Below are 461373 nucleotides of genomic sequence, written 5' to 3'. Positions count from 1 at the left end.
ACTCGATCTCATAGCGGGTCACAGTGGGACCGCGGCTGAAGCCCGTCACAGCTGCCTCGACGTTGAACTGCGTGAGGGTGTCCGTCAGTGCGGCGACGACGGCGTCGTTGGCTTCCGTGCGCTCCTTCGGAATGGATCCGGGCGTCAGGTAGTCCGATGCCGGCAGGGTGTAGGTGACATCGCCTGCCAGGGACAGTTGCTCCGTGCGCTGCGGGATGGGTGTCTGTGGGAGGGGCGCCCCTGCAGGCTTCGCCGGAACCTGGGCTACGGGAGCCGCAGGTTCGGTCATCTCCGGAGTAAGAATCGGAATGGCTTCGGTGGGGTTCTCGATCCCTGGCGTGGCGCCCAGGCCTTGGGCGGCCTTGATCTTCCCGACGGCGATCTCTGCCTGCGTTGGACGACGTACACCCGGCGGAACGCGCGGTGCGGACGCATCTGGAATTTCGTCGTCGTCGACTATTGCATGCTCGAAGGCCTCGTCCCCGACGTAACCCTCCAAGCTCGTATCGGTTTCCTCATCCTTGCCAAAGAAGCGCATACGCTTCTTCTTCCTGGGCTTGGCGGCAGCGTCGTTTTCATAAAGGTAGCTGCGGTCGTGGGCGTCCTTGCCGGACTCGTCCATAAGGTCAACGCCCATAAGGTGTTCATAGGCGCCCCTGATCCGGGACGGAATGGCACCAAACGGCGTGGCCGTGACGATCAACACGGACACGAACGCCAAAAGCCCATAGAGGACTACGGGGACAGCCATGTGGATTGCAGCCAGAGGTGCGGCTGCGAGGAAGCCCAGCATTCCGCCAGCCTTGCGCAGGCCGTCGAAGCCTTCTGCAACGGTGGGGAGGCCACCAATGACATGGGCCAGGCCCGAACCGGCCAGGGTCATGATCATGAATCCGATGCCCACGCGGTTGTTTCCACGACCGTCCTGTGGCTTCCGGAAAAGCCGGAAAGCACAGACGAACAGCATGAAGGGCAGGATCAAGGACATCCAACCGAACGTGCCGTTGACCACGCTGTAAACCATGTCCGGGAGCCACCCGGTCAGACCCCACCAGGCGAAGGTGGCGATCGCGATGCCCAACACCAAATTGAACAGGGCTGCACCATCCCGGCGATCGTCGGGGTGGAGATCGCTGACGTCATAACCGATTCGCCGGACCCCGGCACCTACCACATGGCCGATCCCCTGCCAGAAACCCGAGAGCATTCGCAGCGGCAGCGGAGCTTGGGGCTCGACGGCGGCCGTTTGCTTGGTACGGGCAGTGCTGCCACGACCGCCCTTGGTCGCGGCTGCGCTGCTTTTCGAAGCAGCTCCGCTGGTTTTGGATGCGGCTGTGCTCCGGCCTGTGCCGCCGGATTTACTGCTGGAGCTGCCTCGTGGCGTGGAGGTAGTACGGGTCGCCATAAGTGCCACGCTACCCCAAGGGGGCCCGAAATCCGCGGATTTCAGGCCCCCTTGGGCATGCATGTTGCTGGCTGGCTACGCTTCCAGGACTACCGGGATGATCATGGGACGGCGGCGAAGCTTGCGATTCACCCACGTGCCGATAATCCTGCGGACCACCTGCTGCAACTGGTGGTTGGTGTGATCAGTGTGGTTAAGAACAGCTTCCTCGAGCGCGGCGTTGATCTTGGGAATGATCTCGTCAAAGACGGAGTCATCCTCGGCCACACCACGGGCGTGGATCTCCGGGCCGGACACGATCTTGCCGGTGGTGCGGCTGATGACCGTGATGACGGAAATGAAGCCCTCATCCCCCAGGACGCGACGATCCTTGAGGTCGGCATCGGTGATTTCGCCCACGCTGGAACCGTCGACGTAGACGAAACCGACTTCCACCTGGCCGACCACATTAGCTTTGTGGTCCTTGAGGTCGATAACTGTGCCGTTGTCGCTCAGGATGATGCCCTCGGACGGAACGCCCGATTCGAGCGCGATGTTGCCATTGGCAATCAGATGGCGGGTTTCGCCGTGGACGGGCATCGCATTCAGGGGCTCGAGGATGTTGTAGCAATAGAGCAGTTCACCGGCCGCTGCGTGCCCGGACACGTGAACCTTTGCAGTGCCCTTGTGGATCACATCGGCACCGAGCTTGAGCAGGCCGTTGATGATACGGAAAACGGCGTTCTCGTTGCCTGGGATGAGGCTGGAGGCAAGGATCACGGTATCGCCCTTGCCCACGATCACACGGTGGTCACCGTTGGCCATGCGGGAAAGTGCAGCCATAGGCTCACCCTGCGAACCGGTGGACATGAGGACCACGCGGTCATCCGGCATGTTATCGATGTTCTTGATATCCACCAGGATGCCTTCGGGGACATCGAGGTACCCGAGCTTGGCTGCGATGGCCATGTTGCGGACCATGGAACGGCCAACGAATGCCACCTTGCGGCCATGCTTGGCTGCCGCATCCAGAACCTGCTGGACGCGGTGCACGTGTGACGAGAAGGAAGCCACGATGATGCGCTTCCTGGCCTGTCCGAACAATCGATCCAAGGTGGGGCCGATTTCCTTCTCGGCAGTGGTGAAGCCCGGTACGTCCGCGTTGGTGGAGTCTGCCATGAACAGGTCCACGCCTTCTTCACCCAAGCGGGCGAAGTGCCGGAGGTCCGTGATACGGCCGTCAAGCGGCAGCTGATCCATCTTGAAGTCGCCTGTGTGAAGGACATTTCCACCCTCTGTGCGGATGAAGACGGCCAACGCATCCGGAATGGAATGGTTTACTGCAACGAACTCGCACTCGAAGGGGCCGAACTGCTCCACCTGCCCCTCCGTCACTGTCAGCGTGTACGGCTTGATCCGGTGTTCCTGAAGCTTGGCTTCCACCAGGGCAAGGGTCAGCTGGGATCCGACCAGGGGAATGTCAGCCTTAAGGCGCAGGAGGTAGGGCACAGCGCCAATGTGGTCCTCGTGGCCGTGGGTCAACACGACGCCAACGATGTCCTGCAGGCGGTCCTCAATGTAGGAGAAATCAGGCAGGATCAAGTCAACGCCGGGCTGGGTCTCCTCGGGGAAGAGCACGCCACAGTCAACCACCAGCAGTTTGCCGTCGATTTCGAAGACCGCCATGTTGCGGCCGATCTCTCCCAGTCCACCGAGCGGGACAATCCGCAGCGTGCCTTTCGGCAGTTTCGGCGGAGTAACCAGTCCGGGAAGGGCGGTTTGGGTCATGTTTTGCTACTTTCCGGCGGAACCGTCCTGGACGTCGAAGTCCATTCCGGCTTCTGCCAAATCCCCGCGGATGATTTCGATCTCGGCCGCGTCCGGCTCCACGAGGGGCAAACGGACAACCGAGTTGGGCAGGACTCCCTGCCACTTGAGAATCTGCTTGGCGGCTACAGCGCCTTGGACCCGCGTCATGGTTGCGCGAATGACGGGTTCCAGTTCAAAGTTGATGGCCCTTGCCTTGGCGAGGTCGCTGGCGTTGACGGCGTCGATAAGCTCACGGAAGCGGCGTGTTGCGACGTGGGTGGTAACGCCCACCAGGCCGACGGCGCCCAGCGCCATCCACTGCAGCGTCAATCCGTCATCACCGGAGTAGAAGAGCAGGTCCGTCTCAGCCATGACCCGCGTTGCGGCAGCAAAGTCCGCTTTGGCGTCCTTGACGGCCACGATGTTCTGGTGTTTCGCAAGCGCAATCATGGTCTCGGGAGCGATCGCAATGGAGGAACGGCCCGGAATGTCGTAGAGCATAACGGGCAGGTCCGTGGCCGACGCAATCGTCTCGAAGTGCGCGCGAACGCCTGCTTGGCTGGGCTTGTTGTAGTACGGGGTGACGATCAGCAGACCATCGACGCCCAGTTCTGCCGCGCGCTGGGAGAGGTGCACGGAGTGGGCGGTGTCGTTGGTGCCGGTCCCGGCAATGATGGCGGCTTTGCCGCCAACGGCCTCTTTGACAGCCCGGAACATGCCGAGGTTCTCATCATCCGTGAGGGTTGAGGTCTCTCCAGTGGTACCGGTGACCACGAGTCCGTCGCAACCGTCCTGAACGAGCTTTTCCGCCAGGGCTGCAGCCTGGTCATAGTCCACCTTGCCGTCCTCAGTGAACGGGGTGACCATGGCGGTCAGCAGGGTACCAAGGGCGGGAACGGGGGCGCGCAAGTCAGACATACGAAAAACGTTACCCTGTGAGAGGCGTGTTGGAAGAATGGGTCCCGCGTGATGGTCCTCATTCACCGGCGGTGGACCTGTACCGGTCAAGGCGGGACCGCTCCAACGTTGCCACAGTAATCTCCGTGCCGACGCCTTTCACTTGGACCGCCGACGCACCATCCGGACCCCACGTGCCGCTGAGCCCGCACGATGTGCCCAGCGGGGTTTCTCCCCCCAGGTTCGCCAGGAGCCCAAACATCCTGTGGTCCATTGATCGGGCACCCAAATGAAGTCCAAGACGAAGTTCCTCACCACGGGTATACAGGGCGGAAACTGCATAAACGTCCGCCTCGGCCGCGGCCGCGGCCGCAGCGTGCGTGGGATGGGCCGCGTCAGCGCAGATTGCGAGCGCGATCCTCCACCTGTCAACCATGACCATTCCGGGTCCCGATCCGGGGACGAACAGCTCGCGCTCGGCTCCATGCAGATGAGTCTTGAAGACGGGCCGCATGGTCCCGTCCGGGCCGATAACCAGCGAGGCCAATCGGGGCGTGAAGTCTGCCTCCCGCCAAGCAACCCCGGCAATGACCGTTGTTTTGGTTCGGGCGCAAGCTTCCTGAAGTGGCCGTAACCTTGCATCCTGTTCGGCCAGCCATGGACTTGGACGGCCTGGGGAGCCGGCCGCGGCAAGCGCAGTCAGTTCGTATCCCGTTAGCGAGAGCTCGGGAAACAGCACCAAGCGCGCTCCATCCGCATGGGCACGCTTCACGAGCTCAATATGGGCCGCGACGTTTACGGCTACGGCCTCCCCCACGAACTCAGCATGGAGTGCTTCGTACTGCACGACAGCAACCAGCAGCGTGTCCGAGGTCGGCGTTCCTTGAACTGGCTGGGGGCGGGAGGCTGGACGCTGGGCCGTTTGCGGTGGGTTACTCACCCCGCCATCCTATTCGGCGGTTATCCCGCGGGTTCGGCGGATATCACGCGGGTTTCGGGGCCGCCGCTGGTTCCTCCGCACAGTAGCGCGCCACGGCCCGGTCCTTGAGTTGTTCCGCCCACGCCACCAGACGCTGCGAGGCCCGGACGTATTCGAAGAGTTCAAGGGGCGTCAACGAGGCCAGGTCCGTCTCGGATAACCGGCGGGCCAGCTCGGCTCCCGGAGTCTGCTCAGCCAGGGCAGTACCTTCGCGGCGCCACTGGGTGTCTTCCGGAGGCTCGCCGGCCACGAGCTGCCTGAACAGGAAATCGACGACGCCGGGGCTCATCGCTTTCATGGGTCCTTGAAGGCCTTCCGGCGGCTTTGGAACATCGTTCATGCAGCAATGCTATTCGAACATATATTCGAAGACAAGGGGTTTATGTCACATCACAGTTGCCGCACAGAGCCTTATGAGACGATCGCTGCATGACTTCGCAAGAGACGGCCCCGATGCGAAAAGCACCCGGCGGCCGACCGATCTCCTCCCGGCTTACCGGGATAGATGCTGCCAGGGGTGCGGCATTGTTGGGAATGATGGCCACTCACGTGATGCCGACGTTCGGACCTTCCCCACAATGGGAGCCAACGTTTGTGGGGCTGATGTTCTCAGGCCGATCCGCAGCCCTTTTCGCCGTGCTTGCCGGTATTGGGCTGGCGCTAAGCACAGGCAAGCAGGAGCCCAGGAACGGCACGGAACTGTGGGCGGCACGAGGTGGTGTTGCCATGCGCGCCTTGGTGATCGCCGTCGTCGGGCTCATGCTGGGCGGCCTGGATGTGAACGTCGCCATCATCCTGGTTCACTACGCCGTCCTGTTCCTGTGCATCCTGCCGTTCCTTGGACTCCGGCTCAAGGCGCTCTGCTGTTGGGCGCTTGGCTGGGTCCTGCTGTCCCCGTTGTTGGCGTATCTGGTACGGCCTCTACTACTGGAAGCGAACCCTCCCCTGACATTGGGCCACAACCCCAACTGGGAGGATTTCGGGACGCCCGGACGCCTCGTCGCCGACCTCTTCTTCACCGGGTATTACCCCGTCTTCCAGTGGATCTCGTACCTGCTGATCGGATTGGTGATCGGACGGTTGGCGCTGACGACGGCGAGGGTTCAGGTTTTGTTGCTCACTTGCGGAATAGCGGTGGCCGGCTTGGCCAAGGTCGTCGGGATCCTGGCCATGGAGGCGTGGGGCGGGCGGGCTGCATTGTCAGCCCTCCCGGTCACCAGGGGATACCCCTTGGAGAGCATGCTTGAGGTCAATGTCACCGGCCTGGAACAGACCGGCTCCTGGTGGTGGCTGGCGACGGCAGCCCCGCATGCCGGGACCAGCCTGGACCTGCTGCATAGTGGTGGCGTGGCTGCGGCCGTGGTCGGCTTGTTCCTGCTGCTCGGCACCCTGGCGGAGAGGATCAAGGTCAACTTCCTGATCCTGCTGAGCGGGCCCGGGGCCATGACGTTGAGCCTATACTCAGCCCATGTCTGGGTAGTGTCCGGGTTCACCAACCAGCCGTTGCCCTCGGGGTGGACGGACGAAGGCATGTACTGGGCCCAAGCACTCACTGCGGTTGTCATTGGCGTCTGTTTCGCCGTTCTCCGACGCCGTGGACCACTGGAATGGGTCGCCCACACCGCATCAAGCCTTGGCAGTCACCGGCCTGCTGCGGTGGGTTGAGAGCGGAAAAGCTTCACGGCATCGCGCATGGAGGCACGGGCACGTTTGCGGTCGCCTGAGGCATCGTAGGCGCAGCTCAGGCGGAACCAGGAGCGCCAGTCCTCCGGAGCGGCCTCGGCCTCTGCCCGGTACTTCTCAAAGTCGGCGTCAGCGGCAGCCCGGACTATTCGCCCGCCCGGAGTGCGCGGAAGGTCATCCACCGGCAAGCCGCCCTCGGCCTCCAAGACCTTGGCCATCTGCTCGGTACGGGCACCAAAAAGCAGCTCACGGATGAGTGCCCAGGCTCCAACCACGGGCAGGACCAGGTAGGCCGCACCGATCCCCTTGGCTACCAGGTTGGGGTCGGCGAGCAAGAGGAACGAGCGCTGCACGGAAACCACCAGGTAAAGCACCAACAGCAGGGTGATGGCTCCTACCCAGATTTTGGTGCGGTTCTTCTTCAAGGAAGTCCAGAAATTCCCCATGGTCCTAGAGCCCCAAGTCCAAGTAGCCGTCCAGGCCCACGGTGAGGCCTGGGTTGGCTGCAACTTTCCGAAGCCCCAGCAGGACGCCGGGCATGAAAGAGGCGCGGTCGAACGAATCATGGCGCAGCGTCAGCTGCTCGCCTGGACCGCCAAAAAGCACTTCCTGATGAGCCACCAGGCCACGGAGGCGAACGCTGTGGATACGAACCCCGTCCACGTCGCAGCCCCGGGCACCGTCCAACGATGTTTCCGTGGCGTCCGGGCTCGCCGGGACGCCGGCTTCCTGACGCGCTTCGGCGATCAGCTGTGCCGTGCGCACTGCCGTGCCGGATGGAGCGTCCACTTTGTTGGGGTGGTGCAGTTCGATGATCTCCACGGACTCGAAATATTGCGACGCCTTCGCAGCGAACGCAGACGCAAGCACCGATCCGAGGGCGAAGTTCGGGGCGATCAAAACGCCGGTGTCCGGCTTCTGCTCCAAGAGGCTCCGCAAGGAATCAAGGCGGTGGGCATCCCAACCAGTGGTACCTACAACGGCGTGGATGCCATGCTCCACGGCGAACCGGACGTTGGTCTCCGTGATGTCGGGAACGGTGAGGTCGACAACGTACTGCGCACCGGCGTCGAGCAGTTTCTCCAGGGAATCGCCGCGGCCGAGAGCGGCTACGAGCGTCATGTCGTCGGCTGCGTCAACAGCCTTAACGGCTTCAATTCCCATACGCCCGTGGGCGCCCAGCACTGCAACAGCAAGTTGTTCGGTCATGCCGTTAACCCTACCGCCGGGCCGGAGCCCGGCAGGAACCGTTACTCCGGCCTACTCCCCTGCTCCAACCCACTCCACGGTGCCGTCAGTGAAGAACTGTTCCTTCCAAATGGGGACTTGCTCCTTGACGCGGTCCACGAGCTCAGCGCACACAGCGAACGCCTGGCCGCGGTGCGCAGCAGCCACAGCACATACCAGCGCGGGGTCACCGATCTCCAGCATGCCGATCCGGTGGGCAGCCCAGATCCGAACGGGCTGCGCAGCTTCACCGGAGTGCTCGGAGACCAACTGCGCAACGACATCTGACATCATCTGGTGTGCTGTGGGATGCGCGCTGTAGCTTAGGCGGTCCACCGCCTTGCCGCCGTCATGATTTCGAACAACGCCGCTGAAGCTGACCACTGCCCCGGCGGTATCGGATTCGACCGCCCTGATGGCTTGGTCCACGGAAATGGGTTCGGCGCTAAGGACAGCGCTGACCACCTCAAAGTTTGTTTCAGTGCCCATGGTTTCCTTCCAATTGCTCGCAGAGGTGCCCGATCACAGGGTCCAGGACAGCTAACCCGTCCATGACGCCCTTCGGGGATCCGGGCAGGTTGATGACGAATGTCTTCCCCGCTGCCCCGGCGTGGCCACGGCTCAGCATGGCCATGGGGGTTTTGGTGGCACCGGCGCGCCGGATTCCCTCCATGATGCCCGGAATCTCACGTTCGAGCAGCGGCAGCGTCATTTCGGGTGTGCGGTCATCCGGGCTAAGACCCGTTCCACCGCTGGTGATGACCACTGCGGGTTCCTGCGTCAGGAGGGCCCTCAGGGCAGCACCAACCGGCTCACCGTCCGGCACCACCATGGTGGGGAAGGTATCGAAGCCGTGCTCGGTGAGCCAATCGAGAATAATCGGACCCGTTTCGTCGGCATACACGCCTGCGGCTGCACGGGTAGATGCTATGACGACGCCGGCCTTCCGCTGAGCGTTCGGCTCGCACGCGCTCATGCGCCGGCCCCCTCTACGGTTGATTCTTTGGAAATGTCCCAGTCGCCGCTTTTGCCGCCGTTCTTAGCCAGCACGCGGATATCGGTCAGCACTGCGTGCTTGTCCACGGCTTTGATCATGTCGTAGACACTCAAGGCCGCTACGGAAGCCGCCGTCAGTGCTTCCATCTCGACGCCGGTCACACCCCGGGTCTTGACGGTGGCCAGGATTTCAACCGAGTCAGTGCCCAGCTCGAAGTCGACTGTGACCTTGGAGATCGGCAACGGATGGCACAGCGGAATCAGCTCAGGAGTCTTCTTCGCCGCCATGATCCCTGCAACGCGAGCCACGGCGAGGGCATCGCCCTTGGGCAATTCGCCGGCACCAAGGAGGGCCAGTACGTTGGGGGTGCTGCGGACAGTGGCTGTAGCAGTTGCAACACGGGTAGTGACTGCTTTTTCGGAGACATCCACCATCTGTGCAGTGCCGTCCTGCCTGAGGTGGGTCAGTCCGCCGGAGTGTTCTGTAGTCGCGGGAGTTTGCTTCACAGCATCCATACTTCCACTTCGTCTCCGTCGGTGAGTTCCGTGACGTCGCCGGGTATCTGAACCAGGGCGTTCGCCCGGGCCAAGGCATGGACGAGGTGCGAACCCGCACCACCTTCCATCCGGACCGTTCCGTCCGCGTCCACGGTCCCCCGACGGACCTGGTGTTTGCCTTCCGGCGAGGCCAGGGATTCGGCCAAGCGGGCCTTCAGCACCGGCCTCGGTGCGGGCGTTCCCAGTACCTGCGAAAGGGCCGGCCTGAGAAACATCTCAAATGACACCAGGCAGCTGACCGGATTTCCCGGAAAGCCAAGGAACGGAACACCGTCAAAAGTGCCCAATCCCTGCGGTCCTCCTGGCTGCATGGCCACCGGAAGGAAATCCACCGGCTGGTTCGCCATGGCTTGCCGGACCACTTCATAGGCTCCCTTGCTCACTCCCCCGGTGGTAACAATGACATCGACGCGGCTATCCGCTTGCGCGGTGTGACGGCGGAGCACCGCCAGCAACCTGGAGGGGTCGTCATCGGATATTCCAGTGCGGACCACGTCCAGGCCGGCCTGTCGCATGGAGGCTTCGAGCAGTGTTCCGTTGGAATCGAAAATCTTGCCGGTCGTGAGTTCTTCCCCCGGTTCCACTACCTCGTCCCCGGTGGTGACCAGCAGGACGCACCAAGGTTCGCGGACTTCGACGGTTGTCAGCCCCAACGCCGCCAAAAGCCCCAACTGCGCGGGTCCCATCCGGGTACCGGCTGGCAGCGCCAGTGTGCCCTTCCTGATGTCGCTGCCGCTGTCCCGCACGTAGGTGCCGGGAGCGACCGGAGGCAGTTCCACGACAGCCTCCACTGCGGCAGGGTCCGGAAAAAAGTTTGGCCTCGCCTTTTCAATGGGCACGACGGCGTCGGCCCCGTCGGGGATCATGGCCCCGGTCATGATGGGGGCGGCAAAGCCGGGCTTCAGTGCTTCCGGCGCCGCGCCTGCCGGAACCGGCTCCGCTACCTTGAGCTCCGCACCGCCGTCGGGAATATCTGCTGAGCGGACGGCGAAACCGTCCATTTGGGAATTGGCGAACGGGGGCAAGGAGAGCGGCGCGTAAACATCGACGGCGAGCGCTTTACCAAGCGCCTCCAGCAGTGGCAGGGTGATGTTGCCCTTGCCCGCAGAAACGTCGGTGAGCAGTTCCACCACTGCCTGGCGGTGGACTGCAACAGATCTGGGCACGGACATCCTCCTGGGTGGACACGCTGGCTTCCGGGAAATTCTCCGGACGTACCCAGACTAGGGCCTCAGCCCACCTTGACGTTGATGGTGTGATAGCCCGTGGCGCCATCGGGAGCTACTGGTGCCTTGTCTTCAGTTTGCGGTTCACCCTTGGAATCGGTGGCCCGGACCTGCACTTCGTACTCACCTGGCGTCAGGTCGATGCCGCATTGCCACTGGTACCAAGTGTCGGTGGAGATCGCGCCGGCCAGCGTAGCCTGCTGCCATGGTCCGCGATTGACACGAAGCTCTACGCCGTTGATGCCCCTGTGCTGGGCCCACGCCACGCCGCCGAATTGGACCCTGCCCGCTTGGACGCTTCGGCCGTTGCGGGGGACATCGATGCGCGATTGCGTCTTGATGGGTCCGTGATCGCTCCAACCCCGAGTCGTCCAGTACGCGGTGTCGTCTGAAAAACGTGTGACTTTCAGTTCGGTTAACCATTTGGTGGCAGAAACAAAACCATAGAGTCCCGGCACAATCATCCGCACCGGGAAGCCATGTTCCAGCGGAAGCGGTTCACCGTTCATGCCGACGGCCAGGAGCGCATCACGTTCGTCGGTGAGGGCCTCCAAGGGAGTGCTGGCCGTCCAGCCGTCGTTACTGGTGGACAGGACCATGTCAGCACCGGCTTTGGGCCCTGCCATTGCCAATAGTTCCCTCACGGGCCAACCCAGCCATAGGGCGTTGCCGATGAGGTCACCACCGACGTTGTTGGACACGCAGGCGATAGTGACATGGCGTTCTGTCATGGGCTTGGCGAGGAGGGTAGCAAAGTCGATTTCAACCTCGCGTTCCACCATTCCGGTGACCCTCAGTTTCCAAGCAGGGGGATCGATGGCCGGGACGGTCAATGCTGTGTCGATCCTATAGAAATCGGCATTTGGTGTAACCAAAGGGCTGATGCCATCCACGGACAGGGACGCGCCGGCCGGGATGGTTTGCAGCGGTGTGGCGGGTTCCGGGAGCGTCATGGAGCCCCGGAAGCCTGAAGCCACCGCTGTGGCCCGGGTAAGGACGGTGGTCACCGTTCCGGATACGACGGCGGCAAGGGAAGTTCCAGCCAAGGCGTTCAGGAAGCTCCGCCGAGCCAGTGGCGCTTCCTCACGGCCTGCGATTACTTCCGACGGAGCCCAGGTTGCCAGCCGACGCACGAGGTTTCGCAGCAGCACCATGGTGAGTACCGCGGCAACAATCGGCGCAAGCGCTGCCTGGGGACTGGCCTGGGCCCGGGTCACGACGGCAGTCAGCCCTGCGACACCCGCCAGTCCGGCGAGGGCCAGGCCCCAGCCATTGCGGCGACGCTCCAAGATACCGGCGAGCGCTGCAAGAATTCCTGCCACGCCCACGATGCAAGCGACCAACACGATCTTGTCGGCGGTTCCGAATAGCTGCACTGCCAAGTCTTTGACCCCTGGCGGCACGGCGTCGATTACCGCTCCGCCAAGGGCCGTGACGGGCGAAACCAAAGGGCTCAAGAGGCCGGCGGTCAGTTCGCCTGCAGCGATCCCGGCTGCGCCGGCAGCCACACCCGCGGCGGCAGCCCACAGCGCAGGCTTACCCGTGAGGCGTCGCTGCTTGGTGGTACCGGGTGCGAGCGTGCTCATGTCGTGCCTCCGAGGCGGTTGTCCATTGCGATGGGTTGATGGTCGGGAGGCATCGAAGACTCGGGTGGGGTTGCCCCGGCCGGAAGTGACAACGCAAAGAGACAGCCACCCTCGACGTTGTCCACTGTGACCGATCCACCATGAGCTTTGACGATGCCGGCCACCATGCTGAGACCGATGCCGGCCCCGCTGTAGCTGCCCTGTAATGCTTCGCTGGTGCGGCGGGCAGGATCTTTCTGCCAGCCCGTTTCGAACAAGTGCGGGAGGTCCTCGTCCGGGATGCCGCCGCATTGGTCCTGGACGGCGATAACGGCATTTCCAGCGTTCTTGCCTTCAGGGCCGCCCCGTCCGACGCCGTCCCGTCCGACACTGATATGGACGTCGCTGCCTGGTTCGGTGTAGATGATGGCATTGAGGAGTATGTTCCGCACTGCCCGGGCGAGGCTTGGTCCGTCGGCGACGGCCATGCACTCACGTTCCCCGCCGCCGTCGAGCCTGACGCCGCGTTTAGCGGCTAGCGGCGCCAGGTCCGAAAGGGCATCGCTGACGAGGTCGTAAAGGTCCAAGGGTTCAGCGCGCAGGCGGAGGGTGCCGGCCTGGATCTTGGACAGTTCCGAGAGGTCGTTGACCATGGCCGTCATTTGTTCGGTCTGCCCGATGATCTTCCGGTAGTAACCCTGCACATCTGATGCCATGCCGTCCTCGAGGGCTTCGGTCATGGCGCGCATGCTGGCCAGGGGTGTTCGGAGGTCATGGGAAATCCACGACACAAGCTCGCGTCGCGCAGTCTCCAGGGCGGCTTCGCGTTCCCGGGATTCGGCCAGGCTACGGCTGCTGGCCTCAAGTTCCTTGGCCAGTTCTGCGAGTTCGGACGTCATGGCCGGAGCGTTCCCCCGCCCCTGGCCCGCTGTGTGTTCCAGGGTTTCGCCTCGGCCCAGTCGCCGGGCGGCGTCAACCAAGTGGGCAGCGTTCCTGGAGACACCGGCACCCAGCATCAGGGACAGTGCAACGGCAACCGCCGAGGCAGTGGCCAGGATGTACCACATGACTTCGAGGTCCCTCGCGGAAATAAACATCGCGTTGAAAGCACTGACCATGCCCGCCACCAGCACGGCGACAGTAGCCACAACCACCAAGCAGATCTGGACGAGTACCGAGGCCCGGCGAAGCAGCCGGAGGAGCACCCATGTGGTGGCCCCGATGAGCACGGCCCAGAACAGGACCCATGCGAGGATGGTCCACAGCTCACTGCCCTCCATGCTCACCTTCTTTATCGTTCAGGCTCTCAGGCCCGGCGGCATACCGCTTGCCGTCGAAGCGGTAGCCGACGCCCCATACGGTTTTCAACAGCTCGGGTTTGGTGGGGTTGGCTTCGATCTTCTCCCGCAGGCGCCGGACGTGGACCGTGACCGTGGACAAATCGCCGAAGTCCCATCCCCACACGGCCTTGATCAGTTCTTCCCGGCTGAAGACCTGGTGCGGCCTTCGCATCAAAAAAGCCAGCAGGTCGAACTCGCGGACGGTCAGTGCCACGGGAACTCCACCATGCGTGACTGTCCGGGAAGCGGGATCGAGCTCGAGTCCTGCGGCTTCAACCGGCGGTTCCGGCGCGAATTCCTTGATGCTCCGGCGCAATACCGACTTCACCCGAAGGACCAGCTCCCGGGGAGAGAAGGGCTTGGTGACGTAGTCGTCAGCTCCCATCTCCAACCCCAGAATCCGGTCGTCCTCGGTTCCCAGGGCCGTGACCATGATGACGGGCACGCTCATGCTTTGGCGGAGTCGGCGACACACCTCAACACCGTCCAGTCCCGGCAGCATCCGGTCCAGGATCACTAGATCAGGTTGCCGCGAGGCTGCCAGCTTGAGGGCGGTGAAGCCATCCCCCGCCATGTCCACTTGGAATCCTGCTTTCAGCAGGTAATCGCGGACAACGTCGGCTATGGTCTGTTCATCCTCCACCAGGAGGATGCGACGATTCCCGGGCTCCGCTGATGATGCCGTATTAGTGGTCACGCTTTCAGCATAGGTTTGCGGACGTTGCGCAGCACCCGATCCGGGCCCTGAGGGCACAAGTGTATGGAATCCGTAAGAACTGAATGACTGTAATGGGTGTCACTGATCCAGCCGCGGTGGCGTAGCCTGAATTTATGAGTGTTCAGCTGGGCATGCCGGTACCCCCTTCGGGCGGTGCTGTAGGCAGCACGGAAAGCGGCGTGGCAGTTCCGCCCCCACGTCCCGCAGGTACGCCCGCCGGGCTGTGGGACCGCTATGGTCGGCGAGCGACGGATATGCGCCTGTCCCTGACGGACAAGTGCAATCTGCGCTGTACCTACTGCATGCCTGCCGAGGGGCTTGAATGGCTTTCGAAACAAGCCGTGATGACCAGGGACGAAATCGTCCGCATTGTCCGCGTCGGCGTCAATGCCCTGGGCGTTCGGGAGCTCCGGCTCACCGGCGGTGAGCCGTTGGTCCGCGCTGACTTGGTGGACATTATTGCCGGCATCCGGAACGACCACCCGGACCTCCCCATTTCCATGACCACCAACGGTGTGGGACTGGATAAGAAGGCCGCTGCGTTGAAAGCGGCAGGCCTCACCCGGATCAACGTCTCGCTCGACTCCCTCCATGAAGAGACATTTACCAAACTCACCCGACGCCCCTTCCTGGACCGCGTCCTGGCCGGCGTAGACGCCGCCTGGGCAGCCGGGTTGGGCCCGGTGAAACTGAATGCTGTGCTGATGCGCGGGATCAATGACGCGGAGTCACCGGACCTCCTGGCGTGGGCTTTGGGCCGCGGCTACGAGCTTCGCTTCATCGAGCAGATGCCGCTGGACGCCGACCACGGATGGACCCGGCGCAACATGATCACGGCCGCCGAGATTCGTGAACTGCTTTCCCGCGACTTCGTGCTGGACAACGACCCCCGTGAGCGGGATGGCGCACCAGCCGAGCGCTTTGAAGTACGACGCCGGGACACGGCAACGGGCGTGGCTACGGGTCCGGTCCTCGGTACAGTGGGCATCATCGCCTCCGTCACTGAGCCGTTCTGTTCCGACTGCCGCCGTACCCGGATCACTGCTGAGGGCAAGATCATGAGCTGCCTTTTCTCCCGCGAAGAATTCGATCTCCTGGGCCTCCTCCGTGGGGGCGCCACGGATGACCAACTGGCATCGCGGTGGCAGGACGCCATGTGGGTCAAACCCAAAGCCCACGGCATGGATCACACAGGTCTCGGCGCAGCGGACTTCGTCCAGCCGGACCGCAGCATGAGCGCAATCGGAGGCTAAACCCTTGCTTGTCCGTTACTTCGCTGCCGCACGCGCGGCCGCCGGTGTGGAAGAAGAACTTCACGTCCTCCCGGAAGGCACCAGCCTGGAGGCGCTGCTGGAAGCTGCGCTCGCCGTCGAACGTCCACTGCCTCCTGAAGGCACCCCTCCGCTGGCCAGAATCGTGGCCCGCAGCAGTTTCCTCCGCAACGAGGTGGCCGTCCGGGATCGTGCCGCTCCCCTGGGAAGCGACGACATCATTGACGTCCTGCCCCCCTTCGCCGGGGGCTAGGCCAAGTACACGCCCACCCACCAAAGACGGCCCGGGCATATCTTCTCCCGCAGGGCAGTCCTACTCTGGAAGCGTCATCAGGCAACGTCCGGGAAGGAACGCCATGTACACGCTCCAGATTGAGCACGGCATCAAAGATTTTGACATGTGGAAGGCAGCCTTCGACCGCGATCCTCTGGACAGGGCCGGTTCCGGTGTTCAACAGTTCCGTGTCAGCAGGCCAGCGGAAGACTCCGGGGTGGTTGTTGTGGAACTGGACTTCGAAACGTTCGAAAAAGCCGAGGACATGCTTGGACGCTTAAAGTCCACCGTATGGAATTCGACTGAACGCGCCCCCGCCCTCATCGGCAATCCGAAGACGCGCATCATGGAAACGATTTACACCGGAAGCTATTAACCCGGATTACCGCCAGATCACGCCTTCCGGAACACACTCTTCAACAACGGGCTGAACTCGGCAGTTCCTTCGAGCCTCAAGTCAGCGGTGTGCACCAATACGCCGTCTTCAACGCGGAACGTATGCCTGGCTACGCCGTCGGCCGTTCTCCGGTCCAGGGTCAGCGTTCCTGCGTGCCACGTCCCGCGGACCGGACTGGCTGGCGGCCGTCCCATGCTGTCCACGTAATACCACAGAGTGTCGCCGTGGTCCCGGTCAACCGTGAACATGCCGTGGCCTTCGAAGTGCGTGCCGTCGGCTTCTCGGTGCCTGTAGCTCTGGACCACGGCATAGCCGCCGGCCGCCCTGGTGAATACCGCTTCGGCCTCAGCTGTCCGCGCTGTTCCCCACGGTGACGCAGCAATCTCCGTGATGCCCCGCCAGTGACCGAGGAAGTCCCGCAGCATCTCCGCAGCATGGCCGCTTGAGGGCAGATCCATCAGGTCTCCAATGTAGTCAGGGCAGCATCATCGTGTGATCATGCTGCCCTGTCTACAACGCGCGAGTCCAGAGATTCCGGACGGAATCTACTAAAGTCCGAAGGTCTCGGTTTCTTCGAACGGACCAACAACGGTGATGGTGCGGGGCGCCGCTGCGAGTTCGCGGGCAAGTTCCTGAACGTCCTCCACCGTGACGGCCTTGATGCGGCCGAGGGTCTCGTCAATGTCCTGGAACTCACCGGACACCAGTTCCGCCCGGCCAAGCCGCGACATCCGCGAACCGGTGTCCTCGAGCGCGAGGACAATCCCGCCGCTGAGTTGTCCTACAGCCTTCCGAAGCTCTTCGTCCGTGATGCCTTCCTTGGCGAGCTTATCCAGCTCGAGGCCCAGGAGTTCCAATACCTGGCGAACCTTGGAAGGCGTGCAACCGGCGTACATACCGAAGTATCCGGCGTCCGCATACGCTGCCGTGAACGAGTACGTGGAGTACACCAGGCCACGCTTCTCCCGAATTTCCTGGAACAGGCGCGAGGACATGCCACCACCCAAAACGGCGTTCAGTACGCTCATGACAAAACGGCGGTCATCCGTGGCAACGATCGTGGGGCAACCCATGATGATGTTGGCCTGCTCCACGGGACGCTTCACCACGTGCAGCCCTGACGTACCTGTGATGACTGCCCGGTCAGTACCCCGGCGCTCTACAGGCGCAGCGCCATCGTCAAGGTGCCACCCGGCAGCCTTGAGGGCATCAAGGACGAGCTGGCAGACGACGTCATGATCGAGGCCGCCGGCCGCAGTGATGACCAGTTCCTCCGGGCGGTAGTAACGCTGATAGTGCGCCCAGACTGAATCCCTTGCCACGGCCTTGATGGCATCCGGGGTTCCACCGATTGGCCGCGCCAGCGGGTGATTGCCGAGGACGGCCGCTACGAATTTCTCGTGGGCTACATCCGTGGGGTCATCGCTGTCCATGGCAATTTCCTCAAGGATGACGTCGCGTTCCTGCTCCAATTCCGCAGGATCGAGCACCGCGCCGGTGATCATGTCAGCGATGACATCAATGGCCATGGGAAGGTCCGTATCCAAGACCCGGGCGAAGTAGCAGGTGCTTTCCTTGGCGGTGGCCGCATTGGACTCGCCTCCTACCTCGTCAAAGGCGGAAGCGATCTCCAGGGCTGTGCGCCTCTTGGTGCCCTTGAACAGCAGGTGCTCAAGGAAGTGTGTGGAACCGTGCTGGCCGTCAGCTTCATCGCGTGAACCCACTGCCACCCAGAACCCGATGGTGGCCGAACGCTGACCGGGCATTGCCTCGGTCAGGACGCGCACGCCGCCGGGGAGGACGGAACGCCGTACGACGGAACCGCCCTCGGCACCATGGATCAGTTCGCCGCCGGGAAGGGTTTGCTCCAGCGGCAAGGGTACGACAGTCATTAAGGCCTTTCAGGTTAAGGCCGGAAGGGCCGGTGGAGCTTTTTCAAGCCCACCGGCCCTGCCGGGTGTACTGCTTACAGACTACTCTGCGGACTCTTCAGCGGCCTCGGCCGGAGCGTCCTCGGAGGCTGCTCCTTCTTCCTCGGCAACTACCGGGGAGAGGGAGAGCTTTCCGCGGTCGTCGATCTTGGTGATCTCAACCTGGACCTTCTGGCCAACGGAGACAACGTCATCAACGTTGTCCACGCGCTTGCCATTGGCCAGCTTGCGGAGCTCGGAGATGTGCAGCAGGCCGTCCTTGCCCGGAGTGAGGGAAACGAAAGCGCCGAAGGTGGTGGTTTTGACGACCGTACCCAAGTAACGCTCGCCGATTTCCGGCACCTGCGGGTTGGCGATGGCGTTGATGGCGGAACGGGCTGCATCTGCAGACGGACCGTTGGTGGCGCCAATGTAGACCGTGCCGTCATCTTCGATGGAGATGTCCGCGCCCGTGTCTTCCTGGATCTGGTTGATCATCTTGCCCTTGGGGCCGATGACCTCGCCGATCTTGTCCACGGGGATCTTGACGGCGATGACGCGCGGCGCGAACTCGGAGAGCTCGTCCGGGGTGTCGATCGCTGCGTTGATGACCTCAAGGATGTGGAGGCGGGCTTCGCGGGCCTGCTTCAGGGCTGCTGCCAGAACGGAAGCGGGGATGCCGTCGAGCTTGGTGTCCAGCTGGATGGCCGTGACGAACTCGGAAGTACCCGCAACCTTGAAGTCCATGTCACCGAATGCGTCTTCGGCACCGAGGATGTCGGTCAGGGCTGCGTAGCGGGTCTGGCCGTCAACCTGGTCGGAAACCAGACCCATGGCGATACCGGCAACAGCTGCCTTCAGCGGCACACCTGCGTTGAGCATGGAGAGCGTTGAAGCACAGACCGAACCCATGGACGTGGATCCGTTGGAGCTGAGGGCCTCGGATACCTGGCGGATGGCGTACGGGAACTCTTCACGCGTTGGCAGGACCGGTACCAAGGCGCGCTCGGCGAGGGCACCGTGGCCGATTTCGCGGCGCTTCGGGGAACCGACGCGGCCGGTTTCTCCGGTGGAGTACGGCGGGAAGTTGTAGTTGTGCATGTAGCGCTTACGCGTTACCGGCGACAACGAGTCGATCTGCTGCTCCATCTTGAGCATGTTCAGCGTGGTGACGCCCATGATCTGGGTTTCGCCGCGCTCGAAGATCGCGGAACCGTGAACACGGGGCAGAACCTCTACCTCGGCGGTCAGCTGGCGGATGTCCGTCAGGCCACGGCCGTCGATGCGGACCTGGTCCTTGAGGATGCGCTGGCGCACAACGTGCTTGGTGACCGAGCGGAAAGCTGCGGACAGTTCCTTTTCGCGGCCTTCGAACTGGCCGGCAAGTGCGCCAAGGACCTCGTCCTTGAGCTCGTCGGAGGCGTTGTCGCGGTCCTGCTTGTCAGCGATCTGGAAAACAGCTGCCAGCTTGTCAGCGGCAGCGGCTTCAACAGCGGCGTAAACATCGTCCTGGTAGTCCAGGAAGACCGGGAACTCAACCGTGGGCTTGGCAGCGCGGGCTGCCAGGTCTGCCTGTGCTTCACAGAGTGCCTTGATGAAGGGCTTGGCAGCCTCGAGGCCCTCGGAAACAACCTCTTCGGTAGGAGCGGTTGCGCCCTGTTCCTTGATGAGGTTCCAGGAGTTGTCCGTAGCTTCGGCTTCAACCATCATGATGGCGACGTCGTCACCGGTGATGCGGCCTGCAACAACCATGTTGAACACGGCGTTCTCAAGCTGGGAGTGCTTGGGGAAGGCAACCCACTGTGAACCCTGTTCGTCGGCGATGAGGGCAACGCGGACGCCACCGATCGGGCCGGAGAACGGGAGACCGGAAAGCTGCGTGGACATCGAGGACGCGTTGATGGCGACGACGTCGTAGAGCTCATCCGGGTTGATGGCCAGAACGGTAACCACGATCTGGACCTCGTTGCGCAGGCCCTTCACGAAGGCGGGGCGCAGCGGACGGTCCATCAGGCGGCAAGCCAGAATGGCTTCCGTGGAGGGGCGGCCTTCGCGGCGGAAGAACGAACCCGGGATACGGCCGGCAGCGTACATACGCTCTTCGACATCAACTGTCAGCGGGAAGAAGTCGAAACCTTCGCGCGGCTGCTTGCCTGCAGTGGTTGCCGAGAGCAGTGCGGTGTCTTCGTCGATGTAGACCATCGAGGCGCCAGCTGCCTGCTTGGCAAGGCGGCCGGTTTCGAAGCGAATAACTCGCTTGCCGAAACGTCCGTTGTCGATAATGGCTTCGGAGAACTGGATTTCGGGACCCTCCATAGAGAGTCACCTCCGTTTCTGTTAGCGGAAGTCCGCCGCATCAACCCAGGCCTCTTCTTTATTCCTGGCCTGTACGACACCCGGTCATCGATCGAGATCCACGGGCAAATCGTCGCCGATTTCTCCCGGGAATCACTACCGAGGACCGCGAATGCGCGATGCGGTTGATTCCTGTTTTTAGTTGTTGGTAAAGAAGGCGGCCCGTTCCGATAAGGAGCGGGCCGCCCCTAAAGGCAGACTAGCGGCGCAGGCCGAGACGCTCGATGAGCGCACGGTAGCGGGCGATGTCAGTGTTCTTCAGGTAGGAAAGCATGCGCTTGCGACGACCAACCATGGCCAGCAGACCGCGCTGGGTGTGGAAGTCGTGCTTGTGCTCCTTCATGTGCTCAGTCAGATCCTTGATCCGCTGAGTCAGGACTGCAACCTGAACCTCAGGCGAACCGGTGTCGCCTTCAGAGGTTGCGTATTCCTTGATGATGGACTGCTTTACAGCGGCGTCAAGTGCCACGTGAACTCCTAGAGTTGTGCCGTGCCTCCCGGTGCAGCGCCTCGCTGACGGGTTGTCCTTGGTACGTTGCCGCACACAAAAACAGGTCCAGCCGCCACGGACTGCAGCCGGATCCACTCATCAGTTTACCGGCACGTCAGCGGTGTTGTCGAAATGCCCCTAGTGCCGGGTCAACAGCTCATGCGCCTGGGCTACGTCCAAGCACATTTGTTCGACCAACGCTTCCGGCCCACGGTAGGCCACCATGCCCCGGAGGCGCTGCGTGAATTCGACTGCAACGGTCTGCCCGTAGAGGTCAAAGTCTTCAACGTTCTCTTGAGGACGGTCAATCACGTGTGCCTCAACTTGTCGACTGACGCCATCGAACGTGGGGTTGGAGCCAACGGAGATGGCGGCGGGCCAGCGCGTGCCGGCCTGGTCGATCAGCCACCCCGCATAGATGCCGTCCGCCGGGACATAACCGGTGGAATCATGGGAAAGGTTGGCAGTCGGGAAACCAAGATCCCGGCCGCGGGCAGCACCGTGCACCACTTCCCCGCGCATGCGGTGGGGCCGGCCCAGTATTGCGGCAGCAGTAACCACATCTCCTTCGGACAAGGCTTCCCTCACCCAAGTGGAGGAACAGCGGCGGTCGGTATCGCCGTCGTCGTGGACCGGAAAGCCTCCCGCGCCGTATTCGTTGACAACCTGCACCCCGAAACCGAGTTGATCACCCAGCTCCTGCATGGTGACTACGTCGCCGGCATTGCCGGCACCGAAGCGGAGGTCGTGCCCTACCACGAGGTGTGCGGCGTTAAGTCCGTCGAGAAGGACCTCACGGACAAACTCCAGCGGGGTCATCGCAGCGAGGTCCAAGGTGTACTTCATCACCAGGACAGCATCCACGCCGGTATCGCCGAGGGCCTCAAGTTTGTCCTGAAGCCCCATGATGAGCTCCGGAGCAGAATCCGGCCTGTGGACCTGGGCGGGGTGGGGATCAAACGTCACGGCAACCGAGGGAATGTTGTGCCGCTTTGCCGTGTCGGTCAACTGCGACAGAACGTGCTGGTGGCCACGATGGACGCCGTCAAAGTTCCCGATGGTAACGACAGTAGGTCCGAAGTCCTTGGGGACTTCGGTGGGATCGTTCCAGATGTGGACCATCAACCTCGCCTTTTACTGCAGATGTTCGTTCCGCCCGGCAACCTCCCGGCGCCGGAACATTCTAAGGTTACCCGCTAGGGTGTTTGACTCAGGACGGCCGGCGTTTGTTGAGCCATAGAAGGCCAAGGACCGGCAGGACGAGCGGGACAAAGCCATAACCGCGGCCAAAGAGGGACCACACAGTGTCATGCGGGAAAGCAACAGGATCAACGAGGCTGATCGCGCCGACCACCAGCACCCCCACGAGCTCAGTGAGCACGGCCGCCAAGGAAACCTTGAACCAGGTACGGCCCGGCTTTGCGAGCGAGATGGTGGCCACAATGTAAACGACGGCGGCGAACGCCGACAGGATGTGCGCCAACGGAGCTTCGGCGAATTTGGTGGCGATCTGGTAGCCGGCACGTGCCGTCGCGGACAACGCGAACACGGCGTAGACCGCGATCAGCAAGCGTCCGGGTCCTGTGTTCCGGGTGTCCTTCTGCCCGGCCTGCCGGTTCGCCGGATTGGTCTCGGTTCCAGTCACGTTGTGTTCTTCCTTCATGGTCAGTACCAGATCTGGTTCATGCGGGCAGCCATCACCAATGCGGTTATGCCCACCGCCGCAAGGACGAAGTTGCTCCAGCGGGTTCGTTCAAGGATGGCCCAATAGACGGCCCCCAGAGGAATCATCAGGGCAACAATGAGGTAGCCCCAGAACTCCCATGCTTCACCGGCCATCTGCTCACCCATGGCAACGCGGACGATCGAGCCCACCAAATACACGACGAGTACAAGCTCGACGGCGAGCACGGAAAAGATGGTGGGGTCATTCGGGGCTTTCTTCATCAAGCCGGCCACGACGCACATGATCGTGGACACCAGTCCAACGATGAGGATGGCGTAAAAGTATCCGTCCATGCCTATTTTGCCTGCCCTGTTCCAGTTCCCGGAGCAAAGACCAGCACGGGCTTAGCGAAGCTGCCCGTGTCTGCCAGCAATGCCACGAGCTCCCCCGACGGCGCGAACGCGGCGGCAGGCTTTTCGGCCGTGGCAGCGTCCGGCGTTCCTGCTCCCGGTCCGGCAGCGATGCGGCGGCCAAAAGATATCTCGGTGGTTTCTTCCTCGCTCAACTCCCGGTTGGGCATCAGCGAGCGTGCTGCCAAGGACATCTCCAAAACCTCGAGCTCTTCTGCCAGCTCCTCGAGCGTGCGCGCTTGATCGAGGGAGTACGGGCCAACTTGGGTCCTGCGCAGGGCTGTGAGGTGCCCACCGACGCCCAAGGCGTTGCCGAGGTCCCGGGCCAACGCCCTGATGTACGTGCCGGAAGAACACTCAACGGTGACGTCGACATCAACTACCCTGCCGCCGTCGATCCTGGTGATGGAGTGGACATCGAAGCGGTGGATGGTGACCGGGCGAGCCGCGAGCTTGACCTCTTCGCCCGAGCGGACACGGGCGTAGGAGCGTTCGCCATTGACCTTGATGGCGCTGACGCTGCTGGGAACCTGCTGGATGGGCCCGGTGAGCGCGGCAACACCGACGGCAACGGCGTCATCAGTAATGTCCGCTGCGGTGCGGGCCTCCGTGACCTCGCCCTCGGCGTCGTCGGTGATGGTGGTTTCGCCCAGCCTGATAGTGGCGGTGTACGTCTTGGACGTGCCCACAATGTAGGTCAGCAGGCGCGTGGCCTTGTTGATGCCGAGCACCAGAACGCCGGTTGCCATGGGATCAAGCGTGCCCGCATGGCCCACTTTCCGGGTGCCGGCCAGCCGCCGCATCCGGCCAACCACATCATGGCTGGTCCATCCCTGCGGTTTGTCAACGATTACCAGTCCAGAAAGCACGCTTACCAGTATATGGGTGGCTAGGATGGCTCCCATGCCTGACCTTGCCGCGCATGTCCGCGACGTCCCTGTGAACCAGATCCGTGAGATCACCGAAGCTGCGTGGTCCACCCCCGGAGCAATCGTCCTCAGCATCGGGGAGCCGGGCTTTGCCTTACCCCGGCACATCCTCGACGCCGGCATTGACTGCCTGGATCGGGATGAGACCAACTACACACCCAACGCCGGGATCCCCGCCCTCCGTGAAGCCTTTGCCGCCCGCTTCCGGGAACAGCAAAACGTGGATATCGGCGCGGATCGTGTGTACGTAGTGGACGGCGCCCAACAGGGACTGCACTTCGCCATGAGCCTCCTCCTCTCCCCCGGCGATGAGATTCTCATCCCCAACCCCGGCTACCCCACCTTCGCCATGACCAGCAGGCTGCTGCACGCCGTGCCGGTGCAGTATCCGCTATACCCGCAGAACGACTTCCAGCCGCGCATTGAGGACATCGAGGCCCTCATCACGCCAAGCACCCGGGTCCTCATGTTGAACTCCCCGTCCAACCCCTTGGGCGCCGTCTTCAGCGAAGAATCCACGCGCCAACTGGTGGAGCTTGCCGTTCGCCATGACCTTTGGATCATCTCCGACGAATGCTATGAATCCTTCACGTTCGATGTCCCCCATGTCAGCCCTGCGCGCTTCGACAGCGACATCCCCGGAGAAGCGCGGGTCTTCACTTCCCTGACACTGTCCAAGACCTACGGGCTAACTGGCCTTCGGATTGGAGCGTTGATCTGCCCGCCAGGGTTGGAGCCGAAGATGAACAACGTTATGGAGTCAATCGTGTCCTGCGTCGCGTCTCCTTCGCAGTACGCCGCCTTGGCCGCGCTGACAGGACCCCAGGACTATGTTTCCCAGGCTCGCGACCACTACCGGAGTAACCGGGATGCAGCCTCAGCTGTTTTGGCGAAGAAGGGAATTCCGTTCCTGGGCGCCCAGGGGGCGTTCTACCTGTGGGCCGACGTCTCGCATCTGAGCGGCGGGGATGTCAGGGCCTGGGTGCGGGCCTTCCTGGCTGAGTCCGGAGTGTCCTTCGCTCCCGGTACGGCATTCGGCTCGATCGGCGAGGGCTGGATCAGGATCGCCCTTTGCGGCGGTAAACAAGACCTGCTCGACGGCGTCAGCCGCCTCCCAGCCAAGGTTTAGCCAACGCGGTTTCTCAGTATCGGGCTCAGTAGCTCGTCCTGTGCGCGTGGCTCCGCCATGCGTCGAAGGGTTCATCTGAAGCGGCCAACTCGGCATGCTCCACGGGCAGCAGTTCCGGTCTGGTGCCTGCGAAATACTCGTAGAACACAGCGTCGTCGAAGCCCGCCCTGGCCGCGCCGTGCCGGTCTGCCGCGAAATAGACATGCCCGATCCTGGCCCAGAGTGTGGCGGATAGGCACAGCGGGCATGGTTCACAGCTTGCGTAGAGAACGGACCCCGTGAGGTCGAACCTCCTGGTCGCAGCTGCGGCACGGCGGATTGCCACCACTTCGGCATGTGCTGTGGGATCGTGGTCCCGCGTGACCCGGTTGACTCCCTCATGGACGGTTCCGTCCGGGGCGACCACGACGGCGCCGAAAGGGCCGCCGCCGTCGGAAACATTTTGCACGGCCAGCTTGATGGCCAGGTTCAGGTATTCATCTCGTTGCTGAGCACTGTGCGGCGACATGCTCCCGATCATAGCGAGTTTGAGTACAGCAAATGCCCCTAAGAAGGCTTCTTAGGGGCATCAGTTGCTCAAAAACTAGCGGTTGGCGTCTTCGTCGAGTTCGTTATCGCCGGAGAGGTCATTGTCCTCTTCGTCGAAGTCGTCCTCGTCAACGTCCTCCGGAGAGTCACCCTTGTAAGGGTCTGCCTCGCCTGCGTGCTTGGCACTGGCAGCCAAAGCGGCTACCTCTGCGTCGCGACGCTTGGCTTCACGGAGGAGCTCCTCCAGGTTGGAGGCATTGACCGGAATCTGGTCAGCCACGAACTCGAGTGTCGGAGTGAGGCGAACAGTGATGTTCCGGCCGACTTCCTGGCGCAGCACACCCTTGGCCTTCTCCAGCGCCCTGGCAGCATCTGCCTGGGCTACATCGTCACCAAAAACGGTGTAATAGATGGTGGCGTGCTGAAGGTCGTTGGTGACGCGGGCGTCCGTGACCGTGATGGACTCGACGCGCGGATCCTTGACCCGTCGTCCGAGGGCCTCAGCGACGACGACCTTTATCCGCTGTGCCAGCTTGGCAGCGCGTGCGGGATCAGCCATGACTTCCTCCTGGTAAGTAGAAAAGGGGAAGGAACGGGTCCGCCGGGGCTACCCGACGGACCCGTTCCAAACGGAACCTAGCTACGCGGCTTTTCGCGCATTTCGAAGGTCTCGATGATGTCGCCTTCAGTGATGTCATTGAAGGAGCCAAGACCGATACCACACTCGAAGTCGGTGCGGACTTCGGTGGCGTCATCCTTGAAGCGCTTGAGCGTCTCAACGGTGAGGTTGTCACCGATGACCTTGCCGTCGCGGCTGACACGTGCCTTGCTGTTACGGCGGATGATGCCCGTGCGGACGATCGAGCCGGCGATGTTTCCGAACTTGGAAGAACGGAAGACTTCGCGAACCTCGGCAGTACCGAGCTGGACTTCTTCGTATTCCGGCTTGAGCATGCCCTTGAGGGCCATCTCGATGTCATCGATTGCTGCGTAGATAACCGAGTAGAAGCGCATGTCCACGCCTTCACGGTCAGCCAGTTCAGCAACACGCTCGGCCGGCTTGACGTTGAAGCCGATGATGATGGCGTTGTCCACCGTGGCGAGGTTGACGTCGTTCTGCGTGATGGCACCCACACCGCGGTGGATGACACGAAGCTGAACGTCGTCGTCTCCGACGTCGATCTTGAGCAAGGCGTCTTCGAGGGCTTCCACGGCACCGGACACGTCACCCTTGAGGATGAGGTTGAGGGTGTCGATCTTGCCTTCGGCAACGGCCTGGTCGAAGTCTTCCAGGCTGATGCGCTTGCGACGCTTGGCCAGTGCAGCGTTGCGGTCGGCAGCTTCACGCTTCTCAGCGATCTGGCGGGCCGTACGCTCGTCAGGGGTCACCAGGAAGGTGTCACCTGCGCGCGGCACGTTGGACAGGCCGAGGACCTGGACCGGGCGGGACGGCAGTGCGACATCGAGTGCCTCGCCGTTCTCGTCGAACATGGCGCGGACGCGGCCGTGAGCCGTACCGGCCACGATCGTGTCGCCCACTGCCAGGGTTCCGGACTGCACCAGGACGGTAGCAACGGCACCGCGGCCCTTGTCGAGGTTCGCTTCGATGGCAATGCCTCGAGCGTCCTTGTCCGGGTTGGCGCGCAGATCCAGTGCGGCATCGGCCGTCAGCAGGACGGCGTCGATCAGTTCGTCGATGTTGAGGTTCTGGCGGGCAGAGACCTCAACGAACATGGTGTCGCCACCGTATTCTTCGGGAACCAGGCCGTACTCGGTCAGCTGGCCCTTGACCTTGTCAGGGTTGGCGCCTTCCTTGTCGATCTTGTTCACGGCGACGACGATCGGCACGTTTGCTGCCTGGGCGTGGTTGAGTGCTTCCACCGTCTGCGGCATAACGCCGTCGTCGGCTGCGACAACCAGGATCGCGATGTCGGTGACCTTGGCACCACGTGCACGCATGGCCGTGAAGGCCTCGTGACCGGGGGTGTCAATGAAGGTGATATCGCGGGCCGTGCCCTCGTGGACGTGGCTGATCTGGTAAGCACCAATGTGCTGGGTGATGCCACCATGCTCGCCGGCCACAACGTTCGAGTTGCGGATGGCATCCAACAGGCGGGTCTTACCGTGGTCAACGTGACCCATGACGGTGACAACCGGTGCGCGGGCCTCGAGGACGTCGTCGCCTTCGGCGTCGAGTTCGTCCTGGATGTTGATGTCGAACTGGTCCAGCAGCTCGCGTTCTTCATCCTCGGGGGAAACAACCTGGAGCTTGTAGCCGAGTTCGGCGCCAAGCAGGCCAAAGGTGTCTTCGTCCAAGGACTGCGTAGCCGTTGCCATCTCACCGAGGTGGAACAGAACGGTCACCAGCGATGCGGGGTTCGCGTCAATCTTCTCGGCAAAGTCCGTGATGGACGAGCCACGACGCAGGCGGATGATGGTCTCGCCATCACCGCGGGGTACTGATACGCCGCCCAGTGACGGAGCACTCATCTGCTCCAGTTCCTGGCGCTTCGCACGCTTCGACTTGCGCTGCTTACCACGACCGGCGCCGCCCTTGCCGAAGGCACCCTGGGTACCACCGCGACCGCGGCCACCCTTGCCGAAGCCACCGCCGGCGGGAGCTCCGCCACCAGTGCCTGCACCAGGTGCGCCACCGGGACGACCGGGTCCGCCACCGGGACGGCCGGCGCCACCCGGACGGCCTGCGCCACCGGGAGCCGGACGCTCAGTGCGGTTGGGCATCATGCCCGGGGTAGGACGGTTTCCGGCACCCGGACCGCCGGCGGGACGCGGAGCGCCCGGACGGGGTGCACCGGGACGCGGAGCGCCCGGACGGGGTCCACCGGTACCTGCTGCGGGACGGGGTCCGCCTGCGCCAGCCGCGGGACGCGGACCACCGGGGCGTTCGCCATCGTTGCGGCGTTCGCCCCGGGGCATGCCCTGGGACGGTGCAAACGGGTTGTTACCCGGACGCGGCGGACGGTCTCCGTCGCCACCACGGCCCCGGGGCATGCCCTGGGACGTAGCAAACGGGTTGTTGCCCGGACGAGGTCCGCCGGGACGCGGAGCCTGGCCACCTTGACGTGCCGGAGCCGGAGTCTCTGCCTTGGGAGCAGGACGGGCGCCGGGCTTGGCCGAAACCGGGGTGGATGCGGCAGGAGCCGCAGGGGCTGCCGGCGCGGGTGCTGCCGGAGCAGTGGCAGCAGGAGCTGCCGGTGTAGTGGCGGCCGGAGCTGCCGGAGCGGGGGCTGCAGGTGCCGGGGCCGGAGCCTTCGGCGCTGCAGGACCCGGTGCCGGAGCTGCCGGACGGGATGCTGCGGGAGCTTTGGGGGCTGCAGCGGGTGCGGCGGCTTTGGCAGCGCCGGCACCCGGGTAGGCGTCGCGAAGCTTCTTCACGACGGGGGCCTCAATTGTTGAAGAGGCGGAGCGAACGAATTCGCCCAATTCCTGCAGTTTGGTTACTGCATCTTTGGAAGTAATACCGAGCTCTTTGGCGAGCTCATGTACGCGGACCTTGGCCACATTTCTCCTGTCTCGGTCCGCACCGAGCCAGGCACGAACCGTCTACTTCTTACTGCGGGCCTTCGCCGCTTGCGCGATTGAAAGGCCCATTGCAGAGCGCAACAAAGTTGTCATCGTTACGCACTCATCGCTGGGAACTCATCGGGTTTCCATCAGTTTTCTGACCCGCTTTCAGGTTTGGACGGTTTTCCTGCGGCGGCCTGGGCCTCCACAAGTGGCGTACCGGACATCAGGTATCTCTCTACGGCGCCTGTATCGGATGCACCCGCAAGGGCCCTTCCGAAAGCTCGCCGCTTGATCGCCAATGCCAAGCACTTTTCGCTGGGGTGCAGCCACGCACCCCTGCCGGCCATCCGGCGTCGTTCATCCACCAGGACGGCGGACGAACCGCCGCCTTGGGCGACTAGCCGGACAAGCTCGGACCGGGAGCCTTGCTTCCGGCATCCGATGCACGTGCGAACAGGCCCGTGGCCATGTTCAAGCAGTTCAGCCACGACGTGTCCAACCTGCCTTACGCTACTGGCACCCGACGGGCCCCGGTCCTGCGCATGCAGCTGAGGCACGCCAAAGCGCGCGGATACCGGACGTAAGCCCGGTTCCATCTAGTCTAGCCCCCCGGCCCCGGTCTCCCGAAACCAAGTAAGCCACCAGCGCGGCGCAGAACCGGCGGCACGGCCGCCGGTTGAACCGCTAGTCCGTCTTGGCCGGAGCCGCGTCCGAGACGATATCAATGCGCCAACCCGTCAGCTTGGCTGCGAGTCGGGCGTTCTGGCCTTCCTTCCCGATCGCCAGCGAAAGCTGGTAATCAGGCACAACCACGCGGGCGGAGCGGGTGGCTTCGTCCGTGATAGTGACGGAATTCACTCGCGACGGCGACAACGAGTTGGCAATGAAGGTCGCGGGGTCATCACTGAAGTCCACGATGTCGATCTTCTCGTCGTTCAGTTCGGTCATGACAGCCCGGACACGGGAACCCATTTCACCGATGCAGGCACCCTTGGCGTTGACGCCGGGAGTGTTTGCCTTCACTGCGATCTTGGTGCGGTGACCGGCTTCGCGGGCCAGGGCCACGATCTCCACGGAGTGGTCCGCAATTTCCGGAACTTCCATTTCGAACAGCTTCCGGACCAGGCCGGGGTGCGAGCGGGACAAGGTGATGGATGGTCCCTTGGCCCCGCGGTGTACATCCACCACGAAGGCACGCAAGCGGCTTCCGTGGAGGTACTTCTCACCCGGAACCTGCTCGGGCGGCGGCAGCAACGCTTCCACAGCTCCCAGGTTGACCTGAATCATGTGCGGGTTGTTGCCCTGCTGGATCATGCCGGCTACAAGCTCGCCTTCACGGCCCTTGAACTCGCCCAGCACGTTGTCGTCTTCCACGTCGCGAAGGCGCTGCAGGATGATCTGGCGCGCGGTGCTTGCGGCGATGCGGCCGAAACCGGCCGGGGTGTCCTCGAACTCGCCGATGGGTTCGCCGTCGTCGTCGATTTCCGTCGCCCAGATGGTCACGTGACCGCTCTTGCGGTCCAGTTCAGCGCGGGCCTTTTCGAAGGCGCCGGGCGTCTTGTGGTACGCCACCAACAGCGCCTGCTCGATGGTGGGAATCAGGAGATCCAGCGGGATTTCACGCTCACGCTCCAGGAGTCTCAGTGCGCTCATGTCAATATCCATTAGGCCTCCTCGGAAGGTCCGTTGTGCTCGTCTTCCAGCGCAGCCTCGTGGAGGTGGCTGAATTCAATCTCGACTTTCCCTTGGCGGATCCTGTCGAAAGGAATAGTGATGGGTTCGCCCTGCTTGGGCTTCATGCCCTTTTTGACCTCATGCTCGGGGATGAGCGTCACGGCATCATCCCCAACCGAGGCGATACGGCCCAGGAGGTTATCCCCTTGGATGACGTTGACCCTGACCATGCGGCCGCGGGCGCGATGCCAGTGACGCGGCTCTGTCAGGGGACGGCCTACTCCCGGGGAAGAAACCTCAAGGTCGTACGGACGGCCGTCGTCATGGGGATCATTGTCCAGAATATCGGACAGGCCGCGGGAGACCTCAGCGATGGCGTCAAGGCTGACGCCCCCGGTCTCTTCCTGCGGAAGGTCCACGACGACGTGGACCGTGCGGTGTGAACCGGCAACGTGGATGGAAACATCCTCGAGGTAGAGCCTGCTGGCAAGGACAGCGGGTTCAAGCAGCGCCCTAAGCCTGCTCTCTTCCGGGTTGTGGATGGTGGCCGCTGAGTTCGATTCAGAACGGTCTGTTGAAGTCGTGGCTTCCGAGTCACTCACGTTGCCCGCCGCCTCCCTTTAGATGTTGTTGTGACTACTAGCCTAACGATTTTCCCGGGAACATGGTGCACGGACTTCCCTGCCCACGTGACACCATGGTCTGTTGTGAACGGGCAGACAAGCGAAAAAAGACGAACACCACCCTGGGGCCGGGTTTTGCTGGTTGCCGTGGTGGCGCTGCTTGTTGCGGGCACCGGAATGGTACTTATTCCGCGTGATTCCGGCACTCCCCCGGCGGTTCCCTTCTCCGAAAAGGCCCGCGTCGTGGCGCTGGAGGACACGCTCCTGCTGCGGGAATCGGCCGCCAAGCTGGCGGACATGCCGGCTCCTGATACCGGAAATTCCACGCTCGGCAACGCTGTGACTTTGCTGACAACCCATGCGCAGGCCTTGCAGGGCCCTCACGCCGCTGCGCCGCGCGCCACGTCATCCGGCGGTTCAGCCACTGCTGATCAGGAAAGTGCAGCCACACCAACCAGCCGCACCTCTTTCCTGGCCGGGTTGGCCGACAGCGGCCGGAAGCGACTCGACGACGCCCGCGAAGCCGACGGCGGGATCGCCCGCCTGCTCGCCGCCGTCGGAACCGCGCAACTGCTTCAGGCGGAAAGGCTGGCTGCGAAGTGGCAGCTACCGATGCCTCAGCAGCCAACAGCAGCAGGCACCAAAGCTCCTGCGGCAACGCCCCTTGCGGCCTCCTGTCCGTCAGCCAGCCCCACCCCGGAGCCGACCTCCGCCACTACCGACACCGCTCTGGCTGCGGTGGTGCGCTCGCAGCAGGAAGCGATCTACGTTTACCAGGTGGCGCTGAAGCGGCTGGACGCTTCGAACTCGGCGGCTGCTGCCAAGTACTTGCAAATGCACGAGGTACTGCTTCAGCAGGCAGAATCGCTGACCAGCGCCAACTGCGCGGACACACCTCCAGGCGAGGCGGGCTACCAGCTGCCGGAACAATTCGCCCAAGACCCGGCCGCTTTCCTGGGTTCCGTTGAACTTGCTTCCCTGCCTCGCCTCGGTGACCTGGTTGCCCTGTCTACGGACGAGACCCGGACGTGGGCCGTTGACGGCCTCCTGGCCGCTGCCCGGAGGAGCGCTGCCTGGGGCGCGCCCCTGCCTGCGTTGCCAGGACTCATGCTCGACGCCGGCGAGCTGCCTTCCCTGCCGACGCCCACCACTACACCCACTTCCACTTCCAACGGCGGATAGGCCAGCCTAGCCATGCTGGTCAGGGCGGACTGCCAGTGCTTGGCTTGATGCATGGCTTCCACAGAAACTGCCACCACACACGAGAACGAACCCCACCGGGACGATCTGGCCCACCGGTTGAACTGGTTGCGGGCAGGAGTCCTGGGTGCCAATGACGGCATCGTGTCCGTCGCCGCGATTGTGGTGGGTGTAGCAGGCGCCACGACCAGCACTGGCAGCATCCTCGCCGCAGGCACGGCCGGCTTGGTGGGTGGCGCCATCTCCATGGCTTTGGGTGAATACGTGTCAGTCAGCAGCCAAAGCGACACCCAAAAAGCGTTGATCGAAAAAGAAAAACGAGAACTGGCGGAGCAACCGGAGGATGAACTCGATGAGCTGGCCGCGATCTACGAGGCCAAGGGGCTCAGCACCAAGACAGCCCGGGCCGTTGCGCAGGAACTGACCGAACACGACGCGTTGGCCGCCCACCTCTCCGCCGAGCTGAATATCAATGAGGACGACATCGTCAGTCCCTGGAACGCAGCCCTGGCTTCTGCCGTGGCATTCACCTTGGGAGCGGTGCTGCCTATGCTGGCCATCCTGCTTCCTCCCCCGGAGTTGCGGGTCCCGTTGACGTTCATCGCAGTTCTCCTGGCCTTGGCAATCACCGGCGCCGTTGGTGCTTGGATAGGCGGCGCTTCCCGCTTCCGCGCGGCAGTCCGGGTAGTGCTCGGCGGTGCTTTGGCGCTGGCCGCTACGTACTCGATCGGAACCCTGTTGGGCGCGAGCGGCGTTTTCTAGGAGGCTCGCGTTGACTCGGAGTTAGGCTGTTGGCGTGACCCTTCACGCGATGATTCCCATTCCGGGCGACCTCCACGCCCGGTACAACCGCGACTCCGCGGGCAGGGATTGGCTGGCCAGCCTCCCGGGGCTTATCGCGGCCGCTTTGGACCGCTGGCAGCTATCAGTGGACCTGGCGCCAGGCACTGAGCCTTGGAACGGTCACGGAGCCTTGGTGGTGCCTGTTCTTCAGAGCGGCGCACCCGCAGCACTGAAGATCGCCTTCCCCCATGAAGAAGCTCTGGTGGAGCGCCACGCACTGGCGCTTTGGAATGGCCGCGGCGCGGTTCGCCTCCTGGCGTCCGACGACGCAAGCTGCTCCATGTTGCTTGAACGCCTGGACGCCTCACGCTGGCTCCAGGACGCCCCGTTGGACGAAGCCAGGGACGTATGGGGCACGATCGTGCGCGAGCTCTCGATCCAGCCCGATGACCGTCTTGAGTGGCGGGCTTTCGATCATGTTGCGGCAACCGCCGAGCGGTGGAGCGATGAGCTCCCTGCAGAATGGGAGCGCCTTGACCGCCCCTTCCCGAGGTGGCTCCTTGAAGCGGCACTGGAGGTGTGCCAGACGCGTGGAGCCGTGGGTCGCCGTTCCGGCACGGATGTCCTGGTGCACACTGACCTTCACTTCATGAATGTCCTTGGCACCACAACTGCCGAAAGACTCTCCCTCCGCGGAGATTATCTGGCCATAGATCCCCAACCACAGATAGGCGAAGCGGAGTTCGCCGTCGCCCCCATCCTGTGGAACCGCATCCACGACCTTCCGCGGACCGACCCGGAGGCCGGGTTGCTGGAGCGGTGCCATGACTTCAGCAAAGCGGCTGGATTGGACCCCGAGGTTGCCCGGCAATGGAGCATCGCCCGAGAGGTGCAGAACGCTTTGTGGTATGCCGCAAAGCGTTCTGTACCTCACGACGGTGACCTTGCCCGCTCCCTATGGGTCGCCAGCACCCTCGCCGGCAGCACACTGGACACCTTGCCATCAGCACATGATCTCCCCGATCCCGGCGAAGCGGCCTGATCCCAAGGTCCTGCCATGCGCAGCGCTTCTACGCTGCGAAGTTCTCATTCCAGACGTCCATGCCAAGTTTGATGATCAGCGCCGCCACCACCACCAGGAAAACGAGGCGCACGAACTTACTTCCCTTCGCAACGGCGGTTCTGGCCCCGAGATAGCCCCCCGCCATGTTTGCCAGGCCCAGGACCAGTCCCACGCCCCAGAGCAACGAACCGTGCGGGAGGAAGAAGATCAAGGCTCCGGCATTGGTGGCCATGTTGACGATTTTCGCTTTGGCGCTGGCCTCGAGGAAGGCGTAACCCATCGCCGAAACGAGGGCAATCACCAGGAACGAGCCAGTACCGGGGCCGATCAGGCCGTCATAAAAGCCGATGACGCCGCCAATAAGGCAGGCCACCACGTAATGCTTATGGCCATCGTGGCGTAGCGCTGTCAGTTCACCGGCGCCGGGACGCAAGGCAGTGAAAACAGCGACGGCGATCAGCGCCACCACAATGATCGGTTTGAAGACGCTGGCCGGAAGAGACGCAGCAAGGACGGCCCCGCCGAAGCTCCCGGCGAGTGCGATGACCGCCATGGGAATCGCGGTCTTGAGATCCGGGCCGACGCGGCGATAGTAGGTAACCGCGCTGGTGGTGGTCCCGAAGATGGAGCCCATCTTGTTCGTGGCCAAGGCCTGGACCGGCGTGATGCCGGGTACCAGCAGCAGGGCGGGGAGCTGAATCAGTCCCCCGCCCCCAACTACGGCGTCAACCCAGCCTGCCGCGAATCCGGCCACCACAATCAGGATGAGTGTGGTGAGCTGGATCGATTCGAAGCCGGAAATCACCGGGTTCGTACAGCGTTGACCACGTAATCCACGGCTTTGTCCACCGAAATGTTCTCGGCTTCGCCGCTGCGGCGGTCCTTGATTTCAACCACACCGTCAACCAGCCCGCGGCCAACGGCCAGGATGGTGGGCACACCTACGAGTTCGGCGTCACCGAACTTCACGCCGGGAGATACCTTCGGGCGGTCGTCGAAAATGACGTCCAAGCCGGCAGCTTCAAGCTCAGCCGAGAGCCTTTCAGCGGTTTCGAAGATCTCATCGCCACGGCCGACTGCCACGACATGCACATCTGCCGGAGCCACGGAGCGCGGCCACACGAGGCCGCGGTCGTCATGGTTTGCTTCGGCCAGCGCCGCGACAGCACGCGTCACGCCAACGCCGTAGGAACCCATGGTGACAACCTGCTGCTTGCCGTTCTGATCCAGGACCTTCAGGTCCAGGGCCTCGGCATACTTGCGACCGAGCTGGAAGATGTGGCCCATTTCGATGCCACGCGCGGTTTCCAGCGGTCCGGAACCGTCCGGGGCGGGATCGCCCGCACGCACGTCAGTGCTCTCAATGACGCCGTCCCATGTGAAGTCGCGGCCGGCGACCAACCCGAAGACATGCTTGCCGTCAGCGTTGGCACCGGTCACCCAGCTGGTGCCGGAGACAACGCGGGGATCCACAAGGAAGAGCACCTTGGAGGACCCTTCAAGGCCAAGGACGGGTTCGTCAAGGGACAGTCCCGGTCCGATGTAGCCCTTGACCAGCCACGGCAGCTTCTTGAGGTCCTCTTCGTTGGCAGCCTCGAGGCCGATTTCACCGGCGATGGGCAGGTGGGATCCGATGTTGGCTTCCACGCGCTTGAGGTCTACGCCGCGGTCGCCAGGAACGCCGATAACCACGATCTGGCGCTCACCCGTGGGCAGCGTGACGGCAAGGACAACATTCTTGAGAGTATCAGCGGCAGTCCAGGCGCCGCCGTCGGCCTCGCTTCGGGGAGCGAGCTGGTTGGCGGCGTCCACCAAAGTATCGATGGTGGGGGTGTTCGGGGTGTCCAGGACCTCAGCCGCCGGAGCGTTGGTGAAGTCGATATCGTCCGGAACCACAGTGGTCACGGCTTCAACGTTGGCGTAGTAGCCGCCGGCCGAGCGTACAAACGTGTCCTCGCCGATCTCGGTGGGGAACAGGAACTCCTCACTCTTGGAGCCACCCATGGCACCAGCGGTGGCGGCAACAGGAATGACTTCCAGGCCCAGGCGCGCAAAGATCTTCAGGTAAGCACCGCGGTGGGCGGCGTAGCTTGCGTCCAAGCCGGCGTCGTCAATGTCGAAGGAGTAGGAGTCCTTCATGATGAACTCGCGGCCACGGAGGAGTCCTGCCCGCGGACGCGCTTCATCGCGGTACTTGTTCTGGATCTGGTAGAGGCTCAGCGGCAGGTCCTTGTACGAGGAGTACAGATCCTTGACCAGGAGAGTGAACATTTCCTCGTGCGTGGGGGCAAGGAGGTAGTCCGCACCTTTGCGGTCCTGGAGGCGGAACAGGCCTTCGCCGTATTCGGTCCAACGGTTGGTGGCCTCATAGGGCTCGCGGGGAAGCAGCGCAGGGAAGTGGACTTCCTGGGCACCAATGGCGGACATCTCCTGGCGGATGATCTCCTCCACCTTCCGCAGGACGCTCAGCCCCAGCGGCAGCCACGTGTAGATACCGGGTGCCGCGCGGCGGATGTAGCCGGCGCGCACCAGGAGCTTGTGGCTTGCGACCTCGGCGTCGACGGGATCTTCACGCAGGGTGCGCAGGAACAGCTGGGAAAGGCGAAGGACCACGGGTACGTATCCGTTTCTATGGCAGATGTGGCAAAAACAACTGCCTACTAATCTACCGGCTGACGGCGAGGCCGCTTGAACCGGGCCGCATGACGTTCGGGCAGCCTGAACACAGAAGAGCCACGCCGTCGCGTTTGGAAGCCCCTGGCCGCAACCGGCTGGTCATCCTGCGATGGCGTGGCTCAGCGGCCGGCCGGCCGCAGACTCTGTCCTGGGACTAGATCGCCGTTCCCTCCAGCGGAACGGGATCGGCTGCGGCTGAGAGGCATTGGTCACTGCCGAAAACACGGATGGCGCGGCCGCCTATGGCGCCCTTCAAGGTCTTGGTCATGATTCCCCCTGTACCACCCGCACCCCAACGACACGGCTTGGGAAGAACCTATGTGATAGCAGACACATTTTCAAGGACTGCGTTCGCGGGCGGGCCCCTTGACCTGCATCTTCGCTGGATCTAGTTTTAATTCATCAGTTGGTGAATTAATGGAGCCATCGGAGGCCCGCATGACACCCGCACCATCGGCCGTCGAGGCGACCGGACTTCATGTCTCCCGTTCACGCACCAAGATCCTGCGAGGCCTGGACTTCACGGTTGACGCCGGTCGCATCACCGGGCTTCTGGGCCCTTCCGGCAGCGGCAAAACGACGCTCATGAGGGCAATCGTCGGCGTCCAGCGAATCACTCGGGGAACCGTTACCGTCCTCGGCCAGCCGGCAGGCAGCGCACCGCTCAGGCACGACGTCGGATACGTCACCCAAGGCGCGAGCGTTTATGGAGACCTCAGCGTCGAAGCGAACGTCCGGTATTTCGGAGCCATGCACGGCGCAACGGCGGCTGACGCCGCGGAGGCAATTGCCGCCGTCGGGCTTCAGGAGTTTGCCCGCCAGAAGGCGGCGGACCTGTCCGGCGGGCAATTCAGCCGGGTGTCCCTTGCTTGTGCGCTGGTGGCCCATCCGCGGCTCCTGATCCTGGACGAGCCCACTGTGGGGCTGGATCCCGTACTCCGTGCCGAGTTGTGGGAGCGTTTCGCCGCCATGGCTGCTGGCGGAACCACCCTGCTGGTGTCCAGCCACGTCATGGAGGAAGCATCCCACTGCTCGTCACTGCTGCTGCTGCGCGATGGCCTGCTCCTGGCGCAACTGACTCCCGCAGAGCTGGCCGAACGCGGCAGGAGCGACGATCTTGAGCGGGCGTTTCTTACCATCATCAAAGCCGCCGATCGTGGCCAGGAAGAGAGCCAGGTGACCTCGTGAATCTCCGCATGACATTTGCCACCGCCACCCGGGTCCTGCGACAGCTGAGGCATGACCACCGGAGCGTCGCATTGATCCTCGTGGTCCCGGCGCTGCTCCTGACCGCGGTCTATTTCCTCTTCGAGAACGAAACCCTTCCACCGGGGTTCCCCCGCACTTTTGACCGCGTGGGCCTGATGATGTTGGCGATCTTCCCCTTCGTGGTCATGTTCCTGGTCACGTCCATCACCATGCTTAGGGAACGCACCTCCGGGACCCTCGAACGCCTTCTGACCACCCCGATCCACAAGGCGGACCTGCTGTTCGGCTATGCCGTGGCCTTCTCCATCATGGCCGCCCTGCAGTCCTTGGTGGCAACAGCGGTGGCTTACTGGATTTTCGATCTGGACATCAAAGGAAGTCCCGGCCTGGTGGTGATGATCGCTGTCATCAACGCCGTCCTGGGCGTCGCATTGGGGCTGTTGTGTTCAGCGTTCGCCCGCACCGAGTTCCAAGCCGTGCAGTTCATGCCGGTGGTGGTGGTGCCCCAGATCCTGTTGTGCGGCTTGTTCGTGGCCCGGGACGATATGAACGAGGTCCTGGAAGCAATCGCCGGTGTTTTGCCGCTCACGTTCTCCGTGGATGCCCTGAAGGAGATAGCCGGAAATGCCGACGCCACGTCGGTAATGTGGCAAGACGCCCTGATCATGGGCGGGATTGTTGTTGGAGTCCTGGTCCTGGCATCACTAACACTTCGGCGGCAGACCCGATGAGCCTCCCGCAGGCGCGTCGGGGCCGCCGAAGTGCAGGAGACCATTCGCGGGAAGCCATCCTCGCAGCTGCACGGAAACTGTTCGCTGAACAGGGATTCGAGGGAACGAGCCTGCGGCAAGTAGCCCGCGAGTCATCGGTGGATCCGGCCATGGTCCACCACTTTTTCGGGGGCAAGGACGAGCTTTTTGCCGCCAGCGTGGAACTGCCCGCCGACCCGGCCGAGGTTCTTGCCGGCGTCGAAACCCTGGACCCGGCCGTAAGGGCGGAAGCGATTGTCCGGGCAGTGCTGCGGCTGTGGGAAAGCCCGGCCCAGCATGGCCTGGTTGCCTTTGTCCGGGGAACCATCGGCTCCAAGGCCAAGACGGCACTCATGCGCGAAATGGTGAACCGCACCATACTGTCCAGGATCATGGCGGGGCTGCCCGGTTCGCCCGAAGAAGTACGCGTGCGCGGCAATCTTGTGGCCACGCAAGTTGTGGGGCTCATGCTGGTCCGCTACGTGATCCGGCTCGAGCCCCTGGCCTCGGCGGATCAGGAAGACGTGGTCCGCTTCGTCGCACCAAACATCCAGCGCTACCTCACAGGAGACCTTGACTCGTCCAAGTAGCTGTCAGTTGTGGCTAGAACAGGACCGTCGCGAAGGTGCCCACTTGTTCGAAGCCGACGCGCTCATATGTGGCGCGGGCTTTGGCGTTGTAGTCATTCACGTAGAGGCTTGTCACCGGGGCGAAGGTTCGCGAGAGATTCACGACGGCGGCCATGTAGCCACCGCTTTGGCCGCGGCCCCGCAATTCGGGGTTCATCCACACGCCTTGAACCTGAGTGACGTCCCGCGTGACTGCACCCAACTCGGCTTTGAAGACCACTGTGCCGTTGGCATCGATGTGGACCAAGGAATGGCCCTCACGAATAAGGCCTGCGACGCGCCTGCTGTAGAACTCCTGCCCTCCCAGGAAAGGCGAGTAGCCGACTTCTTCTTCGAACATGGCTGCGCAGGCGGGCAGGATGCGATCAAAGTCCGTCATTGTGCCGAAGGTCAAGGCAGGGTTGGCGCCGATAACCGGTGGGCTGGAAATGGTGAGTAGCGGTTGCTGGGAGCGGACTTCGTGGGCACCGTGACCCAATTGCTCGAACCGCGCATAGAGGGCCAAAACAGTTTCCGCCGGACCAAAAATGGACGCGTAGCGGCGGCCTGTGTCGTGTGCCGCACTGGCCACGTACCCCGCCAGGCCGGGATCGAGTTGCACAGGGACCAGGTTGGCTCCCGCCCAACACGCGCCAAGGAGAGTTTCGCCGTCGAAGACTCCGAAAATACTGGCACCGCCGCTGGTGGGCGCCGCTGTTCCGGTGCTTTCCAAGTGGGCGAGGATGAAAACGTTGGCTACCACGTCTTCCTTGGCCAGGGCGCGAAGAGCCAGGGTGTCGGCACTGCCGAGCACCCTGACTCCCAACCCGTTCTCGTTACGAGACGCTAACCACGGGGCTACCCTTGACAGCATCTTCGCCATCGGCCTCCCCCATCTCTTCGGCGATACGCATGGCCTCTTCGATCAGTGTCTCAACAATTTCGCTCTCAGGCACAGTCTTGATGACTTCGCCCTTCACGAATATCTGGCCCTTGCCGTTTCCGGAGGCCACACCGAGGTCCGCTTCACGGGCCTCACCGGGTCCGTTGACGACGCAACCCATGACGGCTACGCGCAACGGGATCTCCATGCCTTCCAAACCTGCTGTTACCTGCTCGGCCAGCGTGTACACGTCCACCTGCGCGCGACCACAGGACGGGCAGGAGACGATTTCGAGTTTGCGCGGGCGAAGGTTCAGGGATTGCAGGATCTGGTTGCCCACCTTGATTTCCTCCACTGGCGGAGCCGAGAGGGAAACACGGATGGTGTCGCCAATGCCGCGGGACAGGAGTGCGCCGAAAGCCGTTGCCGACTTGATAGTGCCCTGGAAAGCCGGTCCGGCCTCGGTCACGCCAAGGTGCAAAGGCCAGTCGCCCTTCTCGGCCAGCATCTCGTACGCGGCCACCATGATCACAGGATCGTTGTGCTTAACGGAGATCTTGAAGTCATGGAAACCGTGCTCTTCGAACAGCGAGGCTTCCCAGACTGCGGACTCAACAAGTGCCTCCGGGGTGGCCTTGCCGTACTTCTTCATGATGCCGGGTTCAAGGGAGCCCGCGTTAACGCCGATCCGAATGGATGTTCCATGGTCACGCGCGGCTGCAGCGATTTCTTTGACCTGGTCATCGAACTTGCGGATATTGCCAGGGTTGACGCGAACCGCCGCGCATCCGGCTTCGATTGCGGCGAACACGTACTTCGGCTGGAAGTGGATATCCGCAATGACGGGAATCTGGGACTTGCGGGCAATGATCGGCAATGCCTCGGCATCGTCGGCTGACGGGCAGGCAACACGCACAATGTCGCAGCCTGAAGCCGTCAGCTCAGCAATCTGCTGCAGCGTGGCGTTGATATCCGTGGTGGGCGTGGTGGTCATGGACTGCACGCTGATGGGCGAGTCAGAACCGACGCCAACGGACCCTACCTTGATCTGCCGCGTCTTACGGCGCGGGGCAAGAACGGGCGGTGGGGCTGCTGGCATTCCCAGGCTGACCGAGGTCACGTGGACTCCTTGGGTTGGGGTGGATCGTTGTGGTGGAGAACGTCCGGACTAGGACGCGTAGGCAGCCAGGACGCCGATGATAGGCGCCCATTCCGTGGTGCGGATGCCGGCGATAACTCCGGCTTCGGCGAACGGATCCTGCTTGAGGAGGTCATTGAGTTCGGCTTCGTCCGCGGACTTGAAGATCAGCAGGGCGCCTGCACCGTCACCGTAAGGGCCACTGGCAAGCAGTTTGCCTTCCTCGGCCAGGTCGCCGAGCCAGGCACGGTGTGCGGGGCGGGCTTCATCGCGGAGGGCGTCGGATTCGGCGACGTATACATACTCAACAGCGAAAACAGTCATGGAGCTAGCCTATCCCGCCTACTCAGCCGAAAATGTTCACGGGCTTCACGATGTCCGCATAGATCAGGAGGGCGCCCATGGCCATCAGCAGCGCTGCGACCACATACGTGGCTGGCAGCAGCTTGGCGATATCGAACGCGCCCGGGTCCGGTTTACCCAGGAGCTTGGCCACCCGGCGTCGGGCCCCTTCGTAGAGCGCGCCTGCTACATGGCCGCCGTCGAGGGGCAGGAGGGGAATGAGATTGAAGATCGCCAGGGCAAAGTTGAGCCCGGCGAGCAACCCGATCAGGGTGCCGATGCGGGCTTGCATGGGTACCTGTTCCATGGCCGCGACTTCACCGGCAACCCGGCCTACACCCACCACGCTGATGGGTCCGTTCGGGTCGCGGGGCTCTTCGCTGAAGGCCGCTTTCGCCACACCAACCACCCTGGCCGGCAGGTTGAAGATCACACCGGATATCTGCTTGATGTTTTCTCCCGCCATGGGCAGAACGGCCGACGCCGGCTGGGGAACCAGTTCGCTTTGGGCCCCGATCCCAAGGAATCCGACTTCCTGGTATTTCAGCACCCCATTGGAGTCCTGCTCAGGCCGGCCGTCGGCACCGACCACAGGCCGCGAGGAGAGTACGGGCGTCACTGTGGTTTCGACGGTTGATCCGTTGCGCTCCACGGTGATGGGCACGTCTTTTCCGGCGGACGCACGGATCCAGCTGGTGAGTTCGTCCCAGCTGGTGACGGCTTTTCCGTCGAAGGAAGTAATGGTGTCGTTCGGCTGGAGGCCCGCAGCCGCGGCGGGAGTCAGCTTGCAATCGGCCGAGTCGGGGTCCACGGTCTCCCCTGCCGCCACCTGGCATTTGGAAACGTCCGCGATGGTGGTGGTTGCTGTGGCCATGCCGAAGCCCATGAGCAGGACAGCCAGCAGAATCAACCCGATCAGCATGTTCATGGCAGGACCGCCGAGCATGACGATGATCTTTTTCCACACAGGAAGCTTGTAGAAGACGCGGTTTTCGTCCCCGGGTCCCACTTCCTCGTGCGCCATGGAGCGCGCCTCAGTGGCGAGCGTCTGGAACATGCCTGTGCTGGAGGGGCGGACAGCGCCGTCTTCCTTGTTCGGCGGGTACATGCCGATCATGGACACATAGCCGCCCAACGGAAGCGCCTTGAAACCGTACTCGGTCTCGCCCTTCTTCTTGGACCACAAGGTGGGTCCGAAACCAATCATGTACTTGGTGACGCGCACTTTGAACAACTTGGCAGGAACCAGGTGGCCCACCTCGTGAAGCGCAATGGAAACAGCTACGCCGATCGCGACGAAGACGACTCCGAGAATGAAGAGAAGGACGGGACTCATGCCGGTGGGACTGCTTCCATAAGGGTTGTGAGCTACAGGGCGCTGCTGGCTAAACGATCAAGGGTACGGGCGCGTGCCCACTTCTCAGCATCCAGCACGGACTCCACTGTTAGCTCAGAAGAGCCTGAATGTTCGCTGAGGACGGATTCAACGGTATCCACAATGTCCGTGAAGCGGATGCGGCCGGCGTGGAAGGCCTCTACGGCTTCCTCGTTGGCCGCGTTGAACACCGCGGGGAACGTACTGCCCTGCTTGGCAGCGTCCTTGGCGAGGTCCACTGCTGGGAAGGCCACGGTATCCAGCGGTTCGAACGTCCAGCTGGTCGCCTGCGTCCAATCGCATGCCTGGGCAGCGTGGGGAACACGGTCCGGCCAGCCCAGCCCGAGCGCAATCGGCAGCCGCATGTCCGGGGGCGATGCCTGGGCAATGATGGATCCGTCCACGAACTGGACCATGGAGTGGACCACCGATTGTGGGTGGACCACCACATCGATCCTGTCCAAGGGAACGTCGAACAGCAGGTGGGCCTCAATGACTTCAAGGCCCTTGTTGACCAGGCTGGCTGAGTTTGTGGTGACCATGAGGCCCATGTCCCAGGTGGGGTGGGCGAGCGCCTCCTGCGGTGTGACGTCGTGAAGTTGTTCCCGTGTGCGGCCGCGGAAAGGGCCGCCTGACGCGGTTAGGATCAGCTTTTCAACTTCCCGTTCCGTGCCCGAACGGAGGCATTGGGCGATGGCGGAGTGCTCGGAGTCGACGGGCACTATCTGGCCGGGGCCGGCAGCGGCTTTGACCAGGGCACCGCCGACAATCAGCGATTCCTTGTTCGCAAGTGCCAGGGTGGCCCCCGTGCCGAGCGCGGCCAGGGTTGGGGCCAGTCCGATGGACCCGGTGATGCCGTTGAGGACCACGTCACACTCAATGGCTGCAATGACCGACGAAGCGTCAGGACCAACAAAAATCTCCGGAGCAAAGTCCCGCACACCAGCAATAGCGGCCTGGGCGTCGATCAGTCGCCGCAGCTCTCCTGGATCTCCCTGGGCAATGCCCACGGCTTGCGCCCTGGTGTGGACGGCCTGCTGCGAGATGAGCTCAAGGTTTCCTCCGCCGGCACTGAGTGCCACCACCTCGAAACGGTGCGGGGCGGCATCGACGACGTCAATTGCTTGTGTGCCGATAGAACCGGTGGACCCGAGGATGACGATCTTGCGCGGCTGCATTGCTTAAGTATCCCAGTCGCCATCGGGGGCCGCGAACGGAATCGGGCGTAAGTGGAAAAGCTGCCCCGCTTGACCACCGCATTCCCCCGCGTACCGTGGAATCGTGGAGTGGATGTCCTGGTTTGATGCAAGGGACTACGAGTTCGCCCGGCAGGTCTTGCAGCGCGGCACAGCCGCGCTCTACGCAATTGCGTTCCTCTCGACGTTGAACCAGTTCCCGGCACTCCTCGGCGAGCGCGGGCTGTTGCCGGTCCCGGCTTTCCTGGACATGGCCCGCAAGCTGGCCAGGCCCACACTGTTCCAATGGCGCTACTCCGACGCGCTGCTCAAGGCCGTGTGCTGGACGGGGATGGGCGTGTCGATTCTGCTGGTGGCCGGCCTCCCCCAAATGGGGCCTCCATGGCTGCCTATGCTCGCTTTCCTTGCCCTTTGGTTGCTTTACATGTCGATCGTTAACGTCGGCCAAACGTTCTATGGGTTTGGTTGGGAGATTCTTCTCCTTGAGGCCGGATTCACGGTGGCATTTCTTGGCTCGGACCAGACTCCGCCGCCTACAACCATCCTCATTCTCATTCTGTGGTTGGTATTCCGGCTTGAATTCGGTGCTGGAATGATCAAAATCCGGGGCGGCCGCGAGTGGCGCGACCTGACGGCGATGTTCTATCACCATGAAACCCAGCCAATGCCTGGCCCGCTCAGCAGGCAGGCGCATCTTTTGCCGCGTCCGCTGCACAAGGTAGAGGTGGTGGGCAACCACTTCGCGCAGTTGGTGGTGCCGTTCTTCCTGTTCGCGCCTCAACCGCTGGCGAGTATCGCCGCGGGCATCATCATCGCGACGCAGCTGTGGTTGGTGGGTACCGGGAACTTCGCCTGGCTGAACTGGGTGGCGATCATCCTGGCTTTCGCTGCCGTCAGTGATCCCGTAGCCCATGCGGTTTTTCCGTTCATCCCGCTGGAGTGGCACCAAGGTGCCGCTACCCCGGTGTGGTGGCTTGCCGTCGTCGTGCTTGTCACTGTTCTGTTGCTGGTGTTCAGCTACCGGCCGCTCGTCAACCTGTTCTCCAGCCATCAGTTAATGAACGCCAGTTTCAATCGGTGGCGCTTGGTGAACGCCTACGGGGCTTTTGGGACGGTGACCAAGCAACGGATCGAGATCGTAGTGGAGGGCACCTTGGCTGAGGAGCCGGACGCACCGGACGAGCAATGGCTTGAGTACGGCTTCAAGGGCAAGCCCGGCAACGTGCGGCGACTCCCCCGGCAATGGGCGCCGTACCACCTGCGCTTGGATTGGCTGATGTGGTTCCTGCCGCTGCGGACCGTCCACGAGGACTGGTTTTATATGTTCCTGCACAGATTATTGGAGTCCGACAAGCCCACGCTTGGACTGCTGCGCCATGACCCGTTCGACGGCGAACGCCCCCACTGGGTGAGGGCGCGCAGCTACCTCTACCGTTTCGCCAGCCGCGCGGAGTTCCGCGAGACGGGCGAGCGTTGGGTTCGGGTGCTGCTCTATGACGCGATCCCGCCGCTCTCGCTTAGTCCTCGACGGCGGCGGCTGCCCTAGCGTTCGACGCCCGCGGTGGAGCGGTGGACTCGCGGACAACAAGGTGCGTAGCCAACTCCACTCGTCGCGAGTCGATTTCCTCGCCATTTTTCTGTCGGAGGATAAAGCTCAGGGCCGACCTTCCCATCTCTTGCAAGGGTTGGGACACTGACGTCAGCGGAGGCACTGATTCCTCGGCTTGGTGGGTGCCGTCAAAGCCGACCAGGCTCATTTCCTCGGGAATGCGCACGTTCTGACGCCGCGCTTCAGCGAGCACCCCCAGCGCGATGCTGTCGCTGCCGGCAAAGATCGCCGTGGGTGGATTGTCGAGCGCCAAGAGGGCCTTCATGGCTCGCACCCCGTTTTCCGGCTTGAAGGGACCATCGGAAACGTACTCGTGGTCCACGGCCACTCCCTCCGCCATCAGGGCAGCCATGTAACCGTGCAGGCGGGCTTGGCTGCACTCCGCAGTGGATGGACCGCCGATGTAGGCAATTCTTCGATGCCCCAACTCCAGCAGGTGTGTTGCCGCAGCCTTGCCGCCGGCCCAATTGCTGGCCCCAACACTGAAGACGTCAGCTGGTGGCGGATTGAGCGGATCCACCACCACGATGGGGATCTGGCGCCGCTTGAAGGCCTCCAACTGAGCGGCACCGAAAGCGGAGGTCACCACGATCATGCCGGCACGGCCTTCGTCGATCAGGCGCTGCGCCCGTTCCTCCGGCCCAAGTGGCGAGCCCGCCTGCCTTCCGGTGATGGAGAGGATAACCTCCATGTCCGAAACCGCCGCGTGCTCCATTACCCCGTTAAGGACTTCCACCCCGTAAGCGGAATTCAAGGAATCGAAGACGACTTCCACTGCACGATGTTCGGGGATGCTCTTGCGTTGCAGCGGCGATTTGTAGCCGGTGCGCTGCAAAGCGGCCAAAACCCTGGCCCGGGTGGCTTCTGCCACGTCCTCACGGCCATTGACCACCTTGGAAACAGTGGGCGCGGAGACACCTACCTCGGCTGCCACCGCTGCAAGGGTGAGCTTGGACGGGCGGAGATCTCGTTCCACAATGCTCCTGTTTTCGAAATATTTCGGACGATTACAGTGTGCGGGATCGCAACGATATCCGTCAATTGGAGCTGAAATTCTTCTAAATCCGGAGGCCGGTAACCCTTGACGGTGATGCGGGTCACGGCTAAATTTGGTGGGCACTTCCGAAAGGATGTTCGAAATATTTCGAAATATCATTGGATGCGGGTGGTCGCAGTCGATCCCCTCACCGCGGAGTGTGGCTTTTTACACGCACACCGGGCAATCAGCGTCGAGCCCGAAGGACGAATGGAAACTGCACATGAATAATCTCAAGTTGCGCACCGCCGGAATGGCCGTTTCTGCAGCCGCTATGTCGATCGCGCTCGTAGCCTGCGGGTCCTCGGGCCCGGCCGGAACAGGAGCCTCGGCGGACTCAGCAACCATGTGGGGACTCACCGGTGGTGACCAGCCCGTGTTCCAAGCATCCATTGACTCCTGGAACAAGTCACACCCGGACTCCGCCATCAAGCTCGACTTCTTCGCCAACGATGCCTACAAGACCAAGGTCCGCACCGCCGTCGGTGCCGGTCAAGGACCCACACTGGTTTACGGATGGGGCGGAGGGGTCCTCAAGTCCTACGTCGATGCCGGCCAAGTGGACGACCTGACGGGATTCCTTAAAGAGAACCCGGACGTCCAGAGCCGCTACCTTCCCTCCATCCTCGAAAGCGGCGTGATCGACGGAAAGACTTATGCACTGCCCAACAACAAGGTGCAGCCCGTAGTGCTCTACTACAACAAGGAAGTCTTCGACAAGATCGGGGCTGTTGCGCCCAAGACCTGGGATGAGCTCATGGCGCTGGTGCCCAAGTTCAAGGAAGCCGGCGTGGCGCCCTTCTCCCTGGGCGGCCAGTCCAAATGGCCGGACCTGATGTGGCTTGAATACCTTGTAGACCGTATCGGCGGCCCTGAAGTGTTCGCCAACATCGCAGCCAACAAACCGGAAGCGTGGTCCCACCCCGCAGTGATCGAGGCCCTGACCAAGATCCAGGAACTGGTAGACGCCGGCGGCTTCATCAACGGATTCTCCTCCATTGCCGCCGACAGCAACGCGGACCAGGCGCTGCTGTACACAGGCAAGGCCGCCATGATCCTGCAGGGCAGCTGGATCTACCAAGGCATGAAGAAGGACGCCGCCGACTTCGTCTCCAGCGGCAAGCTCGGATACGTCCCCTTCCCCACCGTTGAGGGCGGCAAGGGTGACCCTGCGAACGTTGTGGGTAACCCGTCCAACTTCTGGTCCGTATCCTCCAAGGCCACCGAGGACCAGAAGAAGACAGCGCTGGAGTACGTCAAAGACGGAATGTTCACGGATGAGAACGTTCAAAGCCTGATCGACTCAGGAGCTGTCCCTGTGGTCACCGGCATCGAAGACAAGCTCGCTGCCTCCCCTGACAAGGACTTCCTGAGCTACGTCTATGGCCTGGCCAAGGACGCCCCGGACTTCACCCTGTCCTGGGACCAGGCGCTCAGCCCCGCGCAGGGAGACGCCATGCTGGCCAACCTCGACCAGATCTTCCTGAAGAAGATCACTCCGGAGCAGTTCGCTTCCACCATGAACGCGACGATCGGGAAGTAACACGGTGTCCGTAACTACCACCACTCCACAACGGTCAGTGGGCGCGGATCGCGCCACAGGCACCCGACGGACCCTGGAAAAGGGTCCGTCGGGGTGGCTGGCCGTACCGGCGCTCGCGTTCTTCATGCTCTTCGCCATCCTCCCGCTCCTGGGAGTCCTGTTCCTTAGCTTCACCCGCTGGGACGGGCTCGGCGAGATCAAGCTCGACGGCCTGTCCAGTTGGAACACCGTCCTGGCCGATCCCGTCACGGGCAACGCTTTGTTGGTGACGGCCAAGATCATGTTTTTCTCCTTCATTGTCCAAGCACCCATCAGTCTTTTGCTCGGCGTATTCACTGCGGCCAACCAGAAGTACCGCGCGGCACTGGCCGTCCTCTACTTCGTGCCGCTGCTGCTCTCCTCTGCCGCCGTGGCCATAGCCTTCAAAGCGCTGCTGGATCCAAACTTCGGACTCGGGCCCGGCCTGGGTCTTCCGTTCCTCGCCCAGGACTGGCTGGGCAACTCGGATCTGGTGCTGTTTGTGGTGGTGTTCGTCATCGCCTGGCAGTTCGTGCCGTTCCACACCCTGATTTACCAAGGCGGCGTACGGCAGATTCCTGCCTCGCTGTACGAGGCTGCGCAGATCGACGGCGCCGGCCGTGTCCAGCAGTTCTTCAACATCACCCTGCCGCAATTGAAGTACACCATGATCACCTCCTCCACCCTCATGGTGGTGGGCTCCCTGGCCTACTTCGACCTGATCTTCGTGCTGACTGCCGGCGGGCCGGGCTACTCCACCAGGCTCCTGCCCCTGCACATGTACCTCACGGGCTTCAAAGCGAACGACATGGGAGCGGCGAGCGCCCTGGGCGTCATCCTCGTTGTCATCGGTCTGGCCTTGGCACTGTTCCTTCAACGACTCGGCGGCAAGAACCGCAATGCCAGCCAACTGGAAGGTGCGTAATGGCTTCCACCACCCAACTCCCCACAGCACCGGCAACGCTGCCTGAACCGGCGACCACCCGCCGTCGTCCCCCGAAGCTTGGCCGTTCGCGGCCAAATATCCTGGGCGGCCTGGGCGGCTGGCTCTGGCTGGCGATCATCATCGTGCCTGTGTACTACGTAGTGATTACCAGCCTGAAGAACCAGGCAGGGTTCTTCACGTCAAACCCGATGCTGCCACCTTCAGAGCCAACCCTGGACAACTACAAGCTCGTCCTGGACAACGACTTCGCCAAGTACTTCACCAACAGCCTCATCGTCACGGTTGGCAGTGTGGTTCCGGCACTGTTCGTCGCTTTCATGGCCGCCTACGCCATTGTTAGGGGCAAGGGAAAGTTCCTCAGCTGGACCAATAACGTTTTCCTCCTGGGCCTGGCCATTCCGCTGCACGCCACGATCATCCCGATCTATTGGATGATCACCAAGGCCCATATGTACGACACCTTGTTAGCGCTGATCCTGCCCTCCATTGCGTTCGCGATCCCTGTGTCCGTGCTGATCCTGTCCAACTTCATGCGGGATGTGCCCAATGAACTGTTTGAGTCGATGCGTTTGGACGGGTGCTCTGACTGGGCCATGATGTGGCGCCTCGCTTTGCCGATGACCAAACCTGCCGTCATCACGGTTGGCATCTACAACGCACTCCATGTGTGGAACGGCTTCCTGTTCCCGCTCATTCTTACGCAAAGCCCGGACACCCGGGTTCTGCCGCTTTCGCTGTGGACCTTCCAAGGTGAGTTCAGCGTCAACATCCCGGCGGTACTCGCCTCCGTCGTACTGGCTACGCTCCCGCTGCTGGTGATTTACGTAGTGGCACGGCGGCAGTTGCTCAGCGGCCTGACTGCAGGTTTCAGCAAGTAGAAAGGACTTCAAATGACAGACCCTCAATCTCTGCGTGTCGGCATGGTGGGCTATGCGTTCATGGGCGCCGCCCACTCCCATGCATGGAGGACCGCGCCCCGTTTCTTCGACCTCCCGCTCGCTCCTGAATTGACCGCCGTGGCGGGCCGGAACGAGGAAGGTGTACGGGCGGCGGCCAACAAGTACGGCTGGGCCTCCACCGAGACAGACTGGCGCCGCCTCATTGAGCGCGACGATATCGATCTGATTGACATCTGCACTCCGGGCAACACCCATCCGGAGATAGCCATCGCAGCGCTCGAAGCCGGCAAGCACGTCCTGTGCGAAAAGCCATTGGCCAACTCAGTGGAGGAAGCCGAAAAGATGACCCTGGTAGCCCAGGCAGCTGCCGAACGCGGGGTGTTCTCCATGTGCGGCTTCAGTTACCGACGCACGCCTGCCCTGGCATTGGCCAAGCGGATGGTGGATGACGGTCGCTTGGGCGAGATCCGCCATGTCCGCGCCCAGTACCTTCAGGACTGGCTCAGCGATGCGGATGCTCCGCTGACGTGGCGGCTGGACAAGTCCAAGTCCGGGTCCGGATCCCTGGGTGACATCGGCGCGCACAGCATCGACGCCGCGCAATGGATCACCGGACTCAACATCACCGGAGTCTCGGCGCTACTGGAGACGTTCGTGAAGGAGCGCCCGGTGGGCGGCGACTTTGTGGGCCTTGGTGGTCACGGTGGCGCGGGCGGTCCACGCGGTCCGGTGACCGTGGACGACGCGGCGTTGTTCACCGCCCGCTTTGAGCCAACGCACGACGACGGCGCTGACGCAGGCTCACGCTACAGCGGCTCCTCCGGACCCATTGGCATTTTCGAAGCCACCCGTTTTGCTCTGGGACGCAAGAACGCCATGCGCCTGGAACTCAACGGCACCACGGGGTCCATTTCCTTCGACTTCGAGGACATGAACTCCCTGCAGTTCTACGATTCCTCCCTGGAACCCGACGCAGGCTTCCGGAAAATCATGGTCACCGAACCCTCCCACCCCTACACCGCCAACTGGTGGCCCACCGGTCACGGCCTCGGCTATGAGCACGGCTTCACGCATCAGGTGGTGGACCTCGTGACCGCCATCGGCGCAGGAGAGCAGCCCACGCCGTCGTTCGCTGACGCCTTGCAGGTGCAAAAGGTGCTGGCCGCCGTAGAGGCCAGCGCCGATAACGCAAGCCGCTGGCAGAACGTCTGAAAGGAAGCAACATGACAAGCAACAACAAGACAGCGCTGGTGGTCCGCGGCGGCTGGGATGGACACCAACCGGTGGAAGCCACAGAGCTGTTCATTCCGTACCTGAAGGACAACGGCTACGACGTCCGCGTGGAGGAATCCCCCAAGATCTACGCCGACCCCGAATATATGGCCACCGTGGACCTGATCGTGCAATGCATGACCATGACCACCATTGAGAAAGATGAGTTCGAGGGCCTGCGCGCTGCGGTCGAAAACGGCACCGGACTGGCCGGCTGGCACGGCGGGATCGCCGATTCCTACCGCAACAACTCCGACTACCTGCACCTGATCGGCGGCCAGTTCGCCTGCCACCCCGGCAAACACGCTGACGAGCGGATCGGCGAGCAGTCAGACAACTACGTCCCCTACACCGTCAACATGCTGCCCGCAGCCTCCGAGCACCCCATCACGCAAGGAATCAGTGACTTCGACCTCGTCACGGAACAGTACTGGGTCCTGTCCGACGACTACATCGACGTCCTGGCCACTACCACCCAGAAAGTCCGCGAGTGGGACCCGTGGAACCGCGAAGTCACCTCACCAGCCATCTGGACCCGTCAGTGGGGCAAAGGCAAGATCTTTGTCTGCACCCCTGGCCACCGCGTGGAAATTCTCCAGGACAGCAACGTCCGCACCATCATCGAAAGGGGCATGCTGTGGGCAAGCCGCTAAATGTAGGGGTCATCGGCTGCGGTGCCATCATTGCCCAGTACCTGGCCAACTTCCGCAGGCTCGATTCCATTAACCTCGTGGCGGTTGCGGACCTTGATCCTGCCCGGGCACAGACCGTCGCGGACTCATACGACGGCGTCCGGGCACTGACCGTGGACGACCTCCTGGCTGCGGACGACGTTGACCTCGTCCTGAACCTGACCATCCCTGCCGCCCACGCGGACATCGCGCTCAGGGCCATCGCGGCCGGCAAGTCCGTCTACGGTGAAAAGCCGTTGGCTGCCACCACCGCGGAGGCCCGGGAAGTACTCGACGCCGCGGCAGCGGCCGGCGTTGTGGTTGGTTGCGCACCAGACACTGTGCTCGGTACCGGCATCCAGACGGCCCGGAAGGCGATCGACGACGGCCTGATCGGCTCACCCGTTTCCGCTACTGCCACCATGGCAACGCCAGGTCATGAGCGCTGGCACCCGAACCCGGACTTCTACTACCAGCCCGGCGGCGGACCCTTGCTGGACATGGGTCCCTACTACGTCTCGGCCCTTGTCACGCTGCTGGGACCCGTGGTTTCCGTGGTGGGCGCTGCCAGTCACACCCGTAGCGAGCGCACCATTGGGTCGGGCCCCAGGGAAGGCCAAAAAGTCCCGGTGGATATCGACTCGCACGTCACCGGCGTCCTGGTGCATGCGTCCGGAGCTCTATCCACCCTGTTCATGAGCTTCGACGCCGTCAAAACGAAGAGCCCCAACATTGAAATCCACGGTGAAACTGGTTCGCTGATCGTCCCGGACCCCAATTATTTTGACGGAGATGTGCAGTTGTTCGCACTTGGCGCCGAGGATTGGGAGACGCTCCCCGTCTCTGCCGGCTACGTGGATTCAGGGCGCGGCTTTGGAATCGCAGACCTCGCAACGACGCCGGCCGGACACGAACCCCGCGCCGGCGGCCAACTCGCTTTCCATGCCTTGGAAGTCATGGAATCGGTGCTGGAATCGGCCAAGAGCGGGCAGTCGGTCGCGATCAAGAGCACTGCCTCCCGACCCGCCGTTGTTGAACTGACAGAACTCTCGACGCCGGTGCGCGCCTAACGCCCAGGACCCCCCGCCGAGATGCCAGTTAACACCCTTGTTTCCGCCGAACATGGGTGTTAACTGGCAACTCGCGGGTGCCCGGCCCGGCGAAGAGTCGCTTCGGCATGCTTGAGAATGGGTCCGTCGATCATCTTGCCCTTGAACTGGAACACTCCCGTGCCCGCAGATGCTGCCGCTTCCAGGAGCTCGGTGGCCTGGGCTATGACTTCGGGAGTGGGAGCGTAAGCCTCACGGACTACTGCTACCTGGTTCGGATGGATGCAGGCCTTCGCGCCGAAACCACTGGAAATGGCGTCGCGCGACTCAGCCAACAGGCCTTCGAGATCCGGGATGTTCACATACACCGAGTCGACGGCTTCCTTGCCCGCGGCTTTGGCGGCGAGCAGTACAGCGGACCGGGAGTGCAGGGCAACAGCCCGGTAGCCGCCGTCGTCGTTCCTGCTGGAGAGGCCACCCAGTGACGCCAACAAATCCTCGGCACCCCACATCAGCCCCACGACGTTCGGTTCGGCGGCGATAGCGGAGGCGTTGACGATACCCGCCGCAGTCTCGCACAGCGCGATGACCTGATAGCCCTCCAAAGACCTGAGCTGCTCCGCAGTCTCCGCCTTGGCCAGCATCACCGTGCGGTAGGGCGTTCTTGCCAGAGCCTCAAGGTCGAGGTCGAACTCGGGCGTCCCCACTGGATTGACGCGCACTATGGTGCGGCTTGGCTCCAGGCCACCCGTACCTGCCTGTTTCAGAATCGCTTCGCGGGCCCCCGGTTTGTCCGCAGGAGCTACGGCATCTTCCAGGTCCAGGATGACGGCATCGGATCGATCCGCGGCCTTGCCGAAACGCTCCGGACGGTCCGCAGGGCAGAACAAGAGGGCCGGGCCCATGGTGAACGGAGTCGCGTTGGAAGAAAGCATGGAGGTCCTTGCTGCTGGTGTCCTACAGAGTTTGGAAATGGTGGGCTAGGACTGCGCGGCGTGCGCTTCCTTGGCCCACATCAGGCAGGTCCGGGTTGCCAAGGCCACCACTGCACCGTCCTGATTGCGGCCGGTGTGCTGCATGGTCACCACGCCCTGACCCGGGCGGGACGACGACAACCGTTTTCCCGTGATCACCGTTTCCGTGTACAGCGTATCGCCGTGATACAGCGGGTGAGGGAAGGTGACATCCGTCAAGCCCAGCTGCGCGATGATTGTCCCCTGCGTCAGCTGGGTCACGGACTGCCCCACCATGGTGGACAGGGTGAACATGGAGTTCATCAGGCGCTGTCCGAACGGCTGCCCGGAGCTCCAGGCCGCGTCCAAGTGCAGCGCCTGCGTGTTCATGGTCATGGTGGTGAAAAGAACATTGTCAGTCTCGGTGACAGTGCGGCCGGGTTTGTGGGCGTAAATCACGCCCTCTTCAAGTTCATCGAAGTACAACCCGCGTTGCTCAACCACCCGCGTCATACTGTGAGCTCCTGGTCTTCCTCGAACAGCTCGGCGCCGGTAGCAGCCAGGACGTCCTCAAGGGTGACGTTGGGTGCCAACTCACGGAGGACAAGGCGCGGGTCACCTTCGTCCTTCACGACGTCGATAACAGCCAAATCCGTGATGATCCGGTCCACGCAGCCTTTACCTGTAAGGGGGAGCGTGCAGTCCTGGACAATTTTCGGCCGGCCGCTGCGGTCTACATGTTCCATCATGACAATGACTTTCTTGGCGCCGAACACCAGGTCCATCGCACCGCCCATGCCCTTGACCATCTTGCCGGGAATCATCCAGTTGGCAAGGTCTCCGTTCGCGGCCACCTCCATGGCACCCAGGACGGCAACGTCCACGTGCCCGCCGCGGATCATGCCGAAGGACGACGCCGAGTCGAAGAACGCCGCCCCCGCATTTGTGGTGACCGTTTCCTTGCCCGCGTTGATGAGGTCCGGATCCACCTTGTCCTCACCGGGGTAGGGACCAACGCCAAGGATCCCGTTCTCGGAGTGGAGAATGACCTCCACACCATCGGGAATGTAGTTGGGGATCAGCGTGGGCATCCCGATTCCCAGGTTCACGTATTGCCCGTTGGTGAGTTCCCTGGCAACCCGGGCGGCCAGTTCGTTGCGGGTCCAGCCTTTGGCCTCGTGATGTTCGGCGTCGGCGCGACGGTACTCGTGCCGGACGGCTTCAGGGCGGGGCGGGATGTCGTGGTAGGTATTGTCGGTCATCGATCCGCTCCTGCCGTCAGCGCTACCGTCCGCTTTTCTATCCGCTTCTCGTTCGACGTTGCCACCACTACCCTTTGGACGAAGATCCCCGGGGTGTGGATGTGCTCCGGGTCAAGCTCGCCAGGTTCCACCAACTCCTCTACTTCGGCAATGGTGGTCCTGGCCGCCATGGCACAGAGGGGGTTGAAGTTCATCGCTGTCGCGTGGAAGACCAGGTTGCCGTGCCGGTCTCCCTTCCAGGCGTGGACAAGGCCGAAGTCCGGGGTCAGGGACTCTTCCAGCACATAGTCCGCGTCGTTGAAGGTGCGCACCTCCTTCGGTGAAGAGGCCAGCGCAACGTTCCCGTCGGCGTCGTACTTTTGCGGGAGGCCGCCCTCGGACACCTGGGTTCCCACACCTGCTTTGGTGTAGAAGGCCGGAATGCCGGCACCACCGGCGCGAAGCTTCTCAGCCAAGGTGCCCTGTGGAGTAAGGACTACTTCCAGCTCCCCCGCCAGATACTGCCGGGCAAATTCCTTGTTCTCGCCCACGTAGGAGCTGATGGTTCGACGGATACGTCCGTCCTTGAGGAGAATGCCAAGGCCCCAGTCGTCCACGCCGCAGTTGTTGCTGACCGTTTCAAGATCCGTAGTGCCCTGCTGGTGGACGGCATCGATCAGGGAAACGGGGATACCGCATAAGCCGAAACCTCCGACGGCCAGCGAGGCACCGTCCGGGATGTCCTTCACCGCTTCCGCGGCGCTGGCAACAACCTTGTCAATCATCCTTGATCCTTCCCGTACGGTTACAGACCCAGCTCGCGGGCGATGAGCATCAATTGAACCTCGGTGGTGCCCTCCCCGATTTCAAGGATCTTGGAGTCGCGGTAATGCCGTGCCACCGCGAATTCGTTGATGAAGCCATAGCCGCCGAACACCTGGGTGGCGTCCCGCGCGTTGTCCATGGCTGCCTCGCCTGCGACCATCTTAGCGATGGCCGCTTCGGTCTTGAACGGCTTGCCTGCCAGCATCCTGGAGGCGGCGTCGTAATAGGCAAGGCGGGCAGTGTGGGCCCTTGCCTGCATCCGGGCGATCTTGAACTGGATGGCCTGGTACTTGCCGATGTTCTGCCCGAACGCGCTGCGTTCCTTCGCGTACTTCACGGACAAGTCCACGCAACCCTGGGCTGCGCCGGTGGCCAGTGCGGCGATGGCTATGCGGCCCTCATCAAGGATGGAAAGGAAGTTGGCATAACCCCGGCCGCGCTCGCCCAGGAGGTTCGCTTCAGGAACCCGGACATTGTCCAGGGTGAGCGGGTGAGTGTCGGAAGCGTTCCATCCCACCTTGTTGTACGGCTTTTCCGCCCTGAAACCGGGCGTTTCAGTCGGTACCAGGATGGTGGAGATTTCCTTCTTGGTACTGCCGTCAGCGTTCTCTTTATGGCCCGTAACTGCCGTGACGGTGACCAGCGTGGTGATGTCCGTGCCGGAGTTGGTGATGAACTCTTTGTTGCCGTTGATGACCCATTCGCCGTTTTCCAGATGGGCGTTGGTCTTGGTGCCGCCAGCATCCGAGCCCGCTTCGCGCTCGGTCAGGCCGAATCCGGCCAAGGAACGTCCGGACGCCAGCTGGGGCAGCCACTCCTGCTTCTGTTCCTCCGTGCCGAAGCGGTACACCGGCATGGCACCGAGCGACACACCGGCTTCAAGGGTGATGGCCACAGACTGGTCAACGCGGCCCAGCTGCTCCAATGCCAGCGCCAGGGCAAAATAGTCTCCACCCATCCCGCCGAACTCTTCCGGGAAGGGGAGGCCGAACAAGCCCATCTCCCCCATCTGCTTCACAACCTCGTAGGGGAAGCTGTGCTCTTCGTCGTGCTTGGCGGAAACCGGGGCCACAACTTCGTCGGCGAATTCGCGGACGGAGTCGCTAAGGTCCTGGTATTCCTCATTGAGTTCAAACGTGCTCATCGCTGCACTTCCTCGTCTGTGCTGGTCTTGTCTACGTGAATGGTGGCGAGCACCTGGTCCGCTTTGACCAGGTCGCCGGGTTTGCTGGTGAGGTGGACGGTCCCCGCAACGGACGCCACCAGTTGGTGCTCCATCTTCATGGCTTCCACGGCAAGGAGCACCTGGCCTTCCTCGACCAAGTCACCGTCAACCACGGACACGGAAACCACCGTCCCGGGCATCGGCGAGCGCACCTCCGGGTCCGCCGCCCCGTCTTCACGCTCGATCCCGGCGAGCATCCGCCGCAGCTGCTCGGCACGATTCAGTACCTCGAGCCTGCAGGACCAGCCATCGTTGCCGACGTAAATTTCCTGGGCATCACCCTGGGTAATGCCGACCGCGAAGGTGACCAGGCCGCCGTCGAGCTCCAACGCGATGCTGGTAGCAGTCCGGTCCACCGCTTTGATGCTGGAGGGATTCCCGCCGTCGATGCTTGCCGTGACGGTACTGTCCTCTTCGGTGATGGACACCGCAACGACTCCACCGCCCGGAACACCAAAGGTGACTGTCCAGGCGCCACGGCCGCCGACGCGCCAGGAGTCGGCACTCTTCCACGCGTCGCCAGCCAGCACCGCACCAGTCCGTTCCAGCCAGAGGGTGAGCGCTGCGGCGATCAGTTCAGCGGGACCAACGTGCCTGAATTCCAGGGACGGCAGCTTGCGCTCGATTAGTCCCGTATCGAGGTGCCCGGCGCGGACCTCGGGATCATTGATCAACAACCGCAGATATTCAACGTTCGTGTCGACACCCAGCAGTGTGTAACGGCCGAGCGCAGCGTCAAGGGTATCCAGCGCCGCTGCCCTGTCCTCGCCCCATGCAATGACCTTGGCGAGCATGGGATCGTAGTCCCCTGTGATCTCCAGCCTGTCCCGCATGGCGGAATCAATCCGCACGTTCGCATGCGCCTGTCGGTGCCCGGACACGGTTGCATCCGCTGCGCCCTGCTCTGCGAGCGCCACGATGCGCCCCATCGACGGCATGAAATTCCGCTCGGGCACCTCGGCGTAAACGCGCGCCTCAACGGCGTGGCCGTTAAGTACGACGTCGGACTGCGCGACGGTGAGCACCTCACCGGCGGCGATCCTCACCTGCCACTCGACGAGGTCGATGCCCGTGACCATCTCCGTGACAGGATGCTCTACCTGCAGCCGGGTGTTCATCTCCATGAAGAAGAACTCGTCGGGGTGGTCGTCGGAGACCAGGAACTCGACGGTTCCCGCGCCGCTGTAGTTGACCGAACGTGCCGCGTTGCAGGCGGCCTCGCCGATGCGGGCCCGCTCCCCTGCGCCGTCGGGCAGTGATTCGAAGAGGGCGGACGGGGCTTCTTCGATGACCTTCTGGTGGCGCCGTTGGAGTGAGCACTCGCGCTCGCCGAGGTGGATGACGTTGCCGTGGTTGTCGGCCAGGACCTGGACCTCGATGTGCCGGGGCGCGCGAATGAGCCGCTCAAGGAAGAGAGTGTCGTCGCCGAAGGCGGACGCTGCCACGCGTCTTGCCGTGACGAGCGTGGAGGCCATGTCCTCGGGCCGTTCCACGATGTGCATGCCTTTGCCGCCTCCACCAGCGGACGGCTTGATCAGCAAGGGGAAACCGACCCCCGGCGCCGCCTCGATCAACTCCTGATCGGTGAGTCCTGGTTGTGCGATGCCCGGTACGCAGGGAACGTCGTAGGCCATCACGTGGTTCTTGGACCGGATCTTGTCGCCCATGACTTCAATGGCACCAACTCCCGGCCCGATGAACGTGATGCCGGCGGCGTCCAGCGCCTTGGCGAACTCCACGTTCTCGGACAAGAAGCCGTATCCCGGGTGGACTGCCTCCGCCCCGCTTCGACGGCACGCGTCGATGACGGCATCGATCTTCAAGTAGCTTTCCGAGGGCGCCGTGCCACCGATGGCGACGGCGGTATCGGCGAGGGCTACGTGCCTGGCATCTTTGTCCACGTCCGAGTACACGGCCACGGAGCGGATGCCCATCTCCTTCAGGGTCCTGATGACGCGGCAGGCGATCTCCCCGCGATTGGCAACAAGGACGGCGCTGAAGGTACGGGCTTGGACCGCCGCGCTGGGTGGGGCTGTGGTTGTTGTTGGGAGGCTCATGGTCACATCCTGAAGAGACCGAAGGAGGTCTCGGGCAGTTGTTGGCGTGAGACGACGTCCAAGGCCATTCCCAGGACGCGCCGTGTGTCAGCAGGATCGATAATGCCGTCGTCCCACAGTCTTGCGGTGGAGTAATAGGGGCTTCCTTGGTCCTCATACTGTTGCTTGATGGGAGCTTTGAAGGCTTCTTCGTCCTCCGCGGACCATTCCTGGCCCGCCGCCTCATATTGATCCCTCTTGACGGTGGCCAGGACGCTGGAGGCCTGGTTTCCACCCATCACCGAGATGCGGGCCGCGGGCCACATCCACAGGAACCGCGGCGAGTATGCCCGACCGCACATGGAGTAGTTACCAGCGCCGAAGGAACCACCGATGACCACCGTCAGCTTGGGCACACGGGCAGTAGCCACTGCTGTGACCATTTTGGCGCCGTTCTTGGCGATGCCGCCTTGCTCGTAGTCCTTGCCCACCATGAAGCCGGAGAGGTTCTGCAGGAAGATCAGCGGTATGCCGCGCTGATCGCAGAGTTCAATGAAGTGTGCGCCCTTCAGGGACGATTCGCTGAAGAGGACGCCGTTGTTGGCCACGATACCCACGGGATGGCCGTGCAGGTGCGCGAATCCGGTCACCAGGGTTGTGCCGTAGTTCTTCTTGAACTCGTGGAATTCGGATCCATCAACCAGCCTTGCGATGACTTCCCTGACGTCGTATTGGGCGTTGACGTCCGTGGGAACCACACCGTAGATCTCTGAAGGATCGACGACGGGCGGCAGGACGACGTCGGACACGTCCCAGGCCGGCTGCGCCGGCTTCGGCAACGTCGCCACGATGTCCCGAACGATCTCCAAGGCATGTTGGTCATTCTCGGCCAGGTGGTCCGTGACCCCGGAAATCCTTGAATGGACGTCGCCGCCGCCCAGTTCCTCTGCTGTGACGATCTCACCAATCGCTGCCTTAACCAGGGGCGGACCGCCCAGGAAGATGGTGCCCTGGTTCCGGACTATGACGGTCTCATCACTCATGGCGGGTACATAGGCACCGCCGGCCGTGCACGACCCCATGACGGAGGCGATCTGCGGGATCTTGGCGGCGGACATTTTGGCTTGGTTATAGAAGATCCGGCCAAAGTGCTCCTTGTCCGGGAAGACTTCGTCCTGCTTGGGCAGGAAAGCTCCCCCGGAATCCACGAGGTAGATGCACGGAAGCTTGTTTTCCAAGGCAATCTCTTGGGCCCGGAGGTGTTTCTTCACGGTCATGGGATAGTAAGTGCCGCCTTTGACCGTGGCGTCATTGGAGATCACCAGAACGTGGCGGCCATGGACCAGACCAATGCCTGCAATAACCCCGGCGCCCGGGGAATCGTCGTTGTACATGCCATTCGCAGCCAAGGGTGCGATCTCAAGGAAGGGGCTGCCGTCATCGAGCAAGTGGTCAATGCGTTCCCGCGGCAGCAGTTTCCCGCGGGCGATGTGCCGCTCCCGGGACTTGGCAGGGCCGCCAAGGGCCGCCGTCGCCAGGCGCTCCCTCAGTTCCTCCACCAAGGCCAGTTGTGCTTGCTGGTTGGTCTCAAAGGTGCCACTGGCGGCTCCCGTCAGACTGGCAATTGTCTCCATTGACCCCTGTTCCATTCCCGGCCGCAGGCCATTTCGGTTAGTGCCACGTAACTGAAATTTAGGTTAGTCTTTATTAACTGTGATGTCCAGCACAGGCGGTCCGGCAAGCGCTGGGCCGGACTGGCGCAAGGAGGAAGATGTGACCGCAGGTCAGGAAGCAAGCATCAACGGCACCCGCGCCGCCGCCACGCAACGCGGCCAGGCGAAGGAGCTCCGCAGATTGGCCTTGTTGTCCGCTGCTGCCGGACTCTTTGCGGAGAACGGTTTTACCCGCGTGTCGCTCGAGGACCTCGGAGCAGCAGCAGGCGTCAGTGGCCCCGCCGTTTACCGGCACTTTCCCGGCAAGCAAGCGGTCCTCGGAGAGTTACTACTCAGCGTCAGCCGTGACTTGCTGGACGGTGGATTGCGGGTGGTGTCGGAGTCCGAAGATCCCCGGACCGCGCTGAAGGGACTCATCCAGTTCCAGGTCGATTTCGCCCTCAGCAATCCTGACGTCATCCGTGTCCAGGACCGGGACTTCGGAAGTCTCAGCGACGCCGACCAGGCAGAAGTCAGATCCCTCCAGCGCAGTTACGTCGAAACGTGGGTAGACGTCTTGGCCCGCATTCACACGGACGCAGACGTCCCCGGCCTCCGTGTCCGTGCACACGCAGCCTTTGGTTTGATCAACTCCACACCCCACTCGGTGCGCCACCACGGCAGGAAGATCGCAGTGAAGTCCGCCAGGCCCATCCTGGAGCAGATGGCCTTGGCGGCTCTCACTTCAGCGTGATCGACACGCCTCGTTGGCGGATTCTGGCACGGTGCGGGGCGCCCTGTTCACTCGAGCGATCCCTTGATGAGCGTGACGAGATCATCACCATGCGTCAGTTGCGGATGGTGCCCGGCACCCGGCACCGAGATCAGCTGAACATTCGGATGTGACTTGAGCTGCTCAACCACACCCGGGGCCAGGGGGTCATCGCTTCCAGTGACGATGCGGACCGTGCCGGTGAATCGCCCCAGCGCTTCCCGGAGGTCGGTACGCCACGGCTTCGATCCCGCAAGGGCGAGGTGCTCGGATACCGTCTTGGCGCTGCTTCGCTTGAGGTCACCGAGACTGGACTCCAGCGCAGCCGCGCTCCCTCCTGATCCGGTCAGTTGGTGTGACAGCCGCGCCGGGTTGACGTGTCGCAAGTAGGTGGACACGAGCGGCCGCAGCCTGGCTGGGCCACCCATCGGGACCTGGAGAAAGAACGGTGCTATCAGTGTGAGGGACTTGACCTGCCCCGGGAGCCGGTCAGCCGCGACTACCGCCGCAGCCGCGCCGATCGAGTGGCCAATGAGGTCAGCAGGTTCCCCACCCAACACAGCAGGCAGCCACTTTTCCCAGTCCTGAACGCCTGTTCCACCACTGAGGCCGAGTCCGGGCAGGTCTACAACCCGGGCGCCGATGCCCGACGCCACTTCGGCCCACGTATCTGCGTTGACCGGTAAGCCGGGAAAGACCACCCTGCTGGACCTGGCTACGCCGAGCTCAAATGTCCTTAGACCGCCAACGTCGGCGAATCGGCGACCGTCAGCCGTGACGGCGCCAAACCGATGCGCAGCCAGGTGGTCGGCCCACCGCTCCAGCGACACCAGCACATCCGGCATCGGGATCCTGTGCCTGGCGGCGAACTCGATGGCTGAATCTGTCGGATAGCGGTCAGCGGACATGAACGTCAGCGTCTCGGGATCTGCCTTGGTGATCCGCTGCGGGAGCCGCTTGATGACACCGATCGGCATTCTTACCCGCGGGACCTTGACACCGAGATGACGGCCAACGTGCGCGAGCAGATCTGCAAGCGGCGGGGTGGCGTCGTCGAGAATCCAATAGGCCTTGCCGTCAGCAACCGGATCGACCGCCGCTGCAGTCATGAAGGCCGCCAGATAGTCGACCGTGACGACCGGGAGGAACGTCTCTTGGTTTCCAGGCAGTGCGGCCATGGTGCCGTCCCAGATCTGCCCAATGGTGGTGGCCAGCCCGATGAGTTGATCGGACTCACCGGTCACGCTATCCCCGATCACACTGGCCGGATTGACGATGGTCCAGGGGACTCCCCGCTCCAGCGCCCGGGCTTGAAAGATGGCGTCGGATTCCACCTTTGAGGCTTCATAGGCTCCAAGTTCCTCATAGACCGCGGTGCGATGGTCCTCTGACCATGGAACGGTCGCAGGGTCCTGCCCGCCGACGCGGTAGCCTGAGACGTGGACGACACGCTGCAGATTGGGGAGTTCTCCGGCAAAGTCAATGAGCTTCTCGACGATGCCGACGTTCGCATTGCGTGCCTCCTGCGCGGTCATTCCGAACCGATACAACCCGGCGCAGTTATGGATCTCGGTGATGAACGGGAATGCCGAGGGACCGCCCTCGATGATCTCTGGAGCATCGAAGTCGACGATCGTCGTGCTGATGCTCCCCACCAAACCATGCTCCCTGGCCCATCGCTCGACCCGCGCTCCGGACTCTGGGGTACGAACTGCCGCCGTGACGTTAGCGCCAGCTTCAGCAAGGGACAGGACAAGGTGCCGGCCGACCATTCCCGAAGCCCCGAAGACCAGGGCGTGGCGGGAGTCTTCGTGCGGTGTCATCGCGTCCCGCCAACGGTGTTGCATCGCTGGTTGATGAGCGCCGCCACGACGTCAGCGGCCGAAAACAGGGGTTGTGTGCTTTGCATGGCGCGAGAGACGATCACCGCCCCCTCGATCGTCGATACAACAACGGTTGCCAAGGACCGGGCCTCCCCGGCGTCAAGACCGCCGGCCTCGAGGAGCGCGGACGTCGGAGCGATCCAAGACTCGAAGGCAGCGGCACACGCCTTCCTCAGCCGCTCGCTTTCCGCGCCCATCTCCAGGGTGACGACGGAGACCGGGCAACCAAGCCGGAAGTTACTCTCACTGACGATGGCGGCTAAGACCTCAATCGCGGTGCGGGCAGCCTCAGCCGCACTCCCCGCGGAAACTGCGGCCTCTGCAATGAGTGCTTCGAACTGCTTCGCGGCGAGCTCGACCGCTGCGACGCCCAGACCCTCCTTTCCATCGGGGAAGTGGAAGTAGACCGATCCCTTCGGTGCTCCGGCGTGTTCGATCACAGCATTCAGCCCCGTGCCGCTGTAGCCACTGGTCTGGATGAGCTGGAGCATGGACTCCGTGAGCCGTGCTTTTGTCAGGTTCCCTTTTATTGCCATAAACAAATAATAGACCGGTCTATATATTTTGCAAACCGCTGACTGCCCTGCGCACAAGCCGGCAGTGGGTCGGTCCGGCGTACCTAGGACTCCCAGGGCCAGTCTGACAGGCTGTTTTCCGCCGCCGTGCCGCCTAGGCTGAAACTCGAACCCGTGTTGAATCTACAAAGCAACAGGCTTAGGTACCAGCCACTATCGAGGAGCGCCCCATGAGGATTGCAGTCACCGGCGGAAGCGGAAAACTGGGCAGGAGCGTGGTCCGACGTCTTACGCAGGACGGCCACGAGGTGCTCAACATGGACCGCGCAGGCACGCGCGGCCGGGGTTACGTCAACGTGGACCTCCGCAACTACGGACAGGTCCTGGACGTCGTCCTGGGCCTGGATGACCAACACGACGGCTTGGACGCGATAGTCCACTTGGCGGCCATACCAGCGCCGGGACTGGCCCCGGACGCTGCGATCTTTGAGAACAACATGGTGTCCACCTACAACGTGTTCCAAGCGGCACGAAGGGCGGGCATCAAGAAGGTGGTCTACGCCTCCAGCGAGACCGTGCTGGGACTCCCCTTCGACATCGAGCCTCCCTACATTCCCGTAGATGAGGAGTACGCGGCTCGACCGGAAAGCACCTACTCGCTGGTTAAACACCTCGAGGAGCAGATGGCCATCCAACTGACGCGGTGGGATCCGGAACTGAGCATCACGGCACTGCGATTCTCCAACGTCATGGACCCCGAGGATTATGACGCTTTCCCGGCCTTCGACTCCGACGCAACGCTCCGGAAATGGAACCTCTGGGGCTACATCGACGCCCGGGACGGCGCCCTTGCCGTGGTGCGGTCCCTGGAGCACGGGGAACCGGGCTTCGAGACCTTCATCATTGCCGCGGCCGATACCGTGATGAGTCGAAGCAGCGCCGAATTGGCAGCCGAAGTCTTCCCCGGCGTCGAGGTCCTCAAGGAACTGGGTGAGCACGAAACCATGCTGTCCATCGACAAAGCCCGCAGGCTGTTGGGATTTGAGCCGGAGCACAGCTGGCGCAACGTCCACTCCAACCGCACCACGCCAACCGAAGACTGACGCCGCCCAGCGGCCGACGCGCGCCGGCCCACCCCTTAGCTGCAGTTTCCTGCAAGCACTCGTAAAGGGATGGGCCGGCGCAGCTTCGGACGCGTCAGATCATGGTCATGACTATGGCAGGGTCGGCCAGGATTGAGCCGAGGTCCGCAAGGAATCGTGAACCCTGTTCCCCATCCACCAAGCGGTGGTCGAAGGACAGGCTGAGCGACATAACCTGCCGAACCGCGAGTTCATCGTTAACAACCCACGGCGCCTTCCTCACAGCGCCAAGGGCCACAATCGCGGCCTCGCCCGGGTTCAGGATGGGAGTGCCGGCGTCGATGCCAAACACGCCGATGTTGGTGATGGAGATGGTGCCGCCAGACAACTCCGACGGCGACGTCTTACCTGCCCGCGCCGTATCGGTCAGCTCAGTCAAAGCCGTGGAGAGCTCACGAAGCGTCAAGCGGTCCGCGTCCTTGATGTTCGGGACCGTCAGGCCCCGGGGTGTTGCGGCCGCGATGCCCAGGTTCACGTAACTGAACTGGACAATCTCCTGGTTGGCCTCATCCCACCGCGAATTCAACGATGGGTTGTTCCGCAACGCCACCAGAACCGCCTTGGCCGCAATGGTCAGGGGCGTCAGCTTGTAGCCTTCGAATGCCTTATTGCCCTTGAGCCTGGCCAGCAATTCCATGGTTGCCGTGACGTCCACCGTGAGGAACTCCGTCACATGCGGGGCAGTGAACGCGCTCTGCACCATGGCTGCGGCCGTGAACTTGCGAACACCCTTAATGGGCGTTCGGGTTTCCCGCTCACCCTGTGCAGCAGAACCTCGAGCCTCAGCTGGAGCTTCCGGTGTACCGGAATAGTTCTGAACATCCTCGCGGGTAATGAGCCCGCCCGGCCCGGTCCCGGGAACGAGCTCCAGGTCGACCCCCAGGTCACGGGCGAGCTTCCGGACCGGCGGGGTGGAGCGCGGTCGCTCGGAGTTTTCGGCCTCCGCCTGACGTGGCACCACGGGATCGGCGGTCGCGGGCGCCTCCGGCGCTGCGGCCTTCACGTTTTGCACCTGTACGCGGGCACGCCGTGTCGGGCGACCGGAATGTTCGACGACGGCGCCGTAACCTACCAGGTTCGGCTCACGTTTCGCCGGGCTCCCCACCCCATCGGCGGGAGCGGCGGCACCATTGGCAGATGTCTCGACGGCGGCACGGTCACCCGCGGACCCCGTCCCGGCAGACTCTTTAACAGCAACGGGTGCGCCGCCCCCGTTGGAGGACCCGGCGTCGTCAACCTCGAAAGAAACGATCGGCTTGCCAACCTCCACCACGGTGCCGGGCTGCTCATGAAGTTCAGCCACCACGCCTGCGAAGGGCGAGGGCAACTCGACGACGGCCTTGGCGGTTTCGACCTCGGCGATGACCTGGTTCAGCGTAACGGTATCCCCCACCGCCACTTTCCAGCTCAGGATTTCCGATTCGGTCAGGCCCTCGCCCAGGTCCGGCAGCCTGAATTCCTTGATCATGGTGGCGGTCATCCTTCCAGTCCACTCAGGGAGTTGCGGCGGCCCAGGGCGCGGTCCACGCCGTCGAGAATTCTGTCCAAGTCCGGCAAGTGGTGCATTTCGAGCTTCGAGTATGGGTACGGAACGTCGAATCCGGTGATGCGGACGGGAGCCGACTCCAGGTAATGGAAGCAGCGTTCGGTGATGCTTGCAGCGATTTCGGCGCCGAGCCCACCGGATTGGCCGGCCTCGTGGGTGATGACCATCCGACCGGTCTTGCGGACAGAAGCTTCGACGACGGGGTAGTCCACAGGGGCCAGGGAGCGAAGATCGATGACTTCCACGGAAATGCCTTCATCCGCCGCTGCCATGGCAGCGTCCTTGGCCGTTTTGACAAGTGGACCGTAGGCAACCAGCGTGACATCGGAACCGGGGCTCACCACGGCAGCCTTGTCCAAAGGAAGCGCAGTGGAAAGGTCAATGGTCTCGTCCACGTCACCCTTGTCGTGGTAACGCCGCTTGGGCTCGAAGTAGAGGACGGGATCATCGGACGCGATGGCCTGCTGGATCATGGTGTAGGCATCCTGCGGATTCGACACAGCTACAACCCGGAGGCCGGAGGTGTGGGTGAAGTACGCCTCGGGTGATTCGGAATGGTGCTCCGGCGATCCAATGCCACCACCGAACGGAACACGGATAGTGATGGGCATCTTGACGCGCCCTTGGGTCCGGTAGTGCATCTTGGCTACCTGGCTGACGATCTGGTCGAACGCCGGGTAGATGAAACCATCGAACTGGATCTCGCAAACCGGCCGGTAGCCACGGTAGGCCAAGCCAACTGCGGTGCCGATAATGCCGGACTCAGCCAGCGGCGAATCGATCACCCTGTGCTTCCCGAAATCCTTCTGCAGCCCATCCGTGACGCGGAAAACGCCACCGAGCGAACCGATGTCTTCTCCCATGAGGACTACTTTGGGATCGTTCTCGAGGGACTTCCGTAGGCCGGCATTGATGGCCCGGGCAAAAGTGAGCTTGGACATCAGAGTGCACCTTCCTCGACTGGCTGGTTGAAACTGTTCAGGTAGCGCGAGTAGTGGTCCTTCTGGCGTTCAATCCAGGAATTGGGGGTGCTGTAGACGTGGTTGAAAACGTCCAACGGCTGCGGGTCCGGCATGTCGATGCAGCTGGACCGAAATTCCGCGGCCACGGCGTCAGCCTTTGCCTTCACCTGGGTTTCAACGTCCTCAGTCAGCAGGCCCTTGGCCTCAAGCAGTTTGCGCAGCCTCAGGATCGGGTCCTTGGCGGCCCAATCCTCCAGCTCGTTGGGGTCACGGTACCGGGTAGGGTCATCAGCAGTGGTGTGCGGACCCATGCGGTAAGTGACCGCCTCAATGAAGGTAGGTCCGCCGCCCTTGCGCGCACGGTCCAAGGCAACACGAGTCGCAGCCATGACAGCCAGGACATCATTTCCATCAACCCGCATGCTCGGGATACCGAATCCGGTGGGCCTGTCAGCCAACTGAACGTGGGACTGCACGCGCACGGGCTCGGATATTGCCCAATGGTTGTTCTGGCAGAAGAACACCACGGGAGCCTGGTAGCTCGCGGCGAACACCATGGCCTCGTTCACGTCGCCTTCACTCGTGGCACCATCGCCAAAGTAGGCAAGGACTGCAGTGTTGGCACCATCCAACTGGACGCCCATGGCATAGCCGGTGGCGTGCAGGCTCTGGGAACCAATGATGATCTGGGGCGTCGCCAGATTGATGCGCAGGGGATCCCAGCCATAGGAGGCGTTGCCTCGCCATACGCGGGCGATCTCGGAGAGGTGGGCGCCACGCACATAGGCCACGCCGCTTTCCCGGTAGCTCGGGAAAACGAAGTCGTCGTCCCGCAGGGAGCGGCTTGAACCGATCTGGGCTGCTTCCTGCCCCAGCAACGGGGGCCACAATGCCAACTCGCCTTGGCGCTGCAATGCCGTAGCTTCCGCATCAATACGGCGAATAACCGTCATATCCTCATACAAGGAGCACAGTTGTTCATCGCTGATGTCCTTGACCCAGATATCAAATTCCGGGTGGCTGATGCGTTCGCCGTCCGGCGACACCAACTGGAGCATGTCGCCGCCGGTCCTCAAGGGATTTTGTGCACTATGTCCTGGGCGTGGAGCGTCATGGTGCACTCCCTTGCCCGCCTGATCCGTTAACACAGGTGATCGCAACCTTCCGGCTCGTTTTCGTCGGCGCTGGCGGGACTTGTGATCCTGTCGCAGACCGGCCCTCCGGCACCTTCGCCGGAGTTAATTGTGACCCTACTCACAACGCGCATCGGGTACAACTACCCTTGTTGAAATTGAGCATTCTGCCCTGTTTTGGACTTGGGCTCCGTGCTAATCTTGCGCATTATGCAACCCTTGGATGGCACTGACACCCGGCTCCTTTCCGCCATGGCCAAGGACCCCCGCGGGACGGTGGTGGCACTGGCGCAAAAGTTGGGTTTGTCCCGCAATACAGTGCAGGCCCGCATGGCCCAGCTCGAGAAGAAACACGCGTTCCTATCATTCGAGCGGCGAATCAATCCGGTGGCCCTCGGCTATCCGTTGACGGCGTTCATTACGGTCCATGTGCAACAGCAGAAATTGGCCTCACTTGCCCAGGACCTCGCGGACATTCCGGAGATCCTGGAAGGTTTCGGCCTGACGGGCTCCGCGGACCTGTTGCTGCGGGTTGTGGCCCTGGATGCGGAAGACCTGTACCGGATCAACGGGAAGATCCTCGGCTGCGACGGCGTGGAGCGGACGGATACGGCACTGGCCATGCGCGAGATGATCCCCTATCGGGTGCAACCATTGCTGGGGCGGCGCACGAAGGCCTGAATTCCCTTTCTACCTGCAGTTATTCCTGGCGCGCTCTTGCCCATGGAAGCGGACATGCGATTTGATGCAAGAGGACGCATCGGGGACCGTCCAGAGGTTCCCGGCCAGGTGGTGGCGCTGCCGAAGGCTGCCGAAAGGGGCACTACCGTGAGCAATCCGCAAGAACCCAGCCAGCCGGATCACCAACCCGGGTATAACCCGCCGCCGGTTCCGCCGGGACCCGGGTACCACCCGCAGAGTGGCGGCTCCCCGCAGTGGCAACAGCCGCCGTCGCCCGCTTCCCCCCAAGGCAACCCGCAATACGGCGTGCCGGGCCAGCCCCAAAACCCATACCCGCCGGGCCAGTACCAGCCGCGCCAATACCAGCCCGGCCAGTACCCGCCAGGGCAATATTCCCCTGGGCAATACGGCCAGCAGCCACCGAAAAAGAGCCGGAAATTGCTGTGGATCGTCCTCAGCGTTGTGGCGGGAGTTGTTGTGCTGGCCGTCGTGGGCATACTGGTGCTCGTCAACGTGGTGGGCAACGCAACCTCCAAGGCAAGATCCCTGGCCGATGAATTCACTAATCTGGTGGTGTCAGGCCAAACGGAGCAGGCCTACGACAACTACCTGAGCCAGCCGTTGAAGGATGAACTGGACAAACAATCGTTCGTTGATGGCATTGCCAGCCTGGAGCTGGACAGCTCATGCAAACCAAACTACAACTCCGTGAACGTGAACTCGGAGAACGGAAACAACAAGGCGGACCTTGCCGGCAAGCTCCAATGCGACGGCAAAACCATCGATCTTCAATACATCTTCGAGGGCACCAACGAGCTGAAGATGAGCAGCATCCGACTCCGCCCCTAAGTGACAGGAAAATAATCCTTCCCACCACCCATCCATCTGCGCGAATGGTCCGAATCACTTCCTGAGAGCCCCACCCGGGGCTCAGCAGGACGGCCGGGATTTCCGGCCATCACCGGAAGGTTCGGACCAATGCGTACTTCGCCCAATCGCTTGATCGCCACCATCTTCGGAGCCGTTTACCTCTTGGTAGGCGTGCTCGGATTCTTTGTCACCTCGGGAATCGGCTTCTTCGCCACCGAGGGCGCCAACTTGATCATTTTCGCTGTGAACCCGCTTCACAACATCATCCACCTGGCCATCGGCGCTGCCCTTCTCTATGCCGGCATGAACAGCGTCACGCTGTCCAAATCCGTGAATACGGCTGTAGGAGGCGTCTACCTTCTGGTGGGTATCCTCGGGCTCTTCCTGGTGGGTTCCTCACTGAACATCATCGCCCTCAACGGAGCAGACAACGTGCTGCACCTTGCCAGCGCAGTTGTCCTGTTGGGTGTCGCACTGTCCCAGGACAAGGCCGCCGTAGCTTCCGCCCGCGCCTGATCACCCACCACACGCCACTAAGAGCGAAAGGACGGCGGGAGCCATGGAAAGCAGAAACCACCCCACGTTGAAGGCAGCCACCTTGCTGTTCGTGTACTTCGCTGCCATGGCGGCCGGGATGGTCGAGCTTTCCCTTGCCGCCGGGTATCTCACCGGCATCAACTCGGTGACGCCCGGTTTGGTCATTGCCGGGGTGGCAACCCTCACGGCTGGCTTGGCCTTCCTGGCTTGGTCTCTGTGGGGGCTGCATCGCAACTCACTCGTCTTCTCCCGCTATGCCGTTCCAGCCCTGGCAGTGGCTGCCGCGGCCCACGTCGCAGTCATGGCGGCCGGCGTCTCCACCCAGCGCTCACTTGACGTGAGCCACCTCGCCGCCCTCGGCCTGACGCTCATGGCGCTAGCCGGAGCGGGCTGGTTGAGGCGGCAGCACAAGACCAACGACGGCGGCGCCCACGGCCAGCCAAGGACCGGGCGGCTTCTGGCAGCCGCGTTCGGAGCCGCCGTCGTTGTTGCAACAGTGGCAACACCCGGCCTGGCAGCCTCGATGGCCGGGCAGCACGCCGTCCCCCATGGCGAACACGGCCAGTCGCCGGACGGAAACAACGGCCAGGGCTCCAATCCCGCCCTGGACCCGGGTCGCCACCACTAGGCGGCGACTGGACCGGCGCACCATTAACACTGCCCACTGTTGATGGTGCGCCTGGTTCGTGGATCATGGAGCCATGGATCCCATCGAGGCGCTCGACGAAATTTCCTTTTGGCTGGAACGAAGCCAAGCTCCCACGTTCAAGGTCCAAGCCTTCCGCAAGGCAGCCGACGCTGTCCGGCAGCTTGCGCCGGAAGATCTGGCGACGCTTGTCAGCAGCGGGCGGATAACCAGCCTCAAAGGCGTCGGAAGCCGGAGTGCCGAAGTCATCACGCAGGCCATGGAGGACCGTACCCCCGACTATCTGGCCGATCTGCGTGAACGCGGAACAGAATCCTTGGCCGCCGGCGGCGACACCCTGCGGGCCGCCTTGCGCGGCGACCTTCACAGCCACAGCAACTGGTCCGATGGCGGCTCACCGATCGAAACCATGGTTGCCGCAGCCCGCACTCTCGGCCGGGAGTATCTTGCCCTGACGGACCACTCCCCCAACCTCACCATCGCCAATGGCCTCAGCGTCGAACGGCTTGAGAAACAACTGGGCGTGGTGGAAGGCATCAATGCTGCCCAGGACGGCTTCCGATTGCTCAAGGGCATCGAGGTGGACATCCTTGAGGATGGAACCTTGGACCAGACACCGGACATGCTGGACCGTCTGGACGTAGTGGTGGCTAGCGTTCACTCGAAACTTCGGTCAGACAAGAAGACCATGACCACTCGAATGCTGGGCGGCATCAGTGATCCCCATACCAACGTCCTGGGGCATTGCACGGGCCGCCTTGTCCAAGGATCGCGGGGTACCAGGCCTGAGTCTGAGTTCGACGCGGCCAAAGTGTTTAAAGAGTGTGCGGAATGGGGTGTGGCTGTTGAAATCAACTCACGGCCAGAGCGGCAGGATCCACCGGACAACCTCATCAGAATGGCCCTCGACGCCGGCTGCCTGTTCAGTATCGACAGCGATGCCCACGCCCCCGGCCAACTCGACTTCCTGCAGTACGGTGCGGAGCGGGCGGAAGCCCTTGGCGTGCCGAAGGAACGGATTGTCACCACGTGGCCGCTGGAGCAGCTAAAGGAGTGGCTGAGCCTGAAGAAGTAACTGATCTGGACTGCAGAAGGCTCCTCCTGATGTTTGCAGGAGGAGCCTTCTGTTGCGTTGGCCCTGTTTGGCTCGGTGCCGGCAGGGCTAGTGGTCTACAGCTTTCTCAGCACCGACGCCGGTCAGCGAGCGCACCTCCATTTCCGCCTGCTTGGCCGGATCCTCGCGCCGCTTGTCCAGGACCGTACCCAGCCAGCCGAGGAAGAATGCCAGCGGGATGGATACGATGCCCGGGTTGCTCAGCGGGAAGAGGGCAAAGTTTGCTCCCGGGATCATGGAGGTCTTGGCACCCGAAACTACAGGCGAGAAAGTGATCAGCAGGATGGCCGCAGCCAGGCCGCCATACATGCTCCAGACCGCGCCCTGGGTGGTGAACTTCTTCCAGAACAGGGAGTAGACGATGGTGGGCAGGTTAGCCGAGGCTGCAACTGCGAAGGCCAAAGCCACCAGGAAGGCCACATTCTGGCCGTTGGCGAAGATGCCACCGAGGATAGCCAGGACGCCGATCACCAGTACCGTTCGCCGAGCCACCTTCACCTCGGTAGTGGCATCGGCTTTGCCCTTGGCAATGACATTGGCGTAAATGTCATGGGCGAAGGATGCCGCCGCCGTGATGGTCAGGCCGGCCACCACTGCCAGGATGGTGGCGAAGGCAACCGCCGAAATGAAGCCCAGGAGCAACGGCCCACCCAGGTGGAAGGCCAGCAGCGGTGCGGCGGAGTTGACGCCGCCGGGTGCGGATTTGATGGTTTCTGCACCCACCAGGGCTGCAGCACCGTAGCCCAGCACTAGTGTGAACAGGTAGAACAGGCCGATCAGCCAGATCGCCCAGACAACGGACTTCCGGGCTTCCTTTGCCGTGGGGACGGTGTAGAAGCGCATCAGGACGTGTGGCAGGGCCGCGGTTCCGAGAACCAGGGCGAGTCCAAGGGACATGAAGTCGAGCTTGGATGTTTCGGTCTTGCCATACTGCAGGCCCGGGTTCAGGATGGCCGGGTTGTTGGCGGCCTCGGCTGCGGAGCCCAGCAGGCTGGACAGGTTGAAGCCATAGATCGCAAGCACCATAGCCGTCATGACTCCGGCACCGGCAATCAGCAGGATGGCCTTGATGATCTGCACCCAGGTGGTGCCCTTCATGCCGCCGATCAGTACGTACATGATCATCAAGGCACCGACGACGATGATCACCAAGGCTTGGCCACCCCAGTCGCTGATTCCCAGCAGGAGCGAAATCAAGCTGCCTGCACCTGCCATCTGGGCGAGAAGGTAGAAGAAGCAAACGGCGAGGGTGGACAGCGCCGCCGCGATACGGACCGGGCGCTGGCGCAAGCGGAAGGACAGGACGTCAGCCATGGTGAACTTGCCGGTGTTGCGGAGCAGTTCAGCCACCAGGAGCAGGGCAACCAGCCAGGCAACAAGGAAGCCGATGGAGTACAGGAACCCGTCGTAGCCGTTGATGGCAATGGCACCGGTGATACCTAGGAATGATGCCGCCGAAAGGTAGTCCCCGGCGATGGCCGTACCGTTTTGGGAGCCCGTGAAGGACCGGCCGGCAGCGTAGTAGTCTGCCGCGGTCTTGTTGTTCCGGCTTGCCCGGAAGACGATCACCATGGTGACCGCCACGAAGAGGGCGAAGATGCCCATGTTGAGCAGGGTGGTGTCTTTCAGCGCTTCGACGTTGACTGCTGCCGGGACGATGGTGTTCATTTGGCTGCCCCGCTAATCACATTGCCGTCCTTATCGAATTCGTGGCCCTCGATCTCGTTGCGGATTTCAGCAGCGATGGGATCCAGTTTCCTGTTGGAGTAGCTCACGTACCAGGCCGTGATGCCGAAGGTGGTGACGAACTGCAGCAGGCCGAGAATCAGGCCGACGTTGATGTTTCCCCAAACCTTGATGGACATGAAGCCGACTGCGTAGTCGGCCAAGAGAACGTAGGCGAAATACCAGAGCAGGAATACCACTGCCATTGGAAAGACAAAGCTGCGGTGCCGCTTGCGCAGTGTCTTGAACCGTTCCGTCTGTTGGACTTCCTGGAAGTCCACGGACGCCGTTGCGTCCTGGGGTTGGGCCTCATTACCCATGGTTCCTCCTGATTGTGATGTGTCCACATCAGCTCCACACGCATTGCCAATGTGACTGCAATCACTATCGAACGCTCTGTGGCACCTGTTCCAGAGAATCGTCCACTGCCGTCGCCCAACGGTTGCGACGTTGCGCCAAACGGTGGCCGTGAGGGAGCACCAGGGCAAGCGGGCGGACCCGCCAGTGCGTCCGGCTACGCTGGCCTTATGCCCGATTCCCCGCTTTTCACCGCAGCCGCGATCGCCGTGATCGTGCTGGCAGTCGCCGTCGTCGTGGGCGTTGGCCTCAAAGTGATCCGCTCGTTCCGCGACCTTGGCACGGACGCCGAACGTGCAACCTACAACACACTCCATGCAGCCTCCAGGGCAGGGCAACACCTTCGCGCTGGTCTCCACCCCGCCGGCGCAGCCAAGGCCAGCAAGCAATTACGGGCGCTGCTGGGCTGCGATGCCCTGGCCATCACGGACACCGACGCCGTGCTCGCCTGGGACGGTGCCGCCGAGGAACTCCGGCCATCGCTGATGCGGCTCGCGGAGGAAGTATTGACTACTGGCCGGACGGTGGTAGTAGCTGTCGGGTACCCCTCAGCCGCTAAGCCGGATCACGGCAACCACGACTTCAGCGCTGTCATCGCACCGATCCGGGCTGGATCCAGGGTTGTCGGCTCTGTGGCTGCACTTGCTCCCGCGGCCGGGGCCGGTTTGGTGAGGGCAACAAGCGAGGTGGCCGATTGGATTGCCGCGCAGCTGGAGCTCGCGGAGCTGGAATCATCGCGCACCCTCCTGATGGAAGCCGAGGTCCGTGCCCTGCGGGCCCAGATAAGCCCACACTTCATCTACAACTCGTTGAATGCCATTGCCTCGTTCATCAACACCGATCCGGCCCGGGCCAGGGAGCTCGTGGTGGAATTCGCCGATTTCACCCGGTACTCGTTCCGACGCCACGGCGACTTCACTACTGTGGCGGAGGAACTCCGCTGCATTGATCGCTACCTCTTGCTGGAGCGCGCAAGGTTCGGCGAGCGGGTCCAAGTGAGCCTGCGGATCGCTCCGGAGGTCCTCAGCACAGTCATCCCGTTCCTTAGCCTCCAACCGCTGGTTGAAAACGCCGTCAGGCACGGCTTGGAGGCCAAGGAAGGACCCGGACACATCACCATTTGCGCGAATGATTCCGGCGCGTTTGCCGAAGTGACCATCGAGGACGACGGCGTCGGCATGGACCCGGAGCATCTGCGGTCTGTGCTCGCAGGGCACACGGACGGGGTCCACGTGGGACTTCGCAATGTGGACGCCCGCCTGCGACAGGTCTATGGCGACGAGCACGGACTCATCATCGACACGGCCCCGGGCGAAGGAACCATGATCACCATGCGGGTGCCGAAATCGCAGCCCGGGCACGACGCCTGAGGCCGGTTAGTCTTTAATCATGATCAACGTCCTCGTCGCTGATGACGAACTGCCCGCCGTGGAGGAGCTCGCCTTCCTGCTGGGCCGGGATGAGCGGATTGGCGCCATCCACCGGGCATCGTCCGGCGCAGAGGCGCTACGGACCCTGGAAACAGAGTCAGTGGACGCCGTATTCCTCGACATCCATATGCCGGCGCTCTCAGGGTTGGACATCGCACGCGCCATATCCCGCAGCAGCAGTCCGCCGGCAGTCGTGTTCGTCACCGCAGACGAAGACTGCGCACTTGAAGCCTTTGACCTCGCCGCCATCGACTATCTGCTGAAGCCCTTGCGCGCTGAACGGCTTTCACGATCCGTGGACCGCATCAGTGAGCTCATCAAGGACGGAACCCCCGCGCCGGAGATGATCACGGTGGACCTCGGCAGCACAACCCGCATGATCCGCCGCGACGACGTAACCTACGTGCAGGCCCAGGGTGACTACGCAAGACTGCACACGGCCGAGGCCAGCTATCTGATCCGTGTTCCCCTCAGCGACCTTGAACAGAAGTGGGCAGACGCCGGCTTTATTCGGATTCATCGCTCGTATCTCATCGCCTTGAACCATGTGCAGCACCTCAAGCTTTCGGCCACGGGTCCGAGCGTGGCAGTTGCCGGCGCCGAGCTGCCCATCAGCCGCAGGCACCTGCCATCGGTAAGGGACAAGCTGCAGTCCACCCGCATCCGGCCCCAAGGATGACACGCGTCCGCGTCACTGCCCCGCGCCAATCAGCCACGGCGACACCGGGGGCCTCGGGAAAGTTACCGTACCCGGGGGAACTTGCCGAGGACTCCGATGCCGGCCGGATCTTCATCCGTTCGCTCATCCGCTCCCAGCTGCGGTTGGCCTTGGTGGTTGCCTGCGGGTTCCTGGTCATTCTTGCCGTGATCGCAGTATTCCTGGTCTATGGACCCGGGGTGGCGGAGACCCGCATTTTCGGCATTCCCTTGGATTGGCTGGTCCTGGGCGCGGGCATCTACCCCGTCATCGGACTGAGCGCTTGGCTCTACAATCGCGCGGCAGCCCGCAATGAGGCGCGTTACCAGGACCTTGTGGAGGATAAGTGAACCCTGCTGTTGGGCTCTTCGCTTTTCTGGCCGTTTCCATCGCGACGGCGGTCATTGGCTTCTACGGCTTGCGCATCTCACGCACAACCGGCGACTTCTACGTCGCCTCCCGAACAGTCCCCCCGTGGTGGAACGCATCCGCAATCGGCGGCGAGTACTTGTCCGCCGCCAGCTTCCTGGGCGTCGCGGGGCTGATCCTGCTTTCCGGAACTGACGCGCTTTGGTTCCCCGTGGGGTACACCGCCGGTTACCTGATGCTGTTGCTCTTCGTGGCCGCTCCCCTGCGCCGCTCCGGCGCCTACACCATTCCGGATTTTACCGAAGCCCGGCTGGACTCCAAGCTGGTCCGACGGGTGACAAGCCTGGTGGTGGTGGCCGTCGGCTGGCTGTACATCGTTCCCCAACTGCATGGCGCGGCGCTCACCATCCGGATCACCACCGGACTGCCGTCGTGGGTAGGTTCGACGGCGGTGGTTCTTGTCGTGTGCCTCACGGTGGTGGCAGGTGGAATGCGCTCGATTACCTTTGTCCAGGCCTTTCAGTACTGGTTGAAATTGACCGCTTTAGCGGTACCTGTCGTGTTCGTTCTTCTGGTGCTGGCAGGCAATGGCGCACAGCCGCAGGCGCCCTTGCCCCTCAACCCCACCGGCCAAAGTGCTGCCGGGGCATACCAACACATATCGCTCTTGGTGGCGTTGCTCTTCGGAACCCTGGGCCTACCGCACGTCCTGGTGAGGTTTTATACCAACCCCGACGGCCAATCGGCCCGCCGGACCACGCTGATCGTGTTGGGGCTGCTCTCCGTCTTCTATCTGTTTCCCACGCTGTCAGGTGCCTTGGGGAGGATGTTCGCACCCGACCTCGCGCAGTCCGGCCAGGCCGACGCCCTGGTCCTGTTGCTGCCCGGGAGGTTTGTAGGCGGTGTGGCCGGTGACATGCTGTCTGCGTTGGTGGTGGCGGGCGCCTTCGCCGCTTTCCTGTCCACGACGTCCGGGCTGGTGGTTTCGCTTTCCGGCGTCATCAGCCAGGACCTTTTTGGAGGAAGCGTAAAAGGCTTCCGCCTCGCGGCGTTACTCGCCGCCGTCGTGCCTTTGGGTTTTGCCCTGATGACTGACACGCTTGCGCTGGCTGGAAGCGTCGGCTTGGTTTTTGCCTTCACGGCATCCACAATCTGCCCGGTGCTGCTGCTCGGGATCTGGTGGCGTGGGCTAACGGATTCGGGCGCCATCGCGGGGATGCTGATTGGTGCGCTTCTTTGTGGCGGCGCCATGGTGGCGGGCACCCTCATGGGCCCAGGCAACGCGCCAGCGTGGTTGGCGCAGCCTGCAGCGTGGAGCGTCCCGGCCGCCTTCGCGGTGACCGTGACGGTGTCGATCATGACGAAGAACCGCGTACCGGCCTCGGTGAACCGGGTAATGTCACGCCTGCATGTGCCGGAGCGTCCGGTAGTCACGGAGCGATAGCGGCAGCAAGCCGTTGCCCGCGGCCCCTACAGGGTGGACAATGACGCCATGTCCGATGAAGCGGGTGCAGCGAGTCCGGAACCGCCGGCGCCCACGACGGAGCTATCTCCCAGCGTCCGGGCGCAATTGCTGGCCACGGAGCACTGGAGCCTGCTCGCTTCAAGGAGTACCACCCAAGGCGAAGTCCTCACCCGCATCAGCATGTTCCTGACGTTCACCTCGGCAAGCCTGCTCAGTGTGGCGCTTGTTGGTAACGCTACCCAATTTTCAGATGACTTCAGGGCCTTCGCGCTGACGATTCTCAGCATCGACGTCGTCGTAGGACTGTTAACACAGATCCGGGTCTTGAACGTCGGCATGGAGGACCTCATGTACGTCCTCGCCATGAACAGGTTGCGTGCCGCCTACGTCGAACTCGATCCCGGCATGGCGCGCTACTTGATGGCGGGCTACCACGACGACGAGGCAGGCTCGGAGCAGACGTACTACTTCCTGGGCGGGCGGGGCTCATTCAGCCAAGTAGCAGGCAGCAGCATGATGTTCATCATGACGGCCAACTCGGCGTTGCTTGCACTGCTGATCGGCTCTGTCTTGACTGTCCTTCAGGTGCCCACGCCCGTCTCAATCAGCGTGGCTGTGGTGGCCGCACTGGCCTTTTTCGCATTCACCATGGTCCGCGGCGGGCGCCGGTATTACGCGGTGTGGAAGATCAACCAGCCAATCTCCCCCACCCCGCATTAGCCCACCCTTCGAACTAATCGATGGCCGCCATGAGCTCTACAACACGGGCGAGAAAGGCATCTACCTGGGCCTCTTCGTAGCCATCGGCGCCCTTGGCCGCACGGAAAACAGCACGCCGCACTGTGTCTACGCTCAAGGCCTGATCGTGCTCGAGGTACCCAATAAGCTCGGCGCACAAGGCGTCGACATCCTGGACGTTGTAGCTGCGGGTCCTTTTCCCGGACGGGCGCCGAAAGCGCTCGCCGTCGGGCCGGTGCAGCCTGCCGCGCAGGATGCCGGAGAGCTTGCCGATCTCGCGCAGCCAGGCCTCTTCGCCCTGCTGGCTGATGAGCTCGTCCCTCTCCCGACGCGCAAACGCGTCCTCCAGCCGGTCCAGCGCAGCATCCACACTGTTGGCGTCGTAGCCACCCTTGACGGGGTCGAAAGCCACAGCACGTACATCTACGCTGGCCACTTGGTCGGCCGTGCCCACAGGATTCTCAAACGACGTCCTGGCTCGCTGGAGGAACTCATCCACTTGCTTGGCGTTATAGCCGTACTTGCTCCGCTCCACGCGATCGAACGTTGCGGGAATCTGGCGTCGAATATCCAAGGCCACTAATTTTCCTTCATTGGTTGTCAGACGCCGCTCAGCAGCGCGAACAGAACATAGGCTACAGGGGCTGCGAACACGATGGAGTCCAAGCGGTCCATCACGCCACCGTGGCCGGGCAAGATGCTGCTCATGTCCTTGACGCCAAGTTCGCGTTTGACCATGGACTCGGCGAGGTCTCCGGCGGTTGATGCGGCGACCATGCCCACGGCCAGCACAAGGCCCACCCACCAAGGCTTGTCGAGCAGGAAGATGCAGGCAAGGACGCCGATGACCATGGCCCCGCCCACTGATCCCGCGAAGCCCTCCCAGGACTTCTTGGGGCTGATCTTGGGGGCCATGGGGTGCTTACCGAAAGTAGCACCAACGATGTAGCCGAACGTGTCATTCGAGACCACCAACAGCAACAAAGTCGCTATCTGCCACGCGCCGTCGGGAATCCCGTTCGGCCAAAAGCCGAACGGGGTGGCGCCACCGGTGGCGTGGAGCGGCAATGCCGCGAAGCTGATGAGGAACGGAATCCAAGCCAAGGTGAAAACGCCGGCAAACACGCTGCGCGGCGCGCCCGCAGCGCTCTCGATGGAGCGCCACAGCAAAACCGCCACCGAACTCGCCGTCATAGTGAAAAGCAAACCCTCAAGTCCGCCAAAGTAGGCCGACACCGGCATCACCAGGCTGCCGATCATCACGGGAACGATCGGCATCCTGGTCCCCTGCGCCTCAAGCGCCCGGAAAACCTCCCAAACACCCAGTACCGCGAAAGCAGTAGTGAGCAGGACGAATCCCAGCGGGAGGAAAAGCAATCCACCCAAAACGGCCAGAAGCATGGCAAGCCCGACGCCGATGGCCGCCGGAAGATTCCGGCCTGCTTTGGGTGTGGGGTTCTTCCGCACGCGCCTGACGCGCTTGGGGGTATCGCGTGTCGGGACCCGCTCAGCGGGTGCCGGCTCAGCCTGGTTCATCAGACCTCGAGCAGCTCGGCTTCCTTGCGCTTGAGCAGTTCGTCGATGCTGTCCACGTGCTGCTTGGTCAGGGCGTCGAGTTCCTTCTCAGCGCGTGCACCCTCGTCTTCTCCGGCTTCGCCGTCTTTGACGAGCTTGTCCAGGGAGTCCTTGGCCTTACGGCGGATGCTTCGGATGGATACCTTCGCGTCCTCACCCTTGCCCTTGACGATCTTCACGTACTCCTTGCGGCGCTCCTTGGTGAGCTCCGGGATGGTCACGCGGATGACGTTGCCGTCGTTTGAGGGGTTGGCGCCAACCTCAGAGTCGCTCAGTGCCTTCTCAATGTCGCGCAGCGCTGTCTTGTCGTAAGGGGTGATCAGGATGGTCCGGGCATCAGGCACACCGAAGGAGGCCAGCTGTTGAAGCGGAGTGGGTGTGCCGTAGTACTCGACGATCACCTTGTTGTACAGGGCGGGGTTGGCCCGGCCAGTGCGGATCGACGCGAAATCGTCCTTGGCTACCTCCACCGCCTTATCCATCTTCTCGCCGGCTTCGAGCAAGGTCTCTTCGATCACGGGTTTCTCCTCAGAAATAGTTGCTACCCAACTGCAGGCGGCAATGCACAGTAAATCAATGCACAGTAAAGATCCGCCACCAGGGGCGGACGGTCCTAGAAATATCCTAGCCCTTGCTAGGGAGTAACCAAGGTTCCCAGCGTTTCGCCCAGGATGGCGCGGGTAACGTTGCCCTCGCCCTCCATGCCGAACACCACCATGGAAAGACTGTTGTCCTTGCACATGGTCATTGCAGTCTGGTCCATGACCCGGATGTCACGGCGCAGGGCGTCGTCGTAGCTGAGGACATCCAACTTCTCGGCTGTGGGGTCCTTCTTGGGATCGGCGGTGTAGACGCCGTCCACACCGCTCTTGGCCATGAGGACCACGTCTGCGTGCACTTCAAGGGCCCGCTGTGCCGCAACGGTGTCGGTGGAGAAGTAGGGCAAGCCGGCGCCTGCACCGAAAATGACCACGCGGCCCTTTTCCATGTGGCGGATGGCGCGGCGGGGAATGTAGGCCTCCGCCACCTGGCCCATGGTGATAGCGCTCTGGACCCTGGTCTCTACACCGGCCTGCTCCAGGAAGTCCTGCAGCGCCAGGCAGTTCATCACAGTGCCCAGCATGCCCATATAGTCGGCGCGGGAGCGATCCATACCGCTTTGCGACAGTTCGGCGCCGCGGAAGAAATTACCGCCGCCGACAACGATTGCCACTTCTACCTCGGTGACTGCTGCCGCGATTTGCTTGGCGATGGCGCGTACGGTCTCGGGATCGACGCCGAGCTTGCCTCCGCCGATGACCTCGCCGGAAAGTTTCAGAAGTACACGTCGACGGGTCTTCTCGGGCTGGATAGCAGTGTTGACGGTTTCCATGGTGCCTTCCCGTTGGTGGACTCTGGCTAGATTATCGTGCTGTGGGTCCGCGCAGGTACTACCCGGACGGGTGCATGAAAAAGGGGCGGCCACCGAAGTGACCACCCCTTTTCATGAATTACTAGTTTCCGACGCGGAAACGGGTTACTGCGGTAGCCTTCACGCCGGCTTCCTCGAGGACCTGTGCAACAGTCTTCTTGGAGTCCTTGGCGAATGCCTGGTCAACCAGAACTTCACCCTTGTAGAAGCCCGTCACGCGGCCTTCCACGATCTTGGAAAGAGCAGCTTCGGGCTTGCCTTCAGCCTTTGCGGTCTCTTCGGCGATGCGGCGCTCGGACTCGACCAGTTCGGCCGGGACGTCGTCGCGGGTCAGGTAGTTCGGAGCCATGGCTGCAACGTGGACAGCGATGTCGTGCGCGGCGGTGGCAGCGGCTTCGCCTTCACCATCGACAGCGAACAGGACGCCGACCTGAGCCGGGAGGTCCTTGGACGTCTTGTGCAGGTAAGCGTCAACCGTGGTGCCCTCAACGCGGGAGATACGGCGGACAACAACCTTCTCGCCGAGGACTGCGCCCTCTTCGACAACAACCTCGGACAACGGCTTGCCGTCGACCTCGGTGGCCAGCAGGGTCTCGAGGTCGGCTGCACCGGACTCGACTGCAACGTTGAGGACCTTGTCGGCCAGCTGGATGAACTTGTCAGCCTTGGCGACGAAGTCAGTCTCGCAGTTGACCTCGATCATTACGCCGACGCCGCCGTTGACCTTGGCAGCAACCAGGCCTTCAGCAGTGGAACGGCCTTCGCGCTTGGTAGCACCCTTGAGGCCCTTGATGCGGATGATCTCGATGGCCTTCTCAGCGTCACCGTTGGCTTCGTCAAGAGCCTTCTTGACGTCCATCATGCCGGCGCCGGTGCGCTCGCGCAGGGCCTTGATGTCAGCAGCAGTGTAGTTCGCCATGTGAACCCCTCTGTCTAGAAATTTGTGTGTTTACGGACTGACAGGACGGCAGCCCACCGTGTGAGCCGCCATCCTGTCAGTTGCCCCTGACGCTGTATCCAGCATCAGGGAAGGTCCAGATTTACTTGGCTGCTTCGGCTTCGCCGGCTGCAGCCTCAGTTGCTTCGGGAGCCTCGGCTGCGGGAGCTTCTGCTGCCGGAGCCTCGGTTGCCGCTGCTTCTTCGGCCTTGCTGCCTTCGAGGAGCTCGCGCTCCCACTCAGCCAGCGGCTCTTCCGGAGCTTCGGTGGTGCCCGTTGCGCGCTGGTTGCGGGCGATGAGGCCCTCAGCTACGGCGTCGGCAACAACGCGGGTGAGCAGGTTGACGGAGCGGATGGCGTCGTCGTTACCCGGGATCGGGAAGTCAACTTCGTCGGGATCGCAGTTGGTGTCCAGGATGGCAACAACCGGGATGTTCAGCTTCTTGGCTTCGTCAACAGCAAGGTGTTCCTTCTTGGTGTCAACAACCCAGAGAACCGAGGGAGCCTTGGTCAGGTTGCGGATACCACCGAGGTTGGATTCAAGCTTGGTGAGTTCACGCTTGAGGAGCAGGAGCTCCTTCTTGGTGTAAGCCGAGCCGGCGACGTCGTCGAAGTTGATCTCTTCGAGTTCCTTCATGCGCTGGATACGCTTGGCGACGGTCTGGAAGTTGGTGAGCATACCGCCCAACCAACGCTGGTTGACATACGGCTGGCCAACGCGGGTAGCCTGCTCGGCAATTGCTTCCTGAGCCTGCTTCTTGGTGCCAACGAACAGGACGGTGCCGCCGTGGGCGACAGTAGCCTTGACGAACTCGTAGGCGCGGTCGATGTAGGACAGCGACTGCTGGAGGTCAATGATGTAGATGCCGTTGCGCTCCGTGAAGATGAAGCGCTTCATCTTCGGGTTCCAACGACGGGTCTGGTGTCCAAAGTGGACGCCGCTGTCAAGCAGCTGGCGCATAGTTACGACGGGCATGCCGACGCTCCTTCCGGCAGGTCATTCATGAGAGAGCCCATGGGGCTGCTCTTACCCTGCCAATAGTTGACGGTTGTTTAGCCTTTGCCCGGTTGGGCGTGGCTCCTGGCATCCATTGCACTTCTCATCCGGCACGGAGCCTGAGCTCGGCCGGACCGCAAGAGGCGCAATCCTCCGCAGCATAAAGCCTTGAGGCTTAGCTGGTGGAGGGCTGGATACGCGTAGTCAGCCTGGGACCCTCACATATCTGAATGAGACATGCTCCTGAACAAGCTTGAGGGCACAGCAAACTGCTCCACCAAGTGTACTACAGCGACCCCACCGATTTGACCGCGGGAAACCACCCGTTGTCCACATACGGCAGTCAACGTATCGCGTCGCCGGGGTTGCCCCGGGAGGCTGGTTCCATGACCGTTTTCAAGCTCACATTGACCACACTTCTTGTCTCCACCGTCGTTACTGGCAGCGCAGGCGCAGCTGCTCCAGCCGAAGCACAGTGGAGTTGGCCGCTCTCCCCCAAGCCTTCCGTCCTGCGGACGTTCGACCCACCGGACAAACCGTGGCTCAGCGGGCATCGGGGTGTGGACCTGGGGCCAACTCACGACGGCGCTCCCGTCACCGCGCCGTCTGATGGCGTGGTGACCTTTTCCGGCGTCGTAGTTGATCGTCCGGTACTAGCCATCGAGCAAGGCAATGGCCTCAAGAGCAGCTTCGAACCTGTGACCAGCGAATTGAAAACAGGTGACGCTGTCCGCAAGGGACAGGTCATCGGCACCCTGGAACCCGGCCACTGCAGCAGCGCCACCTGCCTGCATTGGGGGGTGCGGCGCGGCGAGGACTACGTCAATCCGTTGGGCTTCGTATCGGACATGCGGCCATCCATACTGCTGCCGCTCCACTGAGCCCCCGGCAACGTCCAAGTCCCCGCCGCGTTCCCGCCGCATCTCCCCGCCAGGTCAGCGAATGTTCTAGACGATGGCCGAAACGCCTGTGATGGCACGTCCGGTCACCAAGGTGTTGATCTCGTGCGTGCCCTCGTAGGAGTAGATGGCCTCGGCATCCGAGAAGATCTTGGCCATGCCGTAGTCCGTGACGATGCCATTTCCGCCCAGGATGCTGCGTCCCAGGGCGACGCTTTCGCGCATGCGCGCCGTAGTGAAGGCCTTCGCCAGGGCTGACTGCTCGTCCTTGGCCACTCCGGCGTCTTCGAGTTGGGCCAGACGAACCATCATGCCCATGGAGGCCACAGTGTTTCCGAGGATTTGCACCAGTTGGTTTTGCACCAACTGGAACGCTGCCAGGGGACGGCCGAACTGCTGACGCTCCACGGCGTAGCTGCGGGCGACATCGAAGGCAGCCATCTGCAGCCCCACGGCCTGCCATGCGACAGCCAGGCGGGTTACTTTGAGGACCTTGTTTGTGTCGCGGAAGCTGTTGCCGTTGGCGAGCTTGAAGAAGTCCGGCACCACCACATTGTCAAGAACGATGTCCGCATTCTGCACAGTACGCAGGGAGATTTTGTTTTCAATCTTGGTGGCCGAGTAGCCGGGCAGCGAAGTGTCCACCAGGAACGCCTTGACCTGGTTGTCCGCCAAGTCCTTGGCGTAGATGACCACCCAGTCGGAGAACGTGGCGTTGCCGATCCAGCGCTTGGCGCCATTGAGTATCCAGTTATCACCGTCGCGCCGGGCGGTGGTGCGCGTTCCACCTGCTACGTCCGAGCCACCCAGCGGCTCGGTCAGCCCGAAGGCGCCGATCTTCTTCAGGGAGTAAATGTCCGGCAGCCAGGCATCCTTCTGCTCTTGCGATGCGAGGGCTTCAATCGAGCCCGTGAAGAGGCCGTCGTGGACACCCATAAAGGTTGCAATCGAAGCATCCGCACGGGTCACTTCGGCGTGGAGCATACCGGCGAACAAGTTGGAGTACCCCTGGCGGCGGACGGGGCTGACAATATCCAGTTCGCCGAGCTTGGGAATGAGATCCATCGGGAACTCGCCACGGTTCCAGCAATCCACCGCGATGGGCTTGACCTCACGTGTAAGAAATTCGCGGACCTCCGCCAGGCGATCTTGCTCTTTTTCTGTCAGCATCTGCTCGAAGGCATAGAAGTCGCCGTCGGCATAGGGAAGGTTTGCGGCGTCAAATGCAGCGTTGGACATATTCGCTCCTTCAAGGGTGGTCACCTGCGACCACATCAGATCCGGACCAACCGCGCTGAACCCGAGGGGCGCCAGGGCGGCCAAGTTACCGGCGAGTAGTAAGTTACTGATCAGTAACATACCGCAGGTTCTTCGTTCCCCGCAACGCTGGAGTTTTCCTTTCTGGTTCCAAAGAACTCTTGTCGCAACGGACAGTTCTGTAACGTCGGTAGTGCAACGGTGCAGATGAATTTGGGGGAAGCACAGTGATCAATCCACGCTACGAGGCGATTCTGGTCCGCAATCGTCACCAGAATGGCCTTGATGACAAGACCCCGGAGGTGACCGGGTATCGTCCCGCCGGTGCTTTCACGCACATCACCTTTAGTTCCGGAAAGACATACAAATACTCGGCCGACAACGTCGTTGTTCTCCGAAATCCAGCGCCTATATTCCTCAAGCCGCGCGACACAGTCACGGTGCGGGGCAAGGTGTTTGAGGCAGTCACCGAGGTCCTCCGTTTCGATTCGCCCCACGGAACCTGGTTGCGCGTGTTTCACACTGGTGACGCAGGACCCGGATATGAAACCTGTCGTGACACCCAGATAACAATCTCCCAGCCGTCCGAGGAAGAAATAGAAGCCCAGGTCGTGCTGGATTATTGGCGTGACGTCGCCTCGAAACTGAGGGAGGACGATCCGCTACGCCGGCAATACGAGGACTTCAGGCGCGTCCCGGCAGGAAGCGCCCTTGAAGTCCTGCTCCAGCGCCAAACCCTGACTTCCCCCGAGAAGATTCAGCGGCATCCGATACTGCCTTTCTCGTCAAACATCAGCCAGCGCGAGGCTCTCCTGAAAGGACTTAGCAATCGAATAACGGTGATCGACGGTCCACCCGGCACGGGAAAAACCCAAACCATACTGAACCTTGTGGCCAACATCGTTACCGTTCCGGGCCAGAGAGTTGGAATCGTCTCCTTCAACAACGCCGCCGTGGAAAATGTCCGGGACAAACTGGCCGAGGAAGGCTACGGACACATCGTGGCTGACCTCGGTCGGAAGGAGAAAATTGCCGAATTCTTCGCCAGGCAGGAAGCCAGGAACGCCGCGGTCGATGAATTCGTCGGGCAATCACCTGCCGAGGCACCCCCGGCAGAATATGTGGCCGAACTCGACAGCCGCCTGCAGACCCTGCAAGGGACCGCCAGGCAACTGGCCATGTGGAAGCAAGAGCTCGACGCCTACCAGCTCGAGAGGCGGCATTTCCTGCTCCAGGCCGATACCCGTGAGTTGCCCGCACTGGAAGGCGTCCCGCTACTGCGTGCTCCGTCCGCTCGGATCCTCGAATTCCTGGCCGATACCGCATTCATGCCTGTCGAGTCCGGACCGGTCCGAAAACTTTTCCGCCGCCTGAGACTTCGTCTCCGATACGGACGACTCGGACGAGTTGATCCCCACGACACTGACGTCGTTCTGCGGCTTCAGGGCGCCTACTATGACGGCAAGGTCAAGGAGCTTGAAGCGCGTATCGATCAAGCGGGGCAGCTGCTGGCGAATGAAGACTACGGACGCCTTGAGGAGGAGCATCGGCTGGCTTCCAGGCAGACGCTCGAAGCATCTCTCCATAGCCGCTACGCCCAGACGCGCAGGCGGGTCCACTCAGAAGCCACGTACAGGTCAACCTTCGCGGAATTCACCGCTGACTACCCGGTAATTCTGAGCACGTGCCACTCCCTGCGACGAAGTGTTCCTACAGGACAGCTCCTCGATTACCTGATCATTGACGAGGCCTCCCAAGTTGATCTGCTCGCCGCCGGCCTGGCACTCTCCCGCGCCCGGAACGTCATTGTGGTCGGCGACCTTCAGCAACTGCAGCACATCGCCGATGAGAGAGCATCAAGGAACTCCGAGAAGGCCCCGTCCACCAGTGTGGACTACAGGAAGCACAACATTCTGTCCTCAATCATCGATCAGTTCGGCGATGACCTTCCCCGCACCATGCTTCGGGAGCATTACCGCTGCGATCCGGCGATCATCGACTTCTGCAACAGGAAGTTCTATGGCGGGAGGCTGGTCCCCTACACCTCCAGCGGGTCGGGCGGTCAGCCGTTGGTGGTCGTCCGGACAGCCGAGGGGAACCACATGCGGCAGCACAACAGCGGGGGCCGAACCAACCAGCGTGAAGCGGACGTTATTGCCAAGGAGGTCCTCGGGCAATTCTGCTCAGGTATCAGCAACGAGCAGATCGGCGTGGTGACCCCGTATCGACGGCAAGTGGACAAAGTAACCGAGGCCTTGCTCAACAGCATCCACGCCGACACAGTCCACAAGTTCCAAGGGCGGCAGAAGGACGTGATCATCATGAGCACAGTCCTGGACGAGACAAACAGCGGTCACCAAGGCGTCAGCTTCGTCGATGACCCGCACCTCGTCAACGTCGCCGTCTCCCGCGCAGTGAAACGGTTCGTGCTTGTTACCAACAATGAGATGCTGCCGAAAAGCCGACACCTTCGAGACCTGGTGCACTTTATTCGCTACCGAAATCCGGAGGATGGCGTCTTCGACAGCAACGTCCTGTCCGTCTTTGACCTCCTGTACAGAGAATACTCAGCACTGCTGCGCCCTTTGGCCGCCCGGCTCCGGAACAGCTCCACATACACGTCGGAGAATATTATCTGGACCCTCCTGTCGGAGATCCTCGAGGACGAACTGTTCTCCGACTTAGCTGTGGCGCCACAGGTCCTGCTGAAGAATTTGCTTCGCGATCCTGCGATGCTCACGTCCCAACAGGCTGCTTTTGTCCAGAACCGGGCAAGCCTGGACTTCGTGGTCTATAACCGCGTCACCAACATGCCCGTCCTGGCCATTGAAGTTGACGGTTTCGCTTACCACGAAAACAATCCCGCGCAGCAAGTCCGGGATGACCTCAAAGATGCCATCTGCCGTGCACATAAGATCCGTCTTCTGCGGTTGCCGACCACGGGAAGCGGGGAGGAAACCCGCATACGTTCCGAACTGGCAGCGGCGTTGGGCTGAACGGCCAGCAAAAGAGCCGTGGGCGACGAAGAATGAATCGTCGGCCACGGCTCCCGTGTGAAAGGTAGGGCTACTCGGACTTGAACCGAGGACCTTAGGATTATGAGTCCCGCGCTCTAACCAGCTGAGCTATAGCCCCGTGATGCCCGGGACAGCCGCCGCAAAGCAGCAGTTCCGGGCAAAGCACTCCAGCAATTCTAATAGGTGCCGGGGAGTGCTTTTGTCACACCACCATGTCCTCGTAAGAAGCGCCCCGGTAGAGGTCCTCAAATGTCTGGAGGGTGCCGTTGATGCTGTGCGGCTCCACCATCTCCCGGCTCAGCTTGCCCATGGCATCAAGCTCGTCCTTGGGAAGCTCCACGAGCTGGGTGATCCTGGCAGCGAGTTCGTTGCTGTCGTTGGGGGTGAAGAGGTAGCCGTTCTCCCCGTCACGAACAAGGTGCGGAAGCGCCATGGCGTTGGCAAGCAGCACAGGAGTGGAAGCCGACATGGCTTCCAAGGTCACCAGTGACTGGAGCTCGGCCGTACCGGGCATGCAGAAGATATCGGCCTTGATGTACGCCTCACGCAGGTCCTCGTCGCTCGCCAGCCCGAGGAACCTCACCCGATCTCCCAGGCCAAGCTTCGCAACCTGGGCCTCAAGGGCAGGGCGGACTTCGCCGCCACCCACTACTTCCAGGTTCACGTTCAGTTCGCGAGGGGTTTTAGCGACGGCGTCGATCAGCACGTTGATGTGCTTCTCTTCGGCAAGACGGCCCACGAACAGGACCGTGGGGTTGGCGTGGGGCTCGATGGTCTCACCGGGCTGGAGCTCATAGGCCGAAGAGTCGATGCCGTTGGAAAGGGGCAGGACCTTGCGCAGGAAGGCGTGCTGGTGCATGGCCTTGGCAGCAAGGGGCGTGGGCGTGGTGACCACATCCGCCTGGCCCATGACCTTGCCCATGTCCTTCCAGGAAATACGGCCAACGATGTCCTTGAACCACTGCGGGAACGGAAGGAACGGGTTGAGGTTTTCGGGCATGAAGTGGTTGGTGGCAACAATCCGGATTCCGCGCTTAACAGCCTCATAGAGGACGTGTTCGCCAATCATGTAGTGGCTCTGGATGTGGACGACGTCCGGTTGGACCTTGTCGAAAAGAAGGCTGATTTCCTTCTTGATTTCCCACGGGAAGCAGATCCGGAAGTACTCGTGGGTGAAGACGCCATGGGAGCGGAGCCGGTGAACCGTGGCTTCGTCACGGAACTCGGTGTAGCTCTTGCCCGTGTCCGGACGGCAGGCCAACACATGCACGTTGTGCCCACGTGCAGTCATCCCCTTGGCCAGGCGGTAGCCGAACTGGGCGGCACCGTTGACGTGCGGCGGGTAGGTATCCGCGGCAATCAGAATAGTGAGGGGCTTGTTGGTGTCGGGAATGGTCACGTGGAGAACTCCTGATGGTCACGGTGCGGACAGCATTGCTTGTGGCAATGCTGCGATGTCGCCGGGTTGCCGCCCGCAATAGGGGTGGCGCAAGGTAAAGCCCTGCCCTAAGCCTTCCGGCTGGCAGCCGCCTTCGCGTCCTTCTTGCGTTTGGTGACTTCCGGATGGTGCCGGCTCAGGGCAATAACCCCCACGATAGCAAGCGTAGCGGCCGCGGCCATGGCGATGGCCATCACGGCGTGGACATCGGGACGAAGCTCACCCAGGATCACGATGCCGATTGCAATGCCCACCATGGGGTCGATAACGGTCAGCCCGGCGATGACCAGATCCGGCGGACCACCCGAGTATGCACTCTGCACGAACCAGGAGCCCAGCCCTCCGGCGGCCACGATGGCGATGAGGGTGTACCACTGGACGTTGAGCAGGAACAGGCCGTTGGGATCGAGCAAGTGTTTGCCGATGATCCGGGTCAGGACGGCAACAAAGCCGAACAGGACACCGGCCCCCAGGATGTAGATAAAGGCACTCATGCGGTGCTTGAACATGACGGCCAGGGTTCCAAAAATGCCCACTGCAAGAGCCAGGAGGAGAACAATCGTCAGTTCGTCGTCGCTATTGACGTGATGATTCTCCTGCGTGACGTTGACTGCCAGCAGCACGAACAGCGCTGAACCCGTGACACAGGCGCTGATGGCAACCACAGTGGCACGGTTGATGCTCAGGCCTTGGTCCTTGGCGTTGACCACCGTGGTGATGACCAACGCGATGGCACCGATCGGCTGCACCACGGTGAGGGGTGCGGACACCAAAGCTATAGCGTTCATCACCATCCCGAGGGCAAGGAACAACAGCCCAAGCATCCAGCGGGGATTACGCAGAAGCCTCAGGAAGCCATTGGAGCTGAGCGCCAGGCCCCCGGTATCGGCTTTCACCGCGCTGCCTTGCCGCTGGGCACCGATAGCGAGGAAGAAGGCACCAACTACCGCGAGAAATACCGCCAGCCAGACCATCAGCCTCGTCCGCCGTCGTCGGTTTTCAATTCTTTACCCTTACGCAAGATGGCCCAAAAATAGTTGTAGGCCGCAATCCAGTGGCCGATCAGGCCGAAGCCCAGGAACGTCCAAGCAGCCACGAAGTAGACCTCGGTAAAAGCAATGGGCAGCTTGGACAGGACAAGCAATGGAGTGCCGACCAGCAGCAGAGCCGTGCGGATTTTTCCGATGATACTCACCGGCAGGTCCGGATGGCTGCGGAAGTAGATCAAAGATGCGATGGCCAGGACGGCGTCAGGTACCAGCAGCGCGGCCAGGTACCACCACTGCACGACGCCGGCAATCGCCAACGTGAACGCGACGGCAAGGAGGGCGGCCCGGTCGGCCATCGGATCCAGTATCCGGCCAAGTTTGGAGGTCTGGTCGAAGCGTCTGGCAATGTAGCCATCCACCCAGTCGGTGCTGCCCATGATCACCAGCACCAGTACCGCGAAGCCATACTCCTGCTCCGACAACACGAGCCAGACAAACAAGGGAACACCCATGAAGCGAAGGACCGTAAGGATGTTGGGGACAGTGAAGATGAGGTCATGATCAACCTGCGGCCGGTCGGGGTGCGACCCAGCTCCGATCAATCTCATCTTGTCCCCCCTTCCTCGTCTTCCGTGTTGGGCGCCGCCGGCAGTTGCTACTTCTTCAGCAACTTCCGCAGCGCAACAACGAAGACCACGGCAGCAGTGGCAAACGCTGCGAGGTCCTTCCACCGGGCCGAAAGCCGTTCGGTCAGGCTTTCGGGGACAGAGTCTTCAAGGGCCGCGAACTTCGCTGCAGCAAATTCCCTGCCTTCCTGGAACTTTCCGTTCGCGCTTTCCAGCAAAACCTGGCCCTGTTTCTTGACGTCCAGCTGTTCACCAAGTTCATCGCGGACACCGGTCAGGTGTTCACGGCGCCGCTTCAGGCGCGAGCGAAGCTCAGCTTCGGTAGGCGCCTTGACGGCATCTGCTTCCTTGGCGGCTTCCTTCGCGGCCTTTTCTGCCTTGGCCTTCTCTGCCGCTGCTTCCTTTTCAGCCTTGGCAGCCTTGGCAGCAGGTGAGTTGGGATCCAGGATCGACTCGTCGAAGTCGGAACCTTCCTTGGCAATTCCGAGATCGTGCTTGATCCCCCGGATGGTGTCCTCGGGGACCAAGGGCATGGCCTTCTTGAACTTGGCGATGCCGATCAAGGATGCGATAGCCACAACTATCAGGAAAAAGGCTGCAACAATGAGTGCCGCGAGCCAGCCGGGCATGATGGTGGCCAACCCAAGGATCGCCGCGACAACCAGCGCAATCACCAGTAGCGCCAGGAAGACAAGCGCCACTCCGAAGAAGGCGCCGGCGATGCCAACCTGAGTCGCCTTTCGCTTGAGTTCTACCTTCGCAAGGGCGATTTCGTCGTTGAGTTGCCTCGGAGCCAGCCTTGCTACGAGCTTGAGGGTCTTTGGCAAAGTACGAATGGCTGGTCCTTGACTGGGCCGGCCGGTGTGACGTCCACTCATGGGTTCCGCCTAACTGCTTCCTCTGGGCATCGTGTAGGGCGAACGCGGCGGAAAACCATTGCCACGGACACCTGTCCTCAAAGCTATCATTCAGGTTCCTGCTGAACTTTCGGGATCCCGCCGTGGCGCGCCTGTCATACATCCAATAAATATGATCCGGGCCATAGGATAGGTGATCGTGACCCCTCCCATTGCTCCGGGCGATTCTCTGAGCCGACGCGAAAAACTTGTCTACATTCTCCTGCTGGGTGCGCTGACGGCCCTGGGTCCTTTCACCATCGACCTGTACCTTCCGGCGTTCCCCGCCTTGGAAGAGAGTTTTGATGTCTCGGCGGCAGCGATCCAGCTCACTCTGACCGGGACAACGGTTGGCTTCGGGCTCGGCCAGCTACTGGTGGGGCCCTTCAGTGACAAAGTGGGGCGCCGGCTGCCGTTGATCCTGGCGACGGCTGTGCACATCGGATCTTCGCTGGGGGCGGCGCTGGCCACGGACATCGGGATGCTCTCCCTCTTCCGCGTGCTTATGGGAATCGGTGCTGCCGGAGGCGGCGTGGTGGCAATGGCCATGGTCCGGGACCTCTTCCACGGCTACTCCATGGTCCGGATGTTTTCAAGGATGTCACTGGTCAACGGCCTGGCACCGATCCTGGCACCGGTCATAGGATCCCAACTGCTGCTGGCATTCCCCTGGCCGGGCATCTTCTACTTCCTGGCCGGTTATGGACTGCTGGTGATCATTGCCTCCATCTTCTTCATTCGGGAGACACTTCCGGCAGCCCAGCGCGGAAAGTCCACCATCACAGTGGGGCAACGCTACAAGACCGTCCTGACGGACCGGATCTTCGTGGGCATGGTTCTGGTAGGAAGCCTGAATTTTGGCGGGCTTTTCGCCTACCTCTCGGCCTCCACCTTCCTCTTCCAGAACGTCTACGGCTTTTCCCCGCAGGAATACGGCATCCTGTTCGGCATCAACTCCCTGGGTATCGTGGCAGGCGTACAGATCAGCTCGCGCTTGATCCGGCGGGTGGCCCCGCAGTGGATCGTGGCGGGGGCCACGGTCTTCATGCTGTTCACTGCCCTGCTGATCGTGGCGCTTGACCTGTTCCATGTGGGGCTGTGGGGAATCCTCGTTCCGTTGTGGTTCTACATCTGCGCAACCGGCTTCATGTTCCCGTGCGTTCAGGTGCTGTCCTTGGCCAACCACGGCGCACAAGCGGGCACCGCTGCATCCCTCCTGGGCGCGTCCCAGTTCATGATGGCCGGAATTGTCCCGCCCGTCGTCGGTTGGTTGGGCGTCAGTTCCGCCGTCCCCATGGGCGCCGTTATGGCCGCCTGCATCACCGGCGCGATTGCCGCGTTGTGGCTGGTAGTCCGGCCCCGCTCTGTTCCCTCCATCCATTAGCAGCAGCCCCGTAGGCTGTGACCATGACTAATAAACCGCACCGCAACGGCAGGGGCTTGTTCCTCGGCGCTTTGCTCGGCGCCGTCGCCGGTGCCCTTCTCGGTCGCGCCGCCGGCAGTGCGCTGTTTGGCGCCATCCTGGGTGCCGTGATCGGCGCCGCTGTGCTGTACCGCGTGAATCCTGGCCCTTGGAAGCGGGACTAGGCTAACTCCCACCGGCGACCCGCCGCCGTCGAGAGTTACCAAACCCTCCCCTAACCGCCTGCTGCAGGGCAGAATGGTGGCCAGCCGGGGTTACCGGTGTGCAACCGGTGAAGGGGACATCACATGAGCACGGCTGTTGGATTTCGGGGCAACGTGCGCGGGCTGGCAACCGTGCGGAGGTTGCCGCTGACGCTGGGTCTCGTAGGGCTCTTCTGGGTGCTGGGTGCCGTCTCCGGTAGCCTCGTCAACGGCCCCGGCCAAGTCTTGTTGGATCAAGTGGGAATCGGCCTGGCGGTGGAACCCGGACCGTGGTGGTCCATCTTCACATCAGCATTCTTCGCCTCCTCCCTGCTGGATTACCTGGCCTGTACAGCCGCGATCCTGGTGGGTGTCGGCATCGCCGAACGCGTCATGGGCCCTTGGCTTGCTTTGGCCGCCTTCGTAGCCGGTTCAGCCCTCAGCGCCCTTGTGCTTGTAGCACTCGTAACCTTCGGAACGGATGCCAGCGACCAATGGCTCAGTTTCCTGGGCGGCGAATACGTTGTGGGTGCCTATGGCGGCGCCGCCGCTGCGTTAGGGTGCTCGACGGCGGCACTCGAGGCTTTGTGGCGACGTCGCCTGAGGACGTGGCTGCTGGCCGCGACGCTGATGTTTGCCCTGTTCGTGGGGGTCGCCCAAACCCTGCAGGCACTTGCCGGAGCCGTGATCGGCATCCTGGCGGGCTGGGTCATCCAGTCGCTGGTGCTGCGCCACCGGGCGGGATCGCTCCACTCCTCAAGCCTTCGCGAGACGCGCTTCCTGGTGGGCACCGTGGTGGGTGTCTTCGCGGTTGGACCTTTGCTCACCCAACTGACCGGAACGTGGGAAATCGGGCCCCTCTCCGTTGTTTCCGAGGTCATGCTCCAGGCCAGTCCCGACGCCGATGAGGTGCAGGAAGCGTGCAATAACGACAACAACTGTGTCACGTTGCAGAGCATCGTCGGCGTCCAGAGCTTCGGAGCGGCGATCCTGACACTGATTCCGGTTCTTCTGCTGCTCGTCTGCGCCGAGGGGCTCCGGCGTGGCCGCCGGCTCGCATACAGGCTGACACTCGTTATCCAGCTGTATCTGGCTGCCGTAACTGTCCTGTCCATCGTCCAGTACGTTACAGATCCGGACGTCACGTTAGGCGACGACGACTTCGCGTACCTCCTCCTGTACGCGGTCCCTGCGGTCCTCGCCCCTGTCATCATCGTGGCGCTGCTTCTGGTAAACCGGCATAAGTTCCGGGTCGAGTCGAGCGACGCCGGTTACAGGGTCCTTGGCCGGACCTCGCTCATCCTCGCCGTTGCTGCCGTGATCTTCTACGTCGCGTTCTGGTTCATTGAAGGCAACCCGGGACGCTCCACCCTGCTGGATCTGGCCGGGCAGCTGACACACATTCTGGTTCCCTTCCCTGTCCCGTTCGTGGTGGCTCTCCCGCAAGGCCTGCTAAGCACGGTGGTGTACGGACTGGGCGGGGACATCATTTGGCTGTGCATCCTTGTACTTGTCCTGAACAACTTCCGTCGGTTCCGGATGCTCGCCACTGATCCGGCAGCAGATCTGGGCCATGCCAGGGAGCTGTTGCATGATGGCGGCGGAACGCTGTCCTGGATGGCTCTATGGGACAACAACCAGTACTGGTTTACCCCGAACAGGAAGGCCGGTGTTGCGTACCAGGTCCACAACGGCGTGGCCCTCACAGTTGCGGGGCCCTTTGGCGCAAGCGAACTCCATCCTGAGGCGGCCGCGGGCTTCGTAAAGCACTGCTCCAGCCTTGGGCTGGTTCCGTGCTTCTACTCAGCCACGGCAGAGCTCGACGCTGCGCTGATCCCCCATGGCTTCAGGAAACTGGAAGTGGCGGAAGAGACACTCCTCAACGTCCAGGCCATGACCTTCAAGGGGAAGGAATGGCAGAACGTCCGCACGGCACTGAACCGCGCAGACAAGCTCTCCATCAAGGACCACTGGTACAGCTACCCCGGGATGCCGCCGGGAATCAGGGCACAGCTCGCCGAGATTTCCGAAGAGTGGGTGGCTGACAAAGCACTTCCTGAGATGGGCTTCACCTTGGGTGGCTTGAATGAGCTCAAAGACCCCGAGGTGCTTTGCTGTGTAGCCGTGGACGATGACGGCCTGGTCCATGGAGTCACCAGCTGGCTGCCGGTCTTCAGCGACGGGGTCATCTCAGGGTGGACCCTGGACTTCATGCGCCGCCGCACCACAGGCTTCAAGGGCGTCATGGAGTTCCTCATCGCTTCTGCCGTGACGCACTTCAAAGAAGAAGTACCCCAAATCTCGTTGTCCGGCTCTCCCCTCGCCAATGCAGGATCCGATGCCGGCGAGGGAGACCACAGCACCGTGGACCACAGCACCCTGGACCGGGTCCTTGCGCTTCTCGGGAACGCACTGGAACCCATGTACGGCTTCAAGTCGTTGGCCGCCTTCAAGTCCCGTTTCCAGCCTGAGCATCGGACCTTGTACATGTACTACCAGGACCCGTTGGCCTTGCCGTCCATCGGTATCGCTGTGGGTTCCGCCTACCTGCCAGGGCTCTCCCCCGCTCAAAGCGCGGGGCTGTTGCGGCAGATGGTAGCCAAGGAGCCCGCCGCATGACACCGAAGCGGGTCTCCCGGCCATGAACGAGATTCTGAAGCTCGAGATCAGCGGACCCGTGGTCATGACGATTGCCGGGGTGATCGGCGTCGGGTTCTTCATGCTGCTGTTCCTCAGGCCGTCCGCGCGCTGGGCCCTCACCGCGATCACGGCCGTCGTGGTCGCAGCCCTGTTGGGATGGTTGACCGTGTGGATCGTAGAGGACGTGATGGACGTCTTCCATGTGGGGCTCACCCCGCGGGTGTGGTTCTGGGCGATTTCCTGCTTCGCGGCCCTGGGTCTTGCCGTGGTTAGCTTCCGTCATAGCCCACGGTGGCGGAAAACGGTGGCTGCAGTGTCCCTTCCAGTGTTCGTGGTGGTCGCGGCCCTAGGCATCAACACGGAGTTCGGACTGAACAAGACGTTGGGCTCGGCCTTGGGAATCTCTACGGAGGATGCCATTCAACTGGCCAAACCGGACCCGGACGCCTCCATTCCGGCGGGTCCCCTGTGGCAAAGCTGGAAGCCCCCGGCCAACCTGCACGCGAAGGGCGAAGCGGGCACCCAGGTGATTCCAGCCACCGCCTCCGGTTTCGATGCCAGACCCGCGGGCATCTATTTGCCCCCTGCCGCCCTGACTGCCAATCCGCCCAAGTTGCCCTTGTTCGTCCTCATGATGGGCCAGCCGGGACTCCCTGATCCGCAATACGTTTCGGCCGCCTTGGACGAGTTCGCTGCCAGGAACAACGGCCTGGCCCCTATCGCGATCGTCGCAGACCAGATTGGCCCGGACCAAAATGACACCCTCTGCCTGGACACCGCCAAGTACGGCAACGTGGAGAAGTACATCAACGAAGACGTGGTGAACTGGGCCAAAGCCAATTTGAACATCCTCCCTGACCGCGAACACTGGACCATTGCCGGTTACTCCAACGGCGGCCAATGTGCCATTTCCTTCGCGGTCAAATACCCGGAGATGTGGGGCAACGTGGTGGACATCTCCGGCGAAGAATTCCCTGGTGCAGAGGATCCGGCCGGCAACCTTGCAGCGATCTTCAACGGCAACCAGGCTGCCTACGACGCCCAGAAGCCCATCAACATCATGAAAGGCAGGCAGTTCCCCAATACGACGGCCGTTTTCACCGTGGGCTCGGACGACACAACCTATGTGGCGGCGGCAAAGGCGGTCTCCGCAGCCGCCCGGGATGCAGGAATGACTGTGACGTACTACGAGGTGCCCAACGGCGGTCACGTGGGCCTGGCGCTGAATGCGGGACTCACGAAGGGCTTTGAGGTTCTTTATCCGAGGCTGGGCCTGTCCAAGTAGGCCTTACCCTTTTCCGGTCCACGCCCGGGCGATAAAGTTGAGATGTGCCACATTGGCAAGAGCTGCAGCCGCTACCGGCACCGTGGCAGCGTCGGGATGAACGCATCCTGCCGCTGTGGTGGGACAGGCTGTGCTCCGTGACCAGTCCCCAGTCGGCCGCCCTCTACGCCGCCGGGCTCTTTACAGACGACCGTCGCCGCCCCATTGCCCAGTGGTACAACCCCGAAACGGACGCCGCGCTCCTGGTCGCGCCGGAGACCTCACCTGAATGGCCGGTCCAGCGCTTCGGCATCTTCTATGCCCCGCCAGGTGGTGGCTTCACCCGCGTCTACTCGGCGCCCCACGAGTGGCATCCCCGCGAGCCCAGGACTCCGCCCACCGAGCAGGATTCATTCCTGGCTGCGGTGGCCGAGGCCGCCCGTTTCCTGCAAGTGGAGATGGATTTCGTCTGATAAAAGGCGGACCCCGCACCAGCAGTGATGCCGGCACGGGGTCCTTATGCTCCTCCGACTGGACTTGAACCAGTAACCCTTCGATTAACAGTCGAATGCTCTGCCAATTGAGCTACGGAGGAATGAAGCGGTTATGACTTTAGCAAAGGTTCTACCAGAATGCGAAATCGGCGCCGGATACCCCCTGGGGGTATAAAAATACCCCCGTTCCGAAAGATCGGAACGGGGGTATTGTGCGCTCCTCCGACTGGACTTGAACCAGTAACCCTTCGATTAACAGTCGAATGCTCTGCCAATTGAGCTACGGAGGAATGAAGCGGTTACTAGCTTAACAGGGGCCCGCCGGAAAACGAAATCGGGGCTTCTAGCCGTCCGAGCGTAGTGCCCTGCGCTCCATTTCAAGCTGCATCAGCTCCCTGTTCAGCCGCTGGAATTCCTCCGGATTGGCTCCTGCATCCAAGCGCTGCAGCTGCCCCATCTTGTCGGCCTTGATCCGGGTGATCTGCAATTCGAAGAGACGGGCCAGGATGTCGCGGCAGTATCGCTGCATGGCCTCGGGGGTGCTCGCCGGCAGGGGCGTTACGGCCAACTCCGAGACCAAAGGCCGTAGCGGTTCCGGGACTTCCTGGCGGACTTGTTCCACCCAGGCCACAGGGTCATCCGAGTGGGCGAGGCCCGCAGCCCGCACAGCAGTGTGGACGGCCGCATAAGCAGGCGTAGTGAAGTGTGAGGCCTCGAAGCGTTCCCAGGCTCCCCCGCCGAGCACTCCCGGCTCCTGGAGGACAACCTCGAGCGCTTGGCGTTCCATACCGGCTATGGGGTCCCTGGGGTCGGGTCGTTGGAAGACCGGGCCGCTCGACGGCGGTGCTGCCGCCGTCGCCGCCTGTCCGGCCGGGCCTGCAGTGCTGGCACCAGCGGTGCCGCCGGAAGCGGCTCGCTTGGCGGCCGCCCCGACGTAACCGCTGACTTCCTCGATGGGCATGCCCAACCAACCTGCCAGGTTGCGTGTGTAGCCAGGCCTGGTGGCGGAGTCCCGGATCTGTGCCACCACAGGGGCGGCTTCGCGCAGGGCAGCTACACGGCCTTCCACGGTGTCCAAATTGTGGCGGCGGAGAGTGGCCCGGATAGCAAACTCGAAGAGTGGCTTGCGGGTACTGATGAGCTCGCGCACCGCGGCGTCGCCCTTTAGTTGGCGAAGATCACAGGGGTCGGCGCCGGAGGGCTCCACTGCGACGTACGTCTGGGCGGTGAAGCGTTGGTCTTCCTCGAAAGCCCGCAGAGCCGCCTTCTGGCCGGCTGCGTCGCCGTCGAAAGTGAAGATGACCTCTCCCCCGCTGCCGTCGTCCGAGAGCAGCCGCCGGGCAACCTTGATGTGCTCGGTACCGAAGGCAGTACCGCAGGTAGCCACCGCCGTCGTGACTCCTGCGAGGTGGCAGGCCATGACGTCGGTGTATCCCTCGACCACTACCAGTTGCCGTTCCTTGGCGATATTCCGCTTGGCGATGTCGATCCCGTAGAGGACCTGGGACTTCTTGTAGAGCGTGGTCTCAGGGGTGTTCAGGTATTTGGGGCCCTGATCGTCTTCGAAGAGTTTGCGTGCACCGAACCCGATGGTGTCGCCCGCGATGTCCCGGATGGGCCAGATCAGCCTGCCGCGGAAGCGATCGTAGATGCCCCGGTTTCCTTCGGAGAACATGCCTGTGAGCTTCAGTTCCGCATCAGTGAACCCGCGTCCGCGGAGGTGCTTGAGCAACGCGTCCCAGCCCTGGGGCGCGTATCCCACGCCAAAGTGTTCGGCAGCGGCGCGGTCAAAGCCACGGCCATCCAGGAAGTTGCGCCCCTCGGCCGCGCCGGGGGTCAGCAGTTGGGCGCGGAAGAACTCATCGGCGATCTTGTGGGCGTCCAGCAGACGCTGGCGCTTGCCCACTTCCTCACGGCTGGGACCGGTGCCGCCGTCCTCGTAGCGCAGCTCGTAACCGATTCTGGCGGCAAGTTTCTCGACAGCCTCGTGGAAGGAACTGTGGTCCATCTTCTGCACAAAGGAGATGGCGTCGCCGTCCTCACCGCAGCCGAAGCAGTGGTACCTGCCCACCTGCGGGCGAACAGTGAAGGAGGGCGAGCGTTCGTCATGGAAGGGGCACAGGCCCTTGAAACTGCCCAGCCCGGCGCCCTTGAGGGTGACGTAACCGTCAACGACTTCCTTGATATCCGTGCGCTGGCGTACTTCGTCGATATCTTCACGTTTGATCAGGCCAGCCACGTGACCATCCTAGTCGCTTGCCCCAGGAGTCCCCGCCGTTAACGGAAAGCAGGAAGGGTTACCAGAGCGACGGGAGGCTGCCCACAAGCCGCTCATACATGGCCAGGGCAGACACGTCCGTCAGCGACGCCACCTGGTCGATCACAACGCGCAAACGCGCACCGTCGTCGACGGCGTCACGCCAGTCCGCGGCGAACATCGGCTCAAGGTGACGGTCGCCCGTGGCATTCAAAACACCTACCAGCGCATGAAGCACTTCGCGTTGGCGCTCGTACACCGGCTGGCGATGGTCTGTGGAGATCACGAAGGTGGTAGCCAAGCCCTTGAGGACCGCGATCTCGGTGACGGTGTCCTCGGGAACCATGAGTTCAGCGTCATAGCGGGTGAGATTTGCTGGTCCGAAATGAGCGCGCGTGGTTTCCATCGCGCTCTGGCAGAAGCGGCCGATCAGCTGGCTGGTCATGTCCTTCAAGGCAGCCATGGATTTCCGGCTGCCATCAGCTTCGCGGACCCAGACTTTGGTGGCCTCCAGCCGCGCAAGGGCGGCATCAATGTCAGCGGGATCGTTGTGTGGCAGGTACCACTGCTTGGTGTACCCCACCACGCGCGCACGATGGTCCGGGTTTTCCATCCATTTGAGCTGGAAATGGCCGGCGACGATCGCATCCTCGACGTCGTGGACCGAGTACGAGATGTCGTCGGCCAGGTCCATCACCTGGGCCTCGATGCACGAACGGTTGCCCGGTGCGCCTTCCCGGAGCCATTCGAACACCGGAAGATCGTCTTCGTACGCGCCGAACTTACTGGTGCGGTGGCCATGGATGACGGGGGCGTCGACGGCGGACCACGGGTACTTGGACGCAGCATCCAGGCTGGCGCGGGTCAGGTTGAGTCCTGCCGGCCTGCCATCCTCAGCGAGTACCTTGGGTTCGAGTCGGGTCAGCAACCGCAGGGTCTGGGCGTTGCCTTCGAAACCACCAATGGTGTGCGCTACTTCGTTCAGGGCGGACTCACCGTTGTGGCCGAAGGGCGGATGCCCGAGGTCATGGCTTAGGCAGGCAGTGTCCACCACGTCAGGATCGCACCCCAGGGAGCGACCCAGTTCGCGGCCTACCTGGGCTACTTCGAGGCTGTGTGTGAGCCTGGTTCGGACAAAGTCGTCCGTGTCCGGTGCGACTACCTGAGTCTTGGCGCCGAGCCTGCGCAACGCCGAGGAGTGCAGGACCCTGGCGCGGTCCCGTTCAAAATCCGAGCGATAGTTGCTCTTGCGTGGCTCTTCGACCCACCGCGCGGAATCTGCCTCGGCGTAACCGGGGATGGCCAGCACAAAATCGTGAGCCGTCCCGTCTTGGCCAAGTATCGCTTCGGTTCCCATGGGTATCTGCCTCCTTCAAGCGCCGGGGTGTGGAGCTTCTTGAGTCAGTCTTACACGTGTGAGGCTAGCCGCCCGAAACGTCCAGCTCCGCGGCCGAGATATCCGCGCTCTGTTCAGCGTTCAGCTGACGGCTCACGAGCCAGTCTTTGGGCAACGCAGGCTTCTTGGGCGAACCGGCGCGGCCGCGGGGTCCCTCGGAATCGACTCCCGGATAGGGCGCGTCCATGTCCAGTTCGTTAAGGTATTCGCGCAGCACCTCGAGGGTGGGTACGGTGGCCAGCTTGGCGCGGAGCTCGCCGCCCACTACGTAGCCCTTGAAGTACCAGGCCATGTGCTTGCGGATCTCGCGGAGTGCCTTGTATTCATCGTTCCCGAACGTTTCCACCATGAGCTCGGCGTGACGATAGACGCCTTCGGCCACTTCGCGGAGACCCGGGCGGTGCCGCTGGTCGCTGCCTTCGAAGGCGGCCTGCAGATCACCGAACAGCCATGGCCTGCCCTGGCAGCCGCGGCCCACAACCACACCGTCGACGCCGGTCTCGCGCACCATGCGGACAGCATCCTCGGCTGACCAGATGTCACCGTTGCCCAGTACAGGGATGTCAGGGAGCGCCTCACGAAGCCGGGCAATGGCGGACCAGTCGGCCTGTCCGGAATAAAACTGGGCTGCGGTCCTGCCGTGGAGGGCAACAGCGGCCACTCCTGCGTCGCGCGCGATTCGACCGGCGTCGAGGTATGTCAGGTGGTCCTCGTCGATGCCCTTGCGCATCTTGATGGTCAAGGGAATATCGCCCTTGGACGCTTCCTTGACCGCTGTCTGGACAATGGAGGTGAAGAGGTCGATCTTCCAAGGCAGGGCCGAGCCGCCGCCGCGCCGGGTGACCTTAGGCACCGGGCAGCCGAAGTTGAGGTCGATGTGGTCCGCACGGTCCTCTTCCACGAGCATCCGTACTGCGGCGCCTACCGTCACGGGATCAACACCGTAGAGCTGCACGGACCGGACTTTCTCGTCCTCATCATGCGAGATGATGCGCAACGATTCCGGCGTGCGCTCCACCAAGGCACGGGAGGTCACCATCTCGGCCACGTACATCCCGCCACCGTATTCGCGGCAGAGCCTGCGGAAGGCAGAGTTGGTAATGCCCGCCATGGGGGCAAGGATTACCGGGGTGTCCACGGTGATCCCACCGAGCTTCAGAGGAGGGAGCTCGAGCTTTGGTGCAGGGGGCGTCGCTACTACAGTCACCTATCCATTGTTGCAAAGCGGGGCAAATCGGCGGACAGCCAGCCGAATCCCGTGCTTGTTCGCCCACGCGAACGCAGTACGGCGGGTGTGGCGAACAAGAGCAGGGCTCGGGTTTAGGTGGCGTCGTTCGTGTCTCCGCGCCGCTCAGCTTCCCGCTGGGCACGGCGGCTGCCCGGCCGCGCCGGCTTGCCGGAATCGTCAAGGCGCGTACCGGCGTCGTGCTTGTCATGCTGACCTGAACCTACGACGGCGGCGGCTGCTGCCAGCGAACCGGTGTCGTTAAGCTCATCAGCAGTTACGGTCGGCCCACCGGCTGCGGCGATGCGCTTCATGCCGGTGGCTTTAACCACCAGGACGGCAATCAGCGTAGTGACCGGGATGGCGAGGACGAGGCCGATGGACCCCACCAGGGTACGGATTACTTCCTCGGATAGCTCAGCACTGGTCAGTGCTTCATCGAGGGGGCGGTCATAAAGCATCACGATGATGAGGATCGGAAGCGCGGCTCCGGCGTACGCAAAAGCGATGGTGTAGACCGTGGAGGCAATGTGGTCCCGGCCGATCCTCATGGCAGAGGAAAACAGCTTGCGGGCACTGGTGTTGGGCGCGAGTTCGTAGAGTTCCCACACCGCAGAGGACTGCGTAATGGTGACGTCGTTGAGCACGCCCAGGCCGGAGATGATGAGGCCGCACAGGATGATCCCTGAAATGGAGATCTGGGGTGACATGTTCACCAGCGTGGAGGCATCGTGGTTTCCCACTCCCGCCAGGTTGGCGGCGTCCGTAGCCCACGCCGCCAACAGGGCTGTGATGCTAAGCCCGAAAATTGTGCCCAACAAAGCGGTGGACGTTCGCGCCGAGAATCCGTGCGCGAAGTACAGGACCCCGATCATGATCACCGTGGATCCCACCAACGCCAGCAACAGTGGCGGCTTGCCCTCCACCAAGCCCGGCAGGATGAAGCTGACCAGGACGAAGTAGGCACCCACCAGGCCAAGAAGTGCCCGGAAGCCGCGCCAACGGGCCACCGCGATGACGACCGCTGCGTACAGGATTGCCAGGAGCGCGATGGGGATGCTGCGGACAAAGTCCACGAAAACGTAGGCAGGAGCGCCGCTTCCGGCGTTCGTACCTTGAACCGCGGACAGGTTGAGGTACCGGATGGAGTCCCCCACGTCCACGCCGTGGGACATGGCGACGTCAGGGTTGATGACCACCTTGACCACGTCCCCGCCTTTGTCCGGCTCCGTGAAGGCGAAGGTGCACTGCGACCCGCCGGACTGGTTGTTTTGACCGGTGTCCGTTGGGCCAGTGTCAGTCTGGCCGGCGTTGGGCTGGCCCGTGTTGCTTTGGCCCGTCTGCGTGCAGCTTTCCACCACCACGCCCTGAATCCGGCCGGTATCGAACGTGACCCCGGGCGCAGCCTGGTACGGGCTCGAGAACGAGATCCCTTCCCGACTGCCTGAGGGCCACATGACCATCATGGCAACGAGCGTCAGGACGCCCAGCGGAATAAGGATGGCCGCCAGAATCCAGTTGGCCCTCTTCCGCGATGCAAGAGCCTGCGGCGTTGGCTCGGAATTTTCAGAATGACCGTGGGAGTGGCCCATCAGCAGCAAAACCTCATGCCCTTAACCCTACGCGGGACCGAACACCCGCAAAGTCAGTCACTTAACGCAAGATCCCACGCGGCCCGCAGAAAACGGGCGGCGTGGGATCCTGGCGCGTGAAAGCTGTGATCAGTCGCTGACGATCAGGGTGTCGGCACCCCGCACGTGGGCTTTTCCGGATTCCAACAGCGGATCAAGAACCGTGCGCAGCGCCGTCATGGACTCGTCAACTTCCAGCAGGACCGGGTGTTGGTAGGCGATGAGCGCCAAGAGGTCACGCACTGCAAAAGCTGCTTCCTCGGCGGACAGCTGGGGGTCGTGTCCAAGGAAGACATCCGAGGGCTCATCCGAGTCGCCTTGGGCGTAACTGATGGCGAACGCCTGGATTTTGCCCTTGCGGCTCGCCGGAACGCCTTGACCGAAGGCACTGGCCTTCGGCGCGCGCAGGACGATTGCGCCGTGGGCGCCAGTCAGGTCATGCAGGAACAAGCGCTGCACCGTGGGGATGCTGAGCTCCCCCGGGCTGTCCCAGTGGTGGACATGCGAGTAGTACTTCCCCAGCACATCGCTCAGCTCCACCGAACCCGTGGCCAGGTCCTCCACGCGCTCGGAAGCGGCTTCCTCGGAACCATCGCCGAACCGCGGCAATGACAGGGGTTCAGGTGCCACCACAACAAGCTGCGAACGCTGGATGGGCGCAAGCCCCGCAGCCGCAGCGAATGCCGCACCTGCGGTATCCGGCTCCACCTTGCTGCGCAGCTTGGAAACGCCCGACGGCGAGTTCCCGGCTTCGCGGCGAAGCATGGTCAGCAGGGTTGCACCCAAGCCTTCACGGCGGTGGTCCTTGGCAACCTCGATGTAGGCCCAGAGTCGCTCCGGGTGCAGGGATGCCTCGTGGACAACGCCGGCGGCAACGGGAATCCGCACGCCGTCCACCACGTCCTCGGCCACGATGCAGCGGCGCCAGGGCTGGTTGCTGGACGGCGCCAGGGCTGCACGGAACTGCTCAGCGGGAAGGGTCTCCGGGCCGCCCCAGATTTCCAAGAGGGCGAGGTCGTCGCCCTCCTTCCATTCGCGGTACTCCAAAGCCACGACTAGGCGCCGATCAGGCGTGCAGCCAGGTAGCCCTCAACCTTGTCCAAGGACACGCGTTCCTGGCTCATGGTGTCGCGCTCACGAATGGTCACGGCCTGGTCCTCAAGGGTGTCGAAGTCCACTGTGATGCAGAACGGGGTACCGATCTCGTCCTGGCGACGGTAACGGCGGCCGATGGCGCCGGCGTCATCGAAGTCGATGTTCCAGTTCTTGCGCAGCTGGGCGCCCAAAGCTTTGGCCTTCGGGGACAGGTCCTCGTTGCGGCTCAGCGGCAGGACGGCGGCCTTGACCGGGGCCAGGCGCGGGTCCAGCTTCAGCACTGTGCGGACATCGACGCCGCCCTTGGCGTTGGGTGCCTCGTCTTCGGTGTAGGCGTCGATCAGGAAGGCCATGAAGGAGCGGGTCAGGCCGGCGGCGGGCTCGATCACGAACGGGGTGTAGCGCTCGTTGGTGGCCTGGTTGAAGTAGCTCAGGTCCGTGCCGGAAGCCTTGGCATGCGTGGAAAGGTCGAAGTCCGTGCGGTTGGCGATGCCCTCGAGCTCGCCCCACTCGGAGCCCTGGAAACCGAAGCGGTATTCGATGTCCGTGGTGCCCTTGGAGTAGTGGCTGAGCTTCTCCAGCGGGTGCTCGAAGAAACGGAGGTTGTCTTCACGGATGCCCAGGTCCGTGTACCAGGACATGCGCTCCTTCATCCAGTACTGATGCCACTCTTCATCGGTTCCGGGCTCGACGAAGAACTCCATCTCCATCTGCTCGAATTCGCGGGTACGGAAGATGAAGTTGCCCGGCGTGATTTCGTTGCGGAAGGACTTGCCGATCTGGCCAATGCCGAACGGCGGCTTCTTCCGCGAGGTGGTGAGGACGTTGTTGAAGTTCACAAAGATGCCCTGGGCGGTTTCCGGACGCAGGTAGTGCATGCCTTCGTCGCTGGCCACCGGGCCGAGGAAAGTCTTGAGCAGGCCGGAGAATTCCTGGGGCTCGGTCCACTGGCCGCGGGTGCCGCAGTTTGCGCAGGCGATATCCGCCAGGCCGTTTTCTGCCGGGCGGCCCTTCTTTTCTTCGTACTCTTCTTCGAGGTGGTCGGCACGGTAGCGCTTGTGGCAGGACAGGCATTCAACCAGGGGGTCGGAGAAGACATCCACGTGGCCGGATGCTTCCCATACCTGGCGGGGAAGGATGACGGAGGAGTCCAGGCCTACAACGTCCTCACGGCCGCGGACCATGCTCTGCCACCACTGGCGCTTGATGTTTTCCTTCAGTTCAGCGCCGAGGGGACCGTAATCCCATGCCGAACGGGAGCCACCATAGATTTCACCGGCCTGGAAGACAAAGCCCCTCCGCTTGGAGAGGGAAATGACCTGGTCAAGGACGGATTTTGCTGCCATGGGTAACTCCATTTGTTCTACAGGGCCGCTGGGTGCGGTCCGCGGTGGTTTGCCCCGGAATCCGGACGAGGTTGTCCGGCGGGGTGATGGGGGAAAGTTTGTTGATTCCTACCCTACCGGCCTTTGGGAGGGACTCTTCGTGCGAAAGCTCCCTTGGGCCAGGGCAGTGTGGCCACGATGATCGCGGCGAGCGTCAGGACCGTACCCAGCACCGTGGGCAAGGCGACCACTGCGCCGGGACTGGGGATCACGACGTCGAGCACCAGCGACCCCACCAACTGCCCGGCGATCATGCCCAAACCGGTGATCAGGACACCAAGACTCCGGACCAGCAGCGCCGCCAGGCCGATGAAGAGGCAGCCCATGGGCCCGCCAAGGTAGTACCACCACTCGCTGGGAAGCGGATTTCCCGGCCCGGCCACAGCCAGCTTGATAATCCACGCGATCCATAGAATGAGCGATCCTGCAATGAAGTTGACCAGCGTGGCTGCGATGGGCGTCCCGTAATGGACTGTGGCAGTTCCGTTCATTGCCTGCTGGAAGCTCATGAAAAAACCGGCGGCCAGCGGCAGGAGGACGGGCAAGACGAGCGAGGCGATGTCGGTGTCGCCGCTGAAGCGCGGGGAAACTGCCCAGGCGACGGCGGCCACCGTCAGGACACTGCCCAGGACCCGGACTCCCGTGATGGCGCGTTTTCCTCCCGGGCCGATGCCCATTCGGTCCACGAGCAGTCCGCTCAACGTCTGGCCGGTCACCGCTGCGACTGTGAACAACGCGACACCCAGCAGGGCAACAGTGAACGACTGGGCAAAGACGAACAACGCGCCGATGGCACCGGCCATCACGTAGAACCGGGGGAAGCTGCGGTTCCGGACGGCAGGAATGATGCGCTGGAGCCCTGCCCTGCCCTTGGGGGTGGCAAGTGAGATGGCACTAATGAGCAGGAGTCCTGTGGTGAAGCTCACCACAGCCGCGGCGATGCCGTCGTCCAGTTTGGCGCCGAGGGCCCCGTTGATCCTCCCTTGAAGCGGGATCACCAGGCCCGTCGCTACTGCAATGGGAAGGCCAATGACCAGCGGAAGGGCGGGACGGGGAGAAGGCTGCGGCACCGTCACCACACTACTTCAGGCATCATTGCTGTATGAGCAACCCCGAAATTGAAGAGATCCCCATCCGCGACGACATGATCCGACTCGGCCAGCTGTTGAAGCTCGCAAACTTGGTGGAGGACGGCGTTGAAGCCACGGAGCTCATCAAGAACGGCTTGGTCAAAGTCAACAACGAAATCGATGACCGCCGCGGACGCCAGCTCCACGTCGGCGATACCGTGACCGTCAATGGCCAGACGGTCCGGATCACCGCCGCCTGACACATCGGAACCTCAGTCAGTGAGCACCTTGTGGGTGAGGAATTCGCCCACGTGTCCGATCTCCTGCTGGTTGATGCCGTGCCACATCCCCGTGTAAAGCACTTTGGTGAGGTCGACGTGCTTGCGCACCCAGCCCATGGTGTATTCGATTTTGTCCTGGGTGATGACGGGATCCTGCTGGTCGCGGCCCCAGAACATCGGTAGCGTTCCGTCCAGTTCGTCGTCCCGGAATGCGGCGTCAGCGCCGGCGTCGATCACAAAGCCTGAAAGCCCGACGACGGCAGCGAAGTCCGCGGGACGGTAGCGGAGCATGGTGGTGGCCATCGCCATGCCCATGGAGAAGCCCAGCAACGTCACGGACGAGTGGTTGGCTTTGACTGTGTCCAGCCACTCAAGGGCGTACTCGGCTGCCTGCTTACAGCTTCCAACGAGTAGTCGATGGACGCGGTAAGGGGAAACCACGTGAAGCCCGGCCCCATGGGCATCGGCGCTCGAAGAGCGGCCACCACAAAACCCTCGGGCAGCAATCCGGCCAGGCTGAACAGGTCGTCCTCGTTGGAGCCGTAACCGTGCAGCAGGACCAGGAGCGGCTTGCCGGCACGCTCGGATTCGTCGTGGGACCACAGGACAACGGGAGCGGGAAATGTGGGTGCTTCAGTCATGGGTCTATTCTTACAGTTACCCACCAGTAACAACCTACGGTGGCGTAGGGTCGACGTCACGGTGCAGGATATGAGCGTGAGTGAGAACAATCCTTTACTGAAGCCGGGCGAGCCCGTTCAAAAACACCCTTGGACCCGTTATGTGGCCCTGGGTGACTCCTTCACGGAGGGCATCGGCGACCCTGAGCCGCAGAACCCAGGCGGTTATCGTGGTTGGGCGGATCGGGTTGCCGAGGAACTGGGCCGCAGCCAGGAAGATTTCGCCTACGCCAACCTTGCTATCCGTGGCAGGTTGCTGCAGCAGATTATCGATGAACAGGTAGGCCCCTGTTTGGAACTGCAGCCTGACCTCGTGTCCATTTCAGCCGGCGGCAACGACCTCATCCGTCCCGGCGGCGATCCCGACCTGTTGGCGGAAAAACTCGACGCCGCAGTCGCGGAGCTGAGCTCGGGAGGTGCCACCGTGGTGCTTTTCAATGGCCCGGACACGGCAGCATCAGTACTCGGGCGCATCCGCGGCAAGGTGGCCATTTACAACGAGAACCTCAGGACAGTAGCTGCGCGGCACGATGCCATCATCGCGGACATGTGGTCCTTGCGGCAGTTGGCGGATCCCCAGATGTGGAACGTTGACCGCCTTCACTTCTCGCCGCTGGGCCACCACACCATCGCCATGATGGTTTTGGAGGCGTTGAACGTCGAGCACACGCTTGAGCCCCTGATGCCCAAGCCCCTTCCGCCGCGCACGTGGCGTCAGGCCCGGTCTTCCGACCTTGTCTGGGCACGTGAATTCTTTGTCCCATGGGTGATCCGGCGGCTTCGGCATCAGTCCTCCGGCGACGGAATCACGCCAAAGCGTCCGACGCCGGGACCCGTCTTCGGTTCCACCGGCACCTTGCTGCCGCGCCGCTGACGTGACGTCGGGTGCCGGCTCCCTGCATGCGGAGGCTATTCGGAGGATTCGGTTGCGGCGGCAGCAGTTGCGGGCTCCCTACGCCGGAAGTCCCGGGGACGTGGTCCGCAACCTCCTGGCCGTCCAATCGCAGGAGTTCCCCTATGCGAGGTGGACTCTCGCACAGAGAAGCTCCACCAGCGCTTCATCGATGGTCACTGCCTTAAGCGTTGAGCAGGCGGTGGCCGACGGAACCATCCTGCGGACGCATATTCTCCGGCCCACGTGGCATTTCGTGCATCGGGACGATCTTGGCTGGTTGATGGCGTTGTCCGCTGATCGCCTCCACCAAGGCAACAAAGGCATGTACCGACAAACAGGAATCGATGACGACTCCGCTGCCAAGAGCGGCCGAATCCTCGCCGCCGCTGTGGCCGATGGAGCCCACAAGACGCGCGAGGAACTGGCCGAAGTCCTGGGACAGTCCGGATTTCCCAGCAAGGGCCTGGGCTTCATCTACCACCTCATGCACGCGGAAATCAGCGGTGTCCTGGTCAGCGGCTCACCCGTCCGTTCCGCAGGCGGCGCCCTGAAACAAACGTATGCCCTGTTCGACGAACGGGTACCCGGTTCGGCTCTTAAGCCTCTGACCGCCGAAGGCCGCGAACAGGCTCTTGGACGGTTGGCACTCCGATACTTCACCAGCCGGGGACCCGCCACGGTCAAGGACTGTGCGGCGTGGTCCGGGTTGACCATGAAAGACGTAAAGCGGGGAATCGAGGTGGCGGGTGCCATGTCCCCCGGGAGTCTGGGGGCGGCGCAGTGTGATGGTTTCGACTTTTATCTGGCTTCCGAGGAAGCGGACGCTCTCGCGAGTGGTAACGATCCTTCGCCCGCCGAGGATCCCGGGCTTCCCCGCGTCGACCTTATCCAGTGCTACGACGAATACGTGATGGGCTACTCACAGTCCCGGCACTTCCTTGGTGGCACGGCGCCCATCTTCCCCGAGGACAACGGACCCATGCACGTGGTCCTGCTGGACGGCAGGTTGGCCGGATGGTGGCGCCATGGCTTCTCCGGCAGAACCTGCGAAGTGGACGTCCGAATGAACCGGCCCACCACCGCAAAAGAGCAGGAGGCCCTGCAGTCGGAGGTGGATCGCTACGGCCGGTTCCTGGGCATGCAGAGCAAGCTGGTCTGAAGCAGCCGCAGTGGTTTTGCCGGTCAGGACTAAGCTGGGATGAGACCTAGGAGGCCTGCACTGTGAACAATCTGATCTTCTGGATCATCGTCTGCTCTTGGCTGATTCCACTCGGGATCCGCATGTACAACCGCTCCCGGGCGCGTCGGATCCAGGACAATAACTTCCGCGACCCCCGCTACCCACAGCAGAATCTGCCCGGACCAGGGTATCCCCCACAGAATTACCCGCAGCAGAATTATCCAGGTCAGGGATACCCGACGCAGGGTTACCCAGGTCAGAATTACCCCGGGTACCCTTCCGAGCCGACCGTCATCCGCCCCGCGGTTTCGACACCGCAGGCCGGGCCGCCGTCGAACCCTTCATCCCCGGCACCGTTCCCCTCAGCGGGCGCTTCGGAGCCGCAGGGATTCCGCGCCCGCAAGTTGGCGGAGCTGGACACGAAGTTCAGCAACGGCGAGATCGCCATGGAGGATTACATGAAGCAGCGCGGCGAAATCATGAACGGCTAGGGCTAGGCGAAGAATGATTCTCGGAGTTGTGCCGAGAGCTGGCCGATCTCAGTGAGGAAGCCGTCGTGACCAATCGGAGCCTCAATGAGGTGGACCGGCACATCCCCAGGTAGCGCCGCGGCAAGTTCCCGCGACTGTGCAGGGAAGTAGAGCCTGTCGCTGTCCACCGCCGCCACGAAGAACTCAGCCGTAGCGCGCGACAACGCCTGTTCCAGCGGGCCGCGGCCCCTGGTGACGTCGTGGGACATCAGGGCTTCGGTGATGGCGATGTAGCTGTTGGCATCAAAACGGCGGACCAGCTTCGTTCCCTGGTGGTCCAGATAGCTTTCCACCTGGTAGCGGCCACGCTCCCCCAACACCGCGGCAGCGAGTGGTGTCTCCTGGTGCTGGGCTTCCCTGCCGAAGCGGAAATCCAACTCCAAGGCTGAGCGGTAAGTGATGTGGGCGATGCGTCGGGCCAGTGCCAAACCATGTTCAGGTGCAGTGCCGCCGTAATAGTCACCGTTTTTGAAGTTCGGGTCCTGCCTGATGGCCAAGGTTTGGGCTTGAGCAAAGGCAATCTGCTCGGCCGTACTGTAGGCGCCCACCGAAATTACGGCGCAGCGTTTGACCCTGTCGGGGAACGTAACAGCCCATTCAAGGGCCCTGGCGCCGCCCATGGAACCGCCCAACACGGCGTGCCAGGCATCGATTCCCAAGGCATCGGCGAGGCGCGCCTCAGCCTCCGTGCTGTCGCGCAGCGTGACCAACGGGAAACGTGAGCCCCAAGGACGTCCGTCCGGTGCTTCTGACGATGGGCCGGTGCTGCCATAACAACCGCCCACGATGTTGATGGAAATGACGAAAAACTTGTTGGTGTCGATGGTGGCACCCGGCCCAACGAGTTGCTCCCACCAACCTTCCTCGTCGGTGGCTCCACGGGCTACGTGAGTGCTGCCCGTGAGCGCATGCTGGATGAGGACGGCATTGGAGGCATCGGCATTCAGCTGCCCCCAGGTCTCATAAGCGAGGACGACATCGGGGAGGAATCCGCCGGCCTCAAGTTCCAACGGCCCGATGCCGGCGTACTTGACGGTTCCGTCTTCTTCTCCGGATTTGGGAAGGGCTGTAGCAGTAATGGTCATTCCTTTGACACCTTAACCTCGCGCTTGCCCGTCGCCTTGCGTGCGAACAGGCCAGGTCTTCACCCGGGGCACCCCACCGCGTAGGAGGGTTGCCGGCCAGCAAGCCGGGGCTGTGTGCTGGCACTCATGACCTAATACGAAGAGTCTAGGAAATGCAGGGTGGTTCTGGCGAAGAATGTGACAACAGTGTGACGGTTTAGGGCGTCTTCGTTCACGAACGAGCACCCGGAACTGCCGCCCGGCGAATAATCGTCGACGCGGGCGGCAGCCGGGCTGTGACTCTAAGCCGCGCGTTAGGCGCCCTTGGCGGCCCGGAAGCCCGCTTCGAGGTCGGCGATGATGTCATCAACGTGCTCAATGCCCACGGACAAGCGCACGAGGCCGGGGTTGACGCCGGCAGCGACCTGCTGTTCCACCGTCAATTGGCTGTGTGTAGTCGACGCCGGGTGGATGACCAGCGAGCGGACATCACCGATGTTGGCAACGTGCGAGTGCAACTCCAGGCCGTCCACGAAGCGCTTGCCGGCTTCGACGCCGCCCTTGATGTTGAAGGCAACAATGGCGCCCGTGCCCTTGGGTCCGTACTTCCGGCCGCGGTCGTACCACGGGCTGGACGGCAGGCCCGCATAGGCGACCGATTCGACGTCGTCGTGGTTTTCAAGCCATTCGGCCACCTTGGTGGCGTTGGCAACATGGCGTTCCACGCGCAGGCTCAAGGTCTCCAGGCCCTGGGCAATGAGGAAGGCGTTGAACGGGGACACGGCAGAGCCGAGATCGCGAAGCAACTGGACTCGGGCCTTGAGGATGTAGGAGAGGTTCGCGCCCAGTGCACCGTCCTTGCCGAGGTCCCGGGCGTAGACCAGACCGTTGTAGCTGGGGTCCGGGGTATTGAAACCAGGGAAGCGGTCCGGGTCCTTGCCGAAGTCGAAGTTGCCGGAGTCCACAATCACACCGGCGATTGCCGAACCGTGACCACCCAGGTACTTGGTCGCGGAGTGGACCACGATGTCCGCTCCCCACTCGATGGGCCGGATCAGGTAAGGCGTGGACAGGGTGTTGTCCACAATGAGGGGAACGCCGGCCGCGTGTGCGGTGCGGGCGATGCCCTCGATGTCCAGGACATCCTGGCGGGGGTTGGAGACGACCTCGCCGAAGAACAACTTGGTGTTCGGCAGGACGGCGTCACGCCACTGGTCCAGATTGTCCGGGTCCTCGACGAACGTGACCGAAATGCCGAACTTCTTCAGCGTGTGCGCCAGCAGGTTGTACGTGCCGCCGTACAGGCTCGGGCTCGCTACGATGTGGTCGCCCGCCTCGGCGATATTCAGGATGGCGAACGTCTCGGCAGCCTGTCCGGAGCTGAGCAAGAGGGCAGCCAGGCCACCCTCAAGGCTCGCAACCCGCTGCTCCACTGCATCCTGCGTCGGGTTGCCGATTCGGGTGTAGATGGGAGCCAGCTCGGCCAGGGCAAAGCGATTGGCGGCGCTCTCGGCACTGGGGAACACGAAGGACGTGGTCTGGTAGATCGGAAGCGAGCGCGCTCCTGTGGCGGCGTCAGGCTCCTGGCCGGCGTGGATCTGGCGGGTTTCGAAAGACCATCCTTGGGACATGGAGTTCTCCTGTTCGTGACGCATGGGTTTGGCAGGCAAGGTGAAGCGGTGTGAGCTGGGGCCAGTCTAGGAACTGTCCGGAGGCGAAGACAGCTTTGTGACGCCTGTGGAATCTTTCGGTCTTCCCGCGTCCCTTCATGACGCCCCCTACCACCGGTTATACACATCCCACCTTAGTTAGGCTTGACTTAGCTGAGACCCCGATCACAAAGTGCCAAGATGAAGCCATGCGCATGGATCACGTCTCTTACGCCTGTGAACGAGATGGCCTTTTGGCCACTACCGAACGAATTTCCGCGGCATTGGGAGTGGACGCTGTCCGGGGCGGAGTGCACCCGCGCTTCGGTACCCGGAACATGATCATTCCCCTTGCGGATAACAAGTACCTGGAAGTGGTGGAGGTCCTGGACCACCCCGCTTCCGACAAAGCACCCTTTGGCCAGGCCGTCCGTGCCCGTTCGGCTGCCGGTGGTGGATGGATGGGCTGGTGCGTCGCCGTTGACGACCTTGCACCGTTCGAAGACCGCCTTGGCCGCTCGGCTGTTCCGGGCAACCGCAAGTTCCCCGACGGACGCGAACTGGTGTGGCAGCAGATTGGCATCCTCGGCCTGATCGCGGATCCCCAAGTGCCCTACCTGCTCAAGTGGGAGGGCGACCCCTCGCTGCACCCGTCAAGGATCTACGAGAGCGACGTCAAGATGTCCAGCCTCACCATTGCGGGCTCGGCTGAACGCGTCACCGAATGGTTGGGCGAACCAGTGGAGAAGCCGCTTGAGGATGTCGCCGTCCAGTGGATGGCACCGCACGGCACTCCAGGCATCCTCGCTGTAACTTTCGAAACCGCCTCCGGAGCCGTCACCATCTGACCGATCCAATCCATCCGGGCTGGTCCCGGCCCCGGTCAGCCATGTCCGGAGTCAATCATGTCCGGGCTAAGCTTCGGCCGCCATCAGCGGGTGCCAACGACGTCACCCACCGATGGCGGCCGGATACTTTTAACGGACCTCTACCCCAGGCCCATTGCCTTGCCGAACAGGCTGAATCCAACGAACGCCACGATGTCCAACAGTGCGTGGGCAATCACCAAGGGCATTACCCGCTTGGTCTTGGTGTAGATCCACGCGAACAGCAAGCCCATGACCACGTTCCCTATGAACGGCCCAAAGCCTTGGTACAGGTGGTAGCTTCCCCGCAGGACGGCACTGACCACAATGGCCACCGGCATGCTCCACCCGAATTTGCCGAAGCGGTCCATGAGGTACCCCACCACGATCACTTCTTCCACGATCGCATGGCGCATGGCCGAAAGGACCAGCACCGGCACCGTCCACCAGTAAGCGTCAAGGCCGCTGGGCACAATTGCAGTGGTGATTCCCAGCGCACGACCGGCCGCATACAGGCCGAGCGAGGGGATGCCGATCGCAGCGGCCAGGCCAACACCGTGGAGAAGGTCCTTGCCGGGCCGGGCAAAATTGAAGCCAAGCCGGGCGAACGCCGAGCCGCCCCCGTCTGCCCGGCCGCCAGGTGCATGGGTGGACAGGAAGTAGAACACCAAGGCCACGGGCACCAAAGCGAACACAATGTCCAGCAATTGGTAGGTGAGGTCGAAGTACTCACGCGTGCTTTGGGACCTGTTCAGCGTTGACGTGGCATCCGCCAAAGGTGCCCTCGTCATCTTGTCCAGCAGCTGAACTACGGAGTAGACGGCTGATTGGCCCAAGGACAGGCCCAGCACAATAAGTACTTCGGCGCGCAGCCGGCGACGGGAAGCGAGGAACATATACCCACCCTATGCTTGGTGGGATGGGTGCCCCTGAGAGAATCTTCATGATCCGGCACGGCCAGTCTGCCGCGAATGCCGACACGTCCATCTACAACCGCGTGCCGGACTACCGGATCCCGCTGACGGAGCGCGGAGTGGAGGAGGCCCGGATTGCCGGGGAGGACCTGCGCCGCAAGCTCGATGGAGAACAGGTCTGCGTCTACGTCTCCCCCTATTTGCGCGCGTACCAGACCCTCGAAGCCATGAACCTCGGTCCCCTGATCGAGCGGGTGATTGAGGAACCCAGGCTTCGCGAGCAGGACTGGGCCAACTTCCAGATCGCCGGGGAGATCGAGGACCAAAAGGAACTGCGCAACCTCTACGGCCATTTCTTCTATCGGTTCCGCGAGGGCGAGTCCGGTTCGGACGTTTATGACCGGGTGTCTTCCTTCATGGAGACGCTGTACCGGCACTGGCAGAAGCCTACTTACGCACCAAACACGCTCCTGGTCACACACGGGCTGACCATGCGCCTTTTCTGCATGCGATGGTTCCACTGGACGGTGGAGTACTTCGAGTCACTCAACAACCCGGACAACGCCGAACTGCGGACCTTGATCAAGAACGACGACGACCAGTACAGCCTGGATATACCGTTCAGCCAGTGGGTGCCCCGGGAGGTAGACGACTCAGTGCTGCACGCACCGAGGATGCGCTTCTAGCCCTTCCAGCTCAGCCGGCGGGTCTCAGCCGGCGGGTGCGACGATGACTTCGGTGCCCTTGGCCTCGAACGCAGCTTTATGTTCGGCACTGATGCCGGAGTCCGTGATGAGGTGCCTGAAGTCGTAGCCTGCCATTGCGGCAAAGGAGCGGCGGCCCACTTTGGAAGAGTCGGCCACCACATAGGACTCGGTGGCACGGCGTGCCATCACCGTGTTGACCATGGCTTCGCCTTCGTCGGTGATGGTGGGGCCGAGGTCCGGGTCGACGCCGTTGACACCGATGAACGCAATATCGAGGGCAACTTTTTGCATGATGACGTCTGTATACGGACCCACCAGCTCGTAGGAGCGGGGGTTGAGTATCCCGCCGGTGACCATGATCTTGATGTTCGGCCGCACCGCCAACTGGGAAGCGATGTTGATGGCGTTGGTGACCACGGTCAGCGTGGGCGTGTGGGACGGCGCGTTGAGGTCCTCGCGGGTGGAGAGTAGCTGCGCCAACGCCGTGTTGGTGGTGCCACCGCTGAGCCCGATCACAGCACCGGGACGGATCAGCGCAGACGCTGCCAGAGCGATTTCCTGCTTGGCCACGGCGTGGTCGTCCCTGTTGTAGCGGCCCGGAAGGTCGTAGGCTACGGACCCGGTAGTGGCGCCGCCGCGGGTGCGGCTGAGCAGCCGCTGCTTGGCAAGGCTGTCGAGATCCCTGCGGGCCGTGGCAGGTGAGACGCCCAGGCGGGTCACGATGTCCTCGACTTCCACATGGCCGGACTCGGCCAGGAGGTCGAGTATGGCAGTGAGCCGATCGGTGCGGGTCATGACGAGCCTTTCGCGGGTTTCCAGCTAATTCGCTTTGGCGAACAGCGTCAGCATACGTGCGGACTCCAGCACAAGGGCATCCCGGCCGGCCTTGATGTACTTCCGGGAATCCACCACTGCAGGGTTGGCATCGAGGTACTCACGGACGGCGCGGGTGAAGAACCCGTTCAAATGTGTGGATACGTTGATCTTAGTCATACCCGCACGGATAGCGGCTATGAGCATGTCATCTGTCACACCGGAGGAGCCGTGGAGGACCAGTGGTTTTCCCACCGCGGTCTTCAGTCTGGTGATGAGGTGCAGGTCCAGCGCGGCGCTGCGTTCGGTCATGGCGTGGGAGGAGCCGACAGCAACGGCGAGCGCGTCCACGCCGGTTGCCTCAACGAATGAGTGGGCCTCGCCGGGGTCTGTTCGGACACCGGGAGCGTGGGCTCCGTCCTTGCCACCCACTTTTCCAAGCTCGGCTTCCACGTAGACACCGCGCTCGTGGGCATACTTTGCCACCCGCTGCGTGACTTCCACATTCCATTCGTACGGCAGGTGGGCGCCGTCGTACATGACGGAACCGAAACCAAGGTCCACGGCGGCGATCGCGAGATCTTCGGATTCTGCGTGGTCCAGGTGAAGGGCAACGGGTACAGCGGCGGAGCGCGCGATTGCCAGGGCTGCCGAAGCGATGGGTTCGAGTCCGCCGTGGTACTTGGCGCAGTTCTCGGAAATCTGCAGAATCAGTGGGACGCCGGCCGCTTCGGCCCCTGCCACCAGGCCCTCGGCAGTTTCGATGTGGATGATGTTGAACGCACCTTGGCCTGTTCCCGCGTCGGCGGCCCTGTCCATGAGTTCCCGAGTGTTGACCAGGGTCACCGGGTCTCCTTCCATGTCACGATCAATTGGTCCTGGAGTTCCTGGTACCGCGGCGAAATTTCACCTGCGGCAGGCATGAGCACGGCCGCGGCCGACCATGCGGTGGCCCGGCGAAGGATTTCGCGGGGCTCGGTGATGCCTTCGGCGAGTGCGACGGCGGCAGCCGCCACACCGGCGTCGCCTGCCCCTGTGGGGTTGCCACTGAGCGCTTCCGGCAAGCGGGCGCTCCAGTAGCCGCCCGGGGCGGCGTGGTCGAAGGCGAGCATGCCGTCCGCGCCGGCGCTGACGAGGACCGTGCGGGCACCCATGTCGATCAGGGCGAGGGCGGCTGCTTCAAGGCTGGACTCGCCCGTTGCTTCGGCCAGCTCGTGATGGTTTGGTTTGAGGATGTCGGCGCCGGCTTTGGCCGCAGCGATGATCCCGGGGCCGGAGGTGTCGATGATCGCCGGGATACCGGCGTCGTGGGCCAGGCGCACCAGTTCCGGGTAGAAGTCCGCGGGAGCGCCCGGCGGCAGGCTTCCCGAACCGACCAGAACGGAGGCCGGCAGGTTTCGGTTCCCGCTCACGGCCTCCACTACGGCGATCCGCAGTGAGCGCCAGTCATCCGGCAGAAGGGCCTGGCCCTCCTCGTTGAAGATGGACGTTTCCCCTGCAACGGTGTCCACCAGCGCGATGCTGCGGCGGGTTTCAGCTGCGACTCCCACCAGGGTGTGCGGCACGCCGCTGGTCCACAGTTCGGCTGCGAGGGTCTGCCCTGCCGCACCGCCGGTGGGCGCAATGGCGAGCACGGGGTACCCCAACTGGTGGGTTACTCGGGCTACGTTGATGCCCTTGCCTCCCGCACGGCTCAAGGGCGTGGGTACCCGGTGGCTGGAGCCCTCGGTGATTCCGTGGACGGTGTAGGTCATATCGATGGCCGGATTCGGAGTGACGGTAATAATGCGGTTCACGTTGGCTCGCTTCATCGTGTGCCTCGCAAAAGTGCCCGGGCGTTCAGTGCCGCGCCGAGCAAGCCGGCGTCCTGCCCCAGTTGGGCACGGATGAGATGGGGCCTGCGCTGGAAGTCCAGGATGGCGTCAACCCGCTTACGGAGTGGCTCGAGCAGCTCGTCGCCTGCTTCAGCGAGGCCTCCGCCGATCACCACGGCTTCTGTTCCCATGATGTTCACGCACTGACAGATAGTGAAGGCCAGGGCATCAACAGCATCGGCCCAAACACGTGCGGCCAGCGCATCTCCCGCGCTTGCCCTGAGCAACACACCTCGTGCACCGTCCACAGGGTTTCCCGATGCCCGGTGGTAACGCTTGGCAATTGCGCCTGCTGAGCCCACTGCTTCCAGGATGGTGGAGCCTGTGGCGTCCGGCCCGGCGTCGGGGTCCGGGACCTGGGCGTGGCCGAGTTCCCCGGCGAATCCCCCTGCGGTAACGGCCTTGCCGCCCGAGAACACAGCTGCAGCGATACCGGTTCCCACCACCATCACCACAACATCGTTGAACTCTTTGGAACCGCCAAAGCTGTGTTCCACAGCTGCAGCGGACCGGACGTCGTGATCGAACGCGACGGGTATGCCGAGCCGCTTTTCGGCTTCGGCTTTGAACGGGAAGTTGCGCCATCCAAGATTGGCGGAGTAGACACCCACTCCGGCCACGGAGTCCACGATTCCGGGGACGATGATGCCTGCTGCCTTGGCGGGGGCTTCCGGAAACTCCGAGGCCAACTCGGCTTTAAGCCCAGCTAGCCTGTCCAGGACCGCTTCGCCGGGGCGGGCCGGATCCAGCGGTGTAGGGACGCGGCGCATGCCCAGGACGGTTCCACGGGCGTCCACCAAACCAGCCTTGATGTCCGTCCCGCCAACGTCGAAAGACAGGACCGGTGATTCTGCGGCTCCGAGAACCATGATCGACTGCCTAGGCAGAGGCGTCGAGAATAACGGAGCGCGTCAAGTTGCGGGGCAGGTCCGGATTCAGCCCACGGACGCGTGCACGCTCCAGGGTGACTTTGTGGACACGTGCCAGTTCGGCCAGGGGGTGCTTATCCGTGTGGATGTAAAGGGCGCCGGTGACGGCCATGTCACTGTCCAAACCCTCGGGCTGGGTTCCGAACAGCCAGGTGACCCGGCCGGGGGCAGCGATGGAGATGGGGCCGTGGCGGTATTCCATGGCAGGGTATGACTCGGTCCAACCCTGCACGGCTTCGCGCATTTTCAAGCCGGCTTCGTGGGCCAGCCCAACCGTCCAGCCGGTGCCGAGGAAGGTGAATTGCTCGGCGTCCAGGAGTTCCTGGGAGACCTCTGCCGTCACTGCGTCACGGGCATCCTCGATTGCCTGCTGCACATCGATGCCAAGGCTGGTCAGCATGTAGACCAGCGCCGTGGTGGCGAAGCGGGTCTGCACCACGGAGCGCTCATCGGCGTAGTGGAGGCCCACCACGGCGTCTGCCAGCTCGACGATCGGTGAGGAGGTGTCACCGATGATGGCCACGGTGGGGACAATCCCCTTCAACTCAGCCAGAATCTCGAGCACCTCAGTGGTGGTACCCGACCGGGTGATGGCCACAACGGCGTCGTACTGGCGATCGGCGCTGTTGCTGTTCAGGAAAGCCTCCGACGCGGCGAACGCATCGGTGACCCCCTTACCGGCGGATTCGCGGGCAGCGGCGTAGCTCTGGGCCATGAACCACGATGTGCCACAGCCGATCACGGCGATGCGCTTGCCGTCCGCTGGAAGCAACTGCTCCGTACGGGCCTGCTCCACGGCGCGCTGCCAAACCTCGGGTTGGGAAACCAGCTCTTCTTCCATGAAGGCACCCAGTGTGTTCTCGCTCATCGTGTGTTCCGCTCCCGCTCAGCTTAATGACGTTTTCTGATCTATAGAAACACTAAACGATCATTTTCGATCTCACAAGGATCATCCGAGTGCAAAGACTGCTCAGTAACTGCGCGTTACCGGCGGGGAGCGTGAAACCCGATAAAGAAGGGCTGCGTTCCAACTGGAACGCAGCCCTTCTTTCTTGTTCTTAACTTGTCCTTAGACAGCGCGGACGCCGGCCCGCCACACCAAATGTGTCAACGGAATCCCGGGACGGTACGCCAGATGCGTGGCCGACGGAGCCTTCAGCATGTGCAAATCTGCGCGATGTCCGACGCTGAGCGAACCCACCGCCCGCTCGCCGTCGACGTCGTTCCCGGCCTCACGGCCCAGCGCCAAAGCGCCGCCGTACGTCGCCGCACGGACGGCTTCATGAACGCTCAGGTGCATCTGAAGCACAGCCGTGGTGACGCAGAAGGCCATGGAGCTGGTGTAAGAGGTCCCCGGGTTGCAGTTGGCCGCAAGGGCGATTTGAACACCGGCGTCGATCAGTTCACGGCCTGGCGCCAGGGGCTGCCGGGTGGACAGATCACAAGCAGGAAGGCAGGTTGCGACGGTACCGCGATTGCCCGTGCCACTGGCCGGGTCCCAGCTTTCCCACGTTTCCGCGAGCGCCGCGATGTCCTTTTCCGAGAGATAGTTGACGTGGTCCACGCTCGCCGCCGCAAACTCAACAGCCAGCGCCACTCCTGGGCCCTCCCCGAGCTGATTGCCGTGGACCCTGAGGCCCAGCCCGGCGTTGCGGGCAGCAGTGAGGACCCGACGCGACTGGTCCTCCGTGAACGCACCCCGCTCGCAGAAGACGTCAGCCCAGCGGACATGCGGCAGGACGGCTTCCAACATGGGGCCACACACCAGGTCCGTATACTCCTCAGGATCGGAGCCGTTCGGAACCAGATGCGCGCCCAGATAGGTGACCTCGTCCACTTCGGCTGCTGCGATGCGGGCGCTGCGGGCCTCGTTCTCCACGTCCAACCCGTAGCCGGTCTTGCTCTCCAGGTACGTGGTTCCTTGCGAGACCGCTTCGGCTACACGGTCCCGCACGAGGCGGGTAAGTTCGTCGTCGCTGACGCTGCGCGTTGCACCCGTGGTGACGGCGATCCCGCCTGCGCTGTAGCTTTCGCCAGCCATGCGGGCCTCGAACTCGGCGGTGCGGTCACCTGCGAAGACGAGGTGCGAATGCGAGTCAACCCAGCCGGGCAGGACGGCGCGGCCTTCGGCGTCGATCCTTTCATCAGCGGACGGGGCGTCTTTGGCAGTGCCGATCCATGAAATCCGTTCGCCTTCGATCACGATGGCGGCATCCTTCAGGACCCGACGCTCCAGGTCCTGGGTCATCAGTTCGCCGATGTTGGTAATGACGGTGCTGCTTTTGTTCCCGCTCGTGATTCCGCTCATGCCCCTATTGTTCAGCGTCGGATGGACCAGCGTACGGCCGCAAGCTGCTCCGCTGTCCGGGATTCCGGACTGTCCTCCTTCACCTCGCCGAGGATCAGTGCTGCGGCCAGCTCGGCAATGGCGGAGGATGTTTGGAAACCGTAGCCCCCTTGACCGGCGAGCCAGAAGAAACCTGGCGCTTCGGCGTCGAAACCCACTACCGGGATTCCGTCCGCCGCTTCTGTCCTGAGGCCCGTCCAGGCACGGTCCACGGAGCGGATTCCAAGGGAAGTGACCGTGTTGAGTTTGGCGATCAATGTCTCCACGTCCCCGGAGTAGGGTTTCGCGTCCTCGGCTCCGCTGGGCACGGTTTCCGACGGCGAAATCAACACCTGGTTGCCCTCAGCGCGGAAGTAGAACGAGTTATCAGCGGCACACACCATGGGCGTTTCCGGCGTCAGTGGATTCTCAACGTTCACAATCGCCGCTGTCCGGCGGTACGGCTGCAGTCCCAGCTTTTCCACACCGCTTATGACAGCCAACTCGTCCGCCCAGGCACCTGCTGCGTTAACCACGACGCCGGATTGGAATCCCTCCGTACCCGCGCCCAGCTGCCAGCCGCTCCCCAGCCGCTGCGCTGAGTGCACTTTGGCCCCGGTGATGATGTCCACACCCGCAGTTTCCGCCGTTCGCCGGTGCTCCTCGAGAAGCAGGGGCGCGTTGCAGCCGAAAGAGCCGTTATCCAGTCCTGCTGCTGTGAAGGATGCGGGCTTCAGTGCCGGGCACAGCTTCATCGCCTCGTCGTGGGTAATGGTGTGCATATTGCCGCTGGCCTCGGCCTGTACCGTTTCTTCGTCCCCCACCAGCATGAAGCCACGGGGTGTGAGGATGGGCGTTGTTGCCTCCGCGTCCCGGGCGGCAAGCATTTCGAGGGTGTGGATTGTCAGATCCTGGACCACGGCCGGACCGTAGCTGGGGATCAGTTGCCGGGCAGAGCGGGAGGAAGTGTGGAAAGCCAGGGACTGCTCGGCCTCGACAAGGGCCACAGTGCATTTGCCTGCCAGCGCCGCAGCCAACGAGAGTCCGCCAATGCCGCCGCCAACGATTACCACGTCATAGTTCGAAGCCATGGCTCCATCCTGACAGACCGGACGCTCTCTCACATCCCAAGCCCTTCAGCCGAACGCTCTCTCACTTTCGTCAAGAAAGTGAGAGACGGTCCGCCCCAAACCCGAGGGACGTGAGAGACGGTCCGCCCCAAACCCCAGGGACGTGAGAGACGGTCCGCCCTAGACCCGCGTGATGTGAGCGAGCGTTGCTTAGGCGACCGCGGCGCGACTCTTGACGAACGCCTGAACGCACGCTTCGACGTCGTCCGCGCTGTGCGCAGCGGAGAGCTGCACGCGGATGCGGGCCACGCCCTTCGGCACTACGGGGAAGCTGAAGGCCGTGACGAAAACGCCGTTGTTGAGCATTTCGTCGGCAACCTTTGCAGCAACCACGGCATCGCCGAACATCACGGGGATGATGGCGTGTTCGCCCTCGAGGAGTTCGAAGCCTTCTTCGCTCATGCGGCGACGGAACAGCGCTGCGTTCTCGAACAGGCGGGTACGGAGTTCGCCGGACTCCTGCACGAGCTCGATCGCTTTGATGGTTGCCGCAACGATGGCCGGGGCAAGCGAGTTGGAGAACAGGTACGGGCGCGCCTTTTGACGGAGCATCGCCACGATTTCGCCGCGACCGGAAACGTAACCACCCGAGGCGCCGCCGAGAGCCTTGCCGAAGGTGCCGGTGTAGATGTCTACGCGCTCGGAAACGCCGGCGTGCTCAGGGGTGCCGGCGCCGGTGGCGCCCATGAAGCCGACGGCGTGGGAGTCGTCCACCATGACCAAGGCGTCATGCTTCTCGGCGAGGTCGCAGATGGCCTCAAGCGGAGCGAGGTACCCGTCCATGGAGAAGACGCCGTCCGTGACGATGATCTTCCGGCGGGAGCCCTCGGCCTCAACCAGTTTGGCTTCGAGGTCTGCCATGTCCTGGTTGGCGTAGCGGAAGCGCTTGGCCTTGCTCAGGCGGATGCCGTCGATGATGGACGCGTGGTTCAGGGAGTCGGAGATGATGGCGTCTTCAGGACCGAAGAGGGACTCGAACACGCCACCGTTGGCGTCGAAGCAGCTGGAGAAGAGGATGGTGTCCTCGGTCCCCAGGAACTTGGAGACGCGGTTCTCAAGCTCCAGGTGAAGGTCCTGGGTTCCGCAAATGAAGCGTACCGACGCCATACCGAAGCCGCGCTCGTCCATCGCTGACTTGGCGGCGGCGATGATGTCCGGGTGGTCGGCCAGGCCCAGGTAGTTGTTGGCGCAGAAGTTCAGGACCTTGTTGGCCGGCTCGCCGAGCTGGCCCGCTGCGATGTGGCTGGCCTGCGGGGAATCGATGTGGCGTTCTGTCTTGAAGAGTCCGGCGCTGCGGATCTCGTCCAGTTCGCCCTGCAGTTGGTCTTTGATGGCTGAGTACATGGTGCTCCTAAGGTCTTTGGCGATCCGTTGGCAGTGCGTTCCGTTACAGTTCGGTCCAGTCGAGGACCACTTTGCCGCCGGTTCCGTTGCGGGCAATTTCGAAGCCCTTTTCCCAGTCGGCTGCGGACAGTTTGTCTGTGACGACGGCGGAGATGCTGCGGTGCAGCACGGGGTTGGAGGACAGCATGGCGCTCATGGCGTACCAGGTCTCGAACATTTCACGGCCGTAGATGCCCTTAAGCGTGAGCATGTGGGTCACTACCTTGCCCCAATCAATGTCGATGGACTGGCTGGGTAGGCCAAGCATGGCGATGCGGCCGCCGTGGTTCATGTTGTCGATCATCTCAGGCAGTGCCGTGGGGTGTCCCGACATTTCCAGTCCGATGTCGAAGCCTTCGCGCATGCCCAGTTCCTGCTGCGCTTCGCGAACGCGCATCTTTGAAACGTCGACTGCAAGGTCCACGCCCATCTGGCGAGCCAGCTCCAGGCGCGGTGCGGACACGTCCGTAATCGCGATCTTGCGGGCACCTGCGTGGCGGGCGACGGCGATGGCCATCAGGCCGATGGGCCCGGCACCGGTGATCAGCACGTCTTCGCCGACCAGCGGGAAGCTCAGCGCGGTGTGGACGGCATTGCCGAAGGGGTCGAAGATGGCGCCGAGTTCAGGGGTAACTGACTCGTCGTGGTGGACCCAGACATTGGTTTCCGGGATGACGACGAATTCGGCGAAGGCACCATCGCGCTGCACGCCGACGGAGACGGTGTGGATGCACATCTGGCGACGTCCAGCACGGCAGTTGCGGCAGATTCCGCACACCACGTGGCCTTCGCCGGAGACCTTGTCCCCTACCTTGACGTCACGGACATCCTCACCGATTTCCACTACTTCGCCATAGAACTCGTGGCCGGCAATGAGGGGCGTTTCGATGATGCCCTGCGCCCAGGCGTCCCAGCTCTGGATGTGGAGGTCGGTGCCGCAGATACCGGTGGTCATCACACGGATCTTGACGTCGTTGGGGCCCGCTTGGGGCTCTGGACGTTCGACGAGTTCGAACCCTGCGTGGGGTCCGGATTTGTAGAGAGCCTTCATGGAATTCCTCACTGCCGGGGCTGCTTCACTGCTGCTGAATCCATTAGAGCCCCGCGCATGATTTAGCACAACTAGAATCTTCTCAATCAACGATTTAGTATTTGCTAATGGAAATTCATCAGTTGCAGATGCTTCGCGAACTCGGAGACCTGGGAAGCGTGAAGGCTGTCGCTGAGACTTTGATGGTGACTCCGTCGGCAGTTTCACAACAGCTCGCACTGCTACAGAAATCCGTGGACGTGCCGTTGACGCGCAAAGAAGGCCGGGCTCTGGTGCTCACGGATGCAGGCCGCGTCCTGGCAGAGGCGGGTGCCGCCGTCGTGAACGCCATGGCAGACGCGCGGGCCGCGATCGGCGCCTATCACGACGCTCCGGACGCGCCCGTGAGCGTCAGCGCTTTTCACAGCGCGGGGCAGGCGCTGTTTGCGCCTTTGGCGGCACTGTTAGCGTCCGACGGCGGGAAGTCGCCTCGCCTGCGCCTCTCCGATGAGGATGTGGCGCAGGAGGATTTCCCGGGGTTGGCCGCACGGTACGACCTCGTTTTGGCTCACCGCATGGACAACAGCCCGTCCTGGCCGGAAGACAAGGTAGCGGTGCTTCCACTCGCCGATGAGCCTCTGGACGTTGCGCTCCCCGCGGATCACCCGCTGGCATCCCGGCGCGAACTGGAGCCGTCCGACGTCGTGGGTGAATCCTGGGTGACCAGCCGCGACGGCTACTCCCCTGCAGACGTCCTTGCCGCCGTCGTTGCTGTGAGTGGACGACCGGCAGAGGTACTGCACCGCATTAACGACTATTCGACGGTGGCCGCGCTGGTGTCTGCCGGTGGCGCGATCGGGCTGTTGCCGCGGTTCACGGCACGCCGTGTGTTGGACGCCGGAGTGCTGCTGCGTCCGCTGTCGGGAGTGAATTCGGTCCGCAAGATCGACATCCTGGCCCGGCCGGAGACGCTGAAGCGAAAATCGGTCATGACGGTTTGCGAGTCACTTCAAACCGTCATGACCGAGCTTGTCGAACTATCGAGCCCCCGCTCACCCAACTAGGTAGCAGCACACGCCGTTATGAATGTTGAGAACGGCCTCATCTGCGACCTACTTGGTCAGTCGCGGACCAGGGCGGGCTGGCCGGCGTCGAAATACTCCACCAGTTCGGCCGGCAGCTCCGGTACCTCGCGGGCCGAGCCGTCACCGCGTAGGGATTCTGCCGCGAGGATGCCGGCCACTACAGCCTGTCGCGCTGCAATCGGGCTTGTCTGGGTCTGGCCGCCGTCGGAGGCAAAGCGCAGGAATTCCTCGATCAACCGGGGATCGGCACCGCCGTGGCCACCCTCGCCGTCCTCAATGGTGATGACCTCGTCCGGCACCGCATAGCCGGACGTCCGGCTGGTCCACACGTTGATGGTTTCTCCCGGCCCATCGCCAAGGTTCTCGATCCGGCCCTTGGTGCCGATGACGGTGTAGTTCCGCCAGTAGTCCGGCGTGAAGTGGCACTGCTGGTAGCTGGCCAGGACGCCGTTATCCAGCACCATGTTCATCATGGAAATGTCCTCGACGTCGATCACTTCCGCCAGGTCCTTCTGCTCGGTGGGCGGCCAGTTGTCCATGGAGAACCAGTCCCCCATGCGCTTGCCGGCGTTGTTGCTGCGGTTGGCCACGTCGCCGTAGACCGCAAGATCTCCGACGGCGGCAACCCGCTTGGTGTATCCGCCGGCCAGCCAGTGGATCACGTCGATGTCGTGGGCACCTTTTTGGAGGAGAAGGGACGTGACGTTGGCGCGCTGGGCGTGCCAGTCCTTGAAGTAGTAATCTCCCCCGTGCCCCACAAAGTGGCGGCACCAGACCGCTTTGATGTCGCCGATCCTGCCGTCCTCGATCAGTTGGCGCATCTGGACCACCACGGGCATGTGGCGCATGTTGTGGCCCACGTACAAACGCGTCCCGGTCTCGTAAGCCGTCTTCAGGATCAGGTCCGCAGCCTCCACTGTGATGTCCAGTGGCTTTTCGCAGAAGGTGGGGATGCCCGCCTTGAGCGTTCGGACAGCGACGGCGGCGTGCTGGTTATCGGGGGTCAGGACCAGGACGGCGTCGATTCTGCTGCTCAGCAGCTCCTCAAGATCCCCTGTGACGCGGGCCGACGGGATGCGTTCAGCGGCGTCTGCCCGGCCACGGTCACTGAGGTCACAAACAACAGTGACCTCGGAGCCTTGGCCCGGCTTGTGGGCGTGCTTCCACAGCCCTGAACGCAGGCCGAAACCCACGATGCCGACCTTCAAATCCTTTTCCATGATGTGCAATTTCCTTCTGCTGATTCCTAGTAAAGCTTGGTTGCAGCGCTGCGGTGCGGCGCCGATTCTCGGACGAACAAGTGCCAGGGGAAGTCGAGGACGCCGGGTGACTCCGGCGCGGGGTGACCTGTTGCCCGCCGTAGGAGCAGCCGGGCGAGTTTGTCGAAGAAGTCAACAGGGCCCACGGTGCTCAGTGACGGTGACATCCGTTCGCCCTCCACGGTGTTGCCCACACCGATGATGTCCACGTCGGTGCCCACGGCGAGGCCCAGGCGCTGGGCTGCGTTGATAGCACTTACTGCCGCGTAGTCCGTGGTGGCATAGATGGCGGTGGGGCGGTCCGGCAGGCTCAACAGTCGCGTTGCCGCCGCGTAAGCCCCCGCGCTGGTGCCGTCGAACAGGCCCACGTAGTCGTCCCGTTCCTGGATCTTCGCCGCGGCCAAGGCATCCGAGTAGGCCCGGTATCTGGTCCCGCCAGAGGTGCCCGCTACCGTTGCCGGGGTCAGGCAGGCAATCCTCCGGTGGCCGTGGAGCAGATGCTCCACGGCCATGCGGCAGCCGGGTCCGGCGATGGAACGGATGACATCGAAGCCGTCCGCTTGTACCTCTTCGTCAAACACCACCAGCGTGGTGCCGTGCTCGGCGAGCTTGCGCAGGGCTTCCCGCTGATCAGGACGGACCGCATCCACGAACACGGCATCGGCATTGTGCGTACCCAGAACTTTGACCCAATCGGCGTCACCCAGGATCATCGGTGTGACGCCCTGCGGGACTGCCGCCTTCTGAACAGCCTCAATGACGGACAACGACCACGGATCGGACAGCATGGTCAATGACAGGATCACTGTATTCGTGCGTCCCGTCCGGATGGCGCGGGCCGCCTGGTTGGGGCGATAGCCAAGCCGCTCCGCAGCGGCCTTGACCTTTTCCGCCGTTGGATCCGACACTCCTGGTCCGCCATCACCGCGGCGACCCGAAAGCACGTAGGAAACCGTGGCCGTGGAGACGCCCGCCAGTTCGGCCACCATGCGGATGGTCGGCCTTACTCCTGTGCTGCTCGCTTTTGCCATGGTTCCCCCTGCTGTGTTCTTCGTATCTGCGTGTTGGTTCGTTGCTGGTTTGAGGCTAGCTCCTGAATACCGGCGCGTTGGGGTCCAACGCGGCCTGGTATTCATCGCGCATCTTGTCGCCGCCTTCGCTCTTCCAGCGCTTGACCGCGTCCTTGAGTTCGTCGATCTTGGCGCGGCCGGTAATGATGTCCACTACCTTGTCGCGCAGCTGCTTGGTGATCTTGGCGCCCACCTTGGCGTTGGTGTCCGAGTAGGAACCGTTGGTGGGGTTACGCCACGCGAACTCAAGCAGTTTTTCTTCCTGCTGGCTGACGTAGCGTGTGTCGTCGTCGAAACCCGGATTGAAGATGACGTTCTCCGGGCTGGACATGATGTTCAACGCCGAAACCAGGCCGGGCGCATTGGTGGTGCCTGTTTCGGTGCGCGCCGGGTTGCCCGCGGCGTCGATGGTGTAGTCCTGGCCCAGCTCGCCGAAGTTCTTCTGCATGTACTCCACCGTGCCGAACGGCGCCGACAGGTAGTTGATCAGCGCCAGCAGCTCGCGGATCTTGCCCTCTTCAGCCTTCTTGAACGGGGTGAAGCCCACGGTTCCGTAGCCCATGTCGTAGACGGGCTTGACCTTGCCGTCTGCACTGAACGGAATCAGGATGTCGAACCGGGCGTCTTTGTTCAGGGCACGGTAGCTGCGGATGTCGTGCGGACCCACCACCACTTGGGCTGCCACGCTGCCGTTGGCGACGCGCGACCGGATGTCCGTCGCTTTGGAGTCAGGGTAGAAGACTCCCGCTGCGAACATCTTGGCGGTGAACTCGACGCCGGCCATGTATTCGTCGGTTTCGTACAGGTGGGTGAGGGTGCGATCCTTATTGACGGCCCAGCTGTTCGGGGCACCAAACCATTCAGTGACCATGTGGAGGGCATTGATGTATGCGGGTTCCAGCGCGTACTTCTGGTCGCCGGGACGGGTCAGTTCCTTGGCTTTTTCCAAAAATTCTTCGGCACTGGCAGCTCCGAAGCCACCCACCTGGGCCCACATCTCGTGGTTGCCTAGGTACACCTGACCGAACGGGGTGCTGGGGATGGGAGCTCCCCAGATCTTCCCGTTCACGACGGCGGTCTTCCAGGAATCGGGCTTCAGCGCCGCCAGGTTGGGGTACTCAAGGACAGCGTCACCGGAGAGATACGGCGTCAGGTCCTGGAACTTGGCTTCGAGCATCGGACCGACGTTGGGGATGCCCTGGTTCGGCGGAACCCACATCATGTCCGGAAGATCGTTGCTGGCCAGGACAGTGGCGAACTTTGCCGGGTACCCGTCTCCGATATCTTCGGCGATTTGCAGCTCCAGGTCGCCGCCGAGCTTGGAATTGAGGCGCTGCCAGAAGGGGTTGTCCTTCAGGCCCGGGCTCATGGTCTCGAAGGTTTCGGTCAGGCCGGTGACCTTGCCCTTGAGCGGCGGCGTTTTGACGGACTGCACAGCAGTGGGCAGTTTGAAGTAGCCGGCTTGGAGGCCCTTGGCGTTGCCCGCGATGTCCGGGGTGACGCCGGTGAATTCCTTGTACGTTGGCAGCTTGACCGACGCGGAGGCAGCCGCGCCTCCGTTGCTCGCGGCTCCGCCACCACCGCAGGCGGACAAACCTGCAGCGGTCACGGCCAGGCCGGCAAGGCCAAGGAAACCGCGGCGGCTGAATCCAGCCTGAGAGGTAGTGCTCGTCATGGCATAACCCTTTCTGGTTACTTGCTTCATTTCTGAGGATTTTGAGTTTCGGTCATTAAGGAGCTGTATCAGCCCTTGACGGCGCCAGTGATGACGCCCTTGGCAAAGTGTTTTTGGAGGAACGGGTAGACCATCAGGATCGGGACGAGTGCCACCACCACAACGGCCATCTGGATGGACTGCGGCGGCGGAGTGGTGGTGATTCCCAACTGGTCCGCTGCACCGCTGCCCTGGACCACGAAGTTGCGGAGCAGCAACTGGATGGGCCACTTGCTGTGATCGTTGATGTAGAGCAGGGCGTTGAAGAACGAGTTCCAGAACCCGACCGCGTAAAACAGACCGACGACGGCGATCACGGCTTTGGACAGCGGCATCACAATCCGCCACAGGATTTGCCAGTCGTTGGCGCCGTCGATCCTGGCACTTTCGATCAGTTCACCCGGGATGTTCATGAAGAACGAACGCATCACCACAAAGTTGAAGGCCCCGAAGATTCCCGGGAGGATCAGCGACCACAACGAATCCAGGAGACCGAGTTGGCGGATCATCAGGAACGACGGAATCAGGCCCGGCGCAAAAAGGAGAGTGAACAGGACTGCGAGGATCACCGGCCGGCCGAACAGAACCGTGCGGCTGGTGGCGTAAGCCATGGTGATGGTGACGAACAGCGCCAGGATGGTGCCAACCGCTGTGACCAGCATGCTGACCCCGAGTGATTGCAGCACCATGGGTCCCTTGAAGATGGTGGCGTAGGCCTCCAAGGTTGGACGTTCCGGCCAGAGCACGAACCCGCCGGCCTCCACGAGCTGTTCAGTGTCGGCGAGGGAGGTTGAGACCACCAGCAGAATGGGCGTCAGGATGGACAAGCTGAAGACAATCAGGACTACCGCTTTGACCGTTTGATACAGGGCGGAAGGTTTTTCCTTCCACACGGGGCGCTTGGGGTTGTAGCTAAGCTCCCGGGGTTTCTTGGTGAAAAGTGTTGTTGCCATGGGGTTCTCCTTGTGCGACAGGCGCGCGGGTCAGCGTGGCTTTCAGCGCACTTGTTTTGCGAAGATTCCGTCTTCGCCGAAGCGGTGGGCAAGTTTGTTGGCGCCGTAGATCAGCAGCGCGCTGACTACGCCCTTGGCCAGGCCGGCTGCCGCGCCCGAGCTCCAGCCGCCTCCTACCACGCCGGTGTAGTAGGTGAAGGTGTCCAGCACTTCCGCGGCTCCGGCTCCCACGGCGTCCCGCTGCAGGATGAACTGTTCAAATCCGACGGAAAGAATGTCGCCGATGCGAAGGATGAGGAGGAGGACGATCACGGGCCTGAGGCCGGGCAGGGTGATGTGCCACATCCTGCGCCATCGTCCCGCACCGTCAGCCGCTGCAGCTTCGTAGAGCGAAGCATCAATGCTGGCCAACGCAGCGAGGAAGATGATCATGGCCCAGCCGGCGTCTTTCCAGATCATCTGGACCACCACCATCACCGGAAACGTCTCCGGGTTGGTCATGAAGGGAATTGGCTCCATGCCCCAGTCCCTGAGCAGGTTGTTGACGAAGCCTGCACCGCCCAGCATTTGCTGGAAGAACGCGATCACCAACACCCAGGACAGGAAGTGCGGCAGGTAGGCGATGCTTTGGAAGATCCGCCGAACCCGGGCGCTGATCAGTGAATCCACAATCAGCGCCAATACCAGCGGCACGGGGAACAGGAAGACCAGCTGCCAGGCGGCGAGGTACAGGGTGTTCCAGAAGGCGTGAACGAAGTCCGGATTGCCGAAAAGGTCCACGAAGTTCTGCCAGCCGACCCACAGGCTGTCACCGATGCCCAGATAGGGCTGGTAGTCCTGGAACGCTATGACGTTGCCGAGGATCGGTATGTAGAAGAAGAGCAACAGGAAGGCCACGCCCGGGAGCATCATGAGCAGCATCTGCTTGTCGCGTCGCAGGCGCGATCGGAAACTCTGCTGCGGGACCTTGCTCCTCTTCCGCTTCTTATGACCGGGTCCGGAGGCGTTTCCGCCTGGCGGACCCGGGACTCGGCGAGCTTCGGGCAATGCCGGAGCCTGTTCCGTCGTCGAGTTCATGCTGTCTCCTCAAGTGCTGAGCCGAAACCACCAATGTGATTTAGACCACGCTCGTTAACCGTTTAACAAACCATAAGTGACTCGCGTCGCTTTTTGCAAGATGATGATCGAAACGGACCAAAGAAATCACTTTTCATCACTCTGCACGTTTGGGGCTGCCCGATGCCCGCACCCGTTGCCGCCGATCGCTCCCGTAAGAACCGGGGCGCGATGCGGAAAGGGGTGCGCCACAGGCGTACGAGTGGTGAGCGAGGCGGAATCGGGCGCGCCGAGCGGCAAGCGGTGCGCGTGCGGAAACGGGGCGCGCCAACCTGGGTACGGTGGTGCGCTACGCGGGGAGGGACGAGTTCGAATCTCGCCCGCACCCGTTGCCGCCGATCGCCCCCGTAAGAACGGGCGCACCCGGCGGAAAACGGTGCGCCACCAGGCTGAAAGTGGTGCGGACGGCGGCAAGGGGTGCGCCACCGGGCTGAAAGTGCTGCAGCAGGCGGAAGCGGGTGCGCCCGCGAGGGGTTGAGCGGAGCGTGTAGCAGGCAACCGGACCCCGCTAAAGTACTAGCAGGTGGAATTCAGACAGAAGGTTGAGATGGCAGATTGCTGTAGCCCCGGTGCTGCCGCCCGGGCGCACTCCGAGCCGGGGCCGGGACTCCCCCTTCGAACAGCCGGCGACCATCCGACGGCGAGCACCGCCGTCGAGCGTTCCGCCGCAGACGGTGCCTCACACATAGGCGAAGTCAATGACGTCGAGATTCCCGCGGGAACCTTCGCCATGGGCGATCCCTTCAACGAGGGCTACGGCGACGACGGCGAGTCGCCTGTGCACGAAGTGTCCGTCTCAAAATTCCGGATCAGTGCCACCACCGTAACCAATGAAGAGTTCGCCGAGTTCGCCGACGCCACTGGCCACCGCACCGAGTCGGAAACCTACGGAACGTCAGCGGTGTTCCATCTTGCCGTGAAAGCAGACCCACGCGACATCCTCAACAGGGTCAACAACGTCCCGTGGTGGCTCAACGTCCGTGGAGCCGACTGGGCGCACCCGGCCGGACCACTCTCCAGCTGGACAGACATCCCCGACCATCCCGTCACGCATGTTTCGCACAACGATGCCTTGGCGTACTGCCATTGGGCCGGCCGTCGCCTGCCCACGGAAGCCGAGTGGGAATACGCGGCCCGCGGCGGGCTGTCCGGGCAGCGCTACCCCTGGGGCAATGACCTGCACAACGAAGCGCCCGACCAAGCCGCTCATAACTGCAACATTTGGCAAGGGGAATTCCCATCCCGCAACACGATCGACGACGGTTACCTCACCACCGCGCCCGCCAGGTCATTCCTCCCCAACGGCTACGGGCTGTACCAAACCAGCGGAAATGTCTGGGAGTGGTGCAGCGACTGGTTCCTGCCCAAGTACTACAAGACGTGCCTGGCACAAGGAACAGTGGAGAACCCGCAGGGGCCCAGCGTCGGCCGCGGAAGGGTCATGCGCGGTGGCTCCTACCTCTGCCACGACTCGTACTGCAACCGCTACCGCCTCGCAGCGCGGAGCTCAAACACGCCGGACTCTGCCAGTGGAAATCTGGGCTTCAGGACTGTGGCGCTCTAAAACTTGGGGCCGTGGCCGCGCTTTGGTCCGTGACCCTTGACGCCCGCCGGCAGTTCTCCTGACACGATCTTTGTCGCTGACACGGCGTCGCCGTCCTTGGCGCCGCTGACTCTTACTTTGTCGCCGGCCTTGAGGTCGGCAACGGTGGCAGCAGGCAGCGATGGCCCGCCCCTGCCGTTCCTGAGCTCGGAGAGGTCGGTGGGAACCTGGGTGATCCGTGTATCCGCGGTGATCAAATAGCGTTGCGTGAAGCTGTCTTCGCTCTTCACGGTCATGTCGGTGTCGCTAACCGATTCGATAGTTCCGGCTTGCGTCACGACGGTGCGGTAGCTCCCGTCCTGCTGCTTCACCACGTGTTCGCCGTGGATAGCCTGCCCACGGCCTTCTGTGGCCTTGGCCTTCCCTGATGGGGAAGAGCCGGGAGAAGTGGAAGAGCTCGACGGCGAAGGGCTGGGTTGGGTGCCCGCCCACACAGCGGCGGCCCCGCCGCCGGTCAGGGCGACAGCGATCCCGCCGGCAAGAAGGCCCTTGCGAAGGCCCGGTTTGAGAGTGGCCATGCATCCATTGTGCGCCCTCTCCACACAAAAATAGCTCGCAGTTGTGGCTGTTCTGAGCTTTCAAACAACCACAACTGCGAGCTACCTGGGCATCAAACTGCGGGACTTAGCCCTCGACGCCGAGCTTCTCCAGGATGAGTTCGCGGACACGTCCGGCGTCGGCCTGGCCACGGGTGGCCTTCATGACGCCGCCAACAATCGCGCCAATGGCCTGGACCTTGCCACCACGGATCTTCTCCGCCACGTCAGGCTGTGCTGCCAGTGCTGCGTCGATGGCTTCCAGGAGCGGACCGTCGTCGGACACAACCGCGAGGCCGCGCTTCTCGACAATCTCCGCCGGGGTGCCTTCGCCTGCGAGCACGCCGTCCAGGACCTGGGTGGCCATCTTGTTGTTGATCTTGCCGTCTTCAACCAGCTTGTTCAGCTCGACGATGACCTGCGGTGTGACACCAAGCTCGGAAGGATCGACGTCGGCAACCTTGGCGCGGCCTACGATCTCACCCATCCACCACTTGCGGGCAACATCCGCGGAGGCACCTGCTGCGATGGTTTCCTCGATGGAGTCCATGACGCCGGCGTTCACAACGTCGCGGAACTCCAGATCCGAGTAGCCCCAAGCTTCCTTGAGGCGCTTGCGGCGCTCGGCCGGCGGCTCGGGAAGGGTGGCGCGGAGTTCCTCCACCCACTCCCGGGAGGCGACGACGGGAACCAGGTCCGGCTCCGGGAAGTAGCGGTAATCGTCAGCGTCGGACTTGGGCCGGCCCGACGTCGTCGAACGAGTGTCCTCGTGCCAGTGTCGCGTCTCCTGGATGACCGGCTCGCCGGAATCGAGGACGGCAGCGTGGCGCTGGATCTCGTAACGGACGGCGTGCTCGACGGCGCGCAGCGAGTTCACGTTCTTGGTCTCCGAACGGATGCCGAACCGTTCCCGGCCGTGCGGGCGCAGGGAAACGTTGGCGTCGCAACGGACGTTGCCGCGTTCCATCTTGGCGTCGGAAACACCAAGGTTCTTCACGATCTCACGGACTGCGGCGACGTACGCCTTGGCCAGCTCAGGCGCACGGCTACCGGCGCCCTCGATCGGCTTGGTGACGATTTCAACCAGCGGTACACCGGAACGGTTGTAGTCCACCAGTGAGTAGTCGGCACCCTGGATACGGCCCGCAGCACCACCCATGTGGGTCAGCTTGCCGGCGTCCTCTTCCATGTGGGCGCGCTCGATCTCCACGCGGAAGACCGTGCCGTCCTCAAGCTCGATGTCGATGTAACCGTCGTAGGCAATCGGTTCGTCGTACTGCGAGGTCTGGAAGTTCTTGGGGGTGTCCGGGTAGAAGTAGTTCTTCCGGGCGAAGCGGCAGGACTCGGCGATCTTGCAGTTAAGGGCAAGGCCGATCTTGATGGAGGACTCCACGGCCGTCTTGTTCACCACGGGCAGGACGCCGGGCATGCCCAGGTCAACCTCATTGACGTTGGTGTTCGGCTCGTCGCCAAAGACGTTCGGTGCGGAGGAGAACATCTTGGTCTTGGTGTTGAGCTCCACGTGGACCTCGAACCCCAGGACAGGATCGTACTTCTCCATTGCCTCTTCGAAGCTCAGGGTTGCATCGACGGACATTAGTTGGAACCTCCGGCGGTGGTTGTGGCAGAACCAAGAACAGGCGCCTGCGCAAGCATCGGGCCGCCCCACTTCTCTTCAAGGATGGATTCGAGGACAGCACCCACACGGTACAGACGGGCATCCTGGCGGGCAGGAGCCAGCAGCTGGATGCCGACGGGCAGGCCGTCTTCGTCAGCAAGGCCGCCAGGCAGGGACAGGCCCGGGATACCAGCAAGGTTGGCCGGGATGGTGGCGACGTCGTTCAGGTACATCGCCAGCGGATCGTCCAGCTTCTCCCCCAGCTTGAACGCCGTAGTGGGCGCCGTCGGGGAGATCAGGACATCGGCCTTCGCGAAGGCGGCGTCGAAGTCGCGCTGGATCAGCGTCCGGACCTTCTGTGCTGAGCCGTAGTAAGCGTCGTAGTAGCCGGCGCTCAACGCGTAGGTTCCCAGGATGATGCGTCGCTTCACTTCGTCGCCGAAGCCGGCAGCACGGGTAGCACCCATGACGCGCTCGATGGTCATGGGACCATCCTTGGGCAGCACGCGCATGCCGAAGCGGACGCCGTCGAACTTGGCCAGGTTGCTGGACACCTCAGACGGCATGATCAGGTAGTAAGCGCCCAGGGCGTACTTCAGGTTGGGGCAGGAAACCTCGACGATTTCAGCGCCGGCATCCTTCAGCAGCTGCAGGGACTCGTTGAAACGGTTCTCGACGCCGGCCTGGTAGCCTTCGCCGTGAAGTTCCTTGACGATGCCGATCTTCATGCCGGCAACGTTGCCCACGCGGGCGGCAGCAACAAGATCGTTGAACGGATCGGTCAGCGACGTGGAGTCAAAGGGGTCATGGCCGCCAATGACTTCCTGCAGCAGCGCCGAGTCCAAGACCGTCCGGGAAACCGGGCCGATCTGGTCCAACGACGACGCCATGGCAATGGCACCGTAACGGGAAACAGCACCGTACGTCGGCTTCACGCCAACGGTTCCGGTGACGGCACCCGGCTGGCGGATCGAGCCACCGGTATCGGTACCGAGCGCCAGCGGCGCTTCGAAAGCGGCGACGGCGGCAGCAGAACCGCCGCCCGAACCGCCGGGAATCCGGTCCAGATCCCACGGGTTGCGGGTGGGGCCGTACGCCGAGTGCTCCGTGGAGGAACCCATGGCGAATTCGTCCAGGTTGGTCTTACCCAGGATGGGCATCTTAGCCGCGCGCAGCTTCTTCACCACGGTAGCGTCGTACGGGCTGTGCCAGCCCTCAAGGATCTTCGAACCAGCCGTGGTGGGCTGGCCGATCGTGACAATGAGGTCTTTCACCGCGATCGGCACACCAGCGAGGGCATGCAGCTCCTCGGCAGCGGAACCACCGGCGGCGCGGGCAGCGTCAACCTCAGCGGCAACGGCCAAAGCCTCTTCAGTATTGACGTGCAGGAAGGCGTTAACCTGACCATCGACGTCGGCAATGCGGTCAAGATGCGCCTGCGTCACCTCGACGGCGGTCACCTCGCGGGCGGCCAGCTTCGCAGCGAGATCGGCAGCGGAGTGGTGGATGAGTTCGTTCTTCAGCTCAGTCATAGTGATTAGTCCTCATCCAGGATTGCGGGGACCTTGAAACGGTTCTCGTAAGCATCCGGAGCGCCGGACAACGCCTGCTCAGCCGTGAACGTGTGGCCCACAACGTCCTCGCGGAACACGTTGGTCAACGGAATCGGGTGCGACGTCGCCGGGACGTCCTCCCCCGCAGCTTCGCTCACGCTCTTCACCGAATCCACAATGACAGCAAGCTCAACAGCCATCCTGTCCAGTTCTTCGGCACTCATTTCAATGTGAGCCAGACGCGCAAGATGCGCGACGTCGTCACGGTTGATCGCAGCCATGGATCTCCCCTGCAAAGTTCAAATGGTTTTCCGGACCAGTCTACTTGGCTGTGCGCACCTGCCGGACGATGCGCTGGCGCGCAAGGCGAGTGGTTGCGTTCGGCGGCTTGCCGCAGACGATCCTTTGGTCGCTCGCTCGTGCCTCGCTTAGACGCGACCGGCAGGATGTCTCCGGCCGCTGGGTGGGTTTGCGGGGGCGGACTGGGTCCGACTCCGCAGCGGCCGGTGGGCCTCCTACGCAAAACCGGGCCAGGCATCCGGAAGCGTGCGTCAAAGCGACGAAGGAGCAGCACGCGGAGGATGTCTGGCCCGGTTTTGCACCTCAGGTGCAGACGGGTGCTTTGGGAACGGCAGCCTAGCCGATGCCGATGGCTCCGGTCAGGACTCCTACCGCCAGCATGACCACCGAGATGACTGCCGTGCGCCAGAGGACCTTCTTGTGGTGGTCGCCCAGGTCTACCTTTGCGAGGGAGACCAGCAGGAGGATCGCCGGAACAAGGGGGCTTTGCAGGTGGAAGGGCTGCCCGGTGATGGAGGCGCGGGCCATGTCCACTGCATCTACGCCATAGTGCGCGGCGGTTTCGGAAAGGACCGGCAGGACTCCGAAGTAGAAGGCGTCGTTGCTCATAAAGAACGTCATCGGAATGCTGAGGAGGCCGGTGATGACCGCCATGAACGGGCCCATCTCGGCGGGAATGATCTGGACCAGCCACTCGGACATTGCTTTGACCATGCCCGTGCCGTTGAGGACACCGGTGAGGACGGCGGCGGCCATGACCATGCTGACGACGGCGACGATGGACGGCGCGTGGGCGATCAGCTGCGCGCCTTGGTCCTTGACCTTGGGGAAGTTGACCAGCAGGGCGATCGCGGAGCCGACCATGAAAACGAACGGCAGCGGAACGATGTTGGCCACCAGGACCACCATGACGGCAACGGTCAGGCACAGGTTGAACCAGAACAGCTTGGGACGCAGCGTTGAGCGGTTGGGGTCAAGGGCAGTGTCTGCCATAGCGGTGTCGTGATCGTCCACCAGCGTGGCCGGGTCTTCAAGAACCGCGACGCCGGAACCTCCGCCGCTGCCAGGCTTGCCTGCGGTTGCGCCGGTGCGGCCAAAGCCGAAACGACCAGCGCCAAATCCTGAACCCGAACCCGCGGCAACCGAACCGCCGCGGCCCGTGCCGCCGTCGAACGCTTCCGAAGGATCGGCGACGTCGCCCCAGATCTCGGGGGCAGTGGTACGGAGGCGGTTGCGTTCCTGGAGGCCGAGCAGCCACGCGAAGACCATGACCACAATGAGGCCGACGATCAGTGAAGGGACCATGGGCACGAAGACGTCGTTCACATCAAGCTTAAGCGCGGTGGCTGCACGCGCCGTGGGGCCGCCCCAGGGCAGGATGTTCATGGTGCCGTTGGCGAGGCCCGCCACACAGGTGAGGACCACTGGGCTCATCTTGAGACGCAGGTAGACCGGGAGCATGGCAGCCGTGGTGAGGATGAAGGTTGTGGATCCGTCGCCATCCAGGGAGACAGCCGCCGCCAGGATGGCGGTGCCGAGGACAACCTTCGCGGGGTCGTTGCCCAGCTTGCGCAGGATGAACTTCACCAGGGGGTCGAACAGTCCGACGTCGATCATCAGGCCGAAGTAGATGATGGCGAACATGAGGAGCGCGGCCGTGGACGTCATGGACTTCATGGAGTCCATCACCATGTCGCCGATGCCGAGGCCCGCTCCGGCGAAAAGGCCGAAGACTGTGGGGACGATGATCAGCGCCAGTACTGGCGTCAATTTTTTGGTCATGATCAGGACCATGAATACCGCAATCATTGCGAATCCAAGCAAAACCAGCACGGCCGGCTCCTTACTACTGTGAATGGCGCCACGTCGGTGTGATGCGCACTACAGACGATATGGTGGCGGTCGTCACGGATAGGGGTTTCCGGGAATTGTTGGGAATACTGCTCGTTGCGAACGTTTTGCGCATTGTGCTCAGTGATTCAATGGATCAGGAGGAAAGGAGCAAAGGTGCCGCGCAACAGCCGGGTCAGCATGCGTTTCTCCACCCAAACCCTTCTCCTGCAGTTGGGGGTTGTCCTGCTGGTGGTCCTGCTCAGCGGCACGGTCCATGCCTGGCTGGTGGACGAACGGATCGGTACCGAAGCCGAAAACCAAGCACTCACCCTTGCAAGGACGGTCGCCGCGGATCCGGATATCAGGTCAGGCGTCCAAGCCATCAGCAAAGAGGAAGGAACGCCTCCCCCGGATGTCCTCGCCGGCGGCACGCTGCAGGCTGCGGCCGAAGCGGTTCGGATCCGGACCGGGGCCCTGTTCGTGGTGATCACCGATGAAACGGGGCTGAGGCTGGCCCACCCGGACACGGCACGATTGGGCGAACGCGTCAGCACGGATCCATCAGTTGCACTGGGCGGGCAGGAAATCACCACACGCAACACGGGAACGTTGGGACCATCGGCAGGGGCGAAGGTCCCGGTGTTCGCGCCGGAGAGTTCTGACTCGATCGTGGGCGAAGTCAGCGTTGGCTATTCCGTGGAGTCGTTCAGCAACAGCCTGGCCCGCGACATCGTGCCCATTGCACTCACCGCCGGCGGTGCACTTCTTGCCGGCGTCCTGGCGTCCTTCCTGCTCAGGCGCAGGCTGCAGCGGCTCACGCTCGGCCTGGAACCGGAAGAAATCAGCACCCTGGTCCACGACCAGGTTGCCGTGCTCCAAGGTGTGGATGATGGCGTGATCGGCATCGCCGCAGACGGACGCATCTCGGTGTTTAACGCCGCCGCTGCACGACTCTTGGACATGCCCGACGCCACAGGTCAGGACTGGGCGTCCGCCGCCGTTCCCGAGCAACTCAAGCAGCTCACCCAGCCCGCAGCCCGGGACGCCGAAGCCGTGGAAATTGTTGCCGGCGGACGCGTCCTGGTCGCCAGCGCGCGCAAAGCGTGGCACCGGCAGGAGGACCTGGGCTGGGTTGTCATGTTGCGCGACCGTACGGAATTGCAGCAACTCACCCGCCAACTCGACGCCGTGGGGACCATGTCCACGGCCCTCCGCGCCCAGCGCCACGAATTCGCCAACCAACTGCATACCATCGCCGGTTTCATGAGCATCGGCCAGCATGATGCCGCCAAAGGGTACCTCGCCCGCATCTCGGCCACAGGGCCATTGAAGTTCCCGGTGGAGCAGGCCGAACTGCTCCAGGATACGTACCTTCAGGCGTTCATTGGCGCCAAGGGGGTGGAAGCATCCGAGCGCGGCGTATCCCTCCGCATCGGACCCGAAACGCTGGTCCGTGGACACGTGGCCGATCCCCAGGACGTGACCACCGTGCTCGGCAACCTGATCGACAACGCGGTGAGTGCCGCCGTCGGCGGTTCTTCAACGGAACGTTGGGTGGAAGTTGAACTGCTGGATGATGTCACCCAAACCGGTGGAACCCTGCACATCGTGGTGGGCGATTCGGGCGACGGCCTGGGGAGCCTGGAGCCGGAAGAGGTTTTCGCCGAGGGATTTACGACGTCGGAACGACCGGTACGCTCGGGGGCTGGACAAGGTTTGGGGCTGGCGCTGGTGCGGCAGCTTGCGCGGCGGCGCGGAGGTGATGTCCGCGTTCTGGAGCCCGGCAGCCACGGCGGACCGGGGGCAGTGTTCATGGCCGCCATCCCTGGCGTCATGGATTCCGCGGAGCACGCGGGCGCAGGGGCGGACTTAACGTTGAGGGAGGACAGCAATGGCTGAGGATTTGCGGGTATTGATCGTGGATGACGACTTCCACGTGGCAAGACTCCATGCAGCCTATGTGGATTCCGTGGCCGGCTTCATGGCCTTGGCGCCAGCCGGGTCGGTTTCCCAAGCGCTGCAGGCGATCCACAGCCTGCGTCCCGATCTGGTGCTGCTGGACGTGTATTTGCCGGACGGCTCAGGCTTGGACCTGCTGGGTCAGCTGGACGTTGACGCCATCATGCTTACTGCTGCCTCGGACGCGCAATCCATCAAGGTTGCACTGCGGCGCGGCGCCTTGGGATACATGCTGAAGCCATTCACGGCCGAGTCCCTTTCCCAACAGCTCCGGTCCTACGCCCGGTATCGCCGGATTCTGGGGCAGCAGACAGCCGTTGACCAGACCACCATTGAGCGAGCCAAGCGGTCCCTGATTCCGGGCGATGTAACACCGTCAGCCAAGCCGCGGTCCGCGACGGAGGCAGCGGTTCTGGAATCGTTGCTTCCCGGAGAGCAATATTCGGCGGCCGAGGTTGCTGAGCGGGTAGGCGTTTCCCGGGCCACAGCGCAAAGGTACCTGTCCTCGCTAGCGGACGATGGCGCCGTCGAGATCCAACTGCGCTACGGAAGCACAGGCCGCCCCGAACACCGCTACGGCGTCCCCGCCTGACCCAAGTAAGTCGCAGCAAACGCCCTTTTGAGGGCTCAAAAGGGCGTTTGCTGCTACTTAGTTGGGTGCGTTACGCGGACTTCTGCGCCACGAGTTCGATCTCCACCAGCATCTGGGGATCCAGGAATGGCAGGACGTGCACCAAGGCCAGCGTGGGACGGATCTCGCCGAAGACCTCACCGTGCGCGCGACCGGCGTCCTCCCATTTACTGATGTCCGTCAGGTACAGCTTGGACTGGACGACGTCCTCGTAAGAGAACCCGGCGTCTTCGAGCACAGCGCCGAGCTTCTCCAGGATGTACTTGGTCTGCGAGTAGAAATCATCGCCAACGATGCCCTCGGGCCCGGAGGCAGCCGTGGCAGAAATGAAGAGTGTGTTGTCCACCTGGACTGCGCGGGAGTAACCCAGAGTCTGCTCCCAGACTGAACCCGTGCCGAATGTCTTGCGCATGCCGCGCCTTTCCTGTCGCTTTCGCACGGTCCGTTGACCGGCGTTTACGAAGGAAACTTTATGACCGCGGGAGGTCCAGCCGGTAAACGAACAGCTTTATGTCGGTGCCGGGAACGAACCAGTCGCGGTGCGGGGCCCGCTCAAAGCCCGTCCGCGCATAGAGCGCGTTGGCGCTTTCCCACGTGGCGCCCGTAGTAAGGGACACAGCCTTGATGCCATTCATGGCTTTGGCTTGGTCGACGACGGCCTGCACCAACGCGCGGCCCGCACCGGAGCGCTGGACTGCCGGATCCACCACGAGGGTACGCAGTTCAAGTTCGTCTTCCAGGCCGATGTCGGAGAAGCCGCCGCCTGCCGGTGCTGCCGTCACGGAGCCGATGACCTCACCGTTGCGCTCTGCCACCAGGATCTCTGCGTGCTCCGCGCGTCCGGCCACGTCCTGGAGCTTCTTCAGGTACGGGTGATCGGCGTCGCCGTAGTACCCCGCGGTGACGTAGGAGTCCTGCGTAATGCGGGCAACGGCGTCGTAGTCTTCGGGCAGGGCGGGACGGACGGTAATCGGCGAAAGCACCTACCAATGGTAGTCGCCTTTCACGCACCAACAACGCTAAATGCGCCTTTCCGTGATGGAACTATCAGTCACGAACGGAACGCGCGACGCCGGGTGGTTGACTCCCGCTGTTCGCCTCCGGTTCCGTCGGGCTGCCGATTGTGTTGCCTCCTGTGGCGTCCAATTGAGCCGCGTTGCGTGCGGTGAACCCCGGTTTCGTGCTTTTGCGCGTAGATGTCGAAACGCTGGCGCAAGGCAATGCGGGCGTGCTTGAGTTGCCACACGGCAAAGCCCGGCCGTGAAAACTTCGTGCACACAGAACAGGAGGAACCGATGCCCAAGACCGATTTCCCAGCACACGTAACGCAGGCTCACTCCTGCTGTCCGTCCTGCCTTCAGAACTAGCGATCTGCAGCGCTGCCCGTTGAAGCCTTCGGCTCCGGTCCAGCGAAACCCTCCCGCACCTGAAAGGCATTTGCATGTTTTCCGCGTCCCTCCGCGCCCAAAAACTCCCCACAACACCCCCGAACCGCCGCCAAATCCTCGGCACCCTTCTCGCCATTCCCGCCCTGGGCCTGTTGACCGCTTGCGGCGGACCAGCAGCGGCCGGAAGCGTAGCCACGCAGGCGGCACAAGTCACCGCCCCGCTGGCCACCACCGTTCCGGAAGGCACCACTCTGGTAGTGGGCGATCCATCCGTGCAGGTGGCCCTCGAACTTTCCGGCCTGGACAAGAAGCTCAGCTTTCCGGTGAAGTTCGCCAACCTCTCCGGCGGCCCTGCCACTACCGAAGCGTTCCGGGCCAACGCACTTGATGTGGGATCCGTGGCCGACATCCCACCCATTCACGCAACATGGACCGGCCTGGATGTCCGCATCGTCGCCAGCGTCTATCGGCAGGATGCCGTGAACCACCCCCTGTACGAACTCGGCGTGGCACCCGGGGCCGGCATCACCGACCTTCAAGGCCTTCGCGGCAAGAAAATCGCCTACAGCCCCGGCCAGGCACAGGGCGCCTTGGTGTTGCGGATCCTCGAAAAGGCCGGACTCCAGCAAAGCGATGTGAAGCTCGTGGAACTGCCCAGCACCGGCGACACCTACTCCACAGCCCTCTCCAGCAAGCAGGTGGACGCCGCGCCACTCGGCGGTGTCCAGATCAAGCGCTACCTCGCCAAATACGGCGCCGACGGCGGAACCACCCTGCGGCACGGTCTCAGGGATGACCCCGGCCACCTCTACGCGCCAGCCAAGGTGCTGGATGACCCAGCCAAAGCGGCAGCGCTTGCCCAATACGTCGAGCTCTGGGGACAGGCCCAACGCTGGATCCAAGACCACCCCAAAGAATGGCTCGAAGGCTACTACGTCAAGAACCAAGGGCTATCCGCTGAGGACGGCCAGTACCTGATCGATGCCGCCGGCGAGCGCGACCTCCCCACCTCATGGACGGAAGCCATTTCCCGCCACCAGCAGACTATCGACCTCCTTGCCAAGGAGCAGAAGAAGCCCGAGCTGGACGCCGCCAAGCTGTACGACCTCCGGTTCGAGGCCATTGCCGGGACGGCTTACGCGGCAGCCGGGAATGGAGCATAGCCATGACTACAACTGCCGCCCGGCACGCAACTACGCTGACCACTCCCCCGCCAAGGGGCGACGTCGCAGCTCCCCCGGGTGCCGTCGTCGAGCCTCACCTTGACCCGGCCCTCACGGGAAGGCCTGATGTCCGCCCGACGAGCCGTCGACTGGGTCCTGGCAAGCGTCGCCGTTTTGCGGGTTTGGTGGGTCCCGCCGCGCTGATCCTGATATGGGTGGTTGCCTCGGCTACAGGCCTGCTTGACCCGCGCATTCTGTCCGAACCGTGGACCGTGGTGTCCACGGCGGGCGAGTTGATCGCCGATGGCCGGCTACAGGAGAACCTGGCGATCTCGGCGCAGCGGGCAGGTTTGGGGCTCTTCTTCGGCATCGTGGTGGGTGCGTTGCTTGCGGTCCTGTCCGGATTGAGCCGCGTGGGCGAATCCCTGATCGACGGTCCGGTGCAGATCAAGCGGGCGATTCCCGGTCTCGCCCTGATCCCGCTGCTCATCCTCTGGTTTGGCATCGACGAAACCATGAAGGTCCTCACCATCACTCTGGGAGTGTTCGTTCCGATCTATCTCCAAACTCATGCCGGTTTGCGGGGCATAGACCTGCGGTATGTCGAACTGGCACAAACCGTCGGCCTTAGCCGGGCCGGATTCATCCGCCGCGTCGTCTTGCCGGGGGCTCTGCCGGGGTTCTTCCTGGGACTCCGCTTCGCAGTCACCGGCGCGTGGGTGTCGCTGGTGGTAGTGGAACAGATCAACTCCACCAGTGGCATCGGCTACATGATGGAGCTCGCCCGCACGTACGGCCAAACGAACATCATCGTCCTGGGCCTGGCCGTCTATGGCATCCTCGGCCTGCTTTCCGACGCCGCTGTCCGGCTCCTCGAACGAAAGGCATTGTCATGGCAACGCACGCTGGCGGGCTAGGCACACCGCCCACCGGCCCCTCCTACGAGGTCTCTGTCCGCAACCTCATCCGCAGCTTCGGCCCGAAGGGCGTCCTCAACGGAGTCGACCTCGACATTGCACCCGGCGAGTTTGTGGCCCTCCTCGGCCCGAGTGGCTGCGGCAAGAGCACCCTGCTGCGGGCCCTCGCAGGCTTGGACCGCGATGTCCGGGGCAGCGGCGTGGTGAGGGTGCCGGACCAGGTGTCCGTAGTTTTCCAGGATTCCCGCCTGCTGCCGTGGGACAGCGTACTGGGCAACGTCACTTTGGGGCTCAGGGATCACGACGCCGATGCCCGCGGGCGCCACGCCCTCGCCGAGGTGGGACTTGCCGGCCGCGAGGAGGCCTGGCCGCATGAGCTGTCCGGCGGTGAACAGCAACGCGTCGCTTTGGCGCGGTCGCTGGTTCGTGAACCCAAGCTGCTCTTGGCCGATGAACCCTTCGGTGCCCTCGACGCCCTCACCCGGCTAAAGATGCATGTGCTGTTGAAGGACCTCGTCGCCGCCCATCGCCCGGCGGTCCTCCTCGTAACCCACGACGTCGACGAAGCCATCACGCTGGCCGACCGCGTCGTCGTCCTCCGAGACGGCCGCGTCTCCCTTGAGCGCAAAGCCGGGACCGCCGTCGACCATTCAACGCTGAGGGGCGAACTGCTCGAAGCCCTCGGCGTCCACGCTGCTGCCTAAACCTTCATATTCAATCCAAGGAGAAACCCCATGACTGAACCACAGCGCAAACTTCACCTGAACGCTTTCCTCATGAGCACAGGCCATCACGAAGCATCGTGGCGGCTGCCCGAAAGCGACCCTTTGTCCTCCACCAAGGTGGAGCACTACCAGCATCTGGCACGCACCGCTGAACGCGGAAAGCTGGACTCCATCTTCTTCGCCGACTCGCCCGTCCTGTTCGGCGAGGTGGGCCGCCGTCCTGCTGGCAAACTGGAGCCCACGGTACTGCTGACCGCCATTGCAGCGGTCACGCAGAGGATCGGTTTGATCGCCACCGCCTCGACTACCTACAACGACCCCTTCAACTTGGCACGCCGCTTTGCTTCAGTGGACTGGGTCAGCGGCGGCCGCGCCGGCTGGAACGTCGTCACGACGGCGGGACCGGATGCCGCGCGCAACTTCGGCGTCGATGATCAACCGGCACACGCCGTCCGCTATGAGCGGGCTGCCGAGTTCATTGAGGTGGCGCAGAAGCTTTGGGACAGCTGGGAAGACGACGCCGTGCTGGCGGACAAGGCCGAGGGCGTGTGGGGCGATGACAGCAAGATCCGGGCCATTGAGCACGAAGGCAAGCACTTCCGTGTCCGCGGACCGCTCAATGTCCCCCGTTCGCCGCAAGGGCACCCGCTGATCGTGCAGGCCGGTTCTTCCGAGGACGGCAAGAAGCTGGCGGCGCAGTACGCCGAAGCTGTCTTCACCGCACACCAGACCTTGGCCGATGCCCAGGCCTTCTATTCAGACCTCAAGGCACGTACAGCAGCCGTGGGCCGCGACCCGGAAGGCATCAAGATCCTGCCGGGCATCGTCCCCGTTATAGGTTCCACAGAGGCTGAAGCCCTGGAGCTTGAGCGCGAGCTCGACGAACTCATCAAGCCCGAGTACGCCCGGGAGCAGTTGGCCAAGACACTGCGCCTGGCCCCGGAAGACCTTCCCCTCGACCGCCAACTGCCCGCAGACCTGCCCTCCGAGGAGGATATTGAAGGAGCCAAGAGCCGCTACACGCTGATCGTGGAACTGGCCCGCCGCGAGCAGCTCACCGTTCGCCAGCTGATCGGCCGCCTGGGTGGAGGACGAGGGCACCGCACCTTCTCCGGAACACCCGAACAGGTTGCCGACGCCATCCAGGACTGGTTCTTTGCCGGCGCCGCAGATGGCTTCAACATCATGCCGCCGGTCCTCCCCTCCGGTTTGGAGATCTTCGTCGACCAGGTGGTGCCGATCCTCCAGCAACGCGGCCTGTTCCGCACCGAATACACCGAGTCCACACTGCGGGGGCACTACGGCCTGGCACGGCCCGAGAACCGTTTTGCCGGTTCCGAGGGCAAGCAGCTCACGTCCATCGGGTCGGCGTTCTGATGACGGAATACCGGAACCTGGGCCGAACGGGCGTCAAGGTCAGCCAGCTGACGTTGGGGACCATGATGTTCGGGGCCATCGGAAATCCCGACCACGATGACAGCACCCGCATCATCCATCGGGCGCTGGACGCCGGCATCAACCTGGTGGACACCGCCGACGTGTATTCCCAGGGCGAGTCAGAGGAAATTGTGGGCAAGGCCCTGCAGGGTCGGCGCGATCAGGTCATTCTGGCCACGAAAGTCCACGGACGCCTCGGCGAGGACGTGAACCAAGCCGGCAATTCGCGCCGTTGGATCATCCGGGAAGTCGAGGACAGCCTCCGCAGGCTGCAGACAGACTGGATCGACCTCTACCAGGTGCACCGGCCCGATCCCGACACGGACATCGACGAGACCCTGGGAGCGCTCAGCGACCTCGTCACCCAAGGCAAGATCCGTTACATCGGCACGTCCACGTTCCTCCCCGGCCAGATCGTCGAAGCCCAGTACGTGGCCCGCGAGCGCCATCGGGAGCGGCCGGTCACCGAACAACCGCCCTACTCGATCCTGGCACGGGGCGCCGAGCGCGAAGTCCTGCCTTTGGCGCAGCAGCACGGACTCGGCGTCCTGCCATGGAGTCCGCTCGCCGGTGGGTGGTTGTCAGGCAGGATCAAGGCCGACGGCGGTCACCTTGCGTCGAGCCGAGCGGCCCGCCAACCAGCCCGGCACGATCCGAACCTTCCCGGGAACGCCCTCAAGACGAAGGCCGTGCTCGAGCTGACGGAACTGGCGGAACAGGCCGGGCTTTCCTTGGTTCATCTGGCCCTGGCCTTCGTTCTCGAACACCCTGCCGTCACCTCGGCGATCATCGGTCCTCGAACCCTTGACCACCTCGAAGCAGCTCTCGGGGCAGACAAGCTCACGTTGTCCCCCGATGTGTTGGACAGGATCGACGAGATCGTGCCGCCCGGAACAACCCTCAACGCAGCTGATGCCGGCTATGAACCGGTGTGGCTGACTGAGCCGGCCCGTCGTCGTCGTTCTTTGAGGTAAAGCACTTCAACGCTTGGGCCAGCTCCACAACGGACCTTCCAGCGGTCCCAAACCCTTGATCCTGGTCTCGCCCAGGTCCTTGTAGAGCTCATGCTCGTGGGCAGCTCCGCTTTCGCGAAGTGCCTTGAGCAAGGCCTCGGAGTGGGTCACCACGATCATCTGGCTGTTGGCACTGGCTTGGACAATCAGTCCGGCCAGTGCCGGCATCAGGTCAACGTGAAGGCTTGTCTCGGGTTCGTTGAGGACCATGAGCTCCGGGGGCCGCGGCGTCAGCAATGCTGCGGTGAGCAGGAGGAAGCGCAGCGTTCCGTCCGAAAGTTCAGCGGCTTTCATGGGCCGGAGCATGCCCGGCTGCCGCAACTCCACACTGAACCGGCCGTCGCTGACGGCGATCTCCAGCCGACTTCCGGGAAAGGCGTGGTCGACGGCGGCATCCAACTGCCGCTCGAAGCCCACCTCGCGCAGCGTTTGGAGTGCGGCGGCGAGATCCTTGCCGCTGTGATGCAGCACAGGGGTGCGTGTCCCGAGCTGCGCCTGACGTGCAGGAGCCTCGGCATCAGTGCGGAAATGATCGTAGAAGCGCCATGAACGAACCGAGTCACGGACCCGCAGGACTTCCGGTGCACGGTCCTGGTCCGAGACCTCTGTCAGCATGCTCTGGAAGGTGTCCAAGCGCCGGGACAGTTCGGTCCACTCGCCATCCGGTCCGCGCAGCTTGGCGAGGCTGCCCTTGCGGTCCACCAGCAGCGAACCGGGCCGTGCCACGGGGCCGGAAAAGATCTGTTCCCGTTTGATCTCCGGGTCCAGACTGAAGGCCGAAGGCCGGGAACGGCCGGTTTCCGGGTCAAACCCGGCGCCGCTGGATGCCGGCATGCCTAGGTCCACCAGATAACCGAAGTCGTCACTGGAGTAGCCCAGCTTCAGGTTTACCGACTCCCGACGGACCGTCCCTTGGACGGGTACTTCACCACGCCGCATAGCCTCGCTGATGGACTCGGGCCCAGCCCACAGTGTGGAAGCCAACCCGCCGTCCCGGGCCAGGGAGCCCACCACGTTTCCGGAGTCACCGCCGGCGCATTCGGCGAGCAGCCGAAGTGCCCGATAGAGGGAGGACTTCCCGCTGCCGTTGGCTCCGGTCACGATGTCCAGGCCATGCAACTCGATGGCGAGATCCCGGATGGAGCGGTAGTTGGCGATGGCGAGTGCTTTGATCAATGGTTGATGGTCACTTGCCAATAGTCACAACGGGAATTTGCCGGAGAGTTCCAAGGTCCCTGCACACATCCAGGCCGACAACCGGTCTTTTGTGCTCGGTCCGCCATCCAGTGGGCTCTCCAGGCGAGGCCGGCGCACCCAGCAACCGGCTTCTTCCGCAATCAGCGCACCTGCAGCGAAGTCGTGCTCGTTGAGGCCCCGCTCACCGTAGGCGTCGAAGGTTCCGTCCGCCACCAAGCAGAGGTCCAGTGCAGCCGAGCCCAAACGTCGGACGTCGGCAAATCCGTCCATGAGCCCTGCGAGGCCTTCAGATTGGCTTGCCCGGGTAGCGGGATCGTAGCTGAAGCCGGTGGCCAGGATGAGGCCGGTGCGCCCGGGAACCGGACCCGCCAGGCGCGTCGCCTCCCCCCCGGCTTCCATCCACGCGCCATGTCCGCGGGCCGCGGAATAGATGCGCCCCAACGCCGGCGCGTGAACCACGCCGGCCTGCCAGACGCCGTCGGAATCTGCTACGGCAACGGAGGTGGCGTAGTAGACGATGTTGCGGATGAAGTTGGTGGTCCCGTCCAGGGGATCGATGGACCAGCGGTATCCCGAGGGCTGGTCGGGCCGGGTAGTACCGTGTTCCTCCCCCGTGATCGTGTCGTGGGGCCGTTCGACAGTGATCGCTTCACGGACCGCGTTCTCAGCTGCGACGTCAAAAGCGGTGACCCAGTCACCGGCCTCGCCCTTGTTGCTGGTTTCCAGACCGTCGCCGCCCGTGCCTGTGGCGGACCGCTGTGCAAGGACAGCAGCGCCCGCAGCCGCCGCACGTTTTGCTACAGCAAGCAGTTCTCCGGCGTCCGTCATTCGGAGACCGCTTCCGCCGCTGTTTCATCCACTACGTTTGCTTCATCCGTTGCGGCTTCAGCTTCCGTCCCGGTCTGTGCCGGCCCGTTGGCCAGGAGCTCGCGGAAGCCGTCCTCGTCCAGCACCGGCACGCCGAGTTGCTCGGCCTTGTCCAGCTTGGTGCCGGCACTTTCACCGGCCACCAGGTAACTGGTGTTCTTGGAGACGGAGCCGGAGGCTTTGCCGCCGCGGATGATGATGGCTTCCTTGGCTTCGTCGCGGCTGAAGTTAGGCAGCGTACCGGTAACTACCACCGTGAGCCCCTCGAGGGTCCGGGGCACCGAGGTGTCCCGTTCATCCTCCATGCGCACCCCGGCGGCCGCCCAGCTGTCCACGATCTCGTTATGCCAGTCCACGGCGAACCATTCCTTGAGCGCCACGGCAATGGTGGGTCCGACGCCGTCAACGTGAGCCATTTGCTCTTCCGTGGCATTGCGAATGGCATCCATGCTTCCGAATGCGGTGGCAAGAGCACGCGAAGCCGTTGGCCCGACGTGCCGGATGGAGAGCGCTACCAGTACTCGCCACAGCGGCTGCGTCTTCGCCTTTTCCAGCTCCACGAACAGTTTTTCCGTCGTTGCAGTGGGCTTGGAGGGAGACTTGGCTGTTCCCTTGGTGTAGAAGTACGGGACGAGCTCGTATTCGCCCGTTCCCACACCCTTGGACCGCTTTTCCCTGCGGATCTTGACGTCCGCCAGGTCTTCACGCGTCAGGCTGAACAGGCCGGCCTCACTGGTGAGGGGCGGCGTCTCAGGCTCAGCCGGCTGTGTGAGGGCAATAGCTGCCTCCCAGCCGAGCGCTTCGATATCGAACGCGCCGCGGCCCGCGAGGTGGAACACGCGCTCCCGCAGCTGCGAGGGGCAGGACTTGGCGTTGGGGCAACGAATGTCCACATCGCCTTCCTTCGACGGCGCCAACGGCGTGCCACATGACGGGCATTCCGTGGGCATCACGAATTCGCGGACCGGCGGATCCTGCTTGTCACGCAGGGCCAGCACCGGGCCGACGATCTCCGGAATGACGTCTCCTGCCTTACGGAGAACGACGATGTCGCCGATCATGACACCCTTGGCCTTGACCACGTCCTGGTTGTGCAGGGTAGCCATTCCCACCGTGGAACCGGCCACCTTCACCGGCTCCATCAGGCCGAAGGGCGTCACACGCCCTGTTCGGCCAACGTTCACGGCGATGTCCAGGAGCTTGGTGTGGACTTCTTCGGGCGGGTACTTGTAGGCAGCAGCCCACCTGGGAACCCGGGAGGTGTAACCAAGTGCACGTTGGGTGGCGAAGTCATCGATCTTGACCACGATGCCGTCGATCTCATGCAGGAGCTTATGCCGGCGCTCACCATAGTCGGCGATGAACTTCAGGACGTCGTCGAACGTGTCCAACACCTTGAGGTATGGGCTGACCGGGAGCCCCCATTCTTCAAGGAGCTTGTACGTTTCTGACTGGCTCTTCGCTTCGAGCCCTTCACGGGCGCCGATGCCGTGGACGAACATGCTGAGCGGACGCTTGGCGGTTTCAGCTGGATCCTTTTGGCGAAGCGATCCAGCGGCGGCGTTGCGGGGGTTGGCAAGCGGTGCTTTGCCGGCGGCGACGAGCGTCTCGTTGAACTCGACGAAGGCCTTGGAGGGGATGAACACCTCGCCACGGATTTCTACTTCCGACGGATAGCCTGAACCGCTGAGCTGCCGTGGGATCTCTTTGATGGTGAGGACGTTGTGAGTGATGTCCTCACCTGTGGTGCCGTCGCCCCGGGTGGCGGCCCGGACCAGTTTCCCGTCCCGGTACAGCAGATTGACGGCAAGGCCATCGATCTTCAGTTCAGTCAGCCAGGCGATGGGCGGGACGGAATCGCCGAGCTTCGCCACCGACGCTGCAGCCTTGCGGACCCAGGCTTCAAGCTCGTCCAAGGAGAAGACGTCGTCAAGGCTGTACATCCTCTGCAGATGCTCCACCGCCGCGAAAGCGGACGAGACCTCGCCACCAACCTCCTGGGTGGGCGAGTCATTGGAGACGAGCTCCGGGTGCAGTGCTTCCAGTTCCTCCAGCCGGCGGTAGAGTTCGTCGAACTCCGCATCGGAAACCGTTGGCGCGTCTTCCTGGTAGTAGGCATACCGGTACTTACGGACCAAGTCCGCTAATTGCTCGTACTCATCCCGAAGGGACTCCGACGGCGGAGTCCCTTCCTCCGCGACGATTGCCGCAGCGGCGTCTTGGGTTGTGGTGTCGACCGGATCCGGATTCTCTGGTGTGCTCACAGGTCTATCTTGCCGTAACCCACGGACATTAAAGAGTTGCTAGTGGGACGACAGCCGGTTCTTGCTCCATAACGCGAATGCCAGCCCTCCCAGGCCAACCACCAGGACGGCCCCCAGGAGGCCGAACAGTCCGAGCATGTTGGGACCCGAAAATGAGCTCGAAGCCACCGCTCCCGCTTCCGTCTCCTTGCCCTTATCCACCGGCGTGTACCAGTTGGACGACTTGCCCGGGCTTGCGCTTGCGAAGCCCGTGGACGGAGAGGGCGACGGCGTTGCTGACGCCGACGTCGTACCAAGGGTTGCGGTGGGTTCGGACGAGTTCGACGCCGCACCGGTCGCCTGGGGTGCCACAGTGACGAACTGGGTCACCGCCGGTTGTGGCGGAACCTGAACAGGCTGCGGTGCTTGAACCGGCGGTGCTTGAACCGGCGGTGCTTGAACCGGCGGGGCAGGCGCAGGAGCAACCTCAGGCTCCCTGACCCGGGTCGGCTCCGGTTTGGATGACGGGATCTTGTCCGTTTCCGGAGCGAGCCCGGGCTGCGTGGGTTCCGGTTCCGTGGGTGCCTCCGAGGGCAGGCAGAGGATCTTCCCATCGCACGGCGCAGCGTGTGCAGGAACAGCGGGCGCAAACAGCATTCCAACAGCCAGCACGACGGCTGGAATTACGGGGCGTCGCATGTAGGCAGCCTCCTAGCTACGGTTTTCAGGCGGCATGGCGATTTGCAGCTTGCGTACCTTTCCACGGCCCACGATGTACCCGCGGCCCGGGATGAAGTCCTTGCTGATGCGGCCCAAGGAGGTGTTGAGGAGGCTGTCGCCTTCCACATCTCCGGGGTTGAGCAGAAGCCCGCGGCGTCCGGATTTGAACGGCTGGGCAAGGGACCATGCCTGGGACCATGTGGAGGTCTCAGACTCGCCCACCACCCACTGATCAGCCTTGATTGCGGCCGTGACCAAACGTCCTACGCCGGATTCGGCCAAGGTGTCCGTGAACTCGGTGAGGCCCTCGATGAAGATGGCCATGGTGCCAGGGTTGTCCGAGGCTTTGTCGATCAGGTCATCCATTACGTCCGAGACCTCGTCCGGCCCCACCAATGACCTGCTCCAGATGTTCAGTGATGCCACGGCGGAACGCCGTGAACCGATGTAGATCAAATCAGTGCGCGGGTTGGAACGCCGCAAGGCGTAGGCCAAGGTGACCAGGGCGACTGTGCGTCCGGCGCCTGGGGGGCCAGCCAGCAGAAGTGATCCCTTGGCGGCGATGGCCGCCGAACCCAGTGTTTCGTCGTCGACACCAATCACTGGGTTGTCCGGGGCGCCGGTGGGCAGGATGTCCAGGTCCACCAGTTCCGGAAGCCGCTGGATCTGCGGTGCTTGCTCGAGTCCCTGGCGGAGCATCGCCTGACTGAGCTTGGCCACTTCCCGGGCCTGGAGCGCGAGGTTCGAGTTCCCTCCCAACACGGCGAGCTGAACTTCCAGCCCGTCCAGCAGGCCACGCCCGGGAGGCGATGCAGCGTTGAGGACATCCTTGGGGACGTCCAGGGTCATGTAGTCGTCTTCGGAGCTGAGGCGCAGGACCAGCCGCTTCTGGATGGAGGCAAGGAGCGACGCCGGAACAGAGTTGGTGCGGTCACCGCTGACTACCAGGTGGATGCCCAAGGGACGTCCGTCGGTAGCCAGTGTCAGGAAGATGTCCCACAGCGCAGACAAGTTGCTGTACTCGTAGGATTCACGGAAGGAAGACATACCGTCCACCAGGATGAAGATGCGCTTCTCCTCCGGGCGGTTGGCCAGCTGCCGGTATTCGACGATGGTGGAGGCCCGGACCTCAGCGAACCGTGCTGCCCGGTCGTCCGCCACTTCCTTGAGCCAGCGCAGCAGGCGCCCAACGCGCTCCACGTCGTCGCCGTTAATGATTTCGCCAACGTGCGGAAGACCGTCAAGCATCTTGAGTCCCGAGGAACCACAGTCGATGCCATAGACGTGAACCGGCCCACCACGCGGTGTGACAGCCGCAGCGATGGCGATCCCGCGCAGTGCCGCCGACTTACCGGATCCGCCCGTGCCGTAGACGGCCATGTTGCCGTCCTTGTCCGGCTCGTAGAACACTGTGGGCTGGTCCTGGTGGGCGGGGTCATCCGCCACGCCGAGCAGGAGCCGCTCATCGGTCCGCGGGTTGGGAAGCTTGGAGAAATCGTAGGTAGTGGCGAGTTCGTTGAGCCATGGCTTCCGGGGAGGCTCGATGGACAGGACGTCAGCTGCCCGGATGATGTTTCCGGTCATCCTGGCAATGTCGTTGGGTCCGGCGGGTTCTTCTTCAACCTGCGACACCAAGGGCGGTTCCCATGTGGGGCCGGACCCGAATGCCATCTCTACAATGTCGATGCGGGGCCGCTGCGGCTTTTCAGTGGTCCAGCCGCCGGCGTAGCCGGTCTGGAAGCCCTGGATGCGGCCGGGACCTGTCTTCGCGGCACCACGGCCGGGAATGGACGGATCAAAGTAAGCGGCCGTCGGGACGCCAAGGATGTCCGTTGCGTCCACTTCATCGGCCATGCGCAAGGCAACGCGGAGGTTGGTGTTGGCACGCAGGTTGTCTTTGATGACACCGGCGGGCCGCTGCGTGGCCAGGATCAGGTGCAGGCCCAAGGACCGGCCACGGGCGGCGACGTCCACCACTCCGTCAACGAACTCGGGAACTTCGGTAGCCAGCGCCGCGAATTCGTCCACGATGATGATGAGGTACGGGGGTGCCTCGGGATCGGCTTCGCGTTGCAGCGCCAAGAGGTCCTTGGCTTTCTTACGGTTCAGGAGCCGTTCACGGTAGTGGAGTTCTGCCCGCAGGGATGTCAGCGCGCGACGAACCAGGTGCGGGGACAAGTCGGTCACCAGGCCAACGGTGTGCGGCAAGTGCAGGCAGTCGGCGAATGCGGCGCCGCCCTTGTAGTCCACAAACAGGAAGCTGACACGGTCCGGGCTGTAGGCGGCCGCCATGCCCATCACCCAGGACTGGAGGAACTCGGATTTACCGGCACCCGTGGTTCCGCCGACCAGTGCGTGCGGACCTTCGTTCTTGAGGTCGAGGTAGAACGGCTCCACACCTTTGGAACCAACCAGCGCGCGGAGGCTGCCGTTGTCCTTCCGGTTGGGCACGGCCGTGGCGTGGACAGAGTTGTTCTCCTGCCAACGCTCGGCCACGGCCTGTGGATTGTCCATCAGATCCTTGCCGATCAGCGTGGCGTAGGAGACAGCGCGCGGGAGGTCGGAGTCGTCGTCGAGCGGGTTTCCAACATCCACAAGCGGCGACATCATGCGTGCCAGCTGCGTGGCGAGGTCCGCATCGAGGCTTTCACAGCTCACCGGGTACGTGTGGCGGCCCAACCGGACCTGGCCGGTGGTGGTGCCGTGATCGCCGTCCACCGAGAGGAAGTCACGGCATGCCGCGGGAAGGGACTGTACGTTGGCCGCCACCCACATGACGTGCACGCCGTAGTCCGGGCCGCGTTCCACCAACCGCGTGAGACGGCCACGGTCCACGGGGGCGTCGTCTTCAACGATCACCAGGACGGCCGGAACCACGGGACCGGGAACTTCTTCATGCTCGTTCTTCAGTCCAGGCCGCGGATGCGGGCCCGGCTCCTTGGCCATGGATTCGCGTTCTTCCACGAGGCTTTCGAGCCGCGACAACAGGGCAGCACCGGCACCGGGGCCGGCAGCGAGATGATCGCCGGATATGGGGCTGTGGCCTGAACCGACATGCGGTAGCCACTGCAGCCAGTCCCAGCGCTCACGGGAACGGGCCGAGGTCAGTGCCGTGAGGACAACTTCGGCCGGTGAATGGAGTCCCACCAGCTGAAGGACCATGCCGCGGGCCACGTCGTCCACCACGCTGCGGTCCCCCGCCACGCCAAAGGAACCCGAGGTGCGCAGCTGCGACACGATCGGAACGCCTTCAATGACCCGGACCTGCTGCAGGCACTCCTGGATTTCCCGCATGTACTGCGGTTCAGTTTCATTGGCGCCCGGTTCGTCGAACTGGATGCGCGATGGTGCGGAGCCCAGTCCGAAGCGCACCCCCAGGAAGTGCTGATGCTCCGGGCGGTGCGTCCAGAGAAGTGGCCCGAGTTTGTAGATCGCGTCCACGGTGTCACTCACGGACGGCGCTTCCTGGAGCCTGACAGCGCGCTCAATGTTCTGCTGCTTGTCGATGTCCTCACGGAACGCCAGCATGGCGGCTTTGAACTGTTTGTGGCCTTCCTTGGCCTGCCGCTTGCTCTGCATTTTGTGGTCCACATAGTGCCCCACAATGAACAGCGGCATCATCGCCATGAAAATCACGGAGAGCAGGTTCTGCGTGAAAGCGAAGAGCACACCGCCCATCAGGAGCGGCGCGATCAGCATGATGTAAGGGAAGGGCTGGTGTTCCGGGCGCTTCGGCCCCGCAGGCGGCACGCGCTTGGGCGACTCGAACCTGGGCAACACGCGCGGCGAGCGATTGAAATCCACCAGCGGCGACGACGGAGCCCCGCCGTGGTTCCGGGAAAGGGCAACGACGCCCACGGAAGTATCACCCAAAGTAACGGTGTCGGAGGATTCGAGTGTTGCCCGGGTTACCGGCAGCCCATCCATGAGGAGGCCGTTGGCGGAGTTCGTGTCCACGATTTCCACGGTTTCGCCCACCGTGATCCGCGCATGGCGCTTGGACGTCAGCGGGTCCGACAAACGAATGTCGGCGTCACGGTCCCGGCCGATGTAGCTGGTGCCGAAAGGCAGTGAAAATTCGCGTCCGACGTCGGGCCCTGACATCACCCGCAACGTCGCCGCTGCCGGTCCCCTGCCATTGCCGTTGGCGTGCCCGTTGGATGCGAACTGCTCGCTGACCTGCGCGAGTGAGACCTTGGACCCTGGCCGCAGCCCCGACTCCAGCAGGTTGTCCGTCGGCCGCAGGACGTGCCCGGAGAGCCCCCCGCCAACGAAAGCCTCGTCCACGCTGATGGACAGGTTCGACGGCGGTTCGGTCCCCTTTCGTGCGGGGTCGGCAGCCCAAAGTTCGGTGGCAATATCAGCCACGGTGGCACGACCATCCACCGTTACGGCGAGGTCCTTTGCTTCCGCAGGGTCACGCCGCAAGGTAAGGCGGAACTTCATCCTTCGTCGACTCCACTCATTTTTTCAAGGAGATGCAGGTCAGCCGGAGTCACAAGGTGTGATGTCACAGCGTGTTCCACCAAGCGCGCCCGGCGGTTGGTGGCAAGTTTTCCAACCCCGCCGCGGAGGCCCACGACGCCTACGCGGTCAAGTTTGTCGCAGACGTTGTCCAACTTGCGGTTGAAACGGGTCAGGGCCCAGCCCAGTCGCTTCGCGGCCTCGGCAGATGACGGAATGGCGCTAAAGCCGGTGCCATCGCGCCGTAACATGGGTTCGGCCAAGGCAACGATGAGCGCCTTTTGCGAATCAGTGAAGACCACGGGTCCGATCGTGGTGTCCCCCGCTTGGTCGTCATCGCGTGCTTCGTGCCGGAAGGACGGTGTCTTCAAGTGAACAGCGAACTCGTAGGTGGTAGGTCCGGCCGTGAAAATCACGTTGGTGTGGCTGAAGACCAGCGGAATCCTCGCCCCGGGCGCAAGCCAGGCCTGCATGCCGCCGGAGCCGTCAGCAATGGTGGCGGACAGCATGCTGCCGACGTTGCTGAGCCACCACATGCCGTCGTAGCGCGCGATCTGCAGGAAGCGTCGGTGCAGATAAGGGTTGTCGTCCACTTCCAAGTCACCTTCGCGTCCAATATCGAAGATGTCCTCGTCGGATGGTTCGTACCATTCCCCACAGAAATCTATTGCTAGATCCCCCATGATCTGTGCCTCCTCAGTCGGCGGTAAGTAAGTCTCATGTGCCGTTTACTCGTCCAGGCAGGCGATGGAATCCGGCCCGCCGGGTGAGGCACTGCCGTCAGCCCGGACAATAATTGCCTGCACGCAGATGGGTGGGTCAGCCAGCGCGCCGAGGAACGCCTTTCCAGTGGACGTGGTCTCATAGACGCCTTCGGATTTTGCCGACTTGACCCGCCATTTGAACGTGTCTCCGGGCAACGGGTCCGGGTTTGTCCAGGAGAAGACAACGATATTCCGGTCCTTGGTGTCCCGCGCCGCGGACATTCCCGCCACCTCCGGAACACTGCCGTCGCTCAAAGCGTCTGCTGGCGGCTTGCTTGACGTTTCCGTAGGTGCAACCTTGGGCTGCGCCTGAGCGCCCAACACCACGCCCACCACAATGGCCACTACCAGCACTGCCGCGCCAGTGGCGGCAAACCACAGGTTGCGCTTGCCGTGATCTGCCTGCGGGGCATCCTCCTGCGTGACCGGAGAGGCCCCGGAGGGAGCGTTGGAGCGGCTGACGGTTGCGCCAAGATCGTCCTGGGGACGCGAAGGTTGCCAGCCACGCAGCACTGTGGACTCTGCCGTGTCAGGCTCAGCCGGAGCGTTTTGGCTGCCGGGGGCCGTGTACGATCCCGGTGCAGTGTACGAACCCGGCGCCGTGTATCCCGATGCCGGAGCGTGAAACTGCGGTGGGGCCGAAGGCCCCGTGTGGGACGGGACCGTTTGCGGAGGGTTGGCGGACTGGGCCGGTTGTTGTGTCGGCTGCTGGGTGGCTCCGGGAACCGTGGACGGGAAGGTTCGCGCCGGGAAAGTGGGCGCTGAGCCTGTGGTGGCGGTTCCTGAGGCGTCGGGATCGATCGAAGCGATGCTCCGGACCCGGGTTTCCTCGAAGTTGTCGTCCGGGTGCTGGTCGTCCCCGTGCCCGGGTTCTTCCAGAACCTCGAATGGCGTCACAGACAGGTTCAGTTCAGCCTGGATCCGCTGCAGTGCCAGCGCGAAAGCGTGCGCCGAGGAATAACGGGATTCCGGTGACTTGGCCATGGACGTGGCGAGAACGAGTTCCAGGGACTCCGGAACGTCGGCACGGCCCAGCCTGGGCAGTGGTGAGTTGGTGATGCGGGAGATCAGTTCCCGCTGCGAGTTGTCCTGTCCCGGGAGGACAAAGGGCGAACGACCCGCCAGCAGCGTGTACAGCGTTGCACCCAGGGCCCAAATGTCCACAGGAACACCATCAACGGCACCTCCGCGGAACTGCTCCGGCGGAGACCACGGGATCGACATGCCGGCGTCGTCCTCGGTGTCAGCGCCGATGGTGCCGGAGATACCAAAGTCAGTCAGGGCAGGCCGGTTGTAATCGGTGACGAGGATGTTGGCAGGCTTGATGTCCCGGTGCACAATTCCGGCCCGGTGAGCGGTCTCGACGGCGGAAGCCACCTGGATGCCGACGGCCAGGACCTCATCCACGCTGAAGCGCTGGCGACGATAGCGGACGTCGAGGCTCGGCCTGGAGCAGTACTCCATGGCGAGGTACGAGTGTCCGTTTTCGGTGATCTCGGCTTCGAAGATCGTCACGATGTAAGGGTGCGACGACAACTGCGCCATGAGGTTCGCTTCGGACTCGAAACGGCGGCGGGCCCCTTCGGTCTTCAAATCGGACAACAGCACCTTGACCGCTACTTTTCGGCGCGGTCGATCCTGCTCATAAAGGTAGACATCCGAGAAGCCACCGGAGCCGAGCAGGCTGATGTACTTGAAACCCGGGATGGGTGGAGGCGGCGCGGGGGGCCTCTTGGAACTCAAAGAATCTCCTCGAAACGCAATGAAATGTTGTCGCCCAGCTCGGCGATGTCGCCGTCCAGCAGGATGGCCATTTCGTTTTGGGCCAGCCGGCGGGGTGCCTGGCCTTCCCGGATGAGCACGGTGCCGTTGGTTGCCTTCAGGTCGCACAGCATGACGTGCCAACCCTCAAGCCGGACTTCCACATGGGAGCGGGAAATATCCCCACCAGGGCTGTCCACTTGGACCAGACGCGGCATGGTGCCGCCTTGCACGCGGGAAACCGACGGCTGGCGGCCGATGATGAGCGACTGGTCAAGATCAATCAACTCCCCCGTAGACAAACGCATCCGGCCCAGCCTTGGACGTGGGACGTGGATGGCGTCGCCGGAAACGGCAACACCGCACACCGAACACTGCGGGTACGTTGGCGGGTTGGCGTGGCCTTGGGAGCACATCCGTGCCAAAACGCTCGGCCCGTTGACGGCTGACGCCTCCGCGCGTCCAACAACAGCCTTTGCACCGGACTCATCGGGGGGAAGGCTACTTTTCATGATGGTCTGTCCGTCATGGTCAGAGTCCTCGTCCGCGGCCATGGCCGCCGGAGCCGACGACCAAGCGGCCGGCACTTGGGCCGCAGGATCGGCTACGGGCCTGGACGGAACTGACTGCTGGTCACTGCCCGGTTCAGGGGCCGAGGAACTGCTGCGCAGCCAGGGAACGGAGTCAATCAGGCCACTTGGTGCTTCGGCGGACGGGGTTGGCGACAGATTCACCGGCGCCGGCGACATCTGTTCCATAGCTGGTGGGGCATCCGGTGCAGCGGACGCAGGCGAGTCATGGTCGTCAGACCCTTCGTCCGTGCGGACTGCAGCGTCCTCGATGTTGCGCATCACCGTCTTGTCCCATAGGTGGTCATAGTTTGTGGTGTTTTCCAGCGACGGAAGGATTGGATCAGTGGTACTCGTGTGGACGGGCACCTCGGATGCTTCCGTATCTGCCCCGCTGGCTGGTTCCAGCTCCGCATCCACGGGAGAAACCGACTGCGCCGGTACAGCATCCCCGGCCTGCTCAGGCGCTTCCCCGGCCACCTGATTCGCCGGCGCCACCGCTTCCTCAGGAACAGGTAACGCGGCGATGCCATTCTCCTCGACGGCCGCCTGCACTTCGGCAACAGCCGGTTCCCGGGCAATGAAGGGCTCGCTGACGGAAGGTTCGATGCTGGAAGGTTCGCTGGCGGGGATCAAATGACCCGGTGCGATCGTCAGGCCCAGGTCCGCTTCCGCGTAGCCAATCATGGTTTCATCGGATACGGCTGCGGGCCGGACCTCAGGTTTACTGTCAGCGGGGGCGGCAGCCCGGGCCGAGGCCTCTAGCGAGGCCAGGAGCACCACGCCCTCCCCCAGCGGAAGACTGTTCAGGGGCGAGCCATTCAGCGGCAGGCCTCCACCCGACGTCGGAATTCCCGCAGACGGGGCAGGCTTGTTCCCTATCCGGACGCTGTAAGAGTCGGCGTCTGCAAGTCGCCGTTCAGTCCAGGTGGTGACGTCACGCCCTGTGAGGTGTTCCTCGCCTCCGGCCATCTGCACAACGAGTTCGAGATCCCCCCGAAGGAACACACGAAGTGCGTCCTTTGAGTCGATGATTCCGAAAGGCGGGATGCGGCTGAGGGAAACTCCAAAGGCATCCGTCACCTCATGAAGGACTTCGTGGGCCTCGGGTGCGGACGCCAGCAACTCCCAAACGGTGTCGATCAGTGCGTGCGGCGTGTCAGGGCCCAGAAGCACCACGGTTCCGTTCCGCACTACACCGAACCAGTCACCCTGCTGATATCTGCTCAGCGAAAGGTGGTTACCGCTTGCCATCGGCGCCTTCCTCCTGCCCATCCCCTGCGACCTCGTCGGTGCCATTCACCCAGGCCCGGGGAAGAGTATCTTCTTCAACCTCGGACGCAACCTCGGGGCGCGGCGCAGTGGTGGCGATGCCGGCGTCGTTCAGGACGTTCTTTGCGTCCACGACGATGACGGTGACGTTGTCCCTGCCACCGCTTCTCAGGGCAGCCTGGATCAGTGCGTCCACGGCATCCTGCGGATGGGCAACGGTGCTAAGGATGCGGAACATGTGGTCATCGCCCAGTTCCCCGTTGAGACCGTCCGAGCAGATCATGATCCGGTCACCTTCCTGGATGGGAAGCAACCAGAAATCGGCCTCGGTTTCGTCGCCGGTACCCAAGGCGCGGGTAACAACGTGGCGGCGAGGGTGGACGGTAGCCTGCTCCGCTGTGATATCCCCGGAATCAACCAGTTCCTGCACCTCGGAGTGGTCAACGCTTACCTGTGCAAACTCCCCTTGGCTGAGGCGGTAAGTCCTGGAATCGCCGATGTTCATCACCAGCCAGTAGGGCAGGCCCATCTGCTCCACCACCACGACGCCGGACAGCGTAGTCCCGGCGCGCGCTCCCGTTGCGTTGCGGATGGCAGCGTCGGCCTTCAGCAAGCATGACTGCAGGTCGGCCGCTGAAGCCGTGCGCACGCCGGCCGACAATTCAGGGGCGCTGCCCAAAGCCCTGACGCACATGCCGCTGGCGATCTCGCCCGCCTCATGCCCGCCCATGCCGTCAGCAACGGCGAAGACGGGGTCTGACGCAATGAACGAGTCTTCGTTCAGTTCGCGGCGAAGCCCGCGGTCCGTTCCGTACCCGTAGCTGAGCCGAAAAGAGGATCCGCCTGCGGCGGGACCCGCCTCGGCGTTGGCGGGTGTGGCCGGCTGTGAATTCATGCTTGTCCTAGGTGGAAGGAACGGTCCCCGAAGTGAACGGTGGAACCGGGACGGACAAAGCTCGCTTCGCCCGGGTGGAGCCTGGTCTGGATGCCGTCAGGGGTGGTGACAGCGCTGCCATTGGTGGAGTTACGGTCCGTGACCCAGACGCCGTCGCCATCAACGCGCAGGTGCAGATGCGTTTTGGAGATCGACCGGCCGGGGTCTGCCACTGGCAGCAGTTGTTCCACGGTTTCCCCGGGCTGCGGCGCCGGGTTCCGGCCGAGGAGGACAGACCCGCCCAACTGGACGTCCTGGCCGTCGTCGATCCGAATCCGCAGGACGGCCTGGGCACGGGCTGCGCCGGGGCGCATCTGGGTGCGCTCCACGTCGTCGTCCGGATGGGCGGCGGCCGCGGGTGCCTGCTGTGGTGCGACCACGCCGGGGCTCGATGACGCTGGTGCGATCGGTGCTGTTGGTGTGTGCGCTGCCGGAGTGCGGGGTGCCGGCGTGAAGGGCGCTGTGGGTGGGCGCCACTGGTTAGGATCATGCGAAGGCTGGCCAGCCGGTGCCGCGGGAGAGGCCTGCGCCGGAACCGGAAGTGGATTCGCGCTCGGACGCGCGCCCTGTGTTGGCCCGGAAGGGACCGGGGAAGCGACGGGCTGAACCGGAGGGAGATCCATAGGCGCGAAACTGTAGGGACCTTGGATGCCACCCGTGGTTACCGGATTGCGACCGGCGTTCACATCGAACACCAAGGACTTTGCCGCTTTGTCCTGCCAGCCACGCAGCTTGCCATTGGTGTCCCAGGCGTTGGATACGACTACAAGGAAAGCCCAAACTACACCGAGGAACATCAGCGGCAGGGCGATCCACAACACCAGTCCGATCTGTCCAAGCGCCGACAAGATGACGGCAACAATGGACCCCAGCAGCAAGAGGCCGCCAGTGAGGATCCCCCGAACAAAAACAACACCCGCGCCGGGCGCATAGCCATCAGCATCCGCACTGCGGATGCCCATCAGCTGGTTGCCGATGGTATTTCCTGACTTCGCCTCCAGACCAAGGAGGACAAAGATGTACACCACGGTCACGCCTAAACCGATGCTCCCCAGGAGAACCAACAGGCCAGTGTCATAGACAATGAAGCCGTTGCGGCGGGTCTGCGTGATGCCGGCAATTCCCAGAGCGAACGTGGTGGCAAGCACGGCAAAGGGTCCCAGCCAATCCAGCACAGCTGCGCCCAGGCGTTTCCCGGCAGAGGCGGGCGCCAATTCGAGCTTGGTGGTCATTGTGGTCCCTCCCCCTGGCCCAGGCATACGGTCCGGCATGGTTTTTGCTCCGTGCTGCATCGGCGACGCCGGAGCCGACACTACCGAGATACTACCGGGATCGGAGAAACCATGCCGGTTGGCGAACTCCAACGCCGCCTTCTGGGCATGGTTGATATTGCCTTCCTTGCGGGCGCCACGGTTATTCAGGGGTGAACCGCACTGCGTGCAGAACGTCGCGCCCGGGCGAACCGGATGCCGGCAAGCCGGACAAAGTTCTGTCTCATTGCTCATCAGTGGTGTCCTTCTTGAACGGCAACGTGAAGCGGCGCGTCGCAGGGTCGGTAGTGCCCTGTTGACGGCGACGAAGGGCCGCGCGGCCATCTGACAGCAACGAGCGTGGCGAGAACCGTGCCTGCTGCCGTTTCCAGAAGCCGACGCTTCCCGTAATGTCCGTCAACGATGTATCAACGATCTCCCAGTACTCCTTGACCTGGTCCTCACTGGGTTGGCCCGCGCCGAACACAGCGGCGTCGGCCCGGTGGGCAAGCAGGGTGGTGGTAGTTCCGGTAGTGGGGAACGCGTCAGCAATGACCGAGGCCGACTCGCGCCTGGTGGACTTGGTGTCAATCGAGGCACCCATATCGGTGACCAGGCTCAGCACTTCGTTCCATCCGGCGCCAACCCGCTGGGCCGGGTGGCCATCACGGAAACGGGCCTTCCGGCGTCGTGATTTCAGCAGGAGAATCAGCAGCAGCGGCAAGGCGAGGATCCCCAACGGAATCAGTGCCACGCCAATAGCCGCGAGCAGCGGGCCCCAGAAAAGCCACGGGTTGTTTTTCTTCTCGTCTGCATCCAGGGCATCCGGGGTGGAATCCGGCGGCAGGTCAGCGGGCTCCTGCGGCGGGGGCGGCGGCTGCAGTACCTGCGGCTTGGGTTTGGACTTGTTTTCCGGGTCCGGCGGGATGGGCACGTTGTCCTTGGGCGGGGTGGGATCGAAGGCAACCCATCCCACGCGGTCAAACGCCACCTCAACCCAGGCGTGGACGTCCTTACCCGTGATCTTGATATCCCCGGCGCCGTTCTCAGGGCTCTTGGGGTCAGGATAGAACCCCATGACCACGCGGGAAGGAATACCAAGGTGGCGGAGCATGAGGGACATGGACACGGCGTATTGCTCGTCGTCCCCCAGCATCTGCTTGGCCGAGAGCATGTTGCGGACGCGCGCAGCACTGTGGCCGGGAAGGCTCGGGAGCTGCCCTTCGGCCACCAGGCCATTGCTGAAAGCACCGCTCTTCTGGAAATGTGCCTCAATCTGTCGGACACGGTCAATGGCAGTCGGTGCATCCGCGGAAATCTGGTTCGCCTGGGAAGCCACGATCGGTGGCACTTCCTCCGCTTCCGGCAGCGTGAGCTTCGCGAAGTCGTACTGCGTGAGCTGGCCGTGCTCCAGCGTCCCGGGGTCCGAGACCTGCACGGTGTAGTTCTCGCCCTTGGACAGGCCCTTGGTGGTCACGGCCGTGTCCGTGCCGGCGTTGAAGTAGAGCCCGGAAGCGGCCCCCGAAGTGTCCGCGAAACTCATACCCGTCGTGTGCCGGCCACCAGGCACGAAGTAGCCTTGGTAATCCTCTACGGTGATGTCCAGTGTGTAGTTGGTGCCCTCCACCGGGCTCCCGGAATCGGCCAGGGTGTTCAGCGACCGGGCATCGCCCACCTTGCTGAAGTTGCCGGAGCTGTTGGGATCCATGCTGTAGTTCACACCGTTGAAGGCGTCCAGTGCCGCCAACCGGACGCGTGCGTCTTTGGGCAGCCCCTTGACCGTGAACAGCGTGCTGTCCTTCTCGTCCTTGACGAAGTTACGGAAGCTTGCAAGGGGTGTCACGTACTCCCGCGGATCGAACGGCGGGACAATCGTGTTGCGGAGCACCTTCCGGTCGTCGCTGGCGGTCACCAACGGCGAGGCGATAGCGGTGACCCCCACCGCAACAACGATCACGGCTGCAGCAGTCCCCAGGCGGCGGAGCTGGCCGCGGCGGGCGGTGGCGGCGTCGGAACCCGGCCTATTGGCCGAAACGGTCTTGGTGCTGTTCCGCCGGAGCACATCACGGCGGAACGTCGCCCACACGATGGACACAATGGTCAGCGAGACGCCGCGCTCCACATTGAGGAAACCCGCGCTGGTACTGAAAGCGATGCCCGTGACAAAGAGGACCAGCACCGGCAGCAACGGCCAGTACGGGCTCTTCAAACGCCACGTCAGCAGACCAGCGGCCAGAGCAGTCACCAGTGAACTGAGGAACGGCACAATGAGCATGCCATTCGCTGTCCCCACAGGAACGCCAACGGTGAGCATGTCCTTCCAGGCAAACACGATGCCCAGCAGGAGCGTACGCAAGGAGTCGAGGCTGGGCAGGAATCCGAAGACAGCCGAATCCGGCACGGCCAATGCCGAGCCAAATACCATGTAGGCGCCGAAGGTCACGGCAGCCGTGATGAGCAGTCCCAGGCGGAAGCGCACGTTGAGGACAGCGATGCCCAGCCCCAGCAGCACACCACCCAGACCGGCGATGAGGTAGTGGGCGTCTCCCCCGAAGCTTAGGGTGAAACCGAGGACGCCAAGGAACAGCAGCACCAGGAGCGCCCCACAGTCGACGGCGAAATGCCAGGCTGGCCTGCCGTCGTCGAATATCGATCCTCCGGCGCCGCGGGCGGCGGACCGGGTTGCCTTAGCTGCGCGGGGACGCACCCGGAGATGAGGAGCGGTGCTCATGCTGCCGCCTTTCGAAGAACTATGGCGAGATCGTCCAGGTCGCCGACCGTGAGGACCGTCAGGTCCGCGATGTTGGCCCTCGACGGCGCTGCTCCGGGTTGGACACGGACCGCCAGGCTCCGCACACCCGGGGGAACGGACGAGGCCGCGGAGCGCAGTTGCGTGGCTGTCACGTGGCTGCCCACTACGAAGAACACCACGGAGGCGTTGGGGACAGTGTCCGAAAGGGTGCGCGCGAGGTCGACGGCGGTCTTCCGCATGGGTGCCCCGACAATGCGGGTCATGTCGTCCAGCAGGTTCCGGCCGGTTTCGCAGCGGAGCGGCCCCTTCTGGGTCAGGACATCCAACTCACGCTGCTCGCGGATGGCCTGCCTGCCAATGGAAGCGGCCACAGAGATGGCCATTTCGAACTCAGACCCGGAGTCATACTCGTCCGTGTTGATGGAGAGCGAGATGGCCAGGTGTGCGCGCCGGGTCTCCTCGAACTGGCGAACCATGAGCTTATTGGTGCGGGCTGTGGTCTTCCAGTGGATGTGTCGCCGATCGTCCCCGGGAACGTAGTCCCGCAAGGCATGGAAGGAGACATCCGCGCTGGACAACTCCGTGGTGGGCATGCCCTCAAGGTCGCGGATGAAACCTGCGGCCGAGCTCCCCAGCGACACGGTCCGGGGGTGTACGAACAGGTCCACCGGGTCGGTCCACATCACGCGGCGCCGCAGCAAGTGGAGTGGGTCGGCGCGAACAGAGCGGACCGGACCCACGACAATCACTGCACGCCGGGCCGTAGGGATGGTGAAGAGATCCTCGTGCACCTGTGCCGGCTTCATGCGGGGCAAATGGAAAACGGCCGTGTTGGAACCCACCGGCAGCTCCAACGCTGCAGGCAACAACGGCCTCGTGGACACGTTGGAGACGGCAATGCTGCCCACAGCGTCATCCCCTACAGCCACCCGTGTGCGGGCTAGGTCCAGAACCACGCCGTAGGCCGAGCGGCCCACGATGAAGCCGATGGCAAGGAGGAACAGCAGGAACGCCACCATGGCAGCTGACTTGGCTTCCTGCCAACCCCATGCCTGTCCCGCCCACCAGAGACCGATCGAGGCAGCCAACACTACCCACCCGAGCAGGCTCACTACCGCGAGGACGGGCCACACGTACTTCAGCCAGACAGCCCTGACCTTGCTCCACCCTGGCGCAAGGAATTCGCCTGCGGTTCCGACTGCTTCCGACCATACGGCTGCGGGGTGGAGCTTGCTGGTTTTGCTGCGTTGGCTTGACCGGCCGGGGCGCTTGCCCGGCTCGTTGCCAAGGCCGCGCAGGGAACGCATCTTGCCGCCAAGAGCGGACGTAGCGCGTTTCAACGAGTCAGCAGCCCTGTTCAGGGGTGTGCTGGAGGACATGTCTGGGCCTTTGTTCGAGCTGGGTGCGGTGGGGACTAGTGTTTAGGCGCTCGCGCGTTGCTGCGGTGCCGCGACGTCAGCGAGGACGCGGTTGAGCACCACCTCGGGTGTTGCGCCGGAGAATTCGGCTTCGGGGTCCATCACCAAACGGTGCGTCCACACCACTGGGGCGAGCTCCTTGATGTCATCCGGCAGAACGAAGTTGCGGCTCTGGCTGGCGGCCCACACCTTCGCAGCGCGGACCATGGCCAAAGCGCCACGAACAGAAACACCAAGCCGCGTTTCAGAGGCATTGCGGGTCTCTTCGCAGAGGCGGGAAATGTACTCGAGCACCGCGGTGTCCACGTGGGTGGTGGCTGCCAGGTCTGCCATGTCCGCTACGGCCTGAGTGGTGATCAGCGCGCTGAGGTCCTTCGAACGGTCCTTCAGGTTGGCCCCGCCCAGCAGCCGGACGGTGGAGGCGTGATCCGGGTAGCCAATGGAGGTCTTAATCAGGAAGCGGTCAAGCTGGGCCTCGGGCAGGCGGTAGGTGCCTGCCTGTTCGATGGGGTTCTGGGTTGCCAGGACCATGAACGGGCGGCCGGCCTCGTACGTAGTGCCGTCCACGGTTACGCGGGATTCCTCCATGACTTCCAACAACGCGGACTGCGTCTTAGGAGAAGCACGGTTGATCTCGTCAGCCAGGACGATGTTGTTGAACACCGGGCCCTTGTGGAATTCGAACTTCTGGGTCTTTTGATCGTAGATGGTCACACCGGTCACGTCAGACGGCAGGAGGTCAGGCGTGAACTGGATGCGGTTATGCGAACCCTGGACCGTCGCGGCCAAGGCACGGGCGAGGGAGGTCTTACCCGTACCCGGTGCGTCTTCAAACAGGACATGGCCTTCGGCCATCATCGCCGTGAACGTCAGCCGGATGACGTGTTCCTTGCCCAACACGGCCTTGCCCACGTTGGCAACGAGCTTCTCGAACGTTTCTGCAAACCACGCGGCCTGCTCGTTTGTCATGGTCATCGGTTGATCCTGTTCCTTGGGTGTGTTCGGAGTGTTGGGTTGAAGTTGTTGCTAAAAGCCAGGCGATGGGTCAGCAGACAGGGGGCATGCCATTGCGAAGGTCCACGGTGGTTGACTTCACGAACCAGCCGCTCTTCGGCGAGCCGCTGAGCTTGTACCAGGGGGTCCCGTTGTTGTAGATGTCCTGCCTGCAGGTGACGTCAATCCATCCCCAAGACCGTTCCACCCAGCCAACGCCACACGTGGGGCCGCTCGGGTTGTACGTGTCCGGCCTTCCCGGCTGGCCAGGGCACGTGCTGTTGTGTGCCAGTATCTGGGGCGGAGTGGGCGGAGGCGGCGGCGGTGGTGCAGACCCGCTCCGTGACGTGTCACTGCCCACCCGGCCAGCCTGGCCGCCACTGATGGCGCGGACTCGCAAAGTTTTTGTCTCGTCGAAGCCCACTGTGGTGGAGAAACTCCTCTGGCCGGTGTCAGTCCACGCGCCACCCTCGAGGCTGTATTGGTAGCCCGTCACGGGACGTCCATTGCCACTGGGAGCGCTCCAGGTCCACGACACCGTCTTGTCGCCAACACCGCTGCTCTTACTCCCGGTCACCACCGGCGCAGCGGCAAGCCCATAGGGATTAACGGTGTTTGATGCCGGGCTTCTGTCCCCGGGTGTGGGGTTCCGTGAAGACACTGCCCACACCACTACTGCTGTGTCGGTTCCATTGGCGGCCGGCACTACGGCTCCCCCGGATGGAATTGCGCCACTGCCGCCTCCGGACGTCAATGCATACCGGTAGCTGATCTCGTTGACGTTGGCTCCGTTTCGTTCCGCAGCCGTCAAGGGATTGAACGTCACTTGGATCTTGCCGCCATCAGCGTTGGTTTCCACCAAGGCAGCCGATGGGGTGCCCACCATGCCGGGCTTGCCTGCAGCCCGGATTGGGGCCGACTGTTGGCTGACACCGCTGACGCCGGCCTTGTTGGTAGCCGAGACCGTGAACGTGTAGTCCGCTTCGGAGTTCGCCACGGTGACATTCTGCGAGGTCGCTGCCACGGATTGGGTAGCTACGACGGCGCCGCCCATGTAGGTGGTCAACGTGTAGGCGGACACAGCGTCACCGTTGTTGTTCGGTGCTGCCCAGCTGACCTGCAACTGGCTCTGCGTGCCCACGGATCCGGCACCCGCAACTGAAGGAGCCGCAGGGGTCGCCGGCACTCCAGCAGGAGTTTCGGCAGCAGAGTACGTACTCCATTCCGAGGGCTCTTTGGCGTCATTCCTGGCCAAGACCCGGACCTTGTAGGCCACCCCGTTGGTCAGACCGGTCCAGACATGGCTGTTCGCCGTCAGGTTCTGGATCTGCGGGTTCTGGCCGGCAGGAGCAGGCGAGATCTCAAGGTCGTAGGACTTGATGGGCGAGCCCTTGCTTGCAGGCGGAACCCAAGCCACGGACAGCTGCTTGTCGCCAAACTTCAGCGTGGGTGCAACCGGGGTGTCGGGCTTGACGTCCGGACGGACCTCGGCCGACACCGGAGACCGCTCGGATTCATTGATCGCATTCGTGGCAGTGACGGCAAAGTGGTATTTCACATTGTTGGTCAGGCCGGTCAGCGTACAGGTATTCGCGGGGCAGTCCTGCTTAAAGCCGTTCTCGCCGTACACCGTGTACTTGGTGATCGGCGAGCCACGATCAGCCGGCGCGTTCCATGTGAGCAGGGCGGTTTGGTCGCCCACGGACTGTGCAAGCGGCGTGGTTGGTGCTGCCGGCTTGTCCTTGACGGTCAGACGGATGCGGGCAGTGGCATACCGGGAGATCTCGCCGGTCTTATCCTCCACTGTGTATGCAACCACCATGGTTCCGGTGAATCCGCTTGCGGGTGTGACGGTCACACTGTCCCCGCCGGCTTCAGCCGTTCCCTGGCCCGTTTCGGTGACGGCTGAGACGATTTTCAGTGGTGTCTCCGGGAATGGGTTGGAATCATTTGCCAACACGTTGACCGTCACAGGCTTCCCGGATTGCGCCTCGGGTTCAGCATCGTCGTTTGCCACCGGTTTTGGCCGGTTGGAGGCCGACAGGGACAGCTTGTACGTTGCGACAGCCTCGAGCCCGCGGCGGTCCTTTGCTTTCACCTGGACGGTGCCCGACTGCCCAATCTGCACGGAATCATCCGCGGAGACCTTGAGCGTCTTGCCGTCCACGTTCACCTTGAAGCCGCCCTGGGCTGCGCCCACCAGCTCGTAGCTCATGTTCTGCACGTCATCCGAGTCCGGATCCGACGTCAGCTTCTCCAGGTCGAGGCTTGCAGAGTCGCCCTTGGGAACTTCCACGTCGCTGCCCAGCAGAACCGGCGGGTTGTTCTTGTTGGGGTCGGGCAGCACTTTGGTTCGGATGCTGAGCGTCGACTTCAGGCCGTTGGGGTCGTCCGGACCTGTTCCATCAGTGACTTCGAAACTGATGGAGCCGGGGCCAACGTACTCCGCACCGGCCGTGTATTTCAGGGCAGTGCCACCGTTGGCTACGGGATCGCTGCCGTCGGCACCGATGAGCTTGATGCGGTCGGTCTGGGTCAGGCGTGGTGAGCGTCCCTCACGGACTTTGACCCATTCCGAGAGGTTCACCGTGACGGACTGGCCTGAGACGAGTTCCACTACCTCGTCCTTGGCGAGCGTGGGAACCTGCTGGCCAATACCGGGAACCCAAATGATGGCCGTGGACTTCTGTCCATCCACGTCCTCCACGGTGTAGGGCACCAGTTGCGGCTGCTCAGTGAGGTCAACAATGACGTTGCCCTCGGGACCGGGACGCGCAGTTTCCAAACCGGTAGCGACCTTGAGGTTCTCCCCCACGCCGTCCGGATCTTCGTCGTTCTTCAGGACGGGAACATCCACGGCCGTTTTGCCGAGCGTTTGTGCCGAGGTCACGCGGTCGTCGCGGGCAATCGGCGCCTGCAACGGCAGGTCGTTCTGGACTACCACCCGGATACTGGCCTGTCCTACGGCATCGCGGTCGTCGGCAACGGAATAACGAACGTTGACGGTGCCCTCCGCAGCGGGAGCGGTTACCAGAATCCGGCCACTGGTCTGGCTGACCTTGGCGTCGAGGCCTGCGTCAGCCTCCAGGCTGTCTGTCAGGATCCGGATGATGTCACCATCGGGATCGGTATCGTTGGCGGTCGCGTCCACAGCGATCTGGCGGCCAGGGCGGACCTTGACTTCGTCATCGACGGGAGCTGGTTTCTGGTTGTCCTCGCCACGTGGCGCGACGCCAACCGTCACCGTTCCGGTGTTGACCGCACCTTGGCGGTCGATCACCTTGTACCGGAACGTGTCGGTACCGGCGCCGTCACCGGCGGCGACGAAATCAATGAAGCTGCTGCCCGCCGTCGCGGTTCCCATGGTGGGTGTGCTGTCGATGCCGGTGAGCTGTACCGAGTCGCCGTCGGGGTCTATGCCGTCCAGCGGAACCGGGATCCGGACGCTGCCGCCCGCCACAACGCGTGCCGTCAGGTTTTGCGGCTGCGGACGCGAATTCTGGGTCCCTTCCAGCGGGAGGACGTGGATGGTGACTGCCGCGGCGCTCTTCTGCCCCTGCGGATCCACCGCGTTGTAAATGGCCCGCACGGTTTTGGGCGTGGGCCCGGCAATAAAGCGCAGGGTCTTCTCGGAGATGAACGCTTTGCCGTCCTCTTCCGGGATGCTCTGCGCCAGCACCGGATCCACGGACAGTTCCTCGCCCTGCGGGTGAGTGTCGTTGTCCAGGACCGGAATGGTCACGACGTCGTTCACGCGGACGTTGACTTCGTCGGGTTTGGGCTGGGGAGCCTCGACGACGGCGGGAGCCGGCACCGGGACAACGCCCACTGTGCCGGTAGCTGAGGCGCGGCCGTTGGACATGGTGTAGCTGAAGACGAACGGTTCCTTGGCGCCGAGGACGTCCGTAACGCGAAGGACGCTGTGGTCGATCACGCTCACGGATGCCGACGAGCCGTCGGGTACGGTGACGGATTGGAGGACCAACACGCCGCCGGAGGGATCGGAGTCGTTGGCCAGCGGATCAACCAGCACACTGCCGCCCACCGGGAGCAATGCGACGTCGTGGACTGCGACGGGAGCTCCGGCGTCCTTACCGGACTCGACGTCCACACGGATCAGCCCTTGGCTGCTCTGGGGGCCGTTGCTGGCGATGTACGTCAAGTAGATCGGGCCGGGTGTGGTGCTCCGGAACGTGAACGTACCACCGTCGGTGACCGGGCCGAGCTCAGCGGGGCCGGCGGCCTCAACATGGGCGACACGAAGCGCGCCACCATTGGGGTCCACATCGTTCTTCAGCGGTGCGATGACCAGGTCCTGGCCAACCACCGCAGTGACGTGGTCCGCGTTGACCACCGGTGCGAGGGCACCCGGCGGCTGCACGTTGACCACGATGCGGCCAGTAGTAGTGGCCCTGCCGTCCCACACTGTGATGGTGACGTTCTTCTTGCCCGGTGCTGCGCCGGAGTCCTGGTACGTCAGGAGGCCGTCGCGGCGTACCTTCACCTGGTCCTGGTCGTTGTCAGACTTTGCATCCAGCAGGACGAGGTCATCGCCGTCGGGGTCCATCCAGTCGGTCAGGATGTTCTGGCTGACCGACTTGCCCTGCTCCACCAGCATGGTGGTGGGCTCGCCTCGTTTGAAGAGCGGCGGTTTGTTCTCTTCCGGAGGCACCACCCGCAGTGTGACCTTGCCGCCGGCGGACAAGTCGCGGCCATCGGCGGCGTTGTAGTCGAAGACTTCAGTGCCCGGTTTCGCATCTGCCGGGACCTTGATCTGGAAGGCGGATCCTCCGTAGATGTTTTCCAACGCACCCATCTTGGGGCCGTTGGCGCCCACCGACGCGGTGAGGACATCGCCGTCGGGATCTGAGTCGTTGTCCAGGACGCTCAGGATGGAGGTTCTGCCGGGCCGGACACCGTACTCGTCCGGTTTGGTCTCAGGCGGACGGTTGGGCTTGGTGCGGTCCGGGAGGACGTTGATGGTGTTGTTGTCCGCCGACTCCTGGTCCTGGTCATCGGACTGGTTCTTGGGTGGGACCACATCGTCCCAGTTGTTCACGAGCTGCATGTTCTGGTTAACCAGCCACACGCTGCCCGAGTTCACGTCGTTGAGGACCACCAAGTCCCGGTTCACGCGGAAAACGTAGCTTGGGGAGGCACTGGCCTTGGGGACGTCGTTTTTCTTGTCGTCGGCGTCATTGTCGCAGTCACGGACGTATTTGTTGGCGCCGGACCAGGCGGAGTGAACGCATTTGCTCACCTGAACGGGAGCCGCAGGGATGCCTTCGCCGTCCGCACTGACAGTTGCTGCCGTGGACCCGTCAAGGGGTTGCTTCAGCAGGGCCTTCTGTGTGGCAATGGCGACGTAGCTGCTGTCTTCACTGCTCTGCTGGAGCTTGGCTTCGCGGGCATCCTGAAGTTGAAGCTTGCGGCCGCCGGGCAGGAAGAGGTTGCCGGAAGCGGCGTCAAGGACCACGGGCTTATCGCCCACCACGGCCAGTTGAAGGTCGCCGGCGCCCTTGAGCTCGTCCACCTTGCTGACCTGTGAGTCAGTGCGTTCCCCGTTAAGGTCCACCGTGGTGACTATGATTTCGCCCTTACCCGGGTCTGCTGTGTAGATCCGGTTGTCGGATCCCACGGCAGAGACCATGCCCGGGGAACCTGTCAGTACGGGTTCGGTTCCTTCTTCGTCGAAGCCGTTGACGGTGGAGGGAGACAGCGCCCAGACTTTGCCCCGGGCGGGGTCGGTCACCGAGAGCACGGTGGAGCCGTAGCTGACTTGCGACGACGACGGCAACTGCTTATCGCCACCCAGCTTCAGGTTTGCTGCCGATACCTGGTTGATGGTGGAGCCGGATTCGTCGTCCACGAAGACGTTGCCATCATGCTGCAGCACATCAAAGGTAGTGGTAGCGGGTGTGACAGCACCATCTAGAACGCGGGACGGATAGTTCAACCGGCCCACAGCGTTCTTGGTTTTGCTCACGACCCACACGCCGCCGTCATTCAAGTCCACCTCGGTGGTCTTGAACCCCGGGTACAGAATCGCCCCGGTGATCAGCAAAGCGCCCGCCGCGGTAGCAGCAGTTCCCGCTATGAACTTCTTGTTTTGACGCTTTTTCAGCCCCAGCTTGCCGAAGAAAGTTGTCACAGCCCCAGAATTCCCTTTGTGTTCAGCCGCCCCCCAGTGGCTTCCAAGCCAACCGGCAGATGCCGGCGGCCATACATTTCGCAGTACCCCCGTACGGCGGCGGAAATTTCAGTCCCTAAGACTATCCCACGCGCCCCACGGCCGGCCAAGGAAACCCGAGACCGGGCTATCCGTTGGCTTTGACAGCGTACTGTCTCCCTGGCCCAGGGCGCGATGGGGACAACTGCCCGGCGCCCAGGCTTCGATTGAGTCAGCATTGTGGAATCTGATGAGGTCCGGGGTCTCCCAAGGTGGTGTTGCCTTGGGCGATGAACCGGCCTGCGTTAGGGCCGCTGGTCAGGCGGTACCAGGCCGCGTAGTTGATGTACGGGGTGCTGCGGTACACGTAGCAGTTGACCGTGAAGGTGCCGTTGGATTCGTATTGCCACGGGGCTCCGTAGATCTTCCCACCACAAGTGTGTTCGCCTGGCTTGGGATCCCACGACGTCTGGCCGGAAGGTGCAGTATCCGTGCAGGTACGGTAGCTACCGGAGGGCAGGTTCGCTTCCCACGACGTCTTCTGCGGCCCGCTCTGAGCACTTGCGGAAGCCACGCCTCCGCCTTGGCCTATGGAGTTGAACGTCTGGACCTCAATGGTGCGGGTCTGGTTGTAGCCACCGGTGTTGACTACGCGGCTGCCGGACGCTGATTCGTTGATCCATCCGGTATCCTCTCCACCGCCGGTGATCCTGATCTTGGTTACAGCTACGTCGTTGCTGCCCGTTGACGGGGAGGACCAGTTCAGCGTCAGTGTGGTCTGGTTCTGGCCGCCGTTTGCACCGGAAGCGGACGGCGTACCAGGCGACCCGTACGGCGTGGTTGTTGCCGGTGCGCTGGCATTGGAACTTGGCGCCACGGAGGACACGGCCGTGACCGTGATGGAGGTAGCCTGCCCATTGGCGAAACCACCCACCGTTTGCCCGGGCGTGATAGGACCGGACTGGCCGGTACTCGCCAGGTAGCGGTAGCTGACTTCGCTCTGCGTGGATCCGTTTCGTTGCTTGTCGTCAAGGACCGCAAAGTTGATGGTGACTGCCCGGCCCGCTCCCCCGGTATTTGCCGGTGTCGCTGTGACGTTGTTAACGGTGCCGAGCTTGCCTGTGGCACGGCGAGGGGCTGAGGCGGCACTGACGCCACCCTTCCCGGCCTTGTTCTCAGCTTGCACTGTGAACGTGTAGCCGGCTTCGGCGTTCTGGGCGGTAAAGGTGGCTGACCGGACGTTTCCCGGGATTGTTTGGGTCTGGGGCACGCCGTTTCCACCGCTCATGCTGACGTAGTACGTCTTGATGGGATCACCATTGATATTGGGTTCGGCCCAATCCGCGCGGATCTGGTTACTTGTTCCCACGGACTCCACCACAGCGGTGGTGGGGGCAGCCGGGGCCGCCGGAAGGCCAGCGGGGTTGTCCTCAAGGGAGTACATGCCCCAGTCCGACGGACCGAGCTCGTTGACGGCCTGGGCACGAACCTTGTACTTCACGCCATTGCTGAGCCCGGGCCATGTGTAGCTCAGGCCGGTGACCTCGTTCTTAACGGCTATGCCGTTGGCCGGAGGCGGCGAGATCTCCAGGTTGTAGTGCTTCACAGGAGAGCCCTCGGTCTTCGCAGGGGTCCACGTAATAGCCATGTTCTTGTCCCCGGCTTTGACCCCGGGCGCTTCCGGCGGCGACGGTTTCTCATCCGGGCGGATCTCATTGGACGCGATCGATGCTGGCGAGTCCCCCACCTCATTGGTGGCGAATACCGTGAACACGTACTTCACGTTGTTGGTCAGTCCCGAGAGCGTGCATGTAGTGGTGGGACACACCTGCTCAAAGCCGGCCGCCTTCACCGTGTACTTGGTGATGGCGGCGCCATTGTCCGACGGCGGTGCCCACTTGAGCACTGCGGTGCGGCTACGGACGTCGGTTGCTACGGGCGCCGACGGAGCGTCGGGCTTGTCCCGGACTGTGATCCGGACACGCCCCACGGCCTGCCTGGATGGGTCCTTGGTCTTGTCCAGCACGGTGTACCGCACCACCATGACGCCTTTGAAGCTGTCAGCAGGAGTCACGGTGACCGAATCACCCGAGACCGTCGGTTGACCAGCCGCAGTGCCTGTTTCCACGGCGGCGCTCTCAATGGTCAGCGGTGAGTCATTGAAGGGGTTGAAGTCGTTGGCCAGCACGTTGATGGTCTCGGACCGCCCGGCGTTGGCTTTCTCAACAGCGTCGTCGTTGGCTGCAGGACGCGGCCTGTTGGACGAGACAACCGTGGCCGTCACCGTGGCACGAACAGCGTCAGAGCGGCCGTCCGTGACCTTTAGCGGGAAGGTGCCCACCACGCCCGGATTAGCAGAAAGGTCCGGGGTGACTTTGAGGACGGTTCCCTCCACCTTGGTTTGGAAGCCCGCGGGTTGCTGTCCATCGAGCTCAAACTTGAGGTTTCCCTGATCCCGCTCGTCCACGTCCTTGGCGAGGTTTGCCAATTCCAGGTCCGTGGTTTCCCCCTTGGGTGCCTCGATCGAAGCGCCGCTGAAAGTGGGGATGTGGTTCGCGTTGGGGTCCGGGATCACCTTGGTGATGATGGTCAACGTGGACTTCAGCCCCTGCGAGTCGTCCGGGCCTGATCCGTCAGTCACCTCGAAGGTGATGGACCCCGGGCCAACGTAGTCCGTCTGTGCCGCATACCGCAGAGCATTTCCATCGCCGGAAATAACGTTGTTGGGATCGGCTCCCTGCACACGGATCTTGTCCGCCACTGTAAGCCGTGGTTGGCGCCCGTCCCGCACGCGGACGTATTCCTGGAGCGAAAGCGTGGTTTCCTTGCCGGACATGACCTCAACGGGCTCGGTCTTGGCAAGCGTTGGATACTGCAGGCCTTGTCCGGGGACCCACATCACTGCTGTTGCTGACTGCCCATCCATGTCCGTCACGGTGTACGGAATCAGCTGGTCCTGGGGCGTAAGAGTCACCACAACGTTGCCGGCGGTTCCTACCCTGGCGTTCGGATTCGCATCCGGCAACGTGATGGTCAGGTCTTCCGCAACGCCGTCCGGATCAGAGTCATTTTTCAGCACCGGGACGTCCACGGCGGTCTTGCCCAGCGTCTCAGCCAGGGTGATGCGATCGTCTACCGCAATCGGAACGTGGAGGGCCGCCGTCGGGCTTGTTTGAACCCTGACAACGGCGCTTGCCTCAGCCTTTTTGTCGTCCTGGATCCGGTAGCTGATGCTCTCGTTTCCGGCAACGCCGGGCGCCGTCAACAGGATCTTGCCGGTGGCAGCCTCAACCTGCAGTTCCGGATTGGCTTCGAAGGAATTCACCAGGCCAAGGGGATCGCCGTCGGGATCCGAGTCGTTTTTCAACGCATCTACTGCAATCCGACGACCTGGTCGGACGTCAATTGCATCGTCCACGGCAATCGGCTTCTGATTGTTCGCTTCTGCCGGTGCGATGCCCACAATCACGGTGCCGGTGTTTTCGGCTCCGATTCGGTCCCGAACGCGATAGCTGAACGTGTCAGTCCCGGCAGAATTGGCGGCAGCAGTGAACTCCATGTATCCATCCCGCACCACGGCTGTGCCAAGTGCGGGCGCTTTGTCGACGCCAATGAGCTGCACCGAGTCGCCGTCGGCATCGATGCCGTCCAACGGTACGGGGATCTTGACGGTCATGCCCGCCACCACACGTGCGGTCAGGTTTCGCGGCTCGGGGCGGGTGTTCGTGGCGTCGTCCCTGGCGCGGATACGGATAGTGACTTGCTGCGAATCGGTCTGGCCCGAGGCGTTGCTGACCTTGTAAATGGCATAGACAGTCTTGGGAAGCTCGCCTGCGATGAAGCGCAGGGAATTGCCAGCGATGAACGTCCTGCCGTCCGCGGCGTCGGGCTGTTGCGCCAGTGCGGGATCAAGGGTGAGTTCTCCGCCGTTGGGGTCCGAATCGTTCTCCAGGACCGGGATGGTCACAACGTCGCCGACGCGTACCGATACTTCGTCGGGCTTGGCCTGCGGGGCCTGCAGCTTGCTCGGCGCCGGCACCACCTGCACCGAGATGTCTCCCGTGGCCGACGCTTTGCCGTTCGAAATCGTGTACTTCAAGGACAATTGTCCGGTCGCATGGATGTCGGTGACCTTGACCACTGAATGGTCCAGAACCGCTACCGTGACCGGCAAGCCGTCCTCCGCAGTGACCGACTGGACAACCAGCACGCCGCCGGCCGGATCCGAATCATTGCCCAGCACGTCCACCACGGTGCTGCCGCCGCTGGGCAGAAGCGCGATGTCGCGAACCGCAACGGGAGCGCCGTCGTTATTTCCGGACACTACATCCACGCGCACAAGCTGCTGCGCACTCGCGGGGCCGTTGGTGACCATATAGGTGACGTAGTGAGGGCCGGCAGTCGTGGAGTTAAAGGTAAACGTCTGCTGGTCCGGACCGATGACAGCCGTGGCTTGTTCATCCGGCTGGGCCTGTGCCAGCCGCAGAGTGCCGCCTTGCGGATCGGTATCGTTCTTAAGTGGGGCGATCACCGTGTCCTGGCCTGCCACCGCCACCACGTGATCGGCGTTGGCGATGGGCGGCAGGGCACCAGGGGCACGAACGTCCACACTGATGCGCCCCTCAGTGCTCAATGCGCCATCCGAGACCGTCACGGAAATGGTCTTCTTGCCCGGCCCTGCCCCGGAGTCCTGGAACGTCAGTAACCCGTCCGGCCGGATGCGTACTTGGTCGGCGGGATCGCTGCTGCTGGCAGCAACCGCGAAGATGTCATCGCCGTCGGGATCTATCCAGTCACTGAGGACGTACTGGTTGGCGATCTTCCCGGATTGCACCACCAAGGCGTTGTTCCTGTTGGGCTTCTGCTGGGGTGCGTTGTTCTCACCGGACGGCACGATCCGGAGGTCAACGTTCGCTGCGCCGGTTCCGCCACGGCCATCGTCCACGGAGTACTTGAAAGTCTCCGCCCCGGATTGCTCCGCAGGGACGGCAATCTGGAAACCCGTCCCGCCGTAGACAGGCGCCAACGCCCCCGACTTCACGGCTTGGTCAGCGGAGACCGTCAGGACATCGCCGTCGGTATCGGCGTCGTTGTCCAAAACCGGCAGGAGGGTCGTCTTCCCGGCGCGCACGCCAAAGGCGTCCGGCTTGGCCACAGGCGGGGTGTTGGGTTTGCTGCGGTCCGGCAGGACCGTCTGCTGGACTTCGTCCGCGGAGTCCTTGTCGGCGTCGTCCGATGTCTGCTGGGGCGGGATAACGTCGTCCCAGTTGTTGACCAACTGCATGTTCTGGTTGACCATCCAGACGTTGCCGGAATTGACGTCGTTCAGAACCACAAGGTCGCGGTTTACGCGGAAAACGTACGACGGCGACGCACTCGCCTTGGGAACGTCGGCGCGGCGGTTGTCAGCCTCGTTGCTGCATTCGCGAATGTACTTGTTGGCACCGGACCATGCTCCGTAAGTGCAGGTGCCCAGCTGGACGGGCGCCGCGGGAACGCCTTCGCCGTCGGGCCGGATGGTTTTGGCTGTACCCCCATCCAACGGCTGAAGCAGAAGGGCGTTGGTGGTGGCGATGGCCACGAAATCCGCGGCGGGTCCGCTTTGTTGGAGCTTCGCGTCCCGGGCGTCATCCAGGTGAACGGTTGCGCCGCCAGGGAGAACGATGTTTCCGGTAACTTCATTGAGCACAACGGCCTTGTCACCCACCGCGGTGAGCTGCAGGTCTCCGGCGCCCTTGAGGGCATCATCCTTGCGGACCTGCGAATCCACTGACCTGCCGTTGGCGTCCACTTTGGTTGCGGTCACACTGCCGGACTCCGGATCCACAGTGTGGATGGTGTCGTCTGCGCCCACCACCGAAACAATTCCGGGCGATTGCTCGAACAATGGCTCTGACTCGTCGCTGAAGCCGCCCACTGAGCCGGGCGACAATGCCCAGACCTTGCCTTTTGACGGGTCGGTGACTGCCAACACTTTGTGGCCGAAACTTACATCCGCGGAGCCTGGCAGTTTCTGGTCTCCGCCCAGGCGCATATTTGCGGCGCTGACCGGGTTGATGGTGGCACCTTCAGGGTCATCAATGAAGATGTCTCCGGCCTGCTGGAGGATGTCGAAGTCCTTGCTTGCCGGCGTCACAGCACCATCCAGGGACTTGGAAGGGTAGTTGAGCCGGCCGGCGGCATTCTTGGACTTGCTGACCACCCAGACGCCACCATCATTGAGGTCCACCTCGGTGGTCTTGAACCCCGGGTACAGGATCGCGCCGGTCACCAGGACTGCGGCAGCAAGGGAAAATGCGGTTGCCGCGATGACCTTCCGACGGCGGTTCTTGGCACGGCGGTTCCCGGACCCGTCAGGCAGAGCCATCCACATTCCCCCACAAATTAGGCAGCCCGAGGCAGCCGGCACCGAAACCGCACGGCCATCCACGACACAAACAACGCTAAGACTACCGGGTTAATCCATCGTTTTGCTAAGTCGTGACGCAGTTCTCAGCAACAGCAGATATTTCCAACGCTCTCTCATACAACAGCCCTTAAGCCCGTTCGCTCTCTCACTCTCCTGAAGAAAGTGAGAGAGCGAACGACTGAAGCCCGAGGGACGTGAGAGAGCGTGCGGCCCAGAGGGGCTGTCAGCAGCTTGCCTAGTCCAGCACCAAACCCTTGCCGCGTCCGCGTGCGAGCATCACGGGATGGATCTCACCGAAGCCACGGACGTTCTCCGACTTCTGGGGAACCAGGACGAAGCGGTCATCCTGTCCAAGGGCGGCCGCAGTCATGGCGTCCACGAGAACCGTCCCGGGCTGCGCCAGCGTAGTCAGCCGTGCAGCCAGATTAACGGTGGGCCCGTAGATATCGCCAAGCCTGGAAAGGATGCGGCCCCACACCATTGATACACGGCACTGCGGCAGGATCTCATCCTCAGTGAAGGCCTGCGCCAGTGCCAAGGAAATCTCCGCTCCGGCAGCGGGGGTTTCAGCGATGTAGAGGACTTCGTCGCCCACGGTCTTGACCAGTCGTCCGCCACCCACGGAAATGATCTCGGCGCATTTGTTCTCAAAACGCTGCACCAGCTGGGCGAGCGTTTTCTCGTTCATGCGGCGCGACAGGCTGGTGTAAGAGACAAGGTCAGCGAATCCCACGGCACGGGCCAAGGGCAACGGTGAATCGTCTTCGTCCCCCTCCCGACCCTCCTCGCTGGCCTGCAGCCCCGCTTCTGCCCGAACGGCAAGCCGCTGAACGCCGGCGTTGAGCTGGCGGCGGTAGGAGTACACCAGGATCTCTTCGAGGGAATCCACCAGGGCGGGGAGTTGCCCGACCAACTGTTTTCGGGCCACGGCATCAGGGATTCCCTGTTCGGAAACCATGTCCTCCACCAAGGCTTCGATTTGCCACACCACCATGCGGTCCGTCATTTGGCCGATGGAACGGGTAACTGAGATCGCGGCTTCCTCTGTCAGGAGCCCTGCACGCACCAAATCCAGGATGCTGGATAGGGCAGCTTGGTCGCGTTCAGTAAACGCCACATCCTCGTCCCCAAAGTTAGGGAATCCCAGGGCGCGCCAGATTTTGCGTGCCGACAGGATGGACACGCCCGCGCCGGCAGCAACTTCACGACGCCGCAGCTTGCGTTCTCCGCCCAGGAGCTTCGCCTCAAGGGCTTTAATAGCCAGGCGCTCCGCGGACATCACACCAGTGGGCGGACCTGTTTGCACCGACGCCGGAGCAGGCCCGACCTCAGTCTCCTCGTCGACGGAAGGTTCCGGTACGGCGTCGAACTCCTGGTCCAGGTCCTCGCCGGACTGCTGATCCTCAACGCTCATCTCTTCCACCTTCTCTCAACTCCCATGGCAATTCTTCAAAATCCCTCAGTACTTCACCCTCAAAAACCTCACCTTGCGGGAGTTCGTCCATCGCGTCAAGAATGAATCCCCGGAACTTCCCCACTTCGGGAACATCGGCCAGGACGGCTATTCCGGAGTGCCCGGTATCCAAGGATATATTCCCTGAGTGCAATACCCGTTGGAGCATGCTCTGCTGGACACCAACGTTGCGGACGGCCATCAGCGATACCTGCCAATCACTCCGCCGAAACATTCCGTTCCTGGCAAGTACACGCCTGCTCGTCAGGACGTACTTGATCGACCGCCACCGCAACACACGCTTGAGGCTGTACGCGGCGAGGAACCACACCGCGAGCACAACAACGGTCCCCACCAGCCAAGGCGTCCATTCGGCAGTGATGAACGGCACCAGGCGCTGGGGGTTTTCCCTGACGATCCAGGCACAGGCAAAACCCGTCAGGGCGGGTACCACGATGAAGGCCAGCAGCGGAAAGAAGAGCGAACGGCCCTGTTGGCGCGTAATCGTGATGACCTGCTCCCCCGGAAGTAACTCTTTACGCATAACCGCTTTCTGTGGCGCGCAAGTGCACCACATCTCCGGCTGTCACTACGTGCTCCCTGCCGCCGTGGTCCACCACCAACAACGAGCCGTGCTCGTCCAAGCGCGAGGCGTGGCCCACGAGTTCGTGGTCCCCAGGCAAGTGAGCGCGCACTTCCCGGCCCAACGTCACCATGGCCGACTCGACGCGCTTGTGCAGGGACGGGCCACCTACCAAACCGGCCGCAGGGTCTCCCTCGGAGTTGCAGAAACTGCGGTACAACCTGGCGAAGCGGGAAAGGTAGCTCTTCAGCAGCGCGGTGCGGTCCGTCGTCGTGGCCCCTTCGAGAGCAAGCGAGGTTGCTGTAGGGACCGGAAGTTCCTCCTCCGCCAAGGACACGTTGAGGCCAACACCCAAGATGACGGCCGGAACGGAGCCATCGCCCAGCGGAGTCATCTGGGCCAGGATGCCAGCCACCTTCCGCCCGTTGACCAGCACGTCATTGGGCCATTTGATCTCCGCGGTGATTCCGGCGGTTTCCTGCAGGGCCTCACGCAGGGCAACCGCAGCAAGGAGTGACAGCCAGGAGTAGCTCTGCGTCGGGACCGGCATTCCTTCTGCCGTTACGGGGCGCAGCACCATGGAAACGGACACCGCCGACCGCTCGGGTGATTCCCAGTGGCGGTCCAGCCGGCCGCGCGCCGCCGTCTGGTGTTCGGCGGTCAACACGGAAAGGTCGGCCCACTTTTTCGGTTCCACCGTCACAGCCCTGACGAGGTCCTGGTTGGTGGATCCCGTGGAATCGACAATCTTCAGCTGGGAGATGCCGGCAGCCGACAAGAAATCCGGCTGGAGCAGAGCATCACGGTCCAACGCCCTACGATCCACAGAGGAACGGGAGTGCCCGGACGTGACCTCTCCGGACAAGACCTGGGGTTCGCTGCTCTCTGGCTGTTCGGCATCCATAGCTGAATCCTATCCAGTTGCGACGTCCCCGGATGATGGCTGCGCTGAAAAACGGCTATGAATCTCCCTAAAGGAAGATGTCCGGCACCAAGCGATCTTCGGGCGCGCCGAGGCTGTACGGAGTGAAGTCCGAAACGCCGGCAGCGCGCAGCACCTCTTCGTCTGTATAGAAATTCCCGGTAGCACCCGAGCCCGTCAGCACGGCGTGCGCGGCATCGGCCATGATCTCCGGTCCGCGGGCCGCCTGCACGATCTGCTGCCCGCCTGGCATGTTCCGGATCGCGGCCGTGTCAATCAAGGTGCATGGCCAGAGTGAATTGACCGAGACGCCGTCGTTCTTCAGCTCTTCGGCGAGTCCCAGCGTGGTGAGGCTCATCCCGTACTTGGCCATGGTGTAGGCCAAGTGCATACCGGCCCATTTCGGGTCCAGGTTAAGGGGAGGAGACAGGGTGAGGATGTGGCCGTGGCTGGATTCGCGCAAGGCGGGCAGGGCCAGCTTGGACAACAGGAACGTGCCGCGGACGTTGATGTCCTGCATGAGGTCGTAGCGCTTCATGTCCACGGCGTCGGTGCGGGAAAGGTCGATCGCCGAGGCGTTGTTAACCACGACGTCGATGCCCCCGAAACGCTCGACGGCGGCGGCGACTGCTGCGGCGACGTCGTCATCATTGCGGACGTCCCCGACGAGCGGCAGCGCCTGGCCGCCCGCTTTGACCAACTGTTCCGCGGCGGTAAAGACGGTCCCCTCGAGTTTGGGGTGGGGGTCGCCGGTCTTGGCCATGAGCACGATATTGGCGCCGTCGCGGGCCGCACGGGTGGCGATGGCCAGGCCGATGCCACGGCTGCCGCCGGACATGAGGATGGTCTTGCCCTTGAGCGAAGCGGAGGCAACGTAGGGGCTGGTGCGTTGCGTGTGACCCTCTGTTGAGGCGGAGGAAGCGCCGTTGCTTGAAGTCATGGGGACACTCTAACCCAACTATGTTACTGACGGGTAACATAGTGCTGGCTTTGGCGTGGGCACGGAAAATTGTAGGGTTTCTACAGCGGTTCGCGGCAGAGGCGTCACTAGACTGGCCTGCGGGGCCTGTTCTTTGTACGGAAGCTACTTAAGTCAGCTACTTGTCCGTGCCGGGGATTGCGCCAGCGAATATCAGCTACAGAGCCGGAGACACTTGATGAGCCACGATCTGACAACGACAGCGGGAAAGATTGCCGACTTCCGCGACCGCCAGGCCCGTGCAGAACAGCCTTCCGGCCCGGAAGCAATCGAAAAGCAGCACGCGCGCGGCAAGAATACCGCCCGCGAACGCATCGACCTCCTGGTCGATCCCGGATCGTTCGTCGAGTTCGACGCCCTCGCAGTCCACCGCTCCACCGCATTCGGCATGGAAAAGAAGAAGCCGCTCGGCGACGGCGTGGTCTCCGGATACGGAACCGTGGATGGCCGCCTCATCGCCATCTACAGCCAGGACTTCAGCGTCTACGGCGGCTCGCTGAGCCAAGTCAACGGTGAGAAGATCGTCAAGGTCCAGGAATTCGCCCTCCGGAACGGTTGCCCGGTTGTCGGGATCAACGACGGCGGCGGCGCACGCATCCAGGAAGGCGTTGCTTCGCTGGCGATGTTCGCGGACATCTTCCGCAACAACGTGCACGCTTCCGGCGTGGTCCCCCAGATCTCCCTCATCATGGGCCCGTGTGCCGGCGGCGCTGCCTACTCCCCCGCGTTGACTGATTACGTGGTCATGGTGGACAAGACATCGCACATGTTCATCACCGGACCTGACGTCATCAAGACAGTCACCGGTGAGGACGTGGACATGGAAACCCTCGGTGGCGCGCGGCAGCACAATGCCACCACCGGCACCTCCACCTACCTGGCTTCCGACGAAGCCGACGCGATCGAATTCGTCCGCGAACTCCTGGACTTCCTGCCCTCCAACAACCTGTCCGAGGCCCCCGTGGTGGAGCACGACCAGGAACTGGAACTGAACGACGACGACCACGCGCTGGACGGCCTGATCCCCGACTCCGCCAACCAGCCGTACGACATGCGCAAGGTCATTGAGCAGATCGTGGACGACGCACACTTCCTCGAAATGCAGTCCTTGTACGCCCCCAACGTGATGATCGGCTACGGCCGCGTAGAGGGACACACCGTGGGCATCGTGGCCAACCAGCCCATGCAGTTCGCGGGAACGCTGGACATCTCTGCCTCGGAGAAGGCTGCCCGCTTCGTCCGTCACTGCGACGCCTTCAACATCCCCATCATCACGCTGGTTGACGTCCCCGGCTTCCTTCCCGGCAAGGACCAGGAGTTCCAAGGCATCATCCGCCGCGGCGCCAAGCTCCTCTACGCCTACGCTGAAGCAACCGTTCCCAAGCTCACCGTCATCACCCGCAAGGCCTACGGTGGCGCGTACATCGTGATGGGCTCCAAGAAGTTGGGCGCTGACCTGAACCTCGCGTGGCCGACGGCCCAGATCGGCGTCATGGGTGCCCAGGGGGCAGTGAACATCCTTTACCGTCGCGATCTCGCTGCCGTTGCCGAAGCCGGCGGCGACGTGGAGGCCAAGCGCGCCGAAATCATCCAGGGCTACGAGGAAGAGCTGCTCAACCCGTACCAGGCGGCGCAGCTGGGCTATGTTGACGCAGTCATCGCTCCCTCGGATACCCGCCTGCAGATCATCCGCGGACTCCGGGCCCTCCGCGACAAGCGCGCGAGCCTGCCCACCAAGAAGCACGGAAACATCCCGCTGTGATGGCGCCCAAGCATCGCGCCGATTTGGCGCCTGACGGAGCAGCCACCGAATCGCCTGCCGAACCGATGTTCTCGGTGGTCAAGGGCGAACCGACGGCCGAAGAGCTCGCGGCGCTTGCCGCCGTCGTGGTTTCGCTGGGAGTCCGTCAGGAAGAGGCCTCGTCCAAGCCGAACGTCCGGCACTGGGTGCGTCGCCAACAACTCCGCCTGGACCCCACGCCGGGTCCAGGTGCTTGGAAGCGCAGCCGGGGTTAATTCCCTCCTCTGTAGAAAGTTCAACAACCCTTTCACGTAAGCGTTGTCGCGGCTAGGCTCTGTGGGTGACTACTGCAAACACTCCCGTACGCCCTAAGTCCGCCATCGATGCCGTGGCTGACGCGTACACAGAAAAGCTGATCGAACTCAATCCCAGCTTCGCCACCACGCTGGGCTTGCCGGGACACGAAACGGAATACCAGGACTACTCGCCTGCCGGGGCTGAGGCGCATGCGGAGGCCACAAGATTGGCCTTGGATGCCCTGGCAGGCCTTGAACCGTCCGATGATGTGGACGCCGTCACCCTGGACGCCATGCGCGAGCGGCTCGGCTTGGACCTGGAGATCCACGAGTCCGGCTGGGATGAGGCCGACCTCAACAACATCGCCTCCCCCGCCCAGGACATTCGCGCCATCTTCGACCTCATGCCCACGGACACGGTGGAACAGTGGGAACACATCGCCGGCCGTGCTGCGAACGTTCCTGGTGCGATTGAGGGCTATATTGCGTCACTTCGCTCGGCTGCTGCCGCCGGAAAAATATCCGCCGCCCGCCAAGTGCGGATCGTCATTGAGCAGACCGGCAGGTACGCGGCAGAGGATGGCTTCTTCGCCAAGATGGCGTCAACGGCCGCCGTTGGTGATCAGCCGCTGCCTGCGGACGTTCAGTCAAAGCTCGACGCCGGGACTGCGGCCGCGCGTTCGGCGTACAGTGCCTTGGGCGACTTCCTTCGGGACGAACTCCTCCCCGTAGCCCCGGAGAAGGACGCCGTGGGCCGTGAAAGGTATGCCCTGGCGTCCCGTTCGTTTATTGGCGCCGAAGTCGACCTGGAAGAAACGTACGCCTGGGGTGTCCAGGAGCTCGAGCGGCTCATCAGCGAGCAGGAAAAGGTTGCCGGCCAGATCAAACCGGGCGCCTCCATTGAAGAAGCCAAGAGCATTCTCAATAACGATCCCGCCCGCCAGATCAAGGGCACGGACGCCCTCAAGGCCTGGATGCAGGAACTCTCCGACCGTGCAGTCTCTGAGCTCGCCGACGTCCACTTCGACATCCCCGACGTCATGAAAACCCTCGAATGCATGATCGCCCCCACCGATGAAGGCGGCATCTACTACACCGGCCCTTCCGACGACTTCTCCCGGCCCGGCCGCATGTGGTGGTCCGTACCGGCAGGTGAAGACACTTTCACCACCTGGTCCGAAACCACCACGGTGTTCCACGAAGGCGTTCCCGGGCACCACCTCCAGGTAGCTACGGCCACGTACCGCCGCGAACTCCTCAACAACTGGCGCCGCAATGTCTGCTGGGTGTCCGGACACGGCGAAGGCTGGGCGCTCTACGCCGAGCAGCTCATGCTTGAACTCGGCTACCTCAAGGACCCGGGCGACCACATGGGTATGTTGGACGGCCAGCGCATGCGTGCTGCGCGCGTGGTGTTCGACATCGGCGTCCACTTGGAACTACCCGTCCCCGAACGCTGGGGCACCGGTACCTGGACACCCGACAAAGGCTTCGACTTCCTCAAAGCCAACCTCGACATCAGCGAAGGCCAGCTCCAGTTCGAATTCACCCGCTACCTTGGATGGCCGGGCCAGGCCCCGTCCTACAAAGTGGGGCAGCGTTTGTGGGAGCAAATCCGTACAGAGCTTGAATCCCGCGAAGGCTTCGACCTCAAGTCCTTCCACAGCAAGGCGTTGAACATCGGTTCGGTTGGCTTGGACGTACTGCGTCGGGCGTTGCTGGGGTAGTTTTCCTGTGCTGCTCCTTCGGCGCCGGCATCGCACCCGTTTCCCCATTTCGCACCAGTGGTTACGGGTGCGATCGGCGCAAACGGGTGCGGGGGTCAGCACCTTGGCCAGAGATCATCGCCACACGTCATGCGGGAATAACTTCACAAACCTCCCGCCCGCTGCCGCGAAATGGGGCATCCGTGGCCTGAAGGGGCTTGGGGACGGCGTAACATTTCTCAACGTCCGTTCGCTATGTTATTTGCGATGCACCTAACGTGTTCCGGTGAGCACCTCAACCAACACTTCCCCAGCAGCTGGCAAGACCGGCTTCCGGCTCCCCAAGTGGGCCGGTTCCTTCGGCGTCCAGATCATCGCAGCCCTTATCATCGGTCTCGTCCTTGGCCTCATCGCCAAGTACACGGGCAGCACCAAGACTGCTCCCAACGGCCTCGGCGCTACTCTCCAGACGATTGGCTCCAGCTACGTATCGTTGCTGCAGACCGCCGTCGTTCCTTTGATTTTCACCGCCGTGGTGAGCTCCATTGCGAACCTGCGCCAGGTCTCCAACGCCGCGCGGCTGGCGTGGAACACTCTGCTGTGGTTTGCCATTACCTCGCTGGTATCGGTACTGATCGGCATCGGCCTGGGTGTACTTCTGCAGCCTGGTGCAGCAACCGGCATCACCGAAGAAGCCAAGTACGCCGGCAAGACCGGTGACTGGTGGGCGTTCCTGATCGGCCTGTTCCCCAAGAACTTCCTTGGACTCGGCGCCAGCTCCACCGTCACCGAGAGCGCCAACGCCGCCACCACCGTCAGCACCGCCGTGAACTTCAACGTGCTCCAGATCCTGGTGATCGCCATCGCAATCGGCGTTGCCGCCCTCAAGGTGGGCAAGCAGGCCGAAGCCTTCCTGACCTTCAACGCATCCGCGCTGGCAGTCATCCAGAAGGTCCTGTGGTGGATCATCCGCATCGCCCCGCTGGGCACCATCGGCCTGATCGGTAACGCTGTGGCCATCTACGGCTGGGACACCATCGGCTCGTTGGGCAAGTTCACTGCCGCTATCTACATTGGCCTGGCACTGGTGCTCTTCGTCCTCTACCCCATTTTGGTCCGCGTCCACGGCCTGTCCGTCAAGCAGTACTTCTCCGGTGTTTGGCCGGCGGTCCAGCTGGCGTTCGTCTCCCGTTCCTCGATCGGCACGCTTCCGCTCACGCAGCGCGTCACCGAGCGGAACCTGGGCGTCCCCTCCGGCTATGCTTCCTTCGCTGTGCCGCTGGGCGCCACTACCAAGATGGACGGCTGCGCAGCGATTTACCCGGCCATCGCTGCGATTTTCGTGGCACAGTTCTTCGGCATCAACCTGGACTTCAGCCAGTATCTGCTGATCGTTCTGGTCTCCGTTCTCGGTTCCGCCGCTACGGCAGGCACCACCGGCGCCGTCGTCATGCTCACGCTGACCCTGTCCACGCTGGGACTCCCGCTTGCCGGCGTCGGCCTCCTCCTGGCGATCGACCCGATCCTGGACATGGGCCGCACCGCCGTCAACGTCGCGGGCCAGGCACTGGTCCCGGCCATCGTGGCCAAGCGTCAGGGCATCTTGGATGAGTCGCTGTACAACGCACCTCGCAACGGTGCAGCGTTCGCGGATGAGTTCGCAGCCGACAAGGCAGCGGCAGAAGTCAACGAGCGCGAACTGGCCGATTCAAAGGCCTAAGACTCAGCCGCTTCGCAAGGGCACAAATCCCCCGGGGAGTTCTCCCCGGGGGATTTCCCCGTTTAAGGGGTCGAGTCTGGATAGGCTCGGACCATGTTGATCGTCACCTCCAACGAAATCCCAGGCCACCGCATCGATGCCGTCTTCGGCGAAGTCATGGGCCTCACTGTCCGTTCACGCGATATCGGGTCGCAAATGCTTGCCGGCTTCCGCTCCCTTGGCGGAGGCGAGCTGCCCGAAATGACCAAAGCCCTCTACGAAAGCCGCCAGGAAGTCATGGCACGCATGGTCAACGAAGCGCAGCAGCGTGGAGCCAACGCCATTGTGGCCATGCGCTTCGACACCTCGGAAATGGGCACCAACTGGACCGAAGTGTGTGCCTACGGAACCGCGGTCTACGTGCTGCCGCTGGGTGAGGGTGAGCCCGGAGCGACGGGCCAGTCCATCTACCTGACCAAAACCGCAGCCCAACAGTCATCCCAGCAGGGTCAGCCGACTCCACCCGCTCCCCCGGCGCCCCCAACACAGTTCTAGCTCCGCGCTTCCGAGTCCCGCTCTGGTTCGTCCGCCACCCCGTTCAACGGTGGGCTTGACGAACCAGGGCGGGACTTTTCGCGTGCCCCAAGGACCGCCAAATTGCGCAGAGTGCAAAATTGCACTTAGTGTAAGTATGTGACCCAAACCAGTAGCCAGGAAGCCACTGCGGAGTCGTCCACCACTGCTGAGCCCGCTACCCCTTCACGGCGCGAACTCAACAAGGCGGCCACCCGCAGCTCCATCGCCTCCGCAGCCCTGGACCTTTTGCGCAGCAACGGGCCCGGAAATTTCACCGTAGAAGACATCGCGGCCAGCGCGGGTGTCTCACGGCGAACCTTTTTCAACTACTTCCCCAGCCTCGAAGCTGCCCTGGCCTCCGTTGCCGACGGCTTCATGGACCACGCGTTGGAGCAGTTCCGGCTGCGTCCCGCAGATGAGTCCATCCTCGAATCCGCGCAGGCCGCCCTCATGGCGCTGGCCGATCCCATGTCCGTGGCTCCCATGGCCGAATTGTTCAGCCTGACGCAGGACAACCGTCAGCTGGCCCGCTCCGAGCTCGAAGCCTGGGAGCACTGCACCGCGCAGATCATTGACGCTGCCCGCGGCCGGCTCGGCGCCGGCATCAGCGAGCTCTACCTCCATGCCCTCGCAGGCTCCGTCATCTCCTGCGGCAAAGCGGCAATGACCGTCTGGTTCGCCGAACACGGACCGGACCTTTCCCCCAAATCCCTCGCCGTCCTCCGCCAGCACCTCATCGATGCGATGGGCCTTCTCGGCACCGGCTTCGCGCCGCCGTCGGACGCTTCCCTACGCGCCTCAGCAGCCTCAACTTCCGTTTCAACCACCAAAGATCGGTTCTGACATGGCCTCGTTCCTCTACCGTCTCGGCAAATTTTCGTATCGCCGCCGCTGGCTGGTCATCTCCATTTGGCTGGCCGTCATGGTGGCAGTGGGCGGCTCGGCCGCAGCGTTCCACGGCACCATGTCCAACAACTTCACCATCCCGGGCACCGAAACCCAGCAGATGGCGGACAAGCTGAAGGATGCCCTGCCCGATTCGTCGGGCGGCTCGGCCAGCGTAGTTTTCGACGCCGGAGATGCCGGCTTCGACCAAGCCAAAAAGGATGCAGTTGCGGCTGCTCTTACCGAGCTGGAAGCCATGCCGGACGTGCAGGGCACGGTAAACCCCTTCACCACGCAGGAGCAACTGGATAAGGCCGCGGCGGACATCGCCGCCGGCGAAGCCAAGGCTGCCGAGGGCCAAACCCAGTTGGACGCCGCGCGCGCCCAGCTGACTGCAGGCGAAGCCCAACTCGCAGGGGCTGAGCAGCAACTGGCCGCAGCTGGCCTCACTCCGGCGCAGATTGAAGCGCAGCTGGCTCCGCAGCGCGCCGAACTCGCCGCAGGGAAGGAAAAGCTCGACGCCGGAGCCAAGGAAGCAGCCGACGGCGCCGCCACGCTGGCCCTCGGCAAGCGACAGCTTGAGGCCTCTGAGGGCATGCGATTTGTCTCCAGCGACAACAGAGCTGCAATCGCGCAGGTCCAGTTTAAGACCTCCATCAACGCCGTTGACCCCGCCGTCCGCGAGGAAGTCCAGGAGATCGTCCACGGAGTCTCTTCCGCCGGTGTCACTGCCTACGCCAGCAAGGAAATCACCGAGGACGTCTCTGAGATCTTCGGCATTGCAGAAATCGTGGGCGTCGCAGTGGCTGCCCTTGTCCTGATTCTGATGCTCGGCACGCTTATCGCGGCTGGCCTGCCACTTTTGATGGCGTTGATCGGCGTTGCCGTGGGCGTAGGTGGAACGTTCGCGCTCACCAGTGTGATCGACATGAGCTCCATCTCGCCCATGCTTGCCCTGATGCTCGGCCTCGCGGTTGGCATCGACTATTCCCTCTTCATCGTCAACCGCCACCGCACGCAGCTCCTGTCCGGTATGGACGCCGAGGAATCTGCGGCCTTGGCCACCGGTACCTCCGGTAACGCCGTGCTATTTGCCGGCCTCACGGTCATCATCGCCCTCGCCGCACTGGTGGTTCCCGGGTTGCCGTTCCTCGCAGTGATGGGTGTTGCGGCCGCAGCGACAGTCGGTGTAGCCGTCGTCGTAGCTTTGACCCTGACGCCCGCCGTCCTGGCCTTGATTGGCCGCCGACTCATTTCCAAGCGCGCTTGGGCCAAGGCTGCAAAGCACAACGCCGAGCCCGGCCACGAAGCTGCGGACCGAGAACGCGAGGAGAAGCGCAGCAGCGGTGGATGGGGCGGTATGGTCACGCGTCACCCGTGGGTTGCCCTCGTGGCAAGCGTCGCCCTGCTGGGTGCCTTGGCGTTGCCGGCATCGCAGCTGCGGCTGGCACTTCCCGACGGCGGCTCCGAGCCGGTGGATTCGCAAGCCTTCAAGGCGTACGACCTCACGCGCAGCAGCTTCGGCGAAGGCGTAACCGGGCCGATCGTCGTTGTGGGCGAATTCCCCGAAGGCCTCAGCGAGAACGATGCCAAGAACAAGCAGTTCGACGTCGCGGACCAGCTTCGCAGCGTTGAGAACGTCATCGCCGCTGTGCCGGTTGCCTTGAGCGAAGACCGCCGCACCGCCGTCTTCCAGGTCATCCCGAAGGAGGGTCCCGCCAGCGCCGGCACCGTGCAGGTGGTGTCCGATCTCCGCGCCAAGGGCTCAGCAATTCATGACGACTTGGATGCGACCATCGGCCTGACGGGCCAAACCGCAGGCAACATCGATGTGTCCAACAAGCTCGGCGCGGCTCTGCCGCCCTACTTGGCGATTGTCGTGGGACTCTCCCTCCTGCTGTTGCTGCTGGTATTCCGCTCCATCGTTGTGCCCCTGCTGGCAACCGGCGGATTCCTGCTCTCGCTGGCCGCTGCTTTCGGCGCCGTGGTTGCCGTGTACCAGTGGGGCTGGCTGGGAGGCATCTTCGACGTCGCCAATCCGGGTGCTGTGCTCAGCTTCCTGCCCATCATCCTGATCGGCGTGCTGTTCGGCCTGGCGATGGACTACCAGGTGTTCATTACCTCCGGCATGAGGGAGTCCTTCATGCACGGTGAGTCCGCCAAACATGCTGTCCGCTCCGGGTTCAGCCACGCTGCAGCAGTGGTCACCGCGGCCGCGATCATCATGGTCAGCGTGTTCTCCGGCTTCATCTTCAGCCACCTCACCATGGTCCGACCACTCGGCTTCGCGATGGCATTCGGTGTGCTGATTGATGCCTTCGTGGTCCGCATGACGATTGTTCCCGCCGTGATGTACCTCCTGGGCGAGAAGGCCTGGTGGCTGCCCAAGTGGCTGGAACGGATCCTTCCGGATGTGGATGTGGAAGGCGCCAAGCTGGACCGCAGTGATCGCCGGAACGCCCATGCCGAGGAACTCGTCCACTAACCCTCTCTCACGTAACAGCCAATATTCTCGAACGCTCTCCCACTTGCGTGACGCAAGTGAGAGAGCGTTCGGTTTAAGCGCGCGGGATGTGATCGAGCGTCAGGGGGAAGCGCGCGGGATGTGATCGAGGGCCGTATTAGGCTGGGACCGTGACCCGATTGATCCTTGCCTCCCAGTCCCCCGCCCGCACCAAGCTCCTCACGGAAGCCGGGATCCGGCATCACGTCCTGGTCTCCGACGTCGACGAGGATGCGGTGCAGGCAAAGTACGGTGTGACTGACGCCCACGACACCGCGCTCTTGCTGGCCCGTGCCAAGGCCGAGGCCGTTGCCGCCCTGCCCGAAGCTGAGGGTGCCTTAGTGATCGGTTGCGATTCGGTGTTCGAGTTCGACGGCGAGTCCCACGGCAAGCCCTACACAGCGGAGGTCGCGCGGGAACGAATGCTGCGGATGAGCGGCTCGCAGGGAGTGCTCCACACGGGCCACTGGCTGGTTGACTGCCGGGACACGGCCGCTGACGCGGACGAAGAAGCAGGCGCAGATGAAACTCCCGAAGGCACCGGCGCCACCGTTGGCGCGGTATCGAGCGCTGAGGTCCACTTCGCCCGGATGAGCACGAACGACATCGATGCCTACATCGCCACCGGAGAACCCCTTCACTGTGCCGGCTCCTTCACCATCGATGGCTTGGGCGGGGCCTTCATCCGCAAGGTCGACGGCGACCCGCACGCCGTCGTCGGGCTTTCCATCTCAACCCTTCGGGACCTGCTGGTCCATGCGAACGTGGGCATCACGGAGCTGTGGGACACGGATAATCAAGAGAAGTAGTTTGTAGCAAACCTACAAAGGAACATCGCATCACACACGGAATCCCCCATCAATATGGGCGGAACCCTCACAATCGCGCTAGGCTCCTCAAGGACAGAAGGAGTCAACAACTTGTCAGCTAACCCGGCGCAGCCCATTTCCAGCCCTCTCACCAAGGTCTTGATTGCCAACCGCGGCGAAATCGCGGTCCGCATCATCCGAGCCGCCCGGGACGAAGGCATCGCCTCCGTAGCCGTTTACGCCGACCCCGACCGTGACGCCCTCCATGTCCGCCTCGCCGACGAAGCCTACGCTTTGGGCGGCAACACCGCAGCCGAGTCGTACCTGGTGATGGACAAGATCATCGACGTCGCCAAGCAGTCAGGTGCCGACGGTATCCACCCCGGCTATGGCTTCCTCGCCGAGAACGCCGAGTTTGCGGCCAAGGTCATCGACGCCGGCATCACGTGGATCGGCCCCTCTCCCGAGGCCATCTCGGCCCTGGGCGATAAGGTCCAGGCCCGCCACATCGCCGAAAAAGTAGGCGCACCCCTCGTCCCCGGCACGGCCGACCCTGTGGAGTCCGCCGACGAAATCCTGAAGTTCGCCGAGGAATTCGGCCTTCCCATCGCGATTAAGGCTGCCTTCGGCGGCGGTGGACGCGGCATCAAGGTCGCCCGCACCATGGACGAGATTCCCGAGCTCTACGAATCAGCCGTCCGTGAAGCAGTGGCCGCTTTCGGTCGCGGCGAATGCTTCATTGAGCGTTTCCTCGATGCTCCGCGGCACGTCGAAACCCAGTGCCTGGCCGATGCTTTCGGCAACGTTGTGGTGGTTTCCACCCGCGACTGCTCCCTGCAGCGCCGCAACCAGAAGCTCGTTGAGGAAGCCCCGGCTCCGTACCTCAGCGAAGAGCAGAACAAGCGCCTGTACGAGTCCTCCAAAGCAATCCTGAAGGAAGCCAACTACCTCGGCGCCGGCACCTGCGAGTTCCTGGTGGGCCAGGACGGCACCATTTCCTTCCTCGAGGTGAACACCCGCCTCCAAGTGGAGCACTGCGTGTCCGAGGAAGTCACGGGAATCGACCTCGTCCGTGAGCAGTTCCGCATCGCCCGTGGTGAAGCCTTGGGCTACGACGACCCCGAAGTCCGTGGCCACTCCTTCGAGTTCCGCATCACCGGCGAGGACCCGGGCCGCAACTTCATGCCCGCCCCCGGCACCATCACCACACTGAAGAACCCGACAGGCCCCGGCGTCCGGATCGATTCCGGCATTGAGCAGGGCGACGTCATCAGCGGCAACTTCGACTCCATGCTCTCCAAGCTGATCATCACGGGCGCCACCCGCGAGCAAGCCCTCCAGCGTTCACGCCGGGCGTTGGAGGAGATGGTGGTTGAGGGCATTCCCACTGTCATCCCCTTCGACCTCGCAGTAGTCACCGATCCCGACTTTGCTCCGGCGGAAGGACCCTTCAAGGTTCACACCCGCTGGATCGAGACCGAGTTCGTCAACAGCATCCCGGCATGGTCTGCCAACGGCGCGGGCGCTGAAACGTCCGACGCCGGTGAGCGCCAGCGCGTCGTCGTCGAGGTTGGTGGCAAGCGGCTTGAGGTCGTCCTGCCGTCCGGCCTGGGCGGCAGCATCGCCGCGGTTTCCGGCGGTTCGGGCACCAAGTCCGGCAAGTCCAAGAAGCGCTCCCGTTCAGCTGGTGCAACGGCTGCGGCTGCGGGCGGCGACGCACTGACGTCCCCCATGCAGGGCACCATCGTCAAGGTGGCAGCTTCTGAAGGCGACGTTGTGGCTGAGGGCGACCTGATCGTGGTTCTCGAAGCCATGAAGATGGAACAGCCACTGACCGCCCACAAGGCCGGTACTGTGCGCGGCCTCGCTGCCACCGCAGGCGAGACCGTCGCCGCAGGTGCAGTCATCGCCACCATCGAGGACTAACGCCAAGAACCTCTTAACGACGTCGGCCCCGCACCGTTTGGTGCGGGGCCGACGTCGTTTTTGGGCTACTTAGGCAACGTTGTTCTCGTAGTCCGTGTCCTTGGTTTCACGCGTGAGCCACAGCGCGACGAAGGTGACCACAGCGGCGGCTGCCATGTAGGCGCCCACCAGCCAGGTGCTGCCGTCGGCTACAGACCAGAGGGCAATGGCTACGAAGGAGGCCGGTGCCGCTCCGATCATGGAGGACAGGTTGTACGCCACTGCTGAACCCGTGTAACGGACGTTGGCCGGGAACAGCTCGGGAAGAATGGCCGCCATGGGGCCGAAGGTCAGGCCCATGAGGGTGAACCCCACAATGAGGCCAACCATGGCCGCTGCCTGGCCGGGGCCAAACATGGTGAACCAGAGCGCACCGAAGACGAAGATGCCGGCGGTGACGCCCAGTAGGAACTTGCGTCGGCCCCACTTCTCGGCGAGCGGCCCGGAGACCATCGTGAAGATACCGAAGAAGACGACGCCGATGATCAGCATCCAGAGGAAGTCGGACCTGGTGATTCCCAGGCCGGGGACGAATGCTGCGACCTGCTCCGGCGTCATGGGCGTACCGGCCTTCTCCGCTGCCGCCTGGGCGCCGGCCAGCGTGGGCTTGGTGCCGTAGGACAGCGTGAACGTAGTCATGATGTAGAAGAGCACGTAGGTGGCGAACATGATGAACGTACCGGCCACCACGGGGCGCCAGTGGCTCTTGAGGGTAGCCGCGAGGGGCAGCTTCTGCACCTTTTCCTGCTGAATCACCTTGGTGAAGGACACGCTCTCCACCAGCTTCAAACGGACGTAGAGGCCCACGATGACCAGGACCGCGCTGAGCAGGAACGGAACCCTCCAGCCCCAGGCGAGGAATTCTTCGGCACTTAGGGACACGTTCATCCAGATGAAGATGACGTTGGCGATGATGAAGCCGATGGGCGCGCCCAGCTGAGGGAACGTTCCGTAGATGGCCCGCTTGCCCTCGGGCGCGTTCTCCGTGGCGAGCAACGCTGCGCCGGACCATTCTCCACCCAGGGCCAGGCCTTGGAAGAAGCGCAGGATGACCAGCATGATCGGCGCCAGGATGGCCCATCCCGCCATGGAGGCCGTGGGCAGGAGGCCGATGAGGAACGTTGCAATACCCATGGTCAGCAGCGATGCAACCAGGGTGCCCTTTCGGCCGATCTTGTCACCAAAGTGGCCGAAGACCACGGCGCCGACGGGACGTGCGAAGAAGGCAACACCGAAGATGGCGAACGCACTGAGCAGCGCGTTGATGTCAGTGGCGTCCGGGAAGAAGAGCTTCGGGAAGACGAGTACCGACGCGGTGGCATAGGCGTAGAAGTCGTAGAACTCGATCGTCGTGCCGATCAGGCTCGCGAAGATCACCTTGCCCCGCGAGTTCACTGGCTTAGTGGACTCGCCTTCCTTGGATGGTGCAGTGGAAGACATGTATTTGCAGCTTTCTTTCACGCCGGCCGATTCTCCAGGAGGCCACCCGGCGAAGGATTATTCGAGAGTTCAATAATAGTTCCCGCTGTCCATTGAATGGACAACAAAGTCCAATATGCGGACGAACGGAAAAATCTCATCTTGTGGTCCGCGCCACATTACCTCACCATCGCCTCACGCGCCGGTGACCCCGCCGATAGGGAAATGTCACAGCACGTTTACAAACGGCGCCCGTCCACGAAATGCGCGAAACCTACCTTGGAATAACAACGTCCCCACCAAGGAGGCACTCCGTGACTGTTGACCGCTCCGCAGATGAACTGGCCCCCGTCCAGTCCACTGCCACCGCCGCCCCCGCCCTTGAACACCGCCCCGGCCGCTGGATTGCCAACTGGGATGCCGAGGACAAGGGCCAGTGGGAAGCCGAAGGCCGGTCCATCGCCAAACGCAATCTCTACTGGTCGATCTTCGCCGAATTCCTCGGATTCGTCGTCTGGCAGCTGTGGTCCATTGTGGTGGTCCAGCTCCCCGCAGCCGGCTTCCAGTTCGATACCAACCAGATCTTCTGGCTCATCTCCATCCCCAGCCTCGTAGGCGCCACGCTCCGCATCCCCTACACGTTCATGGTTCCCAAGTTCGGTGGCCGGAACTGGACCATCGTCTCGGCGCTGCTCCTGCTGATCCCCACCACAGGCCTCGCCATCTGTGTATCCAATCCGGAAACACCTTTTGGTGTCATGCTCCTTATGGCCGGCCTCGCCGGTTTCGGTGGCGGCAACTTTGCCAGCTCGATGGCCAACATCACCTTCTTCTACCCTGCCCGTGAAAAGGGTTGGGCACTGGGCCTGAACGCTGCCGGCGGTAACCTCGGTGCCGCCGTCGCACAGCTTGTTGTCCCTATCGCCATCACGCTGCTGGCTGCCGGGACCGTCAACCTGCCGATGGCAGGCATCATCTGGATCCCGCTGATCATCATCGCCGCCTTCGGCGCCTACAAATACATGAACAACCTCACCAGCGCCAAGGGTGATGTGGCTGGTTCCCTGGCTGCCCTCAAGGAACCGCACCTGTGGATCATGGCGTTCCTCTACATCGGTACGTTCGGCTCGTTCATCGGCTTCGCGGGCGTCTTCCCCAAGCTGATCAAGGACTACTTCCCGGACTTCTCCTCCATCCACGTCGGCGCGGTGGCACTCTCGCTGGCCTTCCTGGGCCCGCTGGTCGGTTCATTGGCCCGCCCCTACGGCGGACGCATGGCAGACCGCATGGGCGGTGCCCGGATGACCATCGCATCGTTCGCTTCCATGGCCGTCATCACGCTGACCATGATCTGGACGCTGCCCCTGAAGAACTTCTGGCTCTTCCTCACCTTGTTCCTGCTGCTCTTCCTGGCCAGCGGCTTCGGAAACGGTGCAACGTACCGCATGATCCCGGTCATCTTCGCAACATCCAGCCGGGCAGCCCGTGCGGGCGCCCCGAGCGCCACCACCGCACGACTCGCTTCTTCCTCACTGGGCCTGATCTCCGCGATCGGCGCCTACGGAGGGTTCGTGATTCCACAGGTGCTCAACGCTTCCAACACAGCCAGCGGCTCCTACACCCCGGCGTTCTACGGATTCGTTGGAGCCTATGTCCTCATGCTCACCGTCTGCTGGGTCTGCTACATCCGCCCCGCCCGGAAGCGCAACATGATCGGACACATCTAGATGCCCAACGGCGCCGATACCCACTGCCCGTACTGCGCGCTCCAGTGCGCCATGACGCTGACCCCGGCTGCACCTGCAGCCGGGGCAGTGCCCGCGCCGGAGGCAGCATCCGCCCCGCCCTTGGAAGTATCCGGGCGCGACTTCCCCACCAACCGGGGCGGGCTGTGCCGTAAAGGCTGGACATCTGCGTCGTTATTGCGTCACAACGGCCGCGTCACCGAACCGATGCTCAAAGGTTCCGACGGCGTGCATCAGCCCATCTCGTGGGACCAAGCACTCATGATCATCACCGCTGCCGTCAAGGACACCCAGCAGCAGTACGGGAATGACGCCGTGGGCGTATTCGGCGGCGGCGGCCTCACCAACGAGAAGGCGTATCTGTTGGGCAAGTTCGCCCGGCTGGCCTTGCGCACCTCACGGATCGACTACAACGGCCGCTTCTGCATGTCTTCAGCCGCAGCTGCGGGCAACCGGGCGTTCGGCGTGGACCGCGGCCTTCCCTTCCCTGTTACGGATTTGGACACCGCGTCCGTGATCCTCATGCTCGGTTCCAACGTTGCCGAGACCATGCCTCCGTTCGTCCAGCACCTGCAGGGCGCACGCGACGCCGGCGGGCTGATCGTGGTGGACCCCCGCCGCTCGGCTACTGCGGCGTTCACGTCCGACGGCGGCGGGCTCCACTTGCAACCGACGCCCGGCACAGATCTGGCTCTCCTTTTGGGCATTAGCCATGTGGTGGTCCACGAAGGACTGGCCAATGCTGAGTACATCGCGGCCAACACCAGCGGCTACGCCGCGGTGGTTCGCAGCTTGTCCGCGTTCTGGCCCGAGCGCGTGCAGTCCATCACCGGCGTCCCCGCCACCCTGATCCGCGAGACCGCCCGCCGCTTGGCGCAAGGGGCCCGCGCTGGCGGCAGCTATATCCTCAGCGGCCGCGGAGTGGAACAGCACGTGGACGGGACGGACACCGCCACCGCGGCGATCAACCTGAGCCTCCTCCTGGGCCTGCCCGGCTCGGCCCGCAGCGGCTACGGCACGCTCACCGGCCAAGGCAACGGTCAAGGCGGCCGCGAACACGGGCAGAAGGCCGACCAGCTTCCCGGCTACCGCAAGATCACCGATCCCGCCGCCCGCGCGCACATCGCCGGTGTGTGGGGCATCGACGAGTCGCTGATCCCCGGACCCGGCCTCCCCGCCGTCGAACTTCTCAAGTCCCTCGGAAAGCCCGACGGCGTCCGGTGCCTTTTCGTGCACGGCGCCAATGTGGTGGTGTCGGCACCCGATACCAACGCAGTGATCCAAGGCCTCCGCAGCCTGGACTTCCTGCTGGTTTGCGACTTCTTCATGTCCGAGACCGCAGCTGAAGCCGACCTGGTTCTGCCTGTGACCCAGTGGGCCGAGGAAGAAGGCACGCTGACCAACCTAGAGGGTCGCGTGATCCGGCGCCGCCGAGCGCTGACTCCTCCCCCGGGCGTTCGCAGCGAGTTGTGGCTCATGGCGCGGCTGGCGGAACTGCTTGACGCCCCTTCAACCTTCAGCGACGATCCCGAGACCGTTTTCGAAGAGCTTCGCCTGGCTTCGGCCGGTGGTTTGGCCGACTACTCGGGCATCGATTACGCGATGCTGGACCGTGGCGAAGCTGCCTACTGGCCCTACCCCGTGGGCAGCACCGGGACGCCGCGACTCTTCGCCGACGGGTTTGCCCATTCCGATGGCCGGGCCGTCATGGTTCCAGTGACGCCGTCCAAGCGGGCTGTTCGTTCGTTCGCGGATGATTCACTGGCGCTGGCAACCGGCAGGCTTCTGGAGCACTACCAATCCGGCGCGCAGACCCGACGCGTGAGCGAGCTCCTGGCGTCACAGCCGCAGGCCCGGCTCCTCATTCACCCGGGAACGGCGGCTTCACGCGGAATTGCAGACGGCGACTACGCCACCGTGACAAATGAGCGCGGTGAAGTGCTCTGCCGTGCCGAGCTCAGCAACTCGGTCCGCCCTGACACTGTCTTCCTGCCGTTCCACTTCCCCGGCCAGGAAAACGCCAACCGCCTCACCGAGGCGAGCACAGATCCCATTTCCGGCATGCCGGAGTTCAAGACCAGCCGGGTATGGGTCCGGAAGGCAGTCTCCACCCAGGAACGGGTTCCAGCTGGAACCCGGCTGCCACTGCACGTCAAGGAGGCATCATGAGCGAGCGCATTGTTGTTGTTGGATTCGGGCCCGTAGCTGCCCGTCTCGTGGACGAACTGCTCCCCGCCGTCCGCTCGGGACTGGTGCAGCTGCTGGTGGTGGGCCAGGAAACCGAGGCAGCGTACAACCGCGTGATGGTGGCCGAGCTTGGCGTCGGCCGCACCACAGCCGAGGCCTTGGCCATGGCTGATGCGTCCGAGCTGGAAGCAGACGGCGTGGAAGTGCGGTTGGGCGTCAAGGTCAAAAGGATCGACCGTGCCCGTCAAAACATAGTCCTGTCCGATGACAGCACTGAGCACTATGACCGACTGGTGTTCGCCACCGGGTCCCGTCCCGTCATTCCCAACCTCACAGGGCTCAACCCGGATCCTTCCAGGCCGGTGCTTCCGGCCGGCGTCACGGCATTGCGTGATCTACAGGATGCTGCGGTACTTCGGGCGGCGGTGGCCGACGGAAAGCGTGTGGTGGTGCTGGGTGGCGGTGTGCTTGGCCTGGAAACCGCCTTGGCTGCCTCGGAGGAAGGCGCCAAAGCAACTGTGGTTCACAATGGACCCTTCCCCCTCGGCAGGAGCATTGACCGCGGCAGTGGATCCGTCCTCATCAACAGTCTGCGCGCCGGCGGTGTCCGGATGGCAGGAAATGCACGTTCTACTGGTGTGGAGACGGCAGGACCTGGCGGCAGCTTCTCGGCTTTGCTGCTGGATGACGGCTCGGCGATCGACGGCGACCTGCTGGTTCTGTCCTGTGGTGTGCGCCCCCGCATCGAACTGGCGGAAGGCTGTGGCTTGCCTGTTGCGACGGGGATCCTCGTGGATCACCACCTCCGGACCTATCACGAGCCCCACATGTTCGCGATCGGCGACTGCGCTGAAGTGCGCTGCCCCGACGCTGCCTGCGTTGATTGCCGGACAGCCGCTGGGCCCTCCGGCCTGGTGGGTCCGGGCTGGCGGCAGGCTGAGTGGTTGGCCGAGTACCTCGTGGTCCTGGCCCGGGATGGCCAGGCCGCCGCAGATGCCTTGGAAGCCCTGCCCAAGGAGAAGCCCGGGGTGGTTGTCCTGAAGGCGCGCGGCATCAACCTGGCCGTGGCGGGCTACAACCAGGCCGATCCATGGGACGAGGAGTTGCTGGAAGCAGGTGCCGCGTCCGGGCGTGCCCGCCGGCAAATCTCCCAGTGGGCCGATCCCGAACACGGCCGCTACGTAAAGATGACCACCCGCGGCGGAGTGCTGGAAGGCTTGGTGGCCGTAGGTATGCCCAGGACTGCTGCCGAGCTGGTGGTTCTCTTCGAGCGTTCCTCGGAGCTGCCGGCGGACCGGTCCTTGCTGCTCCGCCTGGATGGACCTGACCAGCTGGATGCCGGCGCCACGAGCAACGATCCCCAAAGGACCGTGTGCCGCTGCGCCGGAGTGAGTGCGGCCAGCATCGAAGATTCCGTGGTGGAAGGCTGCAGCACCGTGGGCGAGGTATCCAAGGCCACCCGCGCCGGAACAGGCTGCGGAGGGTGCCATGAGGACATCAAGGGGATCATCGAAAAACACTTCCAAGCGGCTGCCGCCTGAAGCCGCTTAGTTCTCGCTCCGTCTCGGGGGTTCCCTGCGGATCGTGCCGTGCGCACGGCACGATCCGCAGCGGACCCTCGAAACGGGCACTTAGACTGCTCAAGTGAACGTATCCGAACAGGCACCCGGCGTCTTCTTCGTGGAGGGGCCGGCATCCAACTGGATTATTGTCCGGGACGATTCGGGATTCATGCTGATCGACGGCGGTTACCCCGCTGACCGCGGGCTTGTGCTGGAATCGATCCGGGGACTCGGCTTGGAGCCTGCTGAAGCGAAGGCCATGCTCATCACGCACGGGCACGTCGACCACACAGGGTCTGCCGCCTACTTCTCACGGACTTTTGACACACGCATCCTGTGTTCCCCGGAGGAACTCGCCCATGTTCAGGGCAAGGAGAAGCACCAGGTGACGATCGGCCAGGTTCTGGTGCGTGCATGGCGGCCCTCGGTGTTCCGCTGGATGCTCCATGTCATTAAGGCCAAAGCCCTCCAGGCGGAGCCAGCCACCCAAGCCGAGGCCTGGACAGCTGAGAAACTCCGGAGCTTGCCGGGGAAGCCGGAAGCGACCCTGCTTCCCGGGCACACTCCTGGCAACGTTGTTTTGCTGCTGCCAGGTGCCCACGCAATTGCCGTGGGTGACACCTTTGTCAGCGGCCATCCGATCAGCACGAAATCCGGCCCCCAGATGCTGCACAGGATGTACCACTGGGACGCGGAATCCGCACTCGAAGCAACCCGCCGGCTGGAAAGGGTCCAAGCCAGGGTGATCCTCCCAGGCCATGGCCCGGCGCTACACATGCCCTTGGCCGAGGCCGTCAACGCGCTGCGAAGGTAGGACGCAAAGAGCCCGATTCGGGGGTTCCCTGCGGATCGTGCCGTGCGCACGGCACGATCCGCAGCGGGCCATCGAAACGGGCGTCAAGGGTGAAGCTACATGTGCACGTGCAGGCGCCGCGCAGCCTCCGAGATGGAGCCGGTCAGCGACGGGTACACCGTGAAAGCACTGGCTAGGTCATCAACGTGAAGCTTCTGGGTCACCGCGACGGAGATCGGGAAAATGAGCTCCGAAGCGTTCGGGCCAACCACCACGCCACCGATCACGGTGCCGGATCCCTTGCGCGCGATGATCTTGACGAAGCCGTCCTTGGTGTTCCGCATCTTGGCGCGGGCATTGCTGAGCAGGGACAACATCACCACATCGCCCTGGTACTTGCCGGACGCGAGGTCGGCCTCTGAGACGCCCACGGAGGCGATTTCAGGGGACGTGAAGATGTTGGACGCCACCTGGTTGAGCTTCAGGGGCTTGACGCCGTCGCCCATGAAGTGGGCAATCGCAATGCGGCCCTGCATGGCAGCAACGGATGCGAGCGCGAAGACACCGGTGCAGTCGCCGGCGGCGTAAATGTTGGGGGCAGTGGTGCGGGAAACGCCGTCCACCTTGATGTGCCCGGACTCGGTCAGGGTGACGCCTGCTTCTTCAAGGCCGATGCCCGCGGTGTTGGGGATGGAGCCAACACACACCAGGCAGTGCGAACCCGTCACCACCGATCCGTCACCCAGGGTGACCTTCACGCCGTCGTCGGTTCGCTCCACTGCGTTGGCGCGGGACTTCGACAGGACGCGTACGCCACGGCGTTCGAAGACGCCTTCCAGCAGCTTGGCGGCATCTGTGTCCTCGCCGGGCAGAACCTGGTCACGGCTGGAGATCAGGGTGACCTTGGAGCCCAAACCGTTGTAGGCGGATGCGAACTCGGCGCCAGTGACGCCCGAACCCACAACGATGAGTTCTTCGGGAAGCTCGTCCAGGTTGTAGATCTGGGCCCAGTTGAGGATGCGTTCGCCATCGGGCTTGGCCGTGGGAAGTTCACGCGGGTGAGCACCAACAGCCAGCAGGATCGCGTCGGCGTCAATGGTGCGTGTTCCTTCGAGGGTGAGGACCTCGATGGTGTTGTTGTCCAGCAGTTTGCCGGAGCCGATGACGATCTCCACGCCCAGGCGCTCGAGGCCTGCACGGATGTCGTCAGACTGGCCGTGAGCCAAGGTCAGGACGCGATCGTTGATGTGTTTGAGGTCGGCACGCGGCTTGGAGGCCGTGCCGTCGCCGTCGAACTTCACTCCGAGTTCGTCCGCCTCACCGACGCGCGTCATGAGGTCGGCGGTGGCAATAAGGGTTTTGGAAGGCACGACGTCGGTCAGCACCGCGGAACCGCCGAGGCCTGCCCGTTCGACGATGGTGACGTGCGCGCCGAGCGAGGCGGCCACCATGGCAGCTTCATATCCGCCGGGACCACCTCCAAGGATCGCGATACGGGGGGCACTGAAGTCAACTTGGGTGGTCACAATGCTCAATTCTCGCTCATTGCCACGCCGGTTGCCACCCAGCCCAACCTCACTCCGCTCGGATCCCTACCAAAGTCCTGTAGCCGCAGGGTAGCTTGTACCAGTGAGTAACACTGAGCTGATGAACACTGACCCCTTTGAGGCCGCGAAGGCCGCCGCGGACTTCATCGCCGCGGAGACCGGCGTCGAGTCCCATGACGTAGCCCTGGTGCTCGGATCCGGATGGGCGGAGGCCGCCGACCTGATCGGCGAAACCACCGCCACCCTGAACGCGTCCGAGGTTCCCGGTTTCCACAAACCAGCGGTGGTGGGCCATGTTGGCACCATCCGGTCCGTCCTTACCAAGGAGGGCAAACGAGCCCTGGTCCTGGGTGCCCGGACGCATTACTACGAAGGCCGCGGCGTGCGGTCCGTAGTCCACGGTGTACGCACGGCCGCAGCAGCCGGGTGCAAGACGCTGGTGCTCACCAACGGTTGTGGCGGGCTCAATGAAGATTGGACCCCCGGAACTCCGGTGCTGATAAGCGACCACATCAACCTCACCGCAACCTCACCGCTTGAGGGCGCAACGTTCGTCGACCTTACGGACCTCTATTCCTCACGGATCCGCGACCTGGCTCGTGAAGTTGATTCCTCCCTGCAGGAAGGGGTGTACGCACAGTTCACGGGCCCTCACTACGAGACACCGGCAGAAGTCCAGTACGCCAAGCGAATCGGCGCAGACTTGGTGGGCATGTCCACCGCGCTGGAAGCAATCGCCGGCCGCCACGCAGGGATGGAAGTTTTTGGCATCTCCCTTGTCACCAACCTTGCAGCCGGCATCAGCCCTGTTCCCTTGAGCCACGCGGAAGTCCTTGAAGCCGGTCACGCAGCGGGTAAGCGGATCTCGAAGCTTCTTGCGGAGATCATCGCCAAGCTCTAGGGGCGAAAACGTCTGCAGATGCGGGGTCACCACCAAAGGTGGCCCCGCATCGCTATTTAAGGGTTTGCGCTAACAATCCCGGAGGAGAAGTAAACGCACAGTAAATTCTCAGGATAAATCTGATTTGTGGCGAAACATTTGATTGAGGGTGCCCGGATGTGTCACGCGCGCACGTTGCCAATGTAAGCGCTTGCGCAAGTACCGACGAGTAACCGGGAAAGCCCGTGAAATGCCCTTTGCCCTCAGACCTAACACGTGTCTAGCGTGGAGAGTGCCCCGGTAAGTCGACGTGCCGGAGCCGCCGCGGCGGATAGCTACAAAGCTCCCCCCGCACCTCGAAACGATGGCGTCCCTCGATGACGCCTACAGCGGATCGATGGACGCCTGAGTAGAGAACCCCCAACAGGGGGTCAGGGCATGCGCCCCACTCCACGAAGTCCAACACTCCGCGAGAAGAGCAAGCATGAACACGCACTCAACCCCTCCAAGGCAGCGCCGCCGGCTGCGACAGGCAGTAGCCCTCGCAGCTGCGGCCGGCGTGGCCGGCAGCATCCTGCTGGTGACGCCGGCTGCGCAAGCCAACCTGCCGGCCGACCCGCCGTCGAGCACCATGCCGGCGCCCACGCCCGGCTTCCCGCTGCCAACCACGCACACCCAGCAGGCGTACGACCCGGCAGCAGACTTCACGTCCAAGTGGACGCGAGCCGACGCCAAGCAGATCATGGCCCAGAGCAACCCCGGCGTTGCCCCGGGCGAGAACTCCATGAGCCCCAACGTCACCATGCCCGAAATCCCCAAGGACTTCCCGGCCATGAACGACGACGTCTGGGTTTGGGACACCTGGTCACTGACAGACGAAAACGCCAACCAGATCAGCTACAAGGGCTGGGATGTCATCTTCTCCCTGGTTGCTGACAGGCACGCGGGCTACGGCTTCGACCAGCGCCACTGGAACGCAAGGATCGGCTACTTCTTCCGCAAGACCAACGCTGATCCCGCCAAGGACAAATGGAACTACGGCGGACACCTGTTCCTGGACAACACGTCCATCGGCAACACGGAGTGGTCCGGCTCCACGCGCCTCATGCAGGGCAACAAGATCAACGTCTTCTACACGGCCACCACGTTCTACGACGTCGCCGAGCGGAATGCAGGCGGCGGCGGAATCGCTCCGGACGCTGCGATCGCCAAGGCATTGGGTAACATCCACGCCAACAAGGACGGCGTGACCTTCGACGGCTTCCAGCACACCAAACTGCTGGAGCCGGACGGAAAGATGTACCAGAACAAAGCCCAGAACCCCGGCTTCGCGTTCCGTGACCCGTACACCTTCGCGGATCCCGCCCACCCGGGCAAAACCTTCATGGTCTTCGAAGGCAACACCGGCGGCACCCGCGGCTCCTACAAGTGCAAGCAGGAAGACCTCGGCTACCAGCCGGGCGACCCCAACGCCGAGACTGTGGCACAGGTCAACAGCACCGGCGCCTGGTACCAGACTGCCAACGTTGGCCTCGCCGTGGCGGACAACAAGGACCTCACCAAGTGGAGCTTCCTGCCGCCGATCCTCTCGGCCAACTGCGTCAACGACCAGACCGAACGTCCGCAGATCTTCATCCAGAACGAGAACGGCAAGAACAAGTACTACCTGTTCACCATCAGCCACCAGTTCACGTACGCGGATGGAATGCGCGGCCCTGACGGCGTGTACGGCTTCGTCGGCAACGGTGTCCGCTCCGACTACCAGCCGGTCAACAACAGCGGCCTGGCCCTGGGCTCCCCCACGGACCTGAACATGCCGGCCAACGCGCCGGAGGGTCCGGACCCGCGGCAGAACGGCCGTCAGTTCCAGGCCTACTCGCACTACGTGCAGCCGGGCGGCCTGGTCCAGTCCTTCATCGACAACGTGGACGGCGTCCGCGGCGGTTCCCTGTCCCCTACCGTGAAGATGAACTTCAAGGACGGCGTGACGCAGGTTGACCGCAGCTTCGGCCAGAACGGCCTCGGCCCGTTCGGTTACCTTCCCACCAACGTTCGCGTTGGCGGCGAGGGCCTCTATAAGTAAGCAGTAACACCCCGGCCGACAGGCCACGGCAGGGGTGCCGGACCCACGAGGACCGGCACCCCTGCTACCCCCAACCCCAGGATCTTCCCCATGACATTTCCCAGCCCCCACCTGTCCCGCCGCCAAATGCTGGCCGCAAGTGCCGCCGTCGTGGTCGCCTTCTCCGCCGCATCCTGCACTCAAGCGGAAAGCCCGACGCCGGTTCCCACCCCGGCGGGTCCGGCACCTACCCCTTCAGATCCGTGGCGGCCCCTTGCGCACCTCACCGCTGAGAAGAACTGGCTCAACGATCCCAACGGCCTCGTCTACCACGACGGCACTTACCACGCCTTTTACCAGTACAACCCGCAGGGCAACTCGTGGGGCAACATGTCCTGGGGGCACTCCACCAGCAAGGATCTGGTGCATTGGGAGCAGCAGCCCGTGGCCATGGAGGCGAGCCCCGACGAGGAAATCTTCTCCGGCTGCATTGTGATGGATAAGAACAATGCCTCCGGTCTTGGCTCGGCGGAAACCCCACCCATGGTGGCCCTCTACACCAGCGCCTATGGCAAGAACGGCGCTCTGCCTCAAGGCTCCCAGGCACAATCCGTCGCGTTCAGCCTGGACAACGGGACCACGTGGCAGAAGTATCAGGGCAACCCGGTCCTGAATCTTGCACCCACCAACAACAACTTCCGCGACCCGAAAATCACCTGGTACGAACCCGGCCGATACTGGGTGATGGCCACCGTGGTTGCCGACGCCCAGGTAGTCAAGCTGTTCAAGTCCACAGACCTCCTCCGCTGGGAATACCTGAGTGATTTCTCCGGTGTCGGCGCCCAAGGAGGCCTGTGGGAGGTGCCGGAACTCCTCCACATGGACGTGGAGGACTCCACGGCAAAGAAGTGGGTCATGCTGCTGAGCATCAACCCCGGCGGCATTGCGGGCGGCTCGGGTATGCAGTACTTCGTGGGCGAATTCGATGGAAGGCGCTTTACGGCGGAAAACGCGGCAGCCCCCGGCGCCCCGCTCACCGAATCCCAATGGCTGGACCACGGCGCAGACTACTATGCCGCCAACTCCATCTCCGGCGCGCCCGGGGACAAGCCCGTTCTCCTGGGATGGATGGGCAACTGGGACTACGCCCAGGATGTGCCCACCACCCCGTGGCGCGGCTCCATGGCTATTCCCCGCGAACTGACTTTGGTTCGGGGGGCGAAACGGCTTGAGCTCCGGTCTGCCATAGCCGGCGCGGCGCGGGAAACGCTGGACCGCTCCGGTGAAGTGAAGAGCAAAAACCTCACCGTTGGCTCCTCGCCCCAGGACCTTGGCCAGGAGTTCCGGGGACGTACCCAGCTGATCGAACTGGACATGGACCTGAAGTCGGCGCGTGAAGCCGGTGTTCTCCTCCGCCACTCATCCTCCGCTTCCGAGACAGGATTGCGGATCTCCTATAACAAGGAAACAGGCAGTGTCAGGGTGGACCGGTCACAGGCCGGAACCAGCAACTTCTCCGGAAAGTTCAGCCCATTCCATGAAGTAGCCCTGCCGTCCCCAGGCAACAAGGTCCATCTCACGATCCTCCTCGATTCGTCCTCGGTGGAAGTCTTCGCGGCGGGTGGAACTGCGGTGATTTCGGATACGTTCTTCCCGGACTGGGACAACACAGGGTCCTCGGCGTTCAGCATGGAAGGCGACACGGACTTCACCGTCACCACACGCGGTCTTTAAAGGCCCGCCCTAGGGCGGGATCTCACCCTTTACAACCGCTCTTGAGGACGAGATTCAACTCCTCGTTGCCCGGGAAGCGCCCATTGAGGATAGTTTTGTCCCTATGACATCCAGCGATGCCGCATTCAAACAGCTGATCACCGACGCCCGCCAATGGGCCTCCCAAGACCCGGACCCGGCGACGTCGGCTGCTCTCGTCGAGCTGGCCGACCTCGCCAGCGGCGGTGACGCGGTAGCAGTCCAGGAACTGGGCGACAGCTTCAACGGCACGCTTCAGTTCGGCACGGCAGGTCTCCGCGCAGCGCTCGGCCCGGGCCCTAACCGGATGAACCGCGTCGTCGTCCGCCGGGCAGCGGCAGGCCTGGCTGCGTTCCTCACCGAAGCGGTAGCCGCAGCTGCGCCGGGAACCCGGCCGCGCGCCGTCGTCGGCTTCGATGCCCGGTATAACTCGGACATCTTCGCCCAGGAAACCGCTGCAATCTTTACGGCAGCGGGCATTGAAACCTTCCTGATGCCGGCAGCGCTTCCGACGCCGTTGCTTGCCTATGCGGTCAGGTCACTCGATTGCGACGGCGGTGTCATGGTCACAGCGAGCCACAACCCGCCGCAGGACAACGGTTACAAGGTCTACCTGGGACGCCATGCAGTATCTGAGAGCGGGCGCGGGTCTCAGATCGTGGCGCCGTACGACGCTGAGATCGCCGCGAAGATCGAGGGCGTGGGGGCGCTGGATTCCATTGAACTCGCAGAAAACGGCTGGACAGTGCTGCCCACGTCCGTAGCCGCAGAATATGAAGCTGCGATGGCGGGACTGGTGGATAGGGAACACTTCCCGGCACGGGACCTCAAGATCGTCCTGACGCCCATGCACGGTGTCGGCGGTGAAACGGCCGTCTCCGTCCTGAACGCCGCCGGCTTCGCCGATGTCACGCTCGTGGCCGAACAGGCCGAACCGGATCCGGACTTCCCCACCGTCGCTTTCCCTAATCCGGAAGAGCCCGGGGCGCTGGACCTGGCCCTTGCCGCTGCTGCGGACTCGGATGCGGACATCGTTTTGGCCAACGACCCCGACGCCGATCGGGCCGCGGTTGCCGCGTTGGATCCCGCCACGGGAAGCTGGCGGATGCTCCGCGGTGACGAAGTGGGGGCGCTGCTTGGTGCGCACGTAGTAGCGCGAATGGCTGCCGGTGCCGGGGACGAGCCGCAGACCGGAGTGTTCGCCAACTCGATCGTGTCCTCCCGGCTGCTCTCACGCATCGCTGCCGCAGCGGGTTACGCCCACGAGGAAACACTCACCGGCTTCAAATGGATTTCACGGGTTCCCGGCCTCACCTACGGGTACGAGGAAGCACTGGGATACTGTGTGGCGCCTGACCTGGTGCGCGACAAGGACGGCATTTCGGCGGCTGTGCTGATCGCCGAACTCGCCGCAACTGCCAAGGCCGAAGGCAAGACGATCTTCGACACCCTCGATGACCTGTATCTGGTGCACGGACTGCATGCGAGCGACCAACTCAGTATCCGGGTGGCCGATTTGGGACTGCTCGATGCCATGATGAACCGCCTGCGGGTCAACCCGCCGGAAGCGTTCGGAGGCTCCGCCGTCGAGGTTTCAACCGATCTCGCGGAAGGAAGCGAAGCCCTGCCTCCCACGGACGGCCTGCTGTACCTGACCCGGGACCAAAGTCGTGTCATCATCCGTCCCAGTGGCACCGAGCCCAAGCTCAAGTGCTACCTGGAAGTCATCCAGGCCGTGGAAACCGCGGCGGAACTTCCCGCAGCACGCCAGGCAGCCCGGACGTCCCTGGATGATGTTCTCAGGGACGTCCGCGAAGCCTTGGGCTTATAGGACTCCTAGAGTTCAACCTCGATGAAGCCGTCCACCAAACGGGTGGCGAACGCGTCGAGCTTGAGTTCCGGGTTGGTGAAGCATTCACCGGTTTCAAGGTCGTAGACCTCTTTGTGCAGCGGCGACGCGATGGTCGGCCGGCTTCCGCGGGATCCAATGATCCCGCGGGCCATAACGTTGGCGAGCGTCGCCGGGTCCTGCTGTGCCACAGCGAAGACCTCGGTGGGCGCTGTGCGGAACAGCGCAACCTGACGGCCGGCGATCAACGCAGCCTCGCCCCAAGCCAGTTCGAGTTCGTCCACCGGGCAAACACGGTGCCATGTGGCGGTTGTGGTCAGGTCCTCGGCACGGTCCAGAATTACGGTCATTTCAGCCCCTCTCACTGTGTCCGGGTGTTGGCTTTTCCACCGTCACTCCCCCGGACCGGGCCACACTTGCGGCCACTACTCCAAGCTAGGACCCGGGTGTTTCATCGGTTGTCCGCGTTTGTGTCGAACGCGTAAAAGAGACCTCACACCTCACGAAATGCGTTCGTGATGCAGAAGTTAAGATCACGAAACAAAAGGGAAACTGAAGCGAAACTGCCCGTCCCTAGGCTGGAACCACAAGTTGCGGAGATCCGTCTGCAACATCTGCGAAAGGCCCACCAGTGACCGGACACACTTCAAGTACAGAGAACCCGCGCCGCATCGTCGTCGTCGGCGGCGGCCCCGCTGCCCACCGTTTCGCCGACGCCATGTTCAATCGCGGACTTGAAGGTTGGCAGGTTACGGTGCTGACCGAAGAGGCACACCTCCCCTACGACCGCGTTGCGCTGAGCAAGGCCCTCACGGAAACCGGCGTGGACCTCACCTTGGGCGATGCATCCATGTGGGACCACGAAGCCCTGACTTTGGTCACCGGCGAGCGCGCCGTAAAGATCGACGCCGTTGCCAAGAGCGTCCTCACCGCCGCCGGCAACAAGTACGAATACGACCATCTGGTAGTGGCTTCGGGTTCCGACGCGGCACGGCTCCCCATCCCCGGTTCCGAGCACACCCACGTTTACCGCACCCTCGAGGACGTCTGGGCCATTAACAAGGCCATCGCCGAGCTGCGCCAGAAGCTCGGCCGCAAAGTCAACGCGGTCACCATCGGTGGTGGCTTGCTTGGACTTGAGTCCGCTGCCGGCACCGAACAGCTGGGCGCCACACCGATCGTCATCAACGGCGCACCGTGGCTGATGAACACCCAGCTGGATGAGGGTGCCGGCCAGGCCCTCGGCCGCCTGATTGAGGCCAAGGGCTTCGAAGTCCACGGTGGCGTCTTCCCCTCCGAGGTAGTCACGGACGACGACGGCAAGGTCACCGGTGTCCTGATGGCTGACGGCCGGACCATCGACGCAGACCTTGTAATCGTGGCTATCGGCGTGAAGCCCCGGGACGACCTCTTCCGCGCGGCAGAAGGCGAAGAGCAGCTGTTTAGCCTGGGCCAGCGCGGCGGCGTTGTCATCAATGATTTCTGCGCCACGGAAGTCGAGGGCATCTGGGCCATAGGCGAGGTGGCCAACTTCGAGGGCATGTGCCTGGGCCTCGTGGCTCCTGCCAACACCATGGCCGAGATCGTTGCTGACCGCCTGCACGGTGGAGAAGCAACATTCCCGGGCTTTGACACTGCCACCAAGCTCAAGTTGTCCGGCGTTGACGTTGCCAGCTTCGGCGACGCGTTTGCCCGCACCGAGCACTCCCTGGAGATCGTCTACGCCGACCCCGCGCGTGGCGTTTACCAGAAAATTGTCACCACAGATGATGCCAAGACCCTCCTGGGTGGCATCTTCGTGGGCGATGCTTCCCCGTACATGAGCCTCCGCCCGCTTCTGGGCCGCGAACTGTCCGCCGAACCGGGTGCCTACCTGAGCGCTGCCGGAGGAGGCGAGGCCCCTGAAACCGAACTTCCGGACGACGCCATCCTGTGCTCCTGCAACAACGTGGCCGCCGGAACTATCCGTGACACCATCAACGGCTGCGGTGCCTGCGAGGGCAATTCCCCGGTGCAGGAGCTCGGCGAGCTGAAGGGCTGCACCAGGGCCGGCACCCAGTGTGGTTCGTGCGTTCCCATGCTCAAGAAGCTCCTGGAAGGCGAACTGAAGAAGTCCGGCATTGAAGTCTCAAAGGCACTGTGTGAGCACATCAGCCTTTCCCGGCAGGAACTCTTCGATGCCATCCGCGTCCTTGAGCTCACGTCCTTCGAAGACATCATGGCCAAGTACGGCACCGGAGCGGGCTGCGATATCTGCAAGCCGACCATTGCCTCCATCCTGGCCAGCCAGCACTCCGCCTATGTTCTGGATGCCGGACGTGGTGCGCTGCAGGACACCAACGACCGCGCCTTGGCGAACATGCAGAAGGACGGCACCTATTCGGTGGTCCCCCGCATCGCGGGTGGCGAGATCACGCCGAAGGGTCTCGGCGTCATCGCGGCCGTAGCTGAGAAGTACAACCTGTACACGAAGATCACGGGTGGACAGCGCATCGATATGTTCGGTGCCCGCCTGGAGCAGCTGCCGGACATCTGGAAGGAACTGGTGGACGCCGGCTTCGAATCCGGACAGGCCTACGGCAAGAGCCTTCGTACCGTGAAGTCCTGCGTTGGTTCTACATGGTGCCGCTTCGGTGTGCAGGACTCGGTGGCCATGGCCATCGCCTTGGAGCTGCGCTACCGCGGCCTCCGCAGCCCCCACAAGCTGAAAATGGGTGTCTCCGGTTGCGCCCGTGAATGTGCCGAAGCCCGTGGCAAGGATGTTGGCGTGATCGCCACGGCCGACGGTTGGAACCTGTACGTAGGCGGTAACGGTGGCGCCACCCCGGCGCACGCCCAGCTGCTGGCCAAGGACCTGGACGACGAAACCCTCCTGAAGTACATCGACCGTTACCTCATGTACTACATCCGCACCGCTGACCGCCTCCAGCGCACCGCGCGCTGGCAGGAAGAGCTCGACGGCGGAATCAAGCACGTCGAGGAAGTAGTGGTCAACGACTCCTTGGGCATTGCCGACGAGCTTGAAGCCGCCATGGCCAAGCACATCGACACCTATGAGGACGAGTGGGCCGAGACCCTGAAGGACCCGGAGCGCCTCCGCCGTTTCCGTTCGTTCGTCAACGCTCCCAACCAGAAGGACGAATCCATTTCCTTCGTTCCGGAGCGCGGCCAGATCCGTCCGGCCACCAACGAGGAAAAGGGCGGCGTGCTCATCGCTTCCACTATCCCGGTCCGCAGCGAAACCGTCGGCGTAGAAAACTAGGGGTTCACCATGCAGCTCACCATTGATCTCACCGGCCGCGACGTCCTTGTCACGGGATCTGAAAAGTCTGCCCGCCAGGCGGTCCGCCGATACCAGAGCGCCGGTGCCAACGTGTACCGGCTGAGCGCCCCGGAAGGTGTGCCGGGCGACGGCCAACTTCCCGAGCGCCCGTTCCTGGTGGCGGTAGTGGACGACGGCGGGTCCGGCTGGCTGCCGCTGGTGGAACGCTGCCGCGACGCCGGGATTCCCGTAGCCTTCGAGCCTGCACCCGGTGCCGAAGGCCACGTGACCCTGGTGGGTGGAGGCCCGGGAGCCCTGGATCTGCTCACGGTGGGTGCTGTGGACGCCCTGCGCGATGCCGATGTGGTGTTTTACGATCGGCTTGCGCCCTATCAGGAACTGGCTGATCTGACCTCTGCGGAGCTCGTGGACGTTGGAAAGCAGCCCGGGCTTCACAAGGTGACTCAGAGGGACATCGAGAAGCTGATGGTGGAGGCTGCTCTGCTGGGCAAGAATGTGGTCAGGCTCAAGGGCGGCGATCCGTACGTGTTTGGCCGCGGCGGCGAAGAAGTGGCTGCGTGTGTTGCTGCCGGCGTCCCGGTGAGGGTCATCTCCGGTGTCACCAGTGCCATTTCCGTTCCCGCTGCAGCCGGAATCCCGGTGACGCACCGCGAGGTCAGCCACATGTTCACCGTGGTATCCGGCCATGCCCCGTTGACGGAGAAGGAACACACCCACCTTGCCGGACTTGGCGGGACTATCGTGGTCCTCATGGGCATCGGCACCCTGCCCCAGCTGGCGGCCGGGCTCCGCCGAGCGGGGATGAATTCGGACATGCCAATGGCCGTGGTGGAACGTGGGTACCGCCCGGGTCAACGCACCACCATCGCTGACCTCGGTACCATCGAAACGGCAGCCACCGGCTGCAGCAACCCGGCCGTGTTGGTCATTGGCGAGGTGGTTCGGGTTGCTGAAGCCAACCGGAATCATGCCGAAGCATCCGCTGAACTGAGCCGACTCGCGGCTTCGCTCCTTGAAGCCTGAAGGTAAGAACACATGACTGTTGCACGTGCCATCGAAGTCCAGGACGCTACTGCCGCGCCGGAAGTTGCCGATGCCGTAGAAGCGCCGTTGGACGGATTCCGCATTGGCGTCACCTCGCACCGCCGCTCCCGCGACCTCATTGAGGCTCTGGAGCGCCGCGGTGCGAGCGTGTTGCACGCGCCCGCCCTGAAGATCGCCCCGGTGCAGGAGGACATGGTCCTCATCGAGGACACCCGCACCATCATCGAGGCCAAGCCGGACATCTGCATCGCCACCACCGCCTACGGCATGCGCCGCTGGTGTGAGGCCGCTGATTCCTTTGGCATCGGCGAGCAACTGCTGGACACGCTGTCCGCCTGCCGCATGTTCGTCCGTGGCCCCAAAGCCCGCGGTGCCGTTCGGGCGGCCGGCCTTGCCGACGTCGGAATCAGCAGTGACGAAACCACCGCCACACTGGTGGACATGCTCCTGGCCGAAGGCGTGCGCGGCAAGACCGTGGCCGTCCAGTTGCACGGCTACACGGACGTCCGCCAGCTGGAACGGCTGCGTATGTCCGGAGCTACTGTCTTGACGGTGACTCCGTACCGCTGGGTGAAGCCCGACGGCGAAGACAAACTGCCGCGCCTGATCGAAGCCGTGGTCAGCGGAAACCTCGATGTCCTGACGTTCACCAGTGCCCCGGCAGTGGACGCCATGTGGAGCACCGCACACGAAATGGGCCTGTACCGCCAGCTCATCGAAGCTCTCAAGGGCCCGGTGACTGTTGCGGCCGTCGGTCCGGTCACCGCTCAACCGCTGGTCGACGCCGGCCTCACCCCGTTGATCCCTGATCGTTACCGCATGGGTGCGCTCATCAGGCTGGTCACCGAACATCTTTCGCTGAACCACGTGCGGCGCTTGGAAACCAAGAGCGCCACCATCGAGCTCCGTGGACGCTGCCTGCGGATCAACGGTGAGGTGGTGGACCTTGCGCCGGCTCCCCTCCTGCTGCTGCGGGCGCTGCTCGGCGCGGGTGGGGCTGTCCTGTCCAGGGAAGCTCTCTCCGACCTGCTGGACCTGCGCGGTTCCGTACACGCTTTGGACATGACGGTCAGCAGGCTCAGGTCTTCCCTTCCTGATGGCAAACTTGTGGAAACCGTAGTGAAGCGCGGCTACCGGCTGCGGGCTTAGGTGTGAATGTTGGCGATAAACGGCGGTCTTTTGCGGAGCTAAATGTCGCCCTGCTGGTCCCCAAGCACTCCTGACCGCCTGTAGAACGTCGCTCGGGACACCTCGGGATCAGGCGGAGTCGAACTTTTCTCCGTCGAACTCTTCATTGTCACGGGTTCTCTGTCGTAGGAGACTTGAGGCGACGGCATTCCATCTTGGACCGCCCGCGGGGCCACCCGGCTGCGGGGCCTCACAGCACCTTGTAGCGGCCTGGTGGATCAATGAGTTCCATGACACCCCCCGAAAAGGCCGCTCGGCGTTCGCGCCATCTCTTGCCCTTGGTGACTATCGCACTGATTGGATGTCTCGGCGGGTGCGAGTATGAGTCCGACGACGCATCCATGCCGTCTGCCAGTTCTCCGATGACGGAGGCTCGCACGGTCCCACCGCTGCCGGAGAGTCGCGACCCTCGCACGGTCCCGCCGCTGCCGAAGAGTGGCGATATCGACGCCGGCACATATCTAGTCCCCGTCGACGGCTACAAGGAGCCTTTCGAGATCACCGTTCCAGGCGGCTGGTCTGCTCTCGACGGCAACAGCCTGGGCAAGGATGACCCGGATCACCCGGCTGAATGGGCCGTCCACCTGACCCTTGGGTCCGCGTTCTATGTGTCGATGGACGCATGCCACTGGAGGGGTGCCCTTGCCGATGTCGGTCCTGCGGACTGGGCCTTCACTAGGGCTATGGCGGCGCAATCGTCAACGGCAAGCACTCCTCCTGTCAAGATCATGGTGGGCGATTACCCCGGCTTCGAGTTCGACCACTCCGTCGAGGGCGACGTGGACATCCCGGCCTGCGACGGCGGCAAGTTCTGCATCCACTCAGAAATGATGTACCACTGCACACACTGGTACTCGACTCAGAATGAACACGAGACCTACCGGGTGGTCGACTTGGAGGGCCGGCGGGCTGTCGTTGCGGTGGGCTATATCGACGAATCGATCAATCCGGAGCTGATGAGAGAGGCACGCACTGTCTTCGACTCGATCGTGTTCGAGTCCTACAAGTGATCAGCTGATCCGATGGCCAATCCCGCTCGCTGACACGCTAGGCCGCCTTCACCAGGGGAAGCTCGTCCCAGTTGGTGGTGTAGCGGGGGCTGAGCATGTCGCGTTTCATGGACCAGTCCGGGCCGCCTTTGATGCCCGCATGGCCCAAACCGATGGAGCCACGGCCATAGCGCTTGCTGACCTGTTCCAGCAAGGGGCCTATGCCCCGTTCTTCATGCCGGTTCTCGAAGATTTCCAGCGGTTTCTGGTTGCCGCTGGGTCGGAGGTCCGTGACCATGATTCCAGCTTTGGCGTACCTCACGCCTTCCTGGATTTTGGGAACCAGCGCATGCGCAGCCTTGGTCAGCAACACCGGATCCGAGGTGGGCATTGGCAGCTTGACGTTGACAGTGGGGAACGATTTGTCGTTGGGGTTGTAGACCGACGTTGCGGCAAAGGCAGTCAGCAGCTTGGCTTGCAGGTCATGCTTGGCCAGCCTGGCACTGGCCATCTGGCCATAGACACTCAGTACCTGCCGCAGCTCAGCTGCTGAGGTTATGGGCGTGGAGAAAGAGCGGGAGAAGATCAGTTGATCCCGCCCGATCCGTTCCTCCTCCATGGGGATGCAGGGGGTGCCTTGCAGTTCCAGCACAGTCCGCATCATGACGATGGAGAACTTGTCCCGCAATGCCACGGGGTCGGCACGGACCAGGTCCAGGATGGAGAAGATCCCCATCGCGTTCAGGCGTTTCGTGAGCCTGGTGGCGACGCCCCAGATTTCGATCACGGAGAGCCGTGCCATGAGTGCTTCGCGTTGGGCCTCCGGGATGGAGTCCCACCGGCACACCCCATTGAAGGCCGGGTTGTGCTTTGCCCACTTGTTGGCCAGCTTGGCAAGCGTCTTGGTGCGCGCGATTCCTACACAAACGGGAACCCCCACGTGTCGTTGGCAGGCAGCTTTGATGGTGCGCCCTAGCTCCAACAGATCCTCGGGTCGCCCTTTGACTCCGAGGAACGCTTCATCAATGGAGTACACCTCCTGCCATGCTGAGTACCGGGCCAGGAGCTCCATCACCCGCGAGCTGATGTCTCCATACAGTTCATAGTTGCTTGAGAGTGCAATAAGTCCCCATTCCTTGGCGCGTGGAGCAAGCTTGAACCAAGGCTCGCCGAGTCCGATTCCCAGTCTTTTGGCCTCCGGCGACCTGGTCACGGCGCAGCCGTCGTTGTTGGACAGGACGATCAGCGGCTTGCCCTCCAACGCAGGATTGAAGGCACGTTCTGCCGACGCATAGAAGCAGTTGATATCCACGTGGGCGATCTCCTGCATGCGATGCATGAGCGCTGGCTTGGACATTCCACTCCTTGGCTCGCACTAGCACGCGTACCAGCATTCGAGTGCGCGACACGCCATGCATTCGAACATACATTCGAATACCTTCACTGTACCGCCAGCCCCTGACAAGAAGACATCCCGCACGCCGGACTACGGGAGTCCGGCGGGCGGGATGCCAACGGTGCGGAGTTCTAAGAAGTTGCTGCCGGCTCCTTCTTGTGCACCAGGTAGATGGCACCGGTGGTCACATCTTCTTCGAGTGCCTCCAAGGTGCGTCCGCGGGTTTCGGGAACCTGCGTGTAGATGAAGACGAGGGCCAGGATTCCAACAATCCCAAAGAGGAAGAACGTTCCCGTAATCCCCACGCCCGCCACCAACGTGGGGAAGAAGAGGCCGAGGAGGGCATTGGCGATCCAGAGGCAGAATACCGACAGGCCGATCGCGAAGCCGCGAACATGCAGCGGGAAGATCTCGGACAGCATCACCCACACGGCGATGTTGAGGAATGTCTGCATGGATCCTACAAACGCCACCACCAGGAACAAGATAACGAAGGGGCGTGCGGCATTGCCGACGGGCAGGACGATCGAGGCGATTCCGATGAGGAAGTGGCAAACGGTGGTCAGCGTGAATCCAAGGAGCAGGGTGGTGCGTCGATTAATCCGTTGCATGAGCGTCAAGGCAATGACGCCACCGACCACCGCAATGACGCCGGGGGCAATGTTGGCAATGAGGGCTCCACTTGAGTCGAAGCCGGCTTCAACCAGCACGGACTGCCCGTAGTACATGATCGAGTTGATGCCGGTTAGCTGCTGAGCCACGCCCAAGCCGATACCTACCAGCACAATGCGCAGGATCCATTTGTCCTTGAGTGCTCCCCAAGAGGTTGCTTTTGAAGCCCGTTCCTCGTCAGCCAAGTGCTTCACATCGGCCATTTCAGCCTCGGCTCGCTCCACGGATCGAATGGTCTTCAGCACTTCCAGCGCTTCTTGCGACCTCCCCTTGGAAATGAGCCAACGCGGCGACTCAGGCATGCGCAGCATACCGAAGAACAGAGCTATGGCGGGCAGGGCTGCGACCGCAAGCATGATGCGCCAGACTCCCCCGAATTCACCCCAGACATTGCCGATAATGGCGTTGACTACGAAAGCCGCGAGCTGCCCAATGACGATCATGAGTTCGTTCCGTCCCGCAAGGGAGCCACGGATTTCATACGGCGCCAGCTCGGCAAGGAACACCGGGACCACGGTAGAGGCGCCACCGACAGCCAGGCCGAGGATGACCCGCCCCAGCACCATGACTTCGAAGCTCGGTGCGAAGACGCAGGCAATGGTCCCGGCAAAGAACAGGACGGCCAACAGGATGATCGTTTTGCGGCGACCCCAACCATCCGACAAGCGCCCACCGCCAACCGCTCCGGCAGCCGCTCCGAACAAAAGGGAGCTGGTGACGATTCCTTCTGTCAGCGGCGTCAATGCGAGGTCCACGGTCATAGGCCTCAGTGCGCCGTTGATGACGCCGGTGTCGTAGCCGAAGAGAAGACCGCCGAAGGTGGCTACCAAGGCAACGAGGCCGAGGCGCTTTCTGTGCGGACCATTTGTCAGCGGAGGGAGCGAGGCGCCATCGGCGGCTCCCCGCTGCGTTTGTGTGGCAGACATCAAGACTCCTTTGTCAGTGTGCTGCGGGTCATATTCACCCGCTCTGAATACAGACTAACGCGCGAAAGGCTTAAATGTAAGGTCAAACTAACAAATGCCTGGGTTCGTGACTTTCCGCCATGGGAGGATGAGGGCATGGTTATCGACAACCGCCATCGTTCGGCCACTCAAAGCGACGTCGCCAAGGAAGTCGGCGTCTCCCGAACCCTCGTGTCTTTTGCCTTCCGCGGTGCACCGGGCGTCAGCGAGGAAACCAAACAGGCGATCTTCGATGCCGCAAAGCGCCTGGGCTACCGACCCAACGCAGTAGCTGCCGATCTCGCACGAAAGCATCGGTCCGCCGTCGGGCTCCATCTCCTGGACATCCGCAACGAGGTCTACGCTGACATCCTCAGCGGCGTCCGCATGGCACTGCCCCAGGACGGCAACCGGCTCATCCTGAGTGTCTCCCGGTCTGTTGACGGCGAGGACGACGGCGCGCTGGAATCACTGATTGAGGCGCGAGTGGGGATAATCATTGCCGCCACCCTGCTGGATTCCGACGAACGGGTCCATGAATTGGCCAAGATCGTTCCACTGGTCAGCGTGACGCGTCCCGTGGATGGCGTGGACAGCGTCTATTCAGACGATGCCGCCGGCGCCCGCGCAGCCACCGAACATCTCATCAGGCTGGGCCACACGAGAATCGCCCACCTGGCGGGCCCCGTCTACGACGGCCATACGGTCCGCAGGCAGAGTTACGCACAAACCATGCGCGACGCCGGACTGAAGCCACTATTGCTCGAGGCCGATGACTTTACGCAGGACGCCGGACAGCGGGCGGCCGCCAAATTGCTCGCTATGACTGACCGGCCAACGGCAATATTCACCCACAACGACCCTCTCGCCCTGGGCGCCCGCGAGGCTGCGTACGCGCTGGGCCTTTCGTTTCCGTCGGAGCTTTCCCTGGTGGGATACGACAACTCGAGGACCTCCGGACTTCACGGCATCGACCTCACATCCGTTGACCTCCACGCCGTTGAACTCGGGCGGATTGCGGGAACCGTTGCCCTGGAACGCCTCAGCAATCCCGATGGGCCCGCCGCAGACAAGCGCCTCACGCCGCAGCTCGTGGTGCGAAACTCGACAGCCCCGCCAGTTGGAAACAGTCAAATGTGATGCAGGCACGTGGTGGCGACACCCCAAATGGTCAACTCTGACATTGCAGGGACACGAATGTCCGGATACTTGGGATTATCGGCCTGCAGGACTACGCCCGAGGACGTGACCCGTAGCCTTTTGATGGTCAGCTCGCCATCGAGGACAGCCACGACGACGGACCCGTCCTTGGGCTCCAGCGCGCGGTTGACGATCAACTCGTCACCGTCGCTTATCCCGGCGCCCTCCATGGACTCACCGGTCACCCTCACTACGAAAGTGCTGGTGACATCCTTGATCAGGTGCTCGTTGAGATCGATTCGACCATCAAAGTAGTCCTGGGCGGGCGACGGATAGCCCGCAGCCACCGGGATAGGCGCCAGCAGCACTGACATAAGGGAAAAGCCCGCATCTATCACGCGGGGGCCGACTATCACGCCCACAACACACCTTTATTCGAATATATGTTCGATAGTTCAGTGTACAGCGGATGACAGACATTGTGTCCACCCAGCGTTCGATCCCCGGCGTAGGGTGGTTGTTCGGCGCATTCAGGCTGATGACGAGTATTTTAGGGAAAGTCAAGCGATCGGCTTACTGGCCGAAACTCATCAAACTATCGTCTTTGGCGTCGGCGCAGTGCTGCTGCGGCGGGTCCGGGCACCACTCATTGGAGAGCAATGACCGACCGAAGCAAGCAACTCGCCGGTGCGCTTAGCGCCGACGTCACATGCATGGTCAAGGAACGCCACCCGGATGAGCTGGCCCGCGCGCAGTTCGTGCACGCACGCTCCGAGAAGCTGGTTCTCGGGTTCATGGTGTCTTCGGTAGTGCTGTGGTTCCTCGGCCCGGCCATGTTTCTGAACGGCCTCATCGGCCCGGCGATCGCCATCGCGGTGCCCGGACTGCTGACCCTTGGTTTCCTCATGATCGTGCTCGTCGCCATCATCCAAAACAGGGCTGCTTCACAACCCATCGTCGAGTACGCCAAGGAGTTGGGTCACAACGTCACCAGTGTGACCAAAAAGGGAATTACAGTGTCTGTCCCGAAAGGCGTTGTCAACGTACCGGAGGAGTTCCGCGAGACACGCAAGGTCACGCGCCAGCGATAAAGCCTGTGTCAGCGGCGCCGACCTGAGCGCCGTCGACTCCCTATACTCAGGCAAACGACGGCCTCGCGGGCTTCCGCGACGGTCTACCCGGTGTCCGCGTCGTGCGGAATGGATTGGGGGGCAGCGTCTCCGGCTCATTCAGCAAAACACCATCAGCAGGGAGCCCCACCCGCCACTAGCGAATTACCCGATACCGCACATGCGTCACCAGGCCAGTCCCGCGTACCTCTGCCTGTTCAAGTTCCAGGTTTCCCACGCCGTCGAGCAATCGCTCACCACCACCCAGGACCATGGGTGAAATGTGGAGCCGCAGCTCGTCCATGAGCCCGGCCGATAGATACTGGCGGGCGGTCTGCGCTCCGCCGGCAATGGCTACGTCTTTGTCCCCGGCAGCTTCGCGGGCCTGCGTCAATGCCGATTCGATGCCGTCGGTGACGAAGTTGAAGGTCGTTCCGCCTTCCATCTCCAACGACTCACGGCGATGGTGGGTGAGCACGAAAACGGGTGCGTGATATGGCGGTTCCTCGCCCCACCAGCCCCGCCATTCCGTGTCCCACGCCGCCGGTCCGGGCCCCGCAAACATGTTGCGTCCCATGATGAACGCACCAGCCGCGAGAATCCCTGCGATCTCCGGCGCGTTCGTCTCCGGCTCTTCGAACATCCATCTGTGCAGGAGCTCTCCGCCGTCGCCCAACGGCTCCTCCACGCGCTGGTTGGGGCCAGCAACAAATCCATCCAGTGAAACAGTCAGATCGCACGTGACTTGGCTCATGCGCCCATCATGCCACCACGGCGGCCGGGGCAGAACGGTCCGCGCGCGCAATGTGATCCACGTTATTACCGGCCGGTAAACAGCACGCTACGGATCGGCCAAAGATGGCAACAGCGGCGAAACACCCGCGAAAAACCGGCCCCCTACGCTGATGATCAACAGCAGGTCACATGAGCGAAAGGGCCAAACATGTCCGCCATCCCGTCCGCACCTTCCCTCCACATCGTCATTGCAGGGGCAGGTCCCGCGGCCCAGGCTCTGGTGCGGCGACTAGCCGGAGCGTCCGAATCCCGGCAGCGCGCTTTCCACGGAACCATCACTGTGCTCAGCAACCGCGACGAGTGCCCGGACGTCCTGTTGGAACTCGCCGAACTCCCCCAGGTCTCGGTCCGCTTCGGGCAGGCAGCCAGCTTCATTGACGCCGATGCAAGGATTGTCACCACCGTGGATGGCATGGAGTTCTCCTACGACCAGTTGGTCATCGCCACCGGCTCGGCCCCGGCCCTTCCGCCGGTGCCAGGCGCCGAATCCAGCCTGAGTTACTCCACCATCGACGACGCCGCGAACATCGGCGAAGCGGTCAAGGACGTCACCCGCCTGGTGGGCCGCCGTCCCCTGGGAATCCTCGTTGGGAACGGACCGGCGGCGGGTCAGGCCGAGGCTGTGCTGCGTGCACGCGGGGTCCGCCCCGTCCGCACAACCCTCCGCCCCACCGCCGTCGTGCCTTCCGCCAGCACCGGCACGGGTGCGCAGGGTTCCATGCTGCCGGCCACCGGCATCCTCTTCGAAGACGGCAGCAGCATGAAAGGCGACCTGGTGGTACTGGCCGAGGAGCGCACTGCCCGCAACGACCTCGCCGAAAGCGCCGGGCTCACAACCGCTCCCGACGGCGGCATTTCGGTAAGTCGCGACCTCGCCACGTCCGTACCAGGCATCTGGGCGATTGGCGATGCCGCGTCCTGCGACGGACTACGGCTGGGCCTGCTTCTGTCCGCCGAGTCCTCTGCGATGCTGTGCGCCTCAGGCCTGCTCTTGAGTGCGGGCAAAGACGATCAGCAGGCGTTGATCGCGGCTTGACGCCCCCTTGGCGGCGGCCCCAGTGACCTCCGGCGCATGTGGCAAGATGGTCCTTTGACGGGCAGTGACAACCCTGCGGCCACCGGGCCGGCCACGCCCTGCACGGAAGGATCCCATGAGCAACGAAGCCGTCGCACCTGAAAATATCGCCTCCTACATTGACCACACATTGTTGAAGCCTGAGGCCAGCCAGGCCGACGTCCTCAAGGTGTGCGCCGAGGCAGTCGAGTACAAGTTCAAGTCGGTGTGCGTGAACCCGGTGTGGGTCAAGACCGTCACCAAGGCCCTCAAAGGTTCGGGCGTGCTCACGTGCTCGGTCATCGGCTTCCCCCTGGGTGCCACCCCCAGCGACGTCAAGGCTTTCGAGGCCCGCGGAGCCGTACTGGACGGCGCGGATGAAATCGACATGGTGATCAACATGGCCTCCGCCCGCGCCAACGACAAGGGCGCGCTGGTGGACGACATCAGGGCCGTGTCCGAGGTAGTCCATGCCGGGGAGGCCATCCTGAAGGTGATCATCGAGACCTCCATGCTGACCGATGAGCAGAAGGTCATTGCCTGCGAAGCGGCCGTGGAAGCCGGGGCGGACTTCGTCAAGACGTCCACCGGATTCAATGGCGGCGGTGCCACCGTCGAGGACGTTGCATTGATGCGCAAGACCGTGGGGCCGGAGGTGGGCGTGAAGGCCTCAGGTGGAGTGCGCTCCCTGGCCGATGCACAGGCTATGATTGCTGCTGGTGCAACACGTATCGGAGCGAGCTCCGGAATTGCCATTGTCAAGGGTGAACAGGGTTCATCCGCCTACTAAGGCTTCCGCTGCCGTCAGAGATTTTTGAGCCCTGCGGGGCGAGGAGGAATGAATGTCCAAGAACGCCACAAGCGCCCCCATTGAAAAAGAGAATAGTCTCGTCCAGAGCATTGTGCTGTTCGTGGTCATGATCGTGCTCTTCCTGGGTGCCATCTACTCGCTGTCCTTCCTCACGCTCGATAACCCGTGGCCGATGGCCGTCTGCCTCGGCCTGTTCGCGCTGGCGTTTTGGATCCCGCAGACCATTTTTGGTCGCTCTGATTCTGCCGGCGAAAGCTAGACCCCGCTGATGACATTGAATGGCCCGGGCTCCCGCCTGGGCCATTCCTTTATGTTGGTCGTTTCCTTGGCGACCACGCTGTTTCTCACTGGCTGCGCTTCAGCGGGTGCCCTCAGCAAGCCGGATGCACCCCAACGCGTGGAAGCAGCCTCCTGCGATGCGTTGGGAAGCAAGGCAATCAGCGTCAAGGAATGGGTGGTGGAGGGATACCTCGACCCCGAGGACACCTCCAAATCCCTGCAACATGCCATAGATTCCGCGTCCAAGAGTGGCGGAGCGATCGTGCAGTTGCCCGAGGGCGTCTTCATCCTGGAACGTCCTTTGGTTATGAAGAGCAATGTATCCCTCAGGGGAGTCGGGCCAACCACCGTGCTGAAAGCAGGTCCGGACTTCCTTGAATTCTAGGGGCCATTCGGCGGCCATCCCTTGATCACCACCAACGGCGCACAAAACGTCACCATCTCACAGCTCACGGCAGACCAAAACGGTGCGGAGCTGGATGGGAACCTTCCAGGACGCCTGCATGAGTATTTAGTGGACGTCCGCCACTCCAGCAACGCCTTGGTGGAGAGTGTCAGCACCCGGAATCCCTACACGTACTCCATCGCCGTGGTTGCCAGCAACAATTTCTGCGTCCGTGATAACAACACACTGGTGACCAGCAGCGGCCGATACGATCAGCTGGATGGCATCCACATCACCGACTCCCATGGAGGGGTGGTGGAGGGCAACACCGTTGACCAGCGCCAGGGAGCTGACGGAGACGACGGCCTCGTGGCCCAAGCCCTCGGCGCGTCAGTCCATGACGTGTCCTACCGAAACAATGACGTGCGGGGCGGATCCCACGGTTCGGGATTGCAGCTGGCCGTTGGCGGGCATGAAATCTACAACATCAGCGTGGATGGCAACCGCTTCCGGGGTTCTCCTGATGGCGTCAAGATCGGATACTACGACGGCGGCACCGCGGCGGTTCACGACGTAGCGGTCATAAACAACGAATTTTCCAATCTTCAAGGCCCGTGGCTCAATTTCCACGGCGACCTGGGCAACATCGTTGTGACGAATAACGTAATCTGCCAGGCCGGCACCATCATGATCGAGGACGCACCCGGAAACATTGTGGCCAACAACGGCACGAACTGCTGACCTGGACTCCCATCAGGGCAGTTGCACTACGCCGCCCAAGGCCGCCAGAACGCCGGGCCAATGCTGTTGGGCCAACGTCCAGGCGGCGGCACCCATGCCCACCATGGCGTAGCCGCTGACAGGGATAAGGACCAGCCATTCACGTCGGGAACCGGCCCGCCCCAGCAACGGGATGGAGAAAGCGCCATTGGGACGCCAGATTCCCCGGATCATGGATTTTCTCAGGAACTTCGGTGGTTTGATGACGATGGGCCAGAGAAGCGGCACCCCGCCGACAGTGATCATGTCCCCCACGATGTGCACCACCACCCCGGTGAGCATGGACAGCGGCAGCCAACCCCATTGATCCGGCGCAAACCACGTCACCAGGCCGGCCATCACCAAAGCGAACAGCCAGTTGGTAATCCAGCCGGACTTTGGAAACAGGTTCAACGCCTTGGCCGCCAGGTTGATCATGAACATGCACAGCAGCCCGGCTCCTATGGAGAGTTTGCCTACCGGCGTCACCATTTGGAACTGGGCCGCCATGGCTGCGAGCACCACAAACGCGGAAGCCCCCAACAGCGAGTGTGTCCCTTGGCGGTGCCCTCCGCTGGCTTTTTCGATCCCCACGGCAATCACATTGGACAGCGGCGGCAGCGAATTCGCGATGGTGCTGTGGCGGTGGTCCCAGTCGACCACCAAAGCAGTTCCCGCCGTCGCCATGGCGCCGATCAGGATTCCGGTGGAGTCCAACGGGTACCAACTCAGGGCGTACGGGCCTGTCGAGGCAATAGCAATCCACGCCGCGGCTCCCGACGCGGCGTGATGTCCTCCCATCATGCAGTTAGCCAGCCTTTACAGGTACTTCAGCGAAAATCGCTTCAATGACGTTATTGGCCCATTGCAGGATCTCTGCGTCCTGAAGATCGCGTCCGCCGATCCTGGCCGTCTTGGGCTTGGGAATCAGCACCGCATCCAAGGCTGGCTTAACCTGGGAACCCGGATACATGCGGTTCAGGCGCATGGTTTTGGACTCGGGCAGTTGCGCCGGCGAGAAGCGGATGAAGTTGCCCTGGAGTGCGACGTCGGACAGGCCGGCTTCGCGGGCACCCACCCGGAAGCGGGCCACGGCGATGAGGTTTTGGGCGGGCAGCGGCGGTTCGCCGTAGCGGTCCACGAGTTCGGCCAGGACTTCATCGATAGCCTCGTAGGTGATGGCTGAAGCCAGCTTCCGGTACGCTTCCAGGCGCAGCCGTTCGCCGGGCACGTAGTCGTGGGGAAGGTGGGCGTTGACTGGCAGCTCGATCTTCATCTCGGCGGCCTTCTCCTCGGCCTCGCCACGGTATTCCGCAACAGCCTCGCCCACGAGCCGGATGTAGAGGTCGAAGCCGACACCTTGGATATGGCCGGACTGCTCACCGCCCAGCAAGTTGCCGGCACCACGGATTTCCAGATCCTTCATGGCCAGCTGCATGCCGGCGCCCAGCTCGTTGTGGGCCGCCACGGCCTTGAGTCGCTCCAACGCCACCTCGCCCAGCGGTTTCTCCGAGGGGTAGAGGAAGTAGGCGTAGGCACGTTCCCGGCCACGGCCAACACGGCCGCGGAGCTGGTGGAGCTGCGAAAGGCCATACTTGTCGGCCCCGTCCACAATCAGGGTGTTGGCGTTGGAAATGTCCAGACCGGTCTCGATGATGGTGGTGCAGACAAGGACGTCGAAACGCTTCTCCCAGAAGTCCACGATGATCTTCTCCAGGCGGCTCTCCGACATTTGCCCGTGAGCTACTTCAACCCGGGCTTCGGGGACCAGCTCGCGGATCTGCGCAGCGATGCGTTCGATGGACGAGACGCGGTTGTGAACGAAGAACACCTGTCCCTCGCGCATGAGTTCGCGTCGGATCGCGGCCGACGTCTGCTTGTTCGTGTACGGGCCCACGTAGGTCAGCACAGGGTGGCGTTCCTCCGGGGGCGTAGCCAAGGTGGACGTTTCGCGGATGCCGGTCAGTGACATTTCCAGGGTTCGCGGAATGGGCGTGGCACTCATGGCCAGCACGTCCACGTTGGTGCGCATCTTTTTGAGCGCTTCCTTGTGCTCCACGCCGAAGCGCTGCTCCTCGTCAACGATCACCAGGCCCAGGTCTTTGAACTCGAAGTCCTTGGACAGCAGCCGGTGCGTACCGATCACCACGTCCACGGCGCCGCTCTTAACGCCTTCAGCCGTCTCCTTGGCTTCCTTGCCGCTTTGGAACCGGGACAGCGGCTTCACTCGCAGGGGGAAGCCGGAGAAGCGCTCGGTGAACGTTTCGTAGTGCTGTTGCGCAAGGAGCGTGGTGGGCACCAGAACCGCCACCTGTTTGCCGTCCTGGACGGCTTTGAAGGCAGCGCGGACGGCGATTTCGGTTTTGCCGTAGCCCACGTCGCCCGAGACCAGCCGGTCCATGGGGATCTCCCGCTCCATGTCGGCTTTGACCTCGTTGATGGTGGTCAACTGGTCCGGCGTCTCCACATAGGGGAACGCTTCCTCCAGTTCACGCTGCCACGGGGTGTCGGGCGCGAAAGCGTGACCCCGGGAGGCCATGCGGGCGGAATACAACCGGATCAGCTCCCCGGCGATCTCCTTGACGGCCCTGCGTGCCTTGGACTTGGTGCTGGCCCAGTCCGCGCCGCCCATCTTGCTCAGCGCCGGCGCGTCTCCGCCCACGTAGCGCGTCACCTGGTCCAGTTGGTCGGTTGGTACGAAGAGCCGGTCCCCCGGCGCGCCACGCTTGGACGGCGCGTACTCCAACACCAAATACTCGCGCAGCCCGGCATCGGACGACGACGTTCCGGTTACCTTGCGCTGGATCAGCTCCACGAACCGGCCGATACCGTGTTGTTCGTGCACCACGAAGTCGCCCGCATGCAGCTGCAACGGGTCCACGGCATTGCGTCGCTTGGACGGCATGCGCCGCATGTCCTTGGTGGAGCTCGCTGTGGCACGGCCCAGCAAATCGGCTTCAGTCAGCAGGCCAAGTTTCAGTCCGTCCAGGACGAAACCACGTCCGACGGCGGCAGTGGTCACCTCGATGATGCCCGGCTGGGGCTCCTTATCCAGGGACTCCACGCGGGAACAAGGAATGTCTGCGTCATGGAACAGTTCGGCCAGGCGCTGGGCGGGACCGGGACCGTCGGTCACCACCACCACACGCCACTGCTCGCGGACGCGGGAGCCAATGAACTCCAGCATTTCGGCCACGTCACCCTGATAGCCGCGAGGTTCGCGGGCGCGCATGTTGAGGACATCGATGTCCAGGACCAAGTCTTCATCCGAGGCGAGTGAGGTGATGGACCACCAGGACACGCCATGTTCCAAGGCGGCCGAGCGGGTGTCGGTGAGCGAACGGAAACTGGCGGCATGCAGATCGGTGGATGCCTGGGAGGACAGGTCAAGGGGCGCCGCACCGCCGTCGGACGCCGTTGACCAAGCAGCTTCCAGGAACTCCTCGTTGGTCGCTGCGAGGTCGTGCGCGCGGGTGCGCACCTTCTCCGGTTCGATGACCACGGAAAGCGAACCAGCGGGGAGCTGATCCACGAACGGCACCATGGCATCCACCAAAACAGGTGCCAATGATTCCATGCCTTCAACAGCGATTCCGCCGGCGATCTTCTCGAGCATGTCTGCCGCGGCAGGCATGTCTGCCTTGAGCTTGGCTGCACGGGACATGACGGACGCGGTGATCAGGATTTCCCGGCACGGCGGGGCGTGCAGTTCGGTGGGGTGGTGGATTCCGGGTGCGGACAGCGAGCGCTGGTCAGCCACGGCGAACCAGCGCATCTGGTCCACTTCGTCACCAAAGAATTCCACGCGGATGGGATGGTCCTCGGTGGGTGGAAAGACGTCAAGGATGCCGCCGCGGACCGCGAACTCACCACGGTGGGTCACCATGTCCACGCGGGCATACGCGGCGTCGGACAGGGCCCTGACAACTTCCGTGAACGAACGCTCCTGCCCTACCTGTAGCGTCACCGGAACCAGGTCGCCCAAGCCGGCCACAATAGGCTGGACCACGGCGCGGACCGGGGCCACCACCACGCGCAAGGGGGCCGCCGTCGAGCTTTCAGGGTGTGTCAGGCGGCGCAGGACGGAGAGCCGGCGGCCCACAGTGTCGGAGCGGGGCGAAAGCCGCTCATGCGGGAGGGTCTCCCAGCTGGGGAAAGTGGCCACGGACTCCGCGGGGAGGTAGGAGGCGAGCGCCGCGGTGAGGTCCTCGGCTTCACGGCCGGTGGCGGTGACGGCGAGGACCACGGGAGCGCCGGCGCCATCGGCAGCAGCGTCAGTCAGCGCATCGGCCATTTCGGCGAGCAACACGGCACGCATGCCAGTGGGAGCGCTGATCTGGTAGTCGGCGTTCCGGTCGCTGAAGGACCGCTGTGCCTCCGTACGAACGCGCGCAAAAGTCTTGTCCTCCGCCAGTGCGCGGCGCAGACCGTTGAGGCTCATGGCAGAAACTCCTAGGGTGGGTCCAAGGGCAGGCAACACAAATGCCCGGAAATTCAGATGAATGCCGGGTCATTCCAGCCTACCTCTACCCCCAGCCACAGGAGTTCCTTTGCAGCCTTCGGAAGCTACGCATTCCAATACCCCGCAGGACACCAAGACGGTGCTGGTCACCGGTGCCACGGGCTACATCGGCGGGCGGTTGGTCCCCCGGCTCCTCGAAGCCGGTCACAGGGTCAAGGTCCTGGTCCGCACACCACAGAAGATTGCCGATGTTCCCTGGCACGATCAGGTTGAGATCATCCAGGACAGCCTGTCCGATGCCGGCAGCCTGGCGACCGCCCTGACCGGCGTGGACGTCCTCTACTATCTGGTCCACTCCATGGCCTCGGGCAGCGGATTTGAAGCCAAGGAAGAAGCGATGGCCAGGCTCGTGGCGCGTGCAGCCACGGATGCGGGCGTGGACAGGATCGTGTACCTCGGCGGCCTGCACCCCGAAAACGCGGAACTTTCCATCCATATGCGCTCCCGCGAGACCGTGGGCCGGGTGTTCCTCGAGTCTGCGGTTGACTCCATCGTGTTCCAGGCCGGTGTGGTGATCGGTTCGGGTTCGGCGTCTTTCGAGATGATCCGCCACCTTGCTGAGACCCTGCCGGTCATGCCTGCGCCAAGCTGGGTTAATAACCGTGTGGAGGCCATCGCCGTCCGCGACGTCCTCCACTACCTTGTGGCCGCCGCCGCACTCCCGGAAAAGCTGAACCGTTCCTTCGACGTCGGTTCCAGGGACGTCCTGAAGTATAAGGACATGATGAACGAGTACGCCGTGGAGCGCGGGCTCCCCCGGCGGCTGGTGGTCGCGCTTCCGGTGCCTGCTCCCAAGCTCGCGGGTTTGTGGGTAGCCCTGGTGACTCCCATTCCGTTGTCCATGTCCCTCCCCCTGGTGCAGTCCCTGCAACACGACGCGGTGTCGCGGGAGCACGACGTCGACGATTACATTCCACAGCCCGACGGCGGCCTGACTCCTTACCGGCGCGCCGTCGCCTTGGCGCTGGGCAAGGAACGGGACGGACAGGTTGAGACGACGTGGGCGAACGCGGGCATTGACGCCGACCCCCTGCCGAGCGACCCCGACTGGGCCGGCTACAAGGTATTCCTTGACGAACGGACCTTCCACAGCGAGGCCAAGCCGGAGCACGTATGGACCATCATTGAGGGCATCGGCGGCAAGAACGGCTGGTACTCCCTTCCACTGGCTTGGCGGGTGCGGGGTTGGCTGGACAAGTTGCAGGGTGGTGCAGGGCTCTTGAGGGGTCGCCGGCACCCGAAGACCCTGAACACAGGTGAAGTGGTGGACTGGTGGCGGGTGGAGGCCATTGACCGCGGGCACCTGCTGCGCTTGCGCGCGGAGATGCGGGCTCCCGGCGGCGCCTGGCTGGAGTTGGCAGTGGAGCCCGATGGTGACGGCAGCCTCTATAAGCAACGCGCCATCTTCTTCCCGCGCGGCCTGGCTGGAAGGCTCTACTGGCTTGGCGTGTACCCCTTCCACGGGTTCATTTTTCCCTCAATGGCCCGCAACATTTCTGCCGCGGCCACTACCCTCCAGGAGGCCGGTTCAAGCGTGTCCACCCAGACCCCGTAGGATGTTGGGAGCTAAAAAGCTTCACCACAACCATCCACGGAGGACCCATGGCCCTGAGTGCATCCACCACCCTGCCCCACAGCGTTGACCGCGTAGCTGCCGTCTTCGTCAACGAAGATTTCCTGCGTCACACCAGCGAATACGTGGGCGGCTCCTTGGAATCGTTCACCGTTGACGGCGACACTGCCGGCGCTTTCACCACCACCACGGTTCGCACGCTGCCCACCACGCGCCTGCCGGATATCGCCCGCAAGTTCGTTGGCGAAACCCTCAAGGTGACCCAGACCGAGAAGTGGGAAGCCCCGGCTGCCGACGGTTCACGGTCCAGCACGATTGCCCTGAAGATCTCCGGCGCTCCGCTTGATGTCACCGCGGTCCAGCGCCTGGTGGCCGAGGGCAGCAGCACCCGGATCGAGCTCGAAGGCAACGTGACCTCCTCGGTTCCGTTCCTCGGTGGCAAGATCGCTGATGCTGCCGAGCCCATGGTGGGCAAGGCTTTGGGCATTCAGTCGCAGCAGGCGCAGGCCTGGCTCGAAAGCCACTAGCGTGGAGATCCCCGCAATCCTGGCGGTCGTCCTGATCGTTGCCGGTGTCTGGTCCTTGGTGGTGTGGCCGCAGTTCCTTAAGCGCGTCATGAAGGACCCGCGAGCCCGCGACGCCGCCGGGAAGGCCACCAAGTTCCTCACGGTCCACGTTGTGCTGGTCACCATCTCGATGGTGCTCGGACTCGCGACGGCGGCCATCGGAATCGCGGGCCTGGTCGCCTAAGTTTCACCCAACTGAGTAACAGATCATGTCCTTCTGAGCACTCAGAACGACAGGATCTGTTACTCAGTTGGGTAAGATGGATAGTGGTGTGCCGGGAAGTCTGGTCGGCGGTTCTTTTGCAGTACCCGCAAATGCCCGCCCACTTTTGAGGAGCCCCTGTGCCCCAGCCATCGAACCAGCCCGCGGCACCCGAGCCCGGTGCATCGAGCCAGACCGGCAAAGTATTCTCACGCTCCAGCTACCCCGAGTACCGCAGGATCCTCTCGATCCTCCGCACGGAGACAGTTGGCGGCGCCCTCCTCCTGGCAGCCACCGTGGTTGCCCTCATTTGGGCGAACTCCCCTGCAGCAGACGGCTATTTCGCACTCCGCGACGTCAAGATCGGCTACGAACCCTGGCATCTTGACCTGAGCTTGGGCCATTGGGCTTCGGATGGCTTGCTGGCGGTGTTCTTCTTCCTCGCGGGACTCGAACTCAAACGCGAATTCGTCGCCGGGGAACTCCGCAAACCTGCCCGGGCAGTTGTCCCGGTAGCCGCTGCCGTTGGCGGCGTGGTGGTTCCAGCCCTGATCTACGTTCTCTTCAACCTCGGAACAGCCGGAGAAACCCTCAAAGGCTGGGCGATCCCCACCGCCACGGACATCGCTTTCGCCCTTGCAGTGCTGGCCGTCATCAACACACATTTGCCCGCCGCGCTCCGGACATTCCTGCTGACCCTCGCAGTGGTGGACGACCTCATCGCTATCGGCATCATCGCCTTCTTCTACTCCACCGGGCTCCAGCCCCTCATGCTTTTGGCTGCCCTGATTCCACTGGCGCTCTTCACGTTCCTTGTCCAAAAACGGATCCGCAGCTGGTATCTCCTGCTGCCGCTCGCCCTGGCCACGTGGGGATTTGTCCATGCCTCCGGCATTCACGCCACCGTGGCCGGAGTGCTGTTGGGCTTCGCCGTTCCGGTCCTGGCCAGCGGCAAAAAGGGAGAACCGGCCGAGGGCCTGGCCGAGCACCTCGAACACAAACTACGCCCGTTCTCCGCAGGCTTCGCCGTGCCTGTCTTCGCGTTCTTCTCCGCAGGCGTGGCCTTGGGAGGGTTGGACGGCATGGGGGCCGCCCTCCGGGATCCGGTGGCCTTGGGCATCGTGGCAGCGTTGGTGATAGGCAAGGCCGTGGGTGTCTTCGGCACCACGTTCCTGGTCACCAAAACCACCCGCGCAAGCCTGGATTCCAGCATCGCCTGGATCGACCTCTTCGGGCTGGCACTGCTGGCCGGCATCGGATTCACTGTCTCGTTGCTGATCGGCGAGTTGAGCTTCGGCGCCGGCTCTGCCCATAACGATCACGCCAAGGTAGCCATCCTGGCAGGTTCCCTGATCTCGGCGCTGCTGGCCGCCGTCGTGCTCAAAGCCCGCAACCGGCGCTACCGCCAGGTCCAGGCAGATGAAGAACGGGACGACGACGGCGACGGCGTCCCTGACGTCTTTGCGCGCGCCTAACGCAGAGGTACTGCTGTTACGCGGTGGCTTGGTTGAGCGCGTCCTCGGCGGCAACCCAGGAAATCATGGCGCATTTCACGCGGGCGGCGTAGCGGGCCACCCCTTCGAACGCAGCTGCATCGCCCAGAATCTCAGGGTCCGCCTGGACCTTCCCACGGGAACGCAGAACCTCGCGGAAGTTATCAATGACGGAGTGCAGTTCCTCCACGGACATCCCCTCACCCAGCTCGCTGAGCACCGAGGCCGAGGCCATGGAGATGGAACAGCCCGCGCCGTCCCAGCTGATCTGCTGGACGGTTCCATCGGAAACTGCAAGCCGCAAGGTCACCTCATCACCGCACACGGGGTTCAGCTGGTGCGACTGACCGGTGGAAGTACCGTCCGGGGCGTCCGTTCCCGCCAGGCCGCTGCCGTGCCGCTGCTTGGAATGGTCCAGGATGATCTGCTGGTACAGCTGGTCAAGACTCATGATGCTTGTTGCCTCTTCTAGGGGAAATCGTTGGGTGACGGCTGTGCGACCGAAGGCCCGTGCCGCGTGTCAGGCTTGGAAGTAAGCCCGGACACCCGAAACAGCGTCGAGGAAAGCATCGACGTCATCCGTGGTGTTGTAGAGGTACGTGCTAGCGCGGGTGGTTGCGGTGAGTCCGAGCCGGCGATGCAGCGGCTGGGCGCAGTGGTGGCCTACGCGAACGGCGATGCCGCGGTCATCAAGGAACTGTCCGACGTCGTGGGCGTGGACCCCGGCGACGTCGAAGGCTGCCAGTCCGATTCGTTCAGAGCCGGACGCCGGACCTACCACGCGAATGCCGTCGATGCTCTCCAGCCCCTTTACCAGACGCTGGCCAAGTTCCGCTTCCCACGCGTGGATGCGATCAATACCCGTCTCGGTGAGATAGTTCACGGCAGTTGCGAGCGCAACAGCCTGGGAGATCCGTTGGGTTCCGGCCTCGAACCGCTGGGGCGCAGGCAAGTACTCTGCCCGTTCCATGGTGACCGTGGTAATCATGGACCCGCCAGTCAGGAAAGGCGGCAGGACATCCAGCAGTTCCTGCTTCCCGTACAGCACGCCCACGCCGGTGGGGGCCAACATTTTGTGGCCGGAGAAAACGGCGAAATCGACGTCCAGTTCCTTGACGTCAACGGCCATGTGCGGAACGGACTGGCAAGCGTCCAGGACCACCAAAGCACCCACACGTCGGGCCATGGCTACCAGTTCGGGTACCGGGTTGATGGTGCCCAGGACGTTCGATGCGTGGGTGAAGGCAAGGAGCTTGGTCCGCTCCCCCACGATGTCGCCCGCTGCGTCGAGCCGGAGCATCCCGTCGTCCGTAACGGGGATGTATTTCAGTGTGGCACCCGTCCGGAAGGCCAGCTCCTGCCAGGGGATGAGGTTGGCGTGGTGCTCCATTTCGGTGACGACGATCTCGTCGCCCGGACCGATCGCCAGGTCCTTCAGACCGGAACCACCGCGCCCCTGGGCAGCCCACAGGGCGGCGTTGGATAGCGCGTAGCTGATGAGGTTGAGTCCCTCCGTGGCATTGGAGGTCCAAACGGTTTCCTCGTACTGCGCGCCAATAAAGTCCGCCACGGTCTGGCGTGCGTCCTCAAAGACCTCGGTGGCTTCCACCGCAAGATGGTGTGCACCGCGGTGAACGGCGGCGTTGCGTTGTTCGTAGTACTCCTGCTCGGCCTCGATGACGCTGAGCGGGTTCTGCGACGTAGCGCCGGAATCGAGGTAGATCAAGGGTTTGCCGTTGACCAGCTGATCCAGCACCGGGAAATCGTTCCGGATCCGCAACACCTCCGCGTTGTCCATGGCATGCATGGACCGCTGCAGTGAGGCGGGAGTTGATACGGCAGTCAAGGGGCGCTCCTTGGAAATCCTTCAGGGACTCCTCATTATCCCACGCTGGCCCCTACCCGGCGGTGTGCCGTACAGCACGTCAGCTGCCGGCCCGTCCCGGCACCCATCCCAGTGGTGGGACCATCCCGCTGTCGAAGGCAGTCCGGAGCCGCTCGACGAGCACCGAGGCCCGACGACTCGCGGCAGCCCGCGTCCTGGCCTCGTAACCGCTGGCCGCCCGCGAATAGCAAAGTGCTGCGTGGGCAAACTGCCGGTCTGCAGACAAGCTCCGCCCAGCCGACTCCAGGGCCTTGGGATCGTTCTCCGTCAAGGCCGCTGCGAACCTCCCGAGCGCCGCACCGCCCGCGCCGTGGAGGGTAGCGGCCAGAGCGCCCAGGCGGCGCAGGATCTCAAGATCATCGACGGCGGTACTGCCCGCGTTAAGTGTCAGGAGCGACAACACCTCAGCCTCCATCAAAGTGCTCCCCTGTGAGCGCAACCTTTCCGCCAAGGCCAACAGATGAGTTGCTGTGCCGGAGGCTTGGTCCTCCGCTGCCGCGATATACACGGTGCTGAGCTGTAGCAGGAGGCCATCAGGGCTCGCAGTGTTCCGAGCGGTTTCCTGCGCAGCCTTGCCCTGCTGGACCCGTGCCATGGCCTGGAGTGAGTTCCCGCACCACGCCTCGCAGTAGGCAAGCATGGCCGCCGCCAGGGCGAGTACCGGCGGCAGGCCGGCGTCGTGCAGTTCAGCGAGGACGGGCTCCAAGGTGACGCGGGCTGCGCGCGGAAGCCCCTGGCTGAGCTGGACGTAACCGCGGGCGACGTCCAGGCATGCCGAAAGGTGCAGAGGCATGGCGTACTCGGCGGGACAGTCCAAAAGCGGGTCCACCAGTCCCCAGGCCAGGTTGTACCGGAGACTCACGACATGCCGAAGCATCGTCCCCGGCAGGAACATCTCCATCGCCGGGTCAGCACTGATGGCTCCCATCGCAGCAGAGGACCCCTGCAGCGCTTCCGGCGCCGCACCGGACAGCAGCAAGCGCTCCGCTTCCTGCACATTCCACACGATCAGGGCGGCAGGGTCCGCTGGTTCCCCGGAGCCCTGGCTGCCGGGCACCTGCCCCACATGCTCCAACCCAGCAGGCTCCGCTTCGAGAGGCCAGGCACCAGGCGCGGCACCCAGCAATCCGAGGGCCATGAGTCTATGTGCGGCGTCGACCTTCACTCCAAGGGACCCACCCGCGGCCGCCAAGCGCCGAAGTTCCGGAGCTGCTTCCGCCAGCTGGCCCTCGGCGATCAGCGCCCGCGTGCTGAGCAGTCGGGCCTCGTCTGCGTGATCCGCGCCCGTCACTGCTGAAGCAACCCTCCGGGCGAGTTCGGCAGTGGACGGCCTGTCAGCGGCGGGAGCGGCGGCCAAGAGAAGCTCGTCGGAGAGGCTCAGTCCGCAGTCGAGGGTCCATGTCATCCATCGCAGCATGGCGGGGGCCGTCTCCACAGTCAGCGCCGGTTCCTCCACACCCAGCCGGAGTGCCAGGCTCCTGGACTGCGGCACGGACAAACGGGTTCCTTCCCCGCGCAGCCAGGAACTCGTGCGGACCAGCAGGGGCCGGCCCGGCAACAACCTGATGTCATGGTTCGTGAAGAGATGCTCCATGGCTTTCTGCCCGAAATGGCGCTCCACTACCTCCAACGCCACGGGCTCAGCCAGCGCGATGAGTTCCAGCGCTTGGCGTTCTTCCGGCGGGCGGGAAACGTTCTCCGCCCGGACATGCTCAACCACGCTGGGCCAGTCGCAGTGCGCGCGGACATCGATGGTCCAGAAACCGTCCATCTGCACCAGGAACCCGGCGCGGCGGGCGTCATGCACCGCGAGGCAGAGCAATCCAACGTTGAAGCCGCTCATGACAGCGAGGAGGCTGCTTGCTCGTCGCTGGACGTGTCCGCCCAAGACTGTCTCGCACAGAGCGTGAGCCTCTTTGAAGCTGAAGGGCGGCAGGAAGTACTGCTCCAGGAAGCCGTCTTCCCAGAGCTGGTAGAGGTCCTGCGGGAGAGGGTAGCGGCTTTCCGCCGTGGCCACCAAGGTTGCGCCGAAGCCCGGGATGAGTTGCAACAGGACCGCCAGGGAGGCTGGATCGATGTAGTGGATGTCGTCCACCAACAGGACCAGCTGCGGCCGGGTCGGTTGAGCGTGCCGCTTGTTCCGGCGTCGCCCAAGCGGGGGTGTGTACAAGTAGTCGGCTGGTCCCAGAGTTTTGGTGAGGGCCCGCAGCACGTGGAGGCCCGGAGCTACAGCCTCCTCCGCTTCGCCTGCGGAAACGGCTCCCAATGCGCCGAAGTGGAGTGCCCTAAGTTCAGGCTTTCCGGTGAAGGTGCGGACATCCACGGTTTTGGGGAGCCCCTCTTTGAGGGAGAGCAAAAGGTGGCTCTTTCCCGAGCCCCGCTCTCCCACCACCACGATCCCACTGGTGGAAGCCGATGGAACGGCGGAAAGTATGAGGTTGAGCAGCTGCGCCCTGTCCGGGAGTGTTGATGGCCTCAGCCCTGCTGTGACGGTGTCTTCGTCCAGCCAGGGGTCCGGCAACATGCACACTCCAATAGCAGCAGTCCCATGATGCGGGAGGGGGTTGGGGGGCCGCGATACGCGGGGTCCCTGGCCTAGAAGCCGGCGGCGGCTGGGGGGAGAGTCTCGGTCTCAGAAGACTCTGTCGCCGCCGGCTTCGTACAGGGCCGGACCACCTTGCGGCGGCCGGAGCATCGGCTCAAGAGACCTCCGATGCGGGTGATGCGACTTTCGGAATCCCGGTGATGCTTGGGGCTGAACCGTTCTTCCAAGATCAATATTGCCGGGGCGCAACATCGCGTACATCAGTAGTTGGTACTCGAAAAGTAGGCAGCATTTGGCGCCGTCATACTCTGTTGTACTCAGTCCCCGGAGAGGGCACTACTTGGTTTGGACACGGAATACCCGCGCATTACTCCATTGATTTGGTAAATCCCGCGGGATTCCGGGGGTAGGTGGGCAGGGAGGCCCTGAAGCGGGTACTCAGCAGCGCGCGTCAGTGACGGACGGCCGCACCCAGATCTTCACGCCGCCGGATGCCCAGTTTGGCGTAGCTCCGGTACAAATGACCTTCCACGGTCCGGACCGACACCATGAGCTTCTCGGCGATCTGGCGATCGGTCAGTCCTGAGACGGCCAATGCCACGATGTCCTGCTCACGTCGGGTCAATGGCACGGACCGGTCCGCCTCGGTGTGCGGCTCATGAACCAGGGCATCGCCCAGACTGGCCTCGCTGACATCGCGCAGTACAGCTGCTTGCCGTGCCTCGGGCCGTTTGCCTTCAGCGTCGAAGGTCACAGCAGCCCTGTCGAAGGCCACCGCGGCGGGCCCGGGCATTCCGGAAGCAGCCAAAAGATTGCCCGCATTCACGAACCCTTGGCCGTCACCGCGCAACTGTGCCGCCGCCATGGATTGCCAGCCGGCTGCCCAGCCCCCGTCCATCGGCGACGCCGTTTCCTGGATGGACTCCATGGCCTGCACGTCCCCGACCTCTGCCCTAAGGACCAGGTTCTGCAGCAAAATGCCGGGCAACCGGTGCAGATATCCGGATTCCGGAAGTTGGCTCAATTTCTGCAGGCCTGTGCCTTTACTGAGAAGTTCCTGGCCTGCAAGCCTGAACAGTTCCGCGAGTGCTTCCACAAAGGCGCCTGCGCCGGCTGCCGCTCGCTGCTCGCTTTCCAGGCGCCGGGCAAGCAGTGTGTTGCCGGACTTGGCTGCGGCATAGAACGCCAAGGCGTTTCCAAGGCCTCGCAACTGCAGGGGGTCCCTGACCCGCAGCGCTTCGACGGCGGGCGTCAGCAGCTCCGTTGCCTGTTCCAGGCGGCCCTGGCGCAACAGTGACATGCCTTTGAGCGCTTCGATGCCTCCACCGAAATAGATGAGTCCCATGGCCGAACCGGCGGCGTAGCGGTCAAGGCCTGTAGCGGCCGCTACCCAATCTCCGGATTCCAAGGCGGCCAAGGTGTATCGCAGCAGCACAAAGTCGCTGAAGTACAGGAGGTCATTATCGTTTTCCAACAGCAGCAAGGCTTCGCGGCCAGCCTCCAAAGCCTGCCCGGGTTGTCCCTCCACTGTCAGGAGCTCACACTGCATCGCCAGCAGGAAAATCCGGTTCATGGCAAGGTCAGGCCCATCATCCCCGAGCGCTTCCGCGAACCCGTCCAGGCCCTCACGGAGTTCCTCGTAGCGGCCGTCATTGGCGAGCACTGCCAATTCCAGCGCCCGCACGTGCCTTTCGACTTGCCGGACAACAGGGTCCGAGATCTCCCGGTCACCAATCAGGGCTTTGGCAGCGGTCCGCGCATCAGCCACGATGTCAGCTGACGGATCGCCCGCGGCAATGCGCGCGGCAGCCCACAGAAGGCCTGCGCCCAAAGGTCGCGACGGATCAGCGTCCAGGAACCCGGAGCCTTCCTCCAACAACCCGACGGCACTGCGGTAGTCGCCGTCGTTGTAGTGGACCATGGCCATGACCGCGCTCGCCCGCGGACGCAGCGCCTCCGACCGAACTTTGCCCGCTGCAGCTAGCGCCAAGGGATTCTGAAGCAGCTTGGCGGCCAGGAATGCTGCCTGCAGCAGCCGTTCATCATCGACGTCGGCGCCACAGTCCAGGGCCCAGCTCACCATCCGCAGCAGTCCCTCCTCTGTGGACGGTTCCGTGGGCAATTGCTGCTCCATGCGCTGGCGGATTTGGAGGCTGCGGGCAGGCGAAACGATCTTGCGCAGCGCCTCACCGTACAGGGGGTGCCACATTTTGAGGGGCCCGCCGGCTCCATTGGCGGACAGTACAAGCCGGCTGTCCATCAATGCCCGGACAGTGTCCCTGCCCACTTGCGTATCCAGCACAGCGGCAGGGACGGGCTCGGACAGGGCGATGATGTACATCGCCTCCCTTTCAGCTTCGCTGGTCCGAAGTACCCTGTTGCGGACTACCTCGGCCAGGCGTTCCCCGCTGCCGGAGAGTGCCCGGGTCAGGAGCCAGACTCCGTTCCGGCGTACCAGGTTTCCCTCAGACTTTGAGTCCTCAAGGAGGCAGTGAAGCAGCAATGGGTTGCCTTCGGACGCTGAGTGCAGGACCTCAACCGCGCTGGACATGACGGTCCCGCCGAGCGTCTTTTCTGCCAGCTCCGTGACCGTTTGCTTGTCCAGCGGGTGGAGCTCCAGCCGTTCTGCCAGTCCGTCGTACCAGAGTTGGAGCAGGGCCGCGGGCAAACCCGGCCTGGGCCTGCTGGTAGCTACGAGCCGCGCCCATCCCGCAGTGACCAGCTCGGCGAGAATCTGCGTACTGCCTTCATCGAGGTCGTGTGCGTCGTCCACGATCAACAGCAGGCGCGCTCCTTCGCCGCCACGCCGTTTCTCGAACTGGGACCAGAACTCACGCAGGATCGCCACGGGCGACGTCGCTTGCTCAACCGGAAGGTCCAGCAAGTACGGGGCAAGGACGCCGTAGGGCACGGCGGACAAAGCGGGACTCCCATGAACCCGCATCACCACCATTTCCCCGGCCAGGCGCGCTGCGATTTCGGCTGCCAGGGCGGTCTTTCCGATGCCGGGATCCGCAACCAGGAGCACGGCCCCGGCGCCTTCCTGACGCAGAATTTCCATGGCCAGTTCCAATTCGGCGTCCCGCCCCACAAGGTGCTCAGCCTGCATGGGCAACCCACACCGTGTCTACGGAAGTTTCGCCGCTAGCCTCACAGCAGTCCATTGAGCTCGCCCCGAGACGATACGCCGAGCTTAGTGAACACCTGGTACAGATGACCTTCTACAGTTCGCACAGACACCCCAATATCCATCGCGATTTCACGGTTGCTAACACCCTTTCCCGCGAGTTTAGCAATCTGGCGTTCCCGTTCGGTTAACACCGGCGCGTCGCTGCGTGGCTGGATCGGCAATGCCGGGACCGAATGTTCCAGCCGTTCAAGCCTCAGCTGCGCCGTTCGGGCCGCTGTTGTTTCCCCGGCGTCCCTGGCGTAATCAAGTGCCATGGCCACGCACCGGGCTTCCACCACCAACAGGTCAAGGGATGCTGCAGCATCAGCGGCCGCCAGCAATGAGCGGGAGCTCTTGGTCAGGGCGCCACGCGCAAGATCGCCGGAAATCTTGGCCAAGGGCCCTTGGCGGCGGCCGGCAATATCCTCCAGCAACCGGTATTCCTCGTCTGTCCCTTCCACGGTGGCGCCAAAAAGGTAGATGCCGGCCGTGGTGAAGCGCTGCTGCTCGATGTCTGTACGCACCCGGGCCAAGAGCCGCTGCTTCACATCAGGGTCACCCATCCACCGCCCGGCCAGCTCCGCACAGAACTCAGCGACGGATTCGGAGAAATACGTCCCCACTCCCCTGCAGGTCCTATAGAGGTCCAGGTATCGGCCTGCCTCCACGGAGTTGCCCAGTTGAGCGTAGGCAAAAGCGGTGGCTGCATAGGCAACCTTGTTCATGTTCATGCTGGGCCGGAGCTCCAGTTGCGCAACGGCCGAGCGCAGGGGTTCGATTGCGCTGGCGGGCTTGCCGGCATAAGCGAACGCAAGCCCAACGCCCAGTTCAGTGAGCGCACCCCGGTATTGAAGGCGTGAGGACCCTGAGGGTGTGCGGCGCATGAGTTCGATGCACTTCCGCCATTGCCCGGACAACAACAGGACCAGGAACGCGTGCCTCGCGAAAGATTCCTCCAGCTGTGCGGGGCGGTCCGTGTCCCCCAAGTGCCGTGAAACGGTTCGCGCAAGCTGTTGTGCATCCAACTCCCTGCCAAGCATGCAGCGGGCCTCGATCAGGAAGAAGGATGACTTCAGCCAGTGTTCGCGGTCCTCCGAGGGATCCTTGGTCTGTTCCTCCTCCAAGGCGTCAATCATGGCGGCGTACTCACCCATGTATGTTTGGTACTCGTAGCCGCAGAGCCGGAGCCGGTTGCGCGCCGCCGTCATCGCCTGTGCCGGGTAATCCCCGGCCTTGGCTTCGAGCGTCTCCAGGCCGGCGGCGATAACCCCAGGCACCATTGCTGACCGACCGTCGATCCATGTCATCGCCTGGCATTTTGCTGCGATGACTTCAGCGAACTCCAATGGCTCCAAAGCCTCGATGTGGGAGTCGGACACCTCATCCAGTGCCTGGGCCGCGTGCAACGGCAGGTCCAGCAACAGGTAGGCCGCAGCTTTGAGCCGCTGCCCGGGCACCCATTCGCTGTCCTTCGGGTCCAGTGACAGCGTGCACTGAATGGCGAAGTTGGGGTCATAGTCATCCAACGCGGCCCGCCCGGCCGCAAGTGCGTGCGCGGGTGACGGCGCGGGCTCGTCCTCGGAGGCATGCATCCATGCCGCATAGCTGAGGAGGTCCTGCGGTGCCAAGGCTTGGAGTTCTGGCTCCTTGGGACCGTGCAGCATCAACCGCAGCTCACGCATGCGGCGGGTACTCAACCAACCGCGCACTACCTCGCCCACGTACGGGTCCCGGAGCGAAACCCAGTGGTCGCCGTCCTTTTCAATGGTCAGCAGGGCTGACTCTTCCATCTCCACCAGAACGTCGGTGCCGAAAATGTCGGCCAGATCCAACAGTGTTGCGCGCTGCGCACAAGCCAGGATTTCGACGACGGTCCTGCTGGCTTGCGCTTCGCGCGCCAGTCTGGAGCGGACAAAGTCCTCCACAACCGTGGCGCCCTCAAGTTTGATTCGGTCACGGAGAGTCCAGACGGAGTCATTGAGAACGAGGTTGCCAGTATGCCGCTGCTCCTCGAGAAGCGCATGCAGGAGCATGGGGTTACCACCCACGGCGGAGTGCAGTGAACCTACCAATGTTGAAGAGACATAATGCCCCAGGACCGAACCCAGGACCTGCTTGGTCTGTTCCTCGCTGAGGGTATTCAGATGCACCTCACCCAGCGTTCCTTCCAGGACCAGGCGATGGAAATCAGCTGGAAGGTCGCTGGCGCGTTGGACGGTGGCGATAACCTTCGCGGTGCCGGTAGCCATCAGGTTCAACAGAACGCCTGTGCTCATGGGATCCATGCCGCCGGCGTTGTCCACGATGAAGACAGTTTCGCGGCCCGCGGCTTCTGTCCTGATCAGGTTCGTGACCGCATGCAGGATGCCGGTAGGCGAGCCCACGGCACCCGAAGGCAACCGGGCCAGCAGGAAACCAAGGCATCCATAAGGGGTTTGGCCGCTTGCTACTGTGTTGCGCAGCTGGAGGCTGTGGACTTTGGGGCCAAGAGAGGACACTACTGCCCTTGCCAGGCCTGATTTACCGATTCCCCGTTCCCCGGTTAGGACCACTCCGTAGGAGTCGGGCGATTCGAGGTGTTTGCCCGCCTTGGATAAATCGTGGCTCCGGGCCAACAGTGACCATGTTTGACGGTCTGCTGGGCCGCCCACAAGATCGGGAGCCGCAGCTCTCGCTGCGCCTCCCCCGCTCCTGTTTAGCAACTCCGCCGACATCCGCATCCTTAGCTACACATCCGCGACAGTCCCCCACCGCTTACTTGCGTAAGATGCACACTACCGCCGGGGGCCCACAGTTTGTAGGCCTTAAGGTCCTCGGGACCGTCAGGCTTTCCTCAGGCTTTCCTCAAGATTTGCTCAAGCTTTGGCGGGGTGGTGCTTCTGTTGCGCGGCGAGCAGGCCCTGGTCCATGAGCAGCTCCACTGCGTCAGCCGCTTCGTCCACGAGGAACGGCACTTCCTTCTTCTCCGCGGTGGCGAAATCCCGGAGGACGTAGTCGGCCGTCTCCATGCGGCCCGGCGGTCGGCCCACCCCTACACGGACACGCAGGTAGTCCTTGGTGGCAAGTGCTTTGGAGATGTCCCGCAGACCGTTGTGCCCGCCCTCACCGCCGCCTATTTTTAGCTTGACTGTGTTAAAAGGGATGTCGATCTCGTCGTGGACGGCTATGACATGGTCCGGTGCGATGTCGAAAAAGTTGCACAGCCCAGCTACGGGTCCGCCTGAGACGTTCATGTACGTCATGGGCTTCGCCAGCACCACACGTGGACCTCCAATACCCAGCCGGCCCTCCACCACCTGGGCGCGAGCCTTGTGGACCTTGAACTTCCCACCCATGCGGGAAGCCAATTCGTCCAGCACCATCTGGCCAACATTGTGCCGGTTGTTGCTGTACTCGCTGCCGGGGTTGCCGAGGCCGACAATCAGCCAGGTGTCAGTCATGGTCTCATCCTAGGGAGGGTTCGGTTGATCAGCAGGGATGGTGGGTGGCAAAGAAGAAGTGGCCGGGACCCCAAGGGTGCCCGGCCACTCAACGGCGTAAGCCTCAAGCAGTCAGAAGACTACTCAGCGGCAGCTTCCGTGCTCTCTTCTTCTTCAGCACCAGCGGCTTCAGCGATGCGGACCACCAGGGTGTCGCCTTCGGTGAGCAGGATGGAACCCTTCGGCAGGACCAGGTCGGAAGCGTGGATGCTCTCGCCGGCCTTGAGGCCGTCGATGTTGACCTCGACAGCGGTGGGAACGTGGGTTGCTTCAGCTTCGAGGGAAACCGTGGTGGCTTCGAGGCTGGCGACAGCACCCGGAGCAACTTCACCGGAAACGTGGATGGCGATGTCGACGGTAACCTTCTCGCCGGCCTTCACGGTCTGGAGGTCAACGTGCTCGATGATCTGCTTAACGGGATCGCGCTGGATGTCCTTGACGAGCGTAAGGTGCTGCTCGCCGTCGACGTCGATTGCAAGCAGGGCGTTGGAAACGCGAACTGCCAGCGTGGTGGCGCGGCCCGGCAGGTTGATGTGGATGGGCTCTGCGCCGTGACCGTAGATGACCGCCGGGATCTGGCCGGCCATGCGTGCACGGCGGGCGAAACCCTTGCCGAATTCGGTGCGCAGTTCTGCGGTGAGCTTCTGCTCAGACATGTGTACTCCTTGATTACTGTGGCACCCGGGAAGTCCGGGCTGGTCTATCAGCAAGGGCGGAGGTCTGGAGACCTTCTACGCCCGGCTGAGATCGGCCGCCGAGCAGCCGTTCCGCCTGTGTTGAAGGAGATGCAGACCCAGTCGATAACGGAGACCCGCAACCCTGGTCCACAAATGCGGACCGGGTGTGCTCTCCCTCGCCAAGGTATCCCCAAGAGTTTAGCAGCGGTTCGCGCCCTTTCTGAAAACGGGCAATGAAAACGGGCCACCCGCACGCCCGAAGGCGGCGGATGGCCCGCTCAAATTCAGCAGTCCGGCGCTATGCTTTGCCGTCGAACAGGCTGGTGACCGAACCGTCGTCGAACACTTCACGGATGGCGCGGGCAATCAAAGGTGCGATCGACAACACCGTCAGCGACGGGAAGCGCTTCTCTGCCGGGATGGGCAGCGTGTTGGTGACCACGACTTCGCGGGCACCGGAATCAGCGAGGCGCTGCGCGGCGGGATCTGAGAAGACCGCGTGCGTGCAGGCAATGATGACGTCCTTGGCGCCGGCGTTCTTCAGGACCTGGACGGCGCCGGAAATGGTTCCGCCAGTGTCGATCATGTCGTCGATGAGGACGCAGGTGCGGCCTTCAACCTGGCCAACAACAGTCTTGGAGACTGCCTGGTTGGGGACGGTGAGGTCGCGGCTCTTGTGAACGAACGCGAGCGGGGCACCGCCCAGGCGCTCAGCCCACTGCTCGGCTACCCGGACGCGGCCTGTGTCAGGCGAAACAACCGTGATGTTGTCCGCTTCCACCTTGGTGCGGATGTAGTCGGCCAGCAGCGGGATTGCCATCAGGTGGTCCACAGGACCGTCGAAGAAGCCCTGGATCTGCGAGGTGTGCAGGTCAACGGACATGATGCGGTCCGCGCCGGCGGTCTTGTAAAGGTCGGCAACCAGTCGGGCGGAAATGGGCTCGCGGCCGCGGCCCTTCTTGTCCTGGCGGGAGTACGGGTAGAACGGGGAAACAACCGTGATCCTCTTGGCAGAGGCGCGCTTGAGCGAGTCAATCATGATCAACTGCTCCATGAGCCAGTTGTTCAGCGGAGCCGGGTGGGCCTGGATGACGAAGGCATCAGTGCCTCGCACGCTCTCGGCCGAACGGACGTAGATTTCCCCGTTGGCGAAGTCGTAGGCGTCGATGGGCAGGAGCTCGGTCTCCAGCTCCTTCGCGATTTCCTGCGCCAGCTCCGGATGCGCCCTTCCGGCGGCGAGAATCAGTTTCTTCTCGCCGTGTGCGGTAATTTCGCTCATGCCTGTTTGCCTTCTTCTATGGTTGCCGGGGATTGTGAAGATGTGGATGCGGACGCCGGCTCCTGCGCGGCTTCGGCCAGCTTCGCGGAGGCGGTGCCCGGCCGGTTGGCCGCTACCCAGCCTTCGGCGTTCCGCTGTGCGGCCAGGCTGAGCGCGAGGGCTCCCGCGGGAACATCCTTACGGATGACCGCGCCGGCGCCACTGTAAGCGCCGTCGCCAACTGTCACAGGTGCCACGAAGACCGTGTTTGAACCTGTGCGGACGCCCGAGCCGATCACCGTGCGGTGCTTCTTCTCGCCGTCGTAGTTGGCCGTGATGTTGCCGCAACCGATGTTGGTGTCTTCGCCGATCTCAGCATCACCGGCGTAGCCCAGGTGGGACAGTTTGGAACCGCGGCCGATTGTCACGTTCTTGGTTTCGTAGAACGCGCCGATCTTGCCGGTCTCGCCCAGGACCGTGCCGGGGCGGAGGTACGTGAACGGTCCGACACTTGCCTTGGCACCGATGGTGGAACCCGAACCGTGCGTACGGATCACCTTTGCGCCTTCGCCAACGTTGACGTCCGTCAAGGTTGTGTCAGGACCAACGACGGCGTCGCGCGCCACCGTAGTGGAACCGTGAAGTTGGGTGTTGGGCAGCAACCGGACGTCTTCATCAAGCGTAACGGTGGAATCGATCCAGGTGGTGGCGGGATCCACCACGGTCACGCCTGCACGCATCCAGGACTCGATGATGCGGCGGTTGTGCTCTGCACCAAGCGCGGACAGCTGGATGCGGTCGTTGGCACCTTCAACCTGCCAGCGGTCCTCAGTCACGACGGCAGCTACCCGGCCGCCTGCGTCACGGGCCAACCCGAGGACGTCGGTCAGGTACATCTCGCCCTGGGCATTGTCCGTGGTGACCTTCGCAAGTGCGGTGCGCAAAACGGCGGCGTCGAAGGCGTAGATACCGGAGTTGACCTCGCGGATGGTGCGCTCGGTTTGGCTGGCATCCTTGTGCTCACGAATACCGGTGACGGTGCCATCTTCGGCGCGCAGGATCCGGCCGTAGCCGGTTGCATCGTCCAGCACCGCGGTGAGGACCGTGACGGCGTTGCCCTCAGCCTCGTGCGTTGCCACAAGTTCACCGAGCAGTTGACCGGTCAGCAGCGGGACGTCGCCGTAGGTGACCACCACGGTGCCGGAAAGTTCGGCGTCGGCATCCAGCGCGTTGAGTGCCACTTCCACTGCGCGGCCAGTGCCAGGAACGTCGTCCTGGTCAACAATGAGTGCTTCCGGATCCAGCCCGGTAACGTGCTCTGCTACGCGGTCACGCGCGTGGCGGACAACCAGGGCCAGCTTCAACGGGTGGATGGCACGTGCGGCGAGGAGAGCATGGCCCACCATGGAGCGGCCGCCGATTTCGTGGAGGATCTTGGGAGTCCGCGACTTCATGCGCGTTCCGGCACCTGCGGCCAAAACGATCACCGCTGCGGGACCGGTGGTTTCGGGGCTCACGTACTGGCTCTCCTTGCTCGGTATGTCCCGGGTAACCCGGCTTCGGAATGCTGCCATCCAGCAATGGACCCAGGCACCGTGAGAGCCGCTACAGGTACAGAGAAGGAGAGCATTTTCCGACCGTTCCGCCCATAGGATTCGAACCTATACTCCACGGCTCCAAAGGCCGGGGTGCTGCCATTACACCAGAGCGGACCGTGCATGATTCGTCCCCCGGATCTTGCGGCCCGGAGGGTTTCCCGGATCACCGGGATGCACACACAAGAATCTAGTTTGCCATGACCAATGCATGCTTCGCGACTTGACCACCCCGAGGCCGCTCCGGGATTCACACTTCCGCTCCCGGAGGACCCTCCCTGCGCCCGTTCCAGCAGTCACTTAGGGCATGATGGACACGTGAGCAACCGCACTGAACTCCCCCGGCCGGCGGCCGCCTCCGAGCCCGCAGAGCACGTCACCAGCGGCCCGGCAGTGCGCATACGGATGACCGGACAGCAGCGGAAATCACAACTCGTCGGCATCGGTCGTGCCCTCTTCGCCGCCCGAGGACTGGACGGCACCACCATCGAGGAAATCGCTGCCGCCGCCGGAGTCTCCAAGCCCGTGATCTACGAGCATTTCGGCTCCAAGGAAGGCCTGTACCGGCAGGTGGTGGAGACCGAATTCCGGATCCTTCTGGACTCCATCACCGAGGCCCTCAGCACCGAAGCAAAGCCCCGCGTACTGGTTGAACGTGCTGCGTTGGCACTCCTTGGCTACATCGAAGACCGCACCGACGGCTTCCGGATCCTCGTGCGCGACGCCCCGCCCTCACAGCCCGAGGGCGCATTCTCCACGCTGCTCACCCACGTGACGGCCCGGGTGGAACACCTGCTCTCCGACGAATTCGCGCGGCGCGGATTCAGCGCCGCGGACGGAGCCATGTATGCGCAGATGCTCGTGGGAATGGTGGCCATGACAGGCCAGTGGTGGCTGGACAGCCGCACTCCCGACAAACGGGCTGTCGCCGCTCACTTGGTGAACCTGGCGTGGAACGGTCTGACGGGGCTCCAAAAAGAGCCTGAGCTCCGCAGTGGGGACTAGGTCTATTCCGCGTTTAGGCAGCCACCCGCGTTAGGGCAGCCATCCTCTGCGTGCTGCTCCTTCGTCGCTTTGACGCACGCTGCCGGATGCCTGCCACGACGCCCTCTCACATCACACGCCCTTGAGCCCACCCCTCTCTCACCTCCCAGCGCCTCCCGGTCATCCCTCTCTCACCTCCCGGGCAACCCTCTCTCACCTCCCGGCACCTCCCGGGCAACCCTCTCTCACCTCCCGGCACCTCCCGGGCATCCCCCTCTCACTTCCCACGTGCTTGGTACTTTGTAGGATGTGCTCATGACCGCACCGCAGATCTATGTAAGTTTCCCGGGAACGGCTCGTGACGCGCTTGGTTTCTACGCGGAGATCTTCGGCGGGGAGCTTTCCCTGTACACCTTCGAGGAATTCAATCGCACCGACGGCCCTTCGGATGCGATCGCCCACGGAGTCCTCCGCGGGGTGGTTTCATTGGGCGGATCTGACACTTCAAACGGCGAAAAGAGCATCCGCACCGAAGGAGTCATGCTCTCACTGCTGGGAGCAGCCGAACCAGCAGTCCTTCACGAATGGTTCAACAAGCTCGCCGACGGTGGCCGAATCGTGGACCCACTTGCGCCGAAACCATGGGGCGCATCAGACGGCCAGGTAGTGGACCGCCACGGCCTGCACTGGCTCATAGGCTACGAACAAGCGCAAAGACCCGAGGGACGTGAGAGACCATCGACCCCAAACCCTTGGGACGCGAGAGACCATCCACCCCAAACCCTAGGGACGTGAGAGACGATCGGCCCCAAACCCTTGGGACGTGAGAGACGATCGACCCGAAACCCTAGGGACGTGAGAGACGATCGACCCGAAACCCTTGGGATGTGAGAGAGGGTCCGCCGCAAACCCGAGGAACGTGATAGAGGGTTGGTAATCGGCCGTCGGCGCAGCGGCAGGCATCCGGAAGCGTGCGTCAAAGCGACGAAGGAGCAGCACGCGGAGGATGTGTGCCGCTGTGCTGCTGCCAAGCGGAGGATGTGTGCCGCTGTGCCGCTGCCAAGCGGAGGATGCGTGCCGCTGGGACGTAGCTAAGCAACGGCGAGACGGCGCTCACCGCTCAATCTACTCGCCCAGGATTTCGGCGGCCTCGAGCCACTCCAGTTCCAGGCCCTCTTTCTCCTCGAGCAATTCCTGGAGCTTTGCGTTGAGCTCCCCCAGGGCATCGAAGTCACCGGATTCGGACTTGGCTGCCATCTGGGTGTGGAGCTTTTCTTCCTGCTGGGAGATCTTTCCGAGTTGGCGGTCGATCCTGTTGAGGTCCTTGCGGGCTTCGCGTTTTTCGGCTTCGCTGGCACCGGATGGAGCGGCAGCGCCCGAAGAGCCGCCACTTGCGGAAGTGGGAGCACCTGAGCCGCCGCCAACTGCGCCCGCGGCCAGTGCAGCTTCGCGCAATTCGAGGTACTGGTCCACACCTCCGGGCAGGCCACGGAGTTTGCCATCGCCCAGCAACGCCATCTGGTTGTCGGTGACGCGTTCCAGAAGGTAGCGGTCGTGGCTCACCACAACCAGGGTGCCGGGCCAGCCGTCCAGTACGTCTTCGACGGCGGCAAGGGTGTCGGTGTCGAGGTCGTTGGTGGGTTCGTCGAGCATCAGGACGTTGGGCTCCCCTACCAGCAGGCGCAGGAGCTGAAGTCGACGACGCTCACCGCCGGAGAGGTCGCTGACGGGTGTCCACTGCTTTTCCTTGGTGAACCCAAGCTGTTCCACGAGCTGTCCGGCGGTAAATTCCTTGCCGCCCACGCTGAAGGACCGCTTTTCGCGTTCGATGACCTCAATGACGCGCAGGTCCGAGACTTCATCGAGCTCTTTGACGTCCTGGGTCAGCACGGCAGTGACCACAGTCTTGCCACGCTTGACCTTGCCCGAGCTCGGTTGGATTTCACCGTTCAGCAGCCTCAGGAGCGTCGACTTTCCTGCCCCGTTGACTCCCACCAGCCCAAGACGTTCGCCCGGCGCAAGCCGGAGGGTGATGTTGTCGAAGAGCTTCTGTCCGTCCTCGCCGTCGAGGAAGTCAAGGGTGACGTTCTCGAGGTCCAGCACATCCTTGCCCAAGCGTGCGGTGGCCATTTTGCTGAGGGCCACGGAGTCGCGGGGATCGGGTACGTCGGCGATGAGGTCGTTGGCAGCTTCGATGCGGAACTTGGGCTTCGCGGTTCGGGCAGGTGCACCACGCCGAAGCCACGCCAGTTCCTTTTTGACGAGCTGCTGGCGTTTACCTTCGACGACGGCGGCCATACGGTCGCGCTCGGCGCGCGCCAAAACGTAGGCTGCGTACCCGCCGTCGAACATGTCCACCATGGCGTCGTGGACTTCCCAGGTGTAGTTGCAGACTTCGTCGAGGAACCAGCGGTCGTGGGTGACCACCAGGAAGGCGCCCTGGTTGGCGCGCCAACGTGTCTTGAGGTGACGGGCCAACCAGGCGACGCCCTCAACGTCGAGGTGGTTGGTGGGTTCGTCAAGCATGATGACGTCGTGGTCTTCGATGAGGAGTTTGGCCAGCGCAACACGGCGCTTCTGGCCGCCGGATAGAGCATGGACGTTGGCGTGCCAGTCGACGTCGCCCACCAGTCCGCCCATGACTTCGCGGATCTTGGCGTTGGCCGCCCATTCGTGGTCCGCGCGGTCACCGACGATCGCAGCGCCGACGGTGAGGTCGCCGTCGAGAACGTCGCCTTGGTCCAGGTAGCCGACGTTGACGTCTCCGCGCTTGGTGACGCGGCCGGAGTCGGGCGTGGAACGCAAGGCGAGCAGGCGCATGAGTGTCGATTTACCGTCACCGTTGCGGCCCACCATGCCGATGCGGTCGCCATCCTCCAAACCTAGGGTGACGCCGTCGAGGACAGTACGGGTCGCGAACGAAACGGTGAGGTTTTCGCCGCCAAGCAGGTGGGCCAATGGGTACTACTTTCTACTGCTGGAATGCGGAGGTACTAAAGGAGGGTATCGGAGATGATCCGGGCGCCGGGCACCGGGCCGTGGACCGCCAAGGCAGTGTGGCCGCGGTGGCCCAGCTCTTCAGCGAGGACCTTAGCTGAGACAGAATCCCTGGCAAGCAGGGCGATGGTGGGTCCCGAGCCGGACACCATGCCGGCAAGGGCACCGCGCGCTTCACCGAGTCCGATGGTGTCGCGAAGCTGCGGTGCGAGCGTTATGGAGGCCCGCTGGAGGTCGTTGATCAGCACGCGGCTGAGGGTTTCGGGGTCACCATTCCGCAGGGCTTGGAGGATGGTGGGGTCCACGTCAACGGGCTCGGGAATCTCCACGCCTTCTGAGTCCCGAAGCCCGTCGAGGGTTCGGAACACGTCAGGGGTGGACAGCCCGTAATCGGCAAAAACCAGCACCCAATCCATTTGCGCCTTGGCCAGCGCGGGTGAGAGTTTATCTCCCACGCCAAGCCCGACGGCGGTGCCTCCCAGGAGCGAGAACGGCACGTCTGCGCCCAACTCGGCTGCAAGGTGCGCCAGTTCCTCTCGTGAGAGGCCGCTGTTCCAGAGCGCATCGCAGGCCAGGAGCGTGGCGGCGGCGTCTGCAGAGCCACCGCCCATGCCACCAGCCACGGGGACACGCTTGGTGATTTCCAAGTGCACGCCGGTTGGTTTCTCGGACATTTCAGCCATGATGGCCGCAGCCTTGTACGCGAGATTGCGCTCGTCCAAGGGGATGTCCACGCCGTCCAGGTCCAGGGTGCTGTCCGGGCTGATGCTGACAGTGATTCCTTCAGCCTCAGTACTTGTGGCCGCCACTTCCTCGTAGAGGGAGACGGCGAGGTACACGCTGGCCACCGAATGGTATCCGTCGGGCCGCAACGGTCCTACGCTCAGGGAGACGTTGATCTTGCCCGGGGCTTTGACGCGAACCGTGCGGGCATGAAAGCGATCCCCCACGAACGGGAGGCTGCTTGGCTTGCGGTTACCCGGGTTCATGCGTCCACGGGGTGGCGGGCTTCGGCGATCTTGACGTAGGCATGGATGTCCAGGACCTCGCCGCGCGCTGTGGGGTCAACTCCGGCGGCCACGAGGCACCGCTCCGCTTCGGAGGCGCTCCCGGCCCAACCGGCGAGTGCCGCGCGCAGCGTTTTCCGCCGCTGCGCGAAGGCAGCATCAATGACGGCGAATACCTGTTCACGCGTAGCATGCGTTTCCGGCGGGTTATGCCGGGTGAAGGCGACCAGGCCTGAATGGATCTTCGGCGCAGGCCAGAAGACGTTCATTCCGATAACGCCGGCCTTGCGCATATGCCCATACCAGGCCGCCTTGACCGACGGGACACCGTAGATCTTGGAACCCGGCGTGGCGGCCAGGCGATCCGCAACCTCATCCTGAACCATGACCAGGCCATGCTGGAGGCTGGGGAAATGTTGCAGCAGGTGAAGCACCACCGGAACGGCCACGTTGTAGGGCAGGTTGGCCACCAATGCGGTGGGTGGCAAAGGCAGTTCGGTGACCTTCATGGCGTCCGACAACACCAGGTGGAAGTTGTCCTCAGCACCGGGCCGCCAAGCGCGCACAGTTGCTGGCAGCTTTTCCGCCAACACGGGGTCGATTTCGACGGCGACCACGGCCTTGGCCGCGTCCAGCAAACCGAGTGTCAGGGAGCCAAGGCCAGGGCCCACCTCCAGCACGGTTTCGTCGTCGCCAATGTTGGCTGCGGCCACAATCCTGCGGATGGTGTTGCCATCGATCACAAAGTTCTGCCCCAGGCTTTTCGTGGGGCGTACACCGATCTCCTCGGCGAGCCGTCGGATATCTGTGGCGCCCATCAAGGGCGCGACGGCGGCGGGTTCGGAATTCGGTTCAGTCACCTAGGTATCGTATCGCCTGTGCGGGGTCAGGCTGCGTGGGCGCAGCCCCAGTCGCTGAGGCCGTTCTTGGCGTAGAGGCGGTTGGCGATGTCAATCTGCTGAGCCTTGGTGGCAAGGCTGGCATTGGGAGCGTAGGCTCCACCACCGTTGGCAAGCCAGGTGGGGCTGGAGAACTGCAGGCCACCGTAGTAGCCGTTGCCGGTGTTGATTGACCAGTTTCCGCCCGATTCACACTGGGCGATCCTGTCCCACATGGCTTCGTTCGGTGCCCCGGTGGGGCCGCTGGCTGCGGGGGCTGCAGTTGCGGCTGCTGCCTGCGGGGCAGGGGTGGGAACGGGGCGGGCCTTGGTGCCGACGCTGATCTTTTCGGTCACGGGCTCGGTGGCTACGTTGCTGGAGACCAGGGTGCGGGACGCTTCGCGGCCGTCTACGAGGACCAGCTTGAACGTCTTGACCAGGGACCCTGCCACGCCTTCCTGGGTCACTTTCTCTTCGCCTTTGAAGAGTTCAGCACTATCACTCTTCACGCTTTCGAACGGTACTTCTTCGGTGGCTTCGGCGGTCTTGCTGGTGTCCACCCGGGAGACCTTAATCACCATGTCCTGGACGATGGGCGCATTGCCGGGCTGGGAGATGCGGTCGTTTGCGCCGAGGGTGATGCCGGCGTCCTTGAGCACGGTGGCGACGTCGTCCGCCGTCGTGGTGGTGCTGGTGTCCTTGCCGTCAGCTACGACGCTGATGGTCTTGGGAGTGGAGATGGAAACGAAGGATCCGGTGACTTCCAAGGACGCTTCTTTGGGCTGGGAGATTTCGGAGGAGCTTGCTACACCGAGTTCGCTCACCAGGCCTGCAACGTCAGGGGCAGTGGTGTTCACGGTCTTCCGGGCGCCATCCAGTTCAATGGACACGGCCTTGGCCAGGTTGACGTTCACTACGGATCCGTTTTCGACCCGCGCGTCAAGAGCCGGGGAAACGCGGTCTGCGTCCTTCAACTCGACCTTGGCTGCTTTGACCACTTGGTCAACAGTGCCGCCGAAGGTCTGGATGGAGCTCACTTTGCCGTCCACGTTGAGGGTGACGGTCTTGTTGTTGCCGACGAAGGCGACGACGCCAACCACCAGCGCTGCAACCACCAGCAGCTGGGTACCTACCTTGAGGAAACTGAACTTGCCATCCGTTGTGAAGAACTTGATCACGATCGCCCATTACTCTCAGACCATCCGGGCACGGGGAAAAGCGCAAAAGTAATGCCGACCGCAAAAACGGAGGGCCAGGCAATAAGCCTGGTCCTACACTTGCTGCCGGCATCTGCGCCGCCAAAAACATTCAACTGGTTGCTCCGGAATCAACCGGTGCAGTTGTCCGAAGGCCTTCCCCGACCCCGGCTACTTGTTTAACACAGTAACCGATCCGTTATAAACGAACCAAGAATCGTGCATACCGGGTATCCAGGCCCGGAGCCGCCTTGTCGTCAAAAAAGGCGGCTTAGGCCCACGAACCGTAGGCATTCAGGGTGTTTTCGGCCAACCGCGAACAAAGTTCGGCCAAGTTATCTCCTGTCACGTCAGCCATGGACCGGACTGTGTAGGGAACCATGTAGCTCGCATTCGGCCGCCCGCGGTGGGGATGCGGTGTTAGGAACGGAGAGTCGGTTTCCACCAGAATCCTGCCAGGTTCGGCAATGGCCAGGGCAGCGCGGAGATTCCCGGCGTTCTTGAACGTCATGGTGCCGGCGAAGGACATGTACCAGCCGTTCCCGTTACAGATCCGGGCTAGTTCCTCATCTCCGGAGAAGCAGTGAAACACCACGCGATCCGGAGCGCCTTCCTCCCGCAGGACCTGCACTACGTCGTCGTGGGCGTCGCGGTCGTGAATCTGCAGTGTCAGCCCGAGCCTCTTGGCGATGTCAATGTGTCGCCGAAAGGAGTACCGCTGATGGGCCAGCCCCTCACCGTGGGTTCGGAAGAAGTCCAACCCGGTCTCCCCGATGGCCCGGATCCGCGGATGACCGGCCAGCGCCTCGATCTCGGCGAGCGCCGATTCCAGTTCACCGCGGGCCGCGTATTCGGGGGCGTCGTTGGGGTGGATTGCTACGGCACCGAGTAGCCGGGGGTCAGCTTCCACCGCCTGCACTGTGAACCTGGAGGATTCGAGGTCGCAGCCCACTTGGATGGCGCCCTGCACACCAACGGCTTCCGCGGAGTCCATGGCGTCCTGCACCGATACCTCAATCAAGCCGTGCCTGAAGTCCAGATGCGTGTGATTGTCCATCACAGGTACAGGCAGGGGTTCGGGCGCTGGCGGGTACTCCCGGCGTGAGTCTTTTTCGTCTGCTGCGTCGGAAGGCGCCCGGTAAGGTGCGGGAGCGAGGGAATTGCACATGCTTCCACCTTATTCGGACCGCGGTCCTCCCCGGGCGCCCGGGAGGAGCGAGCCATAAATTCCGTTTGCCACATAAATTCCGGGGCACTATGTTAGCGCAGGCCAATGTCTGGGTAGTCTGGAACGGACAAGCGGCCAACACCAGCAGCGCTCAGCGAAGACAGCTGCTGCGGAGGCCACGGCTGAAGGGCAATTCATGGAGTCCAAGCGACAAGTCACCGTTGAACCTTCTCCTGTTCAGGGCGAGGCTTACAGTCCCCTGCCCCGTGACGGCGCAGGGCTCAATGGGCACAGGCCGCATGTCATGGACGCGGAACGGTTCCACGATGCCAGCGAGCGCATCCTTGGTTCCATCAATAAGGTCATCGATGGAAAAGCCGACGCCGCCAAGCTCGCCCTTACTGTGCTGCTGGCCCAGGGCCATCTTCTGCTGGAGGATGTGCCGGGGGTCGGAAAGACTTTGCTCGCAAAGACGCTGGCCCGGACTGTGGACTGTACGGTGTCCCGCATTCAATTCACCCCGGACCTGCTCCCTTCCGACGTCACAGGAGTGTCCATCTACAACCAGTCGTCCCGGCAGTTCGAGTTCCGGCCCGGTGCCGTGTTCGCGAACATCGTGATCGGCGACGAAATCAACCGCGCTTCGGCCAAAACCCAATCCGCCTTGCTTGAATGCATGGAAGAGCACCAGGTGACTGTGGACGGCCATTCGTATCAGCTGGGATTGCCCTTCATGGTGGTGGCCACGCAGAACCCCATCGAGATGGAAGGCACGTACCCGCTGCCGGAAGCACAGCGTGACCGCTTTATGGCCAGGATTTCCATGGGCTACCCGGACAGGGAGGCCGAGATCGAGATGTTGGAGACACATCAGGCGTCCTCACCCCTGATTAAGGTGACTCCCGTGGTCACGGCGGCCGATGTGGCTGCCATGATCGCCACCGTCCAGCAGGTTTATGTCTCCACTGCCATCAAGGAGTACACGGTGGCCATTGGACGGGCAACCCGTGACAGTGCCCGGCTCCGTCTTGGTGCCAGCCCGCGATCTTTGCTGCAACTGCTCCGTGCGGCCAAGGCCACGGCGGCCCTGGATGGCCGCGATTTTGTCCTTCCGGATGACGTGGTGGACGTGGCCGAATCAGTGCTCGCCCACCGGATCATCCTGGACCGCAAGGCTGCGAGTTCGGGCGACACGCCGCAGAGCATTCTCCGGGGCATCTTCGCTTCCTTGCCCGTGGCCCAGGAACCGCCTGGCGCGTGGCGCAGGGACAGGCACAGCGTTTAGGAGAGATGCCGGTATGGCGCTCATGGATCGGCTTCCCAAGCACTTATTCACCAACCGCGGCTGGGGGCTTCTGGCCGCCGGGGCCCTTTCCCTGGGGTGCGCGTATGTCATGGGCAGGCGTGATCTCCTGACTCTGGCTGTCCTGTTGATCCTCCTTCCCTTGGTGGCGCTTGCCGGCGTCCGGGTGCTCAAACCCAAGTTCCAGGTGTACCGGGAGTTCAATCCGTCCACGGTGGAGACGTCCGGCACCACAACCGTTCGCCTCGCTGTTGCACGGTCGTCATATTCCACAGGGCACGTGATCATGGAGGAGCAACTGCCTCCCCGCTTCGGTGAGCCGCCCGCTTTCCGCTTTCCTGCCCGATCAGCATCCGGAGGCACCAGCCGCTACGAATATCACTTGCGCTCGGGCAAGCGGGGACAGTTCCGGATTGGTCCGGTCACCGCAGAGTTCAGTGACCCTTTCGGCTTATCGCTGCGGCGGCATGCAATTGACGACGGCGACATCCTCACCGTCACTCCTGCCGCCGTCGAACTTCCCGTCACGGGCCTCGCCGGCGCGCGTGGCAATGATGGCGTGACGGCGACCCGTATCCGGGCTAATCCCAGCGATGACGACATCATGACCCGTGAGTACAGGCACGGTGATCCCATGCGCCGCGTTCACTGGGCGGCTACTGCCCGCCATGGCCAGCTCATGGTCCGCCAGGAGGAGTCGGTGACCACCCCTGAGGCCACCCTCATCCTGGACCAGAGATTCACCGCCTTTGCCGCCGGAACCGGTTCTGTCTTCGGGAGCCATGACGAGGACTCTGACCTTGTCACCAGTACAAACTTCGAGTGGATGGTCACGGCGGCGATGTCCATTACCGCGCATCTGGCCGAACGGAATTATTCGTTACGGCTCCTTGATGCATTTGGCAGGGCGGCGTTCCATCGTTCGCGCTCGGCGCCGGACGCGGAGGCGGAGGAGTTCGCGGGCGTGGGCGGCCTTCAGGCCATCGCAGAGAGTCTTGCGGCAGTGGAGCTAAGCGGCCCGAGGCACACCAGGCAGGAGCACCACAGGACCGAGCAAATCTCCGAACACAAGGAGGGCTCCCCCGGCTCGGCGGGCACGGAGAATGCCGATTCTCCTTTCAACGATCGCCTGATGGACAAACTCTCAGCGCACCGGTTGCGCGGTCCGCTGCTTGCCTTGGTGGGCAACCTGACGCCCGCCGAGGCAAGGACACTTGCCCCGGCGGCCGGCTATGGTGCCAACGCCTTTGCCTTGGTGATCACCGATGCCTCACGGAACAACGAGGAAATACTTGAGATCTTGCGTGTTGCCGGTTGGAGGGCAGCAGCTGTGACATCGAAAACCCAGTTGACGGCTGCCTGGTCAGCCTTCGATGCCGGTGGCATCGTAGCTGCCGCAGATGCGGCCATGGATGTCCGGCGTGGAGCGGCGGTGCCACGATGACTGCTACATCCCACCAGGGCTCCCCCAGCGCTCCGACCCAACCGGGTGGAACAGCCAGCACGGCTTCGTCCGGCAAGCCGTCCCGGCCGCAGGTCCCGGGTCCAGGGCCCTATCCATGGGCCATGGCAGGATCAGTGGCGGTGGCTGTCCTAGGGGCGGCGTTGTCCTTGAACGGTGTCCTCAGGGGCTGGGCCTGGTTCATGCCTCTGATCACCACGGTGGTAGTGGTCGCGCTGACGCTTGCTGCCCTCCGGGCACTCCGGGCCCAGCCGCTGATCGCGACCCTGGGCTCCTTTGCCACCTTGGCGGCTGTGCTCAGCTTCATCTTCTGCCGCCAGGAGAGCCTGGCGGGGTTCATCCCCACCACCGAGACCTTTACCGCCGTCGGACGACACATTAAGCGGGCCGCCGAAACAGTGGTGTCCGAAAGCGCGCCGGTGGCACCCAACGCCGGGATCGTTTTCGTCATGTGTGCCTGCCTTGGGCTCCTGGTGATCCTCATCGATGCCCTGGCCGTTCCACTTTCCATGCCTGCGGCCAGCGGCATTGGCCTGCTGGCGGTCATGGTGGTGCCTGCCACTATCAAACCGCAGAGCGTGGGAGTAGCCGGATTCATCGGCGCGGCCGTGGGTTACCTGCTCATCCTGGGGTGCAGCCACTGGTTCGCCCCTGATGCCAGGCTCCAGTCGGGCTCGGGGCGCGGTGCCGGCCAGTTCAAGCGCTCAGTTGTCACCGGTGGCCTGGCGCTGGCATTGACCATGACCGTCCCCTTGGCCATCCCCGGTTTCGAGACCGGCACTTTTCCGCAGGGCTCACGGCTCAGCCCGTGGGGCACCTCCAATGGGCTCAATCCCATGATCACCTTGGGCAACAGCCTCAGGAGTCCTACCGGTTCGGGCCGCATCACGTATGCCACTAGCGCCGACGCACCCCTGTATTTGAGGTCGGTCACCGTTGACCACTTCGACGGCGAAACCTGGGCTCCGGATGATCGTGCCTCCGAGCGCCGCGTAGGTGCGGACAGAATCGAGACGGGGTACGCCGTCCAGGGCGAAGTGGTCAACGCCGTGACCTCGATAAACGCGGGCCTGTTCACCAGCCCTTACCTCCCTGCCCCGTTTGCGCCGGCCTCCGTGAACGGGCTCAACGGACGCTGGACCTGGGATCCGGCCACTTTGAGCATCATGAGCAATGAGACCACCACCCGCGCGCAACGGTACGTCGTCTTCTCCGCAGCCCCCAGGATCACATCGGAGTCCCTGTCCCAAGCCACTTCCGTACCGAAGGGCATTTCAGAAGACTTCCTGAGGATTCCGGGCAACCTTCCGGACATCGTGCGGCAAACAGCCGATACCGTCACGGCATCCGCGGGCAGCAACTACGCCAAGGCGCTGGCCCTCCAGAACTACCTGCGTTCCGGCGAGTTCACGTACTCTCTGCAAGCTCCCGTGCAGAACGGCTATGACGGCAACGGCCTCTCGGTCCTGGCTGACTTCCTTGCCGTCAAGAGCGGCTATTGTGTTCATTTCTCCTCGGCCATGGCCGTCATGGCGCGGGCAGAGGGCATTCCGAGCCGCATCGCGGTGGGCTACGCGCCGGGCCGGCTCACGGGCGAGTCCGTGGCCTTGGTCGGTCAGGGATCCTTCCCTGAGTACGAGGTGGACGCCCGGGATGCCCACGCATGGCCCGAACTGTATTTTGAGGGCCTGGGCTGGGTTCCCTTTGAACCAACGCCGTCGCGGGGCCACGTCCCCGATTACGCCATCGAATCCTCAGTTCCCAGTAATCTCAGCACCAACGCCGATGAGAAAGAAGTCCTCACAACCCCCGCGCCGCCGGCAGCAGCGCCCGTCCCGATTCCTGGAGTGGAGACCCCTGCCGCGGGTTCGGCCACCACGAACCCGCTCCCGGCTATCGGCGCCGCAGCAGCGGGGATTTTGTTGCTCGCCGGATTCCTCTGGTCGCCGAGGCTGAGCAGGACGGTCCTCCGGCGACGCCGGTTGAACCAAAAACCTCCGGATGAAGCCGGCACACCTGGCTACAAGGATCCTGCCCCTGAACTTGCCTGGGCGGAGCTGCAGGACCTCGCTACCGATTACGGCGTGCCATCGACATCCAGCGAGACGCCGAGGCATTTTTCCGCCCGGCTGCGGTCCAGCACCGCACTTGGTGACACAGGAGGACTCGACGACGCCGCGCACGCAGCAGTGGCTTCCCTCACCTCGGACTTCGAACGGCAACGCTACGGTCGCACGGCGGCCCCGGCACCGGCAGCGGCGGGCCGCATCGCCGTCGTCCGTGAGGCGTTGCGAAACAATGCCCGATGGTTGGTGCGCTTCCGCGCTGACTGGCTGCCGCCGTCGATGATGCAGCGCTGGGTCCGTGCGCTGGGCGCGCCGTTCCGGGCTGTTGGAAGGCTCGGCAAAGCCATGGGCCAGGCGGTTGCCCGGTGGTGGCACAGGCTCGCGGGCCTGATCCCCCAGCGCCGCTAGGTTCAGGTACAGACAGCGTTCAGGTACAGACAGCGAGGGGCCCGACGCCGGAACTTGTGGTTCCGGGGCCGGGCCCCTGCGTGTGTCAACCGTTCTTGTTGCGAGAGCGGTGGACCGGATCCTGTGCGGCCTAGTCGGCGTAAGGGTCCGCGATACCTACGTACTGGGTGTACAGGTACTCTTCGATGCCTTCGGAACCGCCTTCGCGGCCCAGGCCGGACTGCTTGACGCCACCGAACGGTGCGGCGGCGTTGGAGATGACACCGGCGTTGAGGCCGAGCATGCCGGTCTCGATGCGTTCGCTGATGCGCAGGCCCCGGTTGAGGTCCTTGGTGAAGACGTAGGCAACCAGGCCGTATTCGGTGTTGTTGGCCAAGCGAACGGCGTCGTCTTCTGTGGAGAAGGTGATGATCGGCGCTACCGGCCCGAAGATTTCTTCCTGCAGGATGCGGGCGTCAGCTGCAACGTTCTTCAGCACGGTGGGCTGGTAGAAGTAGCCGGGACCGTCCACGGCGGCACCACCGGTGACAGCTGTGGCACCTCCTGCTACGGCTTCGGAAACGAGGGCGTGGACGCCGTCGCGGGCCTTGCCGTCGATGAGCGGGCCAACCTTGGATTCGGGCTCGGTACCGCGGGCGGTGGTCAGGGAACCGATTTTGGCGGCGAACTTCTCGGCGAAGGAATCGGCGATGGACTCGTGCACAATGAAGCGGTTCGCTGCGGTGCAGGCCTCGCCCATGTTGCGCATCTTGGCAGCAATGGCGCCTTCAACGGCCTTGTCCAAGTCGGCGTCTTCGAAGACCACGAACGGTGCGTTGCCGCCCAGTTCCATGGAGGTGCGCAGGACCTTGTCCGCTGCTTCACGGATCAGTGCCTGGCCCACCGGGGTGGAGCCGGTGAAGGAGATCTTGCGGAGGCGGTCATCCTTGATCAGCGGGCCCGTGACGGCGCCGGCGGTGGAGGTCTGGATGACGTTGAGGACACCGTCGGGGAGGCCGGCTTCCTGCATGACCTGGGCGAAGAGCAGGCTGGTGAGCGGGGTCAGGTTGGCCGGCTTGAGCACCATGGTGCAACCCGCGGCGACGGCGGGGGCTACCTTGCGGGTGGCCATGGCCAGCGGGAAGTTCCACGGGGTGATCAGCAGGCAGGGGCCTACCGGCTTCTTCTGCACGAGGAGGCGGTTCTTGCCATCAGGTGCTGCGGAGTAACGGCCGGACACGCGGACTGCTTCTTCGGAGAACCAGCGCAGGAACTCGGCACCGTAGGTGACTTCACCACGGGCTTCGGCAAGGGGCTTGCCCATTTCGAGGGTCATCAGCAGTGCGAAGTCTTCGGCACGCTCGGTGACCAGTTCAAAGGCGCGGCGCAGGATTTCGCCGCGTTCGCGCGGTGCGGTGCGGGCCCAATCGGCTTGGGCGGCAGCAGCGGCATCGAGGGCGGCAGCGCCGTCTTCAGCACCGGCGTCGGAGATGCTGAGCAGGACCTTGCCCGTGGCCGGGTCCTCAACATCAAAGGTCTTTCCGGATCCGGCCGGGCGCCACTGACCGTTGATCAGCAGGCCGGTAGGGACGGAAGCCAGCAGTTCGCTTTCGCGTTCAACCGTGACAGTCATGGCGACTCCTTCGTCTTGGGTGCTTTGGAGAATTGCACCACTGGGGTTCGTTGCCGGAAGTGGCTTGAATTACTGCCACGGTACTGCCCCGCGAGAAGCAGTGTCTACGCCTTCACGCACTGCCGCATGGTCGCCATTTTGTGCAGCTGCACAGCGGACGTCAGCGCGCTGCGAGGACTGCCGAATAGAGCTCCCGCTTGCTGACCCGGGCATCGTCGGCCACTGCGGCCACAGCTTCCTTCAGGCGGATGCCCTGGGAAATGAGTTCGTTCACCGCGGCGACGTGATCCTCGGGCTTGCCCGGTTCCTGCTCAGGTGCACCGCCCACCACCACTGCGATTTCGCCGCGGACCTCGTTGTTCTCCGCCCACTCCAGCAGTTCACGCAAGGTGCCACGGATGACTTCCTCATAGGTCTTGGTTAGTTCGCGGCACACAGCAACCCGGCGATCGGCCCCGAAGCGCTCGTGCAGTGCGCGCAACATGACCTCGAGCCTGTGCGGGGCCTCAAAGAAGACCATGGTGCGGCGTTCATTTGCGAGGTCGGCGAGACGTGAGTTCCGATCCCCCGACTTCCGGGGAAGAAAGCCTTCAAAGCAGAAGCGGTCGGTGGGCAAGCCGGACAGCGCCAAGGCCGTCAGTACCGCAGAAGGGCCGGGAACGGCTGTGACCGTCAGTCCGGCGGCAACTGCGCCCTCCACCAGACGGAAACCCGGGTCGGAAACCGCGGGCATTCCGGCGTCGCTGACCATCAGGATGGTCTTGCCGGCGCGCACGTGGTCCAGGAGTTCACCGGTCTTGGCCACTTCATTGTGCTCGTGGTAGCTGATGACGCGTCCGGTGACCTCGACGCCCAGCGCCGTTACCAACCGGTGCAAACGCCGGGTGTCCTCTGCGGCCACAATGTCCGAGGTGCCCAGGAGTTCAATCAAGCGCGCGGATGCGTCACCCACGTTGCCGATGGGCGTAGCGGCAAGCACGATCCTGCCGACGCCGGGAGTTGCACCGGAATCGGCAGCAGAAGCTGACTCATCCAGGTCGTCGTTAAAGGGAGTCTCATCCGGGGTGCTGCGCTGTTCGTCCACCTGCCAAGCCTAATGCCGCACGCGCTTCAAGGATGCAGCCGCGGGGTTCAGGGATACAGCAAGGATGGAAAGGTAGCATGGGCGGGTGAACCAGTCGCCCGTTCCTGCTACCGCTTCCGGATCCCCGGCGGCATCCCCGGCGACCCCTGAACCCGAAGACACAACTGTGGAGTTAAGCAGCAGTCAGCAGGATGCACCGAAACGCGCCGTCGGGTCAGCGCCCCGGCAGGCGTCGGCGCCGACCGACATCCCCGGCGGAACTTTTCCCGGCCGTGGGCTGGAAGGTCACCGCTGGATCACCCGACCGACCGAGGCCTACACTGCCCAGGCGTTGAAGGAACGCCTGATCGGTGGTGTCCAAAGCTGGCGCGACTACCCGGCCTCGTTGCGCTTGTGGTTTTGGCTGATCCCCACCATCACGGCGATCCTGGGCGGCGTCCTCCGCTTCTTCCGGCTTGATGCCCCGCACAGCCTGGTTTTCGACGAAACATATTACGTCAAGGACGCTTACTCCTATGTGGTGAGCGGCTACGAACGCAGTTGGCCGGCCAACGCCAACGATTCCTTCAATGCCGGCAACCCGGACATCCTCCTCAACACTCCGGAGTACGTGGTCCACCCGCCGGTGGGCAAATGGATGATTGCCTTCGGCATGTGGCTGTTCGGCGGGGATAACCCCTTCGGCTGGCGGTTCAGTGCGGCCCTGGCAGGCACGCTGACGGTCTTCCTCGTTTCACTCATCGCACTGAAGCTGTTCCGCTCGCACACCCTGGGTGCCGTCGCCGGGCTCCTGCTGGCCATTGATGGCCACCATCTGGTGCTCTCCCGTACGTCGCTGCTGGACGTCTTCCTGGCGCTCTGGATCCTGGCCGCTTTCGGTGCCTTGTTGATGGACCGCGACGACGGCCGCCGTCGTCTGGCTTCCCGGCTCGCCGTCCAAGCGGCTGCTTCGCCGGGAGGCCGGCCCACACCCACCCAATTGGTTGCCGGCCCCTGGCTGGGCATGCGGTGGTGGCGACTGGTGGCAGGCCTCTGCCTCGGCCTGGCAGTGGGGACCAAATGGTCGGCGCTTTTCTTCGTAGCCGGCTTCGGGCTGATGACCGTGCTGTGGGACCTGAGCGCCCGGCGCATCGCAGGCATCCGGAGCTGGTTCAGCGCCGGCATCATCAAGGACGGCCTCCCCGCCTTCCTGACCATCATCCCGATTGCCGCCGTCACCTATGTGGTCAGTTGGACGGGCTGGTTCCTCTCGAAAGACGCCTACTACCGGCAATGGGCTGCCACCAACCCGGCCCCCGGCTGGGATTGGCTGCCCAACTCCGTACGGTCCCTGGCGCACTACCACCTGGAAGCCTACAAATTCCATCAAGGCCTCAGCTCCGACCATCCGTATGAGTCCAGCCCCTGGACGTGGCTCATCATGGGCCGTCCCACCTCGTTCTTCTACCAGACCCCAAAGCAGGGCACCCCGGGCTGTGTTGTTGAAACGTGTTCCTCGGCCATCCTGCCAGTGGGGAATCCAGTGGTGTGGTGGGGTGGAACCATCGCCTTGGTCATCCTGTTGTTCTGGTGGGCAGGCCGCCGGGACTGGCGTGCAGGTGCCATCCTTGCCGGAGTGGCCGCCGGATACCTTCCGTGGTTCATGTACCCGGAACGCACCATGTTCATCTTCTACGCGGTGTCCTTCGAGCCGTTCCTGATTCTGGGCTTGACGTATGTGCTCGGGTTGGTCTTGGGACGCAGCGGCGACCCCGTGTGGCGGCGACGATCGGGCCTCTACATAGTTGCGCTCGTCCTGGTGCTGGCCGTGCTCGCAACGGCATTCTTCTATCCCGTGCTCACGGCGGAGGTCATCAGCTACCAGGAGTGGCGGATGAGAATGTGGATGCCATCGTGGATCTAGGAGGAGGCAAGCAGTGAGGGAAGCAAGCACGGAGCTTCTGGTCGAGGCGGACCCGAACACCAACGTGACGGACCTCCTCCTGGAACGCTGCCACAAGGATCCGTTCGGTAACCTGTACGCGCATAAAACCGCGAACGGTTGGCTTAACGTCTCGGCAGCCAGGTTCCTTGCCGACGTCACTGCCTTGGCCAAAGGCCTGATCGCGGGCGGGCTCAACCCCGGCGATCCGGTAGCCGTGCTTTCCCGCTCAAGTTTTGAGTGGACGCTGGTGGACTTCGCCATCTGGATGGCCGGCGGAGTCACTGTCCCCATTTATGAGACGTCATCGGCGAGCCAGATTGAGTGGATCCTCTCGGATTCCGGCGCCCGGCGCATCTTTGTGGAGGACACCGCCAAGGAGAGCCTCGTCCGCGCCTTGGTGGAACAGTCCCCGGCCTTGGGCGAGGACCCAGTGACCATCATCCGAATGGAGCACGACGGCGACGCACCCAACCTGACCAGCGTCTCCGCCGTCGGAATAGGTATCATGGACGCCGAACTGGAGCGCCAGCGCAGCGCGGCAAACCTGGCGAGCGTTGCATCCATCGTTTACACCTCCGGAACCACGGGCAAGCCCAAGGGCTGCGAAATCACCCATGGCAACTTTGTCCTCGTGGCGCGTAACGTCATCCCTTTCCTCCCCGAGCTGCTCATGCAGCAAGGCGCACGGACGCTGATGTTCCTGCCCTTGGCGCACGTCCTCGCCAGGGCTGTCCAGGTTGTCTGCCTCACGGCGGGCATCACACTGGGACACAGTGCCGGCGCCAGCGGACTCATGGCGGATCTCGGATCTTTCAAGCCCACCTTCCTGCTCGCTGTGCCCCGCATCTTCGAGAAGGTTTACGCTGGTGCCAGCCACAAAGCGGCCATGAGCGGTAAGTCCGCTCTCTTCTCGGCAGCTTCGACCACCGCGGTGCAATATTCGACGGCGGTGGACCTCGCCAACCGTAGCGAAGGACCGGGTCCGGGTTGGCTTCTGGGCCTGAAGCACTCCACTTTCAACAAGCTCCTTTATCCCAAAGTGCGGGACGTTTTCGGCGGCGACGTCGGCTACACGGTTTCCGGAGCCAGTCCCCTTAGCGTCCGGGACAACCACTTCTTCCACGGCGCGGGAGTTCCTGTTCTTGAGGGCTACGGGCTGACAGAGACCACGGCACCCTGCACCGTCAACACTCCCAGCATGTCCCGCATAGGCACGGTGGGCATTCCTCTTCCTGGAACCACCGTCAGGGTGGCGCAGGACGGCGAAGTGCTGGTCAAGGGCATTGGAGTCTTCAAGGGCTACCACAACAACGACAAGGCCACGCAGGCTGCCTTCGTTGACGGCTTCTTCCGAACCGGCGACCTCGGCGAGCTCGACGCCGACGGCTTCCTGACCATCACCGGCCGAAAGAAGGACCTCCTGGTCACCGCCGCTGGAAAGAACGTGGCACCGGCTCCTTTGGAGGAGAAGCTGCGCGAGCACCCCTTGGTGGGTCAGGCAGTAGTAGTCGGCGACGGCCGGCCCTTCGTGGCGGCACTAGTCGGATTGGACCCCGAAGGGCTTGCGGACTGGTGCGCCGAGAACAAGGCGGGAGCCATGACCCCCGATGATGCCGCTGCCGATGACCGCGTAAAGGCGGCCGTTCAGACGGCAGTGGACGAGGCCAACAAACTCGTCTCAGCTGCTGAGTCCATCAAGAAATTCGCATTCATCACGGCGGATCTCAGCGTCGAGTCTGGGCACCTGACGCCCTCGCTCAAACTGAAGAGGGCCGCGGTGCTCAACGACTTCTCCGCGGCTGTGGAAAAGCTGTACAGGAAGTAGTTTTCCCCGCCTGGCTCAGCCGCCGCAGGCGCAGCCCCCTGCGGAACGAGCCCGCTAGCGCGCAGCGCTCGTCGGTTCCTTGCGAAGGCTGTCGGCATCGTCGTTTGTGGGAGTTGCCTCGTCAGATTCCTCGCGGTCCTCGTCCGCTTGTGCCGACGCAAGGCCGCGACGCCGCTTGGTAGGCCACGTGAGGATGAACGTCACCGTCGCTGCGAGGAACACCAGGGCCCCGATGACAATGCCCGCGTCAATCCAGAACTGCCCGGGGAAGAGCCGGATAAGAGTGTCTTCCAACGAGAAAGTCCACGTTCCATTGGCAAAGAAGATGCGGTGGAACTCGGTAAAGAACTGCTGCCAGCCCAGGACCGCCAATACTGCGAGGCCAATGATGATGACCAGCGTGACGATTGAGCCCGCAAAGAGACCACGGCGGATCCCGCCGGTGCTTCGCTTACGCAGATACAGGATGGCGGTGATGCTGAGGACGATGAGCAATAGCCCGGCCCCGAAGGCGGAAAGAATGACCAGCTTCACGTCTGCCATGTGCGAAACTTCGCTGTCGGTGAAGAGCTTGTCGCCGTCCAGGTTGACCAAGCCCCCCAGGTAGCGCGGGCCGGCCCAGTTACTGAGGTAATCAACGGCGTATGAGCCGTACGTCATACGGTCGTCAGTGCTGAAACCGTAGCCGTCGCCGGGGAAACCCGGGCGGTTGTACTCCACCCACAGGAACAGCGGGCTGGTGACTGCCCGGACGGCAAGCACCAGGAGGATCACCGGGTAGAAGACCGCCAAAAGCACCTGGAAGATCCGCGGGCCTACCGGCTTCACCTTTGCTGCTTGCTCGCGTTCGGCGTTTCGTCGCGCCACTTCGTCTTCCGGCGGCCGGATCTGGAGAGCCGACGTCGGCAGGGGTTCCGAATAGTGCGACGGCTGCTTGGTGGTGGAAGCGCCTGCCAAGGTGTCGGCGAACAGCGGCGGCTCAACCTCGACGTCGGCCGCTTCTGCCGCTTTCCGGTCCGCGCGGCTCCCGGGCTGGCCGGTGGCAGGCGTCGTGGGAGTGGAAGCGGTGGCGGCCGACGGCTTGTTGTCCGACGGTGTGGCACCGGTCTTGGGTGTGGCTGCGGTGCTGGCTGCAGGAGTGGCCGGAGAAGCACCACTGGACGTCTTCGGCTTCATCCAGTCGAAGGCCGGTTCGTTGGGGTCCTCGTGGACTTCCGTGTCCGGTTCTTGTGGTTTTGGGCTCTTGTCGCTCACAGCGGGTTCACTTCCGTAGGCATCCACCGGCGATTGCTTGCTGCCGGCTCTCTTGTCTGCATTCGAGCCTACCGCCCGGCATTACAGAGACACGCGGTGCCACCCCGGCCGCGACCAGATTGAAACGCAACTGTAAGCTCTACGCAGCAATGCTGCGATAACCGGCGTCGTTGTCATCCATGTCTCCTGTGACACCTGCACGGACTGCCTTCCCACCCAGCACCAAGGTGTACGCCCAGTATCCGGCCAGAACCAGCGCACCAATGGTGATCTTGGCCCATACGGGAAGCGGGCTCGGTGTCACAAAGCCCTCAACAATGCCCGAAACCAGCAGGACGAGCACCAGCCCCAAGGCAATGGTGATCAACGAACGGCCTTCATCGGCCACAGCCTGCAGCCTTTTCCGTGGGCCCGGCCGCACCATGGCCCAGAAAATCTTGAGCCCCGCCGCGCAGGCGATGAAGACGGCTGTGAGTTCCATGAGGCCGTGCGGAAGGATGTAGCTGAAGAAAATGTCCATCTTCCCGGTGGCCAGGAAGAGACCGGCCGCGATTCCCAGCCCCTGCGCGTTCATGAACAAGATGAATGGCACCCAGAATCCGGTAATGCCAAAAGCCACAGCTTGAGCGGAAATCCAGGCGTTGTTCGTCCACACCAACCCGGCGAAGGAAGCCGCAGGATTCTCGGAGTAGTAGTCGATGAAGTCTTCCTCCACATACTGCTGCACCTTGGCATCACTGGATGCTACGGCCCTCAGGGCCTCCGGAGAGGTGCCAATCCACAAAGCATAGGCACCTGCCACCAGGACAAAAGCAAGCCCGCACCACATGGTCAACCACCGGATCCGGTAGAAGGCCGCAGGGAGGGAAATAACAAAGAACCGCGCCAGGTCCTCCATGAAATTGGAGCGGGCCCCCGTGAACCTCGTCCGGGCCTGGGCCAACGCTGCAGACAAGGATGCGGACAACCCCGTCTCCGGCGCCACAGACCGGATCAGCGACAGGTGCCCGGACACCGTTTGATACAGGCGAAGAAGCTCATCGGCCTCAGCACCCGTAAGCCTTCGCTTATGTGCCAGGAAATGAAGCCGCGACCATTTGTCCCCATGTACGGCCGAGAAGGCATCTATGTCCACGCCACCACCCTAGCGCCTGAATCCACCGGCAGGTCAGCCCGCCGCTAGACTCGTTGATGAGGGCAGTCGTGTGGCCCGAAGCGTTGGCGAAACATGGGGGCAGGCATGAGTTCAATCATCACAGGCGAGGCCGTGGTCCTCGAGCTTCGCCCGGCTTCCTTCGCCGCGCGAGCACTGGGGCTCATCATTGACGTGATCTCCCAAATCGCCCTCGCGATACTCCTGATCATCCTGATCACCAGCGCCTCCCGGGATCTCGACGACGCCGCCATACAGGCAATGGTCCTCAGCAGCGTCGTCTTCTCGGTGGTCATCGTCCCCGTCACCGTGGAAACCCTGACACGGGGGCGGTCCCTGGGAAAGCTCGCAACAGGGCTCCGCATAGTGCGCGACGACGGCGGCTCCATCCGCTTCCGGCACGCCCTCATCCGCGGCCTCCTCGGCTTCCTGGAGATCTACCTGACCTTCGGCGGCCTCGCAATTGGCGTGGCACTGTTCAACGACAAATCCAAGCGCCTCGGCGACATCGTTGCAGGCACCTACTCCCTCCGGCAACGAGTACCCTCAACGCCCCGCATCATGCCCGTAGCACCGCACCACCTGCAAACATGGGTTGCGATGGCAGATATCGGCAGGGTGCCGGATGCCACCGCTCGCCGGGCAGGAACCTTCGTGCAGCAGGCCTACCTCATGGCACCGGCCTCACGCGTCAACATGGCCGCCTCGCTCGCATCGGAACTCGCAAGGTACGTCGCCCCACCCCCGCCCGCCGGCACCATCCCCGAAGACTACATAGGCGCAGTCCTCGGGGAACGGCGCAACCGCGAACTCACACGACTCCGCCAAGCGGAGCAGCGGAATGCGACCGTAGGGGAACGACTCAGAAAGCTGCCGTTCATTCACGATTCCTAACTCTGGTGCGGCTGTTACCAGCCATCGCCGGGCGGCCGCCGTCCTCGGCGTGCTCGCTCGTTCCTCGCTTAGACGCACGCTGCCGGACGCCGGCCGACCGGCTAGTCCCGATTCCGCTGCAGTCACCAGTGATCCGGTCTTGTGAGTCGTGGGGGTAGGAGGGTGGAGGGGTCGCCTTCGGCGGCGTTGATCTGCGGTTGGGTCAGGTAGAGCGCAGTGGAGAGGTCGGCTCCGTGGAGTTGTGCTCCGCGAAGATCCGCTCCCAGGAGGTCCACGGCTGTGAGGTCGGACTTCCGTAAATTGGCTCCGATCAGGTATGCACCGCGGAGGTCCGATCCGCACAGGCTTTGGTTCGCGAGGTTGGCTCCCATCAGATCAGCGCCGCCCAGCCTGGCGTCGTCACCCGGTTGGCGGCCGGCGTCGAGCCTGGGCTTGTCCTCGGCCCCGTAGGAGGCGCGTAGTTCTTCGCTAACCTCCATCAGGAGTGCGCGGACTTCTCCATGGAGAGTTTCGACGTCGGTGGCCAGGACCGTGGACGCATCACCTTGTGCGGCGGCCGCTATGCGCTCGGACAGGTGCTCCGCAGTGAGTACGAGGTCTGGATCAAACGTCCGTTGCCGGGCTTCGTCCAGGTACCAGAGCATCTCGTGGAGTTGCCTGACCACCTTGAACACGGCGAACATCGGGGACTTGGACGAAGGGTCCTGCGTCCAACTGGTGCCGGCGAAGGTGTGTTGGGACACTACTTGGCCGGCGCCGAAACAATCAAATACCGTGCAACCGCGGAAGCCTCTCGGCCGTAAGCGTTGGTGGATGGTGCAGGAAAAGTCGTCCGCCATATTCGGGCACGGCGAAGCGGCAGGTTTGTCGATGGCGAAGTCAGCTGATCGGGCAAATCCGAGCGCGGTGCAGCAAAGGGCGAAGCAATTGCCGCAGTCGGGGCTGAGCGTAGGTGAAATGGTCATGCGTGCTCCAAGTGATAAGAAAAGGTCCGGTGGAAGGAGCCGGGGAACCCATGAGCGGGTTCCCCGGAGGGACACCCGGAATCATCTTGGAGGGCAGCACAAATAGCAGGGCCGACGTCGTGTCAGCGCTGGAGCAATGGGTCAAAGTGCGCAGGAAATAATCACTACAAGGATCTTAACAGCAGGACTACCGCTGGGCGTAGCTCGCCCACGGAATGTTCCAGTCGCCAAAGCCTTCCAGCGGTTCCACTGCCGGTGCGCCGGTGTTCAGGATCTGGACAACGTCACCGGTCTTCATGTTGTTGAAGAACCACTCAGCATCCGCCGGCAGCAGGCCCACACAGCCATGCGAGACGTTAGCCACCCCGATTGAGCTCCATGCGGCTTCAAGGGCCTGGTGAACGTACACACCAGACCACGTGAGCCGGTTGGCATACTCCACTACGAGGGGCGGGTAGTAGCCTTTGTCGCCGGGCTTCAGGCCAATTGTTCCGGCGTTGAAGTTCGAGTGGCGTTCCTGTTCCATGATCACCGCGTACCCGGTGGGAGAAAGCCAATCTTCCCCGCCGAGGGACACAGGTGCCGTGTGAACCAGCTGGCCGTCGGAGTACACATTCATGGTCTTGGTTTTGTCGTCTACCACGGCCACCCGCTGGGGGCCGGTGGTGAACGTTGAGACCACGTCGGCGTTGCCGATCATGTTGTTCCCGAAATCCACGCCCAATAGCTTCATATCCACGGTGACGGTGGTGCCGGAGGCCCAGAAAGCCTCGGGACGGATCCGGACCTTCTTGTCCGAATACCAGTGCCAGGCAACGGGCTGGCCGGAGGAAACGGTGATGGCCACCCGCTTCTCCATTGCCACCTTGTCTACAACGGGCTCACTGAAGTTGATTTCAATGGGCTGACCGGAGCCGGCCGTGGTGCCGTGGCGGGGGTTGATGGAAGCGTCGGCCTCGTAGGCGGCGGAAACCGTGGTGAAAGTTTGGGACTTCTTAGTCTCTTTCCCCGCCGTATCCACAACGGTGAAGGAGTAGCTGTATTGGGTTTTGAACTTCAGGACTTCCAGAGTTGTCCAAGTGCTGCCGTCAGGGCTGGTCGTGCCTTGCACAGGCGCACCACCGCCCACCGGCGCCAGCACTACGTCCTTCAGTTTCCCGTTGACTGCTTTGATCTGGGGACCCACAACAGGGTTCCACTCCACGGCGCCATCCAGCGGGGTGATGCCCAGCTCAACGGGTTTGGCTTCCACCGTGGGAGTCGGTGACGGCGCTACGGCCGCATCCTGCGGAGAACCTGCCAGCAGGCCCGGCACCGCGACCACGCCAATTCCACCCACGACAATGGCTGCGCAGACTCCAATGATGGCAAGGATCTTGCCCTTTTTACGTTTGGCGACTTCCGTCATGGTTCCTGTCATCCTGTCCCCCACAAGCATTACCGAACACCCAATTCTACCGGAAAGGCCGGCCACGCTGGTTGCGTGTCCGGCCTTTCGCCATCGATTTGGGTACCGCCGGGGGCGGATAGTGCAGCTTAGTAGCGGTAGTGCTCAGGCTTGTACGGACCCGCAACATCCAGGTCAAGGTAATCCGCCTGGTCCTTGCTCAGCTCCGTCAGCTCCACGCCCAAAGCATCCAAGTGGAGGCGTGCAACCTTCTCATCAAGGATCTTGGGAAGGACGTAAACCTGGTTCCGGTACTCGCGCTCACCGGCGGGCTGGTCCTTCTTGGTCCAGAGTTCGATCTGCGCAATGGTCTGGTTGGCGAACGAGTTGCTCATCACGAACGACGGGTGTCCTGTGGCGTTGCCCAGGTTGAGCAGCCTGCCCTCGGACAACACAATGATGGACCGTTCGGAATCCGTCCCGGACTCGAAGACCCACTCGTGGACCTGCGGCTTGATCTCAACCTTCTTGACGCCCGGAATCCTGGCAAGCCCGGCGATGTCGATTTCGTTGTCGAAGTGGCCGATGTTGCCAACGATCGCTTTGTTCTTCATGCCCAGCATGTGCTCGGCCATGATGACGTCCTTGTTGCCTGTGGTGGTGATGAAGATGTCGCCCTGGGCGAGCACCGTCTCCAGCCTGGCAACCTGGTAGCCGTCCATAGCGGCCTGAAGAGCGCAGATGGGATCAATTTCAGTGACGATGACGCGCGAGCCTTGGCCTCGCAGCGCCTCAGCGGCGCCCTTGCCGACGTCGCCATAGCCGCACACAACCGCGACTTTGCCGCCCATCAGGACATCCGTGGCCCTGTTGATACCGTCCGGCAACGAGTGGCGGATGCCGTACTTGTTGTCGAACTTGCTCTTGGTCACGGAGTCGTTGACGTTGATGGCCGGGAACAGCAGCTTGCCCTGCTCCGCGAGCTGGTACAGACGGTGCACGCCTGTGGTGGTTTCCTCGGTGACGCCTTCGATGCGGGCGGCCAGGCGGGTCCACTTCTGCGGATCAGCGGCAAGGGTCCTGCGCAGGAGGTCCAGGATGAGGACGTATTCCTCCGGATCATCCTCAGTGGCGGTCGGCACGGCTCCTGCGGCTTCGAATTCGACGCCCTTGTGAAGCAGCAGCGTGGCGTCGCCGCCGTCGTCGAGAATCATGTTGGGACCCAACTCCGGGTTGGTGTCGGCACCAGGCCAGGTGAGGATCTGCTCCGCAGTCCACCAGTACTCCTCAAGGGTTTCGCCCTTCCAGGCGAAAACCGGAACACCCTGCGGGTTTTCCGGGGTTCCCTTGCCGACGACGACGGCGGCAGCGGCTTCGTCCTGGGTGGAGAAGATGTTGCAGGAAGCCCAGCGAACTTCCGCGCCCAAGGCAGTGAGGGTTTCGATGAGTACTGCGGTTTGGACCGTCATGTGCAGGGAACCGGCAATCCTTGCACCCTTGAGGGGCTGCTCTGCACCGAACTCCGCGCGAAGCGACATGAGGCCCGGCATTTCGTGCTCGGCGAGACGGATTTGGTGTCGGCCGGCCTCCGCAAGCGTGATGTCAGCCACTTTGAAGTCAAAAGTCATGGAAGTCCTTAGGGGTACCGTGCGGATTTGATGGAAGAAAGCGCGTCAGGCCTTGGAATCGTGCTGGCCTGAGGTTGCCGCATTGGCTGCGGCCAGCAGTTCGGGTGGCAGGAGCAGCGGGATGCCGTCCTCGATGGTGTAGCGGAGCTTTTCGCCGTCCGCAGCGGCATCGGTGGAAACCAACTCATCGCCCTCCTGGACCAGCGGTGAACCCGTCACGGGGCAGCGCAGGATGGACAACAGTTCAGGACTGACCTTTGGCATGAATGATGCTCCCTGGGTGGCGCCGGCATGGCGCCGCTGGCGGATATATCTGCAGATTCCAGACTACCGCGCAGGGAGATCCTGTTTTGATCCCGACGACGAATTGCGTCCGGTAGCCGAAGCCCGGCAGCTGAAACGGGTGCGGTCCGGCTAAGACGGTTCGCGGAGGATGCGCAAGTGCCCTCGACGGGTTCCTTCGGTGCCGGCGGGCGGCTCCATCTGAGGGTGACTGTGCCGGGCTGGAGTTTCGGTGGTGGCCGAAGCCGCTTCCCTGACCGCGTTGGCAAGTGCCAGCAAGTCATCCGGGCCCGGCTCTTGTGGCGTTGTGGGCATGGCAAGGCGAAGGACTTCCCAGCCACGCGGAACCGTCAGTGACTCAGCGTGCTGCGAGCAAAGATCGTACGCATGCGGTTCTGCGTACGTGGCCAGGGGACCCAAAACTGCGGTTGACTCTGCGTACACGTACGTCAAAGTGGCCACCGCGGACTGGCGGCAGGCTGATCTGGAACACTGACGAATGGCACCCACAACATCCCAGATTAGCGCCATTGGGCGCATTCATTGCGCATTGCCCGCCCGTGCCCCGCGAACTCCACGCGAGTATCTGCCGCTGCGGCGCGCTGCGGGCCTTGATGTCGCGCTGGCGGTTCCTCAGGACTAAAGTCGATATATGCAGTCACAGCCACATGTTCCCGGGTTCAACATCCGGTGGACTGACGCCGATGGCGATCAGGCCCAGGAACACGCCGGTTCGGAAGCACGGGGCTTCCGACGACGCCGGCGAAACCGGCACGGACGGGGACTGCGTGGAGAGCTGATGCTCCCCAATCTCCCCGGCTTCCGCACGCGCTCGGAACGCTTTGATGACATGGTGCTGGACTCTGCCGAACGGCTCCAGGACATGTGGGGCAAACAGCTCGACGGCGTTCTCTTTGCAGTCGATGAAATTCCACCCAACCTTGAGCAGCTGGTCGCCACGGGAAACACTGCCCCCATGGGCTCCTACACCCCTGGTGGCCGCGGCGAGGCACCCATGATTACGGTGTACCGCCGGGTAGTTGAGCAGGGCGCTGCCACTCGAGAAGAACTGCAGGACCTTGTCCACGACGTCGTAGTGGAGTACACCGCCGAGATGCTCGGCGTGCCCCCGGAGACCTTGGACCCGGTCTACCGGCGCCGCTACCAATAACTTAGTTAGTAGCCGACCGAGACCGGAACCTTCTCAAGGCCGGCCGCTGCCTCCTGAATTGCTACAACGGAAACGTCTGTCCGTCCTTGCTTTCCAAGTACCAGCGCACCGTACACCGGGTCACCCGCGGCCGAAACCACGTAGCCCACCACAGCCGAACTACCGGACTTGTCCGGTAACCCGATCACCGAGGTCGTCCCGCCCGACATGTCCACGTCAATGGCCTTGCCGACTTTTCCATCAGCGGTCACCGGAGCGTAACTGACTGTGCCACGCCCCTCGGGAACACCGAAGCTCAAAGACCGCTGGCCTTCCCGTGGTACGGCTACCAAGTGCTGGCTGCCAAGACGGGCCGACGACGGCGACCACGCAAAGTCGGTTGCTTCCTCGGCCTTGGAACCGCGGGTAACCCTCGCCGATGCCAGGAACGAGACATCCGAGCTGGCTCTGACGGTGTAGCTGCCAGCCGGGACGCCCTCAAGGTTAAGTGTTGATACTGTCCCACCCTTTACCGTCACCACTCCCCCATTGGGAATCTTTCGTTCACCGTTGGCGCCGTAAAGGCTTACTTGCACAACGGCGTCGGTGGATCCGGGCACTGCGATCTGGAGTGCCGGTGCGGCGTCCGCAAAACCCGACTTACCGGCCAGCGCCTTGATGGCCGCCGGGTCCTGGATGTCGACGCCGGACATCACCTGCAGGTTGGACGGCGCCGCACCCGGCGAGAGGTACTCCACACCGCCTGGGGCGATTCCACGCAACACGCTCTGCTGGATAGTGGAGGCTACCGGACCGCCCGTGCTGCGCACGTGCACGGCAAGTTGCGATTCGCCCGGTGCGAGCCCAGCCAGATTCACCGAGCGGGTGGTTCCGGGAGCCACCAGGAGACCACGGGCCCCGGGAGCTTGGATCTGTCCCTCGGATCCGTAGAGGTCAAGGCTTACTGTGGCCGGGGTCTCGGAGGCGTTGCTCACGTTCAGGACGGCAGTTCGGCCCACGGCCGTGTTGGCACCCAGGAGCCACGCGTCGTTGCCCGGCGGCTGGCATTGGGTAGACGCAAGGCCGCGAAGGTCGCCGTCCGCCGCTGAGTAGCTAAGGTTGGCCGCCAAGGACGCTTGTTCGTTTCCAAGGGCCTCGGCACCCACAACGGTGGGAGACGCCACCGGGCTGATGTTCGCCACTCCGGCCGCGAGCACGGGCGGACCAACCGTGGGTGTGGGCGTGCTGGTAGGAGCCTTGGCGATCAACTCCACCATCTCGCCACCCAGCGATGTCACATTGCTTTCGGGCACCGTACCGGCCGGGTTGCTCAGCACCACGGCGTTCAAGGCGCTGGTGGCAGTGGTGGATACGGGGCTGAAGTCAGCATCCGTGCCCACCACGGTTCCGCTCACGAGCCTCGCAGGTTCCGGACAGACACCCATGGAACGGCCCGCGGGAACGTCGGCCTGGCGAATATCCATGGTGGTACCCCCGGAAGGTTCCGGGACCATCGACGTCGCGGCCACGGCACCGCCGCCAGCCGCAAGGATGACCACTGCTGAAAGGACGCCAGTGACCACTCCCCTGTTGGAGCTGCGGGACTTCGGGCCGCGGGAACCGGAGTCGCGGGAACTCGAACTCCGCGGGCCTTTACCCGACCTGCTTGTTTCTCCGTTGTTCCCGGCACGGGACTTCGGGGCTTCCGAGGTTCCAGAGCTTTCGCCGGACTCGTTCTTCTGGTCCTCAGACACTGCTGTACTCCTTACGGAGGGAGACTTCATCCCTCGACATGCCGGTTCGGCTGCGGCGTGCGGGCATTGGAACGGCCAAAAGGACCGTCAATCCAATCACCACAGCCTGCAGGATCCCGATCCACAATGCCCAAGGGTTGGTGTAGCGGATTTCAAGGTCGCCGCCGCTGGCAGGCAACTCGAACGCCTGTGACCAGCCGGATGTGGTGGCCTGCAGTTGGTGGCCATCCAACCAGGCGCTCCAGCCGGGATCGGACCGTTCGGCGAGGACCACCTTTCGGCCCTCATTGCCTGATTCAACAGTGGTATCCACATCCACTTCTTCGGATGGCAGCGCACGTAGCAGAGCGCCTTCGGAGTCCACGATGCGTACCCGGTGTGCCGTGTCCGCGGCAGTAGCCGCGGGCTGGCTCCGGGGCGTCACCCGCCACAGCCACCCGGCGTCGGTCTGGCCAACAGCCACGAGCCCTGGGACGGCATCGATCCGGCTGGCCGTCAACTGGGCGGCGTTGTCTGCTGCCTTGAGGACCACGAATCCGGCCCCAAGTTGTTCCAGGTCGGCGCGGGGATCCACGCCGGTTCCCGCCACGATGGTGGCCACGGACCGGCGGAGGGACGTGGTGGCAGCGTCATCGGCCGCGATTTCTTCGCGTCCCGGCGCGCCAATGATGGTCCGTGCAGAGGCAATGGTGGACAAACTGTCCAACGTGGTTCCTGCTCCCCGCATCAGGGACGAGGAGAAGGCGCCCTGCTCACCGCTGGTGATGACCAACGTTCGGGTTCGCTCCGGTCCCTGGCCACGGTCGACGGCGGTGGCAGGCAACGTGCCCGTATCCACCGGCCATATTTGTCGGCCGGAGCCAAGGGACGACGTCTTTTCGGCAGTGTTAGGTGCCGCAATGGCGACGGCAGTCGGCGTAGGCTGCAGGACATTCTGAGCAGTCCAGGCAGCCATGCCGGCAAGAGGGCCGGCAACCAGAAGCGCCATGGTCGCGGCCGAGGCTACGCGCCGCAGGGGGAAGTGGCGCCGGGAAGCCTTGGGCGTCTTTCGCGGTGCCGTGAAGAGCTTCTCAGCACCGAGAACTGCAGCACCCAGAAGCAACATTCCCGCAGCCGATACGGCCGGGCCGGTGAACGGTCCAACAATCACATTGTTATTGACCCCGGTAGCTACGTGGCCCACCAGCCAAGCGCTCGAAAGCGTAGCCAAAGCGACCAGCCAGAACACCCGGGCCAGCGCAGCGCGTTTACCGGGTACGAACAAGGCGGCAACAGCCAGGATCAGGACTGGTGCGATGACCAGCAGAGCCAGCAACAGGGCCCAGGGCACAGCGCCAGGACCGAAGACCGCCAAACCGGTCAAGCCGCCGTCGATGTCGAAGGCCAGCGGCTGGCCAAGTAGCTGTTGCCACAACGGAGCAGCCTCAAACGTCAGCGGCAAACCAGGGTCGGCAAGCAACGAGCGCGGCCTGTCCAAAACGGATATCGCATACGGAAGGAACAAAGCGAGAGTTGGCAGGAGCGACCACCACAGCGTCTTGCCCCGATGCCCGAGGACTACTGCAGCCAGTATCACTGCAACGGCGATAGGCCCCAACAATGACGGGGCAGAGGCCGTGACAACGGCCATGGCAAGACCTGCGGCGGCTGCAGCAGTCCATGACGGTGTTCCGTTGATGCCGGGCTTACCGGCTATCAGGGCCGGACGGCGGCTGAGTTGGGTCCCCGCCGAAGCGGACCCTTGGGCGACTGCCGATCCCGAGGCACGCAACAGCGCGAGGAGAAGCAGCGGCATCATGACGTGCGCCACCAAGGCGCCGACACGACCCTCGTTGATGGAGATCAGAAGTGCGGGAGCACCGGACCAGGCGAGGGCCGCCGCAACCCGGAAGCGACGCTTGGTAGTTAGCGCGCCCGCCGCGAACCATGCGCCCAATGCGGATAACGGCATGGCAAGGATCAGCAGCCACACCATTGCGGCGTTGCCATCCCCACCCCCGAAGAGGGAAAGCAGCCACAGGACATAGCCAAATGGATCGCCGTGTCCGGGCAGGCCTGCACCCAATGAGATCCACCAAGTGGACGCATTCGCCCAGATGTCGCCTGGTGACCCCGAAAGAGGGAGGAGCCCACCACCGGCAACGGTGCCTGAACGGAGCAGCCCCAGCAGTCCCACAAGTGCTGCCGCAAGAGCTATCAATGCAGCTGCAACGGCACCCGTGCCCACCCAGCCACGTTCGCTGGTGGCCAGTGCGGCGAAGTCATCCGCCGCATCCCCGCTGGGTTCAGGGGCAAGAAGGTCAGAGACAGCGGGAGTCTCCTCTGCGGGCCGGATTGCTTCCAATAAGGAGCGCCTGTTGGCACGCACCTCCCGCGTGGGTGTCTGAAGTCCCCGGACCACGGACCTGTGTACCCGGCGTGTCCTGGCCGCAACGCGGCGGCCCTTGGCTATGGCCACCGGCCGGACAAGGGCAGCGATGGTGGCGGTGAATTGGGAGAAGCCATATCCCGGTTCTTTAACCAGGATGCTCAGCATGAGTCGGATGATGGCACCGAACAAGGCGCCCACGGCTTGGAACGGCACTTTCCACCAGGAAGCATGTTTGAGCCGCAGATGGATCTGGGCCTTACGTGCCGCGGAGGATGTGCCCAGGCCATTCGGGCGGTGCTCCACGTGGAACATGCGGGCACTGGGGACTACGACTACGCGATTGCCCGCAAGCCAGTTACGCCAGCAGAAGTCCACGTCGTCGCCGCTGCCAGGCAAGGCCGGGTCAAATCCTTCCAGCAGTTCCCAGACGTCGCGGCGGATCAACATTCCTGCGGAGTTCACCGCGAAGGTGTCCGTGCGGGCATCGTATTGCCCTTGGTCCACTTCGTCGGCGTCGATCAAGGTGAGGCGTTCAGCCCAGCGGCTGGTTGAGAGTCCAACATCGACCAGGTGCCGCTTATTGTCCCAGCCAAGCTGCTTACAGCCGGCCACAGTTACCGAGGGGGCGCGTTCAACCGCATGGAGCAGCTCCGCCAGCGCATCAGGCGCGGGCGCGGCGTCGTCGTGCAAAAGCCAGATCCACTGCACGGAATCACCCTGCGTGTCACCGTCGGCCGGGGCGAGCTCTTGCAGGCCAGCGCGAACAGCCGCTCCGAAACCGGACCTCGCATGCTGGAAAGAGGTGACGCTGTTCTGGCCGAGGGCCTCGCGGAGCAAGTCCAGCGATGTGTCGGTGGAACCTGTATCAATGCCAATGGCGGCATCGGCCGAACGCGTCTGGTCCGACAATGCCGCCAATGTCCTGGGCAGATAGTTGCCGCCGTCGTGGGAAACCACGACGGCGGTAACATGCACTTCCTTGAGAATTAGACCGCTCGCTTCCTTAGCCGACGACGCTCCCGCTCGGAGAGTCCGCCCCAAATTCCGAACCGCTCATCATTCGCGAGAGCGTATTCCAAGCACTGCGAGCGGACATTGCACGCACCGCAGACCTTCTTGGCGTCCCTCGTTGATCCGCCCTTTTCGGGGAAGAAAGCTTCAGGGTCGGTCTGTGCACACAGCGCGTCCGTCTGCCAGCCAAGTTCGCCCTCGTCATCGAAGTCCCCTTGCGGCAAGCCGATCCACACGGGCTGCCCCGGAGTTTCAAGCGGACGACGCAGCTCCATGGGAGGGTCGTCCAGATCTTCATCCGGTCCAGCGGGCAGGTCACCCACCAACGCCTCATGCGCTGCCAGGAGGGCAGTTGCCTGATCCTCCAAGGACTGCTGCACATTCTGGTTATATCGGTCTGCCGCTTCCGGGTCCGCCGGGTCTACGTACCAATCTCCCGGCACTTCCCTTGAACGGTATTTCACCGACGCATGTTCTGCGACGACTGCATCTTCCTGGATACGCAACGCTTGCCCCATGGCGTCCCTCCTGATTTTGCAGCTGCTGCTTGGATGTGTTTCCGATTCCCTGTGTCGTTCCGGGAATCTGTGCAGCGGCGTTGATTACTAATTACACGCGTGTAACTACCCGCCAGTCAAGCCGCGCCGGGATAATAATCAAGAATCTGTAGAAACGTGGGATGCGCCACGCCCAACATTTTGGCCGCGCCGCCGCGTGTCCCGGCGGGAAATGGAAGCACTGGATCGCTTCAAGTGAACTTTCATTGAATTTCCGCGGAAATGGACTCCGGTTCGCCACTGAGCCCAACGACTTGAGAAATTCCAGTGTGTCGCATTTCACAATCCCGACGCACAGCCCGGGGACGCTCCGGGGCCACCGTGGCAAGATTGACGCATGAGCATCCCGGCAGCGAACCTGATGACCGCCCTGCGATCCGGTCATTCAACGTCACCACGACTCACCTGGTATGGCCCCGACTCCGAGCGTGTGGAGCTTTCGGGGCGTGTCCTGGATAACTGGGTAGCCAAGACCAGCAACCTGCTACAGGACGAACTGGACGCCGAACCCGGAATGTCCATCAGGCTTGACCTCCCGGCACATTGGAAATCCTTCGTCTGGGCCCTGGCGGCGTGGCAACTGGGAATGGAAGTGGTCTTTGACGACACCTCGGCGGATCTGCTGGCGACCGACAAGCCCGACGACGGCGCCGGGGCCGGCTTCGAAGCTGTGGTCGCTGTGCCGCTGGCTGCACTGGCCATGCGCTGGCCGGGTGAGCTGCCGTCCGGCGTCGTGGATTATGCGGCAGAAGTCCGCTCCCATGGCGATGTCTTCATGGCGCACAACGAACCCGAGGCAACCCTGCCCGCCGTACGCGGAACATCAGGAATCCCCCATGATGACCTTATTGAAGGCTTTGCTGCCGCCCAGGAACCAGGCGTCCGGCTCTTGGTACGCGCGGCGGACGGCCTGGAGTCATGCCTGGCAGCTTCTCTGGGGGCATGGAAAGAGGACGGCTCCGTAGTACTCGTGCACCCCGACCTCGATGTGACCGAGCACCTTCTGGAGAACGAGCGCGTCAGCCGTTCTTAACCTCTGAAGGCGTCAGAGGTTCTTGACTGAAGGGAATTCGCCGGTCGCCGGGTTGGCCCCGGATTCGGAATTGGTCTTGGATTTGTGGTGCAGCTCGATGATCTCGTGGTCATGCGAGAACTCGGGTTCGGCATCCAGTTCTTCGTTGAACACCCAGAAGCGGTAGGCGAAGAAACGGAAGATGGTGCCCAGGATGAGGCCCACGACGCTGCCGGCGATGAACAGTGAAGGCTTGTCGTTGAGGTCCAGGATGTACTTTGCGAACCACACACATCCCGACGCAATCAGGAGCCCGACAAGGTTCATGATGGCAAACAGCACGGCTTCACGAACCACGTTGGCCTGTTTACGGTGCCGGAACGTCCAGAAACGGTTCGCGACCCACGAGAAAATACTTGCAACAATGGTTGCAATGGCCTTGGCCCACACTTCGCTGCCGTGCATCGGGCCCGAAAAGAGCCAGATGAAGACCGCCGAGTCGATGACGAAAGCAACACCGCCGACGGCGCCGAACTTTGCTACCTCACGCCAAAAAAGTGAGGCAAGTCCGCGGATGCGATCTGCAAGTGTGGTGATCATGACCCTCCATGGCCGTTGAAAAGTGGGCCGATGGGCCTCACCCATTTTAGCGCCGATTTCCATGTGCTGCCTTTGAAGGGGCTGTGAGAACGCCGATACTGGCGCCTCACGCCGCAGAAAACCATCCCAAAGGACGGCAGAATCAGTGATCCTGCCGGCGGTTCGGTAGGCTGAACCTTGTGACTTTTCCAGTAATTGGCGTTGTTGGCGGCGGCCAGCTCGCACGAATGATGGCTCCGCCCGCTACCGCCTTGGGCTTCGAACTCCGTGTTTTGGCCGAGGGTGAGGACGTTTCTGCCGTGGCCGCAGTGGCCACTGCGCCTCTTGGCGACTACAAGGACCTGGATGCTCTTCTTGAGTTCTCCAAGGGCCTGGACGTGCTCACGTTTGATCACGAACACGTCCCCACGGAGCACCTGCAAGCCCTCCTGGACGCAGGCGTCAACGTCCAACCCGGCCCTGACGCGTTGGTTAACGCCCAGGACAAGTTGGTGATGCGGGCTGCAATTGACCGCTTGGGCTTGCCGAACCCTGAGTGGTCGGCTGTCCACAGCGTTGAGGATCTGGTGGCCTTTGGCGACAGGATCGGCTGGCCCGTGGTTCTGAAGACCCCTCGCGGTGGTTATGACGGCAAGGGTGTCAGGATTGTTGACTCCGCGGACGATGCTTTGGAAACTGCCGACTGGTTCCAGGCTATGAGTCCCCTGCTGGCAGAAGCCAAGGTTGATTTCAGCCGCGAACTCTCGGCCCTTGTGGCACGCAGCCCAAGTGGCGAATCCCGTGCATGGCCGGTTGTCCACACCATACAGGTGGATGGAGTTTGCGACGAAGTGATCGCACCCGCCCAAAACATTTCCGTTGAAGTGGCTGCTGCGGCTGAAGAGGCTGCCCTGCGCATTGCCAACGAACTCGGCGTCACCGGGGTCATGGCCGCAGAGCTGTTCGAAACTCCGGGAGTCGGAGCAGGCTTCCTTATCAACGAGCTCGCCATGCGTCCGCACAACACCGGCCACTGGACGCAAGACGGTTCCATTACCAGCCAGTTTGAGCAGCACCTGCGGGCCGTGTTGGACCTTCCACTGGGCGCAACGGATGCCCTGGCCCCGGTGGTGGTCATGAAGAACTTCCTGGGCGGCGACAATCAGGACCTCTTCAAGGCTTTCCCCATGGCGTTGGCCTTCGAGCCCGCGGCAAAAGTGCATTCCTACGGCAAGTCCGTTCGCCCGGGCCGCAAGATCGGCCACGTGAACCTGGTTGGCAGCTCGGTTTCCGACGTCGACTCCGTCAGGCAGCGCGCGACCACCGTGGCCAACATCATCCGTGACGGCCGAAAGCCCGAGCAGACCACCCTAGAGGAGACCGCATGACTTCGGAAAGAACAGCCCCGCTGGTTGGGCTCGTGATGGGCTCGGACTCCGATTGGCCGGTGATGGAGGCCGCCGCAGACGCCCTGGCCGAGTTCGGCATCCCCTTTGAGGCAGACGTCGTGTCAGCTCACCGCATGCCCACTGAAATGATCCGCTACGGCCAGACTGCCCACGAACGCGGCCTGCGCGTCATCATTGCCGGGGCCGGCGGGGCTGCCCACCTTCCCGGCATGCTGGCTTCGGTCACGCCCCTTCCCGTCATCGGCGTCCCCGTCCCCCTCAAAACATTGGACGGCATGGATTCCCTGCTGTCCATCGTCCAGATGCCTGCAGGCGTTCCCGTGGCCACTGTGTCCATCGCCGGTGCCCGCAATGCAGGTCTTCTTGCCGTTCGCATGTTGGCATCAGGCACTGACGAACTTGCATCGAAGCTCCGCGCGGATCTCCTCACCTTCGCCCAGGAGCTGAACGACGTTGCCACTAAGAAGGGCGAAAACCTGCGCCACAAAGTAGAAGAGGTCTTTTCCCCTGCGAATGCCTCCGCCCGGAGCCCCCGCTAGGAAGGCAGCGGTTGATGACCATGCACAAGACCCCGAGTCAGCCCGGTTCCGCCCTGACTGATCCCGTCCGCTATCCGTCCGGCGCCAGCGCTCCGGTGCGGACCAAACGCGCCTTCGTGCTGGTCCTCCTCACTCTCTTTGTTCCCGGCAGCGCCCAGATTGTTGCCGGGGACCGCAAACTTGGCCGCATCGCTTTGCGCGTCACCATCACGGTGTGGGCCCTTGCCCTGCTCACATTGTTCATTGCGTTGGTGAACCGGACGATGCTGCTCAGCGTCGTCACGCATCCGGTGGGTTCGTTGTTCATCATCGTGATCCTCGTGGCGTTGGCCTTGGGGTGGGCCTTCTTGTTCCTCAATACCCTGAGAATCATCAGGCCCGCGCTCCTGGCACCGGGAATGCGCCCCATCATCGCCGTCGTCCTGGCGGTGACCACGGTCCTCGCCAGCGGATCGCTGGGCTATCTCGCCTACGTCCTGAACGTAAGCCGCAATGCAATCGGCAGCATTTTCAATGCCGGTCCCGCCATTGATCCAGTGGACGGACGGTACAACTTCCTCATGATGGGTGGCGACGCCGGGGACGATAGGACCGGCCGCCGCCCGGACAGCCTTTCCGTCATCAGCGTCGACGCGAAAACCGGCGAGAGTGCCATCATCTCTGTCCCCCGCAACCTTCAGAACGCCCAATTCAGCGAGGGCTCGCCTATGCGCGAGATCTACCCCGATGGCTACAACTGCGGGGACGAATGCCTCATCAACGCTGTCAACACCGAGGTCACCAATAACCACCAGGACCTCTATCCAGGGGTCGCGGATCCCGGAGCGCAGGCCACGCTCGAAGCCGTGTCCGGCACCTTGGGCATCACCGTCCAGGCGTATGTCCTGGTGGACATGGACGGTTTCGCCAAACTCATCGATGCCATGGGCGGCATCCGTATCAAAGCCGGTGGCTGGGTGCCCATCAGTGGTCCCGTCACTGACGAGGCCAACGGAATCCACGGCATGCCTGACGGTTGGATTCCTGCCGGCGACCAACACTTGAATGGCTTCCAGGCCCTTTGGTACGGACGATCCCGCGAATTCGTGGATGACTACGCCCGCATCGCGCGCCAGCAGTGCGTACAGCAAGCCATGCTCAAGCAGTTGGACCCTGCCACGCTCCTCACCAAGTTCGAGGACATCGCCAACGCCGGCACCAAGGTGGTTGACTCCAACATTTCCTCGAACCAGCTGGGCAGCTTTGTGGACCTCGCCTTGAAGTCCAAGAACCAGCCCGTCAAGCGCCTCACTATCGGCCCCCCGGACTTTGACGCGTCCTTCTCCACGGTGCCGGACTTTGACCTGATCCATTCCAAGGTCCAGGAAGTGCTGGCTTCGTCCAACACCCCCAAGGCGAGCGACGCCGTCGATTCCTATGACGGAGCCGGGGCCGGAACCTTTATGGCCGCGGGCCCGGTTGCGGGTTCCGTTCCCGTGAGCCAGCTGCCGTCGCCTTCGGCCGATTTCACCCCGGTGACCACCACGCCCGACGGCACCCCGATCACCATCGAGTTGCTGAACGGCCTCAAGGCCCAAGGCGATGAGCAAGGTATCCGTGACCTCGTGGCAACCAACGGACAGTGCGCACCGCTGTAAGCCGCCTTCCGCCCACCCCACGTTCAGCGCAACGATAAGGACTTTCTTTCGTGTACCAGATTGAGAATGTTTTGCGACCCTATGCGTGGGGTTCGACGACGGCGATCGCCGGCTTGCTTGGCCGGCCGGCGTCAGGTGGTCCCGAAGCCGAAATGTGGATCGGAGCCCACCCGGACTCGCCCTCCACAGCCGTCCACCCCAACGGTGTCACCCAGCCATTGGACGCGTTGATCGCCTCGGATCCCCTGCGCTGCCTGGGCTCGGAAAGCCTCGCCGAATTCGGCCCACGGCTGCCGTTTCTCACCAAGCTCCTGGCCGCAGAGCAGCCGCTGTCCTTGCAGGTGCACCCCAGCCTTGATCAGGCCCGGGAAGGATTCGCACGGGAGAATGCGGCCGGCATCCCCGCCGATGCAGCAGACCGCAACTACCGGGATGACAACCACAAACCGGAGATGATCTTCGCCCTCACTCCGTTCAAGGCATTGTGTGGTTTCCGTTCACCTGCTGAGTCCAAGGACATCTTTGGGCACCTGGCCCACGTCCTTGATTCCGCGGCAGTGGACGTTCCCGATGTCATCAAAGGCGTCATCGCAGATCTCGGCCAGCCTGATGAGCCTGCAGCCCTGAAAGCAGCCTTCAGCCGACTCATCGAGGGTGGCACCGGCGTCTCCGACGCCATCAACGAGGTAGTCGCCGTCCTGTCCGCCGGCGCACCGCTGGAGCCGCACCGCGAAGCGTTGACCGCCATGGTGGACATCAATGAAGCCTTCCCCGGAGATCCCGGCGTCCTCATTTCCCTTCTTCTGAACCATCTTTCCTTGCAGCCCGGTGACGTGGTTTACCTGCCGGCCGGCAACGTGCACGCTTACCTCCACGGGTTGGGCGTGGAGGTCATGGCCTCCTCTGACAATGTTCTCCGTGGCGGACTCACACCAAAGCACGTGGACGTCCCGGAATTGCTGAAGACTGTACGCTTCGAAGCACTCGGCGTGCCCCGCATCGAGGCCAGCGGAACCGAGTTCGGGCAGGAACTGTACCGGCCGCCCTTCAAGGAATTCCAGCTGCAGCGGATTGAGCTTGGCCCGGGCGCCGAGCCGGTGCCGCTAGCGCAAACCGGGCCCGCCGTCGTCGTGGTGGTGTCTGGCTCGGTGTTGCTCGACTCCCCCAAGAGTGATCTCAGGCTGCAGCGTGGCGCTGCAGCGTTCATCCCCGACATCGAGGCCCCCGTGAACGTCCACCCCGTGCAGGGAGCAACGGACACCAGTGTTGCCTTCGCGGTGACCACGGGGCTGGGGAACTGATTCATGGAGTTTTTCCTGCAAACGCCCGCATGGGCGGCTGTCCAGCGTTCCTTGGGACGCCGTGTCCATGAGCAGTCCGGGCCGGGCTGGAGTTTCCTCGCGATCGAGGAGAAGAACCCCGCCGGCAAGGTCATCTACGCCCCCTACGGCCCCGTAGCGGAGTCCGTGGAAGCTTTCGACGCCGCCACTGCTGCCTTGGTTGCCCTGGCAAAGGCGGAGGGTGCTGTGTTCGTGCGGATGGAGCCCGCTGCAGCCGGATTCACAGCGTCCGACGCCGATGCTCTCCTTCGCGCCCGCGGTATGACACCGGCGCCGGTTAATCAGCAGCCTGAGCTCAGCTGGATCGTGGATCTTGACGGCGACTTCAAAGACGTCCTGGCCGGGATGAAGCCGACCAACAGGAACCTCTACCGGAACATCCACAAGAAGGGTGTCACGTTCCGCGCTTCCCAGGATCCCGCCGACATCTCTGTGCTTCTGCATTTCCTCCATCTGACAGCTGCCCGGAACGGCTTCAAGCCCCAAAGCGACGAGTACCTCACGCAAGTAGCCGCTTCCCTGCTGCCCAATGGCGCGGGAACGCTGTTCATCGCGGAGCTTGAGGGCGAACCGATCGCCGCTGCTTTCGCCTATGACTCCGCTGATACCCGTGTGTACGCCCATGCCGCTTTGGACGATACCCACCGCAAGCTCAGCGCAGGCATCCCGCTCCTGGTGACTTTGATGGCTGACGCCAAGGAGAAGGGCCTCAAACACGTAGATCTTTGGGGTGTGGCGCCGGAAGACCAGCCGGACCACAAATGGGCGGGCTTCACTGCGTTCAAGAAGTCATTCGGAGGCCGCGAAGTGTCCTACCCGGGCACCTGGGACCTCCCGGTCAACAAGCTCCGCTACGGCGCGTACCAGCTTGCCAGGAAGCTCCGCGACAAACTGCGCTAGGCCAGCTCCCGGAGTCAGCACAAGGAACGCGTACCTCCACCACCCACTTTGAGGGCGCCTGCATCACGACACACCCAGACACTCGGCGTGTCCGCAGGTTTCCAAAGTCAAAGTAGGTGATGAGTGCACACCTCGCTCACTGCTGCGCAGGAGCGCCCGACGTCGGCACCACCGAAGCGCCGTCGTCGAACCATTGCGTGTTGACCGGCGAGGCCACCCTAATTGCCCACGGGCACCGTGATCCGGGCGCCACCACTCCATTTGTGTACTGAAATTGGCCGGTCGCGGTGAGGAACCCGTACCTCCACCACCTACTTTGAGGGCGCCTGCATCACGACACACCCACACACCCGGCGTGTCCGCAGGCTTCCAAAGTCAAAGTAGGTGATGAGTGCACACCTCGCTCACTGCTGCGCAGGAGCGCCCGACGTCGGCACCACCGAAGCGCCGTCGTCGAACCATTGCGTGTTGACCGGCGAGGCCACCCTAATTGCCCACGGGCACCGTGATCCGGGCGCCACCACTCCATTTGTGTACTGAAATTGTGCCGGTCGCGGTGAGGAACCCGTACCTCCACCACCCACTTTGAGGGCGCCTGCATCACGACACACCCAGACACTCGGCGTGTCCGCAGGTTTCCATAGTCAAAGTAGGTGATGACGGCGCAGCTCGCTCACTGCTGCGCAGGAGCGCCCGACGTCGGCACCACCGGAGCGCCGTCGTCGAACCATTGCGTGTTGACCGGTCGGCACCTCGGCGGACCGTGATCCGGGCGCCACCACTCCATTTGTGTAGCGAAATTGTGCAGGGCGCGGTGAGGAACCCGTACCTCCACCACCCACTTTGAGGGCGCCTGCATCACGACACACCCAGACACTCGGCGTGTCCGCAGGCTTCCAAAGTCAAAGTAGGTGGTGACGGCACACCCTGCGCCCTGCCCACCCCACAACAGCGCGAAGCCGGAAGCCGCGGCACCATCGCATCCGGACAGCGAAAAGCGCCCTGTCGCGTCAGCGGCATCAAATCGACGAGGTACGAGGAGATAGCCGCAGAGCGACAGGGCGCTTTTCGCGTCAAAAACGCGACAGCAACGGGGGGTTACGGCTTGCGCGCGTACGTCTCCCACTTGGATGCGTGGTGCTCAGCCTCTACGAAGCGGACCGTCCCGGACTTGGAGCGCATCACGATGGACTGCGTCATGACGCGGTCCTTCTGGTAGCGCACACCGTGGAGGAGGTCGCCGTCGGTGATGCCGGTTGCTGCGAAGTAGCAGTTGTCCGAGGTGACGAGGTCGTTTGTGGACAGGACGCGGTCGAGGTCGTGTCCGGCGTCGATGGCCTTCTGCTTCTCTTCGTCCGACGTCGGCCACAGGCGGCCCTGGATCACACCGCCGAGCGACTTGATGGCACAGGCTGCAACGATGCCTTCCGGAGTGCCGCCGATGCCCATCAGGGCGTCAACGCCGGTACCGGAGCGGGCTGCTGCGATGGCGCCGGCGACGTCGCCGTCCATGATGAACTTGGTGCGGGCACCGGCTTCGCGGATTTCTTCCACGAGGGGGCGGTGGCGGTCGCGGTCCAGGATCATGACGTTGAGCTGGTTGACCTTGACGCCCTTGGCTTTGGCGATGAGGTGCAGGTTCTGCTTGACGGGCAGGCGCAGGTCCACCATGTCGGCGGCTTCGGGGCCGGTGACGAGCTTCTCCATGTAGAACACAGCGGAAGGGTCGAACATGGATCCGCGCTCGGCAACTGCCAACACTGCCAGGGCGTTGTTGATGCCCAAGGCGGTCAGGCGTGTTCCATCGATGGGGTCCACGGCGACGTCGCACTCGGGACCGGTGCCGTCACCAACCTGCTCGCCGTTGAACAGCATGGGGGCTTCATCTTTTTCGCCTTCACCGATGACCACGACGCCGTTGAAGTGGACGGTGTGAAGGAACGAACGCATGGCATCGACGGCGGCACCGTCTGCCTTGTTTTTGTCGCCGAAACCTACCCAGTGGCCACCGGCAATTGCCGCGGCTTCGGTGACACGGACGAGTTCAAGCGCAAGGTTGCGGTCGGGTTCGTCGAGGCCGACGGCAAGCGACGGCGAAATCGTGGAATACTGCTGGGTCATTGGTGCAGGAGACACTTGAACCTCTTCTTCGAGTGACGATTCACGGGACCGGACATGGTTGCACTAAGCAACCCGGGGTTCCTCTATCAACGATCATAGTCGCCACGTGGTCCGGGAGTCGTTGGATGACCACGGCCCGCAATACCGGCGGCGAGGTTGCCGGATGTGTGTTCCCTGCCTCGATAAGCGATCATGGAGGGGTGAGTGAAACGCAGGACAAGCCCGCTGCCGGCAATGAGCCGGACGCCGCGGAGGCTAACCAAACAAGCGCCCAGGCATCCCCGGATGCCCCCTATAAACCCGTCATTGCGGCGAAAGCTGCCAAGCGGGCCAACGCTTCGGTCATCGGCATGGTCATAGCGCTGCTTGTCTGTGTACTGGCTTTCCTCCCCATCGTTTTGATGAACCCGGCTCCCAAGGGCGAAGGTTTCAGGCCGGATGTTGACGTCGCGTCCATCGCCCGCAATGCCACGGGTGTGGCGGGATTCACACCTGTCACTCCGGATACGGGCGACACATTCAAGCCCAACTACGCCCGTTGGGAGTCCGGCAGCGGAAGCGGCGTTCCTACCTGGGAGATTGGTTTCCTGACGCCCAAGGAAAACTTCATCGGGCTCACCCAGACCAGCCAGGCAAACCCCACATGGGTCCTGCAGAAAACGGAGAACCTTCCTGTCACTGGCACGCGTAGTGCAGGCGGCCAGGAGTGGGAGTTGCGCGACTCAGGCAAGGAAAAGCGGAGCATGGTCCTGGAGTACCGCGGCACCACCATCATTCTGAACGGCACCGCAAACCTGGAAGAGTTCGCAACTTTGGCGGCCGCCGTCGTGAAGTCCGCAGAGCAGGCGCCGCCTGCAAGCGCGCCGGCTACCGCCACTACTTCCGCGCAGCCCTCCGCCTAACTTCCTATCCGGCTAACCCGGCGCAACAGTTTCACGGACTGCCCCATCCGCGTCGTAAAGTAAGGCTCGTGCCTACTTACCTCACTCCAGCCCTGGCGTGGCGCCGTCTCCGCGAGGGCAACGAACGTTTTGTTTCCGGCGAATCCCTGCACCCCAACCAGGACGCTTCGCGACGATCTTCTCTCATTGAGAACCAGAACCCCTTCGCCGTGATCTTCGGCTGCTCGGATTCACGGCTCGCTGCAGAAATTATCTTTGACCTGGGGCTCGGTGACGCCTTCGTGGTGCGCACTGCCGGCCAGGTCATTGATGATGCGGTCCTGGGCTCCCTCGAGTACAGCATCAGCGAACTCCGGGTTCCGCTGATCGTCATCCTCGGCCATGACAGCTGCGGTGCCGTGAAGGCCACCAAGGCGGCCGTTGAAACAGGCGAGATGCCCCCGGGCTTCATCCGCGACCTCGTAGAGCGCATCACCCCGTCCGTCCTGACCGCCAAGCGCAATAGCCAGGAAGACGTCAACGACATGGTGGTGGAGCACGTCAAGCAGACTGCTGCCCGCTTGGCTGACAGCTCACGTGTGATTTCCGACGCCATCGACGACGGCCGGGTTGCCGTGATCGGCTTGTCGTACAAGCTCGACGAAGGCCGTGCGGCGCTCGTTTCCGGGATCGGCAAGCTCTAGGAAGACGTGCTCCGGCCGCAGCGCCGGAGCACGTAGCACTCCTCTCCGGGTTTTCTGTGGAGCGTCCAATCGCCCTAAGCTAGCCCCATGACTTCCACCACTGAGTTCCGTATTGAACATGACACGATGGGCGAAGTTCGCGTCCCCGTGAACGCCCTGTACCGCGCCCAGACGCAGCGTGCTGTGGAGAACTTCCCGATCTCCGGCAAGACGCTTGAGCGCACACACATCGAGGCTCTTGCCCGCGTGAAGAAGGCAGCTGCACTGGCGAATGCCGAACTGGGGGTGCTCGATGGTGAGCTCGCCGAGGCTATCGCCGCCGCTGCCGATGAGGTCGCCACCGGTAAGTACGACGGCGACTTCCCGATTGACGTTTTCCAGACCGGCTCGGGCACTTCCTCCAACATGAACACCAACGAGGTCATCGCGGAGCTGGCCTCGCGCGCCCTCGCGGCCGCGGGGAGTGACAAAGTTGTCCACCCGAACGACCATGTGAACGCGTCGCAGTCCTCCAACGACGTCTTCCCGACGTCCGTACACGTCGCCGCCACCTCGGCCCTGATCAACGACCTGATCCCGGCACTGGAGTACCTGGCAGCTTCCCTCGATCGCAAGGCCGTGGAGTTCAAGGACGTCGTCAAGTCCGGCCGTACCCACCTCATGGACGCCACGCCGGTCATGCTCGGCCAGGAATTTGGCGGCTACGCTGCCCAGGTCCGGTACGGCATCGAGCGCATCAACGCCGCACTCCCCCGCGTTGCCGAAGTTCCCCTGGGTGGCACCGCTGTTGGTACCGGAATCAACACCCCGGCCGGCTTCCCGGAGCGCGTCATCGAACTCCTCGCCGCCGACACCGGCCTGCCGCTGACCGAGGCACGCGACCATTTCGAAGCACAGGCAAACCGTGACGGCCTGATCGAAGGTTCCAGCCAGCTCCGCAACATCGCGATCTCCTTCATGAAGATCAACAATGACCTCCGCTGGATGGGCTCCGGCCCCAACACGGGCCTCGGCGAAATCGCCATTCCGGACCTTCAGCCGGGCTCCTCGATCATGCCGGGCAAGGTCAACCCGGTCATCTGCGAAGCGTCCATCATGGTCTGTGCCCAGGTCATCGGCAACGACACCGCCATCGCCTGGTCCGGCACCAACGGCGCCTTCGAACTCAACGTCGGCATCCCCGTGATGGCCGCCAACCTGCTCGAGTCCATCCGCCTGCTGGCCAACACCAGCCGCGTCATGGCCGACAAGATGATCGACGGCATCACCGCCAACGTCGAGCGTGCGCGCTTCCTTGCAGAGGCTTCCCCGTCCATCGTGACCCCGCTGAACAAGTTCATTGGTTACGAGAACGCTGCCAAGATCGCCAAGATCGCCGTGAAGGAGGGTCTGACCATCCGTCAGGCCACCGAGAAGCTTGGCTTCGTCGGCGAGGGCGAAGGCAAGGTTACCGAGGCAGAGCTCGACAAGGCCCTCGACGTCACCACTATGACGTCCCCCGCTCACAAGAACTAATACTCAAAGCACGACGACGGCCGGTACCTTTCTCACGAAAGGTACCGGCCGTCGTCGTACCCGAAAGTATGAGTAAAGCCATACCCGAAACTTTTTGCACTTTTAGTGTTTGAGTGCAAAACTTTACTTTGTGAGCAATAGTGCAAATACTGATGGTGGCCTTCGTGAGCGCAAGCGGGCTGCCACGCGGACGGCGATCACCGCCGTCGCGCGTTCCATGACCGCGGCACGTGGCCTGAGCGGTTTCACCGTTGAAGAAGTCTGCGAAGAGGCGGGGATTTCACGCCGGACCTTCTTCAATTACTTCCACTCCAAGGAAGACGCCGTCATCGGTTCGTTTTCGGATGAGTTGCCCGAGGACGCCTTGGAAGCGTTCAACCAGAACCCTTCCCCCACGCCGGACAGCATCTCCGGGACTCTCTTGGCAGCCCTGCACGTGCTCACCGTGACCCTGATGGAGCGTTCATCCATCAGCCGGACCGAGGTCCAACAGTTCATCGCTGCCATTACGGCCGAACCACAGCTACTGGCGCGGCTCACCCTCGAAGGGGAAGCCCGCGAACGACAATTCGCCGCGCTGGTGGCCGCCCGCGAAGGGCTGGACCCCGGGCACCCCGAGGTCATGACGGCAACGGTGGTGTTCGGGGCTGTCTCCAAGAAGACAGCACAGCAATTCTTCTCGGAGGATAATTCGCGCCCCTACCGCGGGATCCTCGAACAGAACCTCAACGCCGCACGGAAACTTTTTGCGCAACCACTGGCCACGAACCAAGAGTTGGGCGCCAACCCCCTTGAAACCACGAAGGACCCCGCATGAGTACACTCTCCAAAGCAGCCGAACCGCTGCTGCTGACCCAGAAACGCATCTGGATCATCTTCTCGGCGCTGATCGCAGGCATGCTGTTGTCCAGCCTCGACCAGACGATCGTTTCCACCGCAATGCCTACCATCGTGGGCAAGCTGGGCGGCGTGGAGCACCAGGCCTGGATCACCACCGCGTACCTCCTTGCCACCACCATCGTGATGCCCATCTACGGCAAGTTCGGTGACATCCTTGGGCGTCGCAACCTGTTCCTCGTCGCAATCGCCCTGTTTACCCTCGCATCCGTGGGTTGCGCGTTTGCCACCGATTTCTGGGGCTTCGTGATCTTCCGCGCTATTCAAGGCCTGGGCGGCGGCGGCCTCATGATCCTCTCGCAGGCGATCATTGCCGACATCGTTCCCGCCAAGGAGCGCGGCAAGTACATGGGCCCGTTGGGCGCAATCTTCGGCCTGTCCGCTGTAGCCGGACCGCTGCTGGGTGGCTTCTTCGTTGACCACCTCACCTGGGAATGGGCTTTCTACATCAACATCCCCATCGGCATCGCTGCGTTCATCACCGCCTGGTTCACTTTGACCCTGCCGAATAAGAAGGCAGAGAAGAAGATCGACATCCTGGGTGTCCTGTTCCTCTCCGCTGCCACCACCTGCCTCATCTTCTTCACGGACTTTGGCGGCAAGAAGGACGAGGGCTGGGATTCACCCCTTACGTGGGCGTTTGGGGTCGGCATGGTCCTGGCCGCCTTTGCCTTCGTGATGGTTGAACGCCGCGCCGAGGACCCCATCATTCCGCTGAGCCTGTTCAAGAACCCCATCTTCATCAACGCCACGGCCATCGGCTTTACGTTGGGCCTGGGTATGTTCGCCGCCATTGCTTTCGTTCCCACGTTCCTGCAGATGTCCTCCGGAACGTCGGCCGCTGAGTCCGGCCTGCTGATGCTGCCCATGATGGTGGGCCTGATGGGCACGTCCATCTACTCCGGTATCCGCATTTCCAAGACCGGCAAGTACAAGATGTACCCCATCCTGGGTGCTGCGCTCACCATCGCTGCAATGCTGTGGCTGACTACGCTCACAGCGGCAACCCCCATCTGGGTCATCTGCGTGCAGCTCTTCATCTTCGGCGCCGGCTTGGGCCTGATCATGCAGGTCATTGTCCTGGTAGTGCAGAACTCCGTTCCTGCTGACCAGATTGGTACGGCGACCAGTACCAACAACTACTTCCGCGAGGTAGGGGCATCGCTGGGTGTCGCCGTCTTTGGAGCGATCTTCACCAACCGTTTGGCCGAATCACTCACCGACGCCTTCACAGGTGCCGGTGCCTCTGCCGAGCAGGCTTCACAGTCCACCAGTACCCTGGATCCCCAAGCCTTGGCGCAGATGCCCGAACAGTTGCGTGATGCGATCGTCAACGCCTACGCCAACTCGCTGGCGCCCGTCTTCTGGTACTTGGTGCCGTTCATTGCCATCGCACTGATCCTTGCCATCACCCTGAAGCAGATCCCGCTCTCAGACACCGCCGGCATGGTGGCACGCGGCGAGGCTGTGGGTGGCGAAGAGGCGGACCGGCTTGAGGCCGAGCGCCTGGAGACTGCACGGCTGGAAGCGGAGTTGGCTGCCTCGGATGGCATCGAAAAGGATCGCCCGACGGCCGACGCGGGCAGACGGTAAGGCTACTCCTCCACTTGGTACGCCACGGGGCCTTCGGGCTCCGTGGCAAGCCTGATGGCCTCAAGGTTCCCGGCACTCATCTCCGGAAGCTCGTCCAGCGCAAACCACCCGACGGCCAGTGATTCGTCGTCATTGACCCGGGCTTCTCCAGAGACGTATCGGCAGCGGAACGTGATGTCCAGGAAATCGCACACGTCGCCGTTGGGGAACGTCACAGGCCCCACAACTCCGACGCCGATGATGCGCTCCGTCTCGGCCACAACGGCTGTTTCCTCCAAGATTTCGCGGATCAAACCAGGCGCGGGGTGCTCACCCGGTTCCAACATTCCGGTGATTAGTGTCCAGTGGCCGTTGTCGGCACGCTGGCCTAAAAGCACCCTGCCTTCGTCGTCAAACACCACTCCCCGCACGGCCGGCAGCCAGAGCGGGTCGTTGCCGATCTTTTCCCGCAGTTTGATCACGAATTCCGGTGCACCCATGGTGTCAGCTTTCCTTCAATTCGATGGTCGCGTGTGAGTTCTTCAAGGTGAGGGTGTCCCCGTCGAGCTTCCACTGAACAGGCTGTTCAAAGAGCTCCTCTGTCCACGCCTGGTAGTTGTCCGTTGGCTCCACGCAACCGTGGTCGGTGACCATCATCCAAAGCTGCGTAAAGACATCATCCTGCACTGAAACTGCCACCTGGAGATAATTGCACGGTGTGTGGACGAAGAGGGTCCACTCTCCGTTGGCATGCCTCGAGCTCACTCTCAGCGGGTCCGTTCCGAGCCATGCCACATCTCCCGTGGCATCGGTTCCCCGCACGGACGTGAACTCGGAACAGCCCAGCGGACCACCTTCACAGGGGGTCTCCGGGCTGCGTGTGGGATCCGGCGGTTGAGTAATGCCCGGCTGCTGCGTATTCCCCGACTGAATACCAGTCCCCGGCTGGATGCCGGATCCCGTGGATACAGGAGGTTCGTTGACTGTCTGCCCGCATCCGGTCGGCAGTGCGCAGGCAATGAACGCGCCCAGCAGGAACCTCAACCTGATTCGCCGCACTGCAAACCTCCTGCCGCCCTCATACACGTCCGAACACTCGCTGGGCTAAGCATGACCCAGCCCGGTAAACGCCGAGAATACGGGGAGCGTTGCAATTTGGCCGCAGTTGGTACGGGACCAGTGCTTTGCGGCTTCACGCGGGCAGGACCACCATGGCGGCCGTCGCCCCGGCCAGCATGAAGGGGCCGAACGGGATGGCCGAGCGCAGCGTGCCTCGCCGGGCCACCAGGATGCCCAGGCTCCACAGCCCTCCCAAGAGGAAGGCAGCGAACGTTCCCGCAAAGATGTGGCTCCATCCCAAGTAGCCCAGATACAGGCCCAGCACCCCGGCCAGCTTGACGTCCCCAAAGCCCATTCCGGGTGGATGGACGAGCCTGAGTATGAAGTAGAACAGCCAGAGCAAGGCACCGCCGGCGATAACGCCCAGGCCGGGCACACCAAAGACCACAGCCGCCGGTGCGCCCTCCGGGGTTGAATCAGCGAAGTACACCACCAGTGCCGCAGCCAGCAGCAGCACTCCAGCCACTGCGTAGGACGGAAACACGATCCGGTTTGGCAACAGGTGGCTCCGGATATCTATCACTGTGAGCCGGACGGCCATCACCACGAAGTACAGGCATGCCGCCATCACGAGCCAGAAGCCCAGCGGATTGGCATCCCAGAGGTCGGAGAGTCGTCGGATCACCTTCGGATGCTATCCCGATGGCCGCCATTCCTGCTTGAACCCGTAGGTAAACTGTGGATATGGGGCGCTACAGTGCAGCTGGACCGGGTTTTGACTTGTCCTCCACATTCCGCAATCTTTGCCGTTCGTCGCCGTGGAAGTGGACCAGCCTCCGCTTTGAGTACCTCGAACGGCCCGGCTCCGGCGCCGCCATGGTCCGGGCTTGGCTTAGGCGCCCGGGTGCCCTCCGCCTCGAGACGCCGGACGGCCAACTTCTGCACAGCACCACCGGCATCAACGACTCCCGGGACGATCTTTACATCAGTTCCACGCGCCGTTCGTGGCTGCTTCCGGCTCACCTTGTGACACCGGTTTATGACGACGCCGGCCTTGTCCGCCGGCGCCCTGAGGCCGCCTACGGTGAGCCCTCCTTTGGTAACGGGCGCCTGGCCGCCGCCCTCGACCCCGTAGAGCTTGCCGGCAACGCCCCAGTCCCCTTGGAGTTCCCGGACACCAACCGGGTCTTCCTGGAGCAACCCCGCGAGGTGGACCATGAGGGCCGCCTTGCCTTGGAAACCATCGTTACTCCCAGCCGGACGTATGTCCCTTCCGACCCCAGTGAACCCTTGGCACACCCCGGCAGAACACTGATCAGGATCGACATCGGCACAGGCGTTTGCGTGGCCAGCCAGAGCCTGGACGGCGACTCCGCGGGCAAAGGGCACTGGCTCAAGATCCTGGCAGTGGACGAGTACATGCTTGACGACCTCTTTCTGGCAGAATCGATGAACCTCACGGACGTCAGGCGCCACATCTCGTGGGACATCGGCCCTGCCGCCTGAGGGGTGGCTCCCTTCCGGGCTAAGCTACGGCGATGACATCGCTGGCAGAAATATGGCCCCCTTTCGGACTCACCCTCACCACTCCGAGGCTGACCATCCGTCCCGTCCTCGACGAAGACATCCCTTCCGCCGTGGCCGCGGCCCGTTCCGGTGTCCACGAGCCCGGCAAGAGCCCGTTCAGCATGCCGTGGACAGAACTTCCCGACGACGAGCTCGCTCCCAACATGGCCCAGTGGTACTGGCGCTGCCGCGCCAACTTCACAAAGGACTCCTGGACCCTTCTCCTCGGAGTCTGGCATGACGACGAGCTCCTCGGTGTCCAGGACGTCGGTGCCAAGAGCTTCAAAACCCTGAAAACAGTGAGCACCGGCTCGTGGCTCAAGCAGTCCGCGCAGGGCCAGGGTTTCGGCAAGGAGATGCGTGCCGCCGTCGTGAGCTTCGCCTTTGACCATCTGGGCGCGGAAGTAGCCGAGTCCGAAGCGGCGGTCTGGAACCAGCAGTCCCTGGGCGTCTCTACCAGCCTCGGCTACGAACTGAACGGCACTTTCCGCGACGGCTGGGGCGAAAAAGTGGAGGAAGTCCAAAGAGTCCGCCTCACCCCCACCACATTCACCCGCCCCCACTGGACCCTAAAAGTCCAAGGCCACGAAGAACTAAAAACCTACCTCACGCTCTAACGGCACTAGAAGCATTAGCGAGGCGGCGGTCTCCCGGGAAGGAGCGCATCGCGACGCATCGGACCCCGGAGGTCGCCCAGCGACCGCAGGGGTCCCTATGCGTTGTGTCTAATCGACGGCGAAGGGCCGTGGCCCGGCGAACCGAACCACGGCCCAGCCAAGGATGACCTAGATCTCAGCCCCTTCGAGCAGCTCAGTCACAAGAGCAGCAATCGGCGACCGCTCAGAGCGGGTCAGCGTGATGTGCCCGAACAGCGGATGGCCCTTGAGCGTCTCCACTACGGCGGCCACCCCGTCGTGCCGCCCCACGCGGAGGTTGTCGCGCTGGGCGACGTCGTGGGTGAGGACGATTTTGGAGTTTTGTCCGATGCGGCTCATGACGGTGAGGAGCACGTTTTTCTCGAGTGACTGTGCTTCGTCCACGATCACGAAGGCGTCGTGCAGGGAGCGCCCTCGGATGTGGGTCAGCGGCAGGACTTCGAGCATGCCCCGGTCCATGACTTCTTCCACGACTTCCTGGCTGACGAGCGCCCCGAGGGTGTCGAACACTGCCTGCGCCCAGGGGTTCATTTTTTCGGATTCGGAGCCGGGGAGGTAGCCGAGTTCCTGGCCGCCCACAGCGTAGAGGGGGCGGAAGACCACTACTTTGCGGTGTTCCCGGCGTTCCAGGACGGCTTCCAGGCCCGCGCAGAGGGCGAGTGCGGATTTGCCTGTGCCTGCGCGGCCACCTATGGAGACGATCCCGACGGCGGGGTCCATGAGGAGGTCGATGGCGAGCCGTTGCTCTGCTGACCGTCCGTGGAGTCCGAAGACGTCGCGGTCGCCTTTGACGAGCCTGACTTGTTTGTCTGCTCCTACGCGGCCGAGGGCGGAGCCGCGGTTGGACAGGAGAACCAGTCCCGTGTTGACGGGAAGTTCTGCGGCTGCCGGGATGAAGGCGGGTTCGTGGCCGTAGAGGGTGGTGATTTCTTCTTCGGTTGCGTCCACTTCGGCCATGCCGGTCCAGCCGGAGTCTTTGACGAGTTCGTTGCGGTATTCGTCGGCGTGGAGACCCATGGCGGAGGCTTTGACGCGCATGGGGAGGTCTTTGGAGACGACGGTGACGTTGTGGCCTTCGTTTGCCAGGTTTTTGGCGACGGCCAGGATGCGGCTGTCGTTGTCCCCTCCGCGGAATCCCGCGGGCAGCACTTCCGTGGAGATGTGGTTCATTTCCACCCTGAGGAGACCGCCGTCTTTCCCGATGGGGATGGCGTGGTCCAAGCCTCCGTGTTCGATTCTGAGGTCGTCCAGGAGCCTTAGGGCTTTTCGGGCGAAGTAGCCCAGTTCGGGATCGTGGCGTTTTCCTTCCAGTTCACTGATGACCACGATGGGGACGATGACTTCGTGTTCAGCGAAGCGCAACAGTGCGTGTGGATCGGATAGCAGGACGGACGTATCGATCACGTAGCTGCGGCCTGTGGCGGACGGTGCGGTCCGCGCTTTTTGTGAGACCCGCTTGGTGCGAGAGGTAGCTGCACTTTCCCCGTCGGAAACCATTGCGGGCAGTTGCTCAGAAATAGCCACATCGACTCCAGCCCCGGGCAGTTCGCCCGGCCTAATGGTGAAGCGGCTCGGCCGGAAGGCCGGGCGTGGCCTCCCATGTAACTGGTGCGATAGTCCGCTCCATATACTGGCCTCCCCGATCAGCGGGCGGTTTTGCCTGCTGATGGGATTAACGTAATCCCACTCACAGAAAATTCCGCAACCTGCGTCGGCAAGTCGCATTGCCAGCTGATTAATTCCTGATGAACTGCAGCAAGGTTAGGTCCCGAAGCGCCGCTGGCGCCCGGCATAATCCCTGAGCGCACGTAGGAAATCGACCTTGCGGAAGGCAGGCCAGAGGGCTTCACAGAAGTAGAACTCGCTGTACGCGCTTTGCCACATGAGGAACCCTGAGAGCCGCTGCTCGCCGGAGGTGCGAATGACGAGGTCCGGGTCGGGTTGGCCGCGGGTGTAGAGGAACCGGGAGATGTCGTCCACCGAAAGTTCATCTGCGACGTCGGACATCTTGCGTCCTTTTGCGTCGGCATCGTGGAGGAGTTCCCGGACGGCGTCGACGATTTCGCGGCGTCCGCCGTAGCCGACGGCCACGTTCACGTGGATCTTTTCGTGGACCGGGGTGCGGGCGGTCAGTTTGTTAAGGCGTTCGGCCAGGTAGTCCGGGAGGAGTTCCGGTGCGCCCATTGCGTGGACGGAGACATCCTCGTCTTCATCCAGCCTGTCCATGGTGTTCGCGATGATGCCCATGAGCAGGTCCAGTTCCTCGCCGGAGCGGCTCATGTTGTCCGTGGAGAGCATGTAGAGGGTTACGACTTTGACGCCGAGTTCCTGGCACCAGCCGAGGAATTCGTGGATCTTGTCCGCGCCCGCTTGGTGCCCTTGGCTGGTGGGTGCGTTGAACTGGCGCGCCCAGCGCCGGTTTCCATCCACCATCACGCCGATATGCCGCGGAATTCTGTCCTGCTTGAGCGAACGCAGCAGTTTGCGCTCGTAGAAGCCATAGAGGAAACCGGGCAGCTCCACCGGACTCTCACCTGACTTCCTTGCTTGTACGACGACGGCGCACATCCAAGGCTACCGTCCCGAGCTGCCGGGCCGGTGCAGAAGACGGACAAATTCGCCTTCAGGACTTGTTACCAGTGGGTAACTTACCGAAACGTAAGTTATTCTTGACCCATGGCTGAGCTCCTCGAAACCAAGCCCCTATGGCGTGGGTGGATCCACGCCGTCGCCGCCCCCTTTGCACTCGCGGCAGGGATCATCCTGGTGACCGTCGCACCCACGCCCGACCGCAAGGTCACCTCCGCCATCTATGCCTTGACGGGCTTCCTGCTGTTTGGCGTCAGCGCCGTTTACCACCGCGGAAACTGGTCGCCCAAGGTCCGAATGCTCCTCAAACGACTGGATCACACGAACATCATGCTGGTGATCGCCGGCAGTTACACCCCCCTGGCGTGGTCCTTGCTGGAGCGATCACAGGCCGTGACGTTGCTGTGGCTAGTGTGGTCCGGAGCAATAGTCGGGGTGCTCTTCCGAATTCTGTGGACACACGCTCCACGCTGGTTGTACGTGCCGGTTTACATAGCACTAGGCTGCGGAGCGTTGTTCTACCTGCCCCAGTTCTTCACCGCCAATGCCCCGGCAGCAATACTCATCTGCGTCGGTGGAGCGTTGTACATCGCCGGCGCGGTGTTCTACGCCATAAAAAAACCGAACTTCAGCGTCCAGCACTTCGGCTTCCACGAACTCTTCCACGCCTTCACAGTGCTGGCGTTCGCGGCGCATTTTGCTGCCATCATGATGGCAGTGCTCAGCTAGGCCTGAGCTGGAAAGGCCGTGTCAGTCGCCTGCCGCCATCGCCGCCAGCCGGGACTGAACCGCTGCCACATCGCTCAGCGGCCTCTCGCACACCATGTCGCGGCACAAGTAAACCTGCGCCGATCCGTCTGGCGCGCCTGACCTGTGGAGCAGCAGAGGAACTTCCACCTCCCCGGCCGGGAACGCGCCGTCGTCCATTTTCACGGCGATAACCAGGCCGGGGCTGGGAGACTTCAGCAGCGCAGTGTGCAACTCGCGTAGCAGCGGCGAGTCCGGACCTGCGACGGCGGCCTCTACCGGGCCGGCCAGTGCAGCTTGCGCGGTAGCCAGCAGCCAACCCGCAACACGTGGCGCCCGCGTGGCGAGGGGTGGTAACAGGCTGAGGATATTGCCGGCCATCAGGCGATGCTCGTGGGAACCGGAGTAAGCGGCGAAAGACAACAAGGCGCCCGCGAAACCGGCGGCACCGCTGGGCGTGGCATTGTCGAACGGGTCCAGCGCAGTTTGCTGGCCCTGGGCGTTGAAAACCTGCGCGGACTCCCCCGCAGAGTCGGCCAATTTCCCGTTCTCCACAAAACGTGAACATGCGGCAAGAATGAGCTCCTCCGCGAAGCGGTACCAGCGCGTGGCTCCCGTGACGCCATAAAGCGCCAGGAGGCCATCGGCGCAGAAGGCGTAGTCCTCAAGCAGACCGCCAATGCCCCGCGCCCGCGAGTCATGTGAAACCCGGACCAGCACCTGTGACGCACTGTTCCAGTGAACGTCCGCGAGGTACTCCGCCACGGCTTCGGCCGCGGCAACCAAGTCAGGGCGGTCCAGGATGGCGCCTGCTTCGGCGAGGGCGGCCAAGGCGAGGCCATTCCACCCGGCCACCACTTTGTCGTCCCTGGCCGGCTGGTTCCGAAGATTACGGGAGGCCAACAGCACCGGCCGGACCCGCTCCCAGAGCCTGCTCTCTGCGTCCGTCAACGCCCGGCCAGGATGTAGCGGCGAACCCAGCTCAGAGACAGTCCCCTCTGCGCCGACGTTCATCATGGTCGCCACAGCCTCGGCGTCATCCGCGCCAAGGGCGTCCACGAGAGATTCGGGAGTCCACAAATATGTTGCGCCCTCATGATGCACGCCTCCAACCACGGTGTCAGCGTCCAGGGATGAGGCCAACGCGCCGTTCGACAGCTTGAGGGAACCCAACATCCAATCGGCGCACCTCGAGGCAACGGATGCTGCTTCGCCCGCCGGGAAGACCTCATTGCCGCCAAGCCGGGCCCAGTGTGCGTAGACCCGCAGCAACTGCGCATTGTCGTACAACATTTTTTCGAAGTGCGGCACGGACCAGTCCGCCGTCACCGAGTAGCGGGCGAATCCGCCGTCGAGCTGGTCGCGCAAGGCCGAGCGGGCCATGCCGGCAAGACCCCGGGCTGCCATGTCGCGGGCAGCAAGAGCAGTATCCGACGGTGCGGCTGCGTGCCGGATGAGGAACTCAAGAACCGCCGACGGCGGAAACTTGGGAGCGCTGCCGAACCCACCGGCGTCGGGGTCTTCGGAACGGGCCAGCAGCGCTACGGCCTCCGGGAGGAGGCTGGCTTCCAGCATTTCGGGCGGGCCGTCCAGCCGGACCACACCGGCAAAAGGTGCATCGGCCAGGTTCGCTGCCAGTCCCCTGGCATTCTGCTCCACGGCATCGCGGCGCTCCAGCCACGCCTCATGGACTGCCTCCAGGACATTGCGGAACGAGGGACGGCCGGGCAAAGGAATGGGCGGGAAGTACGTTCCCGCGTGAAAGGCGAGCCCGTCGGGGGTGAGGAAGACGGACATCGGCCACCCACCTTCGCCGCTGATGGCCTGGGTGGCCGCCATGTACACGGAGTCGACGTCGGGCCGCTCTTCCCGGTCAACCTTCACCGGGACAAAATGGGCGTTCAGGTAATCGGCAGTTTCCTGGTCTTCGAAGGATTCGTGGGCCATGACGTGGCACCAGTGGCATGCCGCGTAGCCGATGGAGAGGAAGACGGGGACATCACGCTGGGCAGCAAAGGCAAAAGCCTCATCACCGAACGGGCGCCAGAACACGGGATTGTCCGCGTGCTGCCGCAGGTAAGCAGAAGGCTCCGAACCCAGGGCGTTACTTGCCCCGGGCCAGTTGGGTCGACCCGATTCAGCGGGTTGACCCGATTCAGCGGGTTCGGGGGCCGCCATCGCCATTCTCGTCGGTGGAGCTACTTGCTTCGACAGCGCTTTCGCTTCCGCCGTCCGCGTTGTCCGCTTCTGCCGCCAAGCGTGCTTCCTCCACCTGGGCGCGGTAGCGAACACGGCGGATCCTGCGAACCATGTCCACGATCAGGAAGGTTGTGAGGATCACGATGAAGGCCGTGAGGACGAAGCCCCACGTACCGGGCGTCACCTGATCCTCGGACAGGCCGGGCCGCAGCGTGCCCGTGGGATCGGGCGACGGAGTGACGGTCAGGGCAAGAATCAAGTGATGCACTTTCAAACCTTCTATGGGAGCTGGTGCGTGCCGATTGGCAGCGCGTAGCCGGGAAACCGGCCGGCCGCACGGTAATTTCTACGAGCGATAGAAACTACCGGCATTCCTATCTTATCCCCGCGAAGAGGTCCTTCTCCGGCAGCTCGGAAGGGACCCTGGACTTGATCAGAGTGTAGTCCTCCCACGGCCAGGCGGTCCTTTGCAGGTCCGGCGATACCGCGAAGAAGAAGCCGAGAGGATCGATCTGGGTCCGGTGAGCCCGCAGGGCGTCATCCCTGGCCTCGAAGAAGTCACCACAATCAACTTGCGTGGTGGTCTGATGTCCCGCTACCGGCGCTGTGTGACCTTCCGCATCGGCTTCCAGCCATGCCGCAAGCCGCTCGGCATACGGGGACTGCAGCCCCGCTTCTTCCAAGGCGAAGTGCAGCGCACGGAATCGTTCAGGGCTGAAGGCGCGGTCGTAGTAGAGCTTGCTGGGCGCCCAAGGCTCGCCCATGCCGGGATAGCGCTCGGGATCGCCTGCGGCTTCAAAAGCTTCCACCGCAACCTTGTGGGCCATGATGTGGTCCGGGTGCGGGTAGCCACCGTTTTCGTCGTAGCTGAGAATGACGTGTGGCTTGAAATTGCGGACCAGCCGGACCAAGGGCGCCGTGGCGCGCTCCAACGGCTGCAGGGCGAAGCACCCCGGAGGCAAGGGCGGAAGCGGATCGCCTTCGGGTAGGCCCGAATCCACAAAACCGAGCCAGCGCTGCTGGATACCCAGGACCGCTGCCGCGTTGGCCATCTCAAGGCGCCGTGCGCCAGCCATGTCACGTTTGGGATGGGGGGCGCCCTCCAAGGCGGGGTTCTGGATGTCACCGCGCGAACCGTCCGTGCAGGTGGCAACCATGACGTCCACTCCCGTCGCGGCGTACATCGCCATGGTTGCTGCGCCCTTGCTGGACTCATCATCCGGATGGGCGTGGACGGCGAGCAGACGCAGCTGCTGCTCGGAACTGCTGGACGCTGTCACGTGACGGCTCCTCTTTCATGGATCATGCTTTTGTGGGCGGTGATGGGGCGCCGGGATCGGCACTAAACTGGATGGGTGACTTCAGAGGACCTATCGGCCACCCAAGTACCGGCAAGCACCAGCCTAGCCAATCGTTACGGCGGTCAAAAGCGCGCCATGACCCGCAAAACCAAGCGGAACATTGTCATCGCCGCCTTGGTCCTCGGAATGGGGTTCGCCGCCTATATAGCAACTGGCTCAGCCCAGGCCCCTGTCACCTTCAAGGACATCGGTTACAGCACCGTGGACGACACCCAGGCTGAGGTGGACTACCAGGTCACCAAATACCCCGGAGCCACGGCCAAATGCGCCATCAAGGCCCTGGATTCGAAGTTCGCAGTGGTCGGCTGGAAAGTGGTGGAGATCGGGCCCAACGATCCCCAGGACGATCCCGACGGCGGCAGCACCACCATGCAGCGGACTGTCCTGAGGACCGAGTCACCGGCAGTCTCCGGAATCGTGGACAACTGCTGGATCGTGGACAGCGGGAAATAGCCATCATGTGACCCACGACTCAACCGGTTTGGGTTCGTCCAGAGGATTTACTACAATGGATGAAACCTTCACCCCGTTAAGTTGGTTACTGAGATTCACGAGTGGCCAACTCGGCGGGGTCTTTTGCATTGTCAGATCTAGAGGAGAAATCCGTGTCTACCACCAATAGCGCCACTGCGGCTTGGCTTACCCAGGAAGCTTTCGACCGCTTGCAGGCTGAGCTGGACCACCTTTCCGGCGCTGGCCGGGCGGAAATCGTCCAGAAGATCGAAGCTGCACGCCAGGAAGGCGACCTCAAGGAAAACGGCGGTTACCACGCCGCCAAGGAGGAGCAGGGCAAGATCGAGGCCCGCATCCGCCAGCTCACCGCCCTCCTGCGCGATGCCCAGGTGGGCGAAGCCCCCGCTGACGACGGAATCGTCGAGCCCGGCATGCTGGTTGTTGCCCGCATCGCCGGCGACGAAGAGACGTTCCTGCTGGGCTCCCGTGAAATCGCCGGAGACTCCGACCTTGACGTCTTCAGCGAAAAGTCCCCCTTGGGTGCCGCAATCATCGGCCACAAGGAAGGCGACAGCCTGAGCTACGTCGCCCCCAACGGCAAGGAAATCCCGGTGGAGATCGTTTCCGCCAAGCCCTACGTCGCTTAAGCAGCGGCTAAAACGGCCTGAAATACACGACGCCGGCCCACCCCCTTCGCGGGGTGGGCCGGCGTTTTTCGTGTGTACCCAACTAGGTGACAGCAAACGCTCCAATGAGGGCTCATTAGGACACTTGCTGTTACTCAGTTGGGTAGGCTGTGAGCTTGGCCTTGGGACGGAGCAGTATGGCCGCTACGACGCCCCCTACGGCCCCGCCGAGGTGCGCCTGCCAGGAGATGTAGCCCAACACCGTGGGTAGAACGCCGAAGAGGATGCTGCCGTATGCCATGAACAGGACCACCGAGAGCAGGATCTGCCACCAGCTGCGGTTGAAGAATCCCCGCACCAACAGGAAGGCAAAGAAGCCGAACACCAGGCCGGAAGCTCCGACTGTTACTCCTCCCCCGCCAATGAGCCACACCGCAAGTCCCGATCCGAGCCAACTGAAGGCCAATGCTGTGATGAACACCCGGATTCCGGACAGGAACACCAGGAAACCGAAGATGATCAACGGCAGCGTGTTGGACAGCAGATGGTTCAGGTTCGCGTGCAGCAACGGAAACGTCAGGATGTCCAGCACACCGTCCATGGAACGGGGTCGCAGGCCAAAGGTTGGATTGAGCCCGTGGCGCATCAGGGTGTTGAGGATCTCAATCACGTAGAGCAGAATGACGAATCCGCCCATGAAGAGCAGCCCGCCCTTCGCCCGACCAGCGAGCGACTCTCTGGCCGCTTCCTTTGAGCCCTCAGGCATTCCAAGCACCACGGGCGCCCCTCCTGTCAGTGCACCACGATTGGCTGGAAACCCTCGGCCCTGAGCGCACCGAGAACCTGCTCGCCGTGCTCGTGGCCCTTGGTTTCCAGGTTGATAGTGATGGAGACGTCGCCCATGCTGATGGAACCACCCAAGCGGGTGTGGTCCAGGCCGGTGACGTTGGCATCGTTTTCAGCGATGATGCGGGCGATGGTGGCCAATGAACCCGGGCGGTCGTCCAGCATCATCCGAACCGTCATGAAGCGGCCAGCGGCGGAAAGACCGCGCTGGATGACTTTGAGCATCAGCATGGGATCGATGTTGCCTCCGGAAAGCACGACGGCGGTGTTCCCCGGGTTTTCGATCTTGCCGTCCATGAGCGCGGCTACTCCGACTGCCCCGGCAGGCTCAACAACCATCTTGGCGCGCTCGAGCAGGAAGATCAGTGCCCGCGCGAGGGAGTCCTCGCTCACGGTCACGACGTCGTCCACAAGCTCGCGGATGATGCTGAAGGGAAGCTGCCCGGGACGTCCCACCGCGATGCCGTCAGCCATGGTGGTGACCTTCTTCAGCGGCACCAATGCATCGGCAGCCAAAGATGGCGGGTAGGCGGCGGCGTTTTCTGCCTGCACGCCAATGACCCTGATCTCACGGCCGAGCTCCTTGGCCCTGGCCTTGATCGCGACAGCCACACCGGCCAACAGCCCGCCGCCGCCAACTCCCATGAGAATGGTGTCCACGTTGGGGATCTGGTCCAGGATTTCAAGCCCGATGGTGCCCTGTCCTGCAACAACGTCCACGTTGTCGAAGGGGTGAACGAAAACCGCACCTGTTTCGTTGGCGTAACGCTGCGCTTCTGCCAGCGCTTCATCCACGTTGTGGCCGTGCAGTATGACTTCGGCACCGTGGCTGCGGGTGGCAGCCAACTTGGGAAGTGCCACGCCGAGGGGCATGTAGATGCGGGCATTGATGCCAAGGCTCTTGGCAGCCACCGCCACACCTTGGGCGTGGTTGCCGGCCGAGGCCGCCACCACACCGCGCTTCTTTTCCTCATCCGTCAGCCGGGCCATCCGCACATAGGCGCCGCGGACCTTGAAGGAACCCGCACGCTGCAGGTTCTCACACTTGAAAAAGACGTTGCCGCCCACGAGGCTGCCCAGCGCACGGGACGACTCCACCGGAGTCTTGGTAATAATGCCCTCGAGCAGCTCCTGCGCCTTGAGGACATCGTCCAGCGTGACGGGCAGGGTTTCGAGGGTATTCACTGACTATTCTCCTTTGTTGGTGTCGGCTTGGGGCTCCTCAACAGAGGTGCTCCCCGAAGCCTTGGTCTTGCCGGCGACGCCTTTGCCGAGGCGGGATTCGGGCCTTGGAAGGTGGACCTCCTTGAAGTTGGCGTCGCCTCCTGGCCCCGCCGAAGCGGCTGCCGGCTGGAGCTCCACACCGCCCAATCCTTCATCATGTTCCCACGTCCGGCCCGCAATGTAGCGAACTGCCGTGTTTACTACGGCGAGCAGCGGGACCGCGAACAGCGCCCCGGGGATACCTGCCAGGTAGGAACCGGCGGCAACCGAGAGGATCACAGCCACCGGGTGGAGTGCCACCGCCTTGCCCATGACCAGCGGCTGCAGGATGTGGCTTTCCAACTGCTGCACCACCAGAACGATCGCCAGCATGATCAGGGCGTTGATGGGCCCGTTGGCAACGAGGGCGAGCAACACAGCGATGGCACCCGTAACCAAGGCACCGACCACCGGGATGAACGAGCCGATGAATACCAGGACGGCCAAGGGAAGAGCCAGCGGAACCTGAATGATGGCAGCGCCAACGCCAATGCCCACAGCATCCACGAACGCGACGAACATTTGGATCCGCACATAGCTGACCATGGACGTCCAGCCTCGACGCCCGGCGCCATCGGTGGCCCTCCGCGCGCTCTTGGGCAGGAGACGAACCATGAAGGCCCAGATCCTGGGCCCCTCCAGCAGGAAGAAGATGAGGATGAACAGAGCCAGAACAAGACCTGCCGCAAAGTGTCCGGCGGTGCTGCCGAAGGACAGCGCACCACTGAGGATGCTGCTGCTGTTGTTCTGGAGCGCATCAGCGCCGTCGGAAATGTACTGGTCAATCTGGTCCGCGGTCAGGTGCAGCGGGCCATCGGCCAGCCAGGTTTGGATCTGCTGGATGCCTGCCAGTGCTTCGTGCCATAGCGCACCGAAACCCGTAACAAGTTGCCTGCCCACCAGCGCCAGGGCACCACCGATCACGCCAATGAAACCAAGCACGGTAATGGCGACTGCTCCCCCGTTGGGAACCTTGCGATTGCGCAGCCAAGCCACAACCGGATGCAGCAGACCGGCCAGCAGCGCGGCAACCATCACCGGGATAATGAGGAAGCTGACCTTGCCCAGCAGCCAGACGAGGGCACCGATCATGAGAAGGATCAAGCCTGCCCGCCAGGACCAGGCTGCAGCAATGCGCACCCCGTAGGGGATGTCTTCGGCAATTTGGCGGTCAGAACGTGTTTTGGCGTCCGGTGTTGGCGTCATGAACCCATAATTCCGTAGCCCGGGCCGTATGGGAAACCGGCTCTCACTTCCGAGACAATCCGAGACATTCCGAGGTATCTCCCGGAGCAAGGGCCTACAGGGATGCTGTGATTCCCCACCGCATGGTGAACGCCTCGCCAGGTGCCAGCCAGCGAAGGCCATCCCCGCTATTGAACGCGTTGGCCGGGCCGGTCATCGGTTCGATAGCCACTGCTTTGGAGCGGCCAGGGAACGTGTCCGTGACGAAAACGTGGGCGTATTGGCAGCTTTCGTCCTGCTCAAGGCTTACGCTGCGGCCATCCGGTGCGGTGAGCGTGTGGCGCGCCGTCCCGCCGTCGAACGCCAGGTCCGTCAGTGCAACATCCACCAACAAGCTGCCCACAGCGGCACCCCCGGAGAAGTCATACCCGCCGTCCACAGGAGCGGTGCTGCGTGGGATGAGTCGATCGTCCGCCACCAACCGGGTGCCTGCATGGACCGTCAGGACCAGGTCCTCGGGGGCGACATCGCCCACACGCAGGTAGGGGTGCGCGCCCAGGACAAAGGGAGCCGTGGCTTGGGAATCGTTGATCAGCGTCTGCGAGACCCGGAGATCCAAGCTCTGATCGAGCTCGTAACGCACCCGATGCCGCACCAGGAACGGGTAGCCGTGTTGCGGGAAGACCGTGGCTTCCAGCGTCACGGAAAACTCGGTTTCGTCCACCAGGGTGTACCCGGTGTTGCGCAACAGGCCGTGGCTGGCGTTGTTGCGTGACGCTTCAGTGATATCGAGTTGTTGCTTTTTTCCTTCCAGATACCAGACCCCGTCTTCTACGCGGTTGGCCCACGGCGCCAGGGTGATGCCGCTGGCTCCGGGCGGAATTTCGCCGTCTCCATAGCTTTCAGTCAGCTGCACTCCACCTCGGGAGTAGAGCCGCAAACCCGCGGCGAGCTCGGTGATGACGGCGAGCGCGTCGTCCCTGCGGAGCTCGAACTGGCGCCCCGTAGCATAGCGGCGGGACTCGGACTGGTGGGGGTTATCGGCAGGCAACGGGGACGCAGACATGGCAATACCGTACTGCATTAGAGGACGGTTCCCCACTGAGAAATGTTTGCTTTTGTTAGAAACTACGCGTTTTTGGTTGCTTGTGGAATGATTGACGTATGAGCCGCATCACCAGCACCCGCCTCGCAGACAGCCGAGAGCTGATCTACTTCGACGACCCCGGGACTCCGGAACGGACACCGGACTCGTTGGTGGACCACCGCGAGCTTCCAGCCCGCGGTGAGCCGGGTGAGGTCCGCTATGACGCCTTGTCGGGTGACTGGGTGGCCGTGGCTGCCCACCGCCAGACGCGTACGCACCTTCCCCCGGCTGATCAGTGCCCCATCTGCCCCGCCACAGCTGCGAACCCCTCCGAAATTCCGGCATCGGATTACGACGTCGTGGTGTTCGAGAACCGCTTCCCGTCGCTGGGCCCGGCCTTGGGCGACATCCCCCCGATTCCTGCCCCGGGGCACTCCGGCCACAACGTCAAGGGAGCGGCATATGGCCGCTGTGAGGTGGTTGCCTTCACGCCACAGCACACCGGCTCCTTTGCCGAACTGGGCGAAACGCGCGCCCGCACGGTCATTGAAGCGTGGGCCCAGCGGACCGAAGCGTTGAGCGCCCTGCCCGGCATCAAGCAGGTGTTTCCTTTCGAGAACCGCGGCGCGGACATCGGGGTCACCCTGCACCACCCTCACGGCCAGATCTACGCCTACCCCTACGTAACTCCCCGAGCCGCCCAGCTCGGTGCGGTGGCACGGAAGTACTACGACGACGTCGACGCGAAGGAAACGCTCGGGGCCTCACTCCTCAACGCTGAACGCGAGGACGGCAGCCGTATGGTCCTGGAAGCCAAGCATTTCAGTGCCTACGTACCTTTCGCGGCCCGCTGGCCCCTGGAAGTCCACCTCGTTCCGCACCGCAGCGTCCCCGATCTTGCGGCACTCACGGGGGAAGAACGCGATGAGCTCTCGTACGTCTACTTGGACCTGCTGAAGCGGCTCGACGCCCTCTACCCCACCCCCATGCCGTACATCTCGGCCTGGCACCAGGCCCCGCTGGACCCGGCTCTTCGCCCTGCGGGCCAGTTACACCTGCAGCTGACCTCACCTCGCCGCGCTGCCGATAAGCTCAAGTATCTGGCCGGCTCCGAGGCCGCCATGGGAGCCTTCATCAACGACACCACCCCCGAAGCGGTGGCGGAGCGGCTACGCAGCGTCGCCGCATCACCTTCGAACAAAACCCTGGAAGGCACACGAGCATGACCACCACCACCGAGACCGGCGTCCTCGCCGCCCGCTTCCAGGAAACGTTCGGCGCAGCTGCCGACGGCGTGTGGCAGGCACCGGGACGCGTCAATCTGATCGGCGAGCACACGGACTACAACGAGGGCTTTGTGCTCCCCTTCGCCATCGATAAGACGGCAAAGGTGGCACTGCGGGTCCGCGACGACTCAAGGGTGCGTATGCTGTCCACCTTTGGCGGGCACGGCGTGGTGGAAGCCGACCTCGCGGACTCGGAACCCGGATCCGGTGAGGGATGGTCCCGCTACCCGCTCGGCGTCGCCTGGGCGCTCAAGGAACGCGGCATCGAGGTGCCCGGCTTTGACCTCCTGCTTGATTCCGATGTTCCCTCCGGAGCCGGCCTCTCTTCATCACACGCGATTGAGTGCGCCGTCATCTCAGCCCTTAACGAATTGACGGGCGCCGGTTTCGCTGCCGAGGACCTGGTCCTCGCGACACAGCGCGCCGAGAATGTGTTCGTTGGCGCACCCACCGGAATCATGGACCAGTCAGCATCCCTGCGCGGCGCCAAGGGACACGCTGTGTTCCTGGACTGCCGGGACCAGCATGTGGAGTTGGTCCCGTTCGACGCAGAAGCTTCCGGCCTGGTCCTGTTGGTTATCGACACAAAGGTGTCGCACTCGCATGCCGACGGCGGATACGCCTCCCGCCGCGCGTCCTGCGAGTTGGGTGCCGGGATTCTTGGCGTCAAAGCACTGCGCGACGTCGGCGTGGAGCGTTTGGAGGAAGCATCAGGCCTGCTGGACGAAACTACCCTTCGGCGGGTCCGCCACGTGGTCACGGAAAACGATCGGGTCCTCCAGACAGTGGAAGTCCTGGGCACCGAGGGCCCTGCCGCCATCGGAGCCTTGCTGGATGCCAGCCACGTTTCGATGCGCGACGATTTTGAGATCTCCTGTCCGGAACTGGATCTTGCCGTGGATACTTCCCGGGCCAACGGTGCTATCGGCGCCCGCATGACGGGCGGTGGTTTTGGCGGTTCCGCCATCGCACTGACCCCGGTTGGCCAGGAGCAACAGGTACGCGACGCCGTCGTGCGTTCCTTCGCGAAGGCGGGCTTCACTGCCCCTGACATCTTCACCGTTACCCCGGCCGCTGGAGCTCTTCGCCTGGCCTGAGGCGTCCGGTTTCTCCTGCGAGCGCCCGGCGTCCCACCTGATGCCGGGCGTAAGCTGGGGCCATGACTGAGGCTGTCATCGTAGCTACTGCAAGAAGCCCTATTGGCCGGGCCTTCAAGGGTTCCCTCAAGGAGGAACGTCCGGATGACCTGGCAACCGCCATGGTGCAGGCCGCCCTCGCGAACGTTCCGGGCTTCGATCCCGCAGCGGAGGACGGGCGAGGCTTGGACGACATCCTGCTGGGTTGCGCTGAACCCAGTGGCGAGGCCGGTTCCAACATGGCGCGGGTAGTGGCTGTCCTTGCCGGGCTGGACCGCGTGCCAGCGGCCACTATCAACCGTTTCTGTGCATCAAGCCTGCAAACCTTGCGGATGGCCTTCCACGCCATCAGATCCGGGGAAGCCCACGCGATTGTCTCCGCGGGAGTGGAGAGCGTGTCCAGGTACCAGAACTGGGCGGGTGCCGGCGAAACGGACTCTTCCAACCACAACCCGCTCTTCGAGGCGGCAGCCCAACGTACGGCCTCCCGCGCGGCGTCCAACATCCCTTGGACCGACCCCCGGCTTGGCGGCCGCCTGCCCGACATCTACATCTCCATGGGCCAGACCGCCGAGAACGTTGCCACCAGCTATGGCATCAGCCGGGCCGAGCAGGACGAGTGGGCCGTCCTCAGCCAGAATCGTGCCGAAGCCGCGATCGCCGCAGGGTTTTACGCCCGGGACATTACGCCCTACACACGCAAGGACGGCACCGTCGTGGAGCGGGACGACTCCCCCCGCGCGGGGGTGACCCTCGAAGCTGTATCCGCCCTGCAACCGGTCTTCCGCTCAGAAGGGACCGTCACAGCCGGCAACGCATGCCCGCTCAACGACGGCGCCGCGGCGGTAGTGGTCATGAGTGACTCACGCGCGCGCGAACTGGGCCTGCAGCCTCTCGCGCGGGTCGTTTCAACCGCCGTCAGCGCCCTCTCTCCCGAGCTCATGGGCATGGGGCCCGTGGAATCCACGCGACGGGCCCTCAGGTTGGCTGGCCTGACCATGGATGACATTGATCTGGTGGAGCTCAACGAAGCTTTCGCTGTGCAGGTGGTGGCGAGCGCCCGTGAGTTGGGGATTGACCCCGCAAAGCTCAACGTCCATGGTGGGGCCATAGCCTTGGGCCATCCCTTCGGCATGACCGGCGCCCGGATGACAAGCACGCTCCTCAACGGCCTCAAGGAACGAGACGGAACTCTGGGGCTTGCCACCTTGTGCGTCGGTGGCGGTCAAGGGATGGCCGTTGTTTTCGAACGATTGAGCTAGCCAGGACGCAAAAATGCCCCCGAAAACTCGGGGGCATTTCGCGTTGGAGCTGTTTGTAGCTAGTCGTCGCCTCGCAGGATCGCCAAAAGGCGGATGATTTCGACGTAGAGCCAAACCAGCGTGACCGTCAGGCCGAACGCCGCAACCCAGGAGTAACGCTCCGGGGCGCCTGCGCGGACGCCTTCTTCGATGCTGGTGAAGTCCATGATCAGCGAGAACGCTGCCAGGCCGATGGCCAGGATGCCGATGAAGACACCCAGCGGGATGCCGAAGATCTCGAAGCTTGTGCGGAGGCCGAAGGGCTCCTGCACAGCGCCGGTCCACATCATCACCATGTTGATCAGTGCGAAGACCGCGTAACCAATGGTGGCGATCAGGAAGAAGCGCATCATCTTCGGGGTGGCGCGGACCTTGCCGCTCTTGAAGAGCACCAGGGTGACGCCGAAGACTGCCAGCGTGCCGATGACGGCTTGGAGACCGACGCCGGGGTACATGCCGTCCAGGATACGGGTGAGGCCACCGAGGAACAGGCCCTCAAGGCCGGCGTAGGCAAGGATCAGTGCCGGTGAAGGCTGCTTCTTGAACGTGTTGACCAATGCCAGGACGAATCCGCCCAAGGCACCAACGATCATGAGCATGGTGGAGAGGGCGGGCGCCACGAAGAGTGTGACGCCGGCACCGATGATGAGAACCACGAGGCAGGCGACAGTCTTCATGATGACGTCGTCATAGGTCATGCGGCCGGTGTCGGCCGGTCCTGCAGCGGGCTGGTTGTACATCTGCTGCAGCTGCTCATTGGTCATGTTCTGCTGCTGGGCCGACCATGCTGCATGGCCGTCCATGACCTGGCTCGGTGCACGGCCTGGTGCCTGGTTGAACTGCTGGCCGTACGGGTTCTGCGGTACAGGCGGGGCCTGCTTTGCTCCACGGAAATTCTTTCCGTTGAAGACTGGGTTTCCGCCAAGTGCCATTGCGGGTGTCCTCCTGAAAAAGGGCTAGTGATAGTTCACGGTACCAATTACCACGCGCGCGCGGCAGGAAAAGTTCCCTTGTTCACGGAGACGAAACTCAACCGTGACAAGAAATTGGAAGACTGTCGCCTTGGGAACGTTTAGTAGCACCCTTAAACAACAAAGGTTTACTTAAGGATTGCTACATCACTAGTTGCCTATAGCTTCACAGTTGTTATCCGATCGCGATCTTCGCACCCCCGAACTGGGCATTTATTATCTCCACCGGACGGTAACATAGGCCACACATGGGTGACTTAGATCACAAACGAGGCAGCTAGGCAAGAACTGTTCACAAGCCCCATGTCCGTTCGCACCGGCTGCAAAGGCGCAGCCGGGACCACCCCCACTGTGGAGGTTTCCATTTTGAGAAGCACACTGCGCGACCCGTCCATGAGACGGTCCAAAGGACTGCAGAGAGTTGTGGGGGCGCTGTTCGCAGCCCTCATCACCGCTCTGTTGATCGCCGCCCCCTCGGCACAGGCAACCACCCCCTCGCCTTCGCCGTCACCGACGACTTTCCAGAACAACATCAGCGGGTTCCTCCGCGATGATGCCCGGGCTCCCATACCCGGCGTCAAGATCAAAGCCACGGGCAACGGGTTTGAAGGTGAAGCCACCTCCGGAGCCAACGGAGCCTGGACCATCGGCGTTCCCGTCCAAGGCACTTACACCATTGAGCTGGACACCTCCACCTTGCCGGAGGGCATCGCACTGGCCGAGGGCCAGGACAATCCCCGCGATGTCACGTTCAGCCAGACGTCCAACTTGTCGGTGATCTTTGCCTTCGGCGAGGGCATCGTGGTCCAGCAACAGGACTTCGGCCAGAACCTCCTCAACCGCCTCGTCGCGGGCCTGAGCTTCGGCCTCCTCCTTGCACTCGCCTCGGTTGGCCTCTCCCTGATCTTCGGAACCACCGGCCTGACCAACTTCGCCCACGGTGAGATGGTGACGCTGGGCGCAGTACTGGTGTTCATGTTCAACGCCTTCGGGTTCCCCTTCTGGCTGGCCATCCTGCTTGCCCTGGTAGGCGGCGGTCTCTTCGGCTACGTCCAGGACGCAGGGCTCTGGCGGCCGTTGAGGAAACGTGGCTCAGGCTTGGTCCCCATGATGATCGTCAGCATCGGTCTCGCGTTGGCCATCCGCTACGTCATCCAGTTCTTCTTCGGCGGTGCAACGCAGCAGCTGCCCGGCGCTCAGAGTGCCGAGATCCAGATCGGCCCTGTTTCGATCTCCCCGAACAACCTGTGGTCCCTGATCATCAGTGCCGTGGTCATCGCCCTGATCGGCATCGTCCTGCTGAAGACCCGTCTGGGCAAGGCAACCCGTGCAGTAGCCGACAATCCCGCGCTGGCAGCCGCCTCCGGCATCGACGTCGACTCCGTTATCCGCATTGTGTGGATCGTCGGCGGCGTCCTCGCCTCCCTCGGTGGCATCCTGTGGGCGTACTACCGCCCTGGCGTCACCTTCGACATGGGCTCGCAAATCCTGTTGCTCATCTTCGCCGGCGTGACGCTGGGTGGTTTGGGGACCGTCTTCGGTGCCCTGATCGGCTCGATCGTCGTCGGCATCTTCGTGGAACTGACTACCGTGTTCGGCCTCCCCGCCGACCTCAAGTACGTCGGTGCCCTGTTCATCATGATTGTTGTTCTTCTGTTCCGACCGCAGGGTATCCTCGGCCGGCGTGAGCGTGTGGGTTAGGAGCGGGCCATGGACTTCGGATTTATTTTCTCCAGCGCCCTTGGCGAACTGTTCAGCCCGACGACGGCGGCCTACGCACTTGCCGCTTTGGGCCTCGCGGTGCACTTCGGCTACTCAGGCCTGCTGAACTTCGGCCAGGCCGGCTTCATGGCTGTGGGTGCCTACGGTTTCGCAATCTCTACCCTGAGTTTCGACGCCCCGTTCTTCCTTGCACTGATCATCTCTGTTCTTTGCTCGGTGATCTTCGCCTTCATCCTGGGTATTCCTACGCTGCGGCTTCGTGCCGACTACCTGGCTATCGTCACCATCGCCGCCGCCGAAATTGTGCGGTACGTGGTCACTACCAACCAGCTCACCAGCGTCACAGGCTCCGCCAACGGCCTGGCAGCGTTTGAGAACACCTTCTATGCCATGAATCCCTTCCCTGAAGGGTCCTACATGGGCATGAACAACCGCGACTTCTTTATCCGCGTCGTCGGGTGGGGCCTGGTCATCGTGTGCTGCCTCCTGGTGTGGCTCCTGATGCGCAGCCCCTGGGGCCGCGTCCTGAAGGGCATCCGGGAAGACGAGAACGCTGTCCGCTCGCTCGGCAAGAACGTCTACGCCTACAAGATGCAGGCGCTGGTCATAGGTGGCGTGCTCGGCGCCTTGGCGGGCATGATCTTCACCCTCCCCCGCGGCGCCGTCCAGCCGTCCAACTACGGCACAGAGCTCACGTTCTTCCTGTGGACCTGCCTCCTGCTCGGCGGTATGGCCACGGTATTGGGGCCGGTCATCGGAGCCATGATTTTCTGGGTGGTGCTCTCGCTGACGCAGAGCCTGCTCTACGGCCTCATCGAATCAGGGGCAGTCACCTGGCTGACCACCGTCCAGGCAGGCCAGCTGCGCTACATCCTGGTAGGCGTTGCACTGATGCTCCTGATGATCTTCCGCCCGCAAGGCGTCTTCGGCAATAAGAAGGAGCTTGCTTTCGCATGAGTGAGACCAACGAACGCAACACCGAAAATATCGACTACATGACCGATTCGCGGCCCATCGCCGTCGGGGAGAATACCCCCGGCTGCAAGAAGCGCGATCCCATTGTGGTGGCAGAGGATGTCACACGTTCTTTTGGCGGCATTAACGCAGTGGACGTGGAATACCTGGAGATCCCCCGCCACAAGATCACCGCCTTGATCGGCCCCAACGGAGCCGGCAAGACCACCCTTTTCAACCTGCTCACGGGCTTTGACACCCCCAACACGGGCAAGTGGCAGTTTGAAGGCAACAGCCTGGCTGGAGTCTCGTCTTACAAGGTCGCCCGCATGGGCATGGTCCGCACGTTCCAACTGACCAAAGTGATGGGCAAGCTGACCGTCATGGAAAACATGCGCCTTGGTGCCGCGGACCAACCCGGCGAACGGCTTTCCAAAGCCCTGTTCAAAGGCATTTGGGGAGGACGCGAAAAGGAAATCACGGCCCAGGCCAACGTGCTGTTGGAGAAGTTCAAGCTGGATACCAAGAAGGACGACTATGCAGCGTCCCTCTCCGGTGGTCAGCGCAAGCTCCTGGAGATGGCACGCTCCCTGATGGTGAAGCCCAAGCTGGTGATGCTGGATGAGCCCATGGCCGGTGTGAACCCGGCCTTGACACAGTCGCTGCTGGACCACATCAAGAACCTCAAAGCGGAGGGCATGACCGTGCTCTTCGTGGAGCACGACATGAACATGGTCCGCCACATTGCTGACTGGGTTGTAGTCATGGCCGAAGGCAAGGTAGTTGCCGAAGGACCTCCGGGTGAAGTCATGAAGAACCCCGCCGTCATCGACGCCTACCTCGGCGCCCACCACGATGTGGACCTTGGCGACGCTGAAGGCATCAAGGTGCTCGAGGCAGAACTCGAAGCTGACGAAGAGTCCGTGGTGGGAACAGAAGACGCCGGCATCCTGTCCGAGATCGAAGAAACCAAGAAGGAGGACGGGAAATGAGCAGCAGCACCAGCGCAATGCCCGCCTCGGCGGCAGCGCCGGCCGGCGATTCCGTGGTCAAGGTTACTAACCTCGTGGCCGGCTACATTCCTGGCGTCAACATCCTCAATGGCTGCAGCATAGAGGCCCGCAAGGGTGAGTTGATAGGCATTATCGGCCCCAACGGCGCCGGTAAATCAACGCTCCTAAAGGCCATGTTCGGTTTGGTGAAGGTCCACTCCGGCACAGTGGTGGTTCGTGGCCAGGACCTCACGGGGTTGAAGGCCAACAAGCTGGTCACCCAGGGTGTGGGCTTCGTCCCGCAGACAAACAATGTCTTCGCCACACTGACCATCGAAGAGAATCTCCAAATGGGCATGTTCCAGCGGCCCAAGGATTTCTCCGAACGCTTCGACTTTGTCACCAGCCTCTTTCCGGAGTTGGGAAAGCGGCGTGCTCAACGTGCAGGGTCTCTGTCCGGCGGCGAACGCCAGATGGTGGCCATGGGCAGGGCACTCATGATGGACCCGGCTGTGCTGCTGCTCGACGAGCCGTCGGCAGGCCTCTCCCCCGTCAAACAGGACGAGACCTTCCTCCGTGTCCACGAGATTAACCGCGCCGGAGTCTCGGTAATCATGGTGGAACAGAACGCCCGCCGTTGCCTGCAGATCTGCGACCGCGGCTATGTCCTGGACCAAGGCAAGGATGCGTACACAGGTACGGGCCGTGAGCTCATGAAGGACCCCAAGGTCATCCAGCTCTACCTGGGTACCTTGGCCGACGAAGTCTAGCCGCAGTAGCCCCGACGGCCTGGTTCCGGTGCAAGGCCGGAACCAGGCCGTCGGTGTTTTTAATTCCGTCCCTCAAACGTCGCGCTGCTGCTGTTCCCCGGCACCACCACGTGCACCGCATTTCGCTCAACCGTGAAGTCGGTGGGCGTGCTGGTGGTGATCTCGCCGTCGAGGTTCACCGGCAGCGGCGGACTGGTCACCAGCCTGACGTTCCGGCTGGTGAGGTGGAGCACCCGCTCGTTTTCCACAAACTTGCCATTCTTGAGCGAACGCGCGATCTTTGCCTGCTCCCGCAGCGGCGCCGCATGGATCGCGTAGATGTCCAGTGTGTGATCATCGATCCCCGCTGTCGGAGAAACCGCGTTGCCGCCTCCGTAGTACCTTCCGTTTCCCACAGCTACCTGCAGCAGGTCCTTCAACTCCACGGGCTCATGGTCCCCGTCCGGGAATTCGAGGCGGGCGTGGAACGGCTTGTACGTGGCGTAGGAGCGAAGCGTAGCCACTCCGTATGCCACGGGCCCGATGAGTCGTTTGAGGCGCGGACTGAGCGCCTGCGTGACGGCCACGGACAGGCCGGCTGAAGCCACGTTGAGGAAAGGTTGGCCATTTGCCCGCCCGAGGTCGATGTCCACTACTTTTCCGTCCGCGAGGGCAGCGCAGGCGCTGCCCAGGTCCCGGGGGATTTCCAGCGTCCTGGCGAGGTCATTCGCGGTGCCAAGGGGAAGAACACCCAGCACGACGTCGGTACCCGCCACGAGTCCTGCTGCGGAGGCAACTGTTCCGTCGCCTCCCCCAACAACCACAAAATCGTGGCCTTCGGTGATCGCTTGTTCCAGGGCTCGGCCGAGGTCCCCGCCCCCGGACACCGTATACATCGCGGAGACCGGGAGCCCTGCCTTTGCGAGACTGTCGACCACCAACTTTTGAGCCGCGGAACCTTTGCGTGAACCGGCGTTGATGACCACGGCGATGGAGCGGGCTTCCCGGGTTGGCTTCATGAGGACATGGTAGGTCTACAGCCTGTGTGAGGGCTTTGTTAACGCCCAACGGGTCCCCTTCCTTGTGAGGAAGGGGACCCGTTGCTAATTGCGGTCTAGTTGGCGTTCAGCTTAGAGCTTGCCGAACTCTTCGCGGACCGGCTTGTAGGTGTTGTCGTCCTGGTATTCGTAGATACCGATGTACGCCTCGGTGGGGTCGCCGGCATCGGAGAACGTTACCGGACCGGACTGGCCGTCGTAGTCAACGTCCTTGCCCTCGCGGAGCAGGGTGACGCATGACGGGAAGTCGGTGCACTTCTCGCCGCCTTCAGAGACTTCCTTGAGCTTGGCCGCGATGTCCGTGCCCTTGGTGCTCTTGGCTGCCTCAGATGCCAGCGCAATCAGGTTCACGGCGTCGTAGGACTCGCCTGCGTAGCTGTAATCCTTCAGGGCGGGATCGATCGCGAGGAGCTTCTGCTTGAAGGCGTCCTTGGCGAACGTACCGGGGATGGTTCCCTGTGCGCCCTTCATGGTGCCTGCCTGGAAGTCCTTGCTGTAGTCCGAGGTGTTGCCGTCAACCATGAACAGCTGCGTGGGCTTGACGCCCTTGCCGGTCATCAGCGGGACGATGCTCTTGGCCTGGTCGAAGGTGATCAACGCGATCGCATCGGGCTTGGCTGCGAGGACCTTGTCCACCTGACTGCTGAACTGTGAATCACCCTCGTTGAAGAGTTCTTCTGCAACAACCTTGCCGCCGGCTGCCTCGAAAGCTTCCTTGACGTTCTTCTGCAGGCCGGTTCCGTAGGCGTCGTTGAGAACGATCATGCCAACAGTCTGGGCGCCACAGGTAGCCATGTAGTTGCCGAGGACCTTGCCCTGCAGGACGTCGGACGGTGCCGTGCGCCAGTAGAGGCCCTTGTCATCCCATGTGGTGAAGTCAGGTGAGGTGTTCGCCGGGGAGAAGTGGATGACGCCGGCGCCCGTGATCTGGTTGATGACCGTCTTGGAAACGCCGGACGAGGCCGCACCGATTACTGCGCTCACACCCTGGCCCAGCAAGGCTGTGGTGGACTGCGTGGCGATGTCGGTCTTGGTGTCACCGGAGTCGCGGTGGGTTACTTCCACCGGGGCACCCAAAACGCCACCGGCGTCGTTGACTTCCTTGACGCCGAGGTTGACACCGGCAATTTCAGGCGGGCCGAGGAACGCCAGCGACCCCGTTGTCGGCAGGAGCGATCCAAGCTTAAGCGGCGTAGCCGTGGTGGTGGTCGAGGGAGGTACAGGTCCCGTGTTGGTGGCAGCCTGGCTGTTGCCGGCCCCCGCCCCGCCGCTCGGTGCCGGGCAGGCGATACCTGCCGCGGCGGCGGATTGGGACCCAGTCTGGGTAGGTGTCGAAGACCCACCACAAGCTGTGGCCAAGAGCGCGACCCCAATGCCAAGCGCGGTTAGCTTGGCGGCTCGGGGCGCCGCTGGGGAAAGATCAAACATTCGTTGTCTCCTCGATCGAAAGGTGCGAACTGCCTTTGATGCGATTACTCAGGTGTTCCTGATTAAGACTCAAACTAGTGCAATTGCCCCGGGAACATAAGTGATTCAGGTCACATCCCTATAACACTCGTTGCCTGTGGGGAATCTACGAGCATGCTGGGAAAAGTCACTGAAGAGGAGAACCGTGCACAGGAAGGGAGAAAGAGCTCTCACCTTGCGTCTGTGCCCCAGGTGGGACTCGAACCCACAACACGCGGATTTTAAGTCCGCTGCCTCTGCCAATTGGGCTACTGGGGCGCCCGGACCATGGTATCCCAGCTAGAGCCGGTTGAATGGCGCGGCGTAGCGAAAGGTGCCCCGGACGCCGTCGGGCCATTCCGGTAGGGGTAGAAGCTGGAAGTGCTCGCCCCACATCGCCTCAGGCGGTTCAACGCCCACGGAGGTGGCTGGCACATAGCCGAAACGCGGATAGTAGAGAGGGCTGCCGAGCAATGCGATTCCGGGTTCTCCGAGTGCCGTGGCACGAGCCGCCGTCTCGCGCATCAACGCCGAACCAACCCCGCGCCGCTGGAAGGGTGGAAGCACGCCTATGGGACCCAAGCCCAGCATTTCGAGCTCTCCCACCCAGCCCCGCGTGCTGATGGCGTGACCCACGATTTCACCGCCCATTTCTGCCACGATGCTGAGTTCCGGGACGTACTCGCTGCACTCAAAAAGCTCGCGCAAGAGCCCCACTTCAATCGGCGTACCTTCAACGGGTTCACCGGTCACCGGGGAGACAGAAAACGCCCGTGCAGTCAGTTCCAGGATCTCGGCCCGGTCCTCGGGCCGCTCCGAACGCAGGACCACGCCGCGGGCAAGAAGCCGCAGCACGTCCATGGCCCGGCCCGCGTCCTCCGACGGCACCAGCAGGTGATCGTGATGGAAACCTGCCAGGACGTTACAACTGATCCCTGCGTGCGTCAGCGCAGCACTGACAGCAGCGGTGAGCCCTACGGCTTCCAAAGCCGAATGGACCTGGAGCGTGATCCATGTGGCCACGAAATCGTAGCTTAGGTCCAAAGAATCGGCTTCGTCGCGGTGAAGGACTACCGTTAGGCCTTCGGCCTCGCGAACTGCCGCTTCGATGCCACCTTCCAAAGGGCGGCCATGCGGCCAAAGAGCGTAAACGTATTCGCCATCGCGGGCTACGGGATGAAGCGACTCCAGGAGCGTCTTCAGATCAGTTTCACCGGACATGGCAACAGTCTAGGGGGCAGCTTTAGCGCGCCCGCCCAGGCGACGGCGTTAAACGCCGACGGCGACCATCCCCCGCAAGGGGACGGCCGCCGTCGTGCGTGTACTACTTGGCGTCAGCAGTTACCGGAGTCTTGACTTCCTCGGCAACCGGCTTGGCTTCCACCGGTGCCGGAGCGGCAGCAGGCTTGGGAGCAGGCGTCGCTGCGGCCACGAAGGCACCGCGCGGGTTGTCCAGGTCCATCAGCGGCGTGGTGTCGCGGCCGGCGAAGAAGGCCAGGATCCAGCCGAGGATCACGCGGAACTTGCGCTCCACCGTGGGCATCGCCATGCCGTGATAACCACGGTGGGCCAGCCAGGCGAGGCCGCCCTTGAGGCCGATGCGGCCGAGCAGGTTGATGTTTGCAACACCCTTCCACTCGCCGAAACCGGCTACAGCACCGAGGTTCTTGTGCTTGTAGTCGTGCAGCGGCTTGTCCCAGCGGGAGGCCCAGAGGTTCTTAGCGAGCTTCTTGGCCTGGCGCAGGGCGTGCTGGGCGTTGGGGACGCAGGTGCCGTCCGGCAGGCCCTTGCCCGTGAGGTCCGGAACAGCGGCGATGTCGCCGGCTGCCCAGGCGTTCTCCACGATGCCTTCATCGCCTGCGATGCGCAGGTCAGGCAGGACGCGGACGCGGCCTCGCGGTTCCAGCGGGAAGTCGGTGGAGCGGATCATCGGGTTGGCCTGCACGCCGGCAGCCCATACCAGGGTGTCTGCTTCAACTTCACCGGCGGGGGTCTTGTCCGGGAGGTTGATCAGCTTGAGGTTGCCCTCGGCACTGTCGAGGGAAGTGTTCAGGAGTACTTCGATGCCGCGGCTGCGGAGGTGCTCCACAACCCACTCGGCCTGCGAGGCGGTGACCTCGGGCATGATGCGGCCCATGGCTTCAACCAGGACGAAGCGGACTTCTTCCTGGCGGATGCGGGGGTTGTTGCGCACAGCAGCGCGGGCGAGGTCTTCCATTTCGGTGAGGCATTCGATGCCGGCAAAGCCGCCACCCACCACAACGAAGGTCAGCGCCTTGGCACGCTCTGCGGGGTCAGTCATGGTGGAAGCTGATTCGATGCGCTCCAGCACCTTGTTGCGAAGTGCAACGGCTTCCTCGATGGTCTTCAGGCCGATGCCCTTGTCCGCGAGTCCCTTGATGGGGAACGTGCGGGTGATGGCGCCGGCTGCGATCACGACGTCGAAGTACGGGATCTCGAAGTTCTCGCCGCCGTCGGACGGGGCGATAACCGCGGTCCTGTTGGCGTGGTCGATGCTGGTGACGCGGCCCTGGATGAGCTCAGTCTGCTTGAGGTGCTGACGGTGGGAGACGACGGCGTGGCGTGCCTCGATGTTGCCACCGGCTACTTCCGGGAGGAAGGGCTGGTAGGTCATGTACGGCAGTGGATCAACGACGGTGACGATTCCGCCTGCGTTCGCGATCTTCTTCTGCAGTTTGAGTGCTACGTACAGGCCGACGTAGCCGCCGCCGACGACGAGAACCCGGGGACGGTCAATGAGCTCTGGGGTGGTTGCCATGAGTCCAGAGTACAGTACTTTGTGAAAATCTTCACTAACTACTTCCGGGCAGGCGGATCCACCTTCAAAAGGGCGCCTGTTTCGGCCTCCTCAGTCGCTACTGGCGGGTCCCTTAGGACCCTTCGCAGCTGGACCGCGGCACCTGCAACGAGGGCAATGAACAACGCTCCAAAACCAAGCACGACGGCGGCAGGAAGGGCTTCGTCCACGGTGGCCGGCGTCTTAGCGACGGGGACAGTCGGATCGGCAAGCGTCGGAGCGGCGCTGGTAGGACTCGCCACGGGCGCTTGTGAGGGTTCGCTGAAGACGCCGCGGCGGTGGACGCGGATCCAGTCCGCGATGGAACCCAGCGGGTTGGTGCTGGTGGTGGGTACGTCGTTCTTGAGCGCGGCCTCAGCGTTGAGGATGCCATACCCATAGAGGGGGTCCTTGCCTGGGGCGCCGGCATCCTTGGCAGTGCTGACGATCCTGTTGATGACCTGGGTAGCGCTCATTTCCGGCCACTTGGAACGGATCAGTGCTGCCACACCTGAAACGATGGGTGCCGCTCCGGACGTTCCTGCCCACTCGGCATACGAACCACCGGGAATGCCGCCCACCAGTTTCTCCGCCGGAGCTGCTACTCCAATACTGATGCCCTGGGACGATGAGTCGACGCTGGCGCGTCCCTCACCATCCAACCCGGCTACCGTGAGGACGCCGGGAATAGTTGCCGGGGCACCAACCTGCACGTTGCCACCCACCCGGTTTCCCGCTGCGGCAACAATCACCACATCCTTTTGCTCCGCGTACAGGAACGCTGCGTCCCAGCTCTGCGGCCAATCCGGCGAAGTACTGCCGAGGGAAATGTTGATGACCTTGGCACCGTTGTCCACCGCCCAGCGCACGGCTTCAGGTATTTGCTCCTGGTCCGTCTTGCCGCCCGGGTTGGGCGAACCGAGCCACGTTGAGATGGCGAGAATCTCCGCTTCGGGCGCCACGCCCGTGATCCCGTCCGGTCCCCCGGCGGGCGGGGTGGTGGGTGGCGGTGGAGGTGCGGCCGGCTTTGGAGCTGCTGACCCTGATGCCGATGGCGACGGCGAGGGGGTGGGCGTGGTGTGGCCGCGCCCGGCGAGCATGGTTGCCACAAGGGTGCCGTGTTCGGTCTTGGCGCCAATACTCTTTTGTCCATTCGGAGCCCCGGCCCCGGAGACATCCGTCCCACCGACCACGACGCCCTTGAGGTCAGGGTGGCTTCCGTCAATACCGCTATCGATGATCGCGACCTTGACGCCGGCACCCTTGGACACCTGCCAGGCGTTGGTGACACCCGATTCCTTGAGCCAGTACTCCTTGTCGCGCCATGCATCCGCGTTGGCTGCCGGAGCCGACAACAGCGCACCTGCAAGCGCCCCGCCGGCCAACGTGGTGGCAAGCGCAGCGGACAGGGCGCGTCGGTGCCGCAACGTCATTCGCCGTCCCGGATACTCAGGGCGATGCCGTCAAGAATGTCGTGTTCGCTGGAAACAGCCGCGCGAATGGTTCCGTTGCTGACCGTTTCCATCCGTGCCAGAATGCGGCGCCAAACCAAAGCTCCCGCTCCGATCACATCTACGCGTCCCGGGTGCATATAGGGAAGGGCAGCACGTTCTTCGCGCGTCATTTCCAGCAGGCTGGTGCATGCGTTCGTGATGGTTTCGAGGTCCAGCGAAGCACCGTGGATTCGGCCCGGCTCATATTTGCTCAGGCCCAACGCGTGCGCGGTGATGGTGGTGATGGAACCAGCGACCCCAACCACCGCTGTGGCGCGGCCGAGCGGTACCGTCTGAGCGGCAAGATCAAGTGCGGCATCGACGTCGGCCTCTGCTGCGGTGATTTGCGCAGCCGTGGGCGGGTCGCTGCGAAGGTGACGTTCAGTCAACCGCACGCACCCAATGTCCACCGAGCGCGCTGCGATAACGCCGCTGGAGTCGCCCAGCACGAATTCGGTACTCCCTCCGCCCAGGTCAACCACCAGGATGGCGTCCTCCCCCGTGACGGGCAGGACGCTGCTGGCTCCCGCGAAGGACAACGCAGCTTCCTCGTCACCGGAAATGACCTCTGGCCGTACGCCCAGGAGATCCCGGATGCCGTCCACAAAGACCTGGCGGTTACTGGCATCACGAGTTGCCGAAGTAGCGGCAAAACGGACTCGTTCGGCACCGTGTTCCTGGATGAGCCGGGCGTAGTCCCGCGTAGCAGCAAAGGTGCGCTCCAAGGCTTCCGGAGCCAGCTCGCCCGTGGCATCGACGCCCTGGCCCAGCCGCACCACCCGCATTTCACGCACGACGTCGGTCAGCGGACCCTGCGCGTCCGGTAGTCCGTCTGAGACATCAGCGATAAGCAGCCGGATGGAGTTGGTACCGCAGTCAATGGCAGCCACGCGGCTCATGCGGTGCCTTCCTGCTCGTCAAGGGATTCAATCTTGGACTTCCGCACCGGCGCGGGACGCCCCACGATGTCAGGCAGCCCCTGCGGACCATGGCGGCTCAAATCCCGTGAAGGAGCCTCGCCGGCTGTGTCCCAAGCGCCGTCGCAATAGCAGCGGTCCTTGGTCCACCATTCAGTGATGGCATCCAGTGCCTCGTCCCCCAGCGGATTGACGCCCGGCCCGGCAGCCAAAGAATGCCCCACCAGGACATGCAGGCACTTCACGCGGGTGGGCATACCGCCTGCAGAGATACCGTCGATCTCGGGCACTGCCCCGGTGCCGGAGCGATCAGCAATCTGGTTGCGGGCCTGCAGGTAGGCATCGTGCGCGCCATGATAGGCGCCGGCCAACTCCTGGTCAGCGGTCAGTCGCTCGTTCATCTCATTCATGAGCCCGCCAGCTTCAAGGCGGGACACCGCTGAAGTGATGACCGGGTGGGTCAGGTAGAACGTGGTGGGAAACGGTGTTCCGTTGCTGAGCCGGGGAGCTGTCGCTGCCACCAAGGGGTTGCCGCAGACGCACCTCGCCGGGATCTCGACAACATCCCGGACCGGCCTGCCCAGCTGTCGGCTGAGTACCTCAAGATCGTGTGCTGATGGCTGGCGGGATTCCTGCGGCACGGCTGCCGTGTTCTCTTCCACTTGCGCTGCCAACCTTCCTGCCCCTTTTGTCGCGTCCCATGCGGACACGACGGCGGCGGGCACCGCGTCTAGTCAGTTGCCGATCGTCTGATTGACTCCCAGAGAGCATCCACCCAGGGCAGATTCTCCGGGTTTGCCGACGATCCGGAGCCGGTGCGGCCACCCGGTGTGCCGGCGGCTTCTTCTCCCCCAAACACCCAGTAACCTGTTTCACCCGGCATAACCATGTTAATGCGGTCGCGGGCCTGCTGTTTCACGTAGTTGGGGTCCTGCCACCGGGAGAGCTGCTTGTTCAGCTCGGTTTGCTCCGCTTTCCTGCTCGCAATTTCCGCTTCCAGCGCTGAAATTTCGGCGCGTTTCTCAAGGAAAATCTTCACGGTGGGGGCCAGCAGGACAGTGATGGCAATCATCACGACAGCCAGTGCGAGCATCCGGCCGGAGAACGCCTTGGCCGGTACGGGATCCAGCTCCAGGTCATCCTTCGCCCCGGGGCGTGGTCTTTCCGTGCCCTTGTCCGCAGCCTTCGTGGAAGTGCCTGCCGGCTTGCTCTCCTTGCCCGCCTTGGTACCGGTGGGCGTCTTGCTGTTGCCAGGGGCTTTGGCGCCAACCGCCGCCGTCGGTGTCTTTGACGAAGCCCGCGGCCCGCCGAACTCGGCCTTGATGACGTCGGCACCCTCGGAACCTGCGCCTTCAGAACCCTTGCCGGTCCCGCCGGATGCACCGACCGGACGGGCACCACTAGACGGACGGGCACCACTTGACGGGCGACCAAGGGCGTCGGCCCTGGGTACCTTTGGACGACGGGTGGCCATGACACTCCTGTAATGCCCGGTGCTTGCCTGGCGGGTTGCTGCGCTTGCTGTTGCTGACCTGGCCTGTGGTGAACAGAACCGGAGTAAAACAGAACCGGCGGCCATGGTCTTTCCACCATAGCCACCGGTTACGTGTTTTCGCTGAAGGCTAGCCCTTGAAACGCGGGAACGCGCTGCGGCCGGCGTAGCGTGCGGCGTCGTCGAGTTCTTCTTCGATGCGCAGCAGCTGGTTGTACTTGGCAACACGCTCGGAGCGGGCCGGGGCACCGGTCTTGATCTGGCCCGCGTTGGTGGCAACGGCGATGTCAGCAATAGTGGTGTCCTCGGTTTCGCCGGAGCGGTGCGAGGTAATGGTGGTGTAGCCGGAGCGCTGAGCCAGGGAAACGGCGTCGAGCGTCTCGGTCAGGGAACCGATCTGGTTGACCTTGACCAGCAGGGAGTTGGCCGTGGCCGTCTCGATGCCCTGCTGCAGGCGGACCGGGTTGGTGACAAAGAGATCGTCGCCAACAAGCTGGACCTTGTCACCAATGGTGTCGGTGAGGGTCTTCCAGCCTTCCCAGTCGTTCTCGTCCAGCGGGTCTTCGATGGAAACCAGCGGGTAGTCGGCAACGAGCTCAGCGTAGTAGGCGCTCATCTCGGTGGCAGTAAGTGCCTTGCCTTCAAACTGGTAAGCACCTTCCTTGTAGAACTCGGAAGACGCAACGTCCAAGGCAAGTGCGATGTCCGTGCCCGGGGTGTAGCCGGCGTTCTTGATGGCTTCCTGGATCAGGTCCAGTGCAGCGCGGTTGGACGGCAGGTTGGGGGCAAAGCCACCCTCGTCGCCGAGGCCGGTGGAGAGGCCCTTTTCCTGCAGGACAGCCTTGAGGTTGTGGTAGACCTCAACACCCCAGCGCAGGCCTTCGGAGAAGGTCTCGGCACCGATCGGGGCAATCATGAATTCCTGGATGTCAACATCGGAGTCGGCGTGCGAGCCACCGTTGAGGATGTTCATCAGCGGAACGGGCAGGACGTGGGCGTTCGGGCCGCCCAGGTACTTGTACAGCGGCAGGTCAGCAGAAGCAGCAGCTGCGTTGGCCACGGCCAGGGAAACACCCAGGATGGCGTTGGCGCCGAGCTTGCCCTTGTTGGGCGTACCGTCCAGGTCGATCATGGCCTGGTCGATGCTGCGCTGGTCAGTGGCGTCGAAACCAATCAGGGCCGGGGAGATCTCGTCGATGACGGCGTCAACGGCCTTCTGGACACCCTTACCGAGGTAACGGCCCTTGTCGCCGTCGCGAAGCTCAACGGCTTCGTGCTCGCCGGTGGAGGCACCGGAGGGAACTGCTGCGCGGCCGATCTGGCCGTCGGAGAGCAGGACCTCAACTTCTACGGTCGGGTTTCCGCGGGAATCAAGGATCTCGCGTGCGTGGATGGCATCGATAAGCGCCATGGATGTGCTCCTTATGGGCGAATTACAGGAATGTGGAGGGAAATTCTCAACGTCCTCGTCGCTACTAGCGTAGTCGAGAGTGGCTTACGTTACGGCACGGCTTCCAACTGCTCACGTCATGAAGGCTGCGCCTGGTTGTTCTGAAACGATCGAACTGCCGCACGGAGGGCCCGTTCGGCGTCGAGTCCTTGCTCCCTGGCACCCGCGACGATGGCGAGCAGCAGCTCCCCCAGCGCCTCTTCCGAGGCCGGAATGACAGGAAGTCCGACGGCGGCCAGTCGGCTTTGGGCGTCAACGGGCATGCCGGCGCGGACTGCCCGGTCGAAGGACTTCTGCGCTCCTGCCAACGCCGGCAGGTGGGGCGGAATCCCCTCGAAGGGGTCTTTCCGCTCCGGCTTCTCCGCGCGTTTGGCGGCGTCCCACTTGACGATGATTTCCTCGACGCTGGCCGGGAAACTCTCCTGCAGGGAACCGTCGGCCTTGAAGACGTGGTGGTTTCGCCGGACCATCTTGGCATTGATACTGCGCGCCACGTCCCCGAAATCAAAGCTGCCGCGCTCCTCGGCGAGCCGGGCATGAAGCACTACTTGAAGCAGCACATCGCCCAGCTCGCCTCGGAGCTCTTCATCTACCGCACCGGCTTCGATCGAATCAACCACTTCGTAGGCTTCCTCGATCAGGTACTCCACCAGCGACTCGTGGGTCAGGGCGCCCATCCACGGGCAGTGCTCCCGCAAGGCGGCAATTGTCCCCAGCAGCTCCCCGACTGCTGTGGGCCCATGCAGCTCCGGGAGGCTGGAATCGTTAGCCGAGGTTGGCGTAGGCATCGTTGATGTACTCAACCAAGGCTTCACGCTCGTCCAGCGGCAGGAACGCTGCCTCGGCCGCGTTGAGCGTCAGCTCGAGCAGATCATCGAGGTCGTAGTCGAAGGTCTCCACCAGGAGTTCGAACTCGTCGGTAAGCGTCACGCCGCTCATGAGGCGGTTGTCAGTGTTGATGGTGACGTTGAAGCCGAGCTGGAAGAGCATGTCCACCGGGTGGCTTTCGATGCCGTCGCCAAAGCCGGAAATGGCACCGGTCTGGAGGTTGGAGGAAGGGCAGATTTCAAGGGCGATTCCGCGGTCGCGAACCCATGCTGCCACGCTGCCGATGGTCACCATGCCGATGGTGTCCTCGCCGTCGTCGTCGGAGTTGTCCTCGAACTCCACCGAGATGTCCTCGGCGATCCGCACGCCATGGCCAAGGCGCAGGGCACGGCCGTCCACCAGGGCAGACTGGATGCTCTCCAGGCCGGCAGCCTCGCCGGCGTGGACCGTTGCCGGGAAGTTGTTCTCGGCCAGGTAGGTGAACGCATCCTTGAAGCGGGACGGGAGGAATCCGTCTTCAGCGCCGGCAATGTCGAAACCGACCGCGCCGTTGGCGCGGTGGCGGACGGCCAGCTCGGCGATTTCCTGACCACGATCAGCGTGGCGCATGGCAGTGATGAGCTGCCCGACCTGAATCTGCTGGCCGCGCTCTTCGGCGGAATCCATGCCGGCTTCCAGCCCGGTCTGGACTGCTTCCACAACTTCGTCCAGGGTCAGGCCCTGCTGCAGGTGCTGTTCAGGAGCCCACCGGACTTCGCCGTACACGACGCCGTCCTCGGCCAGGTCCTCCACGAATTCCTTGGCGACCCGGAACAGGCCTTCCTTGGTCTGCATGACGGCGACGGTGTGGTCAAACGTTTCGAGGTAGCGGACCAGCGAACCGGAGTCCGCGGATTCACGGAACCATGCACCCAGCGCCACCGGATCGGTGGAGGGCAGGGTGTGGCCGGCGGCCTCAGCCAGCTCGATGATGGTGGCCGGGCGGAGTCCTCCGTCCAGATGATCGTGGAGGGAAACCTTGGGAAGGCTCTTCAGATCGAAGTCAAGGGCAGGGGCAGCGTCAAGAATGGGCTCAGTCACGTACTAAGACTAGTCCCCACCGCCGCCCCCGGCAGGTCCTTAGCCGGCAGGATTGGAGAGGTCGGCCCCGGCAACTGCTTTTTGCGACAGATTCGGCTCCGCTGCGGGAGCTGCACTGCTTGCGGCCGCTTCACGGGCCTGGTCCTTCTTCTCAAGGTACTTGTGCCACCAGCGCAAGGCATGGTCCACCACGATACCGAGGACCACGGCGAAGGCCACTGCAATTCCGACGCCGAGGAGCGGGTTGTGGTGTACCCACTGACCTGCGAGCAAGCCAATGCCGATTGAGTAGCCAACCCACGTGATGCAGGCGAAGGCGTCCAGCCAGAAGAAGGTGCGGTGGCGGAATCCGGTCTGCCCGGCGACGTAGTTCACCGCTACCCGACCCCACGGAATGTAGCGGGCGGTGAAGATCAGGACCGCACCGCGCTTGTCCAACTCGTACTGTGCCCACGCGAACATTTTCTGGACCTTGGGTCGCCGCATCCACTTCCAGCGGGTGAGGCCGATCTTGCGGCCCAACATGTAAGCCATGTTGTCGCCGGCCATGGCACCTACCAAGGCAGTTGCACCCAGAATCCACAGGTTGGGTTCTCCGCTGTGAAGGGACAGCGCCGAGAGGCCCACAATGGCTGTTTCGCTAGGGAGAATCGTGGCGAATCCGTCAATGAAAAAGAAGACCAGAAGTACCGGGTATATCCAGGGCTGCCCGGCTGCATGCTCGAGCATTTGATTCAAAAACTCCACGCGGGGGTAGCTCCTAGACGAATGTGACTTGACGATGTGACGGAAGTCGCTCTAGTGTCCCACGGCCGGGACGTCGTTCGCTACGTCCCAGCCTTGGGATCACGCGTTTAACGCTATCGGTTTGATGAGGTTGTGGTCGTCAACCGCCAGGCTGATCTTCCGGGGCAAGAGTCGTCATACCGTGGGTGGAGTCGGGGCGTCTTCCTCAGGAATGTTCTTGCCATCCAAAGGCACTGATCCCCGGACTTTGCTGATGATGCGATCGATGATGATTCCCAGGATCACGGCTACCACGATCGCTATGACGGCACCCAGCAGGTGGTTGTCCTCGAACCAGACACCGAAGAAGTACCCGAGGATCACCGAATACGTTGCCCACAGGACCGCCGACATAGCGGTCAGGGCTACGAATTTGCGGTGGTGGAAGTGCGTTGCGCCGGCCGTCAGGTTGACTGCCACCCTGCCAATGGGGATGAACCGGGCCACCATGATGAGCGAGGCTGACCGGCGTCGAAGTTCCTTGCCCGCCCAACGAAAGGCGCCCTGCATCCGCTGGGTGCGCATCCAGCGCCAGCGTTGGATGCCGATGCGGTGTCCAATGATGTAGGCGATGTTATCCCCGGAGAACGCGCCGATAGCTGCCATCAAGCCCAGCAGCCACACGTTGGGTGAGCCGCTGCTGCCGGACACGGCACTCAGGCCCACCACCACGGATTCGCTGGGGATGGGCGGGAAGAAACCATCGATCACGCAGCAGGCCAGCACCAGGACCAACACCCACGGCTGTTCCGCCGCGGCGAGGATGAAATCGTTGATGCCCTGCACGGTTTCCTTACGATAGCCGGCTCCCCCACAGGCGCCGGATGGCTAGTGTCCCGGGCTGTTCCTGGAAACAGCCCGGGACACTTAAGCCTAGGCGATGCGGTCGATGATCAGCTGATGCGCCGGGCGTGACCCTTCAGGAGCAATCACGACGGCACTCTGGAGCGCTTCCTTGGCCCGGTCGAACTTTTCCGGGCTATCCGTCAGGAGTGTCATCAATGGCTCGCCTGCCCGGACCAACGCGCCCGGCTTGGCGTGCAGGCGTACTCCGGCACCGGCTTGAACCTGGTCTTCCTTGCGGGCACGGCCAGCACCCAGGCGCCAGGCGGCAATACCCACGGAAAGCGCGTCCAGTTCCACCAAGACGCCGTCCGCCGGAGCGTAGACAACCTCGGATTCCCTGGCCACGGGCAGCGCGGCCCGGGGATCTCCACCTTGGGCTTCGATCATCCGGTTCCAGACGTCCATGGCCCGCCCGTCCTTCAGGGCGGCGGCGGGATCGGCATCGTGGATGCCGGCACCGGCCAGCATCTCCTCGGCCAGGCGGACGGTCAGTTCGACGACGTCTTCCGGACCGCCACCGGCAAGGACCTCCACTGATTCCTCCACCTCGATGGCGTTACCCGCGGTCAACCCCAACGGTGTGGACATGTCCGTGATCAGCGCGACGGTGTGTACGCCTGCGTCCTTGCCCAAAGCCACCATGGTCTCTGCAAGCTCCCGGGCCCGTGCTTCGTCTTTCATGAAGGCGCCCGAACCCACTTTGACGTCCAGCACCAAGGAGCCTGTTCCTTCGGCGATCTTCTTGCTCATGATCGAGGAGGCAATCAGCGGGATGGCTTCCACCGTTCCAGTGACGTCACGCAAGGCATAGAGCTTCTTGTCCGCGGGTGCGAGCCCTGAACCTGCAGCACAGATGACTGCGCCGACGTCCTGAAGCTGGGCCATGATTTCGTCGTTGCTCAGGTTGGCCCGCCACCCGGGGATGGCCTCCAGCTTGTCCAGCGTCCCGCCGGTGTGGCCGAGGCCGCGGCCCGAAAGCTGCGGAACTGCGACACCGAACACGGCCACCAGCGGCGCCAACGGCAGCGTGATCTTATCCCCCACCCCACCGGTGGAGTGCTTGTCGCTGGTAGCCTTCCGGCCGCCGTCGGGCCTTGTCAGGGACGAAAAGTCCATCCGCTCGCCCGAGGCGATCATGGCCGATGTCCAGCGTGAAATCTCGGCGCGGTCCATGCCGTTCAGCAGGATGGCCATGTTCAGTGCCGCCATCTGTTCCTCGGCGATCACGCCGCGGGTGTAGGCATCAATGGTCCAGTCGATCTGCTCGGGAGTGAGCGTGCCCTTGTCCCGCTTGATGGAAATGATCTGGACGGCGTCGAACGCTTCAGTGGTGGTCACGTGGTTTCCTCCAGATGTTCGGGACCAAAGGCGTCAGGAAGTACCTGGTCCATGGACTTGATTCCCTGCGTTGTCATGAGCTGCATTCCGGGCGCCCTGAATTCATAGAGCAGCTGGCGGCAACGCCCGCACGGCATGAGGATGTTGCCTTGCCCATCCACGCAGTAGAACGCGGCGATTTTGCCGCCGCCTGTCATGTGGAGCTGGCCGACCAGGGCACATTCGGCGCAGAGAGTCAGCCCGTAGCTGGCGTTCTCAACGTTGCAGCCGCTGACGATCCGGCCGTCCTCGGTGAGCGCCGCAGCCCCCACCGGGAACTTGGAATAGGGCGCGTACGCCTGTTGCATTGCCTGTTTAGCCGCGTCTTCCAAGGCCTGCCAGTCGATATCTTCCGCTGGCATCGTCAACCCTTCACGTACGGTATGCCGCTTGCGGCTGGTGGCCGCGACTTACCTACCAGGCCGGCGACGGCGAAGATGGTCACCAGGTACGGCAGCATGGCCATGAACTGGCTCGGTACCGGGGTGCCGATGATGCCCAGGATGGACTGCAGGTTGTAGGCGAAGCCGAACAGCAGCGAGGCCAGGAACGCGCCGATCGGATTCCAGCGCCCAAAGATCAGGGCAGCCAAGGCAATGAAGCCGCGGCCACCGGAGATGTCCTTGGTGAAGGAGTCGATGGTCACCAGTGTGAAGACGGCACCACCGATACCCGCAATGGCACCACCCAACGTGACGTTCCAGAAACGGGTTGCGTTGACGTTGATACCCAAGGTGTCAGCAGCCTGCGGGTGTTCACCCACGGCCCGGACGCGGAGGCCCCAGCGGGTCTTGAACAAACCAAACCACACCACGGCCACCGCAATGTACATGAGGTAGCCCGCGATGGACTGCTCGAACAGGATGGGCCCGATGATGGGGACGTCCGAAAGCAGCGGGATCGGCAGGATGTCCAAGCGGCCCGGGGTATTGAACTGTTCCTTGTTGGGCACCATCAACGTGCCGTACAGGAAGCCTGTGAGGCCGGAGACCAACACGTTCAAAACCACACCGACGATGATCTGGTTGACCAGGTATTTGATGCTGAACACGGCCAGGACCATGGACACAGCAGCACCCGCCGCAGCGGCTGCGATCAGGCCGATGTACGGGCTGCCCGTCATGGTGGCCACCAAGGCGGCAGTGAATGCTCCGCCCAGGAGCTGCCCCTCGATGGCGATGTTTACAACGCCCACGCGCTCACAGAGCACGCCCGAGAGCGAGCCGAAGACCAGTGGGACAGCAAGTGTCACCGAGCCGGCAACGAGACCTGCCAGCGAGATGGAGGGCTGGCGGGCGCCTGCCACGATCCAAACAAGCAAGGCGAACACGAACACCACTGCAAACGCGATGGGCAGCCACTTGGGCGACCGCTCTCCTTGGGTCCAGAGGTAGATCGAGTAGGCGGCCATGGCCAGCAGCAGGATGCCGAGGACAATTCCGCCCACCTGTCCCGGAATCATCAGGGCAGGGACCGCAACGGCGTCGCCGGCGTCGCTGATCTTCATCTCGGCTGTCTGGTCCGGGCCAAGGAAGCCGAAGAAGACCAAGGCTATGAGCGCCAGGATGCCGAGGGAAAGCGGAACCTTCATGGAAGGCCGGAACGCTGGCAGGGCCGTTGATCCCGACTTGGGAGCGGTGGTTGTCGCGCTCACTTGGCACCTCCGGTGGCGTTGGCAAGGGCAGCTTTCGGGGCCGCCTTCGGTGTCTTGTTCTTGTTCTTCTTCTTGGGCTCAAGCCGGAAGATCGAACGGATGAGGGGCGGTGCGGCGATGAAGAGCACAATGAGCGACTGCACCACCAGCACGATGTCGATGGGCGTTCCGGTCTGGATCTGCATCTGTACTGCGCCTGCACGGAAAGCTCCGAACAGCAGTCCGGCAAAGAACGTCCCCCACGGTGTACTGCGTCCCAACAGCGCAACAGTGATCGCGTCGAAGCCGATCTGGGCAGCGACGCCGCCTGTCAGCACCTTTTCGGTGCCGGCTACTTGGGCAATGCCACCGAACGCGGCGAGGGCGCCGGCCATGGCCATCACCAGGATGGTGGCGCGGGATACTTTGACGCCGGCGGTCCGCGCTGCGACGGGGTTGGCACCGACGGCACGGAACTCGAAGCCGATGGTGGATCGGTTCAGCAGCCACCACACACCGTAGGTCAGCGCAATCGCCACGAGGAAGCCCACGTGGAGTCGGGATCCGGGGATGAGGACGGGATACGTTGCCGATTCATCGAGGCGTGGCGAAATGGGGCTGTTGTCCCCCGGACGCCGGAACGCAGCAGTGTTCAGCAGGAAGTCGAGCAGGAACAATGCCACATAGTTCAGCATGATGGTGACGATGACTTCATGCGCGCCGGTCCGGGCCTTGAGGATGCCCACAATGGCACCCCACAGAGCTCCACCCAGGACGCCCATGATGATGACTACCAGCAGGTGCAGGCCGAACGGCAGGTGCCAGGCAAACCCTACGTAGGCAGCGAGGGTGGCGCTGATGATGATCTGCCCCTGGGCACCGATGTTGAACAAGCCGGCACGGAATGCAAGTGCAACGCCAAGGCCGGCACAGATCAGCGGGGTTGCCACGGTCATGGTTTCGAGCAAGGGCTTGAAGCCTTCACGTGGATTGAACACAGCGCCTTGGAAGAGTGCAACGTAGCTCTCGGTCATGGCTGTCCACAACGCACTCAGGAAGTCCGTGGGGCGTGCGAACAAGTAGCCCGCGGTTTTTGCCACCTGGGCGTCCGTGCTGGCAATCAGCAAGCCGCCGAGGAAGAGCGCCACAATGACCGCCAGGACGGAGACAAAGCCGCTGCCCATCACGATCCGGCGCATCAGGCTGCCATGCTGGTGTCCCGGGTCCCCACTTTGGGAGGAAACGGGCACTATGGAAGGTTCCAGCGTCCCTCCGGCGGTGTCCAGGGCGACGTCTGCCGCCCGCACTTCAGAGGTGGATTCCCCGGGTGTTTTGTCTTTGCCTGACTCGTCTTTAGTTGTCATCGGAGCCTCCTTCAGGGCCGACGCCGGCCATCATCAAGCCAAGGGTGTCGCGGGGTGTTCCAGCAGGGACAATGCCCACGAGCTTGCCTTTGTACAGCACGGCAATCCGGTCGGCGAGCTCAATGACCTCATCAAGCTCAGTGGAAACGATCATGACCGGCGTTCCGACGTCGCGCTCGGCAACGATGCGCTTGTGCAGGAACTCGATGGAACCAACATCCACACCGCGTGTGGGCTGGCTCGCGATAAACAACCGCAAGGGCCGGGACAGTTCCCTGGCCATGACCACTTTCTGCTGGTTGCCGCCGGACAAAGTTCCGGCAGCCGACGCCGCAGAAGGAGTCCGGATATCGAATTCCTCGATCTTGGCCTTCGCGTGCTCCGCAACCTTGGCAGGCTTCATGCTGATGCCACTGGCAAACGGTGCTTGGTCGTAAAGGTCCAGGACCAGGTTCTCTGCCACGGAGAACGGCCCAACCAGCCCGTCTACCGTCCGGTCCTCCGGAACAAACCCGACGCCGGAACGCAGGACGTCCTTGACGGGGAGGCCCAGCAGTTGCTTGCCATCAAGCGTCACGGAGCCGGTTACATGCTCCTGGACACCCAAGATGGCTTCGGTCAGTTCCGTTTGGCCATTGCCTTGGACACCGGCGACGGCGAGAATCTCACCTTGGGCGATGTCGAAGCTGATTCCGTCCACCACATTGGTGCCGTTCGCCGCACGCACTGTCAGGTTTTCCACCACGAAAGTGGTTTCCTTAGGCTGCGCGGGAGCTTTGTTCAAGCTCAGGCTCACCGGGCGCCCAACCATCATGGACGCCAGTTCCGTGGCTGACGCAGTGGGAGGCGCATCTCCCACCACCTTGCCGCGGCGGATGACGGTGATGACGTCCGAGACAGCCTTCACTTCGCGCAGCTTGTGCGAGATGAAGACGATGGACGTGCCGCCGGCTTTGAGTTGCCGCATGATGTCCAGGAGTTCATCGGTTTCCTGAGGCGTCAGAACGGCGGTGGGCTCGTCCAAAATGAGGACTTTCGCTTCACGCACCAGCGCCTTGATGATCTCGACTCGCTGTTGCACGCCCACGGGGAGGTCCTCCACCAAGGCGTCGGGATCGACGTCGAAGCCGTATTGATCGGAAATCTCCCGGATTTTCTTCCGGGTTTCGTCGATGCTGAGCACACCGCCGAACGTGGTCGGTTCCGCGCCGAGGGCAACGTTTTCCGCCACGGTAAAGACGGGGACCAGCATGAAGTGCTGGTGCACCATGCCGATGCCGGCCGCCATCGCGTCACCCGGTCCACGGAAATTGACCGGCTGGTCATTTACCAGGATCTGGCCGGCTGTTGGCTCGTACAGCCCGTACAGCACGTTCATGAGGGTTGATTTGCCGGCACCATTTTCGCCGAGGAGGCAATGGATCTGGCCGGATTCGACCACGAGGTCGATGTCTTGGTTGGCGTAGAAGGTCCCGAAGGCTTTCGAGATCCCCTTCAATTCGAGTTTCACAACTCCCACCGTTCTGTGAGTCCGAGGGACGGCTGTACTGCTCCAAAGCCATTGGCTTTGAAGCCCAGCGTAGTCAGGGCAAAAACGCGCCGCCAGTACCGGGGCTCGGTACTGGCGGCGCGTCCAGGAATTGATTTACTTCTTGGGGCTCGCTGCCGATTCGACAACCAGCTTGCCGGAGACGATGTCAGCCTTCAGGGCATCGAGCTCGGACTTGGTTTCAGCGGTGACAGCGGAGTCGAGATCGTGGAACGGGGCGAGGGCAACGCCATCGTTCTCCAACGTTCCGACGTAGGCTTCGTTGTTGAACTTGCCTTCCGTGTCGTCCTTCACCACGGCTTCAACAGCTTCGCCCATCTGCTTGACCACGGAGGTCAGCATCAGGTCCTTGTACTCGGGAGCGGTGAGGTAGCCATCGGAGTCAACCCAGATGAGCTTGACGTCCTTGCCGGCAGCCTTGGCTTCCTTCAAAGCAGCACCTGCACCCTTACCAACCGGTCCGGCTACGGGCATGATGATGTCCGCGCCCTGGTCCAGCAGGTTGATGGTGACCTGTTTGCCGGTGTCCTGCTTCTCAAAGTCGCCAGTGAACGAACCGTCCTGGGTGTTCTTGTCCCAGCCAACAACCTGTACTGACTTGCCCTTGGCCTTGTTGTAGGCCTGGACGCCGTCGTAGAAGCCGTCCATGAAGATGGTAACCGTGGGGATCTTGATGCCGCCGAAGGTACCCACCTTGTTGGTCTTGGTGGTAGCTGCAGCCGCGTAGCCTGCAAGGTATGCAGCCTGGGCCGTGTCATAGACGATCGGCTTGACGTTGGCGATCGGAGTCTCGTACGTGTAGTCGACGATCGCGAAGTGCTTGTCGGTGTTCTTCTCTGCGGCGGCCTTAGTGGCATCGCCCAAAAGGAAGCCAACCGTGACAGTGAGGTTACAGCCTGCGGAGATCATGCCGTTGAGGTTGGTTTCGAAGTCGCTGTTGGCTTTGGATTCGGCCGACTTTACCGTGATGCCCAAATCAGACTCTGCCTTCTTGAGGCCCTCGAATGAGGACTGGTTGAAGGACTGATCGTCGAATCCGCCGGAGTCCGACACGATGCAGCCAGTAAAGTCACTCTTGGTCGCCCCGCCGGATCCGGCGTCGGGAGCCTGGCCGCAGCTGGTCAGCAGGAGCGCTGCTGCACCGAGGGTGGCAACACCGGCCATTGAACCGCGCTTCAGGGTGGCACGCAGTGGTTTCTTCAATTTTCCTCCAGGAAGAAAGTGATTGGCGCTACGACGGATGGTCAATGAGTGTCCGTTTCCTATACCTGAGGCAGAAACTCTGTTTTCACTGATGCTCGCAGCTGCGCCGAGGCGCATTGATGAAACCAACACTAGTGGCCTGCAACACACCCAACTACCACAAATGATCACTCCAGGTCAGATTGTTGACCTTTTGTTACCAAGCAGTAGCCGGGTGCGCAAGTCACACGCGTTTCACGCGTGAGCTAGAGGCGGACCAGCATCTTTCCCGTGTTCGCACCGTCCAACAGGTCCATGAATGCCTGCGGTGCATTCTCCAGCCCGTCCACGATGGTTTCGTCGTAGCTGACGGACCCATCGGCCAGCCAGCCGGCCATCTTCTGCGCGAACTCGGGGGCGTACTGTCGCTGCCCGCCCACCAGGAATCCGCGCAGGGTGAGCTGCTTGCCGATGGCCACAGCCAGGTTCCGCGGCGCCACCGGGGGCTCCGTGGAGTTGTACTGGGCAATCGCACCGCACATTGCGACGCGGCCGCCAACCGTGAGCGTGGCAAGTGCTGCTTCGAGGTGCTCGCCACCGACGTTATCGAAGTAGACGTCAATGCCGCGCTCCCCCGCCGCTTCCTTCAGTTGGTCCAGCACGGGAGCATCGTTGTAATTGAACGCAGCATCGAAGCCGAGCTCCAGCAAGCGGGCAACCTTCTCCGGCGATCCGGCGCTGCCGATGACCTTGGAAGCGCCCATGGCCTTGGCGATCTGGCCAACCATCGAGCCGACCGCACCTGCCGCCCCGGACACGAAGACCACGTCGCCTTCTTTGAACTCGGCAACTTTCAGCAACCCGGCGTAGGCGGTCAGGCCTGTCATGCCAAGCGCGCCAAGGAACGCCGAGGTGGGGGCCAACCCAGACGGGACCGGCGTAGTCGCGGCGGCGTCCACCACCGCGTGCTCGCGCCAGCCAAGTTGGTGCACGACGACGTCACCTACCTTGTGCGCGTCCGAACGGGACGCGATCACCTCACCTACCGCACCGCCGTCGAGCGCTGCATCCAAGCGGAACGGCGCCGAGTACGACTTGACGTCATTCATGCGGCCGCGCATGTAGGGATCCACGGACATGAACTGGTTCTTCACCAGGAGCTGGCCCTCCGCGAGCTCGGGTAGCGGCGCTGTTGCCAGCCGGAAGTTCTCCGGAGCAGGGCGGCCGACCGGGCGGGAGGCAAGCTGGATTTCGCGGGTTTCGGTTGCTACGGCGCTCATGCTGCGAACTCCACGAGCTTGAGGTCTACGGCCATGTTGCCGCGCGTTGCGTTGGAGTAGGGGCAGATCTGGTGCGCCTTGGCCATCAGCTGCTCCGCAGTACCGCGGTCCAGGGCGGGCAGCGCGATTTCCAGTTCGGCGGCCAGTCCATATCCTTCGCTGTCCGTCAGCGCACCGAAGTGGACTTTGGCGGCAACGGCCGAGTCGCTGAGGTCAACGCGTTCCTTGCGACCCACGAGTCGCAAAGCCGAGTGGAAGCACGCGGCGTAGCCGGCTGCGAACAGCTGCTCAGGGTTGGTTCCTTCGCCGTTGCCCCCGAGCTCCACGGGGCTGGCGAGGGCGACGTCCAGCTTGCCGTCGTTGGTGCGGGCGTTGCCGTCGCGGCCTTCGCCGGATGCCAGTGCCTCGGCGGTGTAAAGAGTCTTCATGGTGTTTCCGTTCTCTTTGGGAATGGATGTCCCGGGATTTTCCGGAGGATTGTCAGAGTGAGCGGTTCAACGCTGCCGTGAGCTTGCCGAGCGTTGCGTGTAGCTGCTCGATCTCATCGGGCGATAGGCCGGCGGCGTCAGCGAGACGCTTGGGCACAGCCTGGGCCCGGGCACTCAAGGCGGTGCCGGCCTCGGTGAGGACCACGTCCACCCGGCGCTCATCCTCGGCCGAGCGGTGGCGTTCCACCAGCCCCATGGCCTCCAGCCGTTTGAGCAGGGGCGATAGGGTGCCGGAGTCGAGGCCCAGTTCAGCACCGAGTTCGCGGACGCTGCGTGGTTCCTGCTCCCAGAGGACCAGCATCACCAGGTACTGCGGGTACGTCAGGCCAAGGTCCTCCAGCACAGGACGGTAGACCGCCGTCGCCGCTTTGGATGCCGAGTACAGCGCAAAGCAGACCTGGTGGCGGAGGCGGGGTGCATCACTCATGACTAAAACGATAGTGCACAATTCAATTGTGCACAACCTATCCCGGCCGCCCGCACCCAACTGAGTCGCATTTAAGCGCGTTCTGACAGCTCAAAACGCGCATAAATGCGACTCAGGCGGGTTTACTGTTCGAGATCGCGGATGGTGCGGAGGGCAGCGGCCGTCAGCACGCGGATGGCGTAGCCGAGTGCGCGCTCGTCAACGATGAAGTCGCCACGGTGGAGGTCGTACTCTTCGCCACCGGGGGTGTGCGTGCCCAGGCGCATCATGGCCCCTGGCAGGTCGGCCAGGAACCAGGCGAAGTCCTCGCCACCCATGGACTGCGGAGTAAGGACCACAGCATTTTCGCCGAGTTCCGCGCGGGCAGAGGCTTCGATGAGGGCCGTTTCATGCTCGGAGTTCACTACGGGCGGCACGCCGCGGGTGTGTTCAAGATGGACGTCCACGCCGTAGGGTGCGGCGACCTGCCTGACGACGTCGTCCAACAACTCCCCCGCGCTATGCCAGGCATCGCGATCCAGGCAACGCATGGTTCCGGCCATGTAGCCGGAGCCCGGGATGGCATTCGGTGCGGAGCCGGCCGAAATTTGCCCCCACACCACCGATACGCCGCTGCGGACATCCACCCGACGCGAAAGGACAGCCGGCACGTTGACCGCTATTTGCGCCAACGCGAAGACGAGGTCCTCGGTGAGGTGCGGACGCGACGTGTGTCCGCCGCGTCCGGAGAGCTCAATCTTGATGGTGTCCGAGGCGGAGGTAATGGCACCGATGCGGGTACCGATCTGGCCCACGTTAATCCGGGGATCGCAGTGCAGCGCCAGGATACGCGGCACGCCTTCAAGCACTCCCTGCTCAATGCAGGACAGTGCGCCGCCCGGCATGGTTTCCTCGGCAGGCTGGAAGATGATCCGGACCGTGCCGCCCAGCGGATTGTTCTTGTGCATCCGCTGCAGCGTGAGGGCGATGCCGAGCATGGCAGTGGTGTGGACGTCGTGGCCGCAAGCGTGGGTAACACCATGGTTCTTCGACGCGAACGGCAGGCCGGTTTCCTCAATGATCGGCAGTGCGTCGATATCCCCGCGAAGGGCTGTGGCAATGGGGCCCTCGCCCACGTCCACCGTCAGTCCGGTCTCCTCCAGGCGCCGCGGCTTCAGCCCGGCTGTCTCAAGGCGCTCCACCAGCTTGTCGGTGGTGCGGAATTCCTTGAAGGAAAGCTCGGGGTGCGCATGGAGGTCACGCCGGAAGTCGATGAGTCCGGGAAGCAGTTCATCAACCCAAGGACTCACAACGGGAGCGGGCTCGGTTTCAGTCGTGTAATTGCGCACGTCACAACTCTAGCCATGCGCGGCACCCGAAGAACGAAAGCCACCTCTTGGTTACGCTGCGTTCAGACGCAGGACAACCAAAGAGGTGGCTCACGGTATAAGCAATTGCTTTACAGCACGTCCGTGTCTCCACTGGCTTTAAGGGCGTCAACAGTGCCCTTGACCAGTTGGGCGTGTTCCTTGGTGGTGACCAGAAGTGCGTCCGGCGTGTCCACAATGACCACGTCCTTGATACCAATCAACGCGATGACGCGCTTGGTATCGGACACCACCACGCCGCTGGCGTTCTCCGCGAAGACGCGTGCGCCCTCGCCAAGCACCGTTACTTCGTCGACGTCGCCTGCGTTGTTGAGGCGCCCGATCGCGGCGAAGTCGCCGACGTCGTCCCAACGGAAAGTGCCAGGCACGACGGCGACGTCTCCAGCTTCCGCTGCGGGCTCAGCCACGGCGTAATCGATGGCGATTTTCGGCAACGTGGGCCACACGCGCGACGTCACTTCCGAGCGCTGCGGCGTGTCCCAAGCGTCGGCGATTTCCTGAAGGCCCTTGAACAGCTCCGGCTGGTTGGCCTCAAGGTGCTTGAGCATGAGAGCCACCGGAGCGACGAACATGCCGGCATTCCAGACGTAATCCCCGGCTTCGACGTACTTGTTAGCTACTTCCTGGCTGGGCTTCTCGACGAACTCCGCAACAGCAAGCGCATTCGGGGCGCCCTCAACATTCAGTGCCGCACCGGAGCGGATGTATCCGAATCCTGTAGAGGGATGGGTCGGCTTGATGCCGATGGTGACGATCTTGCCGGTGGCCGCAGTAAAGATCGCCTCGCGCACGGTCTCCTGGAAGAGATCGTCCGGGCTGATGACCTGGTCCGCAGCAAAGGACCCCATGATGGTGTCCGGATCGCGTCGGTAAAGGATGGCTGCGGCAAGCCCGATGGCGGCACCGGAGTCCTTGGGCTCACTTTCCAACACCAACTCGTCATCCCCCACTTCGGGGAGCTGGCGGCACACGGCGGCGCGGTGCGCTTCGCCGGTAACAACAAGGACCCGTTCACCAGCCAAAGGTTCCAGGCGGTCATAGGTAGCCCTCAACAACGTGCTGCCGGAACCGGTCAGGTCGTGGAGGAACTTGGGCGCAGCGGCACGCGAGAGTGGCCATAGCCGGGTCCCCACACCGCCCGCCGGAATAACCGCATGGAAGCGGTTCAATGGCGATTCCGGGTATTTCGCGTCTTCTGTACTCACCGCAACACTTTATCCTGTGCCGGGCGGCAAGCCCCCGCAGCAGGACACACGTGTGGCGTTCGTCTCAGGCAGTGCCGAAAATCGCCTGAATATCGGCAGGAAACATGGAATTAACAAGCAGAGAAGCCCGTCCTAAATTGAATATGCTGTTAGCGAAGCCTAGATTTAGGCGTGAGCTACGAGTGCTCTCGCAGCAGGCGTTCCCCCCGCGTGGATCCCATGCCAGCGCCGCTGTGTTGCAGGAAGGTTTAATCAGTGCCGACAAAACCAGCTGGCACCTTGTACCGCGGCCGTGAAGGCATGTGGTCCTGGGTTGGACACCGCATTACAGGTGTAGTGATCTTTTTCTTCTTGTTGGTCCATGTGCTGGACACCTCATTGGTGCGCGTGTCCCCTGAGGCCTACACCGCCGTCATTGGCGCATACAAGAACCCCCTCATGGCCCTGGGTGAAACGGGCCTGGTCGCCGCGATCATTTTCCACGCCTTCAACGGCCTGCGCGTGATCGCCATCGACTTCTGGAAGAAGGGCGCGAAGTACCAGCGCCAGTTGCTGTGGGTCGTGCTTGCGCTGTGGCTTGTCACGTTCGCAGGCTTCGCCATCCGCCACCTTTCCCTCGCGCTGGGAGGCCACTAAGCCATGACAACCATCGAATCCCCACGCAGCGGGAAGATCGCTCCGAAGTACAACCGCAACGGCTCCAGCCGTGGCAACTTCGAAATGATCGCCTGGCTCTTCATGCGTCTCTCCGGCATCGTCCTGGTGGTGCTGATCTTCGGCCACCTGTTCGTGAACCTGCTGGTGGGCGAGGGCATCCATGCAATCGACTTCGGCTTCGTTGCCGGCAAGTGGGCCGATCCGTTCTGGCAGTTCTGGGACCTTGCCATGCTGTGGCTTGCCATGCTGCACGGCACCAACGGCGTCCGCACCATCATCAACGACTACGCCGAGAAGGATTCCACGCGCTTCTGGCTCAAGATGGTCCTCTACGCGGCCACCCTGGTCATCATCATCCTCGGCACGCTGGTGATCTTCACCTTCAACCCGTGCCCCGTCGTCGACGGCGTTCAGTTGCCTGGCGGTTTCTGCCCGGCCCCGTAGCGGCGCCTTCCGGCCGCTCCCTGGAGTGAGCCGGTTCGCCTGACGTAGCGGAGCAGCCTCCGCCGACCATCTGAATTTTTGAAAGAGAGAGCATCTGGTATGCAGGTCCATAAGTACGACGTCGTCATTGTCGGTGCAGGTGGCGCCGGCATGCGCGCCGCGATCGAATCCGGTCAGCGAGCACGCACCGCGGTACTGACCAAGCTCTACCCCACCCGCTCGCACACAGGTGCAGCCCAGGGTGGAATGTGCGCAGCACTGGCCAACGTCGAAGAAGACAACTGGGAATGGCACACCTTTGACACCATCAAGGGTGGCGACTACCTGGTTGACCAGGACGCAGCCGAGGTCATGGCGAAGGAAGCCATCGACGCCGTGCTGGACCTGGAAAAGATGGGTCTGCCGTTCAACCGCACGCCCGAGGGCCGGATTGACCAGCGCCGCTTCGGTGGCCACACCCGTGACCACGGCAAGGCACCCGTCCGCCGTGCTTGCTATGCAGCGGACCGTACGGGTCACATGATCCTGCAGACGCTGTACCAAAACTGCGTCAAGCACAACGTTGAGTTCTACAACGAGTACTACGTCCTTGACCTGCTGATCGTCGAAGAAGACGCAGTACGCGAAGACGGAACCCCGTACAAGCAGAAGCGTGTTGCCGGCGTGGTTTCCTACGACCTCGCCTCCGGTGAACTGCACGTCTTCCAGGCCAAGTCCGTGGTGTTCGCCTCCGGCGGCGCCGGCAAGGTCTTCAAGACCACCTCCAACGCGCACACCCTCACCGGTGATGGCATGGGCATCGCGTTCCGCCGCGGCATCCCCCTGGAAGATATGGAGTTCTTCCAGTTCCACCCGACCGGCCTCGCCGGCCTGGGCATCCTCCTTACCGAGGGTGCGCGTGGTGAAGGTGCCATCCTGCGTAACTCGGAGGGTGAGCGCTTCATGGAGCGTTACGCCCCCACCATCAAGGACCTCGCACCCCGTGACATCGTGGCACGCGCAATGGCCAACGAAGTACGCGAAGGCCGTGGCTGTGGTCCGAACAAGGACTACGTCCTCCTGGACCTGACCCACCTTGAGCCTGCGCACATTGAGGCCAAGCTTCCGGACATCACCGAGTTCGCCCGCACCTACCTTGGTGTGGAACCGTTCACCGATCCCGTTCCCGTGTTCCCCACGGCGCACTACGCCATGGGTGGCATCCCCACCAACATCACCACCGAAGTGCTGCAGGACAACGACACAATCGTGCCGGGCCTCTACGCAGCCGGTGAAGTTGCCTGTGTCTCCGTGCACGGCTCAAACCGTCTTGGCACCAACTCGCTGCTGGACATCAACGTGTTCGGTAAGCGCGCGGGCATCGCAGCTGCGGAGTACTCCAAGACAGCTGACTACGTGGAGCTTCCCGAGGACCCCGAGGCAATGACCCGCGGCATCCTGGACGGCCTGCTCACCGGCAACGGCACCGAGCGTGTTGCGCAGATCCGCAAGGAACTGCAGGACACTATGGACGCCAACATGCAGGTGTTCCGTACCAAGGAATCGCTGGAGCAGGTCCTCCGCGACATCGCTTCCTTCGAAGAGCGGTACAAGCACGTTACCGTTCAGGACAAGGGCAAGCGCTTCAACCTGGATCTCCTCGAAGCAGTGGAACTGGGCTTCCTGCTGGACATGGCCAAGGTCATGACCGTCGGTGCGCTGCACCGTGAAGAGTCCCGCGGTGGCCACTACCGCGAGGACTTCCCGGACCGCAATGACGAGAAGTTCATGAAGCACTCCATGGCTTATTTGGACACTTCCGTCACCGTCGACTCCTCGGCGGAATCTGTTGCGGGCATCCGTCTTGAGACGAAGCCCGTCATCTTCACCCGTTACGAGCCGATGGAGCGTAAGTACTAATGACGACCGAAATGGCAGAGCCCGCTTCCAAGATCGAGCTCCCGGCAAGCGTTGCAGGCGACGGTGAAATCCCCACCTTCCACATCACGCTGCGTGTCCGCCGCTACGATCCCGAAATCTCGGACGAAGCACGCTGGGATGACTACAAACTGACCATGTACGGCACGGACCGCGTGTTGGATGCCCTCCACAAGGTCAAGTGGGAGATTGACGGCAGCGTTTCCTTCCGCCGCTCCTGCGCCCACGGCGTGTGTGGTTCGGATGCCATGCGCATCAACGGCCGCAACCGCCTCGCCTGCAAGACGTTGCTGAAGGACCTGGACACCACCAAGCCCATCACCGTCGAGCCGATCAAGGGCCTCCCCGTGGAGAAGGACCTGATTGTGGACATGGAACCCTTCTTCCAGTCCTTCCGCGAAGTCATGCCGTTCCTGATCAACAAGGGCCACGAGCCCACCAAGGAACGCCTGCAGTCCGTCGAGGACCGTGAGCGCTTTGATGACACCACCAAGTGCATCCTGTGCGCCGCCTGCACCTCGTCCTGCCCGGTCTTCTGGACCGATGGCCAGTACTTCGGCCCGGCTGCGATCGTCAACGCCCACCGCTTCATCTTCGATTCCCGTGATGACGCCGGAGACATGCGCCTTGAGATCCTGAACGACAAAGAAGGCGTGTGGCGTTGCCGCACCACCTTCAACTGCTCGGAAGCATGCCCCCGTGGCATCCAGGTGACCCAGGCAATTGCCGAGGTCAAGCAGGCCATCCTGGCCCGCAAGATCTAGTTTCGCCGGTCCCCAAAGGAACCAAACGACGACGGCGCCGCTCACCACTGATGGTGGGTGGCGCCGTCGTCGTTAATCAAGTGCCGTCACCGGCTAACACGGCAACGGTCACCGCAACGCAACGCAAGGAGATCAGCGTGTCACGCTCTGAGAAGATCAGCTTCACGGGAAGTACCGGCGACACCCTGGCCGGCGTCGTAGACGTGCCTGAGGGCCCCGTCCGGGGCTGGGGCCTGTACTCGCACGGCCTGACTCTCGGCAAGGACAGCCCCGCCGCATCCCGAATCTGCAAAGGACTCGCGGAGCAAGGTGTGGGGATGCTGCGCTTCGACAACCTGGGCTTGGGCAGTTCCGCAGGTGAATGGTCTGCGGGGTCGTTCAGCGTCAAGGTAGCCGATACCATCCTGGCTGCGGACTTCATGCGGGAGCAAGGCCGGGGAATCTCGCTCTTGGTGGGCCACTCGTTTGGAGGTGCAGCGGTGCTGGCCGCAGCCCGCGACATTCCCGGCCTCAACGCCGTCGTGACGGTTGGCGCACCCTACGAGCCCAAACATGTTGAGCACATGTTCGACACCGAGATCGAGTCCATCCTGCGCGATGGCAGCGCGGTGGTGGACCTTGGCGGACGGCCCATGGAGGTTCGCCGCCACTTTGTGGAGGACGTGGAACGCGCCGATCTGCGCGACTGCATCCGCACCCTCCACAAGCCGCTCATGGTGATGCACTCCCCCACCGACAACACCGTGGGAATCGACAACGCCAGCGAGATCTTCCGGACTGCCCGACACCCCCGGAGTTTCATCTCCCTGGAGGGCAGCGAGCATCTCCTCACCGGGAAGGGCCAGGCAGCACGGGTTGCACGGATCATCAGCGCCTGGGCGGACCCTTACCTGGAAGTCGGCTAAGTCCGGGACGCTAGCTGATGGCCTGCCGCCCATGTAGGTAACAGCAAACGTTCCACTGACGCCTCAGTGGAGCATTTGCTGTCACCTAGTTGGGTACTACTTGCCGATGGCCGCCTTGCTTTCGCTGAGCCACTGCTCGGCAGCTTTCTCCGGGGTCAGCCTCTTGAACAGGACCTCGGTGTTGATGCGGGCCGTGATCTCGGAGACGGCGGTTGAACCGGTGGGACCGATGAACGTTGGGGCGAAGTCCATCTTGCCGATCTGGTCGATGTAAGCAGCTTCTACCTTTCCTTGGGGTGTCAGCAGGTCCTGGATGGCCGTGCGCATGCCGGAGTTGCTGGGCACGCCACGGTCACTCTGGATAATCTTTGCGGCGGCCTCATTGTTCACCAGGAAGCTGACCAACTTGGCGGCCGCATCCGTGTGCTTGCTGCGGGCAGAGATAGTGTAGAACTGCGAAGACTGGAGCCAGATGCCGGGCGTGGGAGTCTCACCGGGCAGCTTCAGCAGCTTCAATTCGGCCCCTGATGCTTTGCTGAGCGCGGTCAAGGAGTTGGTCCAGGTCAGCATCATGCCGGCCTGCCCCATACCCATGAGTGTCTGCTCGGTGCTGACGTTGAGCTTCTCCACGGTTTCGGAGGCGCTGGGTGCTGCACCTGACTCGCTGAGTTTGACGGAGAAATCGAAGTAGTCCTGCACGGTTTCCTTGCCAAGTCCCAACTGGCCATCCTGCGTGTACAGTGATTCTCCCCGTTGACGCGCAAAGGCATCCAATGAGTCATGCGTGAGGACAGTGGCTGTCCCGTAGGTTCCCTTGGGGCTCTTGGCAGTGATGTCCTCGGCTGTCTTGGCGAAGTCATCCCAGGACCACTTGCTGTCATCCGGAAGGGCTACCCCGGCAGCTTGGAAGACGGCAGGGTTCACTACGATAGCCAATGCGTTGGCACCTGTGGAGACACCGTACTGTTTGCTTTGCACCTGCCCGTTTTCCAGGGCCCCCTGGTCCATTTTGGAGAGGTCGAGGGACCCTTCAACTTTGGAGAGGTCCAGCAGTGCGCCACGGTTGGCGTACTCAGCCGGGTAGGCACCACCCATGGTGATGACATCAGGGGCGTCGTTTGCAGCGACTTGGGTAGCCAGCTTGTCGAAGTAGCCTCCGATGTCTCCGTACTCCGGCTTCACCTTGATGTTGGGGTTAGCGGCCTCGAACTCCTTGATGGCCTTGTTGGTCAATTCGGCACGGGTGGCATTGCCCCACCACGAAAACCGGATCTCTACAGGGCCGTCTTCGGCTTGGTTGGACGTCGGGCTGGAACAGCCTGTGGTAAGCCCAAGCAGGCCTACCGCCGTGAAGAATGCTATGGATTTGCGGATACTTCGGAGAGATTTACGCGCCATTGGGTAAGCTTCTTTCAGACTCAAGAAAACGGTTCCTGAAACGTATCAAGACGCTGTATATTCGTCAATAGTTTTCACCATGAACTATTTAGGCCGCCCAAAGGAGCACGCTTTGACCCACCACTTGGACCAGATCCAGATCCGGGACCCCTACGTGGTTACACTTCCGGAATCCGGGCAATACCTGCTCTTCGGAAGCACCGACAAGAACATCTGGTCGGGGCCGGCCACTGGATTCGACTGCTATCGGAGCAGTGACCTGTTGCTGTGGGAGGGCCCTATTGAGGCCTTTCGCCCACCAGACGGGTTCTGGAGCCAGGAACAGTATTGGGCGCCTGAGGTGCATGAGTATCAAGGTCGCTACTTCATGTTTGCGACGTTTACCGCTCGTGGACGTTCACGGGGAACGCAGGTACTTTCTGCCGCCAAGCCGGAAGGTCCCTACGAACCGTGGAGCGATGGTCCCGTCACTCCACCTGATTGGGAGTGCCTGGACGGTACGCTCCATGTTGACCATGAAGGGGCACCATGGATGGTGTTCTGCCATGAGTGGAAGCAGGTCCATGACGGCACCATCCTGGCCCAGCGCCTCAGCCCGGACCTGCGACATGCCATGGGCGAGCCCATCTTCCTGTTCAGCGCGTCCGAAGCACCGTGGGCCCGCGCTCTGGATGTCCCGTCCGTCCGGGAAAGGGAGTCCCCCGCGTATGTCACTGACGGCCCGTTCTTGTTCAGGCTTGGCAGCGGGAGGCTCATCATGCTGTGGTCCAGCTTTGGTGACCAGGGCTATTCCATGGGCGTTGCCAGGAGCGAGTCCGGCACAGTGCTGGGACCCTGGGCCCAGGAAACTGAGCCGCTGTGGGGCACCGATGGGGGGCATGGCATGATCGGCCGGGCCTTGGACGGCAGCCTGTTCCTCACCCTTCATCAGCCCAATAGCAGCCCTCACGAACGGGCGGCTTTTTTCCCGCTCCGTGAGCTCAAGGACACCGTGGTCCTGGCTTCAGCTGAGCCCGCACCCGTTGGCCCCGCCATCGATCGTAAGGCTCTGGTCCAGCGACACAACGTGCGGCAGCAGAATTTGGACCCGCGAAGCCCGGTGTCGGTGGGTAACGGAGAATTCGCCTTCACCGTGGACCTCACCGGACTTCAGTCGTTCCCCAACTACTACCCCGTGGGAGCACGTGATGACTTGCCCCCGGGAACGCTCCTGGGGACGCAGTCACAGTGGGGCTGGCACTCGATTCCCGCACCACAGCCCTACGACCTCGCCGGCTCAACCGTCCTCTACGATTCACCCCGTGGCCCGGTCCCCTACGTGGACATGGTGGGAGACATCGTGAACGACCGTGAAACGGACACCTCCTTGGCCGAAACGTGGCTCCGGGCGAACGTGCACCGGCTGGATTTGGGGCGTATCGGTTTCCGTTGGGTGGAAGACGGCGTGGAACGTCACCTCATGCCAGCCGACATCGCTGACGCTGAACAAACGCTCGACCTCTGGACCGGCGTAGTAACCAGCCGCTTCACGCTGGCGGGTCATCCCGTCACAGTGACGACGGCGTGCCACCCCGACCGGGATGAGCTCGGCATTCGCGTGGAGTCGCCAGCACTTGCTGCCGGCTTAGTTGTGGGCGTCGACTTTCCCTACGGGTCCGAGGCATGGCATGACGCCGCGGACTGGAAGCACCCGGAGTCCCACACCACTTCCCTCGAAGGCCCGGATCGCTCGCGCGAACACAGTGGTGCCGCGGCGTGGACAGCCCAACGGGAGGTGGACGATTCCCGCTACCAAGTGGTCATCGCAGGCCAGGAGCTGACAGTAGAACAGGCCGCGCAGCACCGGCTCCGGGTTTCGCCCGCCTCAGCCGTCACCACCATGGACGTCTCCATTGCTTTCCTGTCCGTCGGGGACGGCGACTGCATCCCCCGAGGCAACAACAGGCTCACCGGACCCACGCCGGGAGTAAGCATGGACGCCCACGCCGGTTCCGGCGTCGGACGTTCTCCTGCGCTCGGTGTGGCGGACGCGTCCGCAGCCTATTGGCCTGCATTCTGGTCTTCGGGAGGGGCGATCGAGCTTAATGCCACGGATGATCCCAGAGCCAAGGAATTGGAACGCAGGATCGTGTTGTCGCAATACCTGACCGCGATCAATTGCTCTGGTTCATTGCCGCCGCAGGAGACCGGGCTGGTCTGCAATTCGTGGCGCGGCCGCTTCCACCTGGAGATGCACTGGTGGCATGCTGCGCACTTTGCGCAGTGGAATCGTGTAGAACTGCTCCTGCCGTCATTGCGGTGGTACTCCACAGTGCTGGAGACGTCACGGAAGACGGCGAAAGCGCAAGGATTCGACGGCGTTCGCTGGCCGAAGCAGGTAGGACCGGATGGGCGGGAAAGCCCGAGCCCCATCGGAACCTTCCTGATCTGGCAGCAACCCCACCCCATCCACCTGGCCGAGCTGGTGTACCGCGCCAATCCGAGCCTGGAAGTGTTGGAGGAATTCGCGGAGATCGTCTTCGAATCGGCCGGGTTCATGGCCAGCTTCGCGCATCCCACGCCGCGCGGGTTTGAGCTGGGCCCTCCCCTGATTCCGGCGCAAGAGAGCTACGGCTCAATGCGGGCCAAGGTCACTAATCCCACCTTCGAACTGGCGTACTGGCAGTGGGGCCTACGGACTGCTGCTGCCTGGCGGGAACGGCTGGGTTTGGAACCAGTACAGGCATGGTGGGACGTGGCGGATGGCCTGGTGCAACCACATGTAGTTGATGGCGTATACGCGGCCATCGACGTCGAACCGTTCACCATACGCACGGACCATCCATCCATGCTGTGTGCCCTGGGGGTCCTCCCCCAGACTGATCTCATTGATCCGGCCATCATGCGAGCAACCCTTTCAGACGTCCTGGCAGACTGGGACTGGGGCAGCACCTGGGGTTGGGACTACCCCGTGATGGCCATGACGGCCGCACGACTTGAGGACCCGGAGGCCGCTGTTGATGCGCTCCTCCTGAGCGCGGGCAAAAATACCGTCCTCCCCAACGGGCACAACCGGCAGACGGACTCCCTCCCGCTGTACCTGCCAGGCAATGGTGGGCTTCTGGCCGCTGTCGCACTGATGGCCGCAGGCTGGGACAACGGACCGGACCGGCACGCGCCCGGATTCCCAGCCGACTGGGCCGTTGCATGGGAGGGGCTGGTCAAGGCGCCTTAGCATCGCCGGAGCTGGATAGTGTCACTACGGGATATCACCGCAAGGGACCTCGCCTGCTAACCGCGGCGGGGTCCCACCGCGGCTCCGACCAAGGCTCCAAGGCCAACTCCAATGAGGATGCCCAGAAAGGGCGAATTGAAGACCAACTGGCCAACCACAAGTCCCACTGCAGCCCCGAGCAGACAGGCGATCCACAGTTGGTTGTTCATGGCGGCCTCCGGATAAAACTGTCAGGAGCGGGGCGCCACGCGACGCGAACCGAGGACTTTCTTGCGGGGGGACTCCCCCGATGCCGTGTCAGCCTCGCGAATGGCAGACCACGACGCCGAGACGAGATACACCTGGCTCACCAGATTGAACCAGATCAGCAGCCCGATAATGATGGCGAACGATGCCAGGACCGGATTGTTGCCTGACCGGGCCAGAAGTTCGGTGCTGAAGAACTGCAGGACCGTGGTCCCAAAGCCCGCCAGCACCACGCCTTCCAGGAATGCGCGGCGTCCCAGCTTCAACCCACCTGCAATGCGGAACAGCACGGCCGCCGTCGCGCAGTTCAACAGAAGCGGGATCACGATCTTTACGGTCGCCGCTATGGGCTCGACAACGCCCTCATCAAGCTTGAGCAAAGCAATAAGCCAGTCCGCTGCGGTCCCAAAGACGAGCGAGACGCCTGCGCTGATCACAAGGATAACGCCGAGGAGCAGCAGGGTGCCGGCGTCGATGAGCTTTTGAAGGATCGGGTTGCGTACCAAGGGGTCAGCGTTCATCACTCCCCGGAGGCCTTCCCTGATGCTGGCGATCCAGCCCAGGGAAACGAACACCGTGACAATCGCTGCGATGAGGGCCGTCCACCCAAGTCCCGACGGGTTGAGCAGGGATTGTGGATCCACCAGCCCTTCGCCGCCATTCACCTGAAGGAGCCCGGGGGCAGCCGCGGCCACACTGTCGATCACGGCGTCCTGCAGCGCCGGGTTACCGCCCAACACGATGCCTGCGATGGCGAAGCCGGTAGTGAGCAGACCCGTCACGGAGAAGAACATGTTGAAACCGATGCCGGCGCTCAACAACGGCCCGTGCTGCCGGGTGTAGTGCTGGAAGGAACGCATAGCCCGGTTGGTGTTCAACCTGGCGAGGAAGAGTGCAAAGAATGCACCAACCTTTTTCGGCAGGCCCTCGCCGGCGCGCTTCGCATGGCCCCAATCCTGCCGCTTGCGGAGAAGCTGGAGTTTGAGTTTCGCCAGCTCAGTTGGCAGCGGAGGAACGTCCGCCTCTGCGGCTTGGATCCGCTTGCTGTGCTTCGTCAGTATCGCCGCCAAAGTCGAGCTCTTCCCGTAGCTGCCAAATTCCATTGGTGTCGTGCTCGTAAAGTCCCATGCTAACCACAGGGAAGGTCGCCCGGTAATCCCTGAGAACCGTTTCGGCCTCATCGAGGTTTTCCTGGGCGACATCGTGCGCAACGGTGACGTGCGGGTGGTACGGGAACGGCAACATCCGTTCGAGTGGGCCGGTTTGAAGTTTCTCGTGCAGTTGCACGCACTCTTCAAAGCCTTCCTCCACGTTGACGAACACCACCGGCGAGACGGGACGGAAAGAACCCGTGCCGGAAATTGTGATTTCGAAAGGTTCCTGGGTCCTTGCGACTTTCCTGACGTGCTCCCGGGTGGCGGCCCAGTCCTGGGTGGGTGTGGTGGTGATCAGGGTGATGTGGGCAGGGATGACCTCGGCCATCGGATCTCCGAAGGAGGCCCTCCATTCCTGGAGTTCTCGGGCGATCTCCGGTGGGAAACCGAGGATCACTCCGACGCACATGGTGTCTCCAGCGCCGCAATCGGTGCCGGAAACAGCGGGCTGGCGGGAGTCGTCCGGACCGGCACCCTGTCGGGTGCCGGTCTTGACGTTGAGCTGGCCAGCGGAGCACATGGACTTAGCGGACTCCCTGGTTTCCGTGGGAGGCATCGCCACGGTAGGGCAGGAAACCAACCTTGGAGTAGACGTCCGCGAGGGTTGCGGCCGCAATTTCACGTGCCTTGTCCGCGCCGAGGGCCAGGAGCCGGTCGAGTTCTGCGGGATCAGCCAGAAGTTCGTTGGCACGTTCGCGGATAGGTGCCAGGTGGCCGGAGACGAGTTCGGCCAAGTCGACCTTCAAGTGGCCGTACATCTTCCCCTCGTAGTCAGCCACGATCTTATCCACCGGTGAACCGCTGATGGCCGAGTAGATGGTCAGCAGGTTGGATACGCCCGGCTTGTTCTCGCGGTCGTAGCGGATCTCGGTTTCGGTGTCCGTAACCGCAGACTTAATCCGCTTGGCTACCGTCTTTGGGTCATCCAGCAGATTGATCAGTCCGGCCGGTGATTCCGCCGACTTGGACATCTTGGCGGTCGGGTTCTGGAGATCGTAGATCTTTGCCGATTCCTTCTGAATGAAGGCCTCAGGCACTTGGAACGTCTCGCCGAACCGGCTGTTGAAACGGTTGGCGAGGTCGCGGCTCAATTCCACGTGCTGGCGCTGGTCTTCACCCACCGGCACGCCGTGCGGCTGGTACAGCAGGATGTCAGCGGCCTGCAGGATGGGGTACGTGAACAGGCCAACGCTGGCGTGGTCCGAACCCTGCTTTTGTGCCTTGTCCTTGAACTGGGTCATGCGGGCGGCTTCACCCATGCCCGTAATGCAGTTCAGGACCCACGCCAGCTGGGCGTGCTCGGGAACCTGGGACTGGACGAAAAGCGTGCACTTGTTCACGTCCACGCCGCCGGCGATGTACTGCGCGGCCGTAACCCTGGTCCGCCGGGCCAGTTCCGCCGGATCCTGCGGCACGGTGATGGCGTGCAGGTCAGGAATGAAGTACACGGCGTCGTACTCGTCCTGCATCCGGACCCAGTTGACCAGGGCGCCGAGGTAGTTGCCAAGGTGCAGGGAATCGGCGGAGGGCTGCATGCCGGACAGGACCCGGTGCTTGGCGCCAACGGCAAGCTTGGTTGACGTTACGGGCTTCGGTGCGATGGCAGCATCAGCCGCTGCGCCGGTTTCAGTCGTGGTGGAACTAGTCATGGAGCAATACCTTAGGAAGCTTAGAGCCGGTAGTCGACTACCAGCGGTGCATGGTCAGAGAAGCGGGTATCCCACGAAGGCGCCCGGTCCACCACAGCCGAGAAAGCGGCAGCTGCGAGGTCCGGGGTGGCCAGGTGGTAGTCGATGCGCCAGCCTGTGTCAGTGTCAAAGGCCTTACCGCGCTGGGACCACCAGGTGTAGGGGCCGGCGACATTACCTGCCAGGCCCCTGTGGACATCCCTCCATCCGATTTCTTCGCCGAGGAAGCGGTCAAAGTATGCCCGCTCCTCCGGGAGGAAGCCGGCACGCTTGACGTTGCCCTTCCAGTTCTTGATGTCGAGTTCAGTGTGTCCGACGTTGAGGTCCCCAACAACCAAAGCATGGTCGCTGTGTTTCGCGAGCTCAGGCAGGCGGACGGTCATGGCATCGAGGAAGCGGAACTTATCGTCCTGCTTGGGGGTTCCGACCTCTCCGGAGTGCACATAAGCACTGACAACGGTGAGGGTGGTGGGGTCACCGGCTGTGTTCCTGACGGTGTAGTCCGCTTCAACCCAGCGCCCGGACTTATCGAAGTAGTCGTCGCCAACGCCAACGCGAGTGGCGGTGGGCTCCTCGCGGGATGCAATGGCCACACCGGCGCGGCCCTTGGCCTCAGCCTCAGTGTGGAGGATGTGCCAGCCTTCGCCGATCAGCTTCCTGACGATGTCGTCAGGGGCGCGCACTTCCTGCAGGCAGAGAATGTCTACTTCGCGTTGCTCCAGCCATTCCGCCATGCCGTTCTTGTAGGCAGCCCTCAGGCCATTGACGTTAACTGATGCGATGCGAAGGAAGTCCTTCTTCAATGCCGTACTCACCCGGTCCACTCTAGTCGATGATGGTGCCGGCCACGGGCTCGTCCGAGCCACCCGAAGACTTGATCATGTCGCGCGCATTCGTGGCCGTGATGGCGATGGTTTCGAGCGCCCGGTTGATGGTGTCCTGGTTGGCCGTTGCGCCTTTGGCGCGTTCCTCGTCCACCACACGGACCTGCACCTGAACAATCTTGAAGGAGTGGTCCAGCTTAAGGTCGCGCACTTCATCGGCTTTGCTGCGCTCGGCAACTATGCGCGTGCCACCGCTGTCAGCAGCGGATGACGACGGCGCGCGGCCGGCTGCGGCGTTGAACGCATTTTGCGCTTCGCTCAGTTTGGCACCGGCCCGCTGCGCGGCCTTGCGGATGCTCAGCACCACGAACGTTGCAAGGGCAAGCCACCCGAAAGCGACCACGGCAACAACCCAGCCCACAACATCGTTCTGGTTGGCCGCAAAGATGACGGCTACCAGGAAAGCGATGATGACGACTGTCATCCCCAGGCCGCCGATGCGGAAGCCCTTGAACATGCCTTTACCGGCGGGGGACGTGGACGGGTGCGGGTCACCGAGAGATTGCATGATTTCATTCTCTCAAATGCGGAAAGGTGCCCCGTCCGCTTCCACGGACGGCGAACATGCCACGCTAAAATCCGCGCTTCTGCTGATTCCGGGTCTTGCCCGGCGACGTGGATTTGCGGTGCAGGAACCGCGCCGCCAGCAGAACCGGGTCCGACCCCGACTTGCCCTCCATGACTTCGCAGAGTCGCTCAACCAGCGCGGCGGCCGCGGCAGGAATATCCACGTCAAGGGCGGAAATCGGGGGCTTGTGCTGCCGCGAGTGTTCAGAGTCCGAGCCCGTGCACACCAGCAGGTCCCCCGGGATACGGACTCCACGTTCCTGCATGGCCTGGGCTGCCCCGCTGGCGTGCCTACCCGTTAAGCAAAAAACTGCGCCCGGCAGGCCGTCGCCCAAAATCCTGGCGCCCACTTGCCGACCACCCTCCACGCCGTCCCGTTCCGGTACGTGATAAATCCGGGGCTCCTTTCCGGTTTCCAGGCACCAGGCAACGTAGGCGGCCTCGCAATCGAAGTTCCAGGCGTTCCTGTCCGTGCCGCCCACGTAGGCGATGGATCCAGCGCCCGCTGCTGCCAGGTGGTTCAAGACGACTCGTGTGGACGCTGCGTCGTCGTGGGCGACCCAGTTCCGGAAGTCGGGGCGGCCCGGATCGCGATCCCAGGTCACATACGGAATTCCACGCTTCTCCAGCAAAGCCACCACTGGGTCATCCAGATGCGGGGCGAAAACTATGTAACCGTCCAGGGACATGGAAAACGGGGGAAGCGGTCCACGGCTCAAGTCGGGGACGAGCATCAGGCCCAGATTCCGATTCAGCGTCTCGGCGGCGGCTGCTCCCGCGAGTTTCATGAAGACGTCCACGCCATTAGGACCATAGTTGCCCAAGCTGTCCAAGGAGCGGAACACCAGCCCGATCGCATTCATCTTGGAACTTCGAAGCCCCCGTGCCATGGCGTCTGCAACGTAACCCATCTCCGAGGCGACGGCGCGGACCCGTTCCCGGGTGGCCTCGCTGATATTGCCCTTGCCATTGAGGGAGTGCGACACCGTGGTGATCGACACTCCGGCTTTCCGCGCTACGTCCCAGATCGTCGCGCCGTGTTGTAGTTCGCGGGCCATGGGCCTCCTGCATTCGTCTCCGAGGGATCTCATGAGACCCGGCTTCCGAAATTAACGATAAATCTCGCGGACCAGCTACACAAAAACGTTTTTCTTCCGTACTTTGAGCGTCACAAGTGATCCACCTCATCCAAGAGCCCACCCGCACTCAGACGGGGATGGCTCCCTCAAGGAGACCTATGCAGCTTCACCGCCACACATCCGCCGCGCACGATCCCCGCGAGCGCGGCCTCGACATCGGCCGCACCTGGGAGGCACAAACACGCAACACCGCCAAGCTCTACTTTGACTTCTTCGCCACGCTTGGCATCGCCCCGCAGAAGGTCCGGGACATTGCGGAGCAGAGCCATGCAGCCCTCCACGCCTGGTGCCCGGCACTGGCCGAGGAAGCCGAGGGCTGGGCCACCGGCGCCGGACTCGAGACCTGGGAGCTGAGTGTGGTCAACGCACGCACTGAGATTCTTGCGGCCGCACCCCGGAAGGTCGGCTCCCATGAATGCTCGACGGCGGTCTACGCACCAGCCCGGGCTTCGGCGCCGGAAACCATTCAGACCTGGGACTGGCATGACCACCTCGCCCCCGACGGACTCTTGCTCGAGGTAACCCCATCCCCCGGTCGGACCACCAAGACGTTCACGGAGTTCGGGACGCTGGGCAAGATCGGTGTCAACAGTGAGGGCCTCGGCCTGCATTTCAACATCCTTGCCCACTCCAAGGATGATGACTCCGCTGGAGTTCCGGTCCACGCAATCGCCCGCCGCATCCTCGATGAGGCCTCGACCATCGACCAAGCTATGGACATCGCGTCCTCAGCAAGAGTTAGCGCCTCTACCGTCTTCACTGTTTTCACAGCTACCGCTTCCGGCACCAGTACCCCGCGCCTGGCCGCCAGCATCGAGGTCTCTCCCGCCGGCACCGGCGTCGTGGATGCCCGCAGCGACGGCTGGCTGCTCCACACGAACCACTTCCTGGACCCCGTCCTCGCGGAAGAGGACACAATCGACGACGGCGCGTTGTCGCCCCAGCGCCTGGCCCACCTTGGGCGCGTGAGGACGGAGCTCGCCGGCCTGGGCATCGCGGACCGGGCCAAGCAGTTCTGCTCGTCAGAGGGAGCTTCATCTGTGGTCTGTTTCCATCCTGACGCCTCGGCGCCGCGACACGAGCAGTGGCAGACGCTGCTGACCATCAGCGTCGATGCCGGTGACTGCTCCCTCGCTTACGCAGCTGCCAACCCCGCCGACGCCGCACGCGATGGCTTCCTGATCTTCTAAGCCAGACCAGCCTCACAACCCCAACAAAACAACCAACGAAAGGCACTTCCTTGCCGCAATCCCTTCAGCCCAATGTTGCGCTGGAACCACAAGGTCCGTCGTCCAAGCGCCCCGTCTCAGCTGCCCGTACTTTCTTCGTCTCCTGTTTTGGAACCGCACTGGAGTTTTATGACTTCACCATCTACGGATTGGCTGCAGCCTTGGTGTTTCCGCAGCTCTTCTTCCCCAACCTTGATCCTCTGACCGGAACATTGGTGGCGTTCGCTTCCTTCGGTGCCGGATTCCTGGCCCGGCCCTTGGGCGGTATCGTCCTGGGCCACTTCGGCGACCGTCTCGGCCGGCGCAGGATCCTGATCCTCACGCTCATCCTGATGGGTGGGAGCACCTTCCTGATCGGCTGCCTGCCTAGTGCGGATTCGATCGGTGCCACGGCCCCTATGCTGCTCATCGCATTGCGTCTGGTTCAAGGATTCTCTGCCGGCGGTGAATGGGGAGGCGCTGCCTTGTTGGGAATCGAGGCGGCCCCGGCGGGTCGCCGAGGACTGTGGGGAAGCTTCACCAGCATGGGCATCGGGTTGGGCGTGCTGATGGGTTCCGGCGTTTTTACGCTCACTGACGCCATCGCGGGCGGCGAAGTGGCCAGCTTCGCATGGCGGGTACCCTTCTGGATCGGCGGCCTGCTGGTGCTGGCTGGCCTTATTGCCCGGCTGACCCTCCCCCAGGACGAACGCCCTTCCGGCACCCAGGCACCCCGGATTCCACTGTTGGCAGTCCTCAAGTCTCATCCGCGGCAGATCCTGATGTCGATCGGCGTCAGCTACGGCTACAACACCTTCACTTACATCGCCACAGTGTTCCTCATGTCGTACGTGCTCCAGCGCGGCTATTCCGACAGTGAATCACTTCAGTTCCAGCTGTGGGGTGCCCTGGCCAGCGTCATCTCCGCACCTCTCGCGGCGATACTTTCCGACAGGATCGGCCGTAAGCCGGTGATGATAGGTGGTTCGGTGATGCTCATCATCTACTTCCTGGCGTTCTTCCCGGCCATCGAGACACACACCGGCTGGCTTGCCCTCCTCATGTTCACGCTGGGCGGCGCGCTGAACACTGTTCCGCAGGGCCCGTTGCCGGCATTCCTTGGCGAACAGTTCCCGGCAGCTTCCCGCTACTCGGCCATTTCGGCCAGCTATCAAATCGGCTCAGCCCTGGGTGGCGGCACGGCAGCCACTGTGGCCACGGCATTGCTGATCGCCACGCATGGCGACCCGATCGGCGTCGTGATTTACACAGTCTCCGCGCTGGCAGTCATGGGACTGTGCTCCTGGGGCCTGCGCGACAACGCAAAGCTGACCATGGCTGAGATCGAGACGGCCTAGGACCTGTGCGGGCTGCGCCGGCTGGTCCTACTTCAGGAACAGCTGGCGCAGCCTTGCGGTGGTCAGCATGATCCCGAGCGCGATCATCACGACGTAGTAACCCACGTGGATAGCAGTGGCAGGGCTGAACGAGCCCACGCTGATCTGGCGCAGGAGTTCCACCCCATGCCACAGGGGCATGGCCTGGATGAACCACTGGATGACCTGCGGGTAGACGCTGAGCGGGTAAAACGTGGCGCTGAACAGGAACATGGGCAGCAGGAAAAAGTTGATCCAGTCCATCTGCTGGAAGGTCTTCATGAAGCTGGTGATGCCCATCCCGAAGCTCGCAAAACCGAACGCGATCAGCACCGAAGCAGGAATGACCAGGACGGCCCACCAACTGGTGAGCAGTCCCATCACCCCCATGACAGCGGTGAATCCCGTGGCGTACAGCAGGCCCCGAAGGAGTGCCAGGAAGATCTCGCCGATCGCTACGTCCAGCGGCCCCAAGGATGTGTAGAGCATCCCTTGGTACAGCTTGGCGAAGTTCATCTTGAAGAAGACGTTCCACGTGGAATCGTAGATTGCTCCGTTCATGGCCGAGACCGCCAGGAGTGCCGGCGCTATGTACGCCGCATAGCTGATTTCCTCGCCGCCTGGACCTTGGACAGTGCCCACTATGGAGCCCATGCCCACGCCCATGGCCAGCAGGAACAGCACAGGCTCGAAGAACCCCGACACCATCACCAGCCACGTGCTGCTCTTGGCAGCCATCAGCCCACGGCCCACCACTGCCTTGGCGTTGCGGGAGTAGAGGGAACCGAACCTGCGCTCACGGGCAAGATCCGTGGCGCTGTGGCCACCTGTCAGGACACTCAAGAGCCCATCCTTTTCACGAACTGGCGGCGGACAAGTATCCAGCCAACAGTGGCGGTCGCCAGCAGGAACACCACGTGGGTGATGGTCAGCAACGGGTTTTCGTCCATCCCGTAGGTGAAGACCCGGCCCAACTCAGTTCCATGCCACACCGGTGATATCCAACCGATCCAACGAACTGCGATCGGCAGCGAATCCAGCGGGAAGAACGTCCCGGAGAACAGGAAGAGCGGCATGACGATGAATCGCTGCACCAACGCGAACTGTCCCTTGTCCTGCTTGATGCTGGCGGCGTAGGCCATCAGCGGCAAGCCGAAGGAGAGCGCCGCGACCGTGGCCACGATGGCCGAGACCCAGCCCCATGGACTCGGCGAAGCGCCAAACATGGCCACCACCACGAAATAAACCAACGACTGCAACAGGAAGCGCAGGGAACTGGCCATGATGTGGCCACTGGCGATCTGCTGCGGTGTCAGCGGCGAGGCATGCGGACCATAAAACACGCGGCGCCATTTGAAGCCGTCCATGATGGGGTACGAAAACTCCCCCGACGCCGTCATCACTGCGGCGGAGACCAACAACGCAGGAGCCACGAACTCCAAATAGCTGACACCGCCGAACGCCGCCTCGCTGTTGGCGTCCACCAAGCTGGCGAGGCCAACTCCCATGGCGAAGAGGTACGCCACCGGCTGCCCTACGCTGTACAGGATCACGGACCAGCCATAGTTCCGCATGACGCGAAGCACTTGCTCGGCATAGAAGAAGGAACCCCAGCGACGCGCCCTGGCGGCCGAAACCTCAGGCGAGTGGGCCCGCAACGGCTGCTCCGCCGTCGTGCGTGGTTTGTTCACCGACTCAATCAACGAGGCTCCTGCCGGTAAGCCGCAGGAACACATCTTCCAGCGACGAGCGACGCACCAACGAGGTCATGGGGTGCAGCCCGCGGGCAGTGACCTGCTCCAGCGCGGCTTCGCCGTCGTGCGCGTAGATGAGCACACGGTCCGGCAGTGTCTCCAGCCGCTCACCGATACCTTGAAGCTCGACGCCGATGGTCGCGTTCCGCTCGGACCCGAACCTGAGCTCCAGTACTTCGCGCGATGAATGCTCACGAATCAGGGCCGCGGGCGATCCTTCCGCCATGATCTTGCCCTTGTCCACCACGATCAGGCGGTCGCAGAGTTGCTCAGCCTCGTCCATGTAGTGCGTGGTGAGGATGAGGGTTACGCCGCTTTCCTTAAGCCGGAACAGGCGGTCCCAGAGAATGTGGCGCGCTTGGGGATCCAAACCGGTGGTGGGTTCGTCGAGGAGAAGAATGCGGGGCTCGTTAATAAGCGAGCGGGCTATTGTGAGCCGTCGCTTCATGCCCCCGGAGAGCGCGTCCACCTTGGAATTGGCCTTGTCCGTTAGCTGCGCGAATTCCAGCAGCTCATCAGCCTTCGGCCGGAGGTAGCTCATAGGCAGGCCAAAATAGCGCCCGTAGACGATCAGGTTCTCGCGAACCTTGAGCTCTTCATCCAGGTTGTCCTGTTGTGGGACCACACCCAGATGCGCTCTTACTTCGGGGCCGTGGGATTCCGGGTCCAAGCCCATGATGCTGAGCGTGCCCGAGGTGCGTTGGGATACGCCGCCGATCATTTTCATGGTGGTTGACTTGCCGGCACCGTTGGGGCCCAGCAGCCCGAAAGACTCCCCCGCCGGTACGTCGAAGGAGATGTTGTCCACGGCGGTGAGGTCACCATAGGCCTTGGTGAGGTTTCGCGCGCTGATGACGGATGGTCGGTTCATGTCGAAGCCGGATTGCGACGATTCTGACTGTGTTGGTGACGGTGTCGGAGAGCGGATTGCTTCATTGTGCACCCTCAGCACACTAGTAGCGCCCCCTGACATGTGAAAGGGCTCTTGCAGATATTTTTGCAAGAGCCCTCTCGGTTTGTTCGGAGGAGTACGCGGTCCATTTCGGGGGTTCCCGGCGGAAGATGCCGTGCGCACGGCATCTTCGGCAGCTTAGCCCCGTAATGGGCCTTGCTATGGTCGGAGGAACTTAGGCGATGCCCGCCTGGCGCTCCGCACTCTCCACGACGTTCGCGAGCAGCATGGCACGGGTCATCGGCCCCACGCCGCCCGGGTTCGGGGACAGCCAAGCGGCGACGTCGGCAGCCGCCGGGTCAACATCTCCGGTAACAACAGCCTTACCGTTACCGTCGTCCACACGGCTGACGCCGACGTCGAGCACAATGGCACCCGGCTTGAGGTCTTCAGCCTTGATCATGTGCGGCACGCCGGCAGCTGCAATCACGACGTCGGCCTGCTTGAGTTCCGCGGGCAGGTCCACCGTCCCGGTGTGGGCCAGGATGACCGTGGCGTTGACTTCCTTGCGGGTCAACAGGAGGCCAATAGGGCGGCCGATGGTCACACCGCGACCAACCACCAGGACACGCTTACCTTTGAGTTCAATGTTGTGGCGGCGCAGCAACTCCACACAGCCCTTAGGCGTGCAGGGAAGCGGGGACTTCATCTCGCCATTGACGTTGGCCACCAGGCGGCCAAGGTTCATGGGGTGCAGGCCGTCGGCGTCCTTGTCAGGGTCCATGGCTTCCAGGATGACGTCCTGGTCGATGTGCTTGGGCAGCGGAAGCTGGACGATGTAGCCGGTGCACTCCGGGTTGTCGTTGAGCTCCCGGACAACCTCCAGGAGGCCTTCCTGTGAAATGTCTTCGGGGAGGTCGCGGCGGATGGACTGGATGCCAACCTCGGCGCAGTCCTTGTGCTTGCCGCCGACGTACCAGGTGCTGCCGGGGTCGGAACCCACCAGGATGGTGCCCAGGCCGGGGACGATTCCCTTGGCGGCCAGGACGGAAACGCGAGTGGTCAGTTCTGCCTTGATGGCTGCGGCGGTGGCCTTGCCGTCAAGGATCTGTGCGGTGGACTGTGTCATTCCATCTGCTCTTTCTGGAGGGTGACCTAATGGCTCATGCCAACGGGACCCGCCGCCGTAGGTGTGGCGGCGGATCCCGTCAGCTCCGGTTCAATGCCCGGGTGTGGCTCTATTACTGCTGTCAGCTATGGGGCTGCGGATTTACCACTGCTCGTGCTGCGGGTACAGCGGGAAGTCAGCTGCCAGTTTGTCGACGCGGGCCTGGAGGCTTTCGACGTCGGCGGCGGAGCCTGCCTTCAGCGCGGTGGCGATAATCTCGGCAACCTCGGTGAACTCGGTGGCACCGAACCCGCGGGTAGCCAGTGCCGGCGTACCGATGCGGAGGCCGGAGGTGACCATCGGCGGGCGGGGATCGAACGGAACAGCGTTGCGGTTCACGGTGATACCTACTGAGTGCAGGAGGTCTTCGGCCTGCTGGCCGTCCAGCTGCGAGTTGCGCAGGTCAACCAGGACCAAGTGAACGTCGGTGCCGCCGGTGAGGACCGAGACGCCGGCTTCAGCAACATCGGACTGGTTCAGGCGGTCAGCAATGATCTTGGCGCCCTCGAGGACGCGCTGCTGGCGCTCCTTGAACTCTTCGCTGCCGGCGATCTTGAAAGCAACGGCCTTGGCGGCGATGACGTGCATGAGCGGTCCGCCCTGCTGGCCCGGGAAGACGTTGGAGTTGAGCTTCTTGGCCCACTCCTGCTTGGCCAGGATCACACCGGAACGCGGACCCGCGAGGGTCTTGTGAACCGTGGAGGTGACGACGTCGGAGTAAGGAACCGGGCTCGGGTGCAGCCCCGCTGCAACCAGGCCGGCAAAGTGTGCCATGTCCGTCCAGAGGAGGGCGCCAACTTCGTCCGCGATGGAGCGGAAGGCAGCGAAGTCCAGGTGGCGCGGGTACGCGGACCAGCCGGCGATGATGACCTGCGGCTTCTCGGCGATGGCCTGCTCGCGCAGCTTGTCCATGTCGATGCGGAAGTTGTCTTCTTCAACCTGGTAAGCAGCTACGTTGTAGAGCTTGCCGGAGAAGTTGAGCTTCATGCCGTGGGTCAGGTGGCCACCGTGTGCCAGCGAGAGGCCCAGGATCTTGTCGCCCGGGGTGATCATGGCGGAGAGCGCTGCAGCGTTTGCCTGGGCACCGGAGTGCGGCTGGACGTTGGCGTACTCGGCACCGAAGAGTTCCTTGACGCGGTCGATCGCAAGCTGCTCGGCGACGTCGACGTATTCACAACCGCCGTAGTAGCGGCGGCCCGGGTAGCCCTCGGCGTACTTGTTGGTCAGGACGGAGCCCTGAGCTTCCATGACGGCGCGGGGGGCGAAGTTTTCGGACGCAATCATTTCCAGGGTGCCGCGCTGGCGGCCGAGTTCCTGGTTGAGGACTGCTGCGATCTCGGGATCGAGATCGGCAAGCGACTGGTTGCTGACAGACGCGGAAGTGGTTGTGGTAGTCACGGAAATCTCCTGGCTAGGCAACGGGTGGTGCTACAGGTCAGGCTACCGGCAGCAGCATTCCCGCGTCCCCTTTTTGACGGAGGGATCGGTCACGTGCGTGCAGCGGTAAGACATGACCCTCGGCCCAGGCGTACGATCCGTGGTCTTCATGATTGCCGCTCCCTGGTGGTAGTCCACCCAACGCCAGTTGCGACCCATTAACAGTACAACAAGGCAGCACAGGTAGGCTTGATCGTGTGACTGAATCCACCGCTTTCGTAGTAACACTTTCCTGCCCCGACCGCCCCGGCATCGTCCACGCGGTAGCCGGAGCCCTGCTTGATGCCGGCTGCAATATCGCCGATTCCCAGCAGTACGGAAGCCCCAGCACAGGCAACTTCTTCATGCGCGTGGAGGCATCGACGTCGTCCTCCCAGGCCGAACTGGCCACGGCCTTGCGGCCGGTAGCTGAATCGTTCGGCATGACCTGGCAGATCAACCCCGTGGGCGAAAAGGTCCGCACCATCATCCTGTGCTCCAAGGACGCGCACTGCCTCAACGACCTTTTGTTCCAGCAGCGCACGGGCACTTTGCCCATTGAGATTCCGGCGATTGTGTCCAACCACCGGGATCTTGAGTCGCTGGCGGAGTTCTACGGCATCCCGTTCCACCACATCCCGGTAACGCCGGAGACCAAGCCGCAGGCCGAGGCGCAACTGCTGAAGCTGATTGCCGAGCACGATGTCGAACTGACTGTCCTGGCACGGTACATGCAGGTCCTGTCCAACGATTTGTGCACGGAGTTGAACGGCAAGGCCATCAACATCCACCACTCGTTCCTCCCCTCCTTCAAGGGCGCCAAGCCGTACCACCAGGCACACGCACGAGGTGTAAAGATCATCGGCGCAACGGCCCACTACGTGACGGCCGACCTCGATGAGGGTCCGATCATCGAGCAGGAAGTCATCCGCGTTGACCACGCGCGCACGGCTGCCCAGTTCGTCCAGATGGGCCGCGACGTCGAAGGCCGCACGCTGGCTCAGGCGGTCCAGTGGCACGCCGAACACCGTGTGCTCCTGGACGGTACCCGGACCGTGGTGTTCAACTAACGCCACTCCTATGCTGGGGGTATGCGGGGCATCCCTGACGCCGACCACGAGGCTGACCTGGCTGTCTTCTACGACCGCCAGGCACCGGTGCGGAACACCCGCGCGCTGACGCCGCACCGGGTTGAGAGCCGGGAGTGGTTCATCCGGCTGTTGAAGTCCGAACACCGTCATTCGTTGTTTGAGCTGGGTTGCGGCACTGGGGTTGAGGGCGTGGAGTTCGTCCGCGCCGGCTTGCACTACACCGGCGTGGACCTGTCCTCGGAGAGCGTTCACTTGGCGCGCTCGGCCGGGCTTGAGGCTTCTGTTGCCAGCGGGCGGAACCTGCCGTTTCCGGGTGCTGCCTTTTCGGCTGCGTGGACCATGAGCACCCTTCTGCATGTTCCCAACAGCGGAATTCACGACGTCGTCCGCGAACTTGTGCGGGTCACCGCACCTGGTGCGCCAATCGCCGTCGGACTCTGGTCAGGTGAGGATTGCGAAGTCTTGAACCCGGAAGACCTCGAGGAACCGCGGCGGTTCTTCAGCCGCCGCAGCGACGAAACCGTGCGGCGGATCTTTGGCGAACACGGCTCGGTGGAACACTTCCGAACGTGGCCGGAGGGCGTGGGAGTGGAATCCGGGCCGGGCGCAGGAAACTGGTCCCAGCACTATCAATTCCTGGTCCTCCGCACCCCTGCATCCAACTGAGTCGCAATTGAGCGCGTTTTGAGCGCTCACAACGCGCTCTGCTGCGACCTGGTTGGGAACTAAGCTGACTCCATGGCTCCCTCTTACACTTTCGCCGGGGATACCCCGGCCATCCATGAAACCGCCTTCGTGGCGCCCACGGCTTCCATTATTGGCAAGGCCACGTTGGCCGAGGACTCGAGCGCTTTCTACGGCGTCTCCGTCCGCGCCGATACAGCGGCCATCAGCGTCGGCGCAGGGTCCAACCTCCAGGACAACGTAGTCCTCCACGCCGACCCCGGCTTCCCCTGCACGGTAGGCGAACGCGTCTCCGTGGGGCACAGCGCTGTGGTCCATGGATGCACTGTGGAGGACGACTGCCTCATCGGCATGAGCGCCACCATCCTCAACGGCGCGGTGATTGGCACTGGCTCGCTCATCGCTGCCGGGGCGGTGGTGTTGGAAGGCACTGTCATTCCCCCGCGCTCACTGGTTGCGGGTGTACCTGCAAAGGTCCGCCGTGAACTCACCGACGAAGAGTTCGAGGGCGTCAAGCACAACGCCGCGCATTACAAGGAACTCGCTGCGGCGCACAGGGAGATGCACGCTTAAACGCCGAATACGAGGCCCGCTCTGTGCCCTAACCTGAGGGTTTGGGGCGCAGAGCGGGCCTCGCAACGTAAGGAGACTAGTCCAGGGAGATCGGGCCGAGCTCGTCCAGCAGGTCACCTGGCCCCGGGTTTCCGGCAGCGGACGAACCGCCCAGGTGATTCACGACTCCCCACACTGCATTCAGGCCCGTGGTCACGGCACCCTCGGCCCAACCGGCGGTGAAGGACACGTCATCGCCCGCGAGGAAGATGCCGCGCTGGTGCTCCGGCAGCTGGTCCTGCTTGAAGTGCGTGAACAGGCGCTGCTGGTACCGGTAGTGGCCGGGCAGGTTGGCCTTGAACGCACCCATGAAGTTGGGATCCGCTTCCCAGGACACCGTGATCGGTTGCCCCACGATGTGGCTCGCAATGTCTACGCCCGGGTAGATCTGTTCCAAGGAGTGCAACATCAGCTTCACGCGCTCGTCCGCGGTCAGGGCCAGCCATTTCAGGGCGTCGTCGTTCCATGTGTAGGACAGGAGCATGACGGCGGGCTTGTCCGGACCGTCGTCGAGCAAGTACGTGGCCCGGTTGAGGCGGTCGGTGAGCGTCATGGACAGGACCTCGCGCCCGGTCTCGGGATCGATGTCCTTCCAGAACGGGCGGTCCACCATCACGAAGGTCTTTGAAGACTGCATGTAATGCGAGCGTTCGATCGCGGTCCACAGCTCGGCCGGGAACAGCGCTTCCTCGGTGTGGATGCGTGTGGACAGCAGCCAGGACTGGCAGGTGGTCACCACGGCTTGGTAGGTGGCTTCGCGTCCCCAGTTCTCGCGGACCAGGAGGTCGCCGTTCTCTACCCGGCGTATGTTGTCCACGGCTCCGCGGGGCGAGCCGGAGTGCAGCGACGCCAGGGAGGTGCCCTCGGGCCAGTACTTAAGGTCCGACGGCGCGTGGTTCCAGAGTGCCTCGGGAAGCCTTTGCGCTCCTCCGGCAATGGAGCGGTGCTGGTCGTCGGCATCGGTGTAGACCACGCGGAGGATTTCGAGGATGGAGTTGGGGAAGTCAGTGTCCCAGCCGCCGGTACCGAAGCCCACCTGGCCGAATGCCTCGCGGTGAGCAAAGCCGGCCTCTTTGAAGGACTTGCTGGCGGCGATGAAACCGTAGAAGGTCTGCTCGTCCAGCTCCGGCAAGAGCGCGTTCCAGAGTTCCTTGATCCGCTTGGTGTCGCGGGCCTTGATGGCTTCCTGCATCTCAGCGAAGGCGACGCCATCGTTGACTGCTGCTTTCCAGGCGTCGGCTACTTCCAGGAAGAACTCCGGCAGCTCGTCAGCCGTGGTGGCGTAGTGCTTCTTGCCCGCGAGTTCGATCACTGTGGAGGAGGTTGCCGGCGCCATGGGGTTCGGGAAGTCCTGGGTGTCCAGGCCAAGCAGGTCCACGTAGTGGTAGAACGCCTTGCCGGAGACCGGGAAGCGCATGCCGCCAAGGTCCGCCACGACGCCGGGAGCTGACGGGAAGCTCGCAGTGCGGAGGCGTCCACCAATCTGGTCGGCTTCGTAGATGACGGGCTTGAGGCCAAGTTTCATCAATTCATAGGCGGTCACCAGTCCGGACAGGCCTGCGCCGATGATGGCTACTTCCGTGCCGTAGAGCTCTTCCGGGATTGAGCCGAGCCCATCGGGGTGCGCCAGGTAGTGGTCGTAGCTGAACGGGAAGTCCGGGTTCAGCATGGTGATGGGTGCTCCAGCGGCCGCTTCAGGCGCGCCTGGCTCCCCGATGAGCGGGAGTTCTGTGGCGATGGTCATGAGTTTGCTGCTTTCACAGATTCCGGGCTCGCTGCCCTGGTGGTTAGTTCACGGTAGTCCTGCTCGCTGAGCGCGGCTACCTTTGAGTTCCGGCGTCCATAGCCGAAGTAGAGGGCGACGCCCACCAGCATCCAGATACCGAAGGTGATCCAGGTATCGGCGCCCAGGTTGAGCATCAAATATGCGCACATCAGGGTGCCCAGGATCGGCGTGATCGGGTACAGCGGGACCCGGAAGCTGCGCTCCAGGTCGGGCCGGTTGCGTCGCAGGTAGATGACGGCCACGTTGACCAGCGCGAACGCGAAGAGCGTACCGATGCTGGTCGCGTCTGCCAATGCGCCCAGTGGAACCAAACCCGCGGCAAGGGCGACGGCGATGCCCACAATAAGCGTTCCGGCCACGGGGGTGCCGGTTCGGCGGGAAACGCGGCCGAAGACCTTGGGCATCATGCCGTCGCGGGACATGGAGAGCAGGATGCGGGTCTGTCCGTAGAGCACTGTCAGCACGATGCTGGCGATGGCAAGCACGGCACCGGCCGAGAAGACCAGGGCGATCCACGGCTGTCCGGTGATCTCATGGAGAATCTGGACCAGTGCGGCTTCCGTGCCGTCGAACCATCCCCACGGGCGGGCGCCGATGGCTGCAACGGCGACCAGGACGTAGATGGTGGTGACGATGACCATGGAGAGCATGATGGCCCGGGGCAGGTCGCGCTTGGGATTCTTCGCTTCCTCGCCGGCCGTGGAGGCTGCATCAAAGCCGATGTAGGAGAAGAAAACGCTGGATGCTGCGGCGGAAACACCGGCGGCGCCCATGGGCAGCAGCGGTTCGAAGTTGCCGGCATTGAATGCGGTGAAGGCTACTGCGCAGAAGAAGATCAGGATGCCCACCTTGATCACGACGATCGCCGTATTGATCCAGGCACTTTCGCGGGCGCCCCGGACCAGCAGGAGCATAGCCAGGATCACGATCACCATAGCGGGCACGTTCACCAGCCCGCCATCCCCAGGCGGCTGGCTGATCGCGTCCGGCAGGAACTGGCCAAACGCGGCGAGTGTCTCGTTCACATACTGGCCAGCGCCCACGGCAACGGCTGCCACGGAGACCGCGTACTCCAGCACCAGGCACCAGCCACAAATCCACGCCATGCCCTCGCCCATGGTGGCGTAGGAGTAGGAGTAGCTGGAGCCTGCCACCGGAACGAGCCCAGCCATTTCGGCATAGGAAACAGCGGAAAGCAGCGCGGCGAGGCCGGCAATGACGAACGAGATCCAAATGGCAGGACCGGCCAGCGGCATGGATTCGCCGAGGATCACCAGGATGCCGGTGCCGAGGGTGGCTCCGACGCTGATCATGGTGAGTTGGAAGACGCCAAAGCTGCGGACAAGCGGCGTTCCGCCTTCGCCGCTACCGGCTTCGCTGACCATCTGGCCAATTGGCTTGCGGCGCAGGAGTTGCGCGCCGAGGCTTGGCCTGGCGGCGCTTGCCGCGGCCGGGTTTTTGGTGTTCACAGGCACAGTCACCCTTGACGTCCCTTCAAAGTAGTTTCGATTTCCCCTCCACAAGACTGGCATGTGAGCCACCTCTCACCGCGGTGCAAAATGACCTATAGTGTTCAACCATGAGACGTAATGCACACTATCAAGAGGCTGCCGCTGCAGCCCTTTCCGGGCAGGTCAACGTGGACTTGTCTGCCATTTCAGACAATGTCAAAGCCCTGAAAAAACGCACCGAGGCGCAGCATTTCATGGCTGTAGTCAAGGGCAACGCCTACGGCCACGGCCTGGTGGAAGTTGCTCGCACAGCGGTGGAAGCTGGCGCAGACTGGCTTGGCACAGCCCAGCTCAGTGAAGCTATCGCACTCCGCCAAGCGGGCATCACAGTCCCCATACTTTCGTGGTTGTATCTGGCATCCCAGACAAGCGCCACCATCCTTGAGGCGCTGGAAAACGACATTGATGTGTCCCTAGGAAGCGTCAATCAACTGGAGGTGCTGGTAGGAATCGCGAAACGCCTTGGCCGTCCCGCCGTCGTGCATTTGGAACTGGACAGCGGCCTCAGCCGCGGCGGTGCACGAAAGGAAGACTGGGCTGAACTTGTGGCGCAGGCACGGCAAGCTGAGCTGGACGGGACCCTCCGTGTTCGAGGCCTCTGGACCCACCTGGCCTGGGCCGATGTCCCCGCGCACCCCGGTAACGCCACCGCCGTCGCGGAGTTCGAGGACGCCGTTCACCAAGCGCGAGAGGCCGGACTGAGCCCCGACCTACGGCATGTTTCCAGTTCTGCCAATATCCTGGACCGGCCGGAATTCCACTTCGACATGGTCCGCGCGGGACTGGCCATTTACGGGCTTGCCCCCGCCGATCACCTGAACCCGGCTGACTTTGGCTTGCGTCCGGCGCTCAGCGTGACGGCGCCGCTGGTCATGGTCAAGAAGGTCCCGGCAGGCACAGGCGTCAGCTACGAACACCAGGCCATCACCTACGAACCGCGCTACCTCGGGCTCATCCCGCTCGGTTACGCGGACGGTATCCCCAAGGGCATCAGCGGCCGCTCCGTTGTGAACGTGGCCGGACGCGCGGTGCCGGTGATCGGCAAGGTCTGCATGGACCAGTTCATGGTGGACTTAGGACCGGACGCTTCGGGAATCGACGTCGGGGACACCGCAGTGTTGTTCGGTGACCCGGCATGCGGGGCGGCGAGCGCCGACGACTGGGGCGCCGCGATCGGAAGCCATGGCGACGAGATCATCAACAGGATTGCACCGCGCCTGCCACGCGCCTACGCAACCAGCGCCAACCAGGACTCCGCATACGAGTGCCCCGACTACCAGGAGCCGGCCGCCGCCGGGCAGGGCAATGTCGCCTGAGCCCGCCACCGCCCGCCTGAGTTTTGTCACGCTCGAGCAGTTCCTGGAACAGCTGCCGCCGGAGTTGAAAATGCTTCACGACGGCGGCAGCGGGACCTCGGTGCTGCGGTGGGTGGAACCGAGTGAGCTCGAAGACCCTACGCCTTACCTGCCGGAGGGCGAGTTCCTCCTCACCGCCGGGTTGCCTTTCCTTGGGAAGGGCGGCTCGGCGGCCAAGGTGGACGCCTACGTACGGCGGCTCGTGGGTGCCAAGGTTGCGGCCCTCGGCTTCGGTATCAGGCCCTATTTCGACGCCGTCCCGGACGTCCTGCTGGACGCTTGCCGCAAGCACAACCTCACGTTGTTCGAAGTACCGGAGTCTGTGCCTTTCGCGGCGATTGGCTTGGAGTTCTCCCAGCTTCTGGAAACTGACAACGCGCGGGTCTTCCGGCAACTGGCCGACACCAACCGCCAACTCATGCGGGCGGTCCTCTCCCCCCGGCCCGAACATGAACTGTTGGCCGCCTTGGTGCAGAGGGTGCCCGTGTGGGCTGTTCTGGTAGGCGCTGACGGACGGGTCCGTGCCCGGGGGCACAACGCCGGCGGCAGCAGCGGCGTCGAGCATTCCATGTTGACACCTCTCCTGGAGCGGTTGCTCTCCGGCAGCGGTCCACGGGTGGAGATGGACGGTTTCGAACAGCCGGGTTCGGCATTGGTGTTCGGGCACCCATTGCGCAGCAATAAGGATGCCAACCTTGGCGCTTTGATCCTCGGTTCGGATGCACCGCTGACGCCTGCGCAAAACAATGTGGTGCAGTCAGCCGTGGGCTTGCTGGAGTTGTTGGTGAGGCAGCGGACCAGTGGCTCGTTGGCACCGAGCCAGCTGGCTACGGCTGTTTTGCTGCACCCGGATTCGGTGGCGTCAGGTGGCACTAAACATGTCAACGGGCTCAAGGACCTGCTGGCTCAGAGCCTGTCCTCCACTCGTTCGGCACAGATGCGGGTGGTGCAGGGCATCAGGGTGGACGGAGCGGCAGACGACGGACCGGTGAGGGAAGTGCTGCAGTGGCGGAGGCTGTTCGATACCAAACTGGTGGAAATTACCGAGTACGGTTTCGCGGCCATTACCCGTTTGAGGGTGGACGATTCCTTGCTGGCCGACGTGGAGAAGCTGGGCTGGCGGCTGGTCATCGGGGAACCAACCGAGCTCCTTGGACTCCAAGCGGCCTACCAACGTGCAAGCTCCCTGCGAAGCCGCGTTCTATCCACCGGCAAGAGCGCCCGCGTTGATGAGGTCACGTGGTCTGTCTCAGGGCTGCTGGGCCGCGAAGCCGGGACCATGCTGACCGAACGACTCCTTGCCCCCGTGCTCGCGCTTGAACCGGACCGTCGGGACCCGCTTCTTGCTGTCTTACGCGGTTGGCTTAGCGAGAACGGTAGTTGGGACGGCTCGGCCAAGCTGCTGGGGCTGCACCGCAACAGCGTGCGGCGGCAAATCGGCGTGCTCGGCGAGCTGCTTGACATGGACCTCAACCAGGCGCAGGTTCGGGCCGAGCTGTGGTTTGCGTTGCAGTACGTGGAGGAGCTGGTCGCTGGCCTTTCCGGTGATTCGACGGGCGACTAGTTGTCCCATTCCTCGTAGAGTTCCGGCCGGCGTTCGCGCAGGTACGGGACTTCTTCGCGTGCCGCTTTTACTGACTCCGTGCCGACCTCCGCGAACAACAGAGTGGCGGACTCCCCCGCAGCGGCAAGCAAAGATCCGTCTGGTCCGGCAACAACGCTGCCGCCCAGGAAGTTGTAGATGTCCTCGTGTCCACTGTGGTTGGCGTAGGCCACGTTGAGTTGGCTTTCCAGCGCGCGGGCACGGATGAGGACCTGCGGCACGTTGTCGAACCCGGCGGAAAGGGCAGTCGGCACCAGCAGGAGTTCAGCACCTCGTGTGGCAGCGGCACGGACGGCTTCCGGGAACTCGACGTCGTAGCAAATCAGCAACGATGTGCGGATCCCATTGAAATCCACGACGGCGGGAGGTTCTTGGGCGCCGACGAACGCCTTGTGCTCCTCCGGACCAAAGAGGTGCACTTTGGCATAGTTGAGGACCTCGTTGCCTGCCGAGTCCAGGAGGGTGGCGGTGATGTGCCAGCTCCTCCCTTCGCTTCCCGCTGCCGGCGCCGGAAGGCTATAAACCAAGCCAATGCCGTTGGTCCGGGCGATGCCGGCCAGCCGTTCACGGATGCCGGGGAGCGTCGATGGGTCCAGTTCGGCGTGGAGCCGCAAGGGTGCGTAGCCCACGGGGAACAGCTCCGGAGTGAGGAGCAGTCCGGACCCGGCTTGGGAGGCGCGCTGCGCGGCGTCGTCGATTGTGCGCAGGTTCGCCTCAACGTCCATGACGGAAGCGTTCGCCTGCAGGACTGAGAGCAGCATCATTACCACCTTGGTTTCGCCTGATCCCGATGCCTCCTACACGTGGCCGGGACGTTTCTTGCTTCCAGCGTAGGCCTGGGACTTGCTCGGCGGGTGAGGCAATTGGACCCGGGGAACTCCGGATCGGGATGCAATGCACGCCGCTCCCCTGTTGCAAGGCCCGCTCTGCAGGCAAACATGGGTTCATAGTGCGCATAACGGGCCTCACAAGGGGTACATATCTCTCGATCTTGCGTTGGAGTATGTCGGGCAGGGTTGACTTGCTGTGTTCACTTCTTGACTACAAGGTTGCTTGTGGGGCAATCTTCTTGTCATGCCCGCTACGCAGCGCTCAACGAAGAGCCATCCAAGAAAACCCGGCTCGCAGTCCGCGCTGCGACACCTGAATCAGCAACGCATTATCGAGTGTTTGCTGAGCGGGCCGTCTACGCAGGCGGAGCTTTCCCGGCAGACCGGCCTTTCCACGGCCACCATCTCCAACATCGTGAAAATCATGCAGGACGCCGGACTGGTTTCCACCGAGCCGACCACAAGCTCCGGGCGCCGGGCAACCAACGTGAGACTCAACAGCAACGGTGCAGTCGCCGTCGGAATCGACTTCGGGCGCCGGCACCTGAGGGTGGTGTTGGCATCGCTGGGGTACCACGTGATTGCCGAGGATTACATGGAACTACCGCTGGGCCACCAGGCGGAAGAGGGCATCGCGGCGGCAGTCCCACTCCTTGACAGGCTACTGCGTGAAAATGGCATAGACCGCACCGCAGTGGTGGGAGCAGGTGCCGGCATTCCGGGGCCCATTGACCGCCGCACCGGTACGGTTGCCCAGGGCGCCATCCTCCCCGAATGGGTGGGCATCGACATCCTTCATCGCTTGGAGGAAGCGCTCAACTGCCCCGTCTTTGTTGATAACGACGCCAATCTTGGTGCGTTGTCGGAAGTGACATGGGGCCCGCATAGCGGGGTCTCCAACCTCATGTTCCTCAAGATCGGCTCGGGCATCGGCGCCGGCCTGATCCTGAACGGACTGCCCTATTACGGGAATGTAGGCATCACCGGAGAAATCGGCCATGCCACCATCCATGAACACGGATTGGTGTGCCGCTGCGGCAACCGCGGGTGCCTGGAAACCATTGCCTCAACCACCACCATGATCGAGCTCCTGGGGCGCGGGCAGGAGAAGCTCCTGACCCCGCAGGACATCGTCCGCAATTGTTTGGCCGGAGACTCCGCAACCCAGCGCGTGGTGGACGATGCCGGCCTGGCAGTGGGCCGCGCCTTGGGCAATGTCTCCAACCTGATAAACCCTGAAGTGATCGTTGTCGGTGGACCCTTGGCGGGCTTGGGCGACCTCCTCCTGGACCCCATCCGCCGCGGCCTTGTCCGGCATGCGGTACCCGTGGTGGGAGAGACAACCCACCTCGCGATGTCGTCCCTCGGAGCACGCGCAGAGGCCCTGGGAGCCGCCGCATTGGTGTTCCAACACGCAGGCATTACCGGTAGGTAACGAAATCGTTAGCTGGATCATGCGTTCAAGTCTTGACGACAAGATGGGTGATCCAGTTTACTTTTTGATCAGACAGCCTCGCCATCGCGGGGCCGACAACGAAGTCATGCATTGGAGGCGTAAGGGCTGATGACATCCCTCGACACGCAAGGTGAACCCATCCTTTTGGAGATGCGTTCCATCACCAAGGAATTTCCTGGAGTGAAGGCCTTGTCGAATGTGAGCCTGCGCGTGATGGCCGGCGAAATCCACGCCATCTGTGGCGAAAACGGTGCCGGCAAATCCACGCTCATGAAAGTTCTATCCGGCGTTTACGGGTACGGAAGCTACACGGGCGACATCGTGTACCAGGCGGAAACGCAGCAATTCAAGGACATCCGCGCAAGCGAAGCGGCCGGCATCGTGATCATCCACCAGGAACTGGCGCTGATCCCGGAACTGTCCATCATGGAGAACATCTTCCTGGGCAACGAACCCACCAAGTGGGGAGTGATCGACTGGGCAGAAGCCCGGAAGCGCTCCCTCGAGCTGCTGGCCCGTGTCGGCCTCAGGGAAGATCCCGATACCCCCATCAAGGAAATCGGCGTCGGCAAGCAGCAGCTGGTGGAGATCGCCAAGGCCTTGAACAAGTCCGTGAAGCTCCTGATCCTGGACGAGCCCACCGCCGCACTGAACGAGTCCGACTCCCAGCACTTGCTGGACCTGATCCTTGGCCTGAAGGGCAAGGGCATCACCTCGATCATCATTTCCCACAAACTCAATGAGATCGAACAGATCGCGGACGAGATCACCATCATCCGTGACGGTAAGTCGATCGAAACACTGAACGTCAAGCGTGACGGCGTGGATGAGGACCGCATCATCAAGGGCATGGTGGGCAGGACGCTCGAGTCCCGCTTCCCGGATCACGAACCCAAGATTGGCGAGGTCTTCTTCGAGGTCAAGGACTGGACCGTTGGGCACCCGCAGATCCAGGACCGCTTGATCTGCAAGGGTTCCAACTTCTTTGTGCGCCGCGGCGAAATCGTTGGTTTCGCAGGGCTCATGGGGGCAGGACGCACGGAACTGGCCCGCTCGCTGTTTGGGCATTCCTATGGCCGGTTCATCAAGGGCCAGGTCTACAAGGACGGCAAGCAGGTCAACCTTCGCACCGTTCGTCAAGCGATCGACGCCGGACTCGGCTACGTCACTGAGGACCGGAAGTCCTTGGGCCTGAACCTGCTGGATGACATCAAGACCACCACGGTTTCGGCGGCGCTGAACAAGATCAGCAACTACACGGTAGTGGACACCCGCAAGGAATTCTCCGTTGCCGAGGAGTACCGGAAATCGCTGCGGACCAAGACGCCTTCGGTTGAGGAAGGCGTTGCCAAGCTTTCCGGCGGCAACCAGCAGAAGGTGGTCCTGGCCAAATGGATGTTCACAGATCCGGATCTCCTGATCCTGGACGAACCCACCCGTGGCATTGACGTCGGCGCCAAGTACGAGATCTACGGCATCATCCAGAAGCTGGCGAACCAGGGCAAGGGAGTGATTGTCATTTCCTCGGAGCTTCCTGAGCTCCTGGGCCTGTCCGACCGGATCTACACCATCTTCGAAGGCGCCATCACAGGCGTCCTGGACAAAAACGAAGCAAGCCAGGAAAGCCTGATGAAGCTTATGACGTCCGCCCGCAAAGAAGCCTGACCCTTTGGCCTCGCCCCGCCCCTTCCTGACACAAGGACCAAAACAATGAACGCGCTCAAGAAGCTATTTGGTGGCAATACCCGCCAGTTCGGCATGATCTTCGCCCTGGTGGCACTTATCGTCTTCTTCCAGATCTTCACGGACGGCCGTACCCTGACGCCCGGCAACGTGATCAACCTGTTCAACGGCAACTCCTACATCCTGATCCTTGCCATCGGCATGGTCCTGGTCATCATTGCCGGCCACATCGACCTTTCCGTGGGTTCCGTTGCCGCCTTCGTGGGCGTCTTCGTGGCCTTGGCAATGCGCGACTGGGGTCTGCCTTGGTGGGCAGGGGTGCTCTTCGGCCTGCTCCTGGGAGCAGTGATCGGAGCCTGGCAAGGATTCTGGGTGGCGTATGTGGGCATACCAGCCTTCATCGTGACCCTGGCCGGCATGCTGTTGTTCCGTGGCTTCAACCAGTTCGCGGGAAAGTCCAACACCATCCCCGTTCCCCAGGACTTCCAGTTCCTTGGTTCCGGCTACCTGCCCGAGATTGGCCCCAATACAGGCTTCAACAACCTCACCCTGCTGCTGGGCATCATTGCAGCTGCGTTCGTGGTCATCATGTCCCTGCGTGCCCGCGCCACCAGCAAGGCGCTGGGCGCCGAAGTTCCTGAACTTTGGGTCGAAGTTACCAAGCTGGTCCTGATCTGCGGCGCCATCCTCTACGCTACATACCTGTTCGCCACGGGTCGGCCCGGCACGTCCTTCCCGATCCCCGGCCTGATCCTGGCCGTCCTGGTTCTTATCTACGGTTTCATCGCTGACAAGACCGTCCTCGGCCGTCACGTCTACGCAGTGGGTGGCAACCGCCACGCAGCTGAGCTGTCCGGTGTCCAGTCCAAGAAGGTCAACTTCCTGGTCATGATGAACATGTCCGTCCTGGCTGGCCTGGCAGGCATGATCTTCGTTGGACGTTCCACCGCTTCCGGTCCGTTCGACGGCGTCGGTTGGGAACTGGACGCCATTGCGGCAGTCTTCATCGGCGGCGCAGCCGTCACCGGTGGTGTTGGCACCGTGATCGGCTCGATCGTTGGTGGCCTGGTCATGGCTGTCCTCAACAACGGCCTCCAGCTGCTGGGCGTCGGCGCCGACCTCACCCAGATCATCAAGGGCCTGGTGCTCCTTGCAGCAGTCGCCTTCGATGTTTACAACAAGTCGCAGGGCAAGCGGTCCATTACCGGGCTGCTGATGAAGAACTTCCAGCGCAACAACGAGATCAAGCCCGACGAAACCACCTCCACCAAAGAGGTCATCTCCAAGGAAGCGTAATCCGCTCCCTGAAAGACTCGCTCCACCCCACCCACACAGAAAGTGAACCAAGATATGCGAATGTTTGGTAAAGCAGGAAAGGCAGCAGCAGTCGCTGCCATCGCGGCACTGGCGCTGACAGCCTGCGGCCGCAGTGACAGCGGCTCAAGCAGCAGCACAGCAGGCGGGGAAGCGTTCCCCAAGGACTCAATGATCGGCGTCGCACTTCCGCAGAAGACCAGTGAAAACTGGGTCCTCGCGGAGAAGCTGTTCAACGATGGCCTCAGCAGCGCCGGGTTCAAGCCCGACGTCCAGTTCGCCAACGGCGGCGTGTCCGAGCAGCAGAACCAGATCAGCGCCATGGTCACCAAGGGTGCCAAGGTGATCATCGTGGGAGCCATCGACGGCGCCCAGCTGGGTACGCAGCTCAAGCAGGCCAAGGACTCCGGCGCCACAGTCATCGCCTACGACCGTCTGCTTCTCAACACCGAGAACGTGGATTACTACGTGGCGTACGACAACTTCAAGGTTGGTGAACTCCAGGGCCAGGCGCTGTTGGACGGTATGAAGGCCAAGAAGCCTTCCGGCCCGTACAACATCGAGCTCTTTGCCGGTTCCCCCGACGATGCCAACGCGAAAGTCTTCTTTGACGGCGCCATGAGCGTCCTGAAGCCGAAGATCGACGACGGAACCCTCAAGGTTGTCTCCGGCCAGACCTCGTTCGAGCAGGCTGTTACTCAGGGCTGGAAGGCAGAGAACGCCCAGCGTCGCGCTGACACGCTGCTCACCGGCAGCTACGGCACCGCTTCCCTGGACGGTGTCCTCTCCCCGAACGACACCTTGGCCCGCGCAGTCCTGACGTCCGTCAAGGCCGCCGGCAAGCCGCTGCCAGTCGTGACCGGCCAGGACTCCGAAGTTGAGTCCGTAAAGTCGATCATCGCCGGTGAGCAGTACTCCACTATCAACAAGGACACCCGCAAGCTCGTTGAGCACGCCATCACCATGGTGAAGGACCTCCAGGCCGGCAAGGAACTGGAAATCAACGACAAGGATTCCTACAAGAACGGCGTCAAGACCGTCCCGGCATTCCTCCTGCCTCCGCAGATCGTTACGGCAGAGAACGTCAAGACGGCTTACGTTGACGATCCGGTACTCGGCCCGATCACCAAGTAAGTGGTCACTAAGTAACACCGCTTAAGAGCAGCAAGCCCCGGCCCGCCAATTCGGCGGGTCGGGGCTTTCTCTTGCCTTCAACCGAGGCTCGAGTACTTTCACAGCCCACGCATAGCTTGGGCAGGCTTTCCGCACAGCAGCACTCACGAGTCTTGGATCTGCAGCCCACGTCCAGTGGGCCCCACGAACTTGCAGGTCAAGAGGAGAAACGTGAGCGTCCTTGCCCGAAGCGTAGGCAATGCCTTCCGCAACAAAATCAGAACGACGGCGGTTGTCGCCGTGCTGGCCGTAGCCATCGGCCTGGCGTTGGCCATGCTCGTGGCCAACCAGGCAGTGGGCGCCAAGGTCCAGGAGCTCAACACCTCCGTGGGCACCACCTTGACGGTTAATCCGGCGGGCGGCCAAGGCTTTGAAGGCGGCGGCGAACCGCTCACGACGGCGGACGCTGAGACTGCGGCGTCGGTCGCCAACGTGGCGTCAGTAGTTGGCGCCAAGGCACTGCGCCTCCAGACGACCACCACAACGGGGACCACCGACGCAGCCACGGGCACCACCCAGCAGGCGGGCCCGGGCGGGGGCTTTGGTCCCGGCGGGCAGCAGGCGACGGTCAGCACCAACCTGACGGCCGCCGTCGACGCCGGCACGCTGGGAAACCGCAACAACGCGAGCGGAACCACCGGCACAACTACCCAGCCCGCACGCACGCTCCCGATCACGGCGACGGGCATCGGCGCCGAAGTGGACAGCACCGGCAAGGCCCTGGACATCACCAATGGCACCGGCCTGGGCGACTACGCGGCATCCGAGGCGAAGGCTCTGGTGGGCACGTCCTTGGCTGAGAAGAACGGCCTGACCGTAGGCTCCACGTTCACCATCCAGGACAAGGCCTTCACCGTAACGGGAATCTTCGACGCCGGCACAACCTTCGGGAACAATGCCGTCTACGTCACGCTTCCTGAAGCGCAGACGTTGGCGGAGACTCCGGATGAGCTGTCCACCATGATCGTCACGGTCAACAGCATGGAGAACGTGGACAGCACTAAAACTGCTGTTCAGGACGCGCTAGGCACCGACAAGGCCGACGTCACCCAAGGCCAGCGCAACCTCGAAACGGCTGTCAGCTCACTGGACAGCGTCAAGAACATCTCGATGATCGCCTTCATCGCGGCCCTAGCCACCGCCGGAATCATCATCCTGCTCATCATGGTCATGCTGGTTCGCGAGCGCCGCCGCGAGATCGGCGTCCTGAAGGCCATCGGTGCCCGGAACCGTACTATCGGCCTGCAGTTCGTCCTCGAGTCGTTGGTCCTTGTTGCCTTGGGCAGTGTTGTGGGACCTGTGATCGCTTCATTGGCCAGCGGCGGCATCGCGTCGGCACTCATTAGTTCAAACACCACCACGACAGCGGCCACCACCACCCAGCGCGGCGGCGGACTTGCAGGGGCCATGCCCAACGGCACAGTCCCGGGTGGCGGGATGCCCGGCGGTGGGATGGGCGGCGGCCAGGGCGGCCCCTTCGGTGGAGCGTCGCAGCTGCTCACCTCCGTCACTGCGAGCGTCTCCCCCGGCGTCCTCGCTGCAGGCATCGCCGCAGTCTTCGCGGTAGCCATCATCGGTGCCCTGGTACCGGCACTGCTGACCGCCCGTATCCGTCCCATCGAAGTACTCCGAGGAGAATAGCCGTGATCGTAGTCAAGGACCTGGTCCGTCAGTTCAAGTCCGGTGATCGGACCATCAAGCCAGTAAACGGGGTCAGCTTTGAGCTCGACAAGGGCTCGCTGGCGTCCATCGTCGGCAAGAGCGGCAGCGGCAAAAGCACGCTGTTGTCCCTCCTGGGTGCGCTGGACAAGCCCACCTCGGGAGACGTCGTCGTGGACGGCGTCAGCCTGGCCGGACTGCCGGACGGCAAGCTGACCGAGTACCGTCGCCGGGACATCGGCTTCGTGTTCCAGCAGTTCAACCTGATTCCCAACCTCAGTGCCGTGGACAACGTCATGCTGCCTATGGAGTTCGCGGGTGTCCGCAAAGCGGCCAGGCTGCAGCGGGCCAAAGAGCTATTGGAGCAGGTGCAGTTGGATCCAGAGAAGCACTCGCGCCGCACCAACCGACTGTCAGGTGGCGAGCAGCAGCGCGTCGCGATTGCCCGTGCCTTGGCCAATGAGCCTAAACTGATCCTCGCCGATGAGCCCACCGGAAATTTGGATGAGCAAACCGGCGAGCACATCATTGAACTGTTGAGCTCCCTGAGCCGCGATCACAACACCACCATCCTGGTGGTCACGCATGATCGCAGCCTGGCGCAGAAGACCGAGCGCTGCTTCCGTCTTCAGCAGGGCAGGCTCACCGAGGAGGTCAGAACCGGATCGCGTCGATGACCTTGACGCGCACCGCAACGAGCGCAGGGATGGCTCCGGCGAGTGCGCCCACAAGGACTGCTGCGCCGAACCCCATCAGCGCGGCCTCGATGGGGAAGGCCGGATACTCGGTGAGTCCCGGCGCTACCTTCGATTCGATCCACGGGTGCTTCACCACCGCGACTGCCAGCATGACTCCCGCCAGGCCGGCAACTGCGGTGGCCACCACGGATTCCATCATGACGCCCACAAAAATCCGTCCGGACGTTGCCCCGAAGCTGCGCCGGATGCCGATTTCACGGACCCTGTAGCGCACGGTCACCATGGAGATGTTGAGCATTCCCACGGCTCCGAGCAGGAGCACCAGACCGGCCACGCCGCCCACCACCATCTGGACGGGAGCCAAAGGATCTCCCCATGCGGCATAGTCCATACGGTTGGCGTGGGCGTAGTAGCCGGGGAACTGGCCTTGGAGATCGGCGGTGATTGCCGCAGTGAGGGCTCCGGCCTGTGCCTCGCCAACCCAGATTTTGAACTCCGACATCTGCGGCTTGATCCCGGTCATGGCCGCGCCCTCGGCAAGGATGAACGCGGAAGGCGGCGAGTCCGGGTAGGAATCAGGCACGACGCCGATAATCACCGCCGTTGCCGGCTGATCTCCGGGGATGCTCACCGTGGGATGGGTGGTGAGGTTTGGCCTGCCCGCTTGGTTATAGAAGGATTCAGAGACGACGACGGCGGGTGCGAGCCTTTTGCCGTCGTCGGCAGCGAACCAGCTTCCTTGCTGAAGGGGGACCCGGTGGATGACGCCGTAGCCGACATCCACAATGGTCACGTTCACGGTTGTCACACCACGGGGAAACTGAAAACCGGCCTGGGTCTGGCTGACGTGCGTGGAGGTCGTGATGCCGTAGCGCTGTTGAATACCTTGGTAGGCCTTCTCAAGTTTCACTGGGTCCGGCATGGTTGGCCCCTGGACGTTCAAGGACAGCGTTGCCACCCGACCGCCGTTACGTTCGGACTGAACTTTCATGCCTTCCCGGGCCAAACTGCCCACGCCCACCACGGAGGTCAACGCCGCAACGGACAAGGCAACGCCCAACAGGGCCAGGAGAATGCGAACCTTGTTGATGCGCAGTTCCTGCCACGCTTCAACGAGCGTGGAAATGAAGCCGGTCATGCGCCAACTCCTGCGGGAGCCGGTGCCGGCAGCGAGCTGAGCACGCCGGAATCCAGACGGTAGCAGGCCCTGGCCAGGGCTGCGACGTTAGTGTCGTGCGTGATGGTCACCAACGCGGCTGCCGTTTCCGTGGCCACTGTATCCAGGAGGGCCATCACGGATTGCCCTGTTTCCACATCCAGCGCACCGGTTGGTTCATCGGCCAGGATGAGCCTCGGCCTGCGGACAAGGGCACGGGCAATGGCTACGCGCTGCTGCTCGCCACCGGAAAGCATGTTGGGCATGGTCTTGGCGCGGGAGGCGAGGCCAACCCTGTCCAGCATGTCCATGGCAATCTCGCGACGCCGCCAGAACTCCTTGCCTTTGGCGTAGAACAGCGGCGTAATGACGTTGTCCAGCGCGCCGCGTCCGGGCAACAGGTTGAACTGCTGGAACACGAAGCCCACGGTAGAGCCCCTCAACCGGGCACGGGCGTTGTTACCCAGCCGGTCTGCGGGCTGGCCAAGGAACTCCAGCTCCCCCGACGTCGGGATGTCCAGGAGGCCAAGCAGGTTGAGCAATGTTGATTTGCCGCAACCCGAACGGCCCACGATGGCGGTATGGTCCCCGCTGTGGACCTCGAGGTCGATGCCCCGAAGGATGTTCAGCTGCTGGTCGTCGGGCAGCCTGACGGATCGGGTGACTGAACGCAGACTGACGAGAGTTTCTTTAGGTGATTCGTCCATGCCGTTCGCTGCCTAGCCCATCGGGCCGTAGACGGCCTGGCCCGGACCCATCATGGGATCTTGAACGGCCGGCGCCCCGGGCACGAATTCCAGTACCTGTTCGCCTTCGGTCAGGCCGGAGGTCACTTCCACCACAGAGCCGTCATTGAGCCCCAGCTGGACAGTGCGCTGCTCGGGAGCGGCACCTGTTCCTCCCGGGCCGGCGATCCATACGATCCCGTCCTTGACGCTGCCCTTCACGGATGTCAGCGGAACAGTTACTACGTCAGATGCAACACCGGCGCTGACCGTCATGGTGGCGCCAAGTCCCGCGAAGACCTGTAGGCCTGAAGGAACCGGGCAGCTCAGCGTTCCTGTAGGAGTGCCGCCCTCTTCCGGTTGGTTGCCTCCGCCGGGGCCCGCAATCGCTGCGCCGACGCCCATTCCGGCACCTCCGCCTGTGGCGGCCAGTCCGCCCGAGGCCGCACCGCCGTCGTCGGATGTGTTGTTCTTGAGAGTCACGTCGGCGCACTGGAACGGCGCCGGTCCACCCACCAAAGCGATTTCCGCAGGACCGGGTTTGCCCAGCAGGCGGTACTGCTGCGCGGCCGTGACTGACCCCGACACGGTGTAGGTTCCGGGATCGATCTTGCCCACGGACTCGCCCACGGTGACCTGCTGGTCAATGAGGGTTGTGAGCTGCTGCAGGGTTCCGGCGCTTGGAGCGAGGATGTCGAAGTAGTCGTACACGGGCTTGGGAGCTGTTTGCGGCCCCTCCTGTGTGGTCTGCGTGGGGGCGACCGCGCGCTCAGCCTTGACTTGGAAAAGGACCTCGCCCTTGCTGACGGTCGCACCCGGCTCAACGAACACCTGGACTACTTTTCCGGCTGAGGTGCTGCGGACAGTCTCGGCGGCGTCGCTCTGTACGGTGCCCTTGATTTCCACGGTGTTGGTGACAGTAGCCCGGGTGGCCGGGACTACCGGGATGTCCACTTGGGCCAAAGGCGCGGGCTCGGCAGCGGCCGATTCCAGGCCATCCACAAAAGCGATCTTAACCAGGGCCACCGCAATAATCGCGAAAACCAACAACCAGGCAACCGGCAAAATGACGCGCCGAAAAGTACCCATCCCTGCTCCATTTCGGTAACTCCCCACAGAACCTCTGCGAGGGATGATTGCCTAAGCCTAAGGGAGGAAATTCTGCGCGCCGGGCATTCCTATGACTTGACAGAATGCTTACCGTGTCGGGGGTGTAGCGCTGCCTTGAACTATTTGGTTGAGACATGGCAGACTGAACGGGTACACGCCCCAGTGACTATTCGGCAGAAATGTCGGACTCCTGGGGCAAATTTTTTTTAAGTGGGAAGAGGCCACGTGGACGTCGGATCAGTCGGAGCACTTGAACAATTAGTGAGTGCTCCACGCTTCCAGACTTACCTCCGGTACTACCGCGGGGATCAGCAACTAGCATCCCGGCTGTATGCGTGGAACATCGAAATTTCTCTGCTTTCTGGGGTCCGCTAAGCATCTTGGAAGTGGCCGTCCGCAACGCGCTCCACAACACCTTGGCCAATGGCCGCGCGGAAGCATGGTGGGAACTCTCCGAAACCCGCCTTTTGAACAACGACCGCGCGATCCTCGACGAGACGATTGCCAAGCTACAGCGGAGGATCTCTTCCCCCTCCCCTGGCCAAGTCGTCGCCGCCCTGCCGTTCGGCTTCTGGACCCGCCTGCTCGACAAGGGCATTCCACGCGACCCTCTCTTAAGCTATGAGACCGCTTTCTGGCAGCCGCGGCTGGTCAGAGCCTTCCCACATGGGGCCAACCTGAAGAGAAAAGTCCTATTTACGGAACTTACCCAGATCCGCGAAATGCGTAATCGAATCGCCCACCACGAACCCATTTTCAAGATGCCGCTGGAAACAATAAAGACTGACATCTCCCGTATCGCGGGCTACGTGCACGTAGATGCTACAGCGATCATGAACGGTTGTAGTCGTGTCGCCACTGTTCTGGCGAGAAAACAATCGGCAATTACGCACGGCTTTAGCAGCTTCTGAGAGGATGAACGGCATGACACTTCCTATCGCCGTGCCGTGGCTTTCCAACCAAACCAATCAGGATCCCCGCGCAGCAACCGGGCAACCCTTGCGGTGGGGAGTAGTGTCTACAGGCAACATCGCCAACAGTGTTTCCCGGGACCTGGCATTGCTTGAGGATGCGGAGCTGTACGCAGTGAGCTCCCGCACCCAGGCTGCCGCGGATGCATTCGCCCATACTCTCGGCTTCGCCAAGGGCTACGGGGACGACGGCTACGGGGACGACGGCGACGTACCCGGCTACCAGCGCTTGTTCGACGATCCCGCCGTGGACGTGGTCTACGTTGCTACGCCGCATGCCCAGCACTTCCAGATTGCAGCCGCCGCTTTGCGGGCCGGTAAGCATGTCCTGTGCGAGAAAGCCCTCACCATTAACGCCCGCGAAGCCAGCGAGCTGGTGAAACTGGCCCGGGAGCAGAACGTGTTCTTCATGGAAGCCGTGTGGAGCCGCTTTCTGCCGAGCATGCAGCGAGCGTTCGAGATCGCGGCCTCCGGGGAGCTCGGACAGATCCAGTGGGTCAGCGCAGACCTCGGCTTCCCGGCACCCTACGATCCCGCTGCACGAATTTGGGCCCTCAATGACGGCGGCGGGGCGCTCCTGGACATCACTGTCTACCCACTGCTCTGGGCGCTGGGAACGCTGGGCTTCCCGCAGTCGGTCACTGCAATCGGCACGCTCAACGACGACGGCGTGGACAGCCAGAACGCCCTGACCCTGGGCTACGACACTGGTGCGCAGGCGCAGTTGACGTCGTCGTTGATGGCCCACGGCCCCCGAACCGCAACGGTGGCCGGCGGGCTCGGGTTCCTGCAGACGGTGGGCTCCGTGAACAACCCCCGTGAGCTGATGACCCGGATCGGGTGGGACGAACCCCGCCGCGAGCACTTTGACGTTGTGGGCACCGGCTACACCTACGAACTCCGGGAAGTAACCCGCTGCATCCAGCAAGGCCTCACCGAGAGCCCGGTCATGCCGCTGGAAGACTCGATAAACGTTATGCGCCTCTTCGACGGGGTGCGGTCGCAGTTGGGGATCCGGTACCCCAACGACGCCCGGTGAACTGGCCTACGGGTGAATTGAGCACTCGCGGCTTCGTTGCGAGGCCCACTGTGCGCCGCAAAACCCAAGGATACCCCGCAGAGGAGGCCTCACAACGAAAAGCCAGTGCCGCCGTCGTGAGTTAACTCAGCTGTATTAACGCCCGTGGCGGGCCGGTTGCCTTGCCAGCTTGCGGTCCAGGGACAGAGCGCCGGGCCCCAGAAACACGAACGCGATGGAGATGGCGACGTAAATGATCAGGAGTTCGGCGTTGACACCGGACTTGTCAGTGAGCAGTGGTTTGCCCGCTTCGGTCACGAACCAGATCCCGGCGAACAGGATCGCCGCCAGGAATCCGGCCACCCTGGTGAGGGCGCCGATGACCAGGAGCAGGCCGAGGCCCAGTTCACCGGCGATCACAAGCCACGCCACGATCTCCGGCTTCTGCACGCCCATGGCCGCCACCGACGCGGCGAACGCAGCATGCCCGGCCATGAACTTCTGGAAGCCGTGCACCATCAGGAGCGCACCGAACACCACTCGCAGGATGGTGACGCCGCGGGCAGAGGACGTGGGAGACGGGTGCAGGAATTTCACGGGTTCCAATCTTCCATGCCTGCGGGCCTGCCGCCAACCGGCCTGCCGCCAACCCGCGGTCCGCTACGACAGCAGCGCCGGGATGTCCTTCACGCCGTCCAGGATGTGGTGGTGCGGGTGCGCAGCCAAGGTGTCGCGGTCCAGCTTGCCGGTCAGGACACCCACGGCGGTGACGCCGGCGTTGATGGCAGCGGCGAGGTCGTTCACGGTATCGCCGGCAGCGATCACGGCGCGGACATCCTGCACGCCGGCCAGCTCCATAGCCCGGTGAATCATGTGCGGTGCCGGACGGCCGGCGGCTACTTCGTCGGAGCATACGACGGCGTCCAACAGGTTATCGTCGTCGACGCTCCAACCCAACCGCTCCAGGAGAGGCTCGGCCACGTCGCGCGAGAAGCCGGTTGTCAGGGCCACCTTGATGCCCTGGCGGCGGAGAGCGCGGAACGCGTCTTCCACGCCTTCGAGCGCAACCGGCGGGTTGGCGTCGTAGAACTCGACGAGCAATTCCTTGAAGCGCTTGAAAGCGGCAGCCACTACTTCCGGCGTGGCCACTCCTCCCCCGGCTTCAATCAGCGCCGTGATGGCCTCAACTTTGTCGGCGCCCATCCACTCCTGCACAGCTTCGGGCGTGGTGGTCACGCCGGTTTCTTCAACGCAGCGGGCCAGCGCTACGTAGACGTCGCCGTGTTCGTCGATGGTGGTTCCGGCCATATCGCAGGCAACTAGGTTGATCATGGGGTGGCTCCTTCGGTGTGGATGCGGACCAGGGCGGCCCGGCGTTCCACGGTGTTGTCGATGGTGAAGTTTGTGAGTGCCGGCAGGTATCGGTCTTCGGAGTATTCGAGGGGCTGTCCGTCGGAGGAACGGGTGATGCGGCGTTCGCGCAGGAGCGGAATACCTTCGGGTTGCTCCAAAAGTTCGGCGTCCTCGTCACTGGCGGCGACGGCGTCGATGGTGTGGCGGGCGCTGTGCAGGTCTACGCCTTGTTCCTTGAGGAACGCAAAAATGGACCCGGAATCGGTATCGAAGTCGAACAGTTTCCGGCCCACATCCAGAATGAACGTGGTGCGCTCGATCATGGCCGGAGCGTCATCCAGGTAGCGGACGCGCAGGACCTCCACCACGGTGGTCCCGGACATCAAACCAAGTGCCTCCGCCGCTTCCGGGCTGGCTTCGCGCCTGGCCACTTCAAGGGTTCGTTGGCCGGGCTTTTTTCCGATCCCGCTGGCCCATTCAGTGAAAGAGTTGAACGTGGAAAAGGACTGCGACGGCACAGACGAGCGAACCATGGGAGGCCGGCCTCGGCCGCCGGTCACTGCTCCTTCCGAACGAAGGAATGCGAGCGCTTGACGGATGGGTCCACGCGACGTTCCGAACTCGCGGCACAGCTCCGCCTCGCTGGGTAGCTGGAAGCCCGGCGGCCAGTCGCCGTCAGTGATCCGGCGCATGAATTCCTCGCTGAGACGGACGTGGAGGGGTGCGTTCTGCTGTGTGCTCACAAGTTGATAATACAAGTCCGGTCCAATAAAAACACCGGTTTTGAGAGGCTTTAGATGAATTTGATGTGAACTCAAGTGAACAGAAGTTAAAATCAGGTTAACTTGTATATACAAGTGCCGATCTGGCTTGATTCCCCTTCAATCAGCCGCCAGTCTCAATGGTGTGAACAACCCAAGCACCTCCCCCGCACGTTTCAACAGCAGAGCGAGCCAGGCCACCGACGTCGTCATTGTTGGTGCTGGAATTGTGGGACTGGCCCACGCCGCTCACGCTGTCGCCAACGGCCTGACCGTCACTATCATCGAGCGCGACCATCATGCGGCCGGCGCTTCTGTACGCAACTTCGGCCACTGCTGCATCACGGCCCAAGCCGGCGAACTGTATGAACTTGCGCAGACCTCGCGGAAGTACTGGCTCGAGTTTTCAGAGCGCGCCGGGTTCTGGGCGGCCGAGGCCGGCGCCATGGTTCTCGCCCGCACCGAAGCTGAGATGAACGTCCTCCGCGAACTCTCCGCCGTGCGGGAGCCGGGACAGGTAGAACTGCTCTCCCCTGCGGAGACGCGGGCCCGCCTGGGCTCGTCAGCTTCCGTGGCAGAAGAACCGCACGACGACGGCGGTACTTCAGGCGGAAAATGGCCCGGCCTGGTGGGCGGCGCCTTCCTCCGGGACGACCTCCGAGTAGATCCCCGTACAACAGTCGCAAAGTTGGCCGAGTGGTTAAGCCAGCAACCCGGCGTCGAACTTCATTGGAACACGGCCGCGCTGGACTTCAACCAGAGTTCTGAGGGCGTGACTGTCCAGACGTCGCGCGGCGAGCTCCGCGCGAAGCAGGTCTTTGTCTGTGTTGGCCACGACGTCGATTACCTGTTTCCGGACCTTGCCGAGGAACACCGGATCCAGCGGTGCGCCTTGCAGATGTCGCTGGCGGCCAAGCCTGCCGGCGTCGAGTTCGCGCCAGCGGTTCTCACTGCGACATCGATGCTCCGGTACCCGGCTTTCACGGACATGCCCGCTGCTGCAGCCCTGCACTCCGAAGTACTTGAGAAGCAGCCGGAACTGCTGGAGATCGGCGCCAACGTCATGTTCACCCAACGCCCCGACGGCACCATCATCCTGGGCGACTCACACCACTACCACCGCACGGCCGATCCGTTCCTGGACGAATCCGTGACCGACACACTCAACTCTGAAATCACCGGCCGGATCGGCGAACCACTGGAGATCATCCAGCGCTGGCAGGGCATCTATGCGTCCTCCGAGGTGGCACCGATCCTGGTCCGCGAGGTCCAGCCCGGCGTCACCGTGGTGTCTGTGACCTCCGGCGTCGGCATGACGCTGTCCTTCGGCCTGGCGCACCGCAACGTTTCCCGCCTGTAGTGATTCATCTTTGATATCCGTTCTCCCCTCTCAATCCCCTTCGCATAAGGATCCCCATGAAAACCACGCTCCTCACCGGTTCCGCGCTTGCCCTCGCCACCGTTCTGGCGCTCACTGCCTGCGGCGGCTCGGCACAGTCCTCCCCCGAAGCCACCAAGGCCACCTGCCCCAACGGCGAGATCAAGTTCGGCATCGAACCCTACGAGGACCCCGCCAAGTTGAAGCCGGCCTACGATGTCCTGGCGGCCGCCCTGTCCAAGAAGCTTGAATGCCCGGTCAGCGTCCAGGTGGTTGAAGATTATGCGGCCGAGGTCCTGGCCATGCGCAACGGCAAGCTGGACCTGGGCCAGTTCGGTCCCCTGGGCTACGTGTTCGCGGACGCCAAGGCCGGCGCCGAGCCGCTGGTTTCCTTTGGCACTGCCGAGAAGGAACTCAGCACCTACACCGCGGGGATCTGGGTTCCCAAGGACAGCCCCATCCAGGCCATTGGTGACCTGAGGGGCAAGTCCCTCGCCCTGGGCAGCGTCGGCTCAACCTCGGGCGACGTACTGCCCCGTTTCGGCCTCCGTGAAGCCGGAATCGCCGATGCCGACATCAAGATGGACTACACCGGCGGTCATCCTGAAGCACTGCTGGCGCTCACCAACGGAAAAGTGGACGCAGCCCAGATCAACTCCCAGACGCTGGCCACAGCCATCGCCGCAGGCACGTTCACTGCGGACAACTTCCGCCAGGTGTGGACGTCGAACCCCATCCCCAATGACCCCATCACCGTCCGCGGTGACGCCGATCCTGCGTTCAAGGCCGCCGTGAAGGACGCGTTCCTGAGCCTTGATCCCGCCGATGTAGCCAAAGTAGGCGAGTTCCTGGACGTCACCCCTCCGGGCCCGTTGCTTGAGGTCACCAAGGATAACTACAAGCCCTTGTTTGAGCTCGCCGAGACCATGGGCCTCACCGAGAAGGATCTGTAATGCTCCTTTCTGTCCAGGGTTTGCGTAAGTCCTTCAACGGGCGGACCGTCCTGGAGGGTGTCGACTTCTCAGTTGCAGCCGGTGAGCTGGTGGCCTTCCTGGGCGCCAACGGCTCCGGCAAGTCCACCACGCTGCGCTGCGTCATGGGCATCACTTCCCCGGATTCCGGCAGCATCAGCATTTCCGGGACCGCGCTGGATTCCCTGCAGGGCCGTGAGTTGCAGCAGGCGCGCCAGCGGATGGCCATGATCTTCCAGAAGATCCATTTGGTCCCCCGCCGTACCGCCTTGGATAACGTCTGCGCCGGCGCCCTGTCGCGGATCCCCACTGTCCGGTCACTCAGTCCGTTGCTGTTCCCGGCCGACGTTCAGCAGGAAGCCCTCGACTGCCTGGACCGGGTTGGCCTGGCCGACCGTGCTTTCGACCGTGTCGGCCGTTTGTCCGGCGGACAGCAGCAGCGCGTCGCCGTAGCCCGGGCACTGTGCCAGCGGGCCGACGTCGTACTCGCCGACGAGCCCGTGTCCGCCCTGGATCCGCACGCCGCCGAGCAGGTCATGGCGCTGCTGCGTGAACTCGCGCATTCCGAAGGGCTGGCCGTGGCCGCCGTGCTGCACCAACCCGATCTCGCACTGCGGTACGCGGACAGGTCCATCGGCCTGCTCCGGGGCTCCATGACCTTAGACCTCCCCTCCACCGAGATCACGGCGGAGCACCTCGACACCTTGTACGCCCCGGACAGGATCGTTTCAGACACGATCGTTTCAGACAGGACCCAGGCAGCATGACGCCCCACACCTTGACCCCGGCAGTGCCGCGCCGGGACTCCCCAAGCAAAACCCGAGTGGCACTGGTCCGCCCGAAGAAGCCGCTGCGGTGGATCACGACGGCGGCAGTGGCGGCCGTCGTCGTCGGACTTCACGCCGTGGCCATCGAGGGGACAGACTTCAAACCCGAGCTTTTAATGGATGGCTGGAAAGGCATGGCTGCGTTCATCGGCGACGCCTTCCCGCCGGACCTCAGCTGGGAAAAGACCCTCCGGCCCGGGTTGGAAGCCACGCTGGTGACCCTCTGGATCGGGCTCTTGGGAACCACGTTGTCGGTGCCGTTCGCTCTGTTGCTCGCTGCGCTGGCTGCGGAGAACACCAGCCCGCACCGGCTCGTTTACCAAGCTGCCCGAGCCATCCTGTCCTTCTTCCGGGCTGTGCCGGACATCGTGTTCGCACTGATCTTCGTCACCGCCGTCGGGCTTGGTCCGTTCGCGGGCGTGCTCGCACTGATCTGCCACAACACCGGTGTTATGGGAAAGCTGTGGGCGGAGTCCATGGAGGAAATCGACGCCGGCCCCCAGGAAGCACTCCGGACCGCAGGAGCCAACCGGATCCAGCAGGTAGCCAACGCAACGCTGCCCATGGTGGTTCCGCAGTTCGTGGGCCTGCTGCTTTACCGCTTCGACGTCAACGTGCGGTCCTCGCTGGTCCTTGGCCTGGTGGGCGCCGGCGGCATCGGCCTGCTGATCAACCAGTCCATCAAGTCATTCCAGTTCGACTCCATGCTCACGCACATTCTCATTGTGCTGGTGCTGATCATCGTGGTGGACCAGTTCTCCGCGTGGATCCGCAGGCGCCTGGCCGCCTAACGCCCGTAGCCGACCCAACTGAGCAACAGCAAACGCTCCAATGAGCCCTCATAGCGACGATTGCTGTCACTCAGTTGGGTGAGTGGGGGCAGAATGGGAGGTGTCCCTCTTTCGGGGGTCATGTTTTTCAAGAGGGCCACGGTGGATGGAGCAGGCATGCAGGTTGACGTTGTAGTTGTTGGCGGAGGAGCCATGGGATCGGCGGCCGCCTGGCAACTGGCCCGGGCGGGTCGCTCAGTGGTCCTGTTGGAGCAATTTGAGGCCGGCCACCACATCGGCGCTTCGCACGGCGCCACACGCAACTTCAACACCGCCTACGCCGAGGCCGATTATCTGGACCTCCTCGCCGAGTCCAAGATCCTGTGGGACGAGCTGGCAGCCGAGCACGGGGCACCGCTTCTGGACATGGTGGGCCTCGTGAACCACGGAAACGTCCCCCGCCTGCACGAGGTCCGGGAAGCCCACGAGGCCCGGGGCATCGAAAGCTACTTCATCTCCCCCGACGAAGCCGCTAACCGATGGCTCGGGATGAACTTCGCCACCGATGTCCTCTTCGTGCCGGGCTCGGGCCGGATCCGTGCGGCTGACGCCCTGACGGCACTACGGAAATCAGCTGAAGCCCACGGTGCCGTTTTCAAATACTCGACGCCGGTCAAGGACATCCGTGTCACGGGCGGCGAATCAGCGGTGGTGGTAACGGAGGAAACGGAGTACACGGCCAGCCGCGTGGTGGTCACCGCCGGTGCTTGGACTCCGAAACTCATCGGCAAGCTCACGGATCTTCCGCCCTTGGTGGTGACCCAGGAGCAGCCGGCCCACTTCACGCCCAGGGATAACACGCTGGTGTGGCCGAGCTTCAACCACAGCCCGGACCCCGACCCGAACAACGAAGCCTACGAGTACTGGTACAGCCCCGTCTACGGGATGCTCACCCCCGGCGAAGGCGTCAAGGCGGGCTGGCACGGAGTCGGCCCGGTCATGGATCCGGACGAGCGCACGTTCGAGCCCATCCCCCACCAGATGGAAGCTTTGGTGCGGTACGCAGAAGAGTGGCTTCCCGGCGTCGACCCTTCCACCGCGGTTCCCATCAGCTGCACCTACACCACCACGCCCAACGAGGACTTTGTCCTGGACCATTTCGGTCCGCTGGTGGTGGGCGCTGGTTTCTCGGGTCACGGTTTCAAGTTCACGCCCGCCATTGGCCGGGTGCTGAAAGACATCGTCGACGGCGGTGTGGCACCTGAGCGGTTCCACGCGGAACGCTGAATCCTCGCTTAAAAGCAACTGGCCCGCAGGCAATGCCTGCGGGCCAGTTGCGTTATGCCAGGACTACTTCAGGGTCGCGAGGACCTTGTTGAACGTAGCCGACGGGCGCATGATCTCAGCGGCCTTGGCAGCGTCCGGACGGTAGTAACCGCCAAGGTCGACGCCGGGACCCTGGACTGCGGCAAGCTCGCCGACGATTGCCTCTTCGTTGGAGGTCAGGGCTTCGGCGATTGCCGCGAAGTCCTTGGCCAACTCGGCATCCTCGGTCTGCTTGGCCAGTTCCTGGGCCCAGTACGTGGCCAGGTAGAAGTGGCTTCCGCGGTTGTCCAGCTCGCCGACGCTGCGGCGCGGGGACTTGTTCTCCAGCAGGAACGTACCCGTGGCGCGGTCCAGCGTGTCAGCCAGGACCTGTGCGCGGGCGTTACCCGTGGTGGTGGCAAGGTGCTCGAAGCTCACGGCCAGGGCGAGGAACTCGCCGAGGCTGTCCCAGCGGAGGTGGTTTTCCTTGACCAGCTGCTGGACGTGCTTGGGAGCGGAGCCACCGGCACCGGTCTCGAACAGGCCGCCACCGTTGATCAGCGGAACGATCGAGAGCATCTTGGCGCTGGTGCCGAGCTCGAGGATCGGGAACAGGTCCGTGAGGTAATCGCGGAGGACGTTACCCGTGACGGAGATGGTGTCCTCGCCCTTGCGGATGCGCTCCAGGGTGAAGGCCGTGGCCTCAACGGGGGAAAGGATCTTGATTTCCAGGCCCTTGGTGTCGTGTTCCTTGAGGTACTCGTTGACCTTGGCGATGAGGTTGGCGTCGTGTGCGCGGGTCTCGTCCAGCCAGAACACAGCCGGGGTCTGGGAAGCGCGGGCACGGGTGACGCCCAGCTTGACCCAGTCGCGGACCGGGACGTCCTTGGTCTGGCATGCGCGCCAGATGTCACCGGGGAAGACCTGGTGCTCGGTGAGGACGTTGCCCTTGCTGTCCACGAGCTGGACGGTGCCCGCTGCCTGGATCTCGAAGGTCTTGTCGTGGCTGCCGTATTCTTCGGCTGCCTGCGCCATGAGGCCAACGTTGGGGACAGTGCCCATGGTAGTGGGATCGAACGCACCGTTGGTGCGGCAGTCGTCCAGCACAACCTGGTAGATCCCGGCGTAGGAGCTGTCCGGGATAACAGCCAGGGTGTCGGCTTCCTTGCCGTCCGGGCCCCACATGTGGCCGGAGGAACGGATCATGGCAGGCATGGAGGCGTCAACGATGATGTCCGACGGGACGTGCAGGCTGGTGATGCCCTTGTCAGAATCGACCATGGCCAGCGCCGGGCCGTCTTCGAGGCCCTTGGTGATGGCCGCCTTGACGCCTTCACGGACGTCCTCGGGCAGGTCTTCCAAGCCGCTGAGGATGGCTGCGAGGCCGTTGTTGGGGCTGATGCCTGCGGCCGCGAGCTGCTTGCCATAGGTGTCGAACAGCTCGGAGAAGTAAGCCTTGACCACGTGGCCGAAAATGATGGGGTCCGAGACCTTCATCATGGTGGCCTTCAGGTGTGCGGAGAAGAGGATGCCCTCTTCCTTGGCCCGGGCAACCTGTGCCTTGAGGAACTCGTCCAGGGCGTCGGCGCGGAGGACGGTAGCGTCCACGACTTCGCCGGCCAGGACAGGGAAGTCCTTCTTCAGGACCTTGGTGGTGCCGTCTTCGCGCACCAGCTGGATGGTCAGGGAATCGTCAGCCTTCAGGACAACGGACTTCTCGTTGGAGCGGAAGTCGTTCTCGCCCATGGTGGCAACGTTGGTCTTGGACTCAGCAGTCCAGGCACCCATGGAGTGCGGGTTCTGGCGGGCGTAGTTCTTCACCGACAGGGGTGCGCGGCGATCCGAGTTGCCCTCACGCAGCACCGGGTTCACAGCGGAGCCCTTGATCTTGTCGTAGCGCGAGCGGATGTCCGTCTCGGTGTCCGAGGAGGGGTTGTCCGGGTAGTCCGGGAGGGCGTAGCCCTGGGCCTGGAGCTCGGCGATGGCAGCCTTGAGCTGCGGCACGGAGGCGCTGATGTTGGGCAGCTTGATGATGTTGGCTTCCGGCTGCTTTGCCAGTTCACCAAGCTCAGCAAGTGCGTTGCCCGTGCGCTGTTCTTCTGTCAGGAAATCACCGAAGACGGCGATGATGCGGCCGGCCAGCGAAATATCGCGGGTCTCCACCTCTACCCCTGCGGTCGAGGCATACGCTTCAACGATCGGCAGGAATGAGTAAGTTGCCAGCATCGGCGCTTCGTCTGTGTGGGTATAGATAATCTTGGCCATTGGCGGGGTTCTCCCTGAAAGTCTGCAGATTTCAACATCTCTAACTTACCCGAGTAGACCGTTTTGACGGCCCTTCGTGTCCGGGATCACTCTCTCCGTTACCGCTCACAACAGGGACCAACGCCCGACGGCGGCCCGGCCGCCGCAGCTGCCCGCCGTCGTCGAACGCTGCTTCTGCCTTCGGAATCCGGGCGCGCAAGCATGGCCCACCTAGCCTCAACTGGAAGTGACAGCAAATTATCACAAACTATGAAACATCTCTTTACAAACTTGTCATACGTTCGATACCTTCAATTCCGTCAGTCGGCGGTCGCCATCACTGACCGCCTCACTCCCTCGATAGGTAGGAACAACGTGACAAAATCCAAGACCCTGGCCACAAGCCTGCTGAGTCTGTCCGCTGCCGCAATCCTGGCGCTGGTTGGAACCACCAGCGCAAATGCGGCTCCGGTAAACACCACAGACTCCAGCGGCGCTGCGGTCAGCAGCCATGTAGTGTCGGACGCCGGCGCTGCAGACTACTGGACGCCGGAACGCATGAAGAATGCCAAGTCCGGCGAAATCCTTGCCGCCAAAGCACTGGAACGCGGCAAGCTCCTCAACCTCGGCAAAGCCCCGGTCACTGAAGCCCCGGGCGCCCCCAGCAGCATCGCAGGCCAGCAGGCAGCACCCGATTCCAAGACCATCGACCGCAAAGTGAACCAGAGCGAGACGCCGGTCAAGCACATCGGCAAGATCTTCTTCACCCTGGGCGGCTCCAACTACGTCTGCTCAGGCAACTCCGTCACCGCAACCAACAAGAGCACCGTGTCCACCGCCGGGCACTGCCTCAACGAAGGCCCGGGCGCCTACGCCACCAACTTCGTCTTCGTTCCCGCCTACCTCAACGGTGCTGCACCCTACGGGAAGTGGACGGCAAAGGCGCTGTACGCCCCCACGCAGTGGGCTTCCAACGGCAACATGCAGTACGACACCGCGTTCGCCGTCATGAACACCCTCAACGGCCAGCGCCTCGCCGACGTCGTAGGTTCCTCCGGCGTCCAGTTCAACGCAGCCCGCGGCCTGAGCTACAAGGCCTTCGGCTACCCGGCAGGCTCGCCCTTCAACGGTGAATCGCTCAAGAGCTGCTCCGGCAAGGCCACCAACGATCCCTACAACCCGCAGTTCAACAGCCAGGGAATCCCCTGCAACATGACCGGTGGATCCTCGGGCGGCCCGTGGTTCATCGGCACCAGCTCCACCGGCTACCAGAACTCCGTGAACAGCTACGGATACGGCAGCAACTCCAGCACCATGTACGGCCCGTACTGGGGCACCGTCATCCAGTCCACCTACACCACCGCGGCGGCTTCGTAACCGTTGTAGCAAGTCCCTGTTAAACACGACGGCGGCCGTCCCCTACCGGGGGCGGCCGCCGTTGCGTTGGGTTTGGCTATGAACTTCTAGTGGAAGAAGTGGCGTGCGCCCGTGAAGTACATCGTGATGCCGGCGGCGTTGGCCGCGGCGATGACTTCCTCGTCGCGGACGGATCCGCCCGGCTGGACGACGGCGCGGACACCGGCGTCGATCAGGATCTGCAGCCCATCAGCGAACGGGAAGAACGCGTCCGAGGATGCAACGGCACCGCGCGCGCGCTCAGGTGCGTCGCCACCGCTGGTGTTGGACGCACCGCCGGCACCTTCGACGTCGGACTCCACCGTCACGCCCAGCGTGTTGGCGCGCTCGACGGCCAGGCGGCAGGAGTCCAGGCGGTTGACCTGGCCCATGCCGATGCCCACGGCTGCACCGTGGTTGGCGATCAGGATGGCGTTGGACTTCGCAGCGCGGCAGGCAGTCCAGGCGAAGGCGAGGTCCGCGAGCGTTGCTTCGTCGGCGGCTTCGCCGGCAGCGAGGGTCCAGTTGGCGGGGTTGTCGCCGTCGGCGTCTACCTTGTCGCTCATCTGGACCAGGACGCCACCGGAAACCTGGCGCATCTCGGAGGGGTAGCGGCCGTAGCCCTCGGGCAGGGCGAGGAGGCGGATGTTCTTCTTCTTGGAGAGGATCTCCACGGCTTCGGGCTCGAAGTCCGGGGCAATGACAACCTCGGTGAAGATGTCGGCAACCGTGCGGGCCATGCCGGCCGTGACCGTGCGGTTCGCAGCGATGACGCCACCGAAAGCGGAGACGGGGTCGCAGGCGTGGGCCTTGGCGTGGGCGTCGGCGATCGGGTCCGCAGCGTCGGCGGAACCAACAGCGACACCACACGGGTTGGCGTGCTTGATGATCGCGACAGCGGGCTCAGCGAAGTCGAAGGCAGCGCGGAGGGCAGCATCGGCGTCGACGAAGTTGTTGTAGCTCATGGCCTTGCCGTGCAACTGGTCAGCCTGGGCGATGCCGGCCGGAGCAGCCTTGTCCACGTAGAGCGCGGCCTGCTGGTGCGGGTTTTCGCCGTAGCGGAGGACCTCGGAGCGTTCCAAGGACAGGCCTGCGTAGGCGGGCCAGTCGATGATGCCGTCGCCGTCTTCGTCCAGGAACTGGCTGGCAGTCCACGTCGCAACAGCGGTGTCGTAGCTGGCCGTGTGCGCGAAGGCCTTGGCAGCCAGGCGGCGACGGGTGTTCAGGTCGAAACCCCCGTGTGCTGCGGCGTCGACTACTGCGCCGTAGAAGTTCGGGTCCGTGACAATGGCGACGGCGGCGTGGTTCTTCGCGGCCGAACGCACCATCGCGGGGCCTCCGATGTCGATCTGCTCAACGACGTCATCCTGCGCTGCGCCGGACTTCACGGTCTCGACGAACGGGTAAAGGTTCACCACAACGAGGTCGAAGGTCTCGATCTCCATGCCCGCGAGGGTGTCCATGTGCGCCGGGACGCGACGGTCAGCCAGGATGCCGCCGTGCACGCGCGGGTGCAGGGTCTTGACGCGGCCATCCAGCATTTCCGGGGAGCCGGTGACTTCTTCGACTTCCTTGACCGGGATGCCTGCGGCGGCGATCTTCTTGGCGGTGGAGCCGGTGGAAACAATGGCGACGCCCGCTGCATGCAGGCCCTTCGCGAGCTCCTCCAGTCCCGTCTTGTCGTAAACCGAGATCAGTGCACGGCGGATGGGAACACGGTCAAGCTGCGTCAAGCTCACAAAAGTCTCCGTCTTAGTTCGCGTAGATGTCGCGGGTGGTTTAGCGGGTGGTGGGGATAGGGAGAGTTTATCGTGTTTCGTGGTTGGTCCCGTTTTGCGTCTTGGCACCCCCTGCGTTGCGAGGCCCGCTCTGCACCCATAGCAAGCCCAATACCCTGCACATCAGGCCCCACAAACCCACCCCCTCCGTTGCGGGGCCCACTCAGCACCCATAGCAAGCCCAATACCCTGCACACCAGGCCCCACAAACCCACCCCCTCCGTTGCGAGGCCCGCTCTGCACCCAAAACCAGCCCCATACCCTGCACACCAGGCCCCACAAACCCACCCCCTTACGACGCCGGCCCGCGCCACCCGCGCGACACCAACGCATCGCGCACCTTACGTTCGGCGTTTGCCCATCCGCCTTTCATCTGAACATCCGAGAACTTCAGCACGATCCACCCCATTGCTCGAAGCCGATCGTCGCGTTCGATGTCCTTACCCCACTGCACTGGGTCGGATCGATGATGATCCCCCTCATACTCCATGGCAATTTTGTATTCCTTGTATTGGAGGTCCGGCGTGGATACGTACCTGCCTTGTTCATCGAAGACGGGCTGCGTGACCGCTGGCTCCGGCAGCCCGGCGTCGACGATTTTCAACCGCAGCCGGGATTCCTGAGGAGAGTCCACCCCGACGCGCAGCAACGGCAGTATCTCCCGGGCCATCCTGATTCCCTTGACCTTCGGCCGCCGGTCAATGACTTCCTGGATTGCCTCGATCGAAGACAGCGGATTCTCCCGAGCCAACAGAAAGTCGCCGGCCGCCACGAGCGAAGACCGCCCCATGTGCCGGGCCAAATCCATCCAGGTCCACTCGGGCGACGTCAGTTGCACCCCGTTCACTGCACGAACGTCTCGGGCCAGCAACGGAGCTCGATGCCCGACCACGCCGCGACGTTTGACCCGCCCGATCTCGTGTCGTCGCGTCACGTGAATAACGCCGTTGTTGCCCTCCTCCTCGAGATATATCGGAAGAGGGATCGACCAGAGGAGCGCAGCGGTCACATGGCTGACCGCACAACGGGGAGTGACGGCCGTGTGCAGCCGTGCAAGTAGCGCCACGTTGGGGCTATCGCTCCGGTCAAGCCGGATTCCCCGGCTGGGCGTGATGAGGCCTGCCGATTGAAGCCTCCCGCGTGGCACGCCCGCCGCGTAGGCGTCGCTGACAAGGAAGCCTTCCGGGTTGATCTCCGACGGCAAAGGCATAGGTTTCCGCATTGGACCATGCTTGCCGGAAACGGCCAGCAGCGTTGCGTTATCCACAGATTTGGCCCCTGAAGGACGCTACGACTATTCCTCCACAGAACTTGCGAGGCCCGCTCTGCACGCAAAGCACACCCAATACCCAGCAGAACTGGCCTCACAACGCAGGGTCCAGGCGTTGCGAGGCCCGCTCTGCGCCCCATTTCCCGGGTTTACCGCGCAGAGCAGGCCCCGCAACATAGGGTTGATCCATGGAAGCCACCGAGGTCGTTCTTGTTGCCGATGTAGGGAAGAGCCGTTGCCGCGTGGAGTTGCGCAGCGGCACGGAGTTGCTGGGCGCCGCCGACCAGCATGGCTTCCCCGGGGTTCACGTGGACAACGGGCCCGCCCTCGCGTTCGAGCTCCTCCTTGAAACCGTGAGCCTGCTGCCACCCGGGCTTCCCCTCAGCGCGATCACCAGCGTTGGCGCCGCAGTTGCCGGCGTCGAAGCGTCCGCGGAGAAGTCCCAGGAACTGGCCACCATGTTGTCCCGAAGGTTCTCGGTTCCTGCAGCGGTCCTCTCAGATGCGACGGCCGCCCAAATCGGAGCTCTCCAAGGCTCCCCCGGCACTACGCTCATCGTGGGCACGGGTGCCGTGGCCTTCCGCTTCGACGAAGCCGGCGTCCTGCACCGGGCCGACGGCTGGGGGCCCTATCTGGGTGATCGTGGCAGCGGACGATGGATTGGCCAGCAGGGTCTTCAGGCAGTTCTTGAAGCGCACGACGGCGGCCCGGCTACGTCGTTGTCAGCTGCAGCCGGCGCTCTGGTGGAGTCACCGGACATGCTCCCGGGGTGGCTCGCCGCCAACGAGAACCCCTACCGGGCGATGGCCCGTTTCGCGCCACTGGTTCTGCACGCAGCGGAGGCGGGTGACGCCGTCGCACATGGCATTATCGGTGAGGCTTGCCGCATCCTGACCCGTACCGTGGGGCTCGCATCCGGCGGCGACAACGGCAGCACAGCCCGTGTGGCGTTGCTGGGCGGAGTGGTGGGTTCGGACTTCTTCGCGGCGCTCTTGCGGAAGTCCCTCGCTTCGGCTGGGATTGAGGTGGTTGCACCGCTGGGCGATGGTTTGGACGGTGCTGCCCTCGCTGCGACGCGCCGCGGGCTCATCCAGGAAAGGTACATCCACCGTGACGGAACAAACTGGCCCGACTAACGCCGACAAACTTGCGGGCCTGCGTGCGGAACTGGCCGGATTGCAGACCGAGGCCACGGCCGAGGGTTTGGAGAACCTGGACATCCTAGGCACCCAGGAACTGGTTGCGGCGATGCTTGCGCACAGTGCAGGAGTACACGCTGCTGTTGAGGCTGCGAGTCCCGCCATTGTTCAAACCGTCGACGCCGTTGCGGAGCGGCTTCAGCGCGGTGGCCGTCTTTTGTATGTGGGAGCCGGAACGGCCGGACGACTGGGTGTGCTCGACGCGAGCGAATGTCCGCCGACGTTCGGCACTCCGCCTGGACTCGTCGTCGGACTTATTGCGGGCGGAGTGCAGGCGATCCAGAAACCGGTTGAGTATGCCGAGGACAACGCGACTGCCGGTGCGCACGACCTGCACGACATCAACGTGACCGAAGCCGACGCCGTCGTGGGTATTACGGCCTCGGGCCGGACGCCCTACGTGATCGGCGCGCTGGAAGAAGCGCGGAAGCGGGGCGCGTTTACGGCGTCGCTGGCGTGCAACAAGGGCTCGGCCGTTAGCCACCTGGCGGATGCCGCGATCGAGGTTGTTGTGGGTCCGGAGTTCATCGCGGGCTCCACCAGGCTGAACTCGGGCACGGCTCAGAAACTCGTCCTCAACATGATCAGCACGTTGGTGATGGTGAAGCTGGGCAAGACCTACGGGAACCTCATGGTGGATCTGCGGGCCACGAACGAGAAGCTGCTTGCCCGCTCGCAAAGGACGGTCCAGCACGCCACCGGCGTGTCCGCCCGGGAAGCCGCCGCAGCTCTGGACTCCGTTGGCGGTTCCGTGAAGGCAGCCATTTTGGTCCTCCTGACGGGCATCGAGGCTGGTCAGGCCAAGGGCGCATTGGAAGAAGCCGGCGGTTTCCTGCGGAGGGCCATCGAGAACCAGAAGTAACGCGGTCGGCGGTGTTAGCCCAAGCGCATAAAGTTGCATGCAGGAGGGCAAATGAATACATACACAGCCGTGCCCAGCGGCGAACAAGTTGTGCAGGAACTGCCATGGCGGTGGAAGGTCCAAGGACGGATTTTCCTGATCGGCGGGCTCGGATTCATGTTCGACGCCTGGGATGTCACGCTCAACGGCATCCTGATTCCGCTGCTGTCCAAGCACTGGTCGCTGCAACCGGCTGACGCCGCGTGGATCGGCACTGCCAACTTGATCGGCATGGCTGTGGGTGCGTTCGCGTGGGGCACCATCGCGGACACCATCGGCCGTAAAAAGGCGTTCACTGCCACCCTCCTCATTTTCAGCATCTTCACAGTTCTGGGTGCGTTCTCCCCTGACATCGTGTGGTTCTGCGTCTTCCGCTTCATGGCTGGCTTCGGCTTGGGCGGCTGCATTCCTGTGGACTATGCCCTGGTGGGTGAGTTCACGCCCCGGAAGCAAAGGGGCAAGGTGCTCACGGCCATGGATGGTTGGTGGCCGATCGGCGCTGCGCTCTGCGGTTTCGTCTCGGCGGGGCTGGTTGCGGCCTTTGGCGACTGGCGGCTCACCATGCTGATTATGGTGCTGCCGGCGCTGCTCGTTTTCTGGGTTCGGCGTTCGGTTCCCGAGTCGCCGTTGTTCCTGATTCGGGCGGGCCGACGTGCTGAGGCGGCTGCGGTGATTGATGGTTTGGTTGAAGCAACCGGTGCAGAGCCGCGCGCTTACAGCCTGCCCGAACCACAGGCCGCGCCGCGTCTCTCCCCCGGCAGCGCGTGGACGCAGCTCCGGCGGATTTGGCAGTTCAACTGGAAAATAACGACGGCGGCCTGGGCTTTGTTCTTCAGCGTCCTGTTGGTTTACTACTTGTCGCTGACGTGGATGCCCCGGATTCTCATCGGCGCCGGATTCGAGGAATACAAGGCGTTCGTCACCACGGCGAGCATGGCCGCCGTCGGACTTTTGGGCGTCATTGTTGCAGCGCTGCTGGTGGAGCGCGTGGGCCGCAAGTGGATCCTCGCCATCACTGGTCCGTTGTCCGCGCTGACGCTGGTGATCGTCGCGATCGTGGTGGATGTGCCGTCGGCCGCTGTGTTCTGGCTCCTGGTGTTCGGCTTCGTGGTGCAGGTGGCCATTCCTGTGCTCTATGCGTATGTATCCGAGCTGTACCCGACCGAGCTCCGCGGCTCGGGCTTCGGCTGGGCTTCGACGTTCTCGCGCATCGGTGCGGGCTTCGGCCCCTTGGTGTTTGCCTCGTTCTTCTGGCCGGAGTTCGGCTTGGCGCAGTCGTTCGCGATGGCTGGTGGCCTGGTGCTGCTGTCCGTTCTGTGGATGGCGTTCTTCGCTCCGGAGACAAAGCAGCGCGAACTCTCCTAACCCAACTGAGTCGCAGTTCAGGCCGTTTTGGAGCCTCAAAACGGCCTGAACTGCGACCTACTTGGGTGCCCAGCCACGTTGTTCGAGCACCCTGCGGACCTTGGCCACGGCGGACCTCGCGTCATTGCGCATGTGACGCTTTGAGATTCGCACCAAGATCCAACCTGCGCGGCTGAAGTCCTCTTCGCGGGCAATGTCGCGGACAATCTGCTCCGGATCCGAGTGCCCCTCACCTTCGTACTCCACCGCCACACGCCACTCGCGGTAAGCAAGATCCGATTGACGTACGACGCCGGCACTCAACTCAGTGGGCACATTGACTTCCGCTGTGGGCATCCCGGCCCACTTGAGCGCGAGCCTCAATCGCGTTTCGGGGGCGGAGTCGGCACCTACGCAGGCCTGTTCCAAAGCGAGGCGGGCCTTGCGGATTCCCGGTGTCCCCCAGTGGCGGTCGAGCATTTCCTCCAGGTCATCCATGGTGCAGTAGGGGGCACTGCGTCCCTCGAATTCCGGCCTTGGAATGCGAAGCAAATGATCGGCCACGACGGTGATCTCGTCAATGTCCATCTTCCGCGCGCAGTCCAGCCATGTTCGGGGTCTGCTGGTGATGTACAAGCCGTTGATCGTCGTGATCTCATCGTCGAAGAACTGTCCCCGATGGCCAACCACACCTCGTCGACGAGGGATCGCCATGGCGTGAGGGCGCGAGATGTGTATGCCTGGCTCATGGCTATTAGGCAGAAACCCGGGAAAATCCCACAAGAGGAACGCCGTCGCGTGTGAGGCTGCCGAAAATGGTGTGACCAGAGTTAGTGGTCGGACGCTGTCAGAGAGAGTCACATCATCGACCTCGCGAGGCGTTCGAATTCCTCTGGTCGGCGAGTCCAGACTCCCGTGCTTCAACCGCCGTCGGGAGACGCCGGCGTCGAGCGCTTGCTGCAGCGTAAACGGCATTGATGACAAGGTTTCCGGTAAAGGGCGAGGGATCTTCATGCCCCATGCTGACAAAATCCGGCGCCCGCCGCGGCGTTATCCACAGGCCCCTACAGCAACGGCCGAAGTAGGTCGCAGATCAGGCCGTTTTGAGCCCTCAAAACGGCCCGAAGTGCTACTTAGTTGGGTGCGGTCCGCTACTTAGGGGCGGCGGCGAGGTCCGCCAGGGTCTGGACCAGCAGGCGGCGCTCCACTACCTTGATGCGCTCGTGCAGGGATTCTTCGGAGTCCTCGGGCAGGATGGCAACGGCTTCCTGCGCGATGATGGGGCCGGTGTCCACGCCGGCGTCGGCCCAATGCACTGTGCAGCCCGTGACTTTGACGCCGTATGCGATGGCGTCGCGCACTCCGTGGGCGCCCGGGAACGATGGCAGCAGCGCGGGGTGGGTGTTGACGTACTTGCCGCCGAAAGCGTCGATGAAGTCGGCGCTCACGATCCTCATGAAACCGGAGGAAACCACCACATCCGGCTTGTAGGACAGGACTTTGTCGCGCAAGGCTGAATCCCATTCGGCGCGGGTTTCAAACGAGTTGAAGTTGACCACGAACGTCTCAATACCAGCCTCGTCGGAGCGCTCTACGCCGTACGTATCGGGCCGGTCGGCGCCCACAGCCGCGATCTCGACGTCCAGTTCACCCGACTTCACGGCGTCGATGACAGCCTGGAGATTTGAACCGGTACCGGAGACGAGGACAACAATGCGCATTGCACTAGCTTATGGGCGGCTCGCGTAGGCTGGAAAACATGAATCCCGACGTCGGTTCCAAGCCGAGCCAACAACCCCGCTCCGAGGCCGAAAAGTCCGCCCTCGGCGTGAGCCAGAACCTCTTCCGTGCTTTCCTTTTGGCGGCTTTGGGCGCGTTCTTCGTGTTCTCACTGAACGTGAACTACGTGTGGTTGAGCGCCATCCTCACGCTCGCAGCGTTGGTGTTGGGCATCGTAGTCCTGGTGCGGACGTTGAAGCACAAGCACCCAAAACTGATGCTGTTCGGGACGATTTCGGGCCTGGTTGTCACGGCCGTCATGTGCTTGCTGATCCTGACATCCGTGCTCTTCTTCAACCAGGTCAGCACGTACCAGGACTGCTCACGCACGGCGCTGACGGAATCCGCCAAGACGCAGTGCCTGACACAGCTGGAGGACTCGATGCCGGGGCCGCTGCGCTAGCCCAGGGTTGCTTGAGCGAACCCGCTCAGGCGTGTTCGTCGTCGTAAGCGACTTCGTCGAGGTTGGCCTCGCGCAGCTTCTGGCGGCGTTCCAGCCACGGCCCCACGGCGTAGCCAATCACGACGCCGATGCCCACTTCGGCGGCCAGCCAGACTGCCGTCCACATCGGGTGGGGTCCGATTTCCGTGAGCCGTCCAATTCCTGCTGAACCTCGTGCGATCCATGCCAAGGCCCCGCCGAGAAGCCCTGCAACGATGCCTATGAACGCGCCCAGGAACAGGGTGGAGGCGGTAGCCGTGAACCAGCGGGCTTTGATCTTGATGGAAAGCCACTCGTCGAAATGGTTCTCGCCTTCACGCAGGAACCACCAACCCGCCAGGATGCCGGCGACGACGGGAAGCGCCAGGGCCATGGCACCGGCGTCGAGCTGTCCCGCGGGAAGTGCCCCAAGAACCGGAACCGCCGGAAGCGGTCCGACGGCGGTACCCAGCGGACCCGCTGTTGAACCGACGCCGAGTGAGAAGCCTGCACCGGTGGACCAGGACAGGGCGAAAATGACGAGGTTTGGCAGGAAGCCGAGCTGCGCGATGGTGAGCACGGCACCACCCATGGCGCCCGCCTGCAGACCTTCGTAGACGGCAATGATGTCCGTCCAATGCCACACGATGGTCACAGCCAGCAACAGCGCGGCCAAACAAACGGAGGACATCGCCGCTACGAAGCCTGCCTTCAACGCCGAGCCCACATATGAGCCGGCCCAGCGGGAATGCTGACTGGTTTTGGCAAGCCAGGCGACGGCGTCGACGCCGATCAGTCGGCTCCACGAGCCCGCTTCGCGTCGGGCGCCCACGATCATGCCGAGGCCGAAGGAGATCAGCGGGATGGTCATGGCGAACCACAGGTTAATGACGACTTCGGGGGTGCGGCACACGAATCCCGTGGCCGTCCCGAATGCTGCGTACACCACGAACGCGCCAAGGAACGCCTGCCACAGTTGGTCGGTGTACGACGCCCGGGCGAGTCGACGGCCGGCACGCCAAGCGAGCAGGAACGGAATGAGTGTCAGGCCAAGCGGGATGAGGGACAGTAATCCCGAACCGGGTTGGGCAGCAGTACCGAGGTTGACGTGGGCCAGCTCCAGCGGGACGCCGTGGATCAGCAGCCATGCTTGGCCGGCCAGGCGCGCCAAGGCGTCCACGTTCCGGTTCTGGAATCCGTCGGTAGCCCACACTCCCACCAGCGGAAGAATCACGACAATGGCTGAAATGAACGCTGCCTGAGCCGCTTCCAAACCACCCTGTAGCCAAAGGGGCATCGGGAGGCCACGGTTTCCGGTCTGATCAGCGCGCAGTTTCATCGTGATCTATCGTGCCACGGTAGGCAGCACTCCCCCGGCAGGCACCCCTGAAATACAGGGAATTCCAGCGCTTTTTGCCATGGGCCGCCGTAAAATTGGAGGTGTTCTCCCGGGACGGAGCCCTCAACGACCTCCTCAGCTCCGGCCCGCCCTGCGCAGACTTTGAAAGGCCCGGAAACAATCGAAGCCGGGAACTAGGAGCGGCCAATGGATAGGTGTCATAACTCATAACAGAAAGTCGTACTAGCAGCTGGTGCAGCCGCCTTGGGATTCTTTCAAGAGGCTGCACCAGCCTTCTTTTTGGTTATCCCCGTGCCGCCCAATCCGACCTGCGCCACGTATATTCGCTGCCGGTGCTCACATCCAGGTGGCGCGGGTGGTCATCGACGGCCCTCAGGAATTTGGGTGTCAGGAATGGTCGACGGCGGGCGTTAACTACGTGCCGACCCCGCCGGCCATCAAAGCTGGGGCCCGTAGATGAACTCCTTGGCATGGTTGACGGCCTTCTTGAAGGCGTCATTGCGGAGAGTCACCTGCTCCCCGCTGGCTCCCCCGCTCGGTTCCATGAACGTCGTTGGCCCTGGGCGGAGCATCCAAATATCCCCGGCCGGCGGGAGGTAAAAGACGCCGAAGGAGCGGTGCTCGGGGTCGTCGGTCCAGATCGGGACCACGGCGACGGCAGCCCCGGTGTCCGGATTGATCCATTGAGCACGTGGCATGGGTTGTTCGTGGACTTCGGGGTCCAGGAACGGGGCCGTCCCTCTCCCCCAGCGTTTCTCGAACCGCTCGTAGAACGCTGGAATGATGTGACCGTCGTACGGACGCCAAGCACTCATGGATTACTCCTCGGTGATCTCATACTGCGGGGTGAAGGTTCCCAGCGGGGTGGCCCAAACGCGAGCGGCGACTGGTCCCTTTCGCGGCCGGCAGACTCTCGTCCCGGGGAAGGTTCGCGTCGATGGAACCGGACCTTCACAGGCGTACCGCCCGTACCGCCCGTACCGCCCGATCTGCCCTTACCGTCAGGACTCAGCCGCGCACTGTCGTATGCCGCCCGCTTCCCTGGGTCCGACAAAACGACGTACGCCTGCATGATGGCGTGCAGTTCCTGGAGGTCGGCCGCGGAGGTGGTGTCGCCGTCGTCGACCTTTTGGCGCGTGTCCGGGTGATGGGTCCGGATCAGCGTGCGGTAGGCGCGGCTGATCTCGCGGGCCGTCGCGTCCGGCGACAGGTGAAGAGCGGCGTAGTGGTCAGGTTGGGTGCTCACTGCTGGTTCCGGTTCCTGCTGCGGATTTGGAGACGGCCCCCGGCTGAACCGGGGGCCATCAATCGGGAGACGACGGGCGGGGGTCGCTTTCATGTGCGCTAAGAAACGCTGTGACGTGGCGCGAGGCCTGCGCCCTACTATTCCGATGCGGCCGCCTCCGTTGTTCCCGGCTGGCGCCCTGCCGGTTGGCCACCCCCGGGTGAGCCTTCCGGTAGGGCGGAAGGGATTAGGCGTTGATTTCCTGCCTCTGCCCCGTGGACTGGATCTCGATGCGCCGCGGCTTTGCTTTCTCGGCGACGGGGATGCGGAGTGTGAGCACCCCGGCGTCGTAGCTGGCCTGGACGCCGTCGGTATCCAGGGTGTCGCCGAGGATGAGTTGCCGGCTGAAGACGCCCTGTGGGCGCTCGGCGGCGATCATTTCGGTGTTCTCTCCCGCGGGCGACTTGCGTTCGGCCTTGACCGTGAGCACGTTGCGTTCGACGTCCAGGTCAACTGAATCAGGGCTTACGCCGGGCAGATCGAAGGCAACAACAAATTGTCCGTCCTCCTGCCATGCATCCATCGGCATACCGGCCGGGCGTGCTGTTGTGCCAAAAACCTGTTGGGCGAGCCTGTCGAATTCGCGGAACGGGTCAGTGCGCATCAGCATGTGGTTCTCACTCCTTTGGATCTTGATGCTGATTCTGTTGTAGGTACCAGCCTGCTCAGTCCTACTTGATCTGTATTGGCTGGTATAGATTTTTTATAGCACCGATGAGAGAGTTGATGCAAGTAGTTTTCGGGAAGATTTTTGGAGGTCTTTGATGGCAGCTTCGGATGTTGAGACTGCCGCTGAAGAGTACGACGGCGGCCTGGCTCCTTCTGGTGCGGACGGCACCTCGGGTGAGGGTTCGGCTAACGACCGCGACGCGCGCGGGGTCTACGCGATCTCGGTGGCAGCTGAGCTCGTTGGTACAGGGCAGCAGAACATCAGGCAGTACGAGCGCAAAGGCCTGCTCACCCCGGAAAGGACCGACGGCGGCACTCGCCGATACAGCGAAAGCGACCTTGCGACGCTACGCAGGATCGGGGTGTTGTTGGACGAAGGGCTGAACCTGGCCGGCGTGAAACTGGTGCTGGAGTTGGAAGCGGAGAACCGGGGGCTAACGGAGGACAACCGGGGGTTGGCTGACGATAATCGGGGGCTGCGGGCGGATAACCGTGGGTTGCGGAAGGATCTTAGAAGGGCGCGGGGTGGGGTTGAGAATTCCCCCGAGTTGTAATCACAGACGAATCCCAATTTCTTTGAGACACGGAAAAGCGCGGCTCGATGCCTACTTAACCCTGTCGAATATCACGCTCGTGAAGCGCTATGGAATGGGCAATGCTTGTCGGCGAAAAGTAACAAAGAAGGGTTTAGAACCTACTTGGCCATTTCTGTCGGAGGCCACGGATATGGTGTGACCTACAACAAATGGCGTTCGAAGGAGCCGCCAGGAGTCCTAACCGACTTCGACTCACCCTGCCGTCGACAAGGCAGGGTACGGAGAACACTCCAATCGCATCACTCAGGGAGGCCCGCACGTCGATGGCTTCCTGTACAAAAGGGGACACAATTGAAAAAGGTACTCATTGGCGCTGCGGTCCTTGCGACGGCGCTCACCCTCACCGCTTGCGGGGGGACGGTCAACAAGAACACACCATCGGAGAGCGCTGAGGCTTCCGATGCACCGATTACTGCCCCTACAGCGGCTCCTGTGACTACTCCGAAGTCGACGCCGACGCCGACAGGTAAAGCTAAATCAATTCGGGGAAACTTTATCGCCGAACTTGGCGACATCGGTTCTTTCAGTAACCAGTCCACTAAGAAGGTGACAACCAAGTTCACAGTGGACTCAATCCTCGACGTGCAGTGCACCCAGCCGTATTCACGTCCGGCAGACAACGGCCGCCTGATCACGGTAGCCCTAACAGTGGAAACAACGCCGGATCTGGCCGATGACACCAACCCCAACTTCCGCATTACCAGTCACGATTTCAAGTTCATCGCCGCCAGCGGAACCACGTTTAACGGGAACCTTGGCAGTGTCGCTACATACTCATGCATTGACGACGCGTTGACATTCCCCAGCGGTGGAATGGGTCCCGCTGAGAAAGTCGCTGGAAGCGTCGTTCTTGATCTGCCGCCCGGCCCTGGCACGCTGGTCTACACAGGCGGAGCATTTACCGGTCCCTTCTTCGAGTACCCGATCAGCTAGGGTACCCAGTAATTAGTCAACAAAGAAGGTGGAGCGGTCGCTCCTAGTCCGACTGGGACCGACCGCTCCATGCTCGCTGTCACGAACTCGCCTGCCACCCAACCCACCTGTTAACCAACTCTTCCCTCACAGGCCACCCGTTCGAACCCACAAAGCCAACAGCCGCGACGACCGTTGAAGGCGTGAGGATCGCAATCGTCGCCGAATCATTCCTGCCACTGATGAATGGGGTAACCCACTCGATACTGCGGGTGCTGGAGCATCTGCAGGAGCGCGGGGATGAGGTGATGGTGATCGCGCCGTCGACGTCGGACACTGATGTTTCGAGCGTCGAGAAGGGTGCGTATGTGCATCGGCTTCCTTCGGTGCCGCTGGCCGGTTACACGAATGTGCGGGTTGCGTTGGGTGGTGTGAATCGGGTCAAGCGAATCCTTGCCGATTTCTCCCCTGACGTCGTGCACCTCGCTTCCCCGTTCGTCCTCGGCTGGCGCGCCGTGCAGGCCGCTCATCAGCTCGGCATCCCGACTGTCGCGATCTACCAAACCGAGGTTCCCAGCTACGCGGCCCGCTACGGTGTGCCGTTCCTGGAGAACTGGGCCTGGAACCGCGTGGACAACATCCACCTCCTGGCCACCCGAACCCTGGTGCCGTCAACGTTCGCGCTGAACCAGTTGCGCGGACGCGGCATCCTGCGCGTGGACATGTGGCGTCGCGGTGTGGATACCGCGCGTTTCAATCCCGCTAAGCGCTCGACGGCGTGGCGCAGCTCGGTGGCGCCCGACGGTCACCGCATCATCGGCTACGTCGGCCGGCTCGCCGTCGAGAAACAGGTTGAGGATCTGGCCGTATTGGCGGATTTGCCGAACACGAAACTGGTCATCGTTGGTGATGGCCCGCAACGTGAAGCACTCCAAGCGGCCCTGCCGAACGCCCACTTCGCCGGCTTCCTCGGCGGGGATGCGCTGGCTCAAGCTGTCGCCGGCTTCGACCTCTTCGTCCATCCCGGCGAGTTCGAGACCTTCTGCCAAACCATCCAAGAAGCCATGGCATCCGGTGTTCCTGTGGTCGCGACCGGCCGCGGCGGCCCCTTGGACCTCGTCGAGAACTCACGCACGGGCTGGCTGTATGAGCCCGGCAACCTTGGCCAGCTGCGCGGCTATGTGCAGGACCTGATCGGCGACGACGCCAAGCGCCGCGCGTTCGCAACGGCAGCTACCGCTTCGGTGCAGGGCCGGACGTGGCCCGTCCTCAGCGCAGACCTGGTGCGCCATTACAACGAAATCATCTCCGGCGTGCCCAGCGGAACAACCGGGCCCAGCGAATTCACCTCAAGCAAAGGACCCTCCTCATGAAGATCTCCGTGATCGGCTGCGGCTACCTAGGCGCAGTCCATGCAGCGACGCTCGCTTCGATGGGCCACACCGTGGTGGGTATCGACGTCGATTCCTCCAAGGTTGAGCAGCTCAACAAGGCGATGGCGCCCTTCCACGAGCCCGGACTGGATGAGCTCCTCAAGGATGGACGCACCACCGGCCGGCTCGTGTTCACCACGGACTTCGCGGCTGCCGCTGATGCCCAAGTCCACTTCCTCTGCGTGGGTACACCGCAGTCCAAGACCTCAGATACAGCCGACCTCTCATACCTGATGGGCGCTACGAAGAGCCTCCTGCCGCACCTGACCAAGGGTGCCGCCGTCGTCGGAAAATCAACAGTGCCGGTAGGCACGGTGGAGTCGCTCCGCGCGATCCTGGCTCGTCGCTCGGACGTGTTGCTCGGCTGGAATCCCGAGTTCCTGCGTCAGGGCACGGCCGTCAAGGATTCGCTGGTGCCTGACCGCCTGGTTTACGGCGTTCCTGGCGGCAAGGGCGCCGCAGCGGGTACGCCGATTACTGCAGTGCTGGATGCGGTGTACGAGCCGCTGATCAGCGCCGGTATCCCGCGTCTGGTCTGCAATTTCGCGACGGCGGAACTCATCAAGTCGGCGTCGAACGCGTTCCTGGCCACGAAGGTCAGCTTCATCAACGCGATGGCTGAGCTGTGCGATGCGTCGGGCGCCGACGTAAGCGAGCTCAGCGAAGCGATGGGCTTGGATCCGCGCATCGGCAGCAGGTACCTGCACGCCGGGCTCGGTTTCGGCGGCGGCTGCCTGCCCAAGGACATCAGGTCATTCCGTGCCCAGGCGCGCGAACTTTCGGTGCCGTCGGTGGATGAGTGGATGGCCCTGGTTGATTCGGTGAACCTGGACCAGCGTTCCCGCGCCGTTGAGGTCGCCCGTGAGATGTGCCGCGGCTTCCTGTCCGGCCGCACGGTGACCATCCTTGGTGCCGCGTTCAAGCCCGACACCGACGACATCCGCGACTCCCCCGCCCTGGACGTCGCCCAACAGCTCGCGGCCGCCGGCGCACACGTGACCGTCACGGACCCCAAAGCCATCAACAATGCCTGGATCCGCTACCCGCAAATCCGCTTCGAAGCATCCACCAAACGCGCCCTCGAAGGCGCCGAACTGGTGCTGCTGCTCACCGAATGGGACGAATACGTGTCGCTCTCGCCCGTTGTTGCGGGAGCACTCGTACGACGCCGGATGGTGCTGGACGCTCGCAACGTACTGGACGCTGAAGCTTGGCGGAGCGCAGGTTGGACGGTCCGCGGGTTGGGGACGGGTGCTTCGGTTGTCGGCGCTGACGGAGGCCAGGCCAAGCCCGCCGACAGGAAAAAGCACGCAGCGCGCTAAGTCATAGACAACTCCGCCTCCCTTTGCGGTTCGGCACGGTGTTATGGTCACTGCACGCGCCATCGCATCGGCGCATCTACAAGGGGGCAATTCATTGAAAAAGCGTTCTATTCGCATGACCAAAAACTGGCATTTCCTAAGCAACTCTTCGTGGTCGCAAGGGCGAAAAGCACTGGGGCTGGTGGCCATGACGTCGCTGCTGGTTGCGGCCACAGCGTGCGCTCCGGGAGCGCCTTCAAGCGCCAGCTCTGTAAACAGTACGAAGGCAACTCCTTCCGCAACTCCTTCTCCGACACCCAGCAAAGTCGCTGGCACGGTCTGCACAACTGACAAGGCGACTCAGACTTCCGCGGGTGAGACGTTTGTTTGCGCCGTCGACCACGCTGGCAAATTGAAGTGGCTGGACTCTGCGAGCGCCAAGAAGTTGTCCGATCAGCGAACAGCGGAAGCGGCGGCAAAGGCAGCTGCTGAGAAGGCTGCGGCCGACAAGGTGGCTGCAGATAAAGCCGCGGCGGACAAGGCAGCGGCAGATAAAGCCGCGGCCGACAAGGCTGCCGCCGAGACCGCAGCAGCCATTCAAGCTGCTGCCGACAAAGCGGCCGCAGACAAAGCTGCTGCGGACGCTGCCGCAGCGCAAATCCAGCCGAAAGTAGCTCCGGCTGCGCCTCCTGCCCAGAGCGGTTGCGACCCAAACTACTCCGGATGCGTACCTATTGCCTCCGATGTGGACTGTGCCGGTGGCAGCGGCAACGGTCCGGCTTACGTGAAGGGTCCTGTAACCGTGATCGGTACGGATATCTACCAGCTCGACGGCAATGACAATGATGGGATCGGCTGCGAGAGGTAACCGGCAGTTGGAGCGGCCGCAGCCTTAGACGTTGCGGCCGTCCCAGCGGCTCTGGACATCGAGGAGGAACTTGACGCCGGCGTCGGACAACTTCTGGTCAGACCGCCCCCAGCTGATGCCTTCCCAAAGCTCCAACCTGTGCAGGCTTCGGTTGATGTCGTAGTACAGGTCGGTAGCCCAGGACAGCGGTATTTCACCGTGGCCCGATCTGGTCCGCAACCCAGCTTGATGAAGCGCTGGCTGAAGCACCTGATCCCTCAACCCGTAGGGCGGCTCGTCTCCGGTCAGCTCCCAGTGCACCAGCAAGGGCGTTGCGATCTTCTCTGCATCGGTGTCCGGATTCGCCAACTGGTCGGCGAGGAAATCCCATAGGGCTGCGGGATCCCCCACCAGTTTCCGTCCCTTGGGTGTCAGGAGCAGTTTGTCCTTTAGTTTTCGGAGAAGCTTCCACTCCTGCAGATGCTCCCGAAGGTTCCGGATGGGCGGCGTGCTTACTTCGACCCGCCCTGCGGAGATCCACTCGTCATCCCAGCCGAGTTCAGTCATCGCCCGCTTCACAAACGCCGGCTTGAGATAGCCGGCCGACGTCAACGGCAACCCGTCAGAACGTGCCTCGTTGAGGAACCAAAGAATCGGACCAAGAACCGCTTGTTGGTCGGCGGTCGTCACTTCGCCTGGCCAGCACCGTTGCGCCAAACTGCGGAGCTGCCCGTTGATTGCCTCTAGGTCGAAAGCAGCCGGATCAAACTTGGACACACGTTCCTGCGTCACGAACTCGAGCCATTCCACGGCTTCCCTGTGCTCTGGATGATTGGGGTTGGACACAACGGCAACCACGTTGGCATACCCACCCACTCCCCTTGAATCCTCTATGGGCCCCCGCATAGCTCCGTCAAGGCAGGTGATGGTGTTCTCGTGGAGCACGGCTGGTCCAACAACTTCAATCTTGTGCGTCCAGCTGTCCCCGAAATCGTAGTCGTACTCAAGGTCCGACAACCCAGGCGAGTGCGGGTCAAAAAGCTCAGCTAGCCGCACAGCAGCCGCGAGCTCAGTACCAGCCGGACCGTCGCCATCGTCGACTCCCATAATGATGCGTTTCTCGCCCGCGCGGTCATGGCCGGCGACAGTAGCGGTTTCGGGGAGGCCGAGTTGCCGCCAGATGAGTGGCACGGTGTCACTGATTGAAATGCGCAACTCAACGGCTGGAACGGTGGTGGGTGACTCCATATCCGTCATTCTGCCGGCGCGAAGAGAAGTTTCGCGTCATATGTCATTGGTACGGACTACTACCACTACGGACGGGGGTTGAAACTACAACGACAAGGACTTACCAGTGATCACGCACTTCTACCCAGCAGCGCTTCGCATCATCACCTGCGTCATAGCTGTTTGCTCGGCGGTGTCGGCCACCTTGTTAGGAACTGCGACCCCTCCAGAAGGCCTGGAAATCCTTGATCCTTCAGATTTGCGGACCACGGCTGTTGTTCTCACAATGACGCTGGGAGTTGTGGCGCCCGTAGCGATGTTGATTGCCGAACCGCTCACGTGTCTGCTCCTTAAAGCAGGCCTCTTCGCTGCATCCGGCTTTGGCAATGCCATGATGCTGAGCCCTCTGGTGGTGGTGCCATTCCAGGAGGCGTCCACTGCGCTGGCTGTTGTCTGCTCTGTAGCCCTGACTATTGCGAGCATCGTCACCTACATGGAGTCCGTGGAACGTAGGAACGCTCGACGCCGGGCCAACACCTAGACGCTGCCGCTCAGCACCTATTTTTGATGAATTTACCCCCAATTATGCGTCTCCCGACCACCTAGTTTGAGGATTCGAGCACCTAGAGGCCGATTGCCGGTCATAGTCTCTTTTTGTGCCTCTCGGGGCGGGATTCCCGGTGTCCGGCGGGTTACCCCACTCGCTCCACGCGTAGGAGGCACTGCGGCACGGCTCCATCCGACTACCCCCAGATGGGGCCGTGCCCAGCCGGAACATCAGCTGGCGCGGCGATCAAACCGCAGACGCACCAGGCGGTACACGATGCCCACCGCGAACATCAGCACACCCAGCCCGGCTGATACAGGCGGAAGGGTGGCAACAAGAGCCACGCATGCAACAGCACCAGCCACCTGAAGGAACTTTGGGTAGCGGCGGTCTTCCGACGGCTGAGTGTAGGCGGCGATGTTGGCCACCAAGTAGTAGAGCAGCACTCCGAATGACGAGAAGCCAATAGCACCGCGAAGATCAGCGACTGCGATAACCAGACAGATCACTACAGCTAACGTGACTTCAGCACGATGCGGGACCTTGTAGCGCGGATGCACAGCGGAGAGCCAGCGCGGAAGATCGTGTTCGCGGGCCATGGCCAGGCTCGTCCGGCCAAGCCCTGCGACGAGTGCCAACAACGCTCCCAGAGAAGCAACAGCGGCACCGATTCGGACGACGGGCGAAGCCCACGCCAAGGTGCCTGCACCAACCGCGTCGGCCAAGGGGGTCGCCGTAGCAGCCACGCCGTCGGGGCCAAGAGCCGCCAGCAGAGCAACCGCTATGACGGCGTAGATGACGATGGTGATCCCCAAGGCAATGCTGATCGCGCGGGGTATGGTGCGCTTGGGCTCACGCACTTCCTCACCCATCGTCGCGATCCTCGCATACCCGGCAAACGCGAAGAACAGCAGCCCCGCTGATTGCAGGATGCCGTACCAGCCGTGGGCCAGCAGCCCCTCGCCCATAAAGCTGTCAAAGTCAGGACCGGAGCCACCCCAGACCGCCGCGACAGCAATCGCCAGGGCAGCAAGTACAGCGACCACCAGCACGCGCGTCAGCCCGGCGGTGCGGGTCACTCCGTGATAATTCACAGCGGTCAAAATCACGACGGCGGCAATCGCCACCGGCCGCTCCCAACCTTGCGGTGCGGCATAGGCGGCGAAGGTCATCGCCATGGCAGCGGCACTCGCCGTTTTGCCGATGACGAATCCCCATCCTGCCAGGAACCCGGCCCAAGGACCGAGCCGTTCCCGACCGTAGATGTAGGTACCGCCGGACGTTGGATAGGCCGCAGCCAGTTGGGCCGACGAGGTCGCGTTGCAGAAGGCGACGAAGGCAGCCACTACCAACCCGATCAGCAGCCCAGATCCCGCGGCAGCAGCGGCTGGGGTGAACGCCGCGAACACACCGGCACCGATCATTGATCCCAAACCGATCAGCGATGCGTCGAACGTGCCTAGTCGGCGGGCCAAAGCCGGAGAGTTGCTCACGGATATCCAGCCTATCCCGGGTCAGCGCGGCGGAAGTGAATTCCCCACCAGCATGAAAAGACTATTGCGGGATGTTGCACCAGTCTTCCGCAGCGCGTTGGAGATGTGGTTTTCGACTGTCCTCGCGCTGATGCCGAGATGTTCCGCGATTTCCACGTTGGTGCGGTGTCCTGCTAAGACGGCGACCTCGATCTCTCGTTCGGTCAGCGGCGTGGTCCTGAACGAATTGAAGGAGAGCTGCTCGTTGGCCGATGGGAAGCGGACAGCGAAGACGGATGATGCCTGCGCCATGGCGTCGGCTGCGGCAGCATCACCGTCGATTACGTGGCGCTTGAGGGCTCCTCGGAGCAGCATTCCCACCTGGTACGTGTCGATGTCAGGTTCATAGTGCTTGAGGAGCAGCCCCAGCAGCTTATGGTCACCTTCAACCACCGCGGTAGCGATGGCAATGAGCTGGTCATGGACTGTCACGCCGCTCTCCCGCAGGATCTTTTGCAGCAGATCCAAAACTGGTCGGCCCGGGCAAAGGCACGTACAGAGCAGCGCAGTCATCATGGCTTCAAGGACGTAGCCGCTCTTCAACTGCCGCCTAATGAGCTTGGCGGCTTTTCGATCGAACACCGAAGGTTGGGCGTTGTGGTGAGCGATGAGCTCGTAGGCTCCCTTGCCGATGCCGGGTATCGGACCAACGTCCGGCACCTCCGTCCGCGCCTGTGCAGCTATGGAAAGCGTCGGCACTATGGCAGTCGTCGCGTGCCTGAGCCCAGCCAACCTGAGCATGGCGTCGTAGAGCGAGTCGACGACGAAGCCCGGCCGGCCCATCGCAAAGACACTGCTCATGAGGTACTCGGCCTCTTCAAAGTGTCCTCTGTAGAGCAGGCCGTGCGCGGCCACGTAGCTGCTGGTAACCACGCCGAACTGGTCCAGATTCTTGCGCGCTTCTGCCCGCCAGTCCAGGGCGAAGACCAACGACTCCTCTACGCGTCCGGCGGCAAAGAGGGCGAAGCCGTGTATGAACGGCCGAAGATGAGAAAAGGCATCATCGTCGCCTGCACCGTCAACGGCTTCCAATGCTGCAGCTGGCTTGAAGCGGTACAACTCAAGCAAACCATGGACCAACACTCCCATTCCCGATCCTTGGCAGCCAGAAACGCCTGGCTCGTCAGCGGGATCAGCTGGAACCCTGCCGTGGGAAGCGCTGATGAACAGAATGGCATTCTCGACTTCAGCTACCAGCTGCGGATTGTCCCCGGCGAACTTTTGGAGGATGTCGACGGCGGCACCTGGCCCGCGGCCCGTGTGGATCGCAAGCATGGCCTCAGTGATGGTGACAAACAGGCGGTCTCTGGGGTCGGCGTCGAAATCTGTTGTTTCGGCGCAGACAAGGCTGGCACGCTCCACATTCACGGGAGCACCCCAGTACATGCGGAGGAGTGCTGCGGCGTTGGCGGCTGACTTGTTGGCCTGCCAGCGTTCGAAGCGGATGTGTTCCCGGTCCGCGTTGTGGTCGTGGAAGTGCCTGGAAGTTATTGCGTCGTCGTCGCCCTTCTCCAGACGAAGAGATGAAAGCACGCGGGAGAGGCAGTCTGCCGTGGTGTGCTTCTCCGGGGCCACCTGAGGGGCAGCTTCAAGGACGCCGGCGATCTTGCTGCGGAGCAGTTTGCGGTCCCGGAGCTTCTTGTTCCCTCGGAAGTAGTCAGCTATGACGGGCGGACTAATGGCCGCTATTGAGCCATTGTGGTGGTCCGCCAGGACGGACAGAAATCCCCTGCGCTCCAAGCCTTCCAAGGCATCGGGCTGGATGACTTTGTGGAGGACATCAACCCGTGCCGTACCGAGAATCGCCATGATGTGCAGCGCCGTGAACTCCTCAGCACTCAGTTCAGCCAGGAGGGCCTCCAGCGTGCCGCGAAGGTGTTCGTTCCATAGGGTGTCGGCAGTCATGCACCATTGCTTGTTCTTCATGACCAAGAGGTTGCTCAGCGAGGCGGTCTCTGCGATCCGCACGATGAGCCGCGGGTTTCCGGCCGACTTGGTGAGGATGCGCGCTGTTGTGTCTGCGTCTGCGGGTGCACCAAGAACCTGCGCGATCAGTAGGTGGACCTGCTCATAGTGGAGTGGATCCAACTGCAGGTGCGCCTCCCTACCGTTGTTGAGCACGGCCAACTGACCCCTGGAGAAAGCCCATGTTTCCGGGGCCGTGGCCACCATAGGACAATCGGATCTCCGCCTCACAGCCTCCAGGACTGCCAAGGATTCGCTATCCACCAGGTGGAGATCGTCAACAACCAGCAGGTGTTTGCCGGCCTTGGCCAGTTGGCTGGAGAACACATCAGCGATGTCGAAGACACCGCTGCGGCCAGGCCTCATTTCCAGTCCGAGCCCCTTGATGGCCGAGTAGGGGATGGTGCGGTGTGTACGAAGTCCACTGATGAAGTGCACGGAAACGCCAGTCTTCTCCAGATTGCTCATGACGCTGCGTACTACCGATGTCTTACCGCTACCCGGTGCGCCAACAACCCTGACACCAATGCCGCGGGCAACAAAGTCGAGGATTCGCTGAACCTCTGAATCGAACACGCGACCTAGCCTTCTGTTTTTGTGGATGCCCGACATGAGGCTCACTTCGCAGGCTAGATCTTGAAAACGGGACTAGGTGGCAAAACGGCCTTGCACAGACCGATTTCGGACAGTCTAGGTGGTGATTCGGGCAAAACTAGGTGCTGGCGCGAGGCGTCTAGGTGGTGGGGCTGTTCGAAGATCGGGCGATCCATGAGGATGCTCCTTCAGCTCTGCGGGTGGACTACGTCCCACGGTACGGAGAGCCGGAAGTGAATTACATGGGTGTAATTCACTATGTGGATATATGTTCTATGACCAAAAGAAGCACTAGAAGACATCTTCTTGCTGAGGGCAGACAAAAAAGCAGGGCCGGTCAGTGACCGGCCCTGCTTTTTGAGTTATCCGAAGACTAGACAGCCTGGATGTTTACTGCCTGGGGACCCTTGGGGCCCTGCTCGACGTCGAAGGAAACCTTCTGGTTCTCTTCGAGGGAGCGGTAGCCCGAGGAGTTGATCGCAGAGTAGTGAGCGAAAACGTCCTGGCTGCCATCTTCAGGAGAGATGAAGCCGAAGCCCTTTTCGGAGTTGAACCATTTTACGGTACCTGTAGCCATTTTTTCAGTCCTTACTGAAGGTGGAGATTGTCCCGACTTTCGGGTCTCCGGGTGTGGGGTGTTCTCCACAGTTACTTCAGAAAGTCACGATCCGGAAGGATCGTGGGGACTGCCTGAACTACCAAATGCCAAACACAACAACACCAACTAGTCTACAGAGATTTGAGCAGATGGCTAGTGCTGGGAAATATTTATCCATCCGATGTTCGGACTGACCAAGAAATATATCAACGTCCTGGCACACCTCGGGCGGCCAATCTCTGTCAATCGTCGGCTCCAGCTAAGGCTGACAGCCACTCCCCAAGCCGGTGTCGTGACGAAGTCGCAACTGTCGAGGACATGCATTTTTGTATTGCTTTTCCCACGGCGCGACTACAGGATCAAGCAAAGGGGCCGCTCGCAAAGCCACATAGGAGAACCCACAATGCAGATGCCCAAGCCCTCTGACGCCGATAAGGAACGCTTCCGTTCGGTGCTGCCCGATCATCCGGATGTCATCGTCAAGCCGATGTTCGGCAATCTTGGCGCTTTCGTGAATGGCAACATGTTTGCTGGGCTTTTCGGCCCCACCATCGGCGTCCGCCTTTCCGAGTGTGACAAAGCTGAGCTCGAGGCTAACCACCTAACTCAACCGTTCGGCCCTGAAGAACGTCCCATGGGCGGATACACAGGTCTTCCCGCAGCTTGGAACGATGACGCTGAGAAGGCCGAGCCCTGGGTGGCCAAAGCCTTTGACAATGTGGCCTCGTTCCCGCCGAAAGCGCCAAAGTCGCGTCCGCCCAAGAAGTAACCACTGTCCGCTCAGCAAGTATCGCAGGACCCTCGCAAAACCCGCCCTTTCGTGCTGAGATCAAGCCATGGCCTCGATAAATGGACGAACAGCGCTCGTTACCGGCGCTACCGGTGGCCTTGCTAAGGCCATCGCCACTGCTATGGCCCGCGAAGGTGCCACCGTCGTCGTGGTTGGACGGACAGAAGCTCGGGCAAAAGAGGCTGTGCGCAACATTCGGGCCGCAGTCCCGGACGCAATCCTCGAGCCGCTTGCCTGCGATCTCTCAAACCAGGCGTCAATCCTCTCGGCGGCTGAGGAGTTCCTTTCCCGCCACGATGAGCTGCACGTCCTCGTCAACGCGGCCGGCGTTTTCCGCAAGGAACGCCACGTGACCGCGGATGGCCTCGAGCTCACGTTCGCTACCAACGTGATGGGCTACTTCCTTCTCACGAATCTGCTCCTGGATGCGCTCAAACGTGGCGCGAGCAGGGACCAGGGACATCCATCGAGGATCGTAAACATCGCCTCCAAGTATTCGGGCGGGCCCTCAGTGACCAAGATTGATTTCGACGACCTTCAAACTGCGGAAGGCAGCTACAGCTACCTTCGCTCAACCCCGCCAACGATGCTCGGCCGGGTTTTGTTGACGCAAGAGTTCGCAGAGCGCCTTCGCGGATCAAACGTGGTGGTCAACGCAGTGCACCCGGGCCTCGTCAAGAACACCGGTCTTCTGCAGGACGTTGGCGGGCCGTTCCGATGGGTGACAAATACCTTCGGCAAGACGGCAGAGAAGGCAGCTGACACGGCCGTTTGGTTGGCCACCTCGCCAGAGGCTGCAGCGGTCACCGGCAAGCTCTGGGCCAAGCGCAAGGAACTGTCGACGCCGGGCATGGGCTCTGATACCGACGCCCGGAAGCGACTGTGGGAAGAGTGCGTGCGGCTGTCGAAGATCCTGTGACCTGGGCAGCGTCCTCGTCGAGGATGACTTCCGAAAGCAGCTGCCTCTAAGCTTGCTCGAGCTCCAACTGCGGCGCAGGCTTGCGGAATCCGTGAGTCAGGAAGGCCAGATAGACCACACCCACGCCTGCCCATGCGAGCCCGAACGTGAACGACAACCCACTCAGGCTCGTCCAGAGCCAGGCCGTCAAGGCAAAACCTATGCCTGGCAGCACAAAGTTATGAACCACGCCCCGGGCTCCGCGTGCCTTCTCGTCAACGAAGTAGTGCTTGATGACGGCCAGGTTGACCACCGAGAAAGCGACCAGCGCACCGAAGCTGATCAGCGATGAAATAGTCAGGAGATCAAGTACAAAGGCCAGCAGCGAAACGGCTGATGTCAAGAGAATTGGAAGCACGGGTGTGCGGAATCGAGCGTGGAGCCGACCCAGTGCAGCAGGGAAGACACCACTACGACCCATCGAGTGAATGATTCGCGAAACGGACGCCTGAGACGTCAGCGCCGATCCCAGACTTCCTGCAATGTATGCGGCGGTGAAGAAGGCAACGAGAAGGTTTCCGCCCGCCGCGCCAATGACTTCGATGGCCGCCGCGTCCACATCATTGAATGTGCTGACCGGGAGTACAAGGTGGCTGATATACGCGAGTCCTAGGAAGATCACACCGGCCAGCACAGTGGTTAGCATGATGGCCTTGGGCAGATTGCGCTTCGGGTCCTTTGTCTCCTCAGCGAAGGTGGAAACGGCGTCGAATCCCAGGTACGAAAGGCACAGAATTGCGGAGCCCGCCAGAATGGGTGATACGCCCTCGGCCCCATCGACGCCGGTGAACGGGGCCATCAAGTCGAGGTTGCTGGCACCAGTGATGGATGACAGTCCCAGCGCAACGAACAGCACAATGAAGAGCGCCTGGAGCCCCACCACCACGAAGTTGGCCTTGGCGATCGCCGTGATCCCCAGGATGTTCAGCACGGTCACGGCCAGGATCGAGACCACCATGAACACCCAGGCGGGGACCGCTGGGAATGCCGCTTCCATGTATATACCGATAAGCAGGTAGTTGATCATCGGCAGCAGCAGGTAGTCCAGCAGCAGGGACCACCCCGCCATAAAGCCAAGCCCGGCTCCAAACGATCGCGTCGCGTAGGTGTAGGCCGATCCCCCGAACGGGAATGCCTGTGCCATCCGGCCATACGAGCGCGCGGTGAATAGCATGACCACTAGCGTCACAGCGTAGGCGGCCGAAAGGCGCCCGCCCGTCAACTCCACCACAATGCCGTAGGTGCTGAAAATCGTCAGCGGCACCATGTAGACCAATCCCAGCAACACCAGCGAGGGAACGCCGAGGACTCGGCGCCAACCCTGGGCTGGAGTCTGAGTGGAAGCTGGCCCCACAGGCTTCTCGCCTGCCGGTGTATCAGTATCAAATGTGGGGGTCATCGGGGATCCTAAATCTAATGCCGAGATGTTGGGAATTGCGCCAGAGCTGGGATTGCCAGCCCTTCGCTAACCGGGGAGGAGAACCCGGTACAAGCTGTAAATGAATGGCGTTCGTTTATTAAAGCGGTGAGCCGGATCACAGTCAATATGTGACGGTGCACACCGCGCTTTGGCCAACGGCGCCGACACAATCTCGTGCGCCAGCACCGAACATGGGCAGTGATAGACCAGGCGACGTTGAAGCGAAATAGTCCTCGGAAACGGCAGCCAGGCCCCGTCCATTGCTAGTGGCTGGACGTGGGCAACTATGAACCGGCCCACGGCATCAATACCACCGAATTGTGGAAGCGGTTTGAAGAACTCGAATCGCTGCCGCTAAAGCAGTTCATGGAGGCGTTCACGAGGCTGGCTGTAAGGCCCGACCTCGTCGTTCAGCCACCGTCGGCGGGTGCCCCGCCGCGGTGGATGGCCAAGCGACCTGCAGGAGTCAACGCGGTGCTGCGCGATTTTGAGAAGTATCACCTGGACCACGAGCAACTCAGCGCGCCCGCGAAACCGGTCCTTTACGGGGTCGGAGGGCTCAGCAACCCAGATCCGTCCAGGGACATCGCGGACAGGCTCTCTAGAGTTCCGAGACTGCTGTCGACGGAGTTCCCTACGAGATAAAAGCAAGTGCACCGGGTTCAGGGTCCGACTTGCCGACACTTAATCCACCGGCGCTCGCTAGCGCTCGAACATATTATTCGGCATAGTGACCCTGACCGCGACTCCCGTATCCCGTCAGAGTCCATTCCGCAGTTGACCCACGCAATTGACCTCCCCCATCTGCTCGCCATCGTACTGGGACGCTCTCCGCGAGCCCGCACCACTGGATTTCTTGAATGTCTACTGCGCCACTGCCGCTCCCTTTGCAAAAACGTCCGCCGGCATCTGGCGCTGCAACTTCCAGGTAATCGCGATGGGCTTCTCGCCTGAATGCTCGACATAGTCAACCGGCCCAAGACAGGTGTATGGAACGGTCAAGCCTGTTTCGTCCTCAGCAGTTTCGCGCGTGAACAAGAGGATGTGAGAGCCGTGCAGCTTCCGATCCAAATAACGCCTTCCAACCGGGCTGGATGGCGCAGTACTGTTTTGCGACTCCCAGTGGAATAGCTCCGGGCTGATCGCGTAATCCTTGTACATCGTGGTTGCCGAGTGCTTCCGGTCATCTTTATTGAGCGTGACGAAGAAAGCGTCTGTCGCCGTTGCAGGGCACCAAGCTACACCTTCGCGGTGCTGGACATTCTTTCCCAGCTCCAGCGACCCATACTGAAGCGCCGCTAAAATCTCCTCACGTCGGTATGTCGCATGAGACAACAAGGGTATGTGTTGAAGCCCGGCACCTAAGCCCTTGGCCACGTGCTTCGAGGCCATCACTCCCAAACGGACGATCTGGCGAATCTCGCTGCAGACAAATTGGTATTGACGAAGGTGGTCGAGACCGTCGTCGTAGGTCTTGAAATCGCCGCCATCGTCCCAAAGCGTGTAAAACAGCATTCGCGCGTACGTCTGTTCTCGAATGCTCAGCTGTGAATAGCGGGGTGCGTCGGCATCCACGAGCATGGCATACGCTTCCGCCCGTTCCGGATCGTCGACGTGGATGAGAGCAGCCATCCGCCCAAGGAGCTTCTTTTCGTGGGCACCTGAACGATCGCGGTGGACACCTTTGAGCACTGACTCAAGACCAGAAAATCCCTCAATGAGCTGGGCTTGGCGAAGGTAGCCCGTCCACGAGTCACGGGTCGAGCGGTAGATCGTCTTCAGGTCGTTGCCTGATTCACGTAAGTATGCGACGAGCTCGATTTCCCCATACGAGGCCACGTCTCTGACCAACTGATTCCGATTGAAGCGCAGCTGGGCCTTGATGTTGTCCAAGACGACTTTCTGCGCCACGCGGTCCAGCACAATTTGGGACCCTGATGGAAGATACGGGAATTCTTCCTCGACAGCCTTTTCGAGTTGCTTTCGTCCATAGCCGGTAAGCGCTCTGTAACGCAGATCGAAACGGAACTCTCGGCGCTGCTGGCCAATGAAATCCAAGACCGTTAGTACGGCCTTGTCGTCCGCTCGCCTCAACCCACGACCCAACTGCTGCAGGAAGACTGTGGCGCTTTGCGTAGGCCGCAGCATGAGGATGGTGTCCACTTCGGGGACGTCAAGGCCTTCATTGAAGATGTCCACGGCGAAAATACAGTTGGTCTCTCGATTGCGAAGCTGTTCCAAAGCGCCAGTACGCTCAGCTTCATCGGTGCCACCGTCAACTGCAACGGACGGAATGCCGGCGTCATTGAACACCTTCGACATGTAGTGGGCGTGCTGGACTGAAACGCAGAAGCCGATGGCGCGCATGTGTTCAGTGCCGACGACCTTGTCCCGAAGTTCCCGAATGACCTTCGCGGCGCGGGCATCATTGCCCGTGTACAGCCGGTCGAGTTGCGAGGTGTCGTAGTTACCACGCCTCCACTCCACTTGGCTGAGATCGACATCATCGGAGACACCGAAATAATGGAACGGAACCAGCAGGTCGGCGTCCAACGCGTCCCAAAGACGTAGCTCGCTGGCCGTTCGCCCCTCGAAGAATTCGTCGGCAACGTTGCCACCATCGCCGCGTTCCGGCGTAGCAGTCAGACCTAGGAGCTGCTGAGGTTGCAGGAAGTCGAGTAGTTGGCGATATGTAGGTGCCAGCGCATGGTGGAACTCGTCGATAACGACGACGTCGAACTTCCTGGCCTCAAACTTGTCGACCCCAAGCGACGCAAGAGACTGTACTGAAGCGAAAAGATGCGTCCACCGCTGGGGCCTGTGATCACCCACAAAGAGTTCACCAAAGGCGCCATCCTGCATGACGTTTCGGTAGGTCCGTAGGGATTGCTTCAGGATCTCTTGTCGGTGAGCCACAAAGAGCAGGGATAAGGGCTTGCCCGCCGCTTCACAGAGGCGCTTGTAATCTAGCGCTGCGATGACTGTCTTACCTGTCCCGGTAGCGGCCACCAGAAGATTCTTGTGGAATCCCTTTGACCTCTCAGCTTCGAGGTCTTCAAGCATTTCTTCCTGATGAAGAAACGGCACGATCTCGAGGCCTGTGACTGCATCTTGAGCAGCCGTGCGCTTGCCCCCGCTGCGTTCCAACGCAGCGTCTAGCTTGTCACCGTCACGATCGGGGTCATAACTCTGGAATGCCCGTTGTTCCCAATAACTGTCGAAAGTGACCTCGAACTTCTTGAGCAGTGCAGGCGTCGCAATCGAACTCAGCCGAACGTTCCATTCAAGACCGTCCAGGAGCGCCGCTTGGCTCAGGTTCGAACTGCCAACGTAAGCTGTGTCAAAGCCGGTGTCCCGACGAAAGAGCCACGCCTTCGCGTGTAGGCGTGTTGCCTGAGTTTCATAGCTGATCTTTACTTCAGCGTCATAACGGCGAACGAGCTCGTCGATGGCCCGACGCTCGGTGGCTCCCATGTAGGTGGTCGTGATAACCCTGAACTTCACACCACGATCTCGCAACTCTTCAAGGGCTGGCTGGAGAATCCTCAGACCTGTCCATCGCACAAAGGCGCAAAGCAGGTCGACTGTGTTTGCCGATTCAATTTCGGATCGAAGTTCAGCTGCAAGATTGGGATCTTCTTTGCCATTGGTGAGCAGCGCAGAATCACTGAGTTTCGTGGTGGGCCGTCTGAGTTGGCGGCGCTTTAAGGCGTCCAGTCGGTGCAACGAGAGCAACTGACGTGGGCCAGGGGTGATCTGGTTGTCGGCCTGTACCTGAGACAGGAGCCGGTTGGCTAGCTTGACGCGTTCCTCTGGCTTGGCAGCCGTGAGCGCCTCTCTGACTACTTCGGCGATGTGGCGAGAGAGTACGTCCGGGGCGTCGTCTTCGTGAATCGCGTCGACTGTAGCGCTGAGTTCCGGGACTAGCGCGAGCTTGGCTTCCAGACGCCTCGTTTGCAGGAGTTCGTAAAGCCCTTCAGGGAGCGCTGTGCGCCCGACTTCCCCATCGAATGTATTCACTTCGCCAGGGTATTGGGTAGGAGAGACAATAAACAAAGCCTCTGCACACGGCGTTCATGAACTGTCCGTGTACAAAACCGAGGCCAACGTTGCTGCTGGATTCACGCTCCCATGAACAACGGTCCCGGCTCACGGCTAGTCGATGAGCACTGGTTTTCGGATACGGCTCAAGGCCGCCACAAAACAGCACCGCACGCGGTATCCGCGATGTAGCTAACTCGATCGTCCTCCCACCGCCCCTGCGGGACAAGTATCACAACAGCAACCCTGTCAGCTAAGCACTTGGGCAGTTCGGTCTTTCCCATCGAGCCAGTGTTCAAGCGAGGCTTCTGTCTGGAGGCGAACGTCAGCGACTTGCGATCGCAAGAGCCATGGCTACCACCCCCCGGATCCTGCTCGCCGATGAACCAACCGGCAACTTGGACTCTGTGAACACCTCCCGCGTTATCGATGATCTCCGCAACATGGCCAGTCGTGGCATTGCCATCGTCGTCATCACGCACGACGAAAGAGTTCCCGCTGCAGCAGACCGTCGTCTCGTGCTTACGGACGGCGTGCTCAGTCAAACTTCTCCGACCGTGTACATGCCGCCCCAGCTTGAGCAAAAAACAGCGAGGAGAAAACACGGGTCGAGCATCCTCCGGCTGTTGGAATCAGTAGCTGACAGCATCAATTCACTCTCCACCCGTCCGATGCGGACTGCACTGCTGTTGATGGCATTTCTCCTTGGTGCCGGTGGGTTGGCGCCGCCACCGGCCTCACGCAAACGACCTCCGCGCAGGTAGCGGAGCGTCTAGACCTGGCTGCGTTGGACGAGATTCGTTTTACAGACAACCGGCTTCCAGCCGGAACCCTGCCAACCAATGCCGAGCTGGAAGCAACGTACAAGGCTGTTGATGCCATTGAGGGTGTCGAACGTGTTGGTCTGACTTTCATCGCCGCCCCCGCCGACGCTCAGATAACACGAACATCCCCCTCGACTGCATACTTCGACGGACTCATCGAGATAGCCGACGCCAATCGCCTGTCGATTTGGGATAGCCAACTGATCCCGCAGACTGCGGAGAGCAATCTGGCAGCTTACCCGGACCTTCCCGCCGCCGTTGTGGGGAGTAAGGCGGCCGCCACGATCGGCATCGAGAGAGCTGCGCCAGGGGTTGTCATCTGGGTCGGGGGAAACCCTGTTCCCGTCATCGCCCTCATTCAAAGCAGCACGCGGGACGCATCGGCCGAGGACAAAGTCTTCCTCAATCCGGCCGCCGCCTCCAATATCAAGAGCCTGCAGCCCTCCTACATCGCAAGGACCAAGCCCGGCTTCCCAGCACCGCTAAGCGACGCAATTCCACTGGCTTTGAGTCCTGATAACCCCGGGGCCGTCAACGTCCTGACGGTAGCTGATCTGCGGAACCTGAAAACAGGAACGAGACCACCATCGTGGGCAGCCGCTGGATCCCACGGAACCAGACCGCGTAGGCAGCCAGCGCACCGATCACGCTGAGGTAAGCAAAACCCGCCAGATTAGGAACAGAAACCAACCTCGGCAAACCTTCAACCACCAAGGTGACCGGCAGTAGCATGACCCCACCCATCGCTAACTGCAGGCCGGTAAACCCAAGCAGCCCCACGCCGTCGGGCCTTCGCCAGCGTTTGGTGAGCACAATCCCCGCCGCCATGCTCAGCGCGCCGGCCATCCCGGCAAGCACACCGATAACCGGTCAGCGTCGCGGTGAACCGCAGGACCAGCAAGCCGACTCCGGCCGCTCCCACAGCGCACGCGACGATGTGCGTCATGCGGATCCGCTCCCCCAGCAGCGGCGCTCCAAGAAGCAACACGAACAGCGGCTGAATCGACCCGACCAGCGCCGCCACCCCGCCGGGCAGTTGGTAGGCGGTGAAGAACAGGAGGAGGAAGAAGAACAGCCCGATGTTGAGTGCGCCCAGGGCGGCCGCGCTCTTCACCTGGAATTCCCAGACGGAAGCATCATTGATGTTCTGCCAGACGAGCGGTACGAGGCCTGGACGCTCGCTGGGCCAGACGGCCTATTGCTCGTGTCGTTGCCGGGAAACGGACTAGCACTCTGGAGTGCTGACCCGACATCTGCCACTCAGGATGGGGATCAACCAAGCCCTACTCCTGTGTGACTCCCACGGAATGCACCTGAGCCAAACAAAACAGCGTGGGACCCGCTCCTCCAGCGGATCCCACGCCTGCCCTACCTCGCCGAGCCAACCAGAGTCACCCCAACCTCATTGGCGAAATCCCATCGCAATATCCATGATGATCACCCCTTCATTCACCAGCCCCGATGTTCGGTGTCCCAACAGAAAAGCACCAAAGGTGGGGGTACCGAAGAAGTCCTTGCCGCCGTCGTCGTTCATCCGAACGCCTGCGCCCAGCAAGGGCGACCTGGTCAATAACCGTTACCCCGGCACGTCCAACGAGGATTGCCCGTTGCCCCCAGTCACCGACCAAGGGTCGCCGAGAACGGAACCCGTCTCGCCGGCGGGTGGCACTGGTTGCCAGTGCCGTGCTAATGCCGTAGTCAATCGGACCCGGTCAGCCCCTTGGCGGCGGTCAGGTTTGTTTGCTCTTATCCGCAGACCTTGCGGTCAACTCTCGAACAAGAATTGACCGCTCTGAACGATCAGGCGAAAGGGTTCTAAGACACCGACCGTGACGACGGCGTCGCTCACTAACACAGATCTGAAGTAGACATCCTCAGCCCTCATGAGGTCGTCCATGTTCCGGCGGTAATTGAAATGCAACGGCGTCACGTCTCCGAGACCTCGTCTGCCAAGCTTGACCAGGCACTCGTGAACGGTCCACCGGGTTACTGCAAACCGTTGGTCGATCTGATCCGCCCTAGCTGAGAGCAGGATTCCCAGGCTTTCAAGGTTGTGCGCACGGGGCGGAAACTCCTCGCAATCCACTGCGATTTCGCTATTTCGAGCGGTGGCTACAACGTCTGGATATGCGGGGTCCAAAGATCCCAGACGCATATCGCTTGCCAGATGGTGGGAGGGTCCAGTATCGGACTAGTTCCGACACTGGTGGCCCGACAATTGATATATTCCCAACGACTGGAAAGCAACGTACTGTGCATCTCGGGGAAGGTGTGCGGTATTGAGTGAGCGTGAAATGATCGACGAACTACTTGAGGATGGACTCGTAGACTGGGTTTCGCTGCATAACGTGGTGTGGGTGTGCACGAGCGGCACGATTAACCCCGACACCAAACGCGTAGCCTTGGACGTCCTCCACCGCCTCTACTCTGAGGAGCTCATGGTGCCCGGAGACCTTGGGGAGACGGGTTTTGAGGATTGGGCACCCCCATCGGAAACGTGGGTTATTCGGTCAGAGATGGAACTAGATGCTCTGGACTGGCACCCGATGGGGGATGGCTTTTGGTTGAGGCTAACACCCCACGGCAAGGTGATCGCTCTTGGCCATGCGGCCACAAGGGACGATGATTCCGCGTAACCATCGCTCGGTTGAAATAAGTGAGGGAATGAAGCACGGAAGACCCGTGAAGTTTCCAGACTGCAGGCAACGGAATTCGCCGCTAGAATCCTCTTCCCTAGAACGTCCGCTCCAGCTCGGCCACCGGGCGGTGTTGATTCTGCAGTGGCCGCCGGCGTTTAACGCATTCTTTCGAGAAGGATTTTAGCGGCGGACGATCCCACCACGGGCAGTGTTCCAAGTTAGATTCACCACCTTTCACAGAGGGACTACCTATGCGCCCGTTAGCCGGTCCCCACCGTCCGCGTCGAAGGTGTATCGAAGCCCCTGCCCGTCCAGGACTACTGAATTCCTGTGAGACCCGCCCACAAAACTGCCGGGGTGCCCTAAAGGCCACACGGATATGTGTCCCATTTCCTTGGGAGTGGGACACCCGGAATGGGACTCTCCCCTGCCGATCCGACTCCGAGGAATCCCGCGAAACACCAACGTCCCGTATGTAGTCCCAAAAGGGATGTAACAAATCCTTGTTAGAGAAACAACTTTCGGTACGGCTCAGACATGGATTTCGGATACGCGAGAGAGTGTCAACGACTAAGCCGGACCTCGCTCGACAGATAGACGCCCTAGCGGCCGCGGGCGTCGCGGCCGCGCGTATTTACGTAGACAAAATCCGGGCTAACACAAATCGGCCAAGGCTCCAGGAAGCGATGCGACATGGTTGGGAAGTGGATGTAATCGTGGTCCGCGGCCCACACCCCTACGGGACATGCCAGCAGCACGTGCCATATCCGGTGCGCAGGACGATGTGCATACCAATCGTCAGCAGAGAACCCCTGATCGCGAGGCTGGTGCGTCGCCCAGTTAGCACCCGCCGCAACGAAGCCGGTAAATTTGAGCCCAGAACTTCTGACCCTCGGTGAGTACCACGCCGCACCTCACGAAAGCAGGATCATATGACTGTCTCTCCCCTCATTTGGGGCATCACCATCGTCGTTATTCTGGCGCTGCTCGCCTTCGACTACTTCTTCCACATCCGGAAGGCACACGTCCCCACCTTGAAGGAAGCGGCCGTATGGTCCGGCATCTATGTGGGACTAGCAGTGGTCTTCGGCATCCTGGTCCTGATCTTCGGCGGCGGCCAAATGGGGTCCGAGTACTTCGCCGGCTACATCACGGAGAAGGCCCTCTCGGTAGACAACCTCTTCGTGTTCCTGATCATCATGGCGAGCTTCCGGGTCCCTCGTGAGGATCAGCAGAAGGTCCTGCTCTTCGGCATCGTCTTCTCGCTGATCGCCCGGACAGGCTTTATCTTCCTGGGCGCCGCGCTGATCAACTCGTTCGCCTGGGTGTTCTACATCTTCGGCCTGATCCTGCTGCTGACGGCCGGCAACCTCCTCAAGCCCGGCGACCACGGCGATAACCAGGCCAACAACTTCATCATTCGGTTGGCCAAGAAGTTCTTCCACACCACGGACAAGTACGACGGCGACAAGCTGTTCACCATGGTCAACGGCAAGAGGGCCCTGACTCCCATGCTGCTGGTGATGGTAGCCATCGGCGGAACGGACATCCTCTTCGCCCTCGACTCCATCCCGGCAATCTTCGGCCTCACTCAGAACGTCTTCATCGTGTTCACCGCCACGGCTTTCTCGCTGATGGGCCTGCGCCAGCTGTACTTCCTCATCGACGGACTGCTGGACCGCCTCATCTACCTCTCCTACGGCCTGGCAGCCATCCTCGCGTTCATCGGCGTCAAGCTGATCCTGCACGCCCTGCATGAGAACAACCTGCCGTTCATCAACGACGGCGAGCACGTCAACGTCATCGAAATCACCACGGGCCTCTCGCTCAGCGTCATTATCGGAACCCTGATCATCACCGTGGTGCTCTCGCTCCTCAGCCCGGCTGGCAAGGCCCAGACTGCCATCAACAACGCCCGCCGCCACGCCGTCAACTACCTCGACCTCGACTACACGGCTGATGCCAACGAGCGCGAGCGTATCTACAGGGCCCTGACTGCGGAAGAAGCCCAGATCGTGCAGATGCCGCTGAAGTACAGGAACAAGGCCAAGGACGTGGAGCAGATCCGCGAGCAGGTGGCCGAAGCGCACCGCCAGCACGAGGCGTACCTCAACCGCTAGGCCAACTCGGCAAGCGGCCAGCCCACTCAAAGTCAGGCGCCCAGGAGCACGCTGATCTGATCCCGGATCTCGTCGCCAACCTGGGCGTCCGTGTGTCCGATGTTGGCTGATGACGTCATGCTGATGAACATGATCGACGTGACGATCCTTGCCAGCTTCTCCGGATCACGGGCAAGCAGCTGCTCGTCCCGGGAAAAAATCCCGGCAATGGCGGCTTCAGTACGGATGGTGAGAGACAACGCCTCTGCATGGTGCGGTTCGGAAGGATCGCCGAAGACGATTTCCCTCAGGTAAGTGCGGCCGTTTTCGATCTGAACACGGTTGCACTCGATGATGGGGAGAATGATGGCCATCACGGCGTCAAGGACCGCGACTTCCGTGGAGGCGGCTTCGATTCCCACGTCGAGGGCTTGAGCGTATTTCACGTTGTGCACCAGGAGAAGTAGCTCCGCCTTGGTCTTGGCATACAAGAACACGGTTCCCGATCCGACGTCGGCCTTCTCAGCCACCTGCTGGGTGGTGACCTCGTCTACTCCGAATTGGGTGAAAAGTTCTCGTGCGGCCGCGGTGATGCGGTCAAGCTTTTCCTGCTTATTCCGCTCACGTCGGCCAAGTGTCTGGGGCGCAGGCTGCATTCAGCTACCGTATCAGCGGTCCGGCAAATCAGCGGCCCAGGAACTCGAGGGCTACAGGGACAAACCTGTCATGGAACTGGAAGATGCCACCGTGCCCCGAGTCGGGATAGATAACCAGCTCGCTGCCGGGAATCCTCCGGTGCATGTCGTTCGAAAGAACCGAGGGCACCATGCGGTCGTTGTCACCGTTGGCGATCAGTGTCGGGTGCGTGATGACGCCCAGATCGGCCGACGGCGACAGTCCCCACTTGCGGATGGCCTTCAGTTGCGTCTGGAACGCCTGGAGCTTGACGGGTGCCTCGCGGTTGGTGGTGCGCTCTTTCAGTCGCTCGATGAAAGCCCGCGCAGCAAGTTTGCCTGCAGAGTTGCGGTTGAAGAACAGGAACTCCTTAGGATCTTGCCGGGTCAAAGTACCCCGGAGTACGTCGTAGTACGTGGTTCCGATGATCTTCTGGATTCCTTCTCCACCAGCAGGACCCGTGCCGGCGAGCTCCAGCTTGCGGACCAGCCCGGGATGCTTGACCACCAGCGACTGGGCGATCATGCCACCAAGCGAGAAGCCGAAGAGATCCACTTTCGGATAACCAAGGGCTTTGATAAAGGTGGCAGCGTCGTCCGCCATGCCTTCGATGCTGTCCGGAACACTGCCCGTTGACGCCCCCACACCGCGGTTACTGAAGGTGATCACGTGATGTTTTTCGGCGATGGGATCGATGATGCGCGGGTCCCAATTGTCCATGTTCCCGGCAAGGTGAATGAGGAAAACCACCGGAACCCCGCCCTTGGGCCCCATCTCCCTGTACGCGTAGGTGATCCCGTCGGCCGTCACTGTCTTAGCGGGTACCCTCAGGTACGCGCTTGTCTGGATGTTCTGCTCACTCATGATGCTTGTCCTGTCGGTTTGTGGTTTTGGCTAGTGATGGCTAACGACGGTTTTGCCGCGGACGCCGCCCTTTTCCAAGGCAGCAAGGACATCGGCCGTCTGATCAAACGGCACCACGCGGCCCACAACCGGCTTGATGTCGCCGGCATCGATGAGCGCCGCAATTTCCCTCAACTGGTTCCCGTCGGCACGCATGAAGAGGAACTCGTAGATAACACCCAGACGCCGGGCCTTGCGGCGAATACCCGAGCTCAGCAGGGTCGTCACGCCCAGCAGCACAGGACTTCCGCCCAACTGGCGGGCGAAGCCGGCGTCTGGAGGCCCAGCGATGCCGATAACTTTCCCTCCAGGCTTCAGGACCGTCAGCGAGCGCTCCTGGTTCTCGCCACCGAGGCTGTCCAGGACAAGGTCGTAGTCGTGAAGGATCTCTGCGAAGTCCTCGGTCCGATAGTCAATCACCACATCAGCACCGAGTTCCCGAACAAAGTCCTTGTTCCCGGCACTGACCGTAGTAGCTACCGTGGCCCCGAGGTATTTGGCTAGCTGGATAGCGATGGAGCCCACTCCCCCGGCACCCGCATGGATGAGCACCTTCTGGCCGGGGCGCACCGATCCCCGCTCTACCAGCGCCTGCCAAGCGGTCAAGGCCACCAGCGGAAGCGACCCGGCCTCTTCCATGCTGATGGTTGCCGGTTTGATAGCCAGGTCTTCCTCGGGGACGGCGATGCGTTCAGCGAACGTGCCAATGCTGTCTTTGCTTGGGCGCGCAAAGACCTCATCGCCCGGCTTGAAGTGCCGCACCTCTGGGCCGACCTGCAGAACCACGCCGGCCACGTCGTGACCCAGGACCTGCGGCAATTTGTACGGGAGGATCTGCTTGAACTCCCCCAACCTGATCTTCTCGTCCAACTGGTTCAGGCCTGCTGCGTGAACCTCCACCAACACATCGTGGCCCCCGAGCACAGGCTCAGGCACGTCGATCTGCTGCAGGGGTTCCTTGTACTGGTTGAGGACGAAGGCTTTCATGTGGGTTCTCCCGTGCTAGATTTTATGACTTAACTCAATTATGAGCACGCTCAGTTATTTAGTCAAGGTGGAGACCTGCGGTTTGAAGGCCCCTATCTCAGGAGATGGATGCAGATCGTCGGTAGCCACTCGGGCTGACGCCATACTCGCGAGAGAACGCAGCGCTGAACGTGAAGGCGTTGCTGTAACCCAGCTCTTCGGCGATCACCGCCGTCGTCGCATCGCTCGAAGCCAATCTGTCGGCAGCCAGCGTCAGCCGCCACGTGCTGAGGTACGCCATGGGTGACTGCCCGACGGCGGCACGGAAGCGGGCGGCCATGGTCGCCCTTGAGACGTGGCAGCTGTGCGCCAATGCGGCGACGGTCCATGGTGCCGCCGGATCCTGGTGCAGGAGCGCGAGTGCCTGGGCAACCATCGGATCGCGGGTTCCGGTTGCCCAGCTTGGATTATCCGGCCCCGCACGGTGGACGCTGGCGCGAACGAGCTGCAGGAGGAGAAGATCCAAGAGCCTGTCCAGCGCGCCTTCCTGGCCCAAGCCTTGGTGTGTGAGTTCGCGTTCTAGCATGGCCAGCAGGCCGGCGTCGAGGTCTTCTTCCGCGAAGACAGCCACAGCGGGCAGCGCCGCCATGGCCAGTTGACCGGCTGCAGCCTTCGATTGATACGTGCCGATCAGCAGCACCGTCTCCCCGTCGGGGCTGTTCCCCCAGGTCCGCACGCCTTGAGAGAACGTGAGCTCCAGATGCTCGCCTTCGGGAGTGCGGCAGGACTGGTCTTCCCCGATCACAACGGTGGCACGCCTGCCGGGTGCATCGCTCACAAGATACGGGCCCGGCCCGCGGACAGTAGCCGCTTGGCCTTGAATCATGAGTTCCGGAACAGCGCCTTTCGCGGCGATCCAAGCTTGTCCACGAACGGCAACAATGACGGTAAGGGCGGCCTGGTCCTGAACGTCGATGGCAAATGGAGGGTCCATGACCACGCGCAAGGCGAACGCAGCCTGGGCGCGAGGTCCTGTGAAGAACTGCGACAACGGGTCCATGCGGTCAGCATAGACGCTCACGTATGAAAAAGAGAGTCTTACCTATTCAGAGTCCAGAACCGAATGCGCAGACTGGACTCATGACAACTCTCAGCACGTGGCTACCCACGGCGGCAGGAACTGGTTCGGCACTCGTTGGCGGCTTCTACTTCGCCTTCTCCGCACTCGTGATGCCCGCCCTTAGGGGCCGGCCAGCAAGCGAAGCCGTCACCGCCATGAACTCCATCAACCGGAAGGCGGTGACCCCGCCGTTCATGATCCTGTTCTTCGGCTCAGCCGCCGCCTCAGCTGCTGTGGTGATTACCGCCGTCGTGGATCCGGCGAGCCAACCCCCGCTGCGGGTTGCAGGAGCTGCCGCTTGCCTGGCTGGGTTCGTCTCAACCATGGCAGTCAATGTGCCGCTCAACAACCGGCTGGCGCAGGCTGGCAGCCAGGATTGGAACCGGTTCCTGAGAAGCTGGGTGCCGGCCAATCACGCACGCGCAGCACTCTCCATTGCCGGGGCGGTGGCACTCCTGGTCCCGCTGAACCCCTAAACCGCGGGCTTACGCCACATCACAGCCAGCACAAGCACCACAGCACTGAGGCCAAGCATCACCAGCACCATGATCCCCCAGTTCGCCTGGTTCACGCCCGGGCCATAGAGCACGCCGATCAGTACAGTCGCGGTGATGGCCCCGAGGTAGCGGCAGGTCTGGAAGATCCCGGAGGCCACTCCCCTCTCTCCCGGGCGGGCGGAAACGTAAAGGCCCTGGTTCGACGCCGTGCTGACCACCCCATACGGCACGCCCATCAAGGCAGTCAGGACGAACACCAACGGCGCCCACAGGGTCATGGTCAGGAACCCGAGTGCGCCGGTCGCGATCGTCAGGATCAACACCCCGGTGATCAGTACGGAACGCACGCCGAAGCGCTCAATGAACCGCACGGTCAGTGGCGTCACCACAACCGACAACGCCGCAAGTGGCAGCATCAGAAGGCCCACCACGCCGGCGTCGTAATTTCCTGCCTCCTGCAGCAATTGCGGAAGTCCGAAAAACGCAAAGTAGTAGACGCCGCTGAACACCACAAACAGCAAGTAGACCAGGAGCAACGGCCGGTTCCGGCCCAGCAAACGGAGGTCCAGGAACGGCGGCTGGAAACGCAGCTCGCGCCAGGCGAACAGCACGCCGATCACCGTAGCGGCGCCCAGCAGGTACCAGCGGTAGCCGGGCATCACGTTGAGCAGCGCCATCATGGCCAGCATCAGCGAGGTGACGAACGCGAGGATGCCGGGGATGTCGGAATCGCGGATCAGTTGCCCAAGCTTGCCGGTCTCGCGCCCGGAATCCACGGGTGCCACCTTGTACACCACGATCATCGCCAACAAAGCGATGGGCACGTTGATCGCGAACAGCGCTTGCCAACCGACGAGGCTCACCAGCAGGCCGCCGACCACCGGGCCCACAGCCGCGGCAGACGTGTTTGCCATCTGGATCCGGCCCAATGGCCGCGTGGACGGCAGGTTCATTAGCCGGCTCAACTCGGTGACCATCACGACGGCGGACGGGTACGCCGTCGCGGTCCCTACAGCCATGAGCGCGCGGGCCACGCAGACCAGCGCGAAGTTAGGCAGGAACGGTGCGATTGCGCAGGTTACGGCGACCAACGCCATGCCGAACATGAACAGGCGGCGCGGACCGAAGCGGTCGGCGAGCCGGCCCATGAGCGGCTGGCCCGCGGCGGACGCGAGGTAGAACGAGGTGATCACCCAAGTCACGGTGGCGACGTCGAGCTCGAAATGCTCCCGCAAGACCACCAGCGCCACGGCGATCATGGACGAGTTCAACGGATTCAGCGCCGTCCCGAGGCTCAGCGCAGCAATTGCAAGGCCGGGGCGGGGCTTATTGGCGGTCACTCGTCTAAGTCTGCTCCATGGTTGCCTCGGGTCACGAAACAGGTTCGGTGGGCGGACTGGGGGGCCCACCGAAGGCGGGCGCGAACAGTTAACCTCCCCGCCATTTGAAGTACGGCAGTCTCGTAATTTCGATTCAGATACTGCTGGTTTCGTAATTCCCGTCACCCCCAACACATGACGGAAGGCACCACCATGCACGCTCGTGCAGGCATCATCGCAACTTCTCTTCTCGGCCTCCTGGCCATCGGCGCCCTCGCCGGCTGCTCCGGCGACGCCAACGCGGCCGGCTCCGCCAACCAGAGCAAGACTGAGCTCGTCTTCGCCACCCCTCCGGGCACTGACGACCCCGACGAGCAAGCCATCATGGGCGAACTCGCCACCATGGTAGGCGAAGCCTCCGGCCGCACCGTGACCAATCTGCAGCCCGCTGATTATCTGGGCGTCGTCGAGGCTGTCCGCAACGGATCCGTGGATGTCGCCATCCTCAGCCAGTTCTCCGCTGCCCTCGCGTACAAGACGGAGAGCGTGGATCCCCTCCTCCTCGTCTGGCCAGCCAGCACCGAACCCGCCAGCTTCTGCCTGGCCAAGAAGGACAGCGGCATCCAGTCCGCGGCCGACGTAAAGGGCAAGCAGGTGGCGTTCATCGATCCTGGCTCCACCACCGGCTACTTCATGCCCAAGTCACTGCTCGCCAAAGCCGGCCTCACGGACGGCACCGATTACAAGAGCACGTTCGCCGGCTCGCACGACTCCGCTGTCCTCGCATTGGCGAACGGCAACGTGGACGTTGCCTGCACGGCCCGGCAGCTCTACCCCACGTTCGTCCAAAAGGGGGTCATCAAGGAGGACGAGGTCGCAGTCATTGCCAAGTCCGATCCCATCCCTGTCGGAATCTCCATTGTTGTCCGCAAGGGCCTGGACGACGAAGCCCGTGAAGCCCTCAAGGCCAAGCTCCCAGCCCTCATGACCGGCAACCAGAAGGTGGCCAAGATGTTCGGAATCACCGGCGAACCCACTAAGGACCCCGAGTTCAGCACGTATGCCCCGCTGGTGGATGTGGCCGAGTCCATCGGCGTGGATCTTCAGGACATCCGATGAGCGTCTTGTCACCCGAAGAACTCACGACGGCGGCACTCGCCTCGTCCGCGACGCCCACCGTTCGGGCGCGTCGGCTGAGCGTCCAATACGGCGAGCAGGTGGCACTGGCGGGAATCGATCTGGATGTCTACCCTGGCGAAGTCGTGGCCCTGCTGGGCCACTCCGGCTCGGGCAAGTCAACCCTCATGAAGACCCTCACCGGCATTGCTCCCTTTACTGCTGACGCGCTGGAAGTTGCCGGGCGCCCGGTCGCACAGCAGACTGCGACCGGACTGCGCGAGCTGCGTTCCGACGTCGGGTATGTTTTTCAGCACTTCAACCTGGTGCCGCGGCTGACCGCCCTGACGAACGTCCTCACGGGTGGTCTCCACTCAGCCGGACCGATCAACATCCTGGGCACATTCAGTAGGGCCCAGCGGAGCATGGCTCTTGAATTGCTGGACCGGGTAGGCCTGGCGCACAAAGCCAAACAGCCTTGCAGGAGCCTGAGCGGTGGTGAACAGCAGCGCGTCGCCATTGTCCGCGCACTGATGCAGCAGCCGCGATTGATCCTGGCCGACGAACCAGTTGCTTCTCTGGACCCACGCCTCGCCGGGAACATTCTTGGCCTCCTCCGCGATATCGCCCGCGAGGAACAGATCCCCGTGATCGTCAGCCTGCACGTAGTGGGCCTGGCCCGCCGCTACGCCGACCGCGTCCTGGGCCTGCACTCGGGCGAGCTCGTATTCGCCGGTCCAGCCACCAACATCACCGAAAAGGAGGTGCACCAGATTTATGGAACAGACACTGAGCTCCTCGAAAACTGAGATTGCCCCGGAAGCACCGTCCGGCAAAACCATCAACACGAGCCTCCCCGAAGCCGACCGCCTCCGGCTCTCCCGCCCCTTCGGCCTTCCTACGCCACGCGGCGCCGCGCTCTGGGTCATCATCGCTGTAGTACTTATTTGGGCCGGAATGGGCGCCGGGTTCAACCCCGAAAAGCTCCTCACCGGCATCCCGAACATGGGCAACTTCCTGGGCCGGTTGTTCCCGCCAACGTTCGACAAATTCGGCATCATCGTCAAGCTACTCGTCGAGACCCTGCAGATGGCTCTGGTGGGCACCGTCCTTGGCGCCTTGGCGTCGCTGCTGCTGAGCTTCGGCGCTGCCAGCAACATCGCCCCGCGCTGGGTCTACACGTCATGCCGGGCGGTGCTGAACGTGCTGCGTTCCATCCCCGAGCTCATCTTCGCGCTCATGTTCGTTTCCGCAGTTGGCTTGGGTCCCTTCGCGGGCATCCTCGCGATAGTGCTGGGTTCGGTTGGCTCAATCGACAAGGTTTACGCGGAAGCCATGGAATCCGTGCAACCCGGACCAATGGAAGCGCTGACCGCAGTTGGCGCCAACAAGCGGCAGATCATCAGCTACGCGGTACTCCCCCAGGCCGCTCCGCTGCTGGTCAGCTACACCCTGCTCCTCTTCGAAGGAAACGTCCGCGGCGCAACCATCCTGGGATTGGTGGGCGCGGGCGGCATTGGCCTGGAGCTCACTACCGCAATGCGCATGTACGACTACGGCCACCTTTGCGCCATCATCATCAGCATCGTCGTGCTGGTCACCATCATCGACCGGGTCAGCGCCTTCATCCGCGCCAAACTCAGCTAGGAAGCCCTCTTGGAAACTCTTGACCTCGCTCCCGTCAACCTGCGCGACCTCGGCGGCCTACCCGTTGCCGGTGGCACAGTGCGCCCCGGCGTGCTGCTCCGCAGCGATGACGTCTCAGTGATGCCCGCCGCTTTCGCCCAGCAGATGATCGACGACGGCGTCACCTCCGTGATCGATCTCCGCTCACCGGAAGAGGCACTCATGACCGGTCGCGGCCCACTGACCGTGCCCGGCGTGAACTATCACCACCTTGCCTTGACGGCTTCTGTTTCGTCGCCGGAAGACATCAGCCACGAGATAATGTCTTCTGCCACTACTCCTGCGCAGGTTGGTGCTTGGTACGCGAACCTTCTCGAAACCCAGGCCAGGCAGCTTGCCTTGGGCGTGACGCTCGTGGCCATGAGTGAGGGCACAACCGTCTTCCATTGCGCGGCCGGCAAGGATCGTACGGGTGTGTTCGCCGCCGTCGTGCTTTCTGCCTTGGGCGCCACCCCGGCGACCATTTCCGCCGACTATGCAGTGACGGCCACCCGCTTGCCGCAGTTGTTTCCACGGCTCCGGGCCATCATGGGCGGGCTCATGCCAGACCGCGTGCTCGATGAGGAAGCGATCAAGGGTATGGGCGCCATGATGGGGGCGCATGCGGAATCGATGGAGACCATGCAACGGCTTCTCGTGGAACGTCACGGGAGTGTCCTGGAACCTGTCCGGCACGCGGGACTTTCGGATGCGACCATTGCCGAACTCCGCGAACGCCTGGTGGCTGAGGATGCCTGATGCAGTAGGCGCTGTTTCAGTAGCCGCCGTTGCTGCTGAAGCCACCGTCGCTGCTGAGCGGCGGCCCGGCCGGCCTCGCGACACCGCACTGGAGTCCACAGTCCTGGCCGCCACGGTGGAGCTGTTGCTCGGAAGGGACACCCGGGACGTGACAATCTCGGCCATTACGGAGCGTTCCGGCGTGAGCCGGGCTGCCTTGTACCGGCGTTGGAGCAGCCGCGAGGAACTGCTGGCCGCCGCCTTGGACAGTGTCCGATCCAACCTTGGCTTTCAACGCAGGGACACCACGCTTGAAACGATCCTCGCCTCCTACGAGGAGGCGGCGATCGACGTTGATGGTCGCGTGGGTGCCTTGGTGAAGAAGCGCGTGGCCATGGGTCTGGAGAACGACGAACTCCGTGCGCTGTCCTGGGACAAGCACGTATCCCGACGCCGTGAACCTATTGCCGAGGAAATCAGGCGGGGCATCAGCTCCGGTGAGCTCTCGCCGGACTTGGACGTCGAGGCCATGATCGACCTCATCAACGGACTGTATTACTACCAGTTCGTGGTCCGGGCACCGGGTTCAGACCCCGCATCCGTCGAAGCGACCCGGAGCCGCGTACGCAACGCCGTGACCTTGGTGTGGGAAGGCGCATTGCGGCGGTAGTTCCCTACTCCTCGAAGTGTGTGGTGATCTTCCCCGACGAAACCGCCGAGATGATGGACTTCGCCAAGTGCCGCAGCTTGATGTTGCGGTTGCTGGATGCAGTGCGAAGGATGGTGAAGGCCTCGTCCTGACTGCAATGGTTCTGAGCCATGATGGCCCCGACCGCAAGATCGATCACCGTGCGGGACTGCATGGCCGCTGCGAGATCGTTACGGGCATCGCTCAACTGTGCGATCTTCAGGGCGAGGCGCAACGACTTCGAGGCGTGGGAGGCGAAAACTTCAGCCCGCTCTACGTCGTCACCGCTGAACGCGTCCGGCTGCTCCGAGTACAGGTTTAACGCGGCACGGGTATCGCCTTCAACCAGGAGGGGGACACTCAGAATGGATCGCAAGCCTTGGTGCGACGCGGCCTTCACATACCCTGGCCACCGGTGTTCCCGAAGAAGGTCCGGCACCATCACCGGCGTCAGCTTGTCCATGGCCGTGAGACAAGGGCCATCAAAGTCGTTCTGAAGCTCATCCATTGCTCTGGCGCGATCATCGCTGCTGGCCGCGGTGGCCGACTTCTTACGACGCAATACGGTGATGCCACAGAAGACGGGCGCTTCCGGGTGCGAGAGGCTTTCGGCGGAGAAAGCCGCGAGCTCGCCGAGAAAAGCTTCGACGTCTTCGCTGCCCAGGACTAGATCCAAAAAGTATCCATTCTGGAGAGCTTCCTGCTCAGGGCGGGGGTTGACCATGCACGTTCCTACTGACTGAAATGCGTCCCCAGCAGACAGCAAAGGAGCGATAAGGGCCGCCCTCTGCAAAACGGTCTGGCAATACCTTATCGTCCAACGATCACCGGTACAAAGTGCAGCCCCAACCGGTCTTGACCTGCGGATACATGAGTAACGGAGAGGCGTTTGTCAACCTAGGGAAGGGTTTCGTATGCCCGCGGAAGTAAGTAGGCTTACTAATGCATTCCGAGATCCGGAATACGGACCATTCGTGCAAAGGAGTCGTTCTGATGGGCGTAGAAGACAGCATCCGCAAGGCCACCGAAAACGCAATGGAAGATCTGGCGGGCACCTCCGATCCCGTCAACGACGGGCGCGTCCCCGAACCCGGCGAAAAAGACGACGACATCCAGGTTCACTCCTCCATCAGCGAGGGCTCCAACGCCATGGATGAGGACCTCTCTCCGAATGACACCCAGCGGAGCCACACCGCGACAGGCGACGCACCAAGGCACCGCGACACCGGTCACACAGCCACGCCCGACGGCGGAACTCACCAGGACGCCGAAACTGACGCTGACGCTTCTGCCGGCTCCGGCGACGTGTCAGGCCCGGCCGGTTTGCCGAGCGGGGACCCGGATGACCTACGCGCCGACCCGTCAGAAGGCGGCGGCGACCCCTCGACCAGCATGGGCCGGGGCTAATCGGCGGCTCGGGCTAGAGACTGCGTACCGTCACCACCCACTTTGGATTCTTAGGGGCTCTAATTCAGCCGATTATGGTTGTTTTAGGGGCCTGCCGAGTTCAAAGAAGGTGGTGAAGGCACGGCTCTGCTGCAGCTAGGCTTCAGAGATGCTCCCCCACCCGACAGCCCGCCTCCGCTTTCGGGAGATGACACTCGCCGATATCGAGGTAATGAGCTCGATGCTCGGCGATCCCGCAGTAATGAGGTACTACCCAGCGCCCAAAACGCGCGGCGAAGCACTGGCTTGGATCGAGTGGAACCAGACGAATTATGCTCGCGACGGTTTTGGGTTGTGGATCGTGGAAACGCACGACGGCGGGTTCGTCGGCGACTGCGGGCTGACGCGGCAACAAGTCAACG

The 461373-nt window shown here is 62.8% G+C and carries 399 protein-coding genes, 5 tRNA genes, 2 pseudogenes and 2 riboswitches (2 of these 408 only partly in view); of the genes and pseudogenes, 169 read left to right on the top strand and 237 right to left on the bottom strand.

Annotated features, from left to right (window positions below):
• The 5 genes from KCX59_RS08240 to KCX59_RS08220 form a co-directional block, all read right to left on the bottom strand.
• Positions 1–1405 carry the start of a DNA translocase FtsK gene (locus KCX59_RS08240; RefSeq protein WP_179018981.1) on the bottom strand. 1484 nt of this gene lie to the left of the window's left edge, so only the first 1405 of its 2889 coding nucleotides appear in the window; it begins with the start codon at positions 1403–1405; its stop codon lies off the left edge, out of view.
• 75 nt (positions 1406–1480) lie between these two features.
• Positions 1481–3172 (bottom strand): ribonuclease J, encoded by a 1692-nt coding sequence (locus KCX59_RS08235; protein ID WP_179018983.1) that lies wholly within the window; start codon positions 3170–3172, stop codon positions 1481–1483.
• Positions 3173–3178: 6 nt separating this feature from the next.
• Entirely contained in the window at positions 3179–4111 is a 933-nt protein-coding gene (gene dapA / locus KCX59_RS08230; RefSeq protein WP_178996305.1) for a 4-hydroxy-tetrahydrodipicolinate synthase, read from the bottom strand.
• Positions 4112–4169: 58 nt separating this feature from the next.
• Positions 4170–5030, bottom strand: coding sequence for a carbon-nitrogen hydrolase family protein (locus KCX59_RS08225; RefSeq protein WP_370629229.1), 861 nt, complete (start codon positions 5028–5030; stop codon positions 4170–4172).
• 43 nt (positions 5031–5073) lie between these two features.
• On the bottom strand, positions 5074–5409 hold the full coding sequence (locus KCX59_RS08220) for a hypothetical protein (protein WP_178996306.1): 336 nt from the start codon (positions 5407–5409) through the stop codon (positions 5074–5076).
• Positions 5410–5498: 89 nt separating this feature from the next.
• Between KCX59_RS08220 and KCX59_RS08215 the strand changes: the two genes are divergently transcribed.
• Positions 5499–6734: a heparan-alpha-glucosaminide N-acetyltransferase domain-containing protein gene (locus tag KCX59_RS08215; protein ID WP_179018985.1), complete on the top strand. Its 1236-nt coding sequence runs from the start codon at positions 5499–5501 to the stop codon at positions 6732–6734.
• On the opposite strand, the gene KCX59_RS08210 is transcribed toward KCX59_RS08215, so the two are convergent.
• The 9 genes from KCX59_RS08210 to KCX59_RS08170 are packed head-to-tail and all read right to left on the bottom strand — an operon-like array spanning position 6710 to position 14361.
• A complete protein-coding gene (locus KCX59_RS08210; protein WP_179018987.1) occupies positions 6710–7198 on the bottom strand; it encodes a hypothetical protein in 489 nt (162 codons plus the stop codon). The genes KCX59_RS08215 and KCX59_RS08210 overlap by 25 nt on opposite strands.
• A gap of 4 nt (positions 7199–7202) precedes the next feature.
• The gene (gene dapB / locus KCX59_RS08205) at positions 7203–7961 is read right to left on the bottom strand and encodes a 4-hydroxy-tetrahydrodipicolinate reductase (protein ID WP_178996313.1); all 759 of its coding nucleotides are present in this window, start codon (positions 7959–7961) and stop codon (positions 7203–7205) included.
• 51 nt (positions 7962–8012) lie between these two features.
• Positions 8013–8468, bottom strand: coding sequence for a molybdenum cofactor biosynthesis protein MoaE (locus KCX59_RS08200; protein WP_179018989.1), 456 nt, complete (start codon positions 8466–8468; stop codon positions 8013–8015).
• Positions 8458–8955, bottom strand: a complete 498-nt coding sequence (locus KCX59_RS08195) for a MogA/MoaB family molybdenum cofactor biosynthesis protein (protein ID WP_179018991.1) — start codon at positions 8953–8955, stop codon at positions 8458–8460. The genes KCX59_RS08200 and KCX59_RS08195 overlap by 11 nt, the downstream gene beginning before the upstream one ends.
• Positions 8952–9491, bottom strand: a complete 540-nt coding sequence (gene moaC, locus KCX59_RS08190; RefSeq protein ID WP_179018993.1) for a cyclic pyranopterin monophosphate synthase MoaC — start codon at positions 9489–9491, stop codon at positions 8952–8954. The genes KCX59_RS08195 and moaC overlap by 4 nt, the downstream gene beginning before the upstream one ends.
• Positions 9479–10705, bottom strand: coding sequence for a molybdopterin molybdotransferase MoeA (locus KCX59_RS08185; RefSeq protein ID WP_178996320.1), 1227 nt, complete (start codon positions 10703–10705; stop codon positions 9479–9481). The genes moaC and KCX59_RS08185 overlap by 13 nt, the downstream gene beginning before the upstream one ends.
• Positions 10706–10764: 59 nt before the next feature.
• Positions 10765–12345 (bottom strand): molybdopterin-dependent oxidoreductase, encoded by a 1581-nt coding sequence (locus KCX59_RS08180; RefSeq protein WP_179018995.1) that lies wholly within the window; start codon positions 12343–12345, stop codon positions 10765–10767.
• Positions 12342–13604: a sensor histidine kinase gene (locus KCX59_RS08175; RefSeq protein WP_179018997.1), complete on the bottom strand. Its 1263-nt coding sequence runs from the start codon at positions 13602–13604 to the stop codon at positions 12342–12344. The genes KCX59_RS08180 and KCX59_RS08175 overlap by 4 nt, the downstream gene beginning before the upstream one ends.
• The gene (locus KCX59_RS08170; protein WP_179018999.1) at positions 13591–14361 is read right to left on the bottom strand and encodes a response regulator transcription factor; all 771 of its coding nucleotides are present in this window, start codon (positions 14359–14361) and stop codon (positions 13591–13593) included. Before KCX59_RS08170 ends, KCX59_RS08175 begins: the two co-directional genes overlap by 14 nt.
• A 134-nt stretch (positions 14362–14495) precedes the next feature.
• Here KCX59_RS08170 and moaA point away from each other — a divergent pair, with 134 nt between their 5' ends.
• The 3 genes from moaA to KCX59_RS08155 all read left to right on the top strand — a co-directional run bounded on the left by moaA (position 14496) and on the right by KCX59_RS08155 (position 16303).
• Entirely contained in the window at positions 14496–15635 is a 1140-nt protein-coding gene (moaA, locus tag KCX59_RS08165) for a GTP 3',8-cyclase MoaA (RefSeq protein WP_178996327.1), read from the top strand.
• Positions 15636–15639: 4 nt separating this feature from the next.
• Entirely contained in the window at positions 15640–15906 is a 267-nt protein-coding gene (locus KCX59_RS08160) for a MoaD/ThiS family protein (RefSeq protein ID WP_017198026.1), read from the top strand.
• Positions 15907–16009: 103 nt separating this feature from the next.
• Positions 16010–16303 (top strand): hypothetical protein, encoded by a 294-nt coding sequence (locus KCX59_RS08155; protein ID WP_179019001.1) that lies wholly within the window; start codon positions 16010–16012, stop codon positions 16301–16303.
• Between the two features lie 17 nt (positions 16304–16320).
• On the opposite strand, the gene KCX59_RS08150 is transcribed toward KCX59_RS08155, so the two are convergent.
• The 8 genes from KCX59_RS08150 to truB all read right to left on the bottom strand — a co-directional run bounded on the left by KCX59_RS08150 (position 16321) and on the right by truB (position 24024).
• On the bottom strand, positions 16321–16782 hold the full coding sequence (locus KCX59_RS08150; protein WP_179019003.1) for a DUF1579 family protein: 462 nt from the start codon (positions 16780–16782) through the stop codon (positions 16321–16323).
• 90 nt (positions 16783–16872) lie between these two features.
• Positions 16873–18216, bottom strand: a complete 1344-nt coding sequence (locus tag KCX59_RS08145) for a M16 family metallopeptidase (protein WP_178996333.1) — start codon at positions 18214–18216, stop codon at positions 16873–16875.
• 81 nt (positions 18217–18297) lie between these two features.
• On the bottom strand, positions 18298–20550 hold the full coding sequence (locus KCX59_RS08140) for a polyribonucleotide nucleotidyltransferase (protein WP_091466454.1): 2253 nt from the start codon (positions 20548–20550) through the stop codon (positions 18298–18300).
• A gap of 238 nt (positions 20551–20788) precedes the next feature.
• Complete coding sequence (gene rpsO, locus KCX59_RS08135; protein ID WP_017198030.1) at positions 20789–21058, bottom strand: 30S ribosomal protein S15; 270 nt, start codon at positions 21056–21058, stop codon at positions 20789–20791.
• 159 nt (positions 21059–21217) lie between these two features.
• Positions 21218–22201, bottom strand: coding sequence for a bifunctional riboflavin kinase/FAD synthetase (locus KCX59_RS08130; protein WP_178996335.1), 984 nt, complete (start codon positions 22199–22201; stop codon positions 21218–21220).
• 88 nt (positions 22202–22289) lie between these two features.
• A complete protein-coding gene (locus KCX59_RS08125; RefSeq protein ID WP_179019005.1) occupies positions 22290–22742 on the bottom strand; it encodes a hypothetical protein in 453 nt (150 codons plus the stop codon).
• Between the two features lie 2 nt (positions 22743–22744).
• Positions 22745–23098: a hypothetical protein gene (locus tag KCX59_RS08120; RefSeq protein WP_091466448.1), complete on the bottom strand. Its 354-nt coding sequence runs from the start codon at positions 23096–23098 to the stop codon at positions 22745–22747.
• A gap of 2 nt (positions 23099–23100) precedes the next feature.
• A complete protein-coding gene (truB, locus tag KCX59_RS08115; protein WP_178996339.1) occupies positions 23101–24024 on the bottom strand; it encodes a tRNA pseudouridine(55) synthase TruB in 924 nt (307 codons plus the stop codon).
• A gap of 34 nt (positions 24025–24058) precedes the next feature.
• Between truB and KCX59_RS08110 the strand changes: the two genes are divergently transcribed.
• Complete coding sequence (locus KCX59_RS08110; protein ID WP_179019007.1) at positions 24059–25213, top strand: pyridoxal phosphate-dependent aminotransferase; 1155 nt, start codon at positions 24059–24061, stop codon at positions 25211–25213.
• Between the two features lie 25 nt (positions 25214–25238).
• On the opposite strand, the gene KCX59_RS08105 is transcribed toward KCX59_RS08110, so the two are convergent.
• The 6 genes from KCX59_RS08105 to rimP form a co-directional block, all read right to left on the bottom strand.
• Positions 25239–25721 carry a nucleoside deaminase gene (locus KCX59_RS08105; protein ID WP_256870777.1) on the bottom strand — a complete coding sequence of 161 codons (483 nt, stop codon included), beginning with the start codon at positions 25719–25721 and terminating at the stop codon, positions 25239–25241.
• 75 nt (positions 25722–25796) lie between these two features.
• A complete protein-coding gene (gene rbfA, locus KCX59_RS08100) occupies positions 25797–26300 on the bottom strand; it encodes a 30S ribosome-binding factor RbfA (protein WP_179019009.1) in 504 nt (167 codons plus the stop codon).
• Between the two features lie 77 nt (positions 26301–26377).
• Entirely contained in the window at positions 26378–29263 is a 2886-nt protein-coding gene (gene infB / locus KCX59_RS08095; RefSeq protein ID WP_179019011.1) for a translation initiation factor IF-2, read from the bottom strand.
• Between the two features lie 152 nt (positions 29264–29415).
• Positions 29416–29757 carry a YlxR family protein gene (locus KCX59_RS08090; protein ID WP_370629230.1) on the bottom strand — a complete coding sequence of 114 codons (342 nt, stop codon included), beginning with the start codon at positions 29755–29757 and terminating at the stop codon, positions 29416–29418.
• A gap of 196 nt (positions 29758–29953) precedes the next feature.
• Positions 29954–30934: a transcription termination factor NusA gene (gene nusA, locus KCX59_RS08085; protein ID WP_091466435.1), complete on the bottom strand. Its 981-nt coding sequence runs from the start codon at positions 30932–30934 to the stop codon at positions 29954–29956.
• The gene (rimP, locus tag KCX59_RS08080; protein ID WP_178996349.1) at positions 30934–31545 is read right to left on the bottom strand and encodes a ribosome maturation factor RimP; all 612 of its coding nucleotides are present in this window, start codon (positions 31543–31545) and stop codon (positions 30934–30936) included. Before rimP ends, nusA begins: the two co-directional genes overlap by 1 nt.
• A 30-nt stretch (positions 31546–31575) precedes the next feature.
• On the opposite strand from rimP, the gene KCX59_RS08075 reads away from it, so the two are divergent.
• The 3 genes from KCX59_RS08075 to KCX59_RS08065 are packed head-to-tail and all read left to right on the top strand — an operon-like array spanning position 31576 to position 34591.
• A complete protein-coding gene (locus KCX59_RS08075; RefSeq protein WP_179019015.1) occupies positions 31576–32748 on the top strand; it encodes a DUF4439 domain-containing protein in 1173 nt (390 codons plus the stop codon).
• A 51-nt stretch (positions 32749–32799) separates the two neighbouring features.
• Positions 32800–33528: a VIT1/CCC1 transporter family protein gene (locus tag KCX59_RS08070; protein ID WP_178996353.1), complete on the top strand. Its 729-nt coding sequence runs from the start codon at positions 32800–32802 to the stop codon at positions 33526–33528.
• Positions 33529–33562: 34 nt separating this feature from the next.
• Complete coding sequence (locus KCX59_RS08065) at positions 33563–34591, top strand: aminoglycoside phosphotransferase family protein (RefSeq protein WP_370629231.1); 1029 nt, start codon at positions 33563–33565, stop codon at positions 34589–34591.
• 28 nt (positions 34592–34619) lie between these two features.
• On the opposite strand, the gene KCX59_RS08060 is transcribed toward KCX59_RS08065, so the two are convergent.
• The gene (locus KCX59_RS08060; RefSeq protein ID WP_179019017.1) at positions 34620–35417 is read right to left on the bottom strand and encodes a sulfite exporter TauE/SafE family protein; all 798 of its coding nucleotides are present in this window, start codon (positions 35415–35417) and stop codon (positions 34620–34622) included.
• Positions 35414–37225 carry a proline--tRNA ligase gene (locus KCX59_RS08055; protein ID WP_178996355.1) on the bottom strand — a complete coding sequence of 604 codons (1812 nt, stop codon included), beginning with the start codon at positions 37223–37225 and terminating at the stop codon, positions 35414–35416. Before KCX59_RS08055 ends, KCX59_RS08060 begins: the two co-directional genes overlap by 4 nt.
• Before the next feature lie 501 nt (positions 37226–37726).
• Here KCX59_RS08055 and KCX59_RS08050 point away from each other — a divergent pair.
• The 3 genes from KCX59_RS08050 to KCX59_RS08040 are packed head-to-tail and all read left to right on the top strand — an operon-like array spanning position 37727 to position 39836.
• A complete protein-coding gene (locus tag KCX59_RS08050) occupies positions 37727–38476 on the top strand; it encodes an ABC transporter ATP-binding protein (protein ID WP_179019019.1) in 750 nt (249 codons plus the stop codon).
• 8 nt (positions 38477–38484) lie between these two features.
• Positions 38485–39228, top strand: a complete 744-nt coding sequence (locus KCX59_RS08045) for an ABC transporter permease (protein ID WP_091466422.1) — start codon at positions 38485–38487, stop codon at positions 39226–39228.
• Complete coding sequence (locus KCX59_RS08040) at positions 39225–39836, top strand: TetR/AcrR family transcriptional regulator (RefSeq protein ID WP_091466420.1); 612 nt, start codon at positions 39225–39227, stop codon at positions 39834–39836. Before KCX59_RS08045 ends, KCX59_RS08040 begins: the two co-directional genes overlap by 4 nt.
• A gap of 13 nt (positions 39837–39849) precedes the next feature.
• On the opposite strand, the gene KCX59_RS08035 is transcribed toward KCX59_RS08040, so the two are convergent.
• From KCX59_RS08035 to dxr, 5 genes are read right to left on the bottom strand one after another with little or no spacing between them, the layout of a single operon-like run.
• Entirely contained in the window at positions 39850–40728 is an 879-nt protein-coding gene (locus tag KCX59_RS08035; RefSeq protein ID WP_179019393.1) for a GNAT family N-acetyltransferase, read from the bottom strand.
• A complete protein-coding gene (ispG, locus tag KCX59_RS08030; RefSeq protein ID WP_011774258.1) occupies positions 40691–41857 on the bottom strand; it encodes a flavodoxin-dependent (E)-4-hydroxy-3-methylbut-2-enyl-diphosphate synthase in 1167 nt (388 codons plus the stop codon). The genes KCX59_RS08035 and ispG overlap by 38 nt, the downstream gene beginning before the upstream one ends.
• A gap of 48 nt (positions 41858–41905) precedes the next feature.
• Complete coding sequence (locus tag KCX59_RS08025) at positions 41906–42199, bottom strand: YciI family protein (RefSeq protein WP_179019022.1); 294 nt, start codon at positions 42197–42199, stop codon at positions 41906–41908.
• Positions 42200–42221: 22 nt separating this feature from the next.
• Positions 42222–43553: a M50 family metallopeptidase gene (locus KCX59_RS08020; protein ID WP_091466419.1), complete on the bottom strand. Its 1332-nt coding sequence runs from the start codon at positions 43551–43553 to the stop codon at positions 42222–42224.
• Positions 43554–43585: 32 nt separating this feature from the next.
• Complete coding sequence (dxr, locus tag KCX59_RS08015) at positions 43586–44770, bottom strand: 1-deoxy-D-xylulose-5-phosphate reductoisomerase (protein ID WP_178996366.1); 1185 nt, start codon at positions 44768–44770, stop codon at positions 43586–43588.
• A gap of 103 nt (positions 44771–44873) precedes the next feature.
• On the opposite strand from dxr, the gene KCX59_RS08010 reads away from it, so the two are divergent.
• Positions 44874–46334, top strand: coding sequence for a lipase maturation factor family protein (locus KCX59_RS08010; protein ID WP_179019024.1), 1461 nt, complete (start codon positions 44874–44876; stop codon positions 46332–46334).
• Here KCX59_RS08010 and KCX59_RS08005 read toward each other — a convergent pair.
• Positions 46306–47373 (bottom strand): LacI family DNA-binding transcriptional regulator, encoded by a 1068-nt coding sequence (locus tag KCX59_RS08005; RefSeq protein WP_178996370.1) that lies wholly within the window; start codon positions 47371–47373, stop codon positions 46306–46308. The genes KCX59_RS08010 and KCX59_RS08005 overlap by 29 nt on opposite strands.
• A gap of 283 nt (positions 47374–47656) precedes the next feature.
• On the opposite strand from KCX59_RS08005, the gene KCX59_RS08000 reads away from it, so the two are divergent.
• The 6 genes from KCX59_RS08000 to KCX59_RS07975 are packed head-to-tail and all read left to right on the top strand — an operon-like array spanning position 47657 to position 53852.
• Positions 47657–48976, top strand: coding sequence for an extracellular solute-binding protein (locus tag KCX59_RS08000; RefSeq protein WP_178996372.1), 1320 nt, complete (start codon positions 47657–47659; stop codon positions 48974–48976).
• A gap of 4 nt (positions 48977–48980) precedes the next feature.
• Positions 48981–49919, top strand: a complete 939-nt coding sequence (locus KCX59_RS07995; RefSeq protein ID WP_091466411.1) for a carbohydrate ABC transporter permease — start codon at positions 48981–48983, stop codon at positions 49917–49919.
• Positions 49919–50818 carry a carbohydrate ABC transporter permease gene (locus KCX59_RS07990; protein ID WP_179019026.1) on the top strand — a complete coding sequence of 300 codons (900 nt, stop codon included), beginning with the start codon at positions 49919–49921 and terminating at the stop codon, positions 50816–50818. The genes KCX59_RS07995 and KCX59_RS07990 overlap by 1 nt, the downstream gene beginning before the upstream one ends.
• A 12-nt stretch (positions 50819–50830) precedes the next feature.
• Positions 50831–52051: a Gfo/Idh/MocA family protein gene (locus tag KCX59_RS07985; protein WP_179019028.1), complete on the top strand. Its 1221-nt coding sequence runs from the start codon at positions 50831–50833 to the stop codon at positions 52049–52051.
• Between the two features lie 11 nt (positions 52052–52062).
• Positions 52063–52764, top strand: a complete 702-nt coding sequence (locus KCX59_RS07980; protein ID WP_179019029.1) for a ThuA domain-containing protein — start codon at positions 52063–52065, stop codon at positions 52762–52764.
• Entirely contained in the window at positions 52749–53852 is a 1104-nt protein-coding gene (locus KCX59_RS07975; protein WP_179019031.1) for a Gfo/Idh/MocA family protein, read from the top strand. The genes KCX59_RS07980 and KCX59_RS07975 overlap by 16 nt, the downstream gene beginning before the upstream one ends.
• Before the next feature lie 59 nt (positions 53853–53911).
• Here KCX59_RS07975 and KCX59_RS07970 read toward each other — a convergent pair whose 3' ends face one another.
• From KCX59_RS07970 to KCX59_RS07940, 7 genes are read right to left on the bottom strand one after another with little or no spacing between them, the layout of a single operon-like run.
• Positions 53912–54766, bottom strand: a complete 855-nt coding sequence (locus tag KCX59_RS07970) for an HpcH/HpaI aldolase/citrate lyase family protein (protein ID WP_179019033.1) — start codon at positions 54764–54766, stop codon at positions 53912–53914.
• A 45-nt stretch (positions 54767–54811) separates the two neighbouring features.
• Entirely contained in the window at positions 54812–55297 is a 486-nt protein-coding gene (locus tag KCX59_RS07965; RefSeq protein WP_178996397.1) for a MaoC family dehydratase, read from the bottom strand.
• Positions 55294–56046, bottom strand: a complete 753-nt coding sequence (locus KCX59_RS07960) for a CoA transferase subunit B (RefSeq protein WP_179019035.1) — start codon at positions 56044–56046, stop codon at positions 55294–55296. Before KCX59_RS07960 ends, KCX59_RS07965 begins: the two co-directional genes overlap by 4 nt.
• Complete coding sequence (locus tag KCX59_RS07955; RefSeq protein WP_178996401.1) at positions 56043–56810, bottom strand: CoA transferase subunit A; 768 nt, start codon at positions 56808–56810, stop codon at positions 56043–56045. Before KCX59_RS07955 ends, KCX59_RS07960 begins: the two co-directional genes overlap by 4 nt.
• Before the next feature lie 20 nt (positions 56811–56830).
• Entirely contained in the window at positions 56831–57994 is a 1164-nt protein-coding gene (locus tag KCX59_RS07950; RefSeq protein WP_179019037.1) for an acyl-CoA dehydrogenase family protein, read from the bottom strand.
• Positions 57991–60132: a biotin carboxylase N-terminal domain-containing protein gene (locus KCX59_RS07945; protein WP_179019039.1), complete on the bottom strand. Its 2142-nt coding sequence runs from the start codon at positions 60130–60132 to the stop codon at positions 57991–57993. Before KCX59_RS07945 ends, KCX59_RS07950 begins: the two co-directional genes overlap by 4 nt.
• A gap of 2 nt (positions 60133–60134) precedes the next feature.
• On the bottom strand, positions 60135–61745 hold the full coding sequence (locus tag KCX59_RS07940) for a carboxyl transferase domain-containing protein (protein ID WP_091466391.1): 1611 nt from the start codon (positions 61743–61745) through the stop codon (positions 60135–60137).
• Positions 61746–61884: 139 nt separating this feature from the next.
• Here KCX59_RS07940 and KCX59_RS07935 point away from each other — a divergent pair, with 139 nt between their 5' ends.
• Positions 61885–62517 (top strand): SACE_7040 family transcriptional regulator, encoded by a 633-nt coding sequence (locus KCX59_RS07935; RefSeq protein ID WP_091467621.1) that lies wholly within the window; start codon positions 61885–61887, stop codon positions 62515–62517.
• 47 nt (positions 62518–62564) lie between these two features.
• Here the strand turns inward: KCX59_RS07935 and KCX59_RS07930 are convergent, their stop codons facing one another.
• Positions 62565–64358 (bottom strand): alpha/beta fold hydrolase, encoded by a 1794-nt coding sequence (locus tag KCX59_RS07930; protein WP_179019041.1) that lies wholly within the window; start codon positions 64356–64358, stop codon positions 62565–62567.
• Complete coding sequence (locus KCX59_RS07925) at positions 64355–64954, bottom strand: TetR/AcrR family transcriptional regulator (RefSeq protein ID WP_218649667.1); 600 nt, start codon at positions 64952–64954, stop codon at positions 64355–64357. Before KCX59_RS07925 ends, KCX59_RS07930 begins: the two co-directional genes overlap by 4 nt.
• A 209-nt stretch (positions 64955–65163) precedes the next feature.
• On the opposite strand from KCX59_RS07925, the gene KCX59_RS07920 reads away from it, so the two are divergent.
• Complete coding sequence (locus KCX59_RS07920; RefSeq protein WP_091466385.1) at positions 65164–66036, top strand: NAD-dependent epimerase/dehydratase family protein; 873 nt, start codon at positions 65164–65166, stop codon at positions 66034–66036.
• Positions 66037–66130: 94 nt separating this feature from the next.
• On the opposite strand, the gene KCX59_RS07915 is transcribed toward KCX59_RS07920, so the two are convergent.
• Genes KCX59_RS07915 through pdhA form a run of 3 tightly spaced genes read right to left on the bottom strand, consistent with a single transcriptional unit; the run spans position 66131 to position 69731 of the window.
• A complete protein-coding gene (locus tag KCX59_RS07915; protein ID WP_179019043.1) occupies positions 66131–67555 on the bottom strand; it encodes a dihydrolipoamide acetyltransferase family protein in 1425 nt (474 codons plus the stop codon).
• Positions 67552–68562: an alpha-ketoacid dehydrogenase subunit beta gene (locus KCX59_RS07910; protein WP_179019045.1), complete on the bottom strand. Its 1011-nt coding sequence runs from the start codon at positions 68560–68562 to the stop codon at positions 67552–67554. The genes KCX59_RS07915 and KCX59_RS07910 overlap by 4 nt, the downstream gene beginning before the upstream one ends.
• Positions 68562–69731 (bottom strand): pyruvate dehydrogenase (acetyl-transferring) E1 component subunit alpha, encoded by a 1170-nt coding sequence (pdhA, locus tag KCX59_RS07905; RefSeq protein WP_179019046.1) that lies wholly within the window; start codon positions 69729–69731, stop codon positions 68562–68564. Before pdhA ends, KCX59_RS07910 begins: the two co-directional genes overlap by 1 nt.
• Positions 69732–69926: 195 nt before the next feature.
• Here pdhA and KCX59_RS07900 point away from each other — a divergent pair, with 195 nt between their 5' ends.
• From KCX59_RS07900 to KCX59_RS07880, 5 genes are all read left to right on the top strand, one after another.
• The gene (locus KCX59_RS07900; RefSeq protein WP_091466379.1) at positions 69927–70397 is read left to right on the top strand and encodes an Lrp/AsnC family transcriptional regulator; all 471 of its coding nucleotides are present in this window, start codon (positions 69927–69929) and stop codon (positions 70395–70397) included.
• A gap of 54 nt (positions 70398–70451) precedes the next feature.
• Positions 70452–71246 carry a hypothetical protein gene (locus tag KCX59_RS07895; protein ID WP_256871577.1) on the top strand — a complete coding sequence of 265 codons (795 nt, stop codon included), beginning with the start codon at positions 70452–70454 and terminating at the stop codon, positions 71244–71246.
• A 129-nt stretch (positions 71247–71375) separates the two neighbouring features.
• Positions 71376–71783: a DUF4383 domain-containing protein gene (locus KCX59_RS07890; RefSeq protein ID WP_011774231.1), complete on the top strand. Its 408-nt coding sequence runs from the start codon at positions 71376–71378 to the stop codon at positions 71781–71783.
• Between the two features lie 43 nt (positions 71784–71826).
• Positions 71827–72432 carry a hypothetical protein gene (locus tag KCX59_RS07885; protein WP_179019048.1) on the top strand — a complete coding sequence of 202 codons (606 nt, stop codon included), beginning with the start codon at positions 71827–71829 and terminating at the stop codon, positions 72430–72432.
• A 73-nt stretch (positions 72433–72505) separates the two neighbouring features.
• The gene (locus KCX59_RS07880) at positions 72506–73525 is read left to right on the top strand and encodes a PHP domain-containing protein (RefSeq protein ID WP_178996415.1); all 1020 of its coding nucleotides are present in this window, start codon (positions 72506–72508) and stop codon (positions 73523–73525) included.
• 87 nt (positions 73526–73612) lie between these two features.
• Here KCX59_RS07880 and KCX59_RS07875 read toward each other — a convergent pair whose 3' ends face one another.
• Complete coding sequence (locus tag KCX59_RS07875; protein ID WP_179019050.1) at positions 73613–75232, bottom strand: solute symporter family protein; 1620 nt, start codon at positions 75230–75232, stop codon at positions 73613–73615.
• Positions 75229–75609, bottom strand: a complete 381-nt coding sequence (locus tag KCX59_RS07870) for a DUF485 domain-containing protein (RefSeq protein WP_017199418.1) — start codon at positions 75607–75609, stop codon at positions 75229–75231. The genes KCX59_RS07875 and KCX59_RS07870 overlap by 4 nt, the downstream gene beginning before the upstream one ends.
• Positions 75610–75816: 207 nt before the next feature.
• Between KCX59_RS07870 and KCX59_RS07865 the strand changes: the two genes are divergently transcribed.
• Genes KCX59_RS07865 through KCX59_RS07845 form a run of 5 tightly spaced genes read left to right on the top strand, consistent with a single transcriptional unit; the run spans position 75817 to position 80327 of the window.
• Positions 75817–77016 (top strand): sensor histidine kinase, encoded by a 1200-nt coding sequence (locus KCX59_RS07865; protein ID WP_091467619.1) that lies wholly within the window; start codon positions 75817–75819, stop codon positions 77014–77016.
• A gap of 19 nt (positions 77017–77035) precedes the next feature.
• Positions 77036–77755 (top strand): LytR/AlgR family response regulator transcription factor, encoded by a 720-nt coding sequence (locus KCX59_RS07860; protein WP_091466370.1) that lies wholly within the window; start codon positions 77036–77038, stop codon positions 77753–77755.
• Positions 77752–78123 (top strand): hypothetical protein, encoded by a 372-nt coding sequence (locus KCX59_RS07855; protein WP_091466368.1) that lies wholly within the window; start codon positions 77752–77754, stop codon positions 78121–78123. Before KCX59_RS07860 ends, KCX59_RS07855 begins: the two co-directional genes overlap by 4 nt.
• Entirely contained in the window at positions 78120–79586 is a 1467-nt protein-coding gene (locus KCX59_RS07850; protein WP_179019052.1) for a cation acetate symporter, read from the top strand. Before KCX59_RS07855 ends, KCX59_RS07850 begins: the two co-directional genes overlap by 4 nt.
• A 48-nt stretch (positions 79587–79634) precedes the next feature.
• Positions 79635–80327 (top strand): hypothetical protein, encoded by a 693-nt coding sequence (locus tag KCX59_RS07845; protein WP_179019054.1) that lies wholly within the window; start codon positions 79635–79637, stop codon positions 80325–80327.
• A 13-nt stretch (positions 80328–80340) separates the two neighbouring features.
• On the opposite strand, the gene KCX59_RS07840 is transcribed toward KCX59_RS07845, so the two are convergent.
• The 6 genes from KCX59_RS07840 to rpsB all read right to left on the bottom strand — a co-directional run bounded on the left by KCX59_RS07840 (position 80341) and on the right by rpsB (position 85244).
• Positions 80341–80925, bottom strand: a complete 585-nt coding sequence (locus KCX59_RS07840) for a DivIVA domain-containing protein (RefSeq protein ID WP_179019056.1) — start codon at positions 80923–80925, stop codon at positions 80341–80343.
• A 20-nt stretch (positions 80926–80945) separates the two neighbouring features.
• On the bottom strand, positions 80946–81881 hold the full coding sequence (locus KCX59_RS07835) for a phosphatidate cytidylyltransferase (RefSeq protein WP_091466361.1): 936 nt from the start codon (positions 81879–81881) through the stop codon (positions 80946–80948).
• Positions 81881–82438: a ribosome recycling factor gene (frr, locus tag KCX59_RS07830; RefSeq protein WP_011774219.1), complete on the bottom strand. Its 558-nt coding sequence runs from the start codon at positions 82436–82438 to the stop codon at positions 81881–81883. Before frr ends, KCX59_RS07835 begins: the two co-directional genes overlap by 1 nt.
• Positions 82439–82554: 116 nt before the next feature.
• On the bottom strand, positions 82555–83292 hold the full coding sequence (gene pyrH / locus KCX59_RS07825; protein WP_014921238.1) for a UMP kinase: 738 nt from the start codon (positions 83290–83292) through the stop codon (positions 82555–82557).
• Between the two features lie 121 nt (positions 83293–83413).
• Positions 83414–84250, bottom strand: coding sequence for a translation elongation factor Ts (tsf, locus tag KCX59_RS07820; RefSeq protein WP_026541489.1), 837 nt, complete (start codon positions 84248–84250; stop codon positions 83414–83416).
• Between the two features lie 121 nt (positions 84251–84371).
• Positions 84372–85244, bottom strand: a complete 873-nt coding sequence (gene rpsB / locus KCX59_RS07815; RefSeq protein ID WP_017199410.1) for a 30S ribosomal protein S2 — start codon at positions 85242–85244, stop codon at positions 84372–84374.
• A 407-nt stretch (positions 85245–85651) separates the two neighbouring features.
• Between rpsB and KCX59_RS07810 the strand changes: the two genes are divergently transcribed.
• The gene (locus KCX59_RS07810) at positions 85652–86146 is read left to right on the top strand and encodes a M23 family metallopeptidase (RefSeq protein ID WP_179019058.1); all 495 of its coding nucleotides are present in this window, start codon (positions 85652–85654) and stop codon (positions 86144–86146) included.
• Positions 86147–86212: 66 nt separating this feature from the next.
• Here KCX59_RS07810 and KCX59_RS07805 read toward each other — a convergent pair whose 3' ends face one another.
• Positions 86213–87403, bottom strand: coding sequence for an acyl-CoA dehydrogenase family protein (locus KCX59_RS07805; protein ID WP_179019060.1), 1191 nt, complete (start codon positions 87401–87403; stop codon positions 86213–86215).
• Positions 87404–87648: 245 nt separating this feature from the next.
• Between KCX59_RS07805 and KCX59_RS07800 the strand changes: the two genes are divergently transcribed.
• Positions 87649–90417 carry an AAA domain-containing protein gene (locus tag KCX59_RS07800; protein ID WP_179019062.1) on the top strand — a complete coding sequence of 923 codons (2769 nt, stop codon included), beginning with the start codon at positions 87649–87651 and terminating at the stop codon, positions 90415–90417.
• Positions 90418–90482: 65 nt separating this feature from the next.
• Here the strand turns inward: KCX59_RS07800 and KCX59_RS07795 are convergent.
• From KCX59_RS07795 to KCX59_RS07775, 5 genes are all read right to left on the bottom strand, one after another.
• A tRNA-Ile gene (locus KCX59_RS07795) sits at positions 90483–90556 on the bottom strand.
• Between the two features lie 84 nt (positions 90557–90640).
• Positions 90641–91837, bottom strand: coding sequence for a glycosyltransferase (locus KCX59_RS07790; RefSeq protein WP_091466357.1), 1197 nt, complete (start codon positions 91835–91837; stop codon positions 90641–90643).
• 107 nt (positions 91838–91944) lie between these two features.
• Positions 91945–92850 carry a DMT family transporter gene (locus tag KCX59_RS07785; RefSeq protein ID WP_091466355.1) on the bottom strand — a complete coding sequence of 302 codons (906 nt, stop codon included), beginning with the start codon at positions 92848–92850 and terminating at the stop codon, positions 91945–91947.
• Entirely contained in the window at positions 92850–93473 is a 624-nt protein-coding gene (locus tag KCX59_RS07780; protein ID WP_178996431.1) for a CDP-alcohol phosphatidyltransferase family protein, read from the bottom strand. The genes KCX59_RS07785 and KCX59_RS07780 overlap by 1 nt, the downstream gene beginning before the upstream one ends.
• Before the next feature lie 47 nt (positions 93474–93520).
• Positions 93521–94369, bottom strand: coding sequence for a phage holin family protein (locus KCX59_RS07775; protein ID WP_179019064.1), 849 nt, complete (start codon positions 94367–94369; stop codon positions 93521–93523).
• 172 nt (positions 94370–94541) lie between these two features.
• Between KCX59_RS07775 and KCX59_RS07770 the strand changes: the two genes are divergently transcribed.
• The 5 genes from KCX59_RS07770 (at position 94542) to KCX59_RS07750 (ending at position 100369) form a co-directional block, all read left to right on the top strand.
• Complete coding sequence (locus KCX59_RS07770) at positions 94542–95771, top strand: multidrug effflux MFS transporter (protein ID WP_179019066.1); 1230 nt, start codon at positions 94542–94544, stop codon at positions 95769–95771.
• Positions 95772–95794: 23 nt separating this feature from the next.
• Positions 95795–95974, top strand: coding sequence for a glycine zipper domain-containing protein (locus KCX59_RS07765; RefSeq protein WP_017199401.1), 180 nt, complete (start codon positions 95795–95797; stop codon positions 95972–95974).
• A gap of 123 nt (positions 95975–96097) precedes the next feature.
• Positions 96098–98611, top strand: a complete 2514-nt coding sequence (locus KCX59_RS07760; protein WP_179019068.1) for a bifunctional lysylphosphatidylglycerol flippase/synthetase MprF — start codon at positions 96098–96100, stop codon at positions 98609–98611.
• A 22-nt stretch (positions 98612–98633) separates the two neighbouring features.
• Positions 98634–99917, top strand: a complete 1284-nt coding sequence (locus KCX59_RS07755; protein WP_179019070.1) for an alpha/beta hydrolase — start codon at positions 98634–98636, stop codon at positions 99915–99917.
• A gap of 44 nt (positions 99918–99961) precedes the next feature.
• The gene (locus KCX59_RS07750) at positions 99962–100369 is read left to right on the top strand and encodes a hypothetical protein (RefSeq protein WP_011774207.1); all 408 of its coding nucleotides are present in this window, start codon (positions 99962–99964) and stop codon (positions 100367–100369) included.
• 49 nt (positions 100370–100418) lie between these two features.
• Here KCX59_RS07750 and KCX59_RS07745 read toward each other — a convergent pair.
• From KCX59_RS07745 to KCX59_RS07705, 9 genes are all read right to left on the bottom strand, one after another.
• A tRNA-Asn gene (locus tag KCX59_RS07745) sits at positions 100419–100491 on the bottom strand.
• A 116-nt stretch (positions 100492–100607) separates the two neighbouring features.
• Positions 100608–100680, bottom strand: a tRNA-Asn gene (locus tag KCX59_RS07740).
• A gap of 53 nt (positions 100681–100733) precedes the next feature.
• Entirely contained in the window at positions 100734–102629 is a 1896-nt protein-coding gene (gene dnaG, locus KCX59_RS07735) for a DNA primase (protein ID WP_178996441.1), read from the bottom strand.
• Positions 102630–102687: 58 nt separating this feature from the next.
• Positions 102688–104004, bottom strand: a complete 1317-nt coding sequence (locus KCX59_RS07730) for a deoxyguanosinetriphosphate triphosphohydrolase (RefSeq protein WP_091466343.1) — start codon at positions 104002–104004, stop codon at positions 102688–102690.
• A gap of 64 nt (positions 104005–104068) precedes the next feature.
• The gene (gene dusB / locus KCX59_RS07725; protein ID WP_179019072.1) at positions 104069–105250 is read right to left on the bottom strand and encodes a tRNA dihydrouridine synthase DusB; all 1182 of its coding nucleotides are present in this window, start codon (positions 105248–105250) and stop codon (positions 104069–104071) included.
• Between the two features lie 113 nt (positions 105251–105363).
• Entirely contained in the window at positions 105364–106860 is a 1497-nt protein-coding gene (locus KCX59_RS07720) for a YibE/F family protein (protein ID WP_179019074.1), read from the bottom strand.
• Between the two features lie 129 nt (positions 106861–106989).
• Positions 106990–107952 carry a GNAT family N-acetyltransferase gene (locus tag KCX59_RS07715; RefSeq protein ID WP_179019076.1) on the bottom strand — a complete coding sequence of 321 codons (963 nt, stop codon included), beginning with the start codon at positions 107950–107952 and terminating at the stop codon, positions 106990–106992.
• A gap of 2 nt (positions 107953–107954) precedes the next feature.
• Positions 107955–109340 (bottom strand): glycine--tRNA ligase, encoded by a 1386-nt coding sequence (locus KCX59_RS07710; RefSeq protein ID WP_091466335.1) that lies wholly within the window; start codon positions 109338–109340, stop codon positions 107955–107957.
• A 113-nt stretch (positions 109341–109453) separates the two neighbouring features.
• The gene (locus KCX59_RS07705) at positions 109454–110458 is read right to left on the bottom strand and encodes a DMT family transporter (RefSeq protein ID WP_091466332.1); all 1005 of its coding nucleotides are present in this window, start codon (positions 110456–110458) and stop codon (positions 109454–109456) included.
• Between the two features lie 23 nt (positions 110459–110481).
• Here KCX59_RS07705 and KCX59_RS07700 point away from each other — a divergent pair, with 23 nt between their 5' ends.
• Positions 110482–110709, top strand: a complete 228-nt coding sequence (locus KCX59_RS07700) for an RNA-binding S4 domain-containing protein (RefSeq protein ID WP_062067368.1) — start codon at positions 110482–110484, stop codon at positions 110707–110709.
• A gap of 12 nt (positions 110710–110721) precedes the next feature.
• Here KCX59_RS07700 and KCX59_RS07695 read toward each other — a convergent pair.
• Positions 110722–111371, bottom strand: a pseudogene (locus tag KCX59_RS07695) (alpha/beta hydrolase).
• A gap of 70 nt (positions 111372–111441) precedes the next feature.
• Here KCX59_RS07695 and KCX59_RS07690 point away from each other — a divergent pair.
• From KCX59_RS07690 to KCX59_RS07680, 3 genes are all read left to right on the top strand, one after another.
• Positions 111442–112284 carry an SGNH/GDSL hydrolase family protein gene (locus KCX59_RS07690; RefSeq protein ID WP_178996450.1) on the top strand — a complete coding sequence of 281 codons (843 nt, stop codon included), beginning with the start codon at positions 111442–111444 and terminating at the stop codon, positions 112282–112284.
• Between the two features lie 52 nt (positions 112285–112336).
• Complete coding sequence (locus KCX59_RS07685) at positions 112337–113464, top strand: winged helix DNA-binding domain-containing protein (RefSeq protein WP_256871578.1); 1128 nt, start codon at positions 112337–112339, stop codon at positions 113462–113464.
• Between the two features lie 62 nt (positions 113465–113526).
• Positions 113527–113976 carry a hypothetical protein gene (locus KCX59_RS07680; RefSeq protein WP_179019078.1) on the top strand — a complete coding sequence of 150 codons (450 nt, stop codon included), beginning with the start codon at positions 113527–113529 and terminating at the stop codon, positions 113974–113976.
• 2 nt (positions 113977–113978) lie between these two features.
• Here the strand turns inward: KCX59_RS07680 and metX are convergent, their stop codons facing one another.
• Both metX and KCX59_RS07670 read right to left on the bottom strand, forming a co-directional pair.
• On the bottom strand, positions 113979–115100 hold the full coding sequence (metX, locus tag KCX59_RS07675; RefSeq protein WP_178996453.1) for a homoserine O-acetyltransferase MetX: 1122 nt from the start codon (positions 115098–115100) through the stop codon (positions 113979–113981).
• Positions 115101–115115: 15 nt separating this feature from the next.
• Positions 115116–115232: riboswitch (SAM riboswitch) on the bottom strand.
• 161 nt (positions 115233–115393) lie between these two features.
• Complete coding sequence (locus KCX59_RS07670; protein ID WP_179019080.1) at positions 115394–116710, bottom strand: bifunctional o-acetylhomoserine/o-acetylserine sulfhydrylase; 1317 nt, start codon at positions 116708–116710, stop codon at positions 115394–115396.
• A 227-nt stretch (positions 116711–116937) separates the two neighbouring features.
• Here KCX59_RS07670 and KCX59_RS07665 point away from each other — a divergent pair, with 227 nt between their 5' ends.
• Positions 116938–117576 carry a VOC family protein gene (locus KCX59_RS07665; protein WP_026005588.1) on the top strand — a complete coding sequence of 213 codons (639 nt, stop codon included), beginning with the start codon at positions 116938–116940 and terminating at the stop codon, positions 117574–117576.
• A 140-nt stretch (positions 117577–117716) separates the two neighbouring features.
• Here KCX59_RS07665 and KCX59_RS07660 read toward each other — a convergent pair whose 3' ends face one another.
• Positions 117717–118490 carry a CPBP family intramembrane glutamic endopeptidase gene (locus KCX59_RS07660; protein ID WP_179019082.1) on the bottom strand — a complete coding sequence of 258 codons (774 nt, stop codon included), beginning with the start codon at positions 118488–118490 and terminating at the stop codon, positions 117717–117719.
• Positions 118491–118513: 23 nt separating this feature from the next.
• Here KCX59_RS07660 and KCX59_RS07655 point away from each other — a divergent pair, with 23 nt between their 5' ends.
• Positions 118514–119194, top strand: coding sequence for a histidine phosphatase family protein (locus tag KCX59_RS07655; RefSeq protein ID WP_243836729.1), 681 nt, complete (start codon positions 118514–118516; stop codon positions 119192–119194).
• A 24-nt stretch (positions 119195–119218) separates the two neighbouring features.
• Here the strand turns inward: KCX59_RS07655 and KCX59_RS07650 are convergent, their stop codons facing one another.
• The 9 genes from KCX59_RS07650 to tdh form a co-directional block, all read right to left on the bottom strand.
• Complete coding sequence (locus KCX59_RS07650) at positions 119219–120010, bottom strand: DeoR/GlpR family DNA-binding transcription regulator (RefSeq protein ID WP_178996457.1); 792 nt, start codon at positions 120008–120010, stop codon at positions 119219–119221.
• Between the two features lie 24 nt (positions 120011–120034).
• Positions 120035–120889, bottom strand: coding sequence for a class II fructose-bisphosphate aldolase (locus KCX59_RS07645; RefSeq protein WP_178996459.1), 855 nt, complete (start codon positions 120887–120889; stop codon positions 120035–120037).
• Positions 120871–121839: a 1-phosphofructokinase family hexose kinase gene (locus tag KCX59_RS07640; RefSeq protein ID WP_017199380.1), complete on the bottom strand. Its 969-nt coding sequence runs from the start codon at positions 121837–121839 to the stop codon at positions 120871–120873. The genes KCX59_RS07645 and KCX59_RS07640 overlap by 19 nt, the downstream gene beginning before the upstream one ends.
• On the bottom strand, positions 121836–122771 hold the full coding sequence (locus KCX59_RS07635; RefSeq protein ID WP_178996461.1) for an ROK family protein: 936 nt from the start codon (positions 122769–122771) through the stop codon (positions 121836–121838). The genes KCX59_RS07640 and KCX59_RS07635 overlap by 4 nt, the downstream gene beginning before the upstream one ends.
• Before the next feature lie 10 nt (positions 122772–122781).
• Entirely contained in the window at positions 122782–123699 is a 918-nt protein-coding gene (locus KCX59_RS07630) for an SIS domain-containing protein (protein ID WP_179019084.1), read from the bottom strand.
• A 201-nt stretch (positions 123700–123900) separates the two neighbouring features.
• Positions 123901–125139 carry an imidazolonepropionase gene (hutI, locus tag KCX59_RS07625; protein ID WP_218649671.1) on the bottom strand — a complete coding sequence of 413 codons (1239 nt, stop codon included), beginning with the start codon at positions 125137–125139 and terminating at the stop codon, positions 123901–123903.
• 11 nt (positions 125140–125150) lie between these two features.
• The gene (locus tag KCX59_RS07620) at positions 125151–126248 is read right to left on the bottom strand and encodes an NAD(P)/FAD-dependent oxidoreductase (RefSeq protein ID WP_179019087.1); all 1098 of its coding nucleotides are present in this window, start codon (positions 126246–126248) and stop codon (positions 125151–125153) included.
• Positions 126249–126437: 189 nt separating this feature from the next.
• Entirely contained in the window at positions 126438–127631 is a 1194-nt protein-coding gene (locus tag KCX59_RS07615; RefSeq protein WP_178996467.1) for a glycine C-acetyltransferase, read from the bottom strand.
• 43 nt (positions 127632–127674) lie between these two features.
• The gene (gene tdh, locus KCX59_RS07610; protein ID WP_179019089.1) at positions 127675–128721 is read right to left on the bottom strand and encodes an L-threonine 3-dehydrogenase; all 1047 of its coding nucleotides are present in this window, start codon (positions 128719–128721) and stop codon (positions 127675–127677) included.
• A gap of 107 nt (positions 128722–128828) precedes the next feature.
• Between tdh and KCX59_RS07605 the strand changes: the two genes are divergently transcribed.
• Positions 128829–129764, top strand: a complete 936-nt coding sequence (locus KCX59_RS07605; protein ID WP_179019091.1) for a LysR family transcriptional regulator — start codon at positions 128829–128831, stop codon at positions 129762–129764.
• 56 nt (positions 129765–129820) lie between these two features.
• On the opposite strand, the gene KCX59_RS07600 is transcribed toward KCX59_RS07605, so the two are convergent.
• The 5 genes from KCX59_RS07600 to KCX59_RS07580 all read right to left on the bottom strand — a co-directional run bounded on the left by KCX59_RS07600 (position 129821) and on the right by KCX59_RS07580 (position 135858).
• The gene (locus KCX59_RS07600) at positions 129821–131014 is read right to left on the bottom strand and encodes a Gfo/Idh/MocA family protein (RefSeq protein ID WP_179019092.1); all 1194 of its coding nucleotides are present in this window, start codon (positions 131012–131014) and stop codon (positions 129821–129823) included.
• Positions 131015–131031: 17 nt separating this feature from the next.
• Positions 131032–132075 (bottom strand): LacI family DNA-binding transcriptional regulator, encoded by a 1044-nt coding sequence (locus KCX59_RS07595; RefSeq protein WP_179019094.1) that lies wholly within the window; start codon positions 132073–132075, stop codon positions 131032–131034.
• Between the two features lie 55 nt (positions 132076–132130).
• Complete coding sequence (locus tag KCX59_RS07590; RefSeq protein WP_179019096.1) at positions 132131–133789, bottom strand: sugar ABC transporter substrate-binding protein; 1659 nt, start codon at positions 133787–133789, stop codon at positions 132131–132133.
• 68 nt (positions 133790–133857) lie between these two features.
• Positions 133858–134781 (bottom strand): carbohydrate ABC transporter permease, encoded by a 924-nt coding sequence (locus KCX59_RS07585; RefSeq protein ID WP_091466299.1) that lies wholly within the window; start codon positions 134779–134781, stop codon positions 133858–133860.
• Positions 134782–134823: 42 nt separating this feature from the next.
• Positions 134824–135858, bottom strand: a complete 1035-nt coding sequence (locus tag KCX59_RS07580) for an ABC transporter permease (RefSeq protein ID WP_179019098.1) — start codon at positions 135856–135858, stop codon at positions 134824–134826.
• Between the two features lie 586 nt (positions 135859–136444).
• Between KCX59_RS07580 and KCX59_RS07575 the strand changes: the two genes are divergently transcribed.
• Positions 136445–137461 (top strand): formylglycine-generating enzyme family protein, encoded by a 1017-nt coding sequence (locus tag KCX59_RS07575; RefSeq protein WP_179019100.1) that lies wholly within the window; start codon positions 136445–136447, stop codon positions 137459–137461.
• On the opposite strand, the gene KCX59_RS07570 is transcribed toward KCX59_RS07575, so the two are convergent.
• The 5 genes from KCX59_RS07570 to KCX59_RS07550 form a co-directional block, all read right to left on the bottom strand.
• The gene (locus KCX59_RS07570) at positions 137458–138018 is read right to left on the bottom strand and encodes a hypothetical protein (protein WP_179019102.1); all 561 of its coding nucleotides are present in this window, start codon (positions 138016–138018) and stop codon (positions 137458–137460) included. The genes KCX59_RS07575 and KCX59_RS07570 overlap by 4 nt on opposite strands.
• Before the next feature lie 106 nt (positions 138019–138124).
• The gene (gene gatB, locus KCX59_RS07565; protein ID WP_179019104.1) at positions 138125–139633 is read right to left on the bottom strand and encodes an Asp-tRNA(Asn)/Glu-tRNA(Gln) amidotransferase subunit GatB; all 1509 of its coding nucleotides are present in this window, start codon (positions 139631–139633) and stop codon (positions 138125–138127) included.
• Entirely contained in the window at positions 139633–141186 is a 1554-nt protein-coding gene (gatA, locus tag KCX59_RS07560) for an Asp-tRNA(Asn)/Glu-tRNA(Gln) amidotransferase subunit GatA (RefSeq protein ID WP_178996480.1), read from the bottom strand. The genes gatB and gatA overlap by 1 nt, the downstream gene beginning before the upstream one ends.
• 5 nt (positions 141187–141191) lie before the next feature.
• A complete protein-coding gene (gene gatC / locus KCX59_RS07555; protein WP_017199363.1) occupies positions 141192–141488 on the bottom strand; it encodes an Asp-tRNA(Asn)/Glu-tRNA(Gln) amidotransferase subunit GatC in 297 nt (98 codons plus the stop codon).
• Positions 141489–141843: 355 nt separating this feature from the next.
• Positions 141844–143340: a CitMHS family transporter gene (locus KCX59_RS07550; protein ID WP_179019106.1), complete on the bottom strand. Its 1497-nt coding sequence runs from the start codon at positions 143338–143340 to the stop codon at positions 141844–141846.
• 198 nt (positions 143341–143538) lie between these two features.
• On the opposite strand from KCX59_RS07550, the gene KCX59_RS07545 reads away from it, so the two are divergent.
• Both KCX59_RS07545 and KCX59_RS07540 read left to right on the top strand, forming a co-directional pair.
• Positions 143539–145239, top strand: a complete 1701-nt coding sequence (locus KCX59_RS07545) for a sensor histidine kinase (protein ID WP_179019399.1) — start codon at positions 143539–143541, stop codon at positions 145237–145239.
• The gene (locus tag KCX59_RS07540; protein WP_178996484.1) at positions 145232–145891 is read left to right on the top strand and encodes a response regulator; all 660 of its coding nucleotides are present in this window, start codon (positions 145232–145234) and stop codon (positions 145889–145891) included. Before KCX59_RS07545 ends, KCX59_RS07540 begins: the two co-directional genes overlap by 8 nt.
• A gap of 70 nt (positions 145892–145961) precedes the next feature.
• On the opposite strand, the gene KCX59_RS07535 is transcribed toward KCX59_RS07540, so the two are convergent.
• Together KCX59_RS07535 and KCX59_RS07530 are read right to left on the bottom strand one after the other, a co-directional pair.
• Positions 145962–146342, bottom strand: coding sequence for a RidA family protein (locus KCX59_RS07535; RefSeq protein ID WP_178996486.1), 381 nt, complete (start codon positions 146340–146342; stop codon positions 145962–145964).
• 58 nt (positions 146343–146400) lie between these two features.
• A complete protein-coding gene (locus KCX59_RS07530; protein ID WP_178996488.1) occupies positions 146401–146913 on the bottom strand; it encodes a GNAT family N-acetyltransferase in 513 nt (170 codons plus the stop codon).
• A 458-nt stretch (positions 146914–147371) separates the two neighbouring features.
• Here KCX59_RS07530 and KCX59_RS07525 point away from each other — a divergent pair, with 458 nt between their 5' ends.
• The 5 genes from KCX59_RS07525 to KCX59_RS07505 are packed head-to-tail and all read left to right on the top strand — an operon-like array spanning position 147372 to position 152534.
• Positions 147372–148481, top strand: coding sequence for an ABC transporter substrate-binding protein (locus tag KCX59_RS07525; protein ID WP_179019108.1), 1110 nt, complete (start codon positions 147372–147374; stop codon positions 148479–148481).
• A gap of 2 nt (positions 148482–148483) precedes the next feature.
• A complete protein-coding gene (locus tag KCX59_RS07520) occupies positions 148484–149398 on the top strand; it encodes an ABC transporter permease (protein WP_091466282.1) in 915 nt (304 codons plus the stop codon).
• Entirely contained in the window at positions 149374–150102 is a 729-nt protein-coding gene (locus KCX59_RS07515; protein WP_178996494.1) for an ABC transporter ATP-binding protein, read from the top strand. The genes KCX59_RS07520 and KCX59_RS07515 overlap by 25 nt, the downstream gene beginning before the upstream one ends.
• A gap of 30 nt (positions 150103–150132) precedes the next feature.
• On the top strand, positions 150133–151500 hold the full coding sequence (locus KCX59_RS07510) for an LLM class flavin-dependent oxidoreductase (protein WP_179019110.1): 1368 nt from the start codon (positions 150133–150135) through the stop codon (positions 151498–151500).
• A complete protein-coding gene (locus tag KCX59_RS07505) occupies positions 151500–152534 on the top strand; it encodes an aldo/keto reductase (protein ID WP_179019112.1) in 1035 nt (344 codons plus the stop codon). The genes KCX59_RS07510 and KCX59_RS07505 overlap by 1 nt, the downstream gene beginning before the upstream one ends.
• Positions 152535–152540: 6 nt before the next feature.
• On the opposite strand, the gene KCX59_RS07500 is transcribed toward KCX59_RS07505, so the two are convergent.
• The 19 genes from KCX59_RS07500 to KCX59_RS07410 all read right to left on the bottom strand — a co-directional run bounded on the left by KCX59_RS07500 (position 152541) and on the right by KCX59_RS07410 (position 190253).
• Positions 152541–153749, bottom strand: coding sequence for an AAA family ATPase (locus KCX59_RS07500; protein ID WP_178996500.1), 1209 nt, complete (start codon positions 153747–153749; stop codon positions 152541–152543).
• 24 nt (positions 153750–153773) lie between these two features.
• Positions 153774–154598 carry an inositol monophosphatase family protein gene (locus KCX59_RS07495; protein WP_179019114.1) on the bottom strand — a complete coding sequence of 275 codons (825 nt, stop codon included), beginning with the start codon at positions 154596–154598 and terminating at the stop codon, positions 153774–153776.
• Positions 154595–156901 (bottom strand): NAD-dependent DNA ligase LigA, encoded by a 2307-nt coding sequence (gene ligA, locus KCX59_RS07490; protein WP_178996504.1) that lies wholly within the window; start codon positions 156899–156901, stop codon positions 154595–154597. Before ligA ends, KCX59_RS07495 begins: the two co-directional genes overlap by 4 nt.
• A gap of 39 nt (positions 156902–156940) precedes the next feature.
• Positions 156941–157579 carry a hypothetical protein gene (locus KCX59_RS07485; RefSeq protein WP_179019116.1) on the bottom strand — a complete coding sequence of 213 codons (639 nt, stop codon included), beginning with the start codon at positions 157577–157579 and terminating at the stop codon, positions 156941–156943.
• A 12-nt stretch (positions 157580–157591) separates the two neighbouring features.
• Positions 157592–162046, bottom strand: a complete 4455-nt coding sequence (locus tag KCX59_RS07480) for an FtsK/SpoIIIE domain-containing protein (protein WP_179019117.1) — start codon at positions 162044–162046, stop codon at positions 157592–157594.
• A complete protein-coding gene (locus KCX59_RS07475; RefSeq protein WP_017199350.1) occupies positions 162043–162747 on the bottom strand; it encodes a hypothetical protein in 705 nt (234 codons plus the stop codon). The genes KCX59_RS07480 and KCX59_RS07475 overlap by 4 nt, the downstream gene beginning before the upstream one ends.
• Before the next feature lie 45 nt (positions 162748–162792).
• Positions 162793–164571 (bottom strand): serine/threonine-protein kinase, encoded by a 1779-nt coding sequence (locus KCX59_RS07470; RefSeq protein ID WP_179019119.1) that lies wholly within the window; start codon positions 164569–164571, stop codon positions 162793–162795.
• Positions 164568–166412 (bottom strand): FHA domain-containing protein, encoded by a 1845-nt coding sequence (locus tag KCX59_RS07465; protein WP_179019121.1) that lies wholly within the window; start codon positions 166410–166412, stop codon positions 164568–164570. The genes KCX59_RS07470 and KCX59_RS07465 overlap by 4 nt, the downstream gene beginning before the upstream one ends.
• A complete protein-coding gene (locus tag KCX59_RS07460) occupies positions 166399–167325 on the bottom strand; it encodes a PP2C family protein-serine/threonine phosphatase (protein ID WP_178996512.1) in 927 nt (308 codons plus the stop codon). Before KCX59_RS07460 ends, KCX59_RS07465 begins: the two co-directional genes overlap by 14 nt.
• Positions 167322–168869 carry an RDD family protein gene (locus KCX59_RS07455; RefSeq protein ID WP_179019123.1) on the bottom strand — a complete coding sequence of 516 codons (1548 nt, stop codon included), beginning with the start codon at positions 168867–168869 and terminating at the stop codon, positions 167322–167324. The genes KCX59_RS07460 and KCX59_RS07455 overlap by 4 nt, the downstream gene beginning before the upstream one ends.
• On the bottom strand, positions 168859–171345 hold the full coding sequence (locus KCX59_RS07450) for a transglutaminase domain-containing protein (protein WP_178996516.1): 2487 nt from the start codon (positions 171343–171345) through the stop codon (positions 168859–168861). The genes KCX59_RS07455 and KCX59_RS07450 overlap by 11 nt, the downstream gene beginning before the upstream one ends.
• On the bottom strand, positions 171342–172745 hold the full coding sequence (locus KCX59_RS07445; protein WP_179019125.1) for a DUF58 domain-containing protein: 1404 nt from the start codon (positions 172743–172745) through the stop codon (positions 171342–171344). Before KCX59_RS07445 ends, KCX59_RS07450 begins: the two co-directional genes overlap by 4 nt.
• A 42-nt stretch (positions 172746–172787) precedes the next feature.
• Positions 172788–173759 carry an AAA family ATPase gene (locus KCX59_RS07440; RefSeq protein WP_091466258.1) on the bottom strand — a complete coding sequence of 324 codons (972 nt, stop codon included), beginning with the start codon at positions 173757–173759 and terminating at the stop codon, positions 172788–172790.
• A 70-nt stretch (positions 173760–173829) separates the two neighbouring features.
• Positions 173830–179928, bottom strand: coding sequence for an Ig-like domain-containing protein (locus KCX59_RS07435; protein WP_179019127.1), 6099 nt, complete (start codon positions 179926–179928; stop codon positions 173830–173832).
• A 250-nt stretch (positions 179929–180178) separates the two neighbouring features.
• On the bottom strand, positions 180179–186313 hold the full coding sequence (locus tag KCX59_RS07430; RefSeq protein WP_179019129.1) for an Ig-like domain-containing protein: 6135 nt from the start codon (positions 186311–186313) through the stop codon (positions 180179–180181).
• A gap of 277 nt (positions 186314–186590) precedes the next feature.
• Complete coding sequence (locus tag KCX59_RS07425; RefSeq protein ID WP_091466255.1) at positions 186591–187769, bottom strand: adenylate/guanylate cyclase domain-containing protein; 1179 nt, start codon at positions 187767–187769, stop codon at positions 186591–186593.
• Positions 187759–188352, bottom strand: a complete 594-nt coding sequence (locus tag KCX59_RS07420; RefSeq protein ID WP_178996524.1) for a PH domain-containing protein — start codon at positions 188350–188352, stop codon at positions 187759–187761. Before KCX59_RS07420 ends, KCX59_RS07425 begins: the two co-directional genes overlap by 11 nt.
• The gene (locus KCX59_RS07415) at positions 188345–189295 is read right to left on the bottom strand and encodes a biotin--[acetyl-CoA-carboxylase] ligase (protein ID WP_179019131.1); all 951 of its coding nucleotides are present in this window, start codon (positions 189293–189295) and stop codon (positions 188345–188347) included. Before KCX59_RS07415 ends, KCX59_RS07420 begins: the two co-directional genes overlap by 8 nt.
• Positions 189296–189362: 67 nt before the next feature.
• A complete protein-coding gene (locus KCX59_RS07410) occupies positions 189363–190253 on the bottom strand; it encodes an SDR family oxidoreductase (RefSeq protein ID WP_091466250.1) in 891 nt (296 codons plus the stop codon).
• Between the two features lie 217 nt (positions 190254–190470).
• On the opposite strand from KCX59_RS07410, the gene KCX59_RS07405 reads away from it, so the two are divergent.
• The 9 genes from KCX59_RS07405 (at position 190471) to KCX59_RS07365 (ending at position 202433) form a co-directional block, all read left to right on the top strand.
• Entirely contained in the window at positions 190471–192054 is a 1584-nt protein-coding gene (locus KCX59_RS07405; RefSeq protein ID WP_178996528.1) for an acyl-CoA carboxylase subunit beta, read from the top strand.
• On the top strand, positions 192051–192308 hold the full coding sequence (locus KCX59_RS07400) for an acyl-CoA carboxylase epsilon subunit (protein ID WP_370628979.1): 258 nt from the start codon (positions 192051–192053) through the stop codon (positions 192306–192308). The genes KCX59_RS07405 and KCX59_RS07400 overlap by 4 nt, the downstream gene beginning before the upstream one ends.
• Before the next feature lie 65 nt (positions 192309–192373).
• Positions 192374–194056 (top strand): DUF885 domain-containing protein, encoded by a 1683-nt coding sequence (locus KCX59_RS07395; protein WP_178996530.1) that lies wholly within the window; start codon positions 192374–192376, stop codon positions 194054–194056.
• Between the two features lie 265 nt (positions 194057–194321).
• Entirely contained in the window at positions 194322–195755 is a 1434-nt protein-coding gene (locus KCX59_RS07390) for a dicarboxylate/amino acid:cation symporter (protein ID WP_091466240.1), read from the top strand.
• A 93-nt stretch (positions 195756–195848) separates the two neighbouring features.
• Positions 195849–196289 carry a YbjQ family protein gene (locus tag KCX59_RS07385; RefSeq protein ID WP_091466238.1) on the top strand — a complete coding sequence of 147 codons (441 nt, stop codon included), beginning with the start codon at positions 195849–195851 and terminating at the stop codon, positions 196287–196289.
• Positions 196290–196427: 138 nt separating this feature from the next.
• Complete coding sequence (locus KCX59_RS07380) at positions 196428–197153, top strand: TetR/AcrR family transcriptional regulator (protein ID WP_178996534.1); 726 nt, start codon at positions 196428–196430, stop codon at positions 197151–197153.
• 1 nt (position 197154) lies between these two features.
• Complete coding sequence (locus KCX59_RS07375; RefSeq protein ID WP_179019133.1) at positions 197155–199680, top strand: MMPL family transporter; 2526 nt, start codon at positions 197155–197157, stop codon at positions 199678–199680.
• A 149-nt stretch (positions 199681–199829) separates the two neighbouring features.
• The gene (locus tag KCX59_RS07370; protein WP_091466235.1) at positions 199830–200507 is read left to right on the top strand and encodes a Maf family protein; all 678 of its coding nucleotides are present in this window, start codon (positions 199830–199832) and stop codon (positions 200505–200507) included.
• 54 nt (positions 200508–200561) lie between these two features.
• Positions 200562–202433 (top strand): acetyl/propionyl/methylcrotonyl-CoA carboxylase subunit alpha, encoded by a 1872-nt coding sequence (locus KCX59_RS07365; protein WP_091466233.1) that lies wholly within the window; start codon positions 200562–200564, stop codon positions 202431–202433.
• A 69-nt stretch (positions 202434–202502) separates the two neighbouring features.
• Here KCX59_RS07365 and KCX59_RS07360 read toward each other — a convergent pair whose 3' ends face one another.
• The gene (locus KCX59_RS07360; RefSeq protein WP_091466231.1) at positions 202503–203912 is read right to left on the bottom strand and encodes an MFS transporter; all 1410 of its coding nucleotides are present in this window, start codon (positions 203910–203912) and stop codon (positions 202503–202505) included.
• A gap of 293 nt (positions 203913–204205) precedes the next feature.
• Here KCX59_RS07360 and KCX59_RS07355 point away from each other — a divergent pair, with 293 nt between their 5' ends.
• The 4 genes from KCX59_RS07355 (at position 204206) to KCX59_RS07340 (ending at position 210199) form a co-directional block, all read left to right on the top strand.
• Positions 204206–205618, top strand: a complete 1413-nt coding sequence (locus KCX59_RS07355) for an MFS transporter (RefSeq protein WP_179019135.1) — start codon at positions 204206–204208, stop codon at positions 205616–205618.
• Complete coding sequence (locus KCX59_RS07350) at positions 205619–207805, top strand: molybdopterin oxidoreductase family protein (protein WP_179019137.1); 2187 nt, start codon at positions 205619–205621, stop codon at positions 207803–207805.
• Positions 207802–209364: an FAD-dependent oxidoreductase gene (locus KCX59_RS07345; RefSeq protein WP_179019139.1), complete on the top strand. Its 1563-nt coding sequence runs from the start codon at positions 207802–207804 to the stop codon at positions 209362–209364. The genes KCX59_RS07350 and KCX59_RS07345 overlap by 4 nt, the downstream gene beginning before the upstream one ends.
• A gap of 103 nt (positions 209365–209467) precedes the next feature.
• Positions 209468–210199 carry an MBL fold metallo-hydrolase gene (locus KCX59_RS07340; RefSeq protein WP_178997985.1) on the top strand — a complete coding sequence of 244 codons (732 nt, stop codon included), beginning with the start codon at positions 209468–209470 and terminating at the stop codon, positions 210197–210199.
• 95 nt (positions 210200–210294) lie between these two features.
• On the opposite strand, the gene KCX59_RS07335 is transcribed toward KCX59_RS07340, so the two are convergent.
• Entirely contained in the window at positions 210295–211704 is a 1410-nt protein-coding gene (locus tag KCX59_RS07335) for an NAD(P)H-quinone dehydrogenase (RefSeq protein WP_179019141.1), read from the bottom strand.
• A gap of 121 nt (positions 211705–211825) precedes the next feature.
• On the opposite strand from KCX59_RS07335, the gene KCX59_RS07330 reads away from it, so the two are divergent.
• The 4 genes from KCX59_RS07330 (at position 211826) to KCX59_RS07315 (ending at position 218250) form a co-directional block, all read left to right on the top strand.
• Complete coding sequence (locus tag KCX59_RS07330) at positions 211826–212626, top strand: purine-nucleoside phosphorylase (protein WP_179019401.1); 801 nt, start codon at positions 211826–211828, stop codon at positions 212624–212626.
• 463 nt (positions 212627–213089) lie between these two features.
• A complete protein-coding gene (locus tag KCX59_RS07325) occupies positions 213090–214688 on the top strand; it encodes a glycoside hydrolase family 68 protein (protein ID WP_179019142.1) in 1599 nt (532 codons plus the stop codon).
• A gap of 90 nt (positions 214689–214778) precedes the next feature.
• Positions 214779–216401, top strand: coding sequence for a glycoside hydrolase family 32 protein (locus KCX59_RS07320; RefSeq protein WP_179019144.1), 1623 nt, complete (start codon positions 214779–214781; stop codon positions 216399–216401).
• 103 nt (positions 216402–216504) lie between these two features.
• Positions 216505–218250 carry a phospho-sugar mutase gene (locus KCX59_RS07315; protein WP_179019146.1) on the top strand — a complete coding sequence of 582 codons (1746 nt, stop codon included), beginning with the start codon at positions 216505–216507 and terminating at the stop codon, positions 218248–218250.
• A gap of 5 nt (positions 218251–218255) precedes the next feature.
• Here KCX59_RS07315 and nirD read toward each other — a convergent pair whose 3' ends face one another.
• Positions 218256–218618, bottom strand: a complete 363-nt coding sequence (nirD, locus tag KCX59_RS07310; protein ID WP_017199318.1) for a nitrite reductase small subunit NirD — start codon at positions 218616–218618, stop codon at positions 218256–218258.
• Between the two features lie 281 nt (positions 218619–218899).
• On the opposite strand from nirD, the gene nirB reads away from it, so the two are divergent.
• The 4 genes from nirB to KCX59_RS07290 all read left to right on the top strand — a co-directional run bounded on the left by nirB (position 218900) and on the right by KCX59_RS07290 (position 224793).
• Positions 218900–221530, top strand: coding sequence for a nitrite reductase large subunit NirB (nirB, locus tag KCX59_RS07305; protein ID WP_179019148.1), 2631 nt, complete (start codon positions 218900–218902; stop codon positions 221528–221530).
• A gap of 9 nt (positions 221531–221539) precedes the next feature.
• Positions 221540–222574 (top strand): uroporphyrinogen-III C-methyltransferase, encoded by a 1035-nt coding sequence (cobA, locus tag KCX59_RS07300; protein WP_091466215.1) that lies wholly within the window; start codon positions 221540–221542, stop codon positions 222572–222574.
• Positions 222575–222586: 12 nt separating this feature from the next.
• On the top strand, positions 222587–223744 hold the full coding sequence (locus KCX59_RS07295; protein WP_179019150.1) for a uroporphyrinogen-III synthase: 1158 nt from the start codon (positions 222587–222589) through the stop codon (positions 223742–223744).
• Between the two features lie 260 nt (positions 223745–224004).
• Positions 224005–224793, top strand: coding sequence for a hypothetical protein (locus KCX59_RS07290; RefSeq protein ID WP_179019152.1), 789 nt, complete (start codon positions 224005–224007; stop codon positions 224791–224793).
• Between the two features lie 37 nt (positions 224794–224830).
• Here the strand turns inward: KCX59_RS07290 and KCX59_RS07285 are convergent, their stop codons facing one another.
• Complete coding sequence (locus tag KCX59_RS07285) at positions 224831–226129, bottom strand: Y-family DNA polymerase (protein WP_179019154.1); 1299 nt, start codon at positions 226127–226129, stop codon at positions 224831–224833.
• A gap of 170 nt (positions 226130–226299) precedes the next feature.
• Positions 226300–227766: a sugar porter family MFS transporter gene (locus KCX59_RS07280; protein ID WP_091466208.1), complete on the bottom strand. Its 1467-nt coding sequence runs from the start codon at positions 227764–227766 to the stop codon at positions 226300–226302.
• 135 nt (positions 227767–227901) lie between these two features.
• On the opposite strand from KCX59_RS07280, the gene KCX59_RS07275 reads away from it, so the two are divergent.
• Positions 227902–228924, top strand: a complete 1023-nt coding sequence (locus KCX59_RS07275; RefSeq protein ID WP_218649677.1) for a LacI family DNA-binding transcriptional regulator — start codon at positions 227902–227904, stop codon at positions 228922–228924.
• On the opposite strand, the gene KCX59_RS07270 is transcribed toward KCX59_RS07275, so the two are convergent.
• Positions 228915–229346 (bottom strand): LexA family protein, encoded by a 432-nt coding sequence (locus tag KCX59_RS07270; protein WP_017199306.1) that lies wholly within the window; start codon positions 229344–229346, stop codon positions 228915–228917. The two genes, KCX59_RS07275 and KCX59_RS07270, sit on opposite strands and share 10 nt — an antisense overlap.
• A 237-nt stretch (positions 229347–229583) precedes the next feature.
• Here KCX59_RS07270 and KCX59_RS07265 point away from each other — a divergent pair, with 237 nt between their 5' ends.
• Positions 229584–230015 carry a hypothetical protein gene (locus KCX59_RS07265; RefSeq protein WP_179019156.1) on the top strand — a complete coding sequence of 144 codons (432 nt, stop codon included), beginning with the start codon at positions 229584–229586 and terminating at the stop codon, positions 230013–230015.
• Positions 230016–230190: 175 nt separating this feature from the next.
• On the opposite strand, the gene KCX59_RS07260 is transcribed toward KCX59_RS07265, so the two are convergent.
• Positions 230191–230787, bottom strand: coding sequence for a dihydrofolate reductase family protein (locus KCX59_RS07260; RefSeq protein ID WP_179019158.1), 597 nt, complete (start codon positions 230785–230787; stop codon positions 230191–230193).
• Positions 230788–230976: 189 nt separating this feature from the next.
• On the opposite strand from KCX59_RS07260, the gene KCX59_RS07255 reads away from it, so the two are divergent.
• From KCX59_RS07255 to KCX59_RS07235, 5 genes are all read left to right on the top strand, one after another.
• A complete protein-coding gene (locus KCX59_RS07255; RefSeq protein WP_178997962.1) occupies positions 230977–231864 on the top strand; it encodes an FAD-dependent oxidoreductase in 888 nt (295 codons plus the stop codon).
• A gap of 115 nt (positions 231865–231979) precedes the next feature.
• Positions 231980–232672, top strand: a complete 693-nt coding sequence (deoC, locus tag KCX59_RS07250; RefSeq protein ID WP_179019160.1) for a deoxyribose-phosphate aldolase — start codon at positions 231980–231982, stop codon at positions 232670–232672.
• A gap of 52 nt (positions 232673–232724) precedes the next feature.
• Complete coding sequence (locus KCX59_RS07245) at positions 232725–232952, top strand: hypothetical protein (RefSeq protein WP_179019162.1); 228 nt, start codon at positions 232725–232727, stop codon at positions 232950–232952.
• Between the two features lie 9 nt (positions 232953–232961).
• A complete protein-coding gene (locus KCX59_RS07240) occupies positions 232962–233357 on the top strand; it encodes a glycosyl hydrolase family 28-related protein (RefSeq protein WP_179019164.1) in 396 nt (131 codons plus the stop codon).
• Positions 233358–233378: 21 nt separating this feature from the next.
• A complete protein-coding gene (locus tag KCX59_RS07235; RefSeq protein ID WP_179019166.1) occupies positions 233379–234098 on the top strand; it encodes a right-handed parallel beta-helix repeat-containing protein in 720 nt (239 codons plus the stop codon).
• A 12-nt stretch (positions 234099–234110) separates the two neighbouring features.
• On the opposite strand, the gene KCX59_RS07230 is transcribed toward KCX59_RS07235, so the two are convergent.
• Both KCX59_RS07230 and mfd read right to left on the bottom strand, forming a co-directional pair.
• Positions 234111–234920: a metal-dependent hydrolase gene (locus KCX59_RS07230; protein WP_179019167.1), complete on the bottom strand. Its 810-nt coding sequence runs from the start codon at positions 234918–234920 to the stop codon at positions 234111–234113.
• A 4-nt stretch (positions 234921–234924) separates the two neighbouring features.
• Positions 234925–238557 carry a transcription-repair coupling factor gene (gene mfd / locus KCX59_RS07225; RefSeq protein ID WP_178997954.1) on the bottom strand — a complete coding sequence of 1211 codons (3633 nt, stop codon included), beginning with the start codon at positions 238555–238557 and terminating at the stop codon, positions 234925–234927.
• A gap of 109 nt (positions 238558–238666) precedes the next feature.
• Between mfd and KCX59_RS07220 the strand changes: the two genes are divergently transcribed.
• The 4 genes from KCX59_RS07220 to nhaA all read left to right on the top strand — a co-directional run bounded on the left by KCX59_RS07220 (position 238667) and on the right by nhaA (position 242454).
• On the top strand, positions 238667–240193 hold the full coding sequence (locus KCX59_RS07220) for an SDR family oxidoreductase (protein WP_179019169.1): 1527 nt from the start codon (positions 238667–238669) through the stop codon (positions 240191–240193).
• 47 nt (positions 240194–240240) lie between these two features.
• On the top strand, positions 240241–240738 hold the full coding sequence (locus tag KCX59_RS07215; protein WP_054808943.1) for a DUF2505 domain-containing protein: 498 nt from the start codon (positions 240241–240243) through the stop codon (positions 240736–240738).
• 1 nt (position 240739) lies between these two features.
• Complete coding sequence (locus KCX59_RS07210; protein ID WP_089594213.1) at positions 240740–240961, top strand: SCO4848 family membrane protein; 222 nt, start codon at positions 240740–240742, stop codon at positions 240959–240961.
• A 158-nt stretch (positions 240962–241119) separates the two neighbouring features.
• A complete protein-coding gene (nhaA, locus tag KCX59_RS07205) occupies positions 241120–242454 on the top strand; it encodes a Na+/H+ antiporter NhaA (protein ID WP_179019171.1) in 1335 nt (444 codons plus the stop codon).
• Positions 242455–242470: 16 nt separating this feature from the next.
• Here nhaA and sufU read toward each other — a convergent pair whose 3' ends face one another.
• The 10 genes from sufU to KCX59_RS07155 all read right to left on the bottom strand — a co-directional run bounded on the left by sufU (position 242471) and on the right by KCX59_RS07155 (position 257197).
• A complete protein-coding gene (sufU, locus tag KCX59_RS07200) occupies positions 242471–242923 on the bottom strand; it encodes a Fe-S cluster assembly sulfur transfer protein SufU (protein WP_091466188.1) in 453 nt (150 codons plus the stop codon).
• Between the two features lie 69 nt (positions 242924–242992).
• Entirely contained in the window at positions 242993–244318 is a 1326-nt protein-coding gene (locus KCX59_RS07195) for a cysteine desulfurase (protein ID WP_178997948.1), read from the bottom strand.
• A 79-nt stretch (positions 244319–244397) separates the two neighbouring features.
• Entirely contained in the window at positions 244398–246881 is a 2484-nt protein-coding gene (locus KCX59_RS07190; RefSeq protein ID WP_179019173.1) for an ATP-binding protein, read from the bottom strand.
• Between the two features lie 472 nt (positions 246882–247353).
• Positions 247354–250011, bottom strand: coding sequence for an AAA family ATPase (locus tag KCX59_RS07185; RefSeq protein ID WP_179019175.1), 2658 nt, complete (start codon positions 250009–250011; stop codon positions 247354–247356).
• A 41-nt stretch (positions 250012–250052) separates the two neighbouring features.
• Positions 250053–252785 carry a helix-turn-helix transcriptional regulator gene (locus KCX59_RS07180; protein WP_256871580.1) on the bottom strand — a complete coding sequence of 911 codons (2733 nt, stop codon included), beginning with the start codon at positions 252783–252785 and terminating at the stop codon, positions 250053–250055.
• A 141-nt stretch (positions 252786–252926) separates the two neighbouring features.
• A complete protein-coding gene (gene pth, locus KCX59_RS07175; protein WP_178997939.1) occupies positions 252927–253511 on the bottom strand; it encodes an aminoacyl-tRNA hydrolase in 585 nt (194 codons plus the stop codon).
• 119 nt (positions 253512–253630) lie between these two features.
• Positions 253631–254206 carry a 50S ribosomal protein L25/general stress protein Ctc gene (locus tag KCX59_RS07170; RefSeq protein ID WP_091466180.1) on the bottom strand — a complete coding sequence of 192 codons (576 nt, stop codon included), beginning with the start codon at positions 254204–254206 and terminating at the stop codon, positions 253631–253633.
• 319 nt (positions 254207–254525) lie between these two features.
• A complete protein-coding gene (locus tag KCX59_RS07165) occupies positions 254526–255506 on the bottom strand; it encodes a ribose-phosphate diphosphokinase (protein WP_011774071.1) in 981 nt (326 codons plus the stop codon).
• The gene (gene glmU, locus KCX59_RS07160; protein ID WP_179019179.1) at positions 255503–257002 is read right to left on the bottom strand and encodes a bifunctional UDP-N-acetylglucosamine diphosphorylase/glucosamine-1-phosphate N-acetyltransferase GlmU; all 1500 of its coding nucleotides are present in this window, start codon (positions 257000–257002) and stop codon (positions 255503–255505) included. The genes KCX59_RS07165 and glmU overlap by 4 nt, the downstream gene beginning before the upstream one ends.
• A 123-nt stretch (positions 257003–257125) precedes the next feature.
• A tRNA-Gln gene (locus tag KCX59_RS07155) sits at positions 257126–257197 on the bottom strand.
• A 288-nt stretch (positions 257198–257485) separates the two neighbouring features.
• Here KCX59_RS07155 and KCX59_RS07150 point away from each other — a divergent pair.
• Together KCX59_RS07150 and KCX59_RS07145 are read left to right on the top strand one after the other, a co-directional pair.
• The gene (locus KCX59_RS07150) at positions 257486–258085 is read left to right on the top strand and encodes a TetR/AcrR family transcriptional regulator (protein WP_091467603.1); all 600 of its coding nucleotides are present in this window, start codon (positions 257486–257488) and stop codon (positions 258083–258085) included.
• Between the two features lie 294 nt (positions 258086–258379).
• Positions 258380–258859 carry a VOC family protein gene (locus KCX59_RS07145; protein ID WP_256871581.1) on the top strand — a complete coding sequence of 160 codons (480 nt, stop codon included), beginning with the start codon at positions 258380–258382 and terminating at the stop codon, positions 258857–258859.
• A 330-nt stretch (positions 258860–259189) separates the two neighbouring features.
• On the opposite strand, the gene KCX59_RS07140 is transcribed toward KCX59_RS07145, so the two are convergent.
• The 5 genes from KCX59_RS07140 to KCX59_RS07120 form a co-directional block, all read right to left on the bottom strand.
• On the bottom strand, positions 259190–261022 hold the full coding sequence (locus tag KCX59_RS07140; protein ID WP_179019181.1) for an ABC-F family ATP-binding cassette domain-containing protein: 1833 nt from the start codon (positions 261020–261022) through the stop codon (positions 259190–259192).
• 35 nt (positions 261023–261057) lie between these two features.
• On the bottom strand, positions 261058–262050 hold the full coding sequence (locus tag KCX59_RS07135) for a 4-(cytidine 5'-diphospho)-2-C-methyl-D-erythritol kinase (RefSeq protein WP_179019183.1): 993 nt from the start codon (positions 262048–262050) through the stop codon (positions 261058–261060).
• Positions 262047–262928, bottom strand: a complete 882-nt coding sequence (rsmA, locus tag KCX59_RS07130) for a 16S rRNA (adenine(1518)-N(6)/adenine(1519)-N(6))-dimethyltransferase RsmA (protein WP_179019185.1) — start codon at positions 262926–262928, stop codon at positions 262047–262049. Before rsmA ends, KCX59_RS07135 begins: the two co-directional genes overlap by 4 nt.
• Positions 262929–262954: 26 nt before the next feature.
• Entirely contained in the window at positions 262955–264124 is a 1170-nt protein-coding gene (locus tag KCX59_RS07125; protein ID WP_091466173.1) for a resuscitation-promoting factor, read from the bottom strand.
• Positions 264125–264413: 289 nt separating this feature from the next.
• Positions 264414–265310, bottom strand: coding sequence for a TatD family hydrolase (locus KCX59_RS07120; protein WP_179019187.1), 897 nt, complete (start codon positions 265308–265310; stop codon positions 264414–264416).
• A 196-nt stretch (positions 265311–265506) separates the two neighbouring features.
• Here KCX59_RS07120 and KCX59_RS07115 point away from each other — a divergent pair, with 196 nt between their 5' ends.
• Genes KCX59_RS07115 through KCX59_RS07105 form a run of 3 tightly spaced genes read left to right on the top strand, consistent with a single transcriptional unit; the run spans position 265507 to position 270549 of the window.
• A complete protein-coding gene (locus KCX59_RS07115) occupies positions 265507–266595 on the top strand; it encodes an AAA family ATPase (protein ID WP_178997928.1) in 1089 nt (362 codons plus the stop codon).
• A gap of 13 nt (positions 266596–266608) precedes the next feature.
• Positions 266609–268057, top strand: coding sequence for a DUF58 domain-containing protein (locus tag KCX59_RS07110; RefSeq protein WP_179019189.1), 1449 nt, complete (start codon positions 266609–266611; stop codon positions 268055–268057).
• Positions 268054–270549, top strand: coding sequence for a transglutaminase TgpA family protein (locus KCX59_RS07105; RefSeq protein ID WP_179019191.1), 2496 nt, complete (start codon positions 268054–268056; stop codon positions 270547–270549). Before KCX59_RS07110 ends, KCX59_RS07105 begins: the two co-directional genes overlap by 4 nt.
• 130 nt (positions 270550–270679) lie before the next feature.
• Here KCX59_RS07105 and KCX59_RS07100 read toward each other — a convergent pair whose 3' ends face one another.
• Positions 270680–272161, bottom strand: a complete 1482-nt coding sequence (locus KCX59_RS07100; protein WP_179019192.1) for an NAD-dependent succinate-semialdehyde dehydrogenase — start codon at positions 272159–272161, stop codon at positions 270680–270682.
• A 160-nt stretch (positions 272162–272321) separates the two neighbouring features.
• Positions 272322–273197 carry a 16S rRNA (cytidine(1402)-2'-O)-methyltransferase gene (rsmI, locus tag KCX59_RS07095; protein ID WP_091467602.1) on the bottom strand — a complete coding sequence of 292 codons (876 nt, stop codon included), beginning with the start codon at positions 273195–273197 and terminating at the stop codon, positions 272322–272324.
• A 133-nt stretch (positions 273198–273330) separates the two neighbouring features.
• Between rsmI and KCX59_RS07090 the strand changes: the two genes are divergently transcribed.
• The gene (locus KCX59_RS07090) at positions 273331–275148 is read left to right on the top strand and encodes a dolichyl-phosphate-mannose--protein mannosyltransferase (protein WP_179019194.1); all 1818 of its coding nucleotides are present in this window, start codon (positions 273331–273333) and stop codon (positions 275146–275148) included.
• A 13-nt stretch (positions 275149–275161) separates the two neighbouring features.
• On the top strand, positions 275162–276994 hold the full coding sequence (locus tag KCX59_RS07085) for an AMP-dependent synthetase/ligase (RefSeq protein WP_179019196.1): 1833 nt from the start codon (positions 275162–275164) through the stop codon (positions 276992–276994).
• Positions 276995–277048: 54 nt separating this feature from the next.
• Here KCX59_RS07085 and KCX59_RS07080 read toward each other — a convergent pair whose 3' ends face one another.
• A complete protein-coding gene (locus KCX59_RS07080) occupies positions 277049–278248 on the bottom strand; it encodes a TIGR01906 family membrane protein (protein ID WP_179019198.1) in 1200 nt (399 codons plus the stop codon).
• A 139-nt stretch (positions 278249–278387) separates the two neighbouring features.
• Positions 278388–279383, bottom strand: coding sequence for a stage II sporulation protein M (locus KCX59_RS07075; protein WP_179019200.1), 996 nt, complete (start codon positions 279381–279383; stop codon positions 278388–278390).
• A gap of 105 nt (positions 279384–279488) precedes the next feature.
• On the opposite strand from KCX59_RS07075, the gene KCX59_RS07070 reads away from it, so the two are divergent.
• A complete protein-coding gene (locus KCX59_RS07070; protein ID WP_179019202.1) occupies positions 279489–280295 on the top strand; it encodes an RDD family protein in 807 nt (268 codons plus the stop codon).
• 122 nt (positions 280296–280417) lie between these two features.
• On the opposite strand, the gene KCX59_RS07065 is transcribed toward KCX59_RS07070, so the two are convergent.
• The 5 genes from KCX59_RS07065 to KCX59_RS07045 form a co-directional block, all read right to left on the bottom strand.
• Positions 280418–281260 carry a pentapeptide repeat-containing protein gene (locus KCX59_RS07065; RefSeq protein ID WP_179019204.1) on the bottom strand — a complete coding sequence of 281 codons (843 nt, stop codon included), beginning with the start codon at positions 281258–281260 and terminating at the stop codon, positions 280418–280420.
• Between the two features lie 187 nt (positions 281261–281447).
• On the bottom strand, positions 281448–282668 hold the full coding sequence (locus tag KCX59_RS07060) for a L,D-transpeptidase (RefSeq protein ID WP_256871582.1): 1221 nt from the start codon (positions 282666–282668) through the stop codon (positions 281448–281450).
• Between the two features lie 128 nt (positions 282669–282796).
• Positions 282797–284275 carry an adenosylhomocysteinase gene (gene ahcY, locus KCX59_RS07055; RefSeq protein WP_178997908.1) on the bottom strand — a complete coding sequence of 493 codons (1479 nt, stop codon included), beginning with the start codon at positions 284273–284275 and terminating at the stop codon, positions 282797–282799.
• Between the two features lie 45 nt (positions 284276–284320).
• Positions 284321–284539: a Trm112 family protein gene (locus KCX59_RS07050; protein WP_017198664.1), complete on the bottom strand. Its 219-nt coding sequence runs from the start codon at positions 284537–284539 to the stop codon at positions 284321–284323.
• A gap of 150 nt (positions 284540–284689) precedes the next feature.
• Entirely contained in the window at positions 284690–285088 is a 399-nt protein-coding gene (locus KCX59_RS07045) for a DUF3499 domain-containing protein (protein ID WP_091466154.1), read from the bottom strand.
• Between the two features lie 121 nt (positions 285089–285209).
• Between KCX59_RS07045 and KCX59_RS07040 the strand changes: the two genes are divergently transcribed.
• On the top strand, positions 285210–285728 hold the full coding sequence (locus tag KCX59_RS07040; protein ID WP_091466152.1) for a metallopeptidase family protein: 519 nt from the start codon (positions 285210–285212) through the stop codon (positions 285726–285728).
• Positions 285729–285733: 5 nt separating this feature from the next.
• Here the strand turns inward: KCX59_RS07040 and KCX59_RS07035 are convergent, their stop codons facing one another.
• Genes KCX59_RS07035 through KCX59_RS07025 form a run of 3 tightly spaced genes read right to left on the bottom strand, consistent with a single transcriptional unit; the run spans position 285734 to position 291361 of the window.
• A complete protein-coding gene (locus KCX59_RS07035; protein WP_179019207.1) occupies positions 285734–287461 on the bottom strand; it encodes a DUF5719 family protein in 1728 nt (575 codons plus the stop codon).
• Positions 287454–290807, bottom strand: coding sequence for a glycosyltransferase family 2 protein (locus KCX59_RS07030; protein WP_179019209.1), 3354 nt, complete (start codon positions 290805–290807; stop codon positions 287454–287456). The genes KCX59_RS07035 and KCX59_RS07030 overlap by 8 nt, the downstream gene beginning before the upstream one ends.
• An 11-nt stretch (positions 290808–290818) precedes the next feature.
• A complete protein-coding gene (locus KCX59_RS07025) occupies positions 290819–291361 on the bottom strand; it encodes a WhiB family transcriptional regulator (protein ID WP_091466146.1) in 543 nt (180 codons plus the stop codon).
• Positions 291362–291737: 376 nt separating this feature from the next.
• Between KCX59_RS07025 and KCX59_RS07020 the strand changes: the two genes are divergently transcribed.
• Positions 291738–292433 carry a TIGR03089 family protein gene (locus KCX59_RS07020; RefSeq protein ID WP_178997902.1) on the top strand — a complete coding sequence of 232 codons (696 nt, stop codon included), beginning with the start codon at positions 291738–291740 and terminating at the stop codon, positions 292431–292433.
• A gap of 12 nt (positions 292434–292445) precedes the next feature.
• Here KCX59_RS07020 and KCX59_RS07015 read toward each other — a convergent pair whose 3' ends face one another.
• The gene (locus tag KCX59_RS07015; RefSeq protein ID WP_091466143.1) at positions 292446–293012 is read right to left on the bottom strand and encodes a GtrA family protein; all 567 of its coding nucleotides are present in this window, start codon (positions 293010–293012) and stop codon (positions 292446–292448) included.
• Positions 293013–293191: 179 nt separating this feature from the next.
• Here KCX59_RS07015 and KCX59_RS07010 point away from each other — a divergent pair, with 179 nt between their 5' ends.
• The 5 genes from KCX59_RS07010 to KCX59_RS06990 are packed head-to-tail and all read left to right on the top strand — an operon-like array spanning position 293192 to position 298816.
• The gene (locus KCX59_RS07010) at positions 293192–294379 is read left to right on the top strand and encodes a 5-(carboxyamino)imidazole ribonucleotide synthase (RefSeq protein ID WP_091466142.1); all 1188 of its coding nucleotides are present in this window, start codon (positions 293192–293194) and stop codon (positions 294377–294379) included.
• Positions 294376–294939 (top strand): 5-(carboxyamino)imidazole ribonucleotide mutase, encoded by a 564-nt coding sequence (gene purE, locus KCX59_RS07005; RefSeq protein WP_091466140.1) that lies wholly within the window; start codon positions 294376–294378, stop codon positions 294937–294939. Before KCX59_RS07010 ends, purE begins: the two co-directional genes overlap by 4 nt.
• A gap of 14 nt (positions 294940–294953) precedes the next feature.
• Positions 294954–296576 (top strand): LCP family protein, encoded by a 1623-nt coding sequence (locus KCX59_RS07000; protein WP_179019211.1) that lies wholly within the window; start codon positions 294954–294956, stop codon positions 296574–296576.
• Between the two features lie 50 nt (positions 296577–296626).
• Positions 296627–297877, top strand: a complete 1251-nt coding sequence (gene manA / locus KCX59_RS06995) for a mannose-6-phosphate isomerase, class I (RefSeq protein ID WP_179019213.1) — start codon at positions 296627–296629, stop codon at positions 297875–297877.
• A gap of 3 nt (positions 297878–297880) precedes the next feature.
• Complete coding sequence (locus KCX59_RS06990) at positions 297881–298816, top strand: lipid II:glycine glycyltransferase FemX (RefSeq protein ID WP_091466135.1); 936 nt, start codon at positions 297881–297883, stop codon at positions 298814–298816.
• 1098 nt (positions 298817–299914) lie between these two features.
• Here the strand turns inward: KCX59_RS06990 and glpX are convergent.
• A complete protein-coding gene (gene glpX, locus KCX59_RS06985; RefSeq protein ID WP_017198677.1) occupies positions 299915–300937 on the bottom strand; it encodes a class II fructose-bisphosphatase in 1023 nt (340 codons plus the stop codon).
• Positions 300938–301137: 200 nt separating this feature from the next.
• Between glpX and KCX59_RS06980 the strand changes: the two genes are divergently transcribed.
• From KCX59_RS06980 to KCX59_RS06960, 5 genes are all read left to right on the top strand, one after another.
• Entirely contained in the window at positions 301138–301839 is a 702-nt protein-coding gene (locus tag KCX59_RS06980) for a DUF4245 domain-containing protein (protein WP_370629233.1), read from the top strand.
• Between the two features lie 68 nt (positions 301840–301907).
• The gene (locus KCX59_RS06975) at positions 301908–302522 is read left to right on the top strand and encodes a carbonic anhydrase (protein WP_011774029.1); all 615 of its coding nucleotides are present in this window, start codon (positions 301908–301910) and stop codon (positions 302520–302522) included.
• 87 nt (positions 302523–302609) lie between these two features.
• Positions 302610–304037 carry a class II fumarate hydratase gene (locus KCX59_RS06970; protein ID WP_091466132.1) on the top strand — a complete coding sequence of 476 codons (1428 nt, stop codon included), beginning with the start codon at positions 302610–302612 and terminating at the stop codon, positions 304035–304037.
• Positions 304038–304167: 130 nt separating this feature from the next.
• A complete protein-coding gene (locus tag KCX59_RS06965) occupies positions 304168–304854 on the top strand; it encodes a TetR/AcrR family transcriptional regulator (protein WP_179019217.1) in 687 nt (228 codons plus the stop codon).
• Positions 304851–306527, top strand: coding sequence for an MDR family MFS transporter (locus tag KCX59_RS06960; protein ID WP_179019219.1), 1677 nt, complete (start codon positions 304851–304853; stop codon positions 306525–306527). Before KCX59_RS06965 ends, KCX59_RS06960 begins: the two co-directional genes overlap by 4 nt.
• 2 nt (positions 306528–306529) lie before the next feature.
• On the opposite strand, the gene KCX59_RS06955 is transcribed toward KCX59_RS06960, so the two are convergent.
• From KCX59_RS06955 to KCX59_RS06945, 3 genes are all read right to left on the bottom strand, one after another.
• Positions 306530–307006: an NUDIX hydrolase gene (locus tag KCX59_RS06955; protein ID WP_179019221.1), complete on the bottom strand. Its 477-nt coding sequence runs from the start codon at positions 307004–307006 to the stop codon at positions 306530–306532.
• 4 nt (positions 307007–307010) lie between these two features.
• Positions 307011–307565: an META domain-containing protein gene (locus KCX59_RS06950; protein WP_179019223.1), complete on the bottom strand. Its 555-nt coding sequence runs from the start codon at positions 307563–307565 to the stop codon at positions 307011–307013.
• A 133-nt stretch (positions 307566–307698) separates the two neighbouring features.
• Complete coding sequence (locus KCX59_RS06945) at positions 307699–308250, bottom strand: prepilin peptidase (RefSeq protein ID WP_091466126.1); 552 nt, start codon at positions 308248–308250, stop codon at positions 307699–307701.
• Positions 308251–308309: 59 nt separating this feature from the next.
• Here KCX59_RS06945 and KCX59_RS06940 point away from each other — a divergent pair, with 59 nt between their 5' ends.
• Together KCX59_RS06940 and KCX59_RS06935 are read left to right on the top strand one after the other, a co-directional pair.
• Positions 308310–309071, top strand: coding sequence for a hypothetical protein (locus KCX59_RS06940; RefSeq protein WP_179019225.1), 762 nt, complete (start codon positions 308310–308312; stop codon positions 309069–309071).
• Positions 309072–309103: 32 nt separating this feature from the next.
• Positions 309104–309748: a GNAT family N-acetyltransferase gene (locus KCX59_RS06935; RefSeq protein WP_179019227.1), complete on the top strand. Its 645-nt coding sequence runs from the start codon at positions 309104–309106 to the stop codon at positions 309746–309748.
• Positions 309749–309916: 168 nt separating this feature from the next.
• On the opposite strand, the gene KCX59_RS06930 is transcribed toward KCX59_RS06935, so the two are convergent.
• Positions 309917–311311 (bottom strand): PhoH family protein, encoded by a 1395-nt coding sequence (locus KCX59_RS06930; RefSeq protein ID WP_370629234.1) that lies wholly within the window; start codon positions 311309–311311, stop codon positions 309917–309919.
• A gap of 237 nt (positions 311312–311548) precedes the next feature.
• Positions 311549–312355 (bottom strand): isoprenyl transferase, encoded by an 807-nt coding sequence (locus KCX59_RS06925; RefSeq protein WP_017198688.1) that lies wholly within the window; start codon positions 312353–312355, stop codon positions 311549–311551.
• Between the two features lie 108 nt (positions 312356–312463).
• Here KCX59_RS06925 and trhA point away from each other — a divergent pair, with 108 nt between their 5' ends.
• Positions 312464–313105 (top strand): PAQR family membrane homeostasis protein TrhA, encoded by a 642-nt coding sequence (trhA, locus tag KCX59_RS06920; RefSeq protein WP_179019229.1) that lies wholly within the window; start codon positions 312464–312466, stop codon positions 313103–313105.
• A gap of 21 nt (positions 313106–313126) precedes the next feature.
• Here the strand turns inward: trhA and KCX59_RS06915 are convergent, their stop codons facing one another.
• The 3 genes from KCX59_RS06915 to mca form a co-directional block, all read right to left on the bottom strand.
• Positions 313127–315301, bottom strand: coding sequence for a thioredoxin domain-containing protein (locus KCX59_RS06915; RefSeq protein ID WP_179019231.1), 2175 nt, complete (start codon positions 315299–315301; stop codon positions 313127–313129).
• Complete coding sequence (locus KCX59_RS06910) at positions 315279–315590, bottom strand: hypothetical protein (protein ID WP_091466116.1); 312 nt, start codon at positions 315588–315590, stop codon at positions 315279–315281. Before KCX59_RS06910 ends, KCX59_RS06915 begins: the two co-directional genes overlap by 23 nt.
• A 106-nt stretch (positions 315591–315696) precedes the next feature.
• Positions 315697–316602, bottom strand: coding sequence for a mycothiol conjugate amidase Mca (gene mca, locus KCX59_RS06905; protein WP_179019232.1), 906 nt, complete (start codon positions 316600–316602; stop codon positions 315697–315699).
• Positions 316603–316677: 75 nt separating this feature from the next.
• On the opposite strand from mca, the gene KCX59_RS06900 reads away from it, so the two are divergent.
• On the top strand, positions 316678–317136 hold the full coding sequence (locus KCX59_RS06900) for a DUF4307 domain-containing protein (RefSeq protein WP_178997869.1): 459 nt from the start codon (positions 316678–316680) through the stop codon (positions 317134–317136).
• A 152-nt stretch (positions 317137–317288) separates the two neighbouring features.
• A complete protein-coding gene (greA, locus tag KCX59_RS06895; RefSeq protein ID WP_026542824.1) occupies positions 317289–317783 on the top strand; it encodes a transcription elongation factor GreA in 495 nt (164 codons plus the stop codon).
• Positions 317784–317913: 130 nt separating this feature from the next.
• Here the strand turns inward: greA and KCX59_RS06890 are convergent, their stop codons facing one another.
• The 4 genes from KCX59_RS06890 to KCX59_RS06875 form a co-directional block, all read right to left on the bottom strand.
• A complete protein-coding gene (locus tag KCX59_RS06890; protein WP_218649688.1) occupies positions 317914–318528 on the bottom strand; it encodes a rhomboid family intramembrane serine protease in 615 nt (204 codons plus the stop codon).
• A gap of 26 nt (positions 318529–318554) precedes the next feature.
• Positions 318555–319793, bottom strand: a complete 1239-nt coding sequence (ilvA, locus tag KCX59_RS06885; RefSeq protein WP_091466109.1) for a threonine ammonia-lyase — start codon at positions 319791–319793, stop codon at positions 318555–318557.
• Between the two features lie 3 nt (positions 319794–319796).
• Complete coding sequence (locus KCX59_RS06880) at positions 319797–321077, bottom strand: AI-2E family transporter (RefSeq protein WP_178997865.1); 1281 nt, start codon at positions 321075–321077, stop codon at positions 319797–319799.
• A 94-nt stretch (positions 321078–321171) separates the two neighbouring features.
• Entirely contained in the window at positions 321172–322122 is a 951-nt protein-coding gene (locus KCX59_RS06875) for an aldose 1-epimerase family protein (RefSeq protein ID WP_256871584.1), read from the bottom strand.
• A 98-nt stretch (positions 322123–322220) separates the two neighbouring features.
• On the opposite strand from KCX59_RS06875, the gene galT reads away from it, so the two are divergent.
• The 3 genes from galT to KCX59_RS06860 all read left to right on the top strand — a co-directional run bounded on the left by galT (position 322221) and on the right by KCX59_RS06860 (position 325827).
• Positions 322221–323369: a galactose-1-phosphate uridylyltransferase gene (galT, locus tag KCX59_RS06870; RefSeq protein ID WP_179019236.1), complete on the top strand. Its 1149-nt coding sequence runs from the start codon at positions 322221–322223 to the stop codon at positions 323367–323369.
• Positions 323366–324526 (top strand): galactokinase, encoded by a 1161-nt coding sequence (gene galK / locus KCX59_RS06865; protein WP_179019239.1) that lies wholly within the window; start codon positions 323366–323368, stop codon positions 324524–324526. The genes galT and galK overlap by 4 nt, the downstream gene beginning before the upstream one ends.
• A 62-nt stretch (positions 324527–324588) precedes the next feature.
• Positions 324589–325827: an acetyl-CoA C-acetyltransferase gene (locus tag KCX59_RS06860; protein WP_179019241.1), complete on the top strand. Its 1239-nt coding sequence runs from the start codon at positions 324589–324591 to the stop codon at positions 325825–325827.
• A gap of 59 nt (positions 325828–325886) precedes the next feature.
• On the opposite strand, the gene KCX59_RS06855 is transcribed toward KCX59_RS06860, so the two are convergent.
• Entirely contained in the window at positions 325887–326798 is a 912-nt protein-coding gene (locus KCX59_RS06855) for a Bax inhibitor-1/YccA family protein (RefSeq protein WP_091466098.1), read from the bottom strand.
• A gap of 342 nt (positions 326799–327140) precedes the next feature.
• On the opposite strand from KCX59_RS06855, the gene KCX59_RS06850 reads away from it, so the two are divergent.
• The 4 genes from KCX59_RS06850 to KCX59_RS06835 are packed head-to-tail and all read left to right on the top strand — an operon-like array spanning position 327141 to position 331275.
• A complete protein-coding gene (locus tag KCX59_RS06850; RefSeq protein ID WP_256871585.1) occupies positions 327141–328538 on the top strand; it encodes a branched-chain amino acid ABC transporter permease in 1398 nt (465 codons plus the stop codon).
• A 9-nt stretch (positions 328539–328547) separates the two neighbouring features.
• The gene (locus tag KCX59_RS06845; RefSeq protein WP_178997855.1) at positions 328548–329516 is read left to right on the top strand and encodes a branched-chain amino acid ABC transporter permease; all 969 of its coding nucleotides are present in this window, start codon (positions 328548–328550) and stop codon (positions 329514–329516) included.
• Positions 329513–330505: an ABC transporter ATP-binding protein gene (locus tag KCX59_RS06840; RefSeq protein ID WP_178997853.1), complete on the top strand. Its 993-nt coding sequence runs from the start codon at positions 329513–329515 to the stop codon at positions 330503–330505. Before KCX59_RS06845 ends, KCX59_RS06840 begins: the two co-directional genes overlap by 4 nt.
• On the top strand, positions 330502–331275 hold the full coding sequence (locus KCX59_RS06835) for an ABC transporter ATP-binding protein (RefSeq protein ID WP_178997851.1): 774 nt from the start codon (positions 330502–330504) through the stop codon (positions 331273–331275). Before KCX59_RS06840 ends, KCX59_RS06835 begins: the two co-directional genes overlap by 4 nt.
• A 59-nt stretch (positions 331276–331334) precedes the next feature.
• On the opposite strand, the gene KCX59_RS06830 is transcribed toward KCX59_RS06835, so the two are convergent.
• The 25 genes from KCX59_RS06830 to KCX59_RS06710 all read right to left on the bottom strand — a co-directional run bounded on the left by KCX59_RS06830 (position 331335) and on the right by KCX59_RS06710 (position 357319).
• The gene (locus KCX59_RS06830; protein ID WP_179019243.1) at positions 331335–332273 is read right to left on the bottom strand and encodes a lipid kinase; all 939 of its coding nucleotides are present in this window, start codon (positions 332271–332273) and stop codon (positions 331335–331337) included.
• Positions 332274–332384: 111 nt separating this feature from the next.
• Positions 332385–333740: an ABC transporter substrate-binding protein gene (locus tag KCX59_RS06825; RefSeq protein WP_017198708.1), complete on the bottom strand. Its 1356-nt coding sequence runs from the start codon at positions 333738–333740 to the stop codon at positions 332385–332387.
• Between the two features lie 223 nt (positions 333741–333963).
• Positions 333964–334037: transfer RNA gene (locus KCX59_RS06820), tRNA-Leu, on the bottom strand.
• Between the two features lie 21 nt (positions 334038–334058).
• Entirely contained in the window at positions 334059–334979 is a 921-nt protein-coding gene (locus KCX59_RS06815) for an N-acetyltransferase (RefSeq protein WP_179019245.1), read from the bottom strand.
• A gap of 103 nt (positions 334980–335082) precedes the next feature.
• Positions 335083–336537 (bottom strand): NAD(P)/FAD-dependent oxidoreductase, encoded by a 1455-nt coding sequence (locus KCX59_RS06810; RefSeq protein ID WP_179019247.1) that lies wholly within the window; start codon positions 336535–336537, stop codon positions 335083–335085.
• 38 nt (positions 336538–336575) lie between these two features.
• Positions 336576–337988, bottom strand: coding sequence for a S8 family serine peptidase (locus tag KCX59_RS06805; protein ID WP_179019249.1), 1413 nt, complete (start codon positions 337986–337988; stop codon positions 336576–336578).
• Complete coding sequence (locus KCX59_RS06800) at positions 337985–338947, bottom strand: Ppx/GppA phosphatase family protein (protein ID WP_179019251.1); 963 nt, start codon at positions 338945–338947, stop codon at positions 337985–337987. The genes KCX59_RS06805 and KCX59_RS06800 overlap by 4 nt, the downstream gene beginning before the upstream one ends.
• The gene (locus tag KCX59_RS06795; RefSeq protein WP_178997842.1) at positions 338944–339627 is read right to left on the bottom strand and encodes a DUF501 domain-containing protein; all 684 of its coding nucleotides are present in this window, start codon (positions 339625–339627) and stop codon (positions 338944–338946) included. The genes KCX59_RS06800 and KCX59_RS06795 overlap by 4 nt, the downstream gene beginning before the upstream one ends.
• A gap of 68 nt (positions 339628–339695) precedes the next feature.
• Positions 339696–340439 carry a septum formation initiator family protein gene (locus KCX59_RS06790; RefSeq protein WP_179019253.1) on the bottom strand — a complete coding sequence of 248 codons (744 nt, stop codon included), beginning with the start codon at positions 340437–340439 and terminating at the stop codon, positions 339696–339698.
• A gap of 148 nt (positions 340440–340587) precedes the next feature.
• Positions 340588–341868, bottom strand: a complete 1281-nt coding sequence (gene eno / locus KCX59_RS06785) for a phosphopyruvate hydratase (protein WP_091466077.1) — start codon at positions 341866–341868, stop codon at positions 340588–340590.
• 116 nt (positions 341869–341984) lie between these two features.
• Positions 341985–342695: a MazG nucleotide pyrophosphohydrolase domain-containing protein gene (locus tag KCX59_RS06780; RefSeq protein WP_178997840.1), complete on the bottom strand. Its 711-nt coding sequence runs from the start codon at positions 342693–342695 to the stop codon at positions 341985–341987.
• Positions 342673–343815, bottom strand: coding sequence for an adenosine deaminase (locus tag KCX59_RS06775; RefSeq protein WP_178997838.1), 1143 nt, complete (start codon positions 343813–343815; stop codon positions 342673–342675). Before KCX59_RS06775 ends, KCX59_RS06780 begins: the two co-directional genes overlap by 23 nt.
• 39 nt (positions 343816–343854) lie before the next feature.
• Entirely contained in the window at positions 343855–344544 is a 690-nt protein-coding gene (locus tag KCX59_RS06770; RefSeq protein ID WP_178998012.1) for a DedA family protein, read from the bottom strand.
• Between the two features lie 192 nt (positions 344545–344736).
• Positions 344737–345387, bottom strand: coding sequence for a DedA family protein (locus KCX59_RS06765; protein WP_091466072.1), 651 nt, complete (start codon positions 345385–345387; stop codon positions 344737–344739).
• Positions 345388–345474: 87 nt separating this feature from the next.
• Positions 345475–346785 (bottom strand): thymidine phosphorylase, encoded by a 1311-nt coding sequence (locus tag KCX59_RS06760; RefSeq protein WP_091466070.1) that lies wholly within the window; start codon positions 346783–346785, stop codon positions 345475–345477.
• The gene (locus KCX59_RS06755; RefSeq protein ID WP_178997836.1) at positions 346782–347186 is read right to left on the bottom strand and encodes a cytidine deaminase; all 405 of its coding nucleotides are present in this window, start codon (positions 347184–347186) and stop codon (positions 346782–346784) included. The genes KCX59_RS06760 and KCX59_RS06755 overlap by 4 nt, the downstream gene beginning before the upstream one ends.
• 2 nt (positions 347187–347188) lie before the next feature.
• Entirely contained in the window at positions 347189–348478 is a 1290-nt protein-coding gene (locus KCX59_RS06750) for an ABC transporter permease (protein ID WP_179019255.1), read from the bottom strand.
• Positions 348475–349821: an ABC transporter permease gene (locus tag KCX59_RS06745; RefSeq protein ID WP_179019257.1), complete on the bottom strand. Its 1347-nt coding sequence runs from the start codon at positions 349819–349821 to the stop codon at positions 348475–348477. The genes KCX59_RS06750 and KCX59_RS06745 overlap by 4 nt, the downstream gene beginning before the upstream one ends.
• Complete coding sequence (locus KCX59_RS06740; RefSeq protein WP_179019259.1) at positions 349811–351331, bottom strand: ABC transporter ATP-binding protein; 1521 nt, start codon at positions 351329–351331, stop codon at positions 349811–349813. The genes KCX59_RS06745 and KCX59_RS06740 overlap by 11 nt, the downstream gene beginning before the upstream one ends.
• A 135-nt stretch (positions 351332–351466) precedes the next feature.
• Positions 351467–352573, bottom strand: coding sequence for a BMP family lipoprotein (locus KCX59_RS06735; protein ID WP_414698783.1), 1107 nt, complete (start codon positions 352571–352573; stop codon positions 351467–351469).
• Positions 352574–352818: 245 nt separating this feature from the next.
• Positions 352819–353832, bottom strand: a complete 1014-nt coding sequence (locus KCX59_RS06730; protein ID WP_178997827.1) for an NADP-dependent oxidoreductase — start codon at positions 353830–353832, stop codon at positions 352819–352821.
• Positions 353829–354260 (bottom strand): organic hydroperoxide resistance protein, encoded by a 432-nt coding sequence (locus KCX59_RS06725; RefSeq protein ID WP_091466059.1) that lies wholly within the window; start codon positions 354258–354260, stop codon positions 353829–353831. The genes KCX59_RS06730 and KCX59_RS06725 overlap by 4 nt, the downstream gene beginning before the upstream one ends.
• 52 nt (positions 354261–354312) lie before the next feature.
• Positions 354313–354747: a MarR family winged helix-turn-helix transcriptional regulator gene (locus tag KCX59_RS06720; protein ID WP_178997825.1), complete on the bottom strand. Its 435-nt coding sequence runs from the start codon at positions 354745–354747 to the stop codon at positions 354313–354315.
• A gap of 122 nt (positions 354748–354869) precedes the next feature.
• Positions 354870–356075: an amidohydrolase gene (locus KCX59_RS06715; protein WP_179019261.1), complete on the bottom strand. Its 1206-nt coding sequence runs from the start codon at positions 356073–356075 to the stop codon at positions 354870–354872.
• A 110-nt stretch (positions 356076–356185) separates the two neighbouring features.
• Entirely contained in the window at positions 356186–357319 is a 1134-nt protein-coding gene (locus tag KCX59_RS06710; protein WP_091466053.1) for a mannose-1-phosphate guanylyltransferase, read from the bottom strand.
• Positions 357320–357619: 300 nt separating this feature from the next.
• Here KCX59_RS06710 and sdhC point away from each other — a divergent pair, with 300 nt between their 5' ends.
• The 5 genes from sdhC (at position 357620) to KCX59_RS06685 (ending at position 362006) form a co-directional block, all read left to right on the top strand.
• Positions 357620–357955: a succinate dehydrogenase, cytochrome b556 subunit gene (gene sdhC / locus KCX59_RS06705; RefSeq protein ID WP_014921082.1), complete on the top strand. Its 336-nt coding sequence runs from the start codon at positions 357620–357622 to the stop codon at positions 357953–357955.
• A gap of 3 nt (positions 357956–357958) precedes the next feature.
• The gene (locus KCX59_RS06700) at positions 357959–358420 is read left to right on the top strand and encodes a succinate dehydrogenase hydrophobic membrane anchor subunit (protein ID WP_179019263.1); all 462 of its coding nucleotides are present in this window, start codon (positions 357959–357961) and stop codon (positions 358418–358420) included.
• A gap of 99 nt (positions 358421–358519) precedes the next feature.
• A complete protein-coding gene (sdhA, locus tag KCX59_RS06695) occupies positions 358520–360319 on the top strand; it encodes a succinate dehydrogenase flavoprotein subunit (RefSeq protein WP_089594136.1) in 1800 nt (599 codons plus the stop codon).
• Positions 360319–361101, top strand: a complete 783-nt coding sequence (locus KCX59_RS06690) for a succinate dehydrogenase iron-sulfur subunit (RefSeq protein ID WP_011773975.1) — start codon at positions 360319–360321, stop codon at positions 361099–361101. The genes sdhA and KCX59_RS06690 overlap by 1 nt, the downstream gene beginning before the upstream one ends.
• Before the next feature lie 137 nt (positions 361102–361238).
• Positions 361239–362006, top strand: coding sequence for an alpha/beta hydrolase family protein (locus KCX59_RS06685; protein ID WP_179019265.1), 768 nt, complete (start codon positions 361239–361241; stop codon positions 362004–362006).
• Between the two features lie 96 nt (positions 362007–362102).
• Here KCX59_RS06685 and KCX59_RS06680 read toward each other — a convergent pair whose 3' ends face one another.
• The gene (locus KCX59_RS06680) at positions 362103–363404 is read right to left on the bottom strand and encodes an ABC transporter substrate-binding protein (RefSeq protein ID WP_179019268.1); all 1302 of its coding nucleotides are present in this window, start codon (positions 363402–363404) and stop codon (positions 362103–362105) included.
• A gap of 79 nt (positions 363405–363483) precedes the next feature.
• On the opposite strand from KCX59_RS06680, the pseudogene KCX59_RS06675 reads away from it, so the two are divergent.
• Together KCX59_RS06675 and KCX59_RS06670 are read left to right on the top strand one after the other, a co-directional pair.
• Positions 363484–364284, top strand: a pseudogene (locus KCX59_RS06675) (glycoside hydrolase family 43 protein); the annotation flags it as partial.
• 153 nt (positions 364285–364437) lie between these two features.
• Complete coding sequence (locus tag KCX59_RS06670) at positions 364438–366618, top strand: hypothetical protein (RefSeq protein ID WP_179019407.1); 2181 nt, start codon at positions 364438–364440, stop codon at positions 366616–366618.
• A 56-nt stretch (positions 366619–366674) separates the two neighbouring features.
• On the opposite strand, the gene KCX59_RS06665 is transcribed toward KCX59_RS06670, so the two are convergent.
• The 7 genes from KCX59_RS06665 to KCX59_RS06635 form a co-directional block, all read right to left on the bottom strand.
• Positions 366675–366827: a hypothetical protein gene (locus KCX59_RS06665; RefSeq protein WP_167510385.1), complete on the bottom strand. Its 153-nt coding sequence runs from the start codon at positions 366825–366827 to the stop codon at positions 366675–366677.
• A gap of 21 nt (positions 366828–366848) precedes the next feature.
• A complete protein-coding gene (locus tag KCX59_RS06660) occupies positions 366849–367934 on the bottom strand; it encodes a YihY/virulence factor BrkB family protein (protein ID WP_178997819.1) in 1086 nt (361 codons plus the stop codon).
• Positions 367861–368538 (bottom strand): 2'-5' RNA ligase family protein, encoded by a 678-nt coding sequence (locus tag KCX59_RS06655; RefSeq protein WP_179019409.1) that lies wholly within the window; start codon positions 368536–368538, stop codon positions 367861–367863. Before KCX59_RS06655 ends, KCX59_RS06660 begins: the two co-directional genes overlap by 74 nt.
• A 4-nt stretch (positions 368539–368542) precedes the next feature.
• The gene (gene trpS, locus KCX59_RS06650; RefSeq protein WP_178997818.1) at positions 368543–369667 is read right to left on the bottom strand and encodes a tryptophan--tRNA ligase; all 1125 of its coding nucleotides are present in this window, start codon (positions 369665–369667) and stop codon (positions 368543–368545) included.
• 20 nt (positions 369668–369687) lie between these two features.
• Positions 369688–370521 carry an exodeoxyribonuclease III gene (locus KCX59_RS06645; RefSeq protein ID WP_179019270.1) on the bottom strand — a complete coding sequence of 278 codons (834 nt, stop codon included), beginning with the start codon at positions 370519–370521 and terminating at the stop codon, positions 369688–369690.
• 10 nt (positions 370522–370531) lie between these two features.
• Positions 370532–371098, bottom strand: coding sequence for a hypothetical protein (locus KCX59_RS06640; protein WP_091466044.1), 567 nt, complete (start codon positions 371096–371098; stop codon positions 370532–370534).
• Positions 371099–371162: 64 nt separating this feature from the next.
• Complete coding sequence (locus tag KCX59_RS06635; protein ID WP_179019272.1) at positions 371163–372215, bottom strand: LacI family DNA-binding transcriptional regulator; 1053 nt, start codon at positions 372213–372215, stop codon at positions 371163–371165.
• A 179-nt stretch (positions 372216–372394) separates the two neighbouring features.
• On the opposite strand from KCX59_RS06635, the gene KCX59_RS06630 reads away from it, so the two are divergent.
• Together KCX59_RS06630 and KCX59_RS06625 are read left to right on the top strand one after the other, a co-directional pair.
• On the top strand, positions 372395–373486 hold the full coding sequence (locus KCX59_RS06630) for a C45 family autoproteolytic acyltransferase/hydolase (RefSeq protein WP_178997810.1): 1092 nt from the start codon (positions 372395–372397) through the stop codon (positions 373484–373486).
• Positions 373487–373536: 50 nt separating this feature from the next.
• On the top strand, positions 373537–374862 hold the full coding sequence (locus KCX59_RS06625; protein WP_178997808.1) for an MFS transporter: 1326 nt from the start codon (positions 373537–373539) through the stop codon (positions 374860–374862).
• Between the two features lie 27 nt (positions 374863–374889).
• Here the strand turns inward: KCX59_RS06625 and KCX59_RS06620 are convergent, their stop codons facing one another.
• From KCX59_RS06620 to glyA, 5 genes are all read right to left on the bottom strand, one after another.
• Positions 374890–375723 carry an ABC transporter permease gene (locus tag KCX59_RS06620; RefSeq protein ID WP_178997806.1) on the bottom strand — a complete coding sequence of 278 codons (834 nt, stop codon included), beginning with the start codon at positions 375721–375723 and terminating at the stop codon, positions 374890–374892.
• Positions 375720–376616 carry an ABC transporter permease gene (locus tag KCX59_RS06615; RefSeq protein WP_370629235.1) on the bottom strand — a complete coding sequence of 299 codons (897 nt, stop codon included), beginning with the start codon at positions 376614–376616 and terminating at the stop codon, positions 375720–375722. The genes KCX59_RS06620 and KCX59_RS06615 overlap by 4 nt, the downstream gene beginning before the upstream one ends.
• On the bottom strand, positions 376576–377505 hold the full coding sequence (locus tag KCX59_RS06610; protein WP_178997802.1) for an ABC transporter ATP-binding protein: 930 nt from the start codon (positions 377503–377505) through the stop codon (positions 376576–376578). Before KCX59_RS06610 ends, KCX59_RS06615 begins: the two co-directional genes overlap by 41 nt.
• A 256-nt stretch (positions 377506–377761) precedes the next feature.
• Positions 377762–378655, bottom strand: coding sequence for a bifunctional methylenetetrahydrofolate dehydrogenase/methenyltetrahydrofolate cyclohydrolase (locus KCX59_RS06605; RefSeq protein ID WP_178997800.1), 894 nt, complete (start codon positions 378653–378655; stop codon positions 377762–377764).
• A 141-nt stretch (positions 378656–378796) separates the two neighbouring features.
• Positions 378797–380092 (bottom strand): serine hydroxymethyltransferase, encoded by a 1296-nt coding sequence (glyA, locus tag KCX59_RS06600; protein ID WP_178997798.1) that lies wholly within the window; start codon positions 380090–380092, stop codon positions 378797–378799.
• Positions 380093–380207: 115 nt separating this feature from the next.
• Positions 380208–380293, bottom strand: a riboswitch (ZMP/ZTP riboswitch).
• A 35-nt stretch (positions 380294–380328) separates the two neighbouring features.
• Here glyA and purU point away from each other — a divergent pair.
• The 3 genes from purU (at position 380329) to KCX59_RS06585 (ending at position 382458) form a co-directional block, all read left to right on the top strand.
• Positions 380329–381180 (top strand): formyltetrahydrofolate deformylase, encoded by an 852-nt coding sequence (purU, locus tag KCX59_RS06595; RefSeq protein ID WP_091466029.1) that lies wholly within the window; start codon positions 380329–380331, stop codon positions 381178–381180.
• A gap of 21 nt (positions 381181–381201) precedes the next feature.
• The gene (locus tag KCX59_RS06590; protein WP_178997796.1) at positions 381202–381867 is read left to right on the top strand and encodes a class I SAM-dependent methyltransferase; all 666 of its coding nucleotides are present in this window, start codon (positions 381202–381204) and stop codon (positions 381865–381867) included.
• 72 nt (positions 381868–381939) lie between these two features.
• The gene (locus KCX59_RS06585; RefSeq protein ID WP_091466026.1) at positions 381940–382458 is read left to right on the top strand and encodes a gamma carbonic anhydrase family protein; all 519 of its coding nucleotides are present in this window, start codon (positions 381940–381942) and stop codon (positions 382456–382458) included.
• A 76-nt stretch (positions 382459–382534) separates the two neighbouring features.
• Here KCX59_RS06585 and KCX59_RS06580 read toward each other — a convergent pair whose 3' ends face one another.
• Positions 382535–384241, bottom strand: coding sequence for a flavin monoamine oxidase family protein (locus tag KCX59_RS06580; protein ID WP_179019276.1), 1707 nt, complete (start codon positions 384239–384241; stop codon positions 382535–382537).
• On the bottom strand, positions 384238–385668 hold the full coding sequence (locus KCX59_RS06575) for an amino acid permease (RefSeq protein ID WP_256871599.1): 1431 nt from the start codon (positions 385666–385668) through the stop codon (positions 384238–384240). The genes KCX59_RS06580 and KCX59_RS06575 overlap by 4 nt, the downstream gene beginning before the upstream one ends.
• 194 nt (positions 385669–385862) lie before the next feature.
• Here KCX59_RS06575 and alr point away from each other — a divergent pair, with 194 nt between their 5' ends.
• Complete coding sequence (alr, locus tag KCX59_RS06570; protein ID WP_218649699.1) at positions 385863–387110, top strand: alanine racemase; 1248 nt, start codon at positions 385863–385865, stop codon at positions 387108–387110.
• Entirely contained in the window at positions 387100–388713 is a 1614-nt protein-coding gene (locus KCX59_RS06565) for a PucR family transcriptional regulator (RefSeq protein ID WP_178997790.1), read from the top strand. The genes alr and KCX59_RS06565 overlap by 11 nt, the downstream gene beginning before the upstream one ends.
• Here KCX59_RS06565 and KCX59_RS06560 read toward each other — a convergent pair.
• Positions 388710–389516, bottom strand: coding sequence for a carbon-nitrogen hydrolase family protein (locus tag KCX59_RS06560; protein ID WP_179019280.1), 807 nt, complete (start codon positions 389514–389516; stop codon positions 388710–388712). The two genes, KCX59_RS06565 and KCX59_RS06560, sit on opposite strands and share 4 nt — an antisense overlap.
• A 310-nt stretch (positions 389517–389826) precedes the next feature.
• Here KCX59_RS06560 and KCX59_RS06555 point away from each other — a divergent pair, with 310 nt between their 5' ends.
• The 6 genes from KCX59_RS06555 to KCX59_RS06530 all read left to right on the top strand — a co-directional run bounded on the left by KCX59_RS06555 (position 389827) and on the right by KCX59_RS06530 (position 397544).
• Positions 389827–391017, top strand: a complete 1191-nt coding sequence (locus tag KCX59_RS06555; RefSeq protein WP_091466018.1) for an ROK family transcriptional regulator — start codon at positions 389827–389829, stop codon at positions 391015–391017.
• Between the two features lie 129 nt (positions 391018–391146).
• Positions 391147–392703, top strand: a complete 1557-nt coding sequence (gene mmsA / locus KCX59_RS06550) for a multiple monosaccharide ABC transporter ATP-binding protein (RefSeq protein ID WP_179019282.1) — start codon at positions 391147–391149, stop codon at positions 392701–392703.
• Positions 392704–392748: 45 nt separating this feature from the next.
• Complete coding sequence (gene mmsB, locus KCX59_RS06545; RefSeq protein ID WP_179019284.1) at positions 392749–394017, top strand: multiple monosaccharide ABC transporter permease; 1269 nt, start codon at positions 392749–392751, stop codon at positions 394015–394017.
• Between the two features lie 54 nt (positions 394018–394071).
• On the top strand, positions 394072–395169 hold the full coding sequence (locus tag KCX59_RS06540; protein WP_091466013.1) for a substrate-binding domain-containing protein: 1098 nt from the start codon (positions 394072–394074) through the stop codon (positions 395167–395169).
• Between the two features lie 210 nt (positions 395170–395379).
• Positions 395380–396849, top strand: coding sequence for an ABC transporter permease (locus tag KCX59_RS06535; protein WP_179019286.1), 1470 nt, complete (start codon positions 395380–395382; stop codon positions 396847–396849).
• Between the two features lie 2 nt (positions 396850–396851).
• Entirely contained in the window at positions 396852–397544 is a 693-nt protein-coding gene (locus KCX59_RS06530; RefSeq protein ID WP_179019288.1) for an ABC transporter ATP-binding protein, read from the top strand.
• On the opposite strand, the gene KCX59_RS06525 is transcribed toward KCX59_RS06530, so the two are convergent.
• Genes KCX59_RS06525 through KCX59_RS06515 form a run of 3 tightly spaced genes read right to left on the bottom strand, consistent with a single transcriptional unit; the run spans position 397522 to position 400535 of the window.
• A complete protein-coding gene (locus tag KCX59_RS06525) occupies positions 397522–398703 on the bottom strand; it encodes an ABC transporter permease (RefSeq protein ID WP_179019290.1) in 1182 nt (393 codons plus the stop codon). The genes KCX59_RS06530 and KCX59_RS06525 overlap by 23 nt on opposite strands.
• Positions 398700–399428, bottom strand: coding sequence for an ABC transporter ATP-binding protein (locus KCX59_RS06520; RefSeq protein ID WP_179019292.1), 729 nt, complete (start codon positions 399426–399428; stop codon positions 398700–398702). The genes KCX59_RS06525 and KCX59_RS06520 overlap by 4 nt, the downstream gene beginning before the upstream one ends.
• 12 nt (positions 399429–399440) lie before the next feature.
• The gene (locus KCX59_RS06515) at positions 399441–400535 is read right to left on the bottom strand and encodes a biotin/lipoyl-binding protein (RefSeq protein ID WP_179019294.1); all 1095 of its coding nucleotides are present in this window, start codon (positions 400533–400535) and stop codon (positions 399441–399443) included.
• Positions 400536–400942: 407 nt separating this feature from the next.
• Between KCX59_RS06515 and KCX59_RS06510 the strand changes: the two genes are divergently transcribed.
• Together KCX59_RS06510 and KCX59_RS06505 are read left to right on the top strand one after the other, a co-directional pair.
• On the top strand, positions 400943–401467 hold the full coding sequence (locus KCX59_RS06510) for a hypothetical protein (RefSeq protein WP_179019296.1): 525 nt from the start codon (positions 400943–400945) through the stop codon (positions 401465–401467).
• 13 nt (positions 401468–401480) lie between these two features.
• A complete protein-coding gene (locus KCX59_RS06505) occupies positions 401481–402566 on the top strand; it encodes a Gfo/Idh/MocA family protein (RefSeq protein ID WP_179019298.1) in 1086 nt (361 codons plus the stop codon).
• A gap of 135 nt (positions 402567–402701) precedes the next feature.
• Here KCX59_RS06505 and KCX59_RS06500 read toward each other — a convergent pair whose 3' ends face one another.
• From KCX59_RS06500 to KCX59_RS06490, 3 genes are all read right to left on the bottom strand, one after another.
• The gene (locus KCX59_RS06500) at positions 402702–403142 is read right to left on the bottom strand and encodes a DoxX family protein (protein ID WP_178997773.1); all 441 of its coding nucleotides are present in this window, start codon (positions 403140–403142) and stop codon (positions 402702–402704) included.
• Positions 403143–403205: 63 nt separating this feature from the next.
• A complete protein-coding gene (locus tag KCX59_RS06495) occupies positions 403206–403877 on the bottom strand; it encodes a phosphonatase-like hydrolase (RefSeq protein WP_179019300.1) in 672 nt (223 codons plus the stop codon).
• On the bottom strand, positions 403874–404641 hold the full coding sequence (locus KCX59_RS06490; protein ID WP_179019302.1) for a GntR family transcriptional regulator: 768 nt from the start codon (positions 404639–404641) through the stop codon (positions 403874–403876). The genes KCX59_RS06495 and KCX59_RS06490 overlap by 4 nt, the downstream gene beginning before the upstream one ends.
• Before the next feature lie 163 nt (positions 404642–404804).
• Between KCX59_RS06490 and KCX59_RS06485 the strand changes: the two genes are divergently transcribed.
• From KCX59_RS06485 to KCX59_RS06465, 5 genes are all read left to right on the top strand, one after another.
• The gene (locus tag KCX59_RS06485) at positions 404805–406019 is read left to right on the top strand and encodes a TIGR03364 family FAD-dependent oxidoreductase (RefSeq protein ID WP_179019304.1); all 1215 of its coding nucleotides are present in this window, start codon (positions 404805–404807) and stop codon (positions 406017–406019) included.
• A gap of 56 nt (positions 406020–406075) precedes the next feature.
• Positions 406076–406990 carry a phosphate/phosphite/phosphonate ABC transporter substrate-binding protein gene (locus KCX59_RS06480; RefSeq protein WP_179019306.1) on the top strand — a complete coding sequence of 305 codons (915 nt, stop codon included), beginning with the start codon at positions 406076–406078 and terminating at the stop codon, positions 406988–406990.
• Positions 406990–407775: a phosphonate ABC transporter ATP-binding protein gene (locus KCX59_RS06475; protein ID WP_179019308.1), complete on the top strand. Its 786-nt coding sequence runs from the start codon at positions 406990–406992 to the stop codon at positions 407773–407775. The genes KCX59_RS06480 and KCX59_RS06475 overlap by 1 nt, the downstream gene beginning before the upstream one ends.
• Complete coding sequence (gene phnE / locus KCX59_RS06470; protein WP_179019310.1) at positions 407772–408626, top strand: phosphonate ABC transporter, permease protein PhnE; 855 nt, start codon at positions 407772–407774, stop codon at positions 408624–408626. Before KCX59_RS06475 ends, phnE (KCX59_RS06470) begins: the two co-directional genes overlap by 4 nt.
• A 156-nt stretch (positions 408627–408782) precedes the next feature.
• Positions 408783–409892, top strand: coding sequence for an FAD-dependent oxidoreductase (locus KCX59_RS06465; protein WP_179019312.1), 1110 nt, complete (start codon positions 408783–408785; stop codon positions 409890–409892).
• A gap of 63 nt (positions 409893–409955) precedes the next feature.
• On the opposite strand, the gene KCX59_RS06460 is transcribed toward KCX59_RS06465, so the two are convergent.
• Complete coding sequence (locus KCX59_RS06460; RefSeq protein WP_179019314.1) at positions 409956–412175, bottom strand: NADP-dependent isocitrate dehydrogenase; 2220 nt, start codon at positions 412173–412175, stop codon at positions 409956–409958.
• A 249-nt stretch (positions 412176–412424) separates the two neighbouring features.
• On the opposite strand from KCX59_RS06460, the gene KCX59_RS06455 reads away from it, so the two are divergent.
• Entirely contained in the window at positions 412425–413531 is a 1107-nt protein-coding gene (locus KCX59_RS06455; protein ID WP_179019316.1) for a trypsin-like serine peptidase, read from the top strand.
• Positions 413532–413617: 86 nt separating this feature from the next.
• Here KCX59_RS06455 and purH read toward each other — a convergent pair whose 3' ends face one another.
• Together purH and KCX59_RS06445 are read right to left on the bottom strand one after the other, a co-directional pair.
• Positions 413618–415288, bottom strand: a complete 1671-nt coding sequence (purH, locus tag KCX59_RS06450) for a bifunctional phosphoribosylaminoimidazolecarboxamide formyltransferase/IMP cyclohydrolase (protein WP_178997758.1) — start codon at positions 415286–415288, stop codon at positions 413618–413620.
• A gap of 331 nt (positions 415289–415619) precedes the next feature.
• Positions 415620–416594 carry an endonuclease domain-containing protein gene (locus tag KCX59_RS06445; RefSeq protein WP_179019318.1) on the bottom strand — a complete coding sequence of 325 codons (975 nt, stop codon included), beginning with the start codon at positions 416592–416594 and terminating at the stop codon, positions 415620–415622.
• Between the two features lie 191 nt (positions 416595–416785).
• Between KCX59_RS06445 and KCX59_RS06440 the strand changes: the two genes are divergently transcribed.
• The 3 genes from KCX59_RS06440 to KCX59_RS06430 are packed head-to-tail and all read left to right on the top strand — an operon-like array spanning position 416786 to position 420062.
• Positions 416786–417733, top strand: coding sequence for an N-acetylglucosamine kinase (locus KCX59_RS06440; protein ID WP_179019320.1), 948 nt, complete (start codon positions 416786–416788; stop codon positions 417731–417733).
• On the top strand, positions 417708–418658 hold the full coding sequence (gene murQ / locus KCX59_RS06435; RefSeq protein WP_179019322.1) for an N-acetylmuramic acid 6-phosphate etherase: 951 nt from the start codon (positions 417708–417710) through the stop codon (positions 418656–418658). The genes KCX59_RS06440 and murQ overlap by 26 nt, the downstream gene beginning before the upstream one ends.
• 51 nt (positions 418659–418709) lie before the next feature.
• Positions 418710–420062: an MFS transporter gene (locus KCX59_RS06430; protein ID WP_179019324.1), complete on the top strand. Its 1353-nt coding sequence runs from the start codon at positions 418710–418712 to the stop codon at positions 420060–420062.
• A 57-nt stretch (positions 420063–420119) separates the two neighbouring features.
• On the opposite strand, the gene KCX59_RS06425 is transcribed toward KCX59_RS06430, so the two are convergent.
• Positions 420120–420755, bottom strand: a complete 636-nt coding sequence (locus KCX59_RS06425; protein ID WP_256871588.1) for an endonuclease domain-containing protein — start codon at positions 420753–420755, stop codon at positions 420120–420122.
• 437 nt (positions 420756–421192) lie between these two features.
• A complete protein-coding gene (gene purN, locus KCX59_RS06420; protein ID WP_179019327.1) occupies positions 421193–421762 on the bottom strand; it encodes a phosphoribosylglycinamide formyltransferase in 570 nt (189 codons plus the stop codon).
• Between the two features lie 11 nt (positions 421763–421773).
• Between purN and KCX59_RS06415 the strand changes: the two genes are divergently transcribed.
• Positions 421774–422223, top strand: a complete 450-nt coding sequence (locus tag KCX59_RS06415) for a hypothetical protein (RefSeq protein ID WP_091465976.1) — start codon at positions 421774–421776, stop codon at positions 422221–422223.
• A 25-nt stretch (positions 422224–422248) separates the two neighbouring features.
• Here the strand turns inward: KCX59_RS06415 and KCX59_RS06410 are convergent, their stop codons facing one another.
• The 4 genes from KCX59_RS06410 to KCX59_RS06395 form a co-directional block, all read right to left on the bottom strand.
• Positions 422249–423580, bottom strand: coding sequence for a cell division protein PerM (locus tag KCX59_RS06410; protein WP_179019329.1), 1332 nt, complete (start codon positions 423578–423580; stop codon positions 422249–422251).
• A gap of 458 nt (positions 423581–424038) precedes the next feature.
• Positions 424039–424416 (bottom strand): hypothetical protein, encoded by a 378-nt coding sequence (locus tag KCX59_RS06405; protein ID WP_179019331.1) that lies wholly within the window; start codon positions 424414–424416, stop codon positions 424039–424041.
• Positions 424413–424847: a J domain-containing protein gene (locus KCX59_RS06400; RefSeq protein WP_370629236.1), complete on the bottom strand. Its 435-nt coding sequence runs from the start codon at positions 424845–424847 to the stop codon at positions 424413–424415. The genes KCX59_RS06405 and KCX59_RS06400 overlap by 4 nt, the downstream gene beginning before the upstream one ends.
• A gap of 226 nt (positions 424848–425073) precedes the next feature.
• Entirely contained in the window at positions 425074–425496 is a 423-nt protein-coding gene (locus KCX59_RS06395; protein WP_179019335.1) for an Hsp20/alpha crystallin family protein, read from the bottom strand.
• Positions 425497–425650: 154 nt separating this feature from the next.
• On the opposite strand from KCX59_RS06395, the gene KCX59_RS06390 reads away from it, so the two are divergent.
• The 5 genes from KCX59_RS06390 (at position 425651) to KCX59_RS06370 (ending at position 430665) form a co-directional block, all read left to right on the top strand.
• Positions 425651–426109, top strand: coding sequence for a MerR family transcriptional regulator (locus KCX59_RS06390; RefSeq protein ID WP_179019337.1), 459 nt, complete (start codon positions 425651–425653; stop codon positions 426107–426109).
• A gap of 333 nt (positions 426110–426442) precedes the next feature.
• The gene (locus KCX59_RS06385) at positions 426443–427084 is read left to right on the top strand and encodes a hypothetical protein (protein WP_179019339.1); all 642 of its coding nucleotides are present in this window, start codon (positions 426443–426445) and stop codon (positions 427082–427084) included.
• Between the two features lie 182 nt (positions 427085–427266).
• The gene (locus tag KCX59_RS06380; RefSeq protein WP_178997729.1) at positions 427267–428436 is read left to right on the top strand and encodes a glycosyltransferase family 4 protein; all 1170 of its coding nucleotides are present in this window, start codon (positions 427267–427269) and stop codon (positions 428434–428436) included.
• Positions 428433–429818: a UDP-glucose dehydrogenase family protein gene (locus KCX59_RS06375; RefSeq protein ID WP_179019341.1), complete on the top strand. Its 1386-nt coding sequence runs from the start codon at positions 428433–428435 to the stop codon at positions 429816–429818. The genes KCX59_RS06380 and KCX59_RS06375 overlap by 4 nt, the downstream gene beginning before the upstream one ends.
• Before the next feature lie 391 nt (positions 429819–430209).
• Positions 430210–430665, top strand: a complete 456-nt coding sequence (locus KCX59_RS06370; RefSeq protein WP_306294713.1) for a hypothetical protein — start codon at positions 430210–430212, stop codon at positions 430663–430665.
• A 24-nt stretch (positions 430666–430689) separates the two neighbouring features.
• Here KCX59_RS06370 and KCX59_RS06365 read toward each other — a convergent pair whose 3' ends face one another.
• Entirely contained in the window at positions 430690–431892 is a 1203-nt protein-coding gene (locus KCX59_RS06365; protein WP_179019345.1) for a plasmid pRiA4b ORF-3 family protein, read from the bottom strand.
• Positions 431893–431998: 106 nt separating this feature from the next.
• On the opposite strand from KCX59_RS06365, the gene KCX59_RS06360 reads away from it, so the two are divergent.
• Positions 431999–432412, top strand: a complete 414-nt coding sequence (locus KCX59_RS06360; RefSeq protein WP_178997725.1) for a hypothetical protein — start codon at positions 431999–432001, stop codon at positions 432410–432412.
• Between the two features lie 236 nt (positions 432413–432648).
• On the opposite strand, the gene KCX59_RS06355 is transcribed toward KCX59_RS06360, so the two are convergent.
• The 3 genes from KCX59_RS06355 to cspE form a co-directional block, all read right to left on the bottom strand.
• Positions 432649–433911 (bottom strand): APC family permease, encoded by a 1263-nt coding sequence (locus KCX59_RS06355; protein WP_179019347.1) that lies wholly within the window; start codon positions 433909–433911, stop codon positions 432649–432651.
• Positions 433912–433932: 21 nt separating this feature from the next.
• Positions 433933–436491 carry a LuxR C-terminal-related transcriptional regulator gene (locus KCX59_RS06350; RefSeq protein ID WP_370629037.1) on the bottom strand — a complete coding sequence of 853 codons (2559 nt, stop codon included), beginning with the start codon at positions 436489–436491 and terminating at the stop codon, positions 433933–433935.
• Positions 436492–436882: 391 nt separating this feature from the next.
• The gene (gene cspE, locus KCX59_RS06345) at positions 436883–437086 is read right to left on the bottom strand and encodes a transcription antiterminator/RNA stability regulator CspE (RefSeq protein ID WP_024819996.1); all 204 of its coding nucleotides are present in this window, start codon (positions 437084–437086) and stop codon (positions 436883–436885) included.
• A 424-nt stretch (positions 437087–437510) separates the two neighbouring features.
• On the opposite strand from cspE, the gene KCX59_RS06340 reads away from it, so the two are divergent.
• Positions 437511–437876, top strand: coding sequence for a TfoX/Sxy family protein (locus KCX59_RS06340; RefSeq protein WP_178997722.1), 366 nt, complete (start codon positions 437511–437513; stop codon positions 437874–437876).
• 67 nt (positions 437877–437943) lie between these two features.
• Complete coding sequence (locus KCX59_RS06335) at positions 437944–438816, top strand: SDR family NAD(P)-dependent oxidoreductase (protein ID WP_179019349.1); 873 nt, start codon at positions 437944–437946, stop codon at positions 438814–438816.
• 46 nt (positions 438817–438862) lie between these two features.
• On the opposite strand, the gene KCX59_RS06330 is transcribed toward KCX59_RS06335, so the two are convergent.
• Positions 438863–440254: an APC family permease gene (locus KCX59_RS06330; protein WP_179019351.1), complete on the bottom strand. Its 1392-nt coding sequence runs from the start codon at positions 440252–440254 to the stop codon at positions 438863–438865.
• Positions 440255–440551: 297 nt separating this feature from the next.
• On the opposite strand from KCX59_RS06330, the gene KCX59_RS06325 reads away from it, so the two are divergent.
• Positions 440552–440920 carry a hypothetical protein gene (locus tag KCX59_RS06325; RefSeq protein ID WP_179019353.1) on the top strand — a complete coding sequence of 123 codons (369 nt, stop codon included), beginning with the start codon at positions 440552–440554 and terminating at the stop codon, positions 440918–440920.
• A gap of 219 nt (positions 440921–441139) precedes the next feature.
• On the opposite strand, the gene KCX59_RS06320 is transcribed toward KCX59_RS06325, so the two are convergent.
• Entirely contained in the window at positions 441140–444295 is a 3156-nt protein-coding gene (locus tag KCX59_RS06320) for a DUF3427 domain-containing protein (RefSeq protein WP_370629237.1), read from the bottom strand.
• Positions 444296–444666: 371 nt separating this feature from the next.
• Between KCX59_RS06320 and KCX59_RS06315 the strand changes: the two genes are divergently transcribed.
• Entirely contained in the window at positions 444667–445080 is a 414-nt protein-coding gene (locus KCX59_RS06315; protein ID WP_434122634.1) for a hypothetical protein, read from the top strand.
• Between the two features lie 591 nt (positions 445081–445671).
• Here KCX59_RS06315 and KCX59_RS06310 read toward each other — a convergent pair.
• Both KCX59_RS06310 and KCX59_RS06305 read right to left on the bottom strand, forming a co-directional pair.
• Positions 445672–445953 (bottom strand): EamA family transporter, encoded by a 282-nt coding sequence (locus KCX59_RS06310; RefSeq protein WP_370629238.1) that lies wholly within the window; start codon positions 445951–445953, stop codon positions 445672–445674.
• Positions 445844–446254 carry an EamA family transporter gene (locus KCX59_RS06305; RefSeq protein WP_370629239.1) on the bottom strand — a complete coding sequence of 137 codons (411 nt, stop codon included), beginning with the start codon at positions 446252–446254 and terminating at the stop codon, positions 445844–445846. Before KCX59_RS06305 ends, KCX59_RS06310 begins: the two co-directional genes overlap by 110 nt.
• Here KCX59_RS06305 and KCX59_RS06300 point away from each other — a divergent pair.
• Positions 446177–446437: a DUF6188 family protein gene (locus tag KCX59_RS06300; RefSeq protein ID WP_370629240.1), complete on the top strand. Its 261-nt coding sequence runs from the start codon at positions 446177–446179 to the stop codon at positions 446435–446437. The genes KCX59_RS06305 and KCX59_RS06300 overlap by 78 nt on opposite strands.
• Before the next feature lie 105 nt (positions 446438–446542).
• On the opposite strand, the gene KCX59_RS06295 is transcribed toward KCX59_RS06300, so the two are convergent.
• Positions 446543–446674 carry a hypothetical protein gene (locus KCX59_RS06295; RefSeq protein ID WP_256870874.1) on the bottom strand — a complete coding sequence of 44 codons (132 nt, stop codon included), beginning with the start codon at positions 446672–446674 and terminating at the stop codon, positions 446543–446545.
• A 745-nt stretch (positions 446675–447419) separates the two neighbouring features.
• Here KCX59_RS06295 and KCX59_RS06290 point away from each other — a divergent pair.
• Both KCX59_RS06290 and KCX59_RS06285 read left to right on the top strand, forming a co-directional pair.
• Positions 447420–447776, top strand: coding sequence for a hypothetical protein (locus tag KCX59_RS06290; protein ID WP_179019357.1), 357 nt, complete (start codon positions 447420–447422; stop codon positions 447774–447776).
• A gap of 935 nt (positions 447777–448711) precedes the next feature.
• Positions 448712–449899, top strand: coding sequence for a TerC/Alx family metal homeostasis membrane protein (locus KCX59_RS06285; RefSeq protein ID WP_179019359.1), 1188 nt, complete (start codon positions 448712–448714; stop codon positions 449897–449899).
• Positions 449900–449931: 32 nt separating this feature from the next.
• On the opposite strand, the gene KCX59_RS06280 is transcribed toward KCX59_RS06285, so the two are convergent.
• From KCX59_RS06280 to KCX59_RS06265, 4 genes are all read right to left on the bottom strand, one after another.
• Positions 449932–450534, bottom strand: coding sequence for a TetR/AcrR family transcriptional regulator (locus KCX59_RS06280; protein ID WP_179019361.1), 603 nt, complete (start codon positions 450532–450534; stop codon positions 449932–449934).
• Between the two features lie 28 nt (positions 450535–450562).
• Complete coding sequence (locus KCX59_RS06275; protein WP_179019363.1) at positions 450563–451417, bottom strand: alpha/beta fold hydrolase; 855 nt, start codon at positions 451415–451417, stop codon at positions 450563–450565.
• Positions 451418–451447: 30 nt separating this feature from the next.
• Complete coding sequence (locus KCX59_RS06270) at positions 451448–452443, bottom strand: NADP-dependent oxidoreductase (RefSeq protein WP_179019365.1); 996 nt, start codon at positions 452441–452443, stop codon at positions 451448–451450.
• A 97-nt stretch (positions 452444–452540) separates the two neighbouring features.
• Positions 452541–453482, bottom strand: coding sequence for an AraC family transcriptional regulator (locus tag KCX59_RS06265; protein ID WP_179019367.1), 942 nt, complete (start codon positions 453480–453482; stop codon positions 452541–452543).
• An 80-nt stretch (positions 453483–453562) separates the two neighbouring features.
• On the opposite strand from KCX59_RS06265, the gene KCX59_RS06260 reads away from it, so the two are divergent.
• Positions 453563–454018, top strand: coding sequence for a DUF1772 domain-containing protein (locus KCX59_RS06260; protein WP_178997699.1), 456 nt, complete (start codon positions 453563–453565; stop codon positions 454016–454018).
• Here the strand turns inward: KCX59_RS06260 and KCX59_RS06255 are convergent.
• The gene (locus KCX59_RS06255) at positions 454015–455379 is read right to left on the bottom strand and encodes an MFS transporter (RefSeq protein WP_178997697.1); all 1365 of its coding nucleotides are present in this window, start codon (positions 455377–455379) and stop codon (positions 454015–454017) included. The genes KCX59_RS06260 and KCX59_RS06255 overlap by 4 nt on opposite strands.
• 192 nt (positions 455380–455571) lie before the next feature.
• On the opposite strand from KCX59_RS06255, the gene phnD reads away from it, so the two are divergent.
• From phnD to KCX59_RS06230, 5 genes are read left to right on the top strand one after another with little or no spacing between them, the layout of a single operon-like run.
• Positions 455572–456477 (top strand): phosphate/phosphite/phosphonate ABC transporter substrate-binding protein, encoded by a 906-nt coding sequence (phnD, locus tag KCX59_RS06250; RefSeq protein ID WP_179019369.1) that lies wholly within the window; start codon positions 455572–455574, stop codon positions 456475–456477.
• Positions 456474–457283, top strand: a complete 810-nt coding sequence (gene phnC / locus KCX59_RS06245) for a phosphonate ABC transporter ATP-binding protein (RefSeq protein WP_179019371.1) — start codon at positions 456474–456476, stop codon at positions 457281–457283. Before phnD ends, phnC begins: the two co-directional genes overlap by 4 nt.
• Positions 457252–458121: a phosphonate ABC transporter, permease protein PhnE gene (gene phnE / locus KCX59_RS06240; protein ID WP_179019373.1), complete on the top strand. Its 870-nt coding sequence runs from the start codon at positions 457252–457254 to the stop codon at positions 458119–458121. The genes phnC and phnE (KCX59_RS06240) overlap by 32 nt, the downstream gene beginning before the upstream one ends.
• A gap of 9 nt (positions 458122–458130) precedes the next feature.
• Positions 458131–458898 (top strand): tyrosine-protein phosphatase, encoded by a 768-nt coding sequence (locus KCX59_RS06235; protein WP_179019375.1) that lies wholly within the window; start codon positions 458131–458133, stop codon positions 458896–458898.
• Positions 458891–459547 carry a TetR/AcrR family transcriptional regulator gene (locus tag KCX59_RS06230; protein WP_179019376.1) on the top strand — a complete coding sequence of 219 codons (657 nt, stop codon included), beginning with the start codon at positions 458891–458893 and terminating at the stop codon, positions 459545–459547. Before KCX59_RS06235 ends, KCX59_RS06230 begins: the two co-directional genes overlap by 8 nt.
• Positions 459548–459551: 4 nt before the next feature.
• On the opposite strand, the gene KCX59_RS06225 is transcribed toward KCX59_RS06230, so the two are convergent.
• The gene (locus tag KCX59_RS06225; RefSeq protein ID WP_179019378.1) at positions 459552–460289 is read right to left on the bottom strand and encodes a GAF and ANTAR domain-containing protein; all 738 of its coding nucleotides are present in this window, start codon (positions 460287–460289) and stop codon (positions 459552–459554) included.
• A 269-nt stretch (positions 460290–460558) separates the two neighbouring features.
• On the opposite strand from KCX59_RS06225, the gene KCX59_RS06220 reads away from it, so the two are divergent.
• Positions 460559–460972: a hypothetical protein gene (locus tag KCX59_RS06220; protein ID WP_256871590.1), complete on the top strand. Its 414-nt coding sequence runs from the start codon at positions 460559–460561 to the stop codon at positions 460970–460972.
• 148 nt (positions 460973–461120) lie between these two features.
• A protein-coding gene (locus KCX59_RS06215; protein ID WP_179019380.1) for a GNAT family N-acetyltransferase crosses the window boundary here: on the top strand, positions 461121–461373 show its 5' portion. Its footprint extends 248 nt past the window's final position; only the first 253 of its 501 coding nucleotides appear in the window; the start codon lies at positions 461121–461123; its stop codon lies off the right edge, out of view.

This window comes from Paenarthrobacter nitroguajacolicus, assembly GCF_051027655.1.
GTDB lineage: Bacteria > Actinomycetota > Actinomycetes > Actinomycetales > Micrococcaceae > Arthrobacter > Arthrobacter nitroguajacolicus.
This window is presented reverse-complemented; position numbering and strand designations above follow the sequence as displayed.

What these genes read in the sequence shown, in the direction of transcription:
- KCX59_RS08235 (WP_179018983.1), bottom strand. Translation starts at nt 3,172, where the DNA reads ATGACCCAAACCGCCCTTCCCGGACTGGTTACTCCGCCGAAACTGCCG.
- dapA (WP_178996305.1), bottom strand. Translation starts at nt 4,111, where the DNA reads ATGTCTGACTTGCGCGCCCCCGTTCCCGCCCTTGGTACCCTGCTGACC.
- KCX59_RS08220 (WP_178996306.1), bottom strand. Translation starts at nt 5,409, where the DNA reads ATGAACGATGTTCCAAAGCCGCCGGAAGGCCTTCAAGGACCCATGAAA.
- KCX59_RS08215 (WP_179018985.1), top strand. Translation starts at nt 5,499, where the DNA reads ATGACTTCGCAAGAGACGGCCCCGATGCGAAAAGCACCCGGCGGCCGA.
- KCX59_RS08210 (WP_179018987.1), bottom strand. Translation starts at nt 7,198, where the DNA reads ATGGGGAATTTCTGGACTTCCTTGAAGAAGAACCGCACCAAAATCTGG.
- dapB (WP_178996313.1), bottom strand. Translation starts at nt 7,961, where the DNA reads ATGACCGAACAACTTGCTGTTGCAGTGCTGGGCGCCCACGGGCGTATG.
- KCX59_RS08200 (WP_179018989.1), bottom strand. Translation starts at nt 8,468, where the DNA reads ATGGGCACTGAAACAAACTTTGAGGTGGTCAGCGCTGTCCTTAGCGCC.
- KCX59_RS08195 (WP_179018991.1), bottom strand. Translation starts at nt 8,955, where the DNA reads ATGAGCGCGTGCGAGCCGAACGCTCAGCGGAAGGCCGGCGTCGTCATA.
- moaC (WP_179018993.1), bottom strand. Translation starts at nt 9,491, where the DNA reads ATGGATGCTGTGAAGCAAACTCCCGCGACTACAGAACACTCCGGCGGA.
- KCX59_RS08185 (WP_178996320.1), bottom strand. Translation starts at nt 10,705, where the DNA reads ATGTCCGTGCCCAGATCTGTTGCAGTCCACCGCCAGGCAGTGGTGGAA.
- KCX59_RS08180 (WP_179018995.1), bottom strand. Translation starts at nt 12,345, where the DNA reads ATGAGCACGCTCGCACCCGGTACCACCAAGCAGCGACGCCTCACGGGT.
- KCX59_RS08175 (WP_179018997.1), bottom strand. Translation starts at nt 13,604, where the DNA reads ATGGAGGGCAGTGAGCTGTGGACCATCCTCGCATGGGTCCTGTTCTGG.
- moaA (WP_178996327.1), top strand. Translation starts at nt 14,496, where the DNA reads ATGAGTGTTCAGCTGGGCATGCCGGTACCCCCTTCGGGCGGTGCTGTA.
- KCX59_RS08155 (WP_179019001.1), top strand. Translation starts at nt 16,010, where the DNA reads ATGTACACGCTCCAGATTGAGCACGGCATCAAAGATTTTGACATGTGG.
- KCX59_RS08150 (WP_179019003.1), bottom strand. Translation starts at nt 16,782, where the DNA reads ATGGATCTGCCCTCAAGCGGCCATGCTGCGGAGATGCTGCGGGACTTC.
- KCX59_RS08145 (WP_178996333.1), bottom strand. Translation starts at nt 18,216, where the DNA reads ATGACTGTCGTACCCTTGCCGCTGGAGCAAACCCTTCCCGGCGGCGAA.
- KCX59_RS08140 (WP_091466454.1), bottom strand. Translation starts at nt 20,550, where the DNA reads ATGGAGGGTCCCGAAATCCAGTTCTCCGAAGCCATTATCGACAACGGA.
- KCX59_RS08130 (WP_178996335.1), bottom strand. Translation starts at nt 22,201, where the DNA reads ATGGTCCACATCTGGAACGATCCCACCGAAGTCCCCAAGGACTTCGGA.
- KCX59_RS08125 (WP_179019005.1), bottom strand. Translation starts at nt 22,742, where the DNA reads ATGAAGGAAGAACACAACGTGACTGGAACCGAGACCAATCCGGCGAAC.
- KCX59_RS08120 (WP_091466448.1), bottom strand. Translation starts at nt 23,098, where the DNA reads ATGGACGGATACTTTTACGCCATCCTCATCGTTGGACTGGTGTCCACG.
- KCX59_RS08110 (WP_179019007.1), top strand. Translation starts at nt 24,059, where the DNA reads ATGCCTGACCTTGCCGCGCATGTCCGCGACGTCCCTGTGAACCAGATC.
- KCX59_RS08105 (WP_256870777.1), bottom strand. Translation starts at nt 25,721, where the DNA reads ATGTCGCCGCACAGTGCTCAGCAACGAGATGAATACCTGAACCTGGCC.
- rbfA (WP_179019009.1), bottom strand. Translation starts at nt 26,300, where the DNA reads ATGGCTGATCCCGCACGCGCTGCCAAGCTGGCACAGCGGATAAAGGTC.
- nusA (WP_091466435.1), bottom strand. Translation starts at nt 30,934, where the DNA reads ATGGATATTGACATGAGCGCACTGAGACTCCTGGAGCGTGAGCGTGAA.
- KCX59_RS08070 (WP_178996353.1), top strand. Translation starts at nt 32,800, where the DNA reads ATGGCTTCCACAGAAACTGCCACCACACACGAGAACGAACCCCACCGG.
- KCX59_RS08050 (WP_179019019.1), top strand. Translation starts at nt 37,727, where the DNA reads ATGACACCCGCACCATCGGCCGTCGAGGCGACCGGACTTCATGTCTCC.
- KCX59_RS08045 (WP_091466422.1), top strand. Translation starts at nt 38,485, where the DNA reads ATGACATTTGCCACCGCCACCCGGGTCCTGCGACAGCTGAGGCATGAC.
- KCX59_RS08040 (WP_091466420.1), top strand. Translation starts at nt 39,225, where the DNA reads ATGAGCCTCCCGCAGGCGCGTCGGGGCCGCCGAAGTGCAGGAGACCAT.
- KCX59_RS08035 (WP_179019393.1), bottom strand. Translation starts at nt 40,728, where the DNA reads ATGCTGTCAAGGGTAGCCCCGTGGTTAGCGTCTCGTAACGAGAACGGG.
- KCX59_RS08025 (WP_179019022.1), bottom strand. Translation starts at nt 42,199, where the DNA reads ATGACTGTTTTCGCTGTTGAGTATGTATACGTCGCCGAATCCGACGCC.
- KCX59_RS08020 (WP_091466419.1), bottom strand. Translation starts at nt 43,553, where the DNA reads ATGAGTCCCGTCCTTCTCTTCATTCTCGGAGTCGTCTTCGTCGCGATC.
- dxr (WP_178996366.1), bottom strand. Translation starts at nt 44,770, where the DNA reads ATGCAGCCGCGCAAGATCGTCATCCTCGGGTCCACCGGTTCTATCGGC.
- KCX59_RS08000 (WP_178996372.1), top strand. Translation starts at nt 47,657, where the DNA reads ATGAATAATCTCAAGTTGCGCACCGCCGGAATGGCCGTTTCTGCAGCC.
- KCX59_RS07990 (WP_179019026.1), top strand. Translation starts at nt 49,919, where the DNA reads ATGGCTTCCACCACCCAACTCCCCACAGCACCGGCAACGCTGCCTGAA.
- KCX59_RS07985 (WP_179019028.1), top strand. Translation starts at nt 50,831, where the DNA reads ATGACAGACCCTCAATCTCTGCGTGTCGGCATGGTGGGCTATGCGTTC.
- KCX59_RS07980 (WP_179019029.1), top strand. Translation starts at nt 52,063, where the DNA reads ATGACAAGCAACAACAAGACAGCGCTGGTGGTCCGCGGCGGCTGGGAT.
- KCX59_RS07970 (WP_179019033.1), bottom strand. Translation starts at nt 54,766, where the DNA reads ATGCTTTCTTCCAACGCGACTCCGTTCACCATGGGCCCGGCCCTCTTG.
- KCX59_RS07965 (WP_178996397.1), bottom strand. Translation starts at nt 55,297, where the DNA reads ATGACGCGGGTGGTTGAGCAACGCGGGTTGTACTTCGATGAACTTGAA.
- KCX59_RS07960 (WP_179019035.1), bottom strand. Translation starts at nt 56,046, where the DNA reads ATGACCGACAATACCTACCACGACATCCCGCCCCGCCCTGAAGCCGTC.
- KCX59_RS07955 (WP_178996401.1), bottom strand. Translation starts at nt 56,810, where the DNA reads ATGATTGACAAGGTTGTTGCCAGCGCCGCGGAAGCGGTGAAGGACATC.
- KCX59_RS07950 (WP_179019037.1), bottom strand. Translation starts at nt 57,994, where the DNA reads ATGAGCACGTTTGAACTCAATGAGGAATACCAGGACCTTAGCGACTCC.
- KCX59_RS07945 (WP_179019039.1), bottom strand. Translation starts at nt 60,132, where the DNA reads ATGAGCCTCCCAACAACAACCACAGCCCCACCCAGCGCGGCGGTCCAA.
- KCX59_RS07940 (WP_091466391.1), bottom strand. Translation starts at nt 61,745, where the DNA reads ATGGAGACAATTGCCAGTCTGACGGGAGCCGCCAGTGGCACCTTTGAG.
- KCX59_RS07930 (WP_179019041.1), bottom strand. Translation starts at nt 64,358, where the DNA reads ATGACACCGCACGAAGACTCCCGCCACGCCCTGGTCTTCGGGGCTTCG.
- KCX59_RS07925 (WP_218649667.1), bottom strand. Translation starts at nt 64,954, where the DNA reads ATGGCAATAAAAGGGAACCTGACAAAAGCACGGCTCACGGAGTCCATG.
- KCX59_RS07920 (WP_091466385.1), top strand. Translation starts at nt 65,164, where the DNA reads ATGAGGATTGCAGTCACCGGCGGAAGCGGAAAACTGGGCAGGAGCGTG.
- KCX59_RS07915 (WP_179019043.1), bottom strand. Translation starts at nt 67,555, where the DNA reads ATGACCGCCACCATGATCAAGGAATTCAGGCTGCCGGACCTGGGCGAG.
- KCX59_RS07910 (WP_179019045.1), bottom strand. Translation starts at nt 68,562, where the DNA reads ATGTCCAAGCTCACTTTTGCCCGGGCCATCAATGCCGGCCTACGGAAG.
- KCX59_RS07900 (WP_091466379.1), top strand. Translation starts at nt 69,927, where the DNA reads ATGCAACCCTTGGATGGCACTGACACCCGGCTCCTTTCCGCCATGGCC.
- KCX59_RS07895 (WP_256871577.1), top strand. Translation starts at nt 70,452, where the DNA reads ATGCGATTTGATGCAAGAGGACGCATCGGGGACCGTCCAGAGGTTCCC.
- KCX59_RS07890 (WP_011774231.1), top strand. Translation starts at nt 71,376, where the DNA reads ATGCGTACTTCGCCCAATCGCTTGATCGCCACCATCTTCGGAGCCGTT.
- KCX59_RS07885 (WP_179019048.1), top strand. Translation starts at nt 71,827, where the DNA reads ATGGAAAGCAGAAACCACCCCACGTTGAAGGCAGCCACCTTGCTGTTC.
- KCX59_RS07880 (WP_178996415.1), top strand. Translation starts at nt 72,506, where the DNA reads ATGGATCCCATCGAGGCGCTCGACGAAATTTCCTTTTGGCTGGAACGA.
- KCX59_RS07875 (WP_179019050.1), bottom strand. Translation starts at nt 75,232, where the DNA reads ATGAACACCATCGTCCCGGCAGCAGTCAACGTCGAAGCGCTGAAAGAC.
- KCX59_RS07870 (WP_017199418.1), bottom strand. Translation starts at nt 75,609, where the DNA reads ATGGGTAATGAGGCCCAACCCCAGGACGCAACGGCGTCCGTGGACTTC.
- KCX59_RS07865 (WP_091467619.1), top strand. Translation starts at nt 75,817, where the DNA reads ATGCCCGATTCCCCGCTTTTCACCGCAGCCGCGATCGCCGTGATCGTG.
- KCX59_RS07860 (WP_091466370.1), top strand. Translation starts at nt 77,036, where the DNA reads ATGATCAACGTCCTCGTCGCTGATGACGAACTGCCCGCCGTGGAGGAG.
- KCX59_RS07855 (WP_091466368.1), top strand. Translation starts at nt 77,752, where the DNA reads ATGACACGCGTCCGCGTCACTGCCCCGCGCCAATCAGCCACGGCGACA.
- KCX59_RS07845 (WP_179019054.1), top strand. Translation starts at nt 79,635, where the DNA reads ATGTCCGATGAAGCGGGTGCAGCGAGTCCGGAACCGCCGGCGCCCACG.
- KCX59_RS07835 (WP_091466361.1), bottom strand. Translation starts at nt 81,881, where the DNA reads ATGAACCAGGCTGAGCCGGCACCCGCTGAGCGGGTCCCGACACGCGAT.
- pyrH (WP_014921238.1), bottom strand. Translation starts at nt 83,292, where the DNA reads ATGGAAACCGTCAACACTGCTATCCAGCCCGAGAAGACCCGTCGACGT.
- tsf (WP_026541489.1), bottom strand. Translation starts at nt 84,250, where the DNA reads ATGGCGAACTACACTGCTGCTGACATCAAGGCCCTGCGCGAGCGCACC.
- rpsB (WP_017199410.1), bottom strand. Translation starts at nt 85,244, where the DNA reads ATGCCCGTCGTAACTATGCGCCAGCTGCTTGACAGCGGCGTCCACTTT.
- KCX59_RS07810 (WP_179019058.1), top strand. Translation starts at nt 85,652, where the DNA reads ATGACCGTTTTCAAGCTCACATTGACCACACTTCTTGTCTCCACCGTC.
- KCX59_RS07805 (WP_179019060.1), bottom strand. Translation starts at nt 87,403, where the DNA reads ATGTCCAACGCTGCATTTGACGCCGCAAACCTTCCCTATGCCGACGGC.
- KCX59_RS07785 (WP_091466355.1), bottom strand. Translation starts at nt 92,850, where the DNA reads ATGGTCTGGCTGGCGGTATTTCTCGCGGTAGTTGGTGCCTTCTTCCTC.
- KCX59_RS07780 (WP_178996431.1), bottom strand. Translation starts at nt 93,473, where the DNA reads ATGAGATTGATCGGAGCTGGGTCGCACCCCGACCGGCCGCAGGTTGAT.
- KCX59_RS07775 (WP_179019064.1), bottom strand. Translation starts at nt 94,369, where the DNA reads ATGAGTGGACGTCACACCGGCCGGCCCAGTCAAGGACCAGCCATTCGT.
- KCX59_RS07765 (WP_017199401.1), top strand. Translation starts at nt 95,795, where the DNA reads ATGACTAATAAACCGCACCGCAACGGCAGGGGCTTGTTCCTCGGCGCT.
- KCX59_RS07760 (WP_179019068.1), top strand. Translation starts at nt 96,098, where the DNA reads ATGAGCACGGCTGTTGGATTTCGGGGCAACGTGCGCGGGCTGGCAACC.
- KCX59_RS07755 (WP_179019070.1), top strand. Translation starts at nt 98,634, where the DNA reads ATGAACGAGATTCTGAAGCTCGAGATCAGCGGACCCGTGGTCATGACG.
- KCX59_RS07730 (WP_091466343.1), bottom strand. Translation starts at nt 104,004, where the DNA reads ATGGGAACCGAAGCGATACTTGGCCAAGACGGGACGGCTCACGATTTT.
- KCX59_RS07720 (WP_179019074.1), bottom strand. Translation starts at nt 106,860, where the DNA reads ATGGGCCACTCCCACGGTCATTCTGAAAATTCCGAGCCAACGCCGCAG.
- KCX59_RS07710 (WP_091466335.1), bottom strand. Translation starts at nt 109,340, where the DNA reads ATGGCAGCAAAATCCGTCCTTGACCAGGTCATTTCCCTCTCCAAGCGG.
- KCX59_RS07700 (WP_062067368.1), top strand. Translation starts at nt 110,482, where the DNA reads ATGAGCAACCCCGAAATTGAAGAGATCCCCATCCGCGACGACATGATC.
- KCX59_RS07690 (WP_178996450.1), top strand. Translation starts at nt 111,442, where the DNA reads ATGAGCGTGAGTGAGAACAATCCTTTACTGAAGCCGGGCGAGCCCGTT.
- metX (WP_178996453.1), bottom strand. Translation starts at nt 115,100, where the DNA reads ATGACCATTACTGCTACAGCCCTTCCCAAATCCGGAGAAGAAGACGGA.
- KCX59_RS07670 (WP_179019080.1), bottom strand. Translation starts at nt 116,710, where the DNA reads ATGTCCCAAGGATGGTCTTTCGAAACCCGCCAGATCCACGCCGGCCAG.
- KCX59_RS07665 (WP_026005588.1), top strand. Translation starts at nt 116,938, where the DNA reads ATGCGCATGGATCACGTCTCTTACGCCTGTGAACGAGATGGCCTTTTG.
- KCX59_RS07660 (WP_179019082.1), bottom strand. Translation starts at nt 118,490, where the DNA reads ATGTTCCTCGCTTCCCGTCGCCGGCTGCGCGCCGAAGTACTTATTGTG.
- KCX59_RS07655 (WP_243836729.1), top strand. Translation starts at nt 118,514, where the DNA reads ATGGGTGCCCCTGAGAGAATCTTCATGATCCGGCACGGCCAGTCTGCC.
- KCX59_RS07650 (WP_178996457.1), bottom strand. Translation starts at nt 120,010, where the DNA reads ATGACCCGCACCGATCGGCTCACTGCCATACTCGACCTCCTGGCCGAG.
- KCX59_RS07645 (WP_178996459.1), bottom strand. Translation starts at nt 120,889, where the DNA reads ATGGAAGGAGACCCGGTGACCCTGGTCAACACTCGGGAACTCATGGAC.
- KCX59_RS07640 (WP_017199380.1), bottom strand. Translation starts at nt 121,839, where the DNA reads ATGAAGCGAGCCAACGTGAACCGCATTATTACCGTCACTCCGAATCCG.
- KCX59_RS07635 (WP_178996461.1), bottom strand. Translation starts at nt 122,771, where the DNA reads ATGGTTCTCGGAGCCGCAGAATCACCGGTCCTGTCTTTCGACGTTGGC.
- KCX59_RS07630 (WP_179019084.1), bottom strand. Translation starts at nt 123,699, where the DNA reads ATGAGCGAGAACACACTGGGTGCCTTCATGGAAGAAGAGCTGGTTTCC.
- hutI (WP_218649671.1), bottom strand. Translation starts at nt 125,139, where the DNA reads ATGAGCGGAATCACGAGCGGGAACAAAAGCAGCACCGTCATTACCAAC.
- KCX59_RS07620 (WP_179019087.1), bottom strand. Translation starts at nt 126,248, where the DNA reads ATGGCTTCGAACTATGACGTGGTAATCGTTGGCGGCGGCATTGGCGGA.
- KCX59_RS07615 (WP_178996467.1), bottom strand. Translation starts at nt 127,631, where the DNA reads ATGTACTCAGCCATCAAAGACCAACTGCAGGGCGAACTGGACGAGATC.
- tdh (WP_179019089.1), bottom strand. Translation starts at nt 128,721, where the DNA reads ATGAAGGCTCTCTACAAATCCGGACCCCACGCAGGGTTCGAACTCGTC.
- KCX59_RS07605 (WP_179019091.1), top strand. Translation starts at nt 128,829, where the DNA reads ATGGAAATTCATCAGTTGCAGATGCTTCGCGAACTCGGAGACCTGGGA.
- KCX59_RS07595 (WP_179019094.1), bottom strand. Translation starts at nt 132,075, where the DNA reads ATGGCAAAAGCGAGCAGCACAGGAGTAAGGCCGACCATCCGCATGGTG.
- KCX59_RS07590 (WP_179019096.1), bottom strand. Translation starts at nt 133,789, where the DNA reads ATGACGAGCACTACCTCTCAGGCTGGATTCAGCCGCCGCGGTTTCCTT.
- KCX59_RS07585 (WP_091466299.1), bottom strand. Translation starts at nt 134,781, where the DNA reads ATGGCAACAACACTTTTCACCAAGAAACCCCGGGAGCTTAGCTACAAC.
- KCX59_RS07580 (WP_179019098.1), bottom strand. Translation starts at nt 135,858, where the DNA reads ATGAACTCGACGACGGAACAGGCTCCGGCATTGCCCGAAGCTCGCCGA.
- KCX59_RS07575 (WP_179019100.1), top strand. Translation starts at nt 136,445, where the DNA reads ATGGCAGATTGCTGTAGCCCCGGTGCTGCCGCCCGGGCGCACTCCGAG.
- KCX59_RS07570 (WP_179019102.1), bottom strand. Translation starts at nt 138,018, where the DNA reads ATGGCCACTCTCAAACCGGGCCTTCGCAAGGGCCTTCTTGCCGGCGGG.
- gatB (WP_179019104.1), bottom strand. Translation starts at nt 139,633, where the DNA reads ATGTCCGTCGATGCAACCCTGAGCTTCGAAGAGGCAATGGAGAAGTAC.
- gatA (WP_178996480.1), bottom strand. Translation starts at nt 141,186, where the DNA reads ATGACTGAGCTGAAGAACGAACTCATCCACCACTCCGCTGCCGATCTC.
- gatC (WP_017199363.1), bottom strand. Translation starts at nt 141,488, where the DNA reads ATGGCTGCGATCAACCGTGACGACGTCGCGCATCTTGCGCGTCTGGCT.
- KCX59_RS07545 (WP_179019399.1), top strand. Translation starts at nt 143,539, where the DNA reads ATGCGTTTCTCCACCCAAACCCTTCTCCTGCAGTTGGGGGTTGTCCTG.
- KCX59_RS07540 (WP_178996484.1), top strand. Translation starts at nt 145,232, where the DNA reads ATGGCTGAGGATTTGCGGGTATTGATCGTGGATGACGACTTCCACGTG.
- KCX59_RS07535 (WP_178996486.1), bottom strand. Translation starts at nt 146,342, where the DNA reads ATGCGCAAGACATTCGGCACGGGTTCAGTCTGGGAGCAGACTCTGGGT.
- KCX59_RS07525 (WP_179019108.1), top strand. Translation starts at nt 147,372, where the DNA reads ATGTTTTCCGCGTCCCTCCGCGCCCAAAAACTCCCCACAACACCCCCG.
- KCX59_RS07520 (WP_091466282.1), top strand. Translation starts at nt 148,484, where the DNA reads ATGACTACAACTGCCGCCCGGCACGCAACTACGCTGACCACTCCCCCG.
- KCX59_RS07515 (WP_178996494.1), top strand. Translation starts at nt 149,374, where the DNA reads ATGGCAACGCACGCTGGCGGGCTAGGCACACCGCCCACCGGCCCCTCC.
- KCX59_RS07510 (WP_179019110.1), top strand. Translation starts at nt 150,133, where the DNA reads ATGACTGAACCACAGCGCAAACTTCACCTGAACGCTTTCCTCATGAGC.
- KCX59_RS07505 (WP_179019112.1), top strand. Translation starts at nt 151,500, where the DNA reads ATGACGGAATACCGGAACCTGGGCCGAACGGGCGTCAAGGTCAGCCAG.
- KCX59_RS07495 (WP_179019114.1), bottom strand. Translation starts at nt 154,598, where the DNA reads ATGACGGACGCCGGAGAACTGCTTGCTGTAGCAAAACGTGCGGCGGCT.
- KCX59_RS07485 (WP_179019116.1), bottom strand. Translation starts at nt 157,579, where the DNA reads ATGCGACGCCCCGTAATTCCAGCCGTCGTGCTGGCTGTTGGAATGCTG.
- KCX59_RS07480 (WP_179019117.1), bottom strand. Translation starts at nt 162,046, where the DNA reads ATGAAGTTCCGCCTTACCTTGCGGCGTGACCCTGCGGAAGCAAAGGAC.
- KCX59_RS07475 (WP_017199350.1), bottom strand. Translation starts at nt 162,747, where the DNA reads ATGGGGGATCTAGCAATAGATTTCTGTGGGGAATGGTACGAACCATCC.
- KCX59_RS07465 (WP_179019121.1), bottom strand. Translation starts at nt 166,412, where the DNA reads ATGGCAAGCGGTAACCACCTTTCGCTGAGCAGATATCAGCAGGGTGAC.
- KCX59_RS07460 (WP_178996512.1), bottom strand. Translation starts at nt 167,325, where the DNA reads ATGAATTCACAGCCGGCCACACCCGCCAACGCCGAGGCGGGTCCCGCC.
- KCX59_RS07455 (WP_179019123.1), bottom strand. Translation starts at nt 168,869, where the DNA reads ATGAGCAATGAGACAGAACTTTGTCCGGCTTGCCGGCATCCGGTTCGC.
- KCX59_RS07450 (WP_178996516.1), bottom strand. Translation starts at nt 171,345, where the DNA reads ATGAGCACCGCTCCTCATCTCCGGGTGCGTCCCCGCGCAGCTAAGGCA.
- KCX59_RS07445 (WP_179019125.1), bottom strand. Translation starts at nt 172,745, where the DNA reads ATGTCCTCCAGCACACCCCTGAACAGGGCTGCTGACTCGTTGAAACGC.
- KCX59_RS07440 (WP_091466258.1), bottom strand. Translation starts at nt 173,759, where the DNA reads ATGACCATGACAAACGAGCAGGCCGCGTGGTTTGCAGAAACGTTCGAG.
- KCX59_RS07430 (WP_179019129.1), bottom strand. Translation starts at nt 186,313, where the DNA reads ATGGCTCTGCCTGACGGGTCCGGGAACCGCCGTGCCAAGAACCGCCGT.
- KCX59_RS07425 (WP_091466255.1), bottom strand. Translation starts at nt 187,769, where the DNA reads ATGAGCGTTGAGGATCAGCAGTCCGGCGAGGACCTGGACCAGGAGTTC.
- KCX59_RS07420 (WP_178996524.1), bottom strand. Translation starts at nt 188,352, where the DNA reads ATGCGTAAAGAGTTACTTCCGGGGGAGCAGGTCATCACGATTACGCGC.
- KCX59_RS07415 (WP_179019131.1), bottom strand. Translation starts at nt 189,295, where the DNA reads ATGGATGCCGAACAGCCAGAGAGCAGCGAACCCCAGGTCTTGTCCGGA.
- KCX59_RS07410 (WP_091466250.1), bottom strand. Translation starts at nt 190,253, where the DNA reads ATGACTTCAAGCAACGGCGCTTCCTCCGCCTCAACAGAGGGTCACACG.
- KCX59_RS07405 (WP_178996528.1), top strand. Translation starts at nt 190,471, where the DNA reads ATGAGCCACGATCTGACAACGACAGCGGGAAAGATTGCCGACTTCCGC.
- KCX59_RS07385 (WP_091466238.1), top strand. Translation starts at nt 195,849, where the DNA reads ATGTTGATCGTCACCTCCAACGAAATCCCAGGCCACCGCATCGATGCC.
- KCX59_RS07375 (WP_179019133.1), top strand. Translation starts at nt 197,155, where the DNA reads ATGGCCTCGTTCCTCTACCGTCTCGGCAAATTTTCGTATCGCCGCCGC.
- KCX59_RS07365 (WP_091466233.1), top strand. Translation starts at nt 200,562, where the DNA reads ATGGGCGGAACCCTCACAATCGCGCTAGGCTCCTCAAGGACAGAAGGA.
- KCX59_RS07360 (WP_091466231.1), bottom strand. Translation starts at nt 203,912, where the DNA reads ATGTCTTCCACTGCACCATCCAAGGAAGGCGAGTCCACTAAGCCAGTG.
- KCX59_RS07350 (WP_179019137.1), top strand. Translation starts at nt 205,619, where the DNA reads ATGCCCAACGGCGCCGATACCCACTGCCCGTACTGCGCGCTCCAGTGC.
- KCX59_RS07345 (WP_179019139.1), top strand. Translation starts at nt 207,802, where the DNA reads ATGAGCGAGCGCATTGTTGTTGTTGGATTCGGGCCCGTAGCTGCCCGT.
- KCX59_RS07330 (WP_179019401.1), top strand. Translation starts at nt 211,826, where the DNA reads ATGAACACTGACCCCTTTGAGGCCGCGAAGGCCGCCGCGGACTTCATC.
- KCX59_RS07325 (WP_179019142.1), top strand. Translation starts at nt 213,090, where the DNA reads ATGAACACGCACTCAACCCCTCCAAGGCAGCGCCGCCGGCTGCGACAG.
- KCX59_RS07320 (WP_179019144.1), top strand. Translation starts at nt 214,779, where the DNA reads ATGACATTTCCCAGCCCCCACCTGTCCCGCCGCCAAATGCTGGCCGCA.
- KCX59_RS07315 (WP_179019146.1), top strand. Translation starts at nt 216,505, where the DNA reads ATGACATCCAGCGATGCCGCATTCAAACAGCTGATCACCGACGCCCGC.
- nirD (WP_017199318.1), bottom strand. Translation starts at nt 218,618, where the DNA reads ATGACCGTAATTCTGGACCGTGCCGAGGACCTGACCACAACCGCCACA.
- cobA (WP_091466215.1), top strand. Translation starts at nt 221,540, where the DNA reads ATGCAGCTCACCATTGATCTCACCGGCCGCGACGTCCTTGTCACGGGA.
- KCX59_RS07295 (WP_179019150.1), top strand. Translation starts at nt 222,587, where the DNA reads ATGACTGTTGCACGTGCCATCGAAGTCCAGGACGCTACTGCCGCGCCG.
- KCX59_RS07290 (WP_179019152.1), top strand. Translation starts at nt 224,005, where the DNA reads ATGAGTTCCATGACACCCCCCGAAAAGGCCGCTCGGCGTTCGCGCCAT.
- KCX59_RS07285 (WP_179019154.1), bottom strand. Translation starts at nt 226,129, where the DNA reads ATGTCCAAGCCAGCGCTCATGCATCGCATGCAGGAGATCGCCCACGTG.
- KCX59_RS07280 (WP_091466208.1), bottom strand. Translation starts at nt 227,766, where the DNA reads ATGTCTGCCACACAAACGCAGCGGGGAGCCGCCGATGGCGCCTCGCTC.
- KCX59_RS07275 (WP_218649677.1), top strand. Translation starts at nt 227,902, where the DNA reads ATGGTTATCGACAACCGCCATCGTTCGGCCACTCAAAGCGACGTCGCC.
- KCX59_RS07265 (WP_179019156.1), top strand. Translation starts at nt 229,584, where the DNA reads ATGACCGACCGAAGCAAGCAACTCGCCGGTGCGCTTAGCGCCGACGTC.
- KCX59_RS07260 (WP_179019158.1), bottom strand. Translation starts at nt 230,787, where the DNA reads ATGAGCCAAGTCACGTGCGATCTGACTGTTTCACTGGATGGATTTGTT.
- KCX59_RS07255 (WP_178997962.1), top strand. Translation starts at nt 230,977, where the DNA reads ATGTCCGCCATCCCGTCCGCACCTTCCCTCCACATCGTCATTGCAGGG.
- deoC (WP_179019160.1), top strand. Translation starts at nt 231,980, where the DNA reads ATGAGCAACGAAGCCGTCGCACCTGAAAATATCGCCTCCTACATTGAC.
- KCX59_RS07245 (WP_179019162.1), top strand. Translation starts at nt 232,725, where the DNA reads ATGTCCAAGAACGCCACAAGCGCCCCCATTGAAAAAGAGAATAGTCTC.
- KCX59_RS07240 (WP_179019164.1), top strand. Translation starts at nt 232,962, where the DNA reads ATGACATTGAATGGCCCGGGCTCCCGCCTGGGCCATTCCTTTATGTTG.
- KCX59_RS07230 (WP_179019167.1), bottom strand. Translation starts at nt 234,920, where the DNA reads ATGATGGGAGGACATCACGCCGCGTCGGGAGCCGCGGCGTGGATTGCT.
- mfd (WP_178997954.1), bottom strand. Translation starts at nt 238,557, where the DNA reads ATGAGCCTCAACGGTCTGCGCCGCGCACTGGCGGAGGACAAGACTTTT.
- KCX59_RS07215 (WP_054808943.1), top strand. Translation starts at nt 240,241, where the DNA reads ATGGCCCTGAGTGCATCCACCACCCTGCCCCACAGCGTTGACCGCGTA.
- sufU (WP_091466188.1), bottom strand. Translation starts at nt 242,923, where the DNA reads ATGAGTCTTGACCAGCTGTACCAGCAGATCATCCTGGACCATTCCAAG.
- KCX59_RS07190 (WP_179019173.1), bottom strand. Translation starts at nt 246,881, where the DNA reads ATGTTGCCGGACCCCTGGCTGGACGAAGACACCGTCACAGCAGGGCTG.
- KCX59_RS07185 (WP_179019175.1), bottom strand. Translation starts at nt 250,011, where the DNA reads ATGCAGGCTGAGCACCTTGTGGGGCGGGACGCCGAATTGGAACTGGCC.
- KCX59_RS07180 (WP_256871580.1), bottom strand. Translation starts at nt 252,785, where the DNA reads ATGTCGGCGGAGTTGCTAAACAGGAGCGGGGGAGGCGCAGCGAGAGCT.
- pth (WP_178997939.1), bottom strand. Translation starts at nt 253,511, where the DNA reads ATGACTGACACCTGGCTGATTGTCGGCCTCGGCAACCCCGGCAGCGAG.
- KCX59_RS07170 (WP_091466180.1), bottom strand. Translation starts at nt 254,206, where the DNA reads ATGTCTGAGCAGAAGCTCACCGCAGAACTGCGCACCGAATTCGGCAAG.
- KCX59_RS07165 (WP_011774071.1), bottom strand. Translation starts at nt 255,506, where the DNA reads ATGAGCGAAATTACCGCACACGGCGAGAAGAAACTGATTCTCGCCGCC.
- KCX59_RS07150 (WP_091467603.1), top strand. Translation starts at nt 257,486, where the DNA reads ATGACCGGACAGCAGCGGAAATCACAACTCGTCGGCATCGGTCGTGCC.
- KCX59_RS07145 (WP_256871581.1), top strand. Translation starts at nt 258,380, where the DNA reads ATGACCGCACCGCAGATCTATGTAAGTTTCCCGGGAACGGCTCGTGAC.
- KCX59_RS07135 (WP_179019183.1), bottom strand. Translation starts at nt 262,050, where the DNA reads ATGAACCCGGGTAACCGCAAGCCAAGCAGCCTCCCGTTCGTGGGGGAT.
- KCX59_RS07120 (WP_179019187.1), bottom strand. Translation starts at nt 265,310, where the DNA reads ATGTGCAATTCCCTCGCTCCCGCACCTTACCGGGCGCCTTCCGACGCA.
- KCX59_RS07115 (WP_178997928.1), top strand. Translation starts at nt 265,507, where the DNA reads ATGGAGTCCAAGCGACAAGTCACCGTTGAACCTTCTCCTGTTCAGGGC.
- KCX59_RS07110 (WP_179019189.1), top strand. Translation starts at nt 266,609, where the DNA reads ATGGCGCTCATGGATCGGCTTCCCAAGCACTTATTCACCAACCGCGGC.
- KCX59_RS07105 (WP_179019191.1), top strand. Translation starts at nt 268,054, where the DNA reads ATGACTGCTACATCCCACCAGGGCTCCCCCAGCGCTCCGACCCAACCG.
- KCX59_RS07100 (WP_179019192.1), bottom strand. Translation starts at nt 272,161, where the DNA reads ATGACTGTCACGGTTGAACGCGAAAGCGAACTGCTGGCTTCCGTCCCT.
- KCX59_RS07070 (WP_179019202.1), top strand. Translation starts at nt 279,489, where the DNA reads ATGAGTTCAATCATCACAGGCGAGGCCGTGGTCCTCGAGCTTCGCCCG.
- KCX59_RS07065 (WP_179019204.1), bottom strand. Translation starts at nt 281,260, where the DNA reads ATGACCATTTCACCTACGCTCAGCCCCGACTGCGGCAATTGCTTCGCC.
- KCX59_RS07060 (WP_256871582.1), bottom strand. Translation starts at nt 282,668, where the DNA reads ATGACGGAAGTCGCCAAACGTAAAAAGGGCAAGATCCTTGCCATCATT.
- ahcY (WP_178997908.1), bottom strand. Translation starts at nt 284,275, where the DNA reads ATGACTTTTGACTTCAAAGTGGCTGACATCACGCTTGCGGAGGCCGGC.
- KCX59_RS07050 (WP_017198664.1), bottom strand. Translation starts at nt 284,539, where the DNA reads ATGCCAAAGGTCAGTCCTGAACTGTTGTCCATCCTGCGCTGCCCCGTG.
- KCX59_RS07045 (WP_091466154.1), bottom strand. Translation starts at nt 285,088, where the DNA reads ATGGCGCTAATCTGGGATGTTGTGGGTGCCATTCGTCAGTGTTCCAGA.
- KCX59_RS07040 (WP_091466152.1), top strand. Translation starts at nt 285,210, where the DNA reads ATGCAGTCACAGCCACATGTTCCCGGGTTCAACATCCGGTGGACTGAC.
- KCX59_RS07025 (WP_091466146.1), bottom strand. Translation starts at nt 291,361, where the DNA reads ATGGGGCAAGCGTTGCGTATCCAGGAAGATGCAGTCGTCGCAGAACAT.
- KCX59_RS07020 (WP_178997902.1), top strand. Translation starts at nt 291,738, where the DNA reads ATGAGCATCCCGGCAGCGAACCTGATGACCGCCCTGCGATCCGGTCAT.
- KCX59_RS07015 (WP_091466143.1), bottom strand. Translation starts at nt 293,012, where the DNA reads ATGATCACCACACTTGCAGATCGCATCCGCGGACTTGCCTCACTTTTT.
- purE (WP_091466140.1), top strand. Translation starts at nt 294,376, where the DNA reads ATGACTTCGGAAAGAACAGCCCCGCTGGTTGGGCTCGTGATGGGCTCG.
- KCX59_RS07000 (WP_179019211.1), top strand. Translation starts at nt 294,954, where the DNA reads ATGACCATGCACAAGACCCCGAGTCAGCCCGGTTCCGCCCTGACTGAT.
- KCX59_RS06990 (WP_091466135.1), top strand. Translation starts at nt 297,881, where the DNA reads ATGGAGTTTTTCCTGCAAACGCCCGCATGGGCGGCTGTCCAGCGTTCC.
- glpX (WP_017198677.1), bottom strand. Translation starts at nt 300,937, where the DNA reads ATGACCCAGCAGTATTCCACGATTTCGCCGTCGCTTGCCGTCGGCCTC.
- KCX59_RS06970 (WP_091466132.1), top strand. Translation starts at nt 302,610, where the DNA reads ATGACTTCCACCACTGAGTTCCGTATTGAACATGACACGATGGGCGAA.
- KCX59_RS06960 (WP_179019219.1), top strand. Translation starts at nt 304,851, where the DNA reads ATGAGTACACTCTCCAAAGCAGCCGAACCGCTGCTGCTGACCCAGAAA.
- KCX59_RS06955 (WP_179019221.1), bottom strand. Translation starts at nt 307,006, where the DNA reads ATGGGTGCACCGGAATTCGTGATCAAACTGCGGGAAAAGATCGGCAAC.
- KCX59_RS06940 (WP_179019225.1), top strand. Translation starts at nt 308,310, where the DNA reads ATGGGGCGCTACAGTGCAGCTGGACCGGGTTTTGACTTGTCCTCCACA.
- KCX59_RS06935 (WP_179019227.1), top strand. Translation starts at nt 309,104, where the DNA reads ATGACATCGCTGGCAGAAATATGGCCCCCTTTCGGACTCACCCTCACC.
- KCX59_RS06925 (WP_017198688.1), bottom strand. Translation starts at nt 312,355, where the DNA reads ATGTGCGCCGTCGTCGTACAAGCAAGGAAGTCAGGTGAGAGTCCGGTG.
- trhA (WP_179019229.1), top strand. Translation starts at nt 312,464, where the DNA reads ATGGCTGAGCTCCTCGAAACCAAGCCCCTATGGCGTGGGTGGATCCAC.
- KCX59_RS06915 (WP_179019231.1), bottom strand. Translation starts at nt 315,301, where the DNA reads ATGGCGGCCCCCGAACCCGCTGAATCGGGTCAACCCGCTGAATCGGGT.
- KCX59_RS06890 (WP_218649688.1), bottom strand. Translation starts at nt 318,528, where the DNA reads ATGCCTGAGGGCTCAAAGGAAGCGGCCAGAGAGTCGCTCGCTGGTCGG.
- KCX59_RS06880 (WP_178997865.1), bottom strand. Translation starts at nt 321,077, where the DNA reads ATGACGCCAACACCGGACGCCAAAACACGTTCTGACCGCCAAATTGCC.
- KCX59_RS06875 (WP_256871584.1), bottom strand. Translation starts at nt 322,122, where the DNA reads ATGTCTGCGTCCCCGTTGCCTGCCGATAACCCCCACCAGTCCGAGTCC.
- galT (WP_179019236.1), top strand. Translation starts at nt 322,221, where the DNA reads ATGAGCCGCATCACCAGCACCCGCCTCGCAGACAGCCGAGAGCTGATC.
- galK (WP_179019239.1), top strand. Translation starts at nt 323,366, where the DNA reads ATGACCACCACCACCGAGACCGGCGTCCTCGCCGCCCGCTTCCAGGAA.
- KCX59_RS06860 (WP_179019241.1), top strand. Translation starts at nt 324,589, where the DNA reads ATGACTGAGGCTGTCATCGTAGCTACTGCAAGAAGCCCTATTGGCCGG.
- KCX59_RS06855 (WP_091466098.1), bottom strand. Translation starts at nt 326,798, where the DNA reads ATGGCACTTGGCGGAAACCCAGTCTTCAACGGAAAGAATTTCCGTGGA.
- KCX59_RS06850 (WP_256871585.1), top strand. Translation starts at nt 327,141, where the DNA reads ATGTCCGTTCGCACCGGCTGCAAAGGCGCAGCCGGGACCACCCCCACT.
- KCX59_RS06845 (WP_178997855.1), top strand. Translation starts at nt 328,548, where the DNA reads ATGGACTTCGGATTTATTTTCTCCAGCGCCCTTGGCGAACTGTTCAGC.
- KCX59_RS06840 (WP_178997853.1), top strand. Translation starts at nt 329,513, where the DNA reads ATGAGTGAGACCAACGAACGCAACACCGAAAATATCGACTACATGACC.
- KCX59_RS06835 (WP_178997851.1), top strand. Translation starts at nt 330,502, where the DNA reads ATGAGCAGCAGCACCAGCGCAATGCCCGCCTCGGCGGCAGCGCCGGCC.
- KCX59_RS06830 (WP_179019243.1), bottom strand. Translation starts at nt 332,273, where the DNA reads ATGAAGCCAACCCGGGAAGCCCGCTCCATCGCCGTGGTCATCAACGCC.
- KCX59_RS06825 (WP_017198708.1), bottom strand. Translation starts at nt 333,740, where the DNA reads ATGTTTGATCTTTCCCCAGCGGCGCCCCGAGCCGCCAAGCTAACCGCG.
- KCX59_RS06815 (WP_179019245.1), bottom strand. Translation starts at nt 334,979, where the DNA reads ATGTCCGGTGAAACTGATCTGAAGACGCTCCTGGAGTCGCTTCATCCC.
- KCX59_RS06810 (WP_179019247.1), bottom strand. Translation starts at nt 336,537, where the DNA reads ATGGCAACCACCCCAGAGCTCATTGACCGTCCCCGGGTTCTCGTCGTC.
- KCX59_RS06805 (WP_179019249.1), bottom strand. Translation starts at nt 337,988, where the DNA reads ATGACGTTGCGGCACCGACGCGCCCTGTCCGCTGCGCTTGCCACCACG.
- KCX59_RS06800 (WP_179019251.1), bottom strand. Translation starts at nt 338,947, where the DNA reads ATGAGCCGCGTGGCTGCCATTGACTGCGGTACCAACTCCATCCGGCTG.
- KCX59_RS06790 (WP_179019253.1), bottom strand. Translation starts at nt 340,439, where the DNA reads ATGGCCACCCGTCGTCCAAAGGTACCCAGGGCCGACGCCCTTGGTCGC.
- eno (WP_091466077.1), bottom strand. Translation starts at nt 341,868, where the DNA reads ATGGCGCTTATCGATGCCATCCACGCACGCGAGATCCTTGATTCCCGC.
- KCX59_RS06780 (WP_178997840.1), bottom strand. Translation starts at nt 342,695, where the DNA reads ATGCCTACGCCAACCTCGGCTAACGATTCCAGCCTCCCGGAGCTGCAT.
- KCX59_RS06770 (WP_178998012.1), bottom strand. Translation starts at nt 344,544, where the DNA reads ATGCTCGAGCATGCAGCCGGGCAGCCCTGGATATACCCGGTACTTCTG.
- KCX59_RS06755 (WP_178997836.1), bottom strand. Translation starts at nt 347,186, where the DNA reads ATGCCAGCGGAAGATATCGACTGGCAGGCCTTGGAAGACGCGGCTAAA.
- KCX59_RS06745 (WP_179019257.1), bottom strand. Translation starts at nt 349,821, where the DNA reads ATGACAACTAAAGACGAGTCAGGCAAAGACAAAACACCCGGGGAATCC.
- KCX59_RS06730 (WP_178997827.1), bottom strand. Translation starts at nt 353,832, where the DNA reads ATGAGCGCCGTAGCAACCGAAACCCGCGAAATCCAGCTTGCCTCCCGC.
- KCX59_RS06725 (WP_091466059.1), bottom strand. Translation starts at nt 354,260, where the DNA reads ATGAAGACTCTTTACACCGCCGAGGCACTGGCATCCGGCGAAGGCCGC.
- KCX59_RS06720 (WP_178997825.1), bottom strand. Translation starts at nt 354,747, where the DNA reads ATGAGTGATGCACCCCGCCTCCGCCACCAGGTCTGCTTTGCGCTGTAC.
- sdhC (WP_014921082.1), top strand. Translation starts at nt 357,620, where the DNA reads ATGTGGTCCTGGGTTGGACACCGCATTACAGGTGTAGTGATCTTTTTC.
- KCX59_RS06700 (WP_179019263.1), top strand. Translation starts at nt 357,959, where the DNA reads ATGACAACCATCGAATCCCCACGCAGCGGGAAGATCGCTCCGAAGTAC.
- sdhA (WP_089594136.1), top strand. Translation starts at nt 358,520, where the DNA reads ATGCAGGTCCATAAGTACGACGTCGTCATTGTCGGTGCAGGTGGCGCC.
- KCX59_RS06690 (WP_011773975.1), top strand. Translation starts at nt 360,319, where the DNA reads ATGACGACCGAAATGGCAGAGCCCGCTTCCAAGATCGAGCTCCCGGCA.
- KCX59_RS06680 (WP_179019268.1), bottom strand. Translation starts at nt 363,404, where the DNA reads ATGGCGCGTAAATCTCTCCGAAGTATCCGCAAATCCATAGCATTCTTC.
- KCX59_RS06665 (WP_167510385.1), bottom strand. Translation starts at nt 366,827, where the DNA reads ATGAACAACCAACTGTGGATCGCCTGTCTGCTCGGGGCTGCAGTGGGA.
- KCX59_RS06655 (WP_179019409.1), bottom strand. Translation starts at nt 368,538, where the DNA reads ATGTGCTCCGCTGGCCAGCTCAACGTCAAGACCGGCACCCGACAGGGT.
- trpS (WP_178997818.1), bottom strand. Translation starts at nt 369,667, where the DNA reads ATGACTAGTTCCACCACGACTGAAACCGGCGCAGCGGCTGATGCTGCC.
- KCX59_RS06640 (WP_091466044.1), bottom strand. Translation starts at nt 371,098, where the DNA reads ATGCAATCTCTCGGTGACCCGCACCCGTCCACGTCCCCCGCCGGTAAA.
- KCX59_RS06635 (WP_179019272.1), bottom strand. Translation starts at nt 372,215, where the DNA reads ATGGCCCGCGAACTACAACACGGCGCGACGATCTGGGACGTAGCGCGG.
- KCX59_RS06630 (WP_178997810.1), top strand. Translation starts at nt 372,395, where the DNA reads ATGCAGCTTCACCGCCACACATCCGCCGCGCACGATCCCCGCGAGCGC.
- KCX59_RS06615 (WP_370629235.1), bottom strand. Translation starts at nt 376,616, where the DNA reads ATGTGTTCCTGCGGCTTACCGGCAGGAGCCTCGTTGATTGAGTCGGTG.
- KCX59_RS06610 (WP_178997802.1), bottom strand. Translation starts at nt 377,505, where the DNA reads ATGAACCGACCATCCGTCATCAGCGCGCGAAACCTCACCAAGGCCTAT.
- KCX59_RS06605 (WP_178997800.1), bottom strand. Translation starts at nt 378,655, where the DNA reads ATGACACAGTCCACCGCACAGATCCTTGACGGCAAGGCCACCGCCGCA.
- KCX59_RS06590 (WP_178997796.1), top strand. Translation starts at nt 381,202, where the DNA reads ATGCGGGGCATCCCTGACGCCGACCACGAGGCTGACCTGGCTGTCTTC.
- KCX59_RS06585 (WP_091466026.1), top strand. Translation starts at nt 381,940, where the DNA reads ATGGCTCCCTCTTACACTTTCGCCGGGGATACCCCGGCCATCCATGAA.
- KCX59_RS06580 (WP_179019276.1), bottom strand. Translation starts at nt 384,241, where the DNA reads ATGACCATCGCCACAGAACTCCCGCTCATCGGGGAGCCAGGCGCGCCT.
- KCX59_RS06575 (WP_256871599.1), bottom strand. Translation starts at nt 385,668, where the DNA reads ATGGTCAGCGAAGCCGGTAGCGGCGAAGGCGGAACGCCGCTTGTCCGC.
- alr (WP_218649699.1), top strand. Translation starts at nt 385,863, where the DNA reads ATGAGACGTAATGCACACTATCAAGAGGCTGCCGCTGCAGCCCTTTCC.
- KCX59_RS06565 (WP_178997790.1), top strand. Translation starts at nt 387,100, where the DNA reads ATGTCGCCTGAGCCCGCCACCGCCCGCCTGAGTTTTGTCACGCTCGAG.
- KCX59_RS06560 (WP_179019280.1), bottom strand. Translation starts at nt 389,516, where the DNA reads ATGATGCTGCTCTCAGTCCTGCAGGCGAACGCTTCCGTCATGGACGTT.
- KCX59_RS06555 (WP_091466018.1), top strand. Translation starts at nt 389,827, where the DNA reads ATGCCCGCTACGCAGCGCTCAACGAAGAGCCATCCAAGAAAACCCGGC.
- mmsA (WP_179019282.1), top strand. Translation starts at nt 391,147, where the DNA reads ATGACATCCCTCGACACGCAAGGTGAACCCATCCTTTTGGAGATGCGT.
- mmsB (WP_179019284.1), top strand. Translation starts at nt 392,749, where the DNA reads ATGAACGCGCTCAAGAAGCTATTTGGTGGCAATACCCGCCAGTTCGGC.
- KCX59_RS06540 (WP_091466013.1), top strand. Translation starts at nt 394,072, where the DNA reads ATGCGAATGTTTGGTAAAGCAGGAAAGGCAGCAGCAGTCGCTGCCATC.
- KCX59_RS06525 (WP_179019290.1), bottom strand. Translation starts at nt 398,703, where the DNA reads ATGACCGGCTTCATTTCCACGCTCGTTGAAGCGTGGCAGGAACTGCGC.
- KCX59_RS06520 (WP_179019292.1), bottom strand. Translation starts at nt 399,428, where the DNA reads ATGGACGAATCACCTAAAGAAACTCTCGTCAGTCTGCGTTCAGTCACC.
- KCX59_RS06515 (WP_179019294.1), bottom strand. Translation starts at nt 400,535, where the DNA reads ATGGGTACTTTTCGGCGCGTCATTTTGCCGGTTGCCTGGTTGTTGGTT.
- KCX59_RS06505 (WP_179019298.1), top strand. Translation starts at nt 401,481, where the DNA reads ATGACACTTCCTATCGCCGTGCCGTGGCTTTCCAACCAAACCAATCAG.
- KCX59_RS06495 (WP_179019300.1), bottom strand. Translation starts at nt 403,877, where the DNA reads ATGATCAACCTAGTTGCCTGCGATATGGCCGGAACCACCATCGACGAA.
- KCX59_RS06480 (WP_179019306.1), top strand. Translation starts at nt 406,076, where the DNA reads ATGAAAACCACGCTCCTCACCGGTTCCGCGCTTGCCCTCGCCACCGTT.
- KCX59_RS06475 (WP_179019308.1), top strand. Translation starts at nt 406,990, where the DNA reads ATGCTCCTTTCTGTCCAGGGTTTGCGTAAGTCCTTCAACGGGCGGACC.
- phnE (WP_179019310.1), top strand. Translation starts at nt 407,772, where the DNA reads ATGACGCCCCACACCTTGACCCCGGCAGTGCCGCGCCGGGACTCCCCA.
- KCX59_RS06465 (WP_179019312.1), top strand. Translation starts at nt 408,783, where the DNA reads ATGCAGGTTGACGTTGTAGTTGTTGGCGGAGGAGCCATGGGATCGGCG.
- KCX59_RS06460 (WP_179019314.1), bottom strand. Translation starts at nt 412,175, where the DNA reads ATGGCCAAGATTATCTATACCCACACAGACGAAGCGCCGATGCTGGCA.
- KCX59_RS06455 (WP_179019316.1), top strand. Translation starts at nt 412,425, where the DNA reads ATGAAACATCTCTTTACAAACTTGTCATACGTTCGATACCTTCAATTC.
- KCX59_RS06440 (WP_179019320.1), top strand. Translation starts at nt 416,786, where the DNA reads ATGGAAGCCACCGAGGTCGTTCTTGTTGCCGATGTAGGGAAGAGCCGT.
- KCX59_RS06430 (WP_179019324.1), top strand. Translation starts at nt 418,710, where the DNA reads ATGAATACATACACAGCCGTGCCCAGCGGCGAACAAGTTGTGCAGGAA.
- KCX59_RS06425 (WP_256871588.1), bottom strand. Translation starts at nt 420,755, where the DNA reads ATGGCGATCCCTCGTCGACGAGGTGTGGTTGGCCATCGGGGACAGTTC.
- purN (WP_179019327.1), bottom strand. Translation starts at nt 421,762, where the DNA reads ATGCGCATTGTTGTCCTCGTCTCCGGTACCGGTTCAAATCTCCAGGCT.
- KCX59_RS06415 (WP_091465976.1), top strand. Translation starts at nt 421,774, where the DNA reads ATGGGCGGCTCGCGTAGGCTGGAAAACATGAATCCCGACGTCGGTTCC.
- KCX59_RS06410 (WP_179019329.1), bottom strand. Translation starts at nt 423,580, where the DNA reads ATGAAACTGCGCGCTGATCAGACCGGAAACCGTGGCCTCCCGATGCCC.
- KCX59_RS06405 (WP_179019331.1), bottom strand. Translation starts at nt 424,416, where the DNA reads ATGAGTGCTTGGCGTCCGTACGACGGTCACATCATTCCAGCGTTCTAC.
- KCX59_RS06395 (WP_179019335.1), bottom strand. Translation starts at nt 425,496, where the DNA reads ATGCTGATGCGCACTGACCCGTTCCGCGAATTCGACAGGCTCGCCCAA.
- KCX59_RS06390 (WP_179019337.1), top strand. Translation starts at nt 425,651, where the DNA reads ATGGCAGCTTCGGATGTTGAGACTGCCGCTGAAGAGTACGACGGCGGC.
- KCX59_RS06375 (WP_179019341.1), top strand. Translation starts at nt 428,433, where the DNA reads ATGAAGATCTCCGTGATCGGCTGCGGCTACCTAGGCGCAGTCCATGCA.
- KCX59_RS06365 (WP_179019345.1), bottom strand. Translation starts at nt 431,892, where the DNA reads ATGGAGTCACCCACCACCGTTCCAGCCGTTGAGTTGCGCATTTCAATC.
- cspE (WP_024819996.1), bottom strand. Translation starts at nt 437,086, where the DNA reads ATGGCTACAGGTACCGTAAAATGGTTCAACTCCGAAAAGGGCTTCGGC.
- KCX59_RS06340 (WP_178997722.1), top strand. Translation starts at nt 437,511, where the DNA reads ATGCAGATGCCCAAGCCCTCTGACGCCGATAAGGAACGCTTCCGTTCG.
- KCX59_RS06335 (WP_179019349.1), top strand. Translation starts at nt 437,944, where the DNA reads ATGGCCTCGATAAATGGACGAACAGCGCTCGTTACCGGCGCTACCGGT.
- KCX59_RS06330 (WP_179019351.1), bottom strand. Translation starts at nt 440,254, where the DNA reads ATGACCCCCACATTTGATACTGATACACCGGCAGGCGAGAAGCCTGTG.
- KCX59_RS06315 (WP_434122634.1), top strand. Translation starts at nt 444,667, where the DNA reads ATGGCTACCACCCCCCGGATCCTGCTCGCCGATGAACCAACCGGCAAC.
- KCX59_RS06295 (WP_256870874.1), bottom strand. Translation starts at nt 446,674, where the DNA reads ATGAACGACGACGGCGGCAAGGACTTCTTCGGTACCCCCACCTTTGGT.
- KCX59_RS06285 (WP_179019359.1), top strand. Translation starts at nt 448,712, where the DNA reads ATGACTGTCTCTCCCCTCATTTGGGGCATCACCATCGTCGTTATTCTG.
- KCX59_RS06280 (WP_179019361.1), bottom strand. Translation starts at nt 450,534, where the DNA reads ATGCAGCCTGCGCCCCAGACACTTGGCCGACGTGAGCGGAATAAGCAG.
- KCX59_RS06275 (WP_179019363.1), bottom strand. Translation starts at nt 451,417, where the DNA reads ATGAGTGAGCAGAACATCCAGACAAGCGCGTACCTGAGGGTACCCGCT.
- KCX59_RS06270 (WP_179019365.1), bottom strand. Translation starts at nt 452,443, where the DNA reads ATGAAAGCCTTCGTCCTCAACCAGTACAAGGAACCCCTGCAGCAGATC.
- KCX59_RS06265 (WP_179019367.1), bottom strand. Translation starts at nt 453,482, where the DNA reads ATGGACCCGTTGTCGCAGTTCTTCACAGGACCTCGCGCCCAGGCTGCG.
- KCX59_RS06260 (WP_178997699.1), top strand. Translation starts at nt 453,563, where the DNA reads ATGACAACTCTCAGCACGTGGCTACCCACGGCGGCAGGAACTGGTTCG.
- phnD (WP_179019369.1), top strand. Translation starts at nt 455,572, where the DNA reads ATGCACGCTCGTGCAGGCATCATCGCAACTTCTCTTCTCGGCCTCCTG.
- phnC (WP_179019371.1), top strand. Translation starts at nt 456,474, where the DNA reads ATGAGCGTCTTGTCACCCGAAGAACTCACGACGGCGGCACTCGCCTCG.
- phnE (WP_179019373.1), top strand. Translation starts at nt 457,252, where the DNA reads ATGGAACAGACACTGAGCTCCTCGAAAACTGAGATTGCCCCGGAAGCA.
- KCX59_RS06230 (WP_179019376.1), top strand. Translation starts at nt 458,891, where the DNA reads ATGCCTGATGCAGTAGGCGCTGTTTCAGTAGCCGCCGTTGCTGCTGAA.
- KCX59_RS06225 (WP_179019378.1), bottom strand. Translation starts at nt 460,289, where the DNA reads ATGGTCAACCCCCGCCCTGAGCAGGAAGCTCTCCAGAATGGATACTTT.
- KCX59_RS06220 (WP_256871590.1), top strand. Translation starts at nt 460,559, where the DNA reads ATGGGCGTAGAAGACAGCATCCGCAAGGCCACCGAAAACGCAATGGAA.